Here is a 461,373-nt window from a genome sequence, read left to right as displayed (position 1 = left end):
GCGCGCCGTGCGCCAGGTGAGTGAGTCGAAGTGGTAGCCGCGGAGCCCCGCCTGTCCTGCCGCCACCGCGTACATGACGGAGAGGCCCGGGATCTCGGCGGTGTTGCGGTTGAGCAGGATTTCGCGTTCGGTCGGCTCCGACGCATCACCGGCTGCCGGCTTGAGGAACCACCCGCTGCACGTGCTTGCGAAACCCAACTGCGGAGCGTTTCGCCGGAGGCCGAGAGGCCCTAGGAGATAGGAATGGACCGCCTCCATCGCATTGACGGATTCTCGGATCGAGTAGTCGTGGGCGTAGCTGGGATTCGCCAACGTCACTGTATGATACATGCTTGCATAATCGGCAAACGCGGGGTCTCCCATCCACGCGTGGGCGACGGATGGCCCGCTCGGGTAATGGTGGGCACCGCCCGCGATGGGCCACGTTAGGTTCGGCCGATTCGTCGCCCCATTCATGACGGACATCAATCGCACGAAGGCATCGGACGGTGCCTCTGGATGTTCCGTCTGCGGATTCGGTTGCCCGCCCCATAGGAAGCTAACCTCGTCGACCATCTCGAGTGAGACGACGATGCCGCTGGCCTTCACCTTTTCGAGCGCGTAGCGGACGCGCCCGGGCCCCGAAGCCACTCCATCCGGATCCTTGGTCTCTCCGATCGAGAACAGGACATTGACCGGCTTTCGTGCGACCTCGTCGCCTCCGAGCACGTACTTGAAGCCATTGTCTTTCGCGATCTTTTCATAGTTCGCCCAGCGAGCATCGAACCCGGGACGCCATGTCGCATCGTTTTGGTCAGGCCGGTTCAAGTAGAAACCGATTTCCAGTGTATTGACTCCGGCCGCGCGTGCCTGGGAGGCGAGATTGGGATTCTGCACGGGGGAGGCGAATTCGTCCGGCGTGAGCGCGAAGAGATCGCGCACCCAAAGGGACGAACCCGGCGTGTACGCGTTCAGAACTTTTCCGTCCGACGAAAAGTGTGGAAAGATGCCATTGTTTCCCACGAAGATCCGGACCGCGGAGGTGCGCGCTCCCGCGCGGATGCGGATTGTCGTCCCCCCTGTTGCAACGCCCTGGACCACCCCCGCGGCGGAGACCGTCGCGATCGCGGGATGATCGCTTTCGAACGTGGCGCTGCCACTCCATGGCTCCTCGGAGCCGTCCGTCATGATCGCGCGAAGATCGAGGCGCGCGGAGCCTCCTTTGGAAAGAAATGCCTCGCGCCACTGTGGCCGGATTTCCATGGCGACGCGGCCGTTCGCGAAGGTGACCGGCGTTTGCAGCGATGCGACGGGGCGTATCCCCATGCCGAAACTCCCGCCCTCGAGCTGCTCTTTCACCGGCGCCACGGCCTGGACCAGCAGCTCGTGCTTGCCGTTCGCGTACTGCGTCGTATCCAGCTCGAAGTGAGCGTTGCACACGGCCCATCCCGGGGTGGTCGCGTTGCCCGCGCACCCCACCGGTGCCAGCGGTGAGGCGATTCGCTCGCCGTCGACCCAGTACACCAAATTGTGATACGTGCGCGGGTCGAAGTCGATGTCCTCCTGGGTCATCTCACGGCGAAATTCGACGTCCCACGATAGCTTTCCCGAGATTCCCTCGGTGATGGTGGGCGCGACCAATTTGGCCTCGCCGCGCAAGTGCGTTCGGAACTTGCTCTCCACCGACGGGGTGCTCCAATTGATGACCTTGAACGGCACCGGCGCGCTGGTGGTCAGCACGTTTCCTTCCGCATCCCGTGCCACGGCGACGAGGGAGAGCGGGCCGTCGTGAACCAAGCCCGAATGCCAATCATACGCGTACGGCGCCGTCGTGATGGGCCCATTGGGGCCCGACAGGGGGCGCCCGTTCACCAAATATTGAATGCTCGCGACATTGGGGACGGCACTGGTATCGACTTGGAAAGCCGTGCGGCCCGTGATGGTGGCATTGGCGGCGGGGGAGGTAATGCGAATACCACCAATGCCGGATACGGATATGTCGTCCAAGAAGACTTCGGCCGCGTCACCCTGCCACCCGCGCGTGAGCCCGAAGCCCGGTGAGAAGTTCAGCGCACCCTCGCGGGCATGCATCTGCGTCGGGTCGAGCTCGATGGTCTCCGCGCTGCCCGTCTCCACGCCATTCAGGAAATAGCGGTATGTGACCCGGCCGCTGTCGTCCGACGAATCCTCGAGCTCGCCGCCGTTGGTGATGACGTCGGCGCGGATTTCCAGAAGGTTCCAGGTATCGACGACGGACGCGAGATCGACGACCCGGTGGCCATGACCGCCGGGCGACGTGAGGCCAAAGCCCGCGCGGTCCAGATACGGCTGGGGGCGCAGCCCGTAACGCTCCCCGGCATGACTCGGAGCGTAGACTTGGGCCGAGATCAAAAGGCTCGTTCGGGTCGGCGTTCCGGTCACCACGGGAACGGAGATCCGGCGCGCAGCGTCGCCGCGAATGTCGGCGCCCGTGTTCGCGGGGCCCGTCGATCCATTCCATAGCACCCCTGTCGCCGCGCCGCTCTCGGAGCCAATCGGCGGTGCATGCCCCGATTGAAAGCGAGAATGGCCGAGCCACAAGGCCGTTCCATCGAATCGGGCACCGCCGGACATCGTTCCACCGGCGGCTGGAACGCGGTTCGGCACGTGCTGCGTGATCGTTTCGCAGCACGTATTCTTTCTCGCGATCGCGTAGACGCCATTGGCCTGTGAGGCCGCGCCGTTGAACAATCGAAGATTCGTTCCGTCTCCGAAGGCTCCGTGGTTCTCCAGCCCGGTGCCCGCGAGGGCCTCGGTGCCTTGACCCGCCGTCCCGAATGACAGTGTGTAATAGACGGGACCCAGCGATTCGCCCTGTCGCAGGGCGACGTTCCGCGTTTCTCCTTCGTTCGTCGGTGAGTCGGTCGTTTCGTCGCTGGCTCGACCGCACGCGGGGCCGACGAACGATGCCAGCGCCACGACGAGTGCCAAACGAGCACCCGAGGGATTCGTATGGGTAGTACGCCGTAACGGCAAAAATAATCGAGTTCCCATGCGGCCAGCGTTCGTGGCCGATGCATTTGGGGTCAAGTGACGGACGTCGATTCCTGTCGTGACGTCGCGAATTTTGCTCAACGTCTTTGCCGCGAAGGTCGTCGGCCCGCGATCTAGGGAAGGTTCTCCAACATGCTAGGCTCTCTTGAGCAGTGAGAACGCGCCTTCCCCAGCAACCACCAAGCCTGTCGTTCCTGCCGGCCTCCAGCAACGAGCGGGGGCTGCTGGAGAACTTGGTGCAGTTCTACGCCTACGACTTCAGCGAAGTGCTCGAGATGTACCTCGACGAGGACGGGCGCTTCGCGAACGTCGATCTCGCGCCGTATTGGGTAGACGAATGGAGACATCCATTCTTGCTCCGGGTCGATGACCATCTTGCTGGCTTCGCGCTGATCGCGGCACGCAGTAAGATCTCGGGCAAGAGCGGTGTTTTCGACATGACGGAGTTCTTCGTCCTCCGGCGTTTCAGGCGGCACGGCGTGGGCCGGGCCGCCGCCTTCGCGGCCTTCGACCGCTTCCGGGGTCCGTGGGAGGTCCGGCAGCGAGAGGAGAACCCCGACGCGACGGCGTTCTGGCGCCGGGCGATCGACGAGTACACGCACGGCGACTTCAAAGAGACCCGCTGGGTTCGGCCCCATTGGTCGGAGATCGTGCAGACCTTTTCAACGGGCTCCGAGGGCGACCTGCCGTAGTCGTGCTATTTCTCGGTCGTAAGGAGTCCCTCGGCGAAGGAGGTCACCGGAATGGTGGCGCCGACCCGGTGCATCTCCTGCGCGCCGGTGTAGACGGTGCAGCTATTCCCGCTCTTGAAGTAGACAGTGCCGCTGTGCGCGGTGCCGAGTTGATAATAGGTGACGCCGCATGTGGCCGTCGCCTCGTAGACTGCGAACTTCGCCGGGCCGGAGATGTCCCGGGCGAGATGTTGCGTACACCCGGAGTCCGCGAAGAAGTTGTCGTCGACCGTCGAGAGCGTCGGCATGCAGCGCAGCTTGCCGTCGCCGGCGGTGTTGAAGGTGCATTCGGTCGCGAGTTCCGTGTCGTACCAGGCGCGCGGCTGGCGCACGCCGTCCGTCGATACGGCGGTCTTGCGCTGGATGCGGCTGCCGCTGGCGTCGCCGTCAACGGTAAGCGTGCCACTGACGAATTGGCTGAGTGGGGCCGGCTTCACATCGAAGGCGGAAAGCGGGCCGGTGTACGCGGTGCATTGGTTGCCGTTGAGCGCGTAGACCGTGCCGCGGTGCTTCCCTGTCACCTCGGAGAACGTCGCCTGGCTGCGGTCGGCCGGCGACATCGCGTAGCGGATGACCGAATCGTAGCAGCTGCTGGCATTGGCGAGTGTTTGCGAACACGTGCTGTCGGCGAAGAGGTATCCCGTGTAGCCGTGAATGGTATTGGGGAGGCAGTGCTCCTGCCCATCGCCGGTGGCCGTGAACAAACAGTCGACGTCGAGCTGCGTATCGTGCCACGAGCTGAATCCCGTCGCGCCGTCACCTGCGTGGCTGACGTTCATCTGGAGGCGCGCGGTTGCGGGGCTCTTGGTGGGCGTTGCGAACGAGACGAACGACGCCGGGGCCGTCTCGGCGCCCATGCTGTAATAGTTCCAATTCGGCTGCGACGGCGACGCCGTTACCTCGCAATCCGCTCCCGACGAATAATAAACGGTACCCGTGTAACGCGAGCCCACCGCGTGGTACGAGGGACCTGCGTTGCAGCCGCTGCCGAACACTCCAGCGTATTTGGGGAGCGCGCCGTGCTCGCACCCGCCGACGGCGAGGAGCGTGTTGCAACTCGAATCGCTGTATCGGTTGGTGGCGCCAAGGCCACCCCACGGCACGCAGCGGCTCGAGCCGTCGGAGGCATTGCCCGCGAAGCAATCGATGTCGAGCTGGGCGTCGTACCAACCATAGAATCCGTGCGCGCCATCCGCGGTCCGCACGGTGCGTGCTTTGAGGCGCGGCCCGTCCTGATAGCTCGGCTGAGCGACACCCCCACCATCGGCACCGGCGTCTCCACCACCGCCTTCGCTGCCCGCGCCGCCATCGTTGCCGATGTCACTACGGCCGCTGTCGCTGCCCGTGCCGCCATCGCCCCCCGTGCCACCGCCCGAGTTCTCCGAGCCCGAACAAGCGGTCGCAACGAGCAATGAGCAAAAAACAATCATCGAACGCATCGTGTTTCACCTACCGAACGTGCCTATACACGAGCGCGCGACGTGAATGTGGTGCGAATTTAGCTATTCATCGAGTGAAATGGCAATTCACACTTCTCTTGGGCACGAGCCCATGCGACACCGACGTGCGCATGGGCTCGATGCGGATCATCGGATTGGCTATTTCTTGCAGAAGAAGCCGATGTAGCCGACTTTTCTGCATTGCCCTTGTTGGCATTGGGTCAGGAGCGAAGAATCGTTTTCGCATTCCGAGGTGGTTTTGCTGCAGCAACTATCGGCCATGCACTGGCCTGCTCCTTTGCCGCCGGTATAGACGCATCCCAGCCCGGCGCTGCACGGAGCATTCGTTCCCGAGCAATACCCTTGCGCATTCTCCGATTCCACACCGGGGCAGACGCAAGAATCACCAAATTGCTTTTTTCCGGGGTCTCCCCCGCCTGGCGGTGGCGTAGCTTTCGGACAAGCCGCTTCGAAACTCTCGGCGGCCGCAAGCTCGGAGCAAGACTTCGCTTGCAGGCAGTTTACTTGGCTCTCCGTTGCCGCCCCACAGATGTTCGCGCACACTTGCTTTGCCTGCGCGTCCGAGATTCCACAACTCGTTGCCTTCGACCCGCACTTGGAATCGCAGTCTGCCTTCGCAACCGGAGGATCGTTGGTTCCAGGGGGATTGCCCGAGTCGTCGTTGGAATCGCTGGAGCACCCGGCGATCGAGAAGAACACGATGGACAATGGAACGATGAGAGCCGCCAAGAATTGGATATTCAATCGACGCATGGAAGAATCCTTAGTGATTAACGTTTTGGCGCTATCTGTCGAAGCGCCGTCAAGGCATCGGCTCTTAGCACCGGCCGTACCAACACCGACGAGTCGGCCTCCCCGTCGGGCGATCCTGCGCAGAACGCGGCGATGATCGGCCTTGCGCCATGAAAAATACCGCGCTGGGATGTCGATCGGGCGCGATTCGCTACATTTGCGTGGGATGTAGTGAACGAGCGTTCCGCCGGCCCCGTGAATTCGTGTCGGTTAAGCGCGAGTTTCCATGCGTTAGGATGCGTCGAATGTCAGACAGCCAAGCGACGAGCCCGGGCCTGGACCTCCGTTGGGGCATCGCCGTCGTGGCGATTCTCGCCCTGCTTGGAACAGGGTGTTCGGGCCGCTCGTCCGCCGAACCGCCTCGCGCGATTCCGATGGCACCGCGTCCGACGCTCGAGCGGGATGCCCTGATCCAGGGACACCGCCTCCGCTATGCGCTTCATCTCGCCGAAGCGCCAAATCTCATTTATCAACTCGACTGCATTTCGGGCGCAGCGCTTTGCGCGCAGCCCATCTATCGCGAGCTATGGGCCACATTCCAGCTCGATGCGGCGGACGAAGCCGCGCTCGCGCGGTGGAAGGCCTTGCGCGCAAAGCACGGAGGTGAGCTGCGGCGCGTCGATATTCCGCGACCTGCGCAGGCGTTGTTGGCGCCGTCCGGTATTTTCGATTTGGCGGAGCGCCAGCGGATTGCCGGCCTCCGGGCGCGGACGCCCGACGCCTACCAAGAGGCGATGGCGCTGCTGTCGACGGATAGCGATGCGCAAGGCCTCCGGGACGTGCTCGAGCGCTTCGCGCCTCGTTTTGGAGAGTGGTGGCGGCAGCATGGATTCGCGGCGGGGTCGGTGTTCTTCGACGGATTTCGGCGCCTGCTGGGCGATTCCTTTTTGGACTCGACCATCGAGAAGGCGGCTCATTTTTACGAGGCCGACCTCCCTCCGGGGACGACGTTCCAGATCCACGTCCTGGTTCAACCGCGTTCGGCCCGAAAATTCCACGTGGCGTATCAACTCGAGGGCGATGCGGCGGTCGAGGCTCCCGAAGACGGGACGCCGGAAAGCCTCATCGACGTCGTTGCACACGAACTGTTTCACTATTTGTTTTTCCGAATGGACCCGCAACGCCAAGCCGCGTTCCTGGCCGACGTTTGCGCTTCGGACGATCCGTTTGCCGTGGCCTCGTTCGGAATGCTCGACGAGGCGGTTGCGGCCGCACTCGGCAATGGGATCGTGGGCAGGCATTACTCTTCGCCCGAGGCGTTCACGGCGCAAGTTGCGCGAGGCTTCATTCACTACCGTGCCGCGGGATCGCTCGCGCGCGAGTTGCTGCCGTCCATGCAAGACGTTCTCGATCGAGGGACGCTCGTTTCGTCGCCCGAGTTCCGGCGCGTCTTCCGTGCCGCGGCGCAGGCCTCGTACGACGGAGGCCGGCCGCGCCCCATCGATTACCTGCATAGTCATGTATCGATTGCTGGGCCCTCGTTCGCGGGGGCGGCGCAGCGTCTGCGCGATGCCTCGTGGGCGGGATTTCCCAATCTTCGCGAATACGCTTCGCTCGACGTCGAGGCAAAGGCTTTTCTCACCGCGCACCCGTTCGAGAACGTGGCGCTTTTCCTTCAGGGCCCCGTTCCACCTTCGGTCCTGGAGGAGCTCGCGCCGGCCAGCAAACGTGCGCTGCCCGCGCCGTTGCTCACCAGCGGTTCGCGAGGCTTCGTCTATGCGGCGCCACGCACGGCGAAGTCTTACCTGTTTCTGTTCGTCGCGGATGACGCCAAGACCATGGACGACCTCGTCGATCGGTTCGCCGCGCTCCCCGCCGGTGCGGGAGGCGTGCCGGTCGACCGGAAGAAGTAGCCCGAGCCCCTGTTCACGCCTCGCGCTGCGCCAGCTGTCCGCGTAAATGCACGGCCCCCACGAGGACCGCGGACCGCAAGAAGAGATTCGCAATGGGCACGGCCAACAGCACCGCCGTCGCCAGGCCGAAGCCTACGGCAAGCCAGGGGTGGCGGGCGACGAGCGTGATCTCCTCGCCCCACGGCTTCGACAGGCGTGTGAGGACGCGCCCGAATTTGTGCACGATGCGGCGGCAAAACGCGGGGGTCGATTCCCAAATGGGGAACGCGGTCCAGGCGGCGAACCAGGGCAGAAGCGGCTCGCCTTCGTGCGGCTGGACCACGCGGGCGCCGTCGAGCGCCTCGACGACGATCCAATGCACGCTCCACGCGCCCGAGGCGACGAAGGCAAGCACGTCACCGGCGAGCGGCACGGTGCGTACCACGAACAAGAACGGTGCGGCGCCGAGGGCCACCAGAATGGCCGCTTGGACCATCCGTACGATGCGCGACGAGAAGCGCGATAGCAACGGCGTCGCCTCGCCGAAGCCAAACACGTGCGAGGCATCGGCGGCCAGGCGCTCGTAGGTGTTGGCGAACAGCACCGAGGGCAGGGACGCCAACCCGGCGATGGCCGCATAGTAGCGAACGAGCACATGGTGCGGGGCCGGATCCCTCTTGCTCATGACCCCGATGGCGGCCACCGCGAGCACCAACAGCGCAGGCGCGATCGCCCGTTTGCGCAGCAACGGCTGCTGCCAGAGCACACGCAAGCCTAGGAACGGCTGCGCGACCCCATACCAGAACCGCTCGGACTCCGCCTCGGGCGGTGCCTGGGACGTACGGGCGTGATGGGCGACTCGAGCAAGCGATGCACGCATGGCGACCCTTTTTGGTACACCAATGTGCGGGGCGCGTCATCATCCTCGGCTTGATTCTCGGAAAGGACGACGAAATGGAAATTCATCGCGGACGATTGATCGATCACATCCAACTGCGCTGTGCCGATTTTGCAGCAAGCAAGCGATTCTACGCCGCGATTCTCGCGGTCTTCAGCCGCGAGCTCGTCGAACTGGCGCCCTGGCTCGTCTACGCCGACGAATTGTGCCTGTCACCGGCCGAAAAGGACCCGCCCTCGCATATTCACATTGCCTTCCAGGCCGCGGACCGCGCCGAGGTCGACCGGGTCCACGCCGCCGCCCTCGGCGCAGGTGGTCGCGACAACGGCAAACCGGGCGAGCGCCACTACCACCCGGGTTACTATGCCGCATTCCTCCTCGACCCCGACGGCAACAACATCGAGGTCGTCTACCACGGCGAGGGCGAACGCTCCGCGCCCTCCGTCGTCATCCGGCCGAAGCTACCGGTGTAGTCACCTGACTACGGGGCCTTGGAGAAGGAGCCTTCGAGCCACTCCAAGATGCGGTGGGTCGCGATCGCCTCGGCGCCCGGTTGATCGTGGAACTGGGCCGTCTCGGCGGCGGTGAACAGCAGGTAATCCTTCTTCGACTTGATGGCGTCGAAGAGCTCCTGTGCTTGCCCGCGGCCCTCCGCCTGCGCGTTGACCACCAACGTGTGCGCGGTGATATTGCCGACTTCGGCCGGCGTCATCTTGTAGCGTCGCAGGTCCTTGATGAGTTTTGCCGGCGTATCCACACCGTGGTGCCACATGAAATCAGGGATGCCCCAATTCAATAGCGGGTTGCGCTTCATCAATTCGTCCATTTTCGCATTGAAGGCTGCTTCGTCCGTGTCGACCAGCGCCAGCAGTGCCGGATCCAATGCATTTTCCATGTTGGCGCTCCAATCGATGACGCCCGGGTTCGGAATGAGAACGCGCAGCCGGTGCTCCTGCGTGGCCGCGCGCGGACCGAGGAATCCGCCCATGCTCAGCGACATCAGCCCCACGTAGGCCGGATCGACCTCGGCGCGGGATATGGCATAGTCCACCACGGGGGTCACGACCTTGTCCCAGTCCGGCCGGAACGGCAGGCCTTGCAGCCGCACCACCTGGCCCTGGCCCGGCCCGTCGAACATGAGCACGTGGTATCCGCGTTTCATCGCCTCGTCGGCGATGAATCGGCCATCCTCGGCCCACCCGTCACGTCCTTGCATATAGAGCAAGGTCGGTGCTCGGCCCGTCGCTACGGACGACTTGCAGAAATAGCCCGGCAACGTCGTATTCTCGTAAGGAATCTTCACCGCCTCACACGGCGATTTCGACAGCGTGAGGTATTTGCCGAACGAATCGACTTCGCGCTGCGCCAATTCGCGAATCTCGTGCGCACCCTCCGTCGTCATCGGCCCGTCGTAGTGATGGAGCGCCGCACGGTAGTACGTGGCCGAGCGCAGATAGGCGTGGCTCGCCGAAAGCGGATGGCCATTGCGCTCGCTTTCCTGGGCGAGCAGCCCGAGGCGTTCCGCGGTCTTTCTCCATTCGCGCGTCCAGCTCTTGGGGTCCAACTCGTCGACGCGGGCCGCCGTCTCGAGGACCTCCCCGACGTCGGCGGCCTGATGCCACGTCTGCCCGAGATAGAAGAGGGTTATTTCGTTGTACAGTTCGTCCTTGAATCCAAGGTTCCACCATTCGCGCGGCTGCGTCCCGGATTCCACCCCGCCATCCTGCTGCAGCGGCGGCGTCGCCGGGGGCGAACTCGAATCGTCGGAATCGCAGGCCGCGGTCAGTCCGGCCACCAAGGCACTTGCAAGCAGCGCAGCCTTCAAAGCATGTGCGCGTCGAATCCGACTATGGCCATTGTTGTGCATCATGAACGGCAGTCCTCGCTTTTACGGGTCGGCGGAATGGGCAAATCGATGCACCCGCCGCCGCCACGTCGGGATGCACGCATCAGGGCGCGAACGCTCGTGAACGGAGCGCGTCGATCGCCTTGCTGATTCGAACACCCCTTGTATGACCCTCGGTCCCGACGTTGTCAAACGATCGTTTCAAACTGATGATTGGAACATCGGTTCGGCTTGAAAAACGCTTGCGAAAAGCTGTTGCGGGCTCAACATGAGAAGCCCGCGGGGATTCGCTAACTGGGGAGCCCCGGAAAGAGCGTGGGCGCGACGTCGACGGCGAATTCTTTGAACAGCCGTACCGGTCGCGACATATGAAGATTGCTCAAATGCACGACGGACAAATCGGACGTGGGAAAGTGCCAGTCGGGCATGACTTCGACGAGCCGCCCGTCACGCACCAACGCAGGTTGCACAACCGGTGGAAGATCGCCGATGCCAACACCGGACAAGAGGACGGCGGCAAGACCGCTGTAGTCGTTCATCGAGAGATGTGGCTCGAACGACAGCGTTTCCGGATCTTTCTTGCCTCGATGCCGAAAGGTCCAGCGAACGCCGAGCCCCCAGTGCGTGAAGGCGACCAGCTTGTGATCGAGCAGATCCCTGGGAGATCTCGGAGCCTTGACCTTTTCGAGGTACGCGGGGCTCGCCACGAGCTGATTTCGAAAGGTGAGGATCTTCCGGGCCACCAACGACGAATTGCGGAGAGGCCCGACGCGCAACGCGAGATCGACTCCATCGGCGATGTGTTCGACGAACCGATTGGTGATGAAGACTTGCACTCGGACATTGGGGTAGGTCGACTGGAATGCGCCAAGCAGCGGAGCGACCAGCGTGTCCGAGGTGCTCAGCGGCGCCGAAATCCGCAAGACCCCCTCGACCGAGGACAACTGGTTCGAGACGACGTTGTCGACGGCTTCGCTCAGTTCGGCACTCCGTCGAGCATGCTCCAAGACCTCCGCGCCGACGTCGGTCAGCCGCAGACTGCGCGTCGACCGTTCGAGCAGCCGCACGCCGAGCTGGACCTCGAGCTCCGCGACGCGGCGGCTCACGGTGGAGAGCGGCATATGGAGGCGTCGGGCCGCCTTCGCGAACCCCTTCGCCTCGACGACTTTGGCGAAAATCGCCAGTGAATTTAGATCCGCCATGCGCGTTCGCCTCGCTCCGGCGAAGCGTACCGCGTTCGGGCGCCGATTATCCCATTTATGGGAAGGTCCTTCTCGGTTTCGACGGCTACTGGCGTGCCCCCGCGCAGAACAAATTCATGCCTGCCGTTCGACACACCGAACGAGGAGATCCTAGCGATGACAAATTTCCGTATCTTGGCCAGCGTTGCCCCGGCCATGGCGCTGGCGGCGACGAGTTGTGCCGCGCATGCGCAGCCTCCGTCGCAGCCGCCGTCGAACTCTGCTGCCCCGGTAACCATCGACAACTACAACCGCGCGCAGACGGACGTCTACTTTGCCGGAACGGTGAAAGCGGGCACGTTGGGCCAATTCAAGCATGGCCGCGAGCTAGCGCCGATCGTCAACCGGGGGATCGTTCGGGGCAATCGTGACACCCTGTATTCGTTCGCCGTGTTCGACTTCGATGCAGGGCCGGTGACGATTACGCTGCCCGACCCCGGCCATCGCTTCATGGTGATGCAGGTCGTCAATGAGGATCAGTACACCCCCGCCGTCTTCTACGACGCGGGCACGTACACCCTGACGAGGGAGGGGATCGGGACTCGATACGCCATGGTCGTCGTGCGCATGGTGCTCGATCCGGCCAATCCGCAAGATGCGCAGCAGATACACGCCTTGCAGGACAAATTGACGGTGAGCCAGCGAAGCCCCGGCACGTTCGAAGTCCCCAATTGGGACGAGACGAGCCTCAAGAAGGTACGCACGGCGCTCTTGCAGCTGGGTGAGACCGTTTCCGATACCCGGCGTATGTTCGGCGCCAAGGCGGATCACGTGGATCCGATGCGGCACCTGATCGGAACGGCGTTGATTTGGGGCGGCCTTCCCGAGAAGGATGGCCTCTACCTACCGATTACGCCGGAGCGGAACGATGGCACCACCGTCCATACCCTCACGGTCAAGGACGTGCCCGTCGACGGCTTCTGGTCGGTCACCGTCTACAATGCCGAGGGCTACTTGGAGTCCAATGCCTACAATACCTATTCCGTCAGCAAGATGAACGCGAAAGCGGGCGCGGACGGCTCGGTCACCATCCGGTTCGGAGGCTGCGATGGCAAAATTCCCAATTGCCTACCCATCATGAAGGGGTGGAACTACACGGTGCGTCTCTTTCGCCCTCGCACTGAAATTCTCGATGGCGCCTGGAAATTCCCCAAGGCACACCCTGAAGGTTGAGCGATGTCGATAGGCACACGAAGCCAGCGCCGATGAGCACCCTGCAGAGGGCTGGCGAATGTGGGCTCGACATTGGTACAATGGAGTTCTGCGCACTCGTAACCACCACGCGTTCGCGATTCTCTTCGTAGGCTGCGGGCTGGCCCACTGCGGCGGCTCTGCACTTCCTCGTCCGCGCGAGCAACAGCCGGCGCCCGAAGTCTCGTCGGCCATCGCCGTCGCGCCGTCGCCCGAGCCCGAGCGCGCGATGCGGGTCGAGGGGCAGCTTGGCTCGATCGAGCCGGGGGCCGTCGACGCGGTCTTCGACGGCCAGCTCGCATCGCTGCAGCGGTGTCACACCGCGCGCGTTCGACACGTCCGTGGGCTGGCGGGCGATGTGAAATTCTTGCTTCGCATCGGCGAAGACGGGCGCGCACGGTACGTCTATGTGGAGGAGACATCGCTCGGAGATCACGTGACCGAGCAATGCCTCGTGCGCGTGTTGAGCGAGACGACCTGGCCACGACCCGTGGGAGGCGAGGCCGAAGTGCGGAAATCGTTCGGGTTTGCCGTACCGAGCAATGCCCGCAGTCCGCTGGCGTGGACGGTCGACGACCTGAAGGACGCACTCACATCGAAGCAGGCAAAGTTTCGGAGCTGCCGCGGGGGCGTTGCGGGCATCTTCAACGTGACGGCCTACGTCACGTCGGGGCCCCCGCCCGCGCCCCCGGTCGCGAAGGCGAAGAATGGCCACAAGCCGCCGCGGAAACGGCCGGCGGCGCCGAAGCACGGAAAGAAGGGCAACCTCACCAACGGTCACATCGTGGCCGTTGGGATCGCGCCGCCTCCGGAAGGGGCGCGCGAGGGCGCCCCGGTCATCGATTGCCTCGTGGAGGCTCTAAAAGAAACGCCCATGCCCGATCCCGGACCGCGCGGGGCCAAGGTGAGCTGGGCGCTGTAGGATCAGATTCCGCAGTTGGCCCCGAGCAAGACGTTTACGTAGCTCTTGCTGGTAAAGGGCAGGGGCGTGTTGGTGACGGCGATATCCCATTTGTCATCCGCATTGAATTTGCCCATGGTGAGACCCAACGCCGTCTTGTCGACCTGGTGATGGATCGGCGCCTGGAAGCTGCCATCTCCCTTTCCAAGCAGGACGCTGGCCTTTCCGCCGCCCAACGCGACCAAATCGGCTTTCCCATCCCCGTTGACATCACCCATTGCGATTTCCCCCGTCGGGCGTCCAATGGTGTACCTCGTCGCCGAGGTCGAAAAGGTTCCGTCGCCGTTTCCCAATGAGATGCTTACATCCAGGGCATTCGCGACCGCGAGATCGAGCTTGCCGTCCGCATTGAAGTCGCCCGTCGTCAGCGATTGAGGCTGGGGCCCCGTCGTCGTTTTCGTCGGAACCGCGAAACCTCCCGTCGCTTTGCCCAAAAGAATGCTCACGTCGCTGGTGCCGCTGTTGGCGACCGCCATGTCGAGCTTCCCGTCCGCATTGAAATCTCCGGTGGCGAGCGAGGTTGGCGCGTCCCCGGCTACGTACGTGGTGACGGGGGAAAATCGTCCGGATCCGTTTCCCAGTAGAAGGCCGACGCTGTCGGTGCTGAGGGTGGCGACCGCAATATCCGGATTACCATCGCCGTTGAAGTCGCCCGTTCGCACGAACTCGGTGCGCGCGAACGTCGGAAAATTGGTGGCGGTCCCAAAGGTTCCATCGCCGTTGCCGAGCAGGACGCTCACACTTTTGCCGTCCACGTTGGCGACCGCCAGATCGGATTTGCCATCGCGGTTGAAATCGGCGGCGCCGACCGATCCGGGTCTGCTTCCGACCGCATAAAAGCGCTCCGCCCCGAAGCCGCCCGATCCGTTGCCGAGCAGGACGCTCACCCTATTGAGGTCGGAAACGGCGACCGCAAGATCGAAGATCCCGTCCCCATTGAAGTCGGTCGTGGCGAGGGAGTCGGCGCTGCCTGCAACCGGGTAGCTGACCTTCTGCGAGAGCGTTCCTTGCTCGGCCCATAGGGAGACGTAAATGGCCGATCGAGATGAACCCCGGTTTACGATCGCGAAATCCGAGCGCCCATCCGAATTGAAGTCGCCCGTCACGCTCGTGGTGGGGTCGAAACCGCCCGAAGGATACGTATTCGGATCCGAGAAGGTGCCATCTCCATGCCCGAACAGGATGCTCGCGTCGCCCGTTCCGGTGTCGGAAGCAACGAGGTCGGGTTTGCCGTCGCCGTTGAAATCGCCGATGGAGACGGGGCCGGGCTTGTTTTCGGCTCGGTAGGAGGTTTTTGGCGAGAAGGTCCCATTTCCGACGCCCATCATGACGTTGATCATCATGACGTTGAGGTTGGAGTAATCGGTGCCCACCACGTCGGGGTTTCCATCCCCATTGAAGTCGCCGATCTCGAGAGAATTGTAATTGGCATATGAGGTGCTGGCCGAGAAGCTACCATCGTCCTTTGCCGTGAGGATGACGAGGACACCGTCGTACTGGACGAGGGCAATGTCCGATTTGCCATCGCGATTGAAATCGGCCGCACGGATCCTCTTCGGAAAGAGGGACGTGGGATAGTGCATCGTGCCTGAAAATGCGCCGAATCCGTCGCCCAGAAGAACGCTGAAGCTGTCCCGCGAGTTCGATACGGCGAGATCGATGCGCCCGTCGCCGTTGAAATCGCCCGAGGTGATCGAGTTTGGAGATTCACCCAAGGAGTAGGTGATCGCAGGGGAGAACGAACCGCCATCGGTGGCGAGCAAGACGTTCACGCCGTCCTCGGTGACGGCCGCGAGATCGGGCTTGCCGTCCCCGTTGAAGTCACCCACCGCAACCTCTTTGGGACTTCTTCCGGTGGGAAAGCTGCGCGGTTCCGAGAACGTGCCGTTCCCGTTCCCGTAATACACCTTGACCCTGTAGCTGTTGTACTCGGGCATCACCAGGTCGAGTCGTCCGTCCGCGTTGAAGTCGCCCTTGGCGATCGTGGCGTACGGATAGTCGACGGGGAGCACCACCCCGGGCGCGAACGAGGCGTTGGTGCAGAGCAGGCTGCCGTCCGCCGCGGCGATGGCATCCGCTCCCAGGGTTGCATCGTTGCCGCCATCGGCCGCGGAGCACCCCACGGCCAGCGTGGCCGCCAGCACGGCCGGGCCAAGCAACGCGGGGTTTTTGGACCTTTCCATATGTCGAACCTTCCTTTCGCGCCTTAAGAGCCACGCCGCCCGGCCTTGTCGCACGAAAAAGTCGACCGTTCGAATAGTGTAGTAGTTTCAGGTGGTTACAAAAAGATCGTCCGTCTTGTCGCTTGACCCGAGCGTCGTTCGTCGTGTCATGGAATGGCCGGCGGTTGCTGGCCCACCCAGGAGTCGAACATGCGTTTCATGATCATGCACAAGAACGATCCGCAAACCGAAGCAGGGCAACCGCCGCCAATGGATCTGGTCACCAAGATGGGCGAATTCATCGGCGAGTTCGCCAAGACGGGCCGCTTCGTCGACGGCGCCGGCCTGAGTGGGAGCGCGTCACGCACGCGCCTCCTCTTCCGCGACGGGCATTGCACCGTGAAGCACGGTCCCTACCAGGGCGAGCGCGAACTGCCTTCGGCGACGCTGCAATTGAAGGTCGAGACGCGGGAGCAGGCCATCGGTTGGGCGGAGCGCTATGGCAAGATTCTCGGCAACGGCGAGATCGAGCTCGGCAAGGTGAACGAGCCTTGGGACATCGGGCTGATGCCCCCGCCGGCGAACCCGCCGCTTCAATTCCTTCTCATCGACAAGGCCGACGAAGCCACCGAATCCGGCGGGCGCACCCCGAAGCAGAAGGCCGACCTCACGCGGCTGAAGACCGAAATGACCAAGGCCGGCGTGCTCGTGAAAACGCTGCAACTGCGACCCAGCCATCAAGCGAAGCGGCTCGTGTTCACGAACAACGACATGCGCATGGTCGACGGTCCGTTTGCCGAGTCGAAGGAGCTACTCGGCGGATTCGCCGTGATGACGCTCTCGGGAATGGACGAGGCCATCGAGGTATGCCGTCGCTACGCGGCGATCCTCGGCGGGACGCTGGAGATCGATATCCGCCTGGTCGATCAGGACGCCGCCGACGCGTGATTCATTTCGGGCTCCTGGCGGAGGCAGATCAGCGTCTGCTGGCCCGTCGCCACGAGCTTTCGCTCACCGCTCTGCACTCCGAAGACATCGAGATGGCAGACGGTGAGCGTGCGTCCGGCCTTGACGACGGTGCCGACCGCTTCCAGGTGGTCGTCCGTCGGAGTCCGCCGTTGCGTTCAAGCGCACGGTCCCATCGCGGCCTACGCTCGGAAGCATGCTCCAAACGCTCGTTACACACCTCGCGTGGGCCAACCGCCAGCTCTTTGGCGCCCTTCGCGAAGTCGATTCGTTCAAATCCCAGAATGGCGCAGACTTGATCGTGCGGGTCCTCGACCACGTCCAGGTCGTCAGCCGCATTTTTCAGGCGCACCTGGAGGGGAGGGCGCACGGTTACGAGTCCACGCAGAGCGCCGTGCTTCCCACGCTCGAGGAGCTCGATCGCGCATCCGAGGCCATCGACCGCTGGTACGTGGATATCGCGACATCGCTCCAGCCCGAGGAGCTTTCGCGCCCTCGCGATGTGCGCTTTACCGACGGAAAAGTGGTGAGCATGAGCGCCGCCACCATGATCGGGCACGTGCTCACCCACACGATTCATCATCGCGGAAACGTGGACGCCATCATGTACCAATGCGGGATGCCGCGTCGGAGGGACGGACTCCCCGAGTTCCTCGTCAGTCGAGCGTCCGCCACGTGATGGAGCTCAGCCCCTGGGTGGGCGTGATCCCGAATTGCTCCCGGAAGACGCGACTCAGATGGGCACTGTCCGCAAACCCGGCGGAGGTGGCGGCGGCACTCAAGCTCGCCCCCGCCTCCACCGCGGCGATGGCTCGGCGCAAGCGCTTCCAGCGCAGATACGCACGCATGGGGAGCCCGATGTCCTGCGCGAAAGCATGGCGCATCTGCCGCGGCGAGAGCCCGGCCTCCTGCGACACGCTCGCGAGGTTGACGTGGTCGGATCCGTCGAGGTACGCGCACATCCGCCGTACCGCCGGGTGGCGCGGCTCCGGTGGCTGACGCGGGTCGATGGCGGCGAGGATCGCCGCCAAGAGAGCGCGGGCCATCTCCGGCGTGGGATCGCGCGGGACGTTCGCGTCGAATGGGGCGCGGCCCCACGTCTCGCACCGGGGGTCGGCATCGCGAGAAAGCTTTCGGCTCGCCAGTTCGTCTCCGTCGAGGAACAGCAGCGCGGCATGTGCACACGCGCTATGGCCGTGGAGCCGGCGCGGGGGAATGACGGCCGCGCGGGTGTGAATGCGTCCGTTGGCACCGTCCTCGATGTACAGCCCCTGCGGCGCGATGACGACCTGGGCCGCGTGGTGTGCGTGGTGCTCCGTGGCAACGAGAGGGCCCACGTAGAGCATTCGCGTGCCGGAAACGAATACCGTCCCGCTCAATCTCGCCGCGTGCTCAGCCGTGCCCATCGCCATCTCGCCCCGCGATTTTAGGCCCCCTGGCTCGTCCGAGGCAAGGCGATTGCTGCGATGAACGCACCATCGAGTTGCAATCGATTCATCGAAGTTGGCTAGTGACGAATCACACTGGCAATTATCGCCAGTCGGAAATCGCCATGTACCGCCGAGGCTCGGCAGTTCGTCGGTCCGTGAATATTTTGACTCTCGGCCACATGAGAAAATTGACGCTTTACCGGTACCGCGACCGGCAGAACACGGGGGTTTGCGCGTGCTCCGTGCAGAGCGTCCAGGTGCCGAAATCGAGCTCTTGCGATCGGAGACCTCAACACTCGCAACGAGCCTTCGCCGGTGTCCTGTCTGTCGAGACAACGGCTCCGAGCCTGCGTGGGCTACCCTCGCGCGACTACACAATTGCGTCTGGTCATCGAAGCGTGCATTGACAAGGCACGACTTGTACATAATCTGTTTTGGAACCGGACGTCGCACGCGCGTGTTCACGCCGCGATGCCTTGCACGAGCACCCTGAACCACTGAGGTAGGGCGTGCGAAGGTGCGAATTTTGATGATGTGTCGATTCGAAATACAAATGGGCAATTAACGGAGAAGAGCAAAAGGCATGGCAAACACGATCAAGGAATCGCTGGGCAAAATCGAGAACACCGAGGGCTTCGTGGGCGCTGCGGTCGTCGACTCGGAGAGTGGCATGTGTCTCGGCAGCCTCGGAGGCGGGCCGATCAACCTCGAGCTCGCAGCCGCGGCGAACTCGGAGGTCGTCCGGGCGAAGCGCAAGGCGATGAAGGCGCTCAACCTGCGCGACGACATCGAGGACATCCTCATTTCGCTCGGCAAGCAATATCATATCATCCGCCCGCTCAAGAACCGCCCCAGCATCTTCTTCTACGTTGCGCTCGACCGCGGTAAGGCCAACCTCGCCATGGCGCGCTTCGCCCTCTCCGAAGTCGAGGGTGATATCGTCCTTTCCTGAAGAAGTATCCGCACCGTTACGATGCCCATGAGCGGCGATGGGGACGTTTTTCGTGCCGAGCACGAACGACTCCTTCGCCGCTTCCGGCACACGCCAACGACGGGCTAGGTCGCCTTGAAGATTTCCTTGCCCGTCGAGCCAACGAGCGTTCGCGTGTTCGGCGACACGAGAACCGTCTGGCTGCCTCCCGCAACCTTGAAGGCGAGATCTTTGTCCGTGCCGTTGTAGATGCCACGGAGCCCGGTGTTGACCGCAGGCAGGGTCACGGTTCGTTGGCCGCCGGGCGAACCGGTAAAGTTGAGTTGAAACTCGACGAATTGGTCCGCCGTGACCGAGACGTCCGAAGTACCCACGACGAGATTCGTCGCGCCCACCCGATCGTTGGGGCGTACGATGAGTTTCGTATCGGCGGGAGACGCCGGTGTCAACCACGGCGTGCCAGCCGTTTTGCTCGGATTGTCCAGAACGATGTACCCGGCCGGAGCCGCGCCCTGAACTGGAACGACGGAAATGATACCTGGGCACTGCGGATGCTGGGCAGATTGAGATGGATTCGCGACGTCGCGACTGTGCAGTCGCCGGGCCGCTAGCTTCTTTGGAGCCAATGCGCGTATTGGGGCGGTAGTACCGTGTGCGGTATCGCAACGCCCAGTGCCTTGGCCGCATGATAAGGCCAGTGCGGATCGTCGAGTTCGGCGCGAGCGAGGACGACGAGATCGGCCTGGCCATTCGCAATGACGTCCTGCGCCTGCTGGGGCTCGCGAAGGAACCAACCGGCGGCCGTGGGGATTTCCGCTTCGCGCCGGATGCGATCGGCGAGGGGCACCATGAAGCCTGGTCCCCACGGCACGCCCGAGACGTCGGGGGAGTTGAAGCCGAGGCTGACGTCGATCAGATCAAGTCCATTGCGCTTGAAGCGCCGTACGAGTTCGACGGATTCCTCCATCGACTGGCCCTCGGGATGGAAGTCCGAGACGCCGAGGCGCGCGGTCAAGGGAAGTCGCTCGGGCCAGACTTCGCGCACGGCAGCGAGTGTCTCGACGAGGAACCGTATGCGGTTCTCGAAGCTGCCGCCATACTCGTCGGTGCGCTTGTTGGCGATGGGGGAGAAGAAGCTTTGGCCCAGATAGCCGTGTGCGAAATGCAGCTCCAGCCACTCGAAGCCGGCGGCCAGCGCGCGCTTGGCGCTCGCGACGAAATCGGTCCGGACGCGCGCGATGTCGTCTTTGCTCATCGCGAGTGGAACGCGCGGCAGGTTGTCGCCGTACGCGATCGGCGATGGGCCGATGGGCTGCCAGGCGCGCTCGTCATCCGGCGCCATGTGGTCGTCGCCTTCCCAGGGAAGGTTGGCCGAGGCCTTGCGGCCGGCATGTCCGATCTGGATGCCGGGGACCGCTTGGCAGCGCTTCACGAATGCGGCGATGGGCGCGAAGGCGTCGGCCTGCGCATCGTTCCACAAGCCGGTGCATCCCGGCGTGATGCGCCCCTCCGGCGCCACCGCCGTCGCTTCTGCGATGACGAGGCCGGCACCGCCGATGGCGCGCGCGCCCAAGTGCACGGCATGCCATGGATTCGGCACGCCGTTCTCGGCTGAATATTGGCACATCGGCGAGACGGCGATGCGGTTCTTGAGTGTGATGCCTTTGAGTGAGAATTCGCTGAACAGTGACGGCATGTAGGGTGGGCATGAGCGTGCGCTCGCGAAGCGAAGCTGACAATCCACGCCCAGAGCACAATACTGGCACGGATGGAGTACCAATCCGGAAGCTCGCTCGAAGAATTGGCCGCGTTCGTCGCGGTGGTCGAGGCCAATGGATTCACCGCCGCCGCGCGCACCCTTCGCGCGCGCAAGGCCACGCTCAGCCTGCGGGTGCAGAGTCTCGAGGCCCGGCTCGGTGTCTCGCTGTTGGTCCGCACGACGCGCACGCTCCGCCTGACCCACGAGGGGCGCGCGTACCTCGAGCACGCCCAGCGGGCGCTCGGTGCTGCACGTGACGCCGATGCGGTCGTGGAGCTCGCGAAGTCGAAGCCGACCGGGCTCTTGCGCATCACGATGCCGGCGTCGCTCGCGGGGGCGCTGTTCGAGGGCGTGGTCGTGCCGTACCTGGCGCGCTACCCCGAGGTTTCGGTCCAACTCGACACGTCGTTGCGAACGATCGATCTGGTGCGCGAAGGCTACGACCTTGGCCTACGCGTGGGCGCGCTCGCGGGCTCGTCGCTGGTTGCGCGGCGACTCGGCTCGTGCACGGGCGGCTACTATGCGAGTCCGCGCTACCTCGAGCACCGCGGCACGCCGAAGCGCCCCGAGGATCTCGATCGCCACGCGACGATCATCGTGCCGCGCGGCGACAGGCCGATGGAGTGGGCGTTCGTCGCCGGCTCGAAGCGGCGAAGCCTCGTGGTCTCCCCGCGGTTGTCGGTGAGCAGCTTCGAGCTGGCGGCCCGGGCCGCCGTGGCGGGAGCCGGTGTCCTTCGGTCGCCGCGCTATTTCGTCGCGCCGTACCTGGCGACGAACCAGTTGGTGCCGGTCTTGCGCGACTGGACGCCGCCCAGCGTCAAGGTTCACGCGGTGTTTCCGCCGGGCGGGGTGCTGGTTCCGAAGACGCGCCTTTTCGTCGATGCCGTGGCGGCATGGTTCACACGGAACGACGATGACGTTTAGCGCCACAACTGCAATATTCTTGCGAATGGTCTCTCGAGACCGCCTCGAAATGCCTGGATGTCATAAAGGGATCCTCGGGAACGTCCGTATAGGACATCAGAAGCGTTCCAAAGGATGGAACGTCGAATTCTCACGAGGACTATCCCTATGAATCGACGAAATCGTGCTTACGCCCCCATCGCCGCCCTCATGGCCCTCTTCGCGTGGCTGCCCGCGTGCAGCAGTGCAACGTCGAGCGAGGCGGACGTCGAACCGAATTCCAACGAAGTGAACGAATTGCTTCGAACCGAACAAAGTGAATCCGCCGCCCCCACCTCGTGCACGAGCGATTGGAATTGCAAGTCCGGCACGTATTGCTGCATGCCCTGTGGCGCGACCACCGGTACGTGCGCGGCAGGATGCCCGCAGGTCGTCTGTCCGTGACATTGCCGTGAATCAGTGGGTGGCGACGGTGCCGATGGCCGGCGGAGGATCGATGCCGAGCGCCGGCAACGAGACTCCTTCGGGCAGGTTGATCACGATGCGTCCCACCGCACCGCCGCCGCCGCCTACCCCACCACCGTAGGAATCCGGCGGACGCGGGTCGTTTCGACCAAGAGGGTACCTCCGCTTCCGCCTCCACCACCGTCCGTCCCCGATGGCGAGTGCGACGACTGCGCGTAGCCGTCCTGCCCCTGGAAGGCACCGTCACCGCTCGCCGAGAGTCGCCCCGCCAGTACGAGGTCGCGGCATGCGGCAATCTGAAGCGCGCCACCTCCATGGCCGCCTTCACCTCCACCGCCGAACATGGGACGACGGGCGTTGCCGCCTTTGGCTCCGGCCACGAGCTGCGTGCCTGTCGTGGGACCGTAGGCGCTACCGCGGGGAGGCTCCGAGCTGGGAGGTCCACCATTCGCGCCCGGGCCGATGTGGCCTGCGCCGTCGCCTGGACCCCATTGAGAATCGGGCGGTCCGCCTCGCGCGTCATCCGGCCACTGTGAACGTGTCCGTCGCGACGATCGCCACCGCGACGTTCTGGGACTCTACGAGAAGTTGCCCCGCAATCGTCACGTTCGCGAATTTGCGGATGCAGATGGGAAGCAGGGGAGGCTCCTGAGGGATTCGCGCGTCGCAGGTGTCCGCGACCCCGGGAAAGAGGTACTTCGACGTCCCCGCCTCCACGGTCAAATCACTGGTACCAGGCGTATCGCAAATGTCGGCCGGCAAATTGGACGGAGACGTCGATGTCAGGGCCATGTCGACCGCATCGCCGCTTTGTTGCGACGAATGGGACTGGGCCACGTCGCCACCTGAGTCACTTGGCCTCGCCGGCGGGCGAGGTCCGTGTGCAGGTGATGCGGTCGACGTGCCGATAGTCGCCGCTGGTGCGTTCGACCTCGTAACTCGATTCGAAATGGGTCGGGTCGAGGCGCTGAAAGATGAAGTGCTGCATGCGCGGCGTCTCGGAAACTAGATCCATTCCTTCCCACACGAGGCGATCGCCATCCCATCCCGAGGTATGGAATGCGCGTGCTCCACCGAACGAATCGTGCACGGTCGCCGTCCAGGTAGGCGTGCCAGAAAGCCATTGTGCAACGGCATGGTACTGGTTCGGCGGCCGATCATCGTGCCGCAAAAGGAGGCCTCCGCCATTCAGCGTCCTTTCGAAATGCACATCGGATTCAATCGGTCTGCCCGACGCAAATTGGCCCGCACAGCTCCAGTCACCGGCGAAATAGTCGAATCCGTCGGCCGGCGCGGGCGCCGAGGGAGCGGGAGGCTTTTGGGCGTGCAGCAGGGTGCCGCCTGCGACCGCGGCCACGGCACAGGCGACCGCGCCCATGGCGACATCCACCAAGGGGCTTCGTTGGCCCGGCACGCTCCGACGCCGATGCAGGAGCCAGAGCGTCGCGATGAGGCCTAAACGCACGAGGCGCTCGAAGGCATCCATATCGTCGTGGATCGAATCGCCGTTGTACGCATGCGTATAGATGGCGCCGAACATGTCGAGCGTAAGACCCACGACGGCGAACGGCACCATCCAGTCCACGAGAAGCGCGAGGCCGCCGAGAACCTCCACGGTCATGATGAAGCGAAGAAGCGGCGTCGAGTATCCCGATAGCGTGAAGAACGAGGCCATCTCCTTCCACGATGGCGAGCTTCCGAATGCAAATGGCATCGCGAACGAGACGCCGGTGGAGATGCAGAGCGCGGAAAGCACCGGCGGTTCGCTCAGCACGGCCCACCTCGCCGATTTCGACGCCGCCGCGCCACCGATCAGCGCCCCGAGAAACACGACCGCCGCGTCCTTGAAACCCGCGGCAAGCATCGACCACGGCCCACTCGCCATCGCATTTCGAACGACGCAAACGAGGCACCGGCCCCCGAGCAAAAGCATCGAGCCGACGAAATAGTACTGCGCTGCCCGAGCAGGCGTGAGCCCGGGCGCGCGGCGTGCCAAGAGGACGCCCAAGACACCGCCTGCAAGCAAAAGCGCGAAGAGATAGTCGACTCGGTAGACCATGATGAGCTCTGGACGCCCAATACGGGCCATTCCAGGGTTTCTTATTCGGCCGTCGCGCGCGCGACGATTTCCGTGAGCGGCCCGCAGGACGCAGCGAGCGGTGCTTCGCGCCACCACGCGCGCCCATGTCGCGATCTATTTGAACGTGACACGCCCGAGCGGGGTGGCGGCTCCGGTCAGCGCGTTCCGTGCGTTCGGCCACGCGGGGTCTCCGGGATGGAGCGCGGTGCGGAGATACGCCCAGGTGAGAAGTTGAACGGCGGCCACGCGCTCGGGGTTCTCGTCCGTGGTCTCGGCGACGTCATACCCCGAGACCCCGCCCAGTCCGTGACCTGCGCCGAACAGGGTGAGCAGAGACTTGGGGCTCGGGGAGAGGACGTAGGGATCGGCGTGCCAGTCGGCGCCCGCGACCGTCAAGTGGGGAGAGTCGTCCTTGTCGCCGGCGACCACGAGTGCGGGCGTGGTCATGGTGGAGAAGTCGATGGTCGAAAAGAAGGGGTAGTTCTCGGCCGCAAACTTGCTGAGGGTGTCCCCTCGGCCGGGCGCGGCGAGCAGCACGCCCGCTTTGATCCGCGGCTCGGCGAGGTTCACTTCCTCGTGGCGATCTTTGTGCCGCGCGCCAAGCAGCAGGCTCGCCGTGTGTCCGCCCATCGAGTGCCCGGCGACCGCCACCTTGTCGCGGTCCAGGCGCCCGGCGAGCCCTGCGACTGCGCCCTCGATCGCATCGAGTCGATCGAGAATGCGCGTCATGTCCTCGACCCGCGATCGCCAGAACAAAGGAGCGTCGGGGTGATCCGAGCCACGAAAGGGAAGTGTCTTCGAGTCGAGATGCGTGGGTTGAATCACGACGAAGCCGTGGGCGGCCCAGTAATGGGCGAGTGGTGCGTAGCCGTTCAAGGAGGAGAGGTGGTTGGAGGGGCCGTGACCGTGCGAGAGCAAGATGATAGGAAGGTCCTTTCCGGTTACGGGCGCGGAGACGCGCACCTGAAGATCGACGGCGCGGCCGGGCACGGGCAGCACGATGGGGCTGATCGAGAGGACCGCCGTGGAAGCGCGAAGGGATGTGGGAAGCGGTTCGTTCATGACGGTGATTCGTACCTCCCGTCGCCGCTCCTCGATTGGAAGGACCGGACATTTTCATCGTTCCCTCTGCGCTCGCTTGAACGATCGCCGTGAACGCCCCAAAGTACGAGGGTGCTGCGCACGATGGACTCCGCACCGGCGACGTTCTCGCTTTCCCGCTTCGTTGAAGATGTTCGCGCGTTCGTGCCGGTCGCAGGATGCGCACGTCCCGTCGATCGGCTGCCCGATGGAAGAACGACCCTCGTCTTTCGCGTGCTCGAGGAGGGGCGGAAAGGGGACGTGTGCGTCGCGGGTCCGCGCACCCGGGCGCTGTTCAAGAACGCAACCGGCATTGCGCGGGCGGTGATCCTTCAGTTCAAGCCGGGTTGGTCGGCGTCGCTGCTGGGCGTGCCCGCGAACGCGCTGACGGACCGGATCGTGCCGCTGGACGACATCTGGGGCCCTTCGGGTGGCGACCTATGCTTCGAGCTCCTTGCGGCGCGAAGCTTGCGGGAGGTGCTGGACCGGATCTCCGATGCGGTCGCTCTTCGCACCCGCCAGACATTCGAGCCTGCATCGGCACGGCTGGCTCGCCGCGCGGTTCGCTTGCTCGAGGGCGACGAGGTTCGCGTGGAGAGCGTGGCGGATCGGCTCGGCGTCACGGCGCGGCATCTTCGCCGCGCCTTCACCGAGAGCATCGGCATCGGGCCCAAGGATTTCGCGCGGACCGTTCGCCTGCAGCGTGCAGTACAGATGGCGTCGAACTCGAAGGACTGGGCGCGCATTGCCGCCGACTCCGGCTATTACGATCAGGCGCACCTCATCGCCGACTTCCGGGAGCTCGTCGGGCTCACACCCGGCGCCTTCCTGAAGCGGGCGCGCTAGGCGCCCCTGGTTCTCGGGCTGACGCGCGACGGGAGCTCGCATGGGGAACAAGGGCGGAGGGCGGAGGGCGGAGGGCGGACAAACGGGTGCGAAATCGCGCGCTCCGCGCAATCTCAGACGGTCTTCTTCTGGCATTTCTCTCTGCCAGAAAAAAATGAGGGTAGAAGAAAGTCCGGTGGATGCGAGCAGTTGTTGCAGCGTCCCCAACTAGGAATTCGGCCACCGGTCCGCGCCCGCTGCGCCTCCCTTCACCGCCCCACGTGTTGTTCCCCCTAGCTGGACGCCGTTGGGCGTTGGTTCCCTGCCTTCGGAGGCACGCGGAGGGCTGTTGCCTCCCACTCAAACCTTGCGGCAACCCATCATCTTGATCTGCGACCTTGCCAGTGAGATGTCCGGAGCAGCTCGCTCCAAGGTCTGAGTTGAGGCATTGCCAATTCGAGGCCAAGCCTCACCCAGCGAAAAATGAGCCGATCCGCGTCGCGCTCCCCTGTCCCGGACGACCTTGGGCCTGTCCGGGACAGTCCGGGACACCCGAGGGGCCCGCGCCGTCGCTCCCGGAAGGGACGAACGGACGCCCGGTTGCCCCGGGGATAGCCGCTCGTCTTTAAGTAAGGTCAGAGGGGCCGTGAGCGTCGCATCTGACGTCGCGGTCCCATTATTTCCAATTGGTGGAGGATGATTCCCCATGAAGCGGAATAATCTTCCAAATCGAGAAGGTCTACGTTTCGAGCCGCAGTAGCAAAAAAAGGAGGCTCGGATGCTCGATCGATTGAAAGGTGCTCGTGTACTCATCGTTGGCGGCAGCTCGGAATCGGCCTGGCCACGGCGATGGCCGCTGCGGAAATCGGCAGCTCGGTGACCATCGCCTCGCGATCGGAAACGAAACTCGCCGCGGCGCGGGCCGAGCTTGGTCACGAGATCCGCGCCGTCGTGCTCGACACCGGGGACGAGCGCGCCCTCGAGCGATTCTTCTCCGCCGAGAGCGCGTGGGATCACATCGTCGTTTCGGCCGCGCAGACGCCGACGGGATCCGTGCATGCACTCCCCATGGACGAGGCCAAGCAGGCGATGGAGAGCAAATTCTGGGGCGCATACCGTCTTGCGCGTGCCGCCAAGATCAACGACGGAGGATCGCTCACCTTCGTCTCGGGGTACCTGAGCGTGCGGCCTTCGGAGACTGCGGTTCTCCAGGGCGCCATCAATGCCGCGCTCGAAGCGCTGGCTCGAGGTCTGGCGCTGGAGCTCTCTCCCGTGCGCGTGAACGCAGTGTCGCCCGGTCTCGTGGAGACCCCTCTCTGGTCGGGCATGCCCGACGACAAGCGCAAGGCGATGTTCACACGTGCCGCGCAACACCTTCCTGCGCGTCGCATCGGTCAGCCGGACGACATCGCGCACGCCCTGCTGTTCCTCGCGGCGACGCCCTTCGCCACCGGGTCGACGGTGCGGGTCGACGGCGGCGGCGCCATCGCCTGAGCTTTTCCCGCAAACCAAGCCGTTCCGCAACACGCACGTCCGATTGGGCACGCGGGCCGGTGTCGTTCGGCGGCCGTTCTGCATCATGGCCGAGGTTGGCCATGGCATCGGCGGACCCCGCCGGCCCGCCGCCGCCCGTCACGTAGTGGTTCGTCGGATCGAATATGACCTTTTACAAATAACATCGTACGGTATTCGTGTTTTTCGAGGTGAGCCGCGAAACATCAAAGCTCGCGTTTGGCTTCAAAGCGATGGCCCCGCCAACGCTCGAGCAGCGTAGGCACGTGTTGCTTTGTCGAGAAGGGCGGTTTCGAGCTGCGGATGCGCATGAGGCTCCGCGGATGTCATTTTTGGGAATTGACGATCAACGTCCCTTTTCGAAAGGATGATCGGGTCACCAAGGAGGCCTTCATGCATGCAAGCAAAGGGGATCGACTCGTCGTGCACGGCCGAGTCGTCGGCCAAAAGGATCATGTCGTCGAGATCGTTGAAGTGCTCGGCCCAAACGGCTCGCCGCCGTACCGGGTGAGGGCTGAAAACGGACATGAGACGATCATGAGCCCAGGCCCGGACACCATCGTTGACCATCGGAAAGCTTCGGATACCGAGTAGATACTGCGCTCCGCGTTGACGGGATCTATCTTGCCAACGCGGAGCCTCCTCGCGAAACGAAGGATGGCGCGTCGACCTCTCGCGTTCGACGAATCATGGCGTCGCAACGTGCCACGGTACAGGGTTTTCGCGTCGTGCCGCGAGGCGGCTCGTCGGCCATCGACTAGGCTCCCAAGAATCGAGTGGGCAGGCGCTCCTCCGTGAGCTGGCCTGCGCGAAGTGCCATCGTCGGCGGCATAGCCATTGGGAAGCTGGCCCGTAGCGACCAGGCGATGGTATTCCGCCCGGCGCCCTGGATCGCTCGCGTCATACCTGCACGCGCTCCCTTCGAGGAACCCGAGCCCATCCTGAAGCGCCGCGGGCTTGCCTGACGAGTCACTGACCGAGCACTGAAACCAGCAGAGCATGCCCGCGCTGACGCCAGACAACGTGGCCCCCGCACTCCAGGCGTCGCGCAGCAGGCGATCGAGGCCGTGCACACGTCAGAGTGCAAGCGCATTGGCGGTGTTCCCACCGCCGATGTAGAAAATGTCTTGCTCGGCGATGAACGCAGGCAGATCGGCCGTCGTGAGCGGGTTGCGAGGAAGCGACCCCGAATGGAACAACGTGAGATCCGTCGCAATGCATCGCCCGCTGAAGGCGCGGTAAAACGGGTTGTCCAGTTCCATGGCTGTCTGAGGCGGAGGAATCCCGTATGCCGAGCGACAACGAACTATTGGCCAGACGCAACGAGCTTTTGGATACCGCCATCGCGGACGAGATTGCAGCGTACGGCTTCCTGCGACCGCCCTGGATTCTTTATCCCGGCGAGCATCCAAGTCAGCATTGCCCGGCGCATGGGCAAGGGGGAAGACCAAATCATGCGCTGGCTAGATGGGCGCAACACCACCGAGGTCGTCGCGGCAATACGACACTTCGGAGCGGTCCCCGCGGACTGGGCGTGGTTCTGGCCTTGAGTACGATTAGTGCTGCGATTGGCAAGTAAAGCACGGAGACGGCGGTGCACATCCGTCTTTGACGACGCATGTTCCGAGTTTGCCTGGGGACACCTCGCAGTTTTCGCCGATGCGGGTGCACGCGTCACGCGGGGAGGGGGCGGCCTTTTTCTGCTCGGGTGGACAGGCGACCAAGGTTGGGGCGAGAAGAAGAAGCAAGGCAACGACGGGCAGGCGCATGACCCTTAGGATACGCGGAGCGGGCCGGCGAGGATGGTGAAGACCTTCGGATGACCCTGCGTGAAGGCGGCGTTTGCGAGGTTGGCGGCGACGTCGCCCAAGATGAACAGGGCCGTGTCGCGATCGTCGGCGGGGAGCATGGCATCGACGTTCGGCCAGATGAACACGATGCGGGACGGCTTCAGATCGAAGAGACCCTGCCACAGCGAATCCTTCAGCGCATCCCAACTCCCCGCGCGCCGGATGGGAGGACTGAGCGGCACGTGCGCGCGAATCCAATCGAAAAACGCCACGTAGTCGGTGATGCCGGAACTCGGCAGCTCGTACACCGCCACCCCTTGCTCCGCGGCCGCTTCACGCGTCGCGGCCACGTCGAGATGGGCCACCCGTTGGACACCGCTCGTGAAATTCACTGGGCTACTTTCCTTTGAACCTCGGGTCACCCTCTGCAATTTTGACGAACGCCGGATCTCCGTGGTCGCCGTAGTGCGTGCGTGAATAATACACGTCGCCCGTCTTCGTATCGATGACGATGCGGCGGCCTCCGGCGGAGTTGTCGCCGGGCCCAGGGTTGACGCGGTATTCCTTGTAACTGCCGCCCAGCGGTAGATCGGGGATCTTCGTACCCGTCGGATCGCTGGCCGGAGGTCGACCGGTGTTGTTGAACGTCACGCCCCATTGCTGGCCCAACACGCCCGACGGCGGGTTGTTGTGATCGATGCGGTTGAGCGTGTCGTGAATGTGCGCCGCCTCGGCGGCCGCGTGCGCCGCGTCGAGTTTGGCTTGTTCCTTGGCGAGTTTGGCCTGCTCCTCGTTGAGCTTCTCTTGGAACTTGTTCCGTACGCTGTCCTTCTTGTCGTCGGGAACCTTCGAGCCGGGGGCGTCGACGTTGTTGATCTTCGTCTGCCAGGTGTTGACCTTCTGCTGCGCCGAATTGACGTTGTTCTGCGCCGTCTGTTCCGCGCCAATCAGGCCGGGCCCATCGCTCGGGGCCGGGATGCTCTCGTGCGCGGGAGGCGTGGCTCCGGGCGCCATCCCTCCGAAGACGGGGCCCGTGATCGGCGGTGGTCCCGTGGCCGGCGGCGGCGACGTACCCGGACTTCCCGTGCTCCCACCGGCGGGATCGCTGCCTCCTGCCGGAGGGTCTCCGCATCCGGGCGGATTGTGAACCCACACCGCCGTGTGGCCGACGAAGTACGTGTGATCGACGTCGACCTCGAAGTTGTAGACCGGTGCCTCCTGCGCGATGCGCACCACCTTGGTCACGCGAACTTCGTGGCCCGTGCGATCGACCAACGTTTCGCCGCTGGTGAGTTCTGCCGCCGCGGTCCATCCACGGTCCCGCGCGAAGTAGAGATGGTCCGGCGTCGAGCGAACGCTCTCTCTCGCATCGTCGGGCGTGACCACGTGCACGTCCACCAGCGAAGGCGCCGGGCGCACGAAGGTTTTCGTAATGGCTCGCGCCGTCACCGCATCGTCGAACTCGCCACGGGCGAAAACGAGCTCGCCCGCGTGAAGGCTCTCGATGGGGCGCTCACCCGACGGGGTCGCTACCAGCGTTCCTGCGACGAAACAAGCGCCGGGCCCGCCACACGATCGACCATCGCAAATCGTGTCGCCTCCGCCACCGCCGGATGGCGGCGTGTAATCGGCACCTCCGTGGAACGTGGTCTCGGCGACCCGAGTCGTCTGAGCATTGCGCTTTCCGAGGGCGCGGTACCCACCGGCCACGAGAAGCAAAATCGCAACGAGAAGCAGCCCGTACTCGATGGCGGACACGCCACGCGAATCCCGAACGATACGCATCAACGCGGTGAAACGAAGTCGCTCCATCCGATATCTCTTATCGGCCATTTTTCCTTGTATGAGCCGATCCGCGCCAAACGGCAATCCCTCGCGACGACCGCTTGCTCGTTTCCTCACACGCGTGTCCACGGACTGCATGCTGTCCACCCACGCCTGTTCGTCGAGCTTCACACAGCTCTCAGCTCGGAATGTCGACGTACTCCGTGCACGCGGCCTCGACGTCTTCTTCGAGGAGCTCTTCGTGATCGACGCCGAACTGCACGCGCGGAAGATCCGGTGAGGGGAGCAGGAGGAAGCGGCGCATGGGAACCGTTTCGAGCGGCGAGGGGGCCACGTGCGGCATGCCGTGGCCGCGATAGCACCTTGTCCTGGCAACGGGAACGCGGCGCGACACGGTATGCGGGACGATGTAGACCTCCACCAAACGTTGGTTGCGGTCTCTCATGAGCTGGGCGTGGAGCGGCAGCTTGTAGATGGAGGCGCCGGTCCCGTCGGGCTTGACCACGCGCAGCGAGAACGCCTTGTCGTTGAAGAAGTCACAGACACGGCCCGCGTTGACCTCGAACTCCATCGAGGGCGCCCCGCGTCGTCGGAGCGTCACGGTCATCGGCCGCACCTCGGCGTAAATGGGGATATCCGCTCCCTGGAGGCGAGACGACGAATCCGTGCAGCGGTAACTCTCGAATCCCACGGAAAGCTCTTCGTCCGCCGCGGAAATGTAGCCCAAGGCGCGAATTCGTTCCTTCGCCTCCGCGACGCGGCGCGTGTTCTCCGCGCGTACCCTGTCATGGAGCGCCGTGTATTCGCGCTCGGTCAGGGTGCCCTTGGGCATCGCGGCCGGGGGGCGGGCGCACGCCGCGAGAAGGGGAGCGAGAAGAAGCAGTGACCGCGGCATCGTGCGTTGGACGCCCGTTCGCCCCATCGCATTCACCGCGCGCGTGTCAGGACTGCGTGCTGCTCTCCATGGGACCTTCGAGCAGCAGCATGATTTTGCGCAGGGCGGTCGATGACTTCACGACTTCGCCCTCGCCCAGCTGCGCCACGAGCTCGGTGAGTCGTTCGATGCGTGCCTCGAGCGCCTCGTCGATGAGCTTTTGCCCCGCGCGGGTCAACTCGACGCGCACGCCCCGGCGGTCGTCCGGATCCGCGAGCCGCCGGACCAGCCCTTTTTCTTCGAGCCGGTCGATCAGCGGTGTCATCGCGCCGGACGTCAGCAGCGTTCCGTGATTGAGCTCGGAGGGCGTGAGCGTGCGTGGGTAGACGCGACGCAAGGCCGCCAATGCCTGGAACTGACCGGGCTTGAGGTTGTAGCGTGCGCAGAGTGTGGCGAGCTCGCGCTCGAGGATGCCGCCGATGCGGATGATGCGCAGCATGAGCGCCACACCGCCGATAGGTTTGCCAACCCGTTGCTCGTCCCACTCGGCTACGACCGCGTCGATGTAGTCACGCTCTCTCATGGTCAAATCGGGGCCTAGGTTACCAGATCGAGCAGTGCGCGGACGTTCTCGGAAAAGATACGGTGCCGGGTTGGGTCGGGCAGCGCCGCACACGGCTCCTTTGGCTCGGGGAGTCCCATCGGGAATGGCCAGTCCGAGCCGAACAGCATTCGGTGCTCCCCAAAGGTGGCGCATGCGCATTGCAGCGCCGCGGCGTCGTGCGTGATGCAGTCCACCCATAGCCGTTGCAGCGCGGCACGCGGCGCCTCCAGGCTCGGATTCACGCCCGGGCGCGCGGTGTCGAATCCGCGCTGCCAGCGTCCCGCGACCGCCGGCACCGTCCCGCCGCCATGCGCGAGGCACACCTGCATCGCCGCGTAGCGCTCGAGCACGCCGCCGAATACGAGTGCGCCGGCGGCCACCGCCGTCTCGTGTGGGTTACCGAGCAGATTCTGCAAATAGAACCGGCCGAGACGCGGATCGGTGCACTCGCCCGGATGCAGGAAGAGAAACGCCCGCTGGGCATCGAGCGCCGCCCACACGGGATCGAGCGTGGCGTCCGCGAGCGTGCCCTCGGGCACCGTCGTCGACGCGGCGTAGCCCGCCACGGCTGCATCGCCCCGCCCGCGCGAGGCCAGCACCGCGAGCGCGGCGTGGGGATGCTCGAGCGGCAGATGCAAGAGCGCCTGCAAGCGCGCGCCGCTTTCCAGGGCCATCTCGCGCAGCCCGTCGTTCAGATCGTGGGCCCAGTGCAGCGCATCGGCCTCGGCCAGGTGCGGCCGATAGGCGGGCGGCGGCACGGAGATCCACGCGCGGGCAATGCGTTGCGCATCCATCCAGCGTAGCAGCGCGCCCGGATCGAACAGGGACGCCATCCCGACGACGCGGCCGTCGACCCCTACGCGGGCTGGAAGCAAATGAGCGTGAACATCGAGTGATATCGCGTCCACCGTCGTTCAAGCCGGCTCGAGGTTGGTGTTCATTTCCTTGGCCCAGAATTCGGGCGACCAGTCCGGCCCCCAGATGTACGGGCGATTGTTCCAGTCGCGCGCCACCCAAGCCTCGGTGATCTTATCCATGTCCGCGTAGTATTCGATCCAACTGCCCCACGGATCGCGCACATAGTGAAAGAGGTTCGATGAAATGGCGTGACGTCCCGGGCCAAATCCTTGCCGATAGCCCGCGTCGCGCATCCGGCCGGCATTCATGGCGATGTCGTCGAGCGTTGGCACATGAAAGCTCGCGTGCTGAAATCCTCGGTGCGAGCTGCGGATCAATCCGAAGCAGTGGTGATCGACCATGCCCTCGCCGGCGGCCATGAACGCCACCTTTCCCGACGTGCGATCGGTGGTGCGCAAGCCAATCACGTCCGCATAGAATCGCTCGGCGGCTTCCCAGTCAGCCGTGAAGATCAGCACGTGACCCAGCCTCAATGGCAGGCGCGGAGTCATTTCTTGCCACATGGCGACGTCGACACGGGCAGGCTGCGCACCAAGATTCATGGGAATGCTGGCCACGGGCGGTGCCGACTGCACGATGCGCGGCACCAGATTGATCCATGTATCCCACGGATCTTTGAACCAGATGCCAACCGGGAACGCCGGATCGGGGCGGCCTCGCTCGTGGATGCCGTGGTACACCAGATGCCGGCGAAACGCGGGCTCGCTTCCGGGCGCGATCGCGAACGATAGGAAATTCAGCCGCTTCGACGTGTCCTTCGACAGGTAGACCTCCGTCTCCTGACGCCCTGGACTCTTCATTCGAGCGACCGCGCCTTGCATGCCGCCTTGGAGTCCGAAGGCCGTATAGAACGGTATCGCCTCATCGAGATTCGGTACCCGCAAACCAAAGGCTGCGAGGCCGGTGGCTTTCGGTGACGTCATGGTGTGCTTCCTTTCGGCGGATGGGGCGGCAAGCTGCCGGTTGCCGCTTCATAGAGCGCGTCCGCCGTGGTGCTGCCCATCGGGCAGATCGCGGCGATGTGATCATCGGGACGGATCAGCACCAGCGTATCCGCTGGGATACCGAGCCGTTTGAACAGGAGGTTGCCCGGGTCGAGCAGCGCATTCGGCCGCAAGCCCGAATCGAGCGGCGCATCCCAGCGCGACACGAGAAGATGCCGCAGGGCGGGCGACGAAGTGGGCGCGATGCTCGGACGGCGCCGCGCGTCCGCGAAATAGAGCGCGACGAAGCTGTCGTCGGTCAGGTCGTGCAAACGCAGCGCGCGGCCATTCGCGTCGTGCAGCTCCCAGTCGGGAACGCGATCGCCGACTTGGATCGGCGGCGCAGTCGTCCCGCGCTTCACCATCGAGCCCCCGCCATGGCCGGTCACGTCGAGCGAGACACCGAGGAGCATGCGCGTGCAAGCGTTGCCCCATTCGTTGTCGCCACGAGCGTCTTCGAGCTGGCCCTCGCACGACATGGCGAGGCGCGCCGACTCGGCCATTTCGCCCGAGCCGTTCGAGGCAATCGGATGCTGCTCGCGCTCGTAGCCGTGAAGCAGGCTCGCGTCCGCCCAGCCGCGCAGCACCCATGCGATCCGCCACGGCAAGTGGATCGCGTCGAGCACGCCGGTGTTCAGCCCGAGGGCCCACATCGGCGTGATGAGATGCGCGGCGTCGCCCATGAGCAGCACACGCCCGTCCTGCCATCGTGACGCGATCCTGTGATGCACGCGGTAGACGACCTTGCCGAGGTATTCGATGTTCGTCACGTCACCGATGAAGCGCCTCACCTTCGCGAGCAATTGCCCTTCGTCCGGCTCTGGGCCATTCAGGTCGATCGGAAACAGAAAGCGCCAGCAGTGCGGATGCCGCACGAGTATCATCCACTCCTCGGGGTCCGAGAAATAGGCGAGATAAGGATAATCTCGGGTGTTCTGGATATCGAGATCGACCTTGAAGTCGACCAGCAGGTAGCGCACGTCGAGCGTCTTGCCCTCGACCTCGACGCCGAGTTGCTGGCGCACGATGCTGCGGCCGCCGTCGCACGCAAGCAGATACGAGCCTTCGACTTCGCGAGGTCCCTCCGGCGTATCGAGGTGCACGACGACGCGATCGGCTCGTTGATCGAAGCGCGTCAGCCGGTGCCGTGTGTGCATGCGGCCGTAAGGGCTCGCCTCGAGTTTTGCCGCGAGGATGGGTTCAAGATGATGCTGCGGCAGATTGATGACGAATGGATAGCGCGTTTCGTCGCGAAGGACCTCCGTGCGCACGGAGTCGCGTGTGGCGTTGGTTGCACGTTCGTGGAAACCGATTTCGTCGATGCGCAGGGCGCGCGCGAGCACGTCGTCGACAACGCCGTAGCGGCGAAACGCTTCGAGTGTGCGCGTGAGGACCGTGCCCGCCTTGGTGTCGAGCGACAGCGTGCCGTCCTCCTCGAAGAGCTGAAATGGAATCTTGTAAAAGGAGAGCGCCAATGCCGTGGCCAACCCAATGGGACCGGCGCCGACGATCAGAACGGGCAGGAGAGGTCGCGTCGACATGGGAATCAGGCGTCGTCGTGCGACGGGTAGGCGAAATCGCGGCTCAGGAGCGACGCCGTCATGCTGGCGGCGTCCGAGAGCAGGAACATCAACGGGCCCACCACATCGTCGGCCACGCCGACACCGATCGTCTGCTGCCAATGCGCGTCATCGCGGCCGGCATTCGCGGTGCGATACTGTGATGTATCGATCACGCCCGGCGCAATCAGATTGAAGCGCACGCGATGCATGGCCACTTCCTTCGCCGCGCACTTGACGAATGCCGTCAGCGCCGCTTTGGTCGTCGCATACGCCGAGGCGCCGGGCCAGCCCGACGACGCCAGCCCCGACGAAAACGCGATGACCGAGCCCCTGCGGCGCGCAATCATGCTGGGCAACGCGGCCTGATAGCACCACACGACGCCGTTCAGGTTCACGTCGAGCACGCGCTGCCAGGTATGCGGCTGCGTTTCCTGCACGGGCACCCGCGGCTGGACCGCGGCGGCGAGAACGAGCCCGTCAATCTGCCCATGGCGCCGGAGGATGTCCGCGAAAACCCAGCTGACCGCGGCGCGGTCGGACACGTCCAGATGACTGTATTCGATCTGCGCGTGCTCGTCCTGCAAGGTTTCGCCTTCGCGATCGTCCACGTCCAGTGCGATGACCTGCGCGCCGGCCGTCGCACAGGCGAGCGCCAGCGCACGGCCTATGCCGTTGGCCGCACCGGTGATCACGATCACGTTGCCCGTCGCATCGAAGCGCGCCTTCATATTTCTACCCTCGACGCACCGTACAAATCTGCGCGCACGAGACGGTTACGTAGTTGTCCCATGCCCGTCGCACGGACCACCACCTCGTCGCCCTCGACCAGAAAAGATGGCGGATCCATCGCATTCCCAATGCCCGCAGGGGTGCCGGTTAGCAGCACGTCGCCCGCATGCAGGGTCATGCCGAACGAGGCCTCGGCGATCAGTTCGGCGATCGAAAATGCCATTTGCTTGGTGCTCGCGTTCTGGCGCACCTCGCCATTTACGAAGCAACTCAGTTGCACCTCGTCGAGCTCGAACGTGTCCGCGGGTAGGATCCACGGGCCGAGCGGCATTGTCGCGTCGATGCTTTTGCCTTTGAGCCACTGTCCGCCATGCCGGCGCTGAAGGTCGCGTTGGGAAACGTCGTTTGCCAGGCAATAGCCGAATACATGATCGAGCGCCGCGTCGAGCGGGACGCTGCGGCACGTTTTGCCGATGATCACGGCGATCTCGGCCTCGTAGTCCCATTTGGCAGAAATGCGTGGATCCCAGCCGATCGGGTCATTGGGGCCGATCACCACGTCGGGGGCCTTCGTGAAGAACGTGGGCGCGGTGGGGCGCTCGACGTCCTGACCTTCGCGCTTGCCCCGGCTTTCTTCGAAATGCGCCCAGTAGTTCCAGCCTGCGCAGATCACGTCGCGGCGAAATCGATCGATCGGTGCAAGCACGTGCACCGCCTCCAGCGCCAAGCGCGTTCGATCTTCGCCACGGGCCAGCGTCCGCCCTTCGTTCAGACGGCGCGGACCGCCCTCGATCAGATCGACCATGCTGCCGTTGAATTCGGGCAGCAACGTCGCCACGCCGCGATCGACCAGCGCCAGGTGAACGACGCCGTCGACGCGCACGCGCGCGAGCCCCCCATGCGAGGTATCCGCCATCACGCGCCCTGCACCACGGCGATGGCGTTGATCTCGATCAGGTAATCGGGCGATACCATCTTGGTCACTTCGACCATCGTCGAGGCGGGAAGCGGCGCGTTGAAGTATTCGCGGCGTACTTGGTGAATCGCCTCGAAGTGTTCCATGTTGCGCACGTACACGTCGACGCGGCAAATGTCTTCGAGTCGGCCGCCGGCCGCTTCGACCGCGGCCTTCAGGTTTTCACAAACCTGGCGTGTCTGGACTTCGATGTTTCCGACGCCCGCGATGGTGCCGTCGGGCTTGCGCGCGGTCATGCCCGAGATGAACACCAGCCGTCCGGTGGCGTTCACGGCGATCGCCTGCGAGAAGTGCCCATTGGGTTCACGCAGCTTCGCGGTCGAGATTTGTTGCTTGCTCATCGTGATGACGCTCCTGTTGATTCCGTCAAAGAAGGAAGCGGAATGCCGACCGCCCTCGCGCTTTCGTCGAGCTGTCCGAGCAGCGCGCTCGGCAACGTGACGAAGTTGCGATGACGTTGCGACTGGTGCGCGGCGATGTCGCCTGGCATATGCAATTGCTCGACGCCGGGGGCGCGCCGCGACGCGCGAATATGCGATGAACGTGCGCTCACCGTGGCGCGGAACTGCTCGAGCGGCAGGAAGCGGTTGACGTCGATGGCCAGGAAGAAATGGGAGCAACCGTAGGGAAGGGCCGCATTGCCGTAGAGGGGCTTCACCGCATCGCCGACGCCGCCATGGGCCAGCCCGCCGCACAGCAGATCGATCATGACGGCCAGCCCGAACCCCTTGGGTCCCGCCGCGGGCAACAGCATGCCCTCGATCGCCGCCGCCGGATCCGTGGTGGGGGCGCCGTGCGCATCGGTGGCCCACCCTGGAGGGATGCTCGCGCCCTGCGCCCGTGCAAGACGAATCTTGCCCATCGCGCTCGCGCTCATCGCCATGTCGAGCACCAGCGGCACCCCCTCTTCCGAGGGCAGGCCGATGGCGAGAGGATTGTTGCCCACCACCGCCTGCGCGCCACCCGGCGCGGGCATCAAGGGCCGCGTGTTCGACATCGCGATGCCAACGAGACCGTGTTGCGCAAGCACGCCAGCCCAGCGACCGCCCGTGCCGAAGTGAAAGCCATTGCGCACGGCCACGCTCGCCATGCCGTAGCGCCGCGCGCGGGAAGCCGCCAGCTCGACGGCGAACGTGGAGCTGACCTGGCCGAGTCCATGCTGCGCGTCCAGCACGATCACCGTGTCGCCATCCGCTACGATGGCCGGCTTCGCGCGGGCGACCACCGACCCCGCCAGCAGCCGCTCGACATAGAGCGGTACCAGCATCACGCCGTGCGACGCGATGTCCTCCTGATCCGCCGCGACAAGCGCCAGGGCCACGGTGAGCGCATCCTCGTGCGCCACGCCCGCGCCCTGCAGAATCCGGGTCACCGCGTCGACGAGGCGCGACACCGAGATGGAAACACTGGCGCCCATGTCAGTGTGCATCCCGCTCGTCGGTGTACCAGTCGGGCTTTTGCGGGTAGTGCGGCCCGTCGTACACCTCGACGACGACCGTCTCTTCGTGTGCGCGCGTCGGTCCGTGCACGAGCCCCTTCGGATTGCAGTAGAAGCTGCCTTGAACGAGGGTGAGCCCCGTGGACGTGTATTCGTATTTTCCATACAGGCAGAACATGAATTGATTCGACGCATGCGAATGCGGCTGCGGAATGCCGGCACCCTTCTCGAAGCGGATCAGCGCAATCGACGCGCCCGTCGCGTCGTCGCGCCAGAGCATCTTTTCGTGCACGCCCTCGAGCGATTTGGGCCGCCATTCGAGCTCGTTGCTCTGGAGCAGGATCTCCGCGACATCCGGTAGGCCTGGCTGATGGACCATCGTTCGACTCCGTTCGGCTTCCGGTTCGGGGACCGGCCAGTGATGGGGTTATTGTTTGCATAGAGTATCTTTATGTCAAGTTACATGGGTGCCGTGGGCTTCAACACACCGAGGCGCAACGCGGGATAGAACACCGCACACAGCACCAGCGTCACGGCGAACTGCACCGGGATATACGTGCTCAATACGAAGTGCGACATCGCCGATGCGCCGATCACGGTCGTCACGCCCGCCCAATTCATCGGGGCGATGGCATCGCCGGGCGCGGCCACCCGTTTGGACACGACGTAGTAATCGAGCACCACGACGCTGGCGAAGGCGGTGGTAATCACACCCAATACCGTGATGTACGAATTCACCGCTTCGAGAATGCTGCCGTACAGCATGCCGATGCCGACGGCATTGGCCAACACGACGAACACGAAGCGGCCCGGTCGCCACGCGCACGACACATCGAACAGATTCGACAAGGACAACGACGCGCTATAGGTATTGAGCACTTGTGCCTTTGCCTGGCCGATGCCCATGACCAGCGCGCCGATGCCGCCGCCGAAGACGAGCAGCGCCGCCGCGATGCTGTCCGGGCCACCGAGCACCGCATGGTTTGCGGCTTCGCGGGTCAGCCCATGGTGACCCATGTAAAAGTCGACCAACATCGGTGCGGCCGCGTAGACGATGATGCCCCCGACGGCGAGCGACACGATGTCCATGGCCACCGCGCCGGCAAACGCGGCGATGCCGATATCGCGTGAGCGGCGCGCGTAGCGACCGAGATCGGCATCGGTCAATGCCAACGCGCCCGCCGAGCCAATCAGTAGGTTCAGGCAGAAGATGAACTTGCCCGTGTCGGTGCTCGCCCCCATCGCATCGAGCTCCTGCGCCGGCAGAAGGGCAGGATACGACACCAATTCGTGCAGCGGATGCCCGGTGCTCACCGCCAATTTCACGACGATGAACGCCAATACGGCGAGGTAGACGCTCAGCAACACCGAGGACACTTTCGACACCAGCGCGAATCCGTAGGTCGTCAGTCCGATCCAAAGGGCGGTGAGTACGCCGTAGATCCCGATGCGGTGTACCAGGGTATCGGCGAGGCCGAAGTAGAAAAGAAGCCCTTTGTACAGCAGGGCATTCTCGAGCGCGAGGAAGCCGATGATCATGAACGCATAAATGAGCGACGCGAGCGCCGACCCCTTCACGCCGAATCCATAGCGGCGGGCCAGGACGGTGCTCGACAGGCCGGTCTTGTACGCGACGTGGCCGGTCGCCCAGCCCAGCAGGGTGCCCAGGATCGTGACGCAAACCCCTGCCGCCAACGCGATCCGGAATCCGGCGACGAAGGTTGCCAGGCCACCGAAAAACAGTTGAACGAGGGTCGTGGTGATGCCTGCCGTGCTGAATGACAGCGCCGCCCAGCCTTTGCGCTGCGACAGCGGCACGCTTTCGAGCGCGTGATCTTCGATGATCGAACGGAGTTCTTCCTGCGGCATGTGTCACCATTTGACTTTACATAAAGATTCTTTACATAAAGTGTATGTGTTCGCGCCTCGCCGTCAAGGTCCGGGAAGCAGAGCCTGCCAGCCCAGAGGCCAAGTGACCGATGCATCGGAGTATGAGATCGTGTGCCGTGAACATGTCCTGCCCCCGCTCCCTCATCTTCGTCGCCTTGCTCGCCGGCCTGATGGCCTGCCGCCGCAGCGAGACCACCTCTACGGCCGCCGCATCGGCAAGCGCAGCCCCCGCTGCACCTTCTGCCGCACCGATTTCTGCGACCCTCGCGCTCACCCGCGAGCAAGCGCGCGGGGTGCTCGTCGCTTGGAACGACGCCCTCGACCGGCACGACACCGCCGCCCTTGCCCCTCTTTATGCGGAGGCTGTCGGCTACTATGGTAAGCAGCTTGGCGCCGAAGCGGTGGTCCAAATGAAGACCCAGGCGCTCAAGAGCGACCCCGCATTTCATCAGCAAATCGTGGGTGACCCCACGTTCGTGGACGGTGACGATATCCGCGTAGAGTTTCTCAAGCGCTCAGGCCGTGCGCCCCAGCCACGTGACGTGAAGGCCTCGTTGGTCGTGGGCTTGCGGAAGGGTAAGGCGGTCATCCTCCAGGAAACCGACGAGCCCACCGAGACCCGCGGGGCGAAGCAGGCCAAGGGCGCGAAGGAAGCCTCGTGGCAGGACATCTGCGAGACCACGGCCACCGAGGTGGTGAACGCGCTTCCCCAGGTCAAAAAGGAAGTGGCGAGTCTCTCCAAAGACATCGAGAAGCGTAAGGATGCCAACTTCGGCGGCGTCGGTCCCATCTGGGAAGGAAACGGGTTCTCGGAGGCCATCGGCATCCATACCCCGGAGCGCTTCGAGAGCCATATCTCCTATGACGTCCGCAACGACGGCGTGCTCTCGGTCTTTTGCACGGGCCAAGGCGATCTCACCATCCCTGCCGCCGTCCAGGCGCGGGTCAAGAAGGCCTGCACGCCGCCGAAAGCGCCGTGAGAGCCCGAAGCCCCCGCGTGGTGTTAGACTCGGCCGGGCCATGAACTACGATTTGGCGATCATTGGCGGCGGCATCGTCGGGTTGGCGACGGCGTGGCACGTGTCCGAGCGGTTTCCCGGGCTCTCGATCGTCCTCCTGGAGAAGGAATCGCGCCTCGCCGCACATCAGACCGGGCGAAACAGCGGCGTGATCCACGCGGGCGTGTACTACCAGCCCGGCAGCCTCAAGGCGCGGTTTTGCAAAGAGGGCGCGGTCGCCACCATGCGCTTCTGCAAGGAGTACGGGCTGCCGTTCGACCAATGCGGCAAGCTGCTCGTGGCGACCGACCCGAGCGAGATCGATCGCATGAATGCCCTGCACGAGCGGTGCATCGCCAACGAGCTGAGCGTGGAGCGGATCGATGCCGAGGAGCTCGCGCGGCGCGAGCCACACATCGTCGGGCTCGGGGCGCTCTTCGTGCCGACCACCGGCATCGTCGACTACGGCCTCGTGACCCGCACCATGGCCGGCCTCGTGACGGAGCGCGGCGGTGAGATCAAGACCAACGCGCACGTGGACGACATCCACGAAGAGCCCGGGGAGGTCCGGATCGACGCCGGCCGGCATACGATCCGCGCGCGGCACGTCATCGTCTGCGCCGGCGTCATGGCCGACCGTCTCGCCAAGAAATGCGGCATCGATCTGGATTTCCAAATCGTCCCCTTCCGCGGGGAGTATTACCGACTTGGCGACGATAAAAACGATATCGTCAAGCACCTCATCTACCCCATCCCCGATCCGTCGCTGCCCTTCCTCGGTGTCCACCTCACGCGCATGATCGGCGGGTACGTGACCGTGGGGCCGAACGCGGTGCTGGCGTTCGCGCGGGAAGGGTACCAGTTCGGCGATATCAACTTGGACGATCTGTCCGAGATGATCGCCTATCCGGGGTTTCGAAAGGTCATCCGCGCCAACTTGCGATCGGGAATCTCGGAGATGTGGAATTCCCTGAGCAAGAGCCGCTACCTCGCGCTCTGCCAGCGGTATTGCCCCGAGCTGAAACTCGATGATCTCACGCCGTACCGCGCGGGCATCCGGGCGCAGGCCGTCCTCGCCGACGGTACGCTGGCGCACGACTTCCTCATCCGCGAAACGGCCCGCACCATCCATATCTGCAATGCCCCATCGCCCGCGGCGACGTCGGCCATCCCCATCGCACACGACGTGGTTGCGCGCGCTATGTCGCGATTCGGTTGGAGCGAGGCTCCGCGGGTCACGATGTCATCCTAGGATTCGTAAACCTATTTGGCGGACACTGACCGGTTGCATGGCCTTGCATCCATCGCCAGGCGCACCGAGAATCGCCGCCGATGGTCCTTTTTTTCATAAATTCGTGAAGCTAAGGACATTCCCCATGAGACGGTGAGCTTCGGATGAGGGACTTTGCAGCGGTGTCCGCGTAGGTATGCGGAACTGCGAAGTTCCTTGCGAATGCCCGTTATTGCCAGGCACGTAATCCACGCATTCGGGACTTCGACGCACGGAGTCATTCGACATGCGCAAACGACATCTGTCTCGCAGGAGGGACATTCCCCATGAAGCATATTCCGTTTTTGATCGTGGCCATTCTTTCGGCGGTTGGTTGCAGCGCCCCGTCTCAAGATGAATCCATCGGGCGCTCGAGCGACGAAATCATCGGTGGTCACGACGCCACGGAGACGTATCCATTCATGGTTTCGACGCAGACCTCCCAAGGTGAGCACTGGTGCGGCGGTGCCCTGGTTGCACCACAATGGGTCGTCACCGCACAGCACTGCCTTCGTGCCATCAGCAAGGTGCGCATTGGCTCCAATTCGACGGAAAGTGGCGGGGAACTCATCGCCATCCAGCGCAAAATCGCCCATCCGTCGGACGACATTGCCTTGCTGCGCCTCGCGAGTGCCTCGCAGAGCACCCCGGTGGAGCTCGCATCGGAGGATCCTGCCGACGATTCGCCCGGGCGGATCATCGGATGGGGAACGACGTCGTGGCCGCAAACGAACTATCCGATCGACCTGAAAGAGCTCGATATTCAATTCCGTCCCGTCCGTGCATGTTCCGGTGGTGAGCCGGGGCAGGGCGATATCTGCATCAGTGGCACCCGCACCGAGGGCGCTTGCCACGGTGATTCGGGCGGCCCTGCGATCTCGGGTTCGTCCGGACACTGGACCTTGGTGGGGGCCACCAGCCGAGCCGGCAGCGGCGGTGAATGCGCGGGCACCAGCATTTATACGGGGATTGCGGCCCACGTGCAGTGGATTCGCAGCACGATAGGCGGCTGAGACGCCCGTTGGGGGGGACCCACCATGTCGTCAATCTCGCAACTTTCGTAAATGGAGTCAGCCGATGAAGGCGTTCTTGCGTTCACCCAAGTCTTTCCCTCGCTTCGTGGTCGCGCTTTCCGCGCTCACGACAGCGGCATGCGTTGGCATCACGGGATGCTCGACCGATTCGGAGCCTTCCAAGGACGCTCCCCCTTCCGCCGGTGAGACCATTTTTACGCATGTACATTACAAGGATCAGGCCGACCTTCAGGGGTTGGTCCACCGCTACGACGTGCTCGAAGAGGTGAATGGAGAAGAAGGGTGGGTCGCCGTCCTCATCGACGATCCCGCCGACTACGAGGCGCTCGTGGCGAGCGGTCATCGCGTGGACATCGTCGAGCGCGAGTCGAAGCAGCAGCGCCTGCGCCTCCAGAGCACGGCGGCTGCGACGGGGATCCCGGGCTATTCATGCTACCGAACCGTGGAGGAGACGCACGCCGCGTTGAAGCAGCTCGCCTCGGACTACCCGAACCTCGCCAAGGTGGTGAACATCGGGCCCACGTGGAACAAGCAGAATCGCGATGCGGGCTACGATATGCTCGTGCTCGCGTTGACGAACAGCGCCATCGCGGGCCCGAAGCCTGCGTTCTTCCTGATGGGCGGCATCCATGCGCGCGAGTACACGACCTCGGAGACGGTGTTGCGTTTCGCCGAGCAGATGGCCAAAGGATACGGCAGCGATCCCGACGCAACGTGGCTTCTCGATCATTACGAGCTTCACGTTCTGCCGCAGACCAACCCGGACAGCCGAAAGGTCGCCGAGCAGGGCTACTACCAGCGAAAGAACGCGAACGACACGAACGGCGGCAGTTGCTCCGTCCCGCCGACCTTGAGCAACCAATATGGCACGGATCTGAATCGGAATAGCTCGTTCCAATTCAATACCGGTGGCTCCAGCGACGAGCAGTGCGACCAGGATTACCACGGGCCGTCGGCCAAGTCGGAGCCCGAGACGGACAACGTTCAAAAATACATCGCGTCGATCTTTCCCGATCAGCGCGGGCCGAACACCGGGGATGCCGCGCCGCTCGATGCTTCGGGGGTGCTCATCACGTTGCATAGCTATGCGCAGAAGGTTCTCTACCCATGGGGGTGGAGTGCGTCGGCCCCGCCGAATGCCGCGCAGCTCGCAACGCTGGGGCGCAAGTTCGGCTACTTGAACGGATACACCGCCTGCCAGGTCGCGGCCCCCGGTTGCATGTACGTGGCCAGCGGCGGCACCGATGATTGGTCGTACGGGGAGCTTGGCGTAGCGTCGTTCACGATTGAAATGGGCACGGCCTTCTTCGAGAAGTGCTCGACCTACGAACAGAGCGTCGCCCCCGGCAATTTGAGCGCGCTTCGCTACGCGTTCAAGGCCGCCCGGCGCCCCTACCAGACGCCTTCGGGGCCGGAGTCGCTCCAAGTCACGGCGTCGCCCGCATCGGTTTCCGCAGGAGCCTCGGTGACGTTGACCGCCACGGCGGACGATACGCGCTACAAGGGTTCGGAGCCGACGCAGACCATTGCGGCGGCGCACTACACGGTGGACGCGCCCTCGTGGGCCTCCAATGCGACGAGCGCGATGGACGCGGCCGATGGTGCGTTCGACGCGAAGAGTGAAAAACTGACCGCCACCGTGGATACCACCGGATGGACCTCCGGCCGGCACATCGTCTTCGTCGAAAGCCAAGACGCCAAAGGAAACTGGGGCGTACCGAGCTCCGTGTTCATCGACGTTCCGTGAAGGGAAGGCGTGCCGCCGGGTTGCCTCGAACATGTCGGGGCGACTCCGGCGGCAAAATGCCCCTTCGTTTCATTTCGTTGGAGTGCGAGCGATACCTTTGTGTCAGATATATCGTATGCGATTCATTCGTATGCGCTACATGAATCGACACGCAAGGAGATTGCAATGACTCAACGAGAGAACGGACTGTACAGGCGAATCGCCGAAGGGGCCGGGGTGGTGGTGACCCTCGCCATCCTGGTGCCACTGGCCGTGACGCAGTCCGCGTGCGAGGACACGACGGATCCTCCGGCGAACCAAGGCGCACCGGCCTGCGCGCCCGTTGCCGTTTCCGCCCCGAGCGGCGCGGAGGTGGAGTCCGTGGTCGCGGTCCGGCAGCCCGGGGGCACCGTCAGCTTCCCCGACGCACCGTTCGGGCCAACACCGGCCCCCATTGCCGACGTCCCGGCGAGCTGCGAGCTCACGGTCACGCTGACGCATCCTGGTGCCGGCGACCACGTGCACGTGAAGGTAGTGCTGCCCGAAACCGGTTGGACCGGCCGTTTCCAAGCGTTGGGCGGCAGTGCCTACGCCGCCGGTGAGTTCGGAGCGCCGCTCGTTCGGGCCGTGAAGAATGGCTACGCGGCCGCCACGACCGACGCAGGCGTTCCCCTCACGTTCCTCGACGCGAGCTGGGGCCTTGCCGCCGACGGCACGATCAACGCACCGTTGCTGACCAACTTTGCTTCGCGTTCCGTGCACGAGGCGACATGGGTGGGCAAAGACGTGACGCAGAAATTCTACCACCGGCCGATCTCGTATTCCTATTGGAGTGGCTGCTCCACCGGCGGACGCCAGGGCTACTCCGAAGCGCAGAACTTCCCCGACGACTTCGACGGCATCCTCGCCATCGCCCCCGCGATCAATTGGTCGCAGTTCGCGGTCGCGTCCTTGTGGCCGCAGATCGTCATGTACCAAGAGCACGACTTCCCCAGCACGTGCGTGTTCAACGCATTCAAGGACGCCGCCATTCGGGCCTGCGACGCCCGCGACGGGGTCACCGATGGCATCCTCGAGCGGCCCGAAACGTGCGACTACGATCCGCGCGCGCTCGCCGGCACCAAGGTGCGCTGTGAAGGCGGGGACATCACGGTCACGCCCGCCGACGCCGAAGTCGTGCGCAAGATCTGGGCGGGACCAACCGACGAGCACCATCGACCCCTGTGGCCGGGACTGCCCAAGGGCGCGGACTTCGGCGGGCTGGCCGCCACGAAGCTGGATACGACTGGCACTCCGTTCGCGCCCGGATTCCCCGTGGCCGTAGGCTGGGTTCAGACCTTCCTCGAAAAGCGTCTTGGATTCGACACGTCGACGATCACCTACGACCAGTTCGCCGAACTGTTCCGGCAATCCGTGAAGGAGTACGACGGCATCATCGGCACATCGAATCCGGATCTCTCGGCCTTCCGAAATGCCGGTGGCCGGTTGCTCACCTGGCAAGGTGGCGCCGACCAGCTGATCACGCCCGGCGGCACGATCGATTATTGGCAACGGGTGGTGCAGCGGCTGGGGGGCGCTCCGCAGGTCGACGACTTCTACCGCGTGTTCCTCGCACCGGGCGTGGCCCACTGCGAGGATGGCAACGGCCCGATCCCGACGAACGCACTGGATACCTTGGTAGACTGGGTCGAGCACGGCAAGCCGCCGGACACGTTGCCCGCGGCGATCACCAACGCCTCGGGCAAACCCGTCACGCGCAACCTATGCCACTACCCTCAGGTGTCCTCGTACGTCGGACAGGGTGATCCCAACGAGGCGACGAGTTACCAATGCGTGGGCCACGGCGCGGCTAGCGTTCAGCGATGAAAACCTTCCAGCTTTTCGACGGCGGCGGGGGGCAGTTTCAACTCGGCGGCCTTCAGGTTCTCCCGGAGGTGCGTGAGCGACGACGTTCCCGGGATGAGCAGGATGTTCGGGGCGCGTTGCAGTAGCCACGCCAGTGCCACTTGCATCGGGGTCGCTTCGAGCGACGTGGCGACCTCGGACAACGTCGACGACTGCAGTGGTGTGAAGCCGCCGAGCGGGAAGAATGGCACGTAGGCGACCCCCTCCTTCGCGAGCTGGTCGATGAACGCGTCGTCTCCCCGTCGCGCCAGGTTGTACTCGTTTTGCACGCACACGATTTCGGTCACTGCCCGCGCCTCGGCGAATTGCTTCGCCGTGACGTTGCTTAGGCCGATGTGCTTGATGAGTCCCTGCTTTTTCAGATCGGCGAGGACGAGGACTCGGTCCTTGATTGATTCATCGGCCAAGTTCATGAGGCCGACGCGCAAGTTGACGATGTCGAGCGCTTCGACCCCGAGGTTTCGGAGGTTGTCCTGGACCGCCGAGCGGAGCTCGTCGGGGGATTGCGCGGGCAGCCACGAAGCGTCGTCTCCGCGGCGCGCCCCCACCTTCGTGACGATGACGAGGTTCTTCGGGTAGGGGTGCAGGGCGCGCTTGATGATCTGGTTGGTGACGTGCGGGCCGTAGAAGTCACTCGTGTCGATGTGGTCGACGCCGGCCGCCTGTGCCTCCCGGAGAACCGCGACGGCACCGTCGGGATCGCGCGGCGGGCCAAAGACGTGGGGGCCCGCTAGCTGCATGGCGCCGTAGCCGACGCGGTTGACGGATAGGTTCGTACCGGGAAACGCAAAGCGCCCGCCGAGGTTCGTGGGGTTCGTCATGGTGAGGTGAGGGTAGCTGCGCGCCTTCGGCAAACCAACGAATAGGATGAATGGAACGCATGAATTACGTTCATGCGAGAACCCTCGACCTCAACCTCGTTCGCCTCCCTCAAGGCCGATGAATCGAGACCTGGGTCCCCGCCAAGATCGGCTGGATGGGGCGATTGTTCCGGCCGACGGCGTCCTGGAGTTGCCGGATCTGCGCCTTCGATGCCTTCAGGGGTTCGAGGAGCACGAAAAAGCGAACGGTGAACGAGCAAGGCGGTGTGGTGAGCGAGCCGTCGTAGGTCATGTACGTGCGCCCCTCGGGGAGGAGCCTCGGGAGATCCAAGGTCACGCCGGTCACGCTGCTCGGAGCCTCCTGCGCGCACCTATCGAACTTCGGCCAAATTTTGGCCAGCTCGGGATTGTCGTTCTCGCTCTCCTCGAACATCACGGCGATGACCGCGGCAAAGGGCTGCGTGCCGCTCGCATCGAGGTGTACGAAGTGTGCTTCGAGAGGATACTCTTTGCCATCGAGCGTATGTTCGGATGGCGCATGGACGTGAAACTGCGCAAGACCATAATCGGTACCATCGACCCGTAGTTGGTTTTGCGCCGGGTCGAATCCCGCGATCCACGTGTGTCCGTCGTTTCGGAGATTTTGCACGGTCGCCGCCGTGGACCATGCGAGTTCGCTGCCGAGTTGGAAGGGGCGGGCCACCACACCCGCACCGGAACGGGCCATCGCAATGGGGGATTGCTGTTGGCTTTCGTTCGCGCAATCCGGATAAACGCTCGCATCCTGCGCAGATGCAATCTCGCCCCAATGCGATGGGCCCAACGGATCGCCCGCCGAGTAATTCCAGAGCGGTCCGCCGCGCACTGTGACGCACGTTGCTGCGTCGGCGTGATCGTCGTGCGTCTCCGCGTCGGAACTGCAAGCGCAAATCATCGCACCCAGGGCCGCGAGGGCCCCGGCAATGTATTTCATGGGAAACATGGCATCTCCTCGGCCAAAAGAAGCCGGTGGAAGCGAATAGGGATTAGTGACTCCGCCCGAGCAGTGCCGTGGGGCGAGCGATCAGCTCACGCTTTCGTGCGGACGACACGACTTCGCGCGTACCTACTGCGCGGTTGTCTTACACTGGCGCTGACGAATCACGCGCGCATGGACGCCTTTGGGGTACCGTTCCAGATAGGCCGTGCGCGCCGAAACGCAGCGCGGATCGGCCATCGCATCGAGCGCATCGACGCGGCGAGCCTCCGCGTCTTCCCGAAACTGCGCCGCCGGAGCGAGCTCGATCGCATCGTCCAGGGCTTCGAGCGCGCCTGCCGGATCGCCGAGCACATCAAGGCGAAGGCGCCCGAGCTCGAAGGCCGCGAGCCCGGCGCGCGCATCGCTGCGGTAGTGTGTTCGCAGCTCGTCGAACGCCTCGAGGGCGTCCTTCAGATGGTTCGCCACCCGCGCTTCGGTGGCGCGCGCCAAAAGCTCCTTCGCATCGAGCGGCTCGGGGGGGCTCTCGTGCGCGGGCTCGGCCTCGATGGGGGTCGACCACTTTTCACCGGCATGGAGTGCGCGCGGCATCGAACCATCGCTGCGCGCCACCTCGATGCTTCCCTGCGCGACGTTGACGTGCAGCATGTCCCGGCCGGCTTTGGCCTCGATGTGCGCGTCGAAGCCGCCGCCGGCCGCCGTGATGTGCTGATTTCCGGCGCTGACGTCGAAGGTTCGCGACTCGGATTGCGGAATCTCGAGCGCGATGCCGCCGGACTCCAACACCAGATGAATGCGTGTGGCGGTCACCGTGGTGAGCCGCATTCGGCTGCCGGGATCGATGGTGACCCGGGAGCCATCGGCGAGCGTGAGCTCTTCGTGCGCCATCGCCACATGATCGTGCCGCGTCGCCGTGCGCACGAGGAGCGCGGCACCCGCGACGATCGCCAGTCCCGCGGCGGTCGCGAGCATCCAGCGTGCCCGGCGAGGCGGCGGAGCCTGCATGCGCGCGGACACGGCGCCCCATTGTTTGGCCAGGCGCGCGTCGTTCACCGGCGGTGCGAGCTCCTCCGAGAGCGGATGTTTCGACGATGTGCTCACGGCGCCTCGTTCCCTTCATCATGATGCGCCCGCAGCCGCGCATCCGCCTCCTCGATTCGGCGTTTCACCGTCGAGAGCGACACGCGGGTCATCGACGCGACCTCTCCGAGCGCCAGGCCTTCGACCCGATGCAACACCAGCGGAACGCGCAGATCGGCCGGCAGCTCCGCGATGACGCGATAGAGGCGCCGCACCTCCGCGACCCGCGCGGGGGTCGCACAGGCGGAAGCAATCTCGTCGAGATCGATCGCGAGCGCGTCGCGGTTGAATCCGAGGCGCGCCATCATCCGTCGCCGGCGTATCAGCTTGCGCGCCAATCGCACCAAAATGGAGGCGAGCCACGAGCCGAACGCATTGGGATCTTCGAGTTGGTGCAGCGATTGAAGGGCGGCGACGAAGGCATCTTGGACGAGATCGTCGACGTCGCGATCGCGGCCCATCAAGCGAAATGCCAACCCATTGAGTCGGGTGGCGTGCCGGCCAAAGAGCGCCTCCCGCGCCCAGCCTTCCCCGGCGCGGGCGCCCACGACCAGGGCCGCATCCGAGGGACCTGGCCCCGGGCGGCTCGGGCTGCTCTCGCGGACCACCTTCACGGGGGCACTCTACCACCGGGATGCGGGCGTCGGCCATTCTTCCCGCGGACGGGAGGTCTCAGTGCCCCGGTGCCGGCCGCGTGGCCAAATAGATGTCGACGATGCTGGGGGAGCCATTCTCATTCTCTACCTGCGATTCGTAGTAGAGCCGGCAATGATCGGGTGAGATCCAGGCCGGGGCGTCGCGGTAGACGCCTCCCAGTGGGATGGAGCGAGGCTTGGTCCATTGGCCCGGGGTCGTCTGATAGGTCGAATAGATGGCGGCCGCGCTCGAGTACAACAGTTCGTTGCCATCGGCGCTCACGACCGGCGAGTATTCGTTCGTATTGGGAAGGTCGACCCCCCCTTCGACGCGGACCGGAATGGAAAATGCGTTGGTGGCCTCGAAGCGATCGTGCAAGACGTCGGCTCGATAAATGGCGAGCGTGCCTCCGTCCCCAAAGCACCCCCCTGGTTCGGTGCACTGGGAGAACCACAGGTCGCCGCCGCCGCCGGGAAGGGTACGGAGAAACGGATTGAAGGTGACGCTTCCGGTATTGAGGGGGAGTTTTAGGCGTTGCGGGGTCCCAAAGGTTCCTGCATCTCCCTTGGTGGCGAAATACAAATAGGGATTGTTCGGGCCTTCAGGGCTTCCGTCCGGCGCACCACCGTCCAAATGCCCCGCGAAGACGATGATGCGGCCATCGTGATTGAAGCGAGGATAGTCCTGGCCCGCGAGGCCGTTGAGCGCCCCTTCCATGGGCCGTCCACCGTCGAACTTCTCGTCGGGACCGTTTCGGTCTGGAACATAGAGTTTCGCCGGGTATTGGCGACCCAAGAACCCCGATGCGGTGAATCCGAAGTAGATGGTTTTTTCGTCGTTGGTCAACGTTGCGCCACGCCGATCTTGTCCCAGTGGGGCGGCGAAGACGCGCCCCCGGTTCGTGAATGGCGCGTTGGGATCGCACATCCCCGCATCGGGCGCGCCCGCCTCGTCTTGCGAGGGCGTCGACGCGATGATCTCGGGTTCGCTCGGAAGGCAAGCGACCCATAGGCCGATCGCGGCGATCGAACCAAGCAGCGATGCAACGAGTCCCTTTCGGATCATGAGGAGGCCTATCGCACGCGCATTAGAAGGCAAACGAAGCGCTCGCTCCGTGGACATGCGGCCCTGCCAGCGGCGTCACTCGAAAATCGCGGAGGCCGCTGGCGTGGGGCGCCGAAGCGTTGCTGCTCTTGGTCGTGGCGAGGAAATAGATGCCCACGCCCACCGCGGCGAGGCCCGCACCGCCGGCGATGAATGCGACGATTCGATTCGTCGAAGCGTCGTCCCGATCGCGGATGCTCGCGTCCCGCTGCCTTTGCACGTTGGGATTGCCGGTGGGGCCCTCTTCGAACCTCTTCGCGTTGGCTTCTTCCTCGTCGGCCTGATGGTCCAGCAGCACTGAACGCACCCCGAAGAAGATCCCCGTGCCCAACGCGAGAACCCCCGCACCTCCCACGATGAGGCCCAGGTTGCGCCGGCCGCCATCCGTGCCGGTGTCACCCGGCGTGCCCGTGCCGTCCACCTTGTTCAGGGCGACGGGCGGGGCATCGGCCGCCACGCTCTGGAGCTCGGGCACTTCCACCCGCGACGTGCCCGGGCTCGCTGGAACCTTCACCACGTACTCCCACGTTTTCTTGTTGGGGGCCGACACCGCCACCCGATGCTCGCCGGGATCGACGGGGAGAGGCGTGCCCAAGGCGGCATTCCCCAACACCTGATCATCGAGCTTCACCACCATCCCGCTGGATGGCTGTTTGACATCGAACACCAAGGAGCGAAGCTTCTTCTGCAGCTCGGTGGCTTGCTGCTGGGCGAACTTCGCGCGCTCGGTTTGGCCCTTATGCTCGGCTTGTTCGGCAGCCTGGGTGAACTCGGCCCAAGCGCTCGCCGTTTTTCCCTCGAGTTGGTGGCAATTGGCCAGATTGAGCAACGTGCCCGTCGCGGGGTCGGTCCGCTGGCTCTCCGCGAACTTGATGCACGCTTCGGGGATGCGATTCAACTCCAGGAGGCGCTTTCCCTCGCGATAGAGCGCCTCGGCGACGGCGGGGGAGCCCTGTGCGCTGGAATGCCTCGTCGTGAGCATCGCCGCCGCAACGACGACGGCGGCCACAGTGCATTTCATGCCCGCCATAGTCGCCGAATGGTTCGCCTAGGTCAAACGAGCGGGGCGGGGACGAGGTGAAAAAAGGGGGCGGGGGCGAAGCGGCGCACGCGCAGGCCGCCGGTATACCGTCGTGGGGGACCCCATTGCCAACGAAGACATGCGAAGTCTCCGAATATGCAATTACCTTCTTGATGAGTGCATTCGTCGTCACGCCTCTGTCGCCGTATTTCAATTTGCGCACGCGAATTAATCGTACAGAATGACGCGCTCTCCAACGGTACCTGCGGTTGGGATGCGGAGAGGGGAGCTCACGCTTTGCCGGATCGTCAGAAGGGAGTCACAGCGATGGCCATCGACACCGCGCGCGCGCCAAATGGCGCACCTGTCATCGACACGGAAGAAGGGCAAGTTCAAGGCGCCGTCGAGAGACATGTCTTCGTCTTCAAAGGCATTCCCTATGCGCAGCCGCCGGTTGGCAACCTGCGCTGGCGCCCACCCCGCCCGGTCCTACCGTGGAAGGGGATATTCAAGGCGGATGCGTATGGCAAATCCTCGTTGCAGTCCCGCGAGGGGTGCATTTCGAGCGCCGGCGGAGATCCCGAAGCGCTGAGCGAGGACTGCCTGTATCTCAACGTGTGGACGCCGCCTCACGTCGCGCTCGGGTCCAGCGCTGCCAAGGGGGCCAAGCTCCCCGTCATGGTGCGGATTCACGGCGGGGCGTTCCTGCTCGGGGCAGGAGGATTGCCTCCTTACAACGGCGCGTCCGTGGCGGCGCGTGGTGCGGTCATCGTCACGTTCAACTATCGACTCGGCCATCTGGGCAACTTCGCGCATCCCGCGCTGGATGCGGAGGTCTCCGATGGCCCTGCGAACTTTGCGCTGTTGGATCAGATGGCCGCGCTTCAGTGGGTGCAGAGAAACATCGCCCAGTTCGGAGGAGATCCCCACAATGTGACGATTGTCGGTCAGTCCGCCGGGTCCCGGAGCGTGTTGGCCCTGTACGTGACGGAGTTGGCGAAAGGCCTCTTTCACAAGGGCATCGCGCAGAGCTTCTACGGGCTGCACGAGCACACGCGCGCCGAGGCGCTCGGCCGGGGCATCGCCTTTGCCAAGGCCCTCGGGCTGCCGCCCGGCGTGACGGCGGCCGATCTCCGCGCGTTGCCGGCGGAGGCATTCTGGAAGCTTCCGAGTGCGACGTTCGTGGCCCCCGTCCTCACCGCGGGCGACAGCGTGCTGCCCATGGGGATTGTCGAGGGGTTCTTGGCGGGAAAGGCACACAAGCTCCCGCTCATCCTCGGCAGCACCAGCGACGACACGAGCGTGATCGAGGCATTCGGCTTCGCGCCGGCCCGCCTGGTCCAACTCCTGCGCGATCAGAACATCGACCTGGGCGTTCTCTACCCCAACGTCACCGACGAACGCGAGCTAGGTCGCCGCGTGTACCTCGACTTCGTCTTCACCCGGCTCCCCCGTCAACTGGCCGATGTTCATTCCAAGCATAGCCCCACGTGGCGCTACTACTTCGACTACGTCATGGACCGCCTCCGCCCCGAAGCACCCCACGGGGCGCCGCACGGCGGGGACGTCCCATTCGTCTTCGATACGGGCGCGCTGATCCCGGAGTACTCGGTGATCCTCACGGAAAAGGACCGAAAGTTCGCATTCACGGTCAGCGAATATTGGCTCGAGTTTGCCCGCACTGGGAAACCCGCGGCCAGTGCTGCCCCCGAGTGGCGGGCGCACGAGAATGGGGCGCACGGCAAGAGGGATTGTACGCTGCTCCTGAGGGACAGCATCCGGTGCGAGGAGAACTTTCGGAGGGATATTCTGGACGCCTTCCTACGAGCGAGCGGGGTGATCACGCTCCCGCCAAAATAGGATTCCAAGAAATGGGCCAAGGCGCGCGTGGGGGGCTGCTAAAGGCGGTCTTCCTTGCCGGCGGCAGGGCTGCCCGCGTCGCGCCGTGCGTTCTCGCGGAGGTTGGACAAGAATTCCTTGATCCCGGTTCCGATGCGTTTGGGGATCTCGAGCTGCGGTGAATGCGCGGCATCCTCGAAGACGACGAGCTTCGCATCGCGGATTCTCTCCCGATACGCTTCCGCAACGTTCATTTTTACCACCGGATCGTGCTTTCCCCAAAGGATGAGCGTCGGAGCGGCGACCTCCGAGATGCGATCGCCCAGCGAATAATCGGGGCCCTCGCGCACGACTCGCGCCATGGTATTGATCTTTTCGAGCGCGTTGTTCGTCTGCGTCATCAGGTGGCGCAAGAGAAACCCCGGCAGCTTTGGCCGCTTGTGATAGACGCGGTCCAGCACGCAGAGAAGATCCTCGAGGGATTCCATGCGCGAGCCGAATCCGGTGTAAACCACGTGCTCGTCCTCGACGACGAGTCCCGGTGCATTGACGAGGATCAGGCTCCGCACCCGTTCGGGGTGGTGAATCGAATAGGCGAGCGAGACGTGACCGCCCATCGAATTGCCGCCGAGATGAAATCGATCGAGCCGCATGGCTTCGACGAATGCGTGCAAATCCGCGACGTGACCCCGCACGGTGTAGTCACGCTCCGGGATGAACTCGTTCTCCCCGTGCCCGGTCAAATCGGGCAAGATGACGTGCCAATCTCGTGTCAGTCCCTGCGCCGTTCGCAAGAAGGACGATTTGTCATCAGCGAGGCCGTGCAGAAGCACGAGCGTGTCCCCGTGCCCGCCCTCGTAATAGTGAACCCAGTACCCGTTCACTTCGATCTTCTTTTTTCGAAGACCGGCGCGATAGGCGACCGCCCCATTGGTGGACGCCAACAACAACTTGGCAACGGCTCCCATGTCTCCTCCTCCTGCCCTTCCCCGAAGGCATCGCCGGTGTGGCGGCTGAGAGATAACGGCCCTGACGGGACACCGCAAGCTGAGGGGATCAGATCTCGCCGCTGACCTTCAAATAAACGGCGCGACCCGGCCGTTGAACGCCGAGGAAGTCGTAGACGCGTTCGTCGGTGACGTTTTGCACTTCCAGGGTCGATGTGACGACGGCCGGACCACCGTACACCGTATAGGAAATACCGACGTTGTGCGTGATCTGGGAGGGAACGAGAGGCTTGTATTCTTGGGTCCCCAGACTCGGCCAACCCCGATAAAACTCATGAACGAAGCGCCCCATGTAAAAAGGCTCGAGGGTATCGCGTTGCGAAGGCAAACCGGGAATTCGAAAGCGCGCGCCCCAGCTGGCAAAGAGCCACGGCCGGTTCGGGAGCCGATCGCCGTCGAGGTACCCCAACGGGCCCTCGCTGGATGCGTTGCGCGCGTCTTGAACGGTCAGGGTGCCATCGAGGGTGAGACGGCGCTCGAGCGTGCTCCAGGTGAGCGCGTTTTCCAGGCCGAAGGAACGAGCGCGATTCACATTTTGATACTGAAGGTACCTTTCGCCGGGTAAGGGGAGGATCAAGCGATCGCTGTCGCGGTAGAAGGCATTGACGTCCGCGGTGATATCGCCAATCGGGGTGCGGCGCAGTTCGAGGCGCGGGCCGGCATTGGCGTTGTGACTCAATTCCGGCTCGAGCTCGAGGTTGGGGCGCGCGAGGACTCCGTTGCCGAACACTTCGTCGGAACTCGGCAGCCGTGTGGCGTATTCGTAGGAGACCTTGACGTAAAGCGGCTTCGAAATGCGCAAACGCACGGCATTGCCCGCGCCGAAGCTATGGGAGTCTCGCGAAAGGGCGACGCTACCCGCTCCGCTGGACGAAATGTGAAAGACGTAGTCTTTGACGAATGCAATGTTTTGCAATCGGTCGCCGAACAGATTCGCTTCGTATTCCATACCGCTCACCATCGTGAACAGGCTGCGGTCCGTGTTCACCGGGTTGGGCGCACTGGTTCTCGAAGAAATGCGCTCTTCCCCGGTACGGGTCGCTCGTGTCGGCGCGAGGACCACCCGCAGCACGTGCGCCGGTGCCAGCGACCATTCCAACACTCCGCGCGCGAGTCCGGTGCCTTCCCCCTGCGTCTGATCGGAGGCGGCGTTTTCTTGGATCTCGCCCGGGAATCCCTTCCCCCTCGGGGTCCCGGGCCCGCTGGTCCTCCGGCCGTACCAGTCGTATCCATAAATGGACTTATCCACGAAATCGATGGTGCGGCGTGAATAGCTCGCGAGTATCTTGAGCTCCAAGCGCGACGCGATGGGCTGTTCGTAGCGCGCTACGGCGCCGTAAACCGACTCACCGTATTCGACTTCGCCGTATGCCACCTTCATCTCGACACTGTGCTGGAGCTCCTTGTCGTAGCTGGTGCCATATGCGCGCAACGAAAGGCGGTGCGCCCACGGTCGATCGAGCACGCCGACCTCCACCGAGGCTCCACGCGCGACATAGCGGTCGTGGAAACGCGGTGCGTTGATCGGATGCAATTGTCCGCGATCGTCGGTGTACTCGACGTCGACGCGGTAGTTGTTCTTGGCATAGTCGAAAAAGAACGAGCCGCCGGCGAAGAACCCGCTCGGTTCATGGCGGTAGCGGCCTTCCACGCTCATGCGCTGCGTTCCAAAGGAGCCCACCTGGTACGAGGCGCGCGCGTGCGTGTCGTAGCGCGTGTCGCTGACCAAATTGACCGCACCGCCCAAGGCATCGGAGCCGAAACGTAGCGGCACGACGCCGCGGTAGATCTCCGCGCGCTCGACGAGGTTCACCGGTACGTTGGCGATGCCAAACGGGTAGCCCGCCGCGCCGAGTGGGACGCCGTCGAGAAAGAAGCGGATCTGATCGTCGTAAAGGCCGTTGAGCGAGAAGCGCGCGTTCGAACCGAGCCCGCCGCTCCTGCGCACCGAAACGCCTTGCGTGCGCGCCAGCACCTCCCCGAGATCGGAGCTCTGTTGCTGCGCGCGGCGCAGGTCCACCACGGTGACCGCTTCGGCGGACTGCTGACGCCGCCGTCCCTCGCTCAGCGACCCTTTGACCTTCACCTCCGCGGGGGCGGGACTCGGCGCGGGCTCCTGTGCCCAGGCGGAAATCGGGGACACAACGACGATGCTTGCCATCGCGCTCCCCCAAAAGCGACGCAACGAACGGTGGATTGACATGGGGGCGGGCGACCTGCGATAGAGTGATTTCAAATGCGAACGATTCGCAATTTCACAAAGAGCCGGCGTTTGTCAATGGGATGGATCGCGATCGCTACGGGCGCGATTTGCGCGTCGTGCTCGAGCAGCGGCGATGCGGACGGCACCGCGGGCCACGATCCCAGCAAGCCGACGTACGCGCTCATGAGTTTCGTCTTCGCCGACCAGGGAACCTCGACCTACGTCAACCTGTTCGATTCACTGGACATTACGTCGGTCGATTTCGCGAAAGCGCGCGAGTTCTCCGGCGTCGCGGGGACGGCGGCCATTGGTGGCCGGCTGTTCGTGTCGGACGGCGATTCGCCGGTCGTGACCCGCTTCGACGTGGGCAACCGCGGCTCCTGGAAGGAAGAGGGGCGCGTCAGCTTTGCCAACTACGCGCCGCGCGCTCCACTCTTCTCCAACGCGCTCGCGGCTCCGACCCGTGCGTACATGGCTTACAACACGGTCGATCGCGCGGTGTGGGATCCGCTCACGATGCAGATCACCTCCCAGCAGCCGCACGACGCCCAGCTGCCCCTCGTGCGTGACGGCTTCAAGGTCGACGCCGCCTCGGCCCGCGGCATCGTCGTGCGTGACCAGCGCGTGTTCTGGCCAGTGTTTTGGCCCAACGACGACTACACGTCGTTCTCGAAGACATCGCTGATCCCCGTCTACGACGCCGACACCAATGCCACCCGCGCATTGCTCGAGACCGAATGTCCGGGCCTCGACTTCGCGACCCAGGACGAAGTGGGGAACATCTACTTCTCCAGCTGGATCTTCAGCGTGCCCGGGCCGCACTATCATACCGGTGCGCCCAAGAACTGCGCGGTGCGCATCAAGAAAGGTGAAGAGCGGATCGATCCCGACTTCTCCCTTCGCTTCTCCGATCTCACGGATGGCCGCGAAGCGGCGGCATTCAGCTACATCGCCAACGGCAAGGGCTTCATGGCCGTGTTCCATCACGAGCTCGTGCCCGCGGGCGTGAGCCAGAAGGAGGCGGTGGAGGGCAATTATTGGCGCTTCTGGAGCGTCGATCTGACGAACAAGACGGCCGCGCCCATCGAGGAGATTGGCCTTTTCGGCGGCGGCTACGGCACCTTCAAGCTCGATGGCCGCACCTTCGTCCTGCTCGTCAGCAAGGGCTACGCATCCACGACCGCGTATGAAGTTTTGCCTGACGGAAAGATGGTCAAGCGCTTCGAGTCACGCGGTTGGGGCCACGACCTCGTCAAGGTGAAGTGAGCGCACTCCGACAGGTCGTCCAAGATGCGAAAGATTCGCATGTTCTTGGAGAGCCTCTCGGCGGTGCCGACGCCTTCGGCCACGCGATACGATAATTCAATATTCCCCCGTGACGTGAATCGCGCCAGCCCGACGTGCGGCGCGCCTGAGCTCGTTTCGATCGGGTCGACGGCGCGGTTCGACGTGGTATCGCTCGAGGGCGATGAAGACGATGGCCTACACGATGGTCGGACGAACGAGCGTGAACGTTTACGCTGCCGATTCTCCGGACGACGCCGAGTGGGACACGTATTTGAGGTACCGAACGAAACACATGGGCGACATCGAGCGCGTGCTCATTCACACGCGCGGTGGCTCCGCGAGCATGGAGCAGCGTGAACGCTTGATCCGAATCCCTCCGCGGGCACTTCATGTCCCTGGTGCCGTTATCACATCGTCGGGGTACGTCCGGGCGATGTACCGCGTGAATCAGTACGCCCTTTGGAAAGTTTTCTCGGAAACGGAATGGGCCGAAGCCTTCCGCCACCTGGGGCTTCGCGACGACGAGCGCCCCGCGGTGTTCTCGGCCATGGAGAGACTGTCCGCGTCCCTCAATCTTCCGTGCCCCCCGTTTCCCAACGACATACCGAACGTGCACAAGCGCCCATAGCGCTCGCGGGCTACCGCGCCTTGTCCTTGCCGGGCTTCGAGGTGCCATAGCCGGACAGCGAACCCACGATCAGCTTGATGATCACGTCGACGACCTTTTCGAGCGGCTCCGAAAATCGGCTCCGAACCCATCGCAAGGCTACGTGGTGGATGGCGCCGACGTAGCCCGTGGCCAAGAAGTCTCGGTCGGCGGCGACTTTCGACTTCGACGGGAACTCATCGGCGATGGTCTTCTCGATGAGTTCACCCATGACGGCGAGAAACCGCTCCACCTGGGACGTCGTCGGGGCGGCGGTAAAGGCTTCGATGAGCATCACTCGGGCAACGTACGGCTTCCGATGGATACCTTTTAGGTATGCCGTCACGCCGCCGCGCAAACGTTCTTCGAGCCGGGGTGGTGCGGCCGAAATGGCACCGGCGATGTTGGCTTGCCATTCCTCGCCCAGCTCGCGGACGATCTGTTCGAAGAAGTCATCGATTCCGGTGAAGGACTCGTAGAAATAGCGCTGCGTCAGGCCCGATTCCGCGGCAATGCTCCGCGTGGTCGTGGCGGCGAAGCCATCTCGCCCAAAACAGACGAGCCCCGCCGCGATCAGCCGCACACGGCGCTCGCCGCGACGTTGATCGCCGCTCCTACCACCGTAGACACGTTGTGCTTCCGTTGCGTTCGAACCTGCCGCCAAGCGAGTCACCGCCTTATTTGACCTCATCTGCTTCCAGATACAAGGCACACATGTGGGCCTTGCCACATTTCGATGCCCAGCCGTGGCTTCGAATTTGACATCGTTTGCTTCCTCATTGAAAGTGGCATCAGACGATGTCACATTGAGGAGCGTGCCCATGCGAGAGGCCCGAGAGACTCGAACGGTTCTGCGCGCAGGCGTTGTCGCCATGTTGTTTTGGGCCTGCGGGGGCGGGGACGGCGCCCCGGGCACGTCCGCGGGGTCTCCCGATCGGGGGCCTTCGGCGGGAGGTTCGCCGTCCGAGGGCAAGCCCAGTGTCGACATCCAGGTGCTTTCCAATCGCCCCGATCTCGTCAGCGCCGACGATGCGTTGATCGAAATCATTTTGCCCGAGCAGGGCGACGTCGCGGCCCTTCGCGTCGACGTCGACGGGAAGGACGTGACGTCCGCATTCGCCCGCCGCGCGAATGGGCGCGTCATGGGGCTTCTTACCCATCTCGCACTCGGGCCCAATCGGCTTTCGGCGAGCTTGGCCAGCGGCGTCCCACGGCGTGTCGAGATCGTGAACCATCCCAATGGCGGCCCCGTTTTCTCCGGGCCCCAGGTGCAACATTGGGTGTGCCAGGCGTCGGCGACGGACGAGGCGTGCAATCAGCCCGTCGCGTACCGCTTCTTCTACCGATCCACCGACCCGAACAAGGACTGGCAGGCGTACGACGTGGAACATCCGCCGTCGGACATCGCCATGACCACCACCGACGCCGGTGTGACCGTCCCGTTCATCGTGCGCGTCGAGACGGGATATCAGGATCGCGACCAATACGAGATTGGGGTGCTGTTCCAACCCGGATCTCCTTGGGAAGCCTGGGCGCCGCAAACGCAGTGGAACCGCAAGTTGCTCATCACCCATGGCGGAAGCTGTGGTGTCAGCTATGGCGCCGGGGACGCGCCGAGCATCTTTTACGACGGCTCTGCGGGCAACATCACGGGGCTTCCTGCCATCGACAACAAAATAGCCAACAGCCCAACGGTTGCCCTGGGGCGAGGCTTCGCCGTCATGTCGACGGCGCTCGACAACAATGGCCACAACTGCAACCTGCTGACGCAGGCCGAGTCGTTGGTCATGGCCAAAGAGCACCTCATCGAAACGTACGGCGAGCTCCGATACACCATCGGCACCGGATGCTCCGGCGGTTCCCTGTCGCAACAGTGGATCGCGAACGCCTACCCTGGCATCTACCAAGGCATCTTGCCGCAATGCTCCTTCCCCGATACGTGGACGACCACCACGCAGGTCGGGGACTACCACTTGCTTCGTGCCTATTTCGAGAATCCGTTCAAGTGGAAATTCGGGGTCCTCTGGACGCCGCTCCAATTCGGCTTCGTGACGGGGCATCCGAACTACCTCAACGTGATTCTCTCCGACACCTCCTTCTTCTCGGCGGCCGTGGCGACCTACGCGTGTTCTGGAACGACGGCCCAGGATCGCTACGATCCGGTGACCAACCCGGGCGGCGTTCGCTGTGGGATGGCCGATCTCGCGATCAATCTCTTCGGACCGCGTTCACCCGACGTCTGGACGGCGAGCGAACGCGCCGCGGGGCGCGGCTTTGCAGGCCTGGCCATGGACAACACCGGCGTTCCGTACGGCCTGTCCGCGCTCCAAAGCTGGATGATTACGCCGGACCAGTTCATCGATCTCAACGCCAAAATCGGCGGAATCGACATCGACGGCAACGTGACCGCGCAGAGAACCGTGGCCGACCCGAGCGCGCTCGCCAACGCCTATCGCAGCGGGGCCATCAACGAAGCCAACAACATGGGGCAGGTCGCCATCATCGACCTGCGCGGGCCGGATCACGGTTTGGCGCACGACACCTACCGCAGCTGGGCGCTCCGCGCACGGCTCGACCGGGCGCAGGGACATCACAAGAATCACGTCCTATGGTTTGGTCAGTTTCCCGTCTTCGGCGGCCTCAATTATCCTCGTGAAGGGCTCTTTGCCATGGACCGCTGGCTCTCGGCGGTCGAAGCCGACGCGCGGGACGTGCCACTTTCGCAAAAGATCCTCGAGGACAGGCCGGCGGACGTCGTCGACTATTGCCCATTGGTTCCTGGCGTCCAAAATGTGGACGGCGACTGCAAGGTCACCGGATCGGGATCCGTCTTCGGCACGCCCCGTACGATCGCCGGTGACGCGATCAGCACGGACATCACCAAGTGTCAGTTGAAGCCGCTGAACCGAGACGACGATTATGGCCCGGGATTCTCGGACGCCCAGTGGGCCGAGCTGCAGGCTATTTTCCCCGATGGCGTATGCGATTACCGCAAACCCGGTGTCTCGCAGAGCGGGGCCACTCCGTGGCTGGTGTACCAAGACGCGGTAGGTCACGCCGTATACGGCGGCCAGCCGATGCCACCGCGCCAACTGGCCGCGGGATGGGCCAATGCCGCATTCTCCAAGGTGGTACCCTGAGCCATGGCGACGCTTACGGGCATGGCTTCATGGGGCGCGGCCGTCGGTCTCGCGCTGTTCGTGTCGTCGAATTCCGCATGCAGCTCGTCGTCGGGCAGTGGTGCGGGCAACGATGGAGATGCAGGGACCGCTCCGTCTCCGGTGCCTGCGAATACATGGACCTGGGTGGACATTCCGGGCATGAAATGCGGCAACGGAGCGCCCACGGGGATTGGCGTTTACGTGGCCCCTGAATCGCCGGAGGTCATCTTCTACATGGCGGGGGGGGGAGGGTGCTGGGACGGCAATACTTGTTACGGTCTCAAGGCCGCGACCTACATGGAGTCGGGTTTCACGAAGGACGAGTTCGAGTCCGACCCACAGGCACGGATCGTCCAAACCGTGCCCGGAGGGAACACGCCACTTCGCGGCCGGAGCATGGTCTACGTGCCCTATTGCACGGGCGACGATCACGCGGGAAACAACGTCATTCAATACGATTACAGCGGGTCGAGCCGGACCGCGCATCACGTCGGGTACGAAAATGTCGGAAAGGCGCTCGAGTACGTGGCCTCCACCTGGCCCGGAATGAAGCGATTGATCGTGGCCGGCGTCAGCGCGGGGGGCTTTGGTACGGTATTCAACTTCGACCGCGCGCAGCGGAGATTTCCCGGTGTGCGCGTCGATGGGCTCGACGATTCGGGGCCGATGATCCAGCCGGCATCCGGGATCTGGGAGACGGTGAAAGCCCATTGGGGCCTGCAGCTCCCTCCCGACTGCGCCGCGTGCGACGAAATTCCTGGCTATTTCGATTTCCTGTCCGCGAAATATTCCAAGGGACCGAACCGATTCGCGCTCGTCTCGTACACGTTCGACAGCGTGATTTCCGGCTACATGAATTTGCCCGCCGCGACGTTCAACGCGCAGCTCGAGGAGCTGGGCTCGAAGATCGCCTCGTCGTGGCCAGCTGCTCGCTATTATTACATTCCGGGCACGCAGCATGTCGCGTTGGTCTACGATTCCTCGCCCGAGTTCTATGCTTGGCTGACGGCCATGCTCGACGATGATCCGAAATGGGCCAATCATCCGAATTGAGTCGCTACTCAAATGTCACCAAGTAGTGCAACGGCTGTCACGACGAAACGTGATATGCGCTTTCACGAAAAGGAAGGGTGAGATGCGCCGAATTCATACGACCGTCATGTTGGGGGTGTCGTCGCTCGTTGCAGCGAGCGTCTATCTACAGGGCTGCCGAAGCGACGCCGGGTCGCCAGGAAATGCGAATACCGAAGAACCCCATGCGCGCGGCGAGACGCTTGCCGCGCAAACGTCGGGCAATTTGATCGTCAACGGCGATGCGGAATTCGGTGAATCGACGGCCAGCGGTTACGACGGGGTGACCATTCCAGGGTGGGAGACCGCCGGCGTGCCGACCATCATCGGCTATGCCAATACGACGGGTTTCCCCACCGCATCCACACCAGGACCCGAGGGGCGCGGTGCCAACTTCTTTGCCGGCGGGCCGGTGGGGAACTCCTCGCTCCAGCAGTTCATCGATGTTAGTAGCGCGGCGGTAGACATCGACCGCGGCAACGTCACCTTCGACCTCTCGGGATGGCTCGGGGGGTACGCATACGAACGAGCGGCGGCGAAGCTCACCGTGAAGTTCCAGGGCATCGCGAACGATGCGCTCGGCGCCGCGAGCATCGGTCCCGTCACGGTGGTCGACCGATGGGCCTCCACCTCGTTCCAGCGTCGCGCGGCCCAAGGAACCGTTCCCGCGGGCACGCGCCGCATCCGCGTCCAACTCGATCTCGAAGGCGATCCGGTGCGCAACCTCCTCGTCCAGACGAACGACGCCTACGCGGACAATCTATCGTTGACCCTGTCCTTGCCTCTGCCTGCGGCTTCCGCGCCGGAACCCGCCCAAAGCACGGCCCCCATGCTGGATCACGTGTTCTTCGTCATCATGGAGAACGAGGGATTCGGCGCGGTCATCGACAATGCGGCGGCACCGTATCTGAACGAGCTCGCCGCCAACAACGTCGTCCTCGCGAATTCTTACGCACTCGTGCACCCGAGCAATCCGAATTACATCGCCGTTGCGGGCGGCAGCGCATTCGGACGGACCGACAATCCGCCGCTCACCCTCAGCATCGACGCGCCCCACATCGGCAACCGCGTCGAGGAGGTGGGCCGCACGTGGCGGGCGTACGTCGAAGGCGCGAATGGCCCGTGTGACGGAGTCTCTCACGATACGCCCACGGGGAAATACTATCCGGACAACGTCCCGTTCTGGTTCTTCGCCGACATGAAGAGCCCCGAGCGCTGCGCAGCCCGCCTTCATCCGATCGAACAGCTATGGGCCGACCTCGGCAGCGATACGACGACGCCTTCGTTCGTATGGTTCGAGCCGAACGGCTGCAACATGATGCACGACTGCAGCGTCGCGACGGGGGATGCCTGGATGAGGACGAACCTCCCGAAGATTTTCGCCTCGGAGGCATGGACGAAGCGAAAATCGTTGCTCGTCATCACCTGGGATGAAGATCACTACTTCGATGGGCAACACATCCCCACGATCATTGCGGGCTCACCCGGGCTTCTCCGTTCGGGCTTCGTGTCGAATCTCCGCTATGACCACTACAGCATTGCGCGAACCATGGAAGAGGTCTTGGGGCTTCGTCCTCTGACCAAAAACGACCAGTACGCAAAGCCGCTCAACGACATCTGGCAGCGGCCGTAGCTTCGGTCTCCCCCAGCCCCGTGTAGCCTGCTACCTTCGTGGATGGAACGACGAATCGATCCACGGAGAAACCATGCCTGCACGCGTTCTCATGCCCTGGGCCGATATCGATCTTCCCGAGGGGATGTATGCCCGGATCTACGATGGCAATGGCCCGCCGCCGGAGGACGTGGACGAGATCGAATTCTACGTTCTTCCGTACGATCGCGGCCCGGTTCCCGCCAGCTTGCTTGCGCGAATGCCTGCCCTGAAGGTGGTCCAGTCGTTGTCGGCGGGGGTCGAGTCGTTGCTGCGGCGGGTGCCGCGTGGGGTGCAACTGGCCAATGGTCATGGCTTGCACGACCTGAGCGTTGCGGAGCATGCCCTCGCCCTGATTCACGCGTCGCAGCGGGAATTGCCGCGCTGGTTCGCGCAGCAAGCCACCGGATCGTGGGCGAGGGAGCACACGCGCTCTCTCGCCGACAGCCGCGTTCTCCTGATTGGATATGGGGCGATTGGCAAGGCCATCGAACGCCAGCTCGTTGCCGCCGAAGCCTTGGTGACGCGCGTCGCGCGTACGGCGCGCCCCGTGGAAGACGTGCGCGGTATCGAGGAGTTGCCCGCGCTGCTGCCCCACGCGGACATCGTGGTGCTGATTGTGCCCGACACCCCGGGCACGCGTGGCTTGCTCGGTGCTGCGCAATTGGCGGCTTTGCCGGACGATGCGCTGATCGTCAATGTGGGTCGCGGCACGGCCATCGATACGGCTGCACTGCTCGCGGAAACGGCCTCGGGACGGCTGCGCGCGGCGCTCGATGTGCTCGATCCGGAGCCACTTCCCGGGGACCACCCGTTGTGGAGGGTCCCGGGCGTGATCATTACGCCGCATGTGGCCGGCGGATCGGCGTCGTTCTATCCGCGCGCGAAACGGTTCGTCGCCGAGCAACTTCGCCGTTTCGCAGCAGACGCTCCCTTGCTCAACGTCGTTACCACGGTTTCGGGATGACCGTTCGCTCCCGCCAGTTGCCGAGGGGAACGGTGGCCCAGAACCCGGCCGCGTGACGCTCGGCATCAGGCGTGTGCGTGATCGGGCCGTCCCAATTCCCGGCGACCAACAGCCGCGTATCATCGAGCCATGACAAGGTCGTCACACCGTCCGCGCGCGGGCTCCCGAATCGAAGGCGATCGCGTTCGTTAAGCTGATCGTCGAGGGCGATCAGCGTCACGTCGGGGAACGTGACGACACTGCCGCTGTCGACTTGAATCGCGCCGGTCCGTAGTGCGAGAACGAAACCGCCGCGGGGATCCGCAATGGCGGCATCGGGCGAGTCCTCTCCTTCGACGTCGAGTACACGTTCGCGCAGGACGGCGCCCGTGGTCGCATCGAGCGACGCGATCCAAACGTCCGCCTCGAGGGTGTCGCCGGGGCGCTCGGTCCGATGGTACGTCTCGCCGATGACATGAATCGCACTGCGCGTCGTTGCCATCACCGACGGGGCACGCACGGTATCCGACGTCAGAACCGTCCGCCAAAGCACGGTTCCCTTACCGTCGAGATGGACGACCACCTGACGACTCGCTCGCGGCTCCTGAGGCGGCAGGCCCATCGAGGCGAGCACCGCGGTCCAGGGCCAACCATCCTGGATGTTCAGAACGGCGGTGGTCGCACCATCGGCCTGTACATCGAACGTGGTCGCCATCGGGACGAACCCCACACCCTCTGGCGTGCCCTCGAGCGTTGAAAAATCAGCGAGGGTCGACTCGGCCAACCGAGTACCGTCCGCCGCGAGTTTGAGCCATCGTGTGAACCCGCAATTCGAGGTGATGACCACGTCCTCCCCGGTTGCGAGGTGCCAAGCGCGCACGTAGGCTGTGGGCCCGAAGCCCCTCAGCACGAACAGCGGGTCCTTCGAGGCGCACCGGGCACGGTAGGCGTCTTCTATCGGCTGCCCGCCCTCGAACGCGTCGGCCAAGAGGAAAGGCAGGGGTCGTACGGCCCCCGCGTCCGAAGACGGCGTGGGCGATAGATTGAGGAGGTGCGGGCGCGGCCGCTCCGCCGGGCTGACGCGTGGCGACGGAGCATCCATGAACCAATCCTGGGCGCCACCGACCATGGCGATGGGCGACAATCGCGCGCCGGGGAGAGCAGGGAAGTCCCCATCCCGGGCGATGCGACCGTCAGGCTCTGCGTCGACCCAAGAATAGGATGGCGCGGCCCGAGAGTCCGCGATGGGCGTCTTCGCGACGAGGAGGTGAATGCGTCCGTCCTCCGCGCGTGCGGCCGACATGTTGGACCACTGCGCCAGGTCTGCGCGCACGTACACGGGAATATCCGATGCGGACGTGGAACCGTCGGAGGACGCATCTTCGAGTTGCGGCGGGCCGGCATCGGTGGATGCGTCACCGGCATTCGTATTTGCATTGGGCGTGCTGCTGCAGGCCACTGACAGCGCGACTGGAAAAATGGATGAAATGGCCTTTGTGAATCTCGAAATGGTCATTCAAAGCTCTGTATACATGATTTGGTATTGGAAATGAGCGTCGTGTCGCTGAGCAGAATTTGCTCAACGAGAGCATCCTCTGCGCACTCCGTATGCCACTATCTTAATTCGATATACGCGCGCGCCGTGCACATGCCTTTCGCTTATTGGCCGGTTCGCAGGACTCCGCGTCGCGGGGCCGTACCCCCCCGACGCCCATCACGCCAAGGTCGCACGGGAGGTGTAAAATTCGAGCAACCGGGTCCCTGGTGCGGGCGAAGATCTCACGCGGAACGTCACGTTTGGCGTCGCGAGAGAGGACTTCGATAAATGCAACGGGCCAATAGCGGTATCAAAGAGACATCTCGCAGCGTAAGCCGGCGTACGGCGCGTGTCGTGCGGCGAATGGCGCCGGTATTCGCCGTGCTCGTCCTCGGCTCCTCCGCGTGCGCCTCGTCGACGCAAACGGCTCATTCCGAGGAAGATGCAAAAAGCGTGGGGCGGGACGAGCCCGAGATCGCGTACCGCGCACGCATCGTCATCGGCGCGCGCTCGGAGAAAACCGAGCAAACGGAGAAATGGGCGGACATCTTCGTTCTTGGGGGAGGCGAGCCGCAGAGGCAAGGGTGCGAGGCGCTCGTAAAGGACGAATTGCAACGACTGACCAAGTCGGGGGCCCGAACCTCCACGGAACGCGTTTGCGCATTGATGGCTCTTCCGAAAGTGCCGGCCGTGAACACGGGGCCGTCATTCGTCGAACGCGTTCTCCTTCGCAACGAGAACCGCGATCATGAAAATTGGTTGATCGATCGACGGGCCCTCACCGAAATGGATTTGGTTATCGCGGGTGGCGCAGGTGGCGCCGGTGACAATGCGCCACCGGAAGAATCGACCTCGACGGAAAGCGTTGCGGAAGTCATCACGTACACGCGCTTCGTCTCGGCATCCACGTGCACCGACGCCATGCATCGATTGATCCAAAAGAAAAAGGAGCGGTCGTACGAGGAGTCTTTGGCGGCGGAGGATTTCTTCAAGAACAAGGTTCGCGAGTTCGAGTCCGAGCAAGAAAGGGCCAACCAAGAGCAAGTCTCGCTCCGCAACAAGTGCGCGCAGCTGCGTACGGCATCGCGGTGGGATTGTCGAAGTACGGTGGTGAGTCCGGTCCAACGCGGCGCGCGGGTCGTGGTCGTACGTACCACCGAGTGCCCGAACCCGCAGGAACGTGCCGCGGAACTCGAATCGTGCGAGAAATCATTGCAGGCCGCGGAGGCCAAATGGCGATCCGCCCAACGCACCGCCTCGTTTTTTCGAGACCGCGAGCACCGGCGCCAGCCTCGCGCGGAATCGATCGATCCTGTCTGCAAAGAACAATGAAACCCACGGGGTGGCCGTTGGCGCCGCAAAGGCGCCTTTAATCCAACCCGCACATGAACGTAGTCCCACACCTCGGGACAGATTCGCTTCCGTAGATGACAACGGATGTCGACATCTCGCTGCGGTAGCATTCGACCACCTCGTCGATTCAATGTACGTTGAGTGTCGTGGGCATGGACGAATGGGTGTCGCCGAGCGCAGGCATCGTGCATGCGCCGTGGCATCCTACGTGCGGCGGAGGAGGATGAGGGCGAGGACGAAAAAGAACCTAGATAGGCCCGCCGCGCCGGAAAGCGCCGTTGGGACGCTGACGGACGGTGCTCGTAGGATGCCGGACCGGCAGAGTGGCGACACGCCCACCCCAACGAAAGCCGTTGGCACCGCCTTGAAGCCCGGAAGAAGGCTCGGCGGAATGACCCAAACCCGATTCGAGTTGATTGAGCCTTTGGGGACCGGCGGTATGGGCGTCGTGTTTCTCGCGCAGGACACCGTTCTCGATCGAAAGGTGGCCATCAAGTTTCTTACGCGCAAAGATCTGAACACGGCGCAGGCCTTGGAGCGCGTTCAGCACGAGGCGCAGGCGTGCGCGCGTTTGAACCACGAAAACATCGTGCGCATGTTCGACATCGGGCAAGACGGCGGGCACCCCTTTCTCGTGATGGAGCACCTCGAGGGGCATCCGCTCGACGCCATCATGGCCCGCGCGCGCGCGACGAATGAAGCGGTCATCGACGTCCGGCGGGCCGTCCGACTCATGATCGACATCGCCAAGGGATTATCGCATGCACACCGCGCTGGAATCGTGCACCGCGATTTGAAGCCGAGCAACGTCTTCATCACCAGGGACGGAACGGCCAAGATTCTCGACTTTGGTGTCGCCCAACTGACCGCGGGCAACGACGTCGCTGGCAAACATTTCCTCGGGACACCCCAGTACATGTCGCCCGAACAATGGAGTGGCCAGGTTCAAGATGGCCGGACGGACATCTGGGCTGCGGGGGTGATGTTCTTCGAATTGCTCACGGGATTTTCGCCCTTCGTGGGGAAGCACATTGCCGAACTGCGCAATGCCGTACTCTCGTCCGCCCCTTCGCCGTCGCTGCGGGGGGCGCGGCCCGAGCTGCCCGAGGAAGCGGAACGCATCGTAAAGAGCGCTCTCGAGAAAGAGAAGGACGCGCGATTCGGCAGCGCAGACGATTTGCTGGACGCGTTCGTGGCCTTGGAAGTGCTGCTCGTCCATGCCCTGCGCGGACAATCCACCGGCACGGACGCAGAGGGGACGTCGGACCCGAGCTTTCCGCGGCAACGAATGCCGGGTCTCATGGCGAATGCCGAGTGGCGCCAGATTACCGCCATGGCTTGCTCCCTTTCGTACACGACATCGACGGAGGCCCTCGACGACTCGGTGGGCGAATTTTTCGAGGCATGCGCCACGATTGTGCGCCAATTGGAGGGCACGATTTTATCCTCCTTGGGCCGACAGGTCGTCGCGTGCTTTGGCTATCCTCGAGCCCACGAAGACAGCGCTCAGCGCGCATTGCGTGCGTCGTCTCTGATTGTCGATGCATTTCGGCCCAATGACGACAAGCGTTCCCGTGGCGCCCGCGTCGGGATCGCGACAGGTCCTTGCATTCCGCTCGCCGTGGATCCGGAAACCGCGCCCCTGAGGATACAGGGCGAGGCGCTGGACGCCGCTCAATCGCTCGAACGCCGCGCCCAGCCGAACGAGATTCTCACGGATCGGGCAACCCAGATGCTCGTGCAGGGCGCCTTCGAGCTCGCGCCGCTCGAGGATGTGGCCGTCGAGGGGGGAACGGCGCCACAACATTCGTATCGATTGTTGCGGCGGAAAGAGAATCGGATTCGCTTCAACCCGATTGCAGCGGGCAACGTCACGCCGCTGGTGGGGCGCACGTTCGAGCTCGATGAACTGGGCCGCCTTTGGCGCTTGGCCAGCGGCGGCAAAGGCCAATGCGCGTTCGTCGTCGGCGAGGCGGGAATCGGGAAGTCGCGTCTTCTCGAACAGCATCTCGAAGGTTTGGCGACGGAGAGGCACAGACTGGTGCGGTGCCAATGCTGGCCGCACTCCCAGAGCAGTGCATTGCAGCCCATCCTCGAAGGCCTGGAGCACTCGATGGGATTGGATCCGGATGCCTCTCCGCTCCAAAAAGCGGCCCTCCTGGGGCTTCCCACGCAAGATGCGGCCGCTCCGCCGATGTCGCGAAGTGCGAATTTGCTGAAGCACCAGATGCTCGGAGCCCTCATCGGCTTGTTCCAGAGGCTGGCCGAGCAGGAGCCCTTGCTGCTCGTCGTCGAAGATGCGCACTGGGCAGACTCCATTACGCTCGAATTGCTGGAGCGCTGGCTACCGAGTCTCGCCGCGGTGCCGGCCATGGTGCTCGTGACCGCGCGCCCCGAGTTTCAGCCGCTCTGGGCGCGTTCCTCGCTCTTGCATCACCTCGCTCCACGCCGGCTTTCGCCGAGTGAGAGCGCCGCGATGGTCGGCTTTGCCGGTCGCGGGAGCCATCTGCCCGCCGCGATCGTGGAGCAAGTCGTACAGCGCGCCGACGGCGTCCCGCTCTTCATCGAGGAGCTCACGTATAGTGTGGTCGACGCGCTCCAAAAGGGCGGAAATGAACCGTCGTCCTGGGTTGGCGCGGTGCCCGCGACCCTCGAGGCACTCTTGCACGCCCGCCTGGACAGCTTGCCCGAGCCCGGCAGGAAGCTGGCGCGGGTCGGATCGGTGCTGGGGCGCGAAATGAATTACGATCTGCTTCGGGCCATGTGGCCTCTTTCCGAAGAATCACTCCGGATCGGACTTCTCCAGCTCGTGGAGACCGGGGTTTTTCGCCCGATCGGGCCCATCGCGCGCGCGACGTGCAGGTTCAAACACGCCCTGGTGCAAGAAGCCGCATACCAATCCCTCGTCAAACAAGAGCGGCAGGAGCTGCATCAGCGAGCCGCCGAGGTGCTGGTCTCGCAATTTTCCCAGATTGCCGAGCAAAACCCAGAAATCGCGGCCAGGCATTTCGCCGAGGCGAAGCGCCCCGAGGAGGCCTGCGTCTATTTCGAGAAGGCGGCGAAACAGGCTTTGCAAAGGTCGGCAAACATCGACGCGCTCACGCACTATGCGCGTGCGATGGCGCAACTGGATCTGCTGCCATCGAGTTCGATCCGCGACCGACGCGAGCTTTTGCTGAGGGCCCAGCTGGCGGGCGTGTACCTCGCCGAGGATGGACTCGAGTCCATCCGTATTCGGGAGACGCTTTCGCGGATTCGTGAGCTCGCCGAGACGTATGACGGCGACGAACAATCGTTCTGGGCGATGTTGAGCCTTCAACAATTGAACCACGTTCGGGGTGAGCACCGCACCGGTCTCGACTGGGCGGCCCATCTGATGGCCCGTGCGAAGGAGGCCGCGCATCAGGGCATGATCCTCGCCGCGTACATGGCGACGGTTGCGTCGGCACTCTACTACGGCGACCTTACGGGGTGCCGCGACGATGCAGAGGCGGGCATACGGCTCTATGAGGCGCAGGAGCGAGGAGCGATTCGCGTCTACATGGGGGCGGACGTCGGCGCACTTTTGCACGTGTATCTTGGCTATGCATTCTGGCTATTGGGAGAGCCTGACCAAGCGCTGCGCCATTGCCAAGAGGGGGTGCGAATCGCGCGCAAATACGATCATCCGGTCAGTCTCTTGATACGGTTGCTCCTGCTCGCCCTTCAGCACAATGACCGCGGTGAGTTCTCGGAGGCGCGGACTCTCGTGGACGAAGTATTGCACCTGTGCGAGGAGTACGGCCTCCATTTCATCGCGTCCACGGCCCGTGTCGTCCGAGCGTACACGCAAGTCGAGTGCGGTGAGCGCCAGGGGATCGACGACCTCCACGCAGCCCTGTCCCGTCGAGCCACGATGGGCGCGACCATCGGCTTCACGCGCTATCTTCCCGTGCTGGCCCAGGGGCAGCTGCAAATTGGCGCACTCGACGAGGCCATGCTTTCAATCCATCGAGGAATGGAGATCGCGGAACGGACGGGGGAGCACTATTGCGATCCGGAGCTCCTTCGCTTGAAAGGGGAAATACTCCTCGCTATGGCCCCATCGAATGCCGAGCAAGTAGCACATATCTTCGAGCGCGGCCTCGAAATAGCACGCCGTCAGCATGCCAGGAGCTGGGAGCTGCGACTTGCCTGCAGCTACGGTCGCCTGCTGGCCAGCCAAGGGAACCCTTCCAAAGCAAAGGGCCTTCTTGCTCCGATTCTATCGACCTTCACCGAAGGCCACGGCACCCGTGACCTTCGCCTGGCACACGCCCTACTCGCCTCCTGGACGACACCGCCGGAATCGTGAAGCGCCGCTACCAATCTCGTGCGAAGTGCGCGACAGCGCTCCTTACCCATTCCACGATTCGCGGCCAACGTTCGCTCTCCTCGGGTACGAAGAGAAAGTGCTCCAGCGCCGAGAGTACGTGAAATCGGCCGATGTCTGCGATGCTCGCAGCCCGCCCGCCCGCAGCGACGAACGCCTCGAGCGCGGTTTGGGTGAAGGCAATCCCGAAGGACGGGAGGTATTTGAAATCTTCGAGACCGTCTGCGACGGCGGCATCGTCGAAGTCGAATAAGCCGCCGAGGCCTCCGTCTTGCGGCCGCACCGACATGTTGTGGAGTTGAAGATCGCAAAGGCAGAAGGCGAGGTGCTCGGGCAGCATCGCGAACCAGCTGCGAAGGCTCAGAAGCACCTCGTGAAGATCGCGCAAGTCGTGCCGCCGGGTCAAATAGGCGTCGATTTCGGTGACGATCGGCCCGTACTCGCGTCGACCAAATCCCAGCGCGTGCGCATCATCCACGGAAACGGCGTGTTGCAGCTCGCCGAGCGCGCGCCCCAGATCGCGCGCAAGGCGAGCCCCTTCACGGGTGAGAGGCAGGCCCGGCCGATAGCGCGCTCCCGCCGATTCGATGGTGGCGTGGCCGAAGACCAACTGTTCGACGGCCTGGCCGGTGATGCCCGGTACCATGCGCCGCAATTGAAGCCGGCGCGCCTCGTCCTCGACGATCACACCGGGGATGCCAAAGGCTACCCGGTCGCGGAGGCAGGCGAGCAATGCTCCCTCGCGCCGAAGTCGGTCCCATCCGTCGTCGTCATCGGCCGCGAAGGCGATGAGACCCTGGTCGAAGGTGGCGGCCCACCTCCAGGCGCGCCATGCAATTTCGCGGGGGCGCCCCCACGTCGACACGGCAGTTGAGATCTCCTCGCGGCTCCGGTTGGGCATTGCGGCCATGATGGCACGTGCAGGTGCTCGCGGTCCGTGGCGATGGTGGTGCCGTGCAGTAGGTGATTCCGGGGGTGAAATTTGGGGGCGCCGTCGGACGAAGCACAATCATGGGTCTACCGCACCGATTCGGCCGCTCCGTCGTGGGAATCGCGCTCTCCCTCATCGCATGCTCCGGTGTGCGCCCGTCGCATGTGGAGCCGTATCGCGAGGTGCGTCGTGGCCCGTCGAAGGCCACGGTGCTCGATTCGGTCGGCGACGCGACGGTGGCGTCGTATCCGCCCACCGGGTTCGCCGCGCTTACGCCTTCGCAGCGCGCGCTCGCGTACCACCTCGTGGCGGCGGCTTGGAGCGCGGATTCGCTGCTCACCATGCAGTCTTCGCGCTTTGCGTTGCCCGCGCAGGCTGCGGTGCGCGCGATTCTGGCCAAGGCCGAGCGGCTCGAGCCAAGGTTGCGCGAACGGGTCCTTGCCTGCCGCAGGTACCTCTTTCTCTACCACGGATTGCATGATCACTGGACGAGCCTGAAGATCACCTTGCCCATTTCGCAGAGCGAATTCGAGCGCGCGGCCCAGTCGACGGGGGTCGCCGTTGCGCCCGAGCTGTTGGCCGCCATGTTCGATCCGAAGGTCGAACCGATGCTCGTCGACAAGAATCCGGGGCCGGGCAAGGATCCCATCGTCGAGAGTGCGGCCAGCCATTACCAAGGACTCACGAGCAAGGACTTCGAGACATATCGCGAGAAGTACGAACTCAATGGCCGCCTGCGCAAAGAAAACGGCAAGATCATCGAAGAGGTCTACCGCGCCGGCGATGCGCGTACGCCGCCGGGATTGGCCGCTTCGGAGATTCGACACATCATTTCGCACCTTCGCGACGCGAGCGCGATCGCGCCAGCAAGAGAGAAACGCGCACTGGAGCGCCTCGTCACGTACTTGGAGACAGGCGACAACGAACGGATGCGCGAGCACGATATCGAGTGGCTCACCGAGGCTTTCCCGATCGACTACGCCTTTGGTTTCATCCTGACGTACGACGATGTTCGCCAGCGCAAGGGGAGCTTTCTGGCCTTCGTATCGATGCCCGATCCCGAGCGCAATGGCCCGCTGCAAGCTCTGGCCGCGAATGCCGCGTACTTCGAGCAGAAGCTCCCCTTCGCCCCGGAGCATCGGCGCGACGTGTTTCGTCCACCGGCGGCGGCAGCCGTCATGGCACTCGCTGCCACGGCGGGTGCGGGCCCCTTCGGGTTCGGGGGCATCAATCTGCCCGATGCCCAAGATCTAAAAGAAAAATACGGCTCGAAGAATGCGATCGTGTTGAGCGTCGAGGATACGAATCGCGCGGTGATGGGGACACGCCGAACCACCGCGTTCGCTCCCGCCGAAGATCGCGCCGAAATGGACCGGTGTGCGCCGTATCTTTGGTATGCCCTGGCGGGCTTTCACGAAATTACGGGGCATGGCTCGGGGAAAGTCATGCCGTCGCTCGCAGACGATCCGGCGAAGCCGTTGGCCCCCCACTTTGGAGCCATGGAAGAAGGGCGGGCCGATCTGGTCGCCGATTACCTCACCGGCGACCCCAAGACGGTGGAAATCGGAGTTTTGCCGGACACCGGATGCGCACGCGTTTACCCAGCGGCCAAGACGACGATGCTGTTGACCAATCATTTGCAAGTGCCCCACGGAGACGTGATCGAAGAGGACCACCAGCGTGCCGCATTCATCGAGTTGGGATTCCTCCGCGACAAGGGCGTCATTTCCGTGGAGCGACGCAACGGAGACGTCTTCTTCGTGGTGAAGGATCCGGATGCGTGGCGCAGGGCCGTCGGTGAGCTCCTGGCCGAATACCAGCGCATCAAGGCCACCGGCGATGGCGCTGCCCTCCGGGCGCTCGTCGAAAAGTATGGTCTCCGGTTGGATCCGAAGTTGCGCGACGAAGTCGTTGCCCGCAATGCAGCACTGAACTTGCCGAAGCGGATCGCGACCATTCCTCCCACGCTCATCCCCATCCGCGATGGTGCGGGCCGGGTCATCGATGCGAAGGCCGAACAAACCGCCTCGCTCGACGCCTACATCGATCTCATCGAGCACGCCAACCATGCCCAGTGAAGGCGCCAAACCGGACGCCTTCCCGAGCACGCTCGAGGGCCGTCAGAAGCCCGCGGTCACCCTGCTGAACTCCCAGTCGGATTGAGCGATCCCACTGCAATTGGAAACGACGCCACCGCCGGGGCACCCTCGATCGCGGTTGGCCGCCCAGAATGCGAGCCTAGCCAGGCCCTTGCCGCGGGCCCAATCGCGAATCTGCGTCCAGGTCTCGACGCTGGTCATCTCTTGTTGATCGGAAAGGCCGTTCATCCCCGAGATGCCAATGTGGCCGTAGGCCTCAGCGTCGGACCAGCCGAAGGTCGACTGCAATTTGCTCTTGAGCCCCTCGGCGGCACCCACGGTGTCGTTGTAGATGTTCGAGCTGCCGAAGTCGAACGGCATGAGTGTGAAGATATCGATGTTGGACCCGAGCGCCTTCGATTGATCGATGAGGCGCTTTCCCGTGTCATTGGGACCGGACGTCGTGGTTCCGAAGGTGGCGATGGTGACGATGCCGGGGTTGTTGTCCTTGACGATCTTCAAGGCGCTCAAGATGCGATCTTGGACGGTGGGGTTCTCGAATTCGTCGGTGTTCTCGATATCGATGTCGATGGCTTTGAGCTGGTATGCGTCGATGACCTTTTGGTAGGCCCCGGCCAACTCGGATGCCGTCGCACAGTTCGGTCCGAGCTTGTTTCCGCTCCATCCACCAAACGATGGCACGATGTCGCCGCCTGCATTTCGAATTTCCGAAATGGCATTGGCGTCGACCCCACCCGTGAGTGGCCTGGAACCATCCCAGGCGGGATTGCAGCCGCCCGATGAAAGCACGAACGCCATGGTGAACGAGCGAACGCCGCTCGCGTTCATCACCGCGCTCGGGCTAGGAGGATCGCCCCACCCCATGTAAAGGTACGGCTCGCTTCTCTTCGCAACGAGTGCGCTCGTGACCGAGTTCGCCGAGGTCGTGGAGTCGTCCTTCGCGGTTACGGCGCAACCTCCCGCGATCATGACCAGAGCAACACTCATCGCCGAAACGTGGAATCGAATTCTTGACATGGGTTTCCTCACTAGGCTGTGGAAGTGGGATGTCCTTGTTTCGCAAGTATCGTTCCGGTTGCATATACGTCTATTTTTTACGCAGATGATCGAATCGATCATGGCCAGTCGGATCGCCTGATGATCGATGCGATCACACGGCTTCTCCACGCGAAGAGGGCGGTATTTGCCGGCGAAGCGCGTTGCGCGGGCACCCTCGCGTATTCATGAAGTCGAAAGACTTCCGTTCGAATATGGACGCGGTCAAGCAGACATGTGTTCGACAGGCGAAGCGGTCGGTAGACCTGCTCCGCATCGCGAGAAGATCTCAATGCCCGCGAAGTCTTTTTGGATTCACCGCGTTTGCAATGAAAACGACGAAGGTGAGGGCGATCAGGAGCGTCGCCAGAACCGCCGCGCTGCCGATGGGGCCCATGACCGTAAAGAGATAATCGAACATGGTGGCACGCTCGAGGGAATGGCTCATTGCTGGTGGCAACCGGTGCAGGCGAAGGCGCTGTCACCCATGATGCGACGCTCCTTGTCGCCCTTGGCCGGCGTGCGGAACCAGGTGACGTTTTCGTCGGCCTGCGCGATGCGCCGGTCCAACACGTCGCGGTAAGGCCATGCCGAATACTCCTTCGAGAGCTTCGCCTGCGCGTACACCTTGCGCGCCGTCTTTGGGTCGCCGGCCTTCACGATCATGTCGCCCATGTTGAGGAAGAATCCCTCGAAGTTGTGCGGCGCGATCCACGAGTTCCAACAAGTGCGTTTCCGTCCTGTCCGCGTCTCGAGGCCCATGTACGGTGCGAAATCTGCGGTCTTCCTGTCGATTCGTTCGCCGTGTGCGCAGGTGTCGAGCGTCGCCCACTGATCCTCGACCGCGCCGGCGTAGCGCTCGTGGTCGAAGGGAAGCCCGCTCATCGCGTAGCCGCGGGTGAACAAGTTGAACTCGGGCCATTCACTCACCGCGTCCTGCATTTCGAAGAAGCCCTTGCGCGTGAGCTTCTCGTCACTGTGAATTCTCCCCTCGGCGAGCATCGTTGCGGCGAGAAACCCGTGGATGCGCGCATCCTTCGCGTCGAGCCGGACGGCCTCGTCGAAGTAGCGGCGTGCGAGTGCGATGTCGTCCGTGACCGTCGGCGGGACGGTTTCCATGCGCTCCCGCTCCGAGACCCGCCAGATGTGCAGGAAGCCGATGTGTGCCGCCGTCTTGGGGTCATTCGGGCGCGCAAGGTATGCCGCCTCGAGAAGATCGAGCGTGCCGCCAATTTGCTCGTAGTGCCCTCCGTGGAGGGTCGACCAGAAGGCCGCGTCGGCGACCTTCGCTCCGGCCGAGTCATCGTGCACCGCCTGCTTGTCGGGTGCCGTGGCAATGGCGAGGGATGCGCAGCCGATGGTCGAGACGCACGCCGCAACGGCGAGCGGGAGAAACGTCGATCGCAAGTCGTTCATGTTCGCCTCCAATATTGTCATCGACAACATAGCGTCGATATTGATGGCGGCAACATAGATCTTGTCACTGACTACATTGGCCGAGATCGCTACGCCTCGGGGGCGAAGGCGTTCTCGATGCTCTCGCTCTCAGCGTTCGCGCAAGAAGTAGCGCTGCTCGGCAGAAATTTCGCGGCGGCGCCCTGGGCGCGCAGCAACCGCGCTATGTCAAGGCTCGATCGACGCGACGGCGTTTCGCAGTGCGGAGAGGGACGCGGAGCGCAAATAGACGACGGGAGCATCGTCGGGGACGAGCGACTTTGCCTGATCGCGAAGCGAATGCGAGACCATGCCGACCATGACGATGACCGCGGCCACCCGCCCAAGGATGCGTCGCGTGCCATTGGGGACGCGATTCTCGAAGTGACGCAGCTCGAGCCCGCGCTCTTCGACGATCGTGCGGTAGCGGTCCGACATGCCGCCGCTCCCGCCGACGACGATCACCGCGGCCTTTCCCTGCGCCCCGTGTTGTCCCGATTCGGCATTGGAATGACGGCCCATGGTGCGATGAATAGCAAGAGCAGGGCCACGGCCTGGCCCCCCACGATTTCCGGCATAGGAGCGTCGCGCCTTCCTATTCCTGCAATCTTGACAAATGTTCCCCGAGGTACGAGTCGGTGCCTTGTCAAAGTGTCCGATCGGGGCGCCATGGGCGCAGCCGAGGGAGCCACCGCGGAACGTGGAGCGCGTATTCAGTGTATTCTGCACCAAATCGCATCGTGAGGCCTGGCTCTTCCGAGAAGACGAAGTAGACGTGGTTGACGACGAGGAAGAGCAGCGCCCATGTCGCCATGCGCGACGATTCGAGCAGCAGGGCTTCGCCGCAGAGGATGCAAAAGACGCCGCTGATCATCGGATTGCGGACATGGGCGTAGGGCCCGACCACCACGAGCCGCCTCGTTGGGTTCCATGGCGCCAGCGTTCCCTTGCCGACCCGCACGAAGAGCGCGACCGTCCATCCGAGCATCGCCAGGCCCATGGCGAGGACGGGGGCGGCGCGCAGGGCGTGCCACCACGTCGTTCGCGGCGGCTCGTCGCCGAGCCCCACGAGAAGCCAGGGCACGAACACCGAAGCAAAAAGGGGCAGGACCAAGGACCGCAGATGCGCGAGCACCATGGAAGCATGCTCGCACGAACTTTGCTCCAATGGGCGAGCACAATTCTCGGACAGGAAGAAGGAAAGCGCCAAGACGCCAAAGGCCGCCAGGATCCAACGGGAACGGTAATAAACCCAAAAGAAGGGTTTAGTGTTCGTTCATCTGGCGATCCTGCGACTCTTTTTTGGGCGTCCTGGCGGCCTACTTTCTCTTGTGACGCTGTTCGCGGATCGTGCTCGGTGGTTTAGTTGGCGCGGATCCCCCAGAAGCCAAATGGGATGTTCTTGCTTTCGCCAGGTTCGACCTTGTACCACGCCGTGGGCTCATCTCGTCCAAACTGCACGAGGATATAGATCGCCTCATCGGTGTTGTTCGTCACCCTCGGCGAACTCGAATGAAAGCATTGATTGAGCCGGCCACCGCTGCCATCCCAGTGGATGTCGCCGCTCGGGTCTACGTAGGTGTCTCCACAGACGTTCACGGTGCCGGTGGCGGCGTGCGCCGAGATGGGCGCGATCATGGCCAGGCTTCCTGCTGCCAAGGACGCGACGAGGAAACTGCGGACGATACGCATTGGCTTTCTCCGTTCCAAATTGAAATAACTGTATGTAACTGCGAATGAGATGGGGCCCCGGCGCATGATTCATCAATCCGCGAAGTGTCGAACTGCTGGGTTGCGACGCTTGGTAGCGAGATTGGCGGATCAAATGTGTCGGGTCACATCTCGAAAGCCTAGTGCGTCTTCGTTGGTTAAATTTTATATATATTTTCGAAGCGAAACCATAAACGAAAGGTATCCAATATTCGAACGCGCGCTGTGCTCATGCCATCGACGCGTCAATCGGGCGTCAATCGGAACCCGTTGGCATGAATCGAAATGTAGTTTAGTAAACCGTGTAGCCGCCATCGATGACCAGGACGGAGCCGGTCATGAACGCGGAGGCGTCACTGGCGAGGTAGATCACGCTGGGCGCGATTTCCTCGGGGGTTGCGTAACGCTTTTGAACCGAGTCTTCGATCCACATCCGCCGGAACTCCGGTTTGTCGACCGGCGCCATCTCGGTTTTCACGTACCCGGGGGCCAGCGCGTTGACGCGGATGTTGTGCGGTGCCCACTCGACCGCAAGGGACTTGGTGAGCTGGTGAACGGCGGCCTTGGAAGCGTTGTACGATGCCTGCATCTGCGGTCGGTTCACGATCAGCGCCGAGATCGAGCCGACATTGACCATCACGCCACCTCGATGGTCGGCCATGTGCCTGCCGAAAACCTTGCTGCAAAGCCAGAGGCCGCGCACGTTGAGGTCGAAGACTTGGTCGAACTCCTCATCCGTCGCGTCGAATGCCGCCTTGTGGATGCACTGGCCCGCGTTGTTGATCAGGATGTCGACGCCGCCAAGACCGTCGATGGCCTCGGCGAGCGACCGTTCCACGTCGGCGCGCTGGGTCATGTCGGCGGTGATCGCCACGACGCGATGGCCGGCGCCGGCCATTTGCTCGTGCGCGGTCGCATTGGCAGCGGCATCGCGCCCGGTGATCGCCACGCTGGCGCCGGCCTCGGCGAGGGCGAACGCGAAGGCCTTGCCGAGGCCTCGGTTGCCGCCGGTGACCAGCGCGCGCTTCCCCGTGAGATCGAAGCTCCGTAGTACACTCATGTGCGCACGCTCAGGCTACGACGACCGATCGCATCGGTCCAGCCGCGAATGAGGGCGCCGCGGCGTGCTCACCGCTCGATGCGGTAATTGTCGCCGTATACCTTCCAGGCGAGCGGCGTGTGCAGGTCGAGATTGCCTTGGTCGAGGAAGACGCGCTGCTCGGTGTCTACGCGGTCGGTGTCCGTGTGCGCGGGTTCGGTCTTCATGGCCGCGACGCGCGCATCGAGAAATGCGCGAATGTACGCGACTTCGTTGCCACCTTGCGCCGGCGTCTTGGCGTGGCCCATCGCCGTCTTGCGAATTCCACCGAGGCTGACCGGTGTATCACCCGGGCCGTGCATGACAATGGCGTCGTAATACGCGAATTGCCCGAGTGCGCCGAGTCCGTCTTTCTTGGCTTGCTGAACGGCAGGATTGAAATAGATCCTATCGCGCACGTCGTCTTGCGCGTGCTGAAAGGCGGGATCGGCCGCCGCGGCTTCCCAATCGGGTTTGAAGTTCGGATCGAGCCCTTCGTGCGAATCGGTCCCATTCACCTTGCGCAGGGCCGGGAGATACTTTTCGAGGACGTTGCCCGCTTTTGCCTTTTGGTAACTCTCGACGAGCTCCAGCATGTCGCCGGTGCCCGAGCAAAAGCCGATGATGCCGGCCGTGTATCCGCGCCCGTCGTGAATGTCTTCGATGTATTTGTATTGCGCCTTCCAATCGAGCGACGAGTTTTCCGCGCTCGAGACCAGCTGCATGGCAATGTCTTTTTTATGAGGCTCCGCCAGATCGCCTCCGCTCGAGGGATTCGCGTCGGGGGCTTGCCCATCGGGGAGCGTGCTCCCGTCTCGCCCAGCGTCACTCCCTCCGTCGGGGACCTCTCCGGCCGGCGGGGGCGGGGCGTTGTTGCTGGAGTCCGAACACGCCGGCGCTGTGGCTGCGGACGCGAGCAGAATGGCGAGGGAAATGAAAAGACCGCGCTGAGATGTTTGCATTCGTAAAGTGTCCTAATGAATGACGGCGCAGCTCGACCTGTCAACGCCTACCGACACGAGCTCGTCATACCAACCGATTGTGCGCGCTTTCTGGTGCTATTTTCCAGCGCGAACGGCGAGTGGGGGGCCGACGTAAGACTTCCGCAAGATTTGGATCCTAGAGTCCATCGGGAGGAGACATCGCATCATGGGACGAGATGAACACGAAGACCCCGGCCTGTTTCGCGACTTGGGCCGCATGGCGCAGGTCATCGAGCGGCGGCAGGCGTTGCGCTGGTTGGCGGCCGCCGGCCTGGTCCCATTGTTCGGTTGTGGAAGCGACGATGCATCGGGAGGCGGAAGCGACGGCGGCACCGGAAACGGTGACGGCTCGTGCTCCGTGAGCCCGGAAGAGACCGCCGGACCGTATCCGGGCGATGGATCGAATGGTCCCAACGCTCTATCGACGAGCGGCGTCGTGCGATCGGACATTCGTTCGAGCTTTGGGACGCTGAGCGGCACCGCCGAGGGGATCCTCACGACCGTCACCCTCACCTTGGTCAACACGAATGCGAATTGTGCCGCGCTTTCGAATTATGCCATCTACCTCTGGCATTGCGACCAAAGTGGCAACTATTCACTCTACGCGCAGGCCGACCAAAACTATCTTCGCGGCGTCCAAGTCACCGATGCCCATGGTTCCGTGTCGTTCATCTCCATCTTTCCCGCGTGCTATTCGGGGCGCTGGCCACACATGCACATCGAGGTCTACCCGAGTGCTGCCTTGGCAACCGGTTCGGGAAACAAGATCAAGACCACGCAGCTCGCCTTGCCCGAAGACGCATGCCAGGCCGTCTATGCCACCTCGGGATACAGCCAGAGTGCCACGAACCTATCGCGGGTGAGCCTCGCCTCCGACAACGTATTCAGCGACGGCTATTCCCTCGAATTGGCCACCGCGACCGGCAACGTGACCGATGGCTACACCGTCACACTGACCATCGGCGTCGCCGCGTAACGGCAAGGTGGGGGCAACCCCGATGACGCTGGGCTCGGAAGCGGAAAGCTGTCGGTTGGTCGGGAGTTATCCACTCGGATAATATCGTTTGACACGAATTATCCGACTGGATAACTTTTGTCCAAAGCACGGGAGGCATCGATGCAGAACGATTCCGAGGTGGCGGGGCGGTCCAGGCGTCAGCAGTTGATGGATACGGCCGAGCGTCTGGCGCCGAGGCTGCGGGAGGCCAATGCGGCAATCGAACGGCAGCGCTTCCTGCCGCAGGACATTGCGACGGAGCTGGCGGCGGCCGGGCTTTACCGCATGCTCACCCCCGCGGCGCTCGGCGGCTACGAAGTCGATGTGCATACCTTCGTGCTCGTCATCGAGCGGCTGGCCCGCGCGGACGCCTCGGCGGCCTGGTGCACGTTCATCTCGTGCACGTCGGCGATCGTCGGCGCCTACCTGCCCCAGGCCGAAGCGCGGGTGCTCTTTGCCAGCCCGGAGGTCAAGTGTGCGGGCGTGTTCGCGCCGAGAGGGCAGGCGAGTCGCACCACACGCAATGGCGTCGAAGGCTTTCTCGTCAATGGGCGTTGGCCGTGGGGCTCTGGCTGCCGCAACGCGGACGTTCTCACCGGCGGCTGCTTGGTGCTGGACGCCGACGGCAAACCCGAAATGCTATCGGGTGGCACGCCCAATGTGCGATCCATGGTGTTCAGCGCGGACCAAGTGGAGATTCACGACACCTGGCATGCCCTCGGGCTGAAAGGCACGGGCAGCAATGACTTCGCCGTGCACGAGCTGTTCGTGCCGGCCGCCCGCTCGGCGGCATTGATGGCCGATACGCCGCTGCCCGGTCCCTTGTACCGGTTTCCCCTGTTTGGCCTGCTGGGGCTGGGCATCGCGGCCGTCGCCCTGGGCGTGGCCCGGCTGGCGATCGACAGCCTGGTCGAATTGGCGACGCAGAAGACCCCACAAGGCAGCACGCGTCTGCTCGCCGAGCGCGCCTCGACGCAGGAGCATGTGGCCCGCTCGGAGGCGCGTTTGCGGGCGTCGCGCGCTCTTTTACTGCAGGCGGTCGATGCGGCGTGGACCGCGGCCGTCGAAACGGGCCGTATCTCCACCGAGCATCGGCGCGATATCCGCCTGGCGACCACGTTTGCCACCGAGGAAGCCGCTGCGGTGGTGAACCGGATGCATACCACGGCGGGCGGCACGGCGGTGTTCGAGGCTTCCCCGATCCAGCGCTGCCTGCGCGACGTGCACGTCGCGACGCAGCACATGATGGTCGGCGAATCGACGTACGAAGTCACCGGGCGTCTGCTCTTGGGTCTACCGACCAATGTGGCCATGCTCTAACGCGCAATGGCCGCGCAGGATCTACTTCGGCGCGCGCACGCGGAGAATGCTGTGGACCAGGCGTTCCACGGCGGGCGCGAAGATTTCCGTCTCGAACTTCCTGCGTGGCAGGGCAGACTGCCCGAGGATCAAACCGCCGATGGAGTTCAGGACGAAGGCATAGTCTTTCTCCGGCTCGTTCGAGCCGAGGGCGATGAAGGCTTTGCGGCACAGCGCCGCGTGAACCTTGCCCCATTTGAGGAGCACCGGGCGCAAATCCGGATCGCGGATGCCGGCGAGGTTGACCTCGTAGAGCGCTAGGCCAATATCGGGGTGATTGACGACGTGGTCGATGTTGTAGCGGACCAGCACGGCCGCGAACTTGGACGGATCGGGGGCCGCCGCCTCCAAGTCGGGAATGATCGCGCCAAAGGTCGTCGCAATGTAGCTGCACACGGTTTCGACCGCCGCGACCATGAGCGCGCTGCGCGTGCCGAAGTAATAAGCGACCAGGCCGTGACTCGCCGCCGCTTCTTTGGCGACAGTGCGAAGGCTGACGGCGCCCGGGCCTTCCCGCACGATGATGCGCAGCGCGGCCTTGACCAGATCATCGCGGCGTTGGGCTCCGCGGTGAGTCAATGCGACATGCGCCGCATTTTTTACCTCTTTGCTCATGCGCTTCGATCTTGCCGGGCACCGTGCTGGCGCGCGGTCTTCCTCCGCAGGGACCGAAACGTACCACGCTTGTGCCGCACGCGATGATTTGACCGCAACGTGGCATTCGCGGGGGCCGAGAGAGCTTATGAGTCAGGAGATCACCGATGATGCGACCGATACAATGCCTCCTTGCAGCCGTGCTCGCATTTGCAGGGTGTCGCGCCGATTCGCAGGAGGAAAAACCGGATACGACGGTTGCGGTCGGGACGGCGGCTCGGATCCCTGACCGCGTTGTCGTCGATGCGCACGGGCGCGCGGTGCATTTTCGCGACGAGGTGCTACGGGAGGGGCCCGTCTTGGTGGGGTTCACCTTTACACGGTGCGAGAAGAGCTGCCCGTTGCTGGCCAAGCGGCTCGATGCGCTCACCGAGGCGATCGAGCGGCTGCCCGGGGCGGTCAAGCCGCGGATCGTCTTGCTCAGCATCGACCCGGAATACGATACGCCGGAGCGCTTTCACCAGTGGGCCGAGGGATTTCGAAATGGCTCGAAGTGGACATTGCTGACGGGGAGGATGGGCGACATTGGTGCCATCGCTCGGTCGCTCACGGGGAGCGTCCCGAGCCCCCGCGAGCACTCACCGACGCTGGCCTTCGTCGACTTGGCGCGTGACGTCCGGCGGACCCTCTATGGCCTTGCGTCCACCGAAGACGTTCTCGCCGAGATCTCCCATGCCGAGCCTGCGCCGAGCCGCGCACCCGTATCACGCCCGGCGGCGACCCATGCTGTCGAGTCGCAAATCGTTGGCAGTTGGTCGTCCGTTCCCGATTGGAGCGTGGTGGCTGTGCATACGGATCTTTTGCCGTCGGGGCGTGTGCTCCTCTGGCCGCGGTACGAGAAAACCGGCGACAACATTCCCACGGGCGACGCTGGTGCGAAGACGCCTCATGCCTGGGTCTGGGATCCCACGCAACCTCTCGGTGCACCCAGCCGCTTCGTGAACGTGCCCAACCCGAATACGAATCTCTTCTGCGCGGGCTTTGCGCATATGCCCGACGGCCGAGTGATGGTCATTGGCGGTCATGACCGCACCGCGGGATCGGCTGCCGATCGCGGTGTCGTCGATGTCAACTTGTTCGATCCCACCAGTCAGACATGGTCGCGGGTCGCCAATATGAATGTCGAGCGCTGGTACCCGACGCTCACACCTCTTGCCGACGGACGCATGATGGCCATCGGCGGCTCGTACAGCGGCACGCACAACGATGGCACGCCAAACCAGCAAGTGGAGCTATGGCAGCTTGGCGGCTGGAGCGGTTTCCGCCAGCCCGTGGGCAGCGCGGCCAACAGGGCGCGGCAAATCGTCGGGGTGCGCGCATCGGATGGCTCCACCGATATGGTCATGCGCGGTTTGGACAATCGCATATGGCGCAGCCACGAGCGATCTGACGGAACCTTTCCTGATTTCGCGGAGGGTCCCGTTGGCGTTTCGGCGAATCAAGCGAGCCGCATTGCGGCCGTCGCGCTACCGAATCGCGGCCTCGACGTGTATATGGTGGGGCTCGACAATCAAATGTGGCATTCGGTCATGCGGCCCGATGGGTCCTTTCCGGATTTTGCAGCCGGTCACGTGGGGTCCACGGCCAACAAGGCCATCGATCTCACCGTTGTGCGCCGGAAGTCCGGGCGCATGACGGCGTTCATGGTTGGCATCGACAATCACCTTTGGCAAAGCGAGCAGGCCGCCGATGGACAGTTCCCTGACTTTGCCGAGCGCCCGGTGGCCAGTCGCAGCAACCTGGCCACGCGTCTTCTCGCCGTACCGCTCGCCGACGATTCGGTCGAGCTCTTCATGATTGGCACCGACGGTCGCATCTGGCACTCGCACGAGCAGCCGAACGGGCAGTTTGCCGACTTTGCCGCGGGCCCGGTGGGCTCGCCGAGCAACAAGGCGACCGCCATCGCTGTGGCGCGCGGCGCGGGTGGGCGATTCCTCGTTCACATGGTGGGCCTCGATGGGCGCTTGTGGCGCAGCCAAATGCAACCCAACGGCACGTTCCCCGATTTTGCGGAGCATCCGATGGGAGAACAGAGCCTCAATGCGCGTGACGTCTCCTCAGCGGCGTATGCCGACGGTAGCGGTGACGTGTACATCGTGCGCACGGATAGCGAGAACGTTTGGCGCAATCGCCAACTGCCAAACCAGTTCGGGTGGAATGACCTCGAAATACCGCGAACGAGCAGCGTCGACGCGGGGTGGTACATCTATTATCCGTGGACGTTCGTGGCGCCGAACGGGTCGATTTTCGTTCCGAGCGCTTCGCAGCGCACATACTGGATCGATTTGGCCCCTCAGCCGACCCTACGCGAAGGGCCGCGGCGGGGCGTCTTTCGCGACTATGGGGCCGCGGTCATGTACGACAGCGGGAAGGTCCTGGTGCTGGGGGGCGGGACGACGACCGAGCAGCTCTCGGAGAGCAGCGCGGAGACCATCGATCTGAACGCGGCGTCGCCCGCGTGGACCCCGACGCCATCCATGCATTATGCACGTAAGCAGGCCAATGCGACGATCTTGCCGGACGGTCAAGTGCTGGTGACCGGGGGCACGCGGCGCGGTGGCGATCCCAGCGCCGCGTACGAAGACGAGGGCTATCGTGTGCTTCCCGCCGAAATTTGGAATCCTGAGACACGCCAGTGGCTCGAAACCGGTCCGATGAGCGAAGCTCGAACGTATCATTCGACGGCGTTGCTCCTTCCCGATGGCCAGGTGCTCGTGGCCGGCGGAGGGCAGGGGGGCGGCCCGCCGATCCCGTCGCACGCGACTGCTGAGCTGTATGCACCTCCCTATCTTTTTCGCGGTGCGCGCCCGCGCATCACGGCCGCGCCGTCGAGCGTGCAATACGGTCAGGCCTTCAACGTGACCACCGAGGATGCCTCCTCGATTCGCGCCGTGAGCCTCGTTCGATTGGGCTCGGTGACCCACTCGTTCAACGAGAACCAGCGCTTCAATTGGCTCACGTTCGAGCGCAGCGCCGCCCAAAACTTGATCGTGCACGTTCCAAGTAGCCCTCATGTGACCCCGCCGGGCCATTACATGCTTTTTCTGCTGAATACGGAGAATGTCCCTTCGATTGCTCGGATCGTGCAGGTGCGGCCTGCTCCATGAGGGGGGGCTGCTGGGGCCCTCAGGTCGTCGCGGCGCCGTTCGCGCGATGTTGACGTCAGATGTCCCTTTCTCGAAGGTCGTTTGCGTGCCGTGCGCCCTTGGTCGGGCGTAAGCTCGCGACTGGCATCCACCCGCCCTCCATCATGGCCAAGCTTCGTACCGCGGATCTGCCCTCGATCGTGATCGCCACGTATGCGGTCGTTCTCGCCGTGTACGCGTGCCGTGTGTGGTGGGTGGCGGCGCCTGGCCAAGCGTTTTGGGCGGACGATACCCTCTCGAACTATCTTCGGTTCGCAGATTTCTACGCATCGTTGAAGGCCGGCTCTCTCTTTCCCCAGTGGTCCACGTTCGTGCGCGGAGGGCTCGGAGAGCCGCAATTCACGTTTTACCAGCCGGGCCTGTTCTACGTGGGCAGCATCTTCGTGCCGCTGCTCGGCTTGGAAAGGGCGCTGGCCGTAACGCTCTTTCTCGCGACCCTCGCAGGCTTCGCGGGGGTATGGCGGCTGGTCGGCACGCGCACGGGCCGTCTGGCCGGCGTCACCGCGGCCGGCACCTTCGTCGGCTCCTTCTACGCCACCGCCAACATCTCGGTCCGCGGCGACTTTACGGAGTACGCGGCGATGATGCTGCTTCCGGCGTTCCTCCACCTCTACCTGCGCACCGAGGAGCGGGACGATCCTCGCGATGCCGTGAAGCTCGCGCTGGCCGGCGCCGCCATCCTCGTTTGCCACCCGTGCATCGCACTTCCCGCGTATGGCGGCGCCGCACTTGCCACCTTGCTTCGACGCCCGCGCGCCCTCGGTGCATGGCTCGCGCTCGCCGCAGGGCCGGCGCTTGCCGCCGCGTATGCCGTTCCGGTGCTTTGGGAGATGCATTGGGTTCGCTCGCCTGGGCCCGCATCGGACTTCCACCTCTATTTCAGTCCGATGGCCTCCCTGTTTGCGCTCGATGGCAAACGACGCGAACTACCGCTTACCTTGGGCATCGCCGGTTGGGCGGTGCTCGCGCTCTTTCTCGTCATGCTCGTGCGCCGCCGACGCGCGCTCACGTCCACGGAGCGGGTCCTCGCTTTCTCCGTTCCCATTGGCGCCGCCGTGTCGACGCTCCTCATGCACCGGATATCCTCGGTGGCGTGGGAAACCTTGCCGCTGCTGCGGTTGCTGCTTTTCCCTTGCAGGCTCCTTGCATTTCTCTCCCTCTTCACCGCCGTGGCCGCAGGGCTGGTGGTCGCGTGGACTCCGCGCCGCTGGGCGCCCTATGCGATGCTGGTGCTGCTCGTCGCGAGCGGCATCGCGTCCATGAAATACCGTGCCTGGCCGAAGTACCATGACACGGGCTTTCGCGGCGACGTGCACGAGCTTGCCACGCTCGAGTATTTTCCCGACTATTACGACGAGTGGGTGCCGCGTGGGGCCGTGGTCACCACGTCCGAGACCCCTCGCGCGCAGCCCGTGTCCTCCGGCGGATGCCGCGTGACGGAGGTCCAGCGCGAAATCGCCGTGATCGCGCTCATGTTGGAAGGCGATGGCCCATGCCACGTCGTCCTGCCGCAATATGACTATCCGGTGGGCTGGTCCGCGCGGCTGAACGCGATCCCCGTCTCCTTGTCGCACGATGCCGACGGCTTTTTGGTCGCGGAGGTCCCCAGCCCGGCACATGGCCGCCTCGAAGCGCGCTTTTCGATGACGCCATCGCGCCGCTGGGGCCTGGCGATCTCCATGCTGTCCGCGGTGGGCCTGGCGATCGCATTCCGGAGGCGGCGTTGGCCCTCGATGGCCTTGACGGCCAGCGCGGTGGTCAAGCCGCGATTTCCACTGAGAACGCCGGAAGAGCCGAATTTGTAGAACCAGCCCGACCACGCACCGTCCACCTCTTGTAAATCGAGAAGCGTTCGGACGTCGACGGATGCCTCGATGTTTAGCTTGGCACAAACGATCAACCGCATGGCGAGCGCCAATGCATCGCCTCGTGCGCCCAGCCGCTCGCGCACGCGAGCGGCCAAGAGCGGCCCGAGCCGCGATCGAAGTTCCGGGGCCACGTCGAGCAAACGAGAGATGAAGAAGAGAAAGGCTTCGGGGGATTCGTAATACCGCGTTCCTTCGATGTAAGCGCGGTATTGCAGCACGCGATGGACCCAGTCGAGCGTTTCCGCGAGCTCGTGACCGCGTTCGTTGGCGTAGAACAAGGTCAAGGCATTGGTGCAGACGACGGGATCGAGGCGCGATCGACGGCGATCGAAGTACACGGGGACGATACGATCGGAGCTGCGAAGCCGAAGGATCTCGTCCATGACCCCATCTTTGATCGACGGGGCGATGCGCTCGGAAACGGTGAGCCCCACGGACGTCGTATCGACGTCGCATGGAAATTCCGCGGATTGCTCGGCCTCGCGGAAAAAATTGAAAGGGCCTTCGTACTCGGTGTAGTCGACCAATGAGGGATCGCCCGTCGCCTCGAGAAGGAGAAGCTGGGTGAAGTTTTCGTTTATCGTCTGGTGAGTCGACGTATACGATAGATGGTTCTTCGCATGCGCGTGAAGGAAGGCCTCGCCGCGCTCCACGGGATCTCCGCAAAGGTTTCGAAGCGTACGTTCGACGTTGGCGAAATGATCGTAGGCCACGCCGCGCATGCCGAAAGAGCGAGCAGTGACCAGGTTGTCGAGCCTGTCGTCCACGAAGATGGTTCTTCGTGGATCGGCCCCCGTCTGCTCCAAGACGTATTGGTAGAAATCAATGTTGGGCTTGCGTGCGCCTGCCGCCGCCGAGGTGAAGACGCGGTCGAAGACGTCCCAGTCGAGAAGCTTGTTGCGGAGGACGATGGCGTCCGGTTCGGAGATGTTGGACATCGCATACACCCTGCGGCCCGGTTTGAGCTCTCGGAGGAGGGTGACCATTTCGGTGCGGGCCATCAAGGAGTCTCGAGCTCCTCGAAGGGCTGCGGCAATGTCGTCTGGCGACAAATCCAGTTCTCGGCCGATGGTGGAATAGCAGTCCACCTCGCTTCGCTGGCCTTTTTCGTATTCGAACCACGTGGCGGTGTTCAAGATTTTGCGTAGCGTCCGAGGAGAGATCGCGGTCTTCGTCTCCGCCGACCAAGTAAACAAGACATCGCCGATGTCGATGATCAGCGTGTCATAGACCGGTGCTATGTGTGCCATATTCCTCGTGCTGTTCTAGCCGCTTGTAAGGTGATTCGTCTCAGCGTCGGTATGGTGATATTCAACCGATCACGAGTCGAGTGCTCATTGATACTAAATCATTAAAATGAACGACCGCAACGTCCCCAACGCGGAATACGTCTCGGCGGAGAGCTCCCGCATGCCCGCCGGCCGTCCGGTTTGCACCGCGCGTGGTGCATGTTTTTCTCCGTAAAAACGGCCCCGTGCGCATTTAACGGAGCATTAACAGGCCGGCCGCCGCCGCCGGCCCCAAGAAGATATCGTCGCGATCGGCCCCAAGGGCCATTCGTTCTTATTTGCCACTCGTGCCAAGACTGAAATCACCATGACGGAACAAATGCAGTCGTTCAAAGGGGCGCATGCCATAGTGCTGGGCGGCGGAATCGCGGGTCTGGCCACCGCGGGCACACTGACTCGCCACTTCGCCGAGGTGACGCTCATCGAGCGCGATCGATACCCGGACAGGGCCGACGTGCGTCAACACACGCCCCACGGGGCCCATGTGCACATCTTGTTGGCCGGCGGGCTGGTAACGCTCTCCCGGTTGATCCCCGAGCTGGCGAGTTGGCTCGACGAGATGGGCCGTGATGAGGCCGACCTCACGCACCACACGCGGGTGGCCTACGAGGGGCGCTGGCTTCCGCGTGCGCGGTCGGGCGTGCCGATCCGCCCGTGCACGCGCGCCGAGGTGGAACAGTTGCTCCTCCGGAACGTGCGTCGCCATGCCAGCATCCGCGTGCTGGATGGGAGCACGGTGCAAAGCCTGGTCGGGGACGGGCGGATCACCGGGGTGAAGTTCACCCGCGAGGGCGTCTCCGACGTGCTTTCGGCGGACCTGGTGGTGGACGCGATGGGCCGTGGTACGCCGTCTCGTCGCTGGCTGGAGGCGGCGGGGCTATCCGCGGTGGAGGAGCTCACCGTCGATGCCGGGGTGGTCTATGCATCGGCGTGGTTCGAGCCGCCCAAGGGGATCGACGACGATTGGGTGGCGCTGGCCACGCTGCCTGCGATCCCGCGGGAGCCGCACATGGGCGTGGCGATCCGTTTCGGGCCTGACAGGATGCTGTGCTCGGCGATCGGATATGGGAGCCCGCGGCCACCCCGCACGATCGACGAGATGGCGCACCGCATGGAGGCCCTCTGCGTGCCGCACCTCGCGAGGCTGGTTCGGGCGTCGAAGGCCACCAGCGACGTGGTGGTCTATGCCAACACGCAGAACCGCTGGCGCCGCTGGGGGCGACTCCCACGCTTTCCCGACGGACTGGTGATCATCGGCGATGCGGTGTGCAGTTTGAATCCGCGCTACGGGCAGGGGATGACCGTGGCGTCGCTGGGGGCCGAGCGGCTGGATCGCGAATTGGATGCGCACTTCGCGCGGCACGGGAACCTTACGGGGTTCTCGCACCGCTTCCAAAGGAGCCTCGAGGCCGTGCTGGCGGTGCCATGGCAGATCGCGCTGATGGAGGATCGGTCATGGGTATCGGTGCTCTCGGGCGCGGCACCGTCGCCGCTGAGCAAGCTGGTGCTCGCCGGCTCGCAGCGGGTGCTCCAGACGGCCTTTTCGGACATCGACACGTACATCCGATTCATGCGGCTGGCCCATCTGCTCGATGCGCCCACGCGGATGCTTGCACCGCGCACGCTGGCTCGGATTGCGCGCGGCGGTCATCGGGCGGGGGAGCCGGAGGCGCCGAGTATTGGCTTGGCATGAGCACGACGTCACACGAACCACCACGCCCAGGCGATGAACAGCAATTGGAAGGGGAGGCGTAGCCACAAAAGATACGGCGGGATCGGGCGCTTTGGATCCAAGGAAATGCGATGGACCGCCATATGGACGTTGGCCGGAAATACGGCCACGTAAAGTACGATGAGACCCCAGGCGGCCAGCCGCTGCGTGAAGGGAAGGAGCAGCCCGACGCCGCCGGCAATCTCAAAGAAGCCGCTCACCAGGACGAGCGCGCGCGGATTTGGCAGCCATGTGGGCACGATGCGGATGAACGGCTTTGGCCTCGCGAAGTGAAGAATGCCAATGCCGACCATTCCGACGGCCAGCAAAATCTTGAACCACGGTTTGGCCGCCGCCAAGACGTCGGACGCGCTATCCATGATGCATCGTAGCATCTCCCGTCAGTGATTGTGCCGGGGGGTCGTGCCGCAGACACCGCGGTACTTCAGCGCCATTTCCATCACCGCGCCACCGTCCAATTGACCCACGGTGGTGCGATACAACTCTTGCCATGGAGTGGCGCTGGCCGGCACCGGCGGTGGGCCTTCGGCCGCGCGGCGTGCAATTTCGGATTCGGGTACCAGCATATCGCAACGGCCTGCAGCAAGATCGATGCGAACGATATCGCCGGTTCGCAACCATGCGAGGCCGCCGCCGGCCGCGCTCTCGGGGGACGCGTTCAAGATCGACGGGCTGTCCGAGGTGCCGGATTGACGACCGTCGCCCAGGGTCGGCAGGCTGGTGATGCCGCGCTTCAACAAGGCATCCGGTGGTTGCATGTTCACGACTTCCGCCGAGCCCGGCCAGGCGAGGGGCCCCGCACCGCGTATCACGAGCAGCGTTCGTTCGTCGATGCCGAGTGCGGGATCGTTGATTCGCGCGTGGTAGTCGTCGGAGCCATCGAACACCACGGCGCGGCATTCGAATGCCTCGGTGCCCGCGAGAAAGCGCTTCCGGAAGTCCTCCGAAATGACGCTCGTCTTCATGATGGCAAAATCGAAGAGGTTGCCGCGCAGCACCAGAAATCCAGCTTGCTCCTGGAGCGGCGTTTCGTAGGCCGCGATCATCTCGCGATCGTTCGACACGCGTCCCTCGATGTTCTCGGCAAGCGTACGCCCCGTGACCGTCGGCACCTGGCCATCGATGCGCCCCGCGCGCAGCAGCTCGCACAGGACGGCGGGCACCCCGCCCGCACGGTGAAAGCGCTCACCGAGGTAGAGGCCCGCCGGCTGCATGTTCACGATCAAGGGCACATCGCGCCCGTACTCCATCCAGTCTTCGGGCGCGAGCTCCACGCCCGCGTGCCTTGCCATGGCAACCAGGTGCGGCTGCCCGTTGGTGGAACCACCGATGGCTGCAATCGTGGCGATGGCGTTGAGGAACGCGCGCCGCGTGAGGATCTTCGACGGCACGAGGTCCTCGTGCGCCATTTCGACGATGCGCCGCCCGGTGGCGTAGGCCATCTGCGCGCGCTCCCGGTAGGGTGCCGGAATCGCGGCGCACCCGGGCAGGGACAGCCCCAAGGCCTCGGCGACGGCATTCATGGTCGACGCCGTGCCCATCGTGTTGCAGTGGCCCAAAGATGGCGCCGATGCCGCAGCCGCCTCGAGGAATTCCTGCGCATCGATCTCGCCGGCCGCGAGCTTGCGCCGTGCGCGCCAGATCACCGTGCCCGAGCCCACGAGCTCACCGCCGTGCCATCCATCGAGCATCGGGCCTCCGGAGAGCACGATGGCGGGCAAGTCGACGGTGGACGCGGCCATCACTTGCGCGGGCGTCGTCTTGTCGCACCCCGTCGTGAGCACCACGGCGTCGATGGGATAGCCGTGCAGGATCTCGACCAGCCCGAGGTAGGCGAGATTCCGATCCAAGGCGGCGGTTGGACGCCGGCAATTCTCGAAGATCGGATGGACGGGAAACTCGATGGGAATTCCCCCGGCGTCGCGAATGCCTTCCCGGACGCGCTTCGCCGTTTCGAGGTGCACGCGATTGCACGGTGTGAGATCGCTGCCGGTCTGCGCAATTCCGATGATGGGTTTGCCGCTCGCAAGCTCGCCTAGGGTCAATCCGTAATTCATGAAGCGCTCGAGGTAGATCGCCACCATGTCGAGGCGTTCAGGATCGTCGAACCAATCACGCGAGCGGAAACGTCGGGCCATGGCAGGCTCCTCTCGTGGTGGGGGCGTGGACACCATAGGGGATGATAGGCGCCTCACCATACCGGAAGTCCTGTAATGATTTGGACGCGTAATCCCCGATGGAGTTTGAATTGAAATCAGGCGCCCGGAGCGCTAGAAGCAACGGTGGACGTCATGCCTTCCATGCTGCCGCCAAGTCGTGACGACGTCGGTAAGACCCAGACCGCCGTGAGCCTGGCGGATGAGACTCGGACATTGTTGACCGGAGGGCGCGTCGCGCTCGTCGTGCACTACGCGCGGGGCACGGAGATCGCGCGGCTGGTGCCGGATGTACCGCTCGTGTTGGGGCGGGCGCCTGCAGAAGGGCTGCGCATCGATGACCCGACCTTGTCGCGCGAGCACGCCCGGTTCATGCTCAGCAACGGCCGTATCCATGCGGAAGACCTCGGGTCGAAGAACGGCACACGCTGTTTCGGACGCCGCGTCGAGCGTGCAGACCTGGAGCTGGGTGACGAGGTCGTGTTGGGGAACGTCCGTGTCGCAGTCCAGGCGCTCGGGATCGACGGCGAATCGCTCGGCATCGATGGCGAGCATCCCTTTCGCCAGCGGTTGGATCAGGAACTCACGCGGGCGCGGCAGTTCCGGCGGCCGTGTGCACTGCTGCTGGTGCGCATCGTAGCGTCAGATAGTGACGCGGGCACGCGTGGTGCTGGCCACACATGGCTCGAAGCGCTCCGCGGGCGGATCCGGCCGGTGGACCGCGTCGCGGTCTACGGAGCCGACGCGGCGCACGTGCTCTTGCCCGAGAGCGGCGTGGACGACGCCACGCGGATCGCGCGCGCGATCGCCGCATCCCCCGTGAACGACGCCGCGCGCTTCGTCATCGGCGTTTCCGTGTATCCCGACGCGGGGACGACGGCCGAGGCGCTCATCGAGCACGCCCGCGATGCCGCCCGCCGTGCCGCGCAGGACCGAGACGTGGTGATCTCTCCCGGCACGACCCGCTTTCTCGAGACTGGCGGAACCATATCCAGCGACCTGGTCGCGGGGCGCGAGATGCGCGCAGTGCTCGAGACGGTGGCGCGCGTGGCTTCGTCGCGACTGCCGGTGGTGCTGCACGGAGAGACGGGCACGGGCAAAGAGGTGCTCGCCCGCCTTATCCACGAGCAGGGCCCGCGGCGCGACCGGCGCATGGTGCGCGTGAACTGCGGTGCAATTCCCAAGGATCTGGTCGAGAGCATGCTCTTCGGACACGAGCGGGGCGCATTCACCGGTGCGGTACAGCAACAGAAGGGGGTCTTTGAAGAGGCCAACGGTGGCACCGTATTCCTCGACGAAATTGGCGAGCTCCCGCTGGGCGCGCAGGCCGTGCTGCTCCGCGTCCTGGAGACTGGCAGCTTCGCGCGCGTGGGGTCGAATCGCGAGATGGCCGTCGACGTACGCATCGTTGCGGCGACGCACCGCGACCTGGAAGCCATGGCGGAGTCCGGGGCCTTTCGGCCGGATCTGTACTACCGCCTCGGTGGCGTGGTGATCGAGATTCCGCCGCTGCGCGGGCGGGACGAGGAGATCGAACCGCTGGTCCTGCGTTTCCTGCGCGGAGCGAACACGGCCAACGGCCGCAACGTCGAGGGGGTGGACCCCGACGCGATGCAGCTACTGCGCACGTACCCGTGGCCAGGCAACGTGCGGGAGCTGCGCAACGCGATCGAGCGCGCGGTCGTCGTGGCTGCGGGCGCGCTCATCGGGCCAGAGGATCTGCCAGAGCGCGTGCGTGCGCCACGGGCGGAACGAAATTCGATGCCGACGCAACATTCCTCGGCACCCCCGATTACACCACCGCCGGTGTCCGACGCCGATCCGATCCGCGGCAAAGTGCAGGACTACGAAGCCAGGATCCTGCGCGACGCGCTTGAGGCCAGTGGGTGGAATCGCGCCGCCGCCGCGCTCTGCCTCGCGATGCCGGTCCGGACGCTCTCGTACAGGATGAAGGTCCTCGGGATCAAAAAGCCCACGAGCTAGATGTGCTCCGGACGTCTGTCATTTCATTTCGTTAGGGTGAGAGGCAGCCCTCCCATCGTGCTACGTTTGCCGCGGCAATCGTGAATGGGGGCCAGCCCGTAGAGGCTCGTGCGCCGTCACCACGTGTGATCGGACCGTACCGCATCACCGCCGTGCTCGGGCGCGGCGGCATGGGGGTCGTGTACCGCGGCGAGCACGATGAGACAGGCCATGTCGTGGCGGTCAAAACCGTTCGCGTCTCGTCCGACACGCTGGTGGAAAGCATCCGGCGCGAGATCCACGCGCTCTCACGCATCCGTCACCCCGGTATCGCGAGCATCGTGGGTGAGGGCGTATCCGACGGGCTCCCTTATTACGCGATGGAGTTGCTCACCGGGGAAACGTTGCGGAGCTACCTCGCGCGGCTGTGGGCGGGGTCGGCACGCGCGCGCTCCACCGTGGACACCGCCAGCCACTCCGGCACCGTCACCGCCAACTTGGCCGCGGATGCCGTACCCGACTCGCAGGCCGCGCTGCGCAAGGCGGTATTCGCGCCAGCGCGGGTTTCGCTCCCTGCGATCGCCCCGTTCTTTTCGCTGGTGCGCGGGCTGTGCGCGTCGCTCGCGTACCTGCATGGCGAGGGGCTCGTGCACCGCGACCTGAAACCCGAGAATGTGTTCGTCGATACGGATGGGCGGCCGGTGCTCGTCGACCTCGGAATCGCGGCGCTGTCGGGCGCCGCCGGGCGCGAGGAACTCCGCACGGAGCGCGCCGTGCTCGGGAGCGTCGGGTACATGGCGCCGGAGCAGATCCGCGGCGAGATCGTCGACGCGCGCGCGGATCTCTACGCCCTGGGCTGCCTGCTGTACGAGGGGCTCACCGGGCAAACACCCTTCCAGGGGGCGACGGCGGCTGCGATCTTGTATCAGCACCTCTCGGAGCGCCCGGTGCCTCCCTCCGCGCGGGTGGACGGTGTGGAGCCGGCGCTCGATCAGCTCGTGGTCAAGCTGCTCGCAAAGCGCCCGGAGGACCGGTTCGGTCACGCAGAAGACGTCGCTGCAGCACTTGCCGCGCTCGGCGTGCCGCCGTGTGAGCTGGGGGGGCCGCCCGCCAAGGCCTATCTCTATCGCCCGGCGCTCGTGGGTCGCGATGCCGTGCTCGCGGAACTCGACGCGGCGATCGATCGCGTGGTGGACGCGCGTGTGGGCGGTATCTGCCTTCTTGCCGGTGAAAGCGGGGTCGGTAAGACGCGCCTCGCGATCGAGGTCGCGTACCGCGCCGCACGTCGCGGTGTGCACGTCGTCACGGGCCAATGCGCAGCGGTGGCCGCGCCGCTGCACCCGTTCCGCCCCTTGCTCCGCGCGATCGCGACGCAGTGCCGGCTCCAAGGCCATGCCGGGTCCGAGGCCGTCCTTGGGCCGGGCTGCGGAGCAATCGCGGCGTACGAGCCCTCGCTCGCCGCCTTGCCCTGGGTGCGCGCACAGCCCGAGCCGCCGCCGCGCACTCCCGAGGCCGCGCGCCGGCACCTCGTGGAGTCGCTCGCCCGCGTCGTGCGCAGGTTCGCGCGCGCGCGACCCGTGTTGCTCGTCTTCGACGACTTGCAATGGGCCGACGAGCTTTCGTTCGCGGTGCTGCGACAGCTCGCGGACGACGGGGCCGGCGCGTGCTTCGTTCTGGGCGCGTACCGGTCCGAAGAACTCACACCGGACCTCGCGGTCATCGCGCGGGCACCAGGCGTGCGCGATGTCGCGTTGGGCCGGCTCGACGACGCGGGGGTCGCGGCCGTCGCCTCGGGCATGCTCGCCTTGCCCGAGCCCCCGCGCGATCTGGTCGACTTCCTCGCGGCGCAATCCGACGGCAACCCGTTCTTCGTTGCGGAATACCTCCGCGCCGCGCTCGACGAGGGGCTGCTTACGCGCGACGGCGTAGGGCAATGGCACCTGCATGAGCGGGCGGGCGGCGCGCGCGTGCTCGCCGCGTCCGTACCACTGCCCCACACGCTCGCCGACCTCATCGAGCAGCGCCTCGCGGCACTCGACGTGCCGGCCCGCGCGTTGGTCGAGTGGGCAAGCGTGTTCGGACGAGAGTTCGACGCGAGGCTGTTGGTCGCCGCGGCCGGCCTCGCCGACGACACGCTGCTCGAAACCCTCGAGGCACTGCGTTTGCGCCGCGTGCTCGACGAGCCGGTGCCGGGGCGCCTGCGCTTCGTGCACGACAAGATCGGCGAGCGCGCCTACGAGAGCATCCCCGAGACGCGGAGGTGTGCGCTGCACCGAGGCGCGGCGCACGTGATCGAGGACTTCTATGGCGACGTGCCTGACTACCTTCCGGAGCTAGGCCACCACTTCGCGCACGCGCGTGTGCACGACAAGGGCGCGCACTACCTCGCGCGTGCTGCCGATCGATCGCGCGCGGCGTACGCACAAGAGGACGCGATCCGCTACTACCGTGCGGCGATTCACGAGATCGCGCTCGCGGGCGCGGAAATGGCGCCATCACGGCACGGGCTCGAGGATGCTCTGGGGGACACGCTCGCCCTCGTCGGCCGCCAGGACGAGGCGCGTGCAGCCTATGAGGCCGCGCTGGACGCCATGCCGGCGGACGCCCGCGTGCCGCGAGCCGCGGTGCACCGCAAGATTGGCAAGGCATGGGAGACACACCACCAGCATGCCCACGCGCTATCGGCCTACGCCGAGGCCGAAGCCGCCCTGGGGGCGCCACCGCCCGACGAGGCTGCGTCCGCGTGGTGGCAGGAATGGGTGCAAATCCAAAACGACCGAGTCTACGTGCACTACTGGCTCGCGCAGATCGACGAGATGAACGACGTGATCGCCCGGCTCCGGCCCGTGGTGGAGAAGCGCGGCACGGCGCTGCAGCTCGCCCATTTCTTCGATGATCTGCTGCACCGCAACCTGCGGCGTGAGAGGTACCGTGCGTCGGCGGAGACGGTGGAGTACGCGTGCTCGGCCAAGGCCGCCGCGCAGAAGTCCAACGACGTCGCCAAGGCGTCTTACTCGTGGTTCATGATGGGCTTCGCGCTCTTGTTCCGCGGGGCATTCGTCGATGCGGAGGCCGAGTTGCTCGGTGCGCTGGCCGAGAGCGAGCGCATTGGCGACCGTACACTCCAGGCGCGCTGTCTGACGTACCTCACGATGACCTACCGGCGACAGCGACGCGTGGCCGAGACGCATGCGCGCGCGACGCGGTGTCTGCAGCTGTCCGTCGAAACCGCGATGACCGACTACCAGGGGGTGGCGAAGGCCAACCTCGCGTGGGTGCGATGGTGCGCAGGCGACATCGACGGCGCCGCGCGCGAGGTCGCCGCGAGTTTGGCATTGTGGCGCACACTGGCATCGCAATACCCGTACCCCATGCAGTGGATGGGCCTCTGGGTCGCCATTGCCCTCGCGCTTGCGGCCGGGGCCTTGGACGAGGCCGTACCGCACGTGCGCGCGATGCTCGATCCGAAGCAGGAGAGTGCGCCGCCCGAACTCTGCGCGGAGCTCGAGGCTGCCGTGGCGCACTGGGAGCGCGGAGCCGCACACGAGGCCGCGCAACGACTTGCCCGCGCGGCCGAGATGGCGAAGGACGCGGGATATCTCTAGATGAGCGCCTTACACGACCACGAGGTGAAGCCATGAGCGAGCAGGCAGGAGATACCAGCGTCTACCTTCACGTGACCGTGCTGCTGAAGGCGGACGGCCTGGAGACGTTCGTCCAGCACATGGCGGAGCTCCTTCCGCATTTCGAGCGCGTCGGGTGGCGACTGGTGACCGCGTGCGGCAACGTGACCGGGCGGCAGCGCACGATCGTGCACGTCTGGCGGATCCCCAGCGCGGACGCGGTGTTGCGGCTGGAGCGCGAGCTGGGCGCACTCCAGAGCTTCCAAGCCATCAACGCCTGCATCGAGGACGAGTGGATGGAGATCATGACGGCATTACCGTACGGGAAGTGAACAACGAGAGGTGAATCATGGAATACTTCAAGAAAGACCTGTTGATCGTGGCCGATGACGGCCACGTGTACCACGTGCCCGCGTCACTCTACCAAGACCCCGCGCGCCGGCTGCCCCACGACAAGCAAGAGGTGCTCAAGAAGACGATGCTGGCCAATGGCACCGTGGTCGCCGCGCTCAACCCCGCGGCGCCGCTTGCACCGCTCGGTGCGTGTTTCCTGCTGAACCTTCCGTCCCTGATCCAGCGCGACTAGCGGCACAAACGTGACGCCCAAGGGCTACAGCGCCGGTACGCACCGGACCGTCGCGCCAGCGGAAACGCTGGCGCGCGTGCGCCGGCTGATGCCGGTCTTCGGCATCACCCGCATCGCCAACGTCACGGGGCTCGACCGCGTCGGGATCCCCGTGGTGATGGTGTGTCGCCCCAACGCGCGTTCGCTCGCGGTGTCGCAGGGCAAGGGACTGGATCTCGACGCCGCCAAGGCGTCGGGCCTGATGGAGTCCGTCGAGGTTTGGCACGCGGAGCGAGTCCAGCTTCCGCTGCGGCTCGCGAGCCTGAACGAGCTACGCTACGAGCATACGGTGGCCGACGTGGCGCGGCTCCCTCGTGCGGCCGGTGGTGCCTTTCACGACCATGCGCGACTGCTCTGGGTCGAGGGCACCGACTTGCTCTCGAGCGCGGGAACATTTGTGCCGTTCGAGCTCGTTCACACGAACTACGTGCGACCGCTGCCAACGGGGAGCGGCGCCTTTTTGATGAGCACCAACGGCCTCGCATCGGGCAATCACCCTCTCGAGGCCTTGAGCCATGCGATCTGTGAGCTCGTCGAGCGCGACGCCACGACGCTCTGGAACCTCATGTCGACCGACGCGCAACGGGACACCATGATCGACGTTGCGACCATCGACGATCCGGCGTGCGTGCACGTCCTCACGCGGATTGCGCGGGCCGAGCTCGATGTCGCCATCTGGGAGACCACCAGCGACGTGGGCCTACCGAGTTTCCTCTGCGCGGTGCTCGACCGCTCGCCCGACGCACGGAGCGCGATGCCCCTTTCGAGCGGTGCCGGCTGTCATCCAAGCCGCGGCATCGCGCTGCTGCGCGCACTCACCGAGGCCGTGCAGACGCGTCTGACCTTCATCTCGGGAAGCCGCGACGATGTTGCGCGCGGTACGTACGAGGCGTCGCGCGATCTCCGCGTGCTGGAGCGCTTTCGATCGCGGTTCCGCGATCGCGCGGGCAAGCACTTCGGTGACGGGCCCGGTCGCGAGCACGCGCGCTTCGAGGACGATGTGGCCTGGGAGCTCGCAGCCCTGCGCGGCGCAGGGATCGCGCAGGTGATCGCCGTCGACTTGACGCGGCCCGAGTTCGGGATCCCGGTGGTGCGCGTCGTCGCCCCCGGGTTGGAGTCCATCGGCGATGCTCCGGGCTACCGCCCCGGCGCACGGGCGCGGCAGCGCATCTCGGAGGGGCGCGCGTGACGGTCTACGTCTTCACGGGTCCGACGCTCTCGGCGGAGGAAGGGCGGCGCGAACTCGACGCCGTGTTTCGGCCGCCCGCCGCCCAAGGCGACGTGTACCGCGCCGCCATCACGCGACCGACTGCCATCGGCATCATCGATGGCTACTTCGAGCGGACGCCGGCCGTCTGGCACAAGGAGATCCTCTGGGCCATGGCGCACGGTGTCCACGTGTTCGGCAGTGCGAGCATGGGGGCGCTGCGGGCCGCGGAGTTGAACGCCTTCGGCATGGAGGGCGTTGGCGAGATCTTCGCAGCGTTCCACCGCGGCGAATTGGAAGACGATGACGAGGTGGCCGTGCGCCATGCCTCGGAAGCCGACGGCTACGCGCGCGTGTCCGAAGCCATGGTGAACATGCGCGCGACCTTGCGCGCGGCGGAGGCCGTCGGTGCGATCGGCGCCGAGGCCCGCGTCTTCCTCGAGCGCATCGCCAAAGAGACGTTCTACGCCGACCGGAGCTACCCAGCGATGCTGCGGCAGGCTTCCGAAGCGGGCTGGCCGCGCGCCGATCTCGAGGCCTTTCGCGCGTTCCTGCCAGGCGGACGCGTGGACCAGAAGCGCCTCGATGCACTCGCGATGCTTCGCGCGATGCGGGCGCACCTCACGGAGCGGCCCGGCCCGAAGGAGGTTCGATACACGTTCGAGCACACCGACGCGTTCGAATACGCGCGCCGGCTCTCGATGCAGGTCGGGGTCGAACACGGGGGTGACCTGCTCGCGGACGACCTGCGCGAGGAACTCGGTGTGCTCGGAGCACTTCCGAGCGCGCTGTTGGGCGCGTCGGAACGTGCCCTGGCGCTCGAGGTCGCGCGCGGACTGGGGCGCGAGATCGGTCCCGACGAGCTACGCGCCACCGAAGAGGACTTCCGGCGCGAGCGAGGGTTGTTCCAGCCTCGGGATTTCGCGAACTGGCGACGAGAACATCGGCTCGCAGACAGCGACGTATCACGTTTTTTTCATGACGAGAGCCAAGCACGAACCGTGCGCGCTCTGCTCGAGTCCGAGACGGCGCGCGCGCTGCCGGATCATTTGCGCGCATCGGGTGAGATGGGCCGGGTTGCCGCGCGCCTCGCGGACAAGCAGCGCGTTCTCGCCACGCACGACGTGGCCGACGTGACGCTCGCCGACGCCCGGCTCACCGAAACGGAGTTGTGGCGTTGGTACTTCGAAGAGCGTCTGAGGTCGGTGGTACCGCCGGACCTGGAGGCCCATGCGCGCCGGGCGGGCTTCGTGGACGCCGACGCCTTGCGGCGCGCGGTGTTGCGCGAGTGGTTCTACCTTCGACGGCTGCCCGATCCTCGCTGAATCCGTTGTGCGGCAAGATCTTGCCGCGCGGCGAACCCTTGCCCGCGCCCCCGGCAAGAATTTGCCGGTCACCCTCGCCGCGCCCGGCGCGCCCGTGCGGGCTCGCGGAGGAAGGTCCCCGTGGCACCGTCGTACTGGATGGCTTGCGCGGCTGACGCGGCCGTGAAGCTCAGCGTGATCGCAGCGCTCTGTGCGACCGTCGCGGCCATGGCGCCGACGGGCACGTAGTCGATCACCATCGCCGTTTGTGTCTGCGATCGAAGCATGACGGTCAGTTCGTTCGCGAGCTCGAAAAAGCCCGCCTGGCCGGCCAGCACCTCGTCGGCGGACACGGGGCAGAAGGCGAGGGGCACGGAGTTGATCCGCGGGGTCTGCGCCAGTCCGAAGCCCAGCGCCCCACCATTGTTCGGATTGTTCGTGGTTTCGCACTGGTCCGGCGGCAGCTGCGGGTTCAGCGTCCCCGCGCCGAACTGCTGCGCGGAAAAGGGGTACAGGTACTGCGGCGTCACGGTGGGCACTTGGGCCACCGGCAGCACGATTTCGCCGGGCTCCCGCGGCGTCTGCGTCGCGTACAGCGAGAAGCTGTCGGTCCACTGGACGGTGTTGAGCTCGAAGGGCGCGAACGCAGCCCAGACGACTTCGATCCCGGGCGCGGGCTGCCGCAGGATGACCACCGATTCGCCCGCCGCGTGAATGGCTCGCAGATCGTTTGCCGTGAAGCCGATGGTCAGCGTGAAAGCCGTCATTTCCCGCGGAACGAACGCAAGGAGCGAGCCCCGGTACACACGTTGCTGTTGCGGACGAGGTCAACCCTCAACCAGGAGCAACCCATGTTCGATCTTTCATCCGTCGAGTACCGCAACGCGCGACTCGCCGTTCAAAAATTCGATGCACTCTTGATGCGCGATCCCAACGTGTGTGGTGTCGGCGTCGGTACCCGCAAGCGGGGGGGCCAGGACACCGACGAGATCGCGCTCGTGGTCTACGTTGCGCGCAAGGTCCCGCGCAGCGCCATGCCCGACAGCACGTTGCTGCCGCCCGTGATCGACGTCGGCGGCGGCCGCCGCGTGCCGGTCGACGTCGTGGAGGCCGGCCCGTTTCGCCTGCAGGCCAACACGGCTCACATCCGCCCTGCGCAGCCAGGCACCAGCATCGGCAACGTGGCGATCACCGCCGGGACCTTCGGGGCGGTGGTGGTCGACGGCTCGACGGGAAGGAACGTGATTCTGTCGAACAACCACGTGCTCGCCGACACCAACCGAGCGCCCAATGGCTCGGACATCGTACAGCCTGGGCCGTACGACGGCGGCCAGGTTCCGGGAGACAAGATCGGGACGCTCACCCGCTACGTCACGATCGTGCCCGAAAAAGAAGGCGTCAACTTCGCCGACGTCGCGATTGCCACGCCGGTCAAAGTCGAGGACATCTCGATGGTGCCGCTGAACAACGTGCCTGCGCCGAGCGACCAGTATCCCGGCGTCGGGCTGCTTTTCGCCGGCGACGGCTTGAGCCGCTCCCATTACAACCCGCTGAAGACTGCACTGAAACTCATCAACGCGAACCTTCCCGCAGGCGGTGCCGTGCGCGATCCGGTACCGGGCCTGGACGTTCAGAAAAGCGGGCGCACGACCGAGCGCACCACGGGCAGGATCCAAGAGATCAACGCCACGATCCGCGTGTTCATCCCCGATCTGGGGGCCTGGGCGATCTTCCAAGACCAGTTCAGCACCACGCTGATGTCCCAGGGGGGCGACAGCGGCTCGGTGGCCGTGACGCTCAAGCCGCAATGACCCTCCAACCCGCACGCATACTACCGCTACCCGCATGAACGCCAACGATCTCGCTGCAGCTACGGCCGTTCTCCGGCGCCACGAAGCCGCTGTGATGTCCATCCCCGGTGTCTACGCCATGGGCGTGGGCTCGGCCGCGGACCACGGCGGCGCGGACGCGCCCTGCATCGTGGTGCACGTCACGCGCGACGTGGCACCCGGCTCGGTGCCGGCTTCGCTCGAAGGCATTCCCGTCTTCGTGCTCGTCGGCGAGCCTCCCCGACTGCAATCGCTCTGAGCGCGCCTCGTGGCGCACGCCTTGCTTAGTGACATGTCGAACATATCGACGGGGCGGCGCGCGCAGGTGACCGGCAATGGTGTCGGTCGCGTTCGCGCGCGTCTCTCGACTCGGCTCCTCGCGAGCCCGTTACCCGACAAATAGAAAGAAGGTTCCCATGCCCGGCTACACCCTAAACCTCGGTATCGATCAGGAATCACTGAAGATCATCACCGCCGCGCAGCAGCAGATCGTCCTTGCCAGGCCGGTCGACGGCGCCTCCCCGAACGTCGTCTGGGTTGCATTTAGGCCCTTCGAGGACAACAGCGTCACGTGGGTGGAGGAGTTCGGGCTCTACGCGTCCACGACGGAGTTCCAGAGCGGCGCAGAGATCGTGAAAATGAGCCATACCGACTTCCCGGCGCAGGACGGCATGTACTACTCGTTCGACGCGACGGCGACCTTCTCGGGTCCGTTCTCCGGCGCGCAGGCGCCGCCCCTCGGTTCGTACCGCACGTACAACAACATGCCCGAGAAGGACTACCCTGCGCTGACGTTCGGCCTCCAGCAGGTCGCGACGGTCAACGGCAAGCCGACGCTTCCCACCCCCGTCAACGCTGTCTCGGTGCTCGCGAACGAGCAAGTCACGTTCACACCGCTCACCACCGTGTACGCCTGGCTCCAATCCACCATCGTGAGCGCAACCATGATCTCCGACGTGCAAGGTAACTCCGCAAAGGTGGTATTCGGCGACGGCGTCACCACCGCGTCGCTCCGCTACGACCCGACGGCGGGCCGTTTCGTGAGCTCGACCTCGAGCCTGCCTCCGGGGCTCAAAGTCTCTCACTACGACCGTTCCGAGCGGCTCTTCGCGCCCCAATCGAGGCGCTAGACCACCGTTCCGATGCCGCGCCTCCCCACACCACGTGGGGAGGCGCCGCGATCCATTGCATCCGTTGCCATTGGTTCGACGGACCCGCGTCACCTCGGGCGGGTCACCTCGACCCCACGAGGTCGTTGTTGGGGGATTTGCCGAACTTTCGCGAATACTCCCGGCTAAATTGGCTGAGGCTCTCGTAGCCGACGTCGAAGGCCGTTGTCGAAACCGAACCTGCGCCCGCCACCAACATCCGCTTCGCTTCGAGCAAACGGAGTTCCTTCTGGTACTGCAGCGGCGACAAAGCGGTCACCGCCTTGAAGTGCCTGTGGAACGAGGAGACGCTCATCCCCACGTCACGCGCGAGCTCGGCGATCACGATCGAGGAGCGAAAGTCGCGGCGGATGAGGGCGATGGCGCGCGAGACGAGGGCCGCGTGGCTGTCATATCGAATGAGGGTTCGCAACATCCCACCCACGGGATCCATCAGGAGGCGATAGTGAATCTCTTTCGAAATCATCGGACCCAGGACCTTGGCATCCGTGGGTGACTCCGCGAGCTCCAAGTATCGTCCGAGCGCGCCGAGCATGCGCGGGGTTGCGGTGTGGACCTCCAGCGCGCGGGCATCCGTTCCGTCGCCGGGCGAGTCGCCGAGTTCATCGTAGAGGCCCCTCAATGTGTCGATTTGGACGTCGAGAAGCAGCGCCATGTAGGGAGCTTCCACGATGCGGGAGACCACCGGTACGTCATGGCTTACCAGCAAGCACTCTCCAGAGCCCAACCGAAACGTGCGCTCCCCGAAGGTCGTCTCCTTTCGTCCTTGTAGAATCAAGCAAATCACCGGCTCGTAGATCCCGGCCTCGAAATTGGTGCGTGCGTGATGCTTCAGAAGGCGTAGCCCGCGCAGCGGGGACACGAACTGAAGCCCAGCGCCCTGCGCTTTCGGGGTGCGTTGAAACAGCCGCTCGGCGAGCTGCAGCATCTCTACGGGGATGGGGCCTCTCGGTTTGCTGGTGGCCATTGGTATGATTCTGTCGTTCTTGGTAGAAACAGGCAAGGCTCAGCAAACTTCCGGCAAGCGCATCATGGCGCGGACACCTATCGTGGAGCTCACCACCAAGGAGACACTCATGAGCAACGAGCGCACACGAACATTGGCCCCCGGCGTCGAGATTCCCTACCTCGGCTTCGGCACGTACCTCATCCCCGACGGAGAGGTTGCTGCCGCGGTGCGGGAGGCGATTCGCATCGGGTACCGGCACATCGACACCGCGGAGGGTTACAAGAACGAGGCCGGTGTGGGCGCAGGCATCCGGCAAGCGATCCAGAGCATGGGTCTCTCGCGCCGCGACATTTTCGTCACCACCAAGTTGTGGCCAGGCAATGCGGCATGGGGACAGACACCGAAGACCACCGAGTCGACCATTGCGTCGCTGAACGAGAGCCTCGAGCGGCTCGAACTGGACTACGTCGATCTGTATCTCATTCACGCTCCCTACGACCGGGAGCAACGGCTCGCGCAGTGGCGTGGGCTCGTCGCGCTCCAGGAGCAGAAGAAGGCACGCGCCATCGGCGTCAGCAACTTCGACATCGCACACATCGAGGAGCTCGAGTCGGCCGGATTGCCACTTCCCCACGCGAATCAGATCGAGCTTCATCCTTGGTCGCAGAAGCCGAAGCTGACCGAGTACATGACTCGGCGCGGGATCGTCCCCATCGCGTACAGCAGCCTCGTTCCGCTCTCGACGTGGCGGAGCGCGCCCGGACAGGACAGCGCGAAGACGGCCGCGATGCGATCTGACGGCCAGAGTGCGGATTCTCCGTTCAAAAACCTGGCCACCAAGTATGGGGTGACGGAATCGCAGGTGCTCTTGCGATGGGCCATTCAGCACGGCTACCCGGTGCTTCCGAAGAGCACGAACCCCGATCGCATACGGCAGAACGCGGACATCTTCTCGTTCGAGATCGACCAGGGCGACATGACCGCGATCGCGGCGATGGATCGCGGTGACGGCGTAGCCTGGTCCTCCGGCGATCCGACCAAGGCCTCGTGAATGGCGCGCCGCGGTGACCTTGCCGGGCCCAGCGCGGGGCACCACATACCTTGGCGATCATGGTTGCCCTGAACGACCGGCTCGCGGCCCAAACCTTCGGAACCCACGAGCAGGTCGTGCTGTTCGTCCATGGTGGCGCACGGCCCGAGCTCACCTGGTCGCGCCAAGCTCCGCTCGCAGACCGTTGGCGGCTCGTCATCCCGTGGCGCCGTTGCTTCGACCCGAGCCCACCCGGTCCGCGTCAAGATTGGGAAGTCGACGCCCGTGACCTTCGCGAGATCCTGCCGCAGGGGGCCCACGTCGTGGCGCACTCCTATGGCGGTGTCGGCGCGGCGGTCGCGGTCGCACGAGAGCCGCATGGCGTCTCCTCGCTGACCTTGATCGAGCCGCCGCTCTGGTTCGTGGCGGAGCACGATCCGGAGGTCGCGCGCTTGGTGCGCATCGCACGAACCGCGGGCGATCCGAATGCCGATCCGGAGCTTCGCAAGCGCTTCCTGCAGCTGGCAGGCCTTCCCGAGCTTCACCCGGACACCGCGCAGCTCGAACGACTCGCCCGCGACCTGCGGGATCCTGCCGAGGCACGCCCCGACCTCGATGCCATCCGCACGGCGGGCATGCCGACCGCCATCGTATCGGGCGGTCATAGCGTGGGCCTCGAGCGCCTATGCGACGCGCTCGGTGAAGGGCTGGGCGCTGCGCGCGTCGTCCTGCCCGGCGCAGGCCATGCCGTTCAACGAACCCCCGAGTTCAATGGCTGGCTCGCATCGTTTCTCGAGAAGGCAACACCCGCTGCGTCGCCATTTCGGGATTAGCGGCCGTGCGGAGCATTCCGCGCGGCAAGTTCGATCAGTTGGGCGACCTCCCACGGGTGCGAGCGGTACACGGAGTGGCTCGCCCCGGCGATTTCCACTTTGTGGCTACCGGCACGTGCAGCATACATCCTTTCCAATTCGGGGCTGATGATGCGATCGGCCTGCGCCACCATGTACCAGCTCGGCTTGACCTTCCACGCGGGGTTCTCGATGGGGGTCGAGAAGACCTTGCCCGCGGTGAACATCTGGGAGCGTGCCTCGAACTGCGCTTCGGCATAGGGAAGGTCGGCGGCAAACTCGGCGTGGTAGCGCGCCGGATCGATGAACGTGTATCCATCGGGCGTCTTGGTGATGGCATCGCGCCCGGCGGCCGGATAGCGCTGGCCGTTCCCCGTTTCCGTTTCGCCCTGATCGGGTGCGTGTGCCGCGATGTAAACGAGACCCGCCACCTTTGGATCGGCACCCGCTTCCGTGATGATGGCCCCGCCATAACTGTGTGCGACGAGGATGGTGGGACCATTCTGCCGGTCGATGATGCGCTTCGTGGCGGCCACGTCCTCGTCCAATCCGGAGAGCGGCTGCTGCACGATGCTCACGTTGTACCCGTCGCGCGACAGGATATCGTAGACCGGCCTCCAGCCCGAGCCGTCGACGAAGGCCCCGTGCACCAGGACGATGTTCTTGATGGGCGCGGCCGGCGGTGTGGCTTCCGCGGCCTCCGCAGCGTCCCGAGTGACGAATCCGGCGACGACGCAGGCGACAGCGATCATGAGGCGGTGGTATTTCATGCTCGGGACTACGTCACGAACCCCCGCGGGTTTCGCGGAGAGCAGCTGAACTAGGTGAAAGGTTGGCGTCGGCCCCCGCGATTCAGAGGCGAATGCCGTCTCGGCGTTCTCCTTTGTCATTCGCGCAGGAGACGCGTGCATCGGCGGCCGTGCAATCCCACGTCGAGGCTTGGTCCCAGATGGTCCACCCACGGACCTCGCCGGTGGGCTTCGACACGCGGGCTTCGACGAGCACCGTTCCATCCGGAACCTCCACGGCGGCCCGATAGCGGTCGGGCGTGATATCGAAATTGTCACAAATGCGTAGGGGGCGAGCCCCGGAAGCATCCAGCTGCGCTCCTCCGGCGACGGCATACGCGATGTTGCGTTCGCCGTCGGGACCGGTCACCTGCGACCATTCCGTTCCGTCCAGGGTCGTTCCCGAAACGGAGCACGAATCGACCTCGAGGTGGTAGCGGATATCGATGAGAGGTCGCCGCTTCGTGCCCGATACATCGAAATGAATCTCGCCCCCGTCCGGGCACGCACACGTCGATGCAAAGTGGATGTCTCCGTCGGGCAGATGGACGAGAAGGGAATCCTCGGCCGTGAGCTCCGGACAGAAACCGTCCTTCTGTCCGATACCCAATGCCGCGATCGCGCGGGTGTGGGCGCCGGGCGTCCCCACCCCGGCGCCAAAGCCGATTTTGAGCGCGTCGGCCGCGGACGTGACGAGCGACTGTCGCGGTGTCGAGCCGAGGACGGCCGTCGGAGATGCGGACGAAAAGGTTCCTGCCGTGTGCGCGCGCGGCGCGGCGATCTTCGCCTCGGTGCCTGTCACGTGCGCGGCCGTCTTTTCGTGCGGGGCGCGTGAGCACCCCAGGTTCGCGCCGAGAACGAAGAGTGCGACGAATGAACTACGCAACATGATGACACCCGTCAGAAATTCCACGTGAGGCCGACGAGGTACCGTTCGCGGAGCTGCCGATTGCCCGTGAGATCGAAGCCGAAGGACATGTACCCATCAATCGAGAAACGAGGCGAGAAGTGCGCCTGCACCAGCGGCAACGCCCGATAGCCGAGACTCTGCACGGAGCCAATCACGAGGAGGGGCTCGGGTGTGATCAACGGCTCGTAGCCGGCGTAAACTTCTCTTCCACCCAATCGAACGTCGCTCGTGATCCCAACGGCTGCGTTGAGCGTCACGCTGTTTCGAATCGTCCAGCTGTATCCGGCGGCGGCGGTGCCGCCCCAGGTCGTTGGCGCCTGACCGGGGTGATCTTCCGTCTTGATCCCCATGCGGCTCCGGGCCACGAGGCTGACGATGATGCTTTGATCATACCGAGTCCACGCCCTCGCGGCGACCCCCACATCGGGTGTCGCGAGAAGCACTCGTGCGTAGTTGAAACCAGTGAGCCCCGCGCGGGCGATGACCTCGAATTTACCCGCTTCGCCAAAGCGGTACGCGAAGGCGGGCACGGGAATGGTCCACGAAAGACGATCGGTGATTCCATACGTCAAGGTGCCGATGAGGTCGAAGCCGCGGGAGCTGTACCTTTCTTCGGTCAATGGGAGGTACACGCTCTTGTCGTTTTCGGCGCGGTATCCCTCGTACGCATCGTACGAAGGCTCACCCCACGTGCGCGACGGACCTATGCCCATGCCGAGGGCGAGTCGTGCTTCGAACCACCCTTTCGGCATGGTCGACGCCGTGCTTATCGGCGGAGATGCCGCCTCGCCATCGCCCTTCATCGCGAGGCGTTCGGTGCCGGACGCTTCGAGTTGTCCCTCGGCGAGCGTCACCACCGAGCCGGCGCGAACATCGATCTCTTTCGCGTGGACGCGTCCATTTTGCACGCGCCGGACCATGTAACGTCCTGGCGGAAGCGCGAGACGTAGCTGCCTTTGTCCGGCGGACAGTTCGGCGATCGTGATGCCGCTCGATAGATGAATGACTTCGAGGGGGCCCTCCGTCTGCTGGAGCTCGAGGGCGCTCGGGCTCGAGGCCACTTGGGTGAGCACCACGTCCTGGCGTCCGCGAAGTTGAACGTCGAAGCTCGGATGCTGCGTCACCATGGCAAAGCGTGCACTATCGCGAATGGTGCGCTCCTTCGCGTAGTCGAATGCCTCTTGCAGGGTGATGCTCCCGTCACCCGTTCGATCCGCGGCGCCGAGAAGGCCCGCTGCAAGATGGTGCGTGAAGAACGAGCCACGAACGAGATCCGCCTCGTGCGCATTCTCGAATCCGGAGCTCGATGAAACGAGCGCCGAGCCTTCGCTGGTCAAGGCCGCGAGATCCGCAGGCTCCAATGGGGGCCCCACCGAGACGCCTTTGCTCTGCGTCCACGTGCCGCCGCGGCACGTATCGAGAATGCCGACGCGCACGCGCGCGTTGATGTGTGCCAGCCGGTCGCGGAGCGCGGCGAGGGGCATCATTTCGCCGTGCGGGAAAAGCATCTGTCCGTCGGAATGGCCCGAATAATAGAAGACGAAGAGCGTATCTTCCGCCGCCGCCGCCGCCGCACCGACCTGCACGGCGACCGCATCGAGGACGCGCTCGATCTCCGCGGGGCTCGGCTCCAAGAGAACGTGCACGTCGCCGTGCGCGAACCGGCCGACACGCTCGAGGACCGCCCCCATGCGATTCGCATCATCGAGCGCGAAGCGCAGGGGAGTTCGGCCGCGAGGCGGAGAATTCGCACCAATGAGAACGGCAATGCGGCGCACCCGCGCCGGCGGCGTCGCGGACGCATTCGAGGCAAAAAGACTCGCGACGAGCGCCGCCGCGGCCGAGAATATCAATGAGAAACGAGACAACGTCATGGTGTGATTACCTTCGGAAAGACGAATTCGACGATCCAAGCCTTCTTCGTTCGGTCGCGGTGCCGGGCCGCATCGCGAAGCACGCCGTCGTCCAGGCGCGCGGCGCTGAATACGACGCTGACGCGTTCTTCGCCCGGCGCGTCGTCCACGACCAGCGTGAACGGAAGCGGGGTGCTTCCCGACGGGCATGCGCCGTCGAAGAGCCGCGACCAACCGTCTGCCGAGGGGGCAATGACCGCAACGTGCGTGAATCCCTCGCAGCCGGCACGCAGGGCAATGGCATCGCGGGCGTGGACGGGCGAACGGCCGTCCCAGATGCGTGAACGCCCTTCGCTGCGAATGAGTGCCTGCGCGGCCGGAGTTCCTTTGCTTGCCACGTAGCCTTTTTCGTCGCCGTTCACCGAACGCACGACCCCGGCGACCCCGGCGGCGAGCGCGATGGTTCCTGCGGAAATCGAGAGGATGCGGCGAAGTCGCGGGCCCGTCTTCGCAGGCGCCGACTGCGCCCGTGTCGGCGCTCCCGCGAGCTTGCTCGCGTCGAGCGCAGCAAGGTAGCCCCGGCAGCGGGCGCAGGTCTCGAGATGGCCTGCGAGGCTCGGGTCACCTCGGCAGCCATTGGCATAATACGCGTCGATCGTGAACGTCGACATGTGGGGTTGATCGTCGATGGCCGTCATGATGCAAGCTCCTTTCGCCCGCCAGAGGCATCGGGAGATGAAGCGGGCGAAACAGGCACGGAAGCGAATCCTCACCCGTTACGACGACCGCGGGCGCCGAATCCGGCCAAAAAAAATTGGCCATCCGATCCGCCGCACCCTCGCGGCAAAATGCCTCGTTCGCGTCAGCCGGTCGTCACGGCTGCGCGAGGAATTTTTCGACCGCGTCGACGAACTCCCGGCGGCCATGCTCGGGGCGGTCGAGGAAGACGAAATGGGTGGCCTGCGGCAGCATCCGCGTTTCGACGCGGCGCGCATGCCCGAGTTCGCGCTGCAGCGCCGCGACGTCTTCGGGGCGCGACCAGTGATCGAGCTCGCTGCGCACCAGCAGCGTGGCCGACCGAATGTCGCCGGCCCGCCAGAACTTGGTACCGCCCGCGAGGAGGTAGCTGTCGCGCAGTGGGCCGTTCGGCAGGCGCACGCTGGGCGGTGTGCGCTGCGAGGACGTTGGGTCGCTCGCGACCGCGCCCGATGCGTAGGCCTCGGCGACCTGCGGATCGCGCCAGCTCGTCTTGTCGGCGGCCGGGATGGCCGCGTCCCAGCTGCGCAGCATGCTCCGGGTATCGCGCGCGTTGTACGCCCCCAGAGAACGCGCGAACTCGCCCGGGCGGTCCGAGTCTTCGAGCATCGCGCGCATCGGCCACGCGCCGGGCGTGCCGTAGATCGTGTTGAGCAAGACGATGTGGCTGACCGCATCCGGATGGGTCGCTGCGTACATCCCGACCCAATGCCCGCCCGTTGCCCAGCCAAAGAGTGCGACCGGGCCATGTTCACGCGCCCGGACCGACGCCACGACGGCGCCGATGTCGCGGACCGCTTCCTCGGACGGCACCGCCGGAGGGTTCACGGCGGCCGGCGCCTCGAGCGCGGGCGGGCGCGTCGAGCGCTCCCAGCCTCGCACGTCGAGCACGATCACGGCATGGCCGGCGCGGGCGAGGTCCTCGGCGAGCGAGTAGCCTGCAACCGGTGAATCGAACGACGTGACACCGCCTCCGCCGAGGCCATGGACGAGGATGACCGGCACGCGCCGGGGAGCGGAGCCCCCGACGGCGACGACCTCGCGTACCGCGATCCGGATACCCGGGTCGCTTTCCACCGTGGCATCCCGTCGCTCGATTCGCATCACGCGGTCGTCGGCACGATGCTCGGCGTGGGTGGCCGGCGGGTGCGCAGGCGCGCAGCAAACGAGAAAGAACGCCGCAAAGGCCGCAGATCGCATGGCTCGACGGTAGCACGCGGCCGGGGAGCCGGCGCCTCCTCAAGGCGTAGGAATATCTTGCTTGGGGGAGGCGCCGAACTTGCGCGTGTACTCTCGACTGAACTGGGTGGGGCTTTCGTAGCCGACGTCGAAGGCCGCCGCCGAAACCGAAGTTGCGCCCGTGCGCAGCAGACGGCGCGCCTCGAGGAGCCGCAGGTCCTTTTGGAACTGAAGAGGCGACGATGCGGTGATCGCTTTGAAGTGCTTGTGAAACGAAGAAAGACTCATTCCGACGTTGCGCGCAAGCTGCGGGATCTCGATGGGCGACCGAAAGTCGCGCCGCAACTGCGTGATGGCGCGCGCGATCGCGCTAGCGTGACTATCGTGGCGGATCAGGCTGCGCAGCATTCCGCCGAAGGGGGCGGTGGCCAGTCGATAGTGAATCTCGCGCGTGATCAGCGGCCCGAGTACGGCAGCATCCATCTGCGTACCGGCCAGCGCCACATAGCGGGCGAGCGCATCGACGAGTGACGCATCGCACGCATGGACGGAGAGCGAGCGAGGCTCCGTGGTCGAGGGCGAGACGTCGGCCATCTCGCGATAGAGGTCGCGCAACGTCTCCAACTCGATGTCGAACAGCAGCGCGACATAGGGCGCTTTCGTGACGCGCGCGATCACGGGAAGGTCGTGGCTGACGAGCAGACACTCCCCAACGCCCATCGGGAACGAATCGGCGCCAAGGACCGTTTCTTTGCGCCCGCGGAGGATTAGGATGATGACGGGATCGTAGATCGCCGCTTCGAACGATGTCGGCCGGTGATGCCGGAGAATGCCGAGCTTCGGCAAAGGACGCACATATTGGCTGCCGGAGCCGCTCGATCGCGGAAGCTGCCGCGCAGCGAGATCGGCGAGATCGGCAAGGTTCATGCGGGTAGCCTAGCACCGCCGATGCTCCGTTCTTCCATTCATAGAGAAGATTAGGCATGAAGCGGAGAGGTCCTGGCATGAAATGGGCGACGCGGAGACCTAGGTTGACGCCATGACCGACAACGAGACGCGCAAGGCACCCCTGCTCACGATCCATCACCTTGGCCACTCGCAATCCGAGCGCATCGTCTGGCTTTGCGAAGAGATAGGCATTCCCTACGAACTGCGGCATTACCGACGCGACGCGATGACGCGCCTCTCGCCGCCCGAGCTTCGTGCGCGGCATCCGCTCGGCGCCGCGCCGCTGCTCGAGGACGGCGACCTGCTACTCGCGGAGTCGGCCGCCATCGTGGAATACATCCTCGTCAGGCATGGGGGTGGCCGCCTCCGGCTCGACCCCGAGCATCCGGACTACGCCGCCTTTCTCTACTGGTTCCATTTCTCCAACGGCAACCTGCAGCCCGCGATGCTCCGGCTCATGATGGTGAGCCGCGCGGGCTTGCCGGTGGACCATCCCGCGCAGGCGTCGGTGCAGATGCGGCTCGATCGTGTCATGCAATGGGTGGATGCGCGCCTGCGCGAGGCCACCTATTTCGCCGGGAGCGAATTCACGGCTGCGGACATCATGAGCGTGTTCTCGCTCACCACGATGCGGCGTTTCCAGCCCGTCGACCTGCGGCCGTATCCGGGCATCCTTGCGTACCTGCAACGCATCGGCGAGCGGCCGGCCTACCGGCGCGCGATGGCCAAGGGCGATCCGGATCTCGTGCCGATGCTCGATTGAGCATCTCGGCTCACTGCCGGAAGCAATAGAGCCGCAACGAGACGGCGCAACTGTTTTCGACGCCCTGCGTCCAATCGTAGTCCTTCTCGGTGTACGTGCTGGACCAGCCCCTGACCGTGGGATACGAGCCCGTGGGGCCCGGCGCTTCATTCGACTTCCATCCGCGGCAATCGCTCATGATTTGCGAGTCACGGTAGGCCGCTCCGCTCGAGTTCGTGTTGGTCCACACCCCCGTGTTGTACGGAGCCAGCTCGAGAGCGTTCCCGTTTTCGTCCCAGTGGATGGTGGCTTCGAGCCTGCCCGAGACCAGAGCGTCCCAATTTTTGGCAATCACCGTGCCGTCGGTTCGAACGTAGGGGACGTCGCCATGGGGAAATCGGTACAAGGGGCTCGACTTGGTTCCCCCGCTGAAGGTGTCATTGATGCTGAGCCACGCGCGGTAGGTACCGGGAAGGGGGCGCTTGGCGGCCGCCGCAAGCTGTTGGCATTTGGCATCGGCGCCGTCGAGGCCTCCCAGATTGCCGTCGAAGGTCTTGCTCGTCACGAAGACGTATTTCGCATCCGGGAGCGGCGGGTTGCCCGTTCCGCAGGTGCCCGGGCCGCCGCTGCACGGTACGCATAGGCCGGCGGTGGTGTCGCACGACGGCTTTCCTGGCCATTCGCACTCGGCGTCGGAAAAGCACGTCTTACAGGTGGGTTCGTCCGGAACCGCGGCCCGCGCCTGGCGAAGGCCCAAAAGACAGCCTTGGCTGCACACGGACGTATCATTCTGCTGCCAACACGAGCCATGGTCGCCGTACGCGTCCACGATGACCCCGAGGTCGGCGGGGCTCGTATTCGACGTGCACCGCACGTACGCGGTGCACGCCTCGGTGGGGCTCACCGCCGCCGAGTCGGTCTTGCCGCTGTCATGGATGTCCGTGCCGTTGGTGGCCGATGCATCGTTCGACGCGCACGCGCTGGCGGTGAAGGCTATTGCGAAGAGGGTGGCAAAAACGAGAGGGATCCGATGAACATTGGGCATGGCGGGTATTGCTACGGGCCCCCGTGGCGCAATCTTCCTCCGCGGTCGTTTTCGTCCAGTGCGAGCTGGATGGCGCGTTCGACGGGCGATGCCTCCGATCGCATGGGATCCACCGGTTCCCTGGGAAGCAACGGCGGTTGCGCGAGGAAGCGCGGGGCGCGTCCTCGGTGGGGCTGCGCCGCGTGCACGAGGAAGGGATGGCACAGGTACACCGTGCCGGCCGCTCCGGTCGCGAGCACCTCGGGGCAGTGGGCCGACTCGGCGAACTCCGTGCTCGCGAGCTCGCCGAGCGTCAGCCCTGCCTCGCCGTGGGGGGCGAGCCGGCGGGCCATGTCGAGGTGCGAGCCAACGCGAATGCGCGTCGGCGCGTCGTCCTCGCCCGTGTCGGAGAAGAGGAACAGCATGAGCAGCGCGCGGCCTTTCGAGGCGACGTTCGCGCGCCACTTCAAGAAATCGGGTTCGCCCTCCGTGCCGAAGCTCGCGTCGATGTGCCAGCCGCAGTCGCCCGGATCCTCCACCGACGGGAAGCGGATCGGAAATGTGCCGAGGCTGCCGCGAGGCAGCCAGCGCCCGGGCCCCACGAGCGCATCGTAGGCGGCGCACAACCGCGGCGTGCTGGCCGCGTCGCGGAAGAGCGGGTTCGGGATCTCGCCGATGCGCACGACGGGACGCGTCCACGTCGAGGGGTCATCCTCCTTGCAGCCGGTGGCGAGCCATAGGATCCGGCGGCACGCGGCGGCGAGATCCCGAGGAAAAGCTTCGTCGATCCGAACGAAGCCATCGAGAACGAACTGTTCGATCTGCGCTGCAGACAGCGCGACATGATGAGGCATTTGCAATCTCCGTGTTGTTCAGCTCGGGACAAACCACCGCCACACGACGAAACGCGTCGCGGGCGAACGAGGAGCGCCAGGGGGGGCGCTCAGCCGAGCAAGAACACGGAGAACTTCATCATGGGACGTACACCATAGCCGACGGCACGCTCTCCTTCAATGTTGGTTCGTCCGACGTCTTTTTCGCAAAAAGAATGCGCCCCCGAGGACGGCGAATAGGCCCATTGCCCCTTCCATCGAAACCGCTTGATTCGAACTCTGACAACCCGATGACTCGCCTCCCGATGTCGGATTGTCGGGTGGTCCGGCGTCGGGTGGCGTTCCAGCGTCGGGTGGGATCTCCGCGTCGGCATCGGCTCCCGCATCGCCGATGGGGCAGGCACCGGAATAAGGACCTGCATCGTGATCGCCCAACACCTCGTGATCGATGTAGGCCCATCGAGGAGGCGGAGGCGGTCCGGCTGCAGCGTCAGCTTCTAGGGAGCGAGCAAAAAGTGAATGGACGCCGGGCCCGAGGACGCATGTTTCCAGTTCGCCGTGAATCGACATCACATGCGGTGCCGGCAGAACCACACCTCTTCCACGCCCTAAGAGTTGATCCCCATCGAAGAACTCGAAAGTCTTCGACTGATACGTATATAGCTCCGCGGGGGTCACCATAGTAACATTTTTGCCATAGAAGGATGGACTTGGCCGCGAGATCAAATATTTGCTCAAAGAGATTTCCGGCGGCTCTTTCGGCAGAACGTCGACGACCTTCGTGGTGGATACGGCCCCATGCGACGAATCGCCGACGTACTCTGCGAGGATGGAATGACGACCGATGGCCAAGCGTGGACTCGTAGTTTCGGCGTAGCCCGAGGGGGTCGGTCTCGCCTCGACCAGCACAATGCCACCTTCGCTATAGCGAATCGTGCCGACCCAGTCACCCGGCGCGCCTTCCAGCGCGGCGATCCAGGAGATTGTCGAGCCTTCCCGGATGGTGTCGTTCGAGACCGACATCGTCGTTCCGCTCTCGACGATGGTTTGAACGACGGGGGCTGACGCACTCGGATTGTAGTCGTCAGATCCCTCGAAATTAGCGTTGAACGTAAGCGAAGCCGCCTTTTCCGGAGTGGGCCCCAAGGCTACGAAGTTGCTCAATGTATCGTAGATTTCCGTCTGGCTCGGGGCGCCCCCACCCTCGTATCGAACGTGCCCAAAGACTGCGAAAGCAGCGTCGCTGGGAGCGACGGGACGCACGATGACGTTGTATCGAACAGGGCTGCCCGCGCGCAGCGGATTTCCCTTGAGGAGAATCGTGGTGGTCGTGGTGGCCTTGTTGACAGCCTGCTCGAGGACTGCCGAGCGGGAGGAGCCCACTGTGCCGTCTCCAACGAATTCGGCGAAAAGCTCGTGCTTGCGTGTCGTCAGGGTCGAGACAGCAAACTCTCGTTCGGCTGGATACGACGCGGTAAGCACGCTGGACGGGCCATCGTGTATTTTGATGATCCCCGACGGTTCTTTGCCATCTTCCGTTTGCACATGAATGGTCAATACGATCTTCTCACCATGAACGGCGGCAGGGTTCGAAGATGTAAGGGTTGTGGCGGTGGGCACGCCGGCCGCGGCTAGAGAAAACCTGCCGGAAACCATCACGGCCGATGCGGCCAAGAGGGCGATGAGTGCGCCGGAAAAGCTAAGTCGATTCAATAGCTGCTCCTTTCAGAGTTACGTATGGTATCGGACGCGCTTTCTCGATGCCAGTAAGGCCAATGCGTGGGTGGTACGCACTCTCGCGACGTAGCGAAAAACCGTCTCTCGCAGCGCCCCGAATGCGAGTAGTCGGATGTCTTTCGACATGCGAAAGCGAGACAATGGAGACGGCTCATGCCATGACGTTTCCGCGTCGGGTCGCTCGGAGCGCGAGGCTTAGAGCGGCGTGCTGAGGTAGGCTCCAGGTGAAAAGCTGGACGGTCGCCACCTCCAAGCCTGCAGATTCCACGCAAATCCCACCCGATCTCGCCATGCCGTTTCTCCATGTGCGGTCGATGTCGTTCTGTGCATTGACTTCGCTCTTGTTGCGGGTAAATGATGATCGTTATCATCATTGAATCGAGGCTGAAGATCGCAGCTCGGCGTGGCCGGGCTGCGCTTCGCGAGGAGCGCTCCCATGTCCATCGTTACGCCGAAGGCTGGCTCGGTCATCGAGGTCCGCAACCCGGGTACCGGAGAAGTGCTTGGCCAGATCACGGCCATGACCGACGAGCAGATCACGCAAGCCGTCGACGTGGCGCAGGAAGGGCAGCGTGTGATCTCGAAGATCCCGGCCCATGAGCGCGCACGGCTGCTTCTGGGCGTGGCGACCCGGATCGAGTCCGAAAAGGGAAGCCTTGCCAAGTTGCTCGCGCGCGAAAACGGTAAACCCATTCGGCAAACCCAAGGTGAGATTGATGCGGCCATTCGCATTTTTCGCGGCTATGCGGCTGAGGCGACGCGCTTGTTCGGCCGGCAGATCCCGCTCGATGCCGTGCCCGGCCTGGAGCGTCACCTGGCCGTGACACTTCGCGAGCCGATTGGGCCGGTGGCCGCGCTCGTGCCGTTCAACTACCCCGTCGAGCTCTATGCCCACAAAGGTGCGGCTGCGCTGGCCGCGGGCAATGCCGTCATCGTGCAACCGCCGACCCGCTGCCCGCTCACGCTGATTCGTATTGCGGAGCTGATTCGCGAAGCCGGCATACCCGAGCCCGCGCACCAATTGGTGACCGGTGAGGTGCGGGTATCCCAACTTCTCGCGCAGCTCCCGGGCATTGCGGCGGTCACGCTCACCGGGAGCACCGCCGCCGGTCGCGAGATCGCCCGGCTCGGGGCGCAGACCTTGAAAAAGGTCATGCTGGAGCTCGGAGGCAATGATGCACTCATCGTGTGCGACGACGCGGACGTCGCCGCCGCCGCGAAGGCGGTCGTGCTCGGCCGATTGGCCCGTGGCAATGGGCAAATCTGTTGTGCGGTGAAACGCGTTTACGTGCAGGCAGGCGTGCACGATGCTTTCGTCGCCGCGCTGCTCGAGCAAACGGAGCGGCTGGTGGTCGGCGACCAGCTCCTCGACACCACCGATGTGGGGCCGCTCATCGCCGAGCAAGCCGCCCATCGCGTGGAGTCCGCGGTGCAGCGTCTCGTATCCGACGGTGCGCGCCTGGTCGCCGGTGGCTCCCGGCGGGGCGCCTTCGTGGACCCGACGGTTCTCGTGGGCGTGCCCCAGGCGAGCCCCGCCTTCGCCGAGGAGATCTTCGGCCCGGTGGCGCCGGTCGCGCGATTTTCGGACCCCCTCGAGGCCGTGCGGCTGGCCAACGACTCCCCCTATGGCTTGCACGCCGCCGTATTCACACGCGATGTTTCCAACGCCTTCCGCTTGGCCAAGTTGCTCGATGTCGGCAGCGTGATGATCAACGGCTCGACGGCACTGCGCGCAGAGAATCTGCCCTTTGGCGGGACCAAGGACACGGGAGGCTATCGCGAGAGCCTGCACGAAACCGTGCTCGATTTCACACGGCAAAAGACCGTCGTGGTGATGGACGCCTTCGAATGAGCCGTCTCGAACTTCGCAGTGTCCAAAAGGACTTCAGCGGGGTGAAGGTCCTGCATGGTGTCGATCTGCGTGGGGGTGCGGGCGAGGTCCTGGCCGTGGTTGGCGCGAACGGTGCGGGAAAGTCGACACTGATCAAAATCCTATCCGGTGCGCTGTCCATGAGCGCCGGCGAAATGTGGGTGGACGGCGCGCGGGTCGACCTGCGCTCACCGCACGATGCGCACGATCTCGGGATACGCACCGTTTACCAAGAGATGTCCCTCGTGCCGGAGCTCTCGGTCACCGAGAACCTGCTGATGGGCACCTTTCCGCTCCGATTCGGCATGATCGACTGGGTTGCGGCGCATGCGCGGGCCCAGGCGCTGCTCGATCGGGCGGGCTTCGGCTCGATCAACCCGCGGACCAAGGCGCGGCGGCTATCGGTCGCGCGCCAGCAGATGGTGGAGATTGCCAAGGCGCTGGTCAGCGAGCCGCGCATCTTGGTGCTCGATGAGCCTTCGGCCGTGCTCGCGGGCGCGGATTTGGAGGCATTGTTTGCATTGGTGCGCCAGCTGCGAGCGCGCGGTGTTTTGGTCATCTACGTATCGCATCGCCTGGCCGAAGTGCTCGATCTGGCCACGTCGATCGTGGTGATCAAGGACGGCCATGTCATCGAGACGACGGTGCCCGCGAAGACGAGCGAGCAGGAATTGATCCGGCTCATGGCCGGGCGGCGCCTGGAGCAGGTCTATCCAGACCGCCGCGGTAAGCCCGGCGACGTGCTTTTCGCCGTCGACGGATTGAGTCGTCCGGGGCAATTCACGGATATCTCGTTTCGCCTTCGCGCGGGCGAAATCGTGGGGTTGTTCGGCCTCGTCGGCTCCGGGCGCAGTGAATTGGCCCGATGCATTTTCGGTGCGGAGCCCGAAGCCAGGGGATTCCCAAACCCGGCCGCGGCCATCCGTGCCGGTGTGGCCCTGGTCACGGAAGACAGGGCGCGCAGCGGTCTCGTGCTCGGAATGACCGTGCGCGACAACATGTCGATGACCACGTGGCACGCGAACGGCACGCGGGGGTGGCGCCCTCTGCTCGACGCCCAAAGGCAAACGCGCGACGTTGCACGAATGGTGGAGGAGCTGGGCATCCGCCCCGCGGACTGTGTCTCGATGCAGGCCATGCATCTCAGTGGCGGCAATCAGCAAAAGGTCGTGCTGGGCAAATGGTTGCTCACGCACCCGCGTGTTCTTCTGCTCGATGAGCCGACACGAGGCGTGGATATGGCGGCCCGGGTCGACATTTACCGCGTCATCGACGAATTGGCCCGGCAGGGATTGGCGATCTTGCTCATCTCCTCGGATCTGACGGAGGTCATCGGCGCCACGGATCGGATCTTGGTGATGAACCAAGGTCGTATCGCCGGCGAGCTTCGTTCGGCCCAGGCCACCGAAGACCAGACCCTCACACTCGCCATCAAGAGCCCATCACGGGCCCGCGCGTCGGACGTGTCATGAAATCGGGCATCCGCGGTATCTCCGGCCCGCTCGGATTCGCCCTGGTCATCGCCCTTTTCGTCGTGGTGGCCGCCTCCACGTCGAGTGCATTTCTCACCCAAGCGAACATCACCAACTTGCTCAAGCAAATGGTGACCGTCGGCCTGCTCTCGTTCGGGATGCTGGTCGTCATCCTAACCGGTGGTATCGATCTTTCCGTCGGCTCGGTCGTGGCGTTTGCCGGCATCGTCACGGCCGGCTTGGTGGCCCGATTGCCCATCCCGTTGGCCATGGCCATCGGCGTCGTCAGTGGAATCGGCTTCGGCGCGATCAACGGTGCGCTCGTGGCCTGGTTCGCGCTCGCTCCGTTCGTCGTCACACTGGCGTCGCTGACCACCATTCGAGGATTGGCCTTCGTTTACTCGGAAATCCCGATCTCGCCGGCCGATCCCTCCTTTCTCGTGCTCGGCTCCGCGATGATCGGGGCCATTCCGCTCGCGTCGCTCATCATGCTGGCGGTCTTCGTGACCGGGAGCGTGTTTCTCGAGCACACGCCGGCGGGCCGATCCATCGTGGCCATTGGTGGCAATGCCGAAACGGTCCGCCTCGCGGGCATCGACGTGCGCCGGCACGTCATCGGCGCCTACATCCTCAGCGGGGCATGCGCGGGCTTGGCCGGCGTCATTCTGGCCAGCCGGGTCGGCATTGCTCAACCCAGTGTGGGCGTCGCATTCGAATTGGACGCGATCGCGGCCTGCGTCATCGGCGGAGCCAATCTGGCCGGCGGACGTGGCTCCGCGAAGGCGACGTTCGGCGGTGTTCTCGTTTTGGTGCTCATCAACAATTTGCTCAACCTGTATGGCGTGCAGAGTTTCTGGCAACAGGTCCTCAAGGGCCTCATCATCGTCGCGGTCATCCTCGTGCAGCGCACGAACCGATTTCGCACGACCTGACCCATATCTTCTTGGAGACAGCAATGAAGAGCCATCGACTGGGGGCTTTGCTTTTGACCGGGGTTCTCGCCGCGGGCACGGCCTGCAAATCCGAAAAAGCGGAAAAGGCGAATGCTGGAAAGTCGTACACCATCGGCGTCGCGAATTTCATGTTGAGCGGGCCCTATTTCAGCGGCATGGACGCGGCCATCGCGGCGCAGGCCAAAGCCAAGACGGCGGGCGACGTCACCGTGCGCGTCATCAGCACGGACGCGAACGGCGATGCGGCAAAGCTTGCGGCCGACGTGGAAGATCTGCTCAGCAAGAGCGTCGATGCCGTCATCATCTCCGGCGGACCCCTGGAATCGGCCCCCGCCGCGCTCAACGCGATCAAGGCGGCGGCCAAGCCCGTGGTGCTCGTCGACCGAAAATTCGGCAGCGGCGACTATACGAGCTGGATTGGACCGGACAATGAAGCCATTGGCCGACAAGACGGCGAGTTCTTGACGAAGCATTTGTCCGGCACGGGCAAGGTGGCCATCATCAAGGGCGGCCCCGCGGACAACAGCATCGGCCTGGCGCGGACCAATGGGCTGAAGGCATCGCTCGCCAAGGCTCCCGGCATCACCGTCGTGGACGCACCTGGCTTTGGCGGCTGGGGCTCCGACGGCGGGCTTACCATCATGGAGAGCCTCTTGGCGACGCAGCCTGATCTCGCCGCCGTCTTTTGCGAGAACGACGCCATGTGCCTCGGTGCGCAACGGGCCATCGATGCGGCGGGCAAATCCAAGCAGATTGTCGTTGCGGGGGTCGACGGACAACGCGAGGCCCTCCAGGCCATCATGGCGGGGGGCAGCTACGCCGTGACGGGTTTGAACAGCCCCAAGGCCATCGGCGGCATGGCCCTCGACCGGGCGATGCAGATTCTCGGCGGGGCAAAGGTGGAAAAGGACACCGTCGTTCCGTCTCCCCAGATCACCAAGGACAACGCGGCCCAGTACCTCGACCCGAAGTAACGGAAGGGAGAGCTCCAATGTTTATGCGACACGCGCCCGCGCTCGCGGCGACGACCCTTTTGGCCATGGGCGGATGCACGGAGGATACGGCGCCCCCGGAGCCGGGGGCAGCCCCGTCCGGCACGAGCTCCGCGAAGCTGAGCGCCGCAGCCCCACCCGGTTGGAGGCTTCTGTACCTCGAGAACTTCACCACGCCACTCGACAGCAACGCCGCGCCGTGGGTGCGCGACACGTATGCAACCGGCTTCGACACCATCAGCGACGACCCGGGCCTGTGGTATCACAATGATTACGGATCGGCGTGGGACACGGCGCTGGCCTCGTTCCATACGTACCGCAAGGATATCCGCCTTGGACAGAATGGATGGCTCACCGCGTCCCTATCCGCACGCGACTTCGACAAGGACGGCGTCATCGAGTCGCCGCCTTCCATCACGACGCAGGCCTTGGGCAGCGAGAAGGTCGCGGTGCTTCGGGTCCCGGAGAGCACGGGCGGGGCCATCTTTCGCCCCACGAACCGGCTGCCCGATCAGTACCGCATCGAGTACAAGCTCAAGACCCTCGACTTTGGCGGCAAGCGCAATGGAACCATCGACTACGATGGTCGCACCAATGGATACAGCACAGCGGGCTGCAAGACGCAGCACCCGTGGGGCGAAGGCCAGAATACGCCGGGCTGGAGCGGTGACGCCTCGGCACCGTATTGTGAATGGCAGAGCGTGCGCAACGGGCCCTACGGCTACAATGGTTTTCACTTTCTCACCATCGTGGATTTTGCCAATCCGGCGCCGCGCAACAACCATTTCTGGCACTACCACCGCAAGGTGCTGATGGACTCCTTCTCGCAGCATCCCGACCGCATCGGCACGGGGACCGGCGGACGGATTTGCGATGCCTCCACGAATACGTATTACAATTACCGCGACAGCAACTTCAATACCGTCAACATGTGGATCAGCGGCATGCCCAACTGGACGCCGGGCCCCGGAGGGGTTCCTGGCAATTCCCAGTGGTTCATGACGACCTGCTCCGGCGGCGTCGCGGAAAACCAGCTCTCGACCGCAGGGGAGCTCCAGCCCGAGCTGATGCCCAATCAATTCTACTCCTTTGCCATCGAACGCAGCGCGACGGCGTACACGCTCGAGGTCACCGGCAATTTCGCCCGCTCGGGGTATCGTACGTTGCGGTTTACGCGACCCTTCGTCGTCAGCAACGTGCCGATTTGGCATTACAACACCACGGCCAGCGAATACGACGGCCGGTTCAACGGCACCTTGGTCCAGAACGACGACCACGGATCGGCGCAGTGGCCCGACCAGTGGCCGGCCGGGTCGGCCTACCCGGACTATTTCGTCATCGGCGACTTGTACACCAACGTGTACGAAGGCAGCGCGAGCCTGACCGACATCGCACTTTACGTTCCGCAGACGACGCAGAACCTCGCGCTCGGCAAACCCGCGACGGCGTCCAGTCAATGCGCGGCCGCGGAAGCGGCGGGGAAGGCCGTGAACGGCAGCTGGACCGGCGGAAACTCGGACAAATGGTGCGCACTCGACGCCGAGAAATGGCTGCAGGTCGACTTGGGGAGCGCGCAGCAAGTCGGCAAGTTCGTGGTGCGCCACTCCGGCGCCGGTGGCGAAAAAGTGGCGTGGAATACGCGGGATTTCGATCTTCAGGTCAGCAACGACAGTATGCAATGGACCACGGTCGCCCAGGCCCGCGCCAACACGGCCGACGTCACCACCCACACCTTTGCTCCGGTGACGGCACGGTACATCCGGCTGGACGTCATCACCCCCACGAACGATAGCGATACGGCTGCTCGAATCTACGAGCTGGAAGCCTACGCCAACTGACCTCGGGCCCAGCGCGGAGCGCGGTGTCGTTCGAACGGCGCAATTGGAGCTAAAGTAGGGCGAGTGACGTGGCCGTATTCGGGATGATCGGTGCGATCATGATCCCGTTGACCATCTCCCTCGCGACCGCGCGATTTCACGATTTCGTGATTGGAATGCCTTCTGCAGTGAAGCGCGAAGACGCTTCGACGTGGCACACCATCACCGTCGCTGGAGGTTCATCGTGCGAAAGACATTGCCGTTCGTGGCCATGGCCGCATTCCTATTCGCGGCTGGGCATCCCATCCCCGGCCATGCGGCTACCGCTTCGTCCGTTGCGCCCTATGTGGATATGGGCGAGTGGCCCACGCCGTCGCTGTCCGCCATGGCCAGCAAATCGGGGGTGAAGAGTTTTACCCTCGGATTCGTCACGGCCGCGGGTTGCAAGGCAAGCTGGTTCAATGCCTACGATCCCCGTGCGGGGTGGCAGAAGGAGGAAATTGCCAAGATTCGAGCGGCGGGCGGAGACGTCAAAGTCTCGTTCGGCGGGGCCAGCGGCATCGAGCTTGCGCAAAATTGCATGACGGTCGACTCCTTGGCCAACGAGTACGACGCTGTGGTCAAGGCCTACGCCTTGAAGTACATCGATTTGGACATCGAAGGCGCGGCCGTGGCCGATCCCGCGTCCATCACGCGCCGATCGCAAGCGTTGGCCATCGTGGCCGGTCGCAACTCGGGCTTGAAGATCTCGCTGACCTTGCCGGTGATGCCCAATGGATTGGACGCCAATGGGCTGAACGTGGTGAAGGCGGCGAAGGCCGCGAACGTCCCGCTCGACATGGTCAACATCATGGCGATGGACTACTACGAAGGTCCCGGCGACCAGGGCGCCAAGGCGGTATCGGCGGCCAAGGCGACCATGGCTCAATTGAAATCGCTCTATGGGCTATCCGACGCTGCAGCCTGGAAGAAGGTCGGCGTCACGCCCATGTTGGGGGTGAACGACTCGGGCAACGAGATTTTCCTGCAGAAGGACGCACGCACCCTGGTGAATTTCGCGGCCTCCGTGCACTTGGGCATGCTCTCGTATTGGGAGCAGGGACGCGACGCCAACGCATGCCACGGCGACCTCGCGGTGTGCACGAACGTCACCCAGCAGCCCTACGAGTTTGCCAAAATCTTCGCCGGGTTCAACGGACTCGCCGCCTCGATCGGTCCGGTCGAATGATTGCCCATGTTCGGAGGGCAGCGTTCCTCGCATGGGCGACGGCCGCGTACGGGTGTTCGGCGTCCGCGGAAGACGTCGACGCACCGCCGCCGGCCTCGGAAGCCTCCGCGGCGAGCGAGCATCCGCTTGCGGCCAGCTGGAATCTGGTCTGGTCGGACGAATTCGACGGCAATCAATTGAACACGGCCAACTGGAGTGTGCTCACCAGCAATTACGATCCGGTGACCAACAATTGCAATTTTGGAACCGGAGAACTCGAATACCCGCGCCCACAGAACGTGGCCGTACGAAATGGAAAGCTCGTCCTATCGGCCCAACGTACGGGCGACCGTCCCAACGATTCGCGGTGCGCCAGTTATGGCCCGCGATCGTTTTACTCGGGGCGAATCCATACCAAAGGCAAAGTCGAAAAGACCTATGGGAAAATCGTGGCCAGCATCAAGGTGCCGTCGGGGTACGGCATGTGGCCAGCCTTTTGGACCTTGGGGGCGAACATCTCGTCATCCAATCCGTGGCCGAAATGCGGCGAAATCGACATCCTGGAATGGCATTCCAACGACCCGAGTTGGATGAAGTCCGCGCTGCACTGGTATGAGAATGGACAAGCCGATTGGGGAACGGGGGCCAACCGTGGGTCCAGCGTCGCCGACGCTTTCCATACCTACGAGGTCGAGTGGTCGAAGGACCGGATCATGTTCCGGCTCGACGGCAATGTGGTGGCGAACAACTCGTTTGCCAACAACAAACCGGCCTTTCAGAAGAGTCACTACATCATCTTGAATCTGGCCCTCGGCGGAAACTGGTACGGCAATCCCGCGCCATCCGCCGTCGATCTGCCGTCCGGCGTGACCAAGACCATGGAAGTGGACTGGGTACGCTGGTACCAACTGCAGTAGATCGAAATCTGCGCGGTCGAAAATTCGTATCAGCTGATCCGAAGTTGGAGCCGTTTGCGTCAAGGTTCCACTCGGACTCGGCCATTCGAAGCGGCGTGCCATCGGGCGGGTTTCGCCGTCCGACTTGTTGGACGGTTTCCGAAACGTTTACGAACCGACACCCGTTCGACTTGCCTGCAGTTCAGCATCGCGCGCCACGATTGCGGAGGCCATTCGATGTTTCGATCGAGATTGTTCCAAGGACTCGTACTGATTTTGCCGGGCCTGGTCCCGGTTGCCGCCCACGCGCAGAGGGGGGCGGCATCGGCGGCTGCGGTGCCACGCACGGCCAACGCCGCGGCGGCGCTCGTGACGACGCCGAACAGCATGCTCTGCGCCGGGCAAACGGCGTACGCGCAAGGACAAACGGTTCTCGTTTCCTACGCCACCGCGCGCGCAGCCGCCAAGAATTGGATCGGTATTTATAGCGAGGGGCAGACCCCTGGCAACGTCGGGTCGCTGGTTTGGTCCTACACGCCGAAGGCCGCGGGCTCTGTCGCATTGTCCACGAGCGCGTTGTCGCCGGGACGCTACGTGGCCTATTACATGTACGACAACGGCTATACGCAACTCGCCAATCCGGTGCGCTTCGACGTCACCGCGAGCCCTGCGGCGGGGAGCCCGAACCTCATCGTGAACGGCGGCGGCGAGTGTGGGAACGCGTCGGTCAGCGGATACGACGGCGCGACCATCCCGGGTTGGCAGATCACCGGACTCCCTAGCGTCGTTGGCTACGACGCGGGCCAGGGATTTCCGTCCCCGAGCACCGCGGGCCCCGACCTTCGGGGCAGTCAGTTCTTCTCCGGTGGGCCCGTTGGCAATTCCACCCTTCAACAAGGGATCGACGTTTCGACGGCTGCGGCGGCGATCGATGGCGGCAACGTCGACTACGAGCTCTCCGGTTGGTTGGGAGGCTATTCGAGCGAAACGTCTTGGACCATCGTAACGACCACGTTTCTCAATGCCAGGGGCGCCCAACTCGGCACGGGCAAAGTTGGGCCGGTCAGCGCCGCGGATCGCCAGAATACCACGGGGCTCTTGGAGCGCGCTTCGCGCGGAAGGGTGCCTGCTGGAACGCGGAGCATCTCCGTGACCATGGAATTCGTCGGTGAATCCGCGAGGAATCTTCGCAATCAATACAACGACTCCTATGCGGACAATCTTTCGCTGACGCTTTCGACGCCGGTCCCCGCACCCGCGGTGCCTGCGCCGGTCGCATCGGCGGTTCCTTCGTTCGACCATGTCTTTTTCGTCATCCTGGAGAACGTGCGTTACGACGCGATCATCGGCAGTTCGTCGCGCGCGCCGTATTTGCGTGACCTCGCGAACGCCAACGTGGCCCTCTCGCAGTCCTACGGTCTGATCCATCCGAGCGATCCGAACTACATGGCCGTGGCCGGGGGATCCACCTTCGGGCACCAGGACAATCCCATGCCCGGAGGCATCGGCACCATCGGCGCGCCGCACCTCGGCGATCTCGTCGAGGGCGTTGGAAAATCGTGGCGCGGTTACATCGAGGATATGGGGACGCCGTGCAACCTCACGAAGAATGGGCACTACGATCCGGACAACCTTCCGTTTCTGTTCTTTCAGAACATCGGCGGGCCGGATCGCACGCGATGCAAAGAACGGATTCAGCCCATCACGCAGCTGTGGGAAGACCTCAAGTCCGCCGCGACGACTCCGAATTTCGTGTGGTTCGAGCCCAATAGCTGCAACACCATGCACGATTGCGCGATCGCCACGGGGGATGCCTGGTTCAAGAGCAACCTCCCGAAGATCCTCACCTCGCCGGCGTGGACGAGCCAGCGCTCTCTGTTGGTCATCACCTTCGACGAAGACGACAACTTTGCAGGGCAGTCGATCCCGACCATCGTGCTCGCGTCGCCCGGAATCACGAAAACGGGGTACAAGTCCCAAGTTCGTTACACCCATTACAGCGTATTGCGCACCATCGAGAGCGCACTCGCGCTGGGGAACATGACGCAGAACGACCAGTTTGCCACTCCGCTCAACGACATCTGGCGCTAAATCGCGGAGAAGAAGGACCGTTCCGACAGGCGGCGCCAAATGCGGCCGCGCCGCGCGCCAGTACGAATGGCTGAATACGCGCCCAGGGATGTGGCAACGTAGGTTGCAATGTTTTCGCCTTCGGGACCACGCGTCTGGGCGCGACGCCAAACGGTCTCCACGCTCGCCGGCCCGCACGACGCCCCGTGGCGCGACCGGACCATCGTGCTCGATATGCGGCGAGGCCGTTATCGCCGCTTCTCGGGCATGGGGTCGCGCATTTGGGAACTCCTGGAGCATCCGGCCCGTCTGAACGACATCGTCGAGCGGCTGGAAGACGAATATGATGCACCGCGTGCACGCATCGGTGCCGATGTGCAGGCTTTCCTGGTCGACCTCGAACGCATCGGGCTCGTGGAAACGCGCGCGATCGTCGCCGCTCCGCCCGCGCCGGCGGAGTGCATCCTTGCCCTGGCCGCCGCCCGCACCCTCGTGAAGGTGGCAGGGCTCCATCGCGCGTTGGCCGTCCTTCGAGCGCATTCGCGCGGCCGCCCGTCGCTGGTGAACCGCGATGTCGTGGAGCAGGCGGTGCGTGCGATGCGCGTTGCCGGTGCGCTGTATCCCGGACGCGCCGAGTGCCTCGAGCGTTCGATGGCGCTCTGCTTCGTTCTGCGCCGCAGAGGCCTGCATGCTCGGCTGCATTTCGGAGTCGACCCTTTCTATTTCGACGGGCACGCATGGGTCGCACACGATGGCCAGCTGCTCGATGAAACACGCGAGACGCTGACCACCTATGTGCCATTGACCGATATCGAGCTATGAAGTTCGTATGCGCCTACCGCCCCAGCGGCGGTCCCGTGACGGAGGCCGATTTGGCACCCTTCGCTCGCGCGCTCGGGCATGATCCGCCCGCGGTCTATGCCGGTCCCTTTGCCGCAGCGGGGGCGTGCATCGCCGAGCACGGCGCGCGCATCGCCGTCGGCAATGCGTATATGGGGTACGGCCGCCGTTTGCCCGCCATTTTGAACGAGCTTGGCGACGAGCGCGTCGAGCGATGGATCGGCGACTTCGGCGTCGTGGTCTTCGACCGCGCGTCGCGCCAGATCTTGGCGATGCGCGACCCATTCGGCGTGCAATCGCTGTTTACGGCCCATGCCCGCGATCTCGTCGTGTTCTCCTCGCACCTGGCCCTGCTCGAGCGACACGTGAGCAAGGCGTACTCGGGAGAATACGTCATCGATTTTCTCGTCGAGGGAGGCACGCGATCCGCAGGCACCATTCTTCGAGACGTGCGCACCATCCCGGCGGGAAGCGTGCTCGCGCAAGTCGGCCCATCTCGGCAGATACGGCCATTTTGGTCGGCCTTGGACTTTGCCGCGCGGGATGAAGACGGGTCATCCGAAGCGAACGATATTTCGCGATTTCGAGAGCTCTTTCGCGAGGCGGTGCGTTTCAACCTGGGCGGTGCGGGGGAAACCTGGTCGCAATTGTCGGGCGGCCTCGATTCATCCTCCATCGTGTGCACGTCCACGGAGCTCGCACGCGAGGGCACGCCGGCCGCGGAGCTGGCGGGCACCGTCACCATCTACGACGATCTCTGCGACGCCGACGAGCGCGTCTTCGTGGACACGGTGACGGCACACACGGGGGTGGATAATGTCAAATTGGTCGGGTACCACGCATGGCACGGCGGCGAGGCTCCGCACGCCGACGTGCCCTCGGTGCCCAACGCCCACCACGCGATGCGTGCTGGGATGGAGGGCGCGGTCCTGTCGGCGAAAGGACGCGTGCTTCTCAGTGGCACGGGATCCGATCACTACTTGGACGGCCGCCCGTTCTTCATTGCCGATGCGCTGGTCCGTCGCGGGATCTCCGCAGGCGCACGGGCCGCGTTCGAGTTTGCCGTCGAGGAAAAGGGATCGGTGTGGACGGTGCTCGGTCGATGCGGGGCACTCCCACTTTTTCCGGCGGCGGTTCAATCTCGTTTCGAAAGGTCGGGCGAAGGGTTCCCTCGATTCTTGCGCAAGGACTTCTTGCGTGCCACCTCGGCGCGAGAGCGATTTCGCGATGCACGTGCCGCGCTCGGAGGCGTGGGGAGAAAGTTCGATCATTCCGTACTCCGGCAGCTCGCAGGCCTGCCCAGTCCGATCGAAGCCGAGCGATTCGACCACGTCGAGATGCGCTATCCATTTCTCTACCGTCCTCTCGTCGAGCATGCGCTGCGGACGCCGGCGCGGTCTCGGCTGCGCCCCTCGAGCCGCAAATGGATCCTGCGCGAGGCGATGCGCGGCACGCTTCCCGAGTCGGTGCGTACCCGTCGGGACAAGGGCGGGAATACCGCGCGGACGCTGTGGGCCATGTCCAACGAACGGACGCGATGGGACGCCTGGTTGCGCGATCCCTTCGTCGCGCAGCTCGGATGGATCGAGCCGGCGGTTCTCCGCGCGGAGATTGACGAACTCGTGGCGGGGCGAAGCAAAGAGCTGATGCCGGTCCTGCACGCGCTCTCCCTCGAAGAGTGGCTCCGCGCACGCGAAAACTAAGGGCTTTCCTTGTCTTGGCTTGATGACAAATGGCAACTTTCCAATAGGTGACGCATGGAACGCATCGAAACTCGTGAGCCTGTCGCGCTCCCCAAAGTCAAAAAGACCTACGAGTCCCCCCGCGTGGAGGACTTGGGCAATGCCGTCGAAAAAACCAAGGGCGTCATCGGCAACGTCGCCGACATGGTGGGAACCTTCCGGACCCGCGGCCACGGCTGGTAAACGCGTCGTGTGATACGGCGTCCGGCGCTCCAGCGTGCGCCGGACGCCGTATTTGGTGTAACCAGGTCAGACGAGACCGTCGCCACCTGGTGCACCCATGTCAAAGCCCCTACTTCGCATCGTCCTGTCGGCCGTTTGCTTTTGGCTCTCGGCCATCGCCACCGCGCCCGTTGCATTGGCCGCGCCGCCAGCAGCGGTCTCGACATCGGCCTCGGCCGGCAGCAACGGCCCGCCCGTCCCCACGCTCAAGGAGTTGCAGGCGCAGGAGGACCGGCTCAAGCAGCAAGTTTCGACGGCTACGGGGCGCAAGCAGCTCGACGACCTCGTCGACGATATCCAGGGTCTCGGGGCCAATGTCGACAAACTGAACGAGAAGCTCGCCCCGGAGCGCGCTCAAGTTCAAGACCAGCTCGATGTACTGGGACCGCCTCCGAGGGCAGGGGAGGAGCCGGAGGCGCAAGCCATCGCCGACCAGCGCGCGAGCCTCATCGCCCAAGGAGCACGGCTCGACGACGAACTCAAACAAGCGGCCGGCACCAAGGAGGGCCTGGCCAACCTGACCCAGCAGATCGCGAAAATGCGGCGCACCCTGATGAGAAATCAGCTCGTGCTGCAGTCGGGGAGCATCCTCGGGCCGACCTTCTGGGCGCCGCTCTTCAAGCTCGAACCGGCCGACGAGCTGCGTCTGCACGGATTCAGCGACGAGGTTGCGGCGCAATGGCAATCGGTCTGGCGGAAGGGGCAGCGCGGACTCACCTCGTTCCTGTTGCTCGCCGCGCTCGCCCTGTGGCTGCTCGGCGGCCGTCTGCTCGAACGCGGCCTCGCGTGGGTCTGCCTCCACCGCATTCCCGAAGGACGATTGCGCCGCAGCTTGCTCGCATTCGCCACGGCTTTTGCCTCGGTGCTCGCCACCGCGCTGGCCATGCAGCTCGCCTATTTCGCGGTGGCCCGCGCCCAGCCGTTCACCCCCATCCTCGAGGAATTCGCCGACGAACTCGTCAAAGTCGCCATCACGTGCGCGATGATCGCGGGGCTCGGTCGGGCGCTGTTGTGCACGGAGCGTCCCAGCTGGCGATTGTCGGCGATGGCCGATCCGGTTGCACGCGCGCTGAAGCCGTTTCCGCGCATTCTCGCAGGGCTCCTGATGGTATCGGGGGCGCTGGAGCAATTGAACAGGGCCGTCGACACGAGCGTGCCCGTCACCGTGTTCGGACGCGGGTTGGTCGCCCTCGTCGTGGTGCTGACCATCGGCGCGTCGCTGCTGCGCGCGAATCGGGTGCGCGGCGCGCTCGCCGCCGCGGGCGAGGCGCCGGAAGCGCGGTCGACGCTGACCGGGCTCGTTCATGCCGGCGTCACGCTGACGGTGACGATCGCCTTCGCCGCGCTGCTGATCGGCTACATCGCGATTGCGCGATTCCTGACGTACGAGCTCGTTTGGTTCGATATCGTGCTGTGCACGTATTACCTATTGACGAAGCTCTCGCAGGATATCTTCGAGAGCCTCTTCTCCGCCCAGAATTCGAGCGGCAAGACCATCAAGCACCTGTTCGGTCTCGACGATTCGCACCTCGCGCAAGCCTCGACGGTGCTCTCCGGTGTCAGCACCAGCTTGCTGCTGCTCCTCGCCGTCCTCGCGCTGCTCCAAGGCGGGGTCGGGGCGACCCCCGCGATTCTCGTCAACAGCATCGTGAGCGCGTTCGGCAACGATCAGCTGAACAAGATGAATATCGCGCCCTCGCACATCGTGAACGCGATCATCGCCCTCTCGGTGGGGATCTACCTGCTCCGCGCGGTGCGCAAATGGTTCGACGACGACCTGCTGCCCAAAACCGGCATGGACCTCGGCCTGCGCGCGTCGCTGGTCACGCTTTTCAGCAACATCGGCTACGTCGTGATCGTGCTGGTGACCTTGGCGATCCTCGGCGTCAAATGGGACAACCTCACCTGGATCGTCAGCGCACTTTCGGTCGGAATCGGCTTCGGCTTGCAGGAGATCGTCAAGAATTTCGTCTCGGGGATCATCCTGCTCACCGAGCGCCCCGTGAAAGTGGGTGACATGGTGAGCATCAGCGGCGTCGAGGGGGATATCCGGCGCATCAACGTGCGTGCCACCGAGATCCAATTGGGCGACCGGTCCATCGTGATCGTGCCGAATTCGCAGCTCATTTCGCAGAATCTCCGCAACGTGACGATGGGCAATCGGTCGCAGGGCGTCGCTACCTTGATGCTCACCTTCCCACTCGACAGCGATCCCGAGCAGCTGCGCGATCTGCTGCTCGACGCCTACCGCCAGCATCCCGCGATCCTGGAGGCCCCGGCCCCGTCGGTCACGTTCAGTCAGCTCACGCACGACGGTATCACGTTGAGCGTAACGGGCTACGTCGCGAGCCCCCGCATCACCGCCAACACGAAGAGCGATCTGCTGTTCGAGATCCTGAAGCGGCTGCGGGCGGCGAACATTTCGCTCTCGAATCCGCAAATGCTGATGGTGCAAAACCAGCCGCCCGCCCAATCGTAGTCCTTCGGCCGTCGATTTGCCTTTGCATCCCTAGGCCACGGCATGGAGCCGCGCATATCCGACGATCTGGTGTTGAAAGCCATTGCGCAGCGCATGGACGAGACGCCTGCTCACGTTGCACTTGCCTGGGCCGTGCAACGCGGCACGGCCTTCCTCACGACCTCGACGAATCCCGATCACATTCGGGAAAATTTCGAAATTTCGCCACTCCCCGCGGAAGCGTTGCAGGAGATCCGGAATGGCATGCCCGGCTTCATTCCGCAGGTGCCGCCTCCGCCCAGATGAATTCAGGGTTCTCGGGTGTTCAGCGTTGGCGATCTTTGGATTGATGATTCGTAGATAGCCTAGTTGGAATTTATGCGTTCGTAGCCGGACATTCGGCCGTCCACCCCTGGCATGGCCGAGTGTCATCCGGCTCGGTGATGACACGCGCCCATTGGGTGGCCAATTTTCGCCGCCCGGAGCGAACAACCAACTTACTTAGAGACTGTCTGTAAATCGGCGCTCGGTCCATCCGCGTCGCGTTGACACCTCTTGGGACGATATTAGATCGTTACACTAGGTGAGCCATTCACCCGTGCGGCGATCAAATGGCCCCGATGGTGGTCGGCCGCTTGCGATGGAAGACGTTGCATTCGCACCAGCTCGCGCGACCGCGGAGCAAAGGGCACCGCACGTTGCCCACTCGATGCCTGCGAAATCCGGTTTGAGCGTATCAGGTTGCAACAAAAGGAGACGTTTATGCGAAAGTGGATGGTATTGAGCATCGGCACCGTGCTCTTTGCGACGGCGGGTGCCGTCTACGGTGCTCCCGAAGACGATTCGGCCGCGTCGCTTGCCAGTAATTCTACGACGCTTCCCAACAATTACCCGTTCTCGAACGAGTCGGGCAGAGCCTCGTCCTTCAGTACGCAGGGCGATATCGAGAAGACCGGAGCCTTCTTCGAGAAGCTCGGAAACAACGACCGCACCTGCGAGACGTGCCACACTCCGAGCGACGGGTGGGGGCTTTCGACGCGCACGATACGGGACGCCTTCCGAAGAACCGGCGGCGTCGATCCGCTGTTCGAGTTCGATGGTCACAATTGCCCGGAGGACGATCTGTCCACCGTGGATGCGCGCAGGGCAGCATCGAGCTTGATGCTCTCCAAGGCGCTGTTGCGATTCGCCAAAGCCCTCCCGGAGACCCGCGAGTACGACATCATCGCCGCCGATGGGCTGAAATGCACCACGAGCGACTTGAACCAGCTCTTTTACGTCTACCGCAAGACGCTGGCCGCCACGAACTTCCAGAACGTTTCCAGCGTCTTGTGGGACGGCAGGGGTGGAAACGGGCAAACCGGCTTGCGGCAGGTGGCAAACGGCGCGGTCTTTCAGCACTCGGAGCGGGTGGGTGGGGACATCCGCGAAGACCAGAAAGATCACATCGTCAATCTCGGAAATTCGTTGTCGAGTGCGCAGTCGTGGGACGTTTCGGCCAAGAGTTTGAGCGCCCAGGGAGCGCTCGGCGGGGCGGTGAACCTCTCGACGCTTCCCACGTCCGGCCCTCCGGGTTTCACGATTTACAACGCGTGGAGCAGCCTTTACGGGGAGGATGCCACCACGCAGGCGCGAAGATCCATTGCCCGTGGTCAAGCCATCTTCAACACCCGGACGTTTGCGGGCGGGCAGACGTGCACCACCTGCCACAACTCGCAGAACTTCGGCAACAATCTAAACGGCGCGTTCTTTGCGACAGGCGTTGCCTCGAAGGAAAACCGTGCGCGCGAGCTGCCGCTGTACACCGTGGCGAATCGCAGCACGGGGGCCATCGTCAAGGTGACGGACCTCGGACGCGGCATCGAAAGCGGCAAGTGGGAGGACATCGGGAAATTCAAGCCGCCGATGCTACGAAGCTTGGCCTCGCGCCCACCGTACTTCCACGACGGTTCCGCAGCGACGCTCTCGGATGTCGTGAGCTTCTACAATCGACGCTTCAGCATCGGTCTTTCCTATCAAGATGGGCAAGACCTCGCGAACTTCCTCAAAGCCTTGTAGGAACCCATCCCGCAGGCCGTTAGGAATTCGAACCGCCAAGACGCCGAGAACGCCAAGATTTGGGATTCGTGAAGGAGGCGATCCTTCACCCAACCCATCTATCTTGGCGGCCTTGGCGTCTTGGCGGTCAAAATCTCTGCTCTCGGCTTGAGTCGGCCTGCGTGAAAAAATGATAAACAACAAAGGGATGGCGGAGTGATATCCGCCATCCCTTCGCGTTGTCGACTCCTTCGAGTTACTGGCGCGGAATCTTCCGGTCCAGAAAATCGCCCATCAAGCCGGCAATCTCGTCGCCCTTGTCCTCCAGGGCAAAGTGGCCGCTGTCGAGCAGGTGCAGCTCCGCGTCGGGTAGATCGCGCAGGTAGGGGTGCGCACCTTCCGGCGGGAAGATGACGTCGTTGCGTCCCCAGACGATCAGCGTGGGCGGGTGACGCTCGCGGAAAAAGTTCTGGAACTTCGGGTAGAGCGCGACGTTGGTCGCATAATCCTTGAACAAATCGAGCTGAATTTCCACATTGCCGGGGCGGTCGAGCAACGTCTGGTCGTGCAGCCACGCTTCGGGATCCACGCGCGACGGGTCTTTGCAACCATCGAGGTATTGCGATTTGGTCGCGGCAAGCGTCGTTCCCGCACGCAACGCGTCGCGATGCTTCTGCGAGCCGTCAGCCCAGTAGGCTTTGATGGGGGCCCAGAACTCGCGCAGACCCTCCTCGTAGGCATTGCCGTTCTGCACCACCAGCGCGCTCACCCGCTCGGGGTGGCGGAGCGCCAGCCGGTAGCCGACGGGGGCGCCGTAGTCTTGCACGTAAAGCGCATAGCGCTTGGCCCCGAGCTGATCGAGCAGCCCATCGACCAGTTCGGCAAACTTCCCGAAGCCATATTGAAACTGCTTGCGGTCCGGCATCGCGCTGTTACCGAAACCGGGGTAGTCCGGCGCAATCACGTGGTAGCGGTCGGCCAGCACGGGAATCAGATTGCGGAACATGTGCGACGACGTCGGAAACCCGTGCAACAGCACGACGGCAGGAGCGTCCTTGCTACCGCTTTCGCGATAGAAAATATCGACGCCATCGACCTTGGCCGTGCGGTGATGGGTAACGGGCAATCCGGCGTGTCGCTTCTCCGCGGGGGCCGGCGCGGGCTTGGCCGCGACTTGAGCTCCCGACGATTCGGCGTCGCCAGCCGGATTCGCAATTTTGGTGTTGTCCTTGCTGCACGCGGAAAGCGCGCTGAGCATGCCGAGCGCAGCGACCGCGGTCACTGAAGAAAGCCTGCGTTTCATGATCGACCCTCCGAGCCGGTGAAGCCACCGGCCACTCTTGTGTAACCAGTGATCTGCATGGATTGACGTTACGGTGGGCCATGTAACTTGTCAATATCAACTTCTAAAGTTACGATGTAACATCAGCTGGACCCCACCATGCTCCTCTTTCTCGGCAGCCACCCCGCATTGGATTTTCTCAACACGCGATACGGCCCACATGGGCAGGTGGTCGAGTGCATCGGCGACGGCCGTTCCTTGGTCGATTGGCTCGTTGGCGCAGGCTTGGTGGACGCCGCGGGCGCGACCAAGATGAAGCGCCGCTTGGGGCAGGAGGCGCTGGATACGGCCTCCGAGGAGGCGAGGCGCGTTCGCGAATGGGCGCGCGGCTGGATCGCACGTTGGGCGGAAGCGCCGACGGCCGACTACGGTCGCGAATTGGTCGTGCTCAATGGTCTGCTCGGGCGGGCAACGTCGCGGCGCGAGGTCGTGCTCTCCGAGGGGCGTCTTCAGCTCACGGAGAGCCATCGCATCGAATCCGCGGAGGAATTGCTCGCCATGGTGGCCCTGCAGATCGCGTTGCTGATCACGAACGAGGAGCCCGCGCTCATCAAAGAATGCGCCAGTTCGGCCTGTACGCTCTCATTTCTGGACCGCACGAAGTCGCATCGACGACTGTTCTGTAGTGCAACCGTCTGTGGAAATCGCGCGAAGGTGGCGGCGTTTCGAGAACGGCAGCGCAAGAACGACTGACGCCGTGTGGCACCGTCAGTCGTATCGCTCGGAGTGCACGTGGCCCCGGGGAATGGCCATGTCGTTGCGAAGCAGATCGCGGACGGTGCTGACCATGCGCTTCAATCCGCAGATGTACGCGTGCGGAGTGCCGAGGCCTAGCGCCGTGAGATCGTTCCAGAGCGTGGGGACATGGGTTTGCACGTATCCGCGGGCCCCGCTCCAAGTGTCGTCGGCCCGCGAAAGCGTGGGGACGAAGCGGATGTTCGGGTGCTTCCGCGCCAGCTCCGCGAATTCGTCCCGGTAGCAGATATCGCCCTCGTGGCGGACCCCGAAGACGAGCCACATGGGCAACGTATGCCCCGTCTCGACGGCCGCCCGTATCATGCTGCGCAGAGGCGTGACGCCCGTGCCCGTGGCCACGAAGAGCGAGGGGCCCGTCTTGTCGAGGGGGCGCGAAAAGAATCCCTGCGGGCCGATGGCGGTCAAGGTCGCGCCGCGCGAGAGCTCGTGCAAATACGTCGACCCCGGCCCCCCGTCCACTTTGGTGACGGCGAGCTGAAACGACGGCGACGCCGAAGGATGCGAAGCAATGGAGTAGCTGCGTCGGATTTCGCCGTCTGGCCTCGGAAGAACCAAACTAAGCCACTGACCGGCATCGAACGCGAAGGCAGCGCCGTCCTCGCGCTCGAAGGTGAGCTCACGGACGGAGGGTGAGAGCTTTCGACTATCAATCAGGCGGACTTGGAAGTTAGGAGGAAGAGGCATGGGGTTCCTCGGACGCGCTGCCCCAAGAGCTGGGGGTATAGCGGCAGGTGATGGCCCAGAACAGCAGCGCCAAGGCATTGATGCCCGCGCCCAGTGCACACACGGCGGGCCAACCACCTCGCGCGTACGTCGCGGTGGCCACGATGGATCCGGTGGCACTGCCAATGGAATAGAAAATCATGTAGCCCGCGGTGAGCCGGCTGTGCGTATCGGGCGGTAGAACGCTGTAAATCATGCTTTGGCTGGCGACGTGCGTGGCTTGGATGCCCATGTCGAAGAACACCACACCCACGCCGAGCGCCCACAGGCTCCGCTGCATCAGGCCGATCGGCAGCCACGAGACCAACATGAGGGACAAACTGAGCGCCGTTACCCAGCGTTCGTAGCCGCGATCGGCCAGCGATCCGGCCTGGGATGCCGCGATCGCGCCGGCCGCGCCGGCAAGTCCGAACAAGCCAATCTCCGTGTGCGAAAGGGACAGGGGCGGGGCACTGAGGGGAAGAACCATGGGGGTCCACAGCACGGTGACCGATGCAAACGTGAGCATCGCCAGGATCGCCCGGATGCGCAGCACCGGCTCCTCCACGAACAGCCGGAACACGGACGCAATCAGCTTGGGATACGGCGTGGAGGCTCTCTCGAGGTCGCGCGCTGGCAATGCGCGGTAGAGCAACGTGGTAATCGCCACCGTCAAGGCGGCAGACAGGAAGTACACCGACCGCCATCCCGCGATGTCGGCGAGCACCCCGGCCACCGTGCGTGCCAAAAGAATGCCTGTCACGATGCCGCTGGTCACGATGCCGACGACATGGCCTCGTTGTGCCGGCCCCGCCAGCGTCGCCGCCAGTGCGACCAGAACCTGCGTGACCACGGCAAGGAAGCCGATGGCCGCCATGGCGGCCAGCAACGAGGCGCCGGTGGGCGCGACCCCCACCGCGACCAGCGCGATGGCGGAGAGGCTCGATTGAATCACGATCAGCCGCCGTCGATTCAGGAGATCGCCGAGCGGCACGAGCAGCAGCAGCCCCAGCCCGTAACCGATCTGCGTCGTGGTCACCACGATGCCGACGATGGCATGCTCGATGCCGAATTGAAGCGCGATGGCATCGAGCAACGGTTGGGCAAAGTAAACATTGGCCACGGCGAGGCCGCAGGCGACGGAAAAGAGCAAGGTCACGTACCGCGACAGCGGTTGGGCAGCGCGCGCTGTCGCGGTTTCGAGGGAAGATGAGTCGATATCGATGGATGTCATGGTGTGGAGCGCGGCGAGGCGAAATCGGACCGGGGCACGGCATCGCGCGGACGATGGGTGGCGACGACGAGTCCCGCGGTCATGAGGACGATGTTCTTGAAGACGAACTCCCCCTCGGTGGTGAGTAGAAACGGATTGCCGTCTCGAAAGGCGATTTCGGGCTGGGTCACGAAGACCAAGAAGGTTCCGCAGAGATGCGCAATCATGGTCACGACGACCCAGCGTACGTGGGGGCCATCGAGGATGAGGCCCGCGGCGAGCGCCATTTCGATCGCGCCCAAGGCGGGAACGAACCAGGTGGGATCCAAGAAGGGAACGGTGCGTGCCACCATGGCCGCGACAGGGGTTACGCCCATGACCTTCAGGGCGCCGAACCAAATGAAGACCGTGCCGAGCGAGAAACGTAGCATGCGCAGACTATTCATTGGACTACCCCCGTGATCAGCTCCCGAAATTCAGACTCGCTACGAGGGATTCGAACACCCGATCCACGTCGGCTTCCGTCGTGCGCCAATTGCAGAACGCCACGCGCAAGCCCCACGTGCCCTCGTGGACGGTGGTGGTGATGAAGACGTCGCCGCGGTCGCGGTTCGACTTCATGTAGGCGTTGATGCGCTCCTCCGTCGGATTGTCCGCCAACGTGAAGCAGACCACGTTGAGGCGCGTCGGTCCCAGCAGCTTCAGGCCGGGTTGTTCGGCAACCCGATGGCCGAGGCGTTGTGCCAATCGAATGTTGCGCTCGACGATTTCGGCGTGCCCCGCTCGCCCGTAGGCCGTCAGCGCAAACCACGTGGCAATGGCACGAAGCCGGCGGGAATTCTCGGGGGTTAGGTGCACGAAATCCGGATTGTCCGTCGGCACGCCGAGATAGGCCGAGCTGTTCTGGAAAATGCGCACTTGGAGATCGCGGCGGCGGGTGAACTGGACCGCCGCGTCGTAAGGGACGTTGAGCCACTTGTGCAAGTCGATGCAGATCGAATCTGCGGCATCGAGGCCTGCGGTCAAGCCGGCATGGGCGGGTGACAGCGCGGCGAATGCCCCGAATGCGGCATCGACATGCAACCAAAAGGGATAGCGCTCCCTCAGCGCGCCGATGGCCACGAGGTCGTCGAAGTCCACCGTGTTGACCGTTCCTGCGCTGGCCGTGACGATGGCCGGCTCCCCTCGCAGGTCGGCGAGCGCCGCCTCGAGGGCCGCGAGGTCGACGGCCTCGCGTCCGGGTTGCGTGGCCACCTTCTTCACGGCCTTGCGCCCGAGCCCCAGCACGCCCAGCGTCTTGTAAATGCTCGAGTGGGTCGTTCCGCCCAGCACCGTGACCGGTCCGAGTGCGGCGACGCCTTGCTCGGAGACGCGGACGTCCCTCCGCTCGCCGATCCATTCCCGGCCAATGGCCAGGCCGACCAAGTTCGACATGGTCGCGCCGCTGACGAGGACACCCTGCTGCGCCGAACTCAAGCCGAACAGCTGTCGCAAGTACCCCACCGTCTCCCGTTCGAGATCGGGGGCCGAGCTGTCGATTCCTGCGGTCGGATTCTGGTCATAGGCGCTGGTCAGCCAGTCGCCCGCCACCGAAGCCGGTGTTGCGCCGCCCGTGACGAAGCCAAGGTAACGGGGCCCCGCACTGCCGGAGAAGCCGGGGGCCCAACGGGTCGAAAAGGCTTCGAGCGCGCCCGCCAGACCGATTCCCTCCTCCGGCAGGGGCACGGATGTGACCGGTGGGGGCGCCAGGGCGGCGGGGCGCCGGTCCAGAGAGGATAGCCCTTCGAGGGCCAGGCGACGCGTACGTTCCAGGAGTGCATCGATATCGGCGAGGTCGGAGGCAAGCTTGGGATACATGGGTCCTCTCACGGGTGACTGGCAGGAGATCTTCGCATCGCGGCATCGCTCGATGGCGAGCGCCTACGCCGCGGCACCTTCGCGCAGCATGGTATCCATGACCGCTTGCGCGCCGGCGTAATAGTCCTTTTCGACTTCGTATCGAATCAAGCAGCCAATGCAAAGGTCGCGGATGATTTTCGGGTTCTTCCGCGCCAAGGGAAGCAGGACCCGCGCGACCAATTGCTTGCCATGATTCGCATCCACGGCGACGTGCAGATCGTGGTAATAAATATGCTCTTTGGGGACGTTGTGGCGCTTCATGCCTTTGAGCATCTTGGTGAAGCGATACGGAACCGTTTGCTCGAGCAACGTCAGCACGCCCAGCAGACGCCCCACGTGGTGGCGGCGCGCCGAGTACATCAGCAAAAGGTTGCCATTTTTGACCGCGGCGGGCGGCATGTGCGCCGCAACGTCCAGGCCATTGAGCTGCTCGTAGAACCACGGGGCCGAGCGCATGAAGATGCGCGTGTGCATCTCTTCGAGTTCGCCCAACCCCATTTCGTCCCAATAGTTCTCGGCCAGCGCAAGCTTCATGTCGCCGCTCATGCCGAGCTGGGAAAGCGCGATGATGTCGTCGAAACGGCCATCCACGTGCGCCTCCAGGGCGACGAAGAACGCCAATTGAGATATCGAAGCGCGATCAGCCAGAAATTCGAAGAAAGGCGCCACCTCTTTGCGATGCTTTTGACGTAGCGCGATGTACCACTGATCGAACCCATCGGCGTCGGTAGGGAGGCCCGTCAGGTCGATCCTCGATTCCTCGTAGGCATTCCATTCGGCTTCCAGGCCAATGATGCGGAGTTGCTCGTCCGGCAAGGGGACGGTATCGAATTCTTCCGGCGGGGCGAGCGATCTCAAATAGAAGGAGTTCAACTCCATTTGCCCTGCGATGGTGTTGCAGCGTAGCATGTCGGTCGCATTCTTCGTGGTCGAACGTGTGCTCATGGTAGTTGTCTCGGATAAGGTTGATGGCTTGTCGTTCATGAGCTTCCAAGTGGCATCTCGGAAACACTCGAGTCGCTGCCGCCGCGCCCGATGTGCGGGCTCGCCGTGCGCATTCGGAGGGACTGGAACAGGCGAACGATCCAGCGGCGGGTTTCCGCCGGGCTGCTCGTTGCAACCATCCCGGCGAGCGGAGCTTCGTGCGCGGAGTACGTGACGTCTTTGGGAAGGGCTTTCCCGAGAGGAAGCTCGTTCCAGGTGACCACGGAACTGCTTCGGCGCAACGCATCGGCGCCGTCGAACCCATTGAACAGGTGTCCGCTCAATTGATGCCCAGGGAAGGCGAACCATCCGTACCACTGACGGTCCTTGGGCGGGGGAGGGAGCGTGCCCTCCACGGTATCCTGGAGCAAAATCCTCAACTCTTGCGAAGGCAGGTGGATCCCCGTTGCCAGCTCGAACGTGGGGACGACATCGGCGCCGCCGACGCGGTTGCCGACTTCGAGGAATACCCGCTCGCCTTGGTGGACGATGGCTTCCAGGTGGAAGCTGCCGTTGTGAATATCGACGGCGTCCAGCGCGCGTCCGACCCAGTCTCGCATATCCTCGGACAGCTCGATTTGGTAAGAGCCAATCGGAAGACCGCGTGCGTATTCCAGGCACGTGCCGATGTATTCACTGGCGGACAAGGTGAGAACCTTTCCTTGCTCCACCAGACCATCGAAATGCAGAATGGGGCCGTCGAGGAACTCTTCGACCTCGAACAGGGATGGGTCTGCGCTATCCTGGTCCAGCTTGCTGACACCGGAGCGCTTTTCGACCCACGCAGCATGGATCTTCGACGGATCGTCGAACACCACGACGTCGACGCTCGACGCGCCGCTATGCGGCTTCAGCACGGTGGGCCCGGACCATGGTGCCTTGCCCTCCCGGCGAATCAGCTCGGGCAACGGCAAAAAGCGTGGCACGCGCAGGCCTGCGCGCGCGACCGCGCCCTTCATGAGCACCTTGTCGCGGGCCAGCAGGACCTGACCCACGGGGGCGCCGTCGACCCCGAGCCAGTCGCGCAAGTGTGCAGCGTCGAGCAATTCGTACTCCGACATCGAAATGACCCGGTCGAAATCCTGCGGGTATTCGGTCAGCCAGGCGCGCGCCTCCTCCAATGCGGAGTTTTTTCCCGGTCGCTCGACGGCCGTGCAGCGCAGATCGGCGGGAAGGCTGGCGAGAATTTCTCGCTTACCGAAGTACGTGACATTGTGCAACGTGTGGTCGATACCGCGGTGGTACTCGATTCGAGGATACGGCACGCGATGGAGAATGAGGATGTTCATGGGGCCACTCGACTTTGGGTTCGGGACGTGGATGAAGGGGCCCGCACTCACATCGACGCTGCTTGCTCGACGCGTGCGTAGCTATTGTCCAGTGCGACCAGCCACTTCTCCCGCAAGGTTGCCACCACGTCGCGGATGTCGGCGCGCGTCGTATTCAGGACGATGCATGCCTGTGCGACGAAATCGGCATTGTCTCGCGGGATACCGTGAAATTGTCGCCGTTTCTGCGACAGCCAGGCGAACTCTTTGATGCTCAAATCGTCTCGCTTCAGTCCGAGATGATCGGCGGTGGCCGCCACGGCGTCTTCGAAGGGCGTTGCTTCCGGGGCCAGGTCATCGGGCGAAAATACGCGGTCACTTGGAACGCCCAGCATCACGGTGGCCGCCGAGCAGAGGGGCTCGGGCAGGGCAAGCGGCGGCGGTGCGCCGAAGGCCGAGTCGATCCACCGTTGATAGAAATCGATGCCATAGACCCAGCGCGCCAGCGACCAGATTTTCATGCCTCCCGGTCGCCGATTCGGTTCGACGACCGCGGAGCGTTTTCCGTCGTCGCTCAACTTGATCTCGTTGTGGAAGGGGCCATCACATTGGCCGACGAGCCAGTTGACTTGCTTGCCCGCGCGCTGGAGCGTGGCACGCTCCGTCTCGTCGAGTCGCGCGGGGAGGACCTGCGCCACCTCGACGGGGTAGCGCCCCGTCGCGCTGATCTTCTCGGTGATGAAGAACGATTGGCCGAGCCCGTCGAAAGAGAATTCCCGCTGATACGGGATGATCTCCTCGCAGATGACGCCGTTGGCGAGATACTGCGAGACTTCGGCAAACGCGGCCCGTCGGTCACCTCCCGCGCGGACCAGTACCACGCCGCGGTTGTTTCCTTCTTTCGTCGGCTTGATGACGAATCCGCTGGGGTGCTTCGCCGCGAAGGCGTGCAAGTCCTCCATGGAGGAGACCTTGGTGAAATCGGGAACCAGCATGCGCTGGGCTTCGAGAAGCGCGCGGTAACGCGCTTCACTGAGTCGATATTGATACTTGCAGAATGCGCCGTGTGCCAACTCGGACGAGTCGACGTGCAATCCGAGTCGCTCGAGCAGCGCCGCGCCGCTCTGCACGGCATTGTCCGAAAAAACGATCCCCGCCTTGAAGTCGCCCCGACGCGCGCCTAGAAGTTTCTCTCCGGCTTCTGCGAAATCGCTGCGCAAAGGGTCGAGATCGATCACCTCGTCGCAGATTTGCGCGTCGAGCACGGTCGGATTCGCGCGAATCAGCGCCGTTCCCGCACCATGGCGTTCACGTGCGTACTTGCGCATGTGAATGACGTCATCGATGCGCGTCAGGTTGTAATCGACGATGAGCAGCAACCCTGAAGTTGACGACATAACGAGTCCTCCAGCTCAAAATAAGTCCGAGTTCGCCGCAATCAATGGATTGTCGGCGTACACTCATACATCGTAATGAATTTCGATGGCTTCTTCAGACGTGCGCAACAAGTGCGGAAGTTGCTGCGCGCGCTCTTCGAGCGGGAGCTTCCAGAGAAGCTGTCCGAGAAATACTTCGCGTGACGTGGAGTCGATCGTATCGCCGGCTTTGAGCAGAATGTGTGAGACGACGGGGGTCGTCGGCTGCTCGCGAAGAGCGATCTCCTTGATGGTGCCCTGCTTGGCGAAGTAGACACGGAAGAACGTGGCATTCGATACGGGCGACGCACCGTCGGTGGTGAACGAAATGGCCTTCAGTCGTGTTCGGAAATCGTTCCGCGCCGACTCGTCGTCGCCCGTGTGGGAAAGAAGCGTGTCGAGCCATAGGTCGAGCATGCCGTACGTGCCGGTCATCGCCTTCACGCTATGCGAGATCAGGCTTCCACCGACACGAGGGTTCACCTCGATCAGATCCCAGCGCGACTCGTGATAGCGAGCTTCGACGTGGAAGCATCCCCACCGTGCGTCGAGATGCAACAACACGTCCCGGACCCAGCGAATGCCGTCGGCGCATTCGCGTTCGCTCAAGGTGAATGGAGGACTGGTGCAGCAGTTTTCCAGCACGGTTCCACCGACCTCCGTGAGCTCGCACTTTTCGTGGATCGCGACGATCTGTGCGTCTCCGTCGACGGCGATGACCTCGAAGCTGAATTCGCGTCCCGGCAGATAGTCTTCCGCAAGGAACGACAGCCCCTCGCCGAAGGCCGATGCGTAGACCGTGTCGAGCTCGGCGTGCTTCGCGATCTGCTCGAGCTCCGACCATTGCGTCTGCGGTCGCAGGGAAAACGCCCCATAGGAGGCGATGCCGCTCACGGGTTTGATGAAGTAACGGCGCTCACTCTGCTTGAGGGTCTCCAGGGATTCCCGGGTGAGCGCCGTTGCTCGTATGGACGTCAAGCTCGCGTCGGCGAGACGATTGCGCAGTGCGAGCTTGTTGCGCAGTGCATGAATCAGCGACTCGTCCAGGTCGGGGACACCGAGGTGCGAGTTGGCGAGCGCCATCAGGTGGCGATAGCCTTCCCAGACCGTGATGCAGCAGAGAACGCGTTCGCCACCCTGCTGCAGGCTGGCCATGCATGATTCGAGATCTTCGCGAGTCAGCACGTGCGATTCGGTCGAGTGAAGGACGTCCACCTTCTCGCGAAGATCCTGCAACCTTTTCGGTTGATGCTCCGGAACGGGCAATGACGACAGCAGGAAGACTTTGAGTTGACGTACGCGAAGGGCCTCGATGAGATCCTCGACGAAGGAAAACCCGACGTGACTGAGTACTAAAACTCCACCTTCGACGTTCATTGCCATTTCCTCGACCTTAGGCTGCTTTCTTTTCGGAGTTCGCGAGCGTTGCCTCGTAGAGCTCCTTGAAATACATCGCGAGGATCGTCTGGTGCTCCTGCAGGTACTTCTTGGTCGCCTGGACGTCTTGGTCGTCGCGGATCAGGAAGCGAAGGGCAGCCCAGACCTCGCCGGGGTGGTCGTCGTTGATGTCGGTATGGGAGTGGTTGATCTGCCCGGCGATGTTCTTCTCGCCAACCGACTCTTTCAGCGCCGTGAGCTTTCGTGGCTCGAGTTTGACGTTGACGTACTCGACCAAATACGAATAGGCAACGACCCCGAGCGGGCCCTCGTGGTCGAGGAGATACGAGAAGAAACCGGTGAGCAGCTTGGTCGAGAGGTAAGGCTCGGTTGCCAGGAACTGTTCACGCGATACGCCGGCCTGTTGCAGGTCGGTGATGAACAATTCGTCGTGCAGCATCTCCTCGCGCTCGTAGTTCGCCCAGATCTGCGCGGCTTCGGGGCTGCGCTTCGCGATCTCGCCGAGCGCCTTCGACTCGGACACGCGCAGGAGGCGAATGCGCCACGCGGTCTCGACGAGGTGGCGCTTGTAGTACTCGGAATTGACGTTCTTGCCCTCGAGATGTGCGGCGGCGGGAACGCTCTGGTACCACTCGTCGATCTGGCGATCGATCTGTTGGTCCACCTCGGCGCGCAGCTTCAGCGAGGCCGCTGCGTTCAGAAACGGCGTGCGATTTCCGAAGCCAGCGTTGGTTACACGATTGTTCATGGATACACTCCGTGAGTTCAATGTCTTGAATGAGAATGAACGGTCATACTGTTCGGTGCACTGCTCCGGCCGACGTGAGCGCGTTGTGCGTCGCGCTCAATCGACGCGGACGGTCGCTGGACCAAGTAGACGGCATTGACATGCCAAGCGGTGTTTGCCATCTGCGCGACCCAAATCTTGTAAAAAATCGAGCTCCTCGTCCCCCGCGTCTCCCAATACTTCGAGGCCTTCCAGTACTTCGACGATGCAAGCACCACAGGCCCCCGAGCGGCAGCCGAAAGGAATGAGTCGCTCCGGCGACTCGTATTCGATATCCGTCAACGGTGAACCGGACGGCAGTAGAATGTCCACGTTCTGCGGCAGCAACGTCAATTTGTGCAGGACCATCGATTTATGGGTTCTTGCGGTCGTTTTGCGAAAATCGCCACTGTCGCGGCGTTCGAATGGATGAACGCCCCGCTGCGCCACGTCGTTTTGGCGCTTATTCGAATTACGGCCGCCATGAATGCATGAGAACGACCCTGCTCGTTCGCTTTCGAGAAAGCGTCGGCGGTTCCCCGATCGGGCTAAGTTCTATTCAGTGGCCGTGTTACGCACTTCGGGAGTCCGAAAGTGCCAATGTCTTCTGCGTGACCGTGCCGTGTCGAGGGCTTCTGGAAATCAGTGGTCCAAGATGACCAGGGCACGATTGCAGTTTCCTCGTGCGATGAACGGAAACATTAATGTCGACGGGGGCTCTGTCAATGAGCGGAAGTGCGGAGATAAGTTAATTTAGAGACTGTCTGTAGACGCCTTGCTCTTTCGGGATCGGCGCGTGTCTCGAATGAGCGCGGCAAGGCTGCGTACGGAGAGTCCTTCGTTGACCGCGCGCTGCACGAGGTGCCATCGCGTGTGCCGGCTGGTAATCTCGGAAACCAATTCGAGATGGGACCAAGTAACGGGCAGCCCATTGGGCCGCCGCAGGCGTAACATGTCCTCGAGCTCGTCGCGTGTGAATATCGTGCAAACACGTGCACAGCGCCGGAGTGCAGTCGAGTGCACATCCATGGCGTTCGACAGACGATCGAGTGGAGTCACGCCCTTTGCAGATCTTCTATCGTAACGCGCGTTGGCCACGAGCTGCCCCAACTCGTAGCGCACGCGAATGTTGTCGATGGCGACCTTCGCGAACCGGTCGACGAGGTGCGCCGCCATCTCCTCGAGAGGGACCGGCGCGTTATCCGATTGACGATGCCGCTCCTCTAGTATCGGCGCGACGGCCATACCGTCTTGGTGTGCGGCATCCTGTTGAATTTCGACCTTGTCGATGCGGGGTGTATCCGCAACTGTGGACAAGTTGTTCATTGTAACGCAAGCTCCCTCCGTAAGACGAGTCGCCCGCTCGAACTATGCGGCGACTCGAGTTTTTTGCGGGATTCGCACGAGCGAGCGTGGTTGCCCAACGGACCTTCGCAGTCGTGAGACCCACCTCGGCTTCAGGATGATGGATCTCATCGTCTAGAATGTCGAACAAAATCTGCTTGCGGATGCACGTTTTACGTGCGTGTCACCCGTTCTGTTGACAACTCCGCGTTGCCCGGAGGACGGACGAGGCCTTCTACTTCTTTTTCTTGGAGCTACCGGAGAGAGCTTTCAGCTCCACGCGAATCGTCTCGAGGATTTCGGACGAAAGCTTCTTATCGTTGACGGCGCGTGCCAGCGTTAGAGATCCGACGAGAGCACTCCAGATCATGATTGCGCCGGCCCGCTTGCTCGCGGCGTCTCCCGCCGAGAGCATCGCGGAGACAGATTGAATATTTCGCTTCACTTGACGGGTAAAGACGGACTTGGCTCGCGCACCACTACGGGCCACGTCCCCGGCAAGCGTCGCTACCCCGCATCCGCGTGAAGGCGTGTCTCGATGGGACTCGGCGAGGTACGCGTCGATCAGGGTGGTGAGCGTCAGGTTGTCCCCGGACAATTCCTCGAGACCACCCCGCGTCTCCCCGTCCGCCAGTGCGTAGGCGATGGTTTCGACCACGAGATCTTCGCGTGACGGGAAGTGACGATAGAAACCGCCGTGGGTCAACCCGGCTTCCTTCATCAAGTCGGCCACACTAAGGCCTTCGAGTCCCATCTCCCGAAAACGGGCCGCGGCGATCCGAATGATACGATTGTGGTTTTCCGTCTTTTCGGCTTGCGAGTGACCCATCTGGATGTCGATCATCATACTGACTGGATCCGGGCTTGTCACGTCCCGAGGGGGCAAGCCGCGGTTGTTTGCTGGGCGTGCGGATGACCTGGCGTGAGGATTTCGATCGACATCCAGGAAGATGATGAGTACAATCCTCAACGATCGGTAAAATTCACGTCGAGAAAGAGGCGCCTGGGCACCTCCAGAGGAGCAACGACATGGGCGGCAAAGTCGCACTGGTGACCGGGGTGGGGCCCGGAACGGGCGCATCCATCGTGCGGAGATTGGCGAAAGGGGGCTACGAGGTCGCGATGCTATCGCGCACGGAAGAGCGCCTCCTGCAGCTCGAGAAAGAGATTCCGGGCACCCATGCCTTCGTGACGGACGTTACGGACGAGGCACAGCTCGACGCGACGCTCGGGCGAATCCGGGGCAGGTGGGGACACCCGTACCTGGTGGTGCATAACGCCGTCAGCTTCGTCTTCGGGACGTTCATGGAGATCGACCCCGCCGCGGTGAATCGGAACTTCCAGACGAACGTCATGGCACTACTTCATTTGGCGCGTCGAACCGCGCCGGCGATGGTCGAGGCCGGGGGTGGCTCCATCGTCGTGACGGGCAATACTTCATCGCTGCGCGGAAAAAGTACCTATGCCGGTTTCGCACCGACGAAAGCGGCGCAGCGAATCCTGGCCGAGTCGATCGCGCGCGATCTCTGGCCCAAAGGCGTGCACGTCGCGCACGTCGTGATCGACGCGGTGATCGACCTCGAATGGACACGGAAACTCCATCCAACCGCGCCCGACGACTTTTTCATTCAGCCGGACGACATTGCCGAGGAAGTTTGGCACGTCGCGCACCAACCCCGCGGCTCGTGGTCCTTCAACGTCGAGATCCGGCCAGCGGGCGAGCATTGGTGACGGGTCCACCACCGTTGAGAACCGTCACGGCCAACTTGGCAATCAGGTCCGACAGCTCACGCGGCCGCGACAGAAAGGGTGAGTGCCCAGTGTCGAGGTGTTCGACGTGCGATGCCTGGGTGGCCATGGCCTTCTGAATTTCAGGCGGAATGGCCTCGTCTCGATCGCATACGACGTACGCGCTGGGAATGTCATGCCAGGATGCGCTGCGCAACGGCTGCGCAAACGTCGGCAACGATTGTGGCCGCACTTGTTGCATCGCGGCCATGGTTTGCTCCGGGGTACAGTCGTTGTAGAGAGCGCACTCCGGCTCATGGAGCCGTATGACATTTTGTTCGGCGTGGATGCTCCACCACGGCGGCGGCGTGCCGACGGCGGATAGCAGAGATTGCCCGACATCGAGCATGAATGCGCACAAATAGATGAGACCGACAACGTTGGGCGCGCCCGCGGTGGCCTCGGTCATCACGATCCCGCCATAGGAGTGCGCGCATACGACCACCGGTCCCTCGACCGCATCGAGCACCAACCGCACGGCGCGTGCATCCGACTCGAGATCCCCGGGTGGGGCGGCGCCCACGCCCGGCAATTGCACCGCGATGACGGAAAATCCACGTTCTTCGAGGGCGGGCTGGACGCTGGACCAACACCAGGTGCCGTGCCATGCACCATGGACCAGGACGATGCTCGGTGTGCTCATTGGGGCGGGCTCTCCGTTTGCGGCATTCGCCAATCAGGATCGAGTGCGCGATGCATCGAGGATAGGCCCATCGTCATCGAGGTCAACGCGGGGGCCGCGCACGAATGGACCACGGGTCTTGACCCTCCCCCTGGGGAAGACTCCACACCTTGCCCATGCACCTCGACGAACTTCGATCTCGCCCCCTCTTCGATCTCGTGATGACCCTCGATCCGCCGCAGCAAATCGGCGCGACGCCCCTTGGCAAGCGGCGAATCTTCACGGTGACGAGCGGCACGTTTCAGGGGGACCGATTGCGCGGTGTGGTCCTACCCCAAGGCGGCAGTGACTGGCTTCTCGAGCGCGCAGATGGCTCGGCTCGTCAGGATGTGCGCCTCGTCCTTGAGACCGATGACGGCGCGGCCGTCTTGATGACCTACAACGGCGTGCGTCACGCCTCACCCGAGGTCGCTGAGCGGCTGGCGCGCGGCGAGCCGGTGGACGCGAGCGAGTACTACCTCAGGACCGCGCCATTCTTCGAGACCGCCTCGGAGAAGTACGCGTGGCTCAATCATCTCGTTTCGATCGCCGTGGGCGAGCGCACGCCAAGCGGTGTCGCGTACCGGGTGTTCGAGATTCTCTGATCGGCTCCGTTCAAAGCCGCCGCCACGCGCTCGGCAAAGAGGCGGTCGCCGCCCCGAGGGCTCGCCGCCATGCGAAAGGTGCCGCCTTCGTACATGCCGCTCGTCCAGGTTGCGCCGCCGTTTCTCCAGAGTGGTTGCCATGACACGGCGCCGCGCGACGAGGCGAACCATCGATTGTCCTCGCGCCATGCCGAGCCGGCGCGGTACGCGAATACCAGGCTGCCATGGTCGTCTCCGGAGAGCGACCACCGGGCGAAGCCGGCGGCATCGCCTTCGCGTTGCAGGTTCGCATCATCGCCGACCCAGGGAAAGACCGTGTCGAGGCCGAACGCCGTTTCCCAAACGGGCGCGGTCGGCTCGGCCGCGACGTGCCACGTGAGCGCATGATCGATGTAGTCCTCGCCGAAGACGAAATTCCAATCGACGGTGACCGGCTCATTGCCCAGGGGGATGCTCTTCAGCGAGAGGCGTGTGCCATCCGGGCTTCGTTCCACCTGTGCCGGCGCCCCCATCGCATCGGTCACGTCGAAGGCCCCCACCGCGAGATAGGGCCCGGTCGCTCGAAAGCGCGACGTGAGAAGCTCGCGCGGCGCCTCCCCGGGAAACGTGGTGAGAAACGATCGCAGGGTGGCCCGCGGAGCGATCTGCACGGTGGCTCGGTACGTGGGCCGGGTCACGTTCACGTACGCCGTCGGCTCCCATCGCAAGGGCGCGAGCGACACTCCGCCCTGTCCCCATCCCGCCGCGCTCACGTACCACGATCCATTGTCGTCGATGACTTCCGCAGCGTGCGCAGGAATCGACCCCACCTGGTTCGACGGTTCGAAGTGAAGAGGATTTTTGCTGTAAAATACACCCGTCGACGAATACGAACTACGAGGCCCGATGAATAAGTAGTAATCCTCGCCCATGGCGACCACGAAGGGCGATTCCGTGGGCCCTCCGTACGTGCCGCTTGCCGGCTCCTCGTACGCGATGTGCCTCTCGCCGAAGTGGCGGAGATCCGTACTCGTTCGATAGGCAACGACGTGCGCACCCCCCGCCGCCTCGCTCGTGGCCGTGTAATAGAGCACCCACTGATTGCCGACGCGGAGCACCATCGGGTCGCGCGCGTCGAAGCCGTCGGTGAACAGCGGCGCAGGCTCGCGCGCCCACGTCCAGAGATCCGTCGAGGTGGCGAGACGAATCTGATACTGCGCATGATCGTCGCCGCCCGCACAATAGAACATATAATATTTGCCATCGTGAAATATGACGTACGGCGCCCAAAGCAAGGTCTCGCCGTAGGCGGGATCGGCCACGAGTGCGGGGGCCTGTTTCTGCCACGGCCCACCCGCGAGTGACGGGGACGTCGCATGCGCAAACGTCTTTTCGTCGAGAGGATTGGCCGGCTCGGCATGCGTAATGCCGAAGAGGTGCCAGGTTCCATCCTGGCCGCGCACGAAGGTGTGGTCATTGATGTACCACGGCGAAGTTTCCCCGACGCTCGGGTCGTAGATTCGGAGAAACGGACCGGATGTCACCTCGTACGCGTTGACGCCGCCGTCCCCATCGGGGGTTGCAGGCGGTGGAGGTGGCGTGTCGCCGTCGCTATCGGAACAGGCACACGCGAAACATGCAAGGAGCGCAAGGACACAAGCCGTTTCGGAGCCGTGGATCATCGTCATGGATAGCCTTTGGACTTTCACGACATCGTAGACCTTCGCGGGAAGGTAGGATCCCGTTCATGAACAAAAAGCTCAAAGAGGTCATGCGCGAGCTTGCCACACTCGAGGATCCGAGGATGCGCGAGGCCAACGAAAGCCGTGGTGACGATCACGGGGTGAACCTCACGCACCTTCGTGCGCTCGCGAAGCGGCTCAAGGCACAGCATGAGCTCGCGCTCGAGCTCTGGGCAACGGGCAACACGGCCGCGCGCCTCCTGGCGACCTTGTTGTGCAAGCCGAAGTCGCTCTCTGAGGCGGAGCTCGACGCGATGGTGCACGATATCCGTTCGCCGAAGCTCCTCGACTGGTTCATCGTGAACGTGGTGAAGCCCGGCCACCACGCCGAGGCGCTCCGTCTTCGCTGGAAGGACGGGGACGATCTCGTAGGTCGCGCAGGCTGGAGCCTGACCACGGAGAGGGTGGTCAAGCGCGCGGAGGGGCTCGACCTCGAAGCACTCCTCGACCAGATCGAGAAGGAGATGAAGCCCGCGCCCGCGCAAAAGCAGTGGGCCATGAACCACTGCCTCGCCGAGATTGGCATTCATCATCGAGAACATCGCGCGCGGGCGATCGGGATTGGCGAGCGGCTCGCGGTCCTCATCGACTACCCTGCATCACCCGGCTGCACGCCACCGTACGCGCCTCTCTGGATTGCCGAGATGGTTCGCCGACAGGGCGAGGTGCACGGTCAGAGACCACGCTCGAAGACGGCCAAGTCCGAATCCTGAGAGGCTATCCCTGTCCCGACGCGATCGATGCCCCAAGCCCGGCAGGATCATCGGATCCTGCCGGGCTCGCGGCTTTGATGCGCTCAATCAGAACATGGATAGGAATTGGCGGAGAAGTTCGATGAGATGCGTTTGCATGGTCAGCTCCTCTCTGTTGCCCGTGGGCGATGTCGGACAATCGGCAAGGGGTGTGCCGGCGCGGCTGCGACATGGCTCGAGAGGACGATGGCGATAAGAGCATGGATGGCCGCGGCCGTGGCTGCGTAGCCGAGCCGTCGTGAGGTGTACCAATTCGGTAGTAGGTACGATACGCGATACAGTCGATGGTACAGATGACCTACGAGCGTGCGGGCTGCACGGGCCACCCACCGTAATCGGAGTTAATCGGACATTGAGAGCGAAAGTTGTGACGCTTAGAAAGAAAACTCGCTTCAAATGTATTGATTTTAAAAGCCTTCTTTCCTTGACCGACCCCAAAAGTGGACACACGGTAGCCGCTGTGCGCGTATCTCGCGCCGAAGTTCCGCACCGAGGAGAACGTGCAGCACGTCGCCGTGCTCGCATCGTGCCTTCGCTCAGGTGGTATTCGCTAGTTAGCACTAGTTGATGATGATGAGCGCCCGCCATGGAGGTCACGATGTCGAACGAATTGAATGTCGCCGCGATCAACCCTTCGTCCGAGGATTTGCAGAATACGAGCCACGACGACAACGTCGAAGGAGGCTTCGACCCGGACAATCTCATGCTCGACTTTTTTGGTGTCCCCGAGACCGAATCATCGAGCGACTGACATGAAGTCGGACGTGACAGAGACCGACGCCGTTCGCGGCCGAGGTCTCTTCACCCTTGCGGGAGCAAGGGCATCGATGGATCCCTTCAGGCACCTCACCGTGGAGGAGGCCCTTCGGCCCGAGGCGGCGAATGCCATTCTGGAGTGGCTCGAATCGACGGATCAATTCGAGACGCGCCACGACAGCGCGAATAGACCATATTATCAATTTAATATCACGAGAGGCAAGGCGGCCGCAGCACCGCCCATAGCACGCGAAGTCTTCGATCTCGCCTACATCGACGAGCTGCGACGCCCACTGGAAGAGCTTTTCCAAACCCGCCTCCGAGCGCGGTGCTCCTTCATTGCCACGAGATACCTTCCAGGTTGTCTCGCCGTTGCCCATCGCGATTACCTTCCACGCTCCCCCGAACGCGACGGTCCCACGCACTTTTTCATCATCTACATCAACGCCGGCTGGTGCCCCAAATACGGTGGGGAGCTCACCCTTCAAAGGTCGAGCAAACCGGAGGACGTGGTGAAGAAAATCGCGCCGCTGCACAATGCGGGCCTTGGTATGGCGCTCGGACGAAGATCCTATCACGCGGTCAACAAGGTCGAGGATGGCACCCGCTACGGCATCCAATTCGGATTCGTCGCGGAATCAGGTTGGTATCAGGACGGCTAACCGATGGCACGCGAACCGTTCTTTGCCATGGCCGGGGCAACGACCTCCATGGAGCCGTTTCGGCATGTGGTCGTTCCAGAGGTGCTGCGCCCGGGTGCGGCGCGCGAAACCCTCGCGTGGTTGGAATCCACGAATCTTTTCGCGCGACGCGAGGACCCACGCAGGCGATACGCGCAATTCCAAATCGAGGCCGTTGAATTGCCGGCCGAAATGCCGCGCATTCGCGATGTCTTAGGCCCCGAGAGCCTCGATGACCTGCGCGGGGCGCTGGAAGTGCTCTTCGGCGTACGCTTCCAGCGCCGGTGCGCGTGCCTGGTGATGCGATGTCTCGCCGGGGACAGCATGACCATTCATCGCGATTACCATCGGCGCGCGGGCGCGGACCGCTACATTCCGACGCACTCCTTTCTTCTCTACCTCAATGCAGCCTGGCGGCCCGACGACGGTGGTGAACTCGGGCTATTCCGATCGGAAGACCCCGCGGATATCGCGGTGACGGTCGCGCCGATTCACAATTCGGGAATCGGCATCGCGATTGGACCAAAGTCGTTTCACGCGGTTAGCCCCATCAAGCAGGGCTCACGGTATTGCATCAACTTTGGGTTCATCACGGAATCGGATCGCTACCAAGACGCGTGATGAGCGCGCGGATCTCGGTGGCGACCGTCGCTCCAAGGACGAGAATCATGAAGGCTCCGATGCCGCCAGGGCGATGGCAAGCAGCCGCTCGTCCTCACCGCTGGGAACCGAAAGGAGAAGACTCGTGGGCATTCCCGTGGGATCGACGCCCGTCGGAAGCGCAACACCCGGCATGTCGAGAAAGCTACCGACCATCGTAAGCCGCAAGGTTGCGAGGTTCGTCTTGAAAAATAGGTCCATGTCTCTTTCCAACGGGGCAAGCTCGGGTGCAACGTGGCCCACCGTGGGAAGGACGAGCACTGCGCCGTTCAGCTCCTGGCGGATGCGCGGGATCAGGTTTTCGCGCGCCCATAGAAGATTCACGTAGTCGCTTGCACGAAAATTACGTGCACCTTCCAGCCTTTTTCGAACCCGTGGATCCATGCGCTCGGCATCCTTCGAAGCGAGCAAGGTTTCATGGATGGCCACGGCCTCGGGCGCCGCCAGCCAACCGAAACGCTCGATGAGCATGAATACCTCGTGAAGCGCGTTCACGCGGCGATTTTCGACGCGCGCTCCGCGGCGACGAAGCCCATCGACGGCGCGTTCGAGGTTGGCTCGCACGCCGGCTTCGATGCGCGCATCTCGAAGAATGACGTCGTCCACGACGAAGCGCTGCTGGGCGAGATCCGCCGGCAAAAGCCTCGACGGTCCATTTTTGCCGCCAAATAGAGCGTCGAGAAGAATGCAGTCTTCGACACTATGGGTCAAAGGGCCGATGGAATCGAGCGTGCGCGAAAGCGGGAAGACGCCATCTCGCGAATAGTGATGGCTCGACGATTTGAATCCAACGAGGCCATTGAACGCCGCCGGAACACGAACGGAGCCGGCCGTATCGGTTCCCATGGCGAAGGGAACGAGCCCGGCTGCCACGGCCACCGCCGATCCCGACGAGGATCCACCGGGCACACGGGCCACGTGTTTGTCATACGGATTGCGCGGCGTACCGAAATGGGGATTGATTCCGATTCCCGAATACGCAAATTCGACCGTATTGGTTTTGCCGATGCAGACCAATCCCGCCTTGGCGGCTATTTCGACGAGCTTCGCGTCGGCGGTTGCCGGCGGATGGTTCGCAAACACCGCGGCGCCGGCCGTGGTGATGGTCCCTTTTACATCATACAAATCTTTCCACGCAATGGGCACTCCGTCCAAGGGCCCCAATGGCTGCCCGCGACGCCATCGTTCGGCGGCAGCCTTGGCCTCGGAGCGAGCGCGTTCGGGCGTGAGCGTGATGAACACGCTCTCCGAGCTGGCGGCCCGCGCAAGGTAGAACTCGAGCGCCGCAACGGGATCGGTCTTGCCCGCCTTGAATGCGCGCCCGAGCTCCGCGCCGCTCACCAATGGGTTTTCCATCGGTGCAACGGAATGGGGGGCCCTCGACGTTGCGCCCGCGGCGCACGAGAGCGACGACGCGCCGGAAGCCAAACCGACGCCCGAGAGGGCCAGGCCCTGGATGAATCGCCGACGCGTGCAGACACCTGGGGCCATGCCGTCATTGGGGCAATGACGGCCAAAAAGTTCAAGTCAAATCACGAAGTCGAAAGCGCCGCGCCCGCGGATGGAGCGAGCGCGGCAGGTTCTCCTTATGGGGAAGCCGGCTCGTGCCCCGCGCCGGTCCGCACGTCGAGACGCAATCCACCGAACGTGCGATTCGCAAAGTTTCGCCCGTCGCCCGAGTGGGTCATCGGTGCGTCGGCGGGGCCCACCACCACGATGCCCGTGGTGTCCATGTCGACGCCGAGTCCGTGGAAATGGCGTTCATCGTTGGCGAACGGAATGCGTCGCGCGGTCACGGTATGTCGTTCGGGATCGAGCAGCGCGATGAGCGGATCGGCGCCGCGAATGATGCTCATTCCGCCGTTCCATCGGTCCCAATCCGAAGCACCGGCGGCCACGATGTCCTCGTTCGTCCAACGGACCGTCGCGAAGTGGTCGGCTCGCCCCTGGTCGACGCTCGTTTCGAATCGAACCGCCCCGGTGTCGCGATCGAGCACACCGATGTAGCCGTCATAGGGGACCAGGTTGTTCGGGGCGCCTTCGCCTGCCGAGTAATAGCGACGACGCCCCTCGGCATCGGTGCGGACGAGGGTTCCAGCGAGCGCCAACTGCCCGGCGTGTGCGGCCATGTCGAAGACCACGAATTCACTCAGCCCGTCGGGCGCGAGCACATTCGTGCGCCCGCGCACCCCGGAGCTGGAGAACGATGTGGTCGCGAAGGGCTGATACTCGACGTCTTCGGGGGGCGAGGCCTTTTTCGTGGTGCAGATCGACTCCTCGACCTCGTGGGTGGTGCGCGCGAGCGAAAGGCAGCGGTGCTGGCTGAACGTCCTTCCGACGATGGCTGTGCCGTCGTCGTCCAGGGCGAGCACGGGCCTCAATGCGGCGTTCATCCAGTCGAACTCGTCGTACACCCAGCCGACCGGGTCGACGTAATGACGCCCATCCACGACGCGCGACCATGCCTCGTCGTAGCCGGCTCCGGCCCATCGCATGGCTTCGACGATGGTCACGTAGTGGAACAGGGGATCGAGCGTCCCGTCGGAGCGCCCCGCCCTGGAGAGATACGCCAAGGTCACGTCCTCGCCCCGCGGCTGGACGCGAAGCCATCCCTTGGCGAGGGCGCCGAAGTCGAGCGATTGCATGCGCACGACCGTGGCGGCGGGCCCGTCGAGGCTCCCATCGGGGAGCGTGGTCGGTGCGGGCAGGGGGGCGCGCATACGGAGTGCGCCATGCGCGTCGAGGCGCACTAGCCGATATTGGCTGGCGGCGCCCGCGCGATTCTCGGTCGCGACGGTGATCTCCCCTGATGGATGCACCGCAAAATCGGAGAGAAACTCGTTGGGCTCACCCGCCCACGTCCACAGCGGGGCCGCCCCGTCCGCGCCATGGCGCGCGTAGACGGCGAGCCGGCGCGACGACGTTTCCGCGGCGTCGCGCACGACCTCGAGGACGAAGATGCGGTCTCCCACCAGCCGGACCTCGAGCCCCGCAAAGTCCGGTCGAGGCGTTTCCGTCGTGCGGATCGTGGCGCTCTCGAGCCCAGAACCCGCGTCGGGCTGCCCGGAATCGGGCGGCGTAGGCGCGGAGCCCGATGCCTTGTCGGACGAGCATGCGAAGAACACCAAGGGCAGCAGCGCAGTAAGAATGGGAAGAGGCCGGGGAAGGTCGGTCATGCGGACTTCTTCGGCCGGCAGAACGCTCGGGTTGTGCAGATCTTCGCTAGCCGCGACGCACGCGGCGAACCGGCGCTGCAACGGACGGGCTGGCATCGCCCAAGGCCACGAGCACCTCACGCAGCAGGTCGGCGACGTCGCGCGCCGTGCGCTCGGGGACGGGGCGAAAAAATTCGGCCTGCGCCGCCGCATAGACCCGCACGGCCTGGTCCGTGATGCGAACGCCTTCGCGTGTGAGACGCACCCACGAGCTGCGTTGGTCGTTGGGATCGTCCCCGCGCTCGACGAGGCCGGCCTTCTCGAGCCGGCGGAGTACGTTGCTGGTCCCGCCCGACGAGATGAGAAGAGCGCGCGTGAGTTCGTTGGGTTTGAGCCGCCCCGTGCGCCGGAGGGTCGACAATACGCCGAACTCGGCCTTTTGGAGGCCAAACGGCGCGAGCGCGCGATCCGTCGCGGTCTCGATGCGCGAGATCAGGCGCGCAATCCGCTTGGAGATCTCGGCCGGGACGTGGGCAACCGCGGGATCCTGCGCGCGCCAGCCGTCCATGATGTCGTCGACCACATCGGGCACGGGCGCCCGTTTCTCTTTCATGCGCGCGAAGCATAGCAGGGCCGCAGTTGACGCGGGAGCGGGCCGTATTGTGTATGTATAAAGCTTTTTGGAAAGGTTTTTAGATCATGAGCGAAGAATTTCCCTCGGGGGCGCCGGCGTCGATGGCGTCCGGCGTCCCAAGATGGCGCCGTACGCCCGAGCCCACGGCACGGGGGCTGCAATTCTACGGGTCTACAATGCCATTCTGTAAATCATTCTTCACGGCCGGCGTCTTCGTTTTCACCACACTGTCGATGGGCTGCCGCAGTCAAGCGATCGACGAGCAGGCCAACTTGGAGCGCACGGTCGCCCGCGAACGCGCCACGGGCGATACCGTTTTCAGCACCTGCGGCGACGAGAAAAAGTTCGGTCCGAATTGCGGCCTGGTATCGAGAAAGCTCGCAGACCCCGACTTCCGCACGAAGTTCCGCGACAAGTATTGCGGCGAGGTCCCCGAAGAGCAGTGCCAAACCCTCTTCCAGCGGATGTTCGACGCCGAACTCGCCAAGCGCTACTTCGCGGCCGACGTGCGTGCCGTCGTCATCACGTGCGATCTGCACCCCACCGAATGCGACGACCCTGCGACCTACGAGCGGTATCTGCTTCAGTCGCACAACCAACACGTCCACGAACGCCTTGCCAGGGAGGAGACCGCCATCGAGGATGCGCGCGAGCGCGCACAGGCCCAGTACCAGCACAAAACGTGGGAGGGCGTGCACGCGATGGCCCGCGCGGTGGGCCAGCTCGTCGAGGAGGATCGTTTCCGGCGCGAAGGCGGCGTGAAATGCCGCTCGTACCCGGATGTCTTCACGGGTGCCACGACCTATTGCGAGCGCCGATAGTCCCATGGGCGTCAAGCCCGGCCGAGCAACACCCGCTCCCGGCTTCCGGTACCCACCGAGGGTACGGAAGCGGGACGGATGGAAGCCTCATCTCCGGCGCGATTCGAGGATGCTCTTGTTCGATTGGGTCGGGATGACACGCACTAGATCGAAACCGGCCGCGTTCAAGATCGTCGCGAACTCTTTCTCCGTGCGTTCGCGGCCGCCGGTCGTCATGACCAACATGAAGAGATCGAGGACTTTGCCATCATCTGGCGCATTGCCCGGTTGAACGATGGCGTCGAACACGAGAAGCTTTTGACCAGGCTTCGCCGCCTTGTGCACGGTCTTCAAGATGCGCACGGCATCCTCGTCGCTCCAATCATGAATGACGCTCTTCAACACGTAAGCATCCGCCTCCGGCACCGACTCGAAGAAACTCCCGCCCACGACCTGACAACGGTCTTTGACGGGCGCCCAATCATGCCCCTGACCGACGGAGGCAACGACCTGCGGCTGATCGAAAAGAATGCCTCGGAGATGGGGATATTTCGCCAAAATGGTACCGAGCAGAATGCCTCGACCGCCTCCGACGTCGCATATCGTGCCGATGCCTTCGAAATCGTACGCATTGGCCATCGCGTTGGCGTACATGCTCGAAATGGACGTCATGCCCGCATCGAAGACCGCGCCGGCCTCTGGATGCTTCCAGAGGTATTGCCAAATATTCTCGCCGTAATGGAGGTCGAACGACGGTTTTCCGGTTTGGACGGTGCCTGGCAGCTTCGTCCAAGCCTGAGACATGATGTCGTCATTGATGAAGAGAACGTTGTTTCGCATCGAGTTCGCACCGTCAGCGCGAAGCAATTCGGATAACGGAGTGTTCACGAACCGGCCATCGTCGAGCTGGGCGAAAAAGCCGGAGCCAGCGAGTGCGCGCAGCAAACGGGCCACGGTGGGAGCATGGGTGTTGCTGCTCTCGGCAAGTTCGGTCGATGTTTTTGGCTCCGAAGCGAGAAGGTCGGCAAAACCGAATTTCGTTGCCGTGTACAATGCGTGAGCGATTCGCGCTTCCAGGAGAGTGTCGAGCAGCCGCTTGGTCAGCGTTGCCTGGTCTGCAGATGTCATGCGAGTGTCCCTTCCGATGAATGCGGATTCCTGCGATTGCTGGAGAGGTTTTATGCAGCACGCGCTGGTGGTCCGTCCGACCTCCTATGGGAGATCCTTGTAAACTTATACGTATTTCCCATGACGGATATTTTGCTCGCGACGCGAAGTTGCATTGCAAATGGGATAAAGACGGAAATGCTCAATCCAAGATGGCGGAGCCCGGACTCCGTTCGCGATCCTTGGTCAGTAGCCGCGCATGCGCAAGAGCGCGTCTTCGTGGCGCAGTCCGACCAGCCGGGCCAAGCGTGGACCGGTTTCGTGGGCCATTCGGCGCATCGCAAGGCCTTCACTTCATCGTGTGCGCAAGTGAAGTTGCGTATCGATCGATACGGTTGAACTTCGAGCCGAGAGGTATACGCATTACGATCGTCATCGATAAAACGAACCTGCCATTGAAGCGCGAGCAATCATCGAATGGCAACCAGTGTTCATTCGCATTGAGGTAGGAAATCGTTTCAATTGCGAATATGGCAACCATACGTCGCCTCGGTGCACAGTAACCACTGTATCGACGCAGCGCGTTTCGATTCGAAATTGGATTTACAAACATGCAATGCACGAATATGGGTATGCGCGCTGAGTATCGTCATCGCAGTTCGTTGGTGTAATTTTTCCTCATTTCGGCAATTGCAGCAAATTCCAAATCGAGCACGCCGATTTTGGCACATGCCGATCGGCATCGATTTCCACCTAGCTCTCGCTGGTATCGGAGGAAATTCTCATGTTGAATCAAATTTTAGCGGTGGGCCTTCCTCTATTGGCAGCACTACCGCTGGCGAGCGATGTCGCCAACACGACGCCTCCCCCGCCCGATCGAATCACCATCGATGTCGTGACGGTGAACGGTTCTGGATGTCCTCAGGGCACCGCGGCCGTCGCCGTTTCACCCGACAACACGGCGTTCACCGTGACCTACAGCCAATTCCTCGCGCAGGCGGGTGGTGGCGTTCCGCCAACCGACATGCGGAAAAACTGCCAATTGAACCTAGACGTGCACGTGCCGCAAGGATTCACCTATGCGATCGCGCAAGCGGACTATCGCGGCTACGCACACTTGGAGGCCGGCGCTTCCGCGGTTCAACGCGCAAACTACTACTTCCAGGGTATGTCTCAAACGGCGTACCGGAACCACAATTTCAACGGTCGGCTGGATGACAACTGGCAGACCACGGATACCACCGAGGTCTCGGCATTGGTCTACAAGCCCTGCGGCGAGCAGCGTAATTTCAATATCAATGCCGAGTTGCGCGTGAACGCGGGAACAGGTGCGACCGCCACCAGCTTCATGGCCATGGACTCCACGGATGGGGCCATCAGCACCAAGTACCACTTCGCTTGGAAGGTTTGCCCTCCGTAGGATTCGACGCCGCGTTGCCGCTCCGATTCGCTCGTGGCCCACCCCGAGCGGCTTCGGGGCGGTGCGTTCGACGAGCCGCGGAATCAGCGGGTCGGTCCAGGCCGGCCTAGAATGGCTGCCGCGTTGCCGAGGACGACGGCTTTGGAGCGCTCGAAGGCCGCCAACTGCGGGCGATTCTTGTCGACGAGTTCTTGGTGGTAGGTCGCGTCCACCGCAGCAGCCGTGTCGGACAGACCGACCTTCTTGTTGCACTGCGCATCGGCCGTGGCCACCGATTTCTCCCGCTCCGACGCCGGTGCGTTCGGCCCCTCGGAGCGCCAAGCCGGATCGGCGCCCGCCTTGATGGGATTGGGGTAGGTGAACCCACCGGCCAGTTTCATGCACTTACGCCACGCGGTGACCTTCGCAACGACCCTGCTGTCGGCCCATGTTTTGGACTCTGCCTCGTAGGAGAGCACGGAAGGGTAGTTCGGGTCGAAGTTGGGCATGACGCCCTCGTAGAGCTTGCGACGGGCCTCGGCTGGGCAGCTCTCGGGAATCGGCGATATTTTCGTGTCATTCGGGGACTCATTCGTCCGTCGTTGCCGCTCGATTTCGACCCATTCCTCCGGCGTTGGGTCGTAGCCGTACTGCCGGGCCCGCGGCTCGTCGGTCGAACCCCATTGGGCATCGTGGCGAACGGGCTTGGTGTCGGCCTTCCCAAGGTCCGCGTGGAAGCTCCAAGCGACCCCGAATTTCCGGGCACACCCCTCCGTCAGTGCGTTCTCCGCCTGGGTGATGAACTGGAACTCCGCAGGGGAAATAACGTACGGGTCCAGCGGCAACGATAGGGTGGCCGTGTCGATACCCGTCACGACCATCGCGGGCGGTTCGAGGGTATCTCCCCGCTTTGCGCTACACCCGCTGATCACGATGAGTGCAGCGAGATGCCATGACATGCGTATCGACACGGCGGCTCACTCAGTTAGGAAAGTGGGCCCGATTGTTGTTGCAGATGTTCGGCCCAGCTTGTGCGCAGTTCTTGGTCTCGTTCGGCGCGAGGTACATGTTCGGGCCGGACGGCCGCTCGCCGTTCCTCGAGGGATTGTAAAACACAGTCACGCTGTGGTCCCAAAAGGCATTGGTGAAGGAGCCGCCGTTGTTTCCGACGACTTGCCCGGCGCCCGATCCATTGTTCGGATAACGGTACGCCGAGTGGTCCCAGACCGTAAGCCCAAGAGACGCGTGCGCACCATCCACATTCTGTCCCCAGTAGACGCAGACATTCTGGGCGCTGCAGGGGCCGGCCAACGCGACGTTCTGGGCTTCGTCGTTCTCGACGAGGGCGTTGCTGGTCGACGCCACGTCGTCATCCGTCGGTTCGGCAGCGCAGCCTGCCACTGCCGCGAAAAGCGATACCGCTCCAAAGAGTGCCGCAAGCTTCGTCAAGTTCATTGGAATAAACCTCCGGAGCGGCCGCCAGTGCACGTCGTAGGCCAGTGGCATGATGGACATTCGACGTCATGCGAGGCGGCCCACGCGGTCACGCACGATATGGATGGTTTCTCGATGAAACTCGAGAATGTTTGCGCATACAAATGTGTGTGCGTGCTCGTTCGACGGAGATGACGGCCGTGTGGGGGTGTCCACCATTCCTTTACTTCGACCGGTCGAGGGAAAGGGATGGCCGAATGGATCCATTGTGCCCAACGGGACGGATGGACTTACCGCCGGCGCGATTCGAGGATGCTCTTGTTCGATTGGGTCGGGATGACCCGCACCAGATCGAAGCCGGCGGCGTTCAAGATGGTCGCGAACTCCTTCTCCGTGCGTTCGCGGCCGCCACTCGTCATGACCATCATGAAGAGATCGAGGATTTTGCCATCGTCGGGCTCGTTCCCCGGTTGAACGATGGCCTCGAACAAGAGAAGCGTTTGCCCGGGCTTCGCCGCCTTGTGCACGGTCTTCAGAATGCGCACGGCATCTTCGTCGCTCCAATCATGAATGACGCTCTTCAACACGTAAGCGTCGGCCTCGGGCACCGACTCGAAAAAGTTTCCACCCACGACCTGACAACGCTCTTTGACGGGGGCCCAATCATGCCCCTCGCCGACGGAGGCTACTACCTGCGGCTGATCGAACAGAATGCCTCGCAGGCGCGGATATTTCGTCAGAATGGTCCCGAGCAAAATTCCTCGACCGCCACCGACGTCGCATACCGTGCCGATGCCTTCGAAATCGTACGCATTGGCCACCGCGTTGGCGTACATGGTCGAAAGAGACGTCATTCCTGCATCGAAGACCGCGCCGACCTCGGGGTGCTTCCAAAGGTATTGCCAGAGCTCCTCGCCGTAGTACAGGTCGAACGACGGTTTTCCGGTGCCAATGGTGTCGCCCAGCTTCGTCCAGGCCGAAGACATGATGTCGTGGTGGAGAAAGAGGACGTTGTTCCGCATCGAGTTGGGGGTGTCCGTGCGGAGCAACTCGGATAACGGTGTGTTCGCAAATCGGCCGTCGTCGAGCTCGACGAATAGACCCGAACCCGCGAGCGCCCGCAGCAAACGGAGCACGGAGGAAGCATGGGCGTTGCTCAGTCGAGCAAGCTCGGTCGAGGTTTTTGGCTCCGAGGCCAGATGGTCGGCAAAACCGAATTTCGTGGCCACGTACAATGCGTGAGCGACGGGGGCTCCCATGAGCGTGTCGAGCAGCCTTTTGGTCAGTGTTGCCTGGTCTGCAGATGACATACGAGCGTTCCTTCCCATGAATGCGGTGTCGTGAGATTGCTAGAGAACTCGTGTGGGGTCGCCGATGACCCCTCGAGGAGGTGACTTCGAATGCGCGATCAGGGTGCACCCGCATGTGCATGGGTGGTGCCACGGTGCTGGTTCACCAAGTGAAGCAAGCTGCGGGGCGTGCGGACCTGGGCGAGCGCGCCATCTTCGAGGGAGACGCGGCATTCGAGCTCGATCTGTCGGCCCGTCTCGAGCAGCGCCACCGATTCGTAACCCAGGTCCGCAAAGTCCGTGTCGAGGATGTTGCCGTTCAGATCGACGCCCTCCGCCGCTCCAGCGCTGGCGAGAAGAACTCGTTTGAGATCCTCGAGGGTGAATTCTTTCGTCATCGTCTGCTCCTTGTATTCTGCAAAAGGTTTTCGGGACTCGTGATCGCTACGGGTGACTCGACGGTTCCGCTGCGGCGGCGAGCTCCAACGTGGCGATGGCTATTCGTTCGGCGGGACCTCTCCGATGGCCCATTCGACGACGCCGTAGACGTTCGTAGGCTTCTACGTATTTCCCATGACGTCTATTCGAAGGAAGAGACGAAATCCGGACTTGGACCTCGTCGAAAAATGGCGCCCGACGATATCGTCACAGTGCGCGAGCGGAGGCTAACGTTGACCAATAGGTATCTCGTGTCAATCGTCGAGACTTTGCTCGAGACGCGATGGAGAGATCGTCTGTCGTGCAACGAGCCGCATTTTGCGGATATACCGAATACGAGAGATCGAATCGCGAACGAACCGTCTCTCGACCCGGCTCGTGTGATTAACGCACATCCCCATTTACGCGTTCGACGAATCGCGCCATCGACGACGGCGTTGTTTCGGAAACGTCGTTTCGAGGCGATGTCCTCGTCGCATCGGTCCTCGTCGCATCGGCAGCCAGCGCGGGCTCTGCGACCTTATTTCATGGCTTACCGAATTGTAATGAATGCCAAAATGGCACTATCCCGCCGTCCGAATGTACCACGGCCGGTACATCGTACCGTATTGCCCTGGTACACGTCGGATGGACGGGGCGGGCGTATCAGAGATTCTTGTCGGAGTTTCCGCTGGCCGTCGTCTCCGAGGAGGAGGACGGCTGCGCGCAGCAGCGGAAGCTTTGTTGATAGTCGATGAAGTCCTCGTTGTGGGCGCGCGTGGCGGGGCGGCAGCGGGCGCGCACGGGGCCCCAATAGCCACCTTTCAGGATCGAGGAATAGCCCGTCGGATTGACCGAGCGCGTCCATTCGTCGACGTTTCCTGTCATGTCGTAGGCGCCAAAAGGACTTCGACACTTGGGACGCGAACCGGAGGGCTCGCCTTGCCACAGGCGATCGAGCTCGGCGCGCGCCTTCTCTCCGTCGCGCGGCTGGAGGCCATTTTCGGTGAAGGCCCGCCATGGGCGATCCATGACGCACGCCGAGTCATCCCGCGTGTAACCGTACGGGTAGGGGCGTGCCTCCTCGCCCTCGCAGGCGAACGTCCATTCGTTCTCGGTGCAGAGGCGCTTTTGCTCTTTCTTGCAGAGCGCCGCGGCTTCATGGAACGTCACCACGATGATTGGATTTTGCCCGAGCACGTTGGGGTACTCGAACCGATCGATGCAGAAATCGAGGTCCGTGGTCGGCAAGGTGGCGATGCTCTCGGCGATCTTCGCCGCATCGAACGCTCGGCACCGCGCCGGAAAATCGCGATTGATCCAATCCGTGCAGGCCGCATCTTGGATGCGCTCGATCGCGCCGGTCGCGCGTCCGTCGGCGGTATCGCTGTGAAATGCCCCTTTCGCTCGGACCATCCCGAGGGGGCACCCTTCACCGTTCGGCTCCAACGAGACAAGCGTCATCGCCTGCTCCGAGGGGCTTAGCGAGCTCGCCTGCCAGTGTCGGCGGTCGATGCTCTGCCATGCGAAGCGCGGCGCTTCGACCCGGCGGATTTCGCCCAGCAAGTCCTCCCCGGACACGCGGTGCGCGTGCACCCAACGTGTCACCCCCCATGCTGCGACCACCAAACCAAGGGGCACGACGAAAAAAACGAGCCGGCGCTTCATTTCAGAGACTTTTACACTATCACGTATTCCGCATTGGGCTCGCCCGAACACGAGCATGAGGTCCGCGCAGGTATGCACTCCACCTTCAGTGAAGGTGCAGCCGTCGCCTCAGTACACGATGCTCGAGGCCCGAAGGCGTTTCGCCAACAATCGGTGCACCGCGCAGGCGCATGATCGGAGTGGCGGCATCCGCGAGAATGCGCAACGGGCGTACGTCAGCGGACCCAGCTTGGCGCGATACGAGAAAAGCTTGCCCGGCCGAACGATCAGTCCGCGTGCGGTCGCTCGTTATCGCGGTCCCTCGATCATAATGGGGTATGCGCGATCCGCATCAGCAGGCCGGCCTGAAATGCGCCTGCCAGGGCCACCGCCGCGCCCACCGCGACCGCCGCAATTCCCCCCACGAGGCAGGCCTTCGCCGTCTGCGTCGCCGACCCGAGTAGCTCGTCGCGGGATTTCGTCGCAAGGATTAGGCTGCGCCATTCGGGCGATGCGATCGATTGAGGGGCCGTCGCCCCGCACGCGTAGAGCTGCGGAACGAGCGGCAGCACCTCCTCCTTGACCTCGAATCGGGCTCCGCTAGGAAAGGAACTCGTCGAAAGACGGTAGTCGCCAAATACGAGCTCCGAACCAAAGAACCCCGGCTCCTTGATTTCGCTGTAGCGGGTCGTATCGAAATCGCCGCCTCGGGTCGCGTCGACCCACACTGGGCCGCTGCCATCATCGAGGACGAAGCGCGTGGACTGCTCGATTCCCGCCAGCGTCTGGCTCCGATCCTGGTCGCCGTCCTTCCACCGCGCTTCCGCACTGACGCTGAAATAGAGGCATGCGGTGCGCGTGATCGGCGAAGACAGCGGCTGCTGACAAATGACGTTTCCTTGCACGCTGATGGCGCCGTTCGGCCCCGCGACCTGCGCCCCGCGCTGTGCGGCGTCGCCCGTGCGTACGAAGGGGGCGCCGGCGACCCGCGCGGCCTTCATCTTTTCATATACCCCAATTCCGATCGCCCCGATTCCAAGGACGAGCACCACGGCACCGATGATGAGCAACATGAGAGTCCACCTCCCGCTAATGGCAATTGCTCGTCACGTATCACGGGCAACGGATGGACGCGAGCGAGGCAGCTCGAATCTTCGTTCCGTCGCGAGATCGAAAATTCGCGACGACGCGAATATCGCCGCGGGCAGGGGATGCCAGCTATCGCTTCGCCGTACCGCGATCGATCGCTTGTTGGAGCAGTGAATCGAACTCGCCCGCGCGCTCGAGCATCGGCCAGTGGCCGACATTCTTCATGACGATGACCTCGAACTGCGGGGCGTATTTGCGGTTCTCTTCCAACTTGGTCGGCTGGATGTCCGAGTTGACCGCGACGATCGGGGCCTTCACCTTGCGAATTTCCGTGCGAGCATCGTACGAGAATCCGCTGCGTAGGATCGGGATGACCACCTCCGGCTTCATCGTCGCGACCCCGTCGAGCACGCGGCGAACCACGGATTCTGGGGAGCTTGCCACGAAAGCCTTTTTGAGAATGCCCTGGGCGTTGGGGACGAAGTCCTTTTGCAGCGGCGCGAAGAAGGCGTCCGTCTCTTCACGCGATGCTGGCCCGCCGATTTCTTTCAAGGTATCGATTGGGATGAGGCAAGCCGTGCGGTCCGGCAATCGATTGGCCGCCTCGATGATGATTTCCCCCGACATCGAGTGCCCGATCCACACGATGCGCTTCAGCCCCAGCTTGTCCGCAATCGCGTGCGCGTCGGCGGCGGCGGTCTGGTATGTCGATGCCTTTCGCTCTTTGCCCGATTCGCCGTGGCCCGCAATGTCCATGGCCACCACCCGGTAGCGCGGCGCGAATTGGGTGAGCTGCTCGTCCCACCAATGCGCGTCCCCAAGCCAGCCGTGAAGGAAGAACAGCGCAATCTCTCCGCGGCCGCCCTCTCGGTAGTGAATGTTGACGCCATCGGCGGCGGTCAAAACCCCGTCACGGATGGCCGCGCTCTCGGCCCCTCCCGCCGGTGCGCCCGCCGTGGCCGCGGCGTTGGTCGACGGTGGGGCTGCAGGCTCGGGCGCATGCGCGCACGCGGCGAAGTTCAGAGCGATACCGAGAAACCACGCATGTCGCGGCACGAGGAGCATGGTGCGCATCATCGCCCCAGCGACTCCAGCGGGCAAGGGCCCACTTGGGGCAGATCCCTGCGCGATCCATCGGCTTCTTAGCGTGCGACCAGACCGCCGTCGACGGCCATTGCCTGACCGGTGACGAACGACGCGCGGTCGGACAGCAGCCAGGCAACGGCTTCGGAGATCTCATCGGGGTGTGCGGAGCGGTTGATCGGTTGCATGGCCGCAATCTGTTGTTCGGTCACGACACCGGTCGCGATCACTTGTTCGTACATCCCGGTGCGCACGGTGCCAGGGCAGACGGCATTGACGCGGATCCCTCGCGCCGCGTATTCGAGCGCCGCTTCCCGGGTGAGGCCGAGGACTCCGTGCTTGGCCGCGACATAGGCGGACAGCCCGAGGCCCAATCCCACCATACCTGCGATCGACGAGTTGTTCACGATGGTCCCGCCCGATGGAAGCATCCGGCGGATCTCCGCGCGCATGCAGAGCCAGACGCCTGTGAGATTGACCGCGATGACCTTGTCCCAGTTCGCGCGCGTGGACTCGGCGACGCCCTCGAAGGCGCCGTCGATGCCCGCGTTGTTGAAGGCCCCGTCGAGCCGCCCGTAAACTCGGATCGCGGCCTCCACCATGGCCTCGACGTCGTCCTCGTTGGATACGTCGGCGACGACGGCGGTCGCGTTCCCGCCTTGGCGGACGACGATCTCCGCCGTCTCTTTGCACGTATTCCCGTTGATATCGGCGAGCAGAAGATCCGCGCCATGGCGCGCCAGCACCACTGCGGCACTGCGGCCGATGCCGGAGCCGGCGCCCGTGATCACCACCACCTTGCCATCGAGCAATCGGGTCATTCCAGTAAGTCCTCCGCATACGACGCCATCGTGCTCTGCAGAGCGTGGGCATCGCCGTCCGTGAACCGGATGGTGTCCGTGCGGTCCCAGGCTTCCATGCCTGCGGCCCACGATTGCTGATCGCGAATGCACCGCAGCACGGCGGTCTGCGCCTCGAGGGGGAGCCCCAATGCGCTCATGGTTTCGGGCAGCTCGTGCGCGGCGACGAGATGATCTCGAACGCGGGCCGCGATGCGTTTGGCCACGGCATCGATGGCACTCTGGATTCCGAGGTGCTCGTAGTGGCCGAGGACGGTGACGAAGTTGATCGGGTCGTCCTTCTCCATGTGCAGCGAGTGGATGTCGTTGATCCAGCACATGATGTCGGCCGTTCCCGTGACCAAGGTCTGATAGCGCGGTGTGCGATAGAGCTCGTCCGGCACGGTGGCCTTTTCCACCATTTCAACGAGGTCGAGAGTGGGAAGCACGGTGGACGCGTCGCGCCGCACGGCGATGTAGTCCTCGATCCGCGGGGCCTTTTTGGACATTCGGTAGTGGTTCTCGGTCATGTGCCCGACGAGCCATGAGTCCAGGTTCCGGCGAAATCGCGCGACCCAATAGGCGGGACGGCCAGGGAGTGTGCGGCGCAAGAGGTCCCGCAACGACGTGACGAGGGCGTGATCGTCATGGGGCGTCCGGCGAGATTCGTCCGCGATGACGTGCCGCATCGCGGCCGCGAGCTCCTCGTAGAGCGCAATGCGGTTCGTCCTGACCGCGATGTTCTGCTGATCGTCCGTGACGAAGAAGAAGCTGTTCCAGTCGGTGACGAGGGCAAGGCCGTCGAACGGAGCGTACGGGCAGAGCGTCGACATGATGCGGCCGTAGCCCAATGCGCGGAATTTCGCGGCCACGCTCGGTGAGCGCAACAGCCCGAAGGCCCGGCACCAGCGCTCGGTCCCTTCTTGGACTTGCGCGGACTGCGGATGGGTGGCCGTCTCGAATGGAAGACGCAAGTCCGGTATCGAGTACGCGTCCACAGTGCTCACCACGCCTGCCGATGGACGGTCATGGGCAGGCGGTTGGGTCGAATGAGGGCGGTGGCGACCTCGCGAACTTTGGTCCCCGGGGCCAGCCGCAACTGCCATCGCGCGCAGAGCACGGCGGTGACCATGGTCAGTTCCGTGATGGCGAACACCTTGCCGATGCATTGGAATGCGCCCGCGGCGAATGGGATGTAAGCCCCTTTGGGGATCCGTTTGGCATTTTCCGGCAGCCATCGGTCGGGATCGAAGCGCGAGGGATCCGGAAACCAACGCGCGTCATGGTGCAGCAGGTACGGGCTGTAGATGAGTTCCGAATCCGCCGGGATGACCGATTCGCCCGCGCGAGCCGTGGTCAAGGTGCGCCGGGAAAAGAGCATGGGCGTGCGCAGCCGGAGCACCTCGGTGATGACGCGACCGAGGTACTCCAGCTTGGGTAAGTCGTCGTACTCGGGGGCCTTGCCATCGAGGACCGCGTCGATCTCGGCGTAGACGCGCGCGGCCACCTCGGGGTTCTGGCCGATTTCGTAGAGCACCCAGCCCAGCGTCGCGCCGGGGGCCTCGATGCCGGTCAGCGCCAAGGTCATCACCTGGGCGTGGACTTCCTGGTCGGAGAGGCCTTTGCCGTCGTCGTCACGAACCGAGAGCAGCGCGGAAAGAACATCGCCGCGGTCGTGACCCGCGTCGCGGTATTCGGCAATGACCTTCGCAATGGCGTCGTTCATCCTGGCCATTGCGCGCTTGAATCGAATATTGCCCAGTGTGGGCACACGTTCCCACGCCGCCGGCAGGACGATGCGTGCGAGCAGCCCGTGGGTGAGCAGGCGCATTCCATGCTTGATCGCCTGCGCGGTGTCCGGGGTAACCGTGAACTTGAACAGGCTCCGCGTGAGCGCGGTGAGCGCCAGGTCGTTCATGACCTCGTCGGCCTCCATGGCCTGGCCATCGCGCCAGGACGCGGCCGTCTCTTCGGCCGTGTCGCGCATGATCGACGCGTACTCGACGAGCCGCTCCCGCGTGAAGACCGGCTGCAGGAGATGCCTTAGACGTTTGTGCTCGTCACCCGATGCCGTCGCGATCCCTTTGCCCAGGCCGGGTTCGAGCTTCTCGAAGCAGAGTCCTCGCTTGTAATCCAAGTCGCCAGGAACCAGCACATCGCGCGTGGCCTCCGGGTTGGTGACGACATAGACGGCAAGCCGCCCGAACCGAAGCTTGACGACGTCCCCGCAGCCCGCCAGGGAGGAGAGGAACTCCAGCGGCCGACGCAGAATCGGAACGATATGGCCGAGAACCGGCCATGCCCCGGGCGCCTCGCGAATGCTGTGCGGTCTCGCGGCCGGCTGAATCTCCACTGCTGCGGCGTGTGGACACGGGTGTGACATGAAACTCCTCCTGGGCAATGGGAAACCTTCGAGAGAGAGGATTCAATGCACCGAGGGCTGCGTTTCATGAACGCCCCCTCCATTTAAATTATCGTTGGCTATTCAACGGAGTAGGGACGTATTCGTTTTTCGACAATGGCCGCCCAACATCGTCGTCCATTCGATAGCTGACATGAAAATAATGTCCGCCATCGTCGAGACCGACTGCGTGGCGAACTTCAGCTCGGAGCGGTACGCAAATGGATCTGCATCCGGGAACGGGCGAGTGGCACCTTCGGCCATGTCTCTGGAGGACGAGATCTCGCCACTTTTTCGGCCGTTTCGAACACATCGCCGCCATTTGGCCGTGAGCTATCGGGTAGGATGGCTCCGATGGGATCATGGGGCGAAAAGGCATTCGAGAATGACTCGGCATTGGACTGGTTGACGGAGTTCGAAGATCGCGGAGTGGTCGCGTTGCACTCCATCCTTTCCACCGTCGTGCAGACCAGTGAAGACGAGTACCTCGACGTCGACGACGGGGCCGCTGCGATTGCCGCAGCCGAGATCGTATCCGCCGCGCTGGGACACGGCCGCGACCGCGTGCCAAAGCGGCTACATGAATGGCTCGACGCGAACTCGGATGCGATCGTCGTCGAAGACTTGGTAACGGCGAGGCGTGCGGTCGAGCGCGTGCTTGCCGTGAATTCCGAGCTTCGCGGGCTGTGGCACGACGGTGGTTCCAACACGGCGTGGCACGCAGAGATGCGCGTGCTCCTGACGCGGCTTGGGGGAAACCCGGCTGCGGCCGCGCCGCGGACCGAGGCAACGGAGCGCACGACGGAACACTTCGAGCAGGCCGCAAAGACCCTGTTGTTCGCGTTCCTCCGCAAGCGCGGCTTCGAGCCCAACAAGCAGCAGATGAAGCGGATCCATGCGACGCGGGACGTCGAGGAGATCCATTCGTGGTTAGCGCGCCTCGCCGATGCTCCTTCGGTCGAGGCCGTTTTGGACGCTGGGGCAGCCCCCGAGAGGGAGTAGTTCGAAGGCCTGGCGCAGGGACTCGCCCGCGTGCTGCAGCGCCAACGCCGCGTCGTCGATGTCGCCTTCCATCAGGAGAAAGCCATGAATCTGTCCTTCCCACCGGCGAAGCGTGACCGCAACCCTCGCCTCGCCCAGGGCACGTGCATAGGCCTCGGCTTCGTCGCGCAGCACATCGTATTCCGCGGTCACGATGGTCGCGCTGGGCAAACCTTCTAGCGCCTCGTTCCGCGCGGGGGATATGCGGATATCGTCTGGCGAGGCGCCGTCGGGTAGGTATTGCCGCCAGTACCAGCGCATCATGGCCTCGGTCAGGAAATAGCCTTTTGCAAATGCCCGGTACGACGCCGTGTCGAATCGGCAATCGAGGGCCGGATAAAGCAATAGCTGATGGCATATCTCGGGCCCGCGCGTGCGCGACATCTGGGCGAGGACAGCTGCCAGGTTGCCGCCGGAGCTGTCTCCGGCCACCGCGATGGCCGAGGACACTCCGTTCAGCGACGCGGCGTGGGCGTGTACCCAGCACAAGGCGGCGTGGGCGTCTTCGAGGGCGCAGGGAAACGGAGCCTCCGGCGCGAGGCGGCCGTCGACCGACACCACCAAGGTGCCGCCGTGACGGGCCAATCTTCGGCATATGCCGTCGGTGGTGTCGGAGTCCCCGATGACGAAGCCCCCGCCGGGCAAATACAGCGTGATGGGGAAGGGCCCCTCGCCAAGCGGTGCATAGGTGCGCAGCCGCATCGGGCCCGCCGCGCCGGCGATGATGTGTTCCACGATGGGCCCGATCTCCGTGCGCGCAGAGGGGGCTGGCACCGCGAAGGCCGCGCGAAAGGTGGCGACGTCGAGGTCCGTGAAGTCGACCTCCGGGCCGGCCGCGAGGCGCTGGAGCATGATGGCAGTCTGGGCATGAAGTGGCATGGATTCTCCTTGCCACGGAAGATAGGACGACCGCCATCGTCGACCATGTGCCTCTATTTCCGTGAACTCAGGACGATATTTCCGTAATCGGCATCGACCGTACGTCGGTGGTGGGTACGAGGTTGGCGCGAAGAAATGCCGCGATGATCTCTTGCGCCGCCCGTGCCGCCTCGAAGAGGGCGACGCTTCTCGGGAAACTGTGGGGCATGCCCTCCCAGACGTGGACTTCGGTCTTTTCCGATGACCCGAGGCGAAGCGCGTCGTCGAGCAAGATCTCCGCCGTTCCCACGTGAACTTGAATGGGGGGCGTGCCGCGCGTACGCCCGTAGAGAGGTGATGCGCGGCGGTCCCGCGGATCCTGTGCGCCGAGGTACTTGCGGACGCCGTCCTCGAGGACGCTCCGCGTGAGGACCGGGTCGTCGGCGGCCTTGGTGTCGAGGCTATTTCCGGTGAGCGCGAGATCGCTCCAAGGGGCGAGAAGCACCCCGCAAGCTGCGGATGGCTCCTCCTGAAGCAGGGAGAGCGCGAGGCCTCCACCGGCGGAGTCGCCGACGATCGCCACGCGTTCGGCGCCGAGCTGCTGGCTCAGGTCCCGATGCGCGGCGCGCGCATCGTCGTACGCCGCAGGGAAGGGGTGCTCGGGCGCCAGGCGATAGTCCGCGATGAACGCTGCGACGCCGGATCGGGCCGCGAGCCGACAGACGAAGCCGCGAAAGGCGCGGGCCGTGCCCAAAAAGTACCCACCGCCGTGCAAGTAGAGCATGGCCACGCCCTCCTGGCGTGACGCTGGGGTGCACCAGACGCCAGGGATGCCGCCGACGCGGGCTTCGGAATAGTCGACCCCGTCCACGAGCGGCGCCGATTGCTCCACGATGCGGTCGAACGAAGTGCGCGTGAGCGCAATGGGATGGGCGGCAAGCTTGGCACGAAAGGCGGCCATGGCCGCCTGGTCGGCGGCCGTCCACGGGTGATGAATTTCGGTCATCGGATCCTCCTGTCGATTCCACGCTAGGGTGGAAACCGACCGCATCGACAGCATGGACGGTGGCATGGGATGCATTCCGTGGTGGAATGGATCGTGAGGCCCACGGATGGATCGATTTGCGGCATTGAGGATGTTCGTTCGCGTCGTGGAGAAGGGCAGCTTCACCGCGGTGGCGCGCGAGCTCGGTGTGGGGCAGCCGGCGGTCAGCAAGACCATGGCTGCACTGGAGAAGGACCTCGGGATGACGCTGCTTCACCGGACGTCACGAAGTCTGGCGATCACGCAGCCCGGCCAACGTCTCTTCGACGACCTGAGGCCGTTGCTCGGCGAGCTTGATCAAGCCGTCGAGCGGGCCGTGCGCGGCGATCGCGCGCCTGCGGGCAGCGTTCGAATCGGCGTCGCCCCCGGCTTTGCCAGTCTGTACGCGGTACCGGCAGCGCGAGTCCTGCGCACCAGGTATCCTGAAATCTCGCTCGAGCTCGTCGTCTCCGAGCGCCACGTCGACCTCGTGGCGGAGAATATCGACCTGGCCATCCGTGCCGGCGAGCTGCGGGACGCGAGCGTCCTCGCCCAACGCGTGGGCGAAACGCCGCTGCTCGTCGTGGCTTCGAAATCGTACCTCGATCGCCATCGCGAACCGCGCATCCCGGCCGATCTGGAACAGCACGAACGCATCGTGTCGGTGTTGCGTGGGGTGCGACGACCATGGCGCTTCCGCGGCGTCCATCCCAACATCGTGCATCCGAGCCGCGTGAGCCTTCTGACCAACAACGCGGAAGAGATCCGCGCAGCAGTCCTCGCCGACCTGGGGTTCGCTCAGGTGCCGGGCTGGCTGGTGGCGCACGACCTCACGGCGGGGACAATCTGCGCGGTTCTACGCGCCTACGAGCCGCCCCCCGTGCGCATCTCGCTGGTTCGGCCGCCGCGACGAATGCCCGCGCGCGTTCGCGCCGTCGCCGATGTCTTTCTCCACGAGCTGGCCCGCGAGCCGCTGCTCGGCATGGGCGCACCTCAAGGCGCGAAGGCAGAGGCCAAGTAGTCGATCATAACGCGCACCTTGGCCGGCGGCCGGCGCTCGGGTGGATACAAGGCGAAGATATCGCCGAGGTTGCAATAGGGCTGGTCGAGCTCGATGGCCACGAGCGTTCCGGCTTTCAACGCGTCGCACACGATGAGCATCGGCACGTAGACGAGCCCCTGGCCGGCGATGGCCGCTGCGGCAAGAGCGTCTCCGTTGTTCGCGAAGAGATTGCCGCGAATCGTCACGTGATGCGAATTGTCTTTTCCGAATACCCACGTCTTGGGGCCCGCCAATTCGGACATGGAGTACCCCAGGCAATTGTGCTCGGCGAGCTCCTCCACTTTTCGCGGAATCCCATGCACGGCGAGGTAGGCGGGGGCCCCGCAAACGACCATGTCGACATTGGCGATCTTGCGCGCGGTCAAGCGGCTGCTGGCGAGTCGCCCGATGCGGATGGTGAGATCCCACCGCTCGTCCAACATGTCGATGGCGCGATCGTTGAGACCCAGTTCGACACGCACCCGTGGGTGCTGTCGACTGAACTCTGCAAGCAGCGGCGCGATGCACCGCACGCCGAACGACACCGGAGCATTCATGCGCAATGTGCCATTGGCATCGAGCCGGTAGGAAGCCGCTGCGGCATCCGCTTCATCGAGCTCCGCCAGGATTCGCTGACACGCCGCCAAGTATCCTCGCCCCGCTTCGGTGAGCGTCAACCGACGGGTCGTGCGGTGAAACAGCTTTACCCCCAATTGTGTTTCGAGCGCATCCACGTGCTTGGTGGCCATCGCGGATGAAAGACCAAGTTGGCGCGCTGCCGCAGACAGGCCACCGGCCGTTGCCGCGCGCGTAAAAACCTGCATGGCGGTGACCCTGTCGAGCATACGGATTTCCTACCACCAGTGAGAAGTCATCGCATTGGATCGCGCGTTATCGGGCATCCACGACGCCCTTAACGTCTGAGCACCATGCCGATCAAAATGTATGTGTTGTCTCTCGCCGCGGGGATCCTCGTCGGCGTGATCTACAGCGTGCTCAACGTCCGATCGCCGGCCCCTCCCGTGGTCGCGCTCGTCGGTCTGCTTGGAATGCTTGCTGGCGAGCAAGCCATCCCTCTCGCGAAACGATTGCGCGCGGACACCTCGCTTTCCGCCGCCCCCAAGCCACCGGAAAACCATCCATGACCGCGCAAATAGCGATCAATCGCATCTTTCCACCACGGGAGAAGACGCATGCCGCTCGTTCGATTTGATCTCATCCAAGGACGCACCGACGAAGAAGTGCAAACCCTGCTCGATGCCGCGCATCGTGCGGTGGTCGACGCCTTCGAGGTCCCCGAGCGCGATCGCTACCAGATCGTCTACGAGCACCCCGTTTCCTGACTCGTTCTGCAGGATACGGGGCTCGGTATCGTGCGGACGAACAAGGTGGTCGTCCTCACGCTCACCACCCGACCGCGAAGCGATCGGGCCAAGTCGAGGTTTTACGAAACGCTCTGTCGGGAACTCGAGGAGAGCTGCGGAATCACACCGAGCGATGTCATCGTCTCCCTGGTCACGAATTCGGATTCGGATTGGAGCTTCGGAAACGGTCGCGCCCAATTCATGACCGGCGAACTGTAAGCCGCTCCCGCGGAGCGTCAGATGGGACGACCAAACGTCTCGTCGAAGAGATCGATCATCGCTCGCCAGGAGCGCTCGTGGCTCGGGCGATGGTACGCGACGGCGGGGTTGTTGAGCCGATCCGCGTTCGGGTTTGCGAAGCCGTGGACCGCACCACCGTAGACGTGCAAGCGCCAGTCGACCTTCGCGGCGCGCATCTCTTGCTCGAATGCGAGGCGCTGGTCGGCGGGTACCCAGGGATCGTCCGCGCCGATGCAGGCGAGGACCTTGCCCTTGATGCGGTGCGCATCTTCGGGATCCTTCGTCGAGAGTTGCGCGTGGAACCCTACGATACATGCGAGATCGGCACCGTCGCGCGCGAGCTCGAGCACCGCGGCCCCGCCATAGCAGTAGCCGATCGCGGCGATCTTGTCCGCATCGCACTCGGGCTGCGCACGCAGCACGTCGAGGCTCGCACGCCCTATCGCACGGATCCGCTCGGGCGCCTCACGATACTTCGCGAGGAGCGCGGCGGTCTTCTCGAACCCCTCGAGCACGACCCCGTCGCCGACGTAGTCCATCGCGAACGCGACGTAGCCCAGCTCCGCGAGCTTCCGCGCGCGCTCCTTGACGACTTCGCTGACGCCGTTGGCCTCGTGTGCGATCAAGACGCCCGGCCGCCGCCCGCCGGGCGCGCGATCGACCGCCAAATATCCAACCCGCCGGGCGCCATCCGCTTCGTACTCGATGCTTTCGGTATGCACGGGAGGAAGCTTACTCGAACATGCGCCATCCCGGGCAGCCCCTTTGCTACCAGACGTCGCTCACGATTCCTCGTCCTCGTCGTCCTTCTCGGTCCAAGGCTCGAAGCCGATGGTCTCCAGCGGCTCGTCCAGCTCGGGAAGGCCGTCGGTCGAGAAGCGGCCACGCAGCCACTCCAGAAGAATGTCGGTCAGCTTGCCCGTTAGCGGTGGGCCTTGATCGGCGCTATGCGGATAGACGATCACGGGCCACTCGTCGGGGGCTCCTTGGGTCAGCCATCCCACGTAATCCCCGTCGATGGAATCCGCGAAGGGCAGGAACCCTCCGGGCTCCGGCCAAGTGGGGAGTGGGTGGTATTGGGGATGGTCGGCGCGCAAGCTCCGATATCCCTCGAGGACCTCGGCAACTTGGCACACGAGTCCCAATTTGTGATCGATCGCCAACGGCGGGCCGAACCGCAGATACTCGGACCAGCACCCCGCACCGTAGGTGTTCATCAAGGTCACGTACTCGGCCGGCAGCCGCGTGCCGAGTGCTTCGAAGACCTTCTCCCAAGTAGCGTCGCCGAGATAGCGCTCTTTGGGTGGAGGCACGAGGACCTTGATCGCTGCCAGCCCGGAGCCTTCGGTGAGCGCCTTGCGTCGCCGAGCCTCGGCTTTTCCGTTCTTCGGCGGCGCAGGCGGAGGCGGCACCCAAGGCACGGCGTCATGCGCGAGATTGGCCGTACGCTGCGCCATCGCCGGCAGCGGGCCGAGTGTGGCATCGCCGGCCAGCGGCACTCCGTCGTGAATCGCGGCGGACAACATCTGCAGCAATGGCATTTCGTAGTTGTGCCACGGTACGACGTTCTGATCGGCGGCGCTCACGCTGAACGACACGACGGGCCACTCATCGGGGTTGTCGGACGCCGACGTATCCCAGAAAAGAAAGGACGACTGGCGTGTCTCCCCCCAGAGGAGCAAACCGCCGGCCGCCGGGTGGAACACCGCAGGTTTACCACGAGCTGGCGCGTCACGTGCAACGGCGCGGCAATACTTGTGATTCTTCGTCAGCCATTCATGGTATTCGAAGAGCCCCGCTACCGCGCAGGGCATGTGCAACCAAATGTGCTCACCGATGTCGAGGGGCCCGTAGGCCGAGACCAACGCCTTGTAGTCTGCAGGCAGGCGGAGGCCGAGCCAGGACTCGACCGCGCCCCAGTCCACGGGGATCGGTGCCGCCGACGGCGCGAGAAACGCATTCAACGCGTCATGCTTCCGAATCGGGATCGTGCTCCCCTCTGCGCCGGGTGCGGTGAGAGTATCGAGCCAAGGCGCCAACTCGGCGGCGAAGATGCCTGTTCCGAGACAGTCGATTTCGAAAGGCCTCAGCATCAAGAGACGCCGTCTTTTGGCATCGAATGCGAAACGAGGGTCTTCTCGGCCTTCGGGAGAATCGTCTTCCTTTTGAACGGAGATGGTGATGCCTTCGTTCCAGCGTCCCTCCCCCTGGTACGCCCAGAGAACGACGTCATTCCCGCGATCTTCGACCGCAAATATGGCACCGGTCACGGGGTCGGTTTCCAGCAATCGGACGTTGCTCGGGGCGTGGAACTCGGGATAGGCCGTCCATCGGCGCCCGTCGAAGTGCTCGGTCATGCGCGTCGGCGTCGGATGCGGGTGATAGTCCAGAGTCTGCGGAAGCACACCGCCGGTGATGATCAACTCGTCCCCAACGACCACGCCGACGCCATCGGCACGCGGCAACGGAGCGCTCTCCGTCTTCAACTCACACCACCCCTCGGATTCCGACCACTCCCACGTCGTGCGCAGCGGGGTACCGTCGTCGTGGCCGGCGCTGACGAAAATGCGACCCGAGCGTGGATCGACGACGAGCGTATGGGAAGCTCCCTCGGGCTTGCGCCCTGTCGTCTTCGGTGGCGCCCATCGCTCATCGCTTGCACGGTACGCAAGGATCTCGAAGGCGAGATCTCGCGAAACGAGGTGCGGGCGATCCGTATCGTCGATCCGCATCGAAACCCACGGATCGCGCTGCTTCCAGGTCGTCCCATTCCAGGAGGCGGTGCCATAACTATGCCACGCCACGAGGCCGTCCGGCCCCGGAGTGAGTACCTCCACGGCCTGAGGATAGGCGTCGAGCTCGATCCATGTCCCTTCGGGACTCAACATCTTCGGGATGCCATCACTGCCCGAGAACAGGGCGCGCCCCGTCACCGGATGGGTCGCTGGCAAGACGAACTCCGGGAGCGTTTCGTCCTCCCCGTCGATGGCACCTCCGGTCGAGACCCCCGGCCCGGTGAGCGCGACGAGGTCCTTCCCATTCCAAATGGATGCACGGGTGCACGTTGCGCCTTTTTCATTCCAAACGACAATCAAGGCTTTGCGAGCGTCGTCCCACGCCACCGCCACCCGGCGTCCATCCCATTTGCCCATGCGTCGCTTTTTTGAATCGAAACCGAGCGTTCCTGCGATTGTCCAGTTCCCACTCACGTATTCGTGAATCGTCCCGTCTCGAACGTCGACGAGGACAATCGCCTCCCGCGCGCGATCGACTTCCACTGCGAATTCGGAGAAACGTCCCCCCTCCTCGGAGAACGGCGGGGGTGGCCGCGAAACGAAACGGGTGCCATCGAAAACAGCGTGATGATAGCTGTCCGCCAAATAGGCCAACAGATGCAGCTCGCCCGCTGGAAGGTAGAGTAGACGCGCACCCCTGGGTTTGCTTGGAAACAGGTTCTGCGAGCACATGACCTGAAAGTCATGGCCGTCACCGCGCCACAATGCGGAATTGCTTCCGTATTGGTCGCAGGTCGCGATCCAAAAGGATTTCCCGTCCCATGCAATGTAATACGCACGGTTGAGATTCGGGCCCGACGTCAACTGCTCGAAATCGATTTTCAAGGGCTGGCTCCTCACCTGTCTATCTTCTACGAAGCGTATCCGCATTCCTTCCCGCGGGACGCTTCATAGGTCGTATCGCGCACCGTGAGCACGACGCGTTCCCAGGGCTCGGCGCCTTCGAACCAACTCGTCGGGCGTGTCGAGAAGCCGAACGAATTGCAATATTAGAATCCGGCATCTGAAGCCACGTAGCTATTCGACGAGCCTCCTAGGATAGCCCGGCTGCCCATACGGCCATCCATCGGGAAACGCGTAGTCCGCGGAGAGTGCGTGCGTCGCGATCATCCAATACTTGAGCGCGCGCCCCGCCCAGCGGCGTGAGTCCTTGTCCGTTGCGCTTTGCACGGCCTGATCGATCGGGGCCTTGGCTTCGGGGCGACCCGACTTGCCGAGGGTGATGAGGATCGCACCCCGCACGTACAGAAACCGTTCCGTGCCAAGGGCATCGAGCAGAGGCTGAATGGCGTTGGGAGGGACGCCCTCGTCGGTTCGTAGACTGTCCGCTGCCCGTTGCCGCGTATCGGGGTCCGGGTCGTGAAGTTCGGCGATCGCTTGATCCGGCGGCGGCGAATTGTGGCAGGCCAGGGGCCCGGCGGCGATGGCGGTAAGGGCGATGGCGAGGAAGGTCGTGCGTCGAGTCGAGTAAGTCTGCATATGCGCGGGATTATCACCAGACGATGTCCCCGTCACGAAACGACCGCTGCTCGAAGCCCGCGACGAGGACACGTCGACGTCACGAGCGGAGCGGCTCCGCTTCGATCGTGACTTTCGGCATATGGTCACGAGCGCCCACCTCGAGCAAAGTTCTGGGGTTCTCATGATTTTTCGACTCTCTGTGGTCTGTCTTTTGGCCGGGCTGGCGGCGTGCACCGCCAAGGCTCCGGCGCCCTCGGACGTCGATCGCGTTCTGTCGCGGTGGGACGCCGACGACCACCCCGATTTGAAGGCGGTTATCGTCCTGCGCAACGGCGCACTCGCCGGCTCGCGCTATTACAATGGCGAGAAGCCGGACACGCTTCATGACATTCGCTCCGCCGGAAAAAGCATCACCTCGCTGCTGGTCGGTATGGCCATCGAAGCGGGGCGCATCGAGGGAACGTCGGACCCCGTCGGCCGCTATCTGCCCGATGCGCGTGGGACCCCGGTGGAGAACATCACGCTGGACGACGCGCTCACCATGCGTTCCGGCCTCGATGCCGACGACGAGGACGAGGCATCGCCCGGCAACGAGGACAAGCTCGATGCTGCCCGTGATCCGCGCGCATTCGCCTTATCCATTTCTGCGCGCGAGCCGCGAGGCAGCCGCTACGTCTACAACTCGCTCTCCGCGTACCTGGTGGGTCTGGTCGTCGAAAAGGCCGTCGGCCGCCCACAGGACGAGTTCGCGCGCGATGCACTTTTTTCGCCGTTGGGCATCACGCACTGGACGTGGCAGCACGATGCGGGCGGGCACACGAAGGGGCAGGGGAACCTCTGGCTCACCGCGCTGGACGTCGCGAAAATTGGCCAAATGGTGCTCGATGGTGGCACGTACCAAGGCCGTCGCATCGTCGGCGCGCGATGGCTCGACGCAAGCGTCCAGCCGCGCGTCGCCATCTCGGCCGTGGATCCCTATGCCGACGGGTACGGATATTTCTGGTACACGAAGACGCACGATATCCGCGGGGAGCGCGTCCGCGTATCGTTTGCCTCGGGCAGCGGCGGAAACAAGATTTACATCGTGCCATCGCGCCATCTGGTGGTCGCGATCACGTCGAGCGCCTATGGACGCGGATACGGCCAGAGGCGCTCGGAGGCTATTTTGAGAGCGCTGCTCGAGGAAGCTTCGTCCTTGAAATGGTGATTTCTCCCGTTCAATCTGGCCATGAATAGGAATCGACGGGGTAGGCGCCGAGGAGTTTCTCGAAAGGCCCGATCGTGCGGACCTGGCCCGTTTCCAAGACGGCCCACGCGATCTCTCCCTTTGCATTCAAGAGGATTTCGTCGCCGTTCTGCGCCGAATAGATGATGGCCGCGCCGTCCCACGCTTGGCGACTGCCGTCGTCGTCGTCGCTATCTTCGGCGTCGAAACGGTCGCGCGCCGATGGAACGGTGAAGTGGCCGGAGTGCATGGGCGGCATATCGCGTAGCCGGCCGAACGTCGTGAAAAACTCGACCATGGCAGGTTGCGTCGGGATTCCGGCCGACGCAAACGAAGCCTCCACTTCGTCGCGGGTCGGCGGTTCGCCCAGGAGGAGAGAGGGATCGCCCTCCTCGGGCTCCTCGGCATCGGCAGGGCGCAACTCCAGCCATGCGCCCATGACGATTTCGAACAGCTCTTTCCCTTTCGGTTCTTTCGGCGGGACGGCCCTCACCGCCGCGACGCCCTCGACGACCGCAACCGGCGACATATCTTCGAGCAGCATCGTGGCGAACGCCGCGACCGCCTCACTCTCGCCCCGTGTGCATCGAGCGCAAAGCGTGGGGACGATCGCCTCCACGGGCCCTTCGACCAGCGCCCGGAACGCGGGGCCCCATGGCAGACGCTCCAGCGCGGCTCGGTCGAGTGGGAGCTCGTGACGGAGTGGCTTCTGCTTGGTTATCTTTTTCATCTCGTCGGCCGTGACGAGTCTCGATGCTTTGCCAGCCGCACCGCCGGTCACTCGGTCCATGGTCGTCTCCTCGCGGGAGGGCATTGCACCATGCCGATGCGCTGCAGCACAACGCGCATTTACGCAAATGCTGCCGGGAAAAACGCAACTCGCCAAGGCGCCGCGAACGAGTACCATCGCTACGTTCGAGGAACAGGTCATGAAGCTCATCGTCGCCGGATCGACCGGCTTCGTCGGCACCGAGGTTATCCGACAAGCCCTCGCCAATCCCGCCGTCACGTCCATCGCCGCCCTCGCGCGCCGAGTGACGACCGTACCGCAGAGCACGGGGCCCGGAGCGGACACCACGAAGCTCACGTCCGTCGTCTGCGAGGATTTCGAGCGCTATCCAGAGCGGGTAACGCGAGAGCTCGCGGGGGCCGACGCCTGCATTTGGCTCATCGGCGTGACACCGTCCCATTTGAAGAAGATGCCGTGGCAGGAGGTGCGGAAGATCTGCCTCGATTACACGGTCGCGGGACTCGCAGCCAGCGCGCAGCTCCCACGCGCCCCGGCGAGCAAGCCTTTTCGCTTTCTCTACGTCAGCGGTGCAAACGCCGAGCGGGATCCGCGCAAGAAGCCGTGGGTGTTGGGCGACTATTGCCTGCTGCGGGGAGACGTCGAGTCCCGCGTCCTCGAGCATGCCAAAGAGTCTCGGGGGGCGGTGGAGGCCTGCATCGCAAAGCCTGGACTGATCGATGCACCGGGCCGGACGGGGCTCATGATGAAAACCGTGCAGACGATTGGCCGCAGCCTCATTGGCCTTCCGAAGGTCGATCTGGGCGAGATGGCGGCTGCACTCCTCGAGCAGGCGGTCAATGGGCTCGAGAAGGACACGCTCCTCAATGCGGATCTGGTCAGGATTGGCACGAAGGCGTTGGCGAATCTACCTCGGTATTCCCATTAGTCCCCATGCTTCGTGGGGGCGCATCGTCGGCAAGGTGGCCTTGGGACGACGCTTCGCACCGCCGAAGAGAAGCTCGGGAAGCAAACGAAGGACGCGGCCCGTCTCCACCTTCCACGGCCCCGCCGGATTGCGGAAACGGCTCCCATCGAACTGCTTCGACGCGCGGACTCGTTCCAGCCGCAGACCACGAAAGTTCATGCGAGCTTCGCCCCGAGGTAGCTTACGACGAGCAGCGGCAGCACGTAACCGACGAGCGAGCCCCAGAAGTGAATCCAGAACCCGACCTTGGAGATTCCGAAGAATGCGTGGAGCGCCTGCGGCATCCAGAGGAGCAGCCGCAGCACCACGACGGTGGAAAAGGCATTCCGCTCGAGCGCCGCGTCGTACTTGCGCAGCCGCGCGGGGATGCGCGCCGAGACCCAGTCCCTCGCGACGAATCGGGCGAACGTGAAGCCGACGACGCTCGCCGCCATCGTCCCGACCATGGAGAGGGCGAACGCAGTGGGCCACGGCCAAATGAGCGGCGCCGCGGCCACGAAGACCGTGCCAGGGACGCCGAAGGGTTGCAGCACCGTGTACGCGACGATGAACGCCAGGTAGCCCCACGCGCCCATTTCGACGAGCGTGTGCGCCAGCGCCTTCGGCTCACCGACGCGCGCGAAAATGCCGAAGTACCAGGCGCTGGTGAGCATGATCAGTACGAGCCCGATGACGCCGAGCTTGACGGCGCGCAGTCTCGGCGACGGCATCGCGGTGCTCGATGGCTTCGTCGATGCCGTCATGAGCGTGCTCCCTTCTTCGACGAGCGAGGCGCGAAGCGCACTGCGAGGAGCTGCGTGCGCTGCTCCAGCACCTTCATCGACGGTTGATCGGCGAGCAACCCGTCGAGCGCGAGGAGGAAGACCTCGGCGCTCGCCTCGTCGCCCAAGATCGCCGCCACGCACTCGAGCGCGACCTGGCGATAAAGAGCCTCGCTCTCGGGATCGATTCGCTCGCACGCGTCGAGGAACTCGCTCCCCATCGGCGCGCCGAGCATCTCGGCCCAGGGCTCGAGCACCAACAGACGGCAGACGGTGAGCAAGCGCTCATACGCGCTGCCCGGGCCGTTCGCCGCCTCCTTCGCGGCGGGGTGCCGAGAGACCAGCCAGTCCACGAAGACGGCCCGGTAAATATCTTCCTTGTCCTTGAAGAGCCGGTAGAGCAGCGTGCGCGAGAGGCCAGCGCGCCGGGCGATGTCTTCGAAGGCCGTCTTCGCGAAGCCGAAATTGAGGAAGCACCAGCGCGCAGCGGTCAGGATCCTCCCGCGGCGGGCAGCCGCCTCGTCGTCGGTCATCGTCGCGGGCATGAGAACATTGTGACAACTGGTTCACCAACTGTCAACATGCTCCCGATGGTCCGTTACATGGCGCGAAACAAATGAGCATGCAGGCGGCTGACCGGAATTCTTTCTGGGCGGCCGCGCAGAGTTAGCTGCAGCTTGCCCGTATCGTCGCGCTGTGCTGAGTCGATGGCATCCGTGCGCACGACCACCGCGCGGTGGACCTGCCAGAAGAGGCTTGGGTCCAATTGCGGTATCAGTTGCTTGAGCGGCGTGCGAATCAAATATTCGTGTGTGGCGGTCAGCACGCGGACGTATTTGTCGGCGGCTTCGAAATACAGCACCTCGTCAATTGGCACCATGTGCACGGTGCTGCCGCCTGAATCGCTGGCGGCGATCCGCTTGAGCGGAGCGACGCGAGGCGTGGTGAGGTTGCCGGACGCGTCGGCGGCGCTAAGCACGTGTCGCCATTGCGACAATGCCCGTTCGAGCGCGTCGGCATCCGGGGCCGTTTGCTTGGCGAGCGCCTGTTGCAGTCGCAGCACGGTTTTGCGCAGGCGTGCGGGCTCTACCGGCTTGAGGAGGTAATCGATGGCATGGGTTTCGAAAGCACGGGCCGCGTATTCATCGTAGGCGGTAATGAAAACGAGCTGCGGAATGGGCGCCTCGGAGATTGGCCAGCCATCGGCCAATTCGGCGGCGGCCCCGAGGCCATCGAGGCCGGGCATGCGGATGTCCAAAAACAGCACCTGCGGCAGCAAGCGCAGTGCCTCGCGGACGGCACCAAGACCATCGCCGACGGTGGCTACCACCTGCAATTCGGGCCAAGCCGTAGCAAGTTCGGTCTCGAGGGCGCGCGCGAGCAGCGGCTCGTCTTCGGCAATGAGGGCGCTCGGGTTCATGCTCATGTTGCCTCGGGAAAGGTGAGGGTAGCCCGGGTGACGCCGGCGGGATCGGCCGTCAAACTCATGGTGCCGCGTGTACCGTACACGGTGGCGAGCCGCTCGCGCACCTGCTCGAGCCCGAAGCCGCTGCCACCGGTGGGCACCGCGCCACGGAGGCCGACGCCGGTGTCGGCCACTTCGATCACCAGTTGTGTGCCGTGGCCCGTCACTTCGCGGTAGGCCCTTACCGTGATTTCACCGCCGTCGACCTTGGGCTCGAGTCCGTGTCGTACGGCGTTTTCCACCAGCGGCTGCAAAAGCAGGGGTGGCACGGGGACACGGCGGAGTTCGTCCGGAAGATCCAGCGAGTAGCGCAATCTGTCCCCCATTCGCACCGACATGAGCTCGAGGTAATCGCGCAGCCGGTCGAATTCGGACGCCAGCGGATGAAGGATCGTGCGGGAACCGCCGAGCGTGGCGCGCAGGTAGCCATTCAGGCGATCGAGCATGGCCACGGCACGCACTGGCTCGGCCTGGATGAGGGCCCGCAGATTGGCGAGTGTGTTGAACAACATGTGCGGTTCCAGCTGCGTTTCCAACAGTTTGAGGCGCGCTTCCGCGGCGTCGCGCTGGGCGAGGGCAACCTGCCCTTGAAGGTGTTTGCGTTTGGCGAGGTTGTAAAAGAAGACGTTGATGCTCCCGGCCGCCGCCACCGTGATCACGAGTGTGCGGGGGAGCCCGGGGCCCGCGAAGTGGAAGTCGAACAACGGCTTTCCGCTCCAGGTGTTGCCGATGGCGTTCCCTGCCAGAAAGCCCATGGTGACGCCCGCCACGACCAGCGCGATACCTGGTAGACCGTGTGGCCAGGGTTTCGATCGGTGGTCGCGCAGGAGCTGGCGGCCGGGATCGATCACGAGCCAGCTGATCATCCCGATCGACAGCGAATAGACGAATTGCGTTCCCCAGTCGCCATGGCCCGAGAGGGCCACCGCCACCGCGACGATGCAAGAAAACGCTGCGGTGATCAGGCCGCGCCGCAGCAGGTCCCCGATGCTTTCGGCCGTGAATCGGCGGCGAGACACGTGCTTCATGGTGTGCGAGGCCGTTCGAGCCGCTCGACGGCCGCCACTGCCGCGGCACGTGCGGCGGCGCTCAACGAGAGCGAGATATGGCCGGTATCGGGCACCTGCGTAATCGGGATATCGGGCCGGCCGGCATCGGCGAACACCTGGGCGAACTTGTCGGCGATGAAAACTTCGTCCCGGCTTCCGACCAGCACCGCAGCCGGTTGGTGAATCTCACGGATGTCGTGCTTGTAGTCGTCGTCGGGCTGAAAGTTGTTGGCGAGGGCATACGAATAGGACGCCGTCAATTCGTCGGGTGGTGCGTCCGCTACCGCGAAATTCACGACCGCGAGATGGTTGAACACGCGGATGCCCACCCGGTTCAGCAGCGTCAATGCGACGATGCGCGGGACTCCAACCGATACCCAACCTCCCGCGTTGGGCCGATAATTGGGTGCGCGGCGATGGGTGTAGGGTGCCATGAATAGGTAGTTGTCGAACAGCGCCTGGCGCGTGCCGCCGGCTATGCGGATGGCGAAACCGCCGCCAGACGAAAAGCCCACCAGCGTCTTGGGACCGGCAGGCTGCACGGCGCGCACGAAGTCCTCCATATCGTCGTCGAGCTGGCCGAGGTAAGCGATGTCACCGCGCGGGCCCGACTGACCATGGCCGCGCACGTCGAGCGCGTCGACCGCGAAGCCGGCCTGCGCAAAGCTCTGTGCGAGGGGGTGCATGTCTCGACTGCTGGACGACGAGCCATGCACGAGGACCACGGTGCCGCGACGGGGCTTGCCCTCAGCCGGCATGTAGTGCCGGTACGCGAGCGAGGTGCCGTCGCGCGCCGAGTAGTGGCTCGGGCGCGGCACGCCGGAGAAATCAACGTTGCGGAATGGGTCGCTGATGCTTTGCATCGGCTTGGGTCGGGCAGGGCCGCCCAAGGCCAAGGCTGCGGCCATCGTGCCGAGCAACAGCGTTGCGGCGGATACGATAACGGAGCGGAATTTCATGATTTGGACCTGGCCGGGACTGTCGCGCCAAGGCAGCCCGCCAGCAAGGGCGATGCGACAGAGTACCGTCAGGACGCGCCAGATGCACAGCGACGGCGCGAAGTGCGTCCTGGCAGACCGGCAGAGAGAAAGAAGAAAAGCTCCGATGACCGCGGATACGGTCACCGGAGCTTCATTTTTACCGAGCTGGTCCGTCGCTAATTGACTTTGGCCGCGCGGCTGTAGTGGCCATTCGGCGACTTGGTGCGCACCCATACCGTGCCGGAGACGGCCGTCGGTGCCGTGTACGGCTTGAACGTGGTGCCGTTGTCGGTCGAGTATTCGATGGCCAATCCCGGATAGCGCAGATTCGCCAGGAGCTGCCCGTTGTCGATTTTTGCGCCCGGAAGCGGCACGCGGTAATTGACGCCCGTGGTCTTGGGGAGCTCGCCGCGAAGATCGACCGGGTGATAGTAATCGAGGCGGGGGAGTTCGGCTTGGCCGAGCGTGGTCACGAATTGCTTCCACGCGGGGGGCAGTGCGTTGGCCGTTTCGGGCGTGTTGAAATTCCACGCGCGCTCGGCCACACCGAGGATCTTCGGGAACGCGAAGTACTCCACCAATTCGGGGCTCTTGAGGTTCTCACCCCAGAGGAGCCCTTGCATGCCGAGGATGTTCGCGCGCTTGGACGCGTCGGTCAGATGGACCTTGTTGTTCCACTCGCCTGCTGGGAAAGCATCCCCCATGCGACTGTGCGTGGCGATATCGAAAATGTTGAACGGGAGGTAGTTGAACGTCTTGCTCTCGTCCACGAAGTTTGCCCAATAATAGCCGGGCTCGTCCGGATCGTTGTTGTACGCCAGATCCATATACAAATTGGTGGCGTGTGCCAAAATGACCGTCTGGTCGTTGTTGGCATATTTGTACGCGTCGTCTTCGCGCCCCCAACCCCAGACGTTGCTCCACGGCATGGGAATGAACCCGGGAAGCACCAACCCGCTGTGAATGATATCGTCCCACCCCGTCATGGTGGCGCCGGTGGCCGTGATGATCGGCTGCCACTTCTTGAAGAAGTAGTCCTTGATGCCCGTATCGTCCAAGTTCTTCGTATCCGGGTTGGACTGGCACAACGGAGAGCCCTTCCACCACGTGACCGTGGCGCTGAGCCCCGGCAGTTCGTCGCCGCCGCCGTGGATCATGGTGAGTGGGGCACCGACGGCGTCGAAGCGCGCCTTGACCTCTTTGACGACCTTGGCGAGGAACGCGTAGGACGACGGCAAGCAAGGATTGACGAAGTTGTCGGTATATCCCTGCACGCTCTTGTGCGTCGACTTGTCGTCCGGGTCGACCAAGCGGTACTGCGTGGCCTTCGTCGCATCGCTCGAGGCAAACTTGCGATAGCGGTACTCCATGGCTTTGACCGCCGCACGCGCATGCCCCGGCACGTCGATCTCGGGAATGACGTCGATGTGGCGCTCGGCGGCGTAGCGGAGGATCTCCTCGAAATCCTTCGTCGTGTAGTAGCCGGAGCCCTTCCCGACGAAGTTGAGCGACGCCTTTTCGAACCCCTGGAACACGGCGGCTTTCCCGCCGTTCGCCTCGGCCGGGTTGGCTGCTTTGCCGGAGATCCCGTCCCCCGATCCGAGATCGTTCGAGGAGCCCATGGCGGCATGGAGCGTATTGGTCTCGTTCACGTCGAAGCCGCGGTTCGCGCCGAACGAGGTGAGTTCGGGTATATCCGGAATTTCGAGGCGCCACCCCTCATCGTCCGTAATGTGGAAGTGGAACTTGTTGATCTTGTGGGCGGCCAACAGATCGAGAAGCTTCTTGACCGTATCTTTCGACTGGAAATGGCGCCCGACGTCGAGCGTCATGCCGCGGTACGCGAAGAGCGGCTTGTCGGAAATGGTGATCTCCGGCAACACGAACGACGCCCTTTTTCCCGAGGTGGCCGCGTCTTGGTAGGCGCCGGTGGGAACCAACTGGCGCAAGGTTTGGATCCCATAAAAGATGCCCGCCGCTTTGCGTGCGCGAATTTCGACCCCGTTCGCCGGGGCGATCGCGAGCGAATAGCTCTCGTCGCCCGCCGGCGCCGCAGGGTCGAGCACGAGGCGCACTGCGGTGTTCGCCTGATCGGCCTTGTCGGTGATGGCGCCAGAGATGACGTCTCCCAGTGCAGCTTTGAGGAAGGCCTTCTCGCCATCGAGACCGGCGCTGGCGTAGACGGTAATGGCGCCGCCGCCTCCGAGCGTGTATTGCCCCGTGCCGACGTTGACCGATTGCGGCGTGGGCAAAAGGCCGGTGGCCGCGTTGACGGTGCCGCCTTGCAGGGGAGTGTTCTCTTGGTATCGCGATTGCGCCGTGGGGACTGGCACGTGATCGCCGGGGAAGCGCTTGGTCTGCTTGGGATCCGTCGCGTCGATCACCGTGGTGGACTTCAGCGCCCACGCGGTATCACTCGAACCGAGGACGAGATGGAAGCCTGCGGGGCCGTCGGTGTTGACGATGGCCCAGTTTTCCGCGAGGAGCGTGATATTCCGCGACTTGCCCGGTGCAATGGGCGTGAAGTTCGCGAGGGGTTCCATGACGAAGTAGTCGCCGCTCTGCGCCTTGTCTCCGTGCGAGATCTTGAGGCCTTGCTTCGCCAGATCTTGGGTGTACGCATCGTCGGCTTTTCCGTCGGGCAAGATGCCGCGGACGAAGCTGAAATAGATCTTCCACCCCGTCGTATCCAGAAGCAGATCGCTATCGTTCTGAATGGTCAGCTCGCCGGAGAAGAATGCACCCCCCGCCGATATGGTGTTATCGATTGGGCGGAACGAAATGGAGATATTGGGACCGAGTGCACTGGCGTCGGGGCCGCTGTCGGTGCCGGCATCCACCGTACTGCTGTCCGGCTTTCCCCCGTCGTTCGCCGGCGGAGGGTTGTTCCCCCCATCGTCGTCGCACCCCGCCATCATCATCCACGAGGAAGCCAAGATGATCGAAATACCAAGCAGGGACCTTCTCATGCGCTACCTCACTTTAGAGTTTAGTAGAATACGCTATCAGCGCATGATCCCGGCTATCAATACAGAAGGGGGGCGGGTGATCAAATCACATGATCCCTTTGATCACCCATGATCGGATCGATCGTGCTCGGCGGTTTACACCACGGGAAGATTGCGCAAGATTGTGCGCGCGATTGCTTTCGATTGCTTACGCGCGCCCGGCCATCCGTTCGGCCATCAAGCGGCGTCGAGCTCGCGGATCACAGCCCCTTGTCGCTCAGGGTGGCGAGAAGCTCGTCCAGTTGCTCGAACGTCTCGTTCATCCCACCCGCCGTGCTCCCGGAAGCGATGGCACCGTCAAGAGCTTCCTTCGAGGGATAGAGGTCGTGCAGGACGACCAGCGTCTTGCCGCCTTTTTCCTCGAAGGTCACCGTGGTGACGGGCCCACCGTCTTCACCTTCCTCATTCGTCCAGACGAGGCGCGAGTGCGGTGTCACTTCGATGTACGTGCCGTAGAAAGCCATGGAATTGGAGTCGTCGTGGCCGAACACCAAACGGTACTTGCCGCCGACACGAACATCCATCTCGCAGGAACGCAGGGACACGCCTGCCGACTTTGGTACCCACCAGCGCTTGAACAGCTCGGGATTGGTCCACGCCTCGAACACGATGTGCGCCGGAGCGTTGACGGTTCGAGTGACGACGAGCTCACGCTCGGACTTCCGTTCCGCCGTCGTGCGGTTCTTCATGGGGGTGGGTTCACTCTCTTTTCTTGCGTCCATGGACTTTCTCCTTCCGTTTCAATTCCTCGACGACCTCATCCAACGCGTCGAAACGTGCGTCCCATAGCTGGCGGTACCTCTCGATCCATGCCGCCTCTTCCTCCAGACGGCGCAGGCCGAGCTTGCAGGTCCGTACGCGCCCGATCTTCTCCGTGGTGACGAGCCCCGCCTGCTCCAAAACGCCGACGTGCTTCTTCATGCCCGTGAGGGTCATGTGGAACTTCTCGGCAAGATCCGAGATCGAAGCGTCGGCACGTCCGAGTTGCTCCAGAACGCCGCGTCGGGTGGCGTCCGAGAGCGCGGCGAACGAGGCATCGAGGCGGGTCCTCGTATACTGAGCCATGTGGTTCAGTATCTAACGCACCGATTGGGGGCATGCAAGGGGGCGGCGCCCCCGAAATTCGTTCGAAGATCGGTGTGCGTGCACGTCGAGTGGGGCTATGACGTTGTCCGTGTCTCAGCTGTTCGCGCCGCTCTGCTCGATCACGAAGACCAAGCGCCGTCGCTTCTTTTGGGCGGTTTGGTCGAGCGGGCCCCCTACGCACGTGCCCTTCAGGAAGCCCGACGCCGAGGACGGCGGCGCGTCGACGCGGGAAGAAGCGCTGGCCGCCGCAGAGAAAAAGGTGGGCACGACGTTGACCGAGATCGATCCGCTCTGGGCTCGAGCCTGGATCCGAATCATTCGCGGGCAGGAGCCGTGGCCGACGAAGGCGAGCCGTGAACCGATCGGCGCGCGCACGAAGCCCGAACGTTCGACTTCGGGAGAGACCTCGATCTGGGAGCTCCTCGGCGTACCTCGCGATGCGACGGAGGCCGATCTCAAGGCAGCGTATCGCAAACGCGTGCTCGAGACCCACCCCGATCACGGCGGTGACGACGAGACGTTTCGCCGGATCGTCAGCGCATACTCCGAGGCCCAGCGCCGTCTTCGAAAGCCGCGACGCAAGGCGAAGGCATAGCGATCGCCTCCGTCGCTATGGCTCGGCGCTCAAGTAGCGGGTGGAAAGTCGTTCTTCCACGACCTCCCCGTCGCGAAGCGTAAGGCCGGGCATTCCGACGATTTCCGGCAGAATCTCACCGATGGTCGTCAAGATGACCCGAACTCAAGCGCGACCAGCCGCGCGTTGCCATGACATGACCATCTCATCGACTTCGTGCGGGAAGGCGTTCAGCGCGTGGCGAGCGGGCTTCGATATGGTGTGCGCCCAGGAGGCCACGGCCGCGGCAAACGAGTAATCGATGATCTCGATCGGAAATCCAAAACCAATTCTCCGGTGACGCCACTGGCGAGTAGCAATAGCGCTCCGCCCGCGCACATCTGCATGGCCGTGCCGAGCAGTGGGGAGCTCGGCAACTTTGCGCGGCGCGAATACAGTGAGCCTTCGGCCCAGGAGAGTGATGCCAACAAGAGCACGACCGTCCCGGCCAGATCGAAGTGACCGTCGCCCGCCGTTCCCGACGTCACGAGCACCCCCACGCCGCAAAAGCCAATTGCAAGACCGATGGCCGTCTTGCCTTTTGGTCTCGCACCCCCGTAGTGCAACCATTCCAACAACATCATCCATAACGGAACGCTGGCGATCAGCAATGCGGCCAGACTCGACGGAACCGAGCGTTCCGCCCACGTGATCCCTCCAACGCCGGCCGACAGCATGAGAATACCCACCACTGCCGCAGCGTACCAATTTTGGAGTGTTGGAGCCGGTGTGCCACGGAGCCGCGCCCATGCGTACAGCACGATGCCGGCGACGAGGAACTGAAGGCTTGCGACCAGAAACGGCGGTAGCGTCTCCACGGCGAAACGGATGCCCAGAAAGGTCGACCCCCAGATGAAGTAGACGGCGGCAAACGCCGCAATCAGAAGCGCCTTCGGGGGTGAACTTCTCGAATGCGATGCAGACAAGGTCTCTCCCAATTGGCACGAGGACGGGCTCGATTTAACTGGATTTGAGTCGTACTTATTTATTTACGAGATAAGCGATTTAGGGAAACTTTGCGCGAAACTCGGTCGAAGTATTTGCTGCTGCCTAACCCCCTTGTCGCTAACACATCCGTGCGACGTGGCCCCGCCAACTGAACGTCGCATGGGGCTATTGCCGCACAGTCGTCGCCGCGTGGGGGGGGCCGACGACGAGGGGAGCGGCCCGCAAGGACCACCCCCCCATTCATCGCGGCAGACTATTGTGGGAAATTAACGATATACGAAGCGAAACCCTCGGGGACGTTGTTCGCGTGGAGGGAACCAAGGACGTATGGATCTCCGGAGCAATCGGCCTTCCGGTAGAAGTGAATGTCACTGGCGGTTAGATTTTCTGCCGACTTCACGACAACATTCAAGTTGACGCAACTTGTCTTTACGGCGGGCACATCATGGCTCGGTCCGGTGAAGTTCAATCCGGGGTAGAGATGGATGACATCACCTGCCTCGTCGGCCATGGCTGGAGCGGCGAGCCCCACGGTGAGCAGGGTTGCTGGAATCGCCATCAATGCTAATGCGGAAGTAGGTATACGCACGATTGCCTCCCGGTCTTTATGGAAACCATAAATGTGTCAATGTCGGTGTGAGAAGAGACTTCCCCGAAGTTACGTCCAAATGTCGATCGTGAATATCGTCTTGCGAGCGATTTGCCAAATTCTGGCTGGACGAAATGGGGGGAATAACGCCGCGTTGGGCGAAGCTCTTCGTCCTCGATCGCGCCACGAAACATTAGGCTGCCGTTGCTGTAAACGGAACGCTCATCCCTTTTTTGCGCGCGCCGACACCCTCTGCCATATCCCATTTGCAACAAGCTCACGAAGTTTGCCGGCCTTAGCCGCGGGCATCGTCGGGAAGCAGGGACCAGCCTCATCGAGCTTTCCGTATGAGCCTATCGGTAGAACGGCGCACTCCGTGAACGGGTGTACGAGAGGGCCAGCGCTCGCGGTTTCGGATATCCATGTATACTCCGGGCGATGCCTCTTCGTCCGGGCGAGAGATTCAACCGGTATAGAATCGGAGAGGTCCTGGGGTCAGGAGGGATGGGGGTCGTTTACCGCGCCCACGATCCACGCCTTCACCGGTATGTCGCGCTCAAGCTCCTGGAAACGGATTGGGTGCCGGCGTTCGGAAACACCATTGCACGCTCCGTGCTCGTCATGCGCGAAGCGCGCGCGGCAGCCTCGCTCGATCATCCGAATGCGGTGAGCATCTTCGACGTCGGAGAAGAGGATGGGCAACCGTTCATCGCCATGGAGCTCATCGTGGGCCGGCCGCTCCGAGCCTTCGTGGGGGATATGACCATCCCTCTCGAGCGGCGATTGCGCTGGCTGCTCGATGTCGCGCGGGTTCTGGACGCCGCGCACAAGCGCGGATTGGTCCATCGCGATATCAAACCCGAAAACATCATGGTGCGCGACGATCAGGTCATCAAGGTGCTCGATTTCGGGATAGCGCGAGAATCCGCGTTGGCCGGACCCGATGCCCCCGGCGCCGAGCACGCCCATACCGAGCTCGCGCTGCCGGCGGCGATCCATTCACCGACAGTCGCCAAATCGATACGAACCGCCACCGTGGAGGGAACGCCGCTCTATATGGCCCCCGAACAGATGCGCGGCGAGTCTCCCGATGGTCGCTCGGACCAATTTGCATGGGGCGTCGTCGCCCACGAGGTGCTTACGGGCCGAATCCCGTGGGCATGGTCCGGGGATCTGCGGGTACTCCTCGCCGACATGGAGAAGGAGACGCCTCGTTTTTCGACGGCGGTGCCCGGGCTTGCGCCGGCCATTTACGACGTGATCGAGCGCGCGCTGGTGGCGGGGAAGGATCGGCGCTTCGAGAGTATGGCGCCCATCGTAGCCGCGCTCGAATCCCTCGCCGTCATCACTCCACGCGTGCCGGAACCGGTGCGTACCTCTGCCCCCGTCATGGGAGACATACCGCCCAATACGGGAGATTCACCGCCGAATACGGGCGGGCAGTCGCTGCCGCTCCCCAAACGAGCGAGACGATTCGCGCTTCTCCTCGGGTCGATGGCGCTCGTCGTGCTTCTCGTCGTGGCCCTGAGAGCGCGCGTCGCGGGGCCTGTCGAACAGATGGCGGCCCCACGCGCCCCGCTGTCCGAAGCCGCACCGGCTCGAATACCCATTTCCTCGAACGCGGAGGCCGCGGCGGCGTTCGATGACGGGATGCGTGCATACCACGATTCGTCGTTCGAAACGGCGCGTCTCGCCTTCGAGCACGCCGTCGAACTCGACCCACGCCTGGCCGCAGCACACCTGCGCTTGGGGATCTTTTATATATGGATCTTCGACCGCATTACGGATGCTCGAGAATCGCTTGCGCGTGCCAATGCCGCGCGCGAACTGCTCGACGAGCACGACCGCTCGTTGATTCACGCGATTGCACTTTATCTCGAACGGGAGCCGCCCGATTTCGAGGAGATGCATCGTCGGCTTTCGGCGGCGCTGGAGCAGTTTCCGAAGGACGCCGAGCTGTTGCTCTTCCAAACCTTGCTGTATTTGGAATCCGGCGGGCGCGACGAGTTGCTTCGTTCGACGGGGGAGTTCGTCGCAGCCACGCCCCCGTTCGCTGCCGCATCTTGGAATATCCGGGGGCTTGGGCTCCTGTATTCCGGGCGAGACGAGGAGGCTCTCGCCATGTTCGAACGCTGCTTGAACACGGCGTCCTCCACCACCTGCCTCGGAAACATCATGGAGGTCCATTCCCGACGCGGCGAATGTGAAAAGGGTGAACAGAATGCGCGCCGGCAGATCACGCTCATGCCCAATTCGCCGTTCGGCTACGCGCATTTGGCGGAGTCGCTCGCGGCACGCGGGCTCGCGCCTTCTGCCGTGGGGGAGGCGTTGCTGCAGAAATGGAGTCGCATTTCACCCGAACGACGTGACCGCGAACGCGCCGCCGACGAAGCGCACGTCGCGTTGTGGCACGGCGATTTCACGGCCGCGATCTCCAACGCCGATCGCCTGGAGCGTCTCGTCGCCGACGACGTCGAGCAAAAGTGGCACGCCGAAGCCGTGCGCCTCATGGTGGGTGCTCTGATGGAAACCGGCAGGGAGGCCGATGCTTCGAGGGTCAGCCGGGGCTTTCTCGCGCGCAAAGACGGATGGATGGCGGCTCCCTGGCGTCGGGAACGAATGCACGACGATCCGACGCCGCAGCTTCTCGAGGCCGAGCTGCGCGCGGGAACGTTGCATCGTGCAGACTTCGAGGCTGCGCGCGCAAACTGGGCAAAGCAATGGATCGAGCGTGCGCCACCCGCCCTGCGAAACTATGTTTGGTATTACGCGTACGCGTCGCTCGTTTCGACCGAGAGCGAAGCGGCCCAGGCGCTCGCCGTCGCGTCGAACTACGAGCCGCTACCGGCCTATCGCGACCTGGTCGAGGATGCGGCACCCGGACGCGCTTACCTGCTCGCAGGGCGACTGGACGAAGCCACGATGTCGCTGCAAACCGCCACACGCTGGTGCGATGTATTGTCCGAGCCTATCGTGCACACGCGCGCCGTGGCCCTGCTCGGACGCGCCCTGGAGGCAAAGGGCGATACACACGGCGCATGTGCAGCGTACAGCCAAGTACTCGCTCGATGGGGCGCTGCGCGCCCGCGAAGCGTCACCGCCGAAGAGGTAAAGGTGCGCGTCCGCGCGTTGGGTTGTCGCGCTCCTTGACGGGCGGCAACCTACGCGTCCTTCAACGCCCGCCGGATCGGAACGCTTCCGCCAACGAAGCCAATGGTCTTTCTCGAAATGCCGAGTTTGATCGCCTCGAGGGTCGTCCGTGCAACGTCCTGCCGTGCCACGAGCGGGGCATGCTCGAGCCGCATCTCGGTGACGCCGATCGTGCCGGTGCCCGGTTCGTCGGACAACGCGCCGGGCCGCAGAATCACGTAGTTGACCCCGGAAGCGATCACGCCGTCGTCGCCTTCGCGTTTCATCTGCGAGTAATGACGCAAGGATTCGATGCTGCGCTCGGGCCAATACGCGGACAGCGCGCTGATCACCAGGAGCTGTTGCACATGGTGAGCCTTCGCGTACTCGGCCGCCCGCACCACAGCATCGCGGTCGATCTGCTTCTCCTCGGCTTCGGTATCCGTCTCGGTCGAACCTGCCGCGTAGATGACGTGCGTGATGCCCTTGAACGCGCTGGAATAATCCCCAGTTAGATCGGCCCGTAGGACCTTCGCACCCGGCAGCAAGTAGCCCGGCCGGCGGACGAGCGCCGTCAACTCGAACTCCGGCTCCCCGACCAACGAATCCGCCAGCAAACGACCTGTGCGGCCCGTCGCACCAATCAGCAATACCTTCGACGACATGAGACCCTCCTGGCTTCGAGCTGGTTCGGATGGTATCCGACGGCGAGTCTACTACGTTGTGCTGTACGTGGTAGCGGCTATCTGGCGCGGCGCGAGGGTGCAGAGCGGTGACCGACGTTGCAATCGCATGTTGCAACTGCAACGTGCAACATGCCCAATTGTGCAACGTAGGGCCCTTTCTTGCGAGAATGCTCCGCAGGTCCGCAGTTTGCGTCTAAACCGTTCGCAGGATTCACCAAACGCCGGGACGTCGCCGAGGGAGAAGGCAAAATGGAGAGGCGCGCGAACGATCCGCAAGTGTATATGTTGGCGATGCGTTCGGTTTCCGACGTCATCATGAAGCTTGTCGTCCTCGGTGCATCATGAGTGGTGGCCGTGTGCTCTTGCATCGTCCCCGGCCCCAAACGGAAAACGCCGCGGCGGTTTCAAAGCCGTCTGCAAAACGTTCTCGGGCGCTCGACCCGCTCGAATCATTTCCGGAGATTGCGCCTCGCCGCGTTGATTTCTCGCGGGTTCCAGCACACAGTCCGATGGGACCGCTTTCGCACGCCGGCGGGGCGATGCAGCGAAAAGCCATGGATGGGGCAACCGCCGAGGCGCCTGCGGCGGTGGAGCGCGTGCTTCGTTCCCCGGGCCATCCTCTCGGTGCGAGCACGCGCGAGTTCATGGAGCCGCGGTTCGGCCACGACTTTGGCACGGTGCGTATTCATGACGATGCCGAAGCGCATGGATCCGCGCAGGCCGTGCGTGCTCGTGCGTACACGATGGGGCATCACGTTGTCTTCAATGCGGGACAATATCGCCCCGAGACCGCAGAAGGTCGCAAGTTGCTCGCTCACGAGCTCGTGCACACCGTGCAACAAGGCGCGTCGTCGAACCGCATCGCGCGCAAACCCTTGGACGAGGCAAGCGATTCCCCCGAGGCACGAGCCGAAACAGAACGGGTGGACGCGTTGGAGCAAAGGTACCGTGAGGAGCTCGTCATCGCGCGCCTCTCCGGCCGCTGGCAGCTCGTGGCGGAGGTGTTGAACGCCTTCAGTCCGGACGACATTCGCGCCCGCTTGGTGGAATTCAGCAATGCCGATATTCAGCTCCTGCACCTGGGCGCTCTGACGAATCCAAAGCTTGGGCCCAAATCCAATGTGGCGCTCCTTTCGGATAGGGACGATCCGAATAATGCCCTTGCCCCGCGTTTGTCTCCATCTTCCCGCAAAGGCGTCAGGCCGGTTGCAGAGGCCCCAAAAGAAGTCGCTTATGCGTTGAACCCCCGGCTCCGCTCAAAAGATTATCTGGCGCTCCTCGTCGAATCTCGTCGGACCAACCGCTGGCAAAAGACCGCCGAGGCGCTGAACGCGTTCAATGAGAAAGACATTCTGCTCCGCCTGATGCCCCTCACGGTGGGGGAGATTCACTCGATGTACATCGGAGCGGTGACCAACCCAAAGCTCGGTCCCTACTCCAATGTTGCCAAGCTGACTGTGCACGGGCTGCCACGCGCGAGCAAGGAGGAGCCTTTGGCAACCACGCTCGCGCCGGAGGTCAACCAATCCTACAGCGCAGTCGATCCCGAGCCCATCGTGCTCGACAACAAACTTCTCCCCAAAGAGATCCTCGTATCCTTTGGCGTCTCCGTGGCCAAAGGGGCCGCGCTGATCGCCCTCGCGGGGCTTGCCGTGGGCTCGGGCGGCGTCCTCGCAGGGGTCGCTTACGCGGCGCTCTGGGGACTCGGAACCTATGGCTTCGTCCAAGCCTACTCGGCGCGCCGACAAGAAATCGAGGCGGGCAACTACGACGTCAGCGTGGTGGAGAGCGGCTTTGAAGCTGCCGGCGACGTGGTCGGCTTCAGCCAACTCGTGGAGGGCATCACGGGACAACGGCTCGGAACCGAAGCCCTTCTCGATAGCCAAACCCGCTCCGAACAACTTGGTGAGGGCGTCGCGGGCATCGCTCTCACCACTTATGGCGGTCGTCTCTTTCAGGCCGCCGAAGTCCGTGGCCGCAGCTTGCGCTCGCAGTACTCGACGCCGCGGCGACCTTCGGGGCCAAATGGCAACGAGCAGACCCCATTGCCGACGGACACGGTGCCAAACGCACCTGTTGGCAATCCGGATGTTAATTCGTTCGAGTACAAGCTGTGGGAGCAGTTGCCTACCTCGGAGGAGCGGATTGGGTTTAGCTATTTCATGGAAAAACAGGGTGCAGCGCGTGAGATCACCGCCTCGAAAATGGATCTCCCTCGCGCTCGACGCGTTGCTCAAGACAAGTATGCAGTGTATCAAAAGCTTGTCGAGAAAGGCGAGGCCGCTGAACGAAAACGAGCCCGTGCCAACGATGATCCATTGGACCCACAACTCGCCTACAACGAATATATGGGCGATAACGTAATAAGTAAATATGAGTCCAAGCGAAGCCCGGAGAGAGAGATTTTGTTCCTTCGAGAGGTTTCGTTCTTTCGAGAAATTGCCAAAAGGACAGGCTGGCCCATCGAAGCCTTCGGGGACACCGCGTCCAAGATTGACTATCCCGGAATCGATGGTGTTGCGGACGTGGGAACTCTACGTAAACCCAATCGTCGGCCGGTATCCCTGAAGGACACTCCATCCACGGATGCTACGGAAGCCGTTCGCCTTTCCAAAGAAGCGATCGAAAAAGCCGCAGAACATTCGTATTCAGATGTTTTCGTTGAAATCAAGATGGGAAACCTCGAGATCAAGGAGGTGCAGAGTGCTTGGAACCTCTCGATCGATCCGCGGCGTCTCCTAAGCCAGGAGCAGCAGAAGTTGCGGTCCATGCGTATTGACTATCTGAGTAAAAATATTGCAGCGCAAATAACGTTCACATGCAAGGACGGCATATGGGCCGCGCCGAGGGCGTCCATACCAGCTGGCTTCTTGCCACTTAGCGGTGAAGAAAAGAACCGCGCTGTGGGAGGAGAACGCTGATGCCGCAGACGATTCGCTGCGCTTTCCCAAATGTCGATGAAGAGGAATTTTCTCTTTTGTTGGATCGGTGGCTATCCAACCAAGAAATCGATGTCGTCGAGCGTTTCAGCGTCTCCATGTCTGAATATGTACCTGTAGTGAGGCGTGCTTTGTCGTCCGCTTCAGAGTGTTTCATGTGGTCCGCGGAAATCGATGTCTTTGACGCTCCTCCTGTCATCAAGCTTTTGCAAAAGGTGGACAATTTTGGAAGATGGGATTGGCGCACGTTTCGAGGCTTGTCCGCGATGACCGGTGGACTCGCCGTCGCGATGGAAAATTATTCAATCCATTCCGATGAGGGCGCGGGAGCGTTCTATGCGGGGCGCACGCTCGAGCTGTTCGGTGGAGACGCGCATCACCGCTTGTTGGTCAAAAGGAGCCCGTATCAAAAGATCGGCGATTTCGACGGCGGTACTTGCCAATTATGGTTTTTCGATCGTTTCCGTGATATCGTAGGTGAGGAGTGGGATTATGTGGCGAGTTCAGTTGGTCTAAATGTACTTACTGTGGCTCGAAACAATCAGACGCGCGTGACTCGAAACGCCGCGCGATCGTTCATGGAAGAGCGACCATTGGCACAAGCCGTGTTCTCGCTCGGGAAGATGTCCATCGAGGAAGCCCATCGGCACTTTCGCGCAAGGGTATCCGAGCTCCGAGCTTCGCAAAAACTTGACCAGCAATGCCTCGAAGATGCGGCGACATGGCGGTGGAGGCTGCTCGACTTGGGGCACAAGGTCTGTGCGATCTTACAGCGGGAGGGGCCTCTCGATATCGAATTTCTCACGGCCATTGCGTCGGAGATGAAGTCCGAGGGCATTGCGATGGCCTTGTCTCCGAATGAAGAGCCATTCCAGTGGGTGCACTTTCACGAAGAGGGATCCGTAACGCAAGGTCGGAGCTTGGGGGCCAAGGCATTTTTCGAACACCTCAATCGAATCCTCAAATGTGCGCGATTCGAAGATTGCTCCCCCCCCGACTTCGAGTACATCAGTTACCCCGCCACCGCGTGCGGATTGCTTCGCTGGCCGCCCGGTGAGTCCGGCGAGGCTCTTTGGTAGCGAGCAACGTGCAAGAACGATGTACGCGCTGCACCCAGCGTGTACCACCGCTCTGAGCGAGCCTTCGTACGACAACCCTTTTCCAAGCAAAGCGTGATCGCGCCCTCGACAGAGCGGGCTGCCTCGGGCATCCCTTTCCTATGATGATGCGAAAGTGCGCCGCCGTGCTCGTGCTCGCTGCCGTGGCCTTCACGAGTCCATCGCTCGAGGCCGTCGAACAATGCGCCGTACCCCGCCCGATCCTCATCGACACAGACATTTGCGCCGCGGTCGACGACGTGGCGGCGTTGGCCATGGCCAATGTCATGCACAGCCGCGGCGAGGCGCGGTTGCTCGGCGTGCTGGTGAACACACGGGGGGACGCAGGGGCGGCCGCCGTCGACGTGGTGAATACCTATTATGGCCACCCGGATATTCCCATTGGTGCATTGCAACCCACCGATGCATCGGTATGCGAAAACTACGCGCACGATTACGCGAGCCGGCTCGTCGAGCGCTTCCCGCACGACCTCGCGGGAGGTTCATCCGCAGACAACGCCGTTCACTTGTACCGCAAACTGCTTTCCGCGGAGAAAGACCACAGCGTGGTGATTTTATCGCTGGGAGCGACGACGAACCTTTCCGCGCTGCTCGACTCCGGGCCGGATGAACACAGCGCGCTGCCGGGTGCGGCGCTGGTTCGGTCCAAGGTAGCTCGGATGGTGATGATGGGCGGGCAATATCCGCGCAGCGACGCCGCCGAGTTCAACTTCGCACTCGACCCGGCGAGCACGCGCCGCGTGATGCTCGACTGGCCGACGCCCCTGGTATTTAGCGGCGCCGAGGCGTCCGTAAAGCTCGGCAAGCGTGTATCGACGCAGGCTCCCGCCGACAGTCCCGTACGCGCGACCTTCGAGATTGGCTTCGGCGCCGGCATCGACAGTGACCTCTGGGACGTGCTTCCCGTGCTCTACGCTGTGCGGGGAAGCCGGCATTTCACGACCGTGCCATGCGGATTCAATCGAATTGCCGACGACGGCTCGAACGAGTGTGTCCCCGCATCGGGGAAGGACCAGCGTTACCTCCGGTTCTCGGATCCGTCGGGGCGCCTGACCGCGTCGATCGAAGACATGCTTCTCGGTGTGCCATAGAGCCCTTAGCCCAATCGATCAGCAGACGCTGGCTCGGGGCCATCCCGATCGGAGCCGCAAGGTTCGGTGTCAGGCCGTGTCAGAACGTATAGCCCAGCGCGCCACTCTTCGCGGAGGTGGTGCCTGGAGCGTGTTGGCGGAGGCGCGAAGTGATATCGAATGCGCGGGGAGGCGCCCCGTCCAACACGGGCGTGCTTTCTTGCGCCATCGACATTTACGTCGGGAAAGTAGATTTTTATCATGACTGCATCGCGATCCGCGCGCTCTCCTCGGTTTGGCGTGCTCCTTGTCGTTCTCGCTGGGATGGCCGGCAGCACCGGGTGCAGCGGCAACACGGAAACGTCGTCCGACGCAACCCCGATCGCGCCAGGCGCGCTCCATTCGGCGTTGGACGCCAATGGCGACGTCGATTGGAACGCCGTCGCTGCCGCCTGCCAGACGCTCTACGACGTTGCCACGGTGAGTGAGACCGAAGCCTACTTCGCTTGCGGCGAGCATGGGCTGCTCCACCTAACGCCCGACGGCATCGACCCTTGGAATCCCGGCGCAGGTATTTATTATGTCAAGGCAGCGTCGGCCAGCGACGTTCGTGCCATCACCTGCCACGACGTGTATCACCGCGGACTGCTCGGAGGATGGTCCAAAGAGGGGACGGTCGGCGACCAGACCTCGGGGTGTGCAACGACCCTCGGAACTGGAGGCGGCGGGTGGTTTTCTGGCGTCTGGCATCCCGTTCCCGGATACGGAGAGCTATGGCGTCTCGAAGGTGGTAAATGGGTCGGTCAGACGTCGAAATACAATTTTGGTCTCGACGGAGCCTTCTTCAAATTGGCCGTGATCGGAAAAAACGAGGCCATCGTCCCGGTCACTTCGCCGAGTGGATTCGTGGTTCACGCCAAGTTCGATCCTTTCGACAAATGGAAAGTCGTGAACCAAACGCGCTTGGGCGGTGAGGCCGTCTGGAGAGCATCCGACACGCGTGCCGTTTACGTGTCATCGGGCTTCGATGGGATTTTCAGCAGCAAGGGGAACGACGTCTACACGCAAGAATGGGATCCGGCCCAAGGCGTCGTGCTCGAGATTTGGGGACGATCCGGGCGAGAAATCTACGCCGTCGGCCGGCAGGGGCTCTTTGCAAGCTCGAAAGGCGACGGTAAATGGACCGAGACGCGCATGGCCAATGGCGCGGAGCTCGAATTCATTTGGCCTTGGAACGGCAAGGTGGTGGTGGCGGATCGATACAACATGTATCCCGCTCCTCCGCAGCCATGAATCATTCGGTGCGAAGCTCGCCTTCGTAGAGCGGGAGCGGCGGAACGCGTTCTCGCGGGGTGGCGAGCGACGCCAGGAGAATGCGTAGAACCACGGCGCGACGGCGCTCGATGTCGGCGCGCGGGCGTCGCTTTGGCCAGAACGCGCCGCTCGCCGCATGCTCCGCCGCACAGATGAGCGCGTCCCAGAATAGCGGGTCGAGCCGCGGCCGCCCACGCTTGGCCGCAATCGCATCGAAAAGCTCGATCATCCGCCCGATCACACGCGTCCGATGGTAGCTCGCTGGAGATTCCGGATCGTGGATCTCGTTGTAGATGGCTCCCACCATCGGGCCCGTGCTGAGGCCCCACTCGAAGTACGCGTCCACCGCAGCAACGACCGCACTTCGTAGGTCGCGTTGGGACTCGGCCGCGGCCAACACTTGGGCGTAAAGCAGATCGTTCGCACGGGCGACGAGGATCTCGATGACGTCGCGCCGATCGCTGAAGAGCCTGTAAAACGTGGGGCGCGAAATGCCGGCCGCCTCGAGGATCCTCTCGACGGTCGTGTGACGGTAGCCATGCTCCGAGTAGACACGAGCGCTCGTTGCGATGACGTGTTCGCGCAAGTCGTCCCCCGTCGGTTCGGACGCTGACGGCCGGCCGCGCCCCCGGCGAAGTGGGCGGGGGGATTTTCCCAGAGGTTTACCCGTACCCGAGCTCATCCCAGCAAAATAGCACATAAAAATAACACGAGTGTTATTTTTAATGGCCGATAAATAACATCCACGTTACATTTTGTCGAGGAAGGGCAGAGCATGAGCTTCGACTATGACGTGGTGGTGATCGGATCGGGGTTCGGAGGCTCGGTTACCGCTCTTCGATTGACCGAGAAGGGCTATCGGGTTGGTGTCCTCGAGGCGGGGCAGAGATTCGAGCCCACCACCTTGCCCAAGACGTCGTGGGACGTCCGGCGATTCTTGTGGGCACCCAAGCTGGGTTGTTACGGTATCCAGCGCATTCATGTCCTGCCGAACGTCGTCGTCCTCGCAGGGGCGGGCGTCGGAGGCGGCTCGCTGGTTTATGCGAACACGCTTTATGAGCCGCTCCCGGCCTTCTACGACGACCCGCAGTGGCGGCATATTACCGATTGGCGCCGTGAGCTCGCACCGTTCTACGACCAGGCCAAGCGCATGTTGGGCGTGGTCGAAAACCCCGTGGTCACGGCGGCGGACGAGATCATGCGAGAGATCGCCGAAGAGATGGGGGCAGGGGAGTCGTTTCATCCCACGCGCGTCGGTGTGTTTTTCGGCGAGCGCGGTGTGGCTCCGGGCACCGAGGTCGAAGACCCCTTTTTCGGAGGTGCCGGCCCCCGCCGTCGCACGTGCACGACGTGTGGCGCCTGCATGATCGGGTGCAAGGAGAATGCGAAGAACTCGCTGGATCGCAATTACCTTTACCTGGCCGAGCGCGCCGGTGCCCAGATCCATCCCATGACGACGGTCACCGCGGTGCGTCCTCTCGCCGGAGGAGGCTATCTCGTGGAGGCCGTGCGCACGGGCCGGTCCGCGTGGTGGAAGAAGAACCGCTTGACGTTCCGCGCCGAGCACGTGGTTTTTGCCGCAGGTACGTACAACACGCAATTGCTGCTGCATCGCATGCGGGATACACGTATGCTGCCGCACCTATCTTCACGCCTTGGGGTGCTCACGCGCACCAACTCGGAGGCTATCTTGGGTGCCACGGCAAAGAGCGCGGACGTCGACCATAGCCGGGGCATTGCCATTACGTCCTCGTTTCACCCCGACGGACACACTCATATCGAGCCCAATCACTTCGGCAAAGGGAACGATGCCATGGGTCTGCTGGCAACGGCGCTGGCCGACGGCGGCAAACCCTACCCACGGTTTTTCACCTGGCTGAAGGAGGTGGCCAAGCGTCCATTGTACTTTTTGGGCTTTGGGCACGTCCGGCGTTGGGCAGAAAGAACGATTGTCCTACTGGTGATGCAGACCCTCGACAATTCCATCACGGTATCGGGCAAAAGGACCTTGGGCGGGCGCTTCAAACTCACGTCCACGCAAGGTCATGGGCAGCCCAATCCCACGTGGATCCCGGTTGCCCACGATACGGTGCGGCGTTTTGCAGGGAAGATCGATGGTATTGCCGGCGGCTCCTGGGGCGATATCTTCAATACGCCGATGACCGCGCATTTTCTGGGTGGCTGCGCGATTGGCGACTCTGCGCAAACGGGTGTGGTCGATCCCTATCATCGCATTTATGGTCATCCTGGTCTGCACGTCGTCGACGGTGCCGCGATTTCGGCAAATCTCGGGGTCAATCCATCGCTGACCATCACGGCCCAAGCCGAGCGGGCCATGTCGATGTGGCCAAACCGCGGCGACGCCGACCCACGGCCTGCACTCGGCACGACGTACCAGCCGATCGCGCCCATCGCGCCGACCCACCCCACCGTTCCCGCACATGCCCCAGGTGCGCTCCGGCTATGAAGACGCCGGCGTCCGTAACTGGTATCTCCCTGTTCATGCCTCTGCGTTTGCGACAAGGAACCTTGCCAAATTGGGGGACTCCGAGGCCACCCGGCTCGTCCAGATGAAGCATCTGGTCTGCGCCTGCACCGGCATGCCCGAGCAAAACCAGGAGTGGCTCATGGAGTTCGCCCACGCCACCGCCGAGACGGAGATGCAGGTCCTCTCCGCCATGCGCCCCACCACCAAGATCGGCGAGGCCTACCAGTACAGCAACATGCTGGCGGCCGCCGCCGGGTTCGTGGGCGGATATGCCGCTTACCCGAAGCGCGAACTCGGCGCTGCCTACGACGAGGCGATGCGTACCCGCGTGTTCGAGCCGCTCGGCATGAAGTCGACGACGTTCGACTACGACCGGGCCTTGCGCAGCAATCACGCTACACCGCATTCGGAAGACGTCGACGGCAAGGTGCAGGTGGGCACGACGGCGGGCAATCGCGCGGTCGTACCGATACGGCCGGCGGCCGGCGCGTGGTCGAACGCGCACGATGTCGCGCTCTACGTGCAGATGGAGCTCGCCAACGGCAAGCTCCCGAACGGGCAGCGCTACGTGTCGGAGAAGAATCTGCTCGCGCGTCGGGAGCGGCAGTCGACGCCGGAGCCGGATCTCGCCTACGGCATGGGGCTGGAGACCAACACCCGATACGGCACCCCGCTGATTCACCATGGCGGCAGCATGTTTGGCCTCAGGAGCGACATGTTTTGGCTGCCCGAGCACGACATCGGTGGGGTGATCCTGACCAACGCTGACAGCGGACGCGGGGTGCGCGACATCTACCAGCGCAAGGTCCTCGAGGTACTTTTCGACGGCAAGCCGGAGGCCGACGAAGATCTCGCGACCTATGCCAAGAACCGCAAGGACCACATTGCGAAGGAGCGAATGCGCCTGGTGGTGCCGGCGGCCGAGGATGCCGTGACCGCGCTCGCGAAGCGCTACGTGAGCCCGGTGCTGGGCGAGATCTCGGTGGAGCGAAAGGGCCGCACCACGATCTTCGATTTCGGCGAATGGAAGAGCACCGTAGCCTCCCGCAAGAATGACGATGGGAGCATCTCGTTCTTCACCATCGACGCGGGCGTCGACAACGACGAGTTGGTCGTCGCCCAGCGAGACGGCAAGCGTGCCCTGCTCATCAACGATCGGCAGATGGAATACGTATTCCTCGAGAAATGATGGCGCCGCACAATTAAATCTCGCAGAGGAGCGCGCGGGCGCGGTGCAGGTCGAGGGTGTCCGGCCCCTCGGTGAACTGTGCGACGACGGGCGCAAGGGCCGCTCGCGCATCGTCGGGGCGACCCAGCTTTGCCAAGAGGCGCGCGTAGCTGCATGCGAGGCGCAGCTCCCAAGCCTTTGCCTGTTGCCGCCGCGCGACCTCGAGGCCGCGGTCGAAATAGGCGAGTGCACGCTCGGGATCCCCGCCCGAGCCGAGCAGGATTTCGCCGCGGATTCGCAGGAGCTCCGCCTCGAAAAGCAATTCGCTTCGCGTCTCGACGAGGACCATGGCATGATCAATCGTCTTCGAGGCGTCGTCGTACTCGGCATCCTCCAATTGAATGCACGCGAGCACGGCAAACAAAATCGCGAGCCTCGAGCTTACCTTGAATCGGTCGGCGACGCCCTCGGCGACCTCGCGAGAGCCGGCGAGGTCGCCCGTGCTCCGCCGAGACCAACCGCGCACCACTTTGGCCATCGCCAGCGGGAGTGCGAACCCGTCCTCTTTGGAAATTAGCGCCGTTTCATCGGCCAGGCGCCGGCCCTCGTCGAATTCGCCGCGATAGTTGTGCCAGCAGGCCAGATGGACCATGGCAACTGCTTCGCTGTACGGATGGCGATTGCGCCGTGCACACTGAACGGCATTGCGTCCATATTCCACGGCGCGGTCGCCATCGGCAAGGACCCCGCACGCCCAAACGAGCTGGATCCCGCTGAAGACGCTGGGAACCATGCCGCTATGGCGCTGCTCGAGCATCTCATGCTCCCGCGCATCGTAGAGGGTGAGCGCCGCCGTCGCGTGCTTGCGGCCCAAGATGAGATCACCCGCCATCAGCGCGGCAAATCCAATCGCGTTGTGCGCGTGCACCATGAGGATCGGATCGTCGGATCGCTCGGCGCGCGCCACCAGCTCGGGGTCGAACGCACCCAGCGCAATGGCTCCGCGGGCCATGAGCCCGGTGGCGCGTGCGAGCTGCATGGCGATCTCGCGCCGCTCGCGCGCTGGGCTTTCCGGAAGCATCCGCAGCTCGGCGTTCGCGCGCTCGAAGTGTGCCGCGGCATCCTCGATGGCCGCACGCTGGTCCGCGCGTTGCGCAGCCTTTTCGAAATAGGTCACCGCCTCCTCGTGAAGCCCCGCCTCCTTGCAATGCTCGGCAACGAGCTCCGGCTGTTGCCGGGCCACACCTGGAAAGTGCTCGATCATTGCGTTGGCCGCGCGCCGGTGGAGGTGCGCACGCTTGTTCTTCAAAAGGGATTGGTAGACCGCATCCTTCACCAAGGCATGCTTGAACGCATACCGCACTTCCGAACCACGGCCTTGCTGGTGCAGTAGGCCAGCCTCCACCAGCTGCATCAGCCCAGCGCGCAGCGCCACCTCGCCGAGCTCCGACGTCTTGGCGATGAGATCGTACGTCGCATCGCGGCCGAGAACCGCGATGAGATGCGCGACGTCCTGGCCCTCTTGCGGGAGGGCGTCGAGGCGCGCACTCAAGAGCGCGTCGAGGGTCGCCGGAATTCGATTGGAAGCAAATGAATCGACCTCGAACACACGTCCGTGCCGTTCGGCGTCCTGCATCGTGTCGGCGACCTTGTGGGTGAGCTCCTCGATGAAGAGCGGCACCCCGTCCGTCCGGTGCACGAGCTGCTCCACGATGGGCGCGGGGAAATGGCGCCCCTGGCTCGCGAACGAAATCATCGCGGCGCACTGGTTGGGCGAGAGCCTCTGCAGCGTGAGTCGCTTCATGTGCGAACGTTGTGACCAGGGCGAGCGGAACTCCGGGCGCGCCGACACGAGCACCAAGAGCCGCGTCGCGACCATGTCGGCCAGCAATCGATCGAGCAACTCGAGCGTCGAACCATCGCTCCAGTGCGCGTCTTCCACCACGAGGATCAGCGCCTGGCGTTTCGCCAGATGTCCAAGTAGCGCCACGACCGCATCGAGGATTTGCTGCTTGAGCAACACGGGACTCGACGCAGGCGGTGCGTAGTAGTCGCCCGTAGGGATCCCGAGCAGCGCCGCGAGGGGCGGTAGATGGTCGGTCAACGAAAGATCGACCGCTGCAAACGGCGTCTCGAGGAGCCCGAGTTTCTCCGATGCCGGAGCCTCGTCGCGCACACCGAGCCAACGTACGAGGCATTCGACGATCGGCTGGAATGCGCTATTTTGAAAATACGGCCAGCACTGGCAACGCAGAATCATGCGCACGTCGCCCGCCATTCCGGCGAGGTACTCCTCGATCAATCTCGACTTGCCAATACCGGCTTCACCGACGAGCAATGCGAATTGACTCTTGCCTGCCTTGGTCGATTCCCAGAGCCCGCGCAGCTCCTCGAGCTCACGTTCGCGGCCGACGAGCGTGGTCGGCGTACCACCGGCGGCAGGATCGAACCGCGACGACGTGTCCTTGGGCCCGAGCACCCGGTACGTATGCACGGCCCGTGTTGCCCCGTCGGGCACGGATTCCCCCAGCGGCTCGAGGTGGAATGTACCTCGCACCAAAAGGTGCGTGACGTGCTCGATGAGGATCTCGTTCTGCCCGGCGCGCTGTTCGAGCCATTGGGCGACGAGCGGCGCATCACCATGGAGGATGGGCGACGCGGAGCGCCCCTCCGTGCGACGCGTCCTCGAGAAGCTCGTGCTGATTCCGATGCGCGCGGCAGGAGCCGAGCCACCTTCCTGTGTTCGGTGCCGGATCGCGTCGACGATCAAGGAAGCCGCACGCAGCGCGCGCTGGGCGTTGTCCTCGTGGGCGATCGGATAGCCGAAGCACGCCACGACACGCGGGCTGAAGGCCGACAGGACGGTACCTTCGAGTTCCGTCACCACGGTGGCGCAAATTTCGGCGAAGTCGTCGAACAATTCGCCGATGTCCTCGAATCGCACTTCCTCCGAGAGCAGCGGTACATCGTGGAGAGAGCAGGACAAGACCGTCGTCTGGCGTCGTTCGGGCTTGGACTGCGGGGAGCGCTCGTTGGCTGCACCGCGCGTACGGATGGAGTGCGTGAGCGCAACCTCGAGGGCAACGAGTGCGTCGAGCAACTCCTCCGCGGTCCCGTACCGTTCGGCGAGGTTCTTCTTCAGTGCGCGTTGCGCGATCTCTTCCGCCTCTTCGGGCAGATCGGGCCGTGCATGACGCAACGAAGGCGCGGGATCGGGCGAGATGACGGCATCGCGCAGCGAGCCGGCGCTCCCCCCGGGGAAAGGGAAAACACCGCTGAGGAGATGATACAGCATGACCCCCGCGGCCCAGATGTCGGCGCGAGCGTCTTGGACCTCTCCCTTCCATTGCTCCGGCGACATGTACAGCGGCGTCCCCGACGAGCCTTGGATGGCCTGGGTCCGCGCGAGGATCGTCGCCACACCGAAGTCGAGAATCTTCACCGTTCCGGTCTTGGTGACGAACACGTTGCTGGGCTTGAGATCGCGGTGCACGATGCCCGCGCGCTGGGCTTGCGAAAGCCCTTTCGCCACGTCGATCATGATGCGGACGGCGCGCTGTGCGTCCACCCCCTCGTCCTGCACGACAGCGTCGAGCGACCGGCCCTCCAAGTGCTCCATGACCAGAAATGGCATTCCGTCGTTGTCGACGCCGATATCGAACAACCGGACGATATTCTCGTGATTGAGTCGCGCGCAGGCTTGCGCCTCCAGCAGAACGCGATCGCGCGCCTCGCTCATGCCAAGTGTCGCGCTCGTAAGAAATTTGATGGCCACCGTCCGGTCGAGAACCGTATCGCGCGCAAGAAAGACGACCGACATTCCGCCGCCGCCCAATTGCTCCATCAGCTCGAACCGCCGGCCATCGGCGCCGCCGAGTCTCCACCCCGGCGCCCATTCCACCCGAGGTGCTCCCCCCGCCGACGGGAGGGTACTCTCGCGCTCGTTCACGACGACGCGCCAGCTGTTCGTCGCGGTGCGCGTCGCGGCCAGAGCCCCGGGAACGTGGCTTCGTTGCTCCCCGCTCCGGGTCTCCTCAGGGTCCTCGATGTTCTTCTTGGCTGCCATTGGTGAGCTCGCTCGAGCGCCGAGGGCTCGATGAGCCTCCGTCGAGCACAGTATATTCCTCCATGCGATGCATCTCGCACACGCCTGGAAGGCCCCGACGAGATGGTCCAGCGGCGCCCCGATGCGCGGCGGGTGGTACCCGCCAAGTGTCGAGCCTGCCGAAGGGGGCGAAACGTGGGATCCGTAGGGCCGATCCCTACTTCGTTATGGTCGGTTGCGCGCTGGGAGCAGTGTGGTTACGTGCCGGCCGTTCGAGGTATACAGACGCTGAGAAGATGACCACGATTCCTCGTAGTGCGCTCACCATTGCCGGCTCCGACTCGGGCGGTGCTGCAGGTTTGCAGGCCGATCTGCGGACGTTCCTGACCTGTGGCGTGCATGGCCTGGTCGCGGTCACGGCCGTCACCGTCCAGAACACGTTGGGCGTGCACGATCGCACCGACATCCCGCCACACATCGTCGCCGGACAGATCGCGGCCGTGGCGGCGGACATGGGGGTCGATGCCGCCAAGACGGGAATGCTCGCATCGGCCCCGATCATCCGCGCGGTGGCCGACGCCTGCGACAAGGCAGACATCGGGCGCGATCTTCGTGTGCCGTTCGTGGTCGACCCGGTGGCTGCGTCGATGCATGGTCATCCGCTCTTCGACGACCTTGGGCTAACGGCGCTGCGCGAGCTGCTGCCGCGTGCGACCGTGCTCACTCCGAACCTCGACGAGGTGCGCCTGCTCACCGGCCTGACGGTCACGTCGCGCGAGCAGATGCGCGAGGCAGCGAGCCTGCTGCAGCAGCTCGGCCCGAAGTATGTCTTGGTCAAGGGCGGGCACCTGAGATCCGATCCGGAGTGCATGGACTTGCTGTTCGACGGCACGACGTTCGTCGAGCTCCCCGGGCCGCGGTTCGAAACGCCGCACACGCACGGCGCCGGCGACACCTTGGCGTCGGCAATGACCGCGGGCCTCGCGCGCGGCATGTCCGTGGTCGAAGCGACCCGGTTTGCCAAGGCGTTCGTCACGAAGGCGGTGGAAAACGCCTACGCGATGGGCGCAAAGGTGGGCCCCGTTTCGGCGTTCTGGCGCCTTGCGCCCGAGCCGGGGTAATCCAAGCTCTATCAGGTGGCGATACGTATCATTTTCTATACAATCCCAAGTAGAGTCCGAACGGAGAACTTCGTTCGTTCAATTGCAAGTTGCTCGTGACCTCGCTCAGCCCTGCTTCTTGCACGAGCCCTCGGATGGCCGTGAGCGAATATTTTCGACTGCGATACAGACGGATCCTCTCGTTGGGTTCCACCTGAATCACGGAATCATTGATGAAGCGCCCCCTGCGTTTGCTGTCGCTCACGGAGTTGATATCGATCTGCAGCACCTCCCCATTGCCGCAGACCTCCCCCGTGTATTCAATGGTGCCCACCGGCAAATTCGCATGCAGCGTGAGGGCGCTCGAGACGAACAGCTCGAACGGGTGAATGCTCCGATACTCGGCCGACGCCATGGCCGCCGTCGTGTCGTCGACTCGATTCGTCGCGGCCACCTCGAGCAGCATCAAGTCTCCTTTCACCATGACCTCCGCCAGGGTCTTCAGCAGGCTGATATCGTCTGCAAAGTTGGCCAGGGTATTTCCGAGCAACGAGAACAAGATCGGCCCGTCCCCAAGTGACTTTCTTCGAATTTCTTTCACGGTCTCGAGCTCGAGAGGTGCGGAGAAGTCCATCAGCACCGGAATGATTCGGTTCGTCCGGCTCGGGCCCTTCGATGCGATCTTCGCGCCCTCCACGAGCATGTCCAAGCTCATGTCGATGGGAACGTAGAACGGCTGACCCCCGGCGGCTTTCAGCGTGGCAAGGACAACGGCATCTTTCTCTCCCGTTCCCACGCCGTAACTCACGTAAATGCCAGGTAAGCTCTCCTCGAATGTATCGAGGAGCTCCTCCCATCGGTCCTCGAACGTGGCGATCCCCTTCTTCATCACCAAATAGTACGGACTCCGGCAGGCCTCCCACCATCGATTGGTCGGTGCGGTTCCCCAGTACGCAAATCCAGAATCGATGTAGCGGGGCCTGGAGTCGCCTTTGCCGCGTTGGAGTGTCGCCATGAGGTCGCCGTGCCGCGACGCCTCGCTTCGGAGCAGAGCGACCCAGTGCCAAGGATCCTTGGGCGGCATTTTCATGCCGCCACCGAGATCGAGATCCCGGCGCGAGTCCAGAGGCGGAACGATGGGCGCCGAAGGCGCTGCCTTGGGAATGGCGGCGGTATCGGGCGTCCACGCGAGGAGGGAGTCGACGTCGCCTTCGTCGAGAAACTCCTTCAAGCAGCGCACGACGCGAGAGTACCGCGCATGCTTCGACTTGGGTGGGGCGCTGAACTCTTCGGCGTCCTTTTTGACGTATACCAGGACCTTACCGGCGGCCTTGTCCGGACTCACCGAGATGTCGTGCGAGTGAAGGGCTCCCTCGTTGGGCGTCTCCGAGAACGTCGGACGGTCCCAGTCCTGCAACGTATCGACGAATGCAAGCATGAATGCCAATGGATTGCCCGTGTTCGAGCCGTCCTTGCCGATACGGATCCGATAAATATCGAATGTCAGACCTTGGTTCGAGGAGTCTTCACGGTTCCACTGCGCTGGAGTAATATTGTGCAGCGACATGGCTCCGGCTGCGCGCATGATATGCGTCTCGAGTTGGCGCCGCTTTGCCAGCACGTTCTCGACCGAAGGGCGGATCCGACTGAGGGCCGCGGCAACCTTCGGGGCGTTTTGTTGCGACTGGGACAGCGATCGCGGCATGACGAGCTGCTCGAGGTACTCGTCGAAATCGCGCCACGTCTTGGTTAGAAGCAGCGCACTGGCGACCCCATGGTCTTTGAACGGGGGCCGCTTGCTCGCGGTCTTTTGCGCATATGCAAAGTATTTTTGGACGGGTGTCCTATCGCCAGCTATGAATTGTCCCAGGTTGGCTTTCACCCCTTCCTCTTTGAAAGCCTGGAACAGCGCGTCCTGTTCCAAGTCTCCCATTCCGTCCAGCGTCGGGGTTCGAATCGAATACGCCTTCTGAATCTGCTGTTCCGTCGCGTCGGAGAGGTCGTGTTCCTGGAGGAGTGCCGTGAGCGGATTGCGCATCGCGCGCTCGTATTCCTCTCGAACCAGCTTCCAACTTCGAGAATCCGGCTGGGAATGCTCACTCTCGACCACGTACCCGACGTCATGGAACACGGCGGTCACCAGCCAGACGAGTCCGAGGTTGTGATCCCCGACCAACTTCCCCGTTTCGCCGCGCAAGCGGTGCGAACACGACAAGATTCCCAGTCCCAGCAAATAGACCTTGAGCTGGTGGCAAACGTGATCGCGATAATTGCTGTGAAACTGACGATTGAATTCGAATTTGCTCAGGCAATCCAAGAATGGATATGGCCCCAGTTCCGGGTGGGCCTTCCACAGCTTGGTGATGAGCAGCTTGGAGGCATCTACGCGCTCGTTGTCGTCCGACGAGCCAAAAGCTTGGGCAAGTGTATCGAAGTCCCTTTCGGCGAAAATGGCGCTGTGCTCCGTGGCAATCTGCCAAAGGTCCGCATTCGCGCCGGTGAAGTAATACGTGCGGCCGTGCGAGCTATGTGAAATCGTCTTCATGGTCCATCTTCAGGTTGAACTCACAGAAACTCATTGATTCCCACGTGCGGATGGCAACGCCCAATGAGTCGCCCGATAGCGACGTCTCGATGATACGCCGGTTTGGGAACAAAGCTCTCCCGTGTCGTCGATTGGGGATATGTGGGGTTCGCACATCGGCATGATTTTGCCAAACGCGCTGAATGGCACGGTTTTCACGCGAGGATGACGCATTGACACGGGGCGCGATGCGAATCGTGCCTAGCGGACGCCGTGAAATGGGTGCAGCATGGCGCCCATGCCGAAGGCGCGTCGTTCCATCGTAGTGGGCGTGAGCAGTCTGGCTTTGGTTCTGGCGTGCGGCCCCGGCGAGGTTCGCAGCGAGTCGCTCACGGACGCGCGTCCGTTGGACATCGCAGGGGGCGCCAAGCCCGTCGACCCACGTCCGAGCACGGCGCGACTCGCGTCGGAGTTGCGCTCGATCGAGGAGCGGAGCGATGGCGCGGTCGAATTGTCGCGCATTGGTGATTCCAACGAGAAACGCCCCATCTGGAGCGCACGCGTGGGGCACGGGCCGATCCGAATTTTGTACGTAACGCAGCAGCACGGCAACGAGCCGCTCGGCACGCCCGCCGCGTTGGAGTTCTTACGCAAAGTTGGAATCGGCGCCGATCCTTGGCAGACCTGGCTGCGCAAGCGTGTCACCGTGGATATCGTCGTTCGCGCCAACGCCGACGGCTTCGAGCGCAATTGGCGATACAATTACGCTCCCGATGCCAATCCGGAATACGGGGAGCGCGGCAAGGGATACGATATCAACCGCTATCACAATCCCGGAATCTCACCGGAGGAGAACCCGGCCACCGAAGCGGCTCATATCCAACGTCATTATGCCGCATTCGATCCCGTCATTGTCGTGGATTATCACATGCAAGGTCGCTACTTCGATCCGAGCGGTCGCGAGATCACCGCCTCCGTGATGTGGCCGACCCATCCCGATACGAAGCCGGACGATGTGGCGTTCGCCAAGCAGATCGCCGTCATCGTGCAACAATCGATGGCTGCAGCGGGCGGCAACGTCTCGCAATATCCCGGTGGCGATTACGAGGGCATCGCCCGCAACGCCTATGGCCTTCGCGGTGCCGGCTCCGTGCTCGTCGAGCTAAGCGCGATGGACTCCGCCCGCGAGCAGGATCAGATCCGGTCGGCCCTGGCGTCCATGATGGCCATCGCCCACACCGCCGCAAAGGGCCAAATCGACGAAATCGATCCGGCCCGCGCCGATCAAATCCCGCCACGCGGAAGTGTTCTCCTCCGCGTCTACGATGCCGATTCCGACGATTGAACGCCGCGTTCTCGACGAGCCGGTTGGAATCCGTGCGTCGATGCCCCAGAGTAACGGGCGGTGAACCATCCGGAGCTCTGGCAAATCCGCTTCTCCATGTATCCTGAAAAGGCGCGCTGGGCACTGGACTACAAGCAGGTGCCGCATGTCCGGCATTCGTTGTTGCCCGGGCCGCACGTGCTGACGCTGATGCCACGCTTCGGCCAGAAGTCGATGCCCATCCTGCGGCACGACGGTCGCGTGCTGAAAAACTCGGCGACGGTTCTGGACTACGTCGAGCGAACCTGGCCCGATCCACCGCTGTACCCTGCAGACGCGCAGCAGCGTGCGCGGGCGCTGGAAATTCAGAAATGGTTCGACGACGAGATCGGCCCGGCGCTGCGCCGTGCGGCCTTTTTCGAGTGGCTGCCGCATACCGAGTACGCCGCACGCGTCTTGGCTGGCGGCCTGCCGGCGTGGCAGCAGAAGGTGTACGTGAGTGCTTTTCCGTGCATCCGTGCCGTGATGCGCATGGATATGCAAATCGGCGCCGCCGGTGCCGAGACCGGCCGCGAGCGGACCAAGGAAGCGCTCGACTTCGTCGTGCGCCACGCCGCGGAAACCGGCTACCTGATCGGCGACCGCTTCAGCATCGCCGACCTGACCGCCGCGACGGTGCTTCAGGCGACTTGCCTGCCGCTCGAGTACCCGGCGTCGGCACCGGAGCCGCGGCCCGCCGGTTGGCAGCGCTGGTTGGAACGCTGGCGGGATCATCCCGGCCTCGATTACGTGCGGCGCATCTATCGCGATCACCGCGGCCAGAGCTGCGCGGTTTCGGAGTGAATCGGGTTCTTGTGGCGCCGAGTGCGAGGTGGTGTAAACACTCACCTTTGGAAGAGCAGCTAGGCGGATGTGCCGTATCGATGAGGAAGGAAAATTCTAGTCCGCAGCAGGAGATGCAGTCGCTCTTCATTCCCATGCTGCTCGCCTATGTGCGGGCGGTCGGAGGGGACGCGGACGCGATCGAACGAAAACTGGGGATCCCGCGCGAGCCTCCCCCGGGCGAGCTCTTCCCCGCGTCCATCTCCTTGATGCGCGACGTGTGCGACGCCGTCGAGCAGGTGCTCGACGAGCCGTATTTGGGCATTCGCATGGCGCGCAGCTACAAGCGTGGTTCGTACGGCGTGCTGGAATTTGCGGCACGCAGCGCGCCGACCCTCGGTGCGGCCGTGCAGAGGCTGGCCAGGTATCAATCCTTGGTCAACAACATCATGCCTTTTCGCATCGAGTCGGGCCCCGACGAGTTCGTCATCGGCCACTACATTCCGGGAGGCCGGCCTGGTTTGGGACGCCACCCCCAAGAGTTCACCCTCGGTCTCCTGTTGACGCTCATGCGTGAGCTGGCGTGCCGCCCGGTCTCTCCGACGCGGGTGCTCTTCATGCACGAGCCGCGCTCCGATGCCTCGCAGTTGGTGCACTTCTTCGGCACCCGCGACATCGAGTTCGATCGGGACTTCAACGCGCTCATTTTTCCTGCGGACGTGCCGAATTTCACCATTCCCAGTGCGGATGGCGACCTTCTCGCGCTGCTCGACCGATTCGCGCAGCGCGAGCTGCCACCGACGAACGTGGCGGACGATTTCGTATCGGAGGTCCGGCGATACCTGCGGGAGGTGATCCGAGATGGCTCGCCGGTGCTCGAATCCGTCGCCACTCATTTCCACATGAGCCCTCGGACGTTCCAGCGACGATTGGACGAATTGGGGACGAAGTTCCAATTGGAGGTCGACGACGTGCGGCGCAAGCTTGCGCTGCAATATCTGCGAGATCCGCGTGTGACCATCAACGAAGCGGCATTCTTGGTTGGATATTCGGACGTGCGCCCGTTCCTGCGCGCATTTCGGCGCTGGACGGGCGTCGCCCCAGGAAAATACCGCGAATCGAACGCCGCTCATCCCGAGGAAGAGCGGAGGCGGAATACGCAAATCACATGATCGCCTGCTCCAAGTGCGCGTGCACGGAATCTCCGAGCTGAATGGCGCGTTGCCGCCGGATGACGGGCTCCGCCCAGAGAAAGGTGATGACCAGTCGATCGCGGAACGTCATGGCCGACGTCACGAAGTCGGTAAAGGCCGATAGCGCCGCCGAGAGATAGAGGCCATCCAGCGAGAACGGGGAAAAGTCCGTGGTGAAATCCTGCCGCCCCATGTTGCTGACCCCGAGCCCCGTGAGCAGCTTGTTCCATTTGTGCGCAAGTTCCAGGGGTGTGGCTCCGTCGCCTCCCATGAGACGGTACATGCCGGAGCCGAAATCGAGCATCATGATGGCATCGCCGCGGGAGCGGCCGCGGATCATCTGTCCGCGAACGGAGCGCGCCAGGTCCCAGAACGAGGCATCGGGATCGACGGGGGCCCGATAGGGCTGCGACGACGCGTAGTAGCCCACGTCGTCGCCCACGGCGGGGACGAGGTCGTTGCGCACGCTCACCGCACTGCCGAGGAACACCTGTACGGGGCGGGACACCCCCGCGTCGCGGAGGATGGCCAGGATGGTGGCCGCGCAGAGTGCGCCATGGATCGTGGTGCCTTCGGCACGCGCGCGCGCCAAAAGCTTCGCCGTGCGCTCCTCGTCGAGGACGGTGGGCCGGCACTTGAAATGGCGCGCATCGAGCGGAACCTCCTCGTCCCGCGGCATCCGGAACGGTGCGCCGTACTTCATCCGAAGACGGATCTCGTCCGAGACGAAGTCGTACAGAAAGCCAGCGCCCTTGCGGCTAAATAGCTTGGCCGGCAAGCGATCTTCGACCGCGCGAACATCCTCGAGCACGGAGAGCTCCGGCGCTTCGCCGCGCGCAGCTCGCGCCGTGCTCTCCAGCAGATCGCGCATGGCGAAGAGGATGCTCTGACCGTCGCAAATCGCATGGTGCATGGTCAGAAAGATGGTGGCGTCTTCGGGCCCGTGGCGCAGGAGCACGCATCGTGCGAGGGGGCCGTCGCTCCATCGGAATTTGTCATTGGCCTCGCGTTCGAGCTCCGCGACCCATTCCGGCTCGGCGATGGTGACGACGCGCAGAGGCAGCGGTCCGGCCTTGTCGAAACGGAACCAAGGCGCGCCTCGCTCGTCCACGTCGATGTGCGTTCGAAGGTACGGGTGGCGAGCTTGGAGCGCCACCAGGCCCGTCCGAAGGGCAGCATCCGTCAGGTGGCCTTTGATTTTGGCGGTGACGGTGCCGTTGATGGAGGCGGCCTGGTCGAACTTCCAGAGCATCGCCTCGCTGCGACAAAGTTTGCGCGAGGAAACGGATTCGTTCATCGGTAACGTCCTATGGCGAGAGGTCTTCGAGGTGATCGGCGGAGAGCGGCCATTGGTGCGAAAGCCAAATGAGCCACTCGTGAACGGCGCACGCGGTGGAGTCGGCGTGCTTCTCCATCATGCTGAGGTGGTTGCCCGGCACGTCCCGCACGGTGTGGGCTCCCTCCCAGGTGGCCCGCCAGGGAACATCCAGGGTCCCCGAAGCATCGGGGACGGGCTCCATGGGACGGACGAGCAGGGTGGGCGTGGGCGTGGGCGCCGGGGCCCAATCGTCGAAGAGTTGGAAGTACCAGCTCATGGCGGTCAGCTCGTCATCGAGGCGCGGGATGGCCGGCAACCAATGGCCCCACGCCCGTCGCAAGGTGGACCGCAGTCGAGGATCGATGCGCCTCGGATCGTACGTATCGAGCAGAATGAGGGCCTCCGGGCGGATGCCCTCCCTTCGTTCCAGATGATGGGCGACGGCGTGCGCCAGCCACCCGCTGGACGAGTAACCGACGAGCGCAAAGGGGCCGCGGCCGGCGGAGCGACGAACGGCCTCGGTCTGAATGGCCACCGCCGCGGCAAGCGATGCGGGAAGCGGATCGCTCTGGCCGAAGCCCAGGATGGAGAGGACATCCACGTCGCGAAGCTCGCGCAAGGCGGCCGCGAAGCGCGCGTATTGAATCGGCCCGGTGGGCGCCACCAGGGAGGGAAGGCACAAGAGGCGCGGCGATGCGGTGCCGCGGGCCACCCGCACCGGCCGGGCGATGTGCACGTCTGACCCTTCGTCGAGCATGGGTCGGAGCCGCGAGGCGACGTCCAAGAATTGCCACGCCTGTTCCGGTTTGCCGAGTTCGTTGGCTTGCTGAAAAAGGTGTGCGAGCGCGGTGCGGGTTTCCTTTCCGCCATCGGCTTCGCTCGGCGCGGGCGCCGAGAGGGCAAGGAGCTTGTCCGCCGCCGAGAGCGCGGTCGGGCACTCGAAGAGGAGCGACGCGGGAACGGGCACATCGAGCCGCGCGCTCAGGCGGCGGCGGATTTCGATGGCCATCAGCGAGTTGAGCCCGAGCTCGAGCAGCGGGCGCTCGGGGGCGACGTCGTGCGGGTCGGCGAGGCCGAGCTCACGCGCCGCCTCTTCCCGGACGATGGTGAGCAGTGCCGCGTGGCGCTCTTCCTCCGGAAGGAGATCGACGCGCGGGCGTGCTTCCGAGGAGGGTTTCGCGTCGACGGGAACGAGGGACCGAAGGAGTGCAGGGAGCGTCGATGCGGTTGCTCGCAGGGCGGGTACATCGAGGTCGGCAGGCACCAGGGCAGGTGCTTTTCCCGCGACCGCCGTGTCGAGCAGCGACAGCGCATGCACGGACGACAATGCTCGAACCCCGAGGCGAACCATCCGCGAGCGATCACCGTTGGTGAGCCGAGCGGTCATGCCGTGTCCATCGTCCCAAGGCCCCCACGCGAGGGCTGTCGCCGGCCATCCGTTGGCGCGCCGGTGGTGGGCCAAGGCATCGAGGAAGGCATTGGCGGCGGCGTAGCTCGCCTGCCCAGCGCCCCCCAACGTGCCAGCGAGCGACGAGAAGAGCACGAAGGCCGAAAGACGATGCTCGCGGGTGAGCTCGTGCAAATGCAGCGCGGTATCGACTTTGGCGCGCATCACGCGATCCATTCGTTCCGGCGTGAGCGCGAGCAACACACCGTCGTCGAGCAACCCGGCCGCGTGGACGACGCCCTCGAGCGGGTGCTTCTCGGGAATGGCCGCGACGACGGCCTTCAAGGCATCGCGATCACTGCCGTCGCACGCGGCGAAGACGACGTGGGCACCTGCCGCCTCGAGTTGCTCTCGGAGCGCGATGGCACCGGGCGCGTAGGCGCCTCGTCGCGATAGGAGCACGAGGTGGCGCACGCCATGCCGCTCGACGAGATGCCGCGCGACGAGCGACCCGAGTGCCCCGGTGCCCCCCGTGATGAGCACCGTGCCATGCCCCGACCACGGCGGAGAGCCAACGCCGGCGGCAGGGCCATGCACGAGCCGCGGGACACGCAGGGCCCCATCCCGCAACGCGCTCTGCGATTCCCCCGCGTGCACGGCGCGCGCGATCGCCTGCACGGACGCGTGGGGTTCCTCGAGGTCGACGAGCACGATGGCCCTGTCGGGGTATTCGGATTGAGCCGTGCGCACGAGGCCCCAGGCCGCAGCATGGCCGAGATCGAGGACGTCTTCCTCGGGTCGCGTGGCAATCGCCCGCCGGGTGAGCACGACCAAGCGGGTTCTCTGGAGCGGCTCGTCGGCTAGCCACTCTTGAAGCAAGGCGAGGAGGCGGTGCATGCCCGTCGCGGTAGGATCCTCCTCCAGGCAGTCCACGACGACGGTGTCCGGCCGTGGAGCACCTCGCTCCAAAGCGATTCGAAGGGACGCGAGATCCGGGTAGTGATCGACGTTACCCGACGGATCGCGAAGCGCCTCCCCGATGCAGGCCCAACGCTCCGCCCGCACCGCCGGGGAGGCCTCGGCGAGCGCTACCCACTCGACCTGGTAGGGCGCAGGATCGCACGAGGCGTCCGTCGAAGGTGTGGCGGAAGAAGGCGACGCGTTCGGCTGGAGCCAAAAGCGCTGACGCTGGAAGGGGTAGGTCGGGAGAGGGGTGAAACGAGGATGGAGAGGAGAGAGAAGCGTGAGCCAGTCGATAGCGTGATGACGGGCGTGAAGGGAGGCGAGGGAAGAGAGGAGAGAAAGGGGCTCGTCGACGTCGGTGCGAAGGGAAGGGAGGACGGTGGAGTCGGATGGGAGGGATTGCAGCGCGAGGGAGCAGAGGGTGGAGTCGGCTCCGAGCTCGAGGAAGGCGTTGGCCCCTTCGGCGACGAGGGCGGAGAGGGCATCGGAGAAGCGGACGGTGTTGCGGAGGTGCTGGACCCAGTAATCGGGAGAGGAGAGCTCGTCGGCGAGGGCGCGCCGTCCGGAGAGGTTGGAGAAGATGGGAATGCGGGGAGGGGAGAAGGAGATGGTGCGTGCGACGTCGCGGAAGTCGTCGAGGATGGGCTCGAGGAGAGGGGAGTGAAAGGGATGGCTGACGCGGAGAAGGGAGTTTTTGCGGCCGAGGGAGGTGAAATGCTTTTGGAGGGAGGCAATGGCGTCGGAGTCGCCGGAGAGGACGCAGGAGAAGGGAGAGTTGACGGCGGCGATGGCCAGGCGATGCTCGAGGCCGAGGAGGAGAGGGGCGAGTTCGTCCTCGGAAGCGTGGAGGGCGAGCATGGCGCCGCTCTGAGGGAGATTCTGGAGAAGCTTGGCGCGGGAGGCGACGAGGAAGCATGCGTCTGGGAGAGAGAAGACGCCTGCGAGGTGAGCGGCGGAGATTTCGCCGATGGAGTGTCCTAGGAGAAAATCGGGCTGAAGGCCGAAGGAAGCGAGGAGGCGAAAGAGAGCGACGTGGAGGGCGAAAAGAGCGGGCTGTGTGAAAGCGGTTTGATGGATGGAAAGAGCGAGGGAAGAGTCGTTGGGGGCAAAGAGAACGTCGCGAAGAGGCGAATCGAGCAGCGGGTCGAGGTGTTGGCAGACGTCGTCGATGGATTGCCGAAAGACCGGGAAAGCGTCGTAGAGGGCGCGCCCCATCTGGGGGCGTTGGGAGCCCTGTCCAGAGAAGAGGAAGGCGAGCTTCGGCGTAGGAGTAGCCGCGAGCGGACTCTCGAAGGCGCCGAGCTGCTGAAGGAGGTCGGGGAGATCGTTGGCGACGAAGGCGGCGCGATGGGAGAAGTGCGAGCGAGTGGCGAGGGAATACGCGACGTCGGGAAGAGCGAGGTTCGGATTGGCGGAAAGATGCTCGTGAAGCCGAGTCACATGGGCGCGAAGCGCGTCGTGAGACTTGGCGGAGAGGAGGAATGGATAAGGAAGGGAAGCTAAGCTGCGCGGTGGTGCGTGCGCCGTCGAAGGCGGTTGCTGAAGAATGAGGTGCGCATTGGTGCCGCTGATGCCGAAGGCCGAGACGGCGGCGCGTCGAGGACGGCCCGTGACCGGCCAGGGTGTGTGCGAGGCCAAGAGACGCAGAGATCCGGAGTCCCAGTCGATGTGCGAGGAAGGCTCCTCGGCATGGAGGGACTTGGGAAGCAGGCCATGCTGCATGGCAAGAACCATCTTGATGACGCCCGCGACGCCGGAGGCAGCCTGTGTGTGCCCGATGTTGGACTTGATGGACCCGAGCCAAAGCGGTGCATCGGAAGGGCGATCCGCGCCGTACGTCGCGAGGAGCGCGTGAGCCTCGATGGGATCACCGAGCGCGGTGCCTGTGCCATGAGCCTCGACGGCATCGACGTCCTCTGGAGCGAGGCGGGCATTGAGAAGCGCCTGCCGGATGACGCGCTGTTGAGCGGGCCCATTGGGGGCGGTGAGACCCTGGCTTCGGCCGTCCTGATTGACGGCGGATCCGGAGATCACGGCGAGGACGGGATGCCCGAGTCGTCGCGCATCGGAGAGGCGCTCGAGCAGGATCAAGCCCACGCCTTCGGCCCAACCTGCTCCGGTGGCACCCTCCGAGAACGAACGGCAGCGGCCATCGGAGGAAAGCGCGCGCTGGCGCGAAAACTCGACGAAGGGCCGAGGGGAAGCCATGACGGTGACGCCGCCCGCAAGGGCGAGTGAGGACTCCCCCTGGCGCAGCGACTGGCAGGCAAGGTGAATGGCCACGAGGGACGACGAGCAGGCCGTATCGATGGAGAGCGCGGGCCCCTGAAGGCCAAAGGAATAAGCGATGCGCCCGGAGGCGACGCTGGGGGCGGAGCCGATGCCGAGATGCCCTTCGAGGTCGTGAGGTGCGAGAGCGAGCCTGGAGGCATAGTCGTTGTAGATGATCCCGATGAAGACGCCGGTGAGCGACCCTTGAAGGGAAGCCGGGGCGATGTTGGCGCGCTCGAAGGCCTCCCAAGAGCACTCGAGGAGGAGGCGATGCTGGGGATCGATGGCCAGCGCTTCGCGCGGACTGATGTCGAAGAAGGCGTGGTCGAAGCAGGCTGGCTCGTGCAGGAAGCCGCCGTGACGGGTGTAGGACGTTCCTTTGGCGTCAGGATTGGGATCGAAGAGCGCATCGAGCTCCCAACCGCGATCCACGGGAAAGGGAGAGATGGCATCGGAGCCATCGAGGAGCAATTGCCAGAGCTGCTCGGGCGAGGAGACATGGCCCGGAAAGCGGCAGCTCATGGAGAGGATGGCGATGGGATCATCCTCCAGAATGGGAACGTGAGAGGTGGCGGGAAGCTGGGTCGCGGTGTGCTTGAAGAGGAGAGAGGAGAGAAAAGGCACGAGCGCGGACAGGGATGGGTGATCGAAAAGGAGGGTCGAAGGAAGGCGCAAACCCGTGAGCGAGGAAAGCCGATTGCGAAGCTCGAGGGCCACGAGGGAATCGAGGCCGAGCTCCTTGAGCGGCCGCGCGGGGTCGATGGCGGAGGGCGAGGCATGCCCGAGGACGGTGGCAAGCTCGGACCGGAGAAGGTCGACGAGCGCGCGCTCCCGCTCCTCGGCGGGGAGGGCGGCGAGTCGCTGCTGCAGCTTGGAGCCGGGGACGTCCACCCCCGCCGGCGACACCTCGCGCGATCGGGAGCGCGCGAGATGCCGGAGCAAGGCCGGCGGACTCGAAACCGCGCGCAACGCGCGAAGGTCGAGTCGTGCGGGAACGAGGCAGGGCTCGGGTCGAGCGAGTGCGGAGTCGAGAAGAGCGAGGGCGTGGGAAGCGGAGAGAGGAAGAACCCCGAAGCGAGCGATGCGGGCGAGATCGGCCTGATCGAGGTGTGCGGTCATGGCGCTGCGTGGCTGCCAGAATCCCCACGCGAGGGAGAGAGCGGGCAGGCCGTGTGCGCGGCGATGCTGGGCGAGGGCATCGAGGAAGGCATTGGCGGCGGAATAATTTGCCTGTCCAGCGCCTCCGAGCGTGCCGGCGAGGGAAGAGAAAAGGACGAAGGCGGAGAGATCGAGCGAGCGAGTGAGCTCGTGCAGATGGAGAGCGGCATCGATCTTTGGCTGCAAGACGCGGTGAAGGCGCTCGGGGGAAAGGTCGAGGAGAAGGGCGTCATCGAGGACGCCCGCGGCGTGAAAGACGGCGGAGAGGGGATGCTCGTCCGAGATGGAGGCGAGCAGGCTTGCGACGTCATCGCGCTGAGAGAAATCGCACGCGGCGACGGAGACATGGGCGCCGGAGTCGCTTAGCTCGCGGACGAGGGCGTCGACGCCGTTGGCGCGAGGGCCAGAGCGGGAAGCGAGGAGCAGATGGCGGACGCCATGATGGGAGACGAGATGCCGAGCGAGGAGCGCACCGAGCGTGCCGGTGCCGCCGGTGATGAGGACGGTGCCGTGCGTCCGGAGAGGCTGAGGAACGGAGAGCACGAGCTTTCCGACGTGACGAGCCTGTCCGAGGAAGCGAAACGCGTGACGTGCATGGCGAAGGTCGAACGAAGCGGTGGGAATGGGGGAAAGGACGCCACGGTGAAAGAGGTCGAGGAGGGAGGCGAGCATCTGTCCGATGCGCTCGGGTCCTGCGTCGATGAGATCGAAGGCCTGGTAGCGGACGTGCGGATGCAGGGAGGCAACGACATTGGGGTCGCGAACATCGGTCTTGCCCATCTCGAGAAAGCGGCCGCCGAGAGGGAGAAGGCGAAGGGAAGCGTCGACGAAGTCGCGAGCGAGGGAGTCGAGGACGAGGTGGAATCCGAGGCCGCGGGTGGAGAGTCGGAAGTGGTCCTCGAAGTCGAGGGAGCGAGAGGAAGCGATGTGAGCATCGTCGAAGCCGAGACGTCGCAGGACATTCCACTTGGAGGGACTGGCGGTGGCAAAGACCTCGGCGCCGAGATGGCGCGCAAGCTGAATGGCCGCCAAACCGACGCCGCCCGCGGCGGCATGAATGAGGACGCGCTCCCCGGGCTGGAGGCGCCCGAGCTCGACGAAGGCGTAATACGCGGTCAGAAAGACGACCGGAACACTGGCGGCTTGTGCAAAGGACCAATGGGACGGCATGCGCACGACCATGCGATGATCCGCCACCGCCACGGGGCCGAACGCCCCGACGAAAAGGCCCATCACGCGATCGCCCGCGGCCAATCCCGTCACGTTGGCGCCGACCTCGAGGATCACCCCGGCCCCTTCCACACCGAGCGGCCCGGCTTCGCCCGGATACATCCCGAGCGCGTTGAGAACATCGCGAAAATTGAGCCCCGCAGCGCGCACCCCGATGCGAACCTGCCCCGGTTCGAGCGGCGCACCCGCCTCGGGATACGGCGCGAGGGTCAGCGCCTCGAGCGTGCCCTTGCTCGAGATCTCCAAGCGCCACGTCGGAGCGTCCGGCATCGGCAGGAAATCGTGGCCATCGGATGACACGAGGCGCGGTACCCACACGGCACCATTTCGCAGCGCGAGCTGCGGCTCCTCCCGCGAAAGCGCATCGGTCAATGCCGCATAGGAAACGTCGTCGATGTCGAGCAGCGCAATGGCTCGATCGGCGTGTTCCGCTTGCACGCTGCGAACGAGCCCCCAAAGCGGCGCGCCGGGCAGCGACACCACGTCCTCCTCCGGTTGCGTCGCGATCGCCCGCTGCGTGAGCACGGTCAACCGGCACCCGGCGACCCGCGGTTCGGCGAACCAACCGTGAAGCCACTGCACGAGCCCTCGCGTTGCGTCGTGGGCCGCCTCCGCGGTGGCTCCGCCTTCGAGCTCCCACGGAACGAGCACCAGGTCCGGGACCGGCTCCCCGCGATCGAGTGCCATGCGCAGTTCGTCCAGATCGTCATGGCTCGCGGCCAAGCGGCCCTCGAGGTGCTCGGCGACCACCGCGCCCCTACCCAGCAAGACCATGCGCAGGTTCGTGCGCGCATCCGACGCGGGAGCTTGGGTCCACTCCACGCGGTACAGCGAATCACCGCCCCGAAGCACGTCGGTGGCCGCGGGGCGTGTGACGAACGACGCGATGCTCGCGACGGGCTCGCCGTCCCCATCGGCGATGGATAGCGCGACGGCGTTTCCCGGGCCCGGCCGCGTAAGGTGGACACGCAGCCACGACGCGCCGGCGCGCCGAAGCGACACGCCCATCCACGCAAACGGAAGCTCGATGCCCGTCCCCGCGCGCGCATCGAGCGTGAGCGGATGGAGCGCGGCATCCAGCAGCGCGGGATGAATGGCGAACCGGTGCGCATCCGCGTTCCCGTCGGGGAGCCGCACCTCGGCGAAGAGCTCCTCGCCCCGGCGCCAGACCGCGCGAAGCCCGTGAAAGGGCGTCGCATACGCCAGCCCGTCACCCGCCAACCGCTCGTAAAATCCATCGAGGGCGATGGGAACGGCACCATCCGGCGGCCACACGCCCCACGACGATTCCGCCGGCGGTGACGCGGCCTCCGCGCCCAACATGCCGGACGCGTGCTGCACCCAGCTTGCATCGCCGTCGTCGACCCGCGAGTGGATCGTCAGCGCCCGCCGCCCATCGTGCTCCGGTGCTCCGACGGACACCTGGAGCTGGACGGCTCCGTCCGCGTGCAGTGCCAGAGGCGCGAGAAGCGTGAGCTCGTCGACCCGCGCGCACTTGGCACGAAGGCCCGCGGCAAGGGCCAGCTCGAGGAACGCGGTTCCGGGAACGAGCACCGTCTCGAGCACCACGTGCCCCGCGAGCCAAGGGTGGGTCTCGAGCGAGAGGCGCCCCGCATAAAGGAAGGCATCCCGTTCCGCGGTGGGAACGGACCTACCGAGCAGCGGGTGCTCGGAGGCCTTCGGCGCCTCGAGCCAGAAACGCGTGTGCTGGAAAGGATACGTGGGAAGGGTGACGATGCGACCTTTGGGCAGGAGCGCGGGCCAGTCGGGCTGAAAGCCGCGTGCGAGGAGCTCGGAGAGGGAGAGCAGGACGCGGTGGAGACCCCCGTGGTCGCGGCGGAGAGTTCCGGAGACGCAAGCCTGGATGCCTGTGTGGTCGAAGGACTGGCTGAGGGCGAGAGCAAGGACGGGATGTGGGCTGACTTCGAGGAAGAAACGGTGCTGGTGGTCGAGAAGCTTGGAGGTGGCGTCGTGGAAGCGAACGGACTGACGGAGGTTTTGGACCCAGTAATCGGGGCCGAGCTCGGTCCCGAGCAGGACGTCGCCGGTGACGGTGGAATAGAGAGCAAGAGACGCGGAGCGTGGCGAGATGTCGCGGAGCTGCTCGAGGAGAGCGTCGCGAAGAGGGTCGACGTGGTGGGAGTGGGAGGCGTAGTCGACGCGGACCTTACGAGCAAAGACGCCGTCGCGCTCGAGGCGGAGCAGGAGCTGGTCGATGGCGTCTTGGGAGCCCGAGAGGACGGTGGAGCGAGGGGAATTGACGGCGGCGATGGAGAGGTCGTCGCCGAAGGGGGCAAGGAGGGGCTCGAGCTGGGTGGGAGAAGCCTCGACGGACGCCATGGCGCCGGAGCGAGCGAGGGAAGCGAGCGCGCGGCTGCGGAGGGCAACGACTTTGGCGGCATCCTCGAGGGAAAGCGCACCGGCGACGAAGGCGGCGGCGATCTCGCCTTGGCTATGCCCAACGACGGCGTCGGGATGGACGCCGAGGGAGCGAAGGAGGGCGGCGAGGGAAACGAAGACGGCGAAGAGCAGAGGCTGGACGACGTCGACCCTGTCGAGGTGGAAAGGAGAATCGGCCGAGGGAAGAAGGAGATCGAGAAGCGGAGCTGGAAGGTAAGGGTCGAGCGCCTTGGCGCAGGCGAGGATTTGGTCCCGAAAGACGGGAGATTCGTCGAAGAGGGAGCGTGCCATGCCGGCCCACTGCCCGCCCTGGCCCGGGAAGACGAAGACGAGCTTGCCGCGGAGGGAGGCATCTCCGCGCACGAGACAAGGAGCAGAGGCGCCGCGCGCGAGAGCCTCGAGGCCGTCGAGCAGGTCCGCGCGTTCGCGGGCGACGAGGACGGCGCGGTGGTCGAAGTGTGCGCGGGAAAAGACGAGCGAATGCGCGACGTCGGCGAGGTCGAGCTCGGGGTTCGCGACGAGGTGCGCTCGAAGCCGCGCCGCCTGCTCCTCCAACGCCCCCTCGCGTTTGCCCGAGAGGACGAGGGGTAGCTCTCTCGCTCCGACGGCGAGCGCCTCTGGCGCGGACTCGAGCGCCGGAGCCTCCTCCAGAACGACGTGGGCATTCGTTCCCGAGAGCCCGAAGGCCGAGACGGCGGCGCGGCGGACGTGCCCATCGCGCCTCGTCCACGGTTGCAACGCATCGACCACGTCGAAGGAGAGCGCGTCCCAGTCGACGAGTGGATTTCGCGGAGCCGTGTGCAGCGAGGCAGGCCACGCTCCGTGGCGCAACGCTGCAACGACCTTGGCCACCCCGGCGAGCCCCGACGCGGGCTCGAGGTGACCGATGTTCGACTTGAGCGCACCGAGCCGAAGAGGCCGATCGCGCTCCACCCCGTAAACGGCGGCGAGGGCCTGAAGCTCGATGGGATCCCCGAGCGACGTTCCCGTACCGTGGCATTCCACGGCATCGATATCGTTTGGCGAGAGCCGCGCATCGCGCAGGGCAGCGCGCAGCACTTTCTGCTGCGATGTGCCGTTCGGCGCTGTCAGGCCGCTGCTCGCGCCGTCGTGGTTCACGGCGGAGCCCCTCAGGAGCGAAAGAATGGTTCGCCCCCGCGCCCGCGCATCCGAAACGCGTTCCAGGGCAAGAACGACCACCCCTTCGCCGCGCCCGTACCCATCGGCGAGCTGCGAGAACGTCTTGCACCGGCCATCGGGCGCGAGCGCCCGGGTCCTGGACAGCAGCACGAACGGGTGCGGCGACGCCATGACGTGGACTCCGGCTGCCAAGGCGAGGTTGCACTCACCGCGTCGCAAAGACTGGCAGGCCAGATGCAAGGCCACGAGCGACGAGGAGCACGCCGTATCGACCGAGAGCGCAGGCCCCTGCAACCCGAGCGAGTAGGCGAGGCGCCCCGCCCCGAACGCGGCATGGGTTCCGGTCACGGCGTAGGCATCCGCCTCGACGTGTGCGCCGTGGAGCTGCTGGTAGTCGCCGGGTGCAATCCCCACGAAGACGCCACTCGACGAATCGACCAACGTCGTTGGGACGATGCCCGCGTCCTCCAGCGCATGCCACGATGCCTCGAGCAAAAGCCGATGCTGCGGATCGAGGTGAGACGCCTCGCGCGGGCTGATGCCGAAAAAGTCCGCATCGAAGCCGTCGACCCGGTCGAGAAAAGCACCGTGCCGGACGTAGCTCTTTCCCTTCACCTCCGGATCGGGGTGGTGGAAGGCCTCGACGTCCCAGCGGTCCGCGGGGAAGTGGCCCACGGCATCCCGTCCCTGTTCGAGGAGCCGCCACAGACCATTCAAGTCCACCACGCCGCCGGGGAGCCGCAGCCCGATTCCGACGATCGCGATCGGCTCGTCGGGCAACGTCACGACGGCCGCCGGCTCGACGTCCCGCCGCGTTGGGGCGCCGAGCCGTTCGCGCAAATAGCTCGTGACACGACGGGGCGAAGGATGATCGAAGGTCAAGGACACGGCCAGCTCGAGCCCCGTGGCCTGCTGCAATCGACGCCGAAGCTCGACGGCCATGAGCGAATCGAGCCCGAGCTCGATGAACCCTGCGCGGTCATCGAGCCGCGCGGTGTCCTGATGCCCGAGCACCGCCGCCGTTTCCTCGAGCACCAGTCGCTCGACGTCGCGCTGTTCGCGCCGCACGGGCCCTGCGGCCGCCCGCGTTCGCGCCTCGGGTATCTCGTGCAAGAGCGGGCTTACCCGCACCGACTCGAACGAGGGGCCGAAGCGCGCCCAGTCGATGTCGGCCACCGCGAGCGCCTCCTCGTCGTGATCGAGCGCGTGCTGCAGCGCCGCCAGCGCACGATCGGGTGGCAGGGCCGACACGCCGCGCCGGCCGAGGTATTCCCGCGCCTCCTCATCGGCCATTCCGCCTCCGCCCCAAGGACCCCAGGCGATCGACGTACCCTTGCGCCCGCGTCCGCGCCGCTGCTCCACGAGCGCATCGAGCCATGCATTGGCGGCGGCATAGCCTCCCTGACGCCCGCTGCCCCACGTTCCCGCGATGGACGAAAACGTCACGAACGCGTCGAGCTCGCGATCGCCGAGCGCTTCGTCCAGATGAAGGGCCCCCAACGCCTTGCCGGCGAACGTGGACGCGAGCTCGCCCATCGAGGCCTCGGACAGCGTCTGCGGCGAGGAGACGCCCGCAGCATGAATCACGGTGCGAAGGGGCGGAAACTCGCCCGAATCCAGCCGCCGAATCCATTCGTCCGCGCTCGCCCGATGGGCGAGATCCCACGCGACAAGCGTGACCCGTGCTCCCAGCGCGGTGAGCTCGGATGCGAGCTCCGACGCTCCGGGCGCCTGCGAGCCGCGGCGGCTGGTGAGCACGAGGTGCTCCGCGCCTCGCCGCGCGAGCCAGCGCGCGACGGTCGCACCGAGTGCACCGGTGCCCCCCGTGATCAGGGCCGTGCCACGTGCCTTCCAGGCCGGCGCCGCGAACTCGGGGAGCGGAGCCCGGACCAAACGCCGTCCGAATCGCCCCGTCGGACGCAGCGCCATCTGGTCCTCGCCGTCGGCACCACCGAGCGATCCCGCGAGATGACGAAGGCCATTCGCGTCGAGGTCGCGGCCCACATCGATGAGCCCTCCCCAACGCCGCGGATGCTCGAGCGCCACGACACGGCCGAGCCCCCACACCGCCGCCTGCTCCGGATGCTCCAAGTGCTCCTGCGTGCCGACGGACACGGCCCCCCGCGTGAGCAGCCACAGCGGGGCATCGAGCGCCACATCACCCAGCGCCTGCACCAACGCTACCGTATGCGCCACGGCGCGCGGCAGCCCATCGCATCGCGACGCCGACGCGTCCAGCGCGAGCAAGGAAATGACCCCGCGCACCGCCCCATCGGGCCTATCGCTCAATCGCCGCGCAAAAAAGGTTCGATCGAGATCGTCGCGCGGGATATCGAGCCGCGTGACGGTCGCTCCGTTGGAGGCGAGCGCCTGGTGTGTGGCATGGACGAGAGGATCGTCCGCGCCATGCCCAGGCGCCACGAGCAACCACGTGCCCGCGAGATCGACCGAGGGGGCATCGCCGAGCGACCTCCAGACGACCCGATAGCGCAAGCTGCTCGCCGCCATGGCGTCGTCGCGTGACTCGGTTGCGTTCGGCTGGAGCCAAAAGCGCTGACGCTGGAAGGGGTAGGTTGGGAGAGGGGTGAAACGAGGAGCGAGAGGTTCGAGGAGGGCGGGCCAATCGACGGCGTGATGACGGGCGTGAAGGGAGGCGAGAGAAGAGAGGAGAGAAAGGGGCTCGTCGACGTTGGTGCGAAGGGAGGGGAGAAAGGCGGCGTCGGAGTCTTGGGAGAGAGATTGCTGCGCGAGGGCGCAAAGGGTGGAGTCGGCTCCGAGCTCGAGGAAGGCGTTGGCGCCGTCGGAGAGGAGAGAGGCGACGGCATCGGAGAAGCGGACGGTGTTGCGGAGGTGATGGACCCAGTAATCGGGAGAGGAGAGCTCGTCGGCGAGGGCACGTCGGCCGGAGAGGTTGGAGAAGATGGGAATGCGGGGAGGGGAGAAAGAGATGCTGCGTGCGACGTCGCGGAAGTCGTCGAGGATGGGCTCGAGGAGAGGCGAATGAAAGGGATGGCTGACGCGGAGGAGCGAGTTTTTGCGGCCGAGGGAGGCGAAATGCTTTTGGAGCGATGCAATGGCGTCGGAGTCGCCGGAGAGGACGCAAGAGAAAGGAGAGTTGACGGCGGCGATGGCCAAGCGATGCTCGAGGCCGAGGAGGAGAGGGGCGAGTTCCTCCTCGGAAGCATGGAGGGCAAGCATGGCGCCGTTCGGAGGGAGATTCTGGAGAAGCTTGGCGCGGGAGGCGACGAGGAAGCATGCGTCTGGGAGAGAGAAGACGCCTGCGAGGTGAGCGGCGGAGATTTCGCCGATGGAGTGACCAAGGAGAAAATCGGGCTGAAGGCCGAAGGAAGCGAGGAGGCGAAAGAGAGCGACGTGGAGTGCGAAGAGAGCGGGCTGGGTGAAAGCGGTTTGATGGATGGAAAGAGCGAGGGAAGAGTCGTTGGGAGCAAAGAGAACGTCACGAAGTGGCGAATCGAGCAGCGGGTCGAGATGGTGGCAGACCTCATCGAGCGACTGCCGAAAGACCGGAAAAGCGTCGTAGAGGGCGCGTCCCATCTGGGGGCGTTGGGAGCCCTGCCCGGAGAAGAGGAAGGCGAGCTTCGGCGTAAGAGGTGCAAGAGGACGATTCTCAAAGGCGCCGAGCTGCTGGAGGAGGTGGGGGAGATCGTTGGCGACGAAGGCCGCGCGATGGGAGAAGTGCGAGCGAGTAGCGAGGGAATACGCGACGTCGGGAAGAGAGCTGTTCGGATTGGCCGAAAGATGCTCGTGAAGCCGAGACACGTGGGCGCGAAGCGCGTCGTGGGACTTGGCGGAGAGGAGAAAGGGAAAAGGAAAGGAAGCTAAGCTGCGTGGTGCTGCGTGCGCCGTCGAAGGCGGTTGCTGAAGAATGAGGTGCGCATTGGTGCCGCTGATGCCGAAGGCCGAGACGGCGGCGCGTCGAGGACGGCCCGTGGCCGGCCAGGGCGTGTGCGAGGCCAGGAGGCGCAGAGAGCCAGAGTCCCAGTCGATGTGCGAGGAAGGCTCCTCGGCATGGAGGGACTTGGGAAGCAGGCCATGCTGGATGGCGAGAACCATCTTGATGACACTTGCGACCCCCGAGGCAGCTTGCGTATGCCCGATGTTCGACTTGAGCGAGCCAAGCCACAGCGGCAGCTCGGGGGAGTGGGCGGCGCCATACGTCGCGAGGAGCGCGTGAGCCTCGATGGGATCACCGAGCGCGGTGCCTGTGCCATGAGCCTCGACGGCATCGACGTCCTCTGGAGCGAGGCGGGCATTGAGAAGCGCCTGCCGGATGACGCGCTGTTGAGCGGGCCCATTGGGGGCGGTGAGACCCTGGCTTCGGCCGTCCTGATTGACGGCGGATCCGGAGATCACAGCGAGGACGGGATGCCCGAGTCGTTGAGCATCCGAGAGGCGCTCGAGCAGGAGCAAACCGACCCCCTCGGCCCAGCCGGTGCCGTCCGCATGCGCGGAGAACGCCTTGCAACGCCCATCGGGAGAGAGAACGCGCTGGCGCGAGAACTCGACGAAAGGCCGAGGGGAAGCCATGACGGTGACGCCGCCCGCAAGGGCAAGAGAGGACTCCCCCTGGCGCAGCGACTGGCACGCGAGGTGGATGGCCACGAGCGAAGAAGAGCAAGCCGTATCGATGGAAAGCGCGGGCCCCTGAAGGCCAAAGGAATAAGCGATGCGGCCCGAGGCGACGCTGGCCGCGGAGCCGATGCCGAGATGCCCTTCGAGGTCGTGAGGTGCGAGAGCGAGCCTGGAGGCGTAGTCGTTGTAGATGATCCCGACGAAGACGCCGGTGAGCGACCCTTGAAGGGAAGCCGGGGCGATGTTGGCGCGCTCGAAGGCCTCCCAAGAGCACTCGAGGAGGAGGCGATGCTGGGGATCGATGGCCAGCGCTTCGCGCGGACTGATGTCGAAGAAGGCGTGGTCGAAGCAGGCTGGCTCGTGAAGGAAGCCGCCGTGACGGGCGTAGGAGGTGCCTTTCGAATCCGGATCGGCGTCGAACAGCGCGTGGAGCTCCCAACCGCGATCGACCGGAAAGGTGGAAATGGCATCGGAGCCATCGAGGAGCAATTGCCAGAGCTGCTCGGGCGAGGAGACATGGCCCGGAAGGCGACAGCTCATGGAGATAATGGCAATGGCATCGTCCGGACTGGGAAGAGCGACCCGTGCGTCCGCTCCCTCGCGATCGGCCCGCGCCGCCGTCGCGCGCTTGAAGAGCAGCGAGTCGAGAAACGGAAGGAGCTCGGACAGCGACGGGTGATCGAAAAGGAGGGTAGAAGGGAGACGCAGACCCGTGAGCGAGGAAAGACGATTGCGAAGCTCGAGGGCCGTGAGGGAATCGAGGCCGAGCTCCTTGAGCGGCCGCGCGGGATCGATGGTGGAGGGCGATGCATGCCCGAGCACGGTGGCGAGCTCGGATCGGAGAAGGTCGACGAGCACCCGCCCCCGTTCGTCCGAAGACAACGACGAAAGACGCTCTTCGAGAGACGACCCGGAACTCTCCGAGGGCGATGGACCGTGCCGCCGTGAGGTTCGAGCAAGCGCCTGAAGCAACGTCGGAGCGGTCTCCACGCGCAACGCGTGCAGGTTGAATCGCGCGGGAACGAGGCAGGGCTCGGGTCGAGCGAGTGCGGAATCGAGAAGAGCGAGGGCGTGGGAAGCGGAGAGAGGAAGAACCCCGAAGCGAGCGATGCGGGCGAGATCGGCGTGATCGAGGTGGGCGGTCATGGCGCTGCGTGGCTGCCAGAATCCCCACGCGAGGGAGAGAGCGGGCAGCCCGTATGCGCGGCGATGCTGGGCGAGGGCATCGAGGAAGGCATTGGCAGCGGAGTAATTGGCCTGTCCAGCACCTCCGAGCGTACCGGCGAGGGAGGAGAAAAGGACGAAGGCGGAGAGATCGAGCGATCGGGTGAGCTCGTGCAGATGGAGAGCGGCATCGATCTTTGGCTGCAAGACGCGGTGAAGGCGCTCGGGGGAAAGGTCGAGGAGAAGGGCGTCATCGAGGACGCCCGCGGCGTGAAAGACGGCGGAAAGGGGATGCTCGTCCGAGATGGAGGCGAGCAGGCTTGCGACCTCGTCGCGCCGGGAGAAATCGCATGCGGCGACGGAGACGTGCGCGCCAGAGTCGGTCAGTTCGCGGACGAGGGCGTCGACGCCGTTGGCGCGAGGGCCAGAGCGGGAAGCGAGGAGCAGATGGCGGACGCCATGGTGGGAGACGAGATGCCGAGCGAGGAGCGCACCGAGCGTGCCGGTGCCGCCGGTGATGAGGACGGTGCCGTGCGTCCGGAGAGGCTGAGGAACGGAGAGGACGAGCTTTCCGACGTGACGAGCCTGTCCGAGGAAGCGAAACGCGTGACGTGCATGGCGAAGGTCGAACGAAGCGGTGGGAATGGGGGAAAGGACGCCGCGGTGAAAGAGGTCGAGGAGGGAGGCGAGCATCTGTCCGATGCGTTCGGGCCCTGCGTCGATGAGATCGAAGGCCTGGTAGCGGACGTGCGGATGCAGGGAGGCAAGGACATTGGGGTCGCGAACATCGGTCTTGCCCATCTCGAGAAAGCGGCCGCCGAGAGGGAGAAGGCGAAGGGAAGCATCGACGAAGTCGCGAGCGAGGGAGTCGAGGACGAGGTGGAATCCGAGGCCGCGGGTGGAGAGTCGGAAGTGGTCCTCGAAGTCGAGGGAGCGAGAGGAAGCGATGTGAGCATCGTCGAAGCCGAGGCGGCGCAGGACATTCCACTTGGCCGGACTGGCGGTGGCAAAGACCTCGGCGCCGAGATGTCGCGCGAGCTGAATGGCCGCCAAACCGACACCGCCCGCGGCGGCATGAATGAGGACGCGCTCCCCGGGCTGGAGGCGCCCGAGCTCGACGAAGGCGTAATAGGCCGTCAGAAAGACGACCGGAACACCGGCGGCCTGTGCAAAGGACCAATGGGACGGCATGCGCACGACCATGCGATGATCCGCCACCGCCACGGGTCCGAACGCCCGCATGAAGAGGCCCATCACGCGATCGCCGATGGCCAACTCCGTCACGCCGGCGCCGACCTCGAGGACCACCCCAGCCCCCTCGAACCCCACAGGTCCGCCCTCCTCGTGGCCCAACATTCCCAGCGCGTTGATGACGTCCCGGAAGTTGAGCCCCGCAGCGCGCACCCCGATGCGAACCTGCCCCGGCTCGAGCGGCGCACCCGCCTCGGGATACGGCGTGAGCGTGAGCGCCTCGAGCGTGCCCTTGGTCGGGATCTCCAAACGCCACGTCGGAGCATCGGGAACGGCCAGGGCATCCCGAGAATCCACCGTCGCGATCCGTGGGACGAACACCGATCCATCGCGCACGGCGAGCTGGGATTCCGCCGAGAGCAACACCTGCGGAAGCACGCCAAGCGTCGTGTCCGTGTCGTCGATGTCGACGAGCGCCAGGCTTCGATCGGGGTGCTCCGATTGCGCCGCGCGGACCAATCCCCAAAGCGCGGCCCGGCTGAGCGCCGGCACGTCTTCGTCGGCGCGTGTGGCGATGGCTCTTCGCGTGAGCACGACCAGCCGGCTCTTTGCCAGGCGCTCATCCAGCAACCAACCCCGAACGCTCTCCAAGATGCGCCGTGTGGTTTCATGCGCCGCCTCGATCCCTTCCGCCGAAGGATCCGTCTCGACCAACACCGCGACGTCCGGGATGGACGCACCGCGGTCGATTACCGCACGAAACGCAGCAAAATCGGAATGATGCTCGACGCGCGTTTCGAGCGATGCGGTGAATCGATGCGTCTCGGAGCCCAACAGCGCCCAATGCCTCGACACACCGCGATCGGCCCGTTCGAGCGCCACCCACTCGACGCGATGAAGCGCGTCGTTGCGCGAGGTGCCCGCGAACTGCTCCACCGACACCGGACGCGTCACGAGCGCATCGATGGACGCCACGGGAGCCCCCCAAGCATCCATCACCGAAATGGCGAGGCTGCCGGCGTTCGTCGACCGCGTGATGCGCACCCGCACCGCCGAGGCCCCGCGTGCGTGCAGCGTTGCGCCCGTCCACGAGAACGGAAGCTCGAGGTTCGTCGCACGCGCGTCGTCGAGCGCGAGCGCGTGGAGCGCACCATCCAGCAGGGCGGGGTGAAGACCGAAGGAGCCATCTCGTTGCTCCAGGGGCAGCTCCACCTCGGCAAAGAGATCCTCCCCGTGCTTCCACGCGCCCCGCAAGCCGCGAAACGCGCCCTCATACGCGAGGCCAAGGGCCGCGATGCGCTCGTAAACGCGGGTCACATCGAGCGTGACGCCACCCGGAGGAGGCCACCCGGCCGGATCCAGTTGCGTTGCCCGGGCGCCCACGCCCAGGGTGCCTGCTGCATGCTGCACCCAACGTGATTCGCTGCCCACATCCTCGGACCGCCCGTGAATCGACACCGCGCGAAGTCCGGCAGCGTCCGGCGGACCGACGAAGACCTGAAGGTGGACCGCCCCCTCCGCCGGCAACGACAACGGGGCGAGCAGCGAGAGTTCTTCGACCCGCGCACACCCCACGCGAAGCGCAGCGGCCCACGCCAACTCGAGCAGCGCGGTTCCTGGGACGACCACCGTCTCGAGCACCACGTGTCCCGCAAGCCAGGGATGACTCTCGAGCGAGAGCCGGCCCATGAAGAGGAGCGCATCGGCGTTCGCCAGGGCGATGGTCGTGGCGAGGAGCGGATGCTCGGCCGCCGTGAGCCCCGCGGCCGAGACATCCGACGGCGGCGCATGCGATGCATCGAGCCAGAAACGGGCGCGCTGGAAAGGGTACGTGGGAAGTGGGACGAGGTTTCCCTTTGGCAGGAGAGCGGGCCAGTCGGGCTGAAAGCCGCGCGCGAGGAGTTCGGAGAGGGAGAGCAGGAGGCGGTGGAGGCCCCCGTGGTCGCGGCGGAGAGTTCCGGAGACGCAAGCTTGGATGCCAGCGTGGTCGAAGGACTGGCTGAGTGCGAGGGCGAGGACGGGATGTGGGCTGACTTCGAGGAAGAAACGGTGCTGGTGGTCGAGGAGCTTGGAGGTGGCGTCGTGAAAGCGGACGGACTGACGGAGGTTTTGGACCCAGTAATCGGGGCCGAGCTCGGTCCCGAGCAGGACGTCGCCGGTGACGGTGGAATAGAGCGGAAGAGATGCGGAGTGTGGCGAGATGTCGCGGAGCTGCTGGAGGAGAGCGTTGCGAAGGGGGTCGACGTGATGGGAGTGGGAGGCGTAGTCGACGCGGACCTTACGAACAAAGACCCCGTCGCGCTCGAGGCGAAGTAAGAGCTGGTCGATGGCGTCTTGGGAGCCCGAGAGGACGGTGGAGCGAGGGGAATTGACGGCGGCGATGGAGAGGTCGTCGCCAAAGGGGGCGAGGAGAGGCTCGAGCTGGGCGGGAGAAGCCTCGACGGACGCCATGGCCCCGGAGCGAGCGAGGGAAGCGAGCGCGCGGCTGCGGAGGGCAACGACTTTGGCGGCATCCTCGAGCGAAAGCGCACCTGCGACGAAGGCGGCGGCGATCTCGCCTTGGCTATGGCCGACGACGGCGTCGGGATGGACGCCGAGGGAGCGAAGGAGGGCGGCGAGGGAAACGAAGACGGCGAAGAGCAGGGGCTGGACGACGTCGACCCTGTCGAGGGGGAAAGGAGAATCGGCGGCAGGGAGGAGGAGAGCGAGAAGCGGAGCTGGGAGGTAAGGGTCGAGCGCGTTGGCGCAGGCGAAGATTTGGTCCCGAAAGACGCGGGATTCGTCGAAGAGGGAACGTGCCATGCCGGCCCACTGCCCGCCCTGCCCTGGGAAGACGAAGACGAGCTTGCCGCGGAGGGAGGCATCGGCGCGCACGAGACAAGGAGCAGAGGCACCGCGGGTGAGAGCCTCGAGCCCATCGAGCAAGGCCGCGCGTTCGCGTGCGACGAGGACGGCGCGGTGGTCGAAGTGTGCGCGGGAGAAGACGAGCGAGTGCGCAACGTCGGCGAGGTCGAGCTCGGGGTTCGTGACGAGGTGCGCCCGAAGCCGCGCTGCCTGGTCCCGCAACGCCCCATCGCTTTTCGCCGAGAGGACGAGAGGAACATCGCCCGTGGCCGGCGGAGAGGCGGGAGATGCCTCTGCGCTCGGAGGCGGCTCCTCGAGAATGAGGTGAGCGTTGGTGCCGCTGATGCCGAAGGAGGAGACGGCGGCGCGCCGAGGCCTGTCGGAGCGAGGCCAGGGAGTGTGCGAGGTGAGGAGGCGAAGGGAGCCGGAAGACCAGTCGACGTGAGGAGAAGGAGAATCAGCGTGAAGCGTCTTCGGCAACGCGCGGTGTTGGAAGGCGAGGAGCATCTTGATGACGCCCGCGACACCGGCGGCAGCCTGAGTGTGTCCAATGTTGGACTTGAGGGAGCCAAGCCAGAGTGGAAGCTCGGGAGAATGGGCGGCGCCATAGGTGGCCAAGAGAGCATGGGCCTCGATGGGATCGCCGAGGGAGGTGCCTGTACCATGAGCCTCGACGGCATCGACGTCGTCGGGAGCAAGGCGAGCGCGGAGGAGAGCCTGCCGAATGACGCGCTGCTGAGCGGGCCCATTGGGAGCGGTGAGGCCCTGGCTGCGGCCATCCTGGTTGACGGCGGATCCGCGCAGGAGGCCGAGGACAGGATGACCAAGGCGGAGAGCGTCGGAGAGGCGCTCGAGCAAAAGCAAGCCGGCGCCCTCGGCCCAGCCGGTACCGTCGGCGAGTGCGGAAAAAGCCTTGCAGCGGCCATCGGGAGAAAGAGCGCGCTGGCGAGAAAACTCGACGAAAGTGGAAGGCGTGGCCATGAGGGTGACGCCACCGGCGAGCGCAAGGGAGCACTCACCGCGCTGGAGCGCCTGGGCGGCGAGATGAATGGCCACCAGAGAGGAACTGCACGCCGTGTCCACGCTGATGGCCGGTCCCTCGAGCCCGAACGTGTACGCGATCCGCCCGGAGACGACGCACGGCGCACTGCCGATTCCCAAGTAGCCCTCGAGCTCCTCGGGCACGACCCGCAACCGCGAACCATAGTCGTTGTACATGACACCGACGAAGGTCCCGGTCGGGCTGCCATGAAGGGACGTGGGATCCATCCCCGCGCGCTCGAAGAGCTCCCACGCGATCTCGAGCAGCAACCGCTGCTGGGGATCGATGGAGACGGCCTCGCGCGGGCTGATGTCGAAGAACGCTGGATCGAAATGGTCCGCCTCGTCGAGAAAGCCACCGTGCTGCACGTAGCTCTTTCCCTTGGCGTTCGGATCGGGATCGAAGAGCCCTTCGACGTCCCATCCCCGGTTCTCGGGGAACGACGAAATGGCATCGGTGCCCGTCTCGAGGAGCCGCCAGAGATCGTCCGGGCCGTTCACGCCGCCGGGAAAGCGGCAGCTCGTGGACACCACCGCGATCGGCTCGTCCCACTTCTCTTCCAGCTCCTGCACCCGCTGGCGCGTCTGACGAAGCGCCGTCGTTGCCTTCGAGAGATATGCGCGGAGCTTTTCTTCTTCGGTCATTCGTCGAGTCCTATTTCTTCGAACTCTCGATCGAGAGCATCGAATAGTTCCGTGCTGGTGCCCGTCGTGTCGGGGGTGCCCCACGCCGTGGCGAGCTTGCGCAAACGCGCCGCCACACGCGCGCGGGTGCGTTCATCGAACGAGCCTTTCGCTAGAGCGCTTTCCAGGCTCTCGAGCTCGGGCGGGAGCATTGTCTCTTGCGGAGACGTGTCCAGCGCCAGCTCGGTGTGCAGGCGCTCGGTGAGGGCGGACGGTGTGGCATGGTCGAACAGCAACGTGGCCGGCAAGCGCAAGCCCGTCGCGGCGTTGAGGCGGTTGCGCAGTTCGATGGCCACCAGCGAGTCCATCCCGTAGTCCTGGAGCGGCCGTTTCGGCGCGATCGCGTCCGCCGACGGGAGGCCAAAGGTGAGGGCGATCTCCACATTGACCAGATGGAGAAGCGCGCGATGGCGCTCGGGTTCCGGCATCGCACTCAACCGCCGTTCCAGAGAAACGCGCTGGGGCGCTCCGTTCGCCACGGTGCGAGGCTCGGGCCGCGCGCGCGGAGGCGATGCGAAATGCGCTGCGACCACGAGTGGCTCCCCGTGCTCCAAGGCCGCGTCGAAAAGCCGTAGCCCGTCCTCGATCGACAGCGGGAGCACCCCCTGGCGCTGCATGCGCCTCGAATCGAGCGCCTTCAGGTGCGCGGCCATCCCCCCTTCGCTCCACGGGCCCCAGGCCATCGAGGTCGCCGGTAGCCCCATCGATCGACGATGGCTTGCGAGCGCATCGAGAAAGGCATTGGCCGCCGCATAGCTGGCCTGGCCGGCGTTTCCGAGCACACCCGAGAGCGAGGAGAAGAGGACGAACGCCGAAAGCTCGCGTCGCTCCGTGAGCTGGTGCAGATGGACCGCGGCATCGAGCTTGGGCGCGAGCACCCGATCGACGCGCTCGGGCGTGAGCGCCGTGAGTACGCCGTCGTCGAGGGTCCCAGCGGCATGAACGACCGCCGTCAGCGGGTGTGCCGTCGGAATCGCCGCGAGCAGCCGCTCGAGCGCTGCACGATCCGAAACGTCGCACGATTCGATCGACACGCGGGCGCCGCGTGCTTCGAGCTCGCCCGCCAGAGCGTCGGCACCCGCCGCCGCGCGACCTCGGCGCGACGCGAGCACGACGTGCCGCACGCCGTGCTTGGCCACGAGATGACGCGCCACCTGCATGCCGAGAGCTCCCGTGCCCCCGGTCACCAGCACAGTGCCATTCGGATCCCACCTGTGAGCCACCCCATCCTTCGCGTCCGCATCCACGCGGGCAATCCTCGGCCGATACGCCGTTCCGCCACGGAGCGCGAGCTGGGGCTCGCCCGAGGCCGCTGCAGCGATCCACGTCGGCATCGATGCCTCCGCATCGTCGATGTCCACGAGTGTGATCCGTCGATCCGGATGTTCGCACTGCACCGCTCGGACGAGCCCCCACACGGGCGCATGAATCAGGTCGACAGCTCCTTCGTCCGCACGCGTGGACACGGCCCGTCGCGTGACGATGACCCAATGGCAAGCGGCAAGCCGTTCGTCCGCAAGCCACACGTGCAGTTGCGCGAGGGCGTCGTGCACCGCTCGGTGCGCACCTCGCACCAGGTCCCCCGCGCCATCGAGCAGTGTCATGACGATGCCGTGCGGAAGTGGTGCGAACCGCTTGTTTGTTTCAAATGGCAAATGTTCGGATCGAAGCTCGATCCAGTCGTCGACGTTTGCTTCTGCCTTCGATTCGAAGGTAAATGGCACCCACGCGACGCGATGGAGCGCGCGTCGGGCCGGCTCGTGGAGAAAGCGGTCCCGTGGGGCACGATGGGTCGTAAATCCATCGATGTGTGCGACGGGCATGCCGTGCGCATCCGAGAAGACCAGATCGGATGTCGTCGTGTCGGCGGCGGGCGACGATGGGGCACGCAGGACATGCTCGGCCCACGAGGGCGTCGCCGCGTGCCCGTACCAAACGAAGCGTTCCATGGCAAAAGGAAGACGGGGGACGCCGCCACCGGCGCGCTCGTTTGCCGTCTCCCGCGCCCCGTCTTGCGTCCAACAGCACAACTCGAGCGCGAACGCGTTGTCGATGAGGCCAGCGGGGATCGGGGCATCGTCGAGGGGGACCCCCTCGGGGGCCGCGAGCCGCCCGACCCCCGTACGCTCGCCCACGAGGTTGGCCTGGCGCAGCCACCACCACCGAGGACCCCAATCGATCTGCAGCGCGCGCAACACCGCATCGAACTGGGAAAGATCGGCATCACCCTCGCGCAGGGACGAATCGAGAGCACGGCGCGCCAAGGACGCGTCGGGGGAGCCGAGGAAGCGATCGATCCCCGCGGTGACGTGCGTCGTCCACCCGCTCCCGTCCTGCGTCCGAATCGCGGCGGCGAACCCGGAGCCTTCGCGCGGCACGAGATGGACCTGGAGTGGGACCCGACTCTCTCGATGTTCGAAACCCAGGGCTCGCACGAACTGAACGTCGCCAATCTCGACCGGGCAGCCCGGCCAATGGGTGGCGGCGATGGCGAGCAACACCGCCATGTAGAAGGCCCCTGGAACGACGATGCGACCGTAGACGGCGTGGTCTTCGAGATACCCTTGGACCGTCGGTCCAATCTCCAGCGTGTGCACGACGCTGCCATCCGACAGCGCGATGCGTTGGCCAGAAAGCGGATAGGGGCCGTCAGGACGGGGTCCGGCCATCGACGGCGATGCATCGAGCCAATGGCGCTGGCCGCGGAAGGCGTACGTGGGGAGCGAGACCAAACGCGCGGAGAGGGGCCGAAAGACCGCGCTCCAATCGACGGTGTGACCGCGCGCATGCACGGAGGCGACGGACGAAACGAGCGAAAAAGGCTCCTCCGCACCGCCACGCAACGACGGCAGAAACGCGCCGGCACCGGCCTCGGCGAGGCATTGCTGCGCGAGCGCGCACAGGGTCGATCCGGCGCCCAGTTCGAAGAACGTGGAGACGCCCGCCGTGTCGAGCGCGGAAACCGCCTCGGAGAAGCGGACGGGCTCTCGAAGATGCCGCACCCAGTGCTCGGGCGACACGAGATCGTCCGGATCGGCACGGCGCCCCGAAACGTTGGAAACGATGGGGATACGAGGCGGCGAAAAGGCGATCGTGCGCGCGACCGCCCGGAATTCGTCGAGAATCGGATCGACGAGGGGGGAGTGAAATGCATGGCTGACGCGGAGGCGTGAGACATGGCGACCGCGTGAGGCGAAGTCTCGCTGAATGGCTTCGAGCGCCGCGAGCTCACCGGAAACGACGCACGAGAACGGAGAATTGACCGCCGCCAGGGCAACCTGGTGCGTGCGGCCGACCAGGAAGGGCCGGAGCTCGTCCTCCGTCGCGTGGACCGCGAACATCGCGCCCCCCTGCGGGAGCGTCTGCAGGAGGCGCGCCCGGGTTGCGACCAGGGTGCACGCATCGGCGAGCGAGAACACGCCCGCGACGTGCGCGGCGGAGAGCTCCCCGATGGAGTGCCCGAGTAGAAAATCGGGACGAACGCCCCACGACTCCAGGAGGCGAAAAAGAGCGACGTGAAGCGCGAAGAGCGCAGGCTGCGTGAAGCCGGTCCGGTCGAGCGATTCGGCGAGCGACGACCCCGTCGGGGCAAAGAGCACGTCGCCCAGCGGGAGCTCGAGAAGCGGATCGAGGTGCGCGCGAATGTCATCGAGAGCGTCACGAAAGACGGGAAACGCGTCGTAGAGCGCGCGGCCCATGGCGGGACGCTGCGAACCTTGTCCCGAGAAGAGGAACGCGAGCTTGCCCGGGCCACGCTCGTCGTCGTCGCCGAGGACGAGGCCGGGGACCGAGCCCCCACGTGCGAGGGCATCGAGGGCCTCGAGGAGTCCATGGCGGTCCTGCGCCACGATCGCGGCACGTCGCTGGAAGTGCGAGCGGGCGACGGCGAGGGTGTGCGCGACATCGCGGGGCGTGAGATCGGGCCGTTCGAGAAGATGCGCGCGGAGACGTGCCGCTTGCGCACGAACGGCATCGTCGGATTTTGCCGAAACGAGGAATGGCAACGGAAACGCCGGCGCCCTCGCAGCTTCGCGTGGGGCCTCTTTCGGAGCTTGCTCGATCACGACGTGCGCATTGGTTCCGGAGAGCCCGAAGGCGGATACCCCGGCGCGCCGCGGAGCCCCATTCGCGCGCGCCGGCCAAGGTTGCAGGGTGTCGACGACCTCCAGCGCGTGCGCGTCCCAATCGACGAGCGGGTTGCGCGGCGTGCTATGGATGGCGGGAGGCCAGGCTTCGTGCCGAAGGGCGGTCACCACCTTCGCGACGCCCGCGAGTCCGGATGCAGGTTCGAGGTGTCCAATGTTGGCCTTGAGGGCACCGAGGCGCAGGGGCCGATCGCGCTCGGTGCCATGAACGGCGCCGAGAGCGTGCATCTCGATGGGATCACCCAAGGACGTGCCGGTTCCGTGGCACTCGACGTAGTCGATGTCGCCCGGCGCGAGTCCGGCGTCCCCGAGCGCGGCGCGGAGGACCTTCTGCTGCGAGCTCCCATTGGGCGCGGTGATGGCGCTGCTGTGCCCATCGTGATTCACGGCGGAACCACGCACGAGCGCTAGGACGGCATGGCCCTGCGCCTGCGCGTCGGCGAGGCGCTCGAGCGCAAGGACGACGACCCCCTCGCCCCGACCATAGCCGTCGGCGAGGCCCGAGAACGTTTTGCAGCGACCATCGGGCGCGAGCGCTCGGGTGCGCGAGAGCATCACGAAGGGCTGGGCGGACGCCATGACATGAACCCCCGCCGCGAGCGCGAGATGGCACTCTCGCCGGCGCAAGGACTGGCACGCGAGGTGGAGAGCAACGAGGGACGAGGAGCACGCGGTATCCACCGAGAGCGCGGGGCCTTGCAATCCGAGCGAGAAGGCGAGACGTCCAGCGCCGAACGAGGCATGGCTCCCGGCGACCGCGTACACATCGGCGTCGGCAGCCTCGCGGGCGGATGCATAATCCGATGCCCCCATGCCGACGAAGACCCCCGTGAGCGACTCGCGCAACGATCCCGGGACGATCCCGGTGTTCTCGAGGGCGTGCCACGACGCTTCGAGCAAGAGGCGCTGCTGCGGATCGAGGTGCGCGGCCTCCGTGGGCCGGATGCCGAAGAACGGAGCATCGAAGAGATCGATCCGATCGAGGCATGCCCCGTGCCGTACGTAGCTCTTTCCTCGCGCCTCGGGATCGGCATCGTAGAACGCATCGACGTCCCAACGATCCCGCGGCAACGGTCCCACGGCGTCGCCGCCGCGCTCCAGAAATCGCCAGAGGTCCTCGAGGTTTTCGACCCCGCCCGGAAGACGCAGGCCGATCCCCACGATGGCGATCGCGTGCTCGTCCGTGCCAACGACGCGGTCAACGGCTTCGGCGCCATGGTCGTTCGGGGGCGAGGAGCCTGGCATTCGCCCCAGCGACTCCAGAAGAAACGCGGCCACGCGTTCCGGCGAAGGGTGGTCGAATGCCAAGGTGGCCGGCATCGCGACGCCGGTGGCGCTCTGCAGCCGCCGTCGTAGCTCCAGCGCCATCAACGAGTCGAGCCCCAGATCGAAGAACCCCGCCCCGGGCCCCAGATCGCGTGCATCGGTGCGACCGAGAACGGCGGCGGTTTCTGCCAGCACGCGGTCGAGGATGTCGCGGCTTCGTTCGTCGGGCGTCTGCGTCCGAAACCGCGCGAGGAGTTCGCTCGTGGAGGCCCCGGCCGTCTCCGGTGAAGGGGCGTGGCGCAGGGACGCGAGCGCCTCCCGTGCCTCGGGGATCTCCGCGATCAGCGGCTGCGCGCGCGCCCCGGCAAACGCGGGGACGAAGCGCGCCCAATCGATGTCGGCCACGGTGATGGCCGTCTCATCGTGTTCGAGCGCGTGCTGCAGGGCGAGCAACGCATTGTCGGGCGACATCGCCGCCAACCCGCGCCGGCGAAGTCTCGCTTGCACCGCCTCGTCGCGCGCCATGCCCGCTTCGGCCCATGCGCCCCATGCGACGGCCGTCCCGGTCTTTCCCGATGCACGACGTCGTTCCGCCAGTGCATCCAAAAAGGCATTCGCGGCCGCATACGCGCCTTGATTTCCACTGCCCCAGACGCCCGCGCCGGAGGAGAAGAGCACGAAGGCGTCGAGCGGACGCTCTCCGATCAGCTCGTCCAGATGGCATGCACCTTCGACCTTGGCGTGCAGCACCGCGGCGACCTCGGCGATCGACATGCCGGTGAGCGGCCGATCCTGCGTCATCCCGGCGGCATGCACGACGATGCTCGGGGCCGCACCCTCGGCGTCGAGCCGCTCCAAGAGCGTCGCCAGCGCCCGCCGATCGGCGACGTCGCAGGCCGCGGTGGTCACACGGAGGCCTCGGCCGGTCAACTCGGCGATCAGGTCGTGCGCACCGGGCGCTTTGGGACCGCGCCGGCTCACCAGCACGAGGTGCTCGACGCCGCGGTTCGCCAGCCATCGCGCCACCTGCGCGCCCAATCCGCCCGTACCTCCGGTGACCAGCGCCGTGCCCCGCGGTGCCACGGGCCGGCGGTGTGCGCGCACCCCGAGGGGCGCTCGCACCAGACGTCGCGTGAACCATCCCCGCGCCCGCAGCGCGATCTGATCCTCGCCATGGGAGCCCGTGCACGCGTTCACGAGCGATGCGAGCGCGCCTTCATCGAGCTCCTCGGGAAGGTCGATCGACCCGCCCCATCGTTCGGGGTGCTCGAGGGCCACCACCCGGCCGAGTCCCCAAATCATCGCCTGCGAAGGTGACGGCGCCGGATCGCCTTCGTCCGCCCGCACCGCGCCACGGGTCAACGACCACAGTGGGGCGCGGATCCCGGCGTCACCCAGCGCCTGCACGAGACGAAGCGTGAGGGCAAGGCCCGTTGGGACGCCCGGTTCTTGCGGCAGCGGCGATTCATCGAGCCCGCAGAACGAGAGGATGGCCCGCGGCTTCTCCCCGGCGGCCATGGCCGGCATGTGCTCGACCGCGACATCCTGCACCGTCGCACCGCGCTCCGCGAGCCCGCGCCGGACGGCCTCTACGAGCTCGTGGTGGCTTGCCCCCGCGGAGTGCACGAGCCACCACGTCCCCGAGGCGTCGTCGTGACCGGGGCGCGCCATCGTCCTCCACGCCACGCGGTAACGGCACGAATCGATGGTGGCCTCTTGCCGGACCTGCGTTCGCCACGTGGCGAGGGCGGGCAACACGGTTGCGAGCGAAGCTCGGTCCTCGTCGGCGACCTGGATCTGCGCAGCTACGGCATCGACGTCCCCGCGCTCCGCCGCCTGCCAAAAGCGCCTCTCCTCGGGCCGCGCGGACCATGCGTTGCGGGGCGCAGTGTCGGGCGTCTCGAGCCAGAAACGGGTGCGCTGGAAAGGGTACGTGGGAAGTGGGACGAGGTTTCCCTTGGGCAGGAGAGCGGGCCAATCGGGCTGAAAGCCGCGCGCGAGGAGCTCGGAGAGGGAGAGCATGACGCGGTGGAGGCCCCCGTGGTCGCGGCGGAGAGTTCCGGAGACGCAAGCTTGGATGCCTGTGTGGTCGAAGGACTGGCTGAGGGCGAGAGCAAGGACGGGATGTGGGCTGACTTCGAGGAAGAAACGGTGCTGGTGGTCGAGGAGCTTGGAGGTGGCGTCGTGGAAGCGAACGGACTGACGGAGGTTTTGGACCCAGTAATCGGGGCCGAGCTCGGTCCCGAGCAGGACGTCGCCGGTGACGGTGGAATAGAGCGGAAGAGAAGCGGAGCGTGGCGAGATGTCGCGGAGCTGTTCGAGGAGAGCGTCGCGAAGGGGATCGACGTGGTGGGAGTGGGAGGCGTAGTCGACGCGGACCTTACGAGCAAAGACGCCGTCGCGCTCGAGGTGGCACAGGAGCTGGTCGATGGCGTCTTGGGAGCCCGAGAGGACGGTGGAGCGAGGGGAATTGACGGCGGCGATGGAGAGGTCGTCGCCGAAGGGGGTGAGGAGGGGCTCGAGCTGGGCGGGAGAAGCCTCGACGGACGCCATGGCCCCGGAGCGAGCGAGGGAAGCGAGCGCGCGGCTGCGGAGGGCAACGACTTTGGCGGCATCGTCGAGGGAAAGCGCACCTGCGACGAAGGCGGCGGCGATCTCGCCTTGGCTATGGCCGACGACGGCGTCGGGATGGACGCCGAGGGAGCGAAGGAGGGCGGCGAGGGAAACGAAGACGGCGAAGAGCAGGGGCTGGACGACGTCGACCCTGTCGAGGGAGAGGGGAGAATCGGCCGAGGGAAGAAGGTGGTCGAGAAGGGGAGCTGAGAGATAAGGATCGAGCGCGTTGGCGCAGGCGAGGATTTGGTCCCGAAAGACGGAGGATTCGTCGAAGAGGGAGCGTGCCATGCCGGCCCACTGCCCGCCCTGGCCCGGGAAGACGAAGACGAGCTTGCCGCGAAGGGCGACCTCGCCGCGTACGAGGTGCGGCGCGGAGGTACCGCGGGCGAGAGCCTCGAGCCCATCGAGCAAGGCCGCGCGTTCGCGTGCGACGAGGACGGCACGGCGCTCGAAGTGCGCGCGGGAAAAGACGAGCGAATGCGCGACGTCGGCGAGGTCGAGCTCGGGGTTCGCGACGAGGTGCGCCCGAAGCCGCGCTGCCTGGTCCCGCAACGCGCCATCGCTTTTCGCCGAGAGGACGAGAGGAACGTCGCCGCCCGTGGCCGGCGGGGAGGACTCTGCGTGCGGAGGCGGCTCCTCGAGAATGAGGTGAGCGTTGGTGCCGCTGATGCCGAAGGAGGAGACGGCGGCGCGCCGAGGCCTGTCGGAGCGAGGCCAGGGAGTGTGCGAGGTGAGGAGGCGAAGGCAGCCGGAAGACCAGTCGACGTGAGGAGAAGGAGAATCGGCGTGAAGCGTCTTCGGCAACGCGCGGTGTTGGAAGGCGAGGAGCATCTTGATGACGCCCGCGACACCGGCGGCAGCCTGAGTGTGTCCAATGTTGGACTTGAGGGAGCCAAGCCAGAGTGGAAGCTCGGGAGAATGGGCGGCGCCATAGGTAGCCAAGAGGGCATGGGCCTCGATGGGATCGCCGAGGGAGGTGCCAGTACCATGAGCCTCGACGGCATCGACGTCGTCGGGAGCAAGGCGAGCGCGGAGGAGAGCCTGCCGAATGACGCGCTGCTGAGCGGGCCCATTGGGAGCAGTGAGGCCCTGGCTGCGGCCATCCTGATTGACGGCGGATCCGCGCAGGAGGCCGAGGACAGGATGACCAAGGCGAAGAGCATCGGAGAGGTGCTCGAGCAAGAGCAAGCCGGCGCCCTCGGCCCAGCCGGTACCGTCGGCGAGTGAGGAGAAAGCTTTGCAGCGGCCATCGGGAGAAAGAGCGCGCTGCCGGGAGAACTCGACGAAGGTGGAAGGCGTGGCCATGAGGGTGACGCCGCCGGCGAGTGCGAGAGAGCACTCACCGCGTTGGAGGGCCTGAGCGGCAAGGTGAATGGCCACCAACGAGGAACTGCAGGCGGTGTCCACGCTGATGGCGGGCCCCTCGAGCCCGAACGTGTACGCGATCCGCCCGGAGGCCACGCTGGCGGCGCTACCGATGCCCACATGACCTTCGAGCGCATCGGGTACGCGAAGGAAGCGTGCCCCGTAATCGTTGTAATTGATCCCCACGAAGGTCCCGGTCGGACTGCCATGAAGGGACGTGGGATCCATCCCCGCGCGCTCGAAGAGCTCCCACGCGATCTCGAGCAGCAACCGCTGTTGGGGATCCATGGTGGCGGCTTCGCGCGGGCTGATCCCGAAAAAGTCGGCATCGAAGCCGTCCACCCGATCCACGAAGCCCCCCTCGCGCACGTACGTCTTGCCGGCGGCGTCGGGATCCGGATCGAACAGCTCGTCGAGGTTCCAGCCCCGCTCGTCCGGGACGCGGGCGATGGCATCGGTCCCCGCCTCGAGCAGTCGCCAGAGGTCCGCGGGCGTGACGACCCCTCCCGGAAAGCGGCAACTCATAGCCACGACCGCGATCGGCTCGTCGGCCACCGCGGTGGGAGCCGCCGTGGAGCCCGCGTCCTTCGCCCCGTGCTCGAGCAGCTCCGCCCGCAGTCGCTCGACCAAGGCCGATGGCGTCGGATGATCGAACAGCAGCGTGGCCGGAAGGCGAACGCCGGTGCGAGCGCGAAGGCGACGCGTGAGCTCGAGGGCCATCAGCGATCCGAGCCCGAGCTCCGCGAGCGGACGGCCCGCCTCGATGGCCTCACCCGAACGCTGTCCGAGGACCGCGCCCACCTCCGCGCGCACCAACTCCAGCAAGGCCCGATCACCATCGGGCGCCGAAAGCTCGGCGAGTCGCCCTTGCCAGACGGCGCGTTCGTTCTCCTCGGGCCTCTCCGCGTCCGCCGTGCGCGCGGCCGCGGGTCGCAGCAACGGATGTGTGCCCTGCCGAGCGCGCACGTCCGGCTCGAAGCGCGCCGGAACGAGGAGCGCGTCGGGACGCGCGAGCGCCACGTCGAAGAGGCCCAGCGCCTCCTCGAGGGTGAGCGCGGTCATCCCGAGCCGCGCCATTCGCGCACGGTCGCTCGGCGCCAAGGTCGCACCCATGCCGCGCGACGTCTCCCAGAGACCCCACGCCAGCGAAGTTGCAGGCAGCCCGTGCGCACGCCGATGCTGCGCCAGCGCATCGACGAACGCATTGGCCGCCGCATAGTTGGCTTGTCCGGCCGTGCCCAGCAGCCCTGCGACCGATGAAAAGAGCACGAAGAACGAAAGCTCCCGATCCATCGTCGATTCATGCAGGTGCATGGATCCGTCGACCTTCGGACGCAAAACGCGCGCGAGCCGTTCGTCGGTGAGACCATTCACCAGTCCGTCCTCGATCATACCCGCAGCATGAACGATGCCCAGGCAGCGATCCTTCGGAACCGAGGCGAGGAGGGCCCGAACCGCGTCGCGATCCCCCACATCGCACGCCGCGAACTCGACGCGGACGCCCGCGGCTTCGAGATCGCTCCGCAGCGACGTGGCACCCGGCGCCGAGTCTCCGTGCCGCGATGCCAGGACCAGATGGCGCGCACCGTGCTGCGTGACGAGGTGCCGCGCGACGAGCTCGCCCAGCGCCCCCGTACCGCCGGTCACGAGCACGATTCCTTCCTGCATGGACGAACCACGAGCCTGCGAAGCCGCGCTCGGCTCGGCGCGCACGATCCGGGGCGTCCGCCATCGCCCGTGGCGAAGCGCCCACTGGGACGCTCCGGCGATGAACGGCAGGGCATCCCGTGCCGTCGCGAGATCGTCGACGTCGGCCAGCACGATGCCGCGATCGGGTGCCTCCGTTTGCGCCGTGCGCACGAGCCCCCAGAGCGCTGCGGCACCGAGATCGAGCACGTCTTCGTCCGGCCACGTCGCGATGGCCCGTTGGGTGAGCACCACCAGTCGGGAGCGAGCAAACCGGTCGCTCTCGATCCACCCTCGAAGGAGCGCCAAGCATCGACGGCTCGCATCGTGGGCTGCCTGCACCGGATCGGTCCCCTCCGATCGCCACGACGCCACCACGGTACCGGGGACGTCGGCGCCCGCGGCCACCGCGGCTTCCAGTGCGTTCCAGTCGGCGTATTCCCCATCGTCTCCGAGCCATACGCACGGCCCCGTGGACGAGGAGCTCGCGCCCGTGTCGGTTGCGATCCATTCGACACGGTGGAGCAAATCGGTTCGCTCCGGTGCCTGTCGCTCGCGTTGGAACGCGTAGGTCGGCAGGGCGATCGGGCGCGCGTCCGAGTCCTCGAAGAAGGCTTTCCAATCGACGGTGCGACCGCGCGTGTGCAAGGCGCCGATGGCGCTCGAGAGGGTCGCGAGCTCGGGTCGATCTTTGCCGAGCGTGGGCCGCAACATGGCCTTCTCGCGAACCTCTTCGGACAAACCGTCGTGCGCCAGCGCACAGAGCGCGCCGCCGGGGCCGACCTCCAAAAAGTCGAGAACGCCTTCTCCTTCGAGCGCGCGAACTCCGTCCAGGAAACGCACCGTGTCCCGCACATGCCGCACCCAGTAGTCGGGCGAAGCCATCTCCTCGCCGCTCACCCGCCTGCCCGTGACGTTGGACACGATGGGAATCTGCGGCGGGCGAAACGTCAAAGGGCGAAGGGCGCCTTCGAAGGCCTGCAGCATCCCTCGGACGTGGGGCGAGTGGAACGCGTGTCCCACCCGAAGGCGCACGGCCCTGCGCCCCATCTTCTCGAAATGGGATGCAATCCGCAGAACGGCGTCCTCGTCCCCGGCGACGACCGTCGAACGCGGCCCATTCACGGCGGCCACGCTGACCTGCGCGTCGTATCCAGCGAGCCGCTCGAGGACCTCACCTTCGGAGGCGGCGAGTGCGACCATCACGCCCGCGGGGAGAGCCTGCATCAGGCGTGCGCGCGCGGCCACCATGGTGCACGCATCTTCCAGCGAGAGCACCCCCGCGACGTGGCCTGCGACCAACTCCCCGATGGAGTGCCCGAGCAGCACATCAGGGTGAACCTTCCAGCTCGCAAGGAGCCGGAAGAGCGCCACTTCCACCGCAAAGAGAGCCGTCTGCGTGTACACCGTCTGGTCCAGGCGTTCGGCATCCCCGGAGCACTCCGCGAACGCAACCCGCCGGACGGAGAGGCCGAGCCGGCCATCGAGCTCGGAGCAGACCGCGTCGAACGCGTCGCGAAAGGCAGGAAACCGCGCGTAGAGGGATCGTCCCATCCCCGGGTGCTGGCTCCCCTGGCCCGCGAAGAGAAACGCCAGCAGGCCGCCCGCGGACCGATCGCGCGGAGGCTCTCCGCGCGCGATGGCCTCCAGGCCGTCCTGCAGCTCGCGCCGATCGGAGACCACGAGCGCCTCGCGCTTCGCAAAGTGCGAGCGGGTCGTCGCGAGGGACGCGGCAACATCGACGAGCCGCCGATCGGGATGGGCGGAGAGCCATTGGCCGAGCGCGGTCGCTTGGGCGCGCAAAGCCTCCTCCGTCTTGCCGGACACCAGCACGGGGAGCGGGCCCGATCGCGTTTGCGCGTCGGGCAGGAGCGCATCCCATCGCACGGGGGCGCCACGCACGAAGAGCGCGCCCAACGTGTCCAGCATCACATCGTGCTCGTCCTCGTCCCGCCGAAGCGATGGAAGTACGATGCCCTGGCGCCCCGCGTGGCGCAGGCTCGACGCGATGGCGTGCAGCGCGAAGGGGTGCGGACTCACCTCCACGAAGGTGTCGAAACCTCCTTGCAGAAGATGCTCGATGGCCGTCGCGAACAGCGCGGGCTCCCTGACATTTCGAACCCAATGGGCAGCGTCGAAGTGCCGGCCGTCGAGCGGCGCACCGGTGACCTCGGACACGATGGGGAGGGCGCCCGTTCGCGGTCGCACCTCACGCAACGCTTCCAAGAGGTCGTCACGGATCGCGTCGACGTGCGGACAATGCGCAGCGATGTCGATGGCCACCCGGCGGCAGAAAAGGCTGCGCCGCTCGAGCGATGCGAACAACCCATCGAGTGATGCGGCGTCGCCTGCAACCACGGTCGAATCCGCGCCGTGTTGGATCGCTCGGAACAGCCGGCCCTCGTAGCTCGTAAGCTCCGCCGCGGCCTCGTCCCATGGGAGCCCCACCACGCCCATCGTCCCTTTTCCCTGGATCCGCCGGAGCAGGCGTCCGTAGGCGCAGATGGTGCGCATCGCGTCCTCCAGGCTCAGAACGCCGGCGACGTGTGCGGCGGCAATTTCGCCACCGCTGTGCCCGACCACGGCGGCCGGCGTGATGCCCCAGGAGCGCCATAGCTCGGACATCGCAATTTCCACCGCAATGATCGCCGGAAGGCTCACGTCAATCGCGTCCAGGTGCGAGTTCGAGGCATCGGCGGAGAGCTCGTCGAACAGCGACCAACCGAGGTGCGCGCGGATGCCGCGATCGCATCGTTCGATGGCCTTGCGAAACACGGGCTCACGATGAAGGAGTCGCCGCCCCATCGTGGCCCACTGCACGCCTTGCCCCGCGAACACGAAGACCACCCTCGGCGACGGCGTCTCGAGGTGCCCTTGGCGAACGCGCACGCCGGCCTGGCCGTCGAGAAATCCCCGCAGGTGCCGTTCGGTCTCTCCTCTCGAGCGCGCGACGATGGCCAGCCGATGGGGCCCTTCGCGCGGCCCGTCGTTGGCCGCGCCCGCGAGCCACGCGCGGGCGTTTGCGCGGAGCGTGCTCTCGTCCGACGCCGCGCTCGCGAACATCTCGGCGCGCGGTGCGTCCCACTCGGACAAAACGACGTGGCAATTCGTGCCCCCCATTCCAAACGAGCTCACCCCCGCGATCCGCGGACGGGACGTATCCGGCCACGCGCACACGCGGGTCTCCACGGCAAGCTTCCAGGCCTCGAAGTCGATGTGCGGGTTCGGCGTGTCGAAGTGCAGACTCGGCACGAACTCTCGGTGCTTCATGCACAGCACCGTCTTGACCAGTCCCGCGATGCCGGCAGCCCCTTCGAGATGCCCGATGTTCGTCTTGGCCGAACCGACCCGCAGCGGGCCATGCGGCGCTCGACCTTCCCCGAACACCGCACCGAGGGCGGCGGCCTCGATGGGATCGCCGAGCGCGGTCCCCGTGCCATGCAACTCGACGTATTGGACCTCGCTCGGTGCGACACCCGCCCGCGCGCAGGCGAGGCGCAGCACGGCCTCCTGCGCCGATGGATTCGGCGCCGTAAGCCCGTTGGCCGCGCCGCCGTTGTTCACCGCGCTGCCGCGGATGACGGCATGAATCGGATCCCCGTCGCCGATGGCCCGCGAGAGGCGCTTGAGCACCACCACGGCGCCTCCCTCGCCGCGCACGTAGCCGTTGGCGCGCGCGTCGAACGTGAAGCACCTGCCGTCCGGCGACAATCCGCCGAACTCGCTCATGCCAATGGCGCTTTCGGGCGCGAGGGTCAGATTCACGCCGCCGGCGATGGCGAGCGACGATTCCCCACGCCGCAAGCTCTCGCACGCGAGATGGATCGCGACGAGCGACGCCGAGCATGCCGTATCGATGGTCATGCTGGGCCCATGAACGCCGAGCACGTAGGAAACCCGGTTCGCGAGAATGCTTCGATGATGCCCCGTCACCGTGTGCGGGGTGATCGACGCGACCCCTTGCCGGTAAAGCAGTGTGGCGTGGTCGTCCCAGATGGAGCCGAAGAAGACACCCGTTTGCGTGCCTTTCAGCTTCTCGGGGACCAGCCTCGCATCTTCGAGCGCCTCCCAACTGAGCTCGAGCATCAGCTGCTGCTGCGGATCCATCGCACGCGCCTCGCGCGGGGAGATGCCGAAAAACAGCGGGTCGAATCCATCGACTCGCCCGAGAAATCCCCCCCAACGGGCGCTTTCGGCTCCTTCGAGGGCATCGGGATCCCAGCGGTCTCGCGGCACCTCCGTGATCGCGTCGATGCCACCTCGCAGAAGCGCCCAGAACGCGTCCGGACTCGGCGCACCCGGGAATCGGCACGCGATTCCGACGATGGCCATCGGTTCGTCGGTCGCGGTCACGTTCTCGACGGGCGCCGCCTCCGGGGCCCCGACGGCGAGATACCGCGCCAGCGCCGCGGGGGTCGGATGGTGCCAAATCCATACGGGGGAGATGGTACGTCCAAGCACATTTCCCAACGCGGAAACGAGATCCACGGCACCGCGCGAATCCAGTCCATATTGGGTGAATCGTTCGTTCGGATCGATGCTTCTCCCATCGATGCCGAGCCGCTCGCTCAGGTACGAGGCAATCCAGCTGCGAATATCGTCTTCATGATGATGGGAGCCCGGTGTGCTCTTCGAGTGGGCAGTCACTGCTTCGGCTACTAACTCACCGAGGGGTTTGCGAAAGGATCGCGGATGCCAAAATGGTGACCGAAGCCGTCACCACCCAGCCGCGTCACCAAATTACGCTACGACGCCAAGGCCGGCCCTCGAGCCCGCTGATGAACGGCTCGTCGACGTGACCAACCAACGATGCGCATCGCGTCCTCATCGACGGTGCGCATATCGTGGATGGCACGACGACGGCCTCGTGCCCGGCCGAGAACCACGCGGGCAGCGGCCCGAATGTGCGCTCGCTGCAAAAGCCGGGGCTTGCCGTGGTGGACTCTGGGCACGTCACGGTCAGTGGGCTCGAGATTCGCCATTTTTGCATGGGCGTCATGCTTCTTCGGAGCCATGACAATCATATCCATCACAACGTGATCCACGACATGGTCGGCGCCGCGGGTATCATGATTACGGGGGATGATGGTACGGCTGCGGGCGGATCGACCAAGGGGCTGTCGACGAACAACGTGATCGAACGCAACGTCATTCATGACACGGGCGATGGCGGCGAGCACGCGCGGGACGACGAAGCTGACCGCGACCAACAGCGATCGCTTGAATACGTACTTTATTACTGCAATCGTGCATGAATGAGTCTCGCTGCGGATCCCTCCGATCTCCTGATCGTCGCCCGTGTGCTCGAGCGAGGCAGCTTCGCCCATGCTGCCATCGATCTCGGGCTGCCTCCCTCGACGGTGTCTCGTCGCATTGCTGGCCTCGAGCGACAAGTGGGGGTCCGTTGGCGGGCGCGTACGCAAAGCTCACGGCCATGGTCGATGAAATGCACAACAGCCCCGGCGCTTCGGACCCCGAGGAGGTTGCGCGGGCCGTCGTCGCACTCGTGGAGTTTCCGGCACCCGCCCCATGCGCGTGGTGGTCGATCCCAGCGGAGCTGGTGTTGGAACCGAGGCCCTGAACAAGGCTGCCGCGGAGATTCAGCGAGGCATGCTTACCGCCATGGGCATGCCGCAATTGGCCGACTGACCGCCGCCTACGTCGAAGGTACGTTCCGTTCCCCGGATGGGGGATGGTGCACCGCTGCGAAGGGGCCGTTGGCGGTGAATACCAACTTGGCAAAGCGTTCACCGATGCGGCGGTGGGTGGCGGCGTCCGGGTGGAAGTCGTCCGGCAGAGGCAATTCTGCAAAATCGGCCTCACCGTACAAGGCTCGACCATCGAGGTAGTGCAGATTCGGATCCTCGGCCGCCCGCTGTCGCACGATCCGCGCGAGCTCGTCGCGGATGATCTTCATCGTCAGCTTCCCGTCCGCGCACTCCGCGGGATCGCCCATGGCTCGGAACCGCAGTCGCCCGCCGCGAAGGGCGTCGAAGTCCAGCGCACTGGGACCCGGCGTATCTTCGTGAATCGGGCACAAGATCGGCGAAATCACGAGCAGCGGCGCGGTGGGATGACCGTCGCGGACGATATCGAGGAAGCTGTGAACCGCGGGGGTGAAGGCCCGCAGTCGCATCAGATCCGCGTTGACCAGGTTGATGCCCATCTTGATGCTGATGAGATCCGCGGGGGTGTCGCGCATGGCGCGGGCGGTGAACGGATCGAGCAAGGCGCTGCCACCCAGGCCCAGGTTGATCAAGTTCACGCGCGCGAAGGCGGCGACGAGTGCGGCCCACGTGGTGCTCGGGCTCGCGGCGTTGGATCCTTGGCTGATCGAGCTGCCGTGGTGCAGCCACACCTTGCGGTCCCCATCCGACGCGGGCTCGATGGGAGCGTCCGTGCGCAGGGCGACGAGTTCGGTGATCTCGTTGTACGGAAGCCAGAGCTCGACGTTTTTCGCGCGCTCGGGCAGGTCGGAGAATCGAAGGGTGCCAATGGGGCCGGGCCGGTGCTCGGCGAGCCCCGTGTTCACGTCGATGCTCAGCAGGTGGCCGCCGAGCACACTCGCCCTGCCAGCCAGCAGGCCGTCGATGAGCAGATCGTATACGCCGTCCGGGCGAGGCGGAGCGCCCACGTAGAGGTGCTTGGTAGGCCGTGCGTCCAGCTCGATGACGGTCGCGCGCGTGCGGAAGGCGAGGCGGACACCGCAGGGCTGCGCCTCGGCCATGGCGAGTCGCCCGTCGGTAAATTGTTGGCGGACTTTGGCGGGCAGCCGATGCGGCACGATGCCCTGTTCGGTGTGTTCCACGTCGAGGGCACCACGCAGGAGGTGCGCGGTGACGGGCGTCGTGATCCAGTGACGCGCTCCGTCCGCGGAGTCCGCGAGCGGATCGAACATGGTGCGGTTCACCGGGGCCACCGGATGAACTCGGCAAAGCATCGCACGAACGGACGTTGCACCATGCCCTGAACGTACCGCGGATGCGGCCCTCGGACTACCGCGGATGACCGTCAGGTTGCGGCGTGCGGGTATTGATGGCCAATTGAGCGGCGAAAGCGCGCTGGTAGGCGGGCCGCGCTTCGCCGCGGGCGACATAGGCAGCCAGATTCGAATATTCGTCCAAAAGGCCCGATGGTCTCGACCGGAGCAGCACCGACACCATCATCAGGTCACCCGCGCTGAATTCACCATCGAGCCATTCGGCGCTGCCAAGGCGAACGGAGAGCTGCTTCAAGCGGCCGCGGACGCGATCTTGCACCAGAGGCAGACGCTCTTTGCTCCAGGGCTTGTCGCCCTCCAGAATCTTCACGGTTACGAGGTCGAGGATCGGCGGCTCCACCGTGTTGACCGCGGCAAACATCCAGGTGATCGCACGCGCCCGTGCATCGGCATCGACCGGCAGCAGACCCGCATGGCGCTCGGCGAGATGAAAGACGATCGACCCTGTCTCGAACAGGGCGAGATGGCCTTCCTCGTAGGTCGGAATCTGGCCAAAAGGATGAAGCGCCATGTGCGCGGGCTCCTTCATCGCCTGAAACGAAACGAGACGCACTTCGTAGGATTGACCGACTTCCTCCAGCGCCCAGCGAACGCGTGTATCGCGCGCCAGTCCCTTGCCGCCATCGGGTGACCGTTCAAAAGCGGTAATCGTGATTGTCATCGTGAGATTCCTCGTTGGCTCCTGTTGGGGGGGCGGGCTCCAAAGGACCGCCTTGTACATGCGCGTCGAACGAGAATCGGGCGGATCGACACGTTGGGACGAATTCTATAGCGGGCGCAACATTTGTGCTACGGGCTGGGGTACGACGACGTCCGGAGCCACGCAGGTCTGAGGGTTCTCAGAAGGCGGAGTCGGTCCGTGCATTCCTGGCGCGGATGGCCTCTTCGGTCCTCGGAACGAGCGTTTCGAGCCCGGTCCTCACGGCCTCCGCCTGCACCTCCGTGATGAACGGGCGGAAGCGCTCGTCGTAGTCTCGAAACGCGAGTTCGAAGTTGCGGTCGTGATCGCGCATCGCATCCGCCAGTGCGGCGGCGCCATCGATGGCCAACGAGCCCCCCATGCCGGCCGCGGGGGAAGGGCAATACCCCGCATCGCCCACCAATGCGACTCGCCCTTTCGTCCAGGAAGGCATTCGTATCTGGCACAGTTTGTCGAAGTAGAAGCTCTTCGAGCTCCGCACTTCTTCGAGCAGCTCCGCGGTCCTCCAGCCCACCCCGACGAATCGCTCCGCGATGATCCGTCGTTGCGCCTCTTCATCGCGCCGCTCGTACGGGATCTCCTCGTCGGAGGCGAACGATAGAATGATGTCCGTGTTGTTCTTGTAGGCGTTGAGCATCACGGCCTTACCCGGCACGTTGAACATCTGCGCGGTGTTCCGCTCGATGAGCAGCTTGTCTGCGATCGTGATCGAGAAGTACTGCCCGAGGAAATACATGTACCGAGCCTCGTCGCCGAACCAGAGCTTCCGCACGGCGGAGTGAACACCGTCGCAGCCGAATATCAGATCGAACGTGCCCCGTGAGCCGCTGGCGAACGTGGCTTCGATGCCGTCGTTCGCTTCGTTCAAGGCGGTGATGCTGTCGTCGAAGACGACTTCGACGTGACCTTTCACGGTGTCGAACAGCATGGTCAACAGTACGCTTCGTTCGATCTCGAACTCACTCTCCGAAGGTGCCTCGTCTTCGCCTCTCAGCACCAACGAGCGCTCCGTGACATCGCGCTCGTTCTTGAGTTCCCACCGCTGCAGGCTCAATCGGTTCGAGCGGATCTGCTCGAAGAGTCCCATGCGCCGGACGATGTCGACGGTCTTGCCTTTGATGTCGACGGCCGTGCCGCCCGTCCGAAGCCCGCCCGCGATCTCCACGATGGTGACCTCGTAACCGAGGCGACGCATCCAAAAGGCGGTCGAGAGTCCCGCGAAGCTCGCACCGGAGACAAGGACCTTCTTTCCATTCGCGCGCATGACGTCTCCTTTCGATGGCCGTGTTCTGGCGGCTCTCGAACCGAGAATATTGTACTGGGTAAAGTTTTTGCAAAAACTTTTACCGCATACAAAATTCATGCCCCATGGCCTCCGGCCGTTCGCTAAAATCCGGTGCATGGGCGAGCGACGCGAGAGCAAGAAGCGCGAGACGAGACAGCGGATTTCCGATGTGGCCACGGAGCTTTTCCTCGCGCGGGGCTTCGATGCGGTGACGCTCGACGAGATAGCGGCCGCTGCGAACGTCTCCAAGATGACGGTCTTCAACTACTTCGCGCGCAAGGAGGACCTCATGCTCGATCGCCAAGATGATTTGAAGCTGCTCTTCTTTCGCGAGGCGATCCGCGCGCGGCCGAAGGGGCAATCCCCCATCGCCGAGCTCCGCGTTCTCATGGGCAAGCTGCGAGAGCAGAAACATTCGTTCAGCCGCTTCGATCGCCAAACGACCGACTTTTGGCGCTTCGTCGCGGCGAGCCCGTCGCTCGAGGCGCGCCTCCGTGAGCTCAACGACGAAGCCGCAGAAGGCCTCGCGATCGAGCTCGCCGGTCCGAAGCCCGATGGCCTCACGCGGCTCGCGGCCAACATGATCGTGCTGACGGTGCACACGGCTCGCCAAGAGGCCGTCCGCGTGTTCGTACACGGAGGCTCCACGAAGAAGGCGAACGCCGCGTTCTTCGCGTTGATCGATCAGGGCTTCGCGGCCATTCACGGAATGCTGGCAGATCCCACACGACGCGTTTGACGAATGGTGACCGAACGACGGACCCATCAAGGCGCCGTAGCTTTTCGTTGTCTTTGTCCGAGGCGTTGGACCGTGGCGCGGCCGGCTTCGTCTCCTGACGGCAAATGGCAATGATTCTTCTGTGGGAAGATCCTATGGTCGAGGCATGCATCTCGTCTCAATCGACCAGATTCGCAACGCCATGGCTCGCATCGAGAACCATGTTTTTCACACACCGCTTTTGCCGTGCGCGTGGGCGCAAGACGGCACCGACGAAACACGTACCCTGAAGCTCAAACCGGAGAACCTTCAGTCCATCGGCTCGTTCAAGATTCGGGGCGCGGCGAATGCCGTTGCCGCGCTCACACCCGAGCAGCGGGCTCGTGGCGTCGTAACGCATTCGGGGGGCAACCACGGACAAGGTCTTGCGCTGGCCGCACGGCACTACGGGGTGCGCGCAGTGATCGTCGTTCCGGACGTTGCGCCCGCGGTGAAGGTCGAGGCCATGCGCAAGCTCGGCGCAACCGTCGTGCTGGTCCCCGCCGCGGATCGGTTCCGGCGCGCAAACGAATTGATTGCCACCCACGGATACACGCTCGTTCCGTCGTTCGATGCACACGAGGTCATCGCGGGCCAAGGGACCGTAGGGCTCGAGATTATCCAAGATTTTTCCGACGTCGAAACCGTGCTCGTGCCCATCGGAGGGGGCGGTCTCGCCGCGGGGGTTGGGACCGCCGTGAAAGCACTCGCGCCAGAGGTGCGCGTTATCGGCGTAGAGCCCGAGCTGGCGGCCGAGACGCGCGAGAGCTTCGGCCGCGGAACGCTGGTTCCCTGGGAAGCAGAGCGCACTTACCGCACCATCGCCGATGGGGTGCGCCTGTGCCCCTCCGAGCTGACGTTTGCGCATCTCGTGGCGCGCCTCGACGATATCGTGGCAGTGAGCGAGGATGAAATTCGCGAAGCCATGCGCGTACTCGCGCACAGAGCACACCTCGTGGTCGAGCCCTCCGGCGCGCTCACCACCGCAGCTTATTTGTTTCACCGCGAGGAACTCCCCCCGCGCCGCCATCACGTGGCCATCGTCAGTGGCGGTAACGTTGACGCGAAGGCGTATGCCCAAATTCTCGCTTAGACCACCCCACTCCTCGCATCGAGAGGCTCGAAGGCGGCGTCCGCGCTACTGGCCCTTGCCGAGCGCCTCACCGGATTGAGATTCGACCCTGCGTTGCTGGATGCGACGACGTTCGTGACGCTCTAGACTGACGACGCGCTTCGCGGCACATTCAAGTGCACACGGAATGGTTCTTTTCATCAAGGTGTTGGGAGTCGGTCATGAATCTGGACGATCCGTCTTTTTGGCAAGCCGTCGAGGAACTGCGTGAGCTAGCGGTCAACGGGGCGGAGTTGTCGGAGTTGCTGAAATTGGCGAAGGCACGTGCGGGTAAGGGCAAACCGGTGTTGGCCTGTGCGATTTTTTATCGCGCCTTTGACCTTCCAATGCAGGTTGTGACCTCTCTGGGCGCGTGGACTGGATTTGAGGAGCAGTTCGGCAATCCCGGTAGGACAGCCGAGGAATTGGACGAGGAGTACGGTGACTTGATTCGTGCGCATGCGCAACGACTGGCGCGGGACTAGGCGTGCGTGATGGTGGCGTGGCCCTACCGCGGCTCGCCATGACTCGGAACGAAAACGGTGCCTTGGGTCGTGTAGCATGGCGGGGGGATGAACCGTCGCTCCGTTGCCCTGACGTTGGCCCTCGTTGGATGCTCGCAACGCCCGTCGTGTCAGGCGCCGGCGCCGGCGTCCAACGACGCCAGCCCTCATCGCGTCCATGTGCAAGATGTGGTCGTGGCGTTGGACTACGGGCAGTTCTATTTGAGGACGGGTTATGCGGAGAGTGAAGACGACCTTGCTGTCCTCGATCGTGCGATCAAAGGCGACGGGATTGCTCGAGGAAAAAGTATCTTGATCGTTCTGTCACCGCACCAGAACAACTTCGAAATGCCATTGCGCATCGAACGTTGGCCCTCCGAGCCGCCCAAGGATCTCGAGCAGTGGCAGGAGGCGTTCGAGGCTTCGTTGACGATAAGCGATTTCGGGCTCTACTACGAATCGCCGACGCTGCAAGGAAAGGTTCTCGAGACACCACCCCCTGGAACGTACGCCGTCCGAATCACGGGTCGTGGCTTCGTTGCTGCTGGTTGGCCCGGCTCGACGACGCCGGGCGATCAATGGCGCATTCAGCTCTGGCCCACGAAAAACCTTGCGCCGCCCAAAAGAGTACTCACCTGGTCCGGTCCGGGGTCCGAACACGACGCCACTACGGAATGAGAACGATCTTCCCCGTGGTGCGCCGTGCTTCCATTTCGCGGTGGGCGGCCGCGGCCTCGGCGAGAGGGAAAGTTCTCGATACGGATAGCCGCAGCACGCCTCGGCAGAGTGCCATCGCGAGGTCGCGGCGTGCCTGGTCCGCCATTTCGATATCGCGTTCGATGTCGAGCTTGAATGCGCCAATGCGCAGCGAGCGCTCGTAGAGAGGGCCCACGTCGATGGGTGCGGGCAGGCCGCTCGCGTCTCCGTAATAAATGAGTTGGCCGTAGGGCGCGAGGGCAGCAAAGCTCGAGGCCTGCGTTGCAGGGATCTCGGCGAGCTGCAACACCTCCGGACCGCCAATGGACCTCACGACGATGGCGCGCATGCGGTATTCCTTAGGGCCGTTCGTTCATCCGTAAAGGCCCGAGAGCGCACCACCCAACGGACGCATGTGAGTCGTGCAATTCCAGCAAGGGAGCTAATCTCCCAGCTTGAACGGCGCGACGCGACGCCCGGAGACAACACACCATGCTCGAACTTCGTCCCAATTGCGAGTGCTGCGACAAAGACCTGCCGCCCGAGTCGGCGGAGGCCATGATTTGCACCTTCGAATGCACCTTTTGCCGGGACTGCGTGACCGACCACCTCGGCGGCATCTGTCCGAACTGCGGAGGCAACCTGTCGACGCGCCCCATCCGCCCCGCGTCGAAGCTGGCGACGTACCCGCCCTCGACGACGAGGGTGCTGAAGCCAAAGGGCTGCACCAGGGGCGTTTGATCACCAACCTGCGAGGTGCGTGCATGCGGCCGCTCAACGATTCGTGAAGAACAATCAAATTGTGGACGTGCGGCGCGTGGCTACGCTCGGCCATTATGAAAGTTCGCATGCTCGCTCTCGGGGTTCTCGCCCGTACCCTCACGGCACCGGCGCCCCTGCAGGCCGACAATACCGCCGCCGCCGCGATGCCCTCGCTCGTCGGGACCTGGACGCTCAGCGCCGCCGACGACCTGCGCGCCGACGGTACACGCGTCCCCGCATATGGTGCGGGCCCCAAGGGCATTCTCTTCTTTGGAGCCGACGGGCGCTATTCGGTCGAGATCTACCGCGCCACGCGCCCTCGCTTCGCGTCCGGCGACAAGCGCCGCGGCACCGCCGACGAATACCGCGAGGCCACGCTCGGCGTCAGCGCCCACTTCGGCCGCTACGCCGTCGACCCCGTTGCGAAGACCATCACCTTTCGCATCGAGTGCGCGTCCTTTCCCAACTGGGACGGCGCCGAACAGAAGCGGCCCTACACCGTCGACGGCGATGAGCTCAGTTGGCGCGTTCCTGCGTCGCCCGACGGAACCATCCCCATCTCCGTGTGGCGCCGCGCACGTTAGCGCACGCTCTGCGCGAGCACCTCGCCCACGATCCGTTGCAGGCGCTCGAAACCTGCCGTCCGCGCCTGCGTCCGACTGTGCAAGGTCACCGGGAACGTTCCCAATCGCGGCAGCCCGAATAGGCTCTTGCTGGCCACGAGCTCCGGTGGCAAGCCAATCGGCGCCCGCAACGTCACACCGAGACCTGCGCGCGCCGCCGCCCATAGCCCACTCGGACTGGGGCTGACGGCCGCCAGTCGCCACGCCACGCCCGCCGCATCGAGCGCATCGATGGCGGCCTTGCGAAACGCGCACTGCGGGCCGAGCAGGACCAGCGGCAGTGGCTCGCCCTTTCGTCGCACGAAGTCTCGCCCCGCGATCCACGCCAGCTCCACCTCCGCGAGGGTCTGCGCCGTCGCGCGCTCGGCGTGCCCGATTGCGATGGCCAAATCGAGCTTCCCTTTGCCGACGGCATCGACGAGCACGGCGTTTCCCTCGATGCGCACTTCCAATTGCGCCCGCGGATACAGCTCACCGAAGCGCGCCAATGCCGCGGGCAACACCGCATCTGCGAAGTCCTGGCAGCATCCGAGGCCGATGCTCCCCGCCTTTGCCGCGCCTCCGACGGCATCGAGGAGCTCGTCGTTGAACTCGAGCATACGTCGCGCATAGCGCAGCACGAGCTCGCCCGCCTCGGTCAGCGCCAAGCCGCGCCCGCGCTTACGAAACAGCGTCACCCCGACGTCGGCCTGCAGCCGTTTCATCTGCAGGCTAATCGCCGACGGCGTCCTTCCCAATTGCGCCGCCGCCTGACCATATCCGCCGAGCGTGTCCGCCGTGACCAGCGTGCGCAACGTATCCAGATCGAGCGTCACGCGCGGATTCGGGTGCTCGAGCCGATCGCGGGCAGCATGGTTCATACCGACGTTTGACTACGAAGCCCGCGCCGGCGGAAGACCGATCGCTGCATGAGCCGCACCTTTCGCAGCATTCCCGTCGCCGGATTCCAGGGATGGCCCCGTGATTCTTCAGAACAGAGCCTCGTCGCGCGCGAGGTAACAATCGCCGAAGCCTTCCTCGACGTGGTACGTCCCCGCTTCCACGCGATCGGCATAGGCCTCGAGCCAATCGAGAATCGATTCCGCGACGAGGTGAAACGGGGGCGAGTCCTTCGCGCAGGAAAATACGCGCCCGCTCGAAGCGCTGACGACGAGCAAGTCCGCGTAGCCTCGTCCTGCGAACGCCACCCACGCGTCGGATTGTACTTCCTGCGGGGTCACACCGGCTTCCTCCCAGCTATCGGGATCTTCACGCAAGAACCCCAAGAACATGGCGACGTTCTCTTTCTCGGCACCCGGGCCGAGAAGATCCATGGCCCCGACGAACCCATTCTGTTCGTCGTGCTGCCCCGCGTGCACCGACCACAGCGCGCGCAGATCCGCAGGAAAGCGGAAGCCATAAGCCTGCTCGTCCGCATCCAGCTGCGCGCCCGATGCGCCGCGCGCGAGGTTCTCCACCAGAACCTCCGCGCCGTGCACGTTCATCCAGGACTTCACCCGTTCGACGGCATTTCGAATCCGAACTTCACGTTCTTGGCTCATCACGTTCACTCCCGGTGACTCAGAGGCCACGCCTCGTAGCTTGTCGCAAGAATTAACGCCACCACGGTGACGTCTCGGCGAGCAAGGCGCGTCGCGCGAAGGTCCCTGGGAAGCCGCGTTTCTCTCTTTGGACAGCAAACATCGGGAGGTGTTGCTCAGGTTTGACCGGTTGCGGTGTCCTTCGTTTCAGCGATTTGGTTCCAGTTCGAACTTGACGGAGTTTCCGTTCCCAGGTCGCGTCACTCTCCAGCGTAGACTGGCACGATGCGATATCTCGCGCTCTTCCTCGGAAGCACGGTGTCGGTCGCCATGGCACTGACCACCGCAAGCTGCGGTCATCGAGAAACGAACGATACCCTCGAGTCGAACGGAGGGCCCCTCGTGGCCGAAGCATCTCCCGAAGCCACGCAGACGCTCGAGGCGCTGAGAATGCGATTCCAGCTTCGGCCCTCCGCGTCCCTCCTCGCCGATCCGCGCGGCGTGGACCTCGCGGGGCCGGTCATCGGGCGATCGGCCGCGGAACGGTTCGAGATCGGCGAGCGGCTTCACGTGCGACCCCGCGAATCGACGGTGGCCGGGGCGACGCGACGAACGACGCTCACCATGCCCGCCAAGGCGAACGATGCCTTCGAGCTCGCGGACCGCGAGAGCGGCGTTTCGGTGGAGGTGGCCGTTTCCGGCGCCAAGGCGGCCGCCGGCGCGGTCGCCGACGGTGTCCTCGTCTATCGGCGGGCGCTCGACGAAGCGACCGATCTGGTGCAGCGGCCCGTGGAAGAGGGCACCGAAGATTATCTCTCCTTCGATCGCCGCCCCGCGCGCGAAGAAGTCCGCTACGACGTCACCTTGGGGCCCAAGGTGGCCGGGCTGCGGCTCGTGAGCGACACGCTCGAGTTTCTGGACGCGGGCGGAGTGCCGAGGCTTCGCATGGCGCCGCCGAGCGCCCAGGGGAGCGACGGCGAGCCGCGCTTCGTTCGGGTCGAGCTCACCGGCTGCCAAGCCGACGTGAGCCCGCGGCCACCGTGGGGACGTCCGGTTTTACCTCCGGGCTCGCGACGATGCACCATCCGTCTCGATTGGAGCGGCCTCGGATTCTCGTATCCGTTGCTCCTCGATCCGACGTGGAGCGCGACGGGTAACCTCGCCCAGGCACGCGCGCTGCACGCATCCGCCACGTTGACGAACGGCAAGGTGCTGGTCACCGGCGGCGCGGTGACGGCGCCGCTCAGCAGCGCCGAGCTCTACGATCCAGGATCGGGCACGTGGGCCGCCACGGGTGCCATGGCCAGCGTCCGCAGCGATCACACGGCGACGCTCTTGGCGAACGGGAAGGTGCTCGTCGTCGCCGGGAATGGGAACGCCGCCCTCGCATCCGCGGAGCTCTACGATCCGGCCACCGGAACCTTCAGCGCCGCTGCCAGCATGGCGACGGGCCGCGTCTATCACACGGCGACGAAGCTGACCAACGGCCGAGTCCTGATCGCTTCGGGGCAGGGCGCCGGGGGGTACCTGACCAGCGCGGAACTGTATGATCCGGCCACTAACACGTGGTCCGCCGCCGGCTCCCTGAGCTCGGGACGACGATGGCACACCGCCAGCTTGCTGGGAGACGGCGTCCTCGTGGTCGGCGGCGCCGCCAACCAGTCCTTCGCGACGGTCGAGCGTTACAATCCTGCGACCAACCAGTGGAGCGCGGCCCCTGCGATGGCCAGCGCGCGCTACTACCACACGGCGACCGTGCTTCCCAACGGCAAGCTGCTCGTCGCCGGCGGCGATCCCGCCGGTGCCAAGTCGGAGATCTACGATCCGACCGGCCAGGTATGGACAGCCACCGGGAACATGACGCGTTCGCGGTACATTCACACCGCCGTCTTGCTCCCCGATGGCAAAGTGCTCGCGGCGGGAGGAATCAGCAACTTCACCACCGCCGAGATCTACAATCCAGCGTCGGGCACCTGGTCGGCCACAGCGTCACTGAGTGTCGGTCATTTCCTTCATACGTCCAGCGTGCTGGCCGATGGATCGGTCCTGGTCGTCGCCGGACATCCCAATCAATCGTCCTCGCCCACGGCCACCGTGGAACGGTTCATCAACCTGCCAGCTGGGACGGTCTGCACGCAGGCCAACACCTGTCAGTCGGGATATTGCGTCGATGGAGTCTGCTGCAACAGCGCCTGCGACGGGGCATGCCAAGCGTGCAACCTTCCATCGGCCATCGGCACCTGTTCGCCATCGAGTGGAGACGCGTGCGACGACGGCAACGCCTGCACCCGCTCCGATACCTGCCAATCGGGGACATGCACCGGGACCGCCATGACCTGCGAGAAGGTGGCCTGCCGCACGCAAGGGGCATGTGTCGCCGACGCCGGAGCCTGCGGTCAAGGAGCGCCCGAACCCGACGGCACCCCTTGCAACGGAGGCACCTGCAGCGCCGGCTCGTGCGTGCCCAGGGACAGTGGCTCCGACGCCGCCGACGGTGGCGGGGGAGATGGCGGAGGCCCCGACGGTGGCGGGGGGGATGGCGGCAGCTCGGACGACGGCTGCAGCTGCAAGGTCGTCACCTTCGCGCATGGGGGCGGCGGTTGGTTCTGGGCGTCGCTCACGCTGATCGCCGCCGCCATCGCACGACGCCGTCGTCCCGCAGGGGCTTCCAAGTAAGCGTGGAGGTGCCGGGAATCTCTGTCGAGGGGGGCTGAGGCTGGTTCTCTCGATCGATCAGCTGCGCGCTGTGCACGAGCGTCGGTCTGGTCGAGGTCAACTGCCCGTCAGGATATGTGGTCGACCCCGATGTCGAGCGCCCGAACGCTCTGCGTCAGCCAACCCATCGACAGAAGATCGACGCCGGTCGCCGCCAGTGTTCCGGCGGTCGCAGGCGTGATGCCGCCGGAGGCTTCGATGATGGCCCGGCCGTCGACGAGGGCGACCGCCCGGCGGAGCTCCTCGGGGCCCATGTTGTCGAGAAGGACGGCGTCGATGTCGAAGCCTAGCGCCTCTGCGAGCTGCTCGAGCGTGTCGACCTCGATCTCGAGTTTGACCATGTGGCCGACTGCCGCCCGTGCGCGCTCGATGGCTGTCCGGATGCCGCCTGCGACCGCGATATGGTTATCCTTGATGAGAACTCCGTCGTCGAGGCCGAAGCGATGGTTCGCCCCGCCGCCGGCGCGGACGGCGTATTTCTGGACCGCGCGCAGGCCCGGAAGCGTCTTGCGGATGTCGATGATGCGCGCCTTCGTGCCTCGCACGGCCTCGACGACCCCGGCCGTGGCCGTGGCGATTCCGCTCATGTGACAGAGGAAGTTGAGCGCGACGCGCTCGGCGGTGAGCAGGCCGCGCGCGGGACCCTCGAGCGTCGCGATTGCTTCGCCCGGCGAGACGTGGGAGCCGTCCACTCGCCTGATCGAGGCGGTGATCGCGGGGTCTATGAGTCGGAAGGCCATGAGCGCGAGGTCGAGGCCGGCGACGACGCCGGCCTGGCGGGCAGCGAGCGAAACCTTGGCGCGCACGCCGCTTGGCACGATGGCATCCGTGGTGATGTCGCCGGCACGGCCGAGATCCTCGAGCAGCGCTGCGCGGACGATCGGCTCGATGAGGACTGAGGGAAGAGGGGCGAGCGGCATTTCAGGCTCCGACGAGGTGACCTCGCGATTCATGCTACTGAATCTGTAGCGACAAGTGGTGATAAGTCAATAGAGTGCTACACATTGACGCATTCGGGCGCCGAGCTCTTGCGCGCCATCGCACCGTTCAATCGCTGGGCAAAGGCATGAGGTCTTGTCCCAGTGCTCCAGGCGCATCGTCGGATCGAGACCGGCTTGCCCTGCGCGGTTGTTGGCGGCGGTGTTGTCACGGCGTGAGATCTCGTCGGTGAGGCGCATAAATGCTCTTGCCCGGAGGGTAGTCCGATGGATCGGTGGAGCGCCCTCCGGGCGAGGAATAAAGTCGGGCCGCAGCTCGTCGTGGACGTGTGAAACGGATGGGCATAGCGGTTGCTAAGGCGCGCGGCATGACTTCCTTCCAACGCATCCAACGCGTCATCGCGCAGCGCTCGTTCACGCTCAACATGACACCATCGCCATGGTTCGTGGTGCTCCCCGCGAGCATCGCGCTCGTCGCCTTCGCGCTCACCGTCACCCGATCGGCCTGCGCTGACGGCACGAAGCTTCGTCCCTACTCGCTCGGAGAGTGCCTCCGTCTCGCCGAGAAAAACCATCCGGCGATCGACGCAGCTCGCGCTCGGCTCGCGTCGATGCGTGCGCAAATCGACGAGGCTCGCGCCGCGCCGTGGTCCTTCGTCAATTTGAGCAGCCGGTTCGGCGGCGTTCCGAACCGTCCAAGTGATAAAAAGCCAGAAGAACCATCAACTCTTGCAGATGGCATCGGGCCGTTCCTGCAACTCGGAGTCAACGCGACGGTGCCACTCTATACCTTTGGGAAGATAGCGTCGGCCAAGCGCGCCGCCGAGGCCCAAGCCCGGCTTGGAGAATGGGACGTCGAGAAAGAGAAACTTCAGGTCCGTACCGACGTGCGTCGCGCGTTCTTCGGCGTTGCGCTCGCGCGCGACATGCTCCAACTCGCGTCGGATGCGCTCATGAAACTAAACGAGGCGATCGGCTCGATCGTCGCGAAGCTCGAGTCGGGTGACACCTCGGTCGAGAACGCCGATCGCCTGCGCCTCGAAGTGAGTCGCGACGAGCTGCTTGCGCGCGTCGCCGACGCGAAGCGAGGCGAGACGGCGGGGCTCGCGGCGCTTCGCTTCTACACCGGGGTGCAGAGCGGGTTCGATGTCCCAGATGAGCCCCTTGCGCCACCGCCAACGCCGCTCGGCCCGGTGATTCGATATCTCGTGGCAGCACGCCTCAACCGCCCCGACGTCAACCGAGCGCGTGCCGGTGCCGTCGCGCGTGACGCGCAAGTCGATATCGCGCGCGCAAACTTATTTCCGAACATAGGGCTCGGAATGCTCTTCGACTACGCGATCGCGCCGAACGTCAAAAGCTCGCCAAGCGGCCGCGAATTCAATCCGAACGGAGCCGCAAATCACCTCCAATTTGGGGCGGCCCTCGGTCTCGAATGGTCGCTCGACTTCGCGACGAAGGCTGCGCGCCTCCAGCAAGCGAAGTCCAACCTCGCTGAGGCGTACGCTCTCGAGCGCCTCGCCCTCGGCGGTGTCGCGACCGAGGTCGAAGTGGCCCACGCCGCCGCGGTGGAGGCGAACGAGCGCGCCGAACGTTGGGAGCGCGCGGTCCACCGCGCGAAAGGTTGGATCGTCGAGGTGGAGAACGCGATCGACCTCGGAACCAAGGACGGGCGCGCGCTACTCGAGCCGCTCCGGATCCTCATAAGCGCACGGGCGAATTACAACCAGGGGTTGATGGACCAGAATATGACGCGCACGGAGCTCGCGCGGGTGAGCGGCGCCGACGAGGTCGGGTCAGCAGCGCCGTGAGCGTGTTCTGCGCAGGCGACGATTTCTGGCGGAATGGCCAATACGAGAGCCGCCCGAGGGGATTGCACCCTCCATCTCCTCATTACCAATGAGGTGCCCCGCTATCTGGGCCTCGACGGCAGAAACGGCGACAAGGGAGTGACGACATTCCGGTGTCCTACTGTTGGACGACGCTGGTTCAAGTGCCAGCGGCGGGATTCGCACCCGCATTCCTCGGTTGACCATGTAGTCGTCGCAGCATTCGCCGCAGTGGGCAGCCTGAGAATCGAACTCAGATGGTCTCTAGGAGACGCGTGGGTTACAACCACGCCCGGAGCCACGCCGGTCTGACTGCCCGTCGAGGCGTCCCCGCGCGGAGTCGTCTCGAACCGCGCCATCGAGCTTCGGACGCTCGAGTCGGCAATCCGGCCGAACGGGGACGAATGGCCTCCCCGCCAGGAATCGAACCTGGACAATCAGTTTCGTAGACTGAAGCTCGGATCCACCGAGACGAGGAGAAATGGTGTTCCCAGCGGGAATCGAACCCGCATTTCCGGATTGAGAGCCCGGCTTCCTGACCGTTAGACGATGGGAACGTTGACGAGCAGAAACAGAGCGGACAGCGGGAGTCGAACCCGCATCGGCAGCTTGGAAGGCTGCGGTCCTACCGTTGAACGATGTCCGCGATCCCCTGGCGCGCTGCGCGCGCATCAGGGCGGTGGAGTTGGGGAGACTCGAACTCCCATCACCCGGGTGCAAACCGGGCACTCGGCCTTTGAGCTACAACCCCGCAGGTCGGGACGGAATCGAACCGCCTCTCCGAGATTTGGAATCTCGGCTGGCCACCTTGGCTCTCCGACCTAAGAAACGGCGACAAGAAATGTGAAGCGAGGACGCCGCAAGCATGGCGGAGTCGCTCTTTTGATTGGCGCCAAGTTTTCAAGGAACAATGCCCTAGCGGGCGCACGTCAGCGTCCTGCCAGCTAGACGATGGTGGGTCCGGAGGGATTCGAACCCTCACGTCACCGCTTAAGAGGCGGGTGCGCTTCCATTGCGCTACGGACCCGTGCTCGCCGTCGCATGCGACGACGAAGTGGGACGCAAGGGATTCGAACCCCCATCTCTCGGCTTAAAAGGCCGGCCCTCTACCATTGAGATAACGTCCCTCGGATTTTTGGCTGCCGTTTGCGTTTCATCCCGTTATCCATTCTCCAAAAATGTTGAAGGCCACCGAGGCGCGTTCCTCGGCGGCCTTCAAGGCTGCACGGAGAACGTCCCGCTTCGAGCTACCGCTCGTGCTTCTCGAGACTCGACGCATGCCCCCAGATTGGGCGTACGTATCCCGTCATCTTCGTGCGAACGAAGGACGAATTTGTCGGTTTGAAGCGAATGTATATCGATTGATCCATGAACAATTATCGCGTTTGATTTCGCGTTTGTTCTCCTGTGCTGGTTGTGGCTCGGCGAGGGGAGTCACCCCCTCGAATTCTGCCGGAAGCGCATCGGCACACCTTGGCTACCGTCCGCCGCCGGCACGCCAGGGATGGGCAACGGGCATGGTTTCTCTGAGCCTTCGGCTCGGCGTTGCCCGGCCATGCGCAGGGCACAAACGCCGAAGGCCGCCTGGGTTTCCCTAGGCGGCCTTCCGAGAGTGCTGACACGACTCTGGGATTTCCGCCTAGGGATCGACCTCCGGGTTCGCAAACAGGATCGCGGCGCGACCCAGGAGACCGATCCGGCTATTTTTGCCTTCGAGTGGCCGCACGACGCTATAGGCGCACCCCTGCCACCTCGCCTTGGGCGACAAGCTGGCAGATGATTGATGGGGGCGTCGGGTCATCATGGCGGTTCGAAGGGCGGCCGGTTGGCTGAGCTTTCGTCTCGTTGCGGAAGGATAGACGCGTCGAGCGCGGCTACCATTCAGATCTTTGGTTCTTATGAGGCTATTTCCGCGGCCGGTCAAGAATAAATCTGACCATCAATCAAAAAAGATTCGACGCTGCCGTTCCGCGGACACTGATATGTCAATCGTACTTCTTTGCCAGCATCTTCCATGGGCCCGCGGTTTTCGAGTGTCCAATCGACCAGCGCCTCGAGCGGGTCGAAGAGCGAGCGAGGCGTCCGCTGCCTTGGCCGAATGGATCGATCTCTGGAACCTGCAGCTGCGGTCACCTTTAGTGACTCAGTGTTTCCATGACTCCACCGGTTGGACTCCAAAAAAACATGAACCGAGGGCGTACCAAATCCCGTCCACGATACGGTACACCGTACCGTCGAGAGGGGCAGCCTCCAGGGGTGGAATACCGAAATTTTCGGAACATTGGAAAGACGGGGCGCGCCGGATCGTCGGTACGTGCCTTGCAATGCGTCGACGTGCTGTCCAATCACATGGGGGCGGGGACGGCCATGTATTTCATAATCCAAAAAAAAAGATCGGGGGCCGACATGCCTAATTCCTATTACGCGATATGCTTGATCGTTGCCGCATCGGGGTGCGCTTCTGAAACTGCAAGTCCGGATTTGTCATTTCCCAATGACGAAGCATTGGTTGCCGGCTCGGTTCAGGCCAGTGAAATCAACGCGGCCCGGGGGTGGGTCGTGAAGGAGAAGAAATGGGGAACCTGCCTTGATCTCGATCACAATAACGGAACAAACGGAACGTACGTACTGCATTGGGAATGCCACGGAAAAGTCAATCAGCAGTGGGCTTTTCGTGATTCTGGGATCTACAGTCCCGAGATGGGCCACAACTACTACGAAATCATGGCCTTCGGCCATGTTGAGAAATGTCTTGATGTCAAGAGCGACAATGGGCCGGGCAGTGGGCGCGACCTAGTGATATGGGATTGCAAGAAGACCGACAATCAGCTCTGGGAAGCGTGGACGAATGGCTTCGGCTATTGGTGGTATTCTCCAAAATCGAATCGGATCACATGCCTCGACGCCAGCGCCGACGGCCCAAATGCGCTGGCGTTTAGGTGCAACCATGGCGACAATCAGCACTGGGATCATTGATTGAACATCAACGTTGAATTGTAATCAAATGTAGAGTTGGCGCAATGCAGACTGAAGCGAACTCCCGTTTGGAAGTTGCGAGACTGACAAACGGGAGGAAGGACCATGCACGATGCTCCCCAGCGCCTAGACCTGCCTTTTTTCTCTGGACGGCGACGAACAGCGCTGCATTCTTCCGGAAGGCGTTGCTGAAAGCGGCAGCTCCGAGTGCGTCATCGGACTCAAAGCGAAAGCTCGCTCCCTCGTCGTCGTCGTCGAAGCCGCACGTCGTGCCGTTTGGCGAGGGACTGCTGGGAGCGTCGATCAACAACCAGTGCATTTGAATCTCAAAGTCGTCGGCACGGAATACGAAGATCATGGCCGAGCCTCGACGGCTCTCAATCTGTTGTCTCCATGGCTCCAAAATAGATGTCGAGCTGAGTCTTAAGCGCAATCATCACATACCCATTCGTACATGCGCTGCTCGGCGGCGGCGCACTCGCGAGCGAAGGCCGCGAGGCGCACGAGAGCCTCTCGATAAAAGTCATGAAAAGTCAGTCGACACTCGGCCATCCTAACCGGTCGGAGCGCCCTCGATGCAAAGTCAAATATGGCATTTTTGCACTGGTTTGGAGACCTCTTTTCAGAAATAGGGAACAGTTGTTTCACTGAGATCCGGGGGATCGCGATCGCCGCACGTGCTGCGGCGCGGACGAAGAAGTTGCGACTGAATCGTGAGATCGTTCGCGAGCTTACGGTAAAGAGTCCACACCCGTGCAGCTCCCGCTGAATTTGAAAAATCCTACGCAGCCGCACTCGAGGCTATCGGTAGGCTGTTCGCACCAACCTTCAGACGTTGTGGCGGCCGCCTCGAAAGCGAGCAATTTGGCTCGACGACTATCACGAACTGAGACAAACTCTCGCACCCGTGCCGCTGATCGGGTGACCGCTATCAATGAATACCCCGCTGCCCAACTTGCCCTGCAAAGCCAAGATCATCTCGTTCGAATCTGGTGACGGTGTCGGCACTCTCGAAATCGAGGGCGGGGCTCACGTTCGTTTTGGCGGCTCCGCGTGTATCGGCTTTATGCCGGACGTGGGGCTGGTCTGCTGGCTTATCGAGACCAAGCCGAATCCGGTCGGTGGCGGTATCCGCGCAAAAACTGTGAACTTGACCGGTGCCTGGGAACCTGACCGCCTCACGCAGTTGGACGAACGCAACCGGCAGGCTCAGGAGTGGAAGCAGAAGGAGCAGGACCTTCTCCAGTCGGCGGGCATCAAGGATCTACGAGCGACGTCTTGTCACGACCTCCCCAACATGGCGGCCGACACGAGAAAGATGCTCGCCGCAACGCTGATGGCGTGGAAACGAGAAGGCCACTTCTTCGATGAGCTGTTCACCAGGTTGGTCGAGGTCAGTCCCGACGTGTTTCACCCGTATTTGTCGGACTTGGATGCGAAACGCGAGCCGGAATCGCTGGCGTATGTAGACGCTCCGTTCGATGCTGTCGCTCCGCTCGTGCGGATGCTCGACGATGCCACCGAGCCGCCACGCCGCGTTCAACTCGAGGTGGGGAAGGTTTCGACTGTACTCAACGCTCGTCGGGACATGGGCGCTGCCAGCAATGAAGTCGGTGGTGCCATGCTTGCCCTCGCTCGTTCGGGCCATCCGAAAGCCCGCGAAGCGATCAGCTCGTGGTTCAAAAGGGCGCCGGAGACCGCCGGTGACGAAGCTGCCGGGTTACTCTTCCAGGCGGGCTTCGGTGTCGCCGCAGACGGTACGTTGGCCAGAACCCACTCCATAGCCGCGTACGAGCTGCGCCCCGTGGAGAAACCGGCCCGGGGGGAGAAAAAGGGCCTTCTTTCGTCCGTCCTTCGCGCGTTCGGCGCTCGAAGCGAATCACGTTCTCCGGCGGGCAGCATGTGGGGGACCGGCCGCTCTTTATGCGGTGCGTGTCATGTCCCCCTCATTCGCGTGCTGAAGATCGGCACGGCCTTTGTCCCGCACGTCCTCCCCGACGGCCTCGCAGACGAGATCGAGATTTGGACTTGTCGCAACTGCGTAGCTGTTGATTTCAATCCATACTACGTGAAGTTGGGACAGGCCCCGGAGAGCATCTTCCGCGATCCGCCATCGAGCGACTTCAAACCTTCTATTCAACATGATTCCGTATCGTCTGAGCCAGCTGCTGTCATGTCGGTTCCTGCGCCCTCCAGGGTCAACTACATGTTTGCACAGGAGAGAGAGCTGAATCGGGTTGGCGGAGCACCTTCATGGATCCAAGGGGCCGATGCTGTTCCTTGCTTGATGTGCGGAGCGGTGATGCCGTTTCTTTGCCAGTTTGCCGATCCGCCGGACGACATGTGGTCCGGCGATTGTGGAATGCTGTATGCGTTCTTCTGCGTGGATTGCCGTGTGGTGGGAACGACCGTCCAATGCTCGTAGACCGAAGCGCGCTCCGCGAAGCGCGTCGTGCGATGCTCCTCACGGTACCTTTTCCTCGACGAGGCTCTTCGTGGCGACCTTAACGTACGCGCGGCGAGCCTCTTCCATGGCCCCGCGGTTTTCGAGTGTCCAATCGACCAGCGCCTCGAGCGGGTCGAAGAGCGAACGGCCGAGCGGCGTGAGTTCGTAGTCGGTCCGAGGGGGCACGGCTGGAGTCAGCGTGCGCTTCACCAGACCGTTCTCTTCCAGCGTCTTCAGCGTGAGCGTGAGCATGCGCTGAGAGATGCCTACGACCACGCGCTGCAGCTCCTTGTAGCGAAGCTTCCCCTCCTTCCCCAGCGCACCAATGATGAGCACCGTCCACTTGGCACCGACCAGCGCGATCGCGTCGGCCGCGGGACAGCTATTTTCCAGCGGTTGCTTGGTACGAACCCGTTTGTTCGTGACGCTCAAGAATGTGCCTCCTTGTACGCGATCGTGCAGCCACTAACGTTAGCACCCATGAGCGAACCATTGCGAATCGGGGTAGTCCTGGGCTCCACACGTGTCGGGCGATTCGCCGACAGGCCGGCCGAATGGCTCATGGGTCTAGCAAAAAAGCGACAGGGGCTGGCGGTCGAGTGCATCGACCTCCGAGATTATCCGCTGCCATTTTTCGACGAGCCGAAGTCGCCGCTCCGTGAGCCGGCGAAGAACGAGATCGCACAGCGGTGGGCGCGGAAGGCGGGGGAGCTCGATGCCTTCGTGTTCATCACGGCGGAATACAACCACGGCGTGCCCGCAGTCCTGAAAAATGCGCTCGATTACGTCTACGCGGAGTTCAATCGCAAGCCAGCATCGTTCGTGGGATACGGCAACGCCGGCGGCGCGCGCGCCATCGAGCAGCTTCGGTCGGTGCTGGTCGAACTGCAGATGGCGCCGCTCCGCGGGGCGGTGCATCTCAGCCGCGACGAGTTCATCGGCATGCTGCTGAACGGCAAGACATTTAGCGACTTTCGCAATCTCGATCAGGCCGCCGAGGTGATGCTGGACGAGCTCATTTGGTGGGCCGGCGCGCTGCGCGCTGGCAGGCGCGCGAAGGCGTAACCTGGTCTGGTAGGAGCGAGAATCATTGCCCCTCGCTAAGAGTTGGGCGAGCGATCCCTCGTTCGAGCCTTTGAGGGATTGCATTTATCCGAAGCATACGTCGACAAAGCATCATGAGCGTGGCAGTCATGTTTAGATGTTTTTCCTATCCCGCCCTCGTGTTTACGTATCTTTACTATTCATGACCGCGTCGTTCGCGGCGTGCTCCTCCAACGACGCAGAGCCTGATTCACCGGGAGGTCCGGACGCCGGCGGCGACCCGAGCGACAGCGGGGCTTCGGCGCCCGTTCCCCATCTCGGAGTCAACTACAATGGCAGGCCACGCAGTTATATCGCGGGGGACGTGGCCCGCACGGGAGCGGGCTGGGTACGGGCATTCATCGACATCTTCGAGCTCCAGGATGCGGGTGAAGCGTCCATGGCCAGCAATCCCGATATCGTCGCACTCGGGAAAGCGCACGACGATGGCTACAAGATCATCGTTAGTCTAAAATACGATTTCAGTCGTCCCGATCGTACGACATTTCCGAGCGATCCGAATGGTCAGCCTTTTCGAGATCTCGTGACGTTCACGACGAAGCTTCTCGATCTGGTGTATCCGAAGGTCGATCTCCTGGTCATCGGCAATGAGCCGTTCATCGAGGTTCCGTCAGGCCAGCGCGATTCGAACGATCTCGTCCTTTTCTACGAACACATGGCCGATCAGGTTCTGGCGTATCGGACGAATCATGGGCGGGATATTCCGTTCTACGTCGGCGCGTTCAACAACCTTCACGAGCCCGCATGGCATGGGCCGGGAGCCGTCGCGCTTCTTGGATATGCGAAGAATACGGCGGGTATAGCCGGCGTCGATCTGCACCTTCACGCGGGATCGGTAAATGAGATGCGAACGGCGTTCGATTGGGCGCACGCACAGCTCGGTGACCAAAAATCGTTCATCACCACGGAATTTTCCCTCGTTCAATACTTCAAGAAGCAGTTGGGCGAGACCATCGATGCCAATTTTGCAAAGCAGTACGGTATCGACCCAACGTGGAAGGTTTATCAATACCTCGACTTCGCACTCAAGAATCCGCGGCCCCGCGACCAGTGGGTCGACTTCTTGAAAGCGAGTCCCTGGTACGTCGCCGCGGAGCCATCTCTAGCCAATGCCGCCGATCTTCTCCACGAGAAAAACTTCGCGGTCGCCACCTATGCCATCGTGCAAGGGCAGACCAGCATAGGACCCACGACGGCTCCTTGGGCACTGAACGGCCTTTACTGCAACCGCACGTGTGTCCCCGATCCCAGCACGGGCGCGTCCCAGTTCAATTACCCGTGGATCGACGCTTTCCGCACGCACCAGTGGTAAGCGATGGCTAGCGCGCGAGCGCGTAGACCGCAGTTCCTTCGAAGCCGTTGGTCGGGCTCTGCCCAGAGATTCGTGTCCGAAAACCGTGCTGAGCTCGTCCTCCCCGCGCTCTCTGCACGTGGCTTCGAAAACGTCTGCGTCGAGCGCTGCATGTAAATGCGGTCTTCGTGTCGCTCTGTTGGACGAAGAGCTGCTGGTCGCCGGCACGAAACGAGGCCACGCAGAGAACGTCGGAGTCCACGTCTGTGCTGGTGCACTTGAACGCAAGGTCTCCGCGGATCGTGCGGAAGATATTCGCGACGTCGCCAGAGTTGGTTATGACGCAGCATCACCGGAGCCAAAGGCGGATGCAAAAAAGACCGCGTGGATCTTGCTCGGGTGGCGAGAAAGTCCTTAGCGTCGTGCGTGTGCAGTGGGGCGTCGAGCAGTGGCTGATCACCGATTCCTTTCGCCAGGTGTGGCGATTTCGGATTGTTTGGCCGGATGACGGAATGACAGCGGTGCGGGTGTCGCGGTGGGACATGCCGCGAGAGCCCCTCTTTCATCTCATTCCGCAGGCCTTCAATGAAGCTGGTGCCCGAGAGGACGACGTCGCGGCAGACCTCTTGGCAATCTACGATACCCTAACCGGCTCGCACCTTGCGGCCGAGCTACCTCAGCCGACGCGCGATCGCCGTCGCCGGCTTCGTGGTTTTGTCTCAGAGCTCAGCCGCGCGCTCTACGCGGCCATGGAGGCGGGGGTCCTCCGGTTCGAGCGGTACGAGGTGGCGTGGCCTTTTCCAGAGAAGGAGGCAAAACCGGAGGACCGAGCGCCTGACCAAGAGAAGAAGGAAGAGCCCCCGCGCGAAGCAACACGGCTGGTCCTCGACGACGCGCTCTTTGGCTTCGGCTCGTCTTTACTCGTTCGGCTTACCTTCGAAGATGGGTCAACCCAAGACACCAAGGCGGACCACGACGGCATGATCCTGCTCGTTGATTGCCCCCACACGTCCGTTCGCGTCACCATCAAGTCCGAGAAAAGCACCCGGGAATGGTTTGCCTTTCTTAAAGTCCCGCCCGATACCTCGCCGCCCGCTCTTTGGCAGCGTCTCGTCAACCTGGGCTACGTCTCGACGCGATCGCCTCCGCCGCCCGCTCCTCCGAAGCCCGAGGCGCTCATGATGGCCATTCAGGAGTTCCAGGCCGATCATCAGCTGGAGGTCACCGGGGACAGAGACCCGAAGACGGTCGAGGCCATACGTGTTGCCCACGACGAAGATGGCCGCGCCTGGTCATCTCGCCCCTGGTCGCCACGACCCATGGTCAAGCCGGGGGATTCCCAGGTCAAGGGTTCGATGTCGTAAAGAGCTCTCAGATCAACTAGCCAGCCAACTACAGGGGTAACGCGCGTGCCGTCGGACTATCAGGACCTCATCGACAAGTACAATTCACGCTCGGTCAAGCGACACCTTCGCTTCGCCTGGCTGGAGTACCAGGACATTCGTGACGGGATCGCATTCGACCGCGGATTTTCGTCCGCCGAACTTGGCTGGCGAAATATCTTCCTCGATCTACCGCTCGATCCGAAGAACAAGTTGAAGCGGGTTTCGAGCAACGTTCCGGATCTCGACATCCGATGGCTATCCGATTCTGGCGAACGGGGGCTCATCGCCCGCCCCGCGACGAACAACGGCAAATTTCTCGAGCAATGGATTCTCAACCCCGGCGTCGCGGGGGGGAAATTGACCGCCGACAATACCGAAGAGCAAGCCGACCTCGTTGCGGTGAGCGGTCATGGCGGCGGCGGGTATGTGTACGGCAACGCGTTGGGGGCGAAGGACGACAACAGGATTCTACTTGGTGCCCATTTGGCGCGGCACGTGTCAGACCCTTCGACCGGACGACTCAAATACCTCCTCGTGCCGTCGTGTTCCAATCTCAGTGAGCAGTGGGCCGACCAGTGGCTGCCTATTTTGAAAAAAGAAAAGCCCGTTCATGGCGTGCTGGGATACTCGGCAACGTATCCAGGTGATACCCAGGGGGCCGAACTCATGCGCAATTTCTGCAGCGCGCTCAAAGCCGATCCGGCCAGGCTATTGCTCGACGTGTGGGCCGAAATCAACGAGAAATCGAACCCGCCCGTCGCGTGGGGAGCGGCGCAGCGCGTGGACGCACGCAACGACAATTTGCGTGATTGGGTTACGAAGGGACTCGACGTGCATTCAGATTCCGACAATGTCGTTTGGCACTACGATCACAACTCATTCCCGACTGGGAAAAAGCTGCTGCCGTCGGGGCACGCGGACGCGTACGAGATCCACTTCGTCATGGATGACGGCACGGTCCTTCAAGAGGGCAACAACTCTGTCGAAGACGCGGATGCGTCGCGGGGGCTCTTCCCGGGACAGCGCGGAGTCGTCCGTATTCGAGCGAAGCACCCGGAAGATCGATTCTCGCCGCGCGACAAGTTCACGGTCATGTTCTATTTCTTTCGACCGCTAAAACATGAAATGGATCTTGATGCACTCCTCATCTTCGATGAGGGGCTGTTTCACAGTGGTGGCGCGCCGTTCGCCCGAAAGCTTATTGATGCAAATGAGCTAAAGAGACCAGGCAAGACCGGAAAGGTGGACGCTCTGGAGGTGACCTCGTGCCTTGGGCAGGAAGTTCGGTTGCCATTTACTGTGGCACCGGGAGCGAAAAATGCGTTCCCGCGAGATCCGAATGGCCCGAACACGCACGGCCTTTACACGCTGGGCCTCTATCCGCCGGGTGCACGGGTGGGGGGCGAGGCGCAACTCATTTGGGTTCCGAAGAACGGAGCCTGGCTGAAATGATGAGGTGGGTGGGAGCGAACCGCTTCGCCGGGGCTCTTTTTCTTGCCATAACGTGGTCATGTGGCGCTCCCAAATCGTGCAACGCAAGTAGGAAGTCCCTGTCGCAGACGGAGAACCCGTTCGAGACATCCCGGGCCTGGCTCGTGGCAAGGTCCAAGTGGGATATTGAATCCTTGACGCTGCGCGGAGCAACGGCGTACTGGATTTCAGAAGGTATCTTCGCGGCGTCTCTCACACACCCGGGAGAAAGGCGCACCTTTGAGGTCTTTGCCGATCCGCACGAGTTAGAGATCGATGACCGGTACATTTACACCTTGACGATGGATGGACTCGTTGGTTTTCCAGTTGAAGGCGGGCCCCCGCAATGGTTCTTTCGTGACCCTAACCGCTATTACTATTCGGGCCTCGCGGGGATCGGTGACGCTCTCTTCTTTGGCTCCGACTCCGCGGAATTTCCCATTTTATGGCGCCTCGATCGTCGAACGGGCGAAGTGCTGCCCACGCATATGAAGTTGTTCGCGACCGGGGGCGGTCGCTCCAGCGCGTTTCGAAATCCGGCATCCAAGTTGCTCGCGGATCGCACGTCCCTCTATGCCCGGACCCAGCAGGGGACTCTCGCGATCCCTCTCGACGACACCCAGGGCACGAAACTCTTGTCGCGCGCCAACGTTGAATTGGCTCAAACCCGAGATCATCTTGCCGTGCAATCGTCCAGTGACGGCCAGCCGGACGCGGGCGGAGATGCTCCGGTCGAAATTATACGAAAATCCGACGGTGCACGCGTGGCCATGCTGGACGATGCCAGGACTGCCTTCACGACGTATGGCGAAACGGTGTACTACGCCATACCGAGCCGGAAGGTAATCGCAAGCCTCGATCTGGAGCACAATGCGCGCGGGGAGATCCCCATCGATGGGCACGTTGAAGCCATTCGGGTTGGTGACTGGGGCATCGTCTGGGTCCGCGCGCTGGATGGGAGCCATGAGCTCCTTGCCGCACCGCGCGCAGACCGATAGATGTCGGTCCCATGGCGCAATGCCAATCCGATCGAAGCGCGCCGGCACAGGGGGCATGTGGAACGGGCTCCGGTTCGTCGAGCACGGGTGGGGACCAATCGTTGCGGACGGGACGTTCTGGGCAACGATGCAGGGGTTTCGGACTCGAGCATCGCGATCGGGCGAGGTTATCGTAGGCATGAAGCTTCTATTTCATCTTGACGCAGGCATGTGGCATGGCTCGGCGACCGAAAGCCTCTGGGTGATGGAGGTCGGGCCCGGTCAGTATCGCCTAGAGAACAGCCCCTTCTTTGCGTTTGACGTGAGTTTTCAGGACGTCGTGCTTGCCAAGTTCGTGGGTGGCACGCTGACCTTCGTCCAAGTGCTACGACGCGGTGGCCACTCGACCTATCGCATCATTCCAAGGCCAGGTCGTTCCTCGGAGGTTCGACAATATTGGGCAGCCCTAGAGCGTCAAGGGTGTTCGTATGAGGAGGGGCCGAAGGGGCTCCTTGCAGTCGATGTCCCGCCCGAGGTGAATATCTTTGAAGCATACGCCGCGTTGCAAGCCGGGGAAGCTGGTGGCGCCTGGTCATTCGAAGAAGGACACTGCGGTCACGCGGTCGGCTGAACAATCGTTCAAAACGTTGTGGGGAAGAACTGCATCGTCGTCCAACCGCGGCACCCCGGCCCAGGACGGGGGCACGAACACCTGCACCTTTGCACGTGTCCTGCTAAGGGCGCGAGATAGTGGGCCACTGGATCCACGGTAAAAATCGGCGAGGAGGCGATCGCGCTCGCGGGCAAATTGCCAGACGATGGGACGGACGGCTCTCTTCGGACAGTAAGGCGAGCTTCATGAGAAAGACGAGCGGCGTCCCGCTCAATCGCGAAGAGTACTTCCGCGAGTTCGACGCAGCGCCGCGCATATCGATCGGTGCGCGGAAAGTCGACGAGCCTCGTGCGCCAATTACTTGCGGCGTCGGCGGCTCTCTGTCATCTACATAATGCGAACATAATAGATGGTAAATCGAAAAATCTCGACGAGGGCCTCGAGGGGGCAGGAGTGGAATCCAGCGCATGTTGGGGCCGAAGCCAGATGAAACTAACGAGCGGATTCTGGACTCGCGCTTCGAAAGTGGGCGACTCAGAACGAGCTCTTATGGTGACTGGCATATATGAATATCTCGTAGTCTAGTCGCCAGAGTGTCAGAATTGATCCTGGCGCCGTATGGTCGCATGAGGTGTATATCGTCGGAATGGGCTTTGTCTGGCTTGTGGGCGCGACGCACGATCGTGTCTTTCTGCAAGGACGCGCGGGCAAAAGCGTAGCAAGAGCGGGGGGGATGACACGATACGGAGGGCACTCCGACACAACCCCACGATCGTGAATCATGACAACGAATCCGATCAGCTCGTAGTTCCCGCCGGAGCACACCGAACACGGGCCGCTCACACGGTCTGCGCCCGTCGCCGAGCAGGCGCACCCGCGCAAACGAACAAAGGCCTCACGGTGGGCCAAGGAGCACATCGCGATGTGTACAGGATGGGACCTCGAGTTCGCCGGGATTGGTTGGCGTCGGAGATCGGGGCTGCGAGGAGGTAGAGCCACGGCGCGCAGGGCGACAAAGCGAAACAAAGCCCCGCCGCACAGCCCGGTTCTTTCGTGGGTACGAAGAGGACCCCGAACGCGCGGTCCGACGACGCAAGTCCGCGGATTCATTTTGGTGCTTGCTTGCGGAGGGGCGAGTTAAATCAGTTAACGCACTGAGCTAAACGAGCTTCGTTTCGCTTCGACCCAGAGCTCGATCTGAAGCTCCGAAATCGCCCCCCAACGACCAGCAACGTCACCAACGACGACCCTCGCCAACTTTGTCTTCGAGGCTGAAAGTCACTCAAGCTTCTTCCGTCGGACCAAGAGGTCCCGCCTGTTTGCCAGTTTGCAGGGGGATGGGACCAGGTTTCGGAGTTTTTTGCAGGGTCATGGGACCAGCCACAAGGCAGGATGATCGGGCCAACCCGCACGGGGAACGTGACGGAGTTTTTTGCAGGGTCATGGGGTCAGCCTTTTGGGGAATTACGCAGGGGCAGGGGCCAGTTCCGGGATGAATACCGTGGATCAAGACATCATGACCATTCAATAAACTCAGCCCCTCCGTGTCTCGAAATCGTTGATAGGTTCCGACGTGCTAGGGTGGGTCGGTGAAAAAAACTGCGTGGCGAGACTACGAAACGTTCACCCAACGAGTGTTCCAAGCCATTCTAACGCATGAAGGTGTTACGAATGTGGATGTTCGGCACGATGTGGAGCTCGTCGGCAAGACGGCGACACATCAAATTGATGTTTACTGGGAATTCGAGCAGGCCGGGGTTCTATATCGCACGGTTGTTTCATGCAAGGATTGGGCTGCCCGCGTGAAGCAGGGCGAAATCTTTACTCTCAAGGCCGTCTTGGATGATCTTCCGGGTCAACCGCGGGGGATTGTTGTCTCTCGCGCAGGCTTTCAGGAGGGCGCGCAGACCTATGCGCGCGCACACGGAATCGGCCTTTACGAACTTCGCGTGCCAGACAAAGGTTACGTCCGCAATCTCGGTCTCGACTTCGAGGCTGTCAAAGCAGTCCTGCACGAACATGAAGTGCTGCTGGACATGCCTTGGATGAGATCCGAGGCGGCGCGTCTCGGCCTCCATGCGTTTCGCTTCACGAGCGAACAATCAGATAAGATCGTATTTACTAGTGAGAACGGCACTCAGGTAATTACGGGTAAACTGATTATGGACCAGTTATTTCCGTTCAACGGCGAGGACATCGGTCGGCGCCATCGACGACGGCACACCTTCAACGAGCCAGTATTCATGGACACAGGAGAGTCTATGTTACCGCGGGCAAAGGTCCTTGCTGTCGAAATCGATCTCGAATGGGTGGTCTATGCACGCACATTCGTTGATTACACTTTGAACGAGTTCGTTGCGTTCGTCCTCAAGAACGTGGTTGATGGGAGACTCCATCGTCTCGACGCGGAAGGACGGCCACTGCCCCCAGAGACCGGTCCAGTGATCGTACTGCCACGGTCATAAATGTAGCGTATCCGCTGCGCGAGGTCCGTTCTTTTCTGATCCCGTAGGACGCAAGCTGCATTGACGTGCGTGTCACGCACAAGTTGCGATCGCAATACGCGTCCCGCGGACCGGTCGACACGCGCCGTCACATCGATTAAGAGCTTTTGGGTGAGGTCTGTAGTCACCGAAATCGACGAATCGCAAGAGGCCCCGCGACGTATATCGAGGCTTCGGCTCGCACTGGGGAGTACCCAAGAGCGAATAAGAGCCTGGGACGGCATCATCCGACTTGACGACGCCAAACGACCTCTTGGCGAAAGGAGGCTATGTGAACTGAAGCAGCACGAGGCGTATTTCCTGTCGAAAATATCGGCAGCCCAGAGCGCAATGGTTCAACTCCTTGTCCTTGCTGACGAAGAGCTCGATGCGGCGGCTACCTTCGAGCCGGCGTGGTGAAGCCTCGTTGCCAACGATGGGCATGGGGCGCGCAACTATCTGCTCCACGTCGTCGATCGCATCGAAGTGACGAGGCCGGAGAGCATTCGCGTCGTTCCTCGCGTCGAGTTCATTGGTGCAGGGGCGGTCACGTACGTGGCCACGAAGGTTGCCGGTGTCCCCGATGGCTCGCGTTCGTCCTCGCGGATGTGGAGGCGGCGCGCGAGGTCCTCCGACGAGCGAATCGCCGTGCCGATTTCGACGGACGCAGCGGCGGCGCGGACGTGAGCCGACGTAGAGCTTCGATGCCATTCAGGAACTTGTGCGGCGAGCGGTTGACATCGACCACCATCTTCACGCAGTGGGGCGAACGCGTCCACGGCCTCGGTCACGTCGTCCACCCGGGGGGGTAGGCTCGCGCGACCGGCCGGCGGGGCCGGCCTGCACCACGCCCGCGAAGGCCCCGTCCGCGGCGCTGTCGATGACGTGCGCCTTCAGGGGGTTCGAGAAGGGCACCACCTAGATCATCCGATCACCGACAAAGCTCCGCGCGGGCCGAGTTCTCGAATTGCTACAAACAGGCGCCCGGACGGTGATCCTCCCCCGCTGCAGTGGACACCGTCACTATGCGGACAGCTTGTTTGATTGCAACAAAATTAATTCAAACTCAATTGGGCTAACGTAGCCAATCGACGAATGCCGTCTAACGGGGTTGTAGAAATTGTCGATGTAGTCGGCGATCGACGCGATCGCGCAAGCCCTCGTCACGTAGTTTTCATGATCGATCAACTCGCCCTTGATTGTGGCGAAGAAGCTCTCGGCGACGGCGTTGTCCCAGCAGTCGCCCTTGCGGCTCATACTAGCCACGAAGCCATGTCGTTCGAGTCCGGCACGGTAGTCGGCGCTCGCGTACGGGCTGCCGCGGTCCGAGTGATGAAGCAGCCCCGTTGGCGGTTTTCGGCTGTTCACGGCGCTGCGAAGGGCCTGCAACGCGAGCTCCCGGTCGTTGGTTTCGCTGGTCGCCCAGCCGACGACTCGTCGCGAATAGAGATCAAGGATCGCGGCGAGGTAAAGCCAGCCTTCAAGGGTCCAGACGTACGTCACGTCGGTCACCCATGCCGTATTCGGAAGATCGACGTCGAACCGTCGCTCGAGCAGATTCGCGGCAACGGGGTGCGCATGCTTCGAGTCCGTGGTGCGACGAAAGCGTCGTTTTCGTTTCGCGGCAATCCCCTGCTGGCGCATCAAGCGTTCGACGCGTTTCCGAGCCACGCGGATGCCCCGAGCCCGCAGTTCCCGATGCACACGCGGGCTTCCGTAGGTGCCACGACTGCGCTTGTGCGACGCTTCAATCTGCGTCGCGAGCTTCTCGTCACTCGTCCTGGCTTTCGACTTCGGCCGTGCTTTCCAGGCGTAGTAGCCGCTTCGCGAGACGCCGAGTACGAAGCAGAGAACCTGAATGGGCCAGAACGTCTTCTCCACGTCGATGAACGCGAACTTCACGTGTTCTCCTTCGCGAAGAATGTTGCTGCTTTTTTTAAGATCTCGCGCTCCATCTCGAGGCGTTTCACCTTTCGGCGAAGCTCCGCGAGTTCCTCACGCTCCGGCGTCGTCAGCTCGTTCGATGTGGCACTCTTCGGCGCTTGCGCGTCGGCGCGCTTGACCCAAGCTCGCAGCGCCGTTTCCGTTAGATCGAGGTCGTTCGCGACCTGCGCGATGGTTCGATCTCCGCTCTTGCAAAGCCGAACTGCATCTGCCTTGAACTCGGGCGTAAACACCCGTCGTTTCCGTTTCGCCATGGGACACTCCTCGCGTTACTTCGAGTTAACGGGACTGTCCACTGAAACGGGGGACCTCCACGGCGCGGTCGGGAAGCGTACGTGCGCGGATTCGTTTCCGAGCTTTGTTGTGGAGGTTTGAGTTAACCGCGGTCAACGCTCTGTTAACCAAGCTTCGTTTCGCTTCGACCCGATGCACGAAGTGAAGCTCCGAAACCACCCCCGCGAAGCTCTCTCGAAGCCTTATTTCCGCCGCGCTGCGGGGACCCGGTTCTTTAGCATCGTCTTGAATAGCGCTTCTTCTGGATTTGGCAAGCGCAGATAGAATGTTTTCGGCGACTTTATCGATTAGTTTTGTGCCCCAGAAAGGGTCGTTGATGTCATAAAATATCACCCAAATATGTCTGATGTCGAACGGGTTGTCGTTGACAGTTGCCGACACCAGCACCACCGGCTTATTTAGTGCATGGGCAAGTCCCAGTTCATAGAAGACATTTGGTTTTTTTTGTTGTCAATTCGGCGACAAGTACCTTGGCCTCATTAATGCCACGGTAGATCTGATCGATAATTTTGCCCGGACCGAAGGTCTCGTCGTCAGCACGCACCGGTTTCAATCCTGCCTTGAGTACGGCGGGTTCTTATACCGATGCGTAGTAGCTTCCGATCGGATTAGCGAAGGGCATCATTACAAATCACGTGTCACCTTCCTTTACATCAGCTCTCTTACTGAGTTTTGCTAGTGTCGGTGCGTTGTCTGGGGCGCTCCCACTAGAACGATCTGACCACGGCCGGAAGACCTCGGCCTCCACCGTGGCCACCAGGGCGCGTTCGTACCAGCGCTCGAGAACCCGCGGGTCGATGCACGCGCCAAGCTGCTTGTGGCCCGCGGGCGAGAGTGCTGTCTCGTGCGCGGCGAAGAGCCTTATGATCTCGGCGCGGCGAAGATTGAGGCGTTCGCACTGCGACTTCACGTCATCGAAGCTATGGCCGTCCGCGAAGTAATCCAGGTCGGAGCGACAGCCTTCAGCGGAGAAAATCGCCAGCCTGCCGGGGCCGCCGAATGCGAGGTCTCCTCGCAGAGGCGAAAGACGCGTGCAGGAGACGTATCGTTCGGGAGCACGGGACCATCAGATCGTGCTCTCGAATCATCGGTCCGTGCGCGCCGGCGGGCAACGCCGCGTCTAGAGTCCTCCGTGGCAAAACCGGATTGCTCTCAAGGGGAAACGAAAACGATGGCGAACATCAAACAGAACACCATGCGGGCCGCCGTCATCGAGCGGTTCGGGGGGCCCGAGTTGCTTACGCTACGAACCTTGCCCGTGCCAGAGGTCGGGCCCAGCGATGTCTTGATCCGGGTGGAGGTGGCAGGTGTGGCCTCGTGGGACGGCGTTGAGCGCGAGGGACACTACGACGGGGCTTTCGGAATGCCTTCGACATTTCCCTATGTCCTCGGCTGGGACGGAGCGGGCACTGTCGCGGCTGTGGGCGAGCAAGTCAGCCGCTTCAAGGAGGGCGACCGGGTGTACGCCGCCTCCATGCCGCTCCCCAGGGGAGGATTCTATGCCGAGTACACCGTAGTGGCGGCGAAGAACGTCTCGCTTATCCCCGAGAAGCTGACAATCGAGCAGGCGGGCGTAGTGGCATGGGACGCGTTGACCGCCCTTAGTGGCCTGGAAAAGCTGGGTCTGAAGCAGGACCAGACTGTGATGATCTTGGGGGCCAGCGGCGGCATCGGGCACATGGCGGTGCAGATCGGCAAACGAATGGGAGCCCACGTATTGGCGGTGGCGTCGGGTGATGACGGCGTGGCACTGTCGAGTCGGCTGGGTGCCGACGCCGTCGTCAACGGGCGCAAGGACGACGCGGGGGCCGCCGCCCGTGACTTCGCACCTGGAGGAATAGATGCCGCCCTCGTCACCTACGGAGGCGAGGCGACCGATCAGGCGCTAACGGCCGTGCGCGACGGCGGCCAAGTCTCCTGCCCCTACGGCGTGATGCCGGAGCCGAATGTCCGTTCCAGCGTGGAACTCGTTCGCTACAACGGCGACATCGGTCAAGCCGCGACCGACACGCTCAACCGCCTCATCGAAACCGGGTCGTTCGAGGTCCATGTCGCTCGCACGTTTCCGTTCGAGCAGGTCGCCGACGCGCACCGGGCGCTGCGCACTCACTATCTTGGCAAACTTGCCCTTCGGGTAACCTGAGTGAACCTATTGTGATCCCGCCGGGCTGATACGGTGTCCCATCTAGGCCGAGGCTACCGCCTGTGGCAGGCCACCACGATGTCGATGCCGGCCTTGAGGATGGCTCGTGGTCCCACGGGTTCGTCCCATGACCCCGACCACGCGAGGTCGGCCAAGCCATAGCCCACCCCGAGCACGGGGCGATGATTCACGATGGCCGGCAGCGCCCCGCGCACTGACGTGTCGAGCAGCGGGAGAGGCGGCTCGGCACCGGTGAGCCAAAAGCGATCATCGAAAGGTTCCACCCCGAATTGACGCTCGGTCCCCAAGTGAAGTGCCTTGGCTACCGCATGTGCCCAGGTCTCTCTCTGAATTCCGAAAAAGCGGATCGCCTCCGCAAGACTCGTACGCAGCGAGCTCGCAAAACCTCTTGCATGCCGGTCAACGTCGAGGGCGAGTCGGCGCCACCTTTCGCCGGGCGGCCTCCGGTTCCCGAACGCGGTAGGGTCGCGTCGGAATACGCAATTGACAGTTGTAACTTGAATCTTCGCGAGCGCCTACAAAGGAGGCGGCGGGACTGATCTTCACCGTTTCCCTCGGATCGTTTACTCCCCTGAAGCCGCCGTCGTGGCGGATGTTGCGCCGTTGGCGCATCGAACGGAGCCGCCGTTCACGGCATCGTCGAGAGTAACTGTCGGCTGGCGCTAAACAGAGGTTGCGAGAAAAACTGACGCGACAGCGAGGTTATTCGTCGAGCGACGAATAATCGCGTACCATCTTTCTGAATAGAATCAAAGACATGACGATGTCTGGTTTGACCGATGTCACATTCGCTCGCGGCCAACCGAGCTCGCTTTCAGCTATCTACAATAGAAAATTACACACGCGATCTCTGGGTGCGTCGAGACCTCAGGGATTATGAGTCCCGCTCAAAGGATGAGCGGTCACTCTCGTGACCAGGGCCATTTTGTCCAGTTGGATGGCGGGCTCGGCGGTGATTCATCATTCGCTCTCTTACGGATGTGCGATCACCATGAGCGAGGGTGCCCGCTTTCGCGCGCACTCCAAAGCCTGCGCCTGTGTCTCTGGATCGAGAGAGGCGAAGCTCTCGTCGAGGATCACGAGTTCAGCCCCCTGGAGGAGCGCGCGCGCCAGATACACACGGCTTCGTTCACCGTGGGAGAGCTGCCATCCAGTTTCGCCGACCCGCTGCATTAAGCCCCCGGGCATACGGTCCAGCAGAGGGCCAAGGCCGAGTTCGCGGCAAATTCTTGCGGCCTCGCGAAGGTCTTCTTCGCGAGGAGGCCACTGGCGACCCATGAGCAGATTGAATGCGAGAGTCTCCGAAAAAAGGTGGTTCTCGTGGAACTGGGGTGCGACGGCGATATTGTGCCGCCACGCATCGGCGCCTAGCGACTTTCGATCAAGTCCACGGAAGAGAACCAGGCCTGACTCGTGGGGCCGCAGTCCGGCGACCACAGACCCGAAGGTTGATTTGCCGGCGCCCGACGGGCCCTCCACGAGGACGCGTTCGCCGCGCTGGATACGGAATGTGACATCTCGGAGGACGGCAGCGCCGTCGGCGCGATACCGAAAATCGAGATGTCGCACGTCGAGCAGCGTCGCAGCCTCTGAATCGGTGTCCTTCGGCGGCGTTCGCGTTGAGGCAGCCGGCTCAAAGCGTGTCGCCGCGTGAAAGAGCGGCTCGGCATGTTTCCATGCCGCTACCGCGCCAACGAGGGAGGTGAGCCCGGTGGTGATGCGGAGGAGCGCACTCCGTGCGAGCAGAACACCTCCGATGCCGACAGCGAGTTTCTCGGGCGATGCCGCGCCGGCAATAAACGCTGGCGCAAGGACCGCAAAGCCAAGGAGCATCCAGCCCCGGGGCAGCAGGCCCGTGATGGCTGTGTTGACGCGGTCCAGGGCGTGTGTGGCTTCGGCGTAGGCGGCGAGGGCACGGTCTTCATCGTCGTGCCAGTGGGCCGAGTCTTCCTGGGCAACGCGAGTGCGGTGACCGGCCATTCGCTCGATCATGTCCTCGGTCATCGTGATGCGCGCGCGCGACCATCCTATCCAGCGGCGGGCGAATCGATAGATGAGAAAGGCGGCGAATGCGAGCCAGCCGAGAAATGCTAGAACGCTCGAAACGCCCGATGGCCCGAGAGCGAGCACGGGTAGGGAGATGGCCAGTTCCACGAGCGCTATGAGGCTGACGAAGCCCCCGTGCATGGCCAGATCTTCGACGGCATCGACTTCGATGACCTGGCCCAAAAGCTGACCCGTGCCTTCGCTCCGGATGGAGTCCGGGACGGAATTGAGGGCCCCAAGCAGCATCCGCTGCTTCAAGAGGAGGCCAGCGGAAATGCTGGTGATACCCTGCCACCACGCGGTCAGGACGCGAATGGGAACGAGCGTGGCCAGAACGAGAGCCCACGCGTACAGCCAACCCCGGTCCAGATGGCCCGAGAGCGCTCCGCGTCCGAGGATCCACCACCCGAGCACGGACAGGGCGAAGCTCACCGCGTGCGCGGCGGTCATGGCACGCAGGGTCCGGATGACCCCCGCGCTTCGGAGTTGGTGAAGAAAGGGAGTTGCAGGGGAAAGGCGCAGAGCCCATCCCACGTCAAGAGGAAGCTCACGCACCTGTTCTCTGAGAAGAGCAGCTCGCGCGCGCGCGCGGTCTCGGGACGAGATCGGAATACGCGCAAGAAGCGCTTCGATGCGCGCGCCGTGCGCACCTTCTGTTTCGAGGTAAAGGGCATCGCGCAACATGGTCAGCGGGATGGTGCGCACCGAATGATCGGGGGCAAGGATGCGAGCGCGCTTGGAGTTCGCATCGAGAAGCGCGATGAGCTGGTGCTCATCGGAAGCCGACGACCCGACTACGCGCAGCAGGGCGGGGGCGGTGCCGCAGAGCAGTGTATCGATGTCGCCGTACCGGCCGTATAGCGGCTCCGCCTCGAGTCCGAAGGCGCGCACGGTATCCTCGAGTCCCATGTGGACGGGTAGGGGCCCTCGCGTAGGGAGTCCAGTAGTCCGAGCGATCGACTCCACGACTTCGCCCGCGCGTGACTTCGACCATACGAAAGGCATGATGGGCGAGCTCACAGTCGCACCTCGGTTTCTTCCGCGGCCTCTGGCGATCCATCCATGAGCTGGCCATTGCGGACCGTGACCCTTCGCCAGGCGCTTTCGTTCCACATCCTGCGCTGAACGTTCTCCTCGGCAAGAAGCATGGCTGCATATCGCGAATCGGCGCGCTTGCAGAGGGCTCGAGGTGGTCCCTGCTCGCAGACGCGGCCATCCACAAGGACGATGACGTGATCGAAGTCGCGTGTGTCCATCACGTCGTGCGTCGCGCAGAGGAGGGTGGCGTCTTTCCATCGCTCGCGCGCGCGCCCCAAGAGCGCGCGCCGGCGCTCACGAGCCAGTCCGCGGAAGGCCTCATCGAGGATAACCAGCTGCGGCTTGCGCATCATGGCGCGCCCAAGCCGCACGCGCTGTCCCTCCCCGCCGGCCACGAGTGCGCCGCCCTCGCCAAGATTGGTTTGAAGGCCATCGGGCAGTCGCTCGAGGAGGCTCAGAAGATCGGCATCTTCGAGAACCGTGCCCACGCGCCGTTCGCCGTTGGAGACGGCCCCGTACTCGAGATTCGCGAGAAGCGACCGATTCCAAAGATGGATGGCGGCATCGACCCACGCTGTTTGCCTGCGGACCTGTTTCAGGTGGTCGCCGCGCAACGGCAGCCCGTTCACCGACACAGAACCGGAGGCGGGCCGATGCCATCCGAGAAGCAACGCCACGAGGCTCGATTTCCCAGCTCCCGACGCACCAACGATCGCGACGTGGGCGCCGCTGGGAATGGCGAGATCGACGTCCTCGAGAATCGTATGTCCCGCCGCGCGTACCGACACGTTACGAAACACGATATATGCTTCCGCGACGCCCGAGCGGGCGCGGCCTCCCGGCTGGCTTCCATTGTTCGCCTCCGGCTCTTCGACGGCATCGAGCGGTTCCACGAGGCGAAGCAACCGATTTCGCATCGAAGGATAAAGAAGCGCGGTGCGAGTGATTTCCTGCCCGAGTACCGGGACATTCAGCGCCCAATAGACGAATAGCAGGACGGCCGCCGGTTCCGGCTCGTGCGTCAGATAGGCAAATACGAGAAAGACGACTAGAAGCGAACCAGCGATCTGCTGAAGCGCATCGATGAACGTCGAAGCGCGAATTCGGTCGAGCGAAGCTCGGGACCATTCCATCATCACCCGCGCGTGCTGCCGACGTACAGCACTCTCCGCACCATGCGCTCGCGCCGGCAACAGCCCGAGCAGGCCATCGAGGTAGAACCGGGTGAGCGATCCATCGAACGAGCGGGCGCGCAGATCGCGCTCGGCCATGGTCTGCTGCGCGAACCACGGGCCGACGGTGGAGACCACCACCGCTAGGAGGACGAGCGGCCAACTGCGAGCATCGATCCAGACCAGCCCCGCCGCAGCCACGAGCAGGTCCATTGTGCTGCGCAAGAGGCGACCGCCGAGCTGTGGAAGCTCGCGGATTGGGTGAATGGCATGGGCTCGATGCGCCATGTCCGACATGGGACGGGACTGAAAGTAGCGATCGTGCAGGCGCGGTATCTTGCGCAGAAAGGCGACGCGTAGACGCGTCTCGAGCCGTCGGCCCATACGCAGCGCGCCGCCGGAAAGGGAGACGTCGAGCACGAGCAAGACGGCAAATAGCGCTGCCAGGACGCCGAAGCCCGCGAGCCGCTGTTCCGCGATATTGAGATGACGTCCGACGTCGATGGCTGCGCGCAGAAGCAGCACCTCGAGCGCGCCGCCAAGCGTTGCGGCGACGAGGGACATCAGGAGGAGCCCGGGCGCGAGTACGCCGTCCTCGCGGAGGATGGAACCAAGATGGCGCAACGGTTGCGGGGGCCGCTCGCGAAGGGCAGCCCTTACGTCGGCGGGAAGCCGCGCATCTGTTCTCTCTGGGCGGACGCCGAAGATGCGGACGAGTACAGCTCCTGTGAGCTTGACGTGCTCGGGGGTCGCGGTCGGTGCGGCCGACCAGTAACAGCGTGGTACAACCGGTTCGCCAGAATCGAAATGTCCAGCGACAAGGTCGCGCAGCGCTTCGTCGAAGAGAGCTGCAAGGAGCGAGTTCGCCGCGTGCCCGCGTTTAACGACCTTCTCCGAGACCAGCGACGCGGTCATCCTCAAGGCCGCATCGAGCGCGCCGAACGAACGCCATGATGGGTCTGTACGAGCACGCTCCAGGAGTCCTGCTCCCGACTTTCGGACGCCGATGCGAGCGAAGCGCGCCGCGAATGCCTGATGCGACTCTACGCTTCCGACCCATGTGCGCCATTGCGATGCAGGAACCGGCATTCCGTGTTTGAACGTGATCTGCCGCAAGGTCGTGATGTCCGCCCAAAGCCGCCCACGCCCCGGATCCATTATCTGAAAGTACCGGCCGATGCGTCGCCAAACGACGATGAAGTGCAGTGCACCTACCGGATCCTTCGTTACAAGGAGGGCTGGAAACGGGGCGCCCACCGCCAGGTGCTCGAACGGCAACATGGTTTGTGTCGCATCGAGCCCAAGGCGAACGGCCAGATCTTCGAGGACATCGATCGACGTACCATCGACCTCGGTTTGCGCCGCTTCCCGAAGGCGCCCGTAGCTGACGTTGATTCCGTATCCTTCGAGGAGCGACTTGAGGGCGGCCGGCCCGCAATCCATCGCGGAAGTCTGAATGACCTCGGGTGCCAAGAACCGGCGCCTCATTGCCGGGTGATACGCTTGCGCCGATCCTCGGCTGGCCGCGCTGGGTCGCTATTGTGTGATGGGTGAAGAAGCCGTCCCACGGCGCGTAAGACGAGCACGGCCGGTGTTGCTTGCTCGACTTCGATTTCCACCGTTCCCGGCAATCCGTGTTGCAGCGGAATGCGGTCGCTTGTGGACACGATATTCAACTCAACCCGCGCACGCCCATCGCGTACCTCGCGCGCAACGTCTGTGACGGACGCCTGCGTATCGCCGAACTCCGTCCAGGGAAAGCCATCGAAGCGCACGTGCGCGGTCTGGCCAGTGCGCACGTGTCCGAACGCCGAGGACGGCTTGAACTCGGCGACTACTCGCAGATCGCCGTGCGCAACGATGGTTCCGAGGTGGTCACCTTCGTCCACGAACGAGCCCGGACGGACGGAGCTGATTTCGCCAACGCGCCCACTCGCCGGCGCCCGGATGCGGCGTCGATCAATTTCGTGCTCGATGGACCCGATCTGCGCCTGGACTTGCTGGAGCTCTGACTCGAGCCGGACTACGTCTCGTTGCAGTCCGGCAATGCGGATACGCCGGTCGGATTGTCCCGTAATCCACTCGCCTTCGCGCTTGGTCCGTTGCGCGCGAAGCGCCGCGGCCGCCGCTGCCTTCCGCTCGGCGTCCGATTTCGCTCGGACCGCGTCAATTTCCGGAACTGCACCGCTATCCGAGAGTCGCTCGATTCTTTCGAGCTCCTCCCGCGCGAGCCGGGTAGCGATCTCCGCCTCTTCGGCACGACTCGAGCTCTCGCCGAGAATCGCGTCGCCCTGGTTTCGAAAGGCGGAGAGCGCCCTATTTTCGGCCGCCAATTCGGCCTGGGTTGCGCCGAGCTGCGGGCCAAGGCTTGCCGCCTTTACCTTTGCCTCACCCAGTGCCAGTCGTTGCGGTTCGGCGTCCAATTCGGCGAGCACATCGCCCTCGTCCACCTCTTGTTCCAGGGCGAAGTTGATTTTGATGACACGTCCAGGGATCGGCGCATCAAGCGGGTGCGCCGCGCGGACGACCTCGAGGCGGGCGGCCTCGCTTGTCTCATAAACCGAGAGTTTTGCCGTGAAGAGCCACATTGCCCAAACGCTGAGAAGGGAGACAGCGACCAGGGCCGTGAAGGACGCGCGCGCGCGGGAGCCTCTATCGAGCGCGCGGAACGTTCGAGCAAATGCTTCAGACATCAACTACGCTCGCTTGCGCCCGACCCAGGATGTGGTTCCGAGCCATGCGCGCGCTAGTAGCTCGCGTGCACGGCGGATGCGGTAGTCGACCTGTCCGCGTGTCATACTGAGCTCCCGGGCGGCATCACGCTCGGAGAGACCATCGTCGTTGAGCGCAAGCACGACCTTGCGATCCGTTGTGCTCATGGCGGCCAATGCATCGTCAACTTTTGCGGCGCCCTCGGCCGCTCGGAGCAAGTCCTCCGGCGTTGCGGCCCGGCGCAAGACATCAAGTTCCCATGCTCGGACCTCTTCGTCCGAGGCTCGCGCCGCCTCCAACCCGACATTTCGACGCACGGCGGTGGCGACGCGGGATGCGACTATGAATACGTACGCAAACCGCTCGGCTTCTGGCATCCCGGAAAGTCGATCGAGGTGAGGTAACAGAGCGATCAAAGACTCCTGGAGGGCGTCGTCTGCGTAGCATCGACGCAGATGAAGCGGCCGAATACCGGCTCGAATTGAGGGAAGAAGTTCGGCGACGAATCTGGAGCGCAGTGTGGGGAGCATTCGAATCAGCCCTCGACTCGTTCGATGATCCCCGCCGCGGCCACTGTAGCGAGTAGCTCCTCCGCATCTTTTTCCGACAGTCCGAGCCGGCAAATGTCGTCAAACCCAAAGCGCTCGCTGAGTCGGCGCCGGGATATCCAGAGACAAGCGTTGGCGAACTCTTTGGGTACCTCGTATTCGACGGCACGTTCAACAAGCGGCGTTGAGGCCATCAACCGCACGTGCTTCGTCTCGCCGGCAGACCTTGACTCGATCCCGATACCACCCTGGGCGACGCGCTTGTAAACGGCATTGCGTTGGCCCTCTTGAATGTCGAGTTCATCGCACTCGACCGGACCAATTACGTCCGAAACGCTCAGGCCCGCGATTTCCTCCGCAATCTGCGACAACATAGGCCCAAGTTCGACTTCCGCGCGACGACGTTCATTCGGATTACGGCCTAACCCAAATGCATTGCGTCGCCACTCCGGCCGCCGAATGAGTACACGATGAACCATGTCCTCAACCAGGTCCGCCCAGCAGACGGCTCGGTAATGGATGTGCGCTGATATCGAATCGGACCTTGTCTCTGTCGCATGCCAGAACCCTCGCGGCACGTACAAGACCGTCCCTGGCGTTGCAACGATCTCGCGTGTGTTTGCAGGTATCTCAGTCGGCCATTCGTTCGGTGCGTAGTTCCGAATGGCAGGTGGCACCGGTCGCTGAAGGAGGCCAGTGTGTCCAAGAGGCAGTGGCGCTGTCGAATTTTCGGCAATACGCCATACCTTTGTACCACGGAGCTGAATGACGAAGGTGTCGGTCGCGTCAAAATGCATCGGTGTAAAGCAATCGCGACTGGAGAGATATAAGTTGCAGCTGACATGGGAGGGCGGCAAGTCGAAAGTTCGAGCGAGAGCCTGCGCACTCAGCATGAGGCACTCCGGATTCTCAACGTGCACCGTCTGGTTCGCATGATAGAATTTGTTCGCATCCGCAAGCGACATAGATGCCTTGTTGACGAGCCGTCCATTCGCAAAGATCGGAACCTGGGGCGAGCCGCCGAGAGATAGAAGCCAATCTCCGTCATCCGAAGCCCTTGGACCAACATCTGCGTACGCACCCAGCGATGACGGCCCTCGTTCGCGAATGAACGGCTGCTGGAACCAGTGTAGATTGCGAAACTGGGTGAGGTTGAGTGGCCAGACCCAAGTCTCCACATCATGCCCGAGTGGGGGGGATTCCATCATTTGACTCATCGCGGTTGAAAGTCGGGGTGTCCAAGTTGCCAAAAGACAAAAGCGTAGGCATCCGTGTACCGGTCAACGAGCTGGTCCGCCGTGGTGCTCTGGTGTCCCTGGTTGGCGACAACGGTCAACAATACAGGATGCCCGCTGCTTGATGCTGCTTGAAGGCGCGCAGCAAGCTTTCCGGATTGCCACGTCGGTAGTCGAGGGTCATTTGCCCCGACCTGGAGGAGAACCGCCGGATAAGAAACCCCATCACGCACGCGTTGAACGGTGTCGATTTTGAGGAGGCCTTCGAATCCGTCCTTGGTTGTCGTGGAACCGAACTCTTTTGCGTTTTCCGCTCCTGACGGCAAAGTGTCGATTCGAAGGACGTTCGTTGCACCGGAAATTAAGACAACAGTTCGAAAGAGCTCCGGACGTCGGGTCATCGCACCACCTGCAACCATGGCTCCGGCGCTCACTCCATTCGCAACCAAATGCGACGAGGTGGTGTATCCGTCAGCGATGAGCTTCTCAGCGCAGGCAATGAAATCATCAATCGAGCGCTCTTTATTGCCCTTCATGGCTGCCCGGTGCCACTCAGCACCATTCTCCCCACCACCGCGAACGTGGGCGAGGGCCCAAATACCTCCGCGCTTCAGCCAGGCGTCTCGAACTGGGTAGAATTCGGGGGATAGAGTGTATCCACCCGCACCGTAGCCGAGAAGCCAAACGTACTGTTTTCCATCCCGCTCACTCCCTTTAGGCACAAGAAGAGTAATAGGGACTTGAGTGCCGTCCTTGCTCGTCGCAGTAGTGCGCTCAACGCGCACGTTCGCGAAGGCTTTTGGCGGAGGATTGAATGGGAGCGTGGTAGGCGCAGTATCGCGTTCTGCATCCCATTTCATCCAAGTCGGTGATTGGGTATACGCCTCGACACGCATCATGGTGCTTGTGGCGGTGGGGCGCGACGAGAAGGTCTCCACGGACAATTCAGCCGGCAACGCTGCCTCGGTCCGTGTACCGTCGCTGGCAATATGAAGGAGTCGATGTACCCCACGACGGAGTATTAGCGCGAAGATACCATCCGATGCCGGCCGAACTTCTTCTAGTACATCCTCGCTTTCCGGCACGATGGGAGTCGCACCGGCGATATCGGGAGCGTTGGCTCGTGTACGCAAGATTCGACCACGGTTGGCATTCCGAAAAGAAAGGACATATAGCTCGTTTCCATGTACCGCCGCTTGCGTAATCTGCTCTTCGGGCGAAACGATCTTGCGCCAATTGCTCGTAGTCGCCAGTTGAGATGCCGGCTTCACATAAAGCGAGAGCTCTCTGGCCACGCCATGGTGAACGATCCCTATGGCGGTATCACTTCCCTCGGTGAAGGCAACTTCTGGATCGTCTTCGGGAGCGCCGCCGAGAGACGCGCCGCCAAACACTGTTCGGTCCTGCTCGGGGATTTTACCCAATAGATGAAGGGCTACCTCGGCATTATGATAGCGCGAGAAGGGGTCGGCTTTGTCGGCACCATGAGGATAACGAGTATATGTGAAGCCCCGCGCATTTGGAAGCCAAGCGACATCCATCATCCGCAGATGTTCGATTCGATCCGGGAGGTCTTTCGCATCGCTGGTACGAATTACACGGAGTGTCCGCTCCTCGGTACCGCCGCTCGACGTCATGACAATGACGAACGCTCCGCCTGGCGATGGAACGAACGAGTCCAGGGAGGTATGGGCCGAAGGAGCGCTCGACGGATCAAAGATGAGCTTTTCATCTGAAGAATTCCGCGGGCGGAAGTACAACGCCGCGGAGGGGGCGCCGCCAGCTTTGCGCGCCAGGAATGTCCCAGTTTCCGTTTCTCGCACGTCGACGATCGCATCGCTACTCTTCGTGGCAGCAAGAAGGTCATCGCGAAGGGCCGAGCGCCCGGGGACGTGCGAGAGCAGCCCTCGGGCATAGCCATCTTGGCTGGAGAGCCACGCCGCATACTCCGTGGATTTCGGGTCCTCCATCCAACGATATCGATCCGTCACATCGACGCCAAAATATGTGTCGACCACCGGTCGGACAGCAGTGATCGGTGGCGACTCGCCGACAAGAGGCTTCGCGAGCTTGGTGGAATCAGTCATGGGGACGGCAGCAGGGGGGCTCGAATTGCCACACGCAAGACCAAACAGGATTACTGATGATGAAATCAATTTGATAGTATTCATAGTGTACCGGTCGCTGTGCGATATGGATGAGCCCCATTCAAACCTCAATAGCCGGGTGTCCTCCACGACGACGTTTTCATCATTGTCCACCACCCCAGATCGCCGGCCCTCCGCCTGCACGAATACTCGAGCGCACCGCGAGGACCTTGTGGACGAGTTTCATTTTTCCGGACGGTTCGGTCGTTGCTTTCGACCGTTTCGACTGCTCGCTCCCACCTTCGTCCGTATCGAGTTCGTGCGTGTCAAGTTGGTGAGTGTCGTGTTTCATTTTACAGTTTCCTTTCGTGTATTTGCCAAGGACAGGCGAGCAACGAGCTCACGCGCCTCGGTGCCGGTTGCACTGCGTGTATCGCGTCCCCAACGTTGAGTAACTGTCTGAAGTTGCTTGTAGGCTTCGGCGGGCTCGCCAGTTTGCACCAATGCCCGCGCATACTCGAGTCGTGCCCACATGCGTGGAATGGGAAATCTATAAAAGCAAGCATCGACCGACATCTTCAAAAAAGGGAGTGCCTCTGGTGCTTGCCCTGCCAAAAGATACATCCGGCCAACCCTGAACATCGCCTCCGGATTCATAATCTCCCGATCGGGAACCAAACCAGGTGGTCGGCGTGAGATTGCGAGCAGCGCATCGTCTCGATCAAAGACTGGTTGTACAAACGCTTCATACCATTGGTAGAGATCCATATCCTGCCAACCGATGCGCCGGTGCTGCGCAGCCAACAGCCAGTCGTCGCGGAAGTGTGCAAACTCTTCGCGACTGATCGCACCAGCAAAGTACAAAAATCGCTCCGCTTCGATATCGAAAACGGTTAATCCGCTCTCTGTCCACGCGCGGCTTCGCTCGAGATACGCGTGAGCGAGCGTCGCTACTCGCGATTTGCGCCCAAGTTCGAGATTGAGTAAAAGACGTTGACCGGCCGGCATCCCATGGTGTTCAGCATCGGTGAAGTGTTGTGCCTCTGCCTCCCATTCGGTCAGTGTTCGTTCGGCGTCGTCAAAGGCGCCAGAGATTACCTGAATGTAGAACGTCTCCTCCAGGCGAAGCCAGGGGCGTTCGTCTTGCGGAGCGAGCTGCCAGCGGGGGTTGAGCGCGTCCCGCATCGCTGAACTCGCAGCCGATTGTCCAGCCAGGCCTCCTGCAAGGAAGTAGTAGCCGTCCGGGTTGTTTGGTGCTGCTGCCATAAGCCGCCGACCCAGTCGCTCCACATCCTGGCAGCGCCCGGCGCCTGCTTCGAGCCTCGCGTGCCATCGTAGGCACCCGGTGGCCGACAACGATGAAGAAATGCAGTCCCGGTATTCAGCTCGAGCCTCATCGAATCGATCCAATTTTGCGAGGGCGCGTGCACGCATAAGGCGCGCAATAGGACGTGCGGGCTGTACGACGCCAATCGCGCGCTCGGCAGCTGGTAGTGCACGCTTGCCGTTCCAACCTTCCAGATATCGACTTGCAATGAATAAAGAGATATCGGGATCCTGGGGAACACTTGCTTCTAGATGTTCGAGTCGCGTTCTCGTTTCTTCGAGGTCCATCGGATCTTGAAGCGACGGCGTAAGCGCTTCGAGCAAATCAAGCTGCCTACGGGATAGTTTGGTTCGGTATTGTGCGGCGAGCTGGTGATGCTGGCGGGCCGACGGCGTGACCTGGTCGAGTAGAGCGTACAGCAGGTGAGCTTGGGCGAACGACGGATCCAGTTCTGTGGTTCGTTGGAGGGCATCAAGGGCTTCTTGAGGCGAAGCGTCTTTCCAGAGCTGAATGGCTGCTTCGTAGGACGTGCGTGCTTCGGCACGAACGGTCTCCGGAGGTGCCGCAAACAGGCTTGCATGTCCGTCCGCGGAATTTGCTGACGGAACGATTGCGGGGGGAGCACTCCTCGCGGACGTGTCGGCCGGATGTCGCCATATCGTCCATGCAATGCTGATGATGCTGGATGCCGCGATTAGGGCCATTGCTGCGAGAGCGAAGCGGCGCTTGGTGCGTTGAGGCGCCGGGCGCAGTTCGGAGAGGAGCTCGTGAAAATCGGAATATCGGCCCGCGGGATCCGTGGTCATCGCGCGCGCCAGCACGTGGCTCAGGTTGGGAGGGAGGCCCTGGTCATTGTTTGCGGGTGGGCTGGTGCTTTCGCGCAACCGCGGATGTCTCTTTGTCAACAGCTCGTATGCGACCAACCCCCATGCGTATTGGTCCGCCCGCCCATCGACTGCACTTCCAATGAGTTGCTCAGGAGCCATATATGGAGGTGTCCCGACAATACCGAGCGTTGTATTTGGGGCATCACGGCGCTCTTTTGCTTTTGCGATCCCAAAGTCGGCCACTTTTACTAGTCGGTCGGTCGTTAGGAGAATGTTCTCCGGTTTGATGTCGCGGTGAACGATTCCCTGGTCATGGGCACAGGCGAGCGCCTGGGCGATCTCGGTTACCCAGCGTTCGCGCTCCTCCTGTGTCGCTGGCGCCATCATCGCTTTCCGCAGATTGCCGCCCTCGCACAGTTCGAGCACCAAGTAGGGAAGCCCTGCATTTTCGCTGGCATCGTAGAGCTCCACGATGTGCGGATGCTTGAGCGCCGAGACGACCCGTGCCTCCCGGAGCAGGCGCCGTTTCGCCTCCTCTCTGTGCGCATGCGTCTCTCGTTCGTCGAGGCGAAGAATTTTGAGCGCAACTGCGCGTTGGAGGGTCTGATCGTGGGCGCGATAGACTTCGCCTGTTGCGCCGCGGCCCAGCACGGCGCCGACGCGATACCGCGCGGCAAAGAGGCTGTCGTGGACGAGCACGCCATTTCGTTGAGACGGAAGCGTCGAGCTTTTGTCCCTTGCCTCCTGCAGCGACTCGAGTTGGCCTGCAAAGCGGATGCAGTGCTGCTCGTCAACCACCAGCACGGCGACGTGCAGTGAGCGGAATGTCGCTCTTTCAATCACTTTCCCTTCGGCCGCTGGCCCCGACAAGCAGTGTTCGAGCGCTTCTTTGGATGTTCCGACCGCCATCAGAACGAGGTGGAGGCGCTCCTCGTCGTCTCCTAGGTAGAGGCCCCAATCGGCAGTGCGTTCAAGGAGACGGTCCAGACGGACGTTCAGGATTCGAATGCCGATTTTCAGGTCGTCAATTGATGCGTGGACGGCCACACCGTCTTGCGATTCTTCCGGGACCACGGTCACAGGCGTTACCGTGCTCACGACAGGCCACTCCAGCCTCCGCCGGCCGCGTGACCGGTGGAGCAGCATACGGCGACACCGTTCTTCATAGGGGGCACCCGCACGTCGTTCCTTTCGGCCCGCGAATTCCGACGGTTGCTACCAAAACCTCAAACCTCCCCAAGTAGTCCTCTGGGCGGGGACGCGTGGTGCACCGCTTGCCCAGTCCCTAACGGGGCGCATGGTGCTCCTACTCGGTCGCGAGCGCAAGGTGATTCGTACCGGCCAGAGCAAAATGAACTAGCATATCTTGATCTCCGCGCAGTTGGCAATGCGCCAGGCCATGGCGACAGCGCAATGACGCGGACGCGAACGCCAAGGGGGTAGTAGGGAGTCGTACCTATCTTGGAAAATCGTCCGCCGAGAAGCAGGCGGATCGACCTTTTCTCTCTTTATCCCAAGTAAGGCGCGAACAGTTCGCGACGGTACCGAGCCGAACGAGGATTCAGTCACACAAAAGAGCCGTCCAAACGTGACCAAGTCTGATTGATACCGCTCGGCCAGCTGCGAACCGGCCGCACAGGGAAGTTCTGCGCGCAATTCGAATTACGGAAGGAGTTCGGATCGGAGGATCTCTATCTAGATTGGATTAAGTACCGCTGGGCGCCCCCTGCGTGGCCCAATGCCCTCTTCCACCACCACCACCATCGTGGGGGGCGCTCGGTTCTTCTGCACTCGAGGTATTACGATGTGGCAGTACGCTGCTGGAAACGCTCCGCACGTGGAATTGCGCGGTCGCCAAACAAACGTCGTCGCTGACATTGCCTTCTCTCCAGATGGGAGCGAAATGCACCTCCAATCCTTCGCGACTCTTGACCAGTCTCTCGAGCAGCTCGTTCTCGCGCTCGAGGAAGCCGCGTTTCGCCTATTGGAGCATGAAAATGATGCCTATATCGCGGGCGACTTTGCAGAAGTCATGAAGTTTGCGAAATGGCGCAACGATTTACGTCGAGTCGCAGATGCACTTTCGGTGGCGCCGAACGTTGCTCGACAACTACAGCCGAATGGACGAAACACGTTCGTCCACTCGCTAGGTCCCGACGAAAGTGGCGTACGACCGATCCCAGCGCTCGCCCTCGGCGGAGCCGCCGTAGGAATTCGTGCCCGACTCGGCCAGTGACGGGATGCACGCCTTATTTGACGAGAGGGCGCGGTGCCCCCCGGATTCTTGCGAGGTGGTGACCCGAGATTGACGTGACGGACGGTTCTGCCCTCGTGCAGAGCCCGGCCCTCGCGGCCGCCGAAATGTACTCGTGCCCCTCGCTCGCAGCTTGGTGGCGGAGATTGTTCGACGATGAGAACGCCGTGGTTTAGCGCCGCGGACAAAACTGACGGTTCCAAGATCTTGTCGACGTAGGTATCCAAGCCCTTCACCCCTATAAACCGGCCGACTTGTCTCGGCGCCGTAGCCCCAATGCCCTCTTCCGCCTGCGGAGAAATGCTGAAATGGGTCGGTCGCTTTATGCGGGTGAGCGGCACATGCACTGGCTGAGAGGAAACATTTATGAATCAGTTGTGCTGATTTTTCACGATCTCGAAGAGACCCAACGGTCAAGTCCAGCAAGATGGGCAAGAAAAAGGACCTGGATCTGCACGACGCCGCCGCAGCCGATTCTGGGCGAACTCGCATCGGACCTGACTAGAATTTTCGCGGCGGGTCCTCTGGTTGATTCGAACCTGCCGCACTCGGATGAGTCCGAATTGCGCAACGCGATGGCTTCGACGTCAAGTCTCTCGACACGCGACATCACCATCTTCATCTCGTGAGTACCAACCGCCGCTGCTGGCAACGGTACCCATGCGTAATCGTACGGAATTGCGAGAAGGGCAAATCAGGCTTCAGCGTCATTTAGAAACTTTTGCGAGGAAACGTAATGATGATCTACAGAGCTTTGATACCATTAGCGTCACTTGGGGCGGTCGCGGTGTTCGTTGGCGCGTGCAGCTCGCAGACGGGCGAAATCGGCGCCGAGGAAGAAGGGGCCGCTGGAACGACGCAGCAGGCTTGTTGCCGGGACCCCGATCCGCCGGACCCTCCGACCAAACCACCCCCGAAGATCTTTCCACAGGATTACCCGCCTACTCACAGCGCGACTTGTCCCGTGGCTGCGCCGCCAGCCAATGCCGATTACACCGTCTTTTCGTGCAAGGCATGGGAGCAGACGCACGACTCCAGTGGGTCGTCGCATGCCGCCTCCCGCTGCTTCGAGGGTATCCCGTGGGCCGATTGCAAGGCCATGATCGATGATGCTTACAACAAGGGCCTCACCACCTTGAAGGCGCAACAGTGGAACACGTATTGGCAATGGTGTCCGTTGGTCTACGCAGGAAAGATTCAGTCCGTATGTCCGGCAGGATGCTTCGCAGGAAATACGCAGTTGACGGACGGGGAGGGCAGTGAGCTCTCGATCTCCGAAGCGAGCGAAGGTGTCGCGCTGAAGACGTTGTCCGATAATTCGAGCACGGCACGCCCAAATCTTCAGGGACGAGCCATCGACATGGCGATTCGCGGCCCCGAGGCGCACGACCTCTACATCTTCCAGCTGTCGAATGGCCGTGAGCTTCGTGTCACGGAGAATCATGCGATGGTGCTCGCATCGGGGCGCCTTGTGAAGGCCCGAAACGTTCGCACTAGCGACGCCTTCGTCGATGCCACGGGCGCCTCGGTGCCCGTTCTCGCCATTTACCGCGAACCGGCAACATCGGATGTGTACAACGTCAGGATGAAGTCAAGCTCGTTCGAAGGACACGTTGTCGTCGCAGAGGGCGTCCTCGCGGGTGACAACTATCTTCAGAACGCGGTCGATGGTGAAGAGGAGATGGCGATTAGCGCGCGTCGGGAATAGCGGTTCCTGAATCATTGAAATCGGCAACCGATGTCGCAAGTCGAGCTCGGTTGTCGACCTATTATGAATTCCAACGTTCGACTTATTACTGTGGACGACATCATGAACATCAAACTGCTGAAGACAATCGTTGTAACGAGTACATTTTCTTTGATCGCGACGGCGTGCGCTGCGACGAACATCGAGGACGCAGCGGAGGACGCGCCAGCGGCTTCGACGCAAAGCGCGGTCGTCGCAGCGGCATTTCCCCAAGACTTTCCGCCGTTTCAGGATCCGAATTGCCCAGGCGCAGCTCCCGCGAATGCAGATTGGACCGTCTTCGCCTGCAAGGCCTGGGAGCAAACCCACGATTCGGGTGGTTCTCACCCCGCAACGCGATGCTTTTCTGCGCTCTCGCAAGAGGAGTGCGACGCAATGATCGACGACACTTTCAATCAGGGGTTGATGAACACCGCAGCGAGGGACTGGACGCGTTACTGGCACTGGTGCCCGATGGTCATCGCCGGCAAAGTCCGCTCAATTTGCCCCGTGGGATGCTTCGCCAGCGATACGCAGCTCGCTACGGGGGGGGTGGTCGGTGAGGTCGCAATCAACCAGGTGAACGAGGGGACGCAGCTTCTGACACTCGACGAAGGCTCCGCGCTGCGCACACCAAATCTGGTTTCGACGCCCGTCGAGATGTCGATCAAAGGGCCCGAAATGCACGACCTGGTCACTTTCGATCTTGCCAATGGCCGTGAACTCTCCGTGACGGAAGAGCACCCCATGGTGCTGGCGTCTGGGCAAATCGTAAAGGCGAAGAATGTCGCTGCTGAGGACTCGTTCGTTGGTTCGAGCGGGAGCTCGGTCGCGATTCATGGCATCTATCGCACTCCGGCTGTCGGAGACGTATACAACGTGAAGATGCATACCCGAGACCTATTGGGGCACATCGTTGTTGCGGAAGGCGTGCTCGCGGGCGACAACGAGCTTCAGGCCGTCATCGGCAGTGAAGAGGAAAAAGCCATCCAGCTCCGCGCCGAATAAGGAGGCATGCTGTGAAATATCATCTTCGAAACGGGAACCGGAAATACTTCTTTGGTGGGGTCGGCCTTCTGGTGGCGGCGGCCGTCGCGGCAGGTTTCGTCGCGCGTTCGCGCAACATGTCGCGGACGACGGAGGTAGCCGCTGCAGCCACGCCAAACGAACAGCCGTCCATTATTCCAGCAAAGCTCGAAGCTGCGGCCGACCGCGTGTACGCCGAAGAGCTCGCGAGGAGCGCTGCAGCGAGCTCGCAGGTCGCGGCACCTGAGCGGAGCGGGAAGGCCCTTGCCCAGGCCGTGGGAGAGGCAAAGGTTCACCTGTCGAAGATGTATGCCGTGCGCGGCTTGGTGACGCAGGAGCGGGTGCGACGCGAAGAAGCTCGAGCCATTCTCGCGTCGCGAGAGGGGCGCGAGGTGATCGAGAGGACGCTGACCGAACCCGGATATGCGAAGGCGGCATTCGGCGACGAATTCTCGGCCGAGGCGCGATTCTATGCGACCAAGGTTGTCTCCGAGGCCGCACGGGGAGGTGAGCCGGAGTACGGTCTCCGCATTGCCCAAAAGTTGGCACAATCGCTCGATACGAAAGAAGGGGCCAGTCAAGGTCGCACGGAAGATCTCGTCGACGTGCTTCGCGAGACCTTTCGTGCGACTGGGCCCGAGTATTTCCAGTCGAACCCGCAGCGCGTTCTCTCGCAGATTGGGATCGATCCTGCGCACCCCACACTCAGCCACGACACGCTCGCGAACGTGGGCTACGGGATCCTCCTCGGGATGGGGGGCAGCAAAATGAGCCCTCTCGAGGCGCGCGACCTGGTCGAGAAAACACTGGGACTCTCCGGAGGTTGAATCATGAAATCGCTTTGTTTCGGCATTCTTGCCGCGCTTTTCGCGAATGGCGTCCTTGCTTGCTCCGGAGATCCCGGGATTACTGAATCTCCGCCTCCGGTCGACCATGCAGATTCCTCGCTCGGTTCCCTAGAGCAGCGGATCGTCGAGGCGCGCGAGCGGCTCGCGAATGACCACTGCAGCGCGGACCTCGATCCCTCGGACTGTCCAACTGTCAACGTTCGAATCGACGGCAGTGACGAGAGGATCGAGAACGGATCCAATGAAGCGATCCTGATCGTGGATGAGTTCGACCGATTCTCAACGTGGGCGTTTCTCCAGCGCTACAGGCATCGCGTTCGCGCGCTGCTGCAACTCACCGCAACCGGGGTCGATCGTGTCTCGGCCAGTTGGCCCATACCGCAATCGCTGGCGACGACCCTCGAGGATTTCTCGGACCCGGCATTCATACCGGCCGCGGCGCTTCAGCCCATCGGCGAAGAGATCGAAAAGAGGTTTTCCCCTTACTCGGTCGCGCACCACGGACAGATCGTTTCGGCAATGACGGTAGACTTGGCTCCGCGGAACCCCATCGTGTTCCTCGATGGCAACGGCCCCGAATGGTCCGGTATTCCCATGGACCGCATCTGCCGGGAGCCGAATTCACCCGCACTGTTGTCCGAGCTCACATCGCGATTCAAGCAGACTGCCGACGCCATTCGAAACGCCATCGCGGAATACAACATCAAGTACGTCAACGTAAGCTCCGGTGTCGTTATCCCATCACCCGACAAGTGGGCAACCAGGTGCCAGACACCGGCTCCGTCGCGCGAGGTGCTCCGCAATCTCTACGAGACGATGCGTCCCCTGTATCGGGCTTATTTCGGCACCCCAGGCGTCATTGCGACCAACGCCGGTTACTACAATGACCCGTTGACGTCTCCATTCGATCTGCCGAGCGCGGATTTCCCCAATCGCGTCCGGGTCGGTGTGATCGAGTCGGTGGATTCGGGCGCCGGCCCTGAGGGCTCCGAGAAGATCACCGGTATCAACATCGCACCGCGACAATCGGAGGCCGACGCGTTCTTCGTTTGGGGGTGCGAAACACTCCGGCGATGCAACGCCACACCCCCGATGATTGTCTGGCCGCTCGGTATGGGCATCGAGCCGCTGGTGAACCAGCAGCGCCCCGGCTTTTTCGGTGCGACATCCTGGGTGTCTCCGATGGCACTGGCCCGCGTGGTCAACCTTCGTGAAACGAAACACGCAGGGGCGGAGTTCAACGACTCGCTCGTGGCAACATTGAAGGACGAATTCACACCGCGCGCGTGCGGCCCATCGGGATCAGCGCTTTGCCAGTTCCAAGATCCCTATCGTCATGGCCAGTTCGAATTTTTCCGACTGGGTTACGGAAAATATATAACAAAATAGGAGCTATTTCATGAGGCGGCTCACAGGCTTAATGGTCTTCGCGGTATCGATTCTCTGCGCGGGAATGGCCCGTGCCGACGATAACATAGACGTCACGTTCGACGACATCGGCGGCGTCACCTACGTTGTTCACTCACCAGCACTCAACTTGAAAGGAAATTTTCTTCGTCGCGAGGGCAGCAAAGTAGTGGTCCCTTACTCGTCCACGTGGCGCACCGGGTGCTCGGTCGTCACGCCGCAGCTCAGCGTTTCTCATGCCCCTGGTCCGGGCCTCTTTGTCCCGGAGATGTCCATCTGGTGGCTTGGCGAGTTCGCTCCGGATTCGCTCGTCGTAGGGCTGAATTTGACCGTCCTCCGGCCTGGACAGAACCCTATTGTCATTGAACGTCCAGTTAACGCGGGCGAACTCAATTTGGTCAAATATTCGGAGTCCGACGGCGAGGTAATCTATCGCGGTGACAAAGACAATCGAGTTAGCGCCACGGCGCCGATCGGTCTCTCGTACGACGTCAAGCAAGGAGATAAAGTTCAGCTGTCGATCTGCTTGATAGGCCCGGGTACCTCGCTGACAATCGATGATTTTAACTTCCATTCGTATCCGCGGGGAACATGACATGAAGCACATATGGAAGATCTTTGTAGGTGCCCTTGCGACCGTCACCTCCAGCAGTCCCGCGAATGCGGACTCGGGCAACCTTCTCCAATGTGTCGACGATGGCGTCGTACTCCAGCAATGCAAGCTTCTGGATAAGACACTCGCGACCGTCCTTGCCGATGCCAACGTCCCGTTCGAGACCGATTATCTGGTCAACTACGACTTCAGTTGCAGCGGCCACCCATCGAACTTGCACCTGAGAGCCGGCAATTCGGATCAACAACTCGTCCAAGGAGGGCCCGGCAGCTTCGTTCTGACCTCGAAGAGCGACGTGCAGACGTACGATCCGGATCCAGCAAGGACATCGCATCTTACGTTCCGGCGCGGTTGTGCGTTGGTGGTGAAAGACATCACCCCGCTGCCCTCGAGCAATACGATCCAGATTTGGAACACCGAGGCGAGAGGCCAGGCCCGTATCCTCGATTTGGCAAGTCAGCTTTACGTTCTTTCGAAGGATTTCGTGAACATCGCGACCTTCAATCTGGAACAGCTCGATGTCGTCATCGACGCCACGGCAAAGAAGCGCGATGCTGAGACGGATCCGATCAAAAAGCGGCATTGGAGGGCCCTCTACGACAGCCTCGTGGCCATGCAAGAGCGGCAGCCCATCCCCGTACCGAAGGCGGAATTTGAGCAATATCTCAGCGAGCTTGCTGGCCGGGCCCGCACGGATCTTCTGACGGAGAGAGATAAAGGGGTCGCCATCGTACAGCGGTTCGAGAAGTGGCAGTTGGTTGTGGAGCAGACTTTGAGAGATGTGTTGGCCAGTCTTCCAGCTGTTTAGTTTGGTTTGCTTTTCTTGATGTTTGTGCCTGTATAACAAAATAACTCAAAACGCCGCCGTGTGTGGCATCCCCGGCGCTGCCAGCTCGTTCCGTCTCCCGTTGGACGCCGGGGCCCTTTGTCTCGGGAGTGATCATGAATCGAAAACGATTTTGTTCCATAGCTCTGGTCTTTGCGACCATGGCAATCCCCTCCTTGACGAGGGCGGGGGATCAAGACCCGCTCGAGCGGGAGCGGGCCAGCGTCGCGCGCATGTCGGCGGCGAATCTCGTGGCCGAGCGGCACGGGCGATACATTCAAGCTCGCGCGGTCGCCACCGAAAGCTCGGGAAGCGCGCAAGCGCGAACGGAAGCCTGGCTCGGACGAATGCAGGGGTGGATCGAGGGGTGGCTCAAGGTGCTTGCCCTCGCGGATCTCAAAGACGACGTTCCATATTCAGTGTTCGAGGATAACCTCACGAAACTCCTGCAAGGCCAGAGTGACGAGCTCACGGCGCTCGGCATCGAGGCCCAATCGATCACCCAATTGGCCAATACTGCCCTCAATTACATCGCCACGCCGGCCGATATTCCGAATGTGCCCGATATGGCGAGCTACCAAGATACGTTGAACCTGCTTGTCCGCCGTGAGGGGGAACTCCGTGCGATGCTGAACGACGTAGGGCATACTGCAGAAAACCGTCTCGAGAAGTTGGGTCAGACCGACGGGACCTCCAGAAAGGCCGTCTATGGGCGGCTGAAGGCAGCGCTTCTCGCCAAGGGGCGCTACCCGCTCGATCAAACGCTCGCACAGGTGGACGCGCTGCTCTCGGCGGAGAAGACCGTCGACCCCATTCTAGCGCGCCTTAACGGTGGGTTCACCCGGATGAATGGGTACAACGCGAACCTTGCTTACTTCCACGGTATGGAAGAGATTGTGCCCGCTCGGAAGGACTGCACGGACGCTCGGACCGCGATCTCGAAGTTGAGCAGCCCGGCGGGATTCGTCAGCAAGTCGAAGACCCGTGTCGAGCAGCTCTGCACCGGCATCGAGAAGCTCTATGCCGATCTGACGGGCGACGCGAGCATCACCAAAGCGCAATACGTTGGGGAGTATTTGCGAACCGAAAAGACGCGCCTTCCGACGGTCTGCCCGCGTGACGTGTCGTCGCCGGCGTGCGATAAGCTCGCCGTTCTCGCCGCGCTCTCCGCGACGGATCTCGGGCAGATGGACGACGCCCGTCTTCGTTTCGTGGAGCTCGGGTGGAGCGAGGCCATGAACCGAGCTCTCGGAAAGTGATGGAGGCCCGGATATGAAATTGTCGAAAATCTTCACCGCGGTCATCGCGGCCGGGACCATCTTCTTCGGCGCACGCGAGGCGAGCGCATTCGACTGCAGTGACAAGTTGGTCAAGAAGCCAGCGATCGCGTTCCACGCCTTTCCCCTGGAGAATCCTCAAACGGGGCAAAAGTACGCGCCGAACGAAGAGATCGATGTCGGTGGTGGCAAGAAGCGCCTCGCCGTGGACGTCTTCGCCGACATCAATGACATGGAGCAGAAGCTGAATTCGTGGGGCTATACCCTACGAGACGTCGGCGGTTCGTACACGTTGCAAGAGATCGACAGGTGTGTCGATCAGCTGCAAGCGCAAGCCGCGCTCATTGAAAAAGATTCCGACAAGAACCCGCTGAGCGCACTCGATCTCGAGAAACGGAAGAAAGAGCTCGAGGCCAAGTGGGAGGCGTACAAGCAGAACCTCGTCGCCCTCGATGAATTGTGGCGCAAGTCGGATAGCGACGCCGTCAAGGTGAACCTGCCCGACAAGCCGCCATTTACGAGCCCGGTTCCCCAGGCTGCCCGTGTGCAGCCGAAGGACATCATGAAGAAGCGCACGTGGCACTTCGAAAAGGGCGACAAGGGCAAATTCTGGATCGCGGGGGACGCGAGCCTTGCGCTCCAGGGCAGCCGAGAGATTACGGCGCTCGACGCCGATGGTGGCTTCTCTGCGGGCCTCATGGGACTCTGGAGCGGTGAGGTTCTCGGCGCGCACGCCCGCGGCGAAGCTGGCAAGGCCAAAGATGCCAACTTGAAGCTCAACGTCCGCGTCGTAGGGAAGGACGTGTGGCATCCCACCTACACCGCGGGCGGGTCGGGAAATCACGTTTTGCACAAGGCCGAGAAGTACACCGCGGCCTCCATCGACGAAGGCGTTACATGGCGATTCAGTATCGGGCCCATCCCCATGGCGGTCCGTGTCGGCTTCCGAGCCGAGGCGGGCTTTCAATTCGGATACGACGTCTCGATCACAGCGTTGGGAGGCTTCGCCGGTCCCTACGTGGCGGCGGATGCGTATTTGCAATTGGGCGTCGACATTGGTATTGCGGGCGCGGGTATCGAGGGCTCGCTCACGCTTCTCAAGGACGAACTCACCCTGCGCGGTGATGGCGCAGTCGACTTTTCGGACGAGCCGAAGCTGACATTGTCGTTGTCGGCGTCGAATAACCTGACGGCGCTCTCGGGGAAGTTGTCCGTCTACGCGTACATCAACTTGATCTTCACAAAATGGAAGGGCAGCTACACTCTCTGGTCCTGGGAAGGATTCCACAAGACCTGGGACATCTTCCACTTCAAGTACGAGTGGACGCCGACCGGCGCCCGCGCGGAAGGCGACGTAACCGCGGAAGACGTGATGGAGATCGACATCCAGAACGCAGAACAGCGCCTGGCAGCGGCGGAGAATATGTCGAAAGCGCGGCTCTTCGATGTCATGAAGGCCATGAACGAAGATCTCGGTGGCCCGAAGGCGAACGCCGTGATCACCGGTGGTGCGCGCGTCGTCAGCTTGGCGGGCGGCGTCGACAAGAACTTGAATACGTATCTCCAACAGCTCGCCCAGTGGATGGGCTCCTGACACCAAGCGAATAGAGGAGCGATCGTGAAAGCCGTACGAGACAAGCAAAGGAAAGCCGTGGAGAAACCCCAGCAGCGGGTCTTGACGCGCAAATCGGTCGCAGTGGGGATGGTCCTGGTCGCGGCGCTTGCTGCGGCCGGGGCCTCGGCCCTCGTTCTTCGCCATCGCACGCTCGACCGTGATGTCCACCTCTCCCTCGGCTGCACGCCGGGCGAGAAGGACGTATATACGCTCAGATACTCGAGCGACGGAGAGTTGACCGATTCGAGTCTCGGTCTGTCGAAGTCGGATTCTCCCAACCTGTCCGCGACGCATATTCGCGCCGGTGCCGACGGTCGGCTAGTTTCCGCGTGCGTGAGTACCACCGCGGAGAGCTATACGATGGCGATCACCGTCGAGGGGGCTCGCGGCACCTTCGAAACGCGCGTGGGCGGGGAGCCCGGCTCCAGCAAACCGGTGGAATCTCTTGTGATGGGTACGACGTACATTACGAAGGACGCGACCGGGCGTACCCTCGGCGTACGGTTCGACGAAACGATGGAAGAGACGGGCCGCGCCATCGTGCGGGACATGCTGTCCCTGGCGCAGCTCACGCTTCCGAAGGACCGCAGCACGATGCCTCCTTGGACGATCGCGGAGGAGGATGCCAATGGCGTCTATGACGCGCACTACGAGGTGAAGGACGTGGATGCGGACACGGTAACGTTGTCGAAAGCTCGCCACAACCGAGCCCCTGAGGGGCAACTGCGCAACCACGCACGCAAGCCGCACGCCGACGCGAGCTCGGATAGTGGCGGGACGCTCCGCGTGGCGAAGACGAGCGGACGGGCGGAGAGTGCGAACGTCGCCGTCGCGCTCGATTTGCGCGTCGGAGATCACAGCGTGGGCCGAACGAAGTCGCAACTATCGCTGGTGCGTACTTCCACTGAAAAACTCTCCGTCGATGAATTGGCCTCGTTGGTTCGCGGATACGACGAACGAGAAGCGCGCGGCGGAGCGACCTCCGATCTCGCGGCCCACGATCTCGATGCGCATCTCGAACAGCGGATGCAGGAAAGGGAGCTCGGCAGCGAAACTTGGGAGACCCTGTCGAAGCGCATCGACGACCCCGAAAGCGATCGCACGAAGACGTTCCTGAAACTCAAAGCGCTATTCATTCTGCAATCCGAGCGGGCCAAAGAAGCGGCGCGGGCCCTCGCGGGCATGAAGGACGCGCAAGCCCCCTCGTTCTTGCTGCTCACGGGCTCGCTTGCTGCTTCCGGTACAAGGGAGGCTCAAAAGGCGCTCGTGGACGCCGCGCGTGCGTCGGAGCCCAATTCGAGTCGAGAGCGCTCGCTGGTGGCGACCTTGGGGACCGTCAAAACGCCCACGCCGCAGACGGTCACTTCCCTTCAACAGGTCCAAAACGGGCGTGGCGGCGAAGAGATTCGGGGTACGGCCCGGCTCGCGCTAGGATCGCTGGCGGGCGAGCTCCGTGAGAAGGATCCAGCGCTAGCCCAGAGTGTCGTCAACGACAATGTACAGAGCTTCCGCGACGCGACGACCCCGGAGGATCGTGCGCTCGCTTTGCTGGCCCTGGGAAATGCAGGTGCTCCCGACAATGTCGCACTCGCACGGGAAGCCCTTTCCGACCCGGATCCGCGCGTTCGCGCCGCCGCCGTCGCGTCTTTGCGCTTCGTCATGACGATGGAAGCCGAGACGATGCTGGCGGGCGCCGCCGGCCAGGACAGCTCGGCGAGTGTTCGCGCAGAAGCCCTGCGAAGCCTTGCCGTTCGCACCGTGGGCGCGGAGACGTTGGCGCTCGCGACCCACGTCGTCAAGGCCGACGGTGATCAAGAGGTACGCATGGCAGCCGTCTTGCTCCTTGCAAACGAGCTCGAACAAGATCCGAGTCTCGCGCAGGTTCTCGAAGACGTGGGTCGCACCGACCGCGCTGCTGGTGTGCGGAATGCGGCGCAAATGGCCTTGCTCCGCTCTGGCAAGATTTAGGTTAGCTCGAGAAAGAACGATGATGTCGACTTGTCATCGACCGTCGAAATTAACGGTCAAACGAAATTGTGTAAATGTAAGTCGTCCATGAAATTCCTTCACTGCGTTGTGACATGTACCAGCCTCTTACTTGGCGCTTGCAGTCAGGCGAGCGAACCATCGAGCCCACCCCCGGACGGCGGAGACGACGACACGACGTTTACGGATGGCGATTGGCATCCGGGGGTTGCGCTCCGGCGTATTGGCGATGCCTTTCGTGAGGAGGTCGAACGCGTCGTCGTCACGCCGGATGGGAACGTCGCGGCGATCCGCAGATCCTACATCGGGTCGGACTCGCTCGACAGTTCGAGCGTGCTCGAGACGTTCGATGCGCGCGGCCATCGGCTGGCGTCCGCTGCGGTCCCGCGGAAGACCGTCTTAGTGGACGTCGTCGTGCACCCAAGCCGTGAGTTCACCGTGCTCGAAGTCCGCAACGATGGAGGCGCACAAAGGTCGGTGTGGCTGCGCCGTCTTGGCGCAGACCTTCGCCTGATTCGGGAGGCCCCGTTGCGTGATCAGCCGGCCGAGCACGAGCTGCTCTTGTATGAGTTCGAGCGCCAGCCGGATGGAACTTCGGGGATTGGCAAGGTGGAGCCGACGACGGTGTCGGACGATGGCATCGTGCACGTCGAGCTCGTTGCTTTGCAACGACGCCACCTCGTGCTGGCAGCGCGCGGTGAGGAGGTGATCCTGAGTACGCTCGGCTACGGCACGAAGATATATGCTCTTGCGTCGGACCTCGGCGTGCTCTGGTCGCGTCAAGTCATGCCGCTCACCACTGCGACGACCCCGCTTCTAGGTCGGGAGGCTCTGACGGTCGACGGCGCGGGACGGATCGGTGTCGCCTTGTCGGTCGATCGAGATGTTTTCCAAGCGTACCGACGACACTTTTCACGCGACGACATCGTCTGGTCTGGCCCATTCTATCAAACGATGGTCACACGCGTCTCCGCCGATGGGCAGACTGCGACGATGCGCCTATTCAATCACGGTGACGCTCCTGGCTTGCCCATGGTCGCCGGCATCGCCCTGCGAGACGATGCCGTCACTCTCTGCGGGTCCGTGCGGGTGATGAACAAGTTTCAGGAATCGAACCACACGATGGAGTGGGATTTGACTTGGGTGCGCGGAAATCTCTCCAGCGGGACGCTGGAGTCGCGCATGATCGACATAAAGCGTGACGACTACACCATCGAGTGCAAGGTCGATGCGAATGAAGGCGTGCTCTTCGCAGGTGTGAACGACTTCGTACAGGTCGACACGAATAGCTGGGTCGAATCCGGACAGGGCTTCTTCTACGGCGTCGACGCGACCGGACACGAAATTTCGCGCTTCACGCTCCGCGGCCCGCGTCACACCGAGATTCGGGCATTCGACGGGCGAGATCGCGTGTTCTTTGGAGGGATCTTCGACGCTCCGATCACCCACACGCCGCCGCCGGAGCAAAATCAGAAAGCGATGCTCGGCATATGGCGTTGAGCTTTGTGTTCACGCCTTCCGCGCGAGTGTACCGTCCACAATCCGTATGGAGATCTTTTTTCGACGACAGGCGCACGCTGCTATGGCGCCGAGATTCTCGATCAGCTCACGATGTTCACCATACGTGAGTCCGAACCCGTCAACGAGAACATCCCGGCCCTCGAAAAGTATAGCTGCCGGCTACAGCGGTGCCCGCGGACGCTCCGACCAAGGCCGGAAGACTTCGGCTTCTACCGGCACCGCGAGAGCGCGCTCGTACCAGCGCTCAAGGACTTTGGATCGGTGCACGCGTCGAGGCGCTCGTGGCCTTCCGGCGAGAGAGGCGCTTCCTGCCCGGCGAAGAGTTAGGCGATCTCGGCGCGGAGGCGCTCGCACGGAGAGTGGTTCACGTCATCGAAGCTATGGCCGTCCGCAGAGGAATCCAGGTCCAAACGACATCCTTGGACGGAGAAAATGGGCAGCCTGCAGGGGGCGCCAGGTCCCTCGAGAGCGCGGGCCGTCGGTTTCGTCACGGCCCCCCTTTGTGGGACGTCGGGTTGAGATGCGCCGTCTCCGGAGCTTCGCCCCGCAGCCCTCCGGGCCGGGCGGCAGCCGGGCGGCGTGCACCGCTCGAGGGGCTCGGACGTTGCCGTCGATGACGTACCTTCACGGTGTTTGAGAAGGGGCTCGCCCAGATCATCCGATCACCGAGAGAGCACCGACAAAGCTTCACGCGCGCCGAGTTCTCGAGTCGCTACATTCGGGCGGCCGGACTAGGCGGTCAGGTGAGCTAAGTGCGCGGATTCGTTTCCGAGCTTTGTTGTGGAGGTTTGAGTTAACCGCGGTTAACGCTCTGTTAACCAAGCTTCGTTTCGCTTCGACCCGATGCACGAAGTGAAGCTTCGAAATCACCCCTGCGGCTGCCCATGCGCGACCCCCGCGAGCACCATCGAGAGCTTTGTCTTCAGCAACGAAGCTCTCTCGAAGCCTTATTTCCGCCGCGTTGCGGGGACCCGCCCTTTGAACCAGCGGGTCACTCCCAAGTTATCGCAGCGCTTCAGATAGCTCCCCGTTTGTAGCGCGTTTATAACCCCCCCTTTGTCGTATCTGGAGTCGACGAGGGTGGAACTCGCTGCACGAAGTGCGGTTCGAGAGACGTCCGTGAGGAGTCGGGCTCGTACGGCGATCACTTGGTTGCATGGTCAACCTGCGGGGAGTGCGGCGAACACTTAGGCGACTGCGTCTAGAGCACGCCCTGCTGGTGCCGAGCGTGCAGAAGGCCGGGCGCCGCCGCGAGCGGGATCCCGCTCGCGCCCTCAGTTGAGGACCTCCACGTCGAAGAAGTCTTCGGAGTGCTCCTCCACGTACCGAGCCGCGTGGCGCTCGACCGTGGTCCCGGTCCGCCTCAACGCGTAGTACGCGTCTTCGACGGGCTTGATCTGTTTCTTCCAGAGCTCGTACGGCACGCGTTCGAGCAGCCGAATGCGCTCGTCCCGATCTCGCGGTACGTCCGCGGACGGCAGGAGCGAGGCCGCCTGCGAGAAGAAGCTCGCGTAGTCGGTGGCCCCGATCTGCTGCAAGCCCTGAACGGCTTCTGGAAAGAGGATCCCCGTGGAGTTGTAGAACAACTGGTGAAAGCCGCCGTTACAGACCTCATGATCGCACCAGCGCACGGCGAAGACCGCGACCTGACCCGGCGTCGCGAGGATCAGTCCCGCGCGTAGGTCGTCGTAGTCGCCGTGGATCTCCACGGACTGCCACATGGTTTCAAGGACAGCTCGAATGAGATGCTCGTCATTGAGCGGCTTGGTCGGCCGCTTGACGAGATATGGGGAGCGCTTCGCCATCGCGGCCGGAGGGTAGCATTCCGTCAGCACGAGCTGCTGGCATCTCGAGGGCGTTCGCGATCAAGAAGGTCCGTAGACTTGCCCGAGTCGATGCACCACCGCAGTCGATGTGCTCGCCGGTGCTGGACGGTCTTCGCCATCGAGCGCGCTCAGAATTGGTGCGCCCGTGCCGTCGTTGACGATGAAAACTTGCCTTGGATGTCTGCGGCTGAGAGCAAGCGCGCGTGACGTTGCTTGCTCGAAGTCCTCGAAGACCTCGCCGCCGACCGGGAGGAAGACAAGCATGCCGTCAGGCGAAGTGGACTGCTTAGAAATCCAATGGGTCATGCGCCGCTTTGTGGTCGCGTCGAGGCTCAGCGTCAATGGGCACGGTGCTCAAGACCGTCGACGGCCCCTCTCGAGCGGCGTCGATGGGTGGCACGGCGTTCGCCCTCCCGAGCAACACGAGCGGCCACACGCCGCCGGTATTGGCACGCACTGGGGGATGTCACCGGGGCGCCTGCGTTTCGGACGTGCGACTGCGAAGCATCTTGTCCGCGCCGGCCACCGGCGCGACGCCCGCGGCGTACCAGAACAAGTCGGGGACGTTGAACGTGGTACCTAGGACGAGGCGAGCCAGTTTGCTCCGCGTCGCGAGCGACGCCGGAATCCCGGTAAGTTGCCCGAGCTCGATGGCCCAGCAAAAGGCCAGTGCAATGCCCGCGGCCCGCCACGGTGAGAGCCGCGGTGCGATGGTGACCACCAGCGTGTAGACCAGCGAGCCGTAGAGCGCGACGCCGGCATACTTGGCGAAGGCTCCTCCCGCCCATGCGCGGACTGCGAGCCCAGCGAAGAGCACGATGAACGCCGCCGCGATGGCGACGAGGCGGGACGGATGGGCGGGGTGCATGGCCATGGACCGGGACACACCATCAGAACGCCCCGCAGGCGCACAGCGTTCTCGCACGCGGGGCGCAAAATTCATCCGCGGGTACGCTGGTGGAGCGCACATGGAGCGTGCCCGCCGCCACCCCTCAACGACGCGGTCACAGCGGAAGAAAACGGGTTACCGACTGATTAACCCTCAATCCTTTAGTCCGCAGCCTGTAGCCAAATCACGCGTCTGCTTACTTCGGCGATGACGCCCGTCATACCGCGCGAGGCTCGTGACGAAGCGCCCCGCGCGTTGTTAAAATGAAATCAGAGGTCAAGTGCAACGGGATTGCAGGCGAGCGTGACCGTGCCGTAGGTGTCGCCGCTGCAGCACGCGGGCTGCGCGTTGCACCCGCTACTGCCAGTGCCGAGGACATTCATCGGGCTGCAATCGAGGCCTAAGCTCCCAGTGAGCCCCCCGGCGTTTGGCGGTATCATCGCTCCAGCAGCATCGCTGTTTGCAGACTGGATTGAATTGCAGCATTGAAGCGAGCCGCTGTTGCATTGCGTGACCGGTTCGCCGACAGTGGCCGATGGCCCGCCCTCCACAACATCGACCATCAAGCTCACGAGACCGTCGATACTGGCCGCCCCCGACAAATGGGCCACATTGACGATGAGCGAATTCGTGGACGGCACGGCGTCGGTCCAGGCCAACTGCTCGTTCAGCACGAGCTCGAGGTCCACGGGCAATTTCACATCGAGACCCGGAATCGCGAGTAGACTCTTCACGCGCAATTTCGTATTTGGCGCGATCTCCAATAAAGGGATCTTTTTCCCGCCCACCGTCAACTCGCTGACCGACATGGTCCCCTTGCACTGCCGCCCCGTCGCCGTAGCCTCGCACTTCGATTCAGCGACGAGATTCCGCAAGACGACGAGCCCATTGAGCATCGTGACATCACCCGCGTTGGTCTGCCCATCCGCAGTCACGCTAGTGCTGCTCTTCGTATTCTTCGGATTGCTCTCGGCCCCCTCGACGCGGAGCACCCGCAAGTCGCCCAGTCTCACGTCGACGTCCACGAAGGGGTGATCCACTCCCCCGCCGCCGCCGTGCGTCGCGCGGTGCACCGTCATCGGCCCAATCGTCAGTGTGTCTTTCCCAAAGAGCCAGAGGCTCGCAAACACCGTCGCGGTGTTCGCTTCCGAATGCGATGCCATTCCCAAGTCCGCACCCGGCATCGCCGCCCCGGGCGTGACATCTTGCGCCGCCTGACCCTCTTCGGCCGCGCTGCCTCCGCAAGCGATGGCCCCCGCGGCGAATGCCGCCATCGATAGAACGGCGCTACCATATCTCGTATTTAGACGCTTCATGTTGCCCCTCCCTCGATTCATGGTCTGAGCAACGAATGCGCCCAATCGGCGATGATGTACCGACATCGACGCGCAACGACCTTCCTCGAGCCAAAGCGACTCGTGAGTGGACACACCCACGCGCCCAGCCGTGCACGACACCGAAGCCGCAGCTCCTGCGAGCCTGTCCGGGACAGGCCCCGATCTGACCTGGACACCCATGTCCGAAGGCGGCCCGCGGAAATTCTCGAGCGCGGGGATCGGCACGGCGCTCGCTCTTTGGCCCCCCCGAGCGGAAACGACGCCGCCGGTGCTGGCGCGCAGCCCCGCGCCAAGAGCGAGACACCATGAACCGACAAACCAAAAAGATCAGCACGAGCACCACCACGAAAGCCAGCCCGCCGCCCGCGCCGAAGGAGCTCGACGCGCGTTCCGACGCAACCTCTGGAAGCGCTTGGCCGATGTCCGAGAGAACGACTCGGCGGCGCGTGCCGTCTTCGAACGCGCGCTCGCCGACGCCGACAACGCGCTTCAGCGCGAGTACATCCGCTACGGGTACCCGACTGCCCCCAACCCGCGGCTCGATGCGTACTGGGACGTGCAGCAGGTGCTCGCCTTCGTGCTGGATCCGCGGCGGCATCCGGAGAGTGCGGCGCACGACCAACGCGACGGCATCATCGACCTACTGAATATGCCGAATGCGCAACGGGAGTACTCGGTCTACACGCCGAAGAGCGTGAATGGCGCGTGGACTCTCCAAGGGCGGCGTATCACAACGGCTGACCGTCAGGACGTTCGGATTGATTTCGCAAATAGCGAGAACTTTCGAATGCTCGACGCAAACGGTGACGGCATAGTCGACGTGGTCCTCACCGACGGGACTGCTTTGCGGACGTTCTTTTCACTTGGTCGATATCCGGGAGGCGACAGCCAGTACGGCCGTGTGACATGGACGAGCGGAACGTCTTCCTCCATCTCGAACGAACCGGCGGCTAAGTGTTTGCCGGACGACGGCGACCCAATATCGTTTGCTGACGGGCGATCCGAATAGGTGACTTGAACGGTGACGGTCTTCCGGACATCGCACGATTGTACCATGGTTATATTAGATATTGGCCCAGTCGTGGAAACGGCCAATTTGGGACGGGTGACCTGAATTGCCCGGAGGGAGGGATCGCCTCTGGCCGTGAGATTCCAATGGAGCCAATTCTCCGGAATTTTCCGTGGACGCCACCGACCCGCGTTTACGGCTAGAAGATGTAGATGGCAACGGTCTCGACGATTTGGTGCAGGTCGGTGCGAGCGGTACGTCCATATGGCTGAATGAAGGTGGTCAAGCATTTACTAATGAGCATTTTGTGAACCTGACCGCGAATCCGATGTCATGGTCAGAGTACATTAGAACGGCTGACATCAACGGGTCGGGAACACGTGATGTCTTTTACGGCGAAGCTAATCAGTATAGGTACATCGACCTCACCGGGGGAGTGCGTCCTTGGCTTCTAACACGCATCGCGAACGGCATGGGGAAGACGACCGCCATCGAGTACTCGACGTCCACGGCGATGATCCCCCTCTCCGCCCGCGGCATCCGCGGATGGCGTTATCGTTCTCTCGGCGCAGAGTCATGACGTTTTTGGTAACCTTATACGTGAGACAGCACCAAATGGCCGATGCCACCAGGTGAAGCCTGACACGGACTTTGCGCAGCTTCCAATTTCCGAAACGGTCTACGTTGGATCCGTCAGTGGCGGATGTGGGAGTACTGCGCTTTCCGCGTACGCTTCATACGATCGCGGGATCGCTGCGCCGGTGAGCGTGATTGACCTCCACGGTGAGCTGACGAGCCTAGTGCAAGATGGATTCGGTCGGCTCGTATCGATGCGGAAGCCCAGTCCTACGCAGGTCGGTGCAACGTCTCCAGTCGATGCAATGAAGATTGAATATTTTCTCCCGGGCGATTCGTCGACATTTCCGTATTCAATTGTTCATACGCAAATTCAAGATGGCGTCACGGATACCCAAGCAACGTATCGTGACGTTTGGGCGCTTGTGGACGGGTTGGGGCGGGTCCGCGTCTCACTCGAGGAGGCAGATCCCGGCGCAGGTAAGGAAGCAATTCTGCAGAATAAATTCATTACTCGGCTGCGCATGGAACTTGTGGTTGACCTTGAGGAGTACGGGAAGGTGTGTGAGGCGCTTCGCAGCCTTGCGAGGGAGTGGCGCGGAGTCACGACGATTGACAAAAGTACTATGCAAGAGCTTTACGTACTGGCGTCCATCACTGCGAACATGAGTCAAACGTTTCGAGAGCATAATGATGCGCGTGCTGATGAAGTTATGGAATGTTCGATCGAACTGGATGCTCTCGTGCTCGAGTGTTTGGCATAGTATTTAGCGTGCATCGACGGTCGCCAGCGTCCTTGGCGCGTGACGGCGCAAATGTCTTCAACACGTTGTTCGGAAGGCCGTTTCGATGACCGGAAAGAATTGTTGCAAGAAGCTTTAGGAATGGTGATGAGTCTCCGTTCGACATCTTTGACCCAGGCTGGCATGATGGCCTCGCGATGAGAGCTTACGTTCGGTGGAGTTTGGAGATGGTGGCGTAAGCCTGAAGGCACTCGCTCAAGCGTCCCGCAGGGACGTTTCATCCCACAGTCTGCGTTGGCGATCAGAGCCCCACGGGCGGTGGCGCGACGGCGTGCGTGTGCAAAGTTCGTGGCTCGCAAGCACACGCGAGCGGAGAGGCGGCTGCGGGCGTGAGCCTGGCGGCTCCCATTACGGCGGCGGAAGCCGCGATGGCGGCGCAGATGGCTGCCCAGCGCCGGCAACCGGCGCCGCCGGTACCATTGAGTATGTCGCGCCCGATGGGCGCAGTGTCGAGTTTCCGTACCTTCCGTACGACGGTACCGGCGCAGCGCGACATGGCTACTGGCTCCAGCGCATCACGCGAATGGGTACCGCGTACGTCCACCAGAGCGTGACCATGCGTATGAATTCGAGCTTTACCGTCCCGATTGGTCGCGGCTGATCGAGCGCTCGTTCCGGGGCAGCGTACTCCTGAACCGCGCGCCGCTGAGCGGGAAGTGACAGCTCGCGCTCGGCCCGCTCCGGCGCGCTGGCACGCAGATAGGCACCCATGTCTCGCGCGCTCTACCCCTGGCCACGACATTCTCCGTTGGCCATCGCCGTGAGGGCGGAAGAGATGAGCTCGCGCTCCCATGGCAAGATCGCGCTGGGAAGGCGGATCGTTCCCGTGACGACGAGCGGCTTCCGGGCCGGCGTCCATCACGCCCGCGAGGGACTCGCGCGCGGGGCCGTGATGGGCTGCCCCTCCGCGGCTTCCGAGAAGGTCTCGCCCAGATCATCCGATCACCGACAAAGCCCCGCGCGGGCCGCGTTCTCGAGTCGCTGCATTCGGGCGCCCGGACTACGCGGTCAGGGAAGCTAAGTGCGCGGATTCGTTTCCGAGCTTTGTTGTGGCGGTTTGAGTTAACCGCGGTTAACGCTCCGTTAACCAAGCTTCGTTTCGCTTCGACCCGATGCACGAAGTGAAGCTCCGAAATCACCCCTGCGGCCGCCCACGCGCGCCACCCGCGTGCACCCTCGAGAGCTTTGTCGTCGTCAACGAAGCTCTCTCGAAGCCTTATTTCCGCCGCGTTGCGGGGACCCGCCCTTTGAACCAGCGGGTCACTCCCAAGTTATCGCAGCGCTTCAGATAGCTCCGGCTGTAGGACTCGAACCTACGACCCGGCGGTTAACAGCCGCCTGCTCTACCAACTGAGCTAAGCCGGAATTGAGGAGAACCAATATAGACCCACGGCGCGCCCGTCAAGCTAACGCGACGCGTTCGTGACGAATTTTTGGAACGGCTCCGCGAGCGCAGCTGTCAGGGCAGGGGAGAAGAGCAGTTTTGCCCTGCAAATTGCCTTGAGCCAGCGTCGTGCTTCGCTGAGCTCGTGTTCCTGCGCTCGCGACGAGATGGTGTCGCGAGCACCTCCGCCAACTGCGTCCTGCGCGATGGCGAGCGGCGTTGTCATGTGTACAGCGTGCCCTCTTCGACGAAGCACAGGTCGTTGCCCCAGGGGTCGACGACGTAGAAGGAGCGCTCGCCCCACGGCCGCTGCACCGGATCGGCGGCCGGTTGGCCGTGCACTTTGTAGGGCGCCAGTGCTCCCAAGGCCTGGGCGCGGGCGTGGATGGCGTCGAGGTTGCGCACGGCGAGGTACAGGGACTTCACCCCGGGCGTGGGCGGGAGGCCGCCGGCGCTGACGTCGAGCAACGACAGGATGACGCCGCCGCAGTCGTAGTAGTGGCGCGAGCCGGGGTGGCGCTTGCCGGCTTGGCCGAGGAGCTCGGTGTAGAAGCGGGCGGCTTCGTCGATGTTCGAGACCTCGAGGGCCACACGGAAAATCTTGGGGATGTCGCCGTTGGCGGTCGTCGTGCTCATGATTCCACTCTCCTTTTTCTTTGCTGCCCCAAAGATGGCTGAGAAGGACCAGGATGTTGCGCCGGGACTCGTTGGCGAGTGCGGTGAAGACCGCCTCGGCGTCTGCGGGAGGGAAGTCGCCCCCCGCCTTGCGCGTATGATGCGCGGCCCATGCGAGCCATCGTTCCGCTCCTCTTCGTCCTCGCGGCATGCGGAGCGACCGCGCCCCCGTCGCCTTCGCCGCACGCGGCGCCATCCTTGGGCCCGAGCCCGACCAACACCGCGTCGGCATCCTCCTCCCCAGAGCCAGAGCCCGCGCTCCGCACCGTCGAGAACGCGACCTGCGTCATTCGCACCGAAAACGTCACGCTCCTCGAGCCCCTCCCGCTCTCGTACGCCGGCAAGGAATTCGCGTCGGTGCAACGCGCACGGCGCGTCGAGCTGCGTGCCACCCGCGGTGCCGCCACGATGGAAGTCTCCACCGAGCACTTCGCAGCCATCGGAGAAATCCACCTCGAGGACCTCCTCGTCAGCCCCCGCGCTTCGAGCGCTTCGAGCGCGCCCCACGAGGGATGGCTCACCGTGTGGCGTGCCCGCGCGAAGGCCGTCGCCAACGACTCCCTCTCCCTGGAGGTCACCCTCCCGAGCTGCGTTACCCCGGCCGCACCGCTCGCAATCACGTACCCGTGCAACGAGCTCACCTTTCAACCCGAGGTCGAGCCCTCGTCGTACGACTTCCGTTACCTCAAACGCGGCACGAAGATTCCCCTCCGCCTCGCGCCCCGTGGTCCGATTGTCGCCTGGCTCGAGTCGCCCTCCAACGAACCGCCCGAGCAAGTCGCTGAGCTCGAGCGTAAAGGCCGCGCGGTTCGCATCGCCATTCCCGATGCCGACGTCCTGGTTCAAGGTTGGGTGGACGCTTCCACGCTCTCTCCGAAGTGGGCCCCCTCGGCAGACCTGATGGGCGGCATCCTCGTTGCTCCTACGAACCCTCCCGCCGGCAGCACCGTTCAATGCTCGGCCGACGTCCCGTTCTACGTTCGCGCCGACGATTCCACGTCGCCCATGCGCGTTGGCACCCTTCGCGGAAGCACCACCATCCATCATCGTCCCGCGAACGAACGCGGTGAGGTCCCCATCGACCTAGGCCTCGACGCCGCAAGTCTCCCGCCTCCACTGCAGCCCTTCATCCGCGCCGCGGCCATTGCGGGATGCATCGAAGCGCCCGGCAGGTAAGGCACCCGCCTCCATCGATCCAAAAAAACAAAAGCACGCCCGATGGTTCGCCGCACATCGCGCGCGGATTGTCTTTCATGGTATAGGCTCACAAGCTCCTAGCAGCGGCCGCATGAAAAACTTCCCTGGTGCCCGTTACCTGAATTTCCGTTGTACGGGGTGCGGCAATTGCTGCAAAGACCCGCTCCTGCCCCTCACGCAGGATGACATCTCTCGCATCATCGAGCGCACGGGCGACTCACCGAGCCATATTGCGCAGGTGGTCGACAAGCACGCCATCCACATGGATGACGAGCCCGAGGCGTTTGCGATGCTTCGCCAAGGCAAGCGCGTCCTGGTGCTTCGGCACGAGCAGGGGCGCTGCATCTACCTGGGCGACGACAATCGCTGCACCATCTACACGAGCCGCCCGTTGGGCTGCCGCATCTATCCGCTCGATCCGGAGTTCAACAAGAAGAAGAAGCTTCGGCGTCTCACCTTGGTGCAAGCCACCGAGTGCCCGTACGAGATGGACGGCAACGTCGACACCGAGCCGCTCTACGATCTGCAGCAGCGGTATTGGAAGCAGCACGAGGACTACAACACGAAGGTCGCCGAGTGGAACCGCGTGCAGCGTCGTCGCCGCCGCGAGGGGCGCGCCGCGCAGACCGCCCGTGAGTTCTTCACTTTTCTAGGCCTGACCGATTCGGAGCCGAGCAATAAACGCCGCGTGCCGGCGACAACGAAGAGCGCCGACTCCAAGAGCGCCGCTGCGTCGTCCGCGAGCCCTGCAAAAACGCGAAAAGCCAAAGCCCCGGCGAAGACGCGTGCCACGAAGTCGCGAACGGTCGCGAAGCAAAAACGTCGCACCAGTCGGTAGAACGTTTTTCACGCCTACGTCGTCGCGTGATTTACGACGCGCAGCGGCGTTCAAAGTTACTGAGACTGCCATGCTCTCGTCACGGAAAATGGCTTATGACTACCGGTCATGAGCGAACGACTTTCCGCTGGTGGTTGGGGCACGTGGGAGCGCGCGGGGTTGGGGCTTTTGGCGGCGGCCGTGTGCTCGGCGTCGGCCATCTCCGCGTGCGGCGGTGAAGATCACTCCGCGAACAACGCGGGGGGCGAAGGCGCGGCCTCGCCGGGCGTGTACGAGCCTCCGTCCGAGGGGCCCGAGCCCGCGGCCGACACGAACGAAGCCGCCGACGAGGCGCCGAGCGTGGCGGCGGCGGACATCCCGACGGATGCCAACTTCAAGGTCGCCTTCATTGGCGATACGGCATCGGGCGAAGATTTTCGCACCGTCCTGCAGCTCGTGAAGCGCGAGGCGGCGCAGCTCGTGGTCGTACAGGGCGACCTCACCTACGACGGCGAGGCGCCGCCGGAATGGTTTTCCGCCATCGATGCGGAGATCAACACCGCGCAAACCAAGATTCCCTACTTCGTCTCGAAGGGAAACCACGACAGCGGCTGGAGCCAAATCGGCTCGGGGCTGAAGAGCCGCATGGCCACGTGGAACATCCCCTCGGAAAACAACGACCCCACGAAGAAGAACTACTCCGTCGTCTACAAGGGCCTCAAAATCGTGATGGTCTCGGACTCGGAGACGAGCCCCAGCCGCGCGACCTACGTCAAGGACCGCCTCGCGAACGACGCGCACATTTGGAAGATCTGTAGCTGGCACAAGAACCAGCGCGCCACCAACGTCGGCCCGAAGAGCGACGAGATGGGCTGGACCATCTACGAGAACTGCCGCGCCCAAGGTGCCATCGTTGCGCAGGGACACTCGCACACGTACTCGCGCAGCAAGACCGTGACGAACGATCAGAGCCAAACCATCGATTCGTCGTGCAACAGCGCGTTCGACCTTTGCGTGGCGCCGGGCAAGCACTTCTTCTTCGACAGCAGCCTTGGCGGGCACGACATGCGTCCGCTCAACACGACGGTGGCGAGCAAACCCTATTGGGGCTCGACCTACGCGAGCAGCTTCGGCGCCCTCTTCATCACGTTCCACGTCGATGGCGATCCCCGCAAGGCTCGCGGCTACTTCAAGACCGTCGACAACGTCATCATCGACCCGCCCGCCTCGAGCGGCAAGACGAGCTTCACCATCACCCGCGCTCCCTAAGGTAACGTTCAATTGAACGTACCGGTTCTCGAATCATCGCTGTGCGAGAACTGCGGCAGCGGGACGAACCGGCGGGACCGGCGCGATGTTCGGTTCAAAAAGCGAGGATCGCCACCACGTCTGGCGATCTTTGCGCGAGAAGCGGACAAGGGCGCCGGGCCCGCCGGGCTGGTCTCGCTGCCGCTGCTCGACCGCAGTGTCCTTTCCGATAGGGATGACCTTTCGAGCGTTGCGTTAATGAGCGCGCGGAAGGCGCGCCAGGAGTTCGCGTGCTTCGTCGTTGCGGCCGAGGTCGTGAAGGGCGCGGGCGCGCAGGGTGAGCGATTCGGGAAAGGCGTCGGGGCGTGTGGTCTCCGGCGCCAGGAGGCGCTCGGCTTCGGCCGGATCGCCTCCTTCGAGCGTGGCGCCGGCGAGATCGTGGGTGAGCTCGCGGCGTCGGCGCGGATCGTTCGTTCCCGTGAGGGCGGTGCGGAATGCGGTCTTCGCGTCGGCGAAACGGCGCAGGGCAATGTACGTGGTGCCCATGTTTTCCAGGGCGGCGGTGCGATCGACGAAGGCCAGCACTCCGGGCCAAGGTGCGAGGGCCGCCTCGTACTTCTTGGCGGCGGCGGCGAAGCGATGGGCCTGGCGGTCGGCGTCCGCGAGGTAAAATTGGCCTTCGCGACACGCGGGTTGTGCGGCGACTTCGGGCCTCCAGAGGGATTCGTCGTCGTGAAACCGGCGCGCGTCGACGAGCGAGAGGGCGGCGAAGGCGGCGGCCAGTGCGCCCGCGGCGACGGAGGCCCTGCGCGGGAGGCGGTCCAGGGCTTCGGCGGCGAGCATCGCGGCGAAGGTGAGGGGGACGTAGAAATAGTGCGGCGACCACCAGCGCATGATGGGAACCAGCTGCAGCGACGGCAGCAGCGCGAGGGCGAGCAAGAGCGCCGGTCCACGACGGCGAACGGCGAGGCGCGCGAGGGCCACCGCGATGGCCAACCCGAGCAGCGACATGGGGTGCCACACCGGCGTGATGCGGAAGGCGTCGCACACGTGCCGATCCAGCGGAAAGAGCACGGCCCCCGCGCCCTTGGCCAGCGATGCGAGGCGCGTGCCGATGGCCTCGGACACGGACATCGCCTCGTGCGATGCACGCCACGAGGGCGCGAACGCCAGGCGCAACGCGAGGGCGGCGACCAGCGCGCCGCCTTCGGCGAGCCAGGTTCGGCGGCGTTTGGGGAGCCCCCCCAATGCGACGAGAAACAGCGGCGCCAGAACGAGCGCCACCTCTTTGGTCAGCGCGCCCGCGAGCAGGGCGGCCGCCGCCGCGATGGGGCGCTCGCGCACGTGAAAGACGACGAGCGCGAGCAAGGCCACGACGACCATCGCCTCGGAGCGGAAGGCGATGGCGTTGGCCGGCAGATCCGCCAACGGGTGCACGGCGAAGAGGATCCCCGCGAGGGTGGCCGCCCTGCGCGAAAGACCGAGCGCGTCTGCCGCGGCGACGACCATCGCCGAGGCCGCAGCGTGCCAGGCGAGGCTGGTGGCGTGGAAGGCGAGGGGAGTTCCCGCGAGCGCATCGATGGAAAGGGAGAGGGCCATCAGCGGGCGGTAAAAGCCGGTGCCGGCAAAGCCTTGCGTGAACGCTTCGTGCCAATGCGAAGGCGGGAAAATGGCCAGGCCCTCTTCGATGTGGGCGTGGTCGAGCCAGAGAAACCCCGCACCGAGCGCGCCGAGATGCGTGCAGAGTGCACATGCGATCACGAGAAGCCATCGCCCCATTGGGGGCACGCTAACATGGAGAGCCGATGAGACTGTGGCCGTTGGTGTTGGGTGGAGCGGCGTTGGCCGTGGGGATGGCTTTCGTGTTGGCGCCCCCCCACGTCAAACCTCCTCGTCCGGGGGAGGGCGCGAACGTGCTCGATGCTCGTCCGGCGTACGCTGGGCCAATGGGTAAGGTGAACGTCGCCGTTTTCGATGACGGGGCGCCGCTGGCGGGGAGGCACATCGTTTTTCAGGACGGGGCGGGCGCCGTCGTTGCCGAGGCAACGTCCGGCGACGATGGGAAAGCCTCCGCGGATGCGCCCGCGGGGGGCATGGTCACCGTGGCCTATGGAAATAGCGTTTATCAATTGATCACCGTGACCGGTGTGCAGCCCGGCGACGACATCGTCATCGGTGAAACGGAGGACGAGGGCGGGGCGGCGCGCGTCGTGAGTACGGCGCGGGTCAAGCTCCCCGGAGCGTACCCGAAGGCGGCGCGCTACACCGTGAGCCTCGGCGTCGGGGCCACGGAGGTACCGCGTGTGGCCGATCCGCTGCCCCTGCCGGTGGCAAAACGCTTTCTCGTCGACGAAAAGAAATTCCGCGTGCTCGGGGAGGCGCTCGACGAAAAAGGCGCACCCGCCGCCTACGCCTTCGACTGGGCCAACCTTTCGACGAACGCCGCGCGCCGGGACGTCGACGTGCGGCTGCCCGCCTGGAGCCGCACCTTTCGCGAGTTCACCCTCGCACTGTCGGCGCCGACCGAGGGGCTCACCGCCGTCGAAGGCCAGGTCTCCGTTCTGGCCAACGAGCGCGATCGCTTCGAGCGCCCGCGGCAGAGCGCCTCCATGGCCGGCCCCACGCCGCTGCGCTTCTTGATCCCCAAGGCCCTCGAGGGCGACACCGTTTACCGGCTCGAATTCTCGTACGGCGCCTCCCCGGACAAGGCCATGCTTGCCCGAAGCGACAAGGCCCTCTCGGATACGACCCGCATCGATTTGCGCGAAGCCCTGCTCCCACGCATCTCCTTGGCGACCGTCGAGGCAGGGGCCGACGTCGCACGCCCCACCGTTCGCTACCGCGTTGCCGGCGATGCCTCCCAGGCCGATGCGGCCATCGTTCGCCTCGCATGGCACGACGCCCGTGAGCATCTGTGGACCATCCTCGCGCCTCCGGCAACCCCGGAGATCCAGCTCCCCCAGCTTCCCGCGTCCCTCAAAGACTGGATCCCGGGCCGCACCCCTCTTTCGGCCGCCGCCGCACTCGTCGAAGCTTCCTTCTACAAAGGCTACGACGACATTCGCCACGAAGGCCTGACGGAATTCATCGAAGACCCCGAGTCCGGCGAACCACGCACCTGGCGCTACTCCGCCACCGGCGACATCTCGTTCTAGGGAAACAGCCGCGCCGCGCCGACATCCGCCAGAAAACCGGATTCGAAAAAGCGTTTTGCGCCGCTTCGTATCCTTCCCAATTGCACGCCATCCAGGAAAACCGCGCCGCCGGTGCGCGAATAGCTCATCAAATTATCGTCCACCTGGCTGTGCGGATTTCCAAAGAAGTGGCCCAGCTCGTGGGCCAGCACCGTCGGCTTCGCGTGGGCGGCCACGATGAGGTAACTCTTCTTCCAGCACACGCCCATGCGGGGCCGCCCCGGCTCGTCCACGTCCTCCAGCGACTTCACGATGAAGATCGGAATCGTTCCCCGGCCCATCACCTGCGCGGCGAGCGCATCGCGGTCCTCGCGCGAGTGCATTTCCGCGTACCGCTCGGAAAGCATGCCCTCGGCCGTCCAGCGAAAGTCGACCTCCGCTGCCGCGAAAAGGCGATTGGCCTCTTCGATCTGGGCGAACACCCAGGCATCGTCCCGAACCGGTTGTCCGTCGTAGCGGGCAATCGCAATCGCGAGACCAAACGTCGTCAACACACCGTGCATGTGCACGGATGCTACTGCAACTGCTGCTCGATCACGTGGGACAAGTGTTCGGGGGATGGCCCCACCGACCACAAATAGTCCGTGAGGAAGCTCTGACGCAGCTTCGTGCGCCCGCTCAGCGGAAACTTGGTCTCGTCCGCCAAGATCGTCTCACTGCGCTGCTCCGTCCCCGCGTGTTGGTGGCATCCCACGCAGTTCGTCTGCGCATTGTGCGCGCCCTTCTCGATGTACGGATTGCTGCACCAGGTTGGTGCACCCTTGCCGCCGTGCGCCGCGGCCAAGGCATCGCCCAAGGAGCCCTCGAAGCCACCGCGCGGATCCATGTCGTGCTCTTCGTACGACGTGACCACGCACATCTTGTAGTGCGACCACGGGCCACCCAGCTTCGTGATCGACTCGGGGCGGTCCGCACCGAAATCCGTATTCGGCTCGGCCGACCACCACACCGTGATCCATAGCCACTCGCGCAGCTCCTTGGTCATCAGGTGCATCCCCGTCAGCCGGAAGCTCGCGCCGTCGCTCAATCGAATCGTGTAAACGTCCGAGGTCCCCGGCGAGGCTTCGCCCTGCCCATTGCCCCAGCCACCATCGTCGAGTTCACCGCTTCGCCGCTTGGCCAGCGTCTCCGCCGACGTATCGTGCGTGCGCAGCTTTCCGTTGAAGTCCGCGCGGTTCCACGACGTCTTCACCACAGCGGCATCGACGGGAAATTCCTCGCCCAAACACGGCGCAAAGCTCGTCGGCGATGGGGCGGGATCGTCCGTGCGCGCCGACAGGCACCCTTGCGTGTGCGCATAGTTCTTCATCAGGTGCGTCACCGTGCCCGGGCTGTACGTCACCCGCTGGTTCGCACCGAGACCATCGACCGCCGGCGCATCGATCAGCAGCCGCAGTCGCTCCGCATAATCGTCGTCCGATGCCTCGCCGCGCGACGCCGCATTGGCCGTGAGGGCCGCGGTCACCTCGTCATCCCGCAGCGGGCGGCGCGCCGCCTTGTCTTCGGGCGACATCGCCTTCAACGCACCATCGAAGGCGCGCGTGAAATCATCCTTGCCGTACCACGTGCGAAACGCCGGCAGCTGCGCGGCGGCGCCGCCATCGAGCTTCTCCAGCTTCTCGGCAATCGCCACCGGCCGCAGCACCCGCGCCACGGCCTGCCAAGCCGCCTCGCGGCGCGCCTTTTGCGACGCCGCGAGTTCGGAGGTTCGTCCAGCCAGCCCACGATCGGCCTCGTACGGGGCACCCAGCCCCACGATCTTCCGCTCCATGGGCCGGATCTCTTGCGAATCGCGGCCAGTCCCTTCCCGAGTCTCACCCCCCGAGCTGCACGCCACCAAAGCCGCCGCGAGCAGCGCCGACACCAGACCGGGAGTGACCGCGAAACGCCGTACCATCAGTTCCCCTGCGCCAACCGCACGAGGGCCGCGTCCGTCGCTGCGACGTATTCCTTCTTCGCCACCGCGTCGCGCACCTCGAAATACAGCCACCCGTCGGAGCGGAAGTGCGGGAACAGCGCAAACTGCCCCGGCCCCATGTGCGTCACCGCCACCTTTTCACCGGTGACGAAGTCGACGACGTAAATGTCACTCCCGCCCTTGTCCTTGTACGGCGCCCACGCTGCGTCGCTCGGGAAGTCCTTGCGCGTCAGGTAGTGGTACGTCACCAAGAACCGCTCGTCGTAGGAGAAATTCGCCTTGTTGCCGTCCATGCACACATGGCCCAGCTCGCGCAGCGCAAATCGGTATTCGCTGCCCGCGGTCGACGTGGTCACCTCGCGGATGGCATATCCGAGTTGCACGCCCTGCCCATTCACCTCGCCGGCCACGCGGTTCGCGAGCAGCGCCGTCGAGGGCGACATCATCGTGTCCCCTTCGAACGGCGTCGTCAGCGTCGTCCGCTGCGTGATCGCGTAGGTGCCATTGTCGTCGGCGCGCGAGACCTGAATCGTTGCGCCGGCGTCCGGTCCCGCCACCGGCACGGGATCCGTTTCCAGGAAGCGCCGTCCGCCGTCATCGCCAACCCATTTGCTGGTCACGATGAACCGATCGGGAAAGGCATTGTCGCCCATCGGCTGGCCGATGGTCTGATAGAGACCCGTCGTTCCCAGCCGCGAGCACTCCGGCTCGTTGAAGGTGATTTGCGCCGTCGCCGCCTTGGTGAGCAAGCTTTGTGCGCAGTACACCGCGCCGGCACCCTGGAACATGAAGCCGCTGTTGTCCGGGTAGAAGCTCGGATCGTAGCTCGCCTTCGCCCAGATATCGCGCGTCTGCGGAGCTGCCGCATTCAACGCCGCCGCGAGATCCGTCACCACCGCGCCGCCTTCGCTCCGTCCCGACACGCCGCTGGCCACGAAGCGCCCGTCGGCCGAGCCGCGCGTCCAGTAGAAGCTCTTGTACCCGAGCTCGCGCAGCACGCGCACGGTCGTTCCCTCCGGCGCCCACGACTTCGCAAACGTCGTGCTGTCCGCCTTGGGGAAAATGTCCTTTCCGTTGCGCTGCTGCGTGAAGCACTGCGCCGGTGCGGCATTGTCGTCGCACGCGAACATCTTCACGCGCCGCTCACGGTTCACCGCTGCCCAGCCCTTGGTGCGCATCTTGCGCGCATGCGCGGTCAGCCCGGTGAAGTCGTCCGTGCACGTCGTCGGACGCGGTTGCTCAGGCAACAATTCGTCCAACTTGGGCAGCCCTTTGCCCGCCCAGGTCATCAGCGTCTCGTATTCCGTCGCCGTGAGGCGTTCGAACGCCGGATCGACAGGCATGAGCACGCCGGCGCGGAATGCCGCGTATTCGTCCTCGCTGCGGAACAACCCGCCGAGGAGCTTGCCCTGCTCAAGGGTCTTCGGGTGCCGGGTGGGATTCACGTTGGGGCCCACGCCGAAGTGCGAGCCCGCCGCCAAAAAGCCAATCTGTGCCGGCGAAAAGCCCGATGCCTCGTCCGCCGGATTCTGGCGAAGCCGGTTCACGCGCTGCGTGGCCGGTGTGTTGGCGTCGCGCAACGACGTCATGGTCGTCGCGTAGTCGTTCGCCCACTTCCGCACGGAGGCGCGGTTGATATCGTGGCAGCGCTGGCACTGGTCCATGCGCCCATCGACCTTGGCGCCCAGAATGCGCAACGAAGAAAGCGCGAGGTCGCTGTCGCTTTGGACGGCGGCCGACGTCTCACCGAACTGCTCGCCCTGGTCCTCCGCCTGCGAGGAGCACGCGAAGGGCATCACGAGTATTACGGGTGCAAAAAGCCGAAAGGCTGAAATCGAATGAAGTCGCATCGTTTCGTTCTCGCGATCGAAAAATCAAAGGGTGGGGCGCGGCGGATTTTGCGGGCCGCGCGGAACGTCGGCGAAGACGCATCCCGCCGCATTCGGGTTGTTGCCGCAGGCAATGATGTGGTCTGCGGCCTTCTTCCACTTCGACGTCTTCCACGACTCGAAGTTCAAGCCGTCGACGCGCGTCGGCATGGTGTGCGTCTTCTCGAAGCTCGCCTTGTACGAATCGGTCATCTTGGCGAAGAAGGAATTGCCCGCCTCCCCCAAGCCCACGGCCGTTCCCCACGGCGTGAACTGGGTCATCATGCCGCGGCCGCCCTGCGGCCCCGCGATGCGGTGGCACGTGGTGCAGGCCGACGCTTCTTCGCTGACCAGCTGCTGGCCGATCTCCCAGCCCTGCGCATCCATGTTGAGGACGTAATACGGCGCATCGAGCCAGCTGATCGGGAAGTCCGGGTGCTCGCCCATCTTGGGAACGATGCTCCGTCCGTCCTTGCGCAGCGCCCCGTCGATCCACGGGCTATGCACGAAGGCGTCGGCCGAGTGGCAGCTGGTCATGCAGTAGCCTTCCGGCGAAGGCTCCCAGGTGTTCTTCGCCTTCGTCAGGTCGCCCGGGTGCGCAATGTGGGCGCCGTCGGTTTTGCGCGCGATTTGGTTCTGGAAGAAGCACGTCTTCCCGGTCTTCGGGTTGTGCCCGATCATCGCCATGTCGTTGAACTTCTTCGACTTGGTCATGCCGACGCGCGAAGGATCTTCCCCGGCGCGGCAGAGAAGCACCCAGTGCGTGCCCTTGTCGTTCTTCGCCGTGGTCACCGTCGGTCCGGGCTCGCAGCCTTCCGACAGGTATTGCGCTTTGTCGCACTTGTTCACGCAATTGTAATTGTCGAATCCTCCGCCGCCCGGCTTGGTCGTGTCGCACTTGTCCTTGGGCGCGTCGTCGACGGTGAGCGGAATGAGCGCGCCCTCCACGCCAGCAATCTTCACCGGTGAGCCCGTGCCGTTCGATCCCATGAAGTCGCGGCAGTCGAACGTCTCGTATTTGCCATTCGCGATTTTCTTGAAGAAGGGAATCTCGCCCATCTCCTGCACGCAGAACTCGGCATACTTCTCGACGCTCTGGATGGGCTCCTCGGCGGCCGCGAGGACCACCGAACGCCCCACCCGTGACTCGCTCTGTGCGATGTCGGCCGCATAGGCGAGGCTCGTCTGCACCTTGGCCTGGACCTGTCCGTCCTTCACCACACACGCCTCGACGACGGCGTCGGTGCCCAGCGCGACATCGTCTGCGCCGATTTCACCGCGCTGCCACGCGTCCGAGCCGAATCGTTTGCGAAGTTCCAAAAGCGACGCATCGACGGCAGGTCCCTCGAAGCGTACGCCCGTCGGGATGTTGATACCGGGCCCCGCCAGGGAACCCGATTCGGCGAGCTCGCTGCAGGACAGATCGCGCTCGGATTGCACCGACAGCGAGCCGCGTCGGGCGCGGACGTAGACCTGCTCGCCTTCCTCTAGCGGGCGGTTCGTGCGGGCGTCCACGCGGTGTGCATTCGCGTCGTAGGTGACGCGCAGCCCCAACTGATTCCCAACCCCCGTAACGGTCTCCGTATGTTCGTGCTCGCCGTCCGCACCCGAACAGCCCACGAACGGCGCCGCAATGGCCGCGCCGACAAGCACCAAGACAAGACTTCCATTTGGAAGAGAACGCTTCGATCGCACGATGGAAAACACCTCCGCGCTCGGCGGAATGACCCGCCAACGCTCCACTGAATGACGCTACCCCTCATGGCCTGCCGCAAAAAAAAATTGCGTCGCCGGTAAAGTGCGCCCTCAAGTAGTGCGCGATCAACGCATCGTCAACACACAAGGCCCACTTTCGACCACAATGATGCCGTCCGGACATGAATCGGTTCACGAGGCCTGGCGGCCTCGTAGGCCTCATCTCCAAAGATTCCTCAGTCTGCGACCGGTTCGGACCGTGGGCCGTGCAATTGGCACTTGGCTGTTCGAATCACACGCGCGCGTGCATCAAGTGCCCCAATGCTCCCGTTCGCAAGTTGTCTTTTCGACCATCGAAATAGAGCGCATTGATGTCATCGGGTGCGAACGGCGTTGCATCTGCGAATCCCATTTCGCAAAGCTCGTTGGCCAGGTCGCTTGGTTCGAAGAACGTCACCCAGGGTTCTCCCATGGCCGCCACGCGCGCGGAAAAGGTCTCGAACCACTGCTTCCCTTCGCCGGTGAGCAACTCCGGAAGCGGCGCGAAGTCGAAGACGATCTCCGATCCTCGCGGCCTATTGCGAATGAATTGCAACGTCGATATCACCGCGCTTCGCGTGAGGTACGGCGTGACGCCCAGCCACGAGAAGAACGCGGGGGCCTCGGAGTCGAAACCCGCGGCGCGCAAGCCTTCGGCGAGCGTCTGCCTTTCGAAATCGACGGGCGCGAAAATCACGTGCGGCGGCACCTCGATGCCTGCGTCGGCCAGGCGATCGCGTTTCCAGCTCTGCGTCGCCGGGTGATCCACCTCGAAAATGAACACCGACGAATGCTCATGGCGGTAGGCGAAGGTGTCGAGCCCCGCACCGAGCACCACGCATTGACGAACGCCGCGCGCGAACGTTGCCTCGGCAGCGTCCTCGGAATAGCGACTCCGCGCCACGAGAAAAGCACGTAGCGCACGCAACGGCGGCGACTGGAACGTCGCGACGTCATTGGCGATGGTCTCCTCCACGTCGGGCCCGAGGATGCGCAGGGCCAGCGGATCGTCGAACACCAGCGGCACATCGAGAAGGCGATGGGCGGCTCGTCCAAAGGCCACACGCATGGCCGTGGTGCTCGGGCGGTTGTCTTCCATGACGGCATGAGTGGCGTGAGCCGACCGAAATCAGGCAGCCTTGAGGACAACTCTGTTAACGTTGGGCTATGCCTGGCGCCCTGAGGTGGCTGACTCTTCTGCTGGTGGCGGGCGCGGCATGGGCGTTCTATCCGCTGTGGCCGGCACTCTTGCTCGCGCTCTGGGTGGCGACCATGGCGCGTCCGCTTTTGGCCCGCGTGGCGAAGGTCACCCGTGGACGAAGGCGTGCGGCGGCGGCGCTCACGGTTCTTCTGGTGCTCGCGCTGTTTCTTCCGGTGGTCTTTGCCGTCGTTCCGCTCGCGCACGATGCCGTGTCGCTCGTGGGAAGGCTCTCACAGTCCGAGGGCGCGCAAACCGCACTCCGCTCGTTGGTGTCGGACGGCGGAGGCGATGCCGAGGGCCGCGCTCGGGGGCCGGGCGAGCTGCTCGCCCAGGTCAAATCGCTCCAAGGGGCCATCGATCTCGTGCGCGAGCACGGTGCCGCGGCCGCACGCATCGCGGGAAATCTCGCGGGCGCGCTCGCCAATGCGCTGCTGCTCCTGTTCCTCTTCTTCTACGCCACGTACACCTTCTTGACCGACGGGCCCGATCTCTACGCGTGGTTCGAGGCGCATGCGCCGTTGAAGCGCGAGCATACGCAGCGGTTGGCGGGAGCGTTCAACGAGACGGGGCGCGGATTGTTCGTCGGTGTGGGGCTCGCCGGGCTCTCGCAAGGTCTGGTCGCCACCATCACGTACTTCGCCTTGGGGATCCCACGTGCGCTGGTGCTGGGCCTTTTGACGTGCGTGGCCTCGCTGCTCCCGTCGGTGGGCACCGCGCTCGTGTGGGCGCCGGTGGCCTTGGGCCTCGCGTTGAGCGGACGAACCGGGCCGGCCATCATCATGACGGTGGTGGGCGTGGTCGTGGTCGGATCGATCGACAACCTGCTCCGCCCGGTCTTCGCGCGCTACGGCGAGCTCGATCTCTCCACGTTCGCGCTCTTGCTGTCCATCTTCGGCGGCCTCGCGGCGTTCGGCGGGTGGGGCGTCATTCTGGGACCGCTCGTCGTTCGTTTGGCCAAGGAGGCCTTGGTCATTCTGCGCGAAGACGCATGACCGCGCCCATCGCGCGAATGTCCGCGATTTTCGCCTCGAAAGGCCCCCAATCGTCGCGCGTGTCGATGGCGCTCCAGATGTCCTCGATCTCGTCGATGAGCAAGGTGCACGGATCTTCGCGCTCGAAGTACGCGTCGCCGAGCGCGTCGGGCCTCACCGCGGCATAGCCGGCGAGGGCGCTGTGGAAGGCGTCGAACGCGGGGCCTTGGTAGCGATCGGCTCGGGCCGAGGCCATGGTGCGTGCCGCGCGCGGGATGCCTCCGTACCAATCGAAGAAGAAGGCGTCGTAGCCCACGCTCCGCGGATGGCCCGCGTCCGCGTCGAGGAATCCGTAGATGCCATCGACGAGGCGCGCATCCTCGTCGACCTCGCGCGAGACGACCCCGAGCCGCGCGAGAAGGCCCGCCCGCATCGCGGTGTGAAAGGCATCCTCGAAGGCGAGCATCGCCGGATGGAAATCCGCATCCGGCGCGAGAGGCCGCAGGGCATCGGCGAGCCGTGCCACGTTCCAGAGCACCACGGTGGGCTGCCGCCCGAACGCGTACCGGCCGCCCTCATCGAAGTACGCGGCCACGAAGTCCGGATCGTACCGCGGCAAGAACCGGTAGGGGCCGTAGTCGAAGCTCTCGCCGGTGATGGACATGTTGTCCGTGTTGAGCACCCCGTGAACGAAGCCCGTGGCCATCCAACGGGCCGCGAGCCTCGCACTTCGCTCGCCCACGATCTTCACGAAGGCGACGACCCGCTCCTCGAGGCCCGTCACGTCCTTTGCCCCATGCAACTCCGGCACATAGTGCTCGATCGAAAAATCGAACAACCGACGAAGCCGCTCCACGTCGCGTGCATGCGCATGCCGCTGAAAGCTGCCGAAGCGCACGTGCGAGTGGCTCAGACGCACCAGCACCGACGAACGCGTGGGGGAGGGCTCGTCGCCCCGAAAAAGCATCTCGCCCGTCTCGAACAGGCTGAACGACTTCGAGGTGTACACCCCCGCGGCCTCGAGCATTTCCGTGGCGAGCACCTCGCGCACGCCGCCCTTCAAGGTGAGCTTCCCGTCGCCGCCGCGTGACCAGGGCGTGGTGCCACTGCCCTTGGTTCCCAAATCCAGAAGACGGCCGCCTGCCTCGGACGACTCACGCAACTGCGCGAAAAGAAAGCCGCGTCCGTCGCCCAGCGCCGGGTTGTAAATCCCGAATTGATGGCCGTGATACCGAAGGGCCAACGGTGCCTTCAGATTGCCGGGCAAGGGCTCGAATCGGGCAAAGTGCGTTTCCCAAGCGGCGTCGTCGAGCTCTCCGAGCCCGAGCCGCTCCGCCCACCGCTGATTGCGAAAGCGAAGGTGGTGCACCGGAAAGCGGGCCGGCGTGACGGGATCGTAAAAACCATCGCCCAATTCGGCGAAAACCGGTGCAGCGATGTACGAAGAAGTCATCATCTCTCTCGAGGGGGTGGGGCCCGCGGAGCCCCCCCACGAACATGCCCGGCGCGGTGAAGTCCCACGAATCTGCGTGCGGGAAAAGTGTATGCCAGGGCCGTTCCCGTTTTTCAACTCGTCCAAGGCACTTTTGCGAGGCGCGACTTAATCGAATCGATTCTGCCCTCGTATAGGACCTTCGAAGGAGTCGTTCGAAGATGGCGATGGCTTTCTTGGATGTGATGCAAAAAGTACCCGCGGGCGAGTCCAGCGTGGTGAACGTGGTTCCTTTCGTGGACGGCCGCGATCTCGAAGTCTCCGAGGTCGTTGCCTTACCCATACCCGAAGGGGCCGAGCCTATTCCGGACTCTGCGGTAAACGCGGCGGGCGCGCTAATTCGCTCGCAGTCCCTACCCATATTGCTTGCCTTTGCGCAAAGAGCCGAGACGAGGCCTCCCGAGGGTGCGGAGGGCGCCGTCGAAGAGTTGCGGCGTCGTCTTGCCATTCCGGAAGCGACGGGCGATCTCGTGAAGGCCATCACGTTGCCCCTGTCCGCATACCGCGATGCGAGCGAACAGTTGGCCGCGTTGCTGCAGGACGAGTTCATCGGTCTGCACGCTGCCCAAGAAGCGCCTCGCGGCAGCTTCGGTATTTTGGAGTTCGTCGTTCGCCACGTGCGAAACATCGACGCCGCGCTCGAACGCACCCAGCGCTATTGGCGATTGGTGTCCGAGCTCGCGAAGCTCGACATCGAAACGCGCTGCGGCGAGGTTTTGCTCACCTACCGCATTGCCGAGGAACCCTCGTGCATGGGGCGGCAGGGCAACGAGTTCGTGCTCGCCTCGTTCCACCGCTTCCTTCGGGAGCTTACGCAGCAACAGTTCCACGCCGCGTCCGTCGAGTTCGCACACCCGGCTCCGGCGGATGTGTCCGAGCTTGCGCGCTTCTTCGGTACGGAGCAACTTCGCTTTGACGCTCCGCACAATCGCATCGCCTTCGATGCGAGCGTGCTTTCTTTGACGATCCCGTCGAGCGACGAGCGTCTTCTTCTATGGCTCGACGAATACGCCACCTCGTTGCTCCCGCCGGAGCCGGCGGCCGAGCGCGCGGTTCCCGGGCTCGAACGACAGATCCGCAGCTGCCTGCACGAAAGCGTGCCGCCGACCGTGACCGAGGTCGCGCGTCGCTTGCGAATCAGCTCGCGCACCTTGCAGCGTCGCCTTTGTGAAGCGCACATGTCGTTTTATGGCGTGCTCGAAGGCATACGGTGCGAGCTGGCAGAGCGCTATCTGCACGATGCGTCGCTGAGCATCTACGAAGTGGCGCTGCGTCTCGGTTACGCGAACGAGCGCGGGTTCGAGCGCGCATTCATGAAGTGGCACGGCGTCACCCCCCGCGCCTACCGCCGCAAGCTCGCCAGCTAAGGCAGGCACGGCGAAGCTGCCAAGCGGGCGCCGCCTCGATTCGTGGTACACTCCATGTTTGAGTGGGGTGTTCCATGCCAGGTGTCGTTCCGCCAAGGGCAAGGTCGATAGGGCTCCTGTTGTCGGCGTGGCTCGCGTTGTCGGTCGCGGCCTTCGGATGTCAATCGCCGAAGGCCGCACCGCCCGGCACCACGGCGGGGGAGTTGGTCGCGGAGGCTCGGGCCAATGGATTGGCCTTCGAGAACCCGATGGAGCTCAGTCCCGACATGCAGCAAGACGTCGAGGTGGCCATCGGCCGGCGCGGTGAGCCGCGCGAGCGCCTTCACAAGTTGATCCGCCACCTCAACGATCGCAACGTCGGCTTCGAGCAGGTGCAGGGCGTTTCGCTTCCGGTCAAGCGCGCGTACCGCGAGCACCGGGGTGACTGCATGACGTACGCGATGCTGTTCGTCGCGCTGTCGCGTCACCTGGGGCTGGAGACGCACTTCGTGCACGCGAGCGAGGTGCTCTCGTACTACGAGGCAGGCGACTCGCTCTATGCGTCGTCGCACATCGCCGTGGGCTACGGGAACAATCCGGACGACATCGTCGTGGACTTTGCCAATGCCTACGACGATTGGCACCTCGCCGCCTATCACCGCATCGACGATGCTGCGGCCATCTCGCTCTACTTCAACAACGTGGCCGCTTACACGATGAACGAAGGGCGTCCGCGCGACGCGGAGAAGATGCTCGGCTTCCTCGTCGAGAAGCGCCCCAATCTGGCGGAGCTGCACAACAATTTGATCGTGGCCCATCTGCGGCAAAAGCATTTCGGCGAAGCGCTCGACGTGGCGAAGCACGCGATGACGATCTTTCCGAATTACAAGCCGTTCTACACGAATGCCATTCAGGCCGCGTACGGCGCGAAGAAGTTCGATCTCGCGCAGCGCTTCGAGGCGCGCGCGCAGGCCATTGCCTCCACGGATCCACTTTTCGTGTTCGCACGCGGGCTCCAGCTCTATCAGCGCACGGAGTATTCACTCGCCGCCGAACACTTCGAACGCGCCCTCGCCGCAGACCGCAACAGTGTCCTCATCGTCGCATGGCTGGTGCGCGCCCACCTCTCCGCCGGACACCGCGAAGAAGGTCGCGAGGCCTTTGCACGCGCGCACAAAATGGCCCCGAACGATCACCGACTGAAGGAGCTCATGAGCAAGTTCCCCGAACTCCGCGGCGATATGTAACGGCCCGAAAAAGCATTACCGGGAGATCGGGAGATTTCTTGGCGTCAACCAAATCTCCCGATCTCCCGATCTCCCTGTAAATTTTCTTGGTCTTCTGGGGCCCGTTAGTTGTTGTTGATGAACTGTTGCGCCAGTTGGGCGCCGAGTTCGGCGACCTTCGATTTGCTCTCGATGGGCGACACCTTGGAGTTCTTGAAGACGATGTACGTTACGGGGCCGTCGGTGCCGCCGGTGGCCGGGTTGGGATCGATGCCCAAGGCGACGGCCGCACCGTAGGAGGCCTCGCCGATGATGTTCGTGGGGCCGGTGTCGCCCACGGGCGCGTAGATCACCTTGTTGTTGTAGATGAGGGCCACCACGCCACCGCCCTGGATGCCGAAGTTCTTGTAATTCCAGGTACCGCTCGGACTGGGGACCACCACGTAGGGCAACGTCTCCGCATTCAACGGCTGGCCGTTCGATTGGTGGAAGGCCGTATCGGGTTGGAACCAGGGGTCCGTATTTTCATTGCATTTCGATGTCCTCTGGCCATCGCAATCGATATCCAAATCGGCCTTCCAGAAGACGGCGCCATTCTTATCGCACACGGCAACGGTGGCCGCCGTTTCGTCGTCCGTCCTATATTTCCCGTTGGAAACCTGATTGCATGTTTTTACCTTCTCCAGGAGCTGTGCGGCCGTGGGGCCAGCCGCCAGCGAATCCGATTGGGTATCCGCGGACATCTCTTCTTCGGACGCGGAACATCCAAAGGCGCTGAGGCCAGCCACCGTGAAAATCACCACATTGCATGCTGCGACTTTGATCGAGCGCAAAATCATGGACGCCTCCTTGTATCTGCGGGGACCGAGAACAATGACCGTGCGCGGATGAGCGCCGGCGCGCCGGAGAGACAATCTTCGGCGACGTTCTTTGTTAGGAAGCTTTCTTTACTTAATCAACGATCTTGTCGATCAGCTCAACGTGATCGCTAGGATCATGTGGGCGAGGGTCGTCGGATCAGACGCACGGACAAGACGCGTCGCGTTGATACTTGCTCGACCAAAAATTCCGCACCATCCGGCATTTGCACCGTGGATCCTTGCTGAGGCAACTGTCCCGAAACAGAAACAATGAATCCACCTACGGTGCTGAATCCACGGCCGGGCTGCAAATCCAATCCGAGTGCACGATTAATTTCGTGGATGGGCGTCAATCCCGATATCAGGGTGGAGCCGTCGGGCTCTTTGTGGATCATGGGTTCCGTTTTCTCACCCTCGTTCAAAATTTCGCCGACGATTTCCTCCACCAAATCTTCCACGGTGACCAATCCAGAGACGCCTCCCTGCTCATCCGTCACAATGGCGAGCGGCTGCTGCTTTCGCTGAAGGTGCCGCAGCACGTCGAGGGCGCGCATGGTTTCGGCGACGAAGGGCACCGGGTGCTTCAAGGCATCGAGATCGGCGGACTCGCCGCGTGCGAGTTGGGCATAGACATCGCGCGCGCGGACGTAGCCCATGATGTTGTCCACGCCGTCGCCGGTGATGGGCAATCGCGAAAATGTCGTGCGCGCGAGCAGCGACTCGATGTCGGCGCGCGGGGCATCGTGACGGAGCACGACGATGGCGGGCCGCGGCACCATCACCGCGTCGACGCGCAGTTCGCGGAAGTCGAAGACGCGTGTGGCCATCTCCGTGGTGGCCTTGTCGAGTTCTCCGGCGCGGGCGGCATCCTCGATCATTTGTCGCAGCTCTTCCGCGGTTAACCGCGATTCGACGAAGCTGGTTTCGTCTTTGAAAATCTTCAGCACGATGTTGGAGCTCGCCGTCAAAAACCAGACGAGGGGTTTGGCCAATTGGGAGAGCCAATACAGAGGGCGCCCCACGGCGAGTGCATACGCTTCGGCCGAACGGAGCGCGAGCGATTTGGGGACCAATTCGCCAAGAACGAGCGAAAGAAACGAGATTACGGCCACGACCGCGGCCAAGGACAGATCCTCCGCGGCCTCCTCACCGAGGCCTGCAGCGCGCAGAAAGGCCGCCATGCGCTCGGCGCTGGTCTCGCCAGCGAACGCTGCGGCGGTGGCCCCCACGACCGTGATTCCAATCTGCACCGTGGCGAGAAATCGCTCCGGATTTTTCCGCAGCGCCTCGATGGCCCGGGCCCGCTCGTTGCCTCGCGCAGAGAGCTCCTGAATGCGTGCCTTGCGCACGGACAAAAGCGCGATTTCGGCCCCTGCGAAGATACCGTTGAGCAGAATCAAGCCCAGCACGATCAGGAGTTCGCGAAGCATGTGTGTGAAAGCTTAATGCGATCGTCCGCGATGGATCGCACCGCGACCATGATCGCATCGTGCATGTGCGTCTTGGGAGACTCGGCAAAGCTCGGCAGAAATAGAGTTGGTACCACCATTGCTCTGCACGGCGCCGCTCGGTCGCGACCCATCGCGACCCCCTTGCCTGAAAAGGAGCAGACCAATGGTGCGTACCGTTTCGTCGTTCTTCGCCCTCGCGTTCGTGGGGACACTCGCTTTCGGTTGCGAAGGCCCCGCCGAGGATGATTCGGGGTCGTTTTCGGACAAGCAAGCGCTCGCCGATTGTTCGTCGGTCACCGATTGGAGCACCGGTGTGGCGTACTCCATTGGCAAGGTGGTGCGGTATAATTCGAAGTCCTACGAATGTATTCAAGCCCACACCAGCCAGCCGGCGTGGAATCCGGAGGCCGCGGCGTCTTTGTGGCGATTGGTCGATTGTGGGCCGGTCGGAGGAAGCGACGGCGGGGGAGGTGGGGGCGGCGATAGTGGCGGCGGGGGAGGTGGCGGAGGCAGCTCGGAATATGCTCCTTATTTCTATACGTGGGGCTGGGGCAATGCGGCGTATCCGTTCACGAGCCTCGTGGACATGAAGAACAAAGGCGGGCCGTCGTCGGCGACCTTGGCCTTCGTGCTATCCAACGGCGGGTGCGCGGCGACCACCGACGTGCAGGCGCATCAGAGCGACGTCAATGCGTTCGTGTCGGCGGGCGGCAAATTGAAGGTGTCGTTCGGCGGCGCCAATGGCACCTACTTGGAGAACGCCTGCGGCAGCGCGAGCGCGATGGCCAATGTCATCACGGGCTACGTCAATGCGACGGGTATCAAGGATCTGGACTTCGACGTCGAGCAAGCCGGTGCGATGACCTCGCAGGTAAACGCACTTCGCTCCGCGGCGCTGGCCACCGTGCAGCAGCAAACGGGTGCGCGCATCTCGTTCACCCTCGCCGCGACCCCGCGCGACAAATGGAACACGCCGGGAGGGGTCAACGCCTCCAGCCTCGAAGTGCTGCGCTCGGCCTTGGGCGCGGGCGTCCATATCTGGCGCGTGAACCTGATGACGATGGATTACGGCTCTTATTACAGCTCGGGCAAAAAGATGGGCGACCTCGCCGTGTCCGCCCTGACCGATGCCAACACGCAATTGCGAAGTTTGATATCGGGCCTCACCGAGGCGGCTGCCTACAAGATGCTCGGCGCCACCCCGATGATTGGTCAAAACGACGTTGCAGGCGAAATCTTCACCCAAGACGACGCCCGCATTCTGGCGAGCTTCGCCCGGAGCAAATCCCTGGGCCTCGTCTCCTTCTGGGCCATCAACCGCGACCAACCGTGCCGCGGCACCACCGACATCGCCTTGTGCAGCACCCAGCAATCGACCAACTTCGCCTTCCACCAGCTCCTGAAGCCGTGACGGTGTATACTCCCATGCATGAGCGCTGCCGTTTCCCGTAAGCCCCGAGCCACGTTGGCCGACTGGAAGCGTCTGACCGAGGACGGTCATGTCGTCGAGCTCATCGATGGCGAGATCGTCGAGCAATCGATGGGGCGGCCGGAGCATGGCCGCCCGCAGCTCAAGATTGGAGAGCTGCTGGGGCCCTTCAACCGCCGTTCTGGCGGGCCCAAGGGGCCTGGCGGTTGGTGGCTGATGTCCGAGGTGGACATCCAGTATCCAAAGACCGAAGAGATCTATCGGCACGATGCGTCGGGCTTCCGCCGCGATATTTATGAATCGCCTCCGACCGGCAATCCAACGCGCGATCTCCCTCAGTGGGTGTGCGAGATTTTGTCCAAATCAACGGCCCGCGTCGATCTGGTCAAGAAGCAACGCTCACTGCACCTGCACGGGATTGCGCACTATTGGATCCTCGACCCGGAGCACGGGACGTTGACGGTGCATCGCCACCACGCCGATGGCTACATCGTGGTGGCGACCGGCGGGGTGGGCGATGTGATTCGTGCGGAGCCCTTCGATGCGATCGAGCTCGATGTCGGAGAATTCTTCGGTCACGATCCCGTCGAACGTTAGCGCGTGCCGTTCAAGGCGTTGACGATGACCGGATCGCGGAGGCGCTCGGTGAACCACGTGGGGTAGTAGCTCGCGTGGGGGCTTTGTGCATCGAGCGTCTTCAACTCGTCATCGGTGAGCTTCACGACGGTGGCGCCCAGGTTGTCCTCGAGTTGGTGCGTTTTGGAGGCGCCGACCAGGATGGTGCTGACGCCGGGCTTGTGCAAAAGCCAGGCGAGGGCAATTTGGGCGACCGAGGCGTCGTGGGCCTTGGCGATGGGGCGCATGGCGTCGACGAGGCGGAAGCCGGCCTCCTTGTCGAAGGGGAGAAAGTCGAAGCCCGAGAGGCGGTTGTCCTGGTCGTTCAGGTTCTCGCGCGTGTATTTGCCCGAGAGAAACCCCGAGGCGAGGGGGCTCCAGATCATCGTGCCGATGCCCGCGTCTTGCACGAAGGGGACGACCTCGTGCTCGATGTCGCGACCCACCAGCGAATAGTACATCTGCGCGCCGGCGAAGCGCGCCCACCCGTGCTTCTCCTGAAGGCCCACCGCCTTGGCGGCCTGCCACGCCGACCAGTTCGAGAATCCCACGTAGCGAACCTTGCCGCTGCGGACCAAGTCGTTCAGCGTCTCCAGGGTTTCCTCCATGGGCGTGACCGGATCGAAGCGGTGCACGATGTAGAGGTCCACGTAGTCCGTGCCCAGGCGCGAAAGGCTCGCCTCGCACGAGGCCAGGATGTGCCGGCGCGAGAGCCCCGTCTGGTCGATCCCAGCCCCATTGCGCATGCCCACCTTGGTCGCGATGACCACGTCCTTGCGGCGCGTGCCGAGCACCTGCCCGAGGATGCGCTCCGACTGGCCTTCCGCGTACGCGTCGGCGGTGTCGAAAAAGTTGATCCCTGCCTCGAGCGCCCGATCCACCAGAGCGCGCGCGTTGCCCTCGTCGACCTTGTAGATCGACGGAATGTTGCCCGAACCGAACGTCATCGCACCAAACGCGAGGCGCGAGACGACGAGCCCTGTATTCCCGAAGCGGATGTACTCCATCGCCGTGGTCTCCTTTTTTCCCGTGACCGCGGAAACTATGGTGCCTCGGCGCGAAGAGAAGAAGCCGGGAAATACTGGAAAGAGTATCAATCTGGGCTTTACAATGCCGCCAGGGAGCTTTGCATGTTCGCAATACTTGGGGCGACGGGGAAAGTGGGGCGGGCGACGATTCGGATGCTGCTTGCGCACGGTTATCCCGTGCGGGCCATCGTTCGCGATGTTGCCAAAGCAGCGGAATTCAAGGCCGCTGGGTGCGAGGTCGTCGTGGCGCACTTGGGCGACAAGGCCTCGCTGGAGGCGGCCTTTGCGGGGACGGTGGTCGCGCAGGTCATCTGTCCGGTGCTGGCGCGCAGCGATGACGCCTTCGCGGAGATGACCGGCGCCATCGATACACTGGCGGAAGCGCTGGCTGCGGCCCATGCGCCTTCGATCATGGCCATTTCCGACTACGGCGCCGAGCTGCCCGAGGGTACGGGCGTGACCCGCGTGTTCCACCACCTCGAGAAGCGGCTGCGGGTGCTCGATGCGGCGCTGACGTTTCTGCGCTCGGCGGAACACATGCAAAACGTGGCGCGCTTTGCCGGTTATGCGGCGGAGACCGGCACGTTCCCCACCATGCACCACCCGCTCACCAAGTTGTACCCCACGGTGTCGGCCGACGATGTCGGCGTGATTGCGGCCGAGCTGCTCATGGAGACGCGGGCGAGCGCGCATCCGCGGGTCGTGCACGTCGAAGGGCCCTGCCGCTACACGCCGCTCGACGTGGCGGAGGCGCTTGGCTCCATCGTCGGGCGCGAGGTCGTCGCGCGCGAGCTTCCGCGTTCCGAGTGGCTCCCCAGCTTGAAGCGCGCGGGCATCGGAGACAGCTACGCCCAACTCGTCGTCGAGTTGTACGACGCCCACAACGCCGGCCGAATCGACGCCGAGGCGGGAAGGGGCGAGGTCCGCCGCGGCACCACGAAGCTACGCGACGCCGTCGCCGGTCTGCTGAAGTCGCGGTAGCCTCGGCAGGACCAGGAGCATCGCCAGCCCGGCCGCACCCGCCGCGAGCACCAGTGGCGCGGTGAAGCTGTGCTGGCGCTCCGCGAGCCATGCGGCCACGAGCGGCCCGGCGATCTGGCCGATGCCGAAGACGACGGTGAGGCTCGCGATGAGGCGCGTCGGGTTGCGCGGTGCGAGACGGCGCGCCTCGCGCATCACGAAGACGACCATGGGCATCATCACGGCGCCCAGCAGCACGGTGCCGAGCAAAAGGCCGATGGCGCTGGGCCACCACGCACAGAGCAGCTCGCCGGCGAGCATGGCGAAGCTCACCACGCCGAGCGCCACGTAGTTGCCGAGGCGCTCCGGCCAGCGTGCGAGCCCCAAGGTCGTGAGCGTCGTGGCGACGCCGTAGACGGGCCAGAACCACTCGCGCACCCGCGGTAGATGCAACTGCGTGTCGGCGATCAGCGGGAGGAACGTCGCAGGGATCACGTAGCTGAAACCGAGCAGGCCATAGAGCGCGATGAGCGGCCACGCGGGATCGCGGACGGCCTGCAGGCTCGTGTCCTTCGGGGGCGGAGGCTCCGGCGCGGAAAGATCGCGCCAGACGGCGCCGGTGAAGATGGCGCAGAGCAGGCCGAAGCCGATCCAGAGCCATGCGGACGGCACGCCGTGGGGCCGCAGCAGCGCGACGAGCAGCCCGCTGATGGCGATCCCCACCCCGGGGCCGGTGAACAGCACGGCCTCCAAGTCGACGCGCCCCGCCGCGCGCAGGCGCACCATGCCCCAGGAAATGCCGTGCACGATGAGGACCGCGGAGGTGATGCCCGCGACGATGCGCAGTGCCACCCAGAGCGCAGGGCTCGCGCCGAGCCCCATGCCGAGCGTGGTGAGCGCGATGATCAGTAGCGCACTGCGGAGCGGGGCCCGCGCCGGGATGACGCCGAGGGCGCAGAGCAAGGCCCCGGCGAGGTAGCCGGCGTTGTTGAGCGATGCCAGCCACCCGCCAGTGACGAGGCCGAGCCCGGCGTCGGCCTGCATCAGGGGCATCAGCGGCGTGAGCAGAAAGCGCCCGATGCCCAGCGAGATGGCCAACACCGTGAGCCCCGCGAAGGCAATGCGTCGCGGCGAGGGCATCGTGGTTCAGCCCTTGCCGATGAGCAAGGTGGCCAGGCGCGTGCGCATTTCGCGCTTGAGCGCCTTGCCGGTCACCCCGGTGGGGTAGTCCTCCGGCGTGCGCGCGACGATCACGGCCGCCAGCGGCTCGGCCTTCGCCGCCCGCAGCGCGTCGTTCACGTGCTCGAGCAGCTTCTCGGCGCTTGGCTGGTTCGCCTCGTTCACATGCGGCTGCAACCGCACCGTGGCCACCGGCTTTTGCCCGCCCGCAGGACTGGCGACGCCCACGACGGCGCAGTCGTTGATCAGCTCCGCGCAATCGGCGAGCAAAATCTCCTCGATGGGCAAGCTGTAGACCGGCCCGGTGAGCGTATCGATGACATCGACGGTGCGGTCCAAATGATAAAAGCGCCCCTCGCTGTCCCTTCGCGCAATGTCGCCGGTGAGCCAATAGCCATCCAGCTCGAAGCTCTTCGTCAGGTTCGGATCGTTCCAATAGCCCGGCGTTCGCGTGGGCGTTCGAACACCCAGCAAGCCGACGGTGCCGTCGGGCAGTTCGTGCCCGGCCTCGTCGAGGATGGCCGCCTTTTGCACGATGTCGATGGGCTTCCCAATGCACCGATCGTTGCGCGGCGTTTCGGGCGAGGTGACGTATCCAAAGAGCGCCATGCCCATTTCCGACGAGCCGAGGCCGTCGATGAATTGCGATCCGGGCAGCGCGGATTGTTCGGCCTTCTCCTCGGGCAAGAGCCACGGCTTCACCAGCCCCGCGGGCCGCTCTCCCAATGTGACGAGCCGGCGGATATGGCCATAGTGCGCTCCGTCGCCGGTGTTGAACCAGGTATGCACCTTGGCGGCGGCCTTCACGGGCAATTCGCCGGTGGCCAATTCCACGAAGCTGCGCGGAAACGAGGCGACCATCGTCGGCTGGAACGCGAGCATGACCGGTTCGACGATTTCGCGCCGCCAACCGGCCATGGCCATCATGGGCAATCCGAGCAAGGTGGCCGTGAGGAAATAGCTCAATCCGCCGGCATGCGTGTGCGGCATCAGACAAAGCAGCCGATCGGAGGCCTCGGCGGGGAAACGAAGCATGCGCGGCTCTTTGCCCACCCAGAATTGGCGGTGGGCCAGCATCGTCGATTTGGGCGTTCCGGTGGTGCCGGAGGAGTGAATCAGCGCGACGATTTCGTCGGGCTTGTGGCGATGAGGATACGCCGCGGGCAGCGGCGATGGCGTGTCGTACGCGCGAATTTCGGCCGCCGGTGCGATGAACCGCGGACGGCGCTGCGGATCGCTGCGGTAGGCGGCCTGAATGCGCGTGGGGTCGTCGCACACCAGTCCGACGATGCCCACGTGATCGAGGTAGCGTTTGGCTGCGACCGGCGGCATGGCATCGTTGAGCAGCGCCGGAACGGCGCCGAGTGCGGTGAGCGCCAGAAAGTGAAACAGCGGCTCCGTGCCCTCGCGCAGCCACACGCCCACGGGCTCCCCAGGCCGCACGCCATTGGCCCAGTACCATCGCGCATAGCGATCACGAATCGCCTGCAGCTCGAGCAGGCTGTAGCCCGTGAGAACGACGTGGCCTCGCTGGTCGGTGTGATGTTTGTAAAGAAAAGGGATATCGCGATTCGGATTCAGGGTGAGCGCATGATCGAGAAAGGATCCCGCCCCGACGGTGGGATCTTCCATGAATTGGCGTCGGACCTCGAGCGGGGCAATGGGGCTGCGATGGTTCATCGGGAACTCCTTCGTGAAGGCGAAATGACGTGGGAAACCTCGGTGGCTGCGCGATGCCCCGAGCGAATGGCCCCTTCCATGAGACCGAAAAACTCCGTGCTCGTTTCGGTTCCCGCCCAATGCACGAGGCCGTGGGGCCGTGCGAGGTGTGGGCCGAGTCGCATCCAGTCGCCCGGGCCGAAGAGTGCGGCGTAACATCCGCGGCTGTATTTCGCCTGGACCCAATCGGTGACGTGGCAGGCGACGGGCGGCGGCAGCTCCGGGAACAAACGACGCGCCTGCGCGACCACCGCGTCGCGCTGCTCGTCGGGCGAAAGCGCGCCGAAGCGGCGTGCCTCGCTTCCGGTGACGAAGCCCGTGAGCACGCCCGCGCGCCCATCGGCGGGTGAATCGTCCACCGTGGAGAGCAACGGGCCGTCGGCGCTGACGGACCATCCGGAGAGGCCGTGCTCGCGCCAGAGCGGGGTGGGGTAGATCAAGTGCACCTTCACCGCGCAGCCGGGGGCCGTATGCGGGCTGGCGCGCGGTGCCTCGAGGGCGGGCGCGTAGTCGATGCCCTCGGCGAGGCGCGGCGGGAGGGCCACGATGACGGCGTGTCCCTCGAAGACCGTGCTCTGGCTGGTGTAGACGGAGACGCCGTTGCTGCGTTGATGGATGGCACGAACGGGCACGCCGAGGTGCACGCGCGGGCCGAGCCGCTCGGCGAGCTTCATGCAGAGTGTGTGCGCTCCACCGGCGATGCGCTCCGCTTGCGCGCCGCCTTCGAAGGCATTGAGGTACGGAATGCCGCCGCCCGAGCGGAGGTAAAAGGCCATATGAAGGACGGAGATATCGGCCGGATCGGCGGCCATCATCTCGCCGAGGAACAACGGGAAGAACAAGCGCGCATCGGGGTGCTTCACGTGCTCTTCGATCCAATCGGCCGCGGTGCGTGCATCGAGCTTTGCCGCGTCGGCGGAGAGCCACGGCGCATCGGCGCGCACCGACTTGGTCACCTCGTCGAGCCGCTCGAACATTTCGCCCAGGGCCACCGCCTTGAGCGGTGGAAACCGGCCTACGCTGCGAATCGGCGCGCGGTCGGGCGACAGCGCGAAACGGCTATCTCCGTGCATCGTCGTGGGCGTGGCCGCGACGCCCATTTCGGCCATGAGCGCGTGGAGCGCCGTGTGCCGATGCCCCAAATAGGCCGCGCCGGCATCGGCCCACGCGCCCGGGGCGATCTCGATCCCATGCATCCGCCCGCCGACCCGATCGCGCGCCTCGAGCACGACGACGTCGATGCCGCGCACCATGAGCTGATGGGCCGCCGTGAGACCGGCCAGGCCCGCCCCTACCACGACGACGCTCATCCGGCCGCGCTCGCGATGCACTTCGAGAGGCCGATGGGCGAGGGCGCGCTCATCAGATCCGCGAAGGTGAGCTCCACGCCGAATTGCCGATCGATGGCGCTGAGCACGCGCGTGGCGAGCAGCGAGTCGCCCCCGAGGACGAAGAAATCCGAATCCACCTGGACGTCGTCCACCTCCAGGATTTTGCGAAAAATATCCACGACGCCGTCGACCGTCATTGATTCATCTCCTTGCCGCTCTTTCGAGACAGGTGATGCCGGTGCGAGGCCGCGCGGTCGACTTTGCCGCTCGGCGTGTGCACCAGCTCCGGAACCACCGTGAGCTGCGACGGGACCAGGTGCGCGGGGACGCGCGCCTTGAGATCCGCCGCGATGTTCGTGCTCAGTGCGGCCGCATCGGTCCCTGGCCGCGCGACCACGTAGGCAATCATCGTGGTGTGATCCGCCACGGTGACGCCAACCACGGCCACCGCCGCGACCCCGGCATACCGCGCAATCTCGGCTTCGACCTCCCCGGGATTGACCAGAATGCCACGCACTTTGATTTGGCCGTCCAATCGACCGCGGTGCAGAAGCTCGCCCGTCGCGCTTCGAACGACGCGATCGCCCGTGAGAAAGTAGCGCGCGGGGCCCGCACCGAAATCGAGCTTGCGAAACCGCTGCTCGGTGGCCTGCTCGTTGCCGAGATAACCAATTGCCAGGGCAGGCCCTCCCACGAGCAATTCCCCCGCATCGCCGAGGCGCTCCACCACGTGCGGCATGGCCCGCCCAATGGGCACCTCGTTGGCCTCGGCCCAACGCGTCCCCGATGAATCCGCACGCGGCCCGTGAAGGTCGATGGCATGCGTGATCAAGGTCGTTTCCGTGCAGCCGTACGTATTGACCAATCGAACCCGCGCCGTGTCCAGCGCGCACCAATCGGCCAGCCGAGGAGCCCGAGCCGCCTCTCCACCGATGACCACGAGCCGCAGGCACTCGGGAAGCGCGGCATGCCCCTCGGCCAGGTAGTACACGAGTTCGTGCCAAACCGCCGTCGGCAGATCGAGGACGCTGACGCGTTCCCGCCGAATCAGTCGCAGCAGGCGAGGCAGCGAACCCGAATGGGCATCGCGATCGATGACGAGCGCCGCGCCCGACGTGAGTGCGGGGAAGATCTCCTCGAAGCACGTATCCCAATTGAGCGAGGCAAACTGGAGCACCCTGTCCGAAGGCTGAATTTCGAACAGCGCGCGCAGCGAATCGACGGACGCGCCAATGGCACCGCGCGGCGTGACCACGCCCTTGGGTTCCCCGGTCGACCCCGACGTGAACAGAACGTACGCCGGCGTATCGAGCGTGACCGGCGCGCTGGCGTACGGTTCGTCCGTGCGCGCCGGCGCCGGATGACCATGGAGATCGCGCATGCCGAGAACGCGGAGCCCGGGGAATGCCACCGATTGGGACACCGTGGCAATAACCGTGGTGCAACCGCTCCGCCGGACGAGCGCCTTTTGCCGCTCGTCGGGAAATGCCGGATCGATGGGGCAATACGCACCGCCGGCGAGGAGCACGGCCAGCAGCGCGATGATCGTATTGGCTGACCGCGAGGCCATGACCCCGACCACGCCGCAGCCATCTCCGAGCTGAAGAGCCAATTCACGCGCCCGCTGGAGGACGCTGCCGTAGCTCAATTCTCGGCCATTGTCGACGATGGCCGGCCGCTCCGGGGTCGCACGCGCTGCCGCGAGAAAGTCCGCGACGACGTCTTTCGAGCCCTGCATGGCTACGGGGCTTCCTCGCGCAATGCGGCATTCAGATTCTGCATCAGCGGCGCGTTCTCGCACGCCACGTATTTGCAACGATTCACCGCGCTTCGGTTCGTATGCTGATGCCACGCCCAAGCGGGAATGTACACGGCGTCCCCCGCCTTCCACTCCACACGCCGCTCCTCGACCATGGTGAAACCCTCACCCTCGAGCACGTAAAGGATCGTCTCGTAGGTGTGCCGGTGTTTGCTCGCGGTTTGCCCGGGCTCCAGCCCGCCGATGGTCACGCTGATGGTCTTGGACGGCAAATCCACCACGGAAACGGGGTGCTTTCGCTCGGCGCTGAACGCGGCGGCGTGCGCCGTGTTTTCCACGTCCGCATGAACGAGCCGCGACGGCACCTCAACCCCGAGTACGGGCGTCGTACGGTCGAAATCCTTGGAAGTGTAATGCATGTAAGGAGTCTCCTTTATCAAGCGGCGACCCGTTCTCGGGACGACAATGCCTCGAAGAACGCCACGCGCGCGGCAATGGCCTTGGCCGCCCCGTATTCCAAGTCGACCCGCGATTTGGGATCGGCCTGGAGCCGCCGGACGATGATGTTGCGCATGGTGATGGCGTGTTCGTCGTCGCATCCGACGTGGAGCGTGAAAAACTCGAGGTGGCGTTTCGATTCCCCCATCGCCTCGAATCCCGCGAGCACCGTGGAATAAACGTGCGGAACGATGGCTTCGGCCCCCAGGCATATTGCGCCCAGACCGATCATCGCATTTTCGTTGTGGCAGCACGCGAACATGGTTTCGACCAAACGGACCGTGGCCGGGTGGGGGGCTTCGTCCTCGAAGCGTATTCCCATCGTCTTCATCATGTCGCGGTAGATTTGAGAGTGCGGAGTCGACTTGACGTCACCCAGTCCCATTTCCTCGAAGAGATTTTGCATGAGCGCTTGGCGATCCGCCTCGTCGAGCAGATTGGCGATGAGTGCATTCAAGAAGCGCGTGAAATTGCGCGAGTAGTATCCCTGCTGCCGCACGAAACCGTGCAATTCTGCCCGCGACACGCGCCCTTCGCGGCAACGTGACAGGAACGACGTTTCGTCCAATTCACGGATCCATTCCGGACGCAGGATGCCTTCCCAACTCGCATCGATTTGAACGATAGCCATTTGTACTCCAGTGTTGTGGCAGACTTGTACTCGAATAAGTTATCTAGGCAACATTAATCTGAGTGCTTGGTTGGTGCTTCTGGATAGTTGTCTGGGCAACATCTGATCGATTTGATTCGACGCGGTTGACACGTTTCATTGCCGGGTTAGGCTGTTTGCCTCTCGAACATAAAGAGGTGCGATCATGAGTCGCCGTATCGTCATATTGGGGGGCGGTCCGATGGGGACGGCCATCGCCGTCGGGCTGCGAAAAAGCCAACTAGGCTCGGAGCTTCGCGTCGTGGAGATCGATGCGGAGAGGCGCCGCGTTCTCTCGGAGAAATACCAGATCGAAGCCTCGGAAACGCACGTTCCGGCTGCGGGGGACGTGGTGGTTCTCGCCATTCAGCCGCAGGCTTTCCAATCGTTCGCAGCCGGCCTGGCGCCCAATGCCTATTCCGAGTGTCTCCTCATTTCGGTGATGGCGGGAATCCGTATCGAAACGATGTGCCACGCACTCGGGACCAACCAAGTGGTACGGTCCATTCCAAATACGCCTTCGGAGGTCATGCAAGGCATGACTGTGTTGTGCCCTGGCCACGCTGTGGAAAAACCGAACATCGATTTGGCCCGGGATATCCTTGGTTCGTTCGGCAAGGCCCTGGTGGTCACGCGGGAGGAAGCCATCGACGATGCCACGGCCTTGTGCGGCGGCGGGCCGGCGTTCGTCGCGTTCTATGCGAAGGGTATGTTCGATTTCGCGGTGGAGTGCGGATTCGAGCCGAATGATGCGCGCACCATGGTCGCCCAGGTCCTGCGCGGCACGGCGGACTTGCTGGCCGTTACGGGGAAAGAGCCCCTGGTCCTGTGCAAGGAGGTCATGACCCCCAACGGGACCACCGAGCGGGGAATTTGGCATTACCGTGAGCGCGAACTCGACACCATCGTGACCGCGGCGCTGCGCCGGTCGGCGGCACGGTCCCGTGAATTGAGTGGGGTGTGAATGCTGGGCCTCAATAGCCAAGCATGGTCGATGGATGCCCATCGCACCACGAGCACCACCAGCAAGACGGCCGACGCCCCGCCCCATGGCGACGGAGCGTATTGGACTTATTTCGGCATGGGGCACTCCATCAAGTTGATGGACCGGCCTGGCGTCTTTCGCGTAAGCCCGGCCGGCCTCAGTCTCGGGGCTTTGCTCGTGCGGTGCCTCGGCCAGGACGATATGTCGAAACGGTTCCTCGAGCTGGGGACGGGCAGCGGCGTGCTCGCCCTGCTGCTGCGCGACATGGGCGCGACGAACCTCACCGCGACGGACATCTCGCAACCGTCGATTCGGCTGGCGTGCGAGAACGAAATGCTGAACTTCGGCAACCACCGCATCCACTTCGCGAGCGGGAATCTGTTCGACGCGTTGGATGGCGCTCGTCCGGCGGAGCCATTCGAGCGCATCGTCTTCAATCCACCGGGCTGGCGTGCGCCCTCGGCGTTGCTGGTCAGCCAGCTCGCCAGCATGAATGGGCGCCATTCCCTGGATCTCTCGGCCATGTTCGGGGGAGATTCCGTGGTGTTGCGGTTCCTCCTCGAAATGCCCAAATACCTGGCGCCGGGGGGAAGGGCCATCATCGGCCTCAACTCGATGATGGGCATCCAGGACGTGCTAGCGCGGTACCGCGCCAGCGTTCCTGGCGAATGCCCGCTGCGTTTCCGGCTGCTCGAGCGACATTGCTTTCCGCTGTTGTTCTACTCGGACGCCTGGCAAGCGGCCCGGCCTTGGCTCATGGCCGAGTTTCAATCGTGGAAAGACGAATGCAAATCTGCATTCAGCCAGGACGGTGATGGGACGATCCATTGGTCGTACGAGATCGTCGAGTGCACCATGGCTGGGAATCCGCGCGAATGAGTCAATCGTCCGTTGGCAAAGGCGCGAGCACGGGGGCGGCGGCACTGGCGTATTTCATCTTGGGGGCTTCCTCGCTTTTCTGGAAGCTGCTCGCCGGTATTCCGTCCCCCGTGTTGCTCGGCTACCGCATCGTGGTCTCGCTGGTCACCCTTTGCCTGACCACGCTGCTTCTGGCGCGGTTTCGCAATCTGCTCCGCCTGGCGACGAAGCCCAAAGTGCTCCTGGTGCACTTGGCGGCTGCGGTCCTCGTGTGCATCAATTGGCTCACGTTCATCTGGGGATCCATCTCCGGTCACGTCCTCGAGACGGGCATCGGCTATTTGCTGGCCCCCGCGGTGACCATCTTCATCGGCGCGGGCATCGTGCGCGAGCGGCTCGGGGTGCTGCGCGCGTGCTCGCTGGGGCTCTGCGTGCTCGGCCTCGCGCTGCTCATCGCGCGAAGCGTCGAATTGAAGTCGTGGATTTATCTGACCATCGGCCTCACCTGGGGGACCTACGGCTTCTTGAAGAAGCTGACCGAGGCCGATCCCATCAGCGGTCTCACCCTGGAGACGTCCATGCTGGCCGTCGGCGTCGCATGCGTCGTGGCGACCACGCACTACACACTGGCGCTTCCGCCGTCCACGGGGGTCATGCAAATTGGTCTCCTGTGCGCGTGCGGAACCGTTTCGGTCGTGCCGCTGTGGCTTCTCTCGTTCGCCGTCCAAAAGATCAGCCTTTCGACGGCGGGATTCCTCCAATACATCCTTCCGAGTACCCAATTCGTCGTGGCCATCGTATTTTATGGGCAAATGCCATCTGCCAACACCACCATGTGTTTCCTCGTCATTTGGTCGTCGCTGACGCTCGTCGTCGGGCAGTCGATCCTGCAGCGCCTTCGAACGGGCGGGCCGGTGCGCACGGAGGCGGGGCGATGAAGACCTACGACGTGGCGGTGATTGGACTGGGCATCGTGGGCGCCTCGGCGGTGGATTACCTCGCCGCCGAGGGCATTCGCGTCATCGGGCTCGATGCCTTCGGCCCGACGCACGCCAATGGCTCCTCCCGCGGGGAGAGCCGCATCTTCCGGCGCGCGTATTGGGAGGGCGCGGCGTACCTCCCGCTGTTGAATCGCGCGCACGATCTCTGGATGGCGCTTCAGCAAGACTGCGACGAGCCCGTGGTGGTGCACACCGGGGGCCTTTTCGTCGGCAGCAAGGCAACGGGGGTCGTTCGCAGCAGCCGCGATACCGCGCGGGTAGGGGACATTCCGCACGAGATGCTCGACGCCGCCCAAGTGCGCGAGCGCTATCCCGCATTCCGATTGTCGGCCGACATGGAGGCGATTTACGAGCCGGGTGCCTACATGGTTCTGGCCGATCGCGCCCGACTGGCCATGCTCGATCGGGCGGTGAACCGCGGTGCGGAGCTCCAATTCGGATGCCGCATTTCGAAGGTCACGCACTCCGGCAACGGCGTCACCTTGTCGACGGCCTCGGGCGAGTCGTTCGCCTGCGCCGCCGTCGTCGTGGCCACGGGCCCGTGGATGGCGGGCGAATTCATCGAAGAGGTGCGCCCCTTCCTGCGCCCCGTGCGCGTGCCCATTTATTGGTTCCGTCCCCGTCCCGGCGAGGAGCGCGAATATGAGGCAAGCCGTTTCCCCGTCTTCCTGCACGAAGCCGCCGATGGGCGTCTTCTCTATGGCTGCCCGAGCCAAGACGACGCCGGCGTGAAAATCGGATTTCACAACCGCCAGCAAGTCGAAGCCGATCCGCGTGCGCCCGATCGCGTGGTGAGCGACGTCTTCCGGAACGAGATGGCCGACTACGTCGAAGAGGTTTTCCCCTCACTCGATCCCGTCCCCATCAAGTCGCGCATCTGCTTCTACACCCTGAGCGACGACGGCAACTTCATCATCGGCCGCACGCGCCATCACCCCAACGTGAGCTACGCCTCCGCGTGCTCCGGCCACGGCTTCAAGTTCGCCCCCGCCGTCGGCGAATCCGCCGCCCGCCTCGCCATCGGCAAGGACCCTGCCGTCAGCCTGGAGCCGTACGCGCTGGCGCGATTCACTGGTTGAGCGGCCGTCGTTTTCTACCGTACGGTTCGGTTACGCGCGAAGAGAGGTTGCGGGAAATCTTTCTCGGGGTCAGAACGTAGAGACCGAGTGGAAACTGGAGGCTGGAGATGAACGCGAGGCAGAAGATCGAGTCGCTGACCAACGCTTGGTACGGTTTTGCGGTTTTCTCGGCGGCCTTTTACATTTTGAGGAATGGCTTCGGGTTCTTTTCGCTGACGCGGACGATGATCGTCTTCCTCTTCAGCCTGGTGGGTATGTTCTTCATCGGGCGGCGCCTGCTCTCGAAGGGGCACATCATCCGGTTCATCCTGCTCCTCTGCACCGCGGTCGCGACGCTCACGGGTACCTTGGGTGCGGGGCATCGCGTGCTGGAGTTCCTCGGTGATTGGTCCTTCTCCTTGCTGCTCGATGCAGCTGGTGCGCTGGTCGCGGTCTACATGAACGCGCGTTCGTTCCGCGTCCTCACCGACTCGTCGGTTCGCGCGTACTTCAACAGCTGACAGCCGAAGCTCTTTAGGTTGAGCTGAGCGAAATCCGGGACGCTTGATCGCTGTGCCTTGACACGTGATCGAGCGTCCCGCATATCTGTCTTCGAAGAACGGGACAGTGTCCCATTATGCGGGACAGATATGCGGAGACGTGCATGGACCTGAATTTCACGGCGGAAGAGCAGGCATTCCGCGATGAAGTACGGCAGTTCGTCCGGGCGAACTTGCCGGCTCGGATTTCGGAGAAGGTGCTGCACGGCAAGCCCCTCTCCAAAGAGGACTACTTGGAGTGGCACCGCATCCTTCACCAGAAGGGTTGGATCGGCTTCACCTGGCCGCGCGAGTTCGGAGGCACCGGGTGGTCGGCGGTGCAGAGGCACATCTTCGAGGAAGAGTGTGCCGGTGCGGGCTCCCCGCAGATCATGCCGTTCGGCCTCTTGATGGTCGCCCCGGTCATCATGGCCTTCGGCAACCGCGCCCAGCAAGAGCGCTTTCTCCCGCGCATCTTGTCCGGTGACGACTGGTGGTGCCAGGGCTACTCCGAGCCGGGTTCCGGATCGGACCTCGCCTCCCTGCAGACGCGCGCCGAGCGCCAAGGGGATCACTACGTGGTCAACGGCGTCAAGACATGGAACACGCTGGGCCAGCACGCCGATTGGATCTTTTGCCTCGTGCGCACCAACAGCGAAGCGCGCCCGCAGGCCGGCATTTCGTTCCTGCTCATCGACATGAAATCGCCGGGCATCACCGTAAGGCCCATTCGCATGCTGGATGGCCGGGACGACGAGGTGAACGAAGTTTGGCTCGAGAACGTCCAGGTGCCCGCCGAAAACTTGGTCGGTGAGGAGAACAAAGGCTGGACGTATGCCAAATACCTCCTCAGCCACGAGCGCACCAACATCGCAGAAGTCGGCCGCTCCAAGCGCGAATTGCTCCGCTTGAAGGAGTTGGCCCGCGAACGACGCGCCGGCGCGGAGCCTCTCCTCGCCGACCCGCGTTTCCGCGACAAGATTGCCCAGATCGAAATCGATATCATGGCGCTGGAGATCACCTGCCTGCGCGTCCTCGCCGCCGAGGCGCAGAAGAAAGGCGCCGCGCCCGAGGCCTCCCTCTTGAAGATTCGCGGGACGGAGATCCGGCAGGCCCTCTCGGAGCTGATGATGCTTGCCGCGGGGCACCACGCGCTGCCGTATCTACCGGAGGCCCTCGAGGATGGCCACAAATCCGATCCGCTGGTCTCCGAAGAGAATGCGCCGCTGGCGGGCACGTACTTCAACGACCGCAAGGTCACGATTTACGGCGGCTCCAACGAGATTCAACGAAACATCATCGCGCAGATGATTCTTGGGATTTGAAAGGTAAATCGAACCGTGGACTTTCAATTCACCGAAGAGCAAAAGCAGCTCAAGGATCTTCTCGACCGATTCGTTTCCAAAGAATACTCCTTCGATGCGCGGCGGAAGATCCTCGAAGGGGAGCCCCAGGGATTCAGCCGCGCCGTCTGGCGCAAATTCGCGGAGCTTGGCTTGTTGGGCATCACCTTGCCCGAGGAGCACGGCGGATTTGGCGGCGGTGCGCTGGATGCGCTCATCGTCATGGAGGCTATCGGGCGCGGGCTCGTGCTGGAGCCGTACCTCTCGACGGTGCTGCTCTGCGGCGGGCTTCTGCGGGACGCGGGCAGCGAGGCGCAGAAGGGCGAATTTTTGCCCGCGATCATCGCCGGCGAGCGCCTGTTGGCCTTTGCCCACTACGAACCGCAATTTCGCTACGACCTGCACCATGTTGCGACCTCGGCCAAGCGCCAGGGGGACAATTACGTGCTCTCCGGTCGCAAAACCGTGGTGTTGCACGGTGGTAGCGCGGATGTCTTCATCGTCTCCGCGCGCACGTCGGGCGATGTTCTCGACCGCGACGGCCTCTCCCTCTTTCTCGTGTCGGCGGGCGCACCCGGGGTGCGCGTTCGCGATTACCGCACCCAGGACGGCCAGCGCGCCGCCGAGGTGGTGCTCGAAAACGTCACCGTCGGCGAGGGTGCGCGCCTTGGTGCGGAAGGGCAGGCGCTTGCGGCCATCGAGCGCGCCGTCGACGTGGCCATCGCCGCCCTCTGCGCGGAGGCCGTCGGCGTCATGGGCGCACTCAATGCGGATACTGCGGAACACTTGAAGACGCGCAAGCAGTTCGGCGTGCCCATTGGCAAGTTCCAAGTGCTGCAACATCGCATGGTGGACATGTTCATCCACACCGAGCAAGCTCGCTCGATGTCGTACCTGGCCGCCGTCAAAGTGCACTCCGACGACACCTTCGAGCGGCGACGCGCCCTCTCCGCGGCGAAAACACTGGTGGGGCAGGCGGCCCGATTCGTCGGCCAGCAGGCGGTGCAACTGCACGGCGGCATGGGCGTCACCGAGGAACTCGTGGTGGGTCACCATTTCAAGCGCCTCACCATGATCAACCTCGCCTTTGGCGATGCGGATCATCACCTCGCGCGCTTCAGCGACCAGCTTTTGGCCCAGGAATAGCCGATGGACAAGCTTATCAGGCGGCGCGATCTCGACTTCATTCTGTACGAGCTGCTCCAAGTCGAGGAGCTCACGCGCTTTCCGCGTTTCCAAGAACACTCGAGGCAGACGTTTTCCAGTGCGCTCGCCACGGCGTACTCGATTGCCGAGCAAAAGTTCGCGCCGCTGAATCGCAAGTGCGACCTCGAAGAGCCCACCTACGACGGCGAGCGCGTTCACGTCCTCTCCGAGGTGAAGGAAGCGCTCGACGCGTTCGCGTCCGCCGGGTTCATCTCCGCGATGTACGACGAGGCGCAGGGCGGCATGCAGCTTCCGTACAGCATCACGCTCGCCTGTTATGCCGTTTTCCGTGCGGCGAGCGTGGCCATCGACGCGTATGCCACCTTGACCGTGGGGGCCTCGGAGCTGATTCACGAATTCGGCTCGGACGAGCAAAAAGCGCGTTACCTCGCGCCCATGTTGGCCGGCCGCTACTTCGGCACGATGGTGCTCACCGAGCCGCAGGCCGGCTCCTCCCTGGCCGACGTGGCCTCGACCGCGGAGCCGCGCGGGGATGGCACGTACTCCATCAAAGGGAACAAGATCTTCATCTCCGGCGGCGACCACGAGCTCACGGAAAATATCGTGCACCTCGTGCTGGCGCGCATCCCCGGGGCGCCCCCCGGCGTGAAGGGGATATCGCTCTTCGTGGTGCCCAAGTATCGCGTGAAGGCCGACGGCAGCCTCGGACCGAAGAACGACGTGGCCCTGGCGGGGCTCATTCACAAAATGGGCTTTCGCGGCACCACGTCCACGATGCTCAACTTCGGCGAGAACGACGACTGCATCGGCGAGCTCGTGGGAAAGCCGCATCACGGCCTCGCGTACATGTTCCAAATGATGAACGGCGCCCGCATCGCCGTGGGCCTCGGCGCGTCCGTGCTCGGGTACACCGGTTACCTGCACGCGCTCGACTATGCGCGGGAACGCCTGCAGGGGCGAAGCGGCAAAGATCCGCTCTCGCTGCCGGTGCCGATCGTCCGCCACGCGGACGTGCGACGCATGCTGCTCGCGCAAAAGGTGTACGTCGAAGGGGCGCTCGCATTGTGCCTCTACGCGGGCACCCTGTCCGATCGCGCGAAGCACGCGACCGTGGAGGCCGAGCGGCGCGAATCGGCGATGCTGCTCGATTTGCTCACGCCGGTGGTGAAAACGTGGCCCTCGCACTATGCGCTCGAGGCGAACAGCCTGGCCATTCAAGTGCACGGGGGCTACGGGTACACCCGCGAATACCCCGTCGAGCAATTCTATCGCGACAATCGCTTGAATCCGATTCACGAGGGGACGAGCGGCATTCAAGCGCTCGATCTGCTCGGGCGCAAAGCTTTCGCCGAGAAGGGTGCTTCGCTGGCCATCCTGGGCAAGGAAATCGGTTCGACCGTTCAGCGGGCGCGCAGCCACGCCGACACCGAACTGCAGAGCCATGCTTCGCAATTGGCCGACGCGTGGGAGCGCCTCGCCGAGACGTCGCGCCTCCTCGGCGGCGCGATGATGCAAGATGCGAATTTGGCACTTGCCAATGCCAGCGTTTATCTGGATATGTTCGGCCACACCGTCGTCGCGTGGATCTGGTTGCGCCAGGCGGTGCTCGCGAAAGAGGCCACAGCCTCCGCGGCGCCGGCTGACGAGGACTTTTACCGCGGGAAACTCGCAGCGGCTCGCTACTTTTTCCGCTGGGAGCTACCGAAGACCGGGCCGCAGCACACGTTGCTGCGCAGCCTCGATTCGAGCACCGTCGATATGCAGGAGAGTTGGTTTTGATGAAGAATTCGAACATCGTGACCGAGGTGACCGAGGGCGTGCAGCGGATCGAGATCCGTCGTCCCGAGAAGAAGAACGCCCTCACCGTGGGCATGTACGCCGCCATGGCGGACGCCCTGCTCCAGGCCGAGAGCGATCCGGCCGTGCGTGTCATCCTCTTTCATGGTCAGGCCGACATCTTCACCAGCGGCAACGACATTGCCGATTTTCTGCAGAACCCGGCCAACAGCGAAGACAGCCCGGTATTTCAGTTTTTGCGGGGACTCATGTACGCCAAAAAGCCCATTTTGGCGGCGGTGACGGGGCGGGCCATCGGCATTGGGACCACCATGCTGCTGCACTGCGATTACGTCATTGCCGGCGAAAGCGCGGAGTTCTCCTTGCCTTTCGTGAACCTGGCGCTCTGCCCCGAGGCGGGCTCCAGCCTGCTGTTGCCGCTGGTCGTCGGGCAAAAGCGCGCGAGCGAGCTGCTGCTCTTCGGCGACAAAGTCTCCGCAGCCGAGGCATGCGACATCGGATTGATCAACACTGTGGTGGCCGACGTCGACGTGGGCACGCACGCATTGGCCAAGGCGCGCATCCTGGCGGCCAAGCCGCGGGCCTCGCTCCTCGCCACGAAGGCGCTGCTCAAGCGCGCGATCGTGCCGTTGGTCGAAAAGGCCATGATTGAAGAGGCGTACGAGTTTTCGGACCGACTTTCCTCGCCCGAGGCCAGGGAAGTGCTGAGCGCCTTTCTCGAAAAGCGCCGTCCGAATGCCGCACGGCCCGATTGACGGAATCGAGGGGAGACAATGCCATGATCATCCAGCAGCACCTGTCGAAGGAACTGTTTCGGGGTAAAACGGTATTCATCACCGGGGGTGGCAGCGGGATCAATTTGGGGGTCGCCCGCCATTTTGCAGCCCTGGGCGCGAATTTGGCCATCTGCGGGCGCACGCAAGAGCGGCTCGACACCGCGGCCGCCGAACTGCGTGAGTTGAATGCCCACGTGGGCGGCAAAGTGTTGCCGGTGGTGGCCGACGTGCGCCAGTACACCGTGCTGGAGGAAGCCTTTGCGCGGGCCGAGTCGGAGGTTGGTTCGGTGGACGTGCTCGTGGCCGGCGCCGCGGGCAACTTCCTCTGCCCCGCCGAGGACTTGAGCCCCAATGGGTTCAAGACGGTCATCGAGATCGACCTTTTGGGCTCGTTCAACGCCTCGCGCATTGCCTTTTCGCAGCTGCGCAAAACGCGCGGTTCGATCCTTTTCATTTCGGCGGCGCAGGCCTTGTTTCCGCACGCACTGCAAGCGCACGTCGGCGCGGCCAAGGCAGGCATCGACAACCTGATGCGCACGCTCGCCCTCGAATGGGGCCGCTACGGAATCCGTAGCAACGGCATCACGCCCGGACCGATTGCCGACACCGAGGGCATGCGGCGCCTCTCGAACCCCGATCACGAGGCGCGCACCAAGGGGGCTATTCCGCTCGGGCGCTACGGCCACGTCGACGACATCGGCCAAGCGGCCGTCTATTTGGCCTCGCCGCTCGCCTCGTACATCACGGGCACGTTGCTCTTGGTCGACGGAGGCAGCAGCCTCATTGGCTCGGGGCTTTGGAACGAGGCCGTCGAGCAGATGGTTCCGCGGAAAACGCCGCAAAGCTAAAGGGATCCATGGGCACCGTTCTTCTCGTTCGTCATGGGCAGGCGTCGTTCGGCAGCGACGACTACGACTGCCTGTCCGAGTTGGGCATCGAGCAGTCGCGGCTGCTCGGAGACTGGCTCTCGGCCTGCGGACGGACGATCGATCGCGCCGTCGTGGGGGGCATGAAACGGCATCGCCAAACCGCGGAAGCCTGCCTCTCCGCGATGGGGCTTGGCGCGTGCCCGTTGGAAATCGATGCGGGCTTCGAAGAGTACGATGCGGACGAGGTGGTCATTCGGCACCGGCCCGAATTCGCCGACCGTCAGGTGCTGGCCCGTCTTTTGGCGGAGCATGACAATCCGCGGCGGGCATTTCAAAGTATCTTCTCCGCCGCCATCGATCGCTGGGTGGGCGGCGAATGGGATGCCGATTACCGTGAGCCGTGGTCGACTTTTCGCACGCGGTGCGTGGCCGCGCTTCGGCGTTTGACCGACGATCCAGGGCCTTCGCGCACGGTCGCCGTGTTTACATCGGGCGGACCCATCACGGCCATTTGCCAACATCTCCTCGGCATACCCGACCGCAGCATTTTCGAGCTGAACTGGTCCATCGTCAACAGCAGCATGACCGCGCTGCGCTTCTCCAGTAGGTCCAGCAGCGAGCATCCCGGGCGCGTGACTTTGAGCTCGTTCAATGTCGTCGCGCACCTCGAACGCATGCAAAATGTGCGTTTGATTACCTACCGATAAAGCGTTTCGACAAAGGCATTCATCATGAAAGAAATCGACGGGAAGGTGGCGGTCATTACCGGCGCCGCCAGCGGCATCGGGCGTGAGCTGGCCTTGGAGCTCGTGCGTGCGAAGGCGTCGGTCGTTTTGGGCGATGTCGACGAAAAAGGTTTGGCCGAAACGGCAGCCCTCGTGGCCGAGGCCGGCGGCGTCGCGCGCATCGTGACGTGCGATGTGTCCAAACCCGAGCAGGTCGACGAACTTGCCGCCCGTTCGTACGAGCAGTTCGGCGCCGTGCATCTCCTGTTCAACAATGCGGGGGTCGGTGTTCTCGGCCCGACCTGGACCACCACGTTGGAAGATTGGCAGTGGGTGCTCGGCATCAACGTGATGGGCGTGGTCCACGGCATCCGCGCCTTCGTTCCTCGCATGATCCAGCAGGGCGGCCCGGCCCACGTGATCAACACGGCTTCTGTCGCGGGCCTCGTCTCGATCCCCGGAAACAGCGTGTATGCCGTGAGCAAGCACAGTGTGGTGGCGCTGTCCGAGTGCCTCTACCATGACTTGAAGGTTGCAGGCACAAGCATTGGCGTCTCCGTCCTGTGCCCCGCGTACGTGAATACCGGCATCGGTGACTCGGCGCGCAACCGCCCGCAGGAGCTGAGCGCCACGAACCCGCACGCGGCCGACTACGAGCCCATGTTGCGCAAGGCACTTGCTTCGGGCCGTCTTTCCGCCGCAGATGTCGCGAAGATCACCGTGGAGGCCGTCCGGAACGACCGCTTCTACGTGCTGCCGCACCCCAAGATCAAATCCTCCATCGAGAGCCGGATGCGCGACATTCTGGACGAGCGAAATCCGACGAACCTGCTGCCCACCTAAAGGGAGACGACGGTGAAATTCGAATACTCGGCCAAGACGCAGGATCTGCGTGCACGCCTCCATGCCTTCATGGAGAAGTACATTTACCCGAACGAAAAGCGCTACCACGACGAGGTTGCGCAGGGTGATCGCTGGCAGCCCATCCCACTCATCGACGAGCTCAAGGAAAAGGCGCGCGCCGAGGGGCTGTGGAATCTGTTTTTGCCCGAGTCGACGCACGGCGCGGGGCTCACCAACGTGGAATATGCACCGCTCTGCGAAATCATGGGGCGGGTCATTTGGTCCTCGGAGGTGTTCAACTGTTCGGCGCCGGACACCGGCAACATGGAAACCATCGAGCGCTACGGCACGCCCGAGCAGAAAAAGCAGTGGCTCGAGCCCCTGCTCGACGGGAAGATCCGCTCGGCGTTTCTCATGACGGAGCCCAATGTGGCCTCCAGCGACGCGACGAACATCGAAACATCGATGCGGCTCACCGGCGACGAATACGTCATCAACGGCCACAAATGGTGGTCGTCGGGGGCGAGCGATCCGCGCTGCCAGTTGTTCATCGTGATGGGCAAAACCGATGCGGACAATCCCAATCGGCACCTGCAGCAGTCGATGGTCCTCGTACCGCGGGACACCCCGGGGGTGAAGATTCTTCGGAACCTCACCGTCTTCGGCTACGACGACGCGCCCCACGGCCACGCTGAGGTTCTGCTGGAGAACGTGCGCGTGCCCGCGGCCAATGTGCTCCTGGGTGACGGACGCGGCTTCGAGATTGCGCAGGGCAGGCTGGGGCCCGGGCGCATCCACCATTGCATGCGCCTCATTGGATTGGCCGAGCGGGCGCTCGAAGACATGTGCAAGCGCACATTGTCGCGCGTGGCCTTTGGCAAGCGCATTGCCGAGCAGACCGTGACCTTGGAGCGCATTGCCGAGTCGCGCATTTTGATCGACCAAGCGCGCCTCTTGGTGCTCAACGCCGCGTACATGATGGATACGGTGGGCAACAAGCACGCCCGCAAAGAAATCGCGATGATCAAGGTGGCGGCGCCCAACATGGCATGTCAAGTCATCGACTGGGCGATTCAGGCGCACGGCGGCGGCGGCCTTTCGGGCGATTTCAGTTTGGCGTACGCCTACGCGCAGGCGCGCACCTTGCGCTTTGCCGACGGGCCGGACGAAGTGCATCGCAACGCGATCGGGAAGATGGAGTTGGCGAAGTATCACTGAGCATCATGCATCTGGGTGCGTAGCTTCAATCCGAGGAGGGCGAGGGATGGGCGATCAACCGTGGATCAAGTCGTATCCAGAAGGGGTACGCTACGATCGGGAACTCGTGCAGATGCCACTCTGGCAAATTCTGGACGACGCCGTGGCGCAGTGGCCGGATCGCCCGGCCATCGATTGCATGGGGAGGAAGCTCACGTACCGCGAACTGGCCAACCAGGTGGAGCGGGCGGCGGTGGGCTTTCGCGAAATCGGGGTGAAGCCCGGTGTGCATGTCGGGCTTTATCTGCCCAATACGCCCCATTACGTGGTGAGCTTTTTCGCCATCCTCAAGGCGGGCGGTACGGTGGTGAACTATTCACCGCTGGATGCGGAAAAGTCGCTCATTCACAAAATCGAGGACAGCGAGACCGACATCATGGTCACCCTCGACGCCAAGAGTCTTTACCCCATGATGGCGCCGCTGCTCCGCCGCACGCGTCTGCGCACGTTGGTGGTCGCCGCCTCGGGCATGCCGTGCGAGGTGGCCTGGGGCGACGACGGACATGTCCGATTCGAATCGCTCCTGGCGAAGGACGGCCCGCGCGTCGAGCCGCCGGCGATTGCCAACTTGGAGGAGGCCGTCGCGGTGTTGCAATACACGGGCGGCACCAGCGGGCTGCCCAAGGGTGCCATGCTCACCCACGCGAACGTGTCGGCCGCCTGTAGTCAATATTGGGAGACCCACGCGGGGGCGGGCATCCTTCATGAGAGCGAGGAGCGCATTCTCGCGGCGTTGCCGCTCTTTCATATTTATGCTCTCACCGTGACCATGCTGATGGCCATTCGCCTCGGTGCGGAAATGGTGCTCATGCCGCGCTTCGAGGCGGAGACGGCGCTCCGGGAGATCGCCAGCAAGAAGATCACCGCCTTTCTCGGAGTGCCCACGATGTACTCCGCCATATTGAACCACCCGAAGGTCGCGGACTACGATCTGAGCTCGATCCGCTTCTGCGGCTCGGGCGGTGCGCCGTTGCCTCTGGAGGTCAAGCAGCGTTTCGAGCGCCTCGTGGCCTGTCCGATCTGCGAAGGCTGGGGTATGACGGAAACGTCGCCCACCGGCACGTTCAGTCCGGTGAGCATTCGGCATCGTCCCGGCTCCTGTGGATTGCCCATGCCGGGCGTGCGTATCGAATTCCGCGACGTGAACGATCCCTCGAAGCGGGTAGCGCTCGGGGAGCGCGGTGAGATCTGTGTCGCGGGCCCCAACGTGATGAAGGGGTATTGGAAGGGCGGGGTCGCGTCGGAGCGAACCTCCGATGGGCTCTTCCGCACCGGCGACGTGGGCTACATGGATGACGACGGCTTCGTGTACATCGTCGATCGCACGAAGGACATGATTCTCTGCGGCGGGTTCAACGTGTACCCGCGCACCATCGAGGAAGCGATCTACGAGCACCCCGCGGTGGCGGAGGTGAGCGTGATCGGCATTCACGACGAATACCGCGGCCAGGCTCCCAAAGCGTTCATTTCGTTGAAGCCGGGGACGCCGGGGTTGACGCTCGAGGAGCTGAAAGGCTTTTTGGAGGGACGTTTGGGCAAGCACGAAATGGTGCAAGCGATGGATATTCGCGCCGATTTGCCGAAGACGCTGGTCGGCAAACTGTCGAAAAAGGAATTGTACCAGGAAGAAGCCGCAAAGGCGGCCCCGGGAGGAGCCACACGATGAGTATCCGCTACGAAACGCGCGGCCCGGTGGCCGTGTTGACCATGGACAATCCGCCGGTGAATGGCCTGGGCCATGCCGTTCGCACCGGGCTCCGTGAGGGCCTCGAGCGTGCGGAGCTCGATCCGGGCGTCACGGCCATCGTCATCACCGGGGCTGGAAAAGCCTTCTCCGGCGGCGCCGACATCACCGAGTTCAAAAGCGGAAAGCAGCTTCTGGAGCCATCGCTGCGTGTGGTGATTCGCGCCCTGGAAGCGAGCACCAAGCCGGTCGTCGCGGCGATTCATTCGGTGGCCATGGGCGGCGGCCTGGAGCTCGCGCTCGGGTGCCATTTCCGCGTGGTGGCCAAGGGCACCAAGATTGCGCTGCCCGAGGTCAAGTTGGGCCTATTGCCCGGCGCCGGCGGCACGCAGCGTTTGCCGCGGGCCATTGGACTGGAGACTGCGGCGAACCTCATTGCGTCCGGGGAAACGGTGCTGGCCGAGGCCTTGGCCAAGACGGCCCTCTTCGACCGGGTCGTCGATGGGGACGTGCTCGAGGGGGCGCTGGCGTTCGCCGAGGAAGTCGTTCGCGAGAAGCGCCCGCTGAAGCGCCTTTGCGACGTCAAGGTCGAGCACCCCAATGCGCAGGGGTTCTTGCAGTTTGCACGCAACACCGTGACAACGATGTCCAAGAATTTCCCCGCGCCGCTCGTCTGCCTGGAGGCCGTGGCGGCATCTACGGGGCCGTTCGACGCGGGGTTGCGCAAGGAGGGGGAGCTTTTCCAGAAGCTCATGGCCACACCCGAGTCGCGCGCCCTGCGGCACTTCTTCTTCGCCGAGCGCGCGGCCAGCAAGATTGGCGACGTGCCGCCGGACACGACCCTGCGTCCGGTCAAGCAGGTGGCCATCATCGGTGCCGGCACCATGGGCGGCGGCATCGCCATGAGCTTTGCCAACGCCGGCATCCCGGTGACCTTGCTCGAGGTGAAGCCCGAAGCCCTCGACAAGGGGCTTGGCACCATCCGCAAGAATTACGAAAGCTCGTTCAAGAAGGGCAAGCTGACCGAGGAAAAGATGGCGCAGCGGCTCGCGCTCATCCAGGGCACCCTCTCGTACGACGGGATCGCGCAGGCCGACTTGGTCATCGAGGCCGTCTTCGAAGAGCTGGGCGTGAAGGAAAAAGTATTCACCGCGTTGGACCAGGTGATGAAGCCGGGGGCGATCCTGGCGAGCAACACGTCGACCCTCGATTTGAACAAGATTGCCGCCTTCACGAAGCGGCCTGGCGACGTGGTGGGCCTGCACTTCTTCAGCCCGGCCAACGTGATGAAGCTTCTCGAGGTGGTGCGCGGCGCGAAGACGTCGAAGGACGTTTTGGCCACGGTGATGGATCTGGCCAAGAAAATCGGGAAAACCGCGGTGGTCTCGGGCGTGTGCGATGGCTTCATCGGCAACCGCATGATCGAGCGCTATTCGATCCAGGCCTCGTTCCTCTTGGAGGAAGGCGCGCTCCCCTCGCAGGTCGACCGCGCCCTCGAGCAGTGGGGCATGGCCATGGGCCCGTTCCGCATGGGCGACCTGGCCGGAAACGACATTGGCTGGGCCATTCGCAAACGGCTTTACGTGGAGCACCCAGAGCTCGTCTATTCCAAAATAGGCGACAAGCTGTGCGAGCTCGGGCGCTTCGGGCAGAAAACCGGAAAGGGCTGGTACCTCTACGAGCCCGGCCGGCGCGATGCCATCGTCGATCCGAGCGTCGACGAGATGGTTCTCGCCTATTCGAAGGAGCTCGGCATCACCCGCCGCGCGATTTCGGACGAGGAGATCGTCGAGCGCTGCATCTTTGCCCTGATCAACGAGGGCGCCAAAATCGTGGAGGAAGGCATTGCCCAGCGCGCGTCGGACATCGACGTGGTCTACCTCTCCGGATACGGCTTTCCCATCCACCGCGGCGGTCCCATGCTGTACGCCGACGAGGTGGGCCTGGTGAACGTCGTGGCGGCGATGCGCCGGTATGCGCGCATCTCGCGCGGCGACTCGAAGTTCTGGGAGCCCGCACCGCTGCTCGCGAAGCTCGCCGCCGAAGGGAGGTCGTTCCATGGTTGATGCGGTCATCGTTTCTACGGCGCGCACGGGGCTCGCCAAATCTTGGCGGGGCGCCCTCAACATGACCCATGGGGCCACCATGGGCGGGCACGTGGTGCGGGCGGCCCTCGATCGCACGGGCCTTCTGGACGACGCGGAGGTGGAAGACGTCATCATGGGCTGTGCGAACCCCGAAGGCGCCACCGGCGGCAACATCGCACGGCAGATTGCCCTGCGTGCCGGGCTGCCGGTCTCCGTGCCCGGCATGACGGTGAATCGATTTTGCTCGTCGGGTTTGCAGACCATCGTCCTGGCCGCGCAGCGCATTCTGAACGGCGAGGGGGACATCATGGTCGCCGGCGGCGTGGAGGCCATCTCGTGCGTGCAGAACGAGATGAACCTGCACATGCTGACCGAGCGCTGGCTCCTGCAGAACAAACCGGCCGTCTATTGGAACATGTTGCAGACGGCGGAGAACGTCTCGAAGCGCTACGGCATCTCGCGCGAGCGCCAGGACGAATACGGCGTGCAGAGTCAGCTGCGCGCGGCGGCGGCGGCGGCCGAGGGCAAATTCAACGACGAAATCGTGCCCATGACGACCCTCATGGCCACGGCCGACAAGGCCACGGGGCGCATCTTCACCAAGGAGGTGACCCTTTCGGCCGACGAAGGCATCCGCGCGGACACCACCTTCGAGGGCGTCTCCAAGATCCGCCCGGCCATCGCCGGCGGGGTGATCGCGGCGGGCAATGCCAGCCAATTCTCGGACGGAGCCTCGGCCTGCGTGGTCGTAAGCTCCAAGGTCGCCGAAAAGCGCGGTTTGAAGCCGCTGGGCATCTACCGCGGCTTTGCCGTGAGCGGCTGCGAGCCGGACGAAATGGGCATCGGCCCGGTCTTCGCCGTGCCCAAGTTGCTGGCCCGTGCCGGCTTGAAGGTCGACGATATCGGCCTATGGGAGCTCAACGAGGCTTTCGCGGTGCAAGTCATTTATTGCCGCGACAAGCTGGGCATTCCCAACGAGCGGCTCAACGTCAACGGGGGCGCCATTGCGGTGGGCCATCCGTACGGCGTGTCCGGCTCACGGTTGGTCGGCCACGCGCTGATCGAAGGAAAGCGCCGCGGCGTGAAGTACGTCGTGGTGACCATGTGCATTGGCGGCGGCCAAGGTGCCGCCGGCCTATTCGAAGTGGCTTGAGGTAGCGGTTGATTGAATGTTTCAATTTCGAAATGAGTTGGTGCTTGAACCGCGGCAGCGAGAAGAAGCCGGCGGGACCGGCGCCATGCCCGGTTCGGAAGCCAAGGATCGCCATTTCGCTTGGCGATCCTCGCATGGGGGAGGGACTAAGGCGCCGGCCTCGCCGGGGTTGTTCCGCTGCCGCTGCTCGACGGACGGCCCCTTGCGAGTTTGTAATATTCAGTCCGCCTTTACGTTTGTGAGGATGATGATATGACGCCGAAGTTGAGTCGATTGGGGAATGCGGCCGAAGATGTCACGGGGGCCGAGAGTCCGGATTTCATTACGTCGGTGGCGCGGGCCTTTGCCGTGCTGCGGAGTTTCAAGCCGCAGGAGCGCTTCGTCGGTGTGCGTGAAATCGCGCGCCGCACGGGCCTCCCCAAATCGACCATCGGGAGGCTTTGCTATACCCTCACGCAATTGGGGTATCTGGAGTTTCTCCCTGCCGAGGAGAAGTATTCCCTCGGCATCGGCGTCCTCTCCCTGGCGCAGCATTACCTCGCCGGACTGGACGTGCGCGCGGTGGCGCGGCCGCTGATGCAAGAGTTGGCCGAGGAGGTGCACTCCACGGTGGCCCTCGCCGCGCGCGATGGCGACCATATGGTGTTCATCGAGATTTGCCACGGCCACCAGCTCTTTCGCATGAGCCTGGACGTCGGCGAACGCGTTCCGCGTGGCACCACCGCACTGGGTCGCGCCGGCCACGTAGGCCTGCCGGAGGACGAGCGGGCGCGCGTGCTCGCCTCGTATTTGCGCGGCGTGCCCGAGCCCGAATGGCCCAAGATTCAAAAGGGCCTGCGCCGCGCGGTGGAGGACTACGAGAAATACGGATTCGTTTTCTCCGTGAGCGAATGGCGCAACGAGGTCTCCGCCGTCGGCGTGCCCCTCATTGGCAACGACGGCAAGCTGCTCTCCTTGAGCTGCTTCGGCCCCGCCCCCGAACTCCCCCGCGAACGCCTGCTCGAGGAAATCGGCCCCAAAGTTGCGCAGCTGCGCGATCGCATCAAAGCCAAAATGGGCGGCTAGAAGATTGAGAATTACAGGAAGACGGGAAGACGGGAAGGTTTTGAGTTTCCAAGGCGCCCCGTGAGCGAATTGGAAAACCCCAACAAGCGTTCCGCGCAGTCCGTGCCGTAAGTCCTTCCCGTCTTCCCGTCTTCCTGTTCAAATCCCCGTGTTTCCACTGACGAGAATGAGGTCGGCGAGTTCGCGGAAGGCGCCGTGGCCTCCTGCCGCGTGGCAGATGTAGTGGACGCGTTCGAGGACGGAGGGGTGGGCGTCTTTGGGGGCTGCCGTGAGGCCGCTTCCGCGCACCACGTCGAGAATCCCGAGGTCGTTCACGTCGTCGCCGATGTAGGCGATTTGTTCGAGGGAGAAGCCGGTGTCTTCCACGATGTGCGGCAGGTGGCCGCGCTTGTCGTGGATTCCCATGTAGCAGAGCTCGATGCGCAGTTTCTCGGCGCGCGTGGAAACGATGGAGGAGCGCTCGCGTGTGAGCAGGGCCGTGGCGATGCCTTTTTCGCGCAGGAGCTCCACGCCCATGCCGTCGCGCACGTTGAAGCGCTTCATGGCCTCGCCGGCGGCCGAATAGTAAACTCCTGCGTCGGTGAGCACGCCGTCGACGTCGCTGATGACCAGGCGGATCGCGCGGGCGCGTCGTAGAAGCTCGTCTTTGCCTATTTGGCTGTCCATCCGCCGTCCACGATCAGGTTGGTGCCCGTGACGTACGCCGATGCATCGCTTGCGAGAAACAGGATAGCACCGCGGTAGTCGTGCGGGTAGGCCATGCGGCCGAGGAGCGTTCGGCTCGCATAGCTCGAGACGAAGTGAGCATCTTGCCCGTTGGCCACGCCGCCCGGTGAGAGCGCATTCACGCGCACACCGACCTCGCCCCAATACGCGGCCAGGTACCGGGTGAAGGCGAGGACGGCACCCTTCGACGTCGGGTACACTGGCGACTTGAAAAAGGTCTGCTCGCCCTCGGGCGTGCGGTACAAAGCTTGGTCCGGGGCGACCACGCCGTAGGTGGAGGCTACGTTGATGATCGAGCCTCGGCCCGCCTTCGCCATGTCGGCGCCCACGATTTGCGACACGAGAAAGACGCCGGTGACATTGACGTCGAGCGCACGGCGAAAGCGGCGCAGGGCGTAGTTCTCGAAGCGCGATTCTTCCAGCGCGGCCGCGGGCGACTCCACCTTGTCGTCGATGGCCGCATTGTTGACCAGGATGTCGACCGTCCCGAAGTTCGCGCGCACGCCGTCGCGGAGCGCGAGAAGGCTCTCGGGATCGGTCACGTCGGCATCGACGGCCAGCACCTGGGGCGCACCCAGCGCCATCAGCTCTTCGACGAGCGCGGGTGCGGCGCCCGTATCGAGATCGGTGACCACGATGCGTGCGCCGCCGCTGGCCAGTGCACGGCAGTGCTCTTTGCCGAGCAAACCCATGGCGCCGGTGACCACCGCCACCCGGCCTCGAAGATCGAAGAGCGCGTTCATCGCAGGGGCACTCCGTTTTGCGCGGCGAACGCCCACGTCTTTGGCGCGGGGCGCGTGTCGAAGTTCGAGGTGCGCCGGAACATGGGCTCGATGGGCTCCCCGAGCAGCGACTCGCGCAGGCGATTCGCGCTCACCGCATCGCGCAGGCCGGCGAGCGCCTCTTCGTAGACCGCGAGCACGCGCTCCACGTCCGCACGCCCGTGGGCGTACGAGACATTGTGGAAACCACCCCAGAGCACACCGCGCCGCACGAGCTCCTGCTGGACGAAGGACTTCATCAACAGCGAGTGCTCGCCGTCGAAGACGACCATGCTGCGCGCGTCCGGCCCGACGGCCCGCGTGTACTCGAGGCCGAGGCGCCGCGCGATGGCGTTGTACCCATCGCGAAGCTTGCGGCCCTGGGCCGCGAGGTGCGCGAGAACGTCGTTCGCGCGCATCTCGGTGAGGGTGGCTTTCGCCGCGGCCAAGGACAGCGCCTCCCCGCCGAACGTGGTGAAGAAGAAGACGTCGCGCTCGAGCAGCCGCATCACGTCACCGCGTCCGGTGAGCACCGAGAGCGGCATCCCATTGGCGATGGCTTTGGAGAAGCAGGCCAGGTCCGCGGTGACGCTGAAGTGCTCCTGCGCGCCGCCCAGGGCCAGGCGAAAGCCCGTCCACATTTCGTCGAAGACGAGGAGTGCCCCACGGCGCGTGCAGAGTGCACGCAGTTCCTCGAGGAACCCGGCGCGCGGCATCTCGAAGACCACCGGCTCGAGAATGACGCACGCCGTATCGTCGTCGAGGGCGCGCTCCACCGAGGCCAGATCGTTGTAGTCGAAGGTGTAGGTCAGCGCGGCTACCTCGTCGGGGATGCCCCGCCGGCGATCGGTCACCGCGATGTACCAGTCGTGCCAACCGTGGTAGCCGCAGGTGAGCACCTTGCTCCGGCCAGTGAAGGCTCGCGCGAGGCGCACGGCGGCGCTGGTGGCATCGCATCCCGTTTTGCTGAAGCGAACCATGTCCGCGCCGGGGACGCATTCGTGCACGAGCTCCGCGACCTCCACCTCGAGCGGATGCATGAGGGAGAAGGTGATGCCATCCTCCAGCTGCTCGCGAATGGCGCGGTCGACGGCGGGGTGGCCATAGCCCAGCGAAAGCGGCCCAATGGCCATCTGCAGATCGATGTACTCGTTCCCATCGACGTCCCACACGTGCGAGCCGCGACCGCGTTGCAAATACTTCGGCGCGACGCCGCGCACGTATTGCCCCGGGCCCTTGGCCAAGGTCTGCGTGGCCGCAGGAATGAGCTCTTTCGCGCGGGCGTAATAGTGATTCGACTTTTCCAGATTGGGCACGCTCCACACGCGATGATCGCTCGCGCGCCGCGCCAGCTCCGTGAGAACGCGTTTGGCAATGGCCTCCGCGGTGAATCCCTCGTAGGCGAGGACGTCGCCCAGCAGGGCAGGGCGGAACCAGCGCTCCAGCGCAATGGGAAGCACGCGCGCGGTGATGCTGCGTGCCATGAGCGTCTCGGCCACGATGGTGCAAAGCCCGCCCGTGCGCAGATGGTCCTCGGCGACCACGAGCAACCCAGTCTCCTGGGCCGCCCGCACGATGGCTCGCGCATCGACGGGCGCCAGGGAGCGCATGTTCAACAGGCGCACGCGAACCCCGGCCTCCTCGAGAAGATCCCGTGCGCGCACCGCCTCGCGCAACAGGAATCCATACGTCAGCAACGTCACGTCGCTGCCTTCGGAAAGCACTTCGGCGCGCCCCAGTTCGAAGCGCGAGGTATGCGGCGCCGCGGCCGGGCCCGCGTAAAAGCGAACGTACGTCGGCTCGCGCGAGCCGATGATCACGGGCATCGCGGCCACGAGCTCCTCGCCGTCGGCCGGGCAGACCACCTGCATGCCCGGCACCGCGCGCATCACCGCGATGTCCTCGATGGCCTGGTGCGTCGGCCCATTCGCCTCCGACAGAAAACCGGGAACGCCGCCCACCAACGTCAGCGGCAGTTCCGCAATGCCGATGTCGGTGCGCACGAACTCGAACGCTCGCAGGGTGAGAAACGTGGCCAGCGCGTGGGCCACCACCCGCCGCCCGCGCAGGGCCAGACCCGCGGCGGCGCCGATCATCGTCTGCTCGGCAATGCCCACGTCGATGAAGCGATCGCCCAGCTCCGCGGGCACGTTGCGGATGGCGGCGCGGTTTTCCGCCGTCATCACCACCAAATCGGGATTCTCGCGCGCCAGCGCGAGCAAGGTCTCTTCGTAATTCATCGCACCATCAGCCCTTCTGATTGAATGTGGGCCCGCTGCCCGAAGTGCAATTCGGCGAGCAGCTGCTCGACCTCGTCCTCGCTGAAGTTGCAAAACCAGCGATCGGCGCGCTGCTCGATGCTCGGGAGCCCCTTGCCCCGGACGGTGTCGCAGACGATGACCGTGGGGCACGTGCCCGCGTCCTCGCGCAGCGGCGGCAGTTGCTCGAAGGCCGACGCGAGCGCATCGTGATCGTGCCCGTCCACGCGAAGCACGCTGGCCCCGAAGGCGCGGAATTTGTCCTGGAGCGGCTCCAGCGGGATCAATTCTTCCGTGCGCACGTTGGCCTGGAAATGATTGCGATCGACGATGGCAATGAAGTTGTCCAGCTTCTTGGCGCTGGCCACGAGGAGAGCCTCCCACACGGAGCCCTCGTTCAACTCCCCGTCGCCGAGGACCACGAACACGCGGCTGCGGCCACCGCGCATCTTTGCATCGAGCGCAATGCCCATGCCCACCGACGCGAGGTGCCCGAGCGATCCCGAGTGAAACTCGATACCCGGGACCGCGCGATTGGGATGCCAATACAGGTAATCGTTCGGGCGAAGATGATTGGCGAGCCGCTCCCTGGGAAAGAATCCCAATTCGGCCAAGGTGCCATAAAGCGCGGGCACGTCGTGGCCTTTGGAGAGAAGAAGGTAATCGCGATCCGGATCGTCCATCGTCTCGGGTTGGACCCGCAGCACGCGCGTGTACAAGTGCACGAGCAAATCGGTGCACGAGAGCGAGGCGCCGATGAAGCAGCCGCCGCGCGTGGACATGCGGATCACGTGCTCGCGCACGCGGAGGGCGAGATTTTCCAGGGATTGGCGTTCATCATGGGAGAGGCGCATGGTCGTCCTCCGGTGCGAGTCGGGTGTCGGCGAGGCTCTTGGTGCGAAGCTCGCCCAGGTGATGCCGGTACCAATTGACACCGGCGTAGCGCGCGTGAATCTGCAGCAGCTCGGGCCGGCGCTCGAGCAAAGCTAGAATGTCCTCGATGGGAAAGGGCCACGCGTTGGGAATGTGCAATTCCTCGAAGACGCGGGCGACGAATAAGTAGTCTTCCTCGTAATCCACGGTGAATCGGTGAGAGCGCGACAGGTCCAGCCCCGTTTCCCAGCGCACGTTGAGGAGCGTGAACTTGTCCGGGTTGTCCCAGAGATACGGCGTGGTGTGCTCCCGGTCGAAGGAGCGCGTCGCCTCACGGTGGGCGCGGGCGAGGGCGCGCATGGTCATCACCTCCACGTCGTTGCCGTCGGGCCAGGATGGCGGGTGGAGGTTGCTCGCGTAGTCGACCCCCGACGCGTGCAGGAAGGTGCTGATGACCCGATCGATCGCGTCGGGGTCGATGAGCGGGCAATCGGAGGGGATCTTCACCACCACATCGGCCTTTTTGGCGGCGGCCAAGCGGTAGTGTCGATCGAGCAAGTCCGTGGGGTGCCCGCGGAAGACGTCGAAGCCCGCCCGGCGCGTCACCTCGGCGACGGCGTCGTCTGCCGGATCCGTCGTGGTGGCGACGACCAGATCAAAGGCCGTTCGCGCCGCGTCGATGCGCTCGAGCTGGCGCACGAGCATCGGCTTGCCCGCGAGCGGGCGGAGCACCTTCCGGGGAAGGCGGCTCGAGGTGGAACGCGCTTGTACGACGACCAAGGTCTTCATGCGACTCCTCTCGACGGACGCCCCCACAGGATGGTTCGAAGGTGGACGACGCGTGTGCGCCGGGTAAGTTCGCGGCAGACCTGGGCGATCCGCTTGGCCGAGTTGCCGCCGTTCTGCAACGGCGCAAGCTCGCGGAGCTCGGCGCTGTCATGATTGGAATGGACTTCTTTGCCCAGCGCTAGACCGACGAAGGCCGTCGAAGACCATTGCGTGATGAGCACCGAGCAATTGGCAATCATGGCCTCGGTGTTGCCCGAGGCATAGACGTGCGCGTTGGGCGCCCATTTGCGGATTTCGGCCGTGGAGCGCCGGGCGTTCTCGTTCGGGTGGAGCTTGAAAAGCAGGGTGCGCCCGGCGGCGATGCGCACTGCGCGTTTCACCAGCTCGCGCCGGTCGTCGCGTTTGAAGGTTTCGCGCGTATCCGACGTACAGACGAGAACGTAATCGTGAAGGGGAAAGTCGTTGTCGTGGAATCGTTGGCAATCGTCGAAGTTGGGAATGCCGGTCACGCGAATGCGCGAAGGGTCGGCGCCCATGGCCACGAAGTGCCGCTTGTAGCCTTCACTGGCCACGCAAAAGCGATCGTAGATGCCGCTGGTGCCGGTGAGGGTGGTGCCGGAGAGCCAGCGGGGAAGGCGTGGAAAGCGTTGGCAGAGATGGCTCATGAAGCCGGGCGGGTCCAAAATGCCTTCTTGCACCACGACGAGCGGCCCCCGGCGGGCGATGCGCGGCACCACGAGATCGGTGCAGCTGACCACGAGATCGTAGTCGCCGCGGCTGCCGTGCATGTCCACCTCGAGACGGTGATCGTGCAGGTAATCCAGGCAGCGTTTACGAAGTTTGTCGCCGCAGATGGTCGTTTCGGTCAAGCCGAGGCGGCGCAGCGTTTCGACGGTGCGGTCGCCGAAGAACGGCGAAAAGGAGGCCTTCCACTCGCGGAGCTCGCGCGCGACGGCGTGCATTTGCTTCGTTTGGTTGAGCGATCCGCCGATGAACAACGCGCGTCTCATGTCGCTATGCCTTGCCTTTCGGTGGCGAGGGGGCTTCGTGGCGTCTCGCTCGCGTCGTCACTTTTTCGGCTGGATAGCCCGAACGCCAGGAAGCCAATGGCCATCGTGAGCACCTCGCGTCCGCGTTTGACCAGGACGAACCCGGTGGCGATGACCGTGGCATGCGGGTCGCCGCCGCCCAGCAGCGTGAGGTAGCCGATGTCCTGAATGCCGACGCCCGCCGGGGCGAAGAATGCGACGGCGCGAAGGATGGAGGCACTGGCCTCGATGGCCATGACGTGCGCGAACGGCGTCGTCGCGCCAAGGAGGTGGAGGATCGCGTAGGCCTCGCACGACTCGGCGACCCACACGCCGCCGAAGAGAAGCGCGGGGCCGAGCATCGAGCGCAGGTTCGCGCGCAAGAGCATCGATGCGGAACCATCGACCACGGAGGCCTGGCGCTCGCCCTTGTGGAGCAAGCGCTGGAGCGCCCCGATGCGCGCGGGCACGATGCGGCCCAAGAAGCCGAGAACGCGCCCCGCCAGCGAGCCGGAGCCGAAGGCGGCTCCCACTGTGGTGGCCGCGATCAGCGGCAGCAGCGCGGAGGCGAGCACCAGCCACGGCAGGTACGGGATGGTCTGCGCGCGGGCCGTGAGAAGGCCCCATCCCGCGAGGGCGCTGAGGACGATCCACGCGGCGTGCATGCGCATCAAGAGCACGCGGCGCACGGCGAGGACGGCGATGCTTTCGCCTGCGGGCACGCCGGCGCGCTTGGCCAGAACGAGTGCGGCGACCGGCTCGCCGAGGACCCCGCCGCCCGGCGTACTCAGCGCGACCGCCTCCGAGGAGATGCGCGCGAGCGCCGCGATGCCCACGTGCACCTGGCGCGAGAGTCGCGTGAAGAGTGCGCGCTGCGCCGCCGCATCGAAGAGCACCGCCGCGGCAACCGGCACGAGCACCAGCGCGAGCACCGGACCCCTGGCCGCGATGAGGCGTGCCGCATCGCCCAGCGCCCCGCGCGGAACCATCGTCAAGAAGAGCATGACCGCGCCGGCCGCGAGCGTGATGCGCAGGGCGGTATTGCCCGGACGGCGTGAGCGCTCGTACCACACGATGGCGGCGGGCAGCACGAGCATTGCCGCGCCGAGGCAGCACAGCTCACCGAGCACCGCGAGGAGGCCGAGGCCGCGAATCGCTTGATTGATCGACCCGACCAGCGCCAAATAACCGAGCATGGTCGTGGCGCTGCACAGCACCACGGCCCCGCCCACGCTGCGCATCGAGTGCACGATGGACTCGACCCCCGCCTCGCGGTCCACGGCGTAGCGCTGCACGACATTCACCGCGTAATCGGCGGCAATGCCGAAGGTGATCGGCAGCGCGATGAAGTTGAAGAAGTGAATCTTGATGCCGAAGACGGCCATGCAGCCGACGAACCAAGCCACGCCGAGCGCGAGGCTCCCCAGGGCGAGCAGCACCAGCCTCCCGCGCCGAAACATGAGCACCACGGCCACGACGGTGAGCGAGAGCGACAGCGCCACCGCCCGCGGCTCGTCGCGCAGCACGGCACCGAGCATGTCGGCAAAGATGACCGGCCGGCCCGTTCCGCGGATGGTGTCGCCGTTGGGCAAGGTGGTCGTGCGCACCGCCTGCGCGAGCTCCAGCAGGTAATGCAAATCCGAATCACTGCGGTGGGCTGCGGTCTCCACCAGCACGAGCCGGCCCACCGAGCCGTCGCGCAACGTGAACGGGCGCGTGACGGCATCGGGCAACGCGGAGAGCTCGATGGGGTCGAGGTTCTCGGGCGGCACCATGGGCGCCAGCGCATTCCAATCGGCATCCGAGATCGCGCCGCGGTCGCGCGCCCGCAGAACCAGCGCGCGAAGATCTTCCAGCACCGGGATTTTCGCGGCCTGCCCCTCGGGTACGAAGTCGAACAGCGTGTGAATGGCATCGAAGGGCTTTTCGCCCGCCGGTGCTGCATCCCGACGCGCCTCCAGCGCCCGGGCCAGCGGCCGCACCTGATCCATCGTGTCGCAGAGCACCACCAGCCCCGATTCGAGCCCGGTGCCGAGCACACTGCGGGCCAGGCTGGCCACGCGGTACATCTCGGACGCATTGCCCCAGCCGCGCTCCCGCGCCGCCGTCGCGTCGCCGAGATCGTTCTGCAGGCGCCGCATGTCGTACTCGATGGGATCCTGCGCGAGGTAGCGCGGCAACGCGACGCCGCCCCCGATGGCCAGGAGCACACCGGCGATGGTGACCAGCCGCGGGGCCCTGGTGACCAGCGCCACGAAGGGGAACTCGAACGGGATCTGGATGCGCGGGCGAACGGGCCGCACCCGCTCGATCAGCACGAGAAGCGGCGGAACCACGACGTAGGTGGCCACCCAACAGGCGACCATGCCCACGGCGCCGATGAGCCCGAAATGCTTGAACGCGCGAAATTCCGTGACCCCCAGGGACCCGTACGCGGCGCTCGCCGCCAGGGCCACGGTGAGGGTAGCCGGCCATGTCGTGCGGTGCGCATCCTCGATGGCCGCCTCCAACGTCGCCCCGGCGCGCCGTGTTTCGAAGTAGCGTGCCAAGTAAAGTACCGCGAAATTGAGCCCATTGCCGGCGACGATGCTCACCAGGAAGCCGGTCGCGACATTCAAATGACCGATGGTCAACTTGGTGACGCCAAAGGTCCACGCGAGCCCGATGGCGATGGCCACGCCCGTCGCCACCAGCGCGCGCACGCGCAAGAAGAAGAGCGCCACCACACCCAACACGAGCCCGACACCGAGAATACCGACTTGCGCGAGGTCATCTTTGACGGCGCTGTATTCCGCCAGCCCGGTGACCAGATCGCCCGCGTAGCCGATTTGAATCGCGGGGGAAGGCCGCACCCGTTCCACGGTGTCACGCACCAGCGCGAGCGCTGCCTGTGCCCGCGGCAGATCGCCCGAGGCGATCGACGTTCGCACCACCACGACCAGCGTGTGTCCATCCGCCGATTGGAAATACCCATCGGGGCGCTGCTCGTCCGTGCGGGCCGTCTCGCCGAAGCGTTGGCGAAAGGTCTCGGCGGTGATGCGCGGCGGGACCTCCTCGGAAAGATTCTGCCCGAGCCGCTCGTTGACCTCCCAGTCCCAGCGCGCCTGAAGGTCGTCGCGGAGTTGCTCGAGATCCTGCTGCGGCACGAACAGCCCCGCGCGCGGCAGCAGAAAACGCCGTGCCTCGTGCACACCGTCCTCGGCGCCCAGCAGCCACGGCGCCTCGGGCGCGCGCGCCCGCACACTGCCCACGATGGCATCGGCATAGGCGCGCAGCGCGGGCGTTTCCGCGCCCTCGAGCACGACGAACACATGGGTGCCGACCGCCACGTTTTCCTCGAGCCGCCGCAGCTCCACCACGCTGGGCTGCCCCTCGGGCAGCAGCTGGTCGAAGCGCGTCTTGAGCTCGAGCCGCGAGGCGAGCACCACCCCGACGAGCGCCGTCAGCAGGCTCGCGACGAGCACCGCCATGGGACGGCGAAGCTGAATCCCCACCCAACTACGCCACATGCGAATCCCCCACCATGGTTTCGTCCGACTCCTTCACGGGAAACGACCGAAACGAATGCACGTGCTGCGCGAAATACCCAGTTGGAAACGTCTCGCCGTCCCCCAGGCCATACCCCACGGGCTTTTCCGGCCGCGGCAAGTGCGCGGTGCCGAAAAGCCAATCCCAAACGGCAATCTTGGTCGCGAAGTTGAATCCCGTGCCGCGATAAATCCGCGAATGGTGCCATCGGTGCATTTCCGGGCCATTCAAGAAATACTGCAGCCACCCGCTCCGTACATCGATGTTCGAGTGGATGTACATGCCCCACGTTGCATCGAGCACGCCCTTCATCAGGGCCACGTCCGGGTGTGCCCCGAGCAGCACGATGGGGGCATATTCGATGGACTGATTGATCAAGATCTCCAGCGCATGGGAGCGCGAGCCCGATAGCCAATCGACGTCATGCCCGGAGTGGTGCGCTTCGTGGATGCGCCACAAGAATCGATTCTTGTGCTGCAAGCGATGGAACCAATAGATGTAAAAGTCGTGGGTGACCCAAAAGAACGCCAGTTGCAGCGGAATGGGCCACCCCGAAACCAAGCCAAGGCGCGAAAGCCCCGTGCGCTGGTCCAGCCAGCGAATGAGCAGGCTGATGACCAAGCCCAAGATGTAACTTTGAATCAGTGTGTACCAAAAGAAGTCCAGGAAGAACCCCTCACGAAACAACTTCTGCCCGCGATCGTACGGATGGATCCGTTCGAGCGCGATGATCCCCAGGGCCCATGCCACGATGAGGATCGGTGAGAGGATCTCCCAGGCCAAATTAGGCAACTCCGTTGATCTCGTGGGGGTGGCTGGCGCCGTTCATTTCGATGAGGTCCGTGCGAACGCGGCGCAGCTTGGTGCGTGCGGCGTGCTCCAGCGGGTAGACGTGTTTCACGCCGTCGCCCATCGAGCGCTCGATGTCGCGGATATTGGTCAGCAGGCGCACCAGCCCACCGATTTCCACCGACGCGGCTTGATCGGTCCCCCACATCGCGCGATCCAAGGTGATGTGCCGCTCGACGAAGCGTGCGCCCATGGCCACCGCGGCGCAGCTCGGGGCGAGACCTACCTCGTGGCCCGAATAGCCGATGGGGCAGGTGGGAAAGCGCTCGACGAGGGTGCCGATCATCCGCAGGTTCAGGAGCTCCGGCGGACATGGGTAGAGCGACGTCGAATGTGCGACGAGAAGATCGCTCACACCCACGGCGTCGACCGCCGCGTCGATCTCCTCGATGGTGGACATGCCGGTGGAGAGCATGAGCGGCCGGCCCGTGCGCTTCATTTTGCGAATGAGCGCATGGTCGGTGAGCGACGCCGAGGCTGCCTTGTAACAAGGCGGTTCGAATTGCTCCATGAAGTCGACGGACGGCTCGTCCCAGCAGGAGGCGAACCATAGGATGCCGCGTCCGCGGCAATAGCGATCGATTTCCTCGTACTCATGTACGCCGAGTTCGATTTTGCGTCGATAATCGATGTACGTGAGACGCCCCCACGGCGTATCGCGCTCGATGTGCCACTGAGCTTTGGGTACACAAAGCTCGGGTGTTCGCTTTTGGAACTTCACCGCATCGCAGCCCGCGGCCAGGGCGCCGTCGATGAGCTGTTTTGCAAGGTCCAGCGAACCGTTGTGGTTAATGCCAATTTCCGCAACGAAGAACACGGGGCAGCCGGGTCCGACGTCGCAATCACCGATACGAACGAGCTGGCTCACGCCGTAACGCTATAGGCTCTGTATTGTGTCAATACGGCATCGGTTTCAAAAACATCGCATGTTGCGCGAAACGGTTTCGTGACTAGCCGGCGTCGTCCTCGCGCAATACACCTTCACGCAATACGCCTTCGCGCAATACCGTGAGGATGGGGCGCGCCTGGGCGAGGGTGCGATCGAACAGCGAGAGCTGCTCCGGATCCTCGAAGGCGGCGGCGAAATCCTCGGGTGAAAGGGCGCGTGATAGGCGCGCGGCGAACGTCTCGCGCAACAGGCGCACGTAATACTCCGTATCGTAATCGCGCGGATCGGGCACCGCGGTGGCGTCGTTGTCGTCGGCATCGGGATCTGGCAACAGCGCGGCGCGGCTGCCGGTGGCGCGGTAGACGCGCACATGCTCGCCCGATGTCCACGTGGTGCGACCGCTCGCCAGAACCGCCTCGTAGGAGTGCTCGCGCCGTTGTGCGCGCGTGGTCATGTAGTGCGCCGGCGACTTCGTCAGCCGAACACGCGCCGACACGTCGAATGTCGTCACCTCGCGCCGCCGCAGGGCGGTGACCATGGCCACGTACGCATCGCGAGCGCCCATCACATCGCCGCCCGTGAGAAGGGAAGCCAGCGCACGCCGCAAAAATTCCTCCCCGAAGGGCTCCGCACGGCTCGAACGAAAGGCCACACCGCGGAGCAGCAAAGGCCCAGCATACGGCTGCAGCGCGTAATTCTTCGGCTCGTGGGAGAGCATCGCCGCATAGCGCCCATCGAACTCCAGGTGCACCTGCGACGGCAGCAAGGTCGCCACCTCCGAAACGATGCGGCGCTCGTCCGCCTCCTCGAAGCCGTCCGGCACGGCGAAGTACACGCCGTCGGTGTCCGCCTCCAGCAAGGTCACGTCACGCCCGGCCAGCTCGCGGCAGAGAAGATCGAGCACCTCGCGCCCGCGCCGCGTCACCTCGTTGGCCGCGTGCACATCGGCAAAGCGCGTGAGCGACGAGGCGCCCATGTAGCCATAGGCCGAGTTGACCACGATCTTCATCGCCGCCGACATCGCCTCGTGCGTGTACCGCTCCGGCGAACCGGGCGGACACTCCTTGGCCTTCGCCTTCGCCGTGAGGCGCTGCTCCACGAGGCGGTCCACCAGGGCCAGCAGCACCCCGAGCCGATCGCGCCGCGGCCCGATGCGGTATTGCCGCATCAACGACGGATACAGGCTCGCCACGTCGGCCTTCACGATGCGCCGGGCAATGCCCGTGGCAAACAGGTACAGCGCCGCACCCTGGTGCGGCGTACCGTCGCTCGGTTGATGCGCGGGGAGCGCCGCACCGGCGCGCAGATACGCCCGCACGAGCAGCGGATCGAGCACCCCGGTGGCCGGTCCCGCATCGGCGAGCCTCTCGTACCGCCGCGGCGCCATCCGCGCGAGCGCAAACGCCGCCCCGCCAAGCAGCCGCGCAATGCCCGCCGCTTCGCGCACGTCGTCTTCCGCGTAGCGCCGCACCCGATCGGGATCGCGCCGGAACACCTCGTAGATGTGCGCCCCCGAAATGTGCTCCCGCTCCGGCCCCGCGAGCCCGAAATGCCGCGCCACCACCTTGAGCCCGTGGCCCGGCAGATCGCGCGCGGAAAAATCGTGCCGCCGCACCGCGTCCATGCTGTCGATGAACTCGCGCCCCGGCACCGTGTAGCGCGTGCGAAGCCGCGCCGAGGTCCGCGGCCGCAGACCCGGCAACCCCGCGCGCCCCAGCGCCAAGGGCACCCCGAGCTTTTGCGCGCGCTGCGCCAGAAAGGGCAAATCGAACCCCTGCAAATTGTGATTCTCGATCACATCGGGATCGCACGCCTGCACCCGCGCTACGAGCTGCCGCAAAAGCGTCGCCTCGTCCTCGTGGTGAAGGGTCTCCGTGCGCCCTTCCGGATCGCGCAGCGCAATCAGGAAAATGCGATCCCGTTCCGCGTCGAGCCCGGTGGTCTCCAAGTCGAGCTGCATCCTGCGCAGATCGTCGAACGCCAGATCGCGAAAGTACGTCCGCCCCGACGCGACCAAGTATTGCTCCTCGGGCGGCAGCGAAAAGACGCGATCCGGGCCCACGTCGCGCAGATGATCCACCGGTCGCCCGAGCCGCTTGCTCGCCCCGTAGAGCAGCGCCCGCGTGAGCGCGCGCCCATCGTTGGCGCTCACCAAATAGCGAAAGGTCCCCGGCCCATCGAGCTCCTCGTACGTCGCATCGCTCGGGCGCATGGCCAGGTCTTCGAGCGATGACAGCAGAAGCCACGGCCGGAAGCGCACGTTCTCGCGCACCAGGGCGCGGGTCTCGGGCAGCCGGCGCCACACGAACGCGCGGCCATCGGGCTCGGCCCACACCGAGACGATTCCCGGCGTCGGATCCCAGCCCCAGAGCCATTCGTCCTGTCGGGTGTTCATGAGGGTTTAGGGGTTAGGGGATAGGGGTTAGGGTGGGGAAGGAGAGGTTAGTAGTGTCTGTGCGTCTCGTTGTCTTCCTCGCTTTGACGGCAGCATGCTCCGGCTCGAGGCCGGCGTCCCGGCAACCCGTGGCCGAAGAGCCCCTCGTCCTCTCGCCCGCGCGCGATGCAGGGCCCGACGACGCGGTGGCCCCGAAGTCCGCGGGCCCCACGGAAGTATCGCAGCCCACGGCCACCGATTGCCCGCGTGGCCGCTCCGTTCCCTTTGGCTTCGATCTCGTGCCCGACAAAAAGCTGCGCCCCGAAATGCGGCAAGGCGTCCCCGTCCTCGAAAAGGTGCACTTCTCCATCTCCAACCTGGTGGGCGTCCCGCGGAACGTCGAAATCCTGGAGGTCGATCAACTCGGCGCCTCCAGGAGCGGCCCCCAAAGCGGGGCCTGGGGCACCGCGACGAAGCCCGATTGGGACTCTGCGCGGCCCATCGGCATTCGGCAGGCGTACTTCGAGGGCGGCACCTGGGGCCCGCCGGGCATGATGCTCATCTTGCCCGCGCATGCGCTCACGACCGTGATCGTCGAACTCAACACCATGCGCTTTTACCTGCCCAAACGCGGCATCCGTGTGCACGTCCGGGTCGATGGGCGCCCAGCTTGCTTCGATCAGCCCCTCCAAGTTGGCGGTGGCTTGCACTAGGATCTCCGGGTGCCCGCCCTCGCCACGCCGGCTTCGCCGTCGGATCGCTCCGCCTCGCCAAATCGGCTACCGGCCCCGCTTCTCTTCTTCATCAGCGGCCTCTCGCTCTACATGGGCGCCGCCCTCGCGGTGAATCTATTCCGTGAGCTCAGCCCGTCCGCCGTGGCGTGGCTTCGTCTCTTCGGTGCGGCCGTCGTCTTGCTCGTCTGGCGCAGGCCCCGCGTCTCGACCTGGCCTCGTCGTCGCCTCGTGCTCGCGGGCGTCTTTGGGTTGGTCACCGCAGTCATGAACATTGCGTTCTACGAGGCCGTCGCGCGCATTCCGCTCGGCACCGCCGTGGCCATGGAGTTCATTGGGCCCGTCGCCGTTGCCGCCTTTGGCTCGCGCACCAAGCGCGACTTCCTATCGCTCGCATTGGTGGCCATGGGCGTGGCCCTCATTGCCAAGGTCGAATGGAAGGCGAGTCCGCTCGGATTGTTATTAATCGGTATCGCCGCCATTCTTTGGGCCGGCTACATCATCCTCGGAAAGCGTGTGGCCAGCAGTGGGAGCGGGATCGACGATCTCGCCGTCGGTGCCGGCGTGGCCACCATCGTTCTCTCGCCGATCGGACTTTTGACGGCGCCCGTGTGGTCATCGGGGCGTCTTTTGCTCCTTGGCATGGGGGTCGGTGTCCTCTCCAGTGTCATCCCGTATGGCCTCGACCAGGTGGTCCTCGCGCGGGTGGGCCGTGCCCGATTTGCACTGCTTCTCGCGCTCTTACCGCTAACAGCGACGTTGATTGGCGTGATCGTCCTCCGCCAGATCCCCCATGTGACCGAACTCGTAGGCGCCCTCGCCGTGGTCGTCGGCGTCCTCTTTGGCTCGCGATCGTCCACGGCGCCTTCCGCTTCTTCCACGCGCAGTGAAGACATCTCGTCCAACTAGAAGGAAGAGTGACTCCGTTTACGGTACTTTGCGAGTGATATGCCCAAGACCGCAGCATATCCGGTAAAATTCGCCTAGATTAGAAGGGATGTACCGTGCGCCATGGGCCAAGTGGTTCCTATTGCCCGTTCCGCTGGTGATCCTTTTCATCATTGTCTACCTGCTCGCCGGTCCCGACAGTGCGGCGCTCGTGGCGGGCTGCATCCTTGCGGCCAAGCTCTTTACGTTGGTGTCGTTCGTGCTCGCCGCCACCCGTTTTTCTTGGGGTGATCGGCTGTTCGTGGCTTGGTGGCTCCTTGCGCTCAACATGACGGTTTTGCTGCTCAAGGACCTGTTCCTCGGACAATCCGGGGACGTGGTGGGAACGGGGTTTTCCATCGAGGAGCAAAGCTTCGTCGTGGGCGCCATGCTTGCGATTGCCAACACCGCCTCCACGGTGGCCATGGTCCTGCTCGCGCGTGCGTGGCCCGACTCGGGATTGGAGGCCGTGGCCACACCGTCGCCCGGTCAGCGGTTGCTCAAGCTTGCCGTGGTCCCGCTCGCGGTGCTCGTCTTCGTCGTGGCCATGCGCGAGAACGTGCGGCACCTCCCGCCCGATCTCCCGCGCACGATCATGCTGGTCATCATCCCGAACGTGGCCGATCTCGTTTGCCTGAGCCTCATCGGCCCGATTGCGCTCACCGCGTTTTGGCTTCGCGGTGGCGCGCTCTCGTGGCCCTGGGCTCTGATCGCATTGGGCAATGCCTTTTGGCTCGTGTGGGACCTGGCCACGTCGATGTCGCATCTCACGGGCGTCGCCGCCGAGGTGCTCCGTCTCTTGGCCCTGGGATACACAGGCAGCGCCGGACTCGAACAATGGTGGCTTCTGCGGCGCACGTCGGATTCCGAAACGCGCCTCGCGTAGAGCCCGAGCCTACGCGACTATTTCTTCACGCCGTACCCACCGAGGCCGTGCTCGAGCAGCGCGAAGGCGCGCTCGATCTCCTCGGCGATCTTCACGGGCGTGCGCCGTTTGCCGCCCGGCCATCCCGTCACGCCGCAGAAGGCAAGGTGGTTCATCACCCCCAAGAGCGCGGCGACGACGAAGGGCTCTGCATCTTCGCCATCCGTTCCGGTCTCCTCGGCCAGAAGCCGCGCCAAGGCCTCCTCGCGGCTTTGCGCCATCTGCCGAAAGCGCGCCAGCACGGTGGGCGCGCTCTGCAGCACCTTGCGAAACACCGCCCGCCGTTCGGGCGGCACATTGCGCAGCCGTTCCGCCGTCTCCAGCGTGTGCTGCCGCACCACCGAGAGAACCGACGCCCCCGCCGCGCGTGACCGGATCGCGCGCAACAGATCCTCGTCGACGAGCTCGCGCCGGAGCAGGACGATGTCCTCCTTCGTCGCGAAGTAGTTGAACACCGTCTTCGTCGAGACATTGGCCGCCGCGGCGATGTCCGCGACCGTCACGGCGTCGAACCCTCGCTCGGCGAACAGCTCCATCGCCACGTCCGCAATCGCGCGGCGTGTCTCGAGCTTCTTCCGTTCGCGTAGACCGAGATCTTGATTCATGGCTTGTCGAATCCGTTCACTGACGGTAAAGTTACTTTCAGTGTAACTCTTTCAAGGAGGGAAGGACATGATTCTCGTAAGCGGAGCCAGCGGGACCATTGGACGGTATGTCGTGAGCCATTTAAGGGCCAAGGGCGAGAAATTCAAAGCGCTCGTGCGCGATGAAGCGAAGGGGAGGGCACTCGAGTGCGACTTCGTCGTCGGTGATTTCGACCAGCCCGAGTCCATCGCCCACGCCATGCGTGGCGTCACCCGCTTCTTTTTGAACAGCAACGTGACCGATCGCGTGGTTCAGCAGCAGAACACGGCCATCGATCTCGCCGCGCTCGCTGGGGTCGAGCGCGTCGTAAAGCTGTCCTCGCCGGGCGCCGGCCCGGATGCGCCGATTCCACCTGCGCGCTGGCACGGCGAAATCGAGGCGCACCTGCGCGCCTCGGGGATCGGCTGGGTCATCCTGCAGCCGACGGTGTTCATGCAGAACCTATTTCACAATGCGGATACCCTGAGCGCGCAGCGGAAGATCTTCGGCTCCTACCGCGATGGCAAGATCGGCTTCATCGATGCTTACGACATCGGCGCATGCGCCGCGGCGGCCCTCACCGGCGCGGAGCACGTGGGCAAGTCCTTCATTCTGACGGGCCGCGAGCCGATCGACTACGACGAGGTCGCGCGGAAGATGACCGCCAAGCTCGGAGAACCGGTCACCTACGTGGACATGCCGGTGGAGCACTTCGTCGCCAATGCCGTGGCCCGCGGACTCCCGCCGAAAATGGCGGAGTTCTTCGGCAAGATGATGACCATGCTCGCATCGGGCAGCGCCGCGCGCAGAACCGACGCCGTGCGCGAGCTCACCGGACGCGAGCCGCGCACGTTCGAGGCGTTTCTAGACGACAACATCCATGCGCTGTTTACCAATACGTATTCATCTCCGAAATGAGCGACTTGGTAGCGCCGCCTTCGGGCTTCTGGAAAAAGTCCACCGCCACGTAATTCGGTTTGCGGCGGGCAATCGGGCCGCAATACCGCTCCACGCGATCGCGTAGCTTCGAGCCATTGTCGGCGCCGGCGTTTCCTTCGCTGGGAATGTCGCGATACTGATTCATCACGTGAAGCCGCACGAACCCCGGCTCCTCTTTGCCGAGCGGAACCTCGCCCCATCGGCTGTAGCACCGCATATCGTTTCCGGAGTTCGTGAGGGTCCAGTAATTCTCCACGGTCCAATCGCGATCGTACATGACGCCGTACGCCTCGCGCCCGGGCCGCTGCGAGAAGATGAGCAATCGCCGATTCTGAGCAATCAGCTGCGATACCGTCGGCCAGCCATTCTGGCGCACGCCGTTTTGGTCGGGCCGAAAGATCACGTTGGATAGTCCCGCGACCGATTCCACCGAGGCGCGGAGTTCGTCCACCGAGGTGTAGTCTTCGAGGAACAGGGTGACGATGGCGCTGGGGTTCGCGTTGAGGAACGCGAGGACGTCCGCGAGCCCCGCGCCAAAGGTGCGTTCGTTGCCCCAGCAGCTACCGTGGCACATGCGCACCCCGCCATTGTACGCATAGACATCGAGCTGCAGGGCGCGCACGCCCTGGTCCAACTGCGAACGAAGGCCATAGGACTGATTGGGAAATCGGCCCCAAAAGCCTTCATCGGTGTTGGCGAAGGCATTGTGCGTCGTGAGGAACGTCACCTGGTCGAGCCGCGGATCCGAGGGCATCGCCCGGCGCGGCACGGTGAGCCCCGAGAGGTACCATTCCGAGCCGACGCCGTCGTTCGCGCTGGTGACCAGCTCACGCCCGCTGGTCGGCGCCTCGTTCCACACGTGCAAGTAGAATGCGCCATTGGGATCTTTGACGCGGTATCGGTCGCCGCCGAGAGGCAGTACGTCCCAGTCGGCGAGGTACGTATCACAGCCTCCCAAAACGACTTTCGCTTGATCGCCATCGGCGGCGCGGGTCATGCACCAAGCGCCGTTGACGTTGCTCTTGATTTTGTAATGGGTGCCATTCTGTTGAAGCCACCATTGTTGGTTTTTGGCGGCGGCGTATCCATATTCCAAAATCGTTTGCCCTTGTTTCATCTCGGCGCCCGAGACATCGGCGACGAGTCCATTGGGCACGCTCTGGAAGATGAGCGGCACGTCCTTCGGGGGATCGTTGGCAAGCACGGCGAACATCGTCAGCGGGATGGCGAGTCGGTTCATGGCGCAGCGAGCGTACACGCGACGCGGGGCGTCGTGCGTGACGTAACGATGATGGTTATCATCGGAGGGGTATATGTCGCATACACCGATCGGGTCGATCATGCCTGATCGACCGGATCATGGGTCAAGCGAATCGCGATTTCGATTTACATGGGCGAATGACACCGGTTACCGTTGGTCCAATTCTTGGACTCCGCGGACGACTCAGGAGGGACACACCCATGGTCAAACGTCGGATGTGGATGGTCGCGTCGGGGTTCGGAATCCTGGTCGCGAGTGCAATGCCCGGAACGGCGACGGCTGCGAACGATGGCCTCGCGCCCACCCCGCCGATGGGGTGGAACAGTTGGAACAAGTTCGCGTGCGGCGGCATCAACGAGACGCTCATCAAGCAAACCGCCGACGCCCTGGTATCGAGCGGACTCGCGGCCGTGGGCTACGTGAATCTCACCTTGGACGACTGCTGGTCTGCCGCAACGCGTGATGGCAGCGGCAACCTGCGGGCCGATCCGAACAAGTTTCCAAGTGGGATGAAGGCCATTGGCGATTACATCCACGCCAAGGGACTCAAATATGGCATCTACGCCTCCATCGGCACGGCCACGTGCACCGGCAAGACGCCCGGCAGCATGGACCACGAGAACCAAGACGTCGCCAAGTTCGCCTCGTGGGGTGTCGACTACATCAAGGCCGATCGTTGTAACGTTCCAAGCGGCGCAGATCTAGCCGAGCTTTTCGGCCGCTGGCTTCCGGCCATCCGTGCGTCCGGCCGGCCGATGGTCCTCAGCGCCAGCGACAACGGCGGCGTTCAGGAGCCGTGGTCGTGGGGGCCTTACGCTGCGCATCAATGGCGCACGACCGGTGACATCCGTGATCAATGGGCGCGCGTGCTCAGCGTCTTCGACGGCAACGCGCGCTTTCCCGGTGCCACCGTGCCAGGTGGATTCAACGATCCCGACATGCTCGAAGTCGGCAATGGCGGATTGACCGATACGGAATACCGCGCGCACATGGGCCTCTGGGCCCTCGTGTCCTCGCCGCTCATCGCGGGCAACGACGTTCGCAGCATGAGCAGCGCCACCAAAGCGATCTTGACGCACCCCGAGGTGCTCGACATCGATCAAGACGGCCTCGCGTACCAAGCGATCAAGGCGGCCGACGATGGAGCCGGCCGTCAGGTTTGGTACAAGCCGACGCGCCAACGCGGCACCCGCGCCGTGGGCCTGTTCAACCGCGGCGACTCCACGGCCACCATTTCGGTCAGCTGGACCCAAATCGGTTTGCTCGCGGGCAGCGCCACCGTTCGCGACGTTTGGGCCCGCGCCGATCGCGGAACCTTCACCAACTCGTACAGCGTCAACGTGCCCGCCCACGGTTTGGCATTGTTGCGCATCGTCGGGACGGATCCCGCGGTATCGACGGGCTACCTCAGCGACCAACCCTGGGCCTACTCCACCAACGGATGGGGCCCCGTGGAGCGCAACAAGAGCAACGGCGAAAAAGCCGCAGGCGATGGAAAGACGCTCACCCTGAATGGGACGACGTACACCAAGGGCTTCGGTGTCCATTCCCCATCGGCCATCAGCTTTCGCCCGAACGGCGCTTGCTCGACGTTCACCGCCAACATCGGCATCGACGACGAAGTCTCCAGCGCCGCCGCCAGTGGCATCTTCCAAGTCTGGGGAGACGGCAAACTCCTTTACGACAGCGGCGTCATGAAATCCGGCACCGCCACCAAGAACGTCAGCGTCGACATTTCGGGTCGAACGGACCTGCGTCTCGAAGTCGCCGGCGGCACCGACACCACCAACAGCGACCACGCCGACTGGGCCAACGCCCGCGTCACGTGCGCAGCGTCATTTCTAGAAGAATGAAATTCAGTTTATTTAAATAGAGTTGACTTCATTTGAAATTTAAATGGACGAATTTAGATAAATAGAAGACCTTCTGGTCATTGAAATAGAAGAGAGGATGCCCCACCCGGCGTTTGCTTCGCAAACGCCACCCGCCCCAAGCGCCGTGCTCGTGCCAGCCTCCCCGATTGGCCCATTCTCCCAATCCGGCTGTCACTCCGCGCGGCGCGGGGCGGGTCCGCCTCGGAGTCGGAGTCGGAGTCGGACATCGTTGTCATTGGCTTCGTTGATTTCTCTATTCGCTGGAAAACGTATGCAAACCAATCTGTTCCACGGCGACGACCGCTTTCATGCCATCGAACTGGCCATCAATGCCATCGCGGTCCTTCGCCCCACAGTCGAACGTATCCGGTGTTGCGATCGCGAACTGGCCGACCAGCTTCGCGCGGCCCTCCGTTCGATGGCGATGCACATTGCCGAGGGCAACCGCAGCCGAGGCGGCTACCGCACCGCTCGTTTCCGGATGGCGGCGGGTTCCAACAGCGAATCACGGGCCGCCGTGCGCGTGGCCGTCTCCTGGGGATACGTGCCTGCCAGCGAAGTCAAAGCGGGCGACGAAGTGCTCGATCGCATCGGCTCCACACTTCACCGGCTCAGTGCACCACGGTAACGCGACATCACGTTAACATCGAGAGCGACTCACGCAGGAGCGTCTCGAGAGGGGGAGTCGCACCTGTCCACAAGGCGAGGGTCCTTGAGTGCGAAAGGTCGCTCCAGCAACCCGAAGTAGTCTCGTTGCGCGGCCTCGATACTTGAGCTGAATTCCGTCGCAATGATGCTGCTGTTGAGTTCTCGCATCCGGACGCTTTCCGCAAAGGTTCGTCGGCATCGGGTTTTTTTTTTTTTTTCATCCGAGCGTGTGCAGCGTTCTTTTTAAATCACGGTCATCTCATCACATTGACTCACTCGATATCCACCGCCACGTATCCGTTCACGAGGCCGCGAATTGCGGTGGCGGCTTGCGAGGAATTCGCCTTTTCGATGGCGCCGTCCCGTGAGTTCGAGACTTCACGGATGATGACCCGGGCCCCGCTCGCCGCATAGACAATGAGCGCGCCGGAGTTGTCGCCCGCCTGGCCGGCATCTTTTTCGGTGACGGTGGGCTGCGTGCCGGCCGCGGTCTCGATTTGCGAAAGGAGCGTGTTGAGCGCGTCGGCCGACAAAGAGTTCGGTGACGTCGGTTCAATCTTTGGCGGGCAGCAAGTCCTCTCGGTACCGGAGACCGTACCGTTCGCAAGGATTTCGAGCGTGCTGCCGGTGATTTGATTGCCATACGTGTAGCTGAGAACCACGGACATGGCATCGTTTCTTCCGGACTCGAACGGTGCGTCGCTCGATGCGTCGGAGGGATCCGGGGTGTCCGAGCTCGTTGACGACGAGCAGGCGACGGTGAGGGTGAACAGGGAAGAAAGAACCAGCAACAAGATTTTCATGCGGGCGGCCTACGCACGCTCCGTACCAATAGGAGCCGTTCGAACTTGGGCCCTACGCGGAGTCACGAGGGCCGCCCAGCATGTTCTTTTTGCCGCGACCGGGACCATCACGATCTCGGCGAGCACCCCACGATGCGCCGAAGAAGCACCCGATTTGCCGATCGTGGCGGCACACCATGGCGCAGGCCAGAAGGGGGGCGTCCAGGGTTAGGCGGCTATGTTGGCGTGTCGACGTCGTCCCAATCGGCATCTTGGAAGCGAGTGAGCCAGTTGAGCGCGTGGTGGCACTCGGCGACGACGCCGGACTACGTCCTGAAATCTGAAGCTTATTTGGGTCACGAAGGTCGCACCAGCTAATCCGCGCATCGGTCCGGATCCCGCACCAAACCGCCTACTCGATGGCTTCCTCACGCAAGCGGGCCAGCTTGTCCGGATTGCGCACCACGAAAATATCGGCGAGGTTTCCGCTCTCGTCGTACGCGAACGACATGGCGGCGACGATCTTGCCATCGTCCTCCAACAGGACGCCGCGGCCGCCGTTGATGTCCACGGGGACCCAGCGGTTCGCGCTCCAGGAAGGTTGAACGACCTTGCCGATGAAGGCGAGTACCGCGTCCTTGCCGCGCAGAATCTGTTGGATCGTGGGTACCTTGCCGCCGCCGTCGGCGTGGAGATCGATGTCGTCGGAGAGCAGCGCGGACAGGGAGGCCATGTCGCCTCGGACGATGGCGCCCTCGAAGGCGTCGAGCAGTTGCTCCTGCCTTGCGCGCGGCACCGTGTGGCGCACCTCCGGGCGGTCGACGGTGGTGCGCGCACGCGAGACGAGTTTGCGGCAGGCGGCTTCTTGCATGTCGAGCGCTTTGGCGATTTCCGGATAGGAAATCTCGAAGATCTCGTGAAGCAGATACGCTGCCCGTTCTTTGGGGGTGAGCCGCTCGAGCAAAAGCAAAAAGGCCGTGGTCAACGACGAGGCCAACGCCATGTGCTCTTCGGACGTTGGCTCCGTCTTCGTGGCAATCGGTTCGGGCAGCCAGGTTCCCACGTAATCGACCCTCGCTTTGTGTGCGGAACGAAGCAGATCGATGCACCGGCGCGTGCAGACCGTCATCAACCACGATGCCGGCGTCTCGATCGGCTCCGCGTCTTTTCTCGCCTGTTCCCATTTGAGAAACGTGTCCTGCACCGCGTCTTCGGCGTCGGCGCGTGACCCGAGGATGCGGTAGGCCAAGCCCAAAAGGGTGGAGCGGCTTTCCTCGAATACCTCGATGTCGGAGCCAAAGGAGCCAAAGGAGGGAAGCGTCATGGTCTTGGTCAGTGCCTCGCGATTTGCAGTCGATTCCAGAGGTTGATCATGCCCACGGTCGACGTCAAAACGCCAATCTCCTGTTCATTGAAGTGTGCCCGCAATTGGGCGCGCAACGCCCCGAGATCGGTATGCTCGTCGAGCTTGGTCAGCGCCTCCGTCCAAGCCAGCGCCGCCTTCTCGCGCTCGGTGAAATCGCTCACGTGCTTCCACACGATGACCCGATCGAGCCGTTCGTTGGTTTCCCCGTCCTGCCGTGCCTCTTTCGTGTGCAGCTGCACGCAGAACCCGCAGCCGTTGATCTGCGACGCCCGAAGCAGCACCAAGTGATGAAGCTTTCGATCGAAGCCGTGCTTGTCCATCACCGCATGCACGTTCTGCAAGGCCTGGAGCACGTCGGGGATCGATTGGTCGTAGCGAAGGGTATCTTTCACGGGAACATCTCCTTTTCACAGAGGAAGACGATCCACCTCCGAAGCCCGTGACGTCGCTCGCCGAAAAAAGATCAGCGGGCCGCCGGCGCCGTGCTCATGCGGACGACGAGGCGAGTGGGCAGGTGCTCCACGCGGATTTCTGCCGCGCGTGGCATGCGCGCCAACTCCAGCGCCCGCTTGCCCATCTCGAACATGGGCAAGTGCACCGTGGTCAGCGGCGGCCAGAGATCCCGGGCCCAGGGAATGTCGTTGAAGCCACAGACCGAGACCTCCTCGGGCACCCGTACCCCGCGCTCCCGCAGTGCCGTGAGCGTGCCGACGGCGATGATGTCGTTCATCGCGAAAATCGCGGTCATGCGTCGAACGCGTTTCAAAAGCTCCACGGTGCCGCTGAATCCGGCATCGCGCGTGAAGTCGCCGCCCACCGCCACGTGTTCGTCGGGAAGCGAAAGCCCCGATTCGGCGAGCCCCGCGCGGAAGCCCGCCAGGCGATCGTGCGTCGTGGTGAGCCCGGCCGGACCGGAGATGACCCCGATGACCCGATGCCCGAGCTCCGCCAAGTGCATCGCCAGCGCGCGCGCCCCGCCCAGATTGTCGGCCATCACCACGTCGCCCGGCGCGTAGTGCCGCCCGATGAGCGCGGCCCGCCCGCCCGCGGCCTCGAAGTCGAGGATCTGCCGGGTCATCTTCGCCCCGAACTCCCGATCTTCCATCCCACTGCCCGCGAGGATCAAGGCGCTCGTCCGGCGGGCGCGGAAGGCCGCCATGTACGCGAGCTCCCGTTCGCGATCGCGGTACGTGTTCCCGATGAGGACCATCTGCCCATCGTCCGACGTGGCCTGCAGAATACCGCGCACGATCTCGGAGAAATAGGGATCGCTCACATCGTGCACGATGACGCCCACCGTCGTGTCATGCGCCTGCGCGAGTGCGCGTGCATGCGGATTGGGCGAGTAACCGAGTTGCCTCGCCGCGGCCAGAACCTTGGTCCGCAAATCTGCGGCGACGGGGCGCGTGCGGTTCACCGTTCGCGATGCCGTGGCCACCGATACTCCGGCCATGCGAGCCACGTCCGCGATTGTCGCGGCCCGCCCTTCCTGTCGACCTTGTTTCGGCGCGCTTTTTTTCACCCTATCGCTCTCGTTATAAGAATACCCCCAGAACGGTGCCGGGTGTGCGTGACGCATCGGCCCGTCGACAATCATCGGCAAATCCCCGCAAAATCAGCGGTGTAAGCGCTTGCCAGACCCAGGGGCCACTGCCATAGTCCCCGTGAATAGGAGGGCAAAGGGTGAGCGAGACACCCGTGGGGGCTCCGCCGAAGCCGACGTTGGAGTCGCGGCTGCAGATGCGGGGCATTCGGAAAGGCTTTTTCGGCGTCCAAGTGCTCAAGGGCGTAGATCTAACCTGCGCCCCGGGGGAGGTCCGCGCGATTGTCGGCGAAAACGGCGCTGGCAAATCGACCTTGATGAAGATCCTCGCGGGCGTTCACCGAGCCGATGAAGGCGCAATCCTCATCGACGGTCGCGAGGAGCATTTTCGCGATCCACGTGCCGCACAAAGCGCGGGCGTAGCCATTATCTTTCAAGAGTTTCGCCTTTTGTCGGAGCGCTCGGTCGCCGAGAACATTTTTCTCGGTCGCGAGCCCGGATCGGCCGCGCGGGTGGACGCCCGGGCCATGCATCGAGCGACGGCGCAGCTGCTCGCGCGGTTGCGCGTCGATCGGTCCATGTCGCCGCATACGCGGGTGCGCGACCTTTCGGTAGCCCAGCAGCAGATGGTCGAGATTGCAAAAGCGCTTTCGCTCGACGCGCGTGTTCTCGTGATGGATGAACCGACTGCCGCGCTCTCGCCGGGCGAAGTGGAATCGTTGTTCACCATCGTGCGCGAGCTTTGCGCCGCAGGACTTGCCATCGTTTACATTTCGCATCGCCTCGAAGAGGTATTCCGCCTGGCGACGCGCATCACCGTCCTCAAAGACGGCGCGACGGTGGCCGACGTCGCACCGGCCGACGTCACCACGGGCGAGCTGGTCGAGCTCATGGTGGGCCGCACGCTCGATCGGTATTACCCGCCGCGCCGTACGCGCCCGCCGCCGCTGCGACAGACGCGGTTGCGCGTGCGCGGTGGAGGAAATGCGCGGCTGTCGGGCATCGATCTCGAATTGGTGGCGGGCGAGATTGTCGGCGTGGCCGGTCTCGAAGGGGCGGGCCGCACGGAGCTGGCCCGCGCGCTTTTCGGGGCCGAGCCGTTCACGTCGGGTGGCATCGAGTTGGACGGGCGGCCCATCCCGCTGACCTCACCGAGAGAGGCCATCGACGCGGGCATCGCGTTTCTCACCGAGGACCGCAAGGCCGAGGGACTGCTTGCGCGCGAGTCGGTGCTGGACAATGCCAAGCTCGCCGTGCGCGCGCTGCGCCGCAAGAGCGGTCAGAAGAAGGACGCCGTTCGCGGAACCGCGGCCACGGCGGCCTTGCTCGCGGGACTCGACGTGCGGGCGATGAGTCTGCAGGTGCCCGTGCAGTTTCTCAGCGGCGGCAATCAGCAGAAGGTGGTGCTGGCGAAGTGGCTGGCCACGCGGCCCAACGTGCTGCTGTTCGACGAGCCCACCCGCGGGATCGATATCGGCGCGAAGGCGGCCGTTCACGAGAAAATGCGTGCGCTGGCCGAGGAGGGGGCCGCCATTTTGATGATCTCGTCGGAGTTGTCCGAGGTCATCGGCATGAGCGATCGCATTTTGGTCATGCGACAAGGACGCATCGCCGGGGAGCTCGAACCGGGGGCGAGCGAGAAGGAGATTTTGGGGGTTGCCTCGGGTGAGGGAGGAAGAAGAGAGATCGTGCCCGTGCCCGAGCACGAGAAGGAGCACGAGCACGAGAAGGGGTGGGGGATTTGGTGGGTGTTGGCGGGGTTGTTCGTGTTGGCGTGGCTCGGGGTGGGGAATGCGTTTGTCGGTGTCGATAACCTGCGCAATTTGCTCGTGAGGTCCGTGGCACTGGGGATCGTCGCCGTGGGGCAAAGTCTCGTGCTGCTCGCGGGCTCGATCGATCTCTCCGTGGCCTATCTGATCAGCGTGGTGGCGGTGCTCACGTCGTACGAGATGCAGGGGCAAACCTCCATGATCGCGCCGGTGGTGCTGTTGGCGTTGGGGATCGGGGCCGGCGTTGGCGCGGTCAATGGACTGCTCGTGACGCGCGTGAAAGTAAACGCTTTCATGGCGACCCTCGCCACCGGGCTGCTGATGCGCGGCGCGCTCGAGAACAGTTTCACCTCGGTCACGGGCTCGGTGCCCCAAAGCTTTCAGCAACTCGGCTACAGCGGTATCGGTCCCATTCCGTACGCGGTTTTGCTCTTTGGAGCCATGGCGGCGGGCGCGTGGTACCTCGTGCGAAAAACGCGCTTTGGATACCACTTGATGGCCGTCGGCGGCGATGAAGAGACCGCGCGCGTCTCCGGTGTGCGCTCGGCGCGGGTCGTGGTTCTCGCGCACGTCGCGTGCAGCCTCTGCGCCGTCGTCTCCGCGCTGTTTCTCGTCAGTCGTGTGGGCTCCGCCGCACCGTGGATCGGGCCCAATGGACGCTACGAGCTCGATTCGGTGGGCGCCGTTGTCCTGGGTGGAACGGCCATCATGGGCGGGCGAGGGGGGATCCTGGGAACGGTGGGCGGTGTCCTCGTGCTCGCCGTCGTCGACAATGCGCTGAACCAGCTCGGCGTGAACACCTTCGTCCAAGACATCGCGCGCGGTGTCATCCTCATTGGCGCCGTCGCCGCCTACGGCATGGCCCGCGGTGAAGGCTTGCTCGGCCGCGCGTTCCTGCAAAGGTTGCGAAGGCGGGTGCCCGCATGAGCGCCGTCCTTCGCATTGCGCCGGTGTTCCTCGTGCTCTTCGGCGTGGTCGTGGCCATCATGGTTCAGAACCCGCAGTTTACGAGGCCGCCGGTTCTCCTCGGGTTGGTCCGCTTTGCCGCTCCGCTCATGCTGCTCGCCGTGGGAGAGCTCTTCGTGCTCGTCGCGGGCGAGTTCGATCTTTCCATCGGCTCCTTGGTGACGGTCGTGGTCGCCATCGCCGCCGGTGTTGGCAATGGCGACGAAGACAAAACGTGGTGGCTCGTTCCCGCCCTGCTCGGCCTCGGTATCGTCGTGGGCTTGGTCAACGGCATCGTCACCACCCAGCTCGCCGTGCCCTCGTTCATCACCACCTTGGGCACCATGCTCATTCTCTCCGGCGCCGTCCTCTATTGGACGGGCGGCGCGGTGCTCGGCTACGTGCCGGACAACCTCCGCGCGTTCGGTCGCGGCGCCTTCACGGGGATCCCTTGGCTCGAGCGGTTGCCCTACGCCGTCCTGGTCATGGTCGTCTTCGTGGCCATGGCAACGTGGCTCCGGCACGGCACGAACTTCGGTTACCAGCTCGTGGCTGCAGGGGCCAACCCGCGCGCCGCGGCGCTCTCCGGCGTGAACGTGGCGCGCGTGCGCATCTTCGCCTTCGTGCTCTCCGCGCTCTTCGCCGTCGTTGCGGGCATCGTGCTGGGGGGCATCGTGGGCGTCTCCCCGCAGGCGGGGCGCGGCTACGAGTTTCAAGCGATCAGCGCCGCCGTCCTCGGCGGTGTCGTTCTCGGCGGCGGCCGCGGGGCCGTCGTTCCTGCGGCCGCAGGCGCACTCGCGCTCCAGGCCATCTTCACGTGGCTCAACTTGCTCGGTGTCGCCGATCCGGTGCGCCAAGCCTTTCAGGGGGCGATCATCATCGGCGCGGTCGCCCTCTCCTCGTTGTTCTCTTACAGCGCACGCCGGCGCAGTTCCTGACGTTTCGGAGGGGTCCCATGAAACCGACCGCATATTCGTTGCTCCTGCTCGCGATTCCCGCGATGATCACGGCCTGCCGCAAAGACTCTGGCAGTTCGAACCAGGGCGCGGAGGGCAAGCCGGCAGCGACCGCTTCGTCCGTGACGGCCACCAACGCGGCCGAACCCTCGAAGTGGTTCGATGCGGTTGCATACGACAAGCAGTTGCAACAAGCCAAGGCGACGGCCACCGGCGATCCATCCACCCCGTGGACGCAAGCCATCGACCCCGTGTACGTCGACACGGCGAAGTACAAAAAGAAAGAGCCGTGGCACGTGTGCTTCTCCAACGCCTCGCTGACCAACCCCTGGCGCACCGCGGGTTTTGCCACGATGAAGGCGGAGGTGAAGCTTCACCCGCAGATTGGCAAGTTCACCGTGGTGGACGCGGGCGGCAAGGACGAGAAGCAGATATCGGACATTCAGGATTTGCTCACGCAAAACTGCTCCGCGCTCATCGTGGCGCCCAACACCACCGGCCCGCTCACCACCGTCGTGAACGAGGCCTGCAAGAAGATCCCGGTCATCGGCTTCGACCGCGGTGTCAGTACGGATTGCCCGGTGACCTTCATCCACCCGATTGGAGGGTTCCTCTTCGGCGTCAGCTCCGCCAACTTCATCGTGAGCAAAGTCAAGAAGGGCGCCAAAGTCCTGGCGCTGCGCATCCTGCCCGGGGTCGACGTGCTCGAGCATCGCTGGGCAGGGGCCCAGCGCGTGTTCAACGAGGCGGGCATCCAGGTCATCGGCATGGAATTCACCGGCAGCGATCCCGCCAAAACGAAGCAGATCGTCAGCGATTACCTGCACCGCTACGCCGCCATCGACGGCGTGTGGATGGACGCCGGCGACACCACCGAGGCAGCGGCCGAAGCCTTTCAGGATGCGGGACTCGACGTGCCGCCCATCACGGGCGAGGACAACAACGCCTTCCTACAGGCGTGGCAGAAGAACCGATGGACCGCCATGGCGCCGACCTATCCGGTCTACCAATGGCGCACGGCCATCCTCGCCGCGGTGGACATTCTCTCGGGCAAACAGGTTCCCAAAGAGTGGATCCTTCCGCAGCCCGAGATCACGGGCGACACGTTGAGCGAATACATCACACCGCATTTGCCGCCGACGTTCTATGCCATGTGCGGCTGCCAAAAAATGCCCGGCTTCCCCGAGCTATGGGGCGGCAAAGCGGCGAAATAGGCAGCGCAGAGGAGCCAACCGCCAAGACGCCAAGATGGACTTGGCGGTTCGATTCGCTTTACGGCTTCGAGGATAGCCGATCGCCGATGCGCTCGACCTTCGCGTTGAGCGTGTCCCAGTCGGTTTGAAGGCGGTCTTGCTCCATGGCGAAGACGGCAGGCTGCATCGAGGAAACGGCTTCGACGCGGCGGCGGAGCTCGCGCAGCTTGGCGCGGACTTCGCGCAGATCGTTGGCCGTTCGCGTCCTTTCGCCCGCGGTCAATCCCGCGGGGCGCGACTCCAAGAGTCCAATGCGCCGATCGAGATTGTCGAGATCTCCTCGTGCGACCTTCGCGTAGTTCTCGCGCGGGTCGGTCGATGCGCTCCGTGGTTCGGTGCGCACCAGCGTCTCCGACGTGATTTGCGTGGTCGAGGACGCGCTCGGATGGGCCTTCTTGTTGCTGCATCCGAGGAGGAGCATCGCCGAGGTCGCCAGAACACCGACGACCAGGACGGTCTGATTGCTGCGGATCATGAGTCACCTCACGAGATGACGCGTCGCGAACGGCGAACGCATCGGGGGGGGAATTTCTCCCATGCATCGCGCGGGCCCGCACGAGGTCCGCGACATCCCGCGGGCGCCGTTCATCCAAATGCGAAAATAGCGCGCCGTTTCCAGTGATATCGCTTTTGCGTGTGGCAAAGCGCAACGAGAAGGGGAGAACTGCCCCGTCAGCGCCCGTCCGCGATCATCGGCAAGGCAACGACCTGCGGCACCTCGGCCCGCGAGCGGCCGTCCGCCGGGTCGACCCCCGCGCTCGATGCCGGCGGCCCGCTCGGGCTGCCACCTCCATCATTAGTGGATCCGGTCGAAATGAAACTTTTGCCGAATGTAGCGCGGCGAACGTAGATGCCATTCGTGGCTTCCGGATATCCAATTGCGATATCCGCGCACCGCGCGCTCGACGTGCTCCCACTCCACGGCATCCAAACGCCGGCACAGCGAATCCTCGGCAATGGCGAAATCACGGTAGCGCGCGGCGATCATGCCGGCGGCGCGCTCGGCGGAGTCTTGCCAGCTTCCTCCCCAAGCTTGCCACAACACTGCCACGAGGTTGTTCATCCGACCACGGGCGCGCTCCTTCGCCACGAACAAAAGATCGTGCGTCCAACACACGATGTCGTTCGTGGCCGTCCGCAGCGCGTGCACCTGCGGGCAGTGGGCCGTCTGCTCGGGCAATTCCGCGCCCTCGGCAAACTCGATCAAATCGAGCGCCGTCTCCGCCGCCCCGCTTTGCCGGCGAAACTCGACGTACGTGCGCAAGGGCGGAGGGATCCCGTACCGCTCGTTGGCCAAGTCCTGCTCGTACGTGCGAAAGCACTGCTCGGCGTGGCCGACGAACCGCAGCCTCCACCCGAGCGACATGGCCGGCCCCACGTCACGCCACCATCCAGCGAGCGCCGCGGCCAGCCCCGTGTGCGGCGCGGGCGTGGGGCCGAGATGCATGGGGAGCATGCGTAGCAATTCGTCATTCGTTGAAACGATTTCATGGCGATCGGGAGTGTTATCGCGATTGCAGAATCGCTCGTCGACCAGAAAAAGAAGCGATAGCCATTCGCTGTTCCTCGTGATGTCGGCAACCGACGGATAGGTGCGCGCAGCGAGTTCGCCTAACCGGGCGCGGCGAAATCGCGCGAGCGCATGGGCATTCGGCGCAAGGTCGAATGCCTTCACCCATGCGAGCAAATGCTCTTCCATGCCGCGTGCGCTGGGATGAATTGCCGATGGAAAGGGGCAATCGATCCTGGGCGCTTTCAAAGCGTCTACGATCACGGTCATCCTCCGACGGCGTCCATAGGGCCGCACGTTGGCAAAGCGTCTAGTGGACGGGTTACCTTCAGGTCAAAAAGATGATGGCCGTCATCGGGCGCGTCCGTCACCCTTTGCCGAAGGCGATGCCCTTCGCTTCTTTTCCAAGCGCCGCGCAGAGTGCGAGAAGAGCCAACGTCGGGACGACGGTCGCAGCGAGCGCGAACGGATAGCCGTAATGTTGCGCCAGCCATTCCTGGATGGGCAGGTTGAACGCGGCGATGCAGTTTCCAAGTTGGTAGGTGACGCCGGGGTAGAAGCCGCGGATCGCATCGGGGGACATTTCCGAGAGGTGTGCCGGAACGACACCCCACGCGCCCTGCACGGCGATCTGCATCAGGAACGAGCCGAGGCAAAGCATACCCACGCTGCTCCCGTACGCGAACAAAGGAACGATGGGCAAACCCAGAAGCGCGCAGAACACGATGGTGCGACGCCGCCCGAAGCGCTCCGAGAGCCCGCCAAAGGTGAACCCGCCGATCATCGCCCCGATGTTGTAAACGACGACGAGCGACGTGGCGGTGCCCGGCGAGAGCCCTGCGCCCGACTTCGCCGTGGCGCGCAGGAACGTGGGATAGACATCCTGCGTGCCGTGGCTCATCCACGCGAAGAGTGTCATCAAGGTGACGAGATAGAAAAATCGTCGCAGCATCCCCCGTTGAAACACGACATCACGCAATGACGTTCGGGTGGCGCGAAGCTGCTCGCGCGATTTCTCCCACACCTCGGACTCGCGCACGCCGAGTCGGATCAACAACGTGAGCATCGCGGGAAGGAGGCTCAAACCAAAGAGCCATCGCCAATTCAATCCGAGCACCGAGTGCACCAGCAAGTACGCGAGGGAGGCGAGCAGGTAGCCCATGGAGTAGCCCTGCTGCAGCACACCGGAAAAGAAGCCGCGGCGCGCGGGCGGTATCTTCTCCATGGCGAGCGCCGCACCGAGTCCCCATTCGCCGCCCATGCCGATGCCGTAGAGCAGGCGCAGGACGAGCAGCACCGTGTAATTCGGTGCGAAGGCGCACAAGAAGCCGACGGCGGAATAGAAGACGACGTCGACCATGAGCGGAAGGCGCCGGCCGACTTTGTCGGCCCACAATCCGAACAGGAGCGCGCCCACCGGCCGCATGGCCAAAGTGACCGTGGTGAGAAAGGCCATGGTGGGCAGGCCCACACCGAAGTCACGGCCGATGTCCGCGTAGACCAGGACCACCAAAAAGTAGTCGAACGAATCCATCGCCCAGCCCAAAAGTGCGGCGACGAAGGCGTTGCGTTGATCGGGGGTGAGGCGTTGATCGGGGGGGAGTGCGGACGTGGCGGAGGTCGTGGAGGCACGCTCCGCCACCGTCATTTTTGGCCCCGTGGATCCGCCCGCCAGATGGGGCCGCGCTTTACGACGGGTGAGAGCAATTCGGCGTCGCCTTTGGCCATCGGACCGTTCGTGCCGTCCGCGATCTCGATGGTGATGGCCTGTCGGCCGCGGTATCCCATGCGTCGTTGGATATCGGGATGGAGGTAATACGCACCGGCCACGAGCTCGCCGAGTGCGGTGTACTCCATCGGGTGCTTGTCGCGCAGGACGGACAGCGCGTGCGCGGCGTCCTCGTAGGCCGCGACGGAAAGCGCGAAGTGCAGCGGCACGAGCAGGTCGGGGCGCGCCGCGAGGACCGCATCCACGCCGGCCCCCGCCACACCGGCGCCGCTCGCGGCCGGCATGTCCCCATCGGCGGGAATGAGAAGATCGGCCAGCGCGGCCAAGCGCGCGCGCGCGGCATCATCCAGAGAGCTCACGCCGGCACCTGCTGGTGGCGGCGCTGCTCGAGAAGGTGCTCGGTGCAGCGAAGCGACATCGCCGCAATCGTGGCGGTGGGGTTCATCCCGGACGAGGTCGGCCAGATGCTGCCGTCGAAGACGTAGAGGTTCGGCACATCGTGCGTGCGCCCCCACGGGTCGACCACCGAGGTGGCCGGATTGGTGCCCATTTTCGCCGTGCCCAGCTGGTGCCAGCCGGTCTCGCGGATCGACGGGGCCACCATGGTGCGGTAGGCGCCCGCGGCCTCCAGCGATTCACGCGCCCGCTCGATGTGGAAGTCCATGAGCTTCGTCGAGTTCTCCCCCACGCGGTAGCGAATGCGCGGGGCAGGGATGCCGTCCCCGTCGGTGAGCTCCGGGTCGAGCTCGACGCGGTTCGATTCTTCCGGCAGATCCTCCGCGACGATGCCCCACATGGCCGAGTGGCCCAGCCGCGCGCGCACGTTGCGGTGGAAGTTCGAGCCCCACACGGGATTGTCCGGACCCCAGGGCCAGCCGCGTGTGGCATTGACCGGACCGCCCGTGGGTTGCAGTCCCCATTTGGCCCCCCGGACGAAGCCCCGCCGGGCGTCCGTTTCATAGAACTGCAAGCAGTGCAAGTGCTGCCCCCACGGGCCTTGCGTGCTGTGCATGTCGTCCTGGAAGAGGCCTGTCACCACACCGAAGGGATGCAGCATGAGCCGCTTGCCCACCAAGCCGGACGAGTTGGCCAAGCCGTTGCGATGGCCGCGGGTGGCGGAGAGCAGAAGCAGGCGAGGGGTGCCGATACCATTGGCGGCCAGGATGATGACGCTCGCGCGGGTGACGTGCTCCTTGCCGTCGCGGTCGATCCATACGGCACCGTCGGCCAGGCCCGCGTCATTCACGGTGATCTGCCGCACGCGCGCGCCGGTGACGAGGTGCACGCCCAGGTCGACTGCGTGGGGCCAATGCGTGCGGTCCGCGCTCGCTTTGGCTCCGTCCGCGCAGCCCCACAGGCAAGTGCCGCGCTGCACGCACGGCTTGAGCGCGCCGTAAGGCCGCGTGGCGATCGCATTGGAGCCGGGCCACCAATGCCAGCCCAGCGCATTGTGCGCTGCGGCGACGCGGCGGCCGATGTCCCCGAGTGGCACCGGTGGCAACGGTGGACCTTCGCCCGCGGGAAACGCCGGATCACCCCCCAGCCCGGAGATGCCGAACGCGACCTCGACCCGCTCGTAATAGGGCCTCAGGTCCTCGTACGAGAGCGGCCAATCGTCGGCAATGCCATCGAGCGTGCGCACGCAAAAGTCCGACGGCGCATTGCGGTGCCACTGCGCGGCATAGATGACCGTGCCGCCGCCGACCCCATTGTAGAGCACCACGTCGATATCGGCATCGCGGCCGTTGATGGGATAATCGGACGGGGACCTTCGCGTATTGGGATTCCACGCCCAATCCGCGCCGGAATTGACCTCGAAATCCGCATGCGCGCCCCGCGCCTTGCGATAATCCGGCCAATCGCCCTGCTCGAGCACGACCACGTTCAGCCCTTCCTCGGCCAAACGCGTTGCGGCCACGGCGCCCGCAGGACCCGCTCCAATGATGCAAACGTCGGCGCGGTCACGGCCGGCGCCCGGATGGATCAACGATTTGCGCATGGCAGGAGGTACTCCTACGGCAACGACTCGCGACTTCTCAATATGGATATGCCAGGGATCTGCACGGCAGCCCAATCCAGCGGCGTCCGGTAAACACCGCGTTCACCAAGCCAAAGCGTGGTTTCGACGTAACGCAGTGTGCTGGACCTCATCACTACCTCGAGAGTTCCCCCTGTGTCGGTCGGGGGGCGTAGGGACACCTGGACCGGTAAGCGTTTTCCAGGTAGCGTCCGCGAGTCGGGATTGTCAAGTGGTTTCGCGGCGCTTTTTCGCCCGACTCTTGACCCAACCGTGGCCGAGAGCTAGCGTTTTTGGGAAAGCGCTTTCCCGAGAAACGTTTCAAGTCGAGGAGCCCTATGAGCACACAGGTTTCGCGCGCTCTCACGGTGCTGATGAATGGTGTTACCGGCCGGATGGGATATCGGCAGCACTTGGTGCGATCGGTTCTCGCCATTCGCGAACAGGGAGGGCTTCTCCTCGCCGACGGAAGCCGCGTGCAACTCGAGCCGGTCCTCATCGGACGCGACGCGCGCAAGTTGCGCGAGATCGCCGATCGCCACGGGCTCGCGCAGTGCACCACGGATCTCGACGAGGCCCTCGCGTCATCGCCCGCGGGCTGCATCTACTTCGACGCGCAGGTGACCCCCGCGCGCGAAGCAGCGCTCAAGGCCGCCGTGGCATCGGGCAAACATATCTACACGGAGAAGCCCACCGCGAGCACCGCGGAAGGGGCCCGGACCTTGGCGCGCCTCGCGCGTGAGGCGGGGGTGAAAACCGGTGTGGTGCACGACAAGCTTTTCCTTCCGGGCCTGGTCAAATTGAAGCGCCTCGTCGACGCGGGGTTCTTCGGGCGCATTTTGAGTTTGCGCGGTGAATTCGGTTATTGGGTCTTCGAGGGCGATTGGCAGCGCGCCCAGAGGCCGAGTTGGAATTACCGTGCTGCGGATGGCGGCGGCATCGTCTCGGACATGTTTTGCCATTGGTCCTACGTGCTCGAGCATCTCTTCGGTCCCGTGCGTGCCGTCACCGCGCGGGCGGTCACCCACATTCCACGCCGCTGGGACGAGCAGGGTAGGGCCTACGATGCCACGGCCGACGATGCGGCCTATGCCATCTTCGAATTGGGTGGCGGCGTGATTGCGCAGATGAATTCTTCGTGGTGCGTGCGCGTGCATCGCGACGAGTTGCTGGAATTGCAGGTCGATGGGACGGAGGGCAGCGCGATCGCCGGGCTGCGCAACTGCCGCGTGCAACACCGCACCATGACGCCGATGCCGGTGTGGAATCCGGATATGCCCGTGCGCGAGCGCTTTCGCGAACAATGGCAAGAGGTGCCGGACAATCAGGAATTCGACAATGGATTCAAAGTCCAATGGGAACAGTTCCTGCGCCATGTGCTGAGCGACGAGCCGTACACCTTCGATTTGACGTCCGGTGCGCGCGGCGTCGCGCTCGCGGAGGCCGCGCTTCGCTCTTCGGCGGAAGGACGGCGCATCGAACTATGAGCCCGACCATCACGTTGCCCACGGCCGAGGGGAGCCTCGAACGCTACACCTTGCGTGCCCCGCGCGATTGGAGCATTCCGCACGTTCCTGCCCGCACGCGCATCGCCTACGCCGCTGCGCACGTCGTCGCCGATCCGCTGGCCGACAACACACCGGGCGCGCCCGCCACCATCGATTGGGACGCCACCATGGCCTTCCGCCGTCACCTGTGGCAGTGCGGATTGCGCGTCGCCGATGCCATGGATACGTCGCAGCGCAACATGGGCCTCGACTGGCCCGCCACGCGCGAATTGATCCGCCGCAGCGCCGCCGAGGCGCGCTCGTTCGGCCCCAACGTGGATGCGCTCCTCGCGTGCGGCGCCGGCACCGATCACCTTGGCGCGGGCAGCCCCGATCTCGATGCCATCGTCGCCGCCTACCTCGAGCAAATCGCGGTCATCGAGGACACGGGGGCGCGCGTCATCCTCATGGCCAGCCGGCACCTCGCGGCGTGCGCACGCGGGCCCGGCGACTACCACCGCGTCTACGGCGCCTTGCTCCGGCAGCTCACGCGGCCCGTCATCCTGCATTGGCTCGGCGACATGTTCGATCCGGCGCTTCGCGGCTACTGGGGCTCGCAGGACCTGGCCGAGGCCACCGAATCGTTCTTGGCGCTGGTGCGCGATTACGCGTCTCGCATCGACGGCGTCAAAGTCTCGCTTCTCGACCGCGAGCACGAGATCCGCCTGCGCCAGCGCTTGCCGAAGGGTGTTCGTCTCTACACGGGCGACGACTTCAATTACCCCGATTTGATCCTCGGCGATGCCCAGGGGCATAGCGACGCGCTTCTCGGCATCTTCGACCCGATTGCACCTGCGGCCTCCGTCGCACTCGCCGCCCTCGACGCGGGCGATACCGCCGGCTACGCGGCCGCGTTCGAGCCGACCTTGCCGCTCGCCCGCTGGCTTTTCGCCGCGCCGACGTACCACTACAAGACGGGTATCGTGTTTCTGGCCTGGCTGTGCGGCCACCAAGACGCCTTCGTCATGGTGAATGGCGCCCATAGCGCGCGTTCCATTCTGCACCTCACGGAGGCCTTCCGTCGCGCCGACGTCGCCGATCTCTTCCCCGATCCGTTCCTCGCTGCCTCCCGCATGCGCGCGCTACTGGCCACCGCGGGCGTCGTGGCATGATGGCGCGCCTCTCGCTAAATCAGTGGACCACGCGCCATTGGACGATGGACGAGGCCATCGAAGGGTGCGTGCGCGAAGGCATTCCGGCCATCGGCATTTGGCGAGAGCACGTGCAGGCTTATGGCCTCTCCACCACGGTTCGGCATCTTCGCGAGGCGCGCCTCCGTGTCTCTTCACTGTGCCGCGGCGGCTTTTTCACGGCGTCGGATCCCGCGGCGCGCCGTGAAGCGCTCGCCGACAACCGCCGCGCCATCGACGAAGCCGCCCAACTCGGTGCGCCATGCCTCGCCCTCGTCGTGGGCGGCCTCCCTGCCGGCGATCGCGATCTCCCCGGCGCCCGCCGCCGGGTCATCGATGCCCTCGCCGAGCTCGCACCGTACGCCGCCGCGGCAGGGATCCGCCTTGCCCTCGAGCCGCTTCACCCGATGTACTGCGCCGAGCGCGCCGTCGTCTCCACCCTGGCCCAGGCCCTGGGCATTGCCGAATCGTTCCCCGTCGAGCACGTGGGCGTCATCGTCGACACCTTCCACGTCTGGTGGGATCCCGACGTGTTCACCCAAATCGCCCGCGCCGGCGCCCGCATCGCCTCGTTCCAAGTTTCCGACTGGCTCGTCCCCGTCCCGCAGGATCTCCTCCTCGCGCGAGGCCTCATGGGCGACGGCATCATCGATTTCCCCCCCTTGTGCCGCGCGCTCATCGCCGCGGGCTACGACGGCGACATCGAAGTCGAAATCTTCAACGCCGATCTATGGTCCCGCCCGGGCCATGAAATCGCCACCGCCGTCGTGCAACGCTACATCGAGCACATCGGGCCTTGGTTCAAGGTGACGATGCGCGAAGCCCCGCGTCCTTGAGGGCGGCGCGGATCGAAGGTCCGTCTCCGACGAGCGACAAGGTGAGGCCTCCAGCGGTGCACGCGTGGATGTCCTCTCGGACGCGCTCGGGCGTCGTCGCGGCGATATCGGCCGCCGTGGAGTTCAGGGTTTCGATGGGGAAGCCCAGATTGACCCGGCCAAGGATGCTGCGGGCGACACCACGGTTGGTCACACCCCGAAGCGTGTGAGCGCGCGCCGCGCGAAGCTTGGCCCACGCGAGTTCGCTCTCGGCGGAGGCCGTGTCTCCGACCCGTTGCAGCGCGTTTCGCATGGTCGTGAGGGCCGTCGAGAGTGCGTCGCGTTCGACGGCTCCTTGGATATCGAGAAAGGCCGTGCCGCCTCGCAAGGCGAAGGCGGTCGCGTGGATCCCATAGGTTACGCCGGCCCGTTCCCGCAGCGCCTCGCCAAGCCGTGTCTCCACGAGTTGCGCGGCCACGTCGTGCTGGTCATCGTCCAGGGCCCGGTGCACGGACGGCAAAATGCAACCAAGTCGCATCTGCGTCTGGGTGGCACCAGGTCGTTCCGTGACGAGGGTCTTCATGGCCGGGGAGGCCGACCGCGGCCCCGTTTGCGGTGGCTCGTATCCAGGGGGCAGGGGGGCCGCCGTGCTCCCTCGATCCCAATCGCCAAATTCCGAATGGACGATCTTCGTGACCTCGGCCGGATCGAACTCTCCGACCACGGCCAGCACGGCATTTCGCGCGCCGTGCGCCGCATCGATCCAGGCGTCGGCCGCGCCCGGACTCGAGGCGTCGATATCGTCGGCCGTCGCGGAGCGCCCATAAGGATGCCCGGCCAAGAGGCTCGCCAAGAAGGAACGGGAGGCGACTTCTTCCGGCTTCCGTTCGGCGAGCTTCAAATAGGGCAGGCGATAGTTTCGAAAATGACGAAACGAATCACTTGGCACGTACAACCCCGGAATGCTTTCGGCGAGGATTGCGAGCATCATGCCGACGTTCCCGGCGGACCCGTCGAGGACATAGTGCAACCCGTCCCGATTCAGGGTTCGATCCATCTGCCCGCCGAACTCCATGGGCGAGCCATGGGCATTCCAATGAGGTCGTCGCATCAAGTGCATCGCGACCAGCGCAGCGGCTGGACTCTCCGCCGCGCCCAACCCTCCACGCAGCATCAAATGCACGGAGGCGGTGGGGGCTCCGTCGCGTCGAACGATGGCCACCTGCATCCCATTTTTCAGCGAGAATACTTGATACCCGTTCGCGATCGGTGAAGGCACCATGGCGGCAAGCCGCTCGAGATCGACGCGGAGGGGCAGCGCATCTTCCTCCCCGAGCTGCTGGGCACCAATGGGCCTTGCGTTCGCGCGCGGGCCGCCCGGTGTCGGCATGAAGAGCACCGCCCGCGCACGATCGCGGTCGAGGTACTTCTGGGCATAATCGACCAGCGCGGTGGGCTCGATCGCCGTGACCTTGTCGTAGCTGCGTTGGTAGGTAGCTGGATTCTTCGTGAAGTGCGTCGTGAGCGCCCGCGTGGTGCCATGTTCGACGATGTTCTCCGTTTCCAGGAGCATGTTGACCACGGCCACACGCTGGCGACTTCCGAACACGGTCTGACCTATCTGCTGGGCTAGGGGATCGATGTCCTGGTCCCAAATTTCGGGCAATTGGTCGAGCACGTGCTTGAGACTTCTCTCGGGGTCGGCGCCTTCCTGAAGGGTCACACGGCACACGAGCATCGAGGCATCTTTGCCTTGCACGATGCCGGCGCTCACCGAGACGATGTCGCGCACCCCGGCGTCCCCCATGCCGAACCAGCTTCGAGCGGCGGCCGCGTTGAGTCCTTCGCCAGCCATGTCCCCGATCATGCTGACGATGTGCGTGTCCGCATCGAACGCGCGCGGCAGCGACCATCCGATCCAGATCTCCGGCGTTGCCACGGCGGCGGTGCTGCGCGAGAGAAGCTGCGGCGGGGGAGGGGGCGGTTCGGGCGCCCGTTCCGGAAAGGGCGGCCGCGGCTTGGAAGGCCGCGCGCGCAGAAGATCGGGCGGGAGCTCTTGCTTGAGGATGCTGTCAATCGTGGCGAGATCGATGTCGCCGACGATGGCGAGCGTCATGTTGTCGGGTTGATACTGTGCGTCGAGAAAGGCCTTGATGTCCTCGACCTGGATCGAGGTGAGGCTCTCGTGCGTTCCGATGACGGGGCGCGCATACGGATGTCCCGCAGGAAATACTGCCTTTTGCAGCGTTCCGAGCGTCTCGCCCATGAAGCCCGTCTCGTTGCGCTCGCGCAGTTCGCTCCGGACGACGTCGAGCTCCACGGCGAGGGTCTCCGGCGTGATCTTCGCCACCGGCATGAGCATCCGTGCTCCCTCGAGCCGGAGCAACTCGTTCAACGAGGAGGCCGGCCCGACCTCGTGGTACACCGTGGCATCGAGCGACGTGGACGCGTTCCATTCGCCCGCACCCGCGCGCTCGAGGAGCCGCCGAAGGCCCGATCTGCCAAAAGGCCGCGAACGAAACGCCAAGTGCTCGATGTAATGGGCGAGACCTTCCTTGCCGGGCGGATCGCTCGAGGACCCGGCGCCCACGACCAGGAACAAGCCGACGATCTTGGTTCGCGCATCGCGCTCCGCCACGACACGGAGGCCCGAGGGGTACACCATCTGGCGTACCGGCAACTCCACGTTGCGCATCAGGAGTCCCTGCCGTGCGGGGACGAGGGATGCCTTGCAGCCCGACGCGGTGAAGGCCATCGCCATGGCAAAAAGAACGAGGCCGGAAAAGAGAAGGTGCGCGCGGTGCGAGGTTTGTGGCCGTTTGCGGGATGTCACGCCATTGGATCGGCCGCGGCATCGACTTCGTTGCGTGTGAAATTAGGCTCCGCTCAAGAAGGCGATCAGACCGTGCGGCGCGTTGGCGTCGTCGAAGCAGAGCGCGTGGGTGATCGCGGCCTCGGCCGCGGCTTTCGAGCTTCGGGTGAACATCGATTCCTCGTACTGGGCGAGTGCGCTTTCGACGTTGCCTCGGTGGGCGGCGATGGCTTTGCCTAGCTCGGCGCCGTCGTGCATCGCGAGGTTGGCGCCCTTTCCGTCGGGTGGCATAAGATGCGCGGCGTCGCCGAGAAGCGTGGTGCCGGGCACACGGTTCCACCGATGTCCGATCGGAAGCGCATGGATCGTTCGGACGACAGGCGCCGTCTCACCCTCGGTGATCAGGGCGGTGAGCTCGGGCGCCCAGCCGTCGAACTCCGCCGCGACGCAAGCTTTCGCCGCCTCCGCGTTGGCGACGTCGATGCTCGCGATCCACGCCTGCGGCTTGGTGAGCCCGACGTAGGTGTGCAAGACGCCGTGGGCCTCGCGGTGGGCGACGATGCCCTTGCCGTGTGCGATGGCGAGCATGGCCCCGCCTCCGACGATCTTTGCGCTGGCCGGGTGGCGCACGTCGGCATCGAACAGGTACGTCTCGATGAACGAAGTTCCGACGTACGCGGGCTTCACCTCGGACAGCCGCGGACGGATCCGCGACCAGGCACCGTCCGCACCGACCACGAGGCTCGCGATCACGGTCGACCCGTCTGCGAACGTCAGCGCGTGCCGCCCGTCGCCGAGCGGGTGAACGGCCGTGACCTTGCGCCCCCACTGGATGGTGCCGTGGGGCAGCGCGTCGATCAGGATGCGCCGCAGTTCGCCGCGATGCACCTCGGGCCGACGGCCGCCGCCGTCGTCGGGCTGGTCGAGAAGGAGCTTGCCGTGCGGGTCGAGCACCCGCGTAGCCTCGCCACCTTCGTGGATGATTCGGCGGAACTCGTCGAACAGCCCGGCCGCCTTCAGCGCGAGCTGTCCGTTGTAGTCATGGATGTCGAGCATGCCGCCCTGCGTGCGCGCATCCGCCGATGCGTCGGCTTCGTAGACGGTGGCGGCAATGCCGTGGACGTGCAGGACGCGGGCGAGGGTCAGCCCGCCGAGTCCGGCACCAATGATCGCGATGTGTGTCAAATGTGCTTCCTTTCATAGTGGAACGTTGTTCCAGTCCATAACTTGGAACGCCGTTCCAGATATGTCAAGATGCGGCGATGGCCAAGGCAACGCGCGGGTCGGAACGGCGTGAGGACGCGCTCTCCCGCGAGCGGATCGTCGAAGCGGCGATCGCGCTACTCGATGCAGAGGGCGAGAACGGATTGACCTTCCGTGCGCTCGCCACGCGGCTGACGACGGGCCCCGGCGCGCTCTATTGGCACATCGCGAACAAGAGCGAGCTACTCGTCGCCGCCACCGACGCCGTCGTCGCCCGCGCGACGGGAGAAGTCCTCGTTTCCGCTTCGCCGCACGACGCGATCCGAAAGATCGCCGTCGGCGTGTTCGACACCATCGATGCGCATCCATGGGTGGGCGCACAGCTTTCTCGCGCCCCGTGGGAGACCGCGACCTTGCAGATCTTCGAGCGCATCGGGCGCCAAGTGCAAGCGCTGGGGGTAGCCGGCGCCGCCCAGTTCACCGCGGCGTCGGCGCTTCTGAGCTACATCCTCGGCGTGAGCATCCAGAATGCCGCGAACGCCCGCTTGTTCGATCCCGCCGTGAACCGCGCCGACTTTCTCGAGACGACGTCGGCCCGGTGGAAGGCGCTCGACGCCCACGAGTATCCATTCACGCGGACCGTCGCCACCCAAATGCGCGAACACGACGACCTCGCCGAGTTCCTCGCCGGCATCGATCTCATCCTCATTGGGGTCACGGCTTCTCGCTCACGAGGCACGACGAGGGAGTAGGCCTCTTTTCGAAGCAGCGGAGCTCCTCGACGGTGCGAAACGGGAGCACCACGTCGGGTGCGAGGTCCATGGATCGTCGTTTCGCCGCCACGGCTTCCTTCACGTGGCCCTGCGCGTAGAGCACGTTCGCGTACGTATTCAAACAACGCCGGCACGTCGGATCCGTTCGAATCGCGTTCTGCGCGAACTGCAGCGCTTCGTCCTTGGCGCCGACGCGCTGGTGATAGCGCGCGAGAAAATCGAGCTCGTACGCACCTGCTGCGTGTTCCTGCAACCATGCCACCTCCGTGGCCAATTCGCGCAAGCTGGCGTCGTCCGGCTTTACCCGCGTGGCTTCGAACAGCGTCGCGGCCAGGCCGAGATGAAACCTAGGCTCGTCGGGAGCCATCCCCAGAGCCACGTGCAAGTCGTCGCCCGCGCGTACGAAGTTCCTCCGCCGCGACAAGAAGAGTCCACGCCAAAAGCGCGCTTCCGCGGACTGCGGATCGATGGCGATCGCGTCGTCCAAGTCCTTGGCGGCTGCCTCCTCACGTCGCTGTTGTTCGACGCGAAGGTCGTCCGAATCGTCGAACATGACCGAGAAGGAAGCCGCGTTGCTCATTCGAAGTCGCGCCCAGAGAACATGGATCTCTGATTCGGGCAGTGTCCGGCGAGCCTCGACGGGGTCCAACGGGCGCGGCGTGAACGGATAGCGCGCCGCCGTAAGTTCCTTCTTCTTCATGTACGCGTGAAAGTCGCGTTCGAGTGCCGCTTCGGGCACCAGGCGAAAGGCATCGGCCCAAGCCTGCCGTGCTGCCCTCCCGTTCAACACGTCGTGGATGAACGTATCGTAGGCGGTTCGGTAGCTCTGGGGACCGAAGTGCAGCATGTGCACGAATGCCCAGGCCGCGAGGGAGTTCGCGACCGCGGTTCGCATGCTTTCACCGAGGGGGGCGTCGCCGCCGAGAAAGGCGTGGCGATCCAAGCTCATGATGGTCGAGATCGGCGGGAGCGAATCCGTGGCGACGGTGATGAAGTCCGGCATGGGGCCGCTCATCGACGTCTGTCGCCATGCGCTCCCAACCCGCTGATCCATGTCCTCGACAATGCCTCGAGCGACCGACCCCAGTGGAAGCGCCTCGCCGAGATGAACGGACCCCCAATCGAGCCGCAGCGTCGAATAGTACTGGGCGATGCCTTCTTCGAGAAACGGAGGAAGCCCTCCCACGCTCCGCGCGAGAAAACGATGCGTCAGTTCGTGCAGCACCATCCGGCGCGAGGACTCGACGAAGGGACCGTAAAAGACCAGCGTTGTCGATGGGTCCAGATCGAGCGGGTGCTCGGACTGCGTGTACCAGCCGACCCGGGTCCCCGTGATCGCGCGAAAGTCGTCTTCGTGCCAGAACTGCACCACGGCAACGCGTGCGCGAACGCGATCGGGGCCGCGGAAGGCGCTGTCCTCGAGCGCCCCGTAGTACCTCTCGAGTTCCGTCGACGTCTCACGCGCGACCTCCGTCGGTGCGTCCGTCAGCAAACGAAAATGCTTCGAGGTGATTTCTACCCAGGCCGCCCCGCCGCGGCTCGGCGGTATGAGCGTCGGCGGTACATGGGGAGGCCTCCCTTCACTGGCACAACCCAACAGCCCCCACGAGAACAGCACGAGCGTAACCACGCACGACCAGAGACGCGCCTTCATTCGAGTTGCCCGCGAGGGTGCCGGAACTTCGCGCCGCTGCAATGTGTTTCTTGGACGTAACCCGCCACGTGTCGAAAAGACGCCGCGTTTTCGTCACGTGCGCAGGCGTGTCGCGACGTCGCGACAACGCTTCGTGCTTTCGCGTAAAGTGCTTCCCTCCCCATGTCGGACCAAGAGCACTCGACCAAGCACATTTTGCAATCGTTGTTCGTCAATCTGGTCATTGCGGCCACCAAAGGTGTGGTGGCGGTGTTCACCAAGTCGGGCGCCATGCTCGCAGAGGCCATCCATTCGGGGGCGGATTGCCTCAATCAATTGCTCCTTCTCGTTGGGGTCAAACAGGCCAGGCAGAAGCCCGATGCGCTGCATCCGCTCGGCTATGGCCGGGTGGCGTATTTCTGGTCCTTCCTCGTCGCGCTCATGCTCTTCACGGGCGGCGGCGTCTTTTCCATTTACGAGGGCATTCACAAGATCCACGAGCCCGAGGCGGTGGAGCGCGTGTGGCTCGGAGTCGCCATTCTCGTGTTCTCGCTCTTGCTCGAAGGCTGGTCCACCTTCTCGAACATTCGCGATCTCAACGAAAAACGTGGCGCCACTCCCTTCTTCGAATACCTGCGCACCACCAAAGACGCGGACCTCGTGGTCATCTTCGGAGAAAACTCCGCTGCCTCGTTGGGCCTCATCTTCGCCCTGGGGGCCCTGGTTCTCGCGGCGGTGACCGGCGATGGACGGTGGGACGGCGTGGGGAGCCTTTTGGTCGGCCTGGTCCTCGTGGCCGTGGCGGTCTTCCTGGCGGTGGAGGTCAAGTCGCTCTTGATTGGCGAATCGGCCGATCCCGATGTGGAAAAGGCCGTGCGCCAGGTCGTCTCCGAAATGGAGGAACTCGAGCGCATCTTGTCGCTCATCACCTTGCAACAAGGGCAGGGCGAAGTGCTCGTCGCCGTCAAATTGGCATTTGCCTACAAAATGGATATCGACGCAGCCTGCGGCACCATCAATGCCTTCGAGGCGCGCCTCCGCCACTTGCGCCCCGAGGTGCGATGGTGCTTCGTCGAGCCGGACATCCCCCGCGTCATCTCCTCGCGGAGCGCGGAGAAATCCGTCACCGCTTCGGTGTAACCCAAATTTGGATGCGCGCGACGAAGACCTCCTTGCCGGAGGGATCCGTCACCCGCACCGGCACCTCGATGCCCTGCTTGTCGCCCAGCGGCGACGGCAGGTCCAATGTGGCCGTGGCCTGCATGCGACCCTTGGCCTTCGCCAGGTATTCGGTCTGCATGCTCTTCGGAATCCACCGGTGTGACACCGGGATGGTGGCCTCGGCCACGGCGCCCATCGCCAGCTCCGCCAAGTTGCACAAGGCGATCGCGTGCACGGTGCCGAGGTGATTTCGCACCCTGCGCCGGTCGTCCATGTGCACACGCACCTCGCCGGGGCGCACGGAATCGACGACCGCGGGAATGGTCCGAAAGTAGGGCGCCGCCAGCTTGAAGCCCTCCGAGAAGATCCGCTTGCCCAGACCCAGGGGAAGCGGCTCGAGCATGCGGAAATACCGAAGAAGGCGCGGCACGTCGGTGGCGTCGGTTGCGCTAGACATGACCCGAGCTTACCTGAAAATCTGGGCCCATGACGGACACCCCGAACGACCGCGCTGGCCTGCCCGTGCGCGTCGGCATTGAAGGCGAGCTCGCATTCGTGACGCTGTCACGCCCCGACAAGCACAACGGCATCGACTTTCCAACCTTGAAGCACCTCGTCGCGGCCGCCGAGTCGCTTCGGAAAAACCGTGACGTCCGCGCGGTCATCCTCCACGGCGACGGCCCCTCGTTTTGCGCTGGGCTCGATTTCAAATCCGTCCTCTCGCAGCCGCTCCAACTGGCCACCGGCTTTGCGCGATTGTGGTCCCCCACGGCAAACCTCTTCCAGCGCGCCACACTCGTCTGGCGCGATCTCGGCATCCCGGTCATCGCCGCGATCCACGGTTCGTGCTTCGGCGGTGGCTTTCAGCTCGCCCTCGGCGCGGATTTTCGATTCGCCACGGCCGACGCCAAGATTTCCGTGATGGAATCGAAGTGGGGCCTCATCCCCGACATGGGCGGGACCGTCACCTTGCGCGAGCTCGTGCCCATCGACGTCGCCAAAGAGCTCACCATGACCGGGCGCATCGTCAGCGGCATCGAGGCCAAGTCGCTCGGCCTCGTCACCCACGTCAGCGAGGCACCGCTCGAGGACGCGAAGAAACTCGCCGCCGAAATCGCTGCCCGCTCGCCGGATGCCGTCGCCGCCGCCAAGGCATTGTTGCAACATGCATGGAATGGCGGGGAAGGCGAGGCGCTGTCGTGGGAACGCCGCTTCCAACGGCGCCTGGTCGGCTCGAAGAATCAGCGCATCGCCTTGAAATCCGGCTTGGAGAAGCGCGCCATCCCGTTCCTTCCGCGCACGCGCCGCTAGGCGCTGGCCTTGGTCCATTTGCCGGATTGGCCCTAGCTTTTCCCTCGAACGGCACCAGAATCCGGCATCCAAGAATGAGTGAGCTTCGCAAAGGGGTCTTGTTCGGGATCTGCGCATACACATCCTGGGGCCTCTTCCCACTCTTCTGGCCGCTTCTCAAACCGGCCGCGGCCTTCGAGATCCTCGCCCACCGCATCGTCTGGTCGCTGGTCGTCATGGCCATCCTCATGGCCCGCCTGCGCAGCCTGAAATGGCTTCGCGCCATCGGGATGTACCGGTTCCGTCTGCTGGCGCTTGCGGCGGGGCTCGTCTCGGTCAATTGGCTCACGTACATCTGGGCGGTGAACAGCCACCACGTCGTCGAGACGGCGTTGGGCTACTTCATCAACCCGCTGGTGTCCGTTCTGCTCGGCGTCTTCTTCCTCGGTGAGCGCGTGCGCCGTGCCCAGTGGGCCGCGTTGGGCATCGCGGCCATCGCGGTGGTCGTCCTCACCATCGACTACGGCCGCTTGCCCTGGATTGCGCTTTCCTTGGCCTTCTCGTTCGGCCTCTATGGCTTCGTCAAGAAGAAGGCCGGCGTGGGGGCGCTCGAGAGCCTCACCGTCGAAACCGGGCTGCTCTTTCTCCCGGCCCTGGGCTACCTCCTCTACGTCGAGAACACGGGCCACGGCACCTTCGGCCACGTTTCCGGCACCAAAGATCTCCTTCTGGCTTCGTGCGGCATCCTCACGGCCATCCCGCTTCTCTGGTTCGCCGCGGCGGCCAACCGCGTGCCCCTCACGTCGATCGGCCTCCTGCAGTACATCGCGCCCACGTTGCAGTTTCTCTGCGGGGTCGTCGTGATGCGCGAGGAGATGCCGGCGTCACGCTGGATGGGGTTCGGCCTGGTTTGGGTCGGCCTTGCGGTGTTCGCCCTCGAATCGGTCTTTCACCGCCGCCGCCAAATGCGGCAGTTGAAGTGTGCGACGGCGGCGATCCCACCGGGATCCCGCCCCGCGTAAGCTCTACGCTTGGCGTGGTGGTGTCCGGATCGGACCCCGCGCGATGATGTGCGGCATTGTCGTGTTGCAGAGCACGTCGGTTTCTGGGGTGGATGCTTCCATCAGAATCGTAGATCCTTGGTTCTCGAGGAGCGTCGAAAACCACATGACCATCCGCCGTCTCGCCCCGCTCGTTGCGTCTCTACTCGGAGTGGGCGCCGCGCACTGCAATTCGAACCCCCCGCCGGAATCGCAGACGCCGTCCACCGCGCAACCCCAGCCTCCCGCCGAGCCGATCGCCACGGCGCCCACCCCAGCCCCGAGCGCGAGCACCATGCCCTCTGCCAGCGACACGCCGGCTTCGTCGGCGACCTCCCCGGAAATCGTCACGCGCTTCGCGCACGACAGCAACTTGTTCGGCTTCGACCTGTACCAGCGCGTGCGCACCCAGAAGGGCAACATCGCCGTCTCGTCGGCGAGCATCACCACCGCGCTGACGATGACGTGGGCCGGCGCCAAGGGGGATACGGCCGACCAAATGCGCAAGGTGCTTCACCTCGAGGGCACGCCGCAGGAGGTGCTGCAGTCGGCGGGCAAGCTTTCCAGCGCGTTGCAGGAGCCGGCGCGGCCCATCAAGTTCCGCATCGCGAACCGGCTCTTCGGAGAGAAGACCTTCAAGTTCGAATCGCCGTTCCTCGAATCCACCAAAGCGGCCTTCGGCGCGCCGCTCGAAGGGGTCGATTTCATCAAGGCGCCCGAGCCAGCGCGCGTGCGCATCAACACGTGGGTCGAGGAGCAAACGGAAAAGCGCATCAAAGATCTCATCCCGGCCGGGGTCATCAAGACGGATGCGCGTCTCGTGTTGGTCAATGCGATCTACTTCCTCGGCGATTGGAACACGCCCTTCGACAAGGAAAGGACGAAGCCGGCGGCCTTCCAATTGAGCGCCACGTCGAAGAAGGACGTGCCCACCATGCGGCGCGAAGATCGTCTGCGCTTCGTGCAGCAGGACGGGCTGAAGGCGCTGGAGATTGGCTACAAGGGCGGGCAAATGTCCATGCTCTTCGTGCTGCCCGACAAGGTCGATGGGGTGGAGGCGCTCGAGAAGTCACTCGACAATGGCAAGATTGCCGACCTGGTGTCGGCGCTCCAACCGCAAACCGTGAATGTGACGTTGCCGAGGTTCGAGATCAATCCCACGGCGTCGCTCGCCTTGGGGGAGCGGCTGCAAGAGATGGGGATGCCGCTCGCTTTCGATCGTCGCAAGGCGGACTTCACCGGCATCGCCAACCCGCCGTCGCCGCAGGATCGGCTGTACATCTCCGACGTGTTCCACAAAGCGTTCGTGAAGGTCGACGAAAAGGGAACCGAGGCGGCGGCCGCAACGGCGGTGGTGATGATGCGCGCTACGGCGATGCCCATGCCCGAAAAGGTCGCGCAATTTCATGCGGATCACCCGTTCTTGTTCTTCATCCGCGACAATGCGACAGGCATGATTCTCTTCAACGGGCGGGTGTCCGACCCGTCGGCGAAGTGAAGTAACCGCCAGCAAGGAAGGAATTTGCGCCAGGGCCGGTAAGACGGATGTGCGTGGCATCCGCTCCTGAAAATCCCCGGCCCTCCGGTCGCTCCGGTCCCACTGGCACGCACATTCGATCGCGCTCCAGCCGCGGGCTCGTGGGCGAAACCGTGGGCAGCTATCGGCTCATCCGTCTTTTGGGCGAGGGGAGCGCGGGCGTGGTGTACCTCGGCGAGCATCCGCTCGTCGGCGCGCGCGTGGCGATCAAGATCCTCCACGAGTACTGCGCAGACTCGCCGGACATGCTCGAGCGCTTCATCAACGAGGCCAAAGCGGCCAACGTGATTCAGAGCCCGCACATCGTCCGCTGCGTCGACTTCGGTACCCTTCCCGATGGGGGAAGCCACTACGCCGTGATGGAGTACCTCGAGGGGCAGACCCTCGAGCAGTTGCTCGCCCGGCGCGGGGTGCTCGAAGTTCGGCATGCGGCCGAAGTATGCCGGCAAATTGCCGTGGGCATGGCGGGTGCGCATGCAGCGGGAATCATCCATCGCGATCTCAAGCCCGCCAACGCGTTCGTTCAGTTCGACACGGGCGGCATGCCGTTCGTGCGCATTCTGGATTTCGGCATCGCCAAGTTGACGGAGTCGAGTTGGCGCGGCGGCGGCGTGGAATCGTTGCCGCTGCCCAAAGCGACGCTCACCGGCACCGTGATGGGGACGCCGCTGTATTGCTCGCCGGAGCAGGCGGACGGCAAATCGGTGACGACCGCCAGCGACATCTATTCGCTGGGCGCGATGGCCTACGAGCTGGTCACCGGCCGTGCGCCCATCGAGGGCGATAACCTCGTGCAGATCTTCGTGCGCAAGTCCACCGTGGAGCCGGTGCCGATTCAGGAGCTCTGTGCGGATCTGCCGCCGGAGTTCGCGGAGCTCGTCATGCAGATGCTCGCGCGTGCGCCGGAAGGGCGGCCTGCATCCATGGACGACGTTGCGCAGCGGCTCGAGGCCATCTTGCAAAAGATTCCGGCCTCGTTGCGAACGGCGCCGCCGGTGTCACCAGTGAATCCGTCGTTGAACGCGACACTCGCGAGTGCGGCGCTTCCGCAGCTTCCGTTGGTGGCCACGCCGCGGCCGAGCGCCGTCTCGTCCGTACCGGTGGTTCGTCCATCGCGATTTCGGTGGGGGCCGTGGGGTCTCGCGGCGGCGTTGACCCTGGGGATTGCGGCCTTTGCGATGCATGGGACGTATCGCGCCGATGCTCCGGGCTCGTCGGCGCCGTCGAGTTCACCGAGCGCGATTGTGCGCGCGCCCGAGTTGGCCCCCTCGTTCGTGGCGGCGGCGATCGACACGTCCGAGCCTGCGCCTGCGCCTGCGCCGATTCCCGTGGAATCGCTGGCCGTTGCGCCTCGGCCGAGTGCACGGCGACCGGCCGCGCACAAAGCACCGACACCGCCGCCCGCCGCCTCCGAAAGCGCGCGACCCGTGGTTGTTGCCCCGCCGGTGAATTCGGCGGGCAAGCTCGTCAATCCTTTCGACTGAAACACGCTTCCCATGAAATGGCTTTTCCTCACGTGGCTCGCGCTCGTCGTGTCGTCTCCCGCCGTCGCGCGCGCCGAAGATACGGTCACCACCGAAGTGCGCTCGCGGCAGTATTATGCCGAGGGCACGCAACACTTTCAGGGCGGCCGATACTTGGAGGCCGGCGCCGCATTTACCGCCGGCTACGAGCTGTCGCACAAACCAGGGTTCCTGTGGAACATGGCGGAGTGCGCGCGCTTGGTCGGGCAGGGGGATCGCGCGCTCGATCTGTACCGGCGCTACGTGAAGGAGGCGCCCGAGGGTAGCCAGCGCGGCGATGCCGAGAAGCACATTCGCGAGCTGGAGCCACCGCCCGCGCCGGCCCCCAAGGCCGTGGCCATCGAGGTCAAACCCCAACGCGAGCGCGACGTGTTCCGGCCTCTGCCCGCGGACAAGAAAGAAGACTCCCCCATCACGCACCGTTGGTGGTTCTGGACCGGCGCGGCCGCCGTCGTGGCCGGCGCCGTCGTGACCGGCGTGGTGATTGCGACCAGCGGCGGCAAAGACTCTTCGGGCCCCTCGGGGGCGACCGTCGACTGGAGAACGCGATGAAGCGCTACGCCGCGTTTCTCCTGCTCGCGCCGCTGCTCGCCTGCGCGAGCTCCGAGGACGAACCGCTGACGGCGGTCCGGGTGCGCGCCACCATCGACCCGGCGGCGAAGCTCACCCAGCTGCAGCTGCAGAACGGCGCGCGCGTCGCCATGGTGCCCGAGGCACCGCGCGCGCTTGCCGCCGTCGAAACGGTGACCGTGATGCTCGACGATGGGGTTGCGGGCGTTCCGCTCCACATCGACGTGTGGGGTCTCGCGGGCGGCACGCGCGTGGCGCATGGAACCATCGACGTGACGCCCGAGTGGCATCGCACCATCGAGGCGTCGACGGTGCTCGGGGCCATCGGCTGCACCGACGAGTGCCAAGCCAACGCGACCCAGTGCACCGACCAAGGCGTGGCGCGCTGCGGGCAGTTCGACGAGGATGCCTGCCTCGAGTGGGGTACGCCGGCCGCGTGCCCGTCGGGCGAGTCGTGCGCGGGCGGCGCATGCACGCGGTGCGCGTGGAACATCGCCTCCGTCGATGCGACGACCAACGTGGGGGCTTCGACGTCACTCGAGGTGGACCGCGACGGCGCCGTCCACGTGAGCTATTGGGACCAAGCGAGGGACGCGCTCAACTATGCGCACCGCCCGCGCGACGGCGCGTGGGCGCTGGCCATCGTCGACGGCGACCATGCCGGCGAGCAGTCTTCGCTCGCCGTGGACGACGCCGACGGGAGCGTGCACATCGCGTACGCCCGCGCCAGGAGCGAGCTCAAAATGGCCGATTCGGCTGGGCGCGGGAGGCCATGGACCACGGGCGTGATCGACACGATCGGCAGCCGAGGTCCCTTTCCCTCGCTCGCGGTGAGCAAATCTGGCGCGCTCCGACTCAGCTACATGCGAGGCACCCAAGGCGTCGCCGACGGAGTTCTCCGCTACGCCGAGCGCCCGAAGGGGGCCGCCGCGTGGGCGCTCGAAGTCGTGGACGACGAGGCGGACATCAACGCCGGCGAGTTCTCGTCGTTGGTGATCGACCCGTCGGACCGCACGTACATCGCGTACCACGTGGTGATCCCGCACGATATCCGCGTAGCGGAGCGCGGTGGTTCCGGCTGGCTGAAACAGACCGTGGACGCCACGAACAACGTGGGCGCCTACACGTCGCTCGCCGTCGATTCCGCGGGCACGCTGCACGCGAGCTATTACGACTACAGCGACGGCGACTTGAAGTACGCTTTTCGGACGCGCGATGGAAACTGGCAAATTCGCACCGTCGATACGACGGACGACGTGGGCCGTTTCAGCTCGATCGCGGTCGGCGCCTCCGGCGACGTGCACATTGCGTATTACGATTCCACGCACAACCAGCTCAAATATGCCCGGCGCAGCGGCGACGCGTGGTTCATGGACATGGTGGAGACCGTTCCGGAGCTTGCGGGGACGTCCATCGCCGTGGACGCCGCCGGCGGCGTGCACGTCAGTTACTCGGGCCGCCGCACGACGGTGAGCCACGATCTCAAGTACGCGTACCTCTGCCGATGACCGCGATGGCCTCTCCGTTTACTGAGGTGCGGCGAGGCGTTCGCCGGTCTTGCTCGAGAAGACGTGCGTCTCGTCGGTGCGGACCGACAGGTGCACCTTCTCGCCGCGGCGCGGTGGTTTGCGTGCATCGACCCGGGCCACGATGTCGTGCTGCCCATCCGGCAGCTCGACGCTGCCATAGAGGTACGCATCGGCGCCGAGCTCCTCGACGACGTTGACGGTGACGGGCAGCCCCTCGGATTGCGGTGCCCCAGGCCCGGCTTGGGGGGCCGCACTCAAAAGTTCGAACGATTCGGGGCGGATGCCGATGGTGATCTCGCCGTTCTTCTCGGTCTTGGCGGCGGCGAGGACATGCGGGGGCAGCGCCAGTTGGTGGCTGCCCACGCGCACGAAGGTGTCCTCGAAGGGCACGTCGAGCAAGTTCATCGCCGGCGAGCCGATGAAGCCGGCCACGAAGACGTTGGCGGGCCGCTCGTACATCGCGCGTGGCGTGTCGCACTGCTGGAGCACGCCGTCCTTGAGGACGGCCACGCGATCGCCCATGGTCATCGCCTCCACCTGGTCGTGGGTGACGTAGACGGTAGTGACGCCGAGCCTTCGCTGGAGCGACGCAATCTGCGTGCGCGTTTGCACGCGCAATTTCGCATCGAGGTTGCTGAGCGGCTCGTCCATCAGGAACACCTTGGGCTGGCGCACGATGGCGCGCCCCATGGCGACGCGTTGCCGTTGCCCGCCGGAGAGCGCCTTCGGTTTGCGCTCCAGGTATTCCTCGAGGCTGAGGATCTTCGCCGCCTCGCGGACGCGCTTCGCGATCTCCTCTTTGGCAACGCCGGCGATCTTGAGCGCGAAGCCCATGTTCTCGGCGACGGTCATGTGCGGATAGAGCGCGTAGTTCTGGAACACCATGGCGATGTCCCGCTCCTTCGGGGGCAGGTGCGTGACATCGCGATCGCCGATGTGGATGGCCCCCGAGTCGATGTCCTCGAGCCCGGCGAGCATCCGCAGCGCCGTGGACTTGCCGCAGCCCGAGGGGCCGACCAACACCAGGAATTCGCCGGCACCTATCTCGAGATCCAGCGCATTGACCGCTGGGCGCGTACCGCCGGGATAGATTCGCGTGGCCTTTTGGTAGCTGACCTTGGACATCGACCCGGGATTGTACCCGGAATTACACCTCGACGGCGTCGAGTTTGACGACCACGAACCGATTCGCGGTGGGGAAATAGAGCACGTACCAATCGATCCAGTGGTGCGAGCCCGGCTGCTCGAGGCGGTCGTACTTGATGTGGCCGATCTGGAAATCCTCGGCCCCGACCGCATGCTGCGCCGCCGCGACGGCGCCCGTCACGTTGAAGCGTTGCAGGTCGGTGTCGAGCTGCTGGCGGCTCGCCGCCCCCTCGATGGTCCCATCGAGCCCGTAGGCGCCGGCGTACGACTGCAAAATTTCGTCGAGGGTCGGGTCCTGGGGCTGTGATTGCACATACACGTAGTCGGTTCCCTCGACCTGCATGTAGTAGGGGTTCGTCCCGTTGGCCTGCGCGACGAGGGCATTCAACTCGTCCGGCGGAACGTCGTACTGCTCGAAGTCCACCTGGTCGTATCCGGCGACCAACGAAGAGCGAGACGACGAGGCCGCGTCTGCGTCACGCGTATCCGCGGCACAACCCGTGAGAAGGCTCGCCGTGACGGCGAGCGCTCCGAAAAGCATTCGGTTCGAGAAATTCGAGAAGGGGAGGAGCATGCTCAGCGTTTTAGCTGAAGTGTTCATCGGACAACATGAACAATTCTGCTGAGAATCGCGCCTTCCCTCAGGTGCAGCGTTGAAATAAACGGGCGCCCTTCGGCGAACACTGGTCATGAAGGCCTGGCTTACCCCCCACCGCTTCCTCATCATCTATTCCGCGGCGCTCACCGTCACCTTGGCGGGAATCGTCGGAGCAGGAATCGCCTTCAAGGACCAGAAGCACAGATTCTCCGAGGTCGACGTCGAACGCCTCAACATCGTCGAACCCGATGGAACGCGCCGCTTCGCCATCGCCCGCGACCAAGACCGCTCCGTCGCCTTCTTCCTGAAGGACCCCGAGGGCCGCGACCGCCTCGTCCTCCGCGTCACCCCCGAAGGCACGCCCCTCATCGAATTCATGGATGAATCCGGCCGCACCATCGACCGCGTCGCCGCCCTAACGCGGTGAACCCGCGCTACTCACGGTAGATGTCGTCGACGGCGATCGTGCGTCCGTGCAGTTGCAGCGTCTCACCCGCGCGCGCTGTCTCGTGGGCCCAATGGCCACGCTTCGGTCGGCGATACACCTCGATGCACGGTTCGTGTTGCGATACGAGCACGTATTCCTGCAGCGTTGGGATTCGTAGGTAGTGTGAAAACTTCTCTCCGCGATCATATTTCTCGGTCGAATCGGAGAGCACTTCGACAATCAACACAGGATTGAGGAGGGCTTCACCGATTCCTTTCTCGCCGCGGTGCAGGTCACGGGGACCGCAAACGACGCTGCCATTGGGATAGGTCGAGAACTTCGTTTCTCGAACGTAGAGTGCTGCGTCCGAGCTGAAGACGACACACTCTCCTGCGAGTGCACTCTTGAGTGCAGCTGTCATGTTGAGTGCCAGGCGCGAGTGCTCGGTACTGCCGCCGCCCATCGCGTAGACGATTCCGTCGAGCCACTCGTGCTTGACCAAGCTGTCCCGCTCGAGCTCGAGATACTCCTCGTAGCTGACGTACTTTTGCTCGGCTGCACCCATGGCCATGCGACGAGCATAGCACACGGCAGAAACGCCGCCCTCGCTACCCCTTGGTGCCGCCGGCGGTGAGGCCGGCCACCAAGTGCTTCTGTGCGAAGAAGAAGACGAGGCCCGCGGGGATGGTGATCAAGATGGATGCGGCGGCCAGGTAGCCCCATTCCTGTTTGAACTGGGTCACGAAACTCTGCAGCCCCGCGGCGAGTGTCTTCTTGTCGTCGCTCGTGATGAATGCCGTCGCATACGCGACCTCGCCCCAGGCTTGGAGGAAGGAGTAGAACGCGGTCACGGCGATGCCGGGGCGGGCGAGGGGGAGGATGAGGCGCCAGAAGGTCCCGATGGGCGTCAGGCCGTCGACGCGGCCGGCTTCGTCGATTTCGGCGGGGATCGCGTCGAAATAGCCTTTGAGCATCCAGGTGCAGAACGGCACGGTGACCGTGCAATAGGCGAACACCAGGCTCGTGTGCGTGTTCACCCAGCCGAGCTTGTTCATCAAGTTGTAGAGCGGCACGATGAGGATCGCGACGGGGAACATCTGCGTGACCAAGAACGTCCACATCAGCGAGCGGTGCCCCGGAAAGCGAAACCGCGAAATCGCATAGCCCGCCGTGGCCGACAGGAAGATCCCGAACACCGTGGTGAAGAAGGCCACGGAAATCGAATTGGCGAACCAGGTGAGAAGCTTCGTCTTCGCAATCACGTACTCGTAATTGTCGAACGACGACGGCTCGAGCAGATGCACCTCGCTGCTCCCGGCGAACCCGGGGCGCAGCGAAATGACGAGCACCCAGAGCACCGGAAACGCGGCCACGCCGCTTGCCGTGAGCAAAATCAGGTGCAGCGCTGCCGAGCCGGCGAGCGAGCGCTCTCCACGCTTTCGATGCGTGCTCATGTCACCATACCTCGCCGCTGGCGCGGAGCGCGCGCCGGTACACCGTTGCGTAGGCCAAGAGCACCCCCAAGATGAGAATCCCGTACGTGGCCGCCACCGCGTAATCGCGAATGCCTTCGAACGCCGCGGAGAACGCATACGTGACGAGAATCTGCGTCGAGTCCCCCGGCCCGCCGCGCGTCACCAGGAAGATGATCGCGAATAAATTGAAGCTCCAAATCACGCCCAGCAAAATGATGCTCGCACTCACCGTGCGCAGACCGGGAAAGGTAATGTGCCAAAACCGCTGCCACGGCGACGCCCCGTCGACCTCCGCGGCCTCGTACAGCTCGGCGGGGATGGCTTGGAGCCCCCCGAGCAGCGCCACCATGTTGAAGGGCACGCCCACCCAAATGTTGATGCCGATGACCGAGATGAACGCCAGCGTGTCGCTCCCCAGCCAATCGAACGTGCCCAGCCCCAACGTGCCGAGCACGTGATTCACGATGCCGTTGTCCCGCGCGAGAATGAGCTTCCACGCGAAGGCGCTCACGAATGACGGCACCGCCCATGGCAAAATGAGCAGCACGCGGTAGAGCGAGCGCCCGCGCACCTCGCGATTGAGAAGCAGCGCGAGCCCGAGCCCAATCGTGTAGTGGAAAAAGACGCAGCTGATCGTCCACACCACCGTGCGGCCGAGCACCGCCCAGAACTTGGTGTTCGGCCCGAAGAGCACATCGATGTAATTGCGCAGTCCCACGAAGGAGAACGAATCGGGCACTTGCAGTGCACCGATGGTCGCCGCGACGTTTTGCTCGTTGGCATCCGTGAACGAGAGGTAAACCCCTCGGTACAGCGGATACCCCACGAGCACCCCCAGCACGAGCACCACGGGGAAGGCCATTCCCCACGCATATTTGTGCTTGTCCCACGAACGAGCGAGGCGACCTGCGGCCATGCTTACTTCCAATCCTTGAGGATCTGCTTGTAGTCGTTGGCCACCGTATCCAGGGCGGCCTGCGGCGTCTTGTCGCCGCTGACGGCGCGCGGATACTGCTGGTCGAGCGGAATCAAAAGCTGCCCGGCCTGCGGAATCGTGGGGCGCACCACCGCCTTGTCGATGACCGCGCGGAACTTCGGCACCACCGCGTTCGCCGCCGTGTCGGGCAACGAGTACGCCGACGAGCGTGTCGGCAGCAGCCCGAGCTCTTTGGCCAGGTAGGCCTGGTTCTCGGCGCTATTCATGAATTGAATGAATTGGTACGACGCCGTCAGGTTCTTGGACCCGGCGTACACCACGTAATTGTGCCCGCCCATCGGCGAACCGGCTTTGCCCGTGCTTCCTGCCGGCACCGGAGCGATGCCCAAGTTGCCTTTGTCGGCGAAGGCCTTGCCGCTGAAGTCATCGGCCACGGACCATGGGCCATTGATGACCATGGCGACCTTTCCGTCCTTGAAGCCCGCCTGCATCTGATTGTACCCGGAGTTGAGATCCGGCTTGGCCGCCGCGCCGCTCTTGATGAGATCGAGCGCGACCTCCAGGCCCTTCACGGCCTCCGGCGTATTGACGGTGATCTTCTTTTCGTCGGCGTTCACCAAATCGCCGCCGGCGCCGTAGATGAACGGCAAAAGGAAGTAGCCACCCGGATTGAGGTACAAACCATCGGCGCCCGCTTTCGCCTTCACCGCCAGCGCGGCGGTCTTCAGCTCGGCCATCGTGGTCGGCGGCTCCTTCACGCCGGCTTTCTCGAGCAGCCCCTTGTTGTAAAGCAGCGCCAGCACGTCGGTGACTTGGGGCACGCCGAACAACTTGCCGCCGAACTTGTTGCTCGCGAGGGGGGCAGGGAGGTAGTCGGCTGCGTCGGCCGCGGCAGGCGTCCCCTCGAGCGGCGCGAGGAAGCGAAGTGACGCGAACTCCGCGGTCCACCCCACCTCGGCGCGCATCACGTCGGGCGCTGTATTGGCCTGCGCGGCGGTCTTGAACTTGTCGCGCGCCTGCTCGAACGGGATGTTCTGATATTCGACCTTGATGTTCGGATACTTCGCTTGAAACTTCTGAATGAGGTCCTTGAACTTCGGCGCCTCGTTCGTGGAATCGGAGGTGTCCCACCACGTAATCGTGGTGTTTTGCGGTCCTTCGGCCTTTTTCTCGCCGTTTTTGTCCCCCTTGTCACCGCCCGCATCGCCCGAGCCGCGACAGCCGATCATCGCCAACGTTGCCAACGCCAGCATGGTCGCCGACCGCCATCGCGTGGTTTGCATGGTCTTTCGCATATCGACTCCTCCGTCCAACTTGCCACGCAACCTAACAGGCTGCGCAATGAAGATGAAGCGCGCCTTCCCACCAGCACCCAATGACGCCGGAGCATCAGGGCTGTAGGATTTCACCGGTTGTCGGCTCCCTCCCCCTCAGGGGGAGGGCTGGGGTGGGGGAGGCTCCCTTCGCTTTTACGCGTTGCATTGCCCGAGGCGTGCCATATTGTCGCGCTGGAGCCGCGTCCCCAAAAGCGACGCGGGTCATCACGTCGACCAAGGAGGTATCCCGTGTCTGCTCGTCCGATGTCTCTACTCGTTTTCGGTATCGCGGTGGCTCTTTCCGCGGGGATGGCGGGATGCAGCAAGGACAAGACCGGCACCGGCGCGGGGGGCGTTCCGCTGGTCAAAGAGGGCACGCTCGTCACGTGCACGCACATCCCGTATCCGCCCTTTCAGGTGGAAAAAGACGGCAAGTACGTGGGCTTCGACGTGGACATCATCGAATTGGTCGCGAAGAAGCTGGGTGTGAAGCAGGAGTTCGTCGATACCCCGTTCGAGAACTTCAAAACGGGCGCCTTCCTCAACTCCGGCCGATGCGATCTCGTGGCGGCCGGTATGACCATCACCGAGCCTCGCCGCAAGAACATCGACTTTTCCGAGCCCTATTTCGATGCCAAGCAGGCGCTTCTGATCAAAAAGGGCATCGCCGTGACCGATCTCGCCACCCTGAAATCGTCGGGCAAAAAGGTGGGCACCCAGTCACAGACCACCGGCGAGGACTTCACCAAATCCAAGGGCTTCGACCCGGTTTCCTTCGAGAGCTCGGACGCGCTGCTCAATGGCCTGCGCTCGGGTCAGGTGGAGACGGTCATCGAGGACCATCCCGTCGTTCAGGCCTGGATGAAGGATCCGAGCAATTCCGCCTTCGAGATTGCAGCGTACCTCGATACGGGCGAGCAACTCGGCATCGCGGTCAAAAAGGGCAATAGCAAGCTGCTCGCGGCCGTCAACGAGGTGCTCGCGCAGGCCAAGTCCGACGGCACGTACCAGCGCCTCTACGAGCAGTGGTTCGGCCCCATGCCCACCGCCAAGAAGCCGTGAACGACGCGAAGACCGAAGCCGAAAAGGCGCCCGCGCCCTTGGCGGCGACGCCGTCCAAGCGCCGGAAACGCAACCGCTCCGTTTCGCAGACGGTGCAGTATGCACTCTTCGTCGTCCTGCTGCTGGTCGTGGCCTTCACGGCCAACTGGCCCGTCCTGGCGAGCCAGTTCGTACGGCTCGACATCGCCGCGCGGCTTTTCCCGCGGCTGCTCACCATCGCGCTGAAGAACACGGTCGTCTACACGATCTCGGGCTTCGCCCTCGGCCTGGTTTTGGGGCTGATTATCGCGTTGATGCGGCTCTCGCAGGTCATTCCGTACCGGCTCCTGGCCGGGCTCTACATCGAATTTTTCCGGGGTTTGCCGGCGCTGGTCATCTTCATGTTCGTCGGCGTCGGCATTCCGCTGGCCTTCCCTGGCAGCGAAATTCCCGGTGGCACGTACGGCAAGGTGGCGTTGGGGCTCGGCTTGGTCTCGGCCGCGTACATGGCCGAGACCATCCGCGCAGGCATCCAGGCCGTGCCCAAAGGCCAGATGGAGGCCGCGCGCTCCCTGGGGTTTTCCCACCGGCGCGCCATGCTCTCGATCATCCTGCCGCAGGCGTTCCGCATCATCATTCCACCGCTCACGAACGAGCTGGTGCTCCTGTTCAAGGACTCGTCGCTGGTGCTCTTTTTGGGCGTCACCCTCGAGGAGCGCGAGCTGACCAAGTTCGGCCGCGATCTGGCGAGTGAAACGGCGAACACCACGCCCATCTTCGTGGCGGGCCTTTGCTACCTCATCGTGACCATTCCCCTCGGCTACTTGGTGCGCCGGCTCGAAGCACGCGCCAACGCCGCGCAGGGCAGGTCGTGATGTCCGGCGCCAGCAAGGGTAAGACGGCGGTCGAAATCCGCGGCGTGCACAAGTCGTTCGGCGCGCTGCACGTCCTCAAGGGCATCGATCTCACCATCGATGCCGGCGAGGTCGTGTGCGTCATCGGGCCGTCTGGCTCGGGCAAATCCACGTTGCTTCGCTGCGTGAACTTGCTCGAGGAGCCCGAGGAGGGGCACATCTTCGTCAACGGGGTCGAGATCACCGACCCGGACGTCGACCTCGATGCGCAGCGCCGCAAAATCGGCATGGTGTTTCAGCAGTTCAACCTCTTTCCGCACCTCACGGTCACGGAAAACCTCACCTTGCCGCAGCGCCGCGTGCTGGGCCGCGCGCCGGAAGAAGCGGCGCGGGTGGCGGAGGAGAACCTGAAACGCGTGGGCCTCGCGCAGAAGGCGAGCGCATACCCCGCGCAGCTTTCCGGCGGGCAGCAGCAGCGCGTGGCCATTGCGCGCGCGCTGGCCATGCACCCCGAGTTGATGCTCTTCGACGAGCCCACCTCGGCGTTGGATCCCGAGCTGGTGGGCGACGTGCTCGCGGTCATGCGCATGCTGGCGCGCGAAGGCATGACCATGATGGTCGTCACCCACGAAATGAGCTTCGCGCGCGAAGTCGCCGATCGGGTCGTGTTCATGGACGGCGGCGTCATCGTCGAGCAGGGCCCGGGCGCGCAGGTGATTGGCAACCCGAGCCACGAGCGGACCCGGACATTTCTGTCCAGGGTGCTTGATCCCGCCGCAGTTTCACTGTAAACGGGCCTTTGTTTTCACGATAGCAGACAGTATTCTTGTGAAGCGAAACGAAACCGCCCCAACACGGGCGCCCGCGTTTCTTGAGGAGGCTTCGTTGCACACCCGATCCATCGACAAGTCCGTTACCCGCCGTCTCTTTCTCTCGGCCGTCACCGCGCTTTGCACCACCCTGAGCCTGGGGGCTTGTTCGAAGGAAGAAAACAAGGCGGGCGCAGCGGCGTCCGAAGGCGCCGCCAAAGCGTCGACCGCCGAAGCCAAGGCCGACGCCCCGCTCAAGGTCGGCGCCTCGCCGATCCCGCACGCGGACATCCTGCGTTTCGTGCAGGAGAAGCTGGCCGAGAAAGAGGGCCTCAAGCTCCAAATCGTGGAGTTCACCGACTACGTGCAGCCGAACCTCGCGCTGAACGACAAGCAGATCGATGCGAACTTCTTCCAGCACGTGCCGTACATGGAGGAATTTGGCAAGCAGCGCGGCATCGCCATGGTCTCCGTGGCCAAAGTGCACATCGAGCCGCTGGGCCTCTATTCGAAGAAGGTCAAGGCACTGGGCGACGCGCCCAAGGGCTCGATCATCGCCATCCCGAACGACCCCACCAACGCGGGCCGTGCATTGCATCTCCTCGCCGACAACGGCCTGCTCACCTTGAAAGATGGCGTCCCCGTCAACGCCACGGTGCAAGACATCGCGACGAACCCCAAGGGCTTCAAAATCAAGGAACTGGAAGCCGCCCAACTCCCGCGCTCCCTCGACGACACGAGCCTCTCCATCGTGAATGGCAACTACGCCATCCAAGTCGGATTGAAGCCCGCCAAAGACGCTTTGGCCTTGGAGAAGGGCGAGGGTAACCCTTACGCGAATGTGCTCAGCGTCCTCAAAGGTCAGGAAAACGAGCCGCGTGTGCAGAAGCTGGCCAAACTCCTCACGTCCCCCGAGGTGAAGGAGTTCATCAACAAGAAATACGACGGTGCCGTGCTCGCGGCGTTCTGACGGCTAGGGTTGTCCCTGGGCTCTCGAGCATGGGGCTCCGCGGGGAGCGGACACCGCTCTCCGCGGCGGGCGGCGTACAAACGGGGGCGTGATCGCGCGTTCCGCGCAATCTCAGACGTTCTTCTTCTGGCCTTCTTTCTGCCAGATAAAAATGAGGGGTAGAAAAAGTCCGGTGGATGCGAGCAGTTTTTGCAGCTTCCCCAACGAGGTTTCGGCCACCGGTCCGCGCCCACTGCGCCTCCCGTCACCACTCCGCGTGTGGCTCCCGCTGGCGAGGCTCCCGTAGGAGTGGCTCCTCGCTATCAACGGGCACGTGGAGGGCTGTTGCGTCCCGCTCGTACCTTGTCGCAACCCATCATCTCAGTCTGCGACCTTGCGGGGCGCGGTGTCCGGAGCACCGCGCAACGAAGGTCTGACCCGGCGCATTGCCAATGCAGTGCCATCGGGATCCCCGAAAAATACGCCCATTCGGAGAACGCTTCCCTGTCCCGGACGAATTTCGGTCTGTCCGTGACACCCTCACGCCCCCACGCGCTCAGGGCATTCTCGGTTAGGAGATTTTTTGCCGGAGGCTGGGAGCTTTGTTGGTTAGGCAACAGTTGTTCAAATTGAGACGACTGTTGCCAAGACAATGACACATTTTTGCAAATGTCGTGATCGCGCAACCAATGATGCGGGATGGCCGACGCAGGCTGGTGCGCGAATGAAAATGTCATAATCGCGCAACTAAGATGCGCGATGGCCGACGCAGTTGGAAGCGTGGGCATTGGCTCCAAAGGACGCGTGCATTCACGTGCGCGTGCTTGACAGTGTACGGGCGCAGGTTACATGAGGGAGCACACGATTCTCCGTCGCGATGCTTTCTTTGGGCTTTGGCGCGCGGAGACGTTCGTACATTGCCAACTTGCTTTGGAGCTACTTGAATGTCTTTCATTAAGTGCGGCGCGTGGGTTGCCGTGGTGGGTTTGGTGTGGGGTGGGACGATGGTCGGGTGTTCGTCGGAGTCGTCGACTCTCCCGGTGGATCATCCGGATTCGGGGGAACGACCCGATGGCGGGGCCGTGCCGGATGGATCGCCCGATCATCCGGATTCGGGGGAGCGACCCGATGGCGGGCCCGTGCCGGAGCCCGATGGTGGATCGCGCCCGGAGTGCACCACCGCCGACACGAGCGGGTGCTCGTATGATCACGCGACGGCCACGTGCGTTGCGGACAAGTGCTCCCTCGGGCAATGCATGGCGGACTACGGCAATTGCAACGGGCGCGCGGAAGACGGCTGCGAGCAGCCGCTGCTGTCCGACGTCGCGCACTGCGGACAATGCGGCAACGTTTGCCCCTCGGACAACGGCAGGGCGAGCTGCGCGAAGGGCACGTGCGACATCGCGTGCGACCCCGGGTACCGCAAAAAAGACGGGCATTGCGTGTCGGCACAAACGGTGAGCGCGGGCGTCGACTACACGTGCAGCATCAAGCCGAATGGCACCGTGTCCTGCTGGGGGGAGAACACGCGGGGACGCGCCACGCCGCCCGAGAACGTGCCGTTCATCGACGTGACCGCCGGCGCGAGCGACCACACGTGCGGAATTCGGACGGACGGCACGGCCGCATGCTGGGGCAGCAACGAGGACAAAGAATCCACGATCCCGGTGTCCTTGCGCGAGCGCACCTTTTTGGAGATCGAGCCGGGACTCCGAATCACCTGCGGGCTGCTCGATACGACGGAGCTCGTGTGCTGGGGCCTCACGAGCGAGCTCACGGCCTCGTATCCACCGCCTGCGCTCCTCTCGTTCGGGACGGGATACACGCAAATCTCCGTGGGCGTCGACTACGTGTGCGCGCTCGACGCGAGCCAGCACGTCAAGTGCGCGGGCAACAACCTGTACAAGAAAGGGAGCGGGCACTCCGACGCCCTCTTCGCAAGCGTCGCCGCCGGGTGGAACCACACCTGCGGGCTTCACCTGGACGGATCCATCGAGTGCTGGGGCGACAACCAATGGAAGCAGCTCGACGCGCCCAAAGGCACGGGCTTCAAGGAGGTGTCGAACCGCGGCAACTTCTCGTGCGCGCGGAGCGAGAACGGCTCGGTGACGTGTTGGGGATACGACAAGAACGGTCGCACCTCGCCCACGCCAGGTGTCTACCGCCAAGTCTCGGCGGGCGGTAACCACGCCTGCGGCATGCTGGTCTCCGGACAAATCACGTGCTGGGGCGACACGGTGCGGTGAGGGCGGTGTTCTAACGGCTAGAAGATCTTTACAGGGAGGCGGGGAGGCGGGGAGGCGGGGAGTTTTTGTAGTTTTGGCAACGGTCATCCCATTGAGACGACCGCGATCAAAATCAAGGAACCTTTCCGTCTCCCCGTGATTCTGCTCAGCGCGCGTACGCTTCGAGTTCGGAGAGTTGGCCGGCGGGCCATCCTGTGTTGGCCGTGAACTCGAGGCGAAGGTAGCGGGAAGATGTTGCGGGGAAGGTGAGCGTCGCCGTGTTTCCGCTGGCGGGGTCGAAGACGACGCCGCGTGCGCCCAGGATCGGCGCGAAGCTCGTGCCGTCGGTGCTGACGAGGGCGGAAAGGGTCTGCGTCCTCGAGGTCCATGTGCTGGGAAGGCCGAGAACGATCCGGCTCACGGATTCTGGCGCACCGAGATCGACGGTCAGCGTTTGCGGAAACGCGTTGTTCGTGCTTTCCCAGTACGTGCCGAAGTCGCCGTCGTTCGCGTTCGACGGCGGGAAGCCTGCGACGGCGCTGCTGGCCTCCACGGGCTTGCCTCGCGCGAGGTTGACCGGGCCGTCATGGTAAACGGGCGTGGGCCACGCGCCGCAGTAGGTGGAGCTCCAGCCTGAGTTGCCCCCTCCGTCGGCGATGGAAAAGGCGCCCGCGCCCTGGCAATCGTAGACGCCCGCGTGTCCGACCCCGGTGGCCACCACGTTGGAGAAGGAGGCCGACCCGGGGGCTTGGACCTGCACGGCGAAGGTGCCCGCGCCGTCGATGCGCACGTTGCGGAAGTGGACGTTGGTCACCCGCTTGTCGAGAAACTGGATGGCCTCGTAGCTGTTGTCGATCAAATCGGTGTCGCTGACGTCGATGGTGCCGCTCATTTCCGAGTCGCGCCCGTCGAACCACAGCGCACCGATGCCGAAATGAAGATTGGAATCGAGCACACCCGTACGAAGCGCCGTATTTCGTGCCAGCGTGGTGGTCCCGCTGAGTGGCACCGCAGAAAAGCGGTTGGCCACGTAGATGGCGCCGCCGGCGTCCTGTGACTCGGCCAGCACGTTGTCGGTGGCGTTGTTGTCGTAGCCGCCATAAATGCCGATGCCATTGGCCAAGATCGGCGCGACCACTGTGTTGTGCGAGAACGTATTGTCGTGGTTGGCCAAAGGTTCGGACCACATGGCCAGGCCATCGTCACCGGTGTTCCGCACGAAGTTGTCGCTCACCGTGACGTGGCTGATGCCGCGGTGCAGATTGAGCCCGTCGGCGGTCTGGTCGTAGATGCGGTTGTTGCGGACGCTCAGCCCGTCGAAGGGGCCATCGAGCCAAATGCCCACCTTGGTGTGCTGAATCCACAGCCCGGCGATCTCCGAGCCTCCGCCCATCGCACCGCCGATGCCGTTGACCTGATCGCAGTCGAGGCGCCGATCGACCTGGCCGATGATGGCAAAGTCGTACAGCTTGACGTTGCTGCTCGCGCCCGACGTACCTCCCGTGCCGCAGCTGTCGGGTTCTCCCTTGCCGTATAGACCGACGCGGGCACCGCGCAGCTCCGTGTACCAATGGCCCGCACCGCGAATGGTGATCCGATCGACCGTGACGTGGCGGCCCACGAGGAACGTGCCCTGCGGGACCCACACCTCTTTGCCTTGGTTGCGCGCGGAGGCGATGGCCGCATCGAAGGCGTCGGAATCGTCCGCGGTGTCGTTCGGGGTCGCGCCGAAATCCGTCACGGAAAGGGCATTGGCGGGCATCGCCGCCGGTGTCGGGACCAGCTCGAAGTCCGCCAGGTCGATCGTGTACGACGGTGCGTTATTTCCCGGGCCGATCTGCAGGCGAACCTTGGTTCCCGGCGGCAGCGTGCTTGGCAAGAGTGCACGCGCTTCTTCGTAGAAATGATGCGCATTTCCCTCGTTTGGATGATTGGTATAAGGGAACGCGCCGTAATACCAACTGTAGCGGGACGTTAGCGCGAGGTCGCGAAGCTTCGTTCCATCGGCGTAGAGGCTGAGCGTTGCATCGATGCCCGAGCCGTCGGATGAATCCGGGAGGCTGTAGCGGACGGCGATGGCATTGGCCGGCTCGGTGAGCGTGAACTCGACGTATTGTCCTTGCCCCGACAGGGTGACCGCGCGCCGTCCCGAGGCTTCCGCGGCAAGCGTGCCGCGCGTGCGGTCCTTGGCCAACGCGGTGCCATTGGTCACCGCGTCCTCGGCCTCTTGCTCGATGAACGAGACGCGCGCCCCACGCCCCGGGACGCTGAGCGCCGACAGCGCCGGCGGCTCGCGCCCTCCCTCGCTTGCATCGCCCCCCACACACGCCGCGGCACAGAGCAGGCTCGCACCGCCGATCCGTCGACAGAACCCGAAGAACATGGCTGACGCTCCTTTCGGTTCGCCCAAACGAAGGCTCGTCAAGTTATGAACGGATCAACGCAAGAAACAAATTGATTTATGAAATAAATAAACTAATCCAAGATACGTCGGATGATGCGGCGCGCAAAAATCGTGAATGGGACGCGCGCTGCGCGGCAATTGAGCCGGCGCCCAACGGAGTCGGGGAACACGCTTCAGGCGAGGCCGTGGGGGCCCATGGCATCAGGGTGGCGCTCGCGAAGAAGATTCATGAAGTAAGCATTGAGCACCGGGAAGCTCGTCACCATCGCGCGAAAGTCGCTGCGCGACATGACCAGCAAATCGACCTCACCGAGCGCGCACACCGTTGCCGCGCGCGGCTTGTCCTCGAGGAGTGCGCGTTCGCCGAAGACTTCACCCGTGCCGAGCCTGGCCACGAGCGTGCTACCGGCGAGCACCTCCACGCTTCCTTTTAGGATGATGTAAAACTCGCGTCCGAGTTGTCCTTTCCGCACGATGGCTTCACCGGGCTCGTAGTGATGAACGTTGAGGCGACGCGGCCGAAACCCGTCCATCTGGGTGATGTCTCGCGGAAAAAATAGATCGAGCGTCCAATCCAGCGCGACGCGCAGGCGGCGCACGAAACCGGGAAGCTTGAAGAGGTAGATCGTTCTCCACATGAACCACGCGACGAAGCCCGTCAGCTCGATTCCGAGCACCTGGGCGACGGCGCTCCTCTGGCCCAGCGACGCGAGCACGCCGAGTGCTTTGAAGGCAAAGGTGACCATCGGCTTTCGATCGATCGTCGCGAGGATGTTTCGCGCGCAGGCCTTGGCCTCGCGGACGGCGAATTGGGCCGTGGGCGGGCAGAAGCCCTTCCCCGTTGGACTCGGGACCCCGGCGCAGTCGCCGACCGCCCAATATCCTGGCTTACCGAGGCATTGAAGCATGCCGTCCGTCTCGAAGACACCGATCTCGCGCCCGTTCAACTTGGCCTCGGTGAACCCGCCCTCGAGGATGGTCCGTTTCACGATGGGGTTGGGCGCGTTTCCCACCGTGCAGATGAACGTTCGCGTGGGGATGACACGGTCATCTGTAAGATACACGTTCTCGCGCGAAGCCGCTCGCACCTGGGTACCGAGCACCATTTCGACGCCGCGCTTCTCCAGGATCTTCCGGGCGGCCATTCCCAAGCCTTCCGGCATCTCGGGGAGAAGCCGAGTCTGCGAATGGATCAATTGGAAGCGGACTTCCTTCTTGTCGATTCGTGGAAAGTACTTCAACGATCGCTCCACGAGCTCGTGGAGCTCGCCGATGGTTTCGACTCCGCTGAAGCCTCCTCCCGCGACGACGAAGGTGAGGAGCGCCCGCTTTCGCTCGGGAATCAGCTCGATATCGGCGAGCTCCAGGCAGCGCACGACGTGGTTGCGCAGCCGGAACGCATCGGAAAGATCCTTCATGGCAAGCGCGTGCTCGGCGACGCCAGGCATTCTCTCGAAGCTCGTGACCTTGCCCAGGCAGAAGACCAGATGATCGTATTGGACGCCGACGAGCTCGAGCCCTTCGCCTTGCGAGACGACGACGCATTTGCGCTGCAGATCCACGCTGCGAATTTCGCAGCAGCGAAAGCGCACTCCCGGCACCAACTCGCGGATGGGGTTGACCACATGGGTCGCCGCGATGCCGCCTGCCGCCACCTCGGGGAGGAGCGGTTGAAATACGAAATAGTTCTCTTCGCTGAGCAGCTCGACCTCGACGTCTTTTCGATGGCCGAGCATCGACGTCAGGTACTTCGCCGTATGAACGCCAGCAAAGCCTCCGCCCAGAATGACGACGCGTGTCGGCCCATTCGGGAGCCGCAGCGTCGCTCCCTTCGCCAGGGCAAGCTCTCGGCTCGCCGCACGCAACTGTTCCAATTCGTGCTGATCGAATTTCGTCATCCAGGTTTGCTCCCCCGGGCGACACCTCGACCGTCTTTCACCAGGCGCAGCCGAAATGTGCGCGGCGAAGGGCGAGCGGCCCGGTCTTTCCTGGACATACGCTGACGCGCGCTCCGGGTTTCGAGAAAGAAACCGCCGAAGCAGAATCAACCGAACCGAGCGCGACACTGGAACGGCTAGAGAGAATTCACAGGAAGACGGGAAGGCAGGAAGGGTTTTTGGGTTTTGCCCACAGTCGTCTCCATCCAGACGACTGTTGCCAAAACAACAAAAACTTCCCGCCTTCCCGCCTTCCCGTTCAATCCAATCTGGGAGCGTTACTCGCCGAGATACGCTTTGCGCACTTCGGGGGACTTCAGCAGCTCTTGGCCCGTGCCGGACATGACCACTTCGCCGGTCTCGAGCACGTAGGCGCGTGATGCGAGCTGCAGTGCCTTGTGGGCGTTTTGCTCGACCAAGAGCAGCGCGACGCCGGCTTGCGACACGTCGCGGAGCACGCTGAAAATCTTGTCCACGACTTGCGGCGCGAGGCCGAGGGACGGCTCGTCGAGGAGCAAAAGCTTGGGGCGCGACATCAGCGCGCGGGCGACCGCGAGCATCTGCTGCTCACCGCCGGACAGCGTGCCGGAGACCTGCTTCTCGCGCTCTTTCAGAATGGGGAACAAGGAGAACATCTTGTCCATGTCCTTCTGAATCTCGGCGCTGTCGTTGCGCAGGAAGGCGCCCAGGTCCAAGTTCTCGCGCACCGTCAGGTTCAGGAAGATGCCGCGGCCCTCGGGGGCGTGCGCCATACCGCGCGCCACGACCTCGTGGGCCTGGATGCGCGTGATCTCTTCGCCGCGGAACTTCACCGTGCCCGCCGCGGGGCGGAGCATGCGCGAAACGGCGCGCAACGTCGTCGTTTTTCCTGCGCCGTTGCTGCCGATGAGGGCAACCACCTGGCCTTCGGGGACCTCCAAGGAAATTCCCCGCAGTGCCTCGATGGCGCCGTAGTTCACCTTCAGGTCTTTGACGGAGAGGATCGTCTTCGACGTGGAAGTCGCCGCGCCCTTGTCGTTGCGGTAAGGCTCGGAATTCGTCGCGGTCACGGCTGCACCTCGTTCACGGATTCGGTCGACGGAGGCTCGCCCGGCAGCAGCGATTCGCCCGAGTGGGCCGGAATCGCAATGTGCTGCTCTTCCAGGTACGAGTCACCCAGGTACGCCTCGATGACCTTCGGATTCTTGCGGACCAACTCCGGCTTGCCGCGCGCGATGGTCACGCCATGGTCGAGCACCACGAGGCGCTCGGAGATGCCCATGACGAGCTTCATGTCGTGCTCGATCACGAGGATGGCCAACTTGAAGTCGTCGCGGAGCTTGCGAATCAGCTCCATCAGCGCGACTTTTTCCGCGCCGTTCATACCGGCGGCCGGCTCGTCCAAGCACAGGACCTTCGGCCCCGTGGCCAGCGCGCGCGCAATCTCCAGGCGGCGCTGCTCGCCGTAGGGCAGGTTCTTCGCGCGCTCATCGCGGAAACG

Annotated in this window: 365 protein-coding genes, 9 tRNA genes and 3 pseudogenes (2 of these 377 only partly in view); 174 read left to right on the top strand and 203 right to left on the bottom strand. The window is 64.0% G+C overall.

Annotated features, from left to right (window positions below; translation table 11 throughout):
• A protein-coding gene (locus LVJ94_27075; protein WXB00573.1) for an Ig-like domain-containing protein crosses the window boundary here: on the bottom strand, nucleotides 1-2,949 show its 5' portion. The gene continues 729 nt to the left of window position 1, outside the view; 2,949 of the gene's 3,678 nt are visible here — the first part of the coding sequence; its start codon is at nucleotides 2,947-2,949; the stop codon falls past the left edge of the window.
• Between the two features lie 215 nt (nucleotides 2,950-3,164).
• Here LVJ94_27075 and LVJ94_27070 point away from each other — a divergent pair, with 215 nt between their 5' ends.
• Complete coding sequence (locus LVJ94_27070; GenBank protein ID WXB00572.1) at nucleotides 3,165-3,704, top strand: GNAT family N-acetyltransferase; 540 nt, start codon at nucleotides 3,165-3,167, stop codon at nucleotides 3,702-3,704.
• Nucleotides 3,705-3,709: 5 nt separating this feature from the next.
• On the opposite strand, the gene LVJ94_27065 is transcribed toward LVJ94_27070, so the two are convergent.
• Complete coding sequence (locus LVJ94_27065; GenBank protein ID WXB00571.1) at nucleotides 3,710-5,182, bottom strand: hypothetical protein; 1,473 nt, start codon at nucleotides 5,180-5,182, stop codon at nucleotides 3,710-3,712.
• Between the two features lie 1,058 nt (nucleotides 5,183-6,240).
• Here LVJ94_27065 and LVJ94_27060 point away from each other — a divergent pair.
• A complete protein-coding gene (locus LVJ94_27060) occupies nucleotides 6,241-7,848 on the top strand; it encodes a hypothetical protein (protein ID WXB00570.1) in 1,608 nt (535 codons plus the stop codon).
• A gap of 13 nt (nucleotides 7,849-7,861) precedes the next feature.
• Here LVJ94_27060 and LVJ94_27055 read toward each other — a convergent pair whose 3' ends face one another.
• A complete protein-coding gene (locus LVJ94_27055) occupies nucleotides 7,862-8,707 on the bottom strand; it encodes a hypothetical protein (GenBank protein WXB00569.1) in 846 nt (281 codons plus the stop codon).
• 74 nt (nucleotides 8,708-8,781) lie between these two features.
• On the opposite strand from LVJ94_27055, the gene LVJ94_27050 reads away from it, so the two are divergent.
• The gene (locus tag LVJ94_27050; protein WXB00568.1) at nucleotides 8,782-9,198 is read left to right on the top strand and encodes a VOC family protein; all 417 of its coding nucleotides are present in this window, start codon (nucleotides 8,782-8,784) and stop codon (nucleotides 9,196-9,198) included.
• An 8-nt stretch (nucleotides 9,199-9,206) separates the two neighbouring features.
• On the opposite strand, the gene LVJ94_27045 is transcribed toward LVJ94_27050, so the two are convergent.
• Both LVJ94_27045 and LVJ94_27040 read right to left on the bottom strand, forming a co-directional pair.
• The gene (locus LVJ94_27045; protein WXB00567.1) at nucleotides 9,207-10,595 is read right to left on the bottom strand and encodes an alpha/beta hydrolase; all 1,389 of its coding nucleotides are present in this window, start codon (nucleotides 10,593-10,595) and stop codon (nucleotides 9,207-9,209) included.
• A 266-nt stretch (nucleotides 10,596-10,861) separates the two neighbouring features.
• Nucleotides 10,862-11,773: a LysR family transcriptional regulator gene (locus tag LVJ94_27040; GenBank protein WXB00566.1), complete on the bottom strand. Its 912-nt coding sequence runs from the start codon at nucleotides 11,771-11,773 to the stop codon at nucleotides 10,862-10,864.
• A 156-nt stretch (nucleotides 11,774-11,929) separates the two neighbouring features.
• Between LVJ94_27040 and LVJ94_27035 the strand changes: the two genes are divergently transcribed.
• Nucleotides 11,930-12,985 (top strand): DUF1254 domain-containing protein, encoded by a 1,056-nt coding sequence (locus tag LVJ94_27035; protein ID WXB00565.1) that lies wholly within the window; start codon nucleotides 11,930-11,932, stop codon nucleotides 12,983-12,985.
• Between the two features lie 58 nt (nucleotides 12,986-13,043).
• The gene (locus LVJ94_27030; GenBank protein ID WXB00564.1) at nucleotides 13,044-13,925 is read left to right on the top strand and encodes an AgmX/PglI C-terminal domain-containing protein; all 882 of its coding nucleotides are present in this window, start codon (nucleotides 13,044-13,046) and stop codon (nucleotides 13,923-13,925) included.
• A gap of 2 nt (nucleotides 13,926-13,927) precedes the next feature.
• On the opposite strand, the gene LVJ94_27025 is transcribed toward LVJ94_27030, so the two are convergent.
• Nucleotides 13,928-16,147 carry a VCBS repeat-containing protein gene (locus LVJ94_27025; protein WXB00563.1) on the bottom strand — a complete coding sequence of 740 codons (2,220 nt, stop codon included), beginning with the start codon at nucleotides 16,145-16,147 and terminating at the stop codon, nucleotides 13,928-13,930.
• Between the two features lie 189 nt (nucleotides 16,148-16,336).
• On the opposite strand from LVJ94_27025, the gene LVJ94_27020 reads away from it, so the two are divergent.
• The gene (locus tag LVJ94_27020; GenBank protein WXB00562.1) at nucleotides 16,337-17,074 is read left to right on the top strand and encodes a YciI family protein; all 738 of its coding nucleotides are present in this window, start codon (nucleotides 16,337-16,339) and stop codon (nucleotides 17,072-17,074) included.
• A 214-nt stretch (nucleotides 17,075-17,288) separates the two neighbouring features.
• On the top strand, nucleotides 17,289-17,771 hold the full coding sequence (locus tag LVJ94_27015; protein WXB00561.1) for a DinB family protein: 483 nt from the start codon (nucleotides 17,289-17,291) through the stop codon (nucleotides 17,769-17,771).
• Here the strand turns inward: LVJ94_27015 and LVJ94_27010 are convergent.
• Nucleotides 17,749-18,498, bottom strand: a complete 750-nt coding sequence (locus LVJ94_27010) for an AraC family transcriptional regulator (GenBank protein ID WXB00560.1) — start codon at nucleotides 18,496-18,498, stop codon at nucleotides 17,749-17,751. The two genes, LVJ94_27015 and LVJ94_27010, sit on opposite strands and share 23 nt — an antisense overlap.
• A 607-nt stretch (nucleotides 18,499-19,105) precedes the next feature.
• On the opposite strand from LVJ94_27010, the gene LVJ94_27005 reads away from it, so the two are divergent.
• Nucleotides 19,106-19,474: a hypothetical protein gene (locus LVJ94_27005; protein WXB00559.1), complete on the top strand. Its 369-nt coding sequence runs from the start codon at nucleotides 19,106-19,108 to the stop codon at nucleotides 19,472-19,474.
• A 104-nt stretch (nucleotides 19,475-19,578) separates the two neighbouring features.
• Here LVJ94_27005 and LVJ94_27000 read toward each other — a convergent pair whose 3' ends face one another.
• Entirely contained in the window at nucleotides 19,579-19,827 is a 249-nt protein-coding gene (locus LVJ94_27000; GenBank protein WXB00558.1) for a hypothetical protein, read from the bottom strand.
• A 233-nt stretch (nucleotides 19,828-20,060) separates the two neighbouring features.
• Nucleotides 20,061-21,149 carry an NADH:flavin oxidoreductase/NADH oxidase gene (locus LVJ94_26995; GenBank protein ID WXB00557.1) on the bottom strand — a complete coding sequence of 363 codons (1,089 nt, stop codon included), beginning with the start codon at nucleotides 21,147-21,149 and terminating at the stop codon, nucleotides 20,061-20,063.
• A 72-nt stretch (nucleotides 21,150-21,221) separates the two neighbouring features.
• Between LVJ94_26995 and LVJ94_26990 the strand changes: the two genes are divergently transcribed.
• Together LVJ94_26990 and LVJ94_26985 are read left to right on the top strand one after the other, a co-directional pair.
• Nucleotides 21,222-22,136: a LysR substrate-binding domain-containing protein gene (locus LVJ94_26990; protein WXB00556.1), complete on the top strand. Its 915-nt coding sequence runs from the start codon at nucleotides 21,222-21,224 to the stop codon at nucleotides 22,134-22,136.
• A gap of 147 nt (nucleotides 22,137-22,283) precedes the next feature.
• On the top strand, nucleotides 22,284-22,559 hold the full coding sequence (locus tag LVJ94_26985) for a hypothetical protein (GenBank protein WXB00555.1): 276 nt from the start codon (nucleotides 22,284-22,286) through the stop codon (nucleotides 22,557-22,559).
• Between the two features lie 125 nt (nucleotides 22,560-22,684).
• Here LVJ94_26985 and LVJ94_26980 read toward each other — a convergent pair whose 3' ends face one another.
• The 4 genes from LVJ94_26980 to LVJ94_26965 all read right to left on the bottom strand — a co-directional run bounded on the left by LVJ94_26980 (nucleotide 22,685) and on the right by LVJ94_26965 (nucleotide 25,722).
• Nucleotides 22,685-22,960, bottom strand: a complete 276-nt coding sequence (locus LVJ94_26980) for a hypothetical protein (GenBank protein ID WXB10836.1) — start codon at nucleotides 22,958-22,960, stop codon at nucleotides 22,685-22,687.
• A gap of 139 nt (nucleotides 22,961-23,099) precedes the next feature.
• Entirely contained in the window at nucleotides 23,100-23,417 is a 318-nt protein-coding gene (locus LVJ94_26975) for a hypothetical protein (GenBank protein WXB00554.1), read from the bottom strand.
• 13 nt (nucleotides 23,418-23,430) lie between these two features.
• Nucleotides 23,431-24,669, bottom strand: a complete 1,239-nt coding sequence (locus tag LVJ94_26970; protein WXB00553.1) for a DoxX family protein — start codon at nucleotides 24,667-24,669, stop codon at nucleotides 23,431-23,433.
• 105 nt (nucleotides 24,670-24,774) lie between these two features.
• Nucleotides 24,775-25,722: an alpha/beta fold hydrolase gene (locus LVJ94_26965; GenBank protein ID WXB00552.1), complete on the bottom strand. Its 948-nt coding sequence runs from the start codon at nucleotides 25,720-25,722 to the stop codon at nucleotides 24,775-24,777.
• A gap of 123 nt (nucleotides 25,723-25,845) precedes the next feature.
• Between LVJ94_26965 and LVJ94_26960 the strand changes: the two genes are divergently transcribed.
• The 3 genes from LVJ94_26960 (at nucleotide 25,846) to LVJ94_26950 (ending at nucleotide 28,671) form a co-directional block, all read left to right on the top strand.
• Nucleotides 25,846-26,586 carry a helix-turn-helix transcriptional regulator gene (locus LVJ94_26960; protein WXB00551.1) on the top strand — a complete coding sequence of 247 codons (741 nt, stop codon included), beginning with the start codon at nucleotides 25,846-25,848 and terminating at the stop codon, nucleotides 26,584-26,586.
• A gap of 828 nt (nucleotides 26,587-27,414) precedes the next feature.
• Entirely contained in the window at nucleotides 27,415-28,059 is a 645-nt protein-coding gene (locus LVJ94_26955) for an SDR family oxidoreductase (GenBank protein WXB00550.1), read from the top strand.
• A gap of 357 nt (nucleotides 28,060-28,416) precedes the next feature.
• Complete coding sequence (locus LVJ94_26950; protein ID WXB00549.1) at nucleotides 28,417-28,671, top strand: DUF1918 domain-containing protein; 255 nt, start codon at nucleotides 28,417-28,419, stop codon at nucleotides 28,669-28,671.
• 482 nt (nucleotides 28,672-29,153) lie between these two features.
• On the opposite strand, the gene LVJ94_26945 is transcribed toward LVJ94_26950, so the two are convergent.
• The 14 genes from LVJ94_26945 to LVJ94_26880 all read right to left on the bottom strand — a co-directional run bounded on the left by LVJ94_26945 (nucleotide 29,154) and on the right by LVJ94_26880 (nucleotide 41,605).
• On the bottom strand, nucleotides 29,154-29,339 hold the full coding sequence (locus LVJ94_26945) for a hypothetical protein (protein ID WXB00548.1): 186 nt from the start codon (nucleotides 29,337-29,339) through the stop codon (nucleotides 29,154-29,156).
• A gap of 512 nt (nucleotides 29,340-29,851) precedes the next feature.
• Complete coding sequence (locus LVJ94_26940; protein ID WXB00547.1) at nucleotides 29,852-30,259, bottom strand: barstar family protein; 408 nt, start codon at nucleotides 30,257-30,259, stop codon at nucleotides 29,852-29,854.
• 4 nt (nucleotides 30,260-30,263) lie between these two features.
• Nucleotides 30,264-31,679 carry an HINT domain-containing protein gene (locus LVJ94_26935; GenBank protein ID WXB00546.1) on the bottom strand — a complete coding sequence of 472 codons (1,416 nt, stop codon included), beginning with the start codon at nucleotides 31,677-31,679 and terminating at the stop codon, nucleotides 30,264-30,266.
• Between the two features lie 151 nt (nucleotides 31,680-31,830).
• On the bottom strand, nucleotides 31,831-32,547 hold the full coding sequence (locus LVJ94_26930) for a hypothetical protein (GenBank protein ID WXB00545.1): 717 nt from the start codon (nucleotides 32,545-32,547) through the stop codon (nucleotides 31,831-31,833).
• Between the two features lie 46 nt (nucleotides 32,548-32,593).
• A complete protein-coding gene (locus tag LVJ94_26925) occupies nucleotides 32,594-33,109 on the bottom strand; it encodes a MarR family transcriptional regulator (GenBank protein WXB00544.1) in 516 nt (171 codons plus the stop codon).
• Nucleotides 33,110-33,123: 14 nt separating this feature from the next.
• Complete coding sequence (locus tag LVJ94_26920) at nucleotides 33,124-33,963, bottom strand: amidohydrolase (protein ID WXB00543.1); 840 nt, start codon at nucleotides 33,961-33,963, stop codon at nucleotides 33,124-33,126.
• Nucleotides 33,964-34,044: 81 nt separating this feature from the next.
• On the bottom strand, nucleotides 34,045-34,971 hold the full coding sequence (locus tag LVJ94_26915; GenBank protein WXB00542.1) for a VOC family protein: 927 nt from the start codon (nucleotides 34,969-34,971) through the stop codon (nucleotides 34,045-34,047).
• Complete coding sequence (locus LVJ94_26910; GenBank protein ID WXB00541.1) at nucleotides 34,968-36,572, bottom strand: FAD-dependent monooxygenase; 1,605 nt, start codon at nucleotides 36,570-36,572, stop codon at nucleotides 34,968-34,970. The genes LVJ94_26915 and LVJ94_26910 overlap by 4 nt, the downstream gene beginning before the upstream one ends.
• Nucleotides 36,573-36,577: 5 nt before the next feature.
• Nucleotides 36,578-37,321: an SDR family oxidoreductase gene (locus LVJ94_26905; GenBank protein WXB00540.1), complete on the bottom strand. Its 744-nt coding sequence runs from the start codon at nucleotides 37,319-37,321 to the stop codon at nucleotides 36,578-36,580.
• A complete protein-coding gene (locus LVJ94_26900) occupies nucleotides 37,318-38,238 on the bottom strand; it encodes a fumarylacetoacetate hydrolase family protein (protein ID WXB00539.1) in 921 nt (306 codons plus the stop codon). Before LVJ94_26900 ends, LVJ94_26905 begins: the two co-directional genes overlap by 4 nt.
• Nucleotides 38,238-38,639 (bottom strand): RidA family protein, encoded by a 402-nt coding sequence (locus LVJ94_26895; GenBank protein ID WXB00538.1) that lies wholly within the window; start codon nucleotides 38,637-38,639, stop codon nucleotides 38,238-38,240. Before LVJ94_26895 ends, LVJ94_26900 begins: the two co-directional genes overlap by 1 nt.
• Nucleotides 38,636-39,715, bottom strand: coding sequence for an Ldh family oxidoreductase (locus LVJ94_26890; GenBank protein ID WXB00537.1), 1,080 nt, complete (start codon nucleotides 39,713-39,715; stop codon nucleotides 38,636-38,638). Before LVJ94_26890 ends, LVJ94_26895 begins: the two co-directional genes overlap by 4 nt.
• A gap of 1 nt (nucleotide 39,716) precedes the next feature.
• A complete protein-coding gene (locus LVJ94_26885) occupies nucleotides 39,717-40,115 on the bottom strand; it encodes a cupin domain-containing protein (GenBank protein ID WXB00536.1) in 399 nt (132 codons plus the stop codon).
• Nucleotides 40,116-40,195: 80 nt separating this feature from the next.
• Complete coding sequence (locus LVJ94_26880; protein WXB00535.1) at nucleotides 40,196-41,605, bottom strand: cytosine permease; 1,410 nt, start codon at nucleotides 41,603-41,605, stop codon at nucleotides 40,196-40,198.
• Nucleotides 41,606-41,742: 137 nt separating this feature from the next.
• Between LVJ94_26880 and LVJ94_26875 the strand changes: the two genes are divergently transcribed.
• The 5 genes from LVJ94_26875 (at nucleotide 41,743) to LVJ94_26855 (ending at nucleotide 48,520) form a co-directional block, all read left to right on the top strand.
• The gene (locus tag LVJ94_26875) at nucleotides 41,743-42,606 is read left to right on the top strand and encodes a nuclear transport factor 2 family protein (GenBank protein WXB00534.1); all 864 of its coding nucleotides are present in this window, start codon (nucleotides 41,743-41,745) and stop codon (nucleotides 42,604-42,606) included.
• 40 nt (nucleotides 42,607-42,646) lie between these two features.
• A complete protein-coding gene (gene lhgO, locus LVJ94_26870) occupies nucleotides 42,647-43,876 on the top strand; it encodes an L-2-hydroxyglutarate oxidase (GenBank protein ID WXB00533.1) in 1,230 nt (409 codons plus the stop codon).
• Nucleotides 43,877-44,181: 305 nt separating this feature from the next.
• Complete coding sequence (locus LVJ94_26865) at nucleotides 44,182-44,907, top strand: serine protease (GenBank protein WXB00532.1); 726 nt, start codon at nucleotides 44,182-44,184, stop codon at nucleotides 44,905-44,907.
• Nucleotides 44,908-44,971: 64 nt separating this feature from the next.
• Nucleotides 44,972-46,675: a peptidase M14 gene (locus LVJ94_26860; GenBank protein WXB00531.1), complete on the top strand. Its 1,704-nt coding sequence runs from the start codon at nucleotides 44,972-44,974 to the stop codon at nucleotides 46,673-46,675.
• A gap of 165 nt (nucleotides 46,676-46,840) precedes the next feature.
• Entirely contained in the window at nucleotides 46,841-48,520 is a 1,680-nt protein-coding gene (locus tag LVJ94_26855; GenBank protein WXB00530.1) for a tannase/feruloyl esterase family alpha/beta hydrolase, read from the top strand.
• Here the strand turns inward: LVJ94_26855 and LVJ94_26850 are convergent.
• From LVJ94_26850 to LVJ94_26825, 6 genes are all read right to left on the bottom strand, one after another.
• Nucleotides 48,511-49,380 (bottom strand): aldo/keto reductase family oxidoreductase, encoded by an 870-nt coding sequence (locus LVJ94_26850; GenBank protein WXB00529.1) that lies wholly within the window; start codon nucleotides 49,378-49,380, stop codon nucleotides 48,511-48,513. The genes LVJ94_26855 and LVJ94_26850 overlap by 10 nt on opposite strands.
• A gap of 109 nt (nucleotides 49,381-49,489) precedes the next feature.
• Nucleotides 49,490-50,353, bottom strand: a complete 864-nt coding sequence (locus tag LVJ94_26845) for a carbonic anhydrase family protein (protein ID WXB00528.1) — start codon at nucleotides 50,351-50,353, stop codon at nucleotides 49,490-49,492.
• 132 nt (nucleotides 50,354-50,485) lie between these two features.
• The gene (locus LVJ94_26840; protein ID WXB00527.1) at nucleotides 50,486-51,457 is read right to left on the bottom strand and encodes a FecR domain-containing protein; all 972 of its coding nucleotides are present in this window, start codon (nucleotides 51,455-51,457) and stop codon (nucleotides 50,486-50,488) included.
• Entirely contained in the window at nucleotides 51,454-52,050 is a 597-nt protein-coding gene (locus tag LVJ94_26835) for a sigma-70 family RNA polymerase sigma factor (GenBank protein ID WXB00526.1), read from the bottom strand. Before LVJ94_26835 ends, LVJ94_26840 begins: the two co-directional genes overlap by 4 nt.
• A gap of 58 nt (nucleotides 52,051-52,108) precedes the next feature.
• Nucleotides 52,109-53,137 carry a hypothetical protein gene (locus LVJ94_26830; protein ID WXB00525.1) on the bottom strand — a complete coding sequence of 343 codons (1,029 nt, stop codon included), beginning with the start codon at nucleotides 53,135-53,137 and terminating at the stop codon, nucleotides 52,109-52,111.
• Nucleotides 53,138-53,159: 22 nt separating this feature from the next.
• Nucleotides 53,160-54,197: a hypothetical protein gene (locus tag LVJ94_26825; GenBank protein ID WXB00524.1), complete on the bottom strand. Its 1,038-nt coding sequence runs from the start codon at nucleotides 54,195-54,197 to the stop codon at nucleotides 53,160-53,162.
• Between the two features lie 327 nt (nucleotides 54,198-54,524).
• Here LVJ94_26825 and LVJ94_26820 point away from each other — a divergent pair, with 327 nt between their 5' ends.
• Nucleotides 54,525-56,057 carry a carboxylesterase family protein gene (locus LVJ94_26820; protein WXB00523.1) on the top strand — a complete coding sequence of 511 codons (1,533 nt, stop codon included), beginning with the start codon at nucleotides 54,525-54,527 and terminating at the stop codon, nucleotides 56,055-56,057.
• Between the two features lie 38 nt (nucleotides 56,058-56,095).
• On the opposite strand, the gene LVJ94_26815 is transcribed toward LVJ94_26820, so the two are convergent.
• Nucleotides 56,096-57,004, bottom strand: coding sequence for an alpha/beta hydrolase (locus tag LVJ94_26815; protein WXB00522.1), 909 nt, complete (start codon nucleotides 57,002-57,004; stop codon nucleotides 56,096-56,098).
• Nucleotides 57,005-57,092: 88 nt separating this feature from the next.
• Nucleotides 57,093-59,186 (bottom strand): TonB-dependent receptor plug domain-containing protein, encoded by a 2,094-nt coding sequence (locus LVJ94_26810; GenBank protein ID WXB00521.1) that lies wholly within the window; start codon nucleotides 59,184-59,186, stop codon nucleotides 57,093-57,095.
• Nucleotides 59,187-59,321: 135 nt separating this feature from the next.
• Here LVJ94_26810 and LVJ94_26805 point away from each other — a divergent pair, with 135 nt between their 5' ends.
• Both LVJ94_26805 and LVJ94_26800 read left to right on the top strand, forming a co-directional pair.
• Nucleotides 59,322-60,512, top strand: a complete 1,191-nt coding sequence (locus LVJ94_26805) for a hypothetical protein (protein ID WXB00520.1) — start codon at nucleotides 59,322-59,324, stop codon at nucleotides 60,510-60,512.
• 202 nt (nucleotides 60,513-60,714) lie between these two features.
• The gene (locus tag LVJ94_26800) at nucleotides 60,715-61,161 is read left to right on the top strand and encodes a hypothetical protein (GenBank protein WXB00519.1); all 447 of its coding nucleotides are present in this window, start codon (nucleotides 60,715-60,717) and stop codon (nucleotides 61,159-61,161) included.
• A 10-nt stretch (nucleotides 61,162-61,171) separates the two neighbouring features.
• On the opposite strand, the gene LVJ94_26795 is transcribed toward LVJ94_26800, so the two are convergent.
• On the bottom strand, nucleotides 61,172-62,002 hold the full coding sequence (locus tag LVJ94_26795) for a TetR/AcrR family transcriptional regulator (GenBank protein ID WXB00518.1): 831 nt from the start codon (nucleotides 62,000-62,002) through the stop codon (nucleotides 61,172-61,174).
• A gap of 49 nt (nucleotides 62,003-62,051) precedes the next feature.
• Here LVJ94_26795 and LVJ94_26790 point away from each other — a divergent pair, with 49 nt between their 5' ends.
• The 4 genes from LVJ94_26790 (at nucleotide 62,052) to LVJ94_26775 (ending at nucleotide 68,029) form a co-directional block, all read left to right on the top strand.
• Nucleotides 62,052-64,319: a DUF6351 family protein gene (locus LVJ94_26790; protein ID WXB00517.1), complete on the top strand. Its 2,268-nt coding sequence runs from the start codon at nucleotides 62,052-62,054 to the stop codon at nucleotides 64,317-64,319.
• A gap of 3 nt (nucleotides 64,320-64,322) precedes the next feature.
• Nucleotides 64,323-65,393: a pectinacetylesterase family protein gene (locus LVJ94_26785; protein WXB00516.1), complete on the top strand. Its 1,071-nt coding sequence runs from the start codon at nucleotides 64,323-64,325 to the stop codon at nucleotides 65,391-65,393.
• Nucleotides 65,394-65,475: 82 nt separating this feature from the next.
• Nucleotides 65,476-67,044 (top strand): alkaline phosphatase family protein, encoded by a 1,569-nt coding sequence (locus LVJ94_26780; GenBank protein ID WXB00515.1) that lies wholly within the window; start codon nucleotides 65,476-65,478, stop codon nucleotides 67,042-67,044.
• Between the two features lie 73 nt (nucleotides 67,045-67,117).
• On the top strand, nucleotides 67,118-68,029 hold the full coding sequence (locus LVJ94_26775) for a 2-hydroxyacid dehydrogenase (protein ID WXB00514.1): 912 nt from the start codon (nucleotides 67,118-67,120) through the stop codon (nucleotides 68,027-68,029).
• Here LVJ94_26775 and LVJ94_26770 read toward each other — a convergent pair.
• The gene (locus LVJ94_26770; protein WXB00513.1) at nucleotides 68,010-69,524 is read right to left on the bottom strand and encodes a hypothetical protein; all 1,515 of its coding nucleotides are present in this window, start codon (nucleotides 69,522-69,524) and stop codon (nucleotides 68,010-68,012) included. The two genes, LVJ94_26775 and LVJ94_26770, sit on opposite strands and share 20 nt — an antisense overlap.
• A gap of 384 nt (nucleotides 69,525-69,908) precedes the next feature.
• On the opposite strand from LVJ94_26770, the gene LVJ94_26765 reads away from it, so the two are divergent.
• A complete protein-coding gene (locus LVJ94_26765) occupies nucleotides 69,909-70,877 on the top strand; it encodes a hypothetical protein (protein WXB00512.1) in 969 nt (322 codons plus the stop codon).
• A 412-nt stretch (nucleotides 70,878-71,289) separates the two neighbouring features.
• On the top strand, nucleotides 71,290-75,231 hold the full coding sequence (locus tag LVJ94_26760; protein ID WXB00511.1) for a protein kinase: 3,942 nt from the start codon (nucleotides 71,290-71,292) through the stop codon (nucleotides 75,229-75,231).
• A gap of 7 nt (nucleotides 75,232-75,238) precedes the next feature.
• On the opposite strand, the gene LVJ94_26755 is transcribed toward LVJ94_26760, so the two are convergent.
• Nucleotides 75,239-76,159, bottom strand: a complete 921-nt coding sequence (locus LVJ94_26755) for a phosphotransferase (GenBank protein WXB00510.1) — start codon at nucleotides 76,157-76,159, stop codon at nucleotides 75,239-75,241.
• A 101-nt stretch (nucleotides 76,160-76,260) separates the two neighbouring features.
• On the opposite strand from LVJ94_26755, the gene LVJ94_26750 reads away from it, so the two are divergent.
• Entirely contained in the window at nucleotides 76,261-78,258 is a 1,998-nt protein-coding gene (locus tag LVJ94_26750; GenBank protein ID WXB00509.1) for a dipeptidyl peptidase 3, read from the top strand.
• Nucleotides 78,259-78,300: 42 nt separating this feature from the next.
• Here LVJ94_26750 and LVJ94_26745 read toward each other — a convergent pair whose 3' ends face one another.
• The 8 genes and pseudogenes from LVJ94_26745 to LVJ94_26710 all read right to left on the bottom strand — a co-directional run bounded on the left by LVJ94_26745 (nucleotide 78,301) and on the right by LVJ94_26710 (nucleotide 84,285).
• Nucleotides 78,301-79,296, bottom strand: coding sequence for a chitinase (locus tag LVJ94_26745; GenBank protein ID WXB00508.1), 996 nt, complete (start codon nucleotides 79,294-79,296; stop codon nucleotides 78,301-78,303).
• Between the two features lie 307 nt (nucleotides 79,297-79,603).
• The gene (locus LVJ94_26740; GenBank protein WXB00507.1) at nucleotides 79,604-79,762 is read right to left on the bottom strand and encodes a hypothetical protein; all 159 of its coding nucleotides are present in this window, start codon (nucleotides 79,760-79,762) and stop codon (nucleotides 79,604-79,606) included.
• Complete coding sequence (locus LVJ94_26735) at nucleotides 79,759-80,730, bottom strand: hypothetical protein (protein WXB00506.1); 972 nt, start codon at nucleotides 80,728-80,730, stop codon at nucleotides 79,759-79,761. The genes LVJ94_26740 and LVJ94_26735 overlap by 4 nt, the downstream gene beginning before the upstream one ends.
• Before the next feature lie 207 nt (nucleotides 80,731-80,937).
• Nucleotides 80,938-81,270 (bottom strand): DUF2325 domain-containing protein, encoded by a 333-nt coding sequence (locus LVJ94_26730; GenBank protein ID WXB00505.1) that lies wholly within the window; start codon nucleotides 81,268-81,270, stop codon nucleotides 80,938-80,940.
• A gap of 124 nt (nucleotides 81,271-81,394) precedes the next feature.
• Entirely contained in the window at nucleotides 81,395-81,886 is a 492-nt protein-coding gene (locus LVJ94_26725; GenBank protein ID WXB00504.1) for an isoprenylcysteine carboxyl methyltransferase, read from the bottom strand.
• 224 nt (nucleotides 81,887-82,110) lie between these two features.
• Nucleotides 82,111-82,440 carry a hypothetical protein gene (locus tag LVJ94_26720; GenBank protein ID WXB00503.1) on the bottom strand — a complete coding sequence of 110 codons (330 nt, stop codon included), beginning with the start codon at nucleotides 82,438-82,440 and terminating at the stop codon, nucleotides 82,111-82,113.
• A 310-nt stretch (nucleotides 82,441-82,750) separates the two neighbouring features.
• On the bottom strand, nucleotides 82,751-83,518 hold the full coding sequence (locus LVJ94_26715; GenBank protein WXB00502.1) for a glucose 1-dehydrogenase: 768 nt from the start codon (nucleotides 83,516-83,518) through the stop codon (nucleotides 82,751-82,753).
• A gap of 68 nt (nucleotides 83,519-83,586) precedes the next feature.
• Nucleotides 83,587-84,285, bottom strand: a pseudogene (locus tag LVJ94_26710) (chitosanase).
• Nucleotides 84,286-84,685: 400 nt separating this feature from the next.
• Between LVJ94_26710 and LVJ94_26705 the strand changes: the two are divergent.
• Together LVJ94_26705 and LVJ94_26700 are read left to right on the top strand one after the other, a co-directional pair.
• Nucleotides 84,686-85,495 carry a dioxygenase gene (locus LVJ94_26705; GenBank protein ID WXB00501.1) on the top strand — a complete coding sequence of 270 codons (810 nt, stop codon included), beginning with the start codon at nucleotides 84,686-84,688 and terminating at the stop codon, nucleotides 85,493-85,495.
• Nucleotides 85,496-85,636: 141 nt separating this feature from the next.
• A complete protein-coding gene (locus tag LVJ94_26700) occupies nucleotides 85,637-86,836 on the top strand; it encodes an acyl-CoA dehydrogenase family protein (protein WXB00500.1) in 1,200 nt (399 codons plus the stop codon).
• A 21-nt stretch (nucleotides 86,837-86,857) separates the two neighbouring features.
• On the opposite strand, the gene LVJ94_26695 is transcribed toward LVJ94_26700, so the two are convergent.
• Nucleotides 86,858-87,490 carry a TetR family transcriptional regulator gene (locus LVJ94_26695; protein ID WXB00499.1) on the bottom strand — a complete coding sequence of 211 codons (633 nt, stop codon included), beginning with the start codon at nucleotides 87,488-87,490 and terminating at the stop codon, nucleotides 86,858-86,860.
• A gap of 146 nt (nucleotides 87,491-87,636) precedes the next feature.
• Between LVJ94_26695 and LVJ94_26690 the strand changes: the two genes are divergently transcribed.
• Nucleotides 87,637-90,636, top strand: coding sequence for a DUF1929 domain-containing protein (locus tag LVJ94_26690; protein WXB00498.1), 3,000 nt, complete (start codon nucleotides 87,637-87,639; stop codon nucleotides 90,634-90,636).
• Between the two features lie 143 nt (nucleotides 90,637-90,779).
• Nucleotides 90,780-91,877: pseudogene (locus LVJ94_26685) on the top strand (hypothetical protein).
• Nucleotides 91,878-92,194: 317 nt separating this feature from the next.
• Here LVJ94_26685 and LVJ94_26680 read toward each other — a convergent pair.
• Nucleotides 92,195-93,793, bottom strand: a complete 1,599-nt coding sequence (locus LVJ94_26680) for an HAD-IA family hydrolase (GenBank protein WXB00497.1) — start codon at nucleotides 93,791-93,793, stop codon at nucleotides 92,195-92,197.
• Nucleotides 93,794-94,139: 346 nt separating this feature from the next.
• Here LVJ94_26680 and LVJ94_26675 point away from each other — a divergent pair, with 346 nt between their 5' ends.
• Nucleotides 94,140-95,525: an FAD-dependent monooxygenase gene (locus LVJ94_26675; GenBank protein ID WXB00496.1), complete on the top strand. Its 1,386-nt coding sequence runs from the start codon at nucleotides 94,140-94,142 to the stop codon at nucleotides 95,523-95,525.
• 8 nt (nucleotides 95,526-95,533) lie between these two features.
• On the opposite strand, the gene LVJ94_26670 is transcribed toward LVJ94_26675, so the two are convergent.
• Together LVJ94_26670 and LVJ94_26665 are read right to left on the bottom strand one after the other, a co-directional pair.
• Entirely contained in the window at nucleotides 95,534-95,923 is a 390-nt protein-coding gene (locus tag LVJ94_26670; GenBank protein WXB00495.1) for a DoxX family protein, read from the bottom strand.
• Between the two features lie 21 nt (nucleotides 95,924-95,944).
• On the bottom strand, nucleotides 95,945-97,702 hold the full coding sequence (locus tag LVJ94_26665; protein ID WXB00494.1) for a dihydroxy-acid dehydratase family protein: 1,758 nt from the start codon (nucleotides 97,700-97,702) through the stop codon (nucleotides 95,945-95,947).
• 153 nt (nucleotides 97,703-97,855) lie between these two features.
• Here LVJ94_26665 and LVJ94_26660 point away from each other — a divergent pair, with 153 nt between their 5' ends.
• The 6 genes from LVJ94_26660 to LVJ94_26635 all read left to right on the top strand — a co-directional run bounded on the left by LVJ94_26660 (nucleotide 97,856) and on the right by LVJ94_26635 (nucleotide 106,462).
• Nucleotides 97,856-99,703, top strand: a complete 1,848-nt coding sequence (locus LVJ94_26660) for a sigma 54-interacting transcriptional regulator (protein WXB00493.1) — start codon at nucleotides 97,856-97,858, stop codon at nucleotides 99,701-99,703.
• Between the two features lie 125 nt (nucleotides 99,704-99,828).
• A complete protein-coding gene (locus tag LVJ94_26655) occupies nucleotides 99,829-103,287 on the top strand; it encodes a protein kinase (protein ID WXB00492.1) in 3,459 nt (1,152 codons plus the stop codon).
• Between the two features lie 32 nt (nucleotides 103,288-103,319).
• Nucleotides 103,320-103,637: a hypothetical protein gene (locus LVJ94_26650; protein ID WXB00491.1), complete on the top strand. Its 318-nt coding sequence runs from the start codon at nucleotides 103,320-103,322 to the stop codon at nucleotides 103,635-103,637.
• Between the two features lie 17 nt (nucleotides 103,638-103,654).
• On the top strand, nucleotides 103,655-103,891 hold the full coding sequence (locus tag LVJ94_26645; GenBank protein WXB00490.1) for a hypothetical protein: 237 nt from the start codon (nucleotides 103,655-103,657) through the stop codon (nucleotides 103,889-103,891).
• Between the two features lie 10 nt (nucleotides 103,892-103,901).
• Nucleotides 103,902-105,119 (top strand): YcaO-like family protein, encoded by a 1,218-nt coding sequence (locus LVJ94_26640; protein ID WXB00489.1) that lies wholly within the window; start codon nucleotides 103,902-103,904, stop codon nucleotides 105,117-105,119.
• Nucleotides 105,116-106,462 carry a hypothetical protein gene (locus LVJ94_26635; GenBank protein WXB00488.1) on the top strand — a complete coding sequence of 449 codons (1,347 nt, stop codon included), beginning with the start codon at nucleotides 105,116-105,118 and terminating at the stop codon, nucleotides 106,460-106,462. The genes LVJ94_26640 and LVJ94_26635 overlap by 4 nt, the downstream gene beginning before the upstream one ends.
• A gap of 68 nt (nucleotides 106,463-106,530) precedes the next feature.
• Here LVJ94_26635 and LVJ94_26630 read toward each other — a convergent pair whose 3' ends face one another.
• Complete coding sequence (locus LVJ94_26630; protein ID WXB00487.1) at nucleotides 106,531-107,208, bottom strand: hypothetical protein; 678 nt, start codon at nucleotides 107,206-107,208, stop codon at nucleotides 106,531-106,533.
• A gap of 84 nt (nucleotides 107,209-107,292) precedes the next feature.
• Between LVJ94_26630 and LVJ94_26625 the strand changes: the two genes are divergently transcribed.
• From LVJ94_26625 to LVJ94_26615, 3 genes are all read left to right on the top strand, one after another.
• Nucleotides 107,293-108,252, top strand: a complete 960-nt coding sequence (locus LVJ94_26625; protein WXB00486.1) for a S1 family peptidase — start codon at nucleotides 107,293-107,295, stop codon at nucleotides 108,250-108,252.
• A gap of 34 nt (nucleotides 108,253-108,286) precedes the next feature.
• Nucleotides 108,287-108,529 (top strand): hypothetical protein, encoded by a 243-nt coding sequence (locus tag LVJ94_26620; GenBank protein WXB00485.1) that lies wholly within the window; start codon nucleotides 108,287-108,289, stop codon nucleotides 108,527-108,529.
• 157 nt (nucleotides 108,530-108,686) lie between these two features.
• The gene (locus tag LVJ94_26615; GenBank protein ID WXB00484.1) at nucleotides 108,687-109,400 is read left to right on the top strand and encodes a hypothetical protein; all 714 of its coding nucleotides are present in this window, start codon (nucleotides 108,687-108,689) and stop codon (nucleotides 109,398-109,400) included.
• A 103-nt stretch (nucleotides 109,401-109,503) separates the two neighbouring features.
• On the opposite strand, the gene LVJ94_26610 is transcribed toward LVJ94_26615, so the two are convergent.
• Nucleotides 109,504-110,406: an AraC family transcriptional regulator gene (locus LVJ94_26610; protein WXB00483.1), complete on the bottom strand. Its 903-nt coding sequence runs from the start codon at nucleotides 110,404-110,406 to the stop codon at nucleotides 109,504-109,506.
• Between the two features lie 64 nt (nucleotides 110,407-110,470).
• Between LVJ94_26610 and LVJ94_26605 the strand changes: the two genes are divergently transcribed.
• Nucleotides 110,471-111,439, top strand: coding sequence for an aldo/keto reductase (locus tag LVJ94_26605; protein ID WXB00482.1), 969 nt, complete (start codon nucleotides 110,471-110,473; stop codon nucleotides 111,437-111,439).
• Between the two features lie 59 nt (nucleotides 111,440-111,498).
• On the top strand, nucleotides 111,499-112,251 hold the full coding sequence (locus tag LVJ94_26600) for an alpha/beta hydrolase (GenBank protein WXB00481.1): 753 nt from the start codon (nucleotides 111,499-111,501) through the stop codon (nucleotides 112,249-112,251).
• On the opposite strand, the gene LVJ94_26595 is transcribed toward LVJ94_26600, so the two are convergent.
• From LVJ94_26595 to LVJ94_26570, 6 genes are all read right to left on the bottom strand, one after another.
• Nucleotides 112,248-113,039, bottom strand: a complete 792-nt coding sequence (locus LVJ94_26595) for an alpha/beta hydrolase (GenBank protein WXB00480.1) — start codon at nucleotides 113,037-113,039, stop codon at nucleotides 112,248-112,250. The genes LVJ94_26600 and LVJ94_26595 overlap by 4 nt on opposite strands.
• Nucleotides 113,040-113,121: 82 nt before the next feature.
• Entirely contained in the window at nucleotides 113,122-113,946 is an 825-nt protein-coding gene (locus LVJ94_26590; GenBank protein WXB00479.1) for a hypothetical protein, read from the bottom strand.
• A gap of 11 nt (nucleotides 113,947-113,957) precedes the next feature.
• A complete protein-coding gene (locus tag LVJ94_26585) occupies nucleotides 113,958-115,841 on the bottom strand; it encodes a caspase family protein (GenBank protein WXB00478.1) in 1,884 nt (627 codons plus the stop codon).
• On the bottom strand, nucleotides 115,838-116,518 hold the full coding sequence (locus tag LVJ94_26580; protein WXB00477.1) for a hypothetical protein: 681 nt from the start codon (nucleotides 116,516-116,518) through the stop codon (nucleotides 115,838-115,840). The genes LVJ94_26585 and LVJ94_26580 overlap by 4 nt, the downstream gene beginning before the upstream one ends.
• 175 nt (nucleotides 116,519-116,693) lie before the next feature.
• Nucleotides 116,694-117,776, bottom strand: coding sequence for an alpha/beta hydrolase (locus LVJ94_26575; GenBank protein WXB00476.1), 1,083 nt, complete (start codon nucleotides 117,774-117,776; stop codon nucleotides 116,694-116,696).
• A 39-nt stretch (nucleotides 117,777-117,815) separates the two neighbouring features.
• A complete protein-coding gene (locus tag LVJ94_26570) occupies nucleotides 117,816-118,682 on the bottom strand; it encodes an AraC family transcriptional regulator (GenBank protein WXB00475.1) in 867 nt (288 codons plus the stop codon).
• Between the two features lie 112 nt (nucleotides 118,683-118,794).
• Here LVJ94_26570 and LVJ94_26565 point away from each other — a divergent pair, with 112 nt between their 5' ends.
• Nucleotides 118,795-119,466 carry a glutathione S-transferase gene (locus tag LVJ94_26565; GenBank protein WXB00474.1) on the top strand — a complete coding sequence of 224 codons (672 nt, stop codon included), beginning with the start codon at nucleotides 118,795-118,797 and terminating at the stop codon, nucleotides 119,464-119,466.
• A 10-nt stretch (nucleotides 119,467-119,476) separates the two neighbouring features.
• Here LVJ94_26565 and LVJ94_26560 read toward each other — a convergent pair whose 3' ends face one another.
• From LVJ94_26560 to LVJ94_26550, 3 genes are all read right to left on the bottom strand, one after another.
• Complete coding sequence (locus tag LVJ94_26560) at nucleotides 119,477-120,490, bottom strand: hypothetical protein (GenBank protein ID WXB00473.1); 1,014 nt, start codon at nucleotides 120,488-120,490, stop codon at nucleotides 119,477-119,479.
• 11 nt (nucleotides 120,491-120,501) lie between these two features.
• Nucleotides 120,502-121,323 carry a phytanoyl-CoA dioxygenase family protein gene (locus tag LVJ94_26555; GenBank protein WXB00472.1) on the bottom strand — a complete coding sequence of 274 codons (822 nt, stop codon included), beginning with the start codon at nucleotides 121,321-121,323 and terminating at the stop codon, nucleotides 120,502-120,504.
• A gap of 156 nt (nucleotides 121,324-121,479) precedes the next feature.
• On the bottom strand, nucleotides 121,480-123,015 hold the full coding sequence (locus tag LVJ94_26550; protein ID WXB00471.1) for an Ig-like domain-containing protein: 1,536 nt from the start codon (nucleotides 123,013-123,015) through the stop codon (nucleotides 121,480-121,482).
• A 460-nt stretch (nucleotides 123,016-123,475) separates the two neighbouring features.
• Here LVJ94_26550 and LVJ94_26545 point away from each other — a divergent pair, with 460 nt between their 5' ends.
• The 14 genes and pseudogenes from LVJ94_26545 (at nucleotide 123,476) to LVJ94_26480 (ending at nucleotide 141,636) form a co-directional block, all read left to right on the top strand.
• Entirely contained in the window at nucleotides 123,476-124,891 is a 1,416-nt protein-coding gene (locus LVJ94_26545) for an aldehyde dehydrogenase family protein (GenBank protein WXB00470.1), read from the top strand.
• The gene (locus LVJ94_26540; protein ID WXB00469.1) at nucleotides 124,888-126,381 is read left to right on the top strand and encodes a sugar ABC transporter ATP-binding protein; all 1,494 of its coding nucleotides are present in this window, start codon (nucleotides 124,888-124,890) and stop codon (nucleotides 126,379-126,381) included. Before LVJ94_26545 ends, LVJ94_26540 begins: the two co-directional genes overlap by 4 nt.
• A complete protein-coding gene (locus LVJ94_26535; GenBank protein ID WXB00468.1) occupies nucleotides 126,378-127,313 on the top strand; it encodes an ABC transporter permease in 936 nt (311 codons plus the stop codon). The genes LVJ94_26540 and LVJ94_26535 overlap by 4 nt, the downstream gene beginning before the upstream one ends.
• Before the next feature lie 23 nt (nucleotides 127,314-127,336).
• Nucleotides 127,337-128,308 carry a substrate-binding domain-containing protein gene (locus LVJ94_26530; protein WXB00467.1) on the top strand — a complete coding sequence of 324 codons (972 nt, stop codon included), beginning with the start codon at nucleotides 127,337-127,339 and terminating at the stop codon, nucleotides 128,306-128,308.
• 17 nt (nucleotides 128,309-128,325) lie between these two features.
• Nucleotides 128,326-130,164 (top strand): discoidin domain-containing protein, encoded by a 1,839-nt coding sequence (locus LVJ94_26525; GenBank protein WXB00466.1) that lies wholly within the window; start codon nucleotides 128,326-128,328, stop codon nucleotides 130,162-130,164.
• A 223-nt stretch (nucleotides 130,165-130,387) separates the two neighbouring features.
• The gene (locus LVJ94_26520; protein ID WXB00465.1) at nucleotides 130,388-131,371 is read left to right on the top strand and encodes a chitinase; all 984 of its coding nucleotides are present in this window, start codon (nucleotides 130,388-130,390) and stop codon (nucleotides 131,369-131,371) included.
• Nucleotides 131,368-132,258, top strand: a pseudogene (locus LVJ94_26515) (glycoside hydrolase family 16 protein). The gene LVJ94_26520 and the pseudogene LVJ94_26515 overlap by 4 nt, the downstream one beginning before the upstream one ends.
• Nucleotides 132,259-132,483: 225 nt before the next feature.
• Complete coding sequence (locus LVJ94_26510) at nucleotides 132,484-134,337, top strand: alkaline phosphatase family protein (GenBank protein WXB00464.1); 1,854 nt, start codon at nucleotides 132,484-132,486, stop codon at nucleotides 134,335-134,337.
• A gap of 108 nt (nucleotides 134,338-134,445) precedes the next feature.
• Complete coding sequence (locus tag LVJ94_26505; protein ID WXB00463.1) at nucleotides 134,446-135,138, top strand: lasso peptide biosynthesis B2 protein; 693 nt, start codon at nucleotides 134,446-134,448, stop codon at nucleotides 135,136-135,138.
• The gene (locus LVJ94_26500) at nucleotides 135,135-136,859 is read left to right on the top strand and encodes an asparagine synthase-related protein (protein WXB00462.1); all 1,725 of its coding nucleotides are present in this window, start codon (nucleotides 135,135-135,137) and stop codon (nucleotides 136,857-136,859) included. Before LVJ94_26505 ends, LVJ94_26500 begins: the two co-directional genes overlap by 4 nt.
• A gap of 54 nt (nucleotides 136,860-136,913) precedes the next feature.
• The gene (locus tag LVJ94_26495) at nucleotides 136,914-137,081 is read left to right on the top strand and encodes a hypothetical protein (GenBank protein ID WXB00461.1); all 168 of its coding nucleotides are present in this window, start codon (nucleotides 136,914-136,916) and stop codon (nucleotides 137,079-137,081) included.
• 97 nt (nucleotides 137,082-137,178) lie between these two features.
• Nucleotides 137,179-139,599, top strand: coding sequence for a DUF3772 domain-containing protein (locus LVJ94_26490; GenBank protein WXB00460.1), 2,421 nt, complete (start codon nucleotides 137,179-137,181; stop codon nucleotides 139,597-139,599).
• A gap of 42 nt (nucleotides 139,600-139,641) precedes the next feature.
• A complete protein-coding gene (locus LVJ94_26485; protein ID WXB00459.1) occupies nucleotides 139,642-139,884 on the top strand; it encodes an aldo/keto reductase in 243 nt (80 codons plus the stop codon).
• 456 nt (nucleotides 139,885-140,340) lie between these two features.
• Complete coding sequence (locus LVJ94_26480; protein ID WXB00458.1) at nucleotides 140,341-141,636, top strand: hypothetical protein; 1,296 nt, start codon at nucleotides 140,341-140,343, stop codon at nucleotides 141,634-141,636.
• Nucleotides 141,637-141,871: 235 nt separating this feature from the next.
• Here the strand turns inward: LVJ94_26480 and LVJ94_26475 are convergent, their stop codons facing one another.
• Nucleotides 141,872-142,918, bottom strand: a complete 1,047-nt coding sequence (locus tag LVJ94_26475; protein WXB00457.1) for an alpha/beta fold hydrolase — start codon at nucleotides 142,916-142,918, stop codon at nucleotides 141,872-141,874.
• Between the two features lie 138 nt (nucleotides 142,919-143,056).
• Here LVJ94_26475 and LVJ94_26470 point away from each other — a divergent pair, with 138 nt between their 5' ends.
• The gene (locus tag LVJ94_26470) at nucleotides 143,057-143,650 is read left to right on the top strand and encodes a CGNR zinc finger domain-containing protein (GenBank protein WXB00456.1); all 594 of its coding nucleotides are present in this window, start codon (nucleotides 143,057-143,059) and stop codon (nucleotides 143,648-143,650) included.
• A 15-nt stretch (nucleotides 143,651-143,665) separates the two neighbouring features.
• Here LVJ94_26470 and LVJ94_26465 read toward each other — a convergent pair whose 3' ends face one another.
• The 12 genes from LVJ94_26465 to LVJ94_26410 form a co-directional block, all read right to left on the bottom strand.
• Nucleotides 143,666-144,397: an FAD-dependent oxidoreductase gene (locus LVJ94_26465; protein ID WXB00455.1), complete on the bottom strand. Its 732-nt coding sequence runs from the start codon at nucleotides 144,395-144,397 to the stop codon at nucleotides 143,666-143,668.
• Nucleotides 144,381-145,649, bottom strand: a complete 1,269-nt coding sequence (locus LVJ94_26460) for an MFS transporter (protein WXB00454.1) — start codon at nucleotides 145,647-145,649, stop codon at nucleotides 144,381-144,383. Before LVJ94_26460 ends, LVJ94_26465 begins: the two co-directional genes overlap by 17 nt.
• The gene (locus LVJ94_26455; protein WXB00453.1) at nucleotides 145,646-146,074 is read right to left on the bottom strand and encodes a hypothetical protein; all 429 of its coding nucleotides are present in this window, start codon (nucleotides 146,072-146,074) and stop codon (nucleotides 145,646-145,648) included. The genes LVJ94_26460 and LVJ94_26455 overlap by 4 nt, the downstream gene beginning before the upstream one ends.
• A 16-nt stretch (nucleotides 146,075-146,090) precedes the next feature.
• Nucleotides 146,091-147,485 carry a pyridoxal-dependent decarboxylase gene (locus LVJ94_26450; GenBank protein ID WXB00452.1) on the bottom strand — a complete coding sequence of 465 codons (1,395 nt, stop codon included), beginning with the start codon at nucleotides 147,483-147,485 and terminating at the stop codon, nucleotides 146,091-146,093.
• A 63-nt stretch (nucleotides 147,486-147,548) separates the two neighbouring features.
• Nucleotides 147,549-148,472 (bottom strand): iron-containing redox enzyme family protein, encoded by a 924-nt coding sequence (locus LVJ94_26445; GenBank protein ID WXB00451.1) that lies wholly within the window; start codon nucleotides 148,470-148,472, stop codon nucleotides 147,549-147,551.
• Between the two features lie 35 nt (nucleotides 148,473-148,507).
• Nucleotides 148,508-149,800 carry an ATP-grasp domain-containing protein gene (locus tag LVJ94_26440; protein ID WXB00450.1) on the bottom strand — a complete coding sequence of 431 codons (1,293 nt, stop codon included), beginning with the start codon at nucleotides 149,798-149,800 and terminating at the stop codon, nucleotides 148,508-148,510.
• Between the two features lie 47 nt (nucleotides 149,801-149,847).
• The gene (locus LVJ94_26435; protein ID WXB00449.1) at nucleotides 149,848-151,176 is read right to left on the bottom strand and encodes a hypothetical protein; all 1,329 of its coding nucleotides are present in this window, start codon (nucleotides 151,174-151,176) and stop codon (nucleotides 149,848-149,850) included.
• 63 nt (nucleotides 151,177-151,239) lie between these two features.
• Entirely contained in the window at nucleotides 151,240-152,571 is a 1,332-nt protein-coding gene (locus LVJ94_26430; GenBank protein ID WXB00448.1) for an ATP-grasp domain-containing protein, read from the bottom strand.
• A gap of 16 nt (nucleotides 152,572-152,587) precedes the next feature.
• Entirely contained in the window at nucleotides 152,588-153,340 is a 753-nt protein-coding gene (locus LVJ94_26425) for a hypothetical protein (protein ID WXB00447.1), read from the bottom strand.
• Between the two features lie 96 nt (nucleotides 153,341-153,436).
• Nucleotides 153,437-153,808 (bottom strand): 2Fe-2S iron-sulfur cluster-binding protein, encoded by a 372-nt coding sequence (locus LVJ94_26420; GenBank protein ID WXB00446.1) that lies wholly within the window; start codon nucleotides 153,806-153,808, stop codon nucleotides 153,437-153,439.
• Between the two features lie 303 nt (nucleotides 153,809-154,111).
• Nucleotides 154,112-154,684: a hypothetical protein gene (locus LVJ94_26415; GenBank protein WXB00445.1), complete on the bottom strand. Its 573-nt coding sequence runs from the start codon at nucleotides 154,682-154,684 to the stop codon at nucleotides 154,112-154,114.
• A gap of 253 nt (nucleotides 154,685-154,937) precedes the next feature.
• The gene (locus tag LVJ94_26410; protein WXB00444.1) at nucleotides 154,938-155,573 is read right to left on the bottom strand and encodes a TetR/AcrR family transcriptional regulator; all 636 of its coding nucleotides are present in this window, start codon (nucleotides 155,571-155,573) and stop codon (nucleotides 154,938-154,940) included.
• 158 nt (nucleotides 155,574-155,731) lie between these two features.
• Between LVJ94_26410 and LVJ94_26405 the strand changes: the two genes are divergently transcribed.
• A complete protein-coding gene (locus LVJ94_26405) occupies nucleotides 155,732-156,433 on the top strand; it encodes an SDR family NAD(P)-dependent oxidoreductase (protein ID WXB00443.1) in 702 nt (233 codons plus the stop codon).
• Here the strand turns inward: LVJ94_26405 and LVJ94_26400 are convergent.
• Nucleotides 156,396-157,133, bottom strand: coding sequence for an alpha/beta hydrolase (locus tag LVJ94_26400; protein ID WXB00442.1), 738 nt, complete (start codon nucleotides 157,131-157,133; stop codon nucleotides 156,396-156,398). The genes LVJ94_26405 and LVJ94_26400 overlap by 38 nt on opposite strands.
• Nucleotides 157,134-157,288: 155 nt before the next feature.
• On the opposite strand from LVJ94_26400, the gene LVJ94_26395 reads away from it, so the two are divergent.
• Nucleotides 157,289-157,756: a DUF3237 domain-containing protein gene (locus LVJ94_26395; protein ID WXB00441.1), complete on the top strand. Its 468-nt coding sequence runs from the start codon at nucleotides 157,289-157,291 to the stop codon at nucleotides 157,754-157,756.
• On the opposite strand, the gene LVJ94_26390 is transcribed toward LVJ94_26395, so the two are convergent.
• Nucleotides 157,684-159,423 (bottom strand): family 43 glycosylhydrolase, encoded by a 1,740-nt coding sequence (locus LVJ94_26390; protein WXB00440.1) that lies wholly within the window; start codon nucleotides 159,421-159,423, stop codon nucleotides 157,684-157,686. The genes LVJ94_26395 and LVJ94_26390 overlap by 73 nt on opposite strands.
• Nucleotides 159,424-159,482: 59 nt before the next feature.
• Between LVJ94_26390 and LVJ94_26385 the strand changes: the two genes are divergently transcribed.
• The 4 genes from LVJ94_26385 (at nucleotide 159,483) to LVJ94_26370 (ending at nucleotide 162,286) form a co-directional block, all read left to right on the top strand.
• Complete coding sequence (locus LVJ94_26385) at nucleotides 159,483-160,190, top strand: DNA alkylation repair protein (GenBank protein ID WXB00439.1); 708 nt, start codon at nucleotides 159,483-159,485, stop codon at nucleotides 160,188-160,190.
• A gap of 637 nt (nucleotides 160,191-160,827) precedes the next feature.
• Nucleotides 160,828-160,980: a hypothetical protein gene (locus tag LVJ94_26380; protein WXB00438.1), complete on the top strand. Its 153-nt coding sequence runs from the start codon at nucleotides 160,828-160,830 to the stop codon at nucleotides 160,978-160,980.
• 76 nt (nucleotides 160,981-161,056) lie between these two features.
• Entirely contained in the window at nucleotides 161,057-161,647 is a 591-nt protein-coding gene (locus LVJ94_26375) for a 2OG-Fe(II) oxygenase (protein ID WXB00437.1), read from the top strand.
• A gap of 3 nt (nucleotides 161,648-161,650) precedes the next feature.
• The gene (locus LVJ94_26370) at nucleotides 161,651-162,286 is read left to right on the top strand and encodes a 2OG-Fe(II) oxygenase (GenBank protein ID WXB00436.1); all 636 of its coding nucleotides are present in this window, start codon (nucleotides 161,651-161,653) and stop codon (nucleotides 162,284-162,286) included.
• Between the two features lie 45 nt (nucleotides 162,287-162,331).
• Here LVJ94_26370 and LVJ94_26365 read toward each other — a convergent pair whose 3' ends face one another.
• The 3 genes from LVJ94_26365 to LVJ94_26355 form a co-directional block, all read right to left on the bottom strand.
• Nucleotides 162,332-163,681 (bottom strand): amidase, encoded by a 1,350-nt coding sequence (locus LVJ94_26365; GenBank protein WXB00435.1) that lies wholly within the window; start codon nucleotides 163,679-163,681, stop codon nucleotides 162,332-162,334.
• A gap of 230 nt (nucleotides 163,682-163,911) precedes the next feature.
• The gene (locus LVJ94_26360) at nucleotides 163,912-165,501 is read right to left on the bottom strand and encodes a hypothetical protein (protein WXB00434.1); all 1,590 of its coding nucleotides are present in this window, start codon (nucleotides 165,499-165,501) and stop codon (nucleotides 163,912-163,914) included.
• A gap of 46 nt (nucleotides 165,502-165,547) precedes the next feature.
• Entirely contained in the window at nucleotides 165,548-166,093 is a 546-nt protein-coding gene (locus LVJ94_26355) for a MarR family transcriptional regulator (protein ID WXB00433.1), read from the bottom strand.
• Between the two features lie 86 nt (nucleotides 166,094-166,179).
• Here LVJ94_26355 and LVJ94_26350 point away from each other — a divergent pair, with 86 nt between their 5' ends.
• Entirely contained in the window at nucleotides 166,180-166,935 is a 756-nt protein-coding gene (locus LVJ94_26350) for a hypothetical protein (GenBank protein WXB00432.1), read from the top strand.
• An 87-nt stretch (nucleotides 166,936-167,022) separates the two neighbouring features.
• On the opposite strand, the gene LVJ94_26345 is transcribed toward LVJ94_26350, so the two are convergent.
• Nucleotides 167,023-168,042: an acetylserotonin O-methyltransferase gene (locus LVJ94_26345; GenBank protein WXB00431.1), complete on the bottom strand. Its 1,020-nt coding sequence runs from the start codon at nucleotides 168,040-168,042 to the stop codon at nucleotides 167,023-167,025.
• A gap of 763 nt (nucleotides 168,043-168,805) precedes the next feature.
• Here LVJ94_26345 and LVJ94_26340 point away from each other — a divergent pair.
• Nucleotides 168,806-169,441, top strand: coding sequence for a DUF4360 domain-containing protein (locus LVJ94_26340; GenBank protein ID WXB00430.1), 636 nt, complete (start codon nucleotides 168,806-168,808; stop codon nucleotides 169,439-169,441).
• An 83-nt stretch (nucleotides 169,442-169,524) separates the two neighbouring features.
• Here the strand turns inward: LVJ94_26340 and LVJ94_26335 are convergent, their stop codons facing one another.
• From LVJ94_26335 to LVJ94_26290, 10 genes are all read right to left on the bottom strand, one after another.
• Nucleotides 169,525-170,391 carry a hypothetical protein gene (locus tag LVJ94_26335; protein ID WXB00429.1) on the bottom strand — a complete coding sequence of 289 codons (867 nt, stop codon included), beginning with the start codon at nucleotides 170,389-170,391 and terminating at the stop codon, nucleotides 169,525-169,527.
• A gap of 10 nt (nucleotides 170,392-170,401) precedes the next feature.
• Nucleotides 170,402-170,875: a hypothetical protein gene (locus LVJ94_26330; GenBank protein ID WXB00428.1), complete on the bottom strand. Its 474-nt coding sequence runs from the start codon at nucleotides 170,873-170,875 to the stop codon at nucleotides 170,402-170,404.
• Between the two features lie 269 nt (nucleotides 170,876-171,144).
• Complete coding sequence (locus LVJ94_26325) at nucleotides 171,145-172,164, bottom strand: acetylserotonin O-methyltransferase (protein ID WXB00427.1); 1,020 nt, start codon at nucleotides 172,162-172,164, stop codon at nucleotides 171,145-171,147.
• A gap of 98 nt (nucleotides 172,165-172,262) precedes the next feature.
• Complete coding sequence (locus LVJ94_26320; GenBank protein WXB00426.1) at nucleotides 172,263-172,541, bottom strand: acyl carrier protein; 279 nt, start codon at nucleotides 172,539-172,541, stop codon at nucleotides 172,263-172,265.
• A gap of 685 nt (nucleotides 172,542-173,226) precedes the next feature.
• The gene (locus LVJ94_26315) at nucleotides 173,227-174,228 is read right to left on the bottom strand and encodes a formylglycine-generating enzyme family protein (GenBank protein ID WXB00425.1); all 1,002 of its coding nucleotides are present in this window, start codon (nucleotides 174,226-174,228) and stop codon (nucleotides 173,227-173,229) included.
• A gap of 305 nt (nucleotides 174,229-174,533) precedes the next feature.
• Nucleotides 174,534-175,280, bottom strand: coding sequence for an E3 ubiquitin ligase family protein (locus LVJ94_26310; protein ID WXB00424.1), 747 nt, complete (start codon nucleotides 175,278-175,280; stop codon nucleotides 174,534-174,536).
• Nucleotides 175,281-175,425: 145 nt separating this feature from the next.
• Nucleotides 175,426-176,373, bottom strand: a complete 948-nt coding sequence (locus LVJ94_26305) for an alpha/beta hydrolase (GenBank protein WXB00423.1) — start codon at nucleotides 176,371-176,373, stop codon at nucleotides 175,426-175,428.
• A gap of 65 nt (nucleotides 176,374-176,438) precedes the next feature.
• Nucleotides 176,439-177,200: an SDR family oxidoreductase gene (locus LVJ94_26300; protein WXB00422.1), complete on the bottom strand. Its 762-nt coding sequence runs from the start codon at nucleotides 177,198-177,200 to the stop codon at nucleotides 176,439-176,441.
• Complete coding sequence (locus LVJ94_26295) at nucleotides 177,197-178,225, bottom strand: hypothetical protein (protein ID WXB00421.1); 1,029 nt, start codon at nucleotides 178,223-178,225, stop codon at nucleotides 177,197-177,199. Before LVJ94_26295 ends, LVJ94_26300 begins: the two co-directional genes overlap by 4 nt.
• Complete coding sequence (locus tag LVJ94_26290; GenBank protein ID WXB00420.1) at nucleotides 178,222-179,601, bottom strand: cytochrome P450; 1,380 nt, start codon at nucleotides 179,599-179,601, stop codon at nucleotides 178,222-178,224. Before LVJ94_26290 ends, LVJ94_26295 begins: the two co-directional genes overlap by 4 nt.
• Nucleotides 179,602-179,973: 372 nt before the next feature.
• Here LVJ94_26290 and LVJ94_26285 point away from each other — a divergent pair, with 372 nt between their 5' ends.
• On the top strand, nucleotides 179,974-180,621 hold the full coding sequence (locus LVJ94_26285; protein ID WXB00419.1) for a DUF4259 domain-containing protein: 648 nt from the start codon (nucleotides 179,974-179,976) through the stop codon (nucleotides 180,619-180,621).
• Here LVJ94_26285 and LVJ94_26280 read toward each other — a convergent pair.
• Nucleotides 180,550-181,539, bottom strand: a complete 990-nt coding sequence (locus LVJ94_26280; protein ID WXB00418.1) for an alpha/beta hydrolase — start codon at nucleotides 181,537-181,539, stop codon at nucleotides 180,550-180,552. The genes LVJ94_26285 and LVJ94_26280 overlap by 72 nt on opposite strands.
• Nucleotides 181,540-181,606: 67 nt before the next feature.
• A complete protein-coding gene (locus tag LVJ94_26275) occupies nucleotides 181,607-182,524 on the bottom strand; it encodes an alpha/beta hydrolase (GenBank protein WXB00417.1) in 918 nt (305 codons plus the stop codon).
• A 106-nt stretch (nucleotides 182,525-182,630) separates the two neighbouring features.
• Between LVJ94_26275 and LVJ94_26270 the strand changes: the two genes are divergently transcribed.
• Nucleotides 182,631-183,563 carry a LysR substrate-binding domain-containing protein gene (locus LVJ94_26270; GenBank protein WXB00416.1) on the top strand — a complete coding sequence of 311 codons (933 nt, stop codon included), beginning with the start codon at nucleotides 182,631-182,633 and terminating at the stop codon, nucleotides 183,561-183,563.
• Here LVJ94_26270 and LVJ94_26265 read toward each other — a convergent pair.
• The gene (locus LVJ94_26265; GenBank protein ID WXB00415.1) at nucleotides 183,536-184,429 is read right to left on the bottom strand and encodes a LysR family transcriptional regulator; all 894 of its coding nucleotides are present in this window, start codon (nucleotides 184,427-184,429) and stop codon (nucleotides 183,536-183,538) included. The genes LVJ94_26270 and LVJ94_26265 overlap by 28 nt on opposite strands.
• Before the next feature lie 84 nt (nucleotides 184,430-184,513).
• Between LVJ94_26265 and LVJ94_26260 the strand changes: the two genes are divergently transcribed.
• The 3 genes from LVJ94_26260 to LVJ94_26250 are packed head-to-tail and all read left to right on the top strand — an operon-like array spanning nucleotide 184,514 to nucleotide 185,167.
• Nucleotides 184,514-184,729 (top strand): XapX domain-containing protein, encoded by a 216-nt coding sequence (locus LVJ94_26260; protein WXB00414.1) that lies wholly within the window; start codon nucleotides 184,514-184,516, stop codon nucleotides 184,727-184,729.
• Between the two features lie 48 nt (nucleotides 184,730-184,777).
• Nucleotides 184,778-184,927, top strand: a complete 150-nt coding sequence (locus LVJ94_26255; GenBank protein WXB00413.1) for a 4-oxalocrotonate tautomerase family protein — start codon at nucleotides 184,778-184,780, stop codon at nucleotides 184,925-184,927.
• Nucleotides 184,928-184,957: 30 nt separating this feature from the next.
• Nucleotides 184,958-185,167, top strand: a complete 210-nt coding sequence (locus LVJ94_26250) for a tautomerase family protein (GenBank protein ID WXB00412.1) — start codon at nucleotides 184,958-184,960, stop codon at nucleotides 185,165-185,167.
• 17 nt (nucleotides 185,168-185,184) lie between these two features.
• On the opposite strand, the gene LVJ94_26245 is transcribed toward LVJ94_26250, so the two are convergent.
• The 3 genes from LVJ94_26245 to LVJ94_26235 form a co-directional block, all read right to left on the bottom strand.
• A complete protein-coding gene (locus LVJ94_26245; GenBank protein WXB00411.1) occupies nucleotides 185,185-185,910 on the bottom strand; it encodes a dienelactone hydrolase family protein in 726 nt (241 codons plus the stop codon).
• A gap of 60 nt (nucleotides 185,911-185,970) precedes the next feature.
• The gene (locus LVJ94_26240; protein ID WXB00410.1) at nucleotides 185,971-188,340 is read right to left on the bottom strand and encodes an SMI1/KNR4 family protein; all 2,370 of its coding nucleotides are present in this window, start codon (nucleotides 188,338-188,340) and stop codon (nucleotides 185,971-185,973) included.
• Nucleotides 188,341-189,000: 660 nt separating this feature from the next.
• On the bottom strand, nucleotides 189,001-189,462 hold the full coding sequence (locus LVJ94_26235) for a HEAT repeat domain-containing protein (protein ID WXB00409.1): 462 nt from the start codon (nucleotides 189,460-189,462) through the stop codon (nucleotides 189,001-189,003).
• 163 nt (nucleotides 189,463-189,625) lie between these two features.
• Here LVJ94_26235 and LVJ94_26230 point away from each other — a divergent pair, with 163 nt between their 5' ends.
• Nucleotides 189,626-190,651: a beta-lactamase family protein gene (locus tag LVJ94_26230; GenBank protein WXB00408.1), complete on the top strand. Its 1,026-nt coding sequence runs from the start codon at nucleotides 189,626-189,628 to the stop codon at nucleotides 190,649-190,651.
• A gap of 10 nt (nucleotides 190,652-190,661) precedes the next feature.
• On the opposite strand, the gene LVJ94_26225 is transcribed toward LVJ94_26230, so the two are convergent.
• A complete protein-coding gene (locus LVJ94_26225) occupies nucleotides 190,662-191,459 on the bottom strand; it encodes a hypothetical protein (protein ID WXB00407.1) in 798 nt (265 codons plus the stop codon).
• Nucleotides 191,460-191,598: 139 nt separating this feature from the next.
• Between LVJ94_26225 and LVJ94_26220 the strand changes: the two genes are divergently transcribed.
• A complete protein-coding gene (locus LVJ94_26220) occupies nucleotides 191,599-192,345 on the top strand; it encodes a hypothetical protein (protein WXB00406.1) in 747 nt (248 codons plus the stop codon).
• Here the strand turns inward: LVJ94_26220 and LVJ94_26215 are convergent.
• The 9 genes from LVJ94_26215 to LVJ94_26175 form a co-directional block, all read right to left on the bottom strand.
• Nucleotides 192,325-192,543: a hypothetical protein gene (locus tag LVJ94_26215; GenBank protein ID WXB00405.1), complete on the bottom strand. Its 219-nt coding sequence runs from the start codon at nucleotides 192,541-192,543 to the stop codon at nucleotides 192,325-192,327. The genes LVJ94_26220 and LVJ94_26215 overlap by 21 nt on opposite strands.
• On the bottom strand, nucleotides 192,540-193,127 hold the full coding sequence (locus LVJ94_26210) for a VTT domain-containing protein (protein ID WXB00404.1): 588 nt from the start codon (nucleotides 193,125-193,127) through the stop codon (nucleotides 192,540-192,542). Before LVJ94_26210 ends, LVJ94_26215 begins: the two co-directional genes overlap by 4 nt.
• On the bottom strand, nucleotides 193,124-193,690 hold the full coding sequence (locus LVJ94_26205; GenBank protein WXB00403.1) for a TetR/AcrR family transcriptional regulator: 567 nt from the start codon (nucleotides 193,688-193,690) through the stop codon (nucleotides 193,124-193,126). The genes LVJ94_26210 and LVJ94_26205 overlap by 4 nt, the downstream gene beginning before the upstream one ends.
• Nucleotides 193,691-193,743: 53 nt before the next feature.
• Nucleotides 193,744-194,571 (bottom strand): LytTR family DNA-binding domain-containing protein, encoded by an 828-nt coding sequence (locus LVJ94_26200; protein ID WXB00402.1) that lies wholly within the window; start codon nucleotides 194,569-194,571, stop codon nucleotides 193,744-193,746.
• Nucleotides 194,568-195,638 carry a histidine kinase gene (locus LVJ94_26195; GenBank protein ID WXB00401.1) on the bottom strand — a complete coding sequence of 357 codons (1,071 nt, stop codon included), beginning with the start codon at nucleotides 195,636-195,638 and terminating at the stop codon, nucleotides 194,568-194,570. Before LVJ94_26195 ends, LVJ94_26200 begins: the two co-directional genes overlap by 4 nt.
• Nucleotides 195,635-196,783 (bottom strand): alpha/beta fold hydrolase, encoded by a 1,149-nt coding sequence (locus LVJ94_26190; protein ID WXB00400.1) that lies wholly within the window; start codon nucleotides 196,781-196,783, stop codon nucleotides 195,635-195,637. The genes LVJ94_26195 and LVJ94_26190 overlap by 4 nt, the downstream gene beginning before the upstream one ends.
• Nucleotides 196,784-196,815: 32 nt before the next feature.
• Nucleotides 196,816-199,608 carry a carbohydate-binding domain-containing protein gene (locus tag LVJ94_26185; protein WXB00399.1) on the bottom strand — a complete coding sequence of 931 codons (2,793 nt, stop codon included), beginning with the start codon at nucleotides 199,606-199,608 and terminating at the stop codon, nucleotides 196,816-196,818.
• 239 nt (nucleotides 199,609-199,847) lie between these two features.
• The gene (locus LVJ94_26180; GenBank protein WXB00398.1) at nucleotides 199,848-200,336 is read right to left on the bottom strand and encodes an SRPBCC family protein; all 489 of its coding nucleotides are present in this window, start codon (nucleotides 200,334-200,336) and stop codon (nucleotides 199,848-199,850) included.
• A gap of 10 nt (nucleotides 200,337-200,346) precedes the next feature.
• Nucleotides 200,347-200,712, bottom strand: coding sequence for a helix-turn-helix domain-containing protein (locus LVJ94_26175; GenBank protein WXB00397.1), 366 nt, complete (start codon nucleotides 200,710-200,712; stop codon nucleotides 200,347-200,349).
• Nucleotides 200,713-200,821: 109 nt separating this feature from the next.
• Here LVJ94_26175 and LVJ94_26170 point away from each other — a divergent pair, with 109 nt between their 5' ends.
• Nucleotides 200,822-201,328, top strand: coding sequence for a J domain-containing protein (locus tag LVJ94_26170; protein ID WXB00396.1), 507 nt, complete (start codon nucleotides 200,822-200,824; stop codon nucleotides 201,326-201,328).
• Nucleotides 201,329-201,537: 209 nt separating this feature from the next.
• On the opposite strand, the gene LVJ94_26165 is transcribed toward LVJ94_26170, so the two are convergent.
• Both LVJ94_26165 and LVJ94_26160 read right to left on the bottom strand, forming a co-directional pair.
• Nucleotides 201,538-202,272: an EamA family transporter gene (locus LVJ94_26165; protein WXB00395.1), complete on the bottom strand. Its 735-nt coding sequence runs from the start codon at nucleotides 202,270-202,272 to the stop codon at nucleotides 201,538-201,540.
• A 275-nt stretch (nucleotides 202,273-202,547) separates the two neighbouring features.
• Nucleotides 202,548-202,883 (bottom strand): peptidase inhibitor family I36 protein, encoded by a 336-nt coding sequence (locus tag LVJ94_26160; GenBank protein WXB00394.1) that lies wholly within the window; start codon nucleotides 202,881-202,883, stop codon nucleotides 202,548-202,550.
• Nucleotides 202,884-203,387: 504 nt separating this feature from the next.
• Between LVJ94_26160 and LVJ94_26155 the strand changes: the two genes are divergently transcribed.
• The gene (locus LVJ94_26155; GenBank protein WXB00393.1) at nucleotides 203,388-206,033 is read left to right on the top strand and encodes a protein kinase; all 2,646 of its coding nucleotides are present in this window, start codon (nucleotides 203,388-203,390) and stop codon (nucleotides 206,031-206,033) included.
• Nucleotides 206,034-206,044: 11 nt separating this feature from the next.
• Here LVJ94_26155 and LVJ94_26150 read toward each other — a convergent pair whose 3' ends face one another.
• Entirely contained in the window at nucleotides 206,045-206,677 is a 633-nt protein-coding gene (locus LVJ94_26150; protein ID WXB00392.1) for an NAD(P)H-binding protein, read from the bottom strand.
• A 362-nt stretch (nucleotides 206,678-207,039) separates the two neighbouring features.
• Here LVJ94_26150 and LVJ94_26145 point away from each other — a divergent pair, with 362 nt between their 5' ends.
• The 4 genes from LVJ94_26145 to LVJ94_26130 all read left to right on the top strand — a co-directional run bounded on the left by LVJ94_26145 (nucleotide 207,040) and on the right by LVJ94_26130 (nucleotide 213,118).
• A complete protein-coding gene (locus LVJ94_26145) occupies nucleotides 207,040-209,619 on the top strand; it encodes a DUF4157 domain-containing protein (protein WXB00391.1) in 2,580 nt (859 codons plus the stop codon).
• Complete coding sequence (locus LVJ94_26140) at nucleotides 209,619-210,716, top strand: hypothetical protein (GenBank protein ID WXB00390.1); 1,098 nt, start codon at nucleotides 209,619-209,621, stop codon at nucleotides 210,714-210,716. Before LVJ94_26145 ends, LVJ94_26140 begins: the two co-directional genes overlap by 1 nt.
• 140 nt (nucleotides 210,717-210,856) lie before the next feature.
• Nucleotides 210,857-211,846 (top strand): nucleoside hydrolase, encoded by a 990-nt coding sequence (locus tag LVJ94_26135; GenBank protein ID WXB00389.1) that lies wholly within the window; start codon nucleotides 210,857-210,859, stop codon nucleotides 211,844-211,846.
• Between the two features lie 240 nt (nucleotides 211,847-212,086).
• Nucleotides 212,087-213,118: a hypothetical protein gene (locus LVJ94_26130; protein WXB00388.1), complete on the top strand. Its 1,032-nt coding sequence runs from the start codon at nucleotides 212,087-212,089 to the stop codon at nucleotides 213,116-213,118.
• A 1-nt stretch (nucleotide 213,119) separates the two neighbouring features.
• Here the strand turns inward: LVJ94_26130 and LVJ94_26125 are convergent, their stop codons facing one another.
• Nucleotides 213,120-213,725 (bottom strand): TetR/AcrR family transcriptional regulator, encoded by a 606-nt coding sequence (locus LVJ94_26125; protein ID WXB00387.1) that lies wholly within the window; start codon nucleotides 213,723-213,725, stop codon nucleotides 213,120-213,122.
• Between the two features lie 189 nt (nucleotides 213,726-213,914).
• On the opposite strand from LVJ94_26125, the gene LVJ94_26120 reads away from it, so the two are divergent.
• Together LVJ94_26120 and LVJ94_26115 are read left to right on the top strand one after the other, a co-directional pair.
• On the top strand, nucleotides 213,915-215,606 hold the full coding sequence (locus tag LVJ94_26120; GenBank protein WXB00386.1) for a GMC family oxidoreductase: 1,692 nt from the start codon (nucleotides 213,915-213,917) through the stop codon (nucleotides 215,604-215,606).
• 103 nt (nucleotides 215,607-215,709) lie between these two features.
• Complete coding sequence (locus LVJ94_26115) at nucleotides 215,710-216,816, top strand: beta-lactamase family protein (GenBank protein ID WXB00385.1); 1,107 nt, start codon at nucleotides 215,710-215,712, stop codon at nucleotides 216,814-216,816.
• Nucleotides 216,817-216,829: 13 nt separating this feature from the next.
• On the opposite strand, the gene LVJ94_26110 is transcribed toward LVJ94_26115, so the two are convergent.
• A complete protein-coding gene (locus tag LVJ94_26110) occupies nucleotides 216,830-220,861 on the bottom strand; it encodes a protein kinase (GenBank protein ID WXB00384.1) in 4,032 nt (1,343 codons plus the stop codon).
• Between the two features lie 275 nt (nucleotides 220,862-221,136).
• Here LVJ94_26110 and thiD point away from each other — a divergent pair, with 275 nt between their 5' ends.
• Complete coding sequence (gene thiD / locus LVJ94_26105; GenBank protein WXB00383.1) at nucleotides 221,137-221,961, top strand: bifunctional hydroxymethylpyrimidine kinase/phosphomethylpyrimidine kinase; 825 nt, start codon at nucleotides 221,137-221,139, stop codon at nucleotides 221,959-221,961.
• A 28-nt stretch (nucleotides 221,962-221,989) separates the two neighbouring features.
• Here thiD and LVJ94_26100 read toward each other — a convergent pair whose 3' ends face one another.
• Nucleotides 221,990-224,485: an L-histidine N(alpha)-methyltransferase gene (locus LVJ94_26100; protein ID WXB00382.1), complete on the bottom strand. Its 2,496-nt coding sequence runs from the start codon at nucleotides 224,483-224,485 to the stop codon at nucleotides 221,990-221,992.
• 310 nt (nucleotides 224,486-224,795) lie between these two features.
• Here LVJ94_26100 and LVJ94_26095 point away from each other — a divergent pair, with 310 nt between their 5' ends.
• From LVJ94_26095 to LVJ94_26085, 3 genes are all read left to right on the top strand, one after another.
• A complete protein-coding gene (locus tag LVJ94_26095) occupies nucleotides 224,796-225,809 on the top strand; it encodes a hypothetical protein (GenBank protein WXB00381.1) in 1,014 nt (337 codons plus the stop codon).
• 60 nt (nucleotides 225,810-225,869) lie between these two features.
• Complete coding sequence (locus tag LVJ94_26090) at nucleotides 225,870-226,631, top strand: glutathione S-transferase family protein (GenBank protein ID WXB00380.1); 762 nt, start codon at nucleotides 225,870-225,872, stop codon at nucleotides 226,629-226,631.
• 80 nt (nucleotides 226,632-226,711) lie between these two features.
• The gene (locus tag LVJ94_26085; protein WXB00379.1) at nucleotides 226,712-227,782 is read left to right on the top strand and encodes an AraC family transcriptional regulator; all 1,071 of its coding nucleotides are present in this window, start codon (nucleotides 226,712-226,714) and stop codon (nucleotides 227,780-227,782) included.
• On the opposite strand, the gene LVJ94_26080 is transcribed toward LVJ94_26085, so the two are convergent.
• Genes LVJ94_26080 through LVJ94_26070 form a run of 3 tightly spaced genes read right to left on the bottom strand, consistent with a single transcriptional unit; the run spans nucleotide 227,775 to nucleotide 266,912 of the window.
• Nucleotides 227,775-229,100, bottom strand: coding sequence for a condensation domain-containing protein (locus LVJ94_26080; GenBank protein WXB00378.1), 1,326 nt, complete (start codon nucleotides 229,098-229,100; stop codon nucleotides 227,775-227,777). The two genes, LVJ94_26085 and LVJ94_26080, sit on opposite strands and share 8 nt — an antisense overlap.
• 10 nt (nucleotides 229,101-229,110) lie before the next feature.
• Nucleotides 229,111-251,148 carry an SDR family NAD(P)-dependent oxidoreductase gene (locus tag LVJ94_26075; protein WXB10675.1) on the bottom strand — a complete coding sequence of 7,346 codons (22,038 nt, stop codon included), beginning with the start codon at nucleotides 251,146-251,148 and terminating at the stop codon, nucleotides 229,111-229,113.
• Nucleotides 251,145-266,912 carry an SDR family NAD(P)-dependent oxidoreductase gene (locus LVJ94_26070; protein WXB10674.1) on the bottom strand — a complete coding sequence of 5,256 codons (15,768 nt, stop codon included), beginning with the start codon at nucleotides 266,910-266,912 and terminating at the stop codon, nucleotides 251,145-251,147. The genes LVJ94_26075 and LVJ94_26070 overlap by 4 nt, the downstream gene beginning before the upstream one ends.
• A 197-nt stretch (nucleotides 266,913-267,109) precedes the next feature.
• Between LVJ94_26070 and LVJ94_26065 the strand changes: the two genes are divergently transcribed.
• The gene (locus LVJ94_26065) at nucleotides 267,110-267,520 is read left to right on the top strand and encodes a right-handed parallel beta-helix repeat-containing protein (protein WXB10673.1); all 411 of its coding nucleotides are present in this window, start codon (nucleotides 267,110-267,112) and stop codon (nucleotides 267,518-267,520) included.
• A 401-nt stretch (nucleotides 267,521-267,921) separates the two neighbouring features.
• Here the strand turns inward: LVJ94_26065 and LVJ94_26060 are convergent, their stop codons facing one another.
• The 3 genes from LVJ94_26060 to LVJ94_26050 form a co-directional block, all read right to left on the bottom strand.
• On the bottom strand, nucleotides 267,922-269,184 hold the full coding sequence (locus LVJ94_26060) for a GDSL-type esterase/lipase family protein (GenBank protein ID WXB10672.1): 1,263 nt from the start codon (nucleotides 269,182-269,184) through the stop codon (nucleotides 267,922-267,924).
• A 76-nt stretch (nucleotides 269,185-269,260) separates the two neighbouring features.
• On the bottom strand, nucleotides 269,261-269,926 hold the full coding sequence (locus tag LVJ94_26055) for a glutathione S-transferase family protein (GenBank protein WXB10671.1): 666 nt from the start codon (nucleotides 269,924-269,926) through the stop codon (nucleotides 269,261-269,263).
• A 178-nt stretch (nucleotides 269,927-270,104) separates the two neighbouring features.
• Nucleotides 270,105-271,229 carry an FAD-dependent monooxygenase gene (locus LVJ94_26050; protein WXB10670.1) on the bottom strand — a complete coding sequence of 375 codons (1,125 nt, stop codon included), beginning with the start codon at nucleotides 271,227-271,229 and terminating at the stop codon, nucleotides 270,105-270,107.
• Nucleotides 271,230-271,365: 136 nt separating this feature from the next.
• Here LVJ94_26050 and LVJ94_26045 point away from each other — a divergent pair, with 136 nt between their 5' ends.
• The 4 genes from LVJ94_26045 (at nucleotide 271,366) to LVJ94_26030 (ending at nucleotide 274,299) form a co-directional block, all read left to right on the top strand.
• Entirely contained in the window at nucleotides 271,366-271,989 is a 624-nt protein-coding gene (locus LVJ94_26045) for a TetR/AcrR family transcriptional regulator (protein WXB10669.1), read from the top strand.
• 145 nt (nucleotides 271,990-272,134) lie between these two features.
• On the top strand, nucleotides 272,135-273,100 hold the full coding sequence (locus tag LVJ94_26040) for a threonine/serine dehydratase (protein WXB10668.1): 966 nt from the start codon (nucleotides 272,135-272,137) through the stop codon (nucleotides 273,098-273,100).
• 200 nt (nucleotides 273,101-273,300) lie between these two features.
• A complete protein-coding gene (locus LVJ94_26035; GenBank protein WXB10667.1) occupies nucleotides 273,301-273,603 on the top strand; it encodes a hypothetical protein in 303 nt (100 codons plus the stop codon).
• Nucleotides 273,604-273,690: 87 nt separating this feature from the next.
• Nucleotides 273,691-274,299 carry a hypothetical protein gene (locus tag LVJ94_26030; protein ID WXB10666.1) on the top strand — a complete coding sequence of 203 codons (609 nt, stop codon included), beginning with the start codon at nucleotides 273,691-273,693 and terminating at the stop codon, nucleotides 274,297-274,299.
• Here the strand turns inward: LVJ94_26030 and LVJ94_26025 are convergent.
• Nucleotides 274,289-274,666: a zinc-binding dehydrogenase gene (locus LVJ94_26025; GenBank protein ID WXB10665.1), complete on the bottom strand. Its 378-nt coding sequence runs from the start codon at nucleotides 274,664-274,666 to the stop codon at nucleotides 274,289-274,291. The genes LVJ94_26030 and LVJ94_26025 overlap by 11 nt on opposite strands.
• A gap of 143 nt (nucleotides 274,667-274,809) precedes the next feature.
• Here LVJ94_26025 and LVJ94_26020 point away from each other — a divergent pair, with 143 nt between their 5' ends.
• Together LVJ94_26020 and LVJ94_26015 are read left to right on the top strand one after the other, a co-directional pair.
• Nucleotides 274,810-275,058 carry a DUF1272 domain-containing protein gene (locus LVJ94_26020; protein ID WXB10664.1) on the top strand — a complete coding sequence of 83 codons (249 nt, stop codon included), beginning with the start codon at nucleotides 274,810-274,812 and terminating at the stop codon, nucleotides 275,056-275,058.
• Nucleotides 275,059-275,165: 107 nt separating this feature from the next.
• A complete protein-coding gene (locus LVJ94_26015; GenBank protein WXB10663.1) occupies nucleotides 275,166-275,663 on the top strand; it encodes a lipocalin-like domain-containing protein in 498 nt (165 codons plus the stop codon).
• On the opposite strand, the gene LVJ94_26010 is transcribed toward LVJ94_26015, so the two are convergent.
• Both LVJ94_26010 and LVJ94_26005 read right to left on the bottom strand, forming a co-directional pair.
• Entirely contained in the window at nucleotides 275,660-276,562 is a 903-nt protein-coding gene (locus tag LVJ94_26010; protein ID WXB10662.1) for a LysR substrate-binding domain-containing protein, read from the bottom strand. The two genes, LVJ94_26015 and LVJ94_26010, sit on opposite strands and share 4 nt — an antisense overlap.
• Before the next feature lie 108 nt (nucleotides 276,563-276,670).
• Nucleotides 276,671-277,243 carry an SMI1/KNR4 family protein gene (locus LVJ94_26005; protein ID WXB10661.1) on the bottom strand — a complete coding sequence of 191 codons (573 nt, stop codon included), beginning with the start codon at nucleotides 277,241-277,243 and terminating at the stop codon, nucleotides 276,671-276,673.
• A 264-nt stretch (nucleotides 277,244-277,507) separates the two neighbouring features.
• On the opposite strand from LVJ94_26005, the gene LVJ94_26000 reads away from it, so the two are divergent.
• Nucleotides 277,508-279,898, top strand: coding sequence for a hypothetical protein (locus tag LVJ94_26000; protein ID WXB10660.1), 2,391 nt, complete (start codon nucleotides 277,508-277,510; stop codon nucleotides 279,896-279,898).
• A 107-nt stretch (nucleotides 279,899-280,005) separates the two neighbouring features.
• On the opposite strand, the gene nadC is transcribed toward LVJ94_26000, so the two are convergent.
• Nucleotides 280,006-280,857 carry a carboxylating nicotinate-nucleotide diphosphorylase gene (gene nadC, locus LVJ94_25995; GenBank protein WXB10659.1) on the bottom strand — a complete coding sequence of 284 codons (852 nt, stop codon included), beginning with the start codon at nucleotides 280,855-280,857 and terminating at the stop codon, nucleotides 280,006-280,008.
• A gap of 386 nt (nucleotides 280,858-281,243) precedes the next feature.
• Here nadC and LVJ94_25990 point away from each other — a divergent pair, with 386 nt between their 5' ends.
• Complete coding sequence (locus tag LVJ94_25990; GenBank protein ID WXB10658.1) at nucleotides 281,244-282,686, top strand: TolC family protein; 1,443 nt, start codon at nucleotides 281,244-281,246, stop codon at nucleotides 282,684-282,686.
• Between the two features lie 47 nt (nucleotides 282,687-282,733).
• On the opposite strand, the gene LVJ94_25985 is transcribed toward LVJ94_25990, so the two are convergent.
• The 8 genes from LVJ94_25985 to LVJ94_25950 all read right to left on the bottom strand — a co-directional run bounded on the left by LVJ94_25985 (nucleotide 282,734) and on the right by LVJ94_25950 (nucleotide 283,831).
• Nucleotides 282,734-282,806 (bottom strand) — tRNA-Thr (locus tag LVJ94_25985).
• Nucleotides 282,807-283,109: 303 nt separating this feature from the next.
• Nucleotides 283,110-283,183, bottom strand: a tRNA-Arg gene (locus LVJ94_25980).
• 3 nt (nucleotides 283,184-283,186) lie between these two features.
• A tRNA-Glu gene (locus tag LVJ94_25975) sits at nucleotides 283,187-283,261 on the bottom strand.
• Nucleotides 283,262-283,279: 18 nt separating this feature from the next.
• Nucleotides 283,280-283,350, bottom strand: a tRNA-Gly gene (locus tag LVJ94_25970).
• A gap of 34 nt (nucleotides 283,351-283,384) precedes the next feature.
• Nucleotides 283,385-283,455 (bottom strand) — tRNA-Ala (locus LVJ94_25965).
• 1 nt (nucleotide 283,456) lies between these two features.
• Nucleotides 283,457-283,527, bottom strand: a tRNA-OTHER gene (locus tag LVJ94_25960).
• 129 nt (nucleotides 283,528-283,656) lie between these two features.
• A tRNA-Lys gene (locus tag LVJ94_25955) sits at nucleotides 283,657-283,731 on the bottom strand.
• A gap of 28 nt (nucleotides 283,732-283,759) precedes the next feature.
• Nucleotides 283,760-283,831 (bottom strand) — tRNA-Lys (locus LVJ94_25950).
• A 1,192-nt stretch (nucleotides 283,832-285,023) separates the two neighbouring features.
• Between LVJ94_25950 and LVJ94_25945 the strand changes: the two genes are divergently transcribed.
• Entirely contained in the window at nucleotides 285,024-285,680 is a 657-nt protein-coding gene (locus tag LVJ94_25945) for an RICIN domain-containing protein (GenBank protein WXB10657.1), read from the top strand.
• Nucleotides 285,681-285,687: 7 nt separating this feature from the next.
• Here LVJ94_25945 and LVJ94_25940 read toward each other — a convergent pair whose 3' ends face one another.
• The gene (locus tag LVJ94_25940; GenBank protein WXB10656.1) at nucleotides 285,688-286,038 is read right to left on the bottom strand and encodes a hypothetical protein; all 351 of its coding nucleotides are present in this window, start codon (nucleotides 286,036-286,038) and stop codon (nucleotides 285,688-285,690) included.
• A 576-nt stretch (nucleotides 286,039-286,614) separates the two neighbouring features.
• On the opposite strand from LVJ94_25940, the gene LVJ94_25935 reads away from it, so the two are divergent.
• Nucleotides 286,615-288,105, top strand: coding sequence for a hypothetical protein (locus tag LVJ94_25935; GenBank protein ID WXB10655.1), 1,491 nt, complete (start codon nucleotides 286,615-286,617; stop codon nucleotides 288,103-288,105).
• Nucleotides 288,106-288,144: 39 nt separating this feature from the next.
• On the opposite strand, the gene LVJ94_25930 is transcribed toward LVJ94_25935, so the two are convergent.
• Nucleotides 288,145-288,558: a helix-turn-helix transcriptional regulator gene (locus tag LVJ94_25930; GenBank protein WXB10654.1), complete on the bottom strand. Its 414-nt coding sequence runs from the start codon at nucleotides 288,556-288,558 to the stop codon at nucleotides 288,145-288,147.
• Nucleotides 288,559-288,606: 48 nt separating this feature from the next.
• Here LVJ94_25930 and LVJ94_25925 point away from each other — a divergent pair, with 48 nt between their 5' ends.
• The 7 genes from LVJ94_25925 to LVJ94_25895 all read left to right on the top strand — a co-directional run bounded on the left by LVJ94_25925 (nucleotide 288,607) and on the right by LVJ94_25895 (nucleotide 297,431).
• Nucleotides 288,607-289,191: an NAD(P)H-dependent oxidoreductase gene (locus tag LVJ94_25925; GenBank protein ID WXB10653.1), complete on the top strand. Its 585-nt coding sequence runs from the start codon at nucleotides 288,607-288,609 to the stop codon at nucleotides 289,189-289,191.
• Between the two features lie 181 nt (nucleotides 289,192-289,372).
• Nucleotides 289,373-290,542 (top strand): hypothetical protein, encoded by a 1,170-nt coding sequence (locus LVJ94_25920; GenBank protein WXB10652.1) that lies wholly within the window; start codon nucleotides 289,373-289,375, stop codon nucleotides 290,540-290,542.
• Nucleotides 290,543-290,823: 281 nt separating this feature from the next.
• Nucleotides 290,824-291,885 (top strand): peptidoglycan-binding protein, encoded by a 1,062-nt coding sequence (locus LVJ94_25915; protein ID WXB10651.1) that lies wholly within the window; start codon nucleotides 290,824-290,826, stop codon nucleotides 291,883-291,885.
• Nucleotides 291,886-292,116: 231 nt separating this feature from the next.
• The gene (locus tag LVJ94_25910) at nucleotides 292,117-293,358 is read left to right on the top strand and encodes a hypothetical protein (protein ID WXB10650.1); all 1,242 of its coding nucleotides are present in this window, start codon (nucleotides 292,117-292,119) and stop codon (nucleotides 293,356-293,358) included.
• Nucleotides 293,359-293,531: 173 nt separating this feature from the next.
• On the top strand, nucleotides 293,532-294,374 hold the full coding sequence (locus tag LVJ94_25905; protein WXB10649.1) for a hypothetical protein: 843 nt from the start codon (nucleotides 293,532-293,534) through the stop codon (nucleotides 294,372-294,374).
• A gap of 178 nt (nucleotides 294,375-294,552) precedes the next feature.
• Nucleotides 294,553-294,984, top strand: a complete 432-nt coding sequence (locus tag LVJ94_25900) for a DUF4265 domain-containing protein (protein WXB10648.1) — start codon at nucleotides 294,553-294,555, stop codon at nucleotides 294,982-294,984.
• A gap of 1,571 nt (nucleotides 294,985-296,555) precedes the next feature.
• Nucleotides 296,556-297,431: a restriction endonuclease gene (locus tag LVJ94_25895; GenBank protein ID WXB10647.1), complete on the top strand. Its 876-nt coding sequence runs from the start codon at nucleotides 296,556-296,558 to the stop codon at nucleotides 297,429-297,431.
• Between the two features lie 306 nt (nucleotides 297,432-297,737).
• On the opposite strand, the gene LVJ94_25890 is transcribed toward LVJ94_25895, so the two are convergent.
• The 3 genes from LVJ94_25890 to LVJ94_25880 form a co-directional block, all read right to left on the bottom strand.
• On the bottom strand, nucleotides 297,738-297,893 hold the full coding sequence (locus LVJ94_25890) for a hypothetical protein (GenBank protein ID WXB10646.1): 156 nt from the start codon (nucleotides 297,891-297,893) through the stop codon (nucleotides 297,738-297,740).
• 579 nt (nucleotides 297,894-298,472) lie between these two features.
• A protein-coding gene (locus LVJ94_25885) for an IS3 family transposase (protein ID WXB10645.1) occupies nucleotides 298,473-299,647 on the bottom strand; the annotation gives its coding sequence in 2 pieces (ribosomal slippage) (nucleotides 298,473-299,392 and nucleotides 299,392-299,647; 1,176 coding nt in all).
• A 25-nt stretch (nucleotides 299,648-299,672) separates the two neighbouring features.
• Nucleotides 299,673-300,077 (bottom strand): hypothetical protein, encoded by a 405-nt coding sequence (locus LVJ94_25880; protein WXB10644.1) that lies wholly within the window; start codon nucleotides 300,075-300,077, stop codon nucleotides 299,673-299,675.
• 781 nt (nucleotides 300,078-300,858) lie between these two features.
• Here LVJ94_25880 and LVJ94_25875 point away from each other — a divergent pair.
• Complete coding sequence (locus tag LVJ94_25875; protein WXB10643.1) at nucleotides 300,859-301,830, top strand: NADP-dependent oxidoreductase; 972 nt, start codon at nucleotides 300,859-300,861, stop codon at nucleotides 301,828-301,830.
• A gap of 53 nt (nucleotides 301,831-301,883) precedes the next feature.
• Here the strand turns inward: LVJ94_25875 and LVJ94_25870 are convergent, their stop codons facing one another.
• The 8 genes from LVJ94_25870 to LVJ94_25835 all read right to left on the bottom strand — a co-directional run bounded on the left by LVJ94_25870 (nucleotide 301,884) and on the right by LVJ94_25835 (nucleotide 315,941).
• Nucleotides 301,884-302,114, bottom strand: coding sequence for a hypothetical protein (locus LVJ94_25870; protein WXB10642.1), 231 nt, complete (start codon nucleotides 302,112-302,114; stop codon nucleotides 301,884-301,886).
• Between the two features lie 709 nt (nucleotides 302,115-302,823).
• Nucleotides 302,824-304,806, bottom strand: a complete 1,983-nt coding sequence (locus LVJ94_25865; protein WXB10641.1) for an ABC transporter ATP-binding protein/permease — start codon at nucleotides 304,804-304,806, stop codon at nucleotides 302,824-302,826.
• Nucleotides 304,807-304,913: 107 nt separating this feature from the next.
• Nucleotides 304,914-307,595: an ATP-binding cassette domain-containing protein gene (locus tag LVJ94_25860; GenBank protein WXB10640.1), complete on the bottom strand. Its 2,682-nt coding sequence runs from the start codon at nucleotides 307,593-307,595 to the stop codon at nucleotides 304,914-304,916.
• The gene (locus tag LVJ94_25855; protein WXB10639.1) at nucleotides 307,592-308,800 is read right to left on the bottom strand and encodes an HlyD family efflux transporter periplasmic adaptor subunit; all 1,209 of its coding nucleotides are present in this window, start codon (nucleotides 308,798-308,800) and stop codon (nucleotides 307,592-307,594) included. The genes LVJ94_25860 and LVJ94_25855 overlap by 4 nt, the downstream gene beginning before the upstream one ends.
• A 3-nt stretch (nucleotides 308,801-308,803) precedes the next feature.
• The gene (locus LVJ94_25850) at nucleotides 308,804-308,986 is read right to left on the bottom strand and encodes a sigma-70 region 4 domain-containing protein (GenBank protein ID WXB10638.1); all 183 of its coding nucleotides are present in this window, start codon (nucleotides 308,984-308,986) and stop codon (nucleotides 308,804-308,806) included.
• A gap of 368 nt (nucleotides 308,987-309,354) precedes the next feature.
• Nucleotides 309,355-309,741 carry a hypothetical protein gene (locus tag LVJ94_25845; protein WXB10637.1) on the bottom strand — a complete coding sequence of 129 codons (387 nt, stop codon included), beginning with the start codon at nucleotides 309,739-309,741 and terminating at the stop codon, nucleotides 309,355-309,357.
• Between the two features lie 839 nt (nucleotides 309,742-310,580).
• Entirely contained in the window at nucleotides 310,581-312,689 is a 2,109-nt protein-coding gene (locus tag LVJ94_25840) for a prolyl oligopeptidase family serine peptidase (protein ID WXB10636.1), read from the bottom strand.
• 348 nt (nucleotides 312,690-313,037) lie between these two features.
• On the bottom strand, nucleotides 313,038-315,941 hold the full coding sequence (locus LVJ94_25835) for a protein kinase (protein ID WXB10635.1): 2,904 nt from the start codon (nucleotides 315,939-315,941) through the stop codon (nucleotides 313,038-313,040).
• 706 nt (nucleotides 315,942-316,647) lie between these two features.
• On the opposite strand from LVJ94_25835, the gene LVJ94_25830 reads away from it, so the two are divergent.
• From LVJ94_25830 to LVJ94_25775, 12 genes are all read left to right on the top strand, one after another.
• Nucleotides 316,648-317,079: a hypothetical protein gene (locus tag LVJ94_25830; protein ID WXB10634.1), complete on the top strand. Its 432-nt coding sequence runs from the start codon at nucleotides 316,648-316,650 to the stop codon at nucleotides 317,077-317,079.
• Between the two features lie 326 nt (nucleotides 317,080-317,405).
• Entirely contained in the window at nucleotides 317,406-317,726 is a 321-nt protein-coding gene (locus LVJ94_25825) for a hypothetical protein (protein WXB10633.1), read from the top strand.
• A gap of 335 nt (nucleotides 317,727-318,061) precedes the next feature.
• A complete protein-coding gene (locus LVJ94_25820; GenBank protein ID WXB10632.1) occupies nucleotides 318,062-318,805 on the top strand; it encodes a Hint domain-containing protein in 744 nt (247 codons plus the stop codon).
• 102 nt (nucleotides 318,806-318,907) lie between these two features.
• Entirely contained in the window at nucleotides 318,908-319,831 is a 924-nt protein-coding gene (locus LVJ94_25815; protein ID WXB10631.1) for a hypothetical protein, read from the top strand.
• Between the two features lie 11 nt (nucleotides 319,832-319,842).
• On the top strand, nucleotides 319,843-320,676 hold the full coding sequence (locus LVJ94_25810) for a hypothetical protein (GenBank protein WXB10630.1): 834 nt from the start codon (nucleotides 319,843-319,845) through the stop codon (nucleotides 320,674-320,676).
• 3 nt (nucleotides 320,677-320,679) lie between these two features.
• On the top strand, nucleotides 320,680-322,086 hold the full coding sequence (locus tag LVJ94_25805; protein WXB10629.1) for a hypothetical protein: 1,407 nt from the start codon (nucleotides 320,680-320,682) through the stop codon (nucleotides 322,084-322,086).
• A 10-nt stretch (nucleotides 322,087-322,096) separates the two neighbouring features.
• Nucleotides 322,097-322,699 carry a hypothetical protein gene (locus LVJ94_25800; GenBank protein ID WXB10628.1) on the top strand — a complete coding sequence of 201 codons (603 nt, stop codon included), beginning with the start codon at nucleotides 322,097-322,099 and terminating at the stop codon, nucleotides 322,697-322,699.
• A gap of 1 nt (nucleotide 322,700) precedes the next feature.
• A complete protein-coding gene (locus LVJ94_25795) occupies nucleotides 322,701-323,525 on the top strand; it encodes a hypothetical protein (protein WXB10627.1) in 825 nt (274 codons plus the stop codon).
• A 179-nt stretch (nucleotides 323,526-323,704) separates the two neighbouring features.
• Nucleotides 323,705-324,802: a hypothetical protein gene (locus LVJ94_25790; GenBank protein WXB10626.1), complete on the top strand. Its 1,098-nt coding sequence runs from the start codon at nucleotides 323,705-323,707 to the stop codon at nucleotides 324,800-324,802.
• A gap of 13 nt (nucleotides 324,803-324,815) precedes the next feature.
• A complete protein-coding gene (locus LVJ94_25785) occupies nucleotides 324,816-326,414 on the top strand; it encodes a hypothetical protein (protein ID WXB10625.1) in 1,599 nt (532 codons plus the stop codon).
• A 24-nt stretch (nucleotides 326,415-326,438) separates the two neighbouring features.
• Nucleotides 326,439-328,403: a HEAT repeat domain-containing protein gene (locus LVJ94_25780; protein WXB10624.1), complete on the top strand. Its 1,965-nt coding sequence runs from the start codon at nucleotides 326,439-326,441 to the stop codon at nucleotides 328,401-328,403.
• Nucleotides 328,404-328,490: 87 nt separating this feature from the next.
• Nucleotides 328,491-329,921, top strand: coding sequence for a hypothetical protein (locus LVJ94_25775; protein WXB10623.1), 1,431 nt, complete (start codon nucleotides 328,491-328,493; stop codon nucleotides 329,919-329,921).
• 1,295 nt (nucleotides 329,922-331,216) lie between these two features.
• Here LVJ94_25775 and LVJ94_25770 read toward each other — a convergent pair.
• The 4 genes from LVJ94_25770 to LVJ94_25755 all read right to left on the bottom strand — a co-directional run bounded on the left by LVJ94_25770 (nucleotide 331,217) and on the right by LVJ94_25755 (nucleotide 333,973).
• Nucleotides 331,217-331,663: a DMP19 family protein gene (locus LVJ94_25770; GenBank protein ID WXB10622.1), complete on the bottom strand. Its 447-nt coding sequence runs from the start codon at nucleotides 331,661-331,663 to the stop codon at nucleotides 331,217-331,219.
• A 144-nt stretch (nucleotides 331,664-331,807) separates the two neighbouring features.
• Nucleotides 331,808-332,074, bottom strand: coding sequence for a hypothetical protein (locus LVJ94_25765; GenBank protein WXB10621.1), 267 nt, complete (start codon nucleotides 332,072-332,074; stop codon nucleotides 331,808-331,810).
• A gap of 160 nt (nucleotides 332,075-332,234) precedes the next feature.
• The gene (locus LVJ94_25760; GenBank protein ID WXB10620.1) at nucleotides 332,235-332,642 is read right to left on the bottom strand and encodes a DUF2809 domain-containing protein; all 408 of its coding nucleotides are present in this window, start codon (nucleotides 332,640-332,642) and stop codon (nucleotides 332,235-332,237) included.
• Between the two features lie 284 nt (nucleotides 332,643-332,926).
• A complete protein-coding gene (locus LVJ94_25755; protein ID WXB10619.1) occupies nucleotides 332,927-333,973 on the bottom strand; it encodes a hydrophobin family protein in 1,047 nt (348 codons plus the stop codon).
• Between the two features lie 289 nt (nucleotides 333,974-334,262).
• Here LVJ94_25755 and LVJ94_25750 point away from each other — a divergent pair, with 289 nt between their 5' ends.
• From LVJ94_25750 to LVJ94_25740, 3 genes are all read left to right on the top strand, one after another.
• Nucleotides 334,263-335,003: a hypothetical protein gene (locus LVJ94_25750; GenBank protein WXB10618.1), complete on the top strand. Its 741-nt coding sequence runs from the start codon at nucleotides 334,263-334,265 to the stop codon at nucleotides 335,001-335,003.
• Nucleotides 335,004-335,175: 172 nt separating this feature from the next.
• Nucleotides 335,176-335,583, top strand: coding sequence for a VCBS repeat-containing protein (locus LVJ94_25745; GenBank protein WXB10617.1), 408 nt, complete (start codon nucleotides 335,176-335,178; stop codon nucleotides 335,581-335,583).
• A 301-nt stretch (nucleotides 335,584-335,884) separates the two neighbouring features.
• Nucleotides 335,885-336,343 carry a hypothetical protein gene (locus LVJ94_25740; protein ID WXB10616.1) on the top strand — a complete coding sequence of 153 codons (459 nt, stop codon included), beginning with the start codon at nucleotides 335,885-335,887 and terminating at the stop codon, nucleotides 336,341-336,343.
• A 537-nt stretch (nucleotides 336,344-336,880) separates the two neighbouring features.
• On the opposite strand, the gene LVJ94_25735 is transcribed toward LVJ94_25740, so the two are convergent.
• The 4 genes from LVJ94_25735 to LVJ94_25720 form a co-directional block, all read right to left on the bottom strand.
• The gene (locus LVJ94_25735; protein ID WXB10615.1) at nucleotides 336,881-337,093 is read right to left on the bottom strand and encodes a hypothetical protein; all 213 of its coding nucleotides are present in this window, start codon (nucleotides 337,091-337,093) and stop codon (nucleotides 336,881-336,883) included.
• A gap of 581 nt (nucleotides 337,094-337,674) precedes the next feature.
• A tRNA-Asn gene (locus tag LVJ94_25730) sits at nucleotides 337,675-337,747 on the bottom strand.
• A 41-nt stretch (nucleotides 337,748-337,788) separates the two neighbouring features.
• Complete coding sequence (locus tag LVJ94_25725; protein WXB10614.1) at nucleotides 337,789-337,992, bottom strand: hypothetical protein; 204 nt, start codon at nucleotides 337,990-337,992, stop codon at nucleotides 337,789-337,791.
• The gene (locus tag LVJ94_25720) at nucleotides 337,989-338,402 is read right to left on the bottom strand and encodes a VOC family protein (protein ID WXB10613.1); all 414 of its coding nucleotides are present in this window, start codon (nucleotides 338,400-338,402) and stop codon (nucleotides 337,989-337,991) included. Before LVJ94_25720 ends, LVJ94_25725 begins: the two co-directional genes overlap by 4 nt.
• Before the next feature lie 150 nt (nucleotides 338,403-338,552).
• Between LVJ94_25720 and LVJ94_25715 the strand changes: the two genes are divergently transcribed.
• The 3 genes from LVJ94_25715 to LVJ94_25705 all read left to right on the top strand — a co-directional run bounded on the left by LVJ94_25715 (nucleotide 338,553) and on the right by LVJ94_25705 (nucleotide 341,724).
• The gene (locus tag LVJ94_25715; GenBank protein ID WXB10612.1) at nucleotides 338,553-339,617 is read left to right on the top strand and encodes a hypothetical protein; all 1,065 of its coding nucleotides are present in this window, start codon (nucleotides 338,553-338,555) and stop codon (nucleotides 339,615-339,617) included.
• Between the two features lie 112 nt (nucleotides 339,618-339,729).
• On the top strand, nucleotides 339,730-340,476 hold the full coding sequence (locus LVJ94_25710) for a YkgJ family cysteine cluster protein (GenBank protein ID WXB10611.1): 747 nt from the start codon (nucleotides 339,730-339,732) through the stop codon (nucleotides 340,474-340,476).
• Nucleotides 340,477-340,584: 108 nt separating this feature from the next.
• A complete protein-coding gene (locus LVJ94_25705) occupies nucleotides 340,585-341,724 on the top strand; it encodes a metallophosphoesterase (GenBank protein WXB10610.1) in 1,140 nt (379 codons plus the stop codon).
• A 234-nt stretch (nucleotides 341,725-341,958) separates the two neighbouring features.
• On the opposite strand, the gene LVJ94_25700 is transcribed toward LVJ94_25705, so the two are convergent.
• A complete protein-coding gene (locus LVJ94_25700) occupies nucleotides 341,959-343,482 on the bottom strand; it encodes a hypothetical protein (GenBank protein WXB10609.1) in 1,524 nt (507 codons plus the stop codon).
• A 26-nt stretch (nucleotides 343,483-343,508) separates the two neighbouring features.
• Between LVJ94_25700 and LVJ94_25695 the strand changes: the two genes are divergently transcribed.
• Nucleotides 343,509-344,858: a hypothetical protein gene (locus LVJ94_25695; GenBank protein WXB10608.1), complete on the top strand. Its 1,350-nt coding sequence runs from the start codon at nucleotides 343,509-343,511 to the stop codon at nucleotides 344,856-344,858.
• Here LVJ94_25695 and LVJ94_25690 read toward each other — a convergent pair.
• The 5 genes from LVJ94_25690 to LVJ94_25670 all read right to left on the bottom strand — a co-directional run bounded on the left by LVJ94_25690 (nucleotide 344,855) and on the right by LVJ94_25670 (nucleotide 351,516).
• Nucleotides 344,855-345,391 (bottom strand): hypothetical protein, encoded by a 537-nt coding sequence (locus LVJ94_25690; protein ID WXB10607.1) that lies wholly within the window; start codon nucleotides 345,389-345,391, stop codon nucleotides 344,855-344,857. The two genes, LVJ94_25695 and LVJ94_25690, sit on opposite strands and share 4 nt — an antisense overlap.
• Before the next feature lie 20 nt (nucleotides 345,392-345,411).
• Nucleotides 345,412-346,794 (bottom strand): hypothetical protein, encoded by a 1,383-nt coding sequence (locus tag LVJ94_25685; protein WXB10606.1) that lies wholly within the window; start codon nucleotides 346,792-346,794, stop codon nucleotides 345,412-345,414.
• Nucleotides 346,794-348,614: a hypothetical protein gene (locus LVJ94_25680; GenBank protein WXB10605.1), complete on the bottom strand. Its 1,821-nt coding sequence runs from the start codon at nucleotides 348,612-348,614 to the stop codon at nucleotides 346,794-346,796. The genes LVJ94_25685 and LVJ94_25680 overlap by 1 nt, the downstream gene beginning before the upstream one ends.
• Before the next feature lie 75 nt (nucleotides 348,615-348,689).
• A complete protein-coding gene (locus tag LVJ94_25675; protein WXB10604.1) occupies nucleotides 348,690-350,339 on the bottom strand; it encodes a hypothetical protein in 1,650 nt (549 codons plus the stop codon).
• Nucleotides 350,340-350,670: 331 nt separating this feature from the next.
• Nucleotides 350,671-351,516 carry a class I SAM-dependent methyltransferase gene (locus LVJ94_25670; GenBank protein WXB10603.1) on the bottom strand — a complete coding sequence of 282 codons (846 nt, stop codon included), beginning with the start codon at nucleotides 351,514-351,516 and terminating at the stop codon, nucleotides 350,671-350,673.
• Between the two features lie 68 nt (nucleotides 351,517-351,584).
• On the opposite strand from LVJ94_25670, the gene LVJ94_25665 reads away from it, so the two are divergent.
• Nucleotides 351,585-352,610: an AI-2E family transporter gene (locus LVJ94_25665; GenBank protein WXB10602.1), complete on the top strand. Its 1,026-nt coding sequence runs from the start codon at nucleotides 351,585-351,587 to the stop codon at nucleotides 352,608-352,610.
• Here the strand turns inward: LVJ94_25665 and LVJ94_25660 are convergent.
• Complete coding sequence (locus tag LVJ94_25660) at nucleotides 352,588-354,045, bottom strand: YdiU family protein (GenBank protein WXB10601.1); 1,458 nt, start codon at nucleotides 354,043-354,045, stop codon at nucleotides 352,588-352,590. The two genes, LVJ94_25665 and LVJ94_25660, sit on opposite strands and share 23 nt — an antisense overlap.
• A 203-nt stretch (nucleotides 354,046-354,248) precedes the next feature.
• Here LVJ94_25660 and LVJ94_25655 point away from each other — a divergent pair, with 203 nt between their 5' ends.
• Both LVJ94_25655 and LVJ94_25650 read left to right on the top strand, forming a co-directional pair.
• Entirely contained in the window at nucleotides 354,249-355,448 is a 1,200-nt protein-coding gene (locus tag LVJ94_25655; GenBank protein WXB10600.1) for an AraC family transcriptional regulator, read from the top strand.
• Between the two features lie 119 nt (nucleotides 355,449-355,567).
• A complete protein-coding gene (locus LVJ94_25650) occupies nucleotides 355,568-356,674 on the top strand; it encodes a tetratricopeptide repeat protein (protein ID WXB10599.1) in 1,107 nt (368 codons plus the stop codon).
• Between the two features lie 104 nt (nucleotides 356,675-356,778).
• Here LVJ94_25650 and LVJ94_25645 read toward each other — a convergent pair whose 3' ends face one another.
• Both LVJ94_25645 and LVJ94_25640 read right to left on the bottom strand, forming a co-directional pair.
• A complete protein-coding gene (locus LVJ94_25645) occupies nucleotides 356,779-357,492 on the bottom strand; it encodes a glycoside hydrolase family 75 protein (GenBank protein WXB10598.1) in 714 nt (237 codons plus the stop codon).
• A gap of 155 nt (nucleotides 357,493-357,647) precedes the next feature.
• Nucleotides 357,648-358,943, bottom strand: coding sequence for a hemolysin family protein (locus LVJ94_25640; GenBank protein ID WXB10597.1), 1,296 nt, complete (start codon nucleotides 358,941-358,943; stop codon nucleotides 357,648-357,650).
• 184 nt (nucleotides 358,944-359,127) lie between these two features.
• Here LVJ94_25640 and LVJ94_25635 point away from each other — a divergent pair, with 184 nt between their 5' ends.
• Both LVJ94_25635 and LVJ94_25630 read left to right on the top strand, forming a co-directional pair.
• Entirely contained in the window at nucleotides 359,128-360,375 is a 1,248-nt protein-coding gene (locus LVJ94_25635) for a hypothetical protein (GenBank protein WXB10596.1), read from the top strand.
• Nucleotides 360,376-360,393: 18 nt separating this feature from the next.
• Entirely contained in the window at nucleotides 360,394-360,990 is a 597-nt protein-coding gene (locus LVJ94_25630; protein WXB10595.1) for a Uma2 family endonuclease, read from the top strand.
• Here LVJ94_25630 and LVJ94_25625 read toward each other — a convergent pair.
• The gene (locus tag LVJ94_25625; GenBank protein ID WXB10594.1) at nucleotides 360,987-362,015 is read right to left on the bottom strand and encodes an aldo/keto reductase; all 1,029 of its coding nucleotides are present in this window, start codon (nucleotides 362,013-362,015) and stop codon (nucleotides 360,987-360,989) included. The two genes, LVJ94_25630 and LVJ94_25625, sit on opposite strands and share 4 nt — an antisense overlap.
• A 123-nt stretch (nucleotides 362,016-362,138) precedes the next feature.
• On the opposite strand from LVJ94_25625, the gene LVJ94_25620 reads away from it, so the two are divergent.
• A complete protein-coding gene (locus LVJ94_25620) occupies nucleotides 362,139-363,017 on the top strand; it encodes an NmrA family NAD(P)-binding protein (protein ID WXB10593.1) in 879 nt (292 codons plus the stop codon).
• On the opposite strand, the gene LVJ94_25615 is transcribed toward LVJ94_25620, so the two are convergent.
• From LVJ94_25615 to LVJ94_25585, 7 genes are read right to left on the bottom strand one after another with little or no spacing between them, the layout of a single operon-like run.
• Entirely contained in the window at nucleotides 362,979-364,136 is a 1,158-nt protein-coding gene (locus LVJ94_25615) for a YbfB/YjiJ family MFS transporter (protein ID WXB10592.1), read from the bottom strand. The genes LVJ94_25620 and LVJ94_25615 overlap by 39 nt on opposite strands.
• Before the next feature lie 6 nt (nucleotides 364,137-364,142).
• Nucleotides 364,143-365,855 carry an acyl--CoA ligase gene (locus LVJ94_25610; GenBank protein WXB10591.1) on the bottom strand — a complete coding sequence of 571 codons (1,713 nt, stop codon included), beginning with the start codon at nucleotides 365,853-365,855 and terminating at the stop codon, nucleotides 364,143-364,145.
• Nucleotides 365,852-367,204 carry an FAD-dependent oxidoreductase gene (locus LVJ94_25605; protein WXB10590.1) on the bottom strand — a complete coding sequence of 451 codons (1,353 nt, stop codon included), beginning with the start codon at nucleotides 367,202-367,204 and terminating at the stop codon, nucleotides 365,852-365,854. The genes LVJ94_25610 and LVJ94_25605 overlap by 4 nt, the downstream gene beginning before the upstream one ends.
• Nucleotides 367,201-367,422 carry a phosphopantetheine-binding protein gene (locus tag LVJ94_25600; GenBank protein WXB10589.1) on the bottom strand — a complete coding sequence of 74 codons (222 nt, stop codon included), beginning with the start codon at nucleotides 367,420-367,422 and terminating at the stop codon, nucleotides 367,201-367,203. The genes LVJ94_25605 and LVJ94_25600 overlap by 4 nt, the downstream gene beginning before the upstream one ends.
• On the bottom strand, nucleotides 367,419-368,963 hold the full coding sequence (locus LVJ94_25595) for an AMP-binding protein (GenBank protein ID WXB10588.1): 1,545 nt from the start codon (nucleotides 368,961-368,963) through the stop codon (nucleotides 367,419-367,421). The genes LVJ94_25600 and LVJ94_25595 overlap by 4 nt, the downstream gene beginning before the upstream one ends.
• 2 nt (nucleotides 368,964-368,965) lie before the next feature.
• Nucleotides 368,966-369,403, bottom strand: coding sequence for a cupin domain-containing protein (locus LVJ94_25590; protein ID WXB10587.1), 438 nt, complete (start codon nucleotides 369,401-369,403; stop codon nucleotides 368,966-368,968).
• A gap of 17 nt (nucleotides 369,404-369,420) precedes the next feature.
• Complete coding sequence (locus LVJ94_25585) at nucleotides 369,421-370,113, bottom strand: iron-containing redox enzyme family protein (GenBank protein ID WXB10586.1); 693 nt, start codon at nucleotides 370,111-370,113, stop codon at nucleotides 369,421-369,423.
• Nucleotides 370,114-370,297: 184 nt separating this feature from the next.
• On the opposite strand from LVJ94_25585, the gene proC reads away from it, so the two are divergent.
• From proC to LVJ94_25500, 17 genes are all read left to right on the top strand, one after another.
• Complete coding sequence (gene proC, locus LVJ94_25580; GenBank protein ID WXB10585.1) at nucleotides 370,298-371,095, top strand: pyrroline-5-carboxylate reductase; 798 nt, start codon at nucleotides 370,298-370,300, stop codon at nucleotides 371,093-371,095.
• Between the two features lie 30 nt (nucleotides 371,096-371,125).
• Nucleotides 371,126-371,995: a methyltransferase gene (locus LVJ94_25575; protein WXB10584.1), complete on the top strand. Its 870-nt coding sequence runs from the start codon at nucleotides 371,126-371,128 to the stop codon at nucleotides 371,993-371,995.
• Nucleotides 371,992-372,912 (top strand): hypothetical protein, encoded by a 921-nt coding sequence (locus tag LVJ94_25570; protein WXB10583.1) that lies wholly within the window; start codon nucleotides 371,992-371,994, stop codon nucleotides 372,910-372,912. Before LVJ94_25575 ends, LVJ94_25570 begins: the two co-directional genes overlap by 4 nt.
• Nucleotides 372,909-374,054, top strand: coding sequence for an N-methyl-L-tryptophan oxidase (gene solA, locus LVJ94_25565; protein ID WXB10582.1), 1,146 nt, complete (start codon nucleotides 372,909-372,911; stop codon nucleotides 374,052-374,054). Before LVJ94_25570 ends, solA begins: the two co-directional genes overlap by 4 nt.
• Nucleotides 374,055-374,161: 107 nt before the next feature.
• Nucleotides 374,162-374,554 carry a hypothetical protein gene (locus LVJ94_25560; GenBank protein ID WXB10581.1) on the top strand — a complete coding sequence of 131 codons (393 nt, stop codon included), beginning with the start codon at nucleotides 374,162-374,164 and terminating at the stop codon, nucleotides 374,552-374,554.
• A gap of 143 nt (nucleotides 374,555-374,697) precedes the next feature.
• The gene (locus LVJ94_25555) at nucleotides 374,698-375,897 is read left to right on the top strand and encodes an acyl-CoA dehydrogenase family protein (protein WXB10580.1); all 1,200 of its coding nucleotides are present in this window, start codon (nucleotides 374,698-374,700) and stop codon (nucleotides 375,895-375,897) included.
• A gap of 15 nt (nucleotides 375,898-375,912) precedes the next feature.
• Nucleotides 375,913-377,061: an acyl-CoA dehydrogenase gene (locus LVJ94_25550; GenBank protein ID WXB10579.1), complete on the top strand. Its 1,149-nt coding sequence runs from the start codon at nucleotides 375,913-375,915 to the stop codon at nucleotides 377,059-377,061.
• Between the two features lie 3 nt (nucleotides 377,062-377,064).
• Nucleotides 377,065-378,861: an acyl-CoA dehydrogenase gene (locus LVJ94_25545; protein WXB10578.1), complete on the top strand. Its 1,797-nt coding sequence runs from the start codon at nucleotides 377,065-377,067 to the stop codon at nucleotides 378,859-378,861.
• Nucleotides 378,861-379,634 (top strand): enoyl-CoA hydratase, encoded by a 774-nt coding sequence (locus tag LVJ94_25540; protein WXB10577.1) that lies wholly within the window; start codon nucleotides 378,861-378,863, stop codon nucleotides 379,632-379,634. Before LVJ94_25545 ends, LVJ94_25540 begins: the two co-directional genes overlap by 1 nt.
• Nucleotides 379,635-379,657: 23 nt before the next feature.
• Complete coding sequence (locus LVJ94_25535) at nucleotides 379,658-380,503, top strand: SDR family oxidoreductase (protein ID WXB10576.1); 846 nt, start codon at nucleotides 379,658-379,660, stop codon at nucleotides 380,501-380,503.
• Nucleotides 380,504-380,511: 8 nt separating this feature from the next.
• Complete coding sequence (locus LVJ94_25530) at nucleotides 380,512-381,231, top strand: phosphoglycerate mutase family protein (GenBank protein ID WXB10575.1); 720 nt, start codon at nucleotides 380,512-380,514, stop codon at nucleotides 381,229-381,231.
• Between the two features lie 24 nt (nucleotides 381,232-381,255).
• Nucleotides 381,256-382,092 (top strand): SDR family NAD(P)-dependent oxidoreductase, encoded by an 837-nt coding sequence (locus tag LVJ94_25525; protein WXB10574.1) that lies wholly within the window; start codon nucleotides 381,256-381,258, stop codon nucleotides 382,090-382,092.
• A 12-nt stretch (nucleotides 382,093-382,104) separates the two neighbouring features.
• A complete protein-coding gene (locus LVJ94_25520) occupies nucleotides 382,105-383,310 on the top strand; it encodes an acyl-CoA dehydrogenase family protein (protein ID WXB10573.1) in 1,206 nt (401 codons plus the stop codon).
• A gap of 46 nt (nucleotides 383,311-383,356) precedes the next feature.
• Nucleotides 383,357-385,015: a long-chain fatty acid--CoA ligase gene (locus LVJ94_25515; protein ID WXB10572.1), complete on the top strand. Its 1,659-nt coding sequence runs from the start codon at nucleotides 383,357-383,359 to the stop codon at nucleotides 385,013-385,015.
• Nucleotides 385,012-387,099: a 3-hydroxyacyl-CoA dehydrogenase NAD-binding domain-containing protein gene (locus LVJ94_25510; GenBank protein ID WXB10571.1), complete on the top strand. Its 2,088-nt coding sequence runs from the start codon at nucleotides 385,012-385,014 to the stop codon at nucleotides 387,097-387,099. Before LVJ94_25515 ends, LVJ94_25510 begins: the two co-directional genes overlap by 4 nt.
• Nucleotides 387,092-388,273: an acetyl-CoA C-acyltransferase gene (locus LVJ94_25505; protein WXB10570.1), complete on the top strand. Its 1,182-nt coding sequence runs from the start codon at nucleotides 387,092-387,094 to the stop codon at nucleotides 388,271-388,273. The genes LVJ94_25510 and LVJ94_25505 overlap by 8 nt, the downstream gene beginning before the upstream one ends.
• Nucleotides 388,274-388,525: 252 nt before the next feature.
• Nucleotides 388,526-389,338: an IclR family transcriptional regulator gene (locus LVJ94_25500; protein ID WXB10569.1), complete on the top strand. Its 813-nt coding sequence runs from the start codon at nucleotides 388,526-388,528 to the stop codon at nucleotides 389,336-389,338.
• Nucleotides 389,339-389,476: 138 nt separating this feature from the next.
• On the opposite strand, the gene LVJ94_25495 is transcribed toward LVJ94_25500, so the two are convergent.
• The 10 genes from LVJ94_25495 to LVJ94_25450 form a co-directional block, all read right to left on the bottom strand.
• Nucleotides 389,477-390,004, bottom strand: a complete 528-nt coding sequence (locus LVJ94_25495) for an HAD hydrolase family protein (GenBank protein ID WXB10568.1) — start codon at nucleotides 390,002-390,004, stop codon at nucleotides 389,477-389,479.
• Nucleotides 389,989-390,807 carry an SDR family oxidoreductase gene (locus tag LVJ94_25490; GenBank protein ID WXB10567.1) on the bottom strand — a complete coding sequence of 273 codons (819 nt, stop codon included), beginning with the start codon at nucleotides 390,805-390,807 and terminating at the stop codon, nucleotides 389,989-389,991. The genes LVJ94_25495 and LVJ94_25490 overlap by 16 nt, the downstream gene beginning before the upstream one ends.
• Complete coding sequence (locus LVJ94_25485; protein ID WXB10566.1) at nucleotides 390,804-393,065, bottom strand: aminotransferase class III-fold pyridoxal phosphate-dependent enzyme; 2,262 nt, start codon at nucleotides 393,063-393,065, stop codon at nucleotides 390,804-390,806. The genes LVJ94_25490 and LVJ94_25485 overlap by 4 nt, the downstream gene beginning before the upstream one ends.
• Complete coding sequence (locus tag LVJ94_25480; GenBank protein ID WXB10565.1) at nucleotides 393,062-393,937, bottom strand: transketolase; 876 nt, start codon at nucleotides 393,935-393,937, stop codon at nucleotides 393,062-393,064. Before LVJ94_25480 ends, LVJ94_25485 begins: the two co-directional genes overlap by 4 nt.
• On the bottom strand, nucleotides 393,921-394,745 hold the full coding sequence (locus tag LVJ94_25475) for a glycosyltransferase family protein (protein WXB10564.1): 825 nt from the start codon (nucleotides 394,743-394,745) through the stop codon (nucleotides 393,921-393,923). Before LVJ94_25475 ends, LVJ94_25480 begins: the two co-directional genes overlap by 17 nt.
• Nucleotides 394,742-395,755 carry a hypothetical protein gene (locus LVJ94_25470; protein WXB10563.1) on the bottom strand — a complete coding sequence of 338 codons (1,014 nt, stop codon included), beginning with the start codon at nucleotides 395,753-395,755 and terminating at the stop codon, nucleotides 394,742-394,744. The genes LVJ94_25475 and LVJ94_25470 overlap by 4 nt, the downstream gene beginning before the upstream one ends.
• Nucleotides 395,752-399,282, bottom strand: a complete 3,531-nt coding sequence (locus LVJ94_25465) for an MMPL family transporter (GenBank protein WXB10562.1) — start codon at nucleotides 399,280-399,282, stop codon at nucleotides 395,752-395,754. The genes LVJ94_25470 and LVJ94_25465 overlap by 4 nt, the downstream gene beginning before the upstream one ends.
• Nucleotides 399,272-400,084 (bottom strand): sterol desaturase family protein, encoded by an 813-nt coding sequence (locus LVJ94_25460; protein ID WXB10561.1) that lies wholly within the window; start codon nucleotides 400,082-400,084, stop codon nucleotides 399,272-399,274. The genes LVJ94_25465 and LVJ94_25460 overlap by 11 nt, the downstream gene beginning before the upstream one ends.
• 1 nt (nucleotide 400,085) lies before the next feature.
• The gene (locus tag LVJ94_25455) at nucleotides 400,086-401,018 is read right to left on the bottom strand and encodes an N-acetylneuraminate synthase family protein (GenBank protein ID WXB10560.1); all 933 of its coding nucleotides are present in this window, start codon (nucleotides 401,016-401,018) and stop codon (nucleotides 400,086-400,088) included.
• A gap of 82 nt (nucleotides 401,019-401,100) precedes the next feature.
• Nucleotides 401,101-403,434 (bottom strand): ribonuclease H-like domain-containing protein, encoded by a 2,334-nt coding sequence (locus LVJ94_25450; protein ID WXB10559.1) that lies wholly within the window; start codon nucleotides 403,432-403,434, stop codon nucleotides 401,101-401,103.
• 53 nt (nucleotides 403,435-403,487) lie between these two features.
• On the opposite strand from LVJ94_25450, the gene LVJ94_25445 reads away from it, so the two are divergent.
• From LVJ94_25445 to LVJ94_25435, 3 genes are all read left to right on the top strand, one after another.
• A complete protein-coding gene (locus LVJ94_25445) occupies nucleotides 403,488-404,126 on the top strand; it encodes a hypothetical protein (protein WXB10558.1) in 639 nt (212 codons plus the stop codon).
• Between the two features lie 9 nt (nucleotides 404,127-404,135).
• Nucleotides 404,136-405,053, top strand: coding sequence for an EamA family transporter (locus LVJ94_25440; protein WXB10557.1), 918 nt, complete (start codon nucleotides 404,136-404,138; stop codon nucleotides 405,051-405,053).
• Nucleotides 405,054-405,141: 88 nt separating this feature from the next.
• Nucleotides 405,142-405,957: a hypothetical protein gene (locus LVJ94_25435; protein ID WXB10556.1), complete on the top strand. Its 816-nt coding sequence runs from the start codon at nucleotides 405,142-405,144 to the stop codon at nucleotides 405,955-405,957.
• A gap of 17 nt (nucleotides 405,958-405,974) precedes the next feature.
• Here the strand turns inward: LVJ94_25435 and LVJ94_25430 are convergent, their stop codons facing one another.
• Complete coding sequence (locus LVJ94_25430; GenBank protein WXB10555.1) at nucleotides 405,975-406,601, bottom strand: TetR/AcrR family transcriptional regulator; 627 nt, start codon at nucleotides 406,599-406,601, stop codon at nucleotides 405,975-405,977.
• Nucleotides 406,602-406,668: 67 nt separating this feature from the next.
• On the opposite strand from LVJ94_25430, the gene LVJ94_25425 reads away from it, so the two are divergent.
• Nucleotides 406,669-407,538 carry an SDR family oxidoreductase gene (locus tag LVJ94_25425; GenBank protein WXB10554.1) on the top strand — a complete coding sequence of 290 codons (870 nt, stop codon included), beginning with the start codon at nucleotides 406,669-406,671 and terminating at the stop codon, nucleotides 407,536-407,538.
• Here the strand turns inward: LVJ94_25425 and LVJ94_25420 are convergent.
• Nucleotides 407,510-408,799: an RICIN domain-containing protein gene (locus tag LVJ94_25420; GenBank protein ID WXB10553.1), complete on the bottom strand. Its 1,290-nt coding sequence runs from the start codon at nucleotides 408,797-408,799 to the stop codon at nucleotides 407,510-407,512. The two genes, LVJ94_25425 and LVJ94_25420, sit on opposite strands and share 29 nt — an antisense overlap.
• 221 nt (nucleotides 408,800-409,020) lie before the next feature.
• On the opposite strand from LVJ94_25420, the gene LVJ94_25415 reads away from it, so the two are divergent.
• Nucleotides 409,021-410,673 carry an NPCBM/NEW2 domain-containing protein gene (locus LVJ94_25415; GenBank protein WXB10552.1) on the top strand — a complete coding sequence of 551 codons (1,653 nt, stop codon included), beginning with the start codon at nucleotides 409,021-409,023 and terminating at the stop codon, nucleotides 410,671-410,673.
• A 292-nt stretch (nucleotides 410,674-410,965) separates the two neighbouring features.
• The gene (locus LVJ94_25410) at nucleotides 410,966-411,322 is read left to right on the top strand and encodes a four helix bundle protein (GenBank protein ID WXB10551.1); all 357 of its coding nucleotides are present in this window, start codon (nucleotides 410,966-410,968) and stop codon (nucleotides 411,320-411,322) included.
• A gap of 292 nt (nucleotides 411,323-411,614) precedes the next feature.
• Here LVJ94_25410 and LVJ94_25405 read toward each other — a convergent pair whose 3' ends face one another.
• The 4 genes from LVJ94_25405 to LVJ94_25390 form a co-directional block, all read right to left on the bottom strand.
• Nucleotides 411,615-412,145 (bottom strand): hypothetical protein, encoded by a 531-nt coding sequence (locus tag LVJ94_25405; protein WXB10550.1) that lies wholly within the window; start codon nucleotides 412,143-412,145, stop codon nucleotides 411,615-411,617.
• A 391-nt stretch (nucleotides 412,146-412,536) separates the two neighbouring features.
• Nucleotides 412,537-413,448, bottom strand: a complete 912-nt coding sequence (sigJ, locus tag LVJ94_25400) for an RNA polymerase sigma factor SigJ (protein ID WXB10549.1) — start codon at nucleotides 413,446-413,448, stop codon at nucleotides 412,537-412,539.
• Between the two features lie 8 nt (nucleotides 413,449-413,456).
• Nucleotides 413,457-413,882, bottom strand: coding sequence for a carboxymuconolactone decarboxylase family protein (locus LVJ94_25395; GenBank protein WXB10548.1), 426 nt, complete (start codon nucleotides 413,880-413,882; stop codon nucleotides 413,457-413,459).
• A gap of 71 nt (nucleotides 413,883-413,953) precedes the next feature.
• Complete coding sequence (locus LVJ94_25390) at nucleotides 413,954-414,943, bottom strand: LacI family transcriptional regulator (protein WXB10547.1); 990 nt, start codon at nucleotides 414,941-414,943, stop codon at nucleotides 413,954-413,956.
• Nucleotides 414,944-415,173: 230 nt separating this feature from the next.
• On the opposite strand from LVJ94_25390, the gene LVJ94_25385 reads away from it, so the two are divergent.
• Genes LVJ94_25385 through LVJ94_25375 form a run of 3 tightly spaced genes read left to right on the top strand, consistent with a single transcriptional unit; the run spans nucleotide 415,174 to nucleotide 419,917 of the window.
• The gene (locus LVJ94_25385; protein WXB10546.1) at nucleotides 415,174-417,729 is read left to right on the top strand and encodes an ATP-binding cassette domain-containing protein; all 2,556 of its coding nucleotides are present in this window, start codon (nucleotides 415,174-415,176) and stop codon (nucleotides 417,727-417,729) included.
• Nucleotides 417,726-418,685: an ABC transporter permease gene (locus tag LVJ94_25380; protein ID WXB10545.1), complete on the top strand. Its 960-nt coding sequence runs from the start codon at nucleotides 417,726-417,728 to the stop codon at nucleotides 418,683-418,685. Before LVJ94_25385 ends, LVJ94_25380 begins: the two co-directional genes overlap by 4 nt.
• A gap of 17 nt (nucleotides 418,686-418,702) precedes the next feature.
• Nucleotides 418,703-419,917 (top strand): substrate-binding domain-containing protein, encoded by a 1,215-nt coding sequence (locus LVJ94_25375; protein WXB10544.1) that lies wholly within the window; start codon nucleotides 418,703-418,705, stop codon nucleotides 419,915-419,917.
• Between the two features lie 58 nt (nucleotides 419,918-419,975).
• On the opposite strand, the gene LVJ94_25370 is transcribed toward LVJ94_25375, so the two are convergent.
• From LVJ94_25370 to LVJ94_25350, 5 genes are all read right to left on the bottom strand, one after another.
• On the bottom strand, nucleotides 419,976-420,431 hold the full coding sequence (locus LVJ94_25370) for a hypothetical protein (GenBank protein ID WXB10543.1): 456 nt from the start codon (nucleotides 420,429-420,431) through the stop codon (nucleotides 419,976-419,978).
• A 321-nt stretch (nucleotides 420,432-420,752) separates the two neighbouring features.
• Complete coding sequence (locus tag LVJ94_25365; protein ID WXB10754.1) at nucleotides 420,753-421,655, bottom strand: terpene synthase family protein; 903 nt, start codon at nucleotides 421,653-421,655, stop codon at nucleotides 420,753-420,755.
• A gap of 178 nt (nucleotides 421,656-421,833) precedes the next feature.
• Entirely contained in the window at nucleotides 421,834-423,114 is a 1,281-nt protein-coding gene (locus LVJ94_25360; protein WXB10542.1) for an MFS transporter, read from the bottom strand.
• On the bottom strand, nucleotides 423,111-423,554 hold the full coding sequence (locus LVJ94_25355) for a hypothetical protein (protein ID WXB10541.1): 444 nt from the start codon (nucleotides 423,552-423,554) through the stop codon (nucleotides 423,111-423,113). The genes LVJ94_25360 and LVJ94_25355 overlap by 4 nt, the downstream gene beginning before the upstream one ends.
• Nucleotides 423,551-425,194 carry a GMC family oxidoreductase gene (locus LVJ94_25350; GenBank protein WXB10540.1) on the bottom strand — a complete coding sequence of 548 codons (1,644 nt, stop codon included), beginning with the start codon at nucleotides 425,192-425,194 and terminating at the stop codon, nucleotides 423,551-423,553. The genes LVJ94_25355 and LVJ94_25350 overlap by 4 nt, the downstream gene beginning before the upstream one ends.
• Nucleotides 425,195-425,550: 356 nt before the next feature.
• Here LVJ94_25350 and LVJ94_25345 point away from each other — a divergent pair, with 356 nt between their 5' ends.
• From LVJ94_25345 to LVJ94_25335, 3 genes are read left to right on the top strand one after another with little or no spacing between them, the layout of a single operon-like run.
• Complete coding sequence (locus LVJ94_25345) at nucleotides 425,551-426,699, top strand: Gfo/Idh/MocA family oxidoreductase (GenBank protein ID WXB10539.1); 1,149 nt, start codon at nucleotides 425,551-425,553, stop codon at nucleotides 426,697-426,699.
• On the top strand, nucleotides 426,696-427,871 hold the full coding sequence (locus LVJ94_25340; GenBank protein WXB10538.1) for a dihydrodipicolinate synthase family protein: 1,176 nt from the start codon (nucleotides 426,696-426,698) through the stop codon (nucleotides 427,869-427,871). The genes LVJ94_25345 and LVJ94_25340 overlap by 4 nt, the downstream gene beginning before the upstream one ends.
• Nucleotides 427,868-428,725 carry a sugar phosphate isomerase/epimerase gene (locus LVJ94_25335; GenBank protein WXB10537.1) on the top strand — a complete coding sequence of 286 codons (858 nt, stop codon included), beginning with the start codon at nucleotides 427,868-427,870 and terminating at the stop codon, nucleotides 428,723-428,725. Before LVJ94_25340 ends, LVJ94_25335 begins: the two co-directional genes overlap by 4 nt.
• Here the strand turns inward: LVJ94_25335 and LVJ94_25330 are convergent.
• Together LVJ94_25330 and LVJ94_25325 are read right to left on the bottom strand one after the other, a co-directional pair.
• Nucleotides 428,691-431,537, bottom strand: a complete 2,847-nt coding sequence (locus tag LVJ94_25330) for an insulinase family protein (GenBank protein ID WXB10536.1) — start codon at nucleotides 431,535-431,537, stop codon at nucleotides 428,691-428,693. The two genes, LVJ94_25335 and LVJ94_25330, sit on opposite strands and share 35 nt — an antisense overlap.
• Before the next feature lie 42 nt (nucleotides 431,538-431,579).
• Entirely contained in the window at nucleotides 431,580-432,701 is a 1,122-nt protein-coding gene (locus tag LVJ94_25325; protein ID WXB10535.1) for an FAD-dependent monooxygenase, read from the bottom strand.
• Nucleotides 432,702-432,778: 77 nt separating this feature from the next.
• On the opposite strand from LVJ94_25325, the gene LVJ94_25320 reads away from it, so the two are divergent.
• Complete coding sequence (locus LVJ94_25320; protein WXB10534.1) at nucleotides 432,779-433,471, top strand: TetR family transcriptional regulator; 693 nt, start codon at nucleotides 432,779-432,781, stop codon at nucleotides 433,469-433,471.
• Here LVJ94_25320 and LVJ94_25315 read toward each other — a convergent pair.
• Nucleotides 433,434-435,146, bottom strand: a complete 1,713-nt coding sequence (locus LVJ94_25315; protein WXB10533.1) for a tetratricopeptide repeat protein — start codon at nucleotides 435,144-435,146, stop codon at nucleotides 433,434-433,436. The genes LVJ94_25320 and LVJ94_25315 overlap by 38 nt on opposite strands.
• A 162-nt stretch (nucleotides 435,147-435,308) precedes the next feature.
• Here LVJ94_25315 and LVJ94_25310 point away from each other — a divergent pair, with 162 nt between their 5' ends.
• Nucleotides 435,309-436,265 (top strand): cation diffusion facilitator family transporter, encoded by a 957-nt coding sequence (locus LVJ94_25310; GenBank protein WXB10532.1) that lies wholly within the window; start codon nucleotides 435,309-435,311, stop codon nucleotides 436,263-436,265.
• Here the strand turns inward: LVJ94_25310 and LVJ94_25305 are convergent.
• Nucleotides 436,249-436,743, bottom strand: a complete 495-nt coding sequence (locus LVJ94_25305; protein WXB10531.1) for a DUF4442 domain-containing protein — start codon at nucleotides 436,741-436,743, stop codon at nucleotides 436,249-436,251. The genes LVJ94_25310 and LVJ94_25305 overlap by 17 nt on opposite strands.
• A 29-nt stretch (nucleotides 436,744-436,772) precedes the next feature.
• Here LVJ94_25305 and LVJ94_25300 point away from each other — a divergent pair, with 29 nt between their 5' ends.
• From LVJ94_25300 to LVJ94_25275, 6 genes are all read left to right on the top strand, one after another.
• Nucleotides 436,773-437,597, top strand: a complete 825-nt coding sequence (locus LVJ94_25300; GenBank protein WXB10530.1) for a crotonase/enoyl-CoA hydratase family protein — start codon at nucleotides 436,773-436,775, stop codon at nucleotides 437,595-437,597.
• A gap of 74 nt (nucleotides 437,598-437,671) precedes the next feature.
• Entirely contained in the window at nucleotides 437,672-438,598 is a 927-nt protein-coding gene (rarD, locus tag LVJ94_25295) for an EamA family transporter RarD (protein WXB10529.1), read from the top strand.
• 145 nt (nucleotides 438,599-438,743) lie between these two features.
• The gene (locus LVJ94_25290) at nucleotides 438,744-440,114 is read left to right on the top strand and encodes a serpin family protein (protein WXB10528.1); all 1,371 of its coding nucleotides are present in this window, start codon (nucleotides 438,744-438,746) and stop codon (nucleotides 440,112-440,114) included.
• Between the two features lie 140 nt (nucleotides 440,115-440,254).
• On the top strand, nucleotides 440,255-441,637 hold the full coding sequence (locus tag LVJ94_25285) for a protein kinase (GenBank protein ID WXB10527.1): 1,383 nt from the start codon (nucleotides 440,255-440,257) through the stop codon (nucleotides 441,635-441,637).
• A gap of 12 nt (nucleotides 441,638-441,649) precedes the next feature.
• Nucleotides 441,650-442,228, top strand: coding sequence for a hypothetical protein (locus tag LVJ94_25280; GenBank protein ID WXB10526.1), 579 nt, complete (start codon nucleotides 441,650-441,652; stop codon nucleotides 442,226-442,228).
• Nucleotides 442,225-443,754 (top strand): hypothetical protein, encoded by a 1,530-nt coding sequence (locus LVJ94_25275; GenBank protein WXB10525.1) that lies wholly within the window; start codon nucleotides 442,225-442,227, stop codon nucleotides 443,752-443,754. The genes LVJ94_25280 and LVJ94_25275 overlap by 4 nt, the downstream gene beginning before the upstream one ends.
• Nucleotides 443,755-443,772: 18 nt before the next feature.
• On the opposite strand, the gene ugpC is transcribed toward LVJ94_25275, so the two are convergent.
• Both ugpC and LVJ94_25265 read right to left on the bottom strand, forming a co-directional pair.
• Nucleotides 443,773-444,900 (bottom strand): sn-glycerol-3-phosphate ABC transporter ATP-binding protein UgpC, encoded by a 1,128-nt coding sequence (ugpC, locus tag LVJ94_25270; GenBank protein ID WXB10524.1) that lies wholly within the window; start codon nucleotides 444,898-444,900, stop codon nucleotides 443,773-443,775.
• Between the two features lie 22 nt (nucleotides 444,901-444,922).
• Nucleotides 444,923-445,495: a hypothetical protein gene (locus tag LVJ94_25265; protein ID WXB10523.1), complete on the bottom strand. Its 573-nt coding sequence runs from the start codon at nucleotides 445,493-445,495 to the stop codon at nucleotides 444,923-444,925.
• A gap of 115 nt (nucleotides 445,496-445,610) precedes the next feature.
• Here LVJ94_25265 and LVJ94_25260 point away from each other — a divergent pair, with 115 nt between their 5' ends.
• Complete coding sequence (locus LVJ94_25260; GenBank protein ID WXB10522.1) at nucleotides 445,611-445,946, top strand: hypothetical protein; 336 nt, start codon at nucleotides 445,611-445,613, stop codon at nucleotides 445,944-445,946.
• Nucleotides 445,947-445,953: 7 nt separating this feature from the next.
• Here LVJ94_25260 and LVJ94_25255 read toward each other — a convergent pair whose 3' ends face one another.
• The 4 genes from LVJ94_25255 to LVJ94_25240 are packed head-to-tail and all read right to left on the bottom strand — an operon-like array spanning nucleotide 445,954 to nucleotide 449,653.
• Complete coding sequence (locus LVJ94_25255; GenBank protein ID WXB10521.1) at nucleotides 445,954-446,517, bottom strand: Uma2 family endonuclease; 564 nt, start codon at nucleotides 446,515-446,517, stop codon at nucleotides 445,954-445,956.
• A 37-nt stretch (nucleotides 446,518-446,554) separates the two neighbouring features.
• The gene (locus tag LVJ94_25250; GenBank protein WXB10520.1) at nucleotides 446,555-447,400 is read right to left on the bottom strand and encodes a carbohydrate ABC transporter permease; all 846 of its coding nucleotides are present in this window, start codon (nucleotides 447,398-447,400) and stop codon (nucleotides 446,555-446,557) included.
• Nucleotide 447,401: 1 nt separating this feature from the next.
• Nucleotides 447,402-448,337: a sugar ABC transporter permease gene (locus LVJ94_25245; protein ID WXB10519.1), complete on the bottom strand. Its 936-nt coding sequence runs from the start codon at nucleotides 448,335-448,337 to the stop codon at nucleotides 447,402-447,404.
• A 2-nt stretch (nucleotides 448,338-448,339) separates the two neighbouring features.
• Nucleotides 448,340-449,653: an extracellular solute-binding protein gene (locus LVJ94_25240; protein WXB10518.1), complete on the bottom strand. Its 1,314-nt coding sequence runs from the start codon at nucleotides 449,651-449,653 to the stop codon at nucleotides 448,340-448,342.
• Nucleotides 449,654-449,923: 270 nt separating this feature from the next.
• On the opposite strand from LVJ94_25240, the gene LVJ94_25235 reads away from it, so the two are divergent.
• The 5 genes from LVJ94_25235 to LVJ94_25215 all read left to right on the top strand — a co-directional run bounded on the left by LVJ94_25235 (nucleotide 449,924) and on the right by LVJ94_25215 (nucleotide 455,573).
• Nucleotides 449,924-450,736, top strand: a complete 813-nt coding sequence (locus tag LVJ94_25235; protein WXB10517.1) for an ABC transporter substrate-binding protein — start codon at nucleotides 449,924-449,926, stop codon at nucleotides 450,734-450,736.
• A complete protein-coding gene (locus tag LVJ94_25230; protein WXB10516.1) occupies nucleotides 450,733-451,590 on the top strand; it encodes an amino acid ABC transporter permease in 858 nt (285 codons plus the stop codon). Before LVJ94_25235 ends, LVJ94_25230 begins: the two co-directional genes overlap by 4 nt.
• Nucleotides 451,590-452,360, top strand: coding sequence for an amino acid ABC transporter ATP-binding protein (locus LVJ94_25225; GenBank protein ID WXB10515.1), 771 nt, complete (start codon nucleotides 451,590-451,592; stop codon nucleotides 452,358-452,360). The genes LVJ94_25230 and LVJ94_25225 overlap by 1 nt, the downstream gene beginning before the upstream one ends.
• A 94-nt stretch (nucleotides 452,361-452,454) precedes the next feature.
• Nucleotides 452,455-453,348 (top strand): MetQ/NlpA family ABC transporter substrate-binding protein, encoded by an 894-nt coding sequence (locus LVJ94_25220; protein ID WXB10514.1) that lies wholly within the window; start codon nucleotides 452,455-452,457, stop codon nucleotides 453,346-453,348.
• Between the two features lie 923 nt (nucleotides 453,349-454,271).
• Nucleotides 454,272-455,573 (top strand): hypothetical protein, encoded by a 1,302-nt coding sequence (locus LVJ94_25215; GenBank protein ID WXB10513.1) that lies wholly within the window; start codon nucleotides 454,272-454,274, stop codon nucleotides 455,571-455,573.
• A 145-nt stretch (nucleotides 455,574-455,718) separates the two neighbouring features.
• Here the strand turns inward: LVJ94_25215 and LVJ94_25210 are convergent, their stop codons facing one another.
• From LVJ94_25210 to LVJ94_25195, 4 genes are all read right to left on the bottom strand, one after another.
• Nucleotides 455,719-457,935, bottom strand: coding sequence for a discoidin domain-containing protein (locus tag LVJ94_25210; GenBank protein ID WXB10512.1), 2,217 nt, complete (start codon nucleotides 457,933-457,935; stop codon nucleotides 455,719-455,721).
• A 194-nt stretch (nucleotides 457,936-458,129) separates the two neighbouring features.
• A complete protein-coding gene (locus LVJ94_25205; protein ID WXB10511.1) occupies nucleotides 458,130-459,854 on the bottom strand; it encodes an FAD-dependent oxidoreductase in 1,725 nt (574 codons plus the stop codon).
• Between the two features lie 317 nt (nucleotides 459,855-460,171).
• Complete coding sequence (locus tag LVJ94_25200; GenBank protein ID WXB10753.1) at nucleotides 460,172-460,876, bottom strand: ABC transporter ATP-binding protein; 705 nt, start codon at nucleotides 460,874-460,876, stop codon at nucleotides 460,172-460,174.
• Between the two features lie 62 nt (nucleotides 460,877-460,938).
• Nucleotides 460,939-461,373, bottom strand: partial view of an ABC transporter ATP-binding protein gene (locus LVJ94_25195; GenBank protein ID WXB10752.1) — the 3' portion only. 396 nt of this gene lie beyond the right edge of the window; 435 of the gene's 831 nt are visible here — the last part of the coding sequence; its start codon lies off the right edge, out of view; the stop codon is at nucleotides 460,939-460,941.

The sequence above is a fragment of the Sorangiineae bacterium MSr11367 genome (assembly GCA_037157805.1).
GTDB classification, from domain to species: Bacteria; Myxococcota_A; Polyangia; order Polyangiales; family Polyangiaceae; genus Pendulispora; species Pendulispora rubella.
Note: the sequence above shows the minus strand (reverse complement) of the source record. Positions and strands in the feature narration are given on the sequence as shown.

Excerpts from the sequence above, each read along its gene's own strand:
- LVJ94_26730 (WXB00505.1), bottom strand. The coding sequence starts at position 81,270 with ATGGGCCGTCATTCCAATGCCGAATCGGGACAACACGGGGCGCAGGGA.
- LVJ94_26150 (WXB00392.1), bottom strand. The coding sequence starts at position 206,677 with ATGTCGTCGAAGGTATTGCTGATTGGTGCGACGGGCCGCACAGGTCGT.
- LVJ94_26825 (WXB00524.1), bottom strand. The coding sequence starts at position 54,197 with ATGAAATGCACTGTGGCCGCCGTCGTCGTTGCGGCGGCGATGCTCACG.
- LVJ94_26480 (WXB00458.1), top strand. The coding sequence starts at position 140,341 with ATGCGAAAGTGGATGGTATTGAGCATCGGCACCGTGCTCTTTGCGACG.
- LVJ94_25860 (WXB10640.1), bottom strand. The coding sequence starts at position 307,595 with ATGAGGCGCCGGTTCTTGGCACCCGAGGTCATTCAGACTTCCGCGATG.
- LVJ94_25815 (WXB10631.1), top strand. The coding sequence starts at position 318,908 with ATGAACATCAAACTGCTGAAGACAATCGTTGTAACGAGTACATTTTCT.
- LVJ94_26795 (WXB00518.1), bottom strand. The coding sequence starts at position 62,002 with ATGGGCACGCTCCTCAATGTGACATCGTCTGATGCCACTTTCAATGAG.
- LVJ94_27050 (WXB00568.1), top strand. The coding sequence starts at position 8,782 with ATGGAAATTCATCGCGGACGATTGATCGATCACATCCAACTGCGCTGT.
- LVJ94_25430 (WXB10555.1), bottom strand. The coding sequence starts at position 406,601 with ATGAATCAAGATCTCGGTCTACGCGAACGGAAGAAGCTCGAGACACGC.
- LVJ94_25775 (WXB10623.1), top strand. The coding sequence starts at position 328,491 with ATGAAATTCCTTCACTGCGTTGTGACATGTACCAGCCTCTTACTTGGC.
- LVJ94_25340 (WXB10538.1), top strand. The coding sequence starts at position 426,696 with ATGAGCCCGACCATCACGTTGCCCACGGCCGAGGGGAGCCTCGAACGC.
- LVJ94_26290 (WXB00420.1), bottom strand. The coding sequence starts at position 179,601 with ATGTCACACCCGTGTCCACACGCCGCAGCAGTGGAGATTCAGCCGGCC.
- LVJ94_25410 (WXB10551.1), top strand. The coding sequence starts at position 410,966 with ATGCAAACCAATCTGTTCCACGGCGACGACCGCTTTCATGCCATCGAA.
- LVJ94_26690 (WXB00498.1), top strand. The coding sequence starts at position 87,637 with ATGATGCGACCGATACAATGCCTCCTTGCAGCCGTGCTCGCATTTGCA.
- thiD (WXB00383.1), top strand. The coding sequence starts at position 221,137 with ATGACCACGATTCCTCGTAGTGCGCTCACCATTGCCGGCTCCGACTCG.
- LVJ94_25790 (WXB10626.1), top strand. The coding sequence starts at position 323,705 with ATGGCAATCCCCTCCTTGACGAGGGCGGGGGATCAAGACCCGCTCGAG.
- LVJ94_26385 (WXB00439.1), top strand. The coding sequence starts at position 159,483 with ATGAACAAAAAGCTCAAAGAGGTCATGCGCGAGCTTGCCACACTCGAG.
- LVJ94_25615 (WXB10592.1), bottom strand. The coding sequence starts at position 364,136 with ATGCCCTCGCCGCGACGCATTGCCTTCGCGGGGCTCACGGTGTTGGCC.
- nadC (WXB10659.1), bottom strand. The coding sequence starts at position 280,857 with ATGCCGCTCGCCCCTCTTCCCTCAGTCCTCATCGAGCCGATCGTCCGC.
- LVJ94_25845 (WXB10637.1), bottom strand. The coding sequence starts at position 309,741 with ATGTTGTCGCAGATTGCGGAGGAAATCGCGGGCCTGAGCGTTTCGGAC.
- LVJ94_25710 (WXB10611.1), top strand. The coding sequence starts at position 339,730 with ATGAAAAACTTCCCTGGTGCCCGTTACCTGAATTTCCGTTGTACGGGG.
- LVJ94_25825 (WXB10633.1), top strand. The coding sequence starts at position 317,406 with ATGGGTCGGTCGCTTTATGCGGGTGAGCGGCACATGCACTGGCTGAGA.
- LVJ94_25890 (WXB10646.1), bottom strand. The coding sequence starts at position 297,893 with ATGCCCATCGTTGGCAACGAGGCTTCACCACGCCGGCTCGAAGGTAGC.
- LVJ94_27010 (WXB00560.1), bottom strand. The coding sequence starts at position 18,498 with ATGGGCACGGCTGAGCACGCGGCGAGATTGAGCGGGACGGTATTCGTT.
- LVJ94_26560 (WXB00473.1), bottom strand. The coding sequence starts at position 120,490 with ATGCCCAATGTTCATCGGATCCCTCTCGTTTTTGCCACCCTCTTCGCA.
- LVJ94_25755 (WXB10619.1), bottom strand. The coding sequence starts at position 333,973 with ATGAAGCGTCTAAATACGAGATATGGTAGCGCCGTTCTATCGATGGCG.
- LVJ94_26325 (WXB00427.1), bottom strand. The coding sequence starts at position 172,164 with ATGTCATCTGCAGACCAGGCAACACTGACCAAAAGGCTGCTCGACACG.
- LVJ94_26360 (WXB00434.1), bottom strand. The coding sequence starts at position 165,501 with ATGACCGACCTTCCCCGGCCTCTTCCCATTCTTACTGCGCTGCTGCCC.
- LVJ94_25935 (WXB10655.1), top strand. The coding sequence starts at position 286,615 with ATGAATACCCCGCTGCCCAACTTGCCCTGCAAAGCCAAGATCATCTCG.
- LVJ94_27040 (WXB00566.1), bottom strand. The coding sequence starts at position 11,773 with ATGGCGGATCTAAATTCACTGGCGATTTTCGCCAAAGTCGTCGAGGCG.
- LVJ94_26225 (WXB00407.1), bottom strand. The coding sequence starts at position 191,459 with ATGGACCGAGTGACCGGCGGTGCGGCTGGCAAAGCATCGAGACTCGTC.
- LVJ94_25205 (WXB10511.1), bottom strand. The coding sequence starts at position 459,854 with ATGACGAAATTCGATCAGCACGAATTGGAACAGTTGCGTGCGGCGAGC.
- LVJ94_26000 (WXB10660.1), top strand. The coding sequence starts at position 277,508 with ATGCGATATCTCGCGCTCTTCCTCGGAAGCACGGTGTCGGTCGCCATG.
- LVJ94_26275 (WXB00417.1), bottom strand. The coding sequence starts at position 182,524 with ATGACCGAAATTCATCACCCGTGGACGGCCGCCGACCAGGCGGCCATG.
- LVJ94_26500 (WXB00462.1), top strand. The coding sequence starts at position 135,135 with ATGAAGTTCGTATGCGCCTACCGCCCCAGCGGCGGTCCCGTGACGGAG.
- LVJ94_25840 (WXB10636.1), bottom strand. The coding sequence starts at position 312,689 with ATGACTGATTCCACCAAGCTCGCGAAGCCTCTTGTCGGCGAGTCGCCA.
- LVJ94_26565 (WXB00474.1), top strand. The coding sequence starts at position 118,795 with ATGACCGACAACGAGACGCGCAAGGCACCCCTGCTCACGATCCATCAC.
- LVJ94_25600 (WXB10589.1), bottom strand. The coding sequence starts at position 367,422 with ATGACGGTCGACGGCGTCGTGGATATTTTTCGCAAAATCCTGGAGGTG.
- LVJ94_26415 (WXB00445.1), bottom strand. The coding sequence starts at position 154,684 with ATGAACAACTTGTCCACAGTTGCGGATACACCCCGCATCGACAAGGTC.
- LVJ94_26955 (WXB00550.1), top strand. The coding sequence starts at position 27,415 with ATGGCCGCTGCGGAAATCGGCAGCTCGGTGACCATCGCCTCGCGATCG.
- LVJ94_26135 (WXB00389.1), top strand. The coding sequence starts at position 210,857 with ATGATGATGCGAAAGTGCGCCGCCGTGCTCGTGCTCGCTGCCGTGGCC.
- LVJ94_25590 (WXB10587.1), bottom strand. The coding sequence starts at position 369,403 with ATGCATTACACTTCCAAGGATTTCGACCGTACGACGCCCGTACTCGGG.
- LVJ94_26595 (WXB00480.1), bottom strand. The coding sequence starts at position 113,039 with ATGAAATACCACCGCCTCATGATCGCTGTCGCCTGCGTCGTCGCCGGA.
- LVJ94_25630 (WXB10595.1), top strand. The coding sequence starts at position 360,394 with ATGAGCGCTGCCGTTTCCCGTAAGCCCCGAGCCACGTTGGCCGACTGG.
- LVJ94_25250 (WXB10520.1), bottom strand. The coding sequence starts at position 447,400 with ATGAGCACGCATCGAAAGCGTGGAGAGCGCTCGCTCGCCGGCTCGGCA.
- LVJ94_25375 (WXB10544.1), top strand. The coding sequence starts at position 418,703 with ATGAAACCGACCGCATATTCGTTGCTCCTGCTCGCGATTCCCGCGATG.
- LVJ94_26080 (WXB00378.1), bottom strand. The coding sequence starts at position 229,100 with ATGAACGAATCCGTTTCCTCGCGCAAACTTTGTCGCAGCGAGGCGATG.
- sigJ (WXB10549.1), bottom strand. The coding sequence starts at position 413,448 with ATGACGCTTCCCTCCTTTGGCTCCTTTGGCTCCGACATCGAGGTATTC.
- LVJ94_26390 (WXB00440.1), bottom strand. The coding sequence starts at position 159,423 with ATGACGATGATCCACGGCTCCGAAACGGCTTGTGTCCTTGCGCTCCTT.
- LVJ94_26440 (WXB00450.1), bottom strand. The coding sequence starts at position 149,800 with ATGAACATCCTCATTCTCCATCGCGTGCCGTATCCTCGAATCGAGTAC.
- LVJ94_26930 (WXB00545.1), bottom strand. The coding sequence starts at position 32,547 with ATGCCGCGGTCACTGCTTCTTCTCGCTCCCCTTCTCGCGGCGTGCGCC.
- LVJ94_26675 (WXB00496.1), top strand. The coding sequence starts at position 94,140 with ATGACGGAACAAATGCAGTCGTTCAAAGGGGCGCATGCCATAGTGCTG.
- LVJ94_25740 (WXB10616.1), top strand. The coding sequence starts at position 335,885 with ATGAAGATTGAATATTTTCTCCCGGGCGATTCGTCGACATTTCCGTAT.
- LVJ94_25530 (WXB10575.1), top strand. The coding sequence starts at position 380,512 with ATGGGCACCGTTCTTCTCGTTCGTCATGGGCAGGCGTCGTTCGGCAGC.
- LVJ94_27065 (WXB00571.1), bottom strand. The coding sequence starts at position 5,182 with ATGCGTTCGATGATTGTTTTTTGCTCATTGCTCGTTGCGACCGCTTGT.
- LVJ94_25425 (WXB10554.1), top strand. The coding sequence starts at position 406,669 with ATGATTCTCGTAAGCGGAGCCAGCGGGACCATTGGACGGTATGTCGTG.
- LVJ94_25510 (WXB10571.1), top strand. The coding sequence starts at position 385,012 with ATGAGTATCCGCTACGAAACGCGCGGCCCGGTGGCCGTGTTGACCATG.
- LVJ94_25850 (WXB10638.1), bottom strand. The coding sequence starts at position 308,986 with ATGAGCACAACGGATCGCAAGGTCGTGCTTGCGCTCAACGACGATGGT.
- LVJ94_25290 (WXB10528.1), top strand. The coding sequence starts at position 438,744 with ATGACCATCCGCCGTCTCGCCCCGCTCGTTGCGTCTCTACTCGGAGTG.
- LVJ94_26180 (WXB00398.1), bottom strand. The coding sequence starts at position 200,336 with ATGAAGAACCGCACGACGGCGGAACGGAAGTCCGAGCGTGAGCTCGTC.
- LVJ94_27015 (WXB00561.1), top strand. The coding sequence starts at position 17,289 with ATGCTCCAAACGCTCGTTACACACCTCGCGTGGGCCAACCGCCAGCTC.
- LVJ94_25625 (WXB10594.1), bottom strand. The coding sequence starts at position 362,015 with ATGGAGTACATCCGCTTCGGGAATACAGGGCTCGTCGTCTCGCGCCTC.
- LVJ94_26140 (WXB00390.1), top strand. The coding sequence starts at position 209,619 with ATGCCGCAGACGATTCGCTGCGCTTTCCCAAATGTCGATGAAGAGGAA.
- lhgO (WXB00533.1), top strand. The coding sequence starts at position 42,647 with ATGAACTACGATTTGGCGATCATTGGCGGCGGCATCGTCGGGTTGGCG.
- LVJ94_25265 (WXB10523.1), bottom strand. The coding sequence starts at position 445,495 with ATGCTCCTCCCCTTCTCGAATTTCTCGAACCGAATGCTTTTCGGAGCG.
- LVJ94_26995 (WXB00557.1), bottom strand. The coding sequence starts at position 21,149 with ATGCCGTCACTGTTCAGCGAATTCTCACTCAAAGGCATCACACTCAAG.
- LVJ94_26115 (WXB00385.1), top strand. The coding sequence starts at position 215,710 with ATGAAGCATCTGGTCTGCGCCTGCACCGGCATGCCCGAGCAAAACCAG.
- LVJ94_26965 (WXB00552.1), bottom strand. The coding sequence starts at position 25,722 with ATGAACGAACCGCTTCCCACATCCCTTCGCGCTTCCACGGCGGTCCTC.
- LVJ94_26735 (WXB00506.1), bottom strand. The coding sequence starts at position 80,730 with ATGAACGACTTGCGATCGACGTTTCTCCCGCTCGCCGTTGCGGCGTGC.
- LVJ94_26455 (WXB00453.1), bottom strand. The coding sequence starts at position 146,074 with ATGAATAGTCTGCGCATGCTACGTTTCTCGCTCGGCACGGTCTTCATT.
- LVJ94_26905 (WXB00540.1), bottom strand. The coding sequence starts at position 37,321 with ATGAAGGCGCGCTTCGATGCGACGGGCAACGTGATCGTGATCACCGGT.
- LVJ94_25245 (WXB10519.1), bottom strand. The coding sequence starts at position 448,337 with ATGGCCGCAGGTCGCCTCGCTCGTTCGTGGGACAAGCACAAATATGCG.
- LVJ94_25685 (WXB10606.1), bottom strand. The coding sequence starts at position 346,794 with ATGGTACGGCGTTTCGCGGTCACTCCCGGTCTGGTGTCGGCGCTGCTC.
- LVJ94_26660 (WXB00493.1), top strand. The coding sequence starts at position 97,856 with ATGCCTTCCATGCTGCCGCCAAGTCGTGACGACGTCGGTAAGACCCAG.
- LVJ94_26365 (WXB00435.1), bottom strand. The coding sequence starts at position 163,681 with ATGGAAAACCCATTGGTGAGCGGCGCGGAGCTCGGGCGCGCATTCAAG.
- LVJ94_25545 (WXB10578.1), top strand. The coding sequence starts at position 377,065 with ATGGACAAGCTTATCAGGCGGCGCGATCTCGACTTCATTCTGTACGAG.
- LVJ94_27005 (WXB00559.1), top strand. The coding sequence starts at position 19,106 with ATGGCAAACACGATCAAGGAATCGCTGGGCAAAATCGAGAACACCGAG.
- LVJ94_26775 (WXB00514.1), top strand. The coding sequence starts at position 67,118 with ATGCCTGCACGCGTTCTCATGCCCTGGGCCGATATCGATCTTCCCGAG.
- LVJ94_26100 (WXB00382.1), bottom strand. The coding sequence starts at position 224,485 with ATGAAGACGATTTCACATAGCTCGCACGGCCGCACGTATTACTTCACC.
- LVJ94_25700 (WXB10609.1), bottom strand. The coding sequence starts at position 343,482 with ATGGGGCGATGGCTTCTCGTGATCGCATGTGCACTCTGCACGCATCTC.
- LVJ94_27035 (WXB00565.1), top strand. The coding sequence starts at position 11,930 with ATGACAAATTTCCGTATCTTGGCCAGCGTTGCCCCGGCCATGGCGCTG.
- LVJ94_25875 (WXB10643.1), top strand. The coding sequence starts at position 300,859 with ATGGCGAACATCAAACAGAACACCATGCGGGCCGCCGTCATCGAGCGG.
- LVJ94_25605 (WXB10590.1), bottom strand. The coding sequence starts at position 367,204 with ATGAGCGTCGTCGTGGTAGGGGCGGGCCTGGCCGGTCTCACGGCGGCC.
- LVJ94_26485 (WXB00459.1), top strand. The coding sequence starts at position 139,642 with ATGGAGCCGCGCATATCCGACGATCTGGTGTTGAAAGCCATTGCGCAG.
- LVJ94_26255 (WXB00413.1), top strand. The coding sequence starts at position 184,778 with ATGCCGCTCGTTCGATTTGATCTCATCCAAGGACGCACCGACGAAGAA.
- LVJ94_25485 (WXB10566.1), bottom strand. The coding sequence starts at position 393,065 with ATGAATTACGAAGAGACCTTGCTCGCGCTGGCGCGCGAGAATCCCGAT.
- LVJ94_26510 (WXB00464.1), top strand. The coding sequence starts at position 132,484 with ATGTTTCGATCGAGATTGTTCCAAGGACTCGTACTGATTTTGCCGGGC.
- LVJ94_26910 (WXB00541.1), bottom strand. The coding sequence starts at position 36,572 with ATGTCGACGCGACCTCTCCTGCCCGTTCTGATCGTCGGCGCCGGTCCC.
- LVJ94_26945 (WXB00548.1), bottom strand. The coding sequence starts at position 29,339 with ATGGAACTGGACAACCCGTTTTACCGCGCCTTCAGCGGGCGATGCATT.
- LVJ94_26745 (WXB00508.1), bottom strand. The coding sequence starts at position 79,296 with ATGTCAAGAATTCGATTCCACGTTTCGGCGATGAGTGTTGCTCTGGTC.
- LVJ94_25540 (WXB10577.1), top strand. The coding sequence starts at position 378,861 with ATGAAGAATTCGAACATCGTGACCGAGGTGACCGAGGGCGTGCAGCGG.
- LVJ94_26615 (WXB00484.1), top strand. The coding sequence starts at position 108,687 with ATGCCCGGCTACACCCTAAACCTCGGTATCGATCAGGAATCACTGAAG.
- LVJ94_26760 (WXB00511.1), top strand. The coding sequence starts at position 71,290 with ATGACCCAAACCCGATTCGAGTTGATTGAGCCTTTGGGGACCGGCGGT.
- LVJ94_26375 (WXB00437.1), top strand. The coding sequence starts at position 161,057 with ATGGATCCCTTCAGGCACCTCACCGTGGAGGAGGCCCTTCGGCCCGAG.
- LVJ94_26720 (WXB00503.1), bottom strand. The coding sequence starts at position 82,440 with ATGCGTATCGTCCGCAGTTTCCTCGTCGCGTCCTTGGCAGCAGGAAGC.
- LVJ94_25865 (WXB10641.1), bottom strand. The coding sequence starts at position 304,806 with ATGGGACTCGAGGATACCGTGCGCGCCTTCGGACTCGAGGCGGAGCCG.
- LVJ94_27025 (WXB00563.1), bottom strand. The coding sequence starts at position 16,147 with ATGGAAAGGTCCAAAAACCCCGCGTTGCTTGGCCCGGCCGTGCTGGCG.
- LVJ94_25300 (WXB10530.1), top strand. The coding sequence starts at position 436,773 with ATGACGGACACCCCGAACGACCGCGCTGGCCTGCCCGTGCGCGTCGGC.
- LVJ94_26120 (WXB00386.1), top strand. The coding sequence starts at position 213,915 with ATGAGCTTCGACTATGACGTGGTGGTGATCGGATCGGGGTTCGGAGGC.
- LVJ94_26445 (WXB00451.1), bottom strand. The coding sequence starts at position 148,472 with ATGAGCACACGTTCGACCACGAAGAATGCGACCGACATGCTACGCTGC.
- LVJ94_25490 (WXB10567.1), bottom strand. The coding sequence starts at position 390,807 with ATGAACGCGCTCTTCGATCTTCGAGGCCGGGTGGCGGTGGTCACCGGC.
- LVJ94_26055 (WXB10671.1), bottom strand. The coding sequence starts at position 269,926 with ATGACAATCACGATTACCGCTTTTGAACGGTCACCCGATGGCGGCAAG.
- LVJ94_26625 (WXB00486.1), top strand. The coding sequence starts at position 107,293 with ATGTTCGATCTTTCATCCGTCGAGTACCGCAACGCGCGACTCGCCGTT.
- LVJ94_26665 (WXB00494.1), bottom strand. The coding sequence starts at position 97,702 with ATGGCCCGACGTTTCCGCTCGCGTGATTGGTTCGACGATCCTGAACGC.
- LVJ94_26650 (WXB00491.1), top strand. The coding sequence starts at position 103,320 with ATGAGCGAGCAGGCAGGAGATACCAGCGTCTACCTTCACGTGACCGTG.
- LVJ94_26600 (WXB00481.1), top strand. The coding sequence starts at position 111,499 with ATGGTTGCCCTGAACGACCGGCTCGCGGCCCAAACCTTCGGAACCCAC.
- LVJ94_26935 (WXB00546.1), bottom strand. The coding sequence starts at position 31,679 with ATGGAGCGACTTCGTTTCACCGCGTTGATGCGTATCGTTCGGGATTCG.
- LVJ94_25320 (WXB10534.1), top strand. The coding sequence starts at position 432,779 with ATGGCCAAGGCAACGCGCGGGTCGGAACGGCGTGAGGACGCGCTCTCC.
- LVJ94_26285 (WXB00419.1), top strand. The coding sequence starts at position 179,974 with ATGGGATCATGGGGCGAAAAGGCATTCGAGAATGACTCGGCATTGGAC.
- LVJ94_25335 (WXB10537.1), top strand. The coding sequence starts at position 427,868 with ATGATGGCGCGCCTCTCGCTAAATCAGTGGACCACGCGCCATTGGACG.
- LVJ94_25695 (WXB10608.1), top strand. The coding sequence starts at position 343,509 with ATGAGACTGTGGCCGTTGGTGTTGGGTGGAGCGGCGTTGGCCGTGGGG.
- LVJ94_25940 (WXB10656.1), bottom strand. The coding sequence starts at position 286,038 with ATGATCTTCGTATTCCGTGCCGACGACTTTGAGATTCAAATGCACTGG.
- LVJ94_25855 (WXB10639.1), bottom strand. The coding sequence starts at position 308,800 with ATGTCTGAAGCATTTGCTCGAACGTTCCGCGCGCTCGATAGAGGCTCC.
- LVJ94_26330 (WXB00428.1), bottom strand. The coding sequence starts at position 170,875 with ATGAACTTGACGAAGCTTGCGGCACTCTTTGGAGCGGTATCGCTTTTC.
- LVJ94_27045 (WXB00567.1), bottom strand. The coding sequence starts at position 10,595 with ATGATGCACAACAATGGCCATAGTCGGATTCGACGCGCACATGCTTTG.
- LVJ94_26890 (WXB00537.1), bottom strand. The coding sequence starts at position 39,715 with ATGGGCGCCAGTGTTTCCATCTCGGTGTCGCGCCTCGTCGACGCGGTG.
- LVJ94_25305 (WXB10531.1), bottom strand. The coding sequence starts at position 436,743 with ATGTCTAGCGCAACCGACGCCACCGACGTGCCGCGCCTTCTTCGGTAT.
- LVJ94_25830 (WXB10634.1), top strand. The coding sequence starts at position 316,648 with ATGTGGCAGTACGCTGCTGGAAACGCTCCGCACGTGGAATTGCGCGGT.
- LVJ94_26130 (WXB00388.1), top strand. The coding sequence starts at position 212,087 with ATGACTGCATCGCGATCCGCGCGCTCTCCTCGGTTTGGCGTGCTCCTT.
- LVJ94_26620 (WXB00485.1), top strand. The coding sequence starts at position 108,287 with ATGAACGCCAACGATCTCGCTGCAGCTACGGCCGTTCTCCGGCGCCAC.
- LVJ94_26185 (WXB00399.1), bottom strand. The coding sequence starts at position 199,608 with ATGAGAAGGTCCCTGCTTGGTATTTCGATCATCTTGGCTTCCTCGTGG.
- LVJ94_26700 (WXB00500.1), top strand. The coding sequence starts at position 85,637 with ATGCAGAACGATTCCGAGGTGGCGGGGCGGTCCAGGCGTCAGCAGTTG.
- LVJ94_26465 (WXB00455.1), bottom strand. The coding sequence starts at position 144,397 with ATGCCTCTTCCTCCTAACTTCCAAGTCCGCCTGATTGATAGTCGAAAG.
- LVJ94_26555 (WXB00472.1), bottom strand. The coding sequence starts at position 121,323 with ATGCCTCATCATGTCGCGCTGTCTGCAGCGCAGATCGAACAGTTCGTT.
- solA (WXB10582.1), top strand. The coding sequence starts at position 372,909 with ATGAAGACCTACGACGTGGCGGTGATTGGACTGGGCATCGTGGGCGCC.
- LVJ94_25275 (WXB10525.1), top strand. The coding sequence starts at position 442,225 with ATGAAGCGCTACGCCGCGTTTCTCCTGCTCGCGCCGCTGCTCGCCTGC.
- LVJ94_25665 (WXB10602.1), top strand. The coding sequence starts at position 351,585 with ATGCCTGGCGCCCTGAGGTGGCTGACTCTTCTGCTGGTGGCGGGCGCG.
- LVJ94_26845 (WXB00528.1), bottom strand. The coding sequence starts at position 50,353 with ATGAAATACATTGCCGGGGCCCTCGCGGCCCTGGGTGCGATGATTTGC.
- LVJ94_26205 (WXB00403.1), bottom strand. The coding sequence starts at position 193,690 with ATGCCCGCGACGATGACCGACGACGAGGCGGCTGCCCGCCGCGGGAGG.
- LVJ94_25505 (WXB10570.1), top strand. The coding sequence starts at position 387,092 with ATGGTTGATGCGGTCATCGTTTCTACGGCGCGCACGGGGCTCGCCAAA.
- LVJ94_25570 (WXB10583.1), top strand. The coding sequence starts at position 371,992 with ATGAGTCAATCGTCCGTTGGCAAAGGCGCGAGCACGGGGGCGGCGGCA.
- LVJ94_26300 (WXB00422.1), bottom strand. The coding sequence starts at position 177,200 with ATGACCCGATTGCTCGATGGCAAGGTGGTGGTGATCACGGGCGCCGGC.
- LVJ94_25805 (WXB10629.1), top strand. The coding sequence starts at position 320,680 with ATGAAATCGCTTTGTTTCGGCATTCTTGCCGCGCTTTTCGCGAATGGC.
- LVJ94_26790 (WXB00517.1), top strand. The coding sequence starts at position 62,052 with ATGTTGTTTTGGGCCTGCGGGGGCGGGGACGGCGCCCCGGGCACGTCC.
- LVJ94_26705 (WXB00501.1), top strand. The coding sequence starts at position 84,686 with ATGGGACGAGATGAACACGAAGACCCCGGCCTGTTTCGCGACTTGGGC.
- LVJ94_25795 (WXB10627.1), top strand. The coding sequence starts at position 322,701 with ATGAAGCACATATGGAAGATCTTTGTAGGTGCCCTTGCGACCGTCACC.
- LVJ94_26865 (WXB00532.1), top strand. The coding sequence starts at position 44,182 with ATGAAGCATATTCCGTTTTTGATCGTGGCCATTCTTTCGGCGGTTGGT.
- LVJ94_26425 (WXB00447.1), bottom strand. The coding sequence starts at position 153,340 with ATGAACAATCGTGTAACCAACGCTGGCTTCGGAAATCGCACGCCGTTT.
- LVJ94_26755 (WXB00510.1), bottom strand. The coding sequence starts at position 76,159 with ATGGCCGCAATGCCCAACCGGAGCCGCGAGGAGATCTCAACTGCCGTG.
- LVJ94_26770 (WXB00513.1), bottom strand. The coding sequence starts at position 69,524 with ATGACCATTTCGAGATTCACAAAGGCCATTTCATCCATTTTTCCAGTC.
- LVJ94_26490 (WXB00460.1), top strand. The coding sequence starts at position 137,179 with ATGTCAAAGCCCCTACTTCGCATCGTCCTGTCGGCCGTTTGCTTTTGG.
- LVJ94_25255 (WXB10521.1), bottom strand. The coding sequence starts at position 446,517 with ATGGCCATGGGTGCAGCCGAGCAAAAGTACGTCAGCTACGAGGAGTAT.
- LVJ94_26505 (WXB00463.1), top strand. The coding sequence starts at position 134,446 with ATGTTTTCGCCTTCGGGACCACGCGTCTGGGCGCGACGCCAAACGGTC.
- LVJ94_25405 (WXB10550.1), bottom strand. The coding sequence starts at position 412,145 with ATGAAAATCTTGTTGCTGGTTCTTTCTTCCCTGTTCACCCTCACCGTC.
- LVJ94_26495 (WXB00461.1), top strand. The coding sequence starts at position 136,914 with ATGGAACGCATCGAAACTCGTGAGCCTGTCGCGCTCCCCAAAGTCAAA.
- LVJ94_25990 (WXB10658.1), top strand. The coding sequence starts at position 281,244 with ATGACTTCCTTCCAACGCATCCAACGCGTCATCGCGCAGCGCTCGTTC.
- rarD (WXB10529.1), top strand. The coding sequence starts at position 437,672 with ATGAGTGAGCTTCGCAAAGGGGTCTTGTTCGGGATCTGCGCATACACA.
- LVJ94_26815 (WXB00522.1), bottom strand. The coding sequence starts at position 57,004 with ATGGGAGCCGTTGCCAAGTTGTTGTTGGCGTCCACCAATGGGGCGGTC.
- LVJ94_26310 (WXB00424.1), bottom strand. The coding sequence starts at position 175,280 with ATGTTGCTCATCATCGGTGCCGTGGTGCTCGTCCTTGGAATCGGGGCG.
- LVJ94_26765 (WXB00512.1), top strand. The coding sequence starts at position 69,909 with ATGGCGCCGGTATTCGCCGTGCTCGTCCTCGGCTCCTCCGCGTGCGCC.
- LVJ94_26580 (WXB00477.1), bottom strand. The coding sequence starts at position 116,518 with ATGACGGCCATCGACGATCAACCCCACATGTCGACGTTCACGATCGAC.
- LVJ94_25475 (WXB10564.1), bottom strand. The coding sequence starts at position 394,745 with ATGAAGACCTTGGTCGTCGTACAAGCGCGTTCCACCTCGAGCCGCCTT.
- LVJ94_26265 (WXB00415.1), bottom strand. The coding sequence starts at position 184,429 with ATGCTCGACAGGGTCACCGCCATGCAGGTTTTTACGCGCGCGGCAACG.
- LVJ94_26050 (WXB10670.1), bottom strand. The coding sequence starts at position 271,229 with ATGCGCGCGAATGGAAAGAAGGTCCTTGTCTCCGGTGCGAGCTTCGCG.
- LVJ94_26590 (WXB00479.1), bottom strand. The coding sequence starts at position 113,946 with ATGTTGCGTAGTTCATTCGTCGCACTCTTCGTTCTCGGCGCGAACCTG.
- LVJ94_25470 (WXB10563.1), bottom strand. The coding sequence starts at position 395,755 with ATGAGACGCGCGTTGTTCATCGGCGGATCGCTCAACCAAACGAAGCAA.
- LVJ94_26015 (WXB10663.1), top strand. The coding sequence starts at position 275,166 with ATGCTCGCTCTCGGGGTTCTCGCCCGTACCCTCACGGCACCGGCGCCC.
- LVJ94_26915 (WXB00542.1), bottom strand. The coding sequence starts at position 34,971 with ATGACGTCACCGAAAGCCACCGGCCTCGCAGCCTTTGGTTTGCGGGTA.
- LVJ94_26610 (WXB00483.1), bottom strand. The coding sequence starts at position 110,406 with ATGGCCACCAGCAAACCGAGAGGCCCCATCCCCGTAGAGATGCTGCAG.
- LVJ94_26740 (WXB00507.1), bottom strand. The coding sequence starts at position 79,762 with ATGAGCCATTCCCTCGAGCGTGCCACCATGTTCGATTATCTCTTTACG.
- LVJ94_26320 (WXB00426.1), bottom strand. The coding sequence starts at position 172,541 with ATGACGAAAGAATTCACCCTCGAGGATCTCAAACGAGTTCTTCTCGCC.
- LVJ94_25555 (WXB10580.1), top strand. The coding sequence starts at position 374,698 with ATGGACCTGAATTTCACGGCGGAAGAGCAGGCATTCCGCGATGAAGTA.
- LVJ94_26305 (WXB00423.1), bottom strand. The coding sequence starts at position 176,373 with ATGATGCGCACCATGCTCCTCGTGCCGCGACATGCGTGGTTTCTCGGT.
- LVJ94_25480 (WXB10565.1), bottom strand. The coding sequence starts at position 393,937 with ATGCGCCTCTCCCATGATGAACGCCAATCCCTGGAAAATCTCGCCCTC.
- LVJ94_25725 (WXB10614.1), bottom strand. The coding sequence starts at position 337,992 with ATGACAACGCCGCTCGCCATCGCGCAGGACGCAGTTGGCGGAGGTGCT.
- LVJ94_25715 (WXB10612.1), top strand. The coding sequence starts at position 338,553 with ATGCGAGCCATCGTTCCGCTCCTCTTCGTCCTCGCGGCATGCGGAGCG.
- LVJ94_25525 (WXB10574.1), top strand. The coding sequence starts at position 381,256 with ATGAAAGAAATCGACGGGAAGGTGGCGGTCATTACCGGCGCCGCCAGC.
- LVJ94_25225 (WXB10515.1), top strand. The coding sequence starts at position 451,590 with ATGTCCGGCGCCAGCAAGGGTAAGACGGCGGTCGAAATCCGCGGCGTG.
- LVJ94_27020 (WXB00562.1), top strand. The coding sequence starts at position 16,337 with ATGCGTTTCATGATCATGCACAAGAACGATCCGCAAACCGAAGCAGGG.
- LVJ94_26020 (WXB10664.1), top strand. The coding sequence starts at position 274,810 with ATGCTCGAACTTCGTCCCAATTGCGAGTGCTGCGACAAAGACCTGCCG.
- LVJ94_26545 (WXB00470.1), top strand. The coding sequence starts at position 123,476 with ATGTCCATCGTTACGCCGAAGGCTGGCTCGGTCATCGAGGTCCGCAAC.
- LVJ94_26820 (WXB00523.1), top strand. The coding sequence starts at position 54,525 with ATGGCCATCGACACCGCGCGCGCGCCAAATGGCGCACCTGTCATCGAC.
- LVJ94_26695 (WXB00499.1), bottom strand. The coding sequence starts at position 87,490 with ATGAGCAAAGAGGTAAAAAATGCGGCGCATGTCGCATTGACTCACCGC.
- LVJ94_26680 (WXB00497.1), bottom strand. The coding sequence starts at position 93,793 with ATGGCACACATAGCACCGGTCTATGACACGCTGATCATCGACATCGGC.
- LVJ94_26370 (WXB00436.1), top strand. The coding sequence starts at position 161,651 with ATGGCACGCGAACCGTTCTTTGCCATGGCCGGGGCAACGACCTCCATG.
- LVJ94_26630 (WXB00487.1), bottom strand. The coding sequence starts at position 107,208 with ATGACGGCTTTCACGCTGACCATCGGCTTCACGGCAAACGATCTGCGA.
- LVJ94_25925 (WXB10653.1), top strand. The coding sequence starts at position 288,607 with ATGAGCGAACCATTGCGAATCGGGGTAGTCCTGGGCTCCACACGTGTC.
- LVJ94_25500 (WXB10569.1), top strand. The coding sequence starts at position 388,526 with ATGACGCCGAAGTTGAGTCGATTGGGGAATGCGGCCGAAGATGTCACG.
- LVJ94_26260 (WXB00414.1), top strand. The coding sequence starts at position 184,514 with ATGCCGATCAAAATGTATGTGTTGTCTCTCGCCGCGGGGATCCTCGTC.
- LVJ94_26405 (WXB00443.1), top strand. The coding sequence starts at position 155,732 with ATGGGCGGCAAAGTCGCACTGGTGACCGGGGTGGGGCCCGGAACGGGC.
- LVJ94_26855 (WXB00530.1), top strand. The coding sequence starts at position 46,841 with ATGACTCAACGAGAGAACGGACTGTACAGGCGAATCGCCGAAGGGGCC.
- LVJ94_26715 (WXB00502.1), bottom strand. The coding sequence starts at position 83,518 with ATGAGTGTACTACGGAGCTTCGATCTCACGGGGAAGCGCGCGCTGGTC.
- LVJ94_25595 (WXB10588.1), bottom strand. The coding sequence starts at position 368,963 with ATGCAGGGCTCGAAAGACGTCGTCGCGGACTTTCTCGCGGCAGCGCGT.
- LVJ94_25260 (WXB10522.1), top strand. The coding sequence starts at position 445,611 with ATGAAGGCCTGGCTTACCCCCCACCGCTTCCTCATCATCTATTCCGCG.
- ugpC (WXB10524.1), bottom strand. The coding sequence starts at position 444,900 with ATGTCCAAGGTCAGCTACCAAAAGGCCACGCGAATCTATCCCGGCGGT.
- LVJ94_26530 (WXB00467.1), top strand. The coding sequence starts at position 127,337 with ATGAAGAGCCATCGACTGGGGGCTTTGCTTTTGACCGGGGTTCTCGCC.
- LVJ94_26605 (WXB00482.1), top strand. The coding sequence starts at position 110,471 with ATGGCGCGGACACCTATCGTGGAGCTCACCACCAAGGAGACACTCATG.
- LVJ94_26900 (WXB00539.1), bottom strand. The coding sequence starts at position 38,238 with ATGGCGGATACCTCGCATGGGGGGCTCGCGCGCGTGCGCGTCGACGGC.
- LVJ94_25350 (WXB10540.1), bottom strand. The coding sequence starts at position 425,194 with ATGCGCAAATCGTTGATCCATCCGGGCGCCGGCCGTGACCGCGCCGAC.
- LVJ94_26315 (WXB00425.1), bottom strand. The coding sequence starts at position 174,228 with ATGAAGCGCCGGCTCGTTTTTTTCGTCGTGCCCCTTGGTTTGGTGGTC.
- LVJ94_26535 (WXB00468.1), top strand. The coding sequence starts at position 126,378 with ATGAAATCGGGCATCCGCGGTATCTCCGGCCCGCTCGGATTCGCCCTG.
- LVJ94_26885 (WXB00536.1), bottom strand. The coding sequence starts at position 40,115 with ATGGTCCATCAGCCAGGCCTACCGGATGTCGCGGAGATCCTGCTCCAG.
- LVJ94_26010 (WXB10662.1), bottom strand. The coding sequence starts at position 276,562 with ATGAACCATGCTGCCCGCGATCGGCTCGAGCACCCGAATCCGCGCGTG.
- LVJ94_26985 (WXB00555.1), top strand. The coding sequence starts at position 22,284 with ATGAATCGACGAAATCGTGCTTACGCCCCCATCGCCGCCCTCATGGCC.
- LVJ94_26540 (WXB00469.1), top strand. The coding sequence starts at position 124,888 with ATGAGCCGTCTCGAACTTCGCAGTGTCCAAAAGGACTTCAGCGGGGTG.
- LVJ94_25575 (WXB10584.1), top strand. The coding sequence starts at position 371,126 with ATGGATGCCCATCGCACCACGAGCACCACCAGCAAGACGGCCGACGCC.
- LVJ94_25655 (WXB10600.1), top strand. The coding sequence starts at position 354,249 with ATGGCTTTCTTGGATGTGATGCAAAAAGTACCCGCGGGCGAGTCCAGC.
- LVJ94_26830 (WXB00525.1), bottom strand. The coding sequence starts at position 53,137 with ATGATCCGAAAGGGACTCGTTGCATCGCTGCTTGGTTCGATCGCCGCG.
- LVJ94_26570 (WXB00475.1), bottom strand. The coding sequence starts at position 118,682 with ATGAACCTTGCCGATCTCGCCGATCTCGCTGCGCGGCAGCTTCCGCGA.
- LVJ94_25360 (WXB10542.1), bottom strand. The coding sequence starts at position 423,114 with ATGACGGTGGCGGAGCGTGCCTCCACGACCTCCGCCACGTCCGCACTC.
- LVJ94_26850 (WXB00529.1), bottom strand. The coding sequence starts at position 49,380 with ATGACGAACCCCACGAACCTCGGCGGGCGCTTTGCGTTTCCCGGTACG.
- LVJ94_25720 (WXB10613.1), bottom strand. The coding sequence starts at position 338,402 with ATGAGCACGACGACCGCCAACGGCGACATCCCCAAGATTTTCCGTGTG.
- LVJ94_25670 (WXB10603.1), bottom strand. The coding sequence starts at position 351,516 with ATGGAAGACAACCGCCCGAGCACCACGGCCATGCGTGTGGCCTTTGGA.
- LVJ94_26030 (WXB10666.1), top strand. The coding sequence starts at position 273,691 with ATGAACCGTCGCTCCGTTGCCCTGACGTTGGCCCTCGTTGGATGCTCG.
- LVJ94_26380 (WXB00438.1), top strand. The coding sequence starts at position 160,828 with ATGTCGAACGAATTGAATGTCGCCGCGATCAACCCTTCGTCCGAGGAT.
- LVJ94_26575 (WXB00476.1), bottom strand. The coding sequence starts at position 117,776 with ATGCGATCTGCGGCCTTTGCGGCGTTCTTTCTCGTTTGCTGCGCGCCT.
- LVJ94_25610 (WXB10591.1), bottom strand. The coding sequence starts at position 365,855 with ATGAACCATCGCAGCCCCATTGCCCCGCTCGAGGTCCGACGCCAATTC.
- LVJ94_26200 (WXB00402.1), bottom strand. The coding sequence starts at position 194,571 with ATGAGCATGAACCCGAGCGCCCTCATTGCCGAAGACGAGCCGCTGCTC.
- LVJ94_26025 (WXB10665.1), bottom strand. The coding sequence starts at position 274,666 with ATGCGCGCCATCGTCGTGAGGTCCATTGGCGGTCCGGAGGTGTTGCAG.
- LVJ94_25420 (WXB10553.1), bottom strand. The coding sequence starts at position 408,799 with ATGAACCGACTCGCCATCCCGCTGACGATGTTCGCCGTGCTTGCCAAC.
- LVJ94_26460 (WXB00454.1), bottom strand. The coding sequence starts at position 145,649 with ATGACATCCATCGATATCGACTCATCTTCCCTCGAAACCGCGACAGCG.
- LVJ94_25640 (WXB10597.1), bottom strand. The coding sequence starts at position 358,943 with ATGCTTCGCGAACTCCTGATCGTGCTGGGCTTGATTCTGCTCAACGGT.
- LVJ94_25345 (WXB10539.1), top strand. The coding sequence starts at position 425,551 with ATGAGCACACAGGTTTCGCGCGCTCTCACGGTGCTGATGAATGGTGTT.
- LVJ94_26195 (WXB00401.1), bottom strand. The coding sequence starts at position 195,638 with ATGAAGCACGTGTCTCGCCGCCGATTCACGGCCGAAAGCATCGGGGAC.
- LVJ94_26075 (WXB10675.1), bottom strand. The coding sequence starts at position 251,148 with ATGACCGAAGAAGAAAAGCTCCGCGCATATCTCTCGAAGGCAACGACG.
- LVJ94_25450 (WXB10559.1), bottom strand. The coding sequence starts at position 403,434 with ATGAACACCCGACAGGACGAATGGCTCTGGGGCTGGGATCCGACGCCG.
- LVJ94_27060 (WXB00570.1), top strand. The coding sequence starts at position 6,241 with ATGTCAGACAGCCAAGCGACGAGCCCGGGCCTGGACCTCCGTTGGGGC.
- LVJ94_25560 (WXB10581.1), top strand. The coding sequence starts at position 374,162 with ATGAACGCGAGGCAGAAGATCGAGTCGCTGACCAACGCTTGGTACGGT.
- LVJ94_26040 (WXB10668.1), top strand. The coding sequence starts at position 272,135 with ATGCATCTCGTCTCAATCGACCAGATTCGCAACGCCATGGCTCGCATC.
- LVJ94_25765 (WXB10621.1), bottom strand. The coding sequence starts at position 332,074 with ATGACCCATTGGATTTCTAAGCAGTCCACTTCGCCTGACGGCATGCTT.
- LVJ94_26920 (WXB00543.1), bottom strand. The coding sequence starts at position 33,963 with ATGGCGTCCCTGTTCGATCCGGGCGCGCTGCTACGCTGGATGGATGCG.
- LVJ94_25210 (WXB10512.1), bottom strand. The coding sequence starts at position 457,935 with ATGTTCTTCGGGTTCTGTCGACGGATCGGCGGTGCGAGCCTGCTCTGT.
- LVJ94_26045 (WXB10669.1), top strand. The coding sequence starts at position 271,366 with ATGGGCGAGCGACGCGAGAGCAAGAAGCGCGAGACGAGACAGCGGATT.
- LVJ94_26645 (WXB00490.1), top strand. The coding sequence starts at position 103,655 with ATGGAATACTTCAAGAAAGACCTGTTGATCGTGGCCGATGACGGCCAC.
- LVJ94_25435 (WXB10556.1), top strand. The coding sequence starts at position 405,142 with ATGTACCGTGCGCCATGGGCCAAGTGGTTCCTATTGCCCGTTCCGCTG.
- LVJ94_26340 (WXB00430.1), top strand. The coding sequence starts at position 168,806 with ATGTTGAATCAAATTTTAGCGGTGGGCCTTCCTCTATTGGCAGCACTA.
- LVJ94_26670 (WXB00495.1), bottom strand. The coding sequence starts at position 95,923 with ATGGATAGCGCGTCCGACGTCTTGGCGGCGGCCAAACCGTGGTTCAAG.
- LVJ94_25785 (WXB10625.1), top strand. The coding sequence starts at position 324,816 with ATGAAATTGTCGAAAATCTTCACCGCGGTCATCGCGGCCGGGACCATC.
- LVJ94_25760 (WXB10620.1), bottom strand. The coding sequence starts at position 332,642 with ATGGCCATGCACCCCGCCCATCCGTCCCGCCTCGTCGCCATCGCGGCG.
- LVJ94_25315 (WXB10533.1), bottom strand. The coding sequence starts at position 435,146 with ATGAAGGCGCGTCTCTGGTCGTGCGTGGTTACGCTCGTGCTGTTCTCG.
- LVJ94_26725 (WXB00504.1), bottom strand. The coding sequence starts at position 81,886 with ATGGTGCTCGCGCATCTGCGGTCCTTGGTCCTGCCCCTTTTTGCTTCG.
- LVJ94_26035 (WXB10667.1), top strand. The coding sequence starts at position 273,301 with ATGAATCTGGACGATCCGTCTTTTTGGCAAGCCGTCGAGGAACTGCGT.
- LVJ94_26750 (WXB00509.1), top strand. The coding sequence starts at position 76,261 with ATGGGTCTACCGCACCGATTCGGCCGCTCCGTCGTGGGAATCGCGCTC.
- LVJ94_26970 (WXB00553.1), bottom strand. The coding sequence starts at position 24,669 with ATGGCCCGTATTGGGCGTCCAGAGCTCATCATGGTCTACCGAGTCGAC.
- LVJ94_26235 (WXB00409.1), bottom strand. The coding sequence starts at position 189,462 with ATGCAGACTTACTCGACTCGACGCACGACCTTCCTCGCCATCGCCCTT.
- LVJ94_26435 (WXB00449.1), bottom strand. The coding sequence starts at position 151,176 with ATGTCGTCAACTTCAGGGTTGCTGCTCATCGTCGATTACAACCTGACG.
- LVJ94_25310 (WXB10532.1), top strand. The coding sequence starts at position 435,309 with ATGTCGGACCAAGAGCACTCGACCAAGCACATTTTGCAATCGTTGTTC.
- LVJ94_25380 (WXB10545.1), top strand. The coding sequence starts at position 417,726 with ATGAGCGCCGTCCTTCGCATTGCGCCGGTGTTCCTCGTGCTCTTCGGC.
- LVJ94_26005 (WXB10661.1), bottom strand. The coding sequence starts at position 277,243 with ATGAGCCAAGAACGTGAAGTTCGGATTCGAAATGCCGTCGAACGGGTG.
- LVJ94_26395 (WXB00441.1), top strand. The coding sequence starts at position 157,289 with ATGCACCTCGACGAACTTCGATCTCGCCCCCTCTTCGATCTCGTGATG.
- LVJ94_26960 (WXB00551.1), top strand. The coding sequence starts at position 25,846 with ATGGACTCCGCACCGGCGACGTTCTCGCTTTCCCGCTTCGTTGAAGAT.
- LVJ94_26805 (WXB00520.1), top strand. The coding sequence starts at position 59,322 with ATGGGATGGATCGCGATCGCTACGGGCGCGATTTGCGCGTCGTGCTCG.
- LVJ94_26220 (WXB00406.1), top strand. The coding sequence starts at position 191,599 with ATGAAGCTCATCGTCGCCGGATCGACCGGCTTCGTCGGCACCGAGGTT.
- LVJ94_26785 (WXB00516.1), top strand. The coding sequence starts at position 64,323 with ATGGCGACGCTTACGGGCATGGCTTCATGGGGCGCGGCCGTCGGTCTC.
- LVJ94_25635 (WXB10596.1), top strand. The coding sequence starts at position 359,128 with ATGGTGCGTACCGTTTCGTCGTTCTTCGCCCTCGCGTTCGTGGGGACA.
- LVJ94_25535 (WXB10576.1), top strand. The coding sequence starts at position 379,658 with ATGATCATCCAGCAGCACCTGTCGAAGGAACTGTTTCGGGGTAAAACG.
- LVJ94_26475 (WXB00457.1), bottom strand. The coding sequence starts at position 142,918 with ATGAAACGCAGGCTTTCTTCAGTGACCGCGGTCGCTGCGCTCGGCATG.
- LVJ94_26430 (WXB00448.1), bottom strand. The coding sequence starts at position 152,571 with ATGAACGTCGAAGGTGGAGTTTTAGTACTCAGTCACGTCGGGTTTTCC.
- LVJ94_26270 (WXB00416.1), top strand. The coding sequence starts at position 182,631 with ATGGATCGATTTGCGGCATTGAGGATGTTCGTTCGCGTCGTGGAGAAG.
- LVJ94_27055 (WXB00569.1), bottom strand. The coding sequence starts at position 8,707 with ATGCGTGCATCGCTTGCTCGAGTCGCCCATCACGCCCGTACGTCCCAG.
- LVJ94_27030 (WXB00564.1), top strand. The coding sequence starts at position 13,044 with ATGTGGGCTCGACATTGGTACAATGGAGTTCTGCGCACTCGTAACCAC.
- LVJ94_25620 (WXB10593.1), top strand. The coding sequence starts at position 362,139 with ATGTTCGCAATACTTGGGGCGACGGGGAAAGTGGGGCGGGCGACGATT.
- proC (WXB10585.1), top strand. The coding sequence starts at position 370,298 with ATGAGTCGCCGTATCGTCATATTGGGGGGCGGTCCGATGGGGACGGCC.
- LVJ94_26925 (WXB00544.1), bottom strand. The coding sequence starts at position 33,109 with ATGAGAGAGCGTGACTACATCGACGCGGTCGTAGCCGAGTGGGACGAG.
- LVJ94_26280 (WXB00418.1), bottom strand. The coding sequence starts at position 181,539 with ATGCCACTTCATGCCCAGACTGCCATCATGCTCCAGCGCCTCGCGGCC.
- LVJ94_26085 (WXB00379.1), top strand. The coding sequence starts at position 226,712 with ATGAGGAAGGAAAATTCTAGTCCGCAGCAGGAGATGCAGTCGCTCTTC.
- LVJ94_26215 (WXB00405.1), bottom strand. The coding sequence starts at position 192,543 with ATGAACTTTCGTGGTCTGCGGCTGGAACGAGTCCGCGCGTCGAAGCAG.
- LVJ94_25280 (WXB10526.1), top strand. The coding sequence starts at position 441,650 with ATGAAATGGCTTTTCCTCACGTGGCTCGCGCTCGTCGTGTCGTCTCCC.
- LVJ94_26240 (WXB00410.1), bottom strand. The coding sequence starts at position 188,340 with ATGGGCAAATGGGATGGACGCCGGGTGGCGGTGGCGTGGGACGACGCT.
- LVJ94_26355 (WXB00433.1), bottom strand. The coding sequence starts at position 166,093 with ATGAAAGAGAAACGGGCGCCCGTGCCCGATGTGGTCGACGACATCATG.
- LVJ94_26350 (WXB00432.1), top strand. The coding sequence starts at position 166,180 with ATGAGCGAAGAATTTCCCTCGGGGGCGCCGGCGTCGATGGCGTCCGGC.
- LVJ94_26585 (WXB00478.1), bottom strand. The coding sequence starts at position 115,841 with ATGACGTTGTCTCGTTTCTCATTGATATTCTCGGCCGCGGCGGCGCTC.
- LVJ94_26155 (WXB00393.1), top strand. The coding sequence starts at position 203,388 with ATGGGGGTCGTTTACCGCGCCCACGATCCACGCCTTCACCGGTATGTC.
- LVJ94_25705 (WXB10610.1), top strand. The coding sequence starts at position 340,585 with ATGAGCGAACGACTTTCCGCTGGTGGTTGGGGCACGTGGGAGCGCGCG.
- LVJ94_25515 (WXB10572.1), top strand. The coding sequence starts at position 383,357 with ATGGGCGATCAACCGTGGATCAAGTCGTATCCAGAAGGGGTACGCTAC.
- LVJ94_26470 (WXB00456.1), top strand. The coding sequence starts at position 143,057 with ATGCTCCTCTTTCTCGGCAGCCACCCCGCATTGGATTTTCTCAACACG.
- LVJ94_25370 (WXB10543.1), bottom strand. The coding sequence starts at position 420,431 with ATGATCCGCAGCAATCAGACCGTCCTGGTCGTCGGTGTTCTGGCGACC.
- LVJ94_26145 (WXB00391.1), top strand. The coding sequence starts at position 207,040 with ATGAGTGGTGGCCGTGTGCTCTTGCATCGTCCCCGGCCCCAAACGGAA.
- LVJ94_26175 (WXB00397.1), bottom strand. The coding sequence starts at position 200,712 with ATGGCTCAGTATACGAGGACCCGCCTCGATGCCTCGTTCGCCGCGCTC.
- LVJ94_26110 (WXB00384.1), bottom strand. The coding sequence starts at position 220,861 with ATGGCAGCCAAGAAGAACATCGAGGACCCTGAGGAGACCCGGAGCGGG.
- LVJ94_25495 (WXB10568.1), bottom strand. The coding sequence starts at position 390,004 with ATGGACAGCCAAATAGGCAAAGACGAGCTTCTACGACGCGCCCGCGCG.
- LVJ94_26345 (WXB00431.1), bottom strand. The coding sequence starts at position 168,042 with ATGACATCTGCAGACCAGGCAACGCTGACCAAGCGGCTGCTCGACACT.
- LVJ94_25415 (WXB10552.1), top strand. The coding sequence starts at position 409,021 with ATGGTCAAACGTCGGATGTGGATGGTCGCGTCGGGGTTCGGAATCCTG.
- LVJ94_25645 (WXB10598.1), bottom strand. The coding sequence starts at position 357,492 with ATGATTTTGCGCTCGATCAAAGTCGCAGCATGCAATGTGGTGATTTTC.
- LVJ94_25585 (WXB10586.1), bottom strand. The coding sequence starts at position 370,113 with ATGGCTATCGTTCAAATCGATGCGAGTTGGGAAGGCATCCTGCGTCCG.
- LVJ94_25800 (WXB10628.1), top strand. The coding sequence starts at position 322,097 with ATGAGGCGGCTCACAGGCTTAATGGTCTTCGCGGTATCGATTCTCTGC.
- LVJ94_25465 (WXB10562.1), bottom strand. The coding sequence starts at position 399,282 with ATGTGGCGTAGTTGGGTGGGGATTCAGCTTCGCCGTCCCATGGCGGTG.
- LVJ94_26860 (WXB00531.1), top strand. The coding sequence starts at position 44,972 with ATGAAGGCGTTCTTGCGTTCACCCAAGTCTTTCCCTCGCTTCGTGGTC.
- LVJ94_26210 (WXB00404.1), bottom strand. The coding sequence starts at position 193,127 with ATGACGGCATCGACGAAGCCATCGAGCACCGCGATGCCGTCGCCGAGA.
- LVJ94_26230 (WXB00408.1), top strand. The coding sequence starts at position 189,626 with ATGATTTTTCGACTCTCTGTGGTCTGTCTTTTGGCCGGGCTGGCGGCG.
- LVJ94_25215 (WXB10513.1), top strand. The coding sequence starts at position 454,272 with ATGTCTTTCATTAAGTGCGGCGCGTGGGTTGCCGTGGTGGGTTTGGTG.
- LVJ94_25390 (WXB10547.1), bottom strand. The coding sequence starts at position 414,943 with ATGGCCGGAGTATCGGTGGCCACGGCATCGCGAACGGTGAACCGCACG.
- LVJ94_26990 (WXB00556.1), top strand. The coding sequence starts at position 21,222 with ATGGAGTACCAATCCGGAAGCTCGCTCGAAGAATTGGCCGCGTTCGTC.
- LVJ94_25240 (WXB10518.1), bottom strand. The coding sequence starts at position 449,653 with ATGCGAAAGACCATGCAAACCACGCGATGGCGGTCGGCGACCATGCTG.
- LVJ94_26780 (WXB00515.1), top strand. The coding sequence starts at position 65,476 with ATGCGCCGAATTCATACGACCGTCATGTTGGGGGTGTCGTCGCTCGTT.
- LVJ94_25900 (WXB10648.1), top strand. The coding sequence starts at position 294,553 with ATGAAGCTTCTATTTCATCTTGACGCAGGCATGTGGCATGGCTCGGCG.
- LVJ94_25735 (WXB10615.1), bottom strand. The coding sequence starts at position 337,093 with ATGGGTGCCTATCTGCGTGCCAGCGCGCCGGAGCGGGCCGAGCGCGAG.
- LVJ94_26880 (WXB00535.1), bottom strand. The coding sequence starts at position 41,605 with ATGCCGCAGGAAGAACTCCGTTCGATCATCGAAGATCACGCGCTCGAA.
- LVJ94_26450 (WXB00452.1), bottom strand. The coding sequence starts at position 147,485 with ATGTATCCCAAGCTTGCCTCCGACCTCGCCGATATCGATGCACTCCTG.
- LVJ94_26895 (WXB00538.1), bottom strand. The coding sequence starts at position 38,639 with ATGAGCAAGCAACAAATCTCGACCGCGAAGCTGCGTGAACCCAATGGG.
- LVJ94_25920 (WXB10652.1), top strand. The coding sequence starts at position 289,373 with ATGACCGCGTCGTTCGCGGCGTGCTCCTCCAACGACGCAGAGCCTGAT.
- LVJ94_26525 (WXB00466.1), top strand. The coding sequence starts at position 128,326 with ATGTTTATGCGACACGCGCCCGCGCTCGCGGCGACGACCCTTTTGGCC.
- LVJ94_25770 (WXB10622.1), bottom strand. The coding sequence starts at position 331,663 with ATGTGGCAGTCCGTGGAGATCCACGGCGACTACGACGACCTACGCGCG.
- LVJ94_25365 (WXB10754.1), bottom strand. The coding sequence starts at position 421,655 with ATGGAAGAGCATTTGCTCGCATGGGTGAAGGCATTCGACCTTGCGCCG.
- LVJ94_26400 (WXB00442.1), bottom strand. The coding sequence starts at position 157,133 with ATGAGCACACCGAGCATCGTCCTGGTCCATGGTGCATGGCACGGCACC.
- LVJ94_25660 (WXB10601.1), bottom strand. The coding sequence starts at position 354,045 with ATGATGACTTCTTCGTACATCGCTGCACCGGTTTTCGCCGAATTGGGC.
- LVJ94_26800 (WXB00519.1), top strand. The coding sequence starts at position 60,715 with ATGAAGACGATGGCCTACACGATGGTCGGACGAACGAGCGTGAACGTT.